This window comes from Variovorax sp. KBS0712, from assembly GCF_006323185.2.
GTDB lineage: Bacteria > Pseudomonadota > Gammaproteobacteria > Burkholderiales > Burkholderiaceae_C > Variovorax > Variovorax boronicumulans.
This window is the reverse complement of record NZ_VCCD02000001.1, coordinates 1,800,621-2,254,513: the sequence shown is the minus strand read 5'-3', so window position 1 is coordinate 2,254,513 and position 453,893 is coordinate 1,800,621. Positions and strand designations below refer to the sequence as shown.

At 67.9% G+C, this 453,893-nt stretch carries 405 protein-coding genes, 2 tRNA genes, 9 pseudogenes and 1 riboswitch (2 of these 417 cut by a window edge); of the genes and pseudogenes, 244 read left to right on the top strand and 172 right to left on the bottom strand.

Translation table 11 applies throughout. The annotated features are described in order from the left end of the window. Positions 1-1,279, bottom strand: the 5' portion of a protein-coding gene (locus tag FFI97_RS10350; RefSeq protein WP_139705229.1) for a glucan biosynthesis protein. The gene continues 320 nt to the left of window position 1, outside the view; only the first 1,279 of its 1,599 coding nucleotides appear in the window; its start codon is at positions 1,277-1,279; the stop codon falls past the left edge of the window. Positions 1,280-1,518: 239 nt separating this feature from the next. Between FFI97_RS10350 and FFI97_RS10345 the strand changes: the two genes are divergently transcribed. Further along, positions 1,519-2,271, top strand: coding sequence for an alpha/beta fold hydrolase (locus FFI97_RS10345; RefSeq protein WP_139705231.1), 753 nt, complete (start codon positions 1,519-1,521; stop codon positions 2,269-2,271). Here FFI97_RS10345 and FFI97_RS10340 read toward each other — a convergent pair. The 3 genes from FFI97_RS10340 to FFI97_RS10330 all read right to left on the bottom strand — a co-directional run bounded on the left by FFI97_RS10340 (position 2,264) and on the right by FFI97_RS10330 (position 7,165). Then, complete coding sequence (locus FFI97_RS10340) at positions 2,264-3,307, bottom strand: RNA methyltransferase (RefSeq protein ID WP_144004420.1); 1,044 nt, start codon at positions 3,305-3,307, stop codon at positions 2,264-2,266. The two genes, FFI97_RS10345 and FFI97_RS10340, sit on opposite strands and share 8 nt — an antisense overlap. Before the next feature lie 151 nt (positions 3,308-3,458). Continuing rightward, complete coding sequence (locus FFI97_RS10335) at positions 3,459-6,557, bottom strand: hypothetical protein (protein ID WP_139705235.1); 3,099 nt, start codon at positions 6,555-6,557, stop codon at positions 3,459-3,461. Positions 6,558-6,778: 221 nt separating this feature from the next. Next, positions 6,779-7,165: a DUF4259 domain-containing protein gene (locus tag FFI97_RS10330; protein WP_139705237.1), complete on the bottom strand. Its 387-nt coding sequence runs from the start codon at positions 7,163-7,165 to the stop codon at positions 6,779-6,781. A gap of 330 nt (positions 7,166-7,495) precedes the next feature. Here FFI97_RS10330 and FFI97_RS10325 point away from each other — a divergent pair, with 330 nt between their 5' ends. Beyond that, complete coding sequence (locus FFI97_RS10325) at positions 7,496-8,497, top strand: hypothetical protein (protein WP_139705239.1); 1,002 nt, start codon at positions 7,496-7,498, stop codon at positions 8,495-8,497. A 40-nt stretch (positions 8,498-8,537) separates the two neighbouring features. Beyond that, positions 8,538-9,338, top strand: coding sequence for a DUF1266 domain-containing protein (locus FFI97_RS10320; RefSeq protein WP_139705241.1), 801 nt, complete (start codon positions 8,538-8,540; stop codon positions 9,336-9,338). Between the two features lie 7 nt (positions 9,339-9,345). On the opposite strand, the gene FFI97_RS10315 is transcribed toward FFI97_RS10320, so the two are convergent. Both FFI97_RS10315 and FFI97_RS10310 read right to left on the bottom strand, forming a co-directional pair. Next, complete coding sequence (locus FFI97_RS10315) at positions 9,346-10,176, bottom strand: class I SAM-dependent methyltransferase (protein ID WP_185993592.1); 831 nt, start codon at positions 10,174-10,176, stop codon at positions 9,346-9,348. A 56-nt stretch (positions 10,177-10,232) separates the two neighbouring features. Continuing rightward, entirely contained in the window at positions 10,233-12,125 is a 1,893-nt protein-coding gene (locus tag FFI97_RS10310; RefSeq protein ID WP_139705243.1) for a sigma-54-dependent Fis family transcriptional regulator, read from the bottom strand. Between the two features lie 237 nt (positions 12,126-12,362). On the opposite strand from FFI97_RS10310, the gene adh reads away from it, so the two are divergent. After that, the gene (gene adh, locus FFI97_RS10305; RefSeq protein WP_139705245.1) at positions 12,363-13,883 is read left to right on the top strand and encodes an aldehyde dehydrogenase; all 1,521 of its coding nucleotides are present in this window, start codon (positions 12,363-12,365) and stop codon (positions 13,881-13,883) included. After that, entirely contained in the window at positions 13,883-14,260 is a 378-nt protein-coding gene (locus tag FFI97_RS10300) for a DUF779 domain-containing protein (protein ID WP_139705247.1), read from the top strand. The genes adh and FFI97_RS10300 overlap by 1 nt, the downstream gene beginning before the upstream one ends. Positions 14,261-14,275: 15 nt before the next feature. On the opposite strand, the gene FFI97_RS10295 is transcribed toward FFI97_RS10300, so the two are convergent. Beyond that, positions 14,276-15,193: a LysR family transcriptional regulator gene (locus FFI97_RS10295; protein WP_095947460.1), complete on the bottom strand. Its 918-nt coding sequence runs from the start codon at positions 15,191-15,193 to the stop codon at positions 14,276-14,278. A gap of 141 nt (positions 15,194-15,334) precedes the next feature. Between FFI97_RS10295 and FFI97_RS10290 the strand changes: the two genes are divergently transcribed. The 13 genes from FFI97_RS10290 to FFI97_RS10230 all read left to right on the top strand — a co-directional run bounded on the left by FFI97_RS10290 (position 15,335) and on the right by FFI97_RS10230 (position 30,798). After that, positions 15,335-15,751, top strand: coding sequence for a YjfI family protein (locus FFI97_RS10290; RefSeq protein ID WP_062476391.1), 417 nt, complete (start codon positions 15,335-15,337; stop codon positions 15,749-15,751). Positions 15,752-15,763: 12 nt separating this feature from the next. Next, positions 15,764-16,495, top strand: a complete 732-nt coding sequence (locus tag FFI97_RS10285) for a PspA/IM30 family protein (RefSeq protein ID WP_139705249.1) — start codon at positions 15,764-15,766, stop codon at positions 16,493-16,495. 2 nt (positions 16,496-16,497) lie between these two features. Next, entirely contained in the window at positions 16,498-16,857 is a 360-nt protein-coding gene (locus FFI97_RS10280; protein ID WP_062476395.1) for a hypothetical protein, read from the top strand. A gap of 42 nt (positions 16,858-16,899) precedes the next feature. Further along, complete coding sequence (locus FFI97_RS10275) at positions 16,900-17,544, top strand: OB-fold-containig protein (protein WP_095744901.1); 645 nt, start codon at positions 16,900-16,902, stop codon at positions 17,542-17,544. A 121-nt stretch (positions 17,545-17,665) separates the two neighbouring features. Then, a complete protein-coding gene (locus FFI97_RS10270) occupies positions 17,666-19,834 on the top strand; it encodes a hypothetical protein (protein WP_062476401.1) in 2,169 nt (722 codons plus the stop codon). A gap of 14 nt (positions 19,835-19,848) precedes the next feature. Beyond that, entirely contained in the window at positions 19,849-20,394 is a 546-nt protein-coding gene (locus FFI97_RS10265) for a zf-TFIIB domain-containing protein (protein WP_139705251.1), read from the top strand. Positions 20,395-20,406: 12 nt separating this feature from the next. Then, positions 20,407-25,674 (top strand): DNA repair ATPase, encoded by a 5,268-nt coding sequence (locus FFI97_RS10260; RefSeq protein WP_139705253.1) that lies wholly within the window; start codon positions 20,407-20,409, stop codon positions 25,672-25,674. Then, complete coding sequence (locus FFI97_RS10255; protein WP_139705254.1) at positions 25,674-26,372, top strand: phospholipase D-like domain-containing protein; 699 nt, start codon at positions 25,674-25,676, stop codon at positions 26,370-26,372. The genes FFI97_RS10260 and FFI97_RS10255 overlap by 1 nt, the downstream gene beginning before the upstream one ends. Beyond that, complete coding sequence (locus FFI97_RS10250; protein WP_139705256.1) at positions 26,372-27,145, top strand: hypothetical protein; 774 nt, start codon at positions 26,372-26,374, stop codon at positions 27,143-27,145. The genes FFI97_RS10255 and FFI97_RS10250 overlap by 1 nt, the downstream gene beginning before the upstream one ends. 110 nt (positions 27,146-27,255) lie before the next feature. Beyond that, on the top strand, positions 27,256-28,428 hold the full coding sequence (locus FFI97_RS10245) for a CaiB/BaiF CoA transferase family protein (RefSeq protein WP_139705258.1): 1,173 nt from the start codon (positions 27,256-27,258) through the stop codon (positions 28,426-28,428). After that, complete coding sequence (locus FFI97_RS10240; RefSeq protein WP_139705260.1) at positions 28,425-29,408, top strand: hydroxymethylglutaryl-CoA lyase; 984 nt, start codon at positions 28,425-28,427, stop codon at positions 29,406-29,408. The genes FFI97_RS10245 and FFI97_RS10240 overlap by 4 nt, the downstream gene beginning before the upstream one ends. Continuing rightward, positions 29,405-29,785 (top strand): VOC family protein, encoded by a 381-nt coding sequence (locus FFI97_RS10235; RefSeq protein WP_139705262.1) that lies wholly within the window; start codon positions 29,405-29,407, stop codon positions 29,783-29,785. Before FFI97_RS10240 ends, FFI97_RS10235 begins: the two co-directional genes overlap by 4 nt. Positions 29,786-29,832: 47 nt before the next feature. Further along, positions 29,833-30,798 (top strand): Bug family tripartite tricarboxylate transporter substrate binding protein, encoded by a 966-nt coding sequence (locus tag FFI97_RS10230; protein ID WP_139705264.1) that lies wholly within the window; start codon positions 29,833-29,835, stop codon positions 30,796-30,798. Between the two features lie 16 nt (positions 30,799-30,814). Here FFI97_RS10230 and FFI97_RS33595 read toward each other — a convergent pair whose 3' ends face one another. Beyond that, positions 30,815-30,961, bottom strand: coding sequence for a hypothetical protein (locus FFI97_RS33595; protein ID WP_167395007.1), 147 nt, complete (start codon positions 30,959-30,961; stop codon positions 30,815-30,817). A 204-nt stretch (positions 30,962-31,165) separates the two neighbouring features. Between FFI97_RS33595 and FFI97_RS10225 the strand changes: the two genes are divergently transcribed. Further along, complete coding sequence (locus tag FFI97_RS10225) at positions 31,166-31,627, top strand: GNAT family N-acetyltransferase (protein ID WP_185993591.1); 462 nt, start codon at positions 31,166-31,168, stop codon at positions 31,625-31,627. A gap of 138 nt (positions 31,628-31,765) precedes the next feature. On the opposite strand, the gene FFI97_RS10220 is transcribed toward FFI97_RS10225, so the two are convergent. Continuing rightward, the gene (locus FFI97_RS10220) at positions 31,766-32,332 is read right to left on the bottom strand and encodes a LuxR C-terminal-related transcriptional regulator (protein WP_062476432.1); all 567 of its coding nucleotides are present in this window, start codon (positions 32,330-32,332) and stop codon (positions 31,766-31,768) included. A 93-nt stretch (positions 32,333-32,425) separates the two neighbouring features. Between FFI97_RS10220 and FFI97_RS10215 the strand changes: the two genes are divergently transcribed. The 4 genes from FFI97_RS10215 (at position 32,426) to FFI97_RS10200 (ending at position 36,449) form a co-directional block, all read left to right on the top strand. Beyond that, positions 32,426-33,229 (top strand): CoA transferase subunit A, encoded by an 804-nt coding sequence (locus FFI97_RS10215; protein WP_062476435.1) that lies wholly within the window; start codon positions 32,426-32,428, stop codon positions 33,227-33,229. 1 nt (position 33,230) lies between these two features. Beyond that, entirely contained in the window at positions 33,231-33,869 is a 639-nt protein-coding gene (locus tag FFI97_RS10210) for a 3-oxoacid CoA-transferase subunit B (protein ID WP_056573812.1), read from the top strand. Between the two features lie 102 nt (positions 33,870-33,971). Then, positions 33,972-35,369, top strand: coding sequence for a CoA transferase (locus tag FFI97_RS10205; RefSeq protein ID WP_139705268.1), 1,398 nt, complete (start codon positions 33,972-33,974; stop codon positions 35,367-35,369). A 12-nt stretch (positions 35,370-35,381) separates the two neighbouring features. After that, positions 35,382-36,449: a DUF4241 domain-containing protein gene (locus FFI97_RS10200; protein WP_139705270.1), complete on the top strand. Its 1,068-nt coding sequence runs from the start codon at positions 35,382-35,384 to the stop codon at positions 36,447-36,449. 13 nt (positions 36,450-36,462) lie between these two features. Here the strand turns inward: FFI97_RS10200 and FFI97_RS10195 are convergent, their stop codons facing one another. Continuing rightward, on the bottom strand, positions 36,463-37,371 hold the full coding sequence (locus FFI97_RS10195; protein WP_139705285.1) for a LysR family transcriptional regulator: 909 nt from the start codon (positions 37,369-37,371) through the stop codon (positions 36,463-36,465). A gap of 152 nt (positions 37,372-37,523) precedes the next feature. On the opposite strand from FFI97_RS10195, the gene FFI97_RS10190 reads away from it, so the two are divergent. The 5 genes from FFI97_RS10190 to mmsB are packed head-to-tail and all read left to right on the top strand — an operon-like array spanning position 37,524 to position 42,676. After that, positions 37,524-39,047, top strand: a complete 1,524-nt coding sequence (locus tag FFI97_RS10190; RefSeq protein WP_095947476.1) for a CoA-acylating methylmalonate-semialdehyde dehydrogenase — start codon at positions 37,524-37,526, stop codon at positions 39,045-39,047. Continuing rightward, complete coding sequence (locus FFI97_RS10185) at positions 39,044-39,442, top strand: lysozyme inhibitor LprI family protein (protein ID WP_139705273.1); 399 nt, start codon at positions 39,044-39,046, stop codon at positions 39,440-39,442. The genes FFI97_RS10190 and FFI97_RS10185 overlap by 4 nt, the downstream gene beginning before the upstream one ends. Then, complete coding sequence (locus FFI97_RS10180; RefSeq protein WP_062476448.1) at positions 39,439-40,593, top strand: acyl-CoA dehydrogenase family protein; 1,155 nt, start codon at positions 39,439-39,441, stop codon at positions 40,591-40,593. Before FFI97_RS10185 ends, FFI97_RS10180 begins: the two co-directional genes overlap by 4 nt. Before the next feature lie 27 nt (positions 40,594-40,620). Continuing rightward, a complete protein-coding gene (locus FFI97_RS10175) occupies positions 40,621-41,739 on the top strand; it encodes an enoyl-CoA hydratase/isomerase family protein (RefSeq protein WP_139705275.1) in 1,119 nt (372 codons plus the stop codon). A 40-nt stretch (positions 41,740-41,779) separates the two neighbouring features. Then, positions 41,780-42,676, top strand: coding sequence for a 3-hydroxyisobutyrate dehydrogenase (mmsB, locus tag FFI97_RS10170; RefSeq protein ID WP_070059330.1), 897 nt, complete (start codon positions 41,780-41,782; stop codon positions 42,674-42,676). On the opposite strand, the gene FFI97_RS10165 is transcribed toward mmsB, so the two are convergent. Continuing rightward, positions 42,661-43,926: an MFS transporter gene (locus FFI97_RS10165; protein WP_144004419.1), complete on the bottom strand. Its 1,266-nt coding sequence runs from the start codon at positions 43,924-43,926 to the stop codon at positions 42,661-42,663. The genes mmsB and FFI97_RS10165 overlap by 16 nt on opposite strands. Positions 43,927-44,012: 86 nt before the next feature. After that, positions 44,013-44,939, bottom strand: coding sequence for a LysR family transcriptional regulator (locus tag FFI97_RS10160; protein ID WP_139706387.1), 927 nt, complete (start codon positions 44,937-44,939; stop codon positions 44,013-44,015). A 100-nt stretch (positions 44,940-45,039) separates the two neighbouring features. Between FFI97_RS10160 and metE the strand changes: the two genes are divergently transcribed. The 3 genes from metE to FFI97_RS10145 all read left to right on the top strand — a co-directional run bounded on the left by metE (position 45,040) and on the right by FFI97_RS10145 (position 48,810). Further along, positions 45,040-47,376 (top strand): 5-methyltetrahydropteroyltriglutamate--homocysteine S-methyltransferase, encoded by a 2,337-nt coding sequence (metE, locus tag FFI97_RS10155; RefSeq protein ID WP_139706385.1) that lies wholly within the window; start codon positions 45,040-45,042, stop codon positions 47,374-47,376. Between the two features lie 103 nt (positions 47,377-47,479). After that, positions 47,480-48,268, top strand: coding sequence for a hypothetical protein (locus tag FFI97_RS10150; RefSeq protein ID WP_260684952.1), 789 nt, complete (start codon positions 47,480-47,482; stop codon positions 48,266-48,268). Positions 48,269-48,465: 197 nt separating this feature from the next. Next, positions 48,466-48,810: a hypothetical protein gene (locus FFI97_RS10145; RefSeq protein ID WP_062481853.1), complete on the top strand. Its 345-nt coding sequence runs from the start codon at positions 48,466-48,468 to the stop codon at positions 48,808-48,810. Between the two features lie 92 nt (positions 48,811-48,902). On the opposite strand, the gene FFI97_RS10140 is transcribed toward FFI97_RS10145, so the two are convergent. After that, positions 48,903-49,487, bottom strand: coding sequence for a DNA-3-methyladenine glycosylase I (locus tag FFI97_RS10140; RefSeq protein ID WP_139706381.1), 585 nt, complete (start codon positions 49,485-49,487; stop codon positions 48,903-48,905). A gap of 48 nt (positions 49,488-49,535) precedes the next feature. On the opposite strand from FFI97_RS10140, the gene FFI97_RS10135 reads away from it, so the two are divergent. Then, positions 49,536-51,275, top strand: coding sequence for a dipeptidase (locus tag FFI97_RS10135; RefSeq protein ID WP_409574623.1), 1,740 nt, complete (start codon positions 49,536-49,538; stop codon positions 51,273-51,275). Between the two features lie 24 nt (positions 51,276-51,299). Here FFI97_RS10135 and FFI97_RS10130 read toward each other — a convergent pair whose 3' ends face one another. The 11 genes from FFI97_RS10130 to FFI97_RS10080 all read right to left on the bottom strand — a co-directional run bounded on the left by FFI97_RS10130 (position 51,300) and on the right by FFI97_RS10080 (position 62,545). Then, positions 51,300-52,376: a M48 family metalloprotease gene (locus FFI97_RS10130; protein WP_185993590.1), complete on the bottom strand. Its 1,077-nt coding sequence runs from the start codon at positions 52,374-52,376 to the stop codon at positions 51,300-51,302. Positions 52,377-52,557: 181 nt separating this feature from the next. After that, the gene (locus FFI97_RS10125) at positions 52,558-53,577 is read right to left on the bottom strand and encodes an AraC family transcriptional regulator (protein WP_139706378.1); all 1,020 of its coding nucleotides are present in this window, start codon (positions 53,575-53,577) and stop codon (positions 52,558-52,560) included. Between the two features lie 60 nt (positions 53,578-53,637). Further along, positions 53,638-54,825, bottom strand: a complete 1,188-nt coding sequence (locus FFI97_RS10120) for a serine hydrolase domain-containing protein (RefSeq protein ID WP_139706376.1) — start codon at positions 54,823-54,825, stop codon at positions 53,638-53,640. A gap of 188 nt (positions 54,826-55,013) precedes the next feature. Continuing rightward, entirely contained in the window at positions 55,014-55,334 is a 321-nt protein-coding gene (locus FFI97_RS10115; protein ID WP_062481866.1) for a chaperone modulator CbpM, read from the bottom strand. Positions 55,335-55,336: 2 nt separating this feature from the next. Beyond that, a complete protein-coding gene (locus tag FFI97_RS10110) occupies positions 55,337-56,299 on the bottom strand; it encodes a DnaJ C-terminal domain-containing protein (RefSeq protein ID WP_139706374.1) in 963 nt (320 codons plus the stop codon). A gap of 51 nt (positions 56,300-56,350) precedes the next feature. Then, entirely contained in the window at positions 56,351-57,004 is a 654-nt protein-coding gene (locus tag FFI97_RS10105; protein WP_144004418.1) for a histidine phosphatase family protein, read from the bottom strand. A gap of 3 nt (positions 57,005-57,007) precedes the next feature. Then, the gene (locus FFI97_RS10100) at positions 57,008-59,410 is read right to left on the bottom strand and encodes a penicillin acylase family protein (protein WP_139706372.1); all 2,403 of its coding nucleotides are present in this window, start codon (positions 59,408-59,410) and stop codon (positions 57,008-57,010) included. A 102-nt stretch (positions 59,411-59,512) separates the two neighbouring features. Continuing rightward, a complete protein-coding gene (locus tag FFI97_RS10095; protein WP_139706370.1) occupies positions 59,513-60,094 on the bottom strand; it encodes a glutathione S-transferase family protein in 582 nt (193 codons plus the stop codon). Between the two features lie 40 nt (positions 60,095-60,134). Beyond that, complete coding sequence (locus tag FFI97_RS10090; protein ID WP_139706368.1) at positions 60,135-60,731, bottom strand: CDP-alcohol phosphatidyltransferase family protein; 597 nt, start codon at positions 60,729-60,731, stop codon at positions 60,135-60,137. 130 nt (positions 60,732-60,861) lie between these two features. After that, a complete protein-coding gene (locus FFI97_RS10085; protein WP_139706389.1) occupies positions 60,862-61,608 on the bottom strand; it encodes a glutamine amidotransferase in 747 nt (248 codons plus the stop codon). A 34-nt stretch (positions 61,609-61,642) separates the two neighbouring features. After that, positions 61,643-62,545: a LysR family transcriptional regulator gene (locus FFI97_RS10080; protein ID WP_062475596.1), complete on the bottom strand. Its 903-nt coding sequence runs from the start codon at positions 62,543-62,545 to the stop codon at positions 61,643-61,645. A 144-nt stretch (positions 62,546-62,689) separates the two neighbouring features. Between FFI97_RS10080 and FFI97_RS10075 the strand changes: the two genes are divergently transcribed. From FFI97_RS10075 to FFI97_RS10060, 4 genes are all read left to right on the top strand, one after another. After that, positions 62,690-63,844 carry a CaiB/BaiF CoA transferase family protein gene (locus FFI97_RS10075; protein ID WP_139706365.1) on the top strand — a complete coding sequence of 385 codons (1,155 nt, stop codon included), beginning with the start codon at positions 62,690-62,692 and terminating at the stop codon, positions 63,842-63,844. A gap of 52 nt (positions 63,845-63,896) precedes the next feature. Further along, positions 63,897-64,865, top strand: a complete 969-nt coding sequence (locus FFI97_RS10070) for a Bug family tripartite tricarboxylate transporter substrate binding protein (RefSeq protein ID WP_139706364.1) — start codon at positions 63,897-63,899, stop codon at positions 64,863-64,865. 8 nt (positions 64,866-64,873) lie between these two features. Further along, positions 64,874-66,682 carry an acyclic terpene utilization AtuA family protein gene (locus FFI97_RS10065; RefSeq protein WP_144004417.1) on the top strand — a complete coding sequence of 603 codons (1,809 nt, stop codon included), beginning with the start codon at positions 64,874-64,876 and terminating at the stop codon, positions 66,680-66,682. Positions 66,683-66,880: 198 nt separating this feature from the next. After that, the gene (locus tag FFI97_RS10060; RefSeq protein ID WP_139706363.1) at positions 66,881-67,504 is read left to right on the top strand and encodes a hypothetical protein; all 624 of its coding nucleotides are present in this window, start codon (positions 66,881-66,883) and stop codon (positions 67,502-67,504) included. Between the two features lie 17 nt (positions 67,505-67,521). On the opposite strand, the gene FFI97_RS10055 is transcribed toward FFI97_RS10060, so the two are convergent. Continuing rightward, positions 67,522-68,067, bottom strand: a complete 546-nt coding sequence (locus FFI97_RS10055) for an SRPBCC family protein (protein ID WP_095744932.1) — start codon at positions 68,065-68,067, stop codon at positions 67,522-67,524. Positions 68,068-68,107: 40 nt separating this feature from the next. Next, complete coding sequence (locus FFI97_RS10050; RefSeq protein WP_139706362.1) at positions 68,108-68,458, bottom strand: ArsR/SmtB family transcription factor; 351 nt, start codon at positions 68,456-68,458, stop codon at positions 68,108-68,110. 175 nt (positions 68,459-68,633) lie between these two features. On the opposite strand from FFI97_RS10050, the gene bla reads away from it, so the two are divergent. The 5 genes and pseudogenes from bla (at position 68,634) to FFI97_RS10025 (ending at position 74,533) form a co-directional block, all read left to right on the top strand. After that, positions 68,634-69,521: a class A beta-lactamase gene (bla, locus tag FFI97_RS10045; RefSeq protein ID WP_139706361.1), complete on the top strand. Its 888-nt coding sequence runs from the start codon at positions 68,634-68,636 to the stop codon at positions 69,519-69,521. 49 nt (positions 69,522-69,570) lie between these two features. Further along, the gene (locus tag FFI97_RS10040; protein WP_144004416.1) at positions 69,571-70,566 is read left to right on the top strand and encodes a LysR family transcriptional regulator; all 996 of its coding nucleotides are present in this window, start codon (positions 69,571-69,573) and stop codon (positions 70,564-70,566) included. 141 nt (positions 70,567-70,707) lie between these two features. Next, positions 70,708-72,279 (top strand): AMP-binding protein, encoded by a 1,572-nt coding sequence (locus tag FFI97_RS10035; RefSeq protein WP_139706187.1) that lies wholly within the window; start codon positions 70,708-70,710, stop codon positions 72,277-72,279. 20 nt (positions 72,280-72,299) lie between these two features. Continuing rightward, positions 72,300-73,538, top strand: a complete 1,239-nt coding sequence (locus FFI97_RS10030) for an acyl-CoA dehydrogenase family protein (protein ID WP_139706195.1) — start codon at positions 72,300-72,302, stop codon at positions 73,536-73,538. Between the two features lie 34 nt (positions 73,539-73,572). After that, positions 73,573-74,533 (top strand): annotated as a pseudogene (locus FFI97_RS10025) (tripartite tricarboxylate transporter substrate binding protein). Positions 74,534-74,543: 10 nt separating this feature from the next. Here FFI97_RS10025 and trhA read toward each other — a convergent pair. Further along, entirely contained in the window at positions 74,544-75,167 is a 624-nt protein-coding gene (gene trhA, locus FFI97_RS10020) for a PAQR family membrane homeostasis protein TrhA (RefSeq protein WP_139706185.1), read from the bottom strand. Between the two features lie 197 nt (positions 75,168-75,364). Between trhA and FFI97_RS10015 the strand changes: the two genes are divergently transcribed. Then, positions 75,365-76,360, top strand: coding sequence for a sialic acid TRAP transporter substrate-binding protein SiaP (locus FFI97_RS10015; RefSeq protein ID WP_139706183.1), 996 nt, complete (start codon positions 75,365-75,367; stop codon positions 76,358-76,360). Here FFI97_RS10015 and FFI97_RS10010 read toward each other — a convergent pair. Then, a complete protein-coding gene (locus FFI97_RS10010; protein WP_139706181.1) occupies positions 76,357-77,376 on the bottom strand; it encodes an AraC family transcriptional regulator in 1,020 nt (339 codons plus the stop codon). The two genes, FFI97_RS10015 and FFI97_RS10010, sit on opposite strands and share 4 nt — an antisense overlap. A gap of 140 nt (positions 77,377-77,516) precedes the next feature. Here FFI97_RS10010 and FFI97_RS10005 point away from each other — a divergent pair, with 140 nt between their 5' ends. Continuing rightward, positions 77,517-78,308 carry a crotonase/enoyl-CoA hydratase family protein gene (locus FFI97_RS10005; RefSeq protein WP_255221122.1) on the top strand — a complete coding sequence of 264 codons (792 nt, stop codon included), beginning with the start codon at positions 77,517-77,519 and terminating at the stop codon, positions 78,306-78,308. Positions 78,309-78,317: 9 nt separating this feature from the next. On the opposite strand, the gene FFI97_RS10000 is transcribed toward FFI97_RS10005, so the two are convergent. From FFI97_RS10000 to FFI97_RS09990, 3 genes are all read right to left on the bottom strand, one after another. Beyond that, the gene (locus tag FFI97_RS10000) at positions 78,318-79,742 is read right to left on the bottom strand and encodes a GTPase/DUF3482 domain-containing protein (RefSeq protein ID WP_144004415.1); all 1,425 of its coding nucleotides are present in this window, start codon (positions 79,740-79,742) and stop codon (positions 78,318-78,320) included. Further along, a complete protein-coding gene (locus FFI97_RS09995) occupies positions 79,739-81,127 on the bottom strand; it encodes a DUF2868 domain-containing protein (protein ID WP_260684950.1) in 1,389 nt (462 codons plus the stop codon). Before FFI97_RS09995 ends, FFI97_RS10000 begins: the two co-directional genes overlap by 4 nt. 140 nt (positions 81,128-81,267) lie before the next feature. Continuing rightward, positions 81,268-81,567, bottom strand: a complete 300-nt coding sequence (locus FFI97_RS09990) for a hypothetical protein (protein ID WP_139706179.1) — start codon at positions 81,565-81,567, stop codon at positions 81,268-81,270. Here FFI97_RS09990 and tssE point away from each other — a divergent pair. Together tssE and tssF are read left to right on the top strand one after the other, a co-directional pair. Continuing rightward, positions 81,566-82,156: a type VI secretion system baseplate subunit TssE gene (tssE, locus tag FFI97_RS09985; RefSeq protein WP_082818151.1), complete on the top strand. Its 591-nt coding sequence runs from the start codon at positions 81,566-81,568 to the stop codon at positions 82,154-82,156. The two genes, FFI97_RS09990 and tssE, sit on opposite strands and share 2 nt — an antisense overlap. Positions 82,157-82,213: 57 nt before the next feature. Beyond that, positions 82,214-84,094, top strand: a complete 1,881-nt coding sequence (tssF, locus tag FFI97_RS09980; RefSeq protein ID WP_095744941.1) for a type VI secretion system baseplate subunit TssF — start codon at positions 82,214-82,216, stop codon at positions 84,092-84,094. On the opposite strand, the gene FFI97_RS09975 is transcribed toward tssF, so the two are convergent. After that, complete coding sequence (locus tag FFI97_RS09975) at positions 84,091-84,684, bottom strand: TetR/AcrR family transcriptional regulator (RefSeq protein ID WP_139706177.1); 594 nt, start codon at positions 84,682-84,684, stop codon at positions 84,091-84,093. The two genes, tssF and FFI97_RS09975, sit on opposite strands and share 4 nt — an antisense overlap. An 85-nt stretch (positions 84,685-84,769) precedes the next feature. Between FFI97_RS09975 and FFI97_RS09970 the strand changes: the two genes are divergently transcribed. Continuing rightward, positions 84,770-85,198, top strand: coding sequence for a VOC family protein (locus FFI97_RS09970; protein WP_139706175.1), 429 nt, complete (start codon positions 84,770-84,772; stop codon positions 85,196-85,198). A 7-nt stretch (positions 85,199-85,205) separates the two neighbouring features. On the opposite strand, the gene FFI97_RS09965 is transcribed toward FFI97_RS09970, so the two are convergent. Beyond that, a complete protein-coding gene (locus FFI97_RS09965; protein ID WP_172438282.1) occupies positions 85,206-87,062 on the bottom strand; it encodes an ABC transporter ATP-binding protein in 1,857 nt (618 codons plus the stop codon). Positions 87,063-87,156: 94 nt separating this feature from the next. Beyond that, positions 87,157-88,092: a LysR family transcriptional regulator gene (locus FFI97_RS09960; protein ID WP_139706173.1), complete on the bottom strand. Its 936-nt coding sequence runs from the start codon at positions 88,090-88,092 to the stop codon at positions 87,157-87,159. Between the two features lie 100 nt (positions 88,093-88,192). On the opposite strand from FFI97_RS09960, the gene FFI97_RS09955 reads away from it, so the two are divergent. Further along, the gene (locus FFI97_RS09955; RefSeq protein ID WP_139706171.1) at positions 88,193-89,017 is read left to right on the top strand and encodes a DODA-type extradiol aromatic ring-opening family dioxygenase; all 825 of its coding nucleotides are present in this window, start codon (positions 88,193-88,195) and stop codon (positions 89,015-89,017) included. A 29-nt stretch (positions 89,018-89,046) separates the two neighbouring features. Further along, positions 89,047-89,925: an alpha/beta fold hydrolase gene (locus tag FFI97_RS09950; RefSeq protein ID WP_139706169.1), complete on the top strand. Its 879-nt coding sequence runs from the start codon at positions 89,047-89,049 to the stop codon at positions 89,923-89,925. 16 nt (positions 89,926-89,941) lie between these two features. On the opposite strand, the gene FFI97_RS09945 is transcribed toward FFI97_RS09950, so the two are convergent. Both FFI97_RS09945 and FFI97_RS09940 read right to left on the bottom strand, forming a co-directional pair. Beyond that, a complete protein-coding gene (locus tag FFI97_RS09945; protein ID WP_139706167.1) occupies positions 89,942-90,946 on the bottom strand; it encodes a Bug family tripartite tricarboxylate transporter substrate binding protein in 1,005 nt (334 codons plus the stop codon). Beyond that, entirely contained in the window at positions 90,943-91,938 is a 996-nt protein-coding gene (locus FFI97_RS09940; RefSeq protein ID WP_139706165.1) for a Bug family tripartite tricarboxylate transporter substrate binding protein, read from the bottom strand. Before FFI97_RS09940 ends, FFI97_RS09945 begins: the two co-directional genes overlap by 4 nt. A 166-nt stretch (positions 91,939-92,104) precedes the next feature. On the opposite strand from FFI97_RS09940, the gene FFI97_RS09935 reads away from it, so the two are divergent. From FFI97_RS09935 to FFI97_RS09905, 7 genes are all read left to right on the top strand, one after another. Beyond that, on the top strand, positions 92,105-93,559 hold the full coding sequence (locus FFI97_RS09935) for an FAD-dependent oxidoreductase (RefSeq protein WP_139706163.1): 1,455 nt from the start codon (positions 92,105-92,107) through the stop codon (positions 93,557-93,559). Between the two features lie 90 nt (positions 93,560-93,649). Then, a complete protein-coding gene (locus FFI97_RS09930; RefSeq protein ID WP_139706161.1) occupies positions 93,650-94,492 on the top strand; it encodes an IclR family transcriptional regulator in 843 nt (280 codons plus the stop codon). A 53-nt stretch (positions 94,493-94,545) separates the two neighbouring features. Beyond that, entirely contained in the window at positions 94,546-95,841 is a 1,296-nt protein-coding gene (locus FFI97_RS09925; protein ID WP_139706159.1) for an aconitase X, read from the top strand. Next, positions 95,838-96,305: an aconitase X swivel domain-containing protein gene (locus tag FFI97_RS09920; RefSeq protein ID WP_139706157.1), complete on the top strand. Its 468-nt coding sequence runs from the start codon at positions 95,838-95,840 to the stop codon at positions 96,303-96,305. Before FFI97_RS09925 ends, FFI97_RS09920 begins: the two co-directional genes overlap by 4 nt. Further along, a complete protein-coding gene (locus FFI97_RS09915; RefSeq protein ID WP_139706155.1) occupies positions 96,302-98,002 on the top strand; it encodes a dihydroxy-acid dehydratase in 1,701 nt (566 codons plus the stop codon). Before FFI97_RS09920 ends, FFI97_RS09915 begins: the two co-directional genes overlap by 4 nt. Before the next feature lie 137 nt (positions 98,003-98,139). Next, positions 98,140-99,267 (top strand): porin, encoded by a 1,128-nt coding sequence (locus FFI97_RS09910; protein WP_139706153.1) that lies wholly within the window; start codon positions 98,140-98,142, stop codon positions 99,265-99,267. 14 nt (positions 99,268-99,281) lie between these two features. Next, on the top strand, positions 99,282-100,244 hold the full coding sequence (locus FFI97_RS09905) for a Bug family tripartite tricarboxylate transporter substrate binding protein (protein ID WP_139706152.1): 963 nt from the start codon (positions 99,282-99,284) through the stop codon (positions 100,242-100,244). On the opposite strand, the gene FFI97_RS09900 is transcribed toward FFI97_RS09905, so the two are convergent. Then, complete coding sequence (locus FFI97_RS09900) at positions 100,231-101,058, bottom strand: aldo/keto reductase (RefSeq protein ID WP_221937668.1); 828 nt, start codon at positions 101,056-101,058, stop codon at positions 100,231-100,233. The genes FFI97_RS09905 and FFI97_RS09900 overlap by 14 nt on opposite strands. Positions 101,059-101,228: 170 nt before the next feature. Then, complete coding sequence (locus FFI97_RS09895; RefSeq protein ID WP_139706150.1) at positions 101,229-102,356, bottom strand: ABC transporter substrate-binding protein; 1,128 nt, start codon at positions 102,354-102,356, stop codon at positions 101,229-101,231. A gap of 111 nt (positions 102,357-102,467) precedes the next feature. On the opposite strand from FFI97_RS09895, the gene imuA reads away from it, so the two are divergent. The 4 genes and pseudogenes from imuA (at position 102,468) to FFI97_RS09875 (ending at position 108,918) form a co-directional block, all read left to right on the top strand. After that, positions 102,468-103,265: a translesion DNA synthesis-associated protein ImuA gene (gene imuA, locus FFI97_RS09890; RefSeq protein WP_144004414.1), complete on the top strand. Its 798-nt coding sequence runs from the start codon at positions 102,468-102,470 to the stop codon at positions 103,263-103,265. Beyond that, positions 103,234-104,578, top strand: a pseudogene (locus FFI97_RS09885) (Y-family DNA polymerase). Before imuA ends, FFI97_RS09885 begins: the two are co-directional and overlap by 32 nt. After that, complete coding sequence (locus FFI97_RS09880; protein WP_139706813.1) at positions 104,571-107,921, top strand: error-prone DNA polymerase; 3,351 nt, start codon at positions 104,571-104,573, stop codon at positions 107,919-107,921. The pseudogene FFI97_RS09885 and the gene FFI97_RS09880 overlap by 8 nt, the downstream one beginning before the upstream one ends. A 70-nt stretch (positions 107,922-107,991) precedes the next feature. Continuing rightward, positions 107,992-108,918, top strand: a complete 927-nt coding sequence (locus tag FFI97_RS09875) for a hypothetical protein (protein WP_139706815.1) — start codon at positions 107,992-107,994, stop codon at positions 108,916-108,918. Between the two features lie 10 nt (positions 108,919-108,928). On the opposite strand, the gene FFI97_RS09870 is transcribed toward FFI97_RS09875, so the two are convergent. From FFI97_RS09870 to FFI97_RS09855, 4 genes are all read right to left on the bottom strand, one after another. Beyond that, on the bottom strand, positions 108,929-109,945 hold the full coding sequence (locus FFI97_RS09870; protein ID WP_139706817.1) for a phosphotransferase enzyme family protein: 1,017 nt from the start codon (positions 109,943-109,945) through the stop codon (positions 108,929-108,931). A 78-nt stretch (positions 109,946-110,023) separates the two neighbouring features. Then, entirely contained in the window at positions 110,024-110,617 is a 594-nt protein-coding gene (locus tag FFI97_RS09865; RefSeq protein WP_139706819.1) for a 2'-5' RNA ligase family protein, read from the bottom strand. A 32-nt stretch (positions 110,618-110,649) separates the two neighbouring features. Continuing rightward, positions 110,650-110,886: a hypothetical protein gene (locus FFI97_RS09860; protein ID WP_070059288.1), complete on the bottom strand. Its 237-nt coding sequence runs from the start codon at positions 110,884-110,886 to the stop codon at positions 110,650-110,652. Positions 110,887-110,964: 78 nt separating this feature from the next. After that, entirely contained in the window at positions 110,965-112,233 is a 1,269-nt protein-coding gene (locus tag FFI97_RS09855) for an SGNH/GDSL hydrolase family protein (protein WP_139706821.1), read from the bottom strand. Between the two features lie 110 nt (positions 112,234-112,343). Between FFI97_RS09855 and FFI97_RS09850 the strand changes: the two genes are divergently transcribed. Continuing rightward, positions 112,344-113,252 (top strand): LysR family transcriptional regulator, encoded by a 909-nt coding sequence (locus FFI97_RS09850; RefSeq protein WP_139706823.1) that lies wholly within the window; start codon positions 112,344-112,346, stop codon positions 113,250-113,252. Here FFI97_RS09850 and FFI97_RS09845 read toward each other — a convergent pair whose 3' ends face one another. After that, positions 113,253-114,167, bottom strand: coding sequence for a Ku protein (locus tag FFI97_RS09845; RefSeq protein ID WP_095947520.1), 915 nt, complete (start codon positions 114,165-114,167; stop codon positions 113,253-113,255). It abuts the gene before it with no gap. A gap of 33 nt (positions 114,168-114,200) precedes the next feature. Beyond that, complete coding sequence (gene ligD, locus FFI97_RS09840; RefSeq protein ID WP_144004413.1) at positions 114,201-116,735, bottom strand: DNA ligase D; 2,535 nt, start codon at positions 116,733-116,735, stop codon at positions 114,201-114,203. Between the two features lie 246 nt (positions 116,736-116,981). On the opposite strand from ligD, the gene FFI97_RS09835 reads away from it, so the two are divergent. The 7 genes from FFI97_RS09835 (at position 116,982) to FFI97_RS09805 (ending at position 121,416) form a co-directional block, all read left to right on the top strand. Next, positions 116,982-117,257 carry a hypothetical protein gene (locus tag FFI97_RS09835; protein ID WP_139701828.1) on the top strand — a complete coding sequence of 92 codons (276 nt, stop codon included), beginning with the start codon at positions 116,982-116,984 and terminating at the stop codon, positions 117,255-117,257. 7 nt (positions 117,258-117,264) lie between these two features. Then, entirely contained in the window at positions 117,265-118,440 is a 1,176-nt protein-coding gene (locus tag FFI97_RS09830) for a DUF3182 family protein (protein ID WP_139701827.1), read from the top strand. Then, positions 118,424-119,200 carry an alpha/beta hydrolase family protein gene (locus FFI97_RS09825; protein ID WP_139701826.1) on the top strand — a complete coding sequence of 259 codons (777 nt, stop codon included), beginning with the start codon at positions 118,424-118,426 and terminating at the stop codon, positions 119,198-119,200. The genes FFI97_RS09830 and FFI97_RS09825 overlap by 17 nt, the downstream gene beginning before the upstream one ends. Positions 119,201-119,312: 112 nt before the next feature. Then, positions 119,313-119,588 (top strand): DUF1488 domain-containing protein, encoded by a 276-nt coding sequence (locus tag FFI97_RS09820; protein WP_139701825.1) that lies wholly within the window; start codon positions 119,313-119,315, stop codon positions 119,586-119,588. A gap of 152 nt (positions 119,589-119,740) precedes the next feature. Further along, on the top strand, positions 119,741-119,965 hold the full coding sequence (locus FFI97_RS09815) for a hypothetical protein (RefSeq protein WP_062472399.1): 225 nt from the start codon (positions 119,741-119,743) through the stop codon (positions 119,963-119,965). Between the two features lie 46 nt (positions 119,966-120,011). Further along, a tRNA-Gly gene (locus FFI97_RS09810) sits at positions 120,012-120,085 on the top strand. Positions 120,086-120,258: 173 nt separating this feature from the next. Continuing rightward, positions 120,259-121,416: a tyrosine-type recombinase/integrase gene (locus FFI97_RS09805; RefSeq protein WP_139701824.1), complete on the top strand. Its 1,158-nt coding sequence runs from the start codon at positions 120,259-120,261 to the stop codon at positions 121,414-121,416. A gap of 12 nt (positions 121,417-121,428) precedes the next feature. Here FFI97_RS09805 and FFI97_RS33925 read toward each other — a convergent pair. The 5 genes and pseudogenes from FFI97_RS33925 to FFI97_RS33920 all read right to left on the bottom strand — a co-directional run. Then, positions 121,429-121,521 (bottom strand): annotated as a pseudogene (locus FFI97_RS33925) (integrase); the annotation flags it as partial. Between the two features lie 44 nt (positions 121,522-121,565). Next, positions 121,566-122,186, bottom strand: coding sequence for a hypothetical protein (locus FFI97_RS09795; protein ID WP_139701823.1), 621 nt, complete (start codon positions 122,184-122,186; stop codon positions 121,566-121,568). Between the two features lie 145 nt (positions 122,187-122,331). Continuing rightward, complete coding sequence (locus tag FFI97_RS09790; RefSeq protein WP_139701822.1) at positions 122,332-124,701, bottom strand: phosphoketolase; 2,370 nt, start codon at positions 124,699-124,701, stop codon at positions 122,332-122,334. Next, positions 124,698-125,795 (bottom strand): acetate/propionate family kinase, encoded by a 1,098-nt coding sequence (locus FFI97_RS09785; RefSeq protein WP_185993589.1) that lies wholly within the window; start codon positions 125,793-125,795, stop codon positions 124,698-124,700. Before FFI97_RS09785 ends, FFI97_RS09790 begins: the two co-directional genes overlap by 4 nt. Positions 125,796-126,009: 214 nt before the next feature. Continuing rightward, on the bottom strand, positions 126,010-126,144 hold the full coding sequence (locus FFI97_RS33920) for a hypothetical protein (RefSeq protein ID WP_260684949.1): 135 nt from the start codon (positions 126,142-126,144) through the stop codon (positions 126,010-126,012). On the opposite strand from FFI97_RS33920, the gene FFI97_RS09780 reads away from it, so the two are divergent. Beyond that, positions 126,136-126,375 carry a hypothetical protein gene (locus FFI97_RS09780; protein ID WP_139701836.1) on the top strand — a complete coding sequence of 80 codons (240 nt, stop codon included), beginning with the start codon at positions 126,136-126,138 and terminating at the stop codon, positions 126,373-126,375. The two genes, FFI97_RS33920 and FFI97_RS09780, sit on opposite strands and share 9 nt — an antisense overlap. A gap of 670 nt (positions 126,376-127,045) precedes the next feature. Here FFI97_RS09780 and FFI97_RS09775 read toward each other — a convergent pair. Next, complete coding sequence (locus tag FFI97_RS09775; protein ID WP_139701821.1) at positions 127,046-127,279, bottom strand: hypothetical protein; 234 nt, start codon at positions 127,277-127,279, stop codon at positions 127,046-127,048. A gap of 36 nt (positions 127,280-127,315) precedes the next feature. After that, positions 127,316-128,440 carry a sensor histidine kinase gene (locus FFI97_RS09770; protein WP_139701820.1) on the bottom strand — a complete coding sequence of 375 codons (1,125 nt, stop codon included), beginning with the start codon at positions 128,438-128,440 and terminating at the stop codon, positions 127,316-127,318. A gap of 796 nt (positions 128,441-129,236) precedes the next feature. Between FFI97_RS09770 and FFI97_RS09765 the strand changes: the two genes are divergently transcribed. Next, positions 129,237-130,652 (top strand): IS1182 family transposase, encoded by a 1,416-nt coding sequence (locus tag FFI97_RS09765; protein WP_139701439.1) that lies wholly within the window; start codon positions 129,237-129,239, stop codon positions 130,650-130,652. A gap of 607 nt (positions 130,653-131,259) precedes the next feature. On the opposite strand, the gene FFI97_RS09755 is transcribed toward FFI97_RS09765, so the two are convergent. Next, a complete protein-coding gene (locus FFI97_RS09755; RefSeq protein ID WP_139701819.1) occupies positions 131,260-132,159 on the bottom strand; it encodes a LysR family transcriptional regulator in 900 nt (299 codons plus the stop codon). Positions 132,160-132,258: 99 nt separating this feature from the next. Between FFI97_RS09755 and FFI97_RS09750 the strand changes: the two genes are divergently transcribed. From FFI97_RS09750 to FFI97_RS09740, 3 genes are all read left to right on the top strand, one after another. Further along, positions 132,259-132,588: a nuclear transport factor 2 family protein gene (locus FFI97_RS09750; protein ID WP_062472395.1), complete on the top strand. Its 330-nt coding sequence runs from the start codon at positions 132,259-132,261 to the stop codon at positions 132,586-132,588. Next, positions 132,585-133,367, top strand: a complete 783-nt coding sequence (locus tag FFI97_RS09745) for an SDR family oxidoreductase (RefSeq protein ID WP_139701818.1) — start codon at positions 132,585-132,587, stop codon at positions 133,365-133,367. The genes FFI97_RS09750 and FFI97_RS09745 overlap by 4 nt, the downstream gene beginning before the upstream one ends. 266 nt (positions 133,368-133,633) lie before the next feature. Beyond that, positions 133,634-134,413 (top strand): alpha/beta fold hydrolase, encoded by a 780-nt coding sequence (locus tag FFI97_RS09740; protein ID WP_139701817.1) that lies wholly within the window; start codon positions 133,634-133,636, stop codon positions 134,411-134,413. An 861-nt stretch (positions 134,414-135,274) separates the two neighbouring features. Here the strand turns inward: FFI97_RS09740 and FFI97_RS09725 are convergent. Continuing rightward, positions 135,275-135,763, bottom strand: coding sequence for a hemerythrin domain-containing protein (locus tag FFI97_RS09725; protein ID WP_139701815.1), 489 nt, complete (start codon positions 135,761-135,763; stop codon positions 135,275-135,277). Positions 135,764-135,996: 233 nt separating this feature from the next. On the opposite strand from FFI97_RS09725, the gene FFI97_RS09720 reads away from it, so the two are divergent. Further along, positions 135,997-136,215: a hypothetical protein gene (locus FFI97_RS09720; protein WP_139701814.1), complete on the top strand. Its 219-nt coding sequence runs from the start codon at positions 135,997-135,999 to the stop codon at positions 136,213-136,215. 142 nt (positions 136,216-136,357) lie between these two features. Here the strand turns inward: FFI97_RS09720 and FFI97_RS09715 are convergent, their stop codons facing one another. The 7 genes from FFI97_RS09715 to FFI97_RS09685 are packed head-to-tail and all read right to left on the bottom strand — an operon-like array spanning position 136,358 to position 141,632. Next, positions 136,358-136,795 (bottom strand): ester cyclase, encoded by a 438-nt coding sequence (locus tag FFI97_RS09715; protein ID WP_223301248.1) that lies wholly within the window; start codon positions 136,793-136,795, stop codon positions 136,358-136,360. Positions 136,796-136,836: 41 nt separating this feature from the next. Continuing rightward, positions 136,837-137,391, bottom strand: coding sequence for a VOC family protein (locus FFI97_RS09710; protein ID WP_062472379.1), 555 nt, complete (start codon positions 137,389-137,391; stop codon positions 136,837-136,839). A 23-nt stretch (positions 137,392-137,414) separates the two neighbouring features. After that, positions 137,415-138,182 carry an SDR family NAD(P)-dependent oxidoreductase gene (locus FFI97_RS09705; protein WP_139701813.1) on the bottom strand — a complete coding sequence of 256 codons (768 nt, stop codon included), beginning with the start codon at positions 138,180-138,182 and terminating at the stop codon, positions 137,415-137,417. After that, positions 138,175-139,146, bottom strand: a complete 972-nt coding sequence (locus FFI97_RS09700) for a Bug family tripartite tricarboxylate transporter substrate binding protein (protein WP_095744404.1) — start codon at positions 139,144-139,146, stop codon at positions 138,175-138,177. The genes FFI97_RS09705 and FFI97_RS09700 overlap by 8 nt, the downstream gene beginning before the upstream one ends. A 37-nt stretch (positions 139,147-139,183) precedes the next feature. Beyond that, positions 139,184-139,966: an SDR family NAD(P)-dependent oxidoreductase gene (locus tag FFI97_RS09695; RefSeq protein WP_070059277.1), complete on the bottom strand. Its 783-nt coding sequence runs from the start codon at positions 139,964-139,966 to the stop codon at positions 139,184-139,186. Next, positions 139,963-141,015 carry a substrate-binding domain-containing protein gene (locus FFI97_RS09690; protein ID WP_070059276.1) on the bottom strand — a complete coding sequence of 351 codons (1,053 nt, stop codon included), beginning with the start codon at positions 141,013-141,015 and terminating at the stop codon, positions 139,963-139,965. Before FFI97_RS09690 ends, FFI97_RS09695 begins: the two co-directional genes overlap by 4 nt. Beyond that, positions 141,012-141,632, bottom strand: coding sequence for a carboxymuconolactone decarboxylase family protein (locus FFI97_RS09685; RefSeq protein WP_062472365.1), 621 nt, complete (start codon positions 141,630-141,632; stop codon positions 141,012-141,014). The genes FFI97_RS09690 and FFI97_RS09685 overlap by 4 nt, the downstream gene beginning before the upstream one ends. A 791-nt stretch (positions 141,633-142,423) precedes the next feature. Between FFI97_RS09685 and FFI97_RS09680 the strand changes: the two genes are divergently transcribed. From FFI97_RS09680 to FFI97_RS09670, 3 genes are all read left to right on the top strand, one after another. Next, the gene (locus FFI97_RS09680) at positions 142,424-142,759 is read left to right on the top strand and encodes a hypothetical protein (RefSeq protein ID WP_095744406.1); all 336 of its coding nucleotides are present in this window, start codon (positions 142,424-142,426) and stop codon (positions 142,757-142,759) included. 50 nt (positions 142,760-142,809) lie between these two features. Further along, complete coding sequence (locus FFI97_RS09675) at positions 142,810-143,247, top strand: Hsp20/alpha crystallin family protein (RefSeq protein ID WP_062472360.1); 438 nt, start codon at positions 142,810-142,812, stop codon at positions 143,245-143,247. A 63-nt stretch (positions 143,248-143,310) separates the two neighbouring features. Beyond that, positions 143,311-143,673, top strand: coding sequence for an Hsp20/alpha crystallin family protein (locus FFI97_RS09670; protein WP_070059545.1), 363 nt, complete (start codon positions 143,311-143,313; stop codon positions 143,671-143,673). Positions 143,674-143,871: 198 nt separating this feature from the next. On the opposite strand, the pseudogene FFI97_RS33915 reads toward FFI97_RS09670, so the two are convergent. From FFI97_RS33915 to FFI97_RS09650, 5 genes and pseudogenes are all read right to left on the bottom strand, one after another. Then, a pseudogene (locus tag FFI97_RS33915) lies at positions 143,872-144,018 on the bottom strand (IS3 family transposase); the annotation flags it as partial. Positions 144,019-144,099: 81 nt separating this feature from the next. After that, the gene (locus FFI97_RS09665) at positions 144,100-144,372 is read right to left on the bottom strand and encodes a hypothetical protein (RefSeq protein WP_095744407.1); all 273 of its coding nucleotides are present in this window, start codon (positions 144,370-144,372) and stop codon (positions 144,100-144,102) included. A 10-nt stretch (positions 144,373-144,382) separates the two neighbouring features. Next, positions 144,383-144,691: a hypothetical protein gene (locus FFI97_RS09660; RefSeq protein ID WP_139701812.1), complete on the bottom strand. Its 309-nt coding sequence runs from the start codon at positions 144,689-144,691 to the stop codon at positions 144,383-144,385. Positions 144,692-144,918: 227 nt separating this feature from the next. Beyond that, positions 144,919-145,722, bottom strand: coding sequence for an alpha/beta fold hydrolase (locus FFI97_RS09655; protein ID WP_070059271.1), 804 nt, complete (start codon positions 145,720-145,722; stop codon positions 144,919-144,921). Positions 145,723-145,740: 18 nt separating this feature from the next. Next, on the bottom strand, positions 145,741-146,766 hold the full coding sequence (locus FFI97_RS09650; RefSeq protein WP_185993588.1) for a tripartite tricarboxylate transporter substrate binding protein: 1,026 nt from the start codon (positions 146,764-146,766) through the stop codon (positions 145,741-145,743). Between the two features lie 62 nt (positions 146,767-146,828). On the opposite strand from FFI97_RS09650, the gene FFI97_RS09645 reads away from it, so the two are divergent. Beyond that, positions 146,829-147,764 (top strand): LysR family transcriptional regulator, encoded by a 936-nt coding sequence (locus FFI97_RS09645; protein ID WP_139701810.1) that lies wholly within the window; start codon positions 146,829-146,831, stop codon positions 147,762-147,764. A 325-nt stretch (positions 147,765-148,089) separates the two neighbouring features. Here the strand turns inward: FFI97_RS09645 and FFI97_RS09640 are convergent, their stop codons facing one another. Beyond that, positions 148,090-148,983, bottom strand: coding sequence for a LysR family transcriptional regulator (locus tag FFI97_RS09640; protein WP_139701809.1), 894 nt, complete (start codon positions 148,981-148,983; stop codon positions 148,090-148,092). 409 nt (positions 148,984-149,392) lie between these two features. Here FFI97_RS09640 and FFI97_RS33590 point away from each other — a divergent pair, with 409 nt between their 5' ends. The 3 genes and pseudogenes from FFI97_RS33590 (at position 149,393) to FFI97_RS09625 (ending at position 152,853) form a co-directional block, all read left to right on the top strand. Beyond that, positions 149,393-151,282 carry a hypothetical protein gene (locus FFI97_RS33590; RefSeq protein WP_185993587.1) on the top strand — a complete coding sequence of 630 codons (1,890 nt, stop codon included), beginning with the start codon at positions 149,393-149,395 and terminating at the stop codon, positions 151,280-151,282. A 37-nt stretch (positions 151,283-151,319) separates the two neighbouring features. Further along, positions 151,320-151,856, top strand: a pseudogene (locus FFI97_RS34300) (ATP-binding protein); the annotation flags it as partial. Positions 151,857-152,214: 358 nt separating this feature from the next. Then, on the top strand, positions 152,215-152,853 hold the full coding sequence (locus tag FFI97_RS09625) for a LysE family translocator (protein ID WP_139701807.1): 639 nt from the start codon (positions 152,215-152,217) through the stop codon (positions 152,851-152,853). 253 nt (positions 152,854-153,106) lie between these two features. Here the strand turns inward: FFI97_RS09625 and FFI97_RS09620 are convergent, their stop codons facing one another. Together FFI97_RS09620 and FFI97_RS09615 are read right to left on the bottom strand one after the other, a co-directional pair. Further along, a complete protein-coding gene (locus FFI97_RS09620; RefSeq protein WP_082818216.1) occupies positions 153,107-153,487 on the bottom strand; it encodes a VOC family protein in 381 nt (126 codons plus the stop codon). Between the two features lie 50 nt (positions 153,488-153,537). After that, positions 153,538-153,948 (bottom strand): hypothetical protein, encoded by a 411-nt coding sequence (locus tag FFI97_RS09615; protein ID WP_139701806.1) that lies wholly within the window; start codon positions 153,946-153,948, stop codon positions 153,538-153,540. Positions 153,949-154,100: 152 nt separating this feature from the next. Between FFI97_RS09615 and FFI97_RS09610 the strand changes: the two genes are divergently transcribed. The 4 genes and pseudogenes from FFI97_RS09610 to FFI97_RS34295 all read left to right on the top strand — a co-directional run bounded on the left by FFI97_RS09610 (position 154,101) and on the right by FFI97_RS34295 (position 158,164). Further along, a complete protein-coding gene (locus tag FFI97_RS09610; RefSeq protein ID WP_139701439.1) occupies positions 154,101-155,516 on the top strand; it encodes an IS1182 family transposase in 1,416 nt (471 codons plus the stop codon). A 783-nt stretch (positions 155,517-156,299) separates the two neighbouring features. Then, entirely contained in the window at positions 156,300-156,653 is a 354-nt protein-coding gene (locus FFI97_RS09605; RefSeq protein WP_235926633.1) for a DUF4148 domain-containing protein, read from the top strand. Between the two features lie 83 nt (positions 156,654-156,736). Next, a pseudogene (locus FFI97_RS33905) lies at positions 156,737-157,363 on the top strand (MATE family efflux transporter); the annotation flags it as partial. Continuing rightward, complete coding sequence (locus FFI97_RS34295) at positions 157,337-158,164, top strand: MATE family efflux transporter (RefSeq protein WP_313906280.1); 828 nt, start codon at positions 157,337-157,339, stop codon at positions 158,162-158,164. The pseudogene FFI97_RS33905 and the gene FFI97_RS34295, both read left to right, overlap by 27 nt. 164 nt (positions 158,165-158,328) lie before the next feature. On the opposite strand, the gene FFI97_RS09590 is transcribed toward FFI97_RS34295, so the two are convergent. After that, the gene (locus FFI97_RS09590; RefSeq protein ID WP_139701803.1) at positions 158,329-159,792 is read right to left on the bottom strand and encodes an efflux transporter outer membrane subunit; all 1,464 of its coding nucleotides are present in this window, start codon (positions 159,790-159,792) and stop codon (positions 158,329-158,331) included. A 96-nt stretch (positions 159,793-159,888) separates the two neighbouring features. Between FFI97_RS09590 and FFI97_RS09585 the strand changes: the two genes are divergently transcribed. The 5 genes from FFI97_RS09585 to FFI97_RS09565 all read left to right on the top strand — a co-directional run bounded on the left by FFI97_RS09585 (position 159,889) and on the right by FFI97_RS09565 (position 166,601). Next, entirely contained in the window at positions 159,889-160,506 is a 618-nt protein-coding gene (locus tag FFI97_RS09585; protein ID WP_139701802.1) for a TetR/AcrR family transcriptional regulator, read from the top strand. Between the two features lie 84 nt (positions 160,507-160,590). Then, positions 160,591-161,706 (top strand): efflux RND transporter periplasmic adaptor subunit, encoded by a 1,116-nt coding sequence (locus tag FFI97_RS09580; protein ID WP_139701801.1) that lies wholly within the window; start codon positions 160,591-160,593, stop codon positions 161,704-161,706. Beyond that, on the top strand, positions 161,703-164,780 hold the full coding sequence (locus tag FFI97_RS09575) for an efflux RND transporter permease subunit (protein ID WP_139701800.1): 3,078 nt from the start codon (positions 161,703-161,705) through the stop codon (positions 164,778-164,780). Before FFI97_RS09580 ends, FFI97_RS09575 begins: the two co-directional genes overlap by 4 nt. A 40-nt stretch (positions 164,781-164,820) precedes the next feature. Continuing rightward, positions 164,821-165,627: an oxidoreductase gene (locus tag FFI97_RS09570; RefSeq protein ID WP_070059262.1), complete on the top strand. Its 807-nt coding sequence runs from the start codon at positions 164,821-164,823 to the stop codon at positions 165,625-165,627. A 59-nt stretch (positions 165,628-165,686) separates the two neighbouring features. Then, positions 165,687-166,601, top strand: a complete 915-nt coding sequence (locus FFI97_RS09565; protein WP_070059261.1) for a LysR family transcriptional regulator — start codon at positions 165,687-165,689, stop codon at positions 166,599-166,601. Between the two features lie 532 nt (positions 166,602-167,133). Here the strand turns inward: FFI97_RS09565 and FFI97_RS09560 are convergent. The 6 genes from FFI97_RS09560 to FFI97_RS09535 all read right to left on the bottom strand — a co-directional run bounded on the left by FFI97_RS09560 (position 167,134) and on the right by FFI97_RS09535 (position 172,948). Continuing rightward, positions 167,134-168,135 carry an NADP-dependent oxidoreductase gene (locus FFI97_RS09560; RefSeq protein ID WP_139701799.1) on the bottom strand — a complete coding sequence of 334 codons (1,002 nt, stop codon included), beginning with the start codon at positions 168,133-168,135 and terminating at the stop codon, positions 167,134-167,136. A gap of 108 nt (positions 168,136-168,243) precedes the next feature. Next, on the bottom strand, positions 168,244-169,074 hold the full coding sequence (locus tag FFI97_RS09555; protein ID WP_139701798.1) for an alpha/beta fold hydrolase: 831 nt from the start codon (positions 169,072-169,074) through the stop codon (positions 168,244-168,246). Between the two features lie 11 nt (positions 169,075-169,085). Continuing rightward, positions 169,086-170,072: an MDR family oxidoreductase gene (locus tag FFI97_RS09550; protein ID WP_139701797.1), complete on the bottom strand. Its 987-nt coding sequence runs from the start codon at positions 170,070-170,072 to the stop codon at positions 169,086-169,088. A gap of 34 nt (positions 170,073-170,106) precedes the next feature. Further along, positions 170,107-170,895, bottom strand: coding sequence for an SDR family NAD(P)-dependent oxidoreductase (locus FFI97_RS09545; protein WP_070059257.1), 789 nt, complete (start codon positions 170,893-170,895; stop codon positions 170,107-170,109). A gap of 60 nt (positions 170,896-170,955) precedes the next feature. Next, complete coding sequence (locus tag FFI97_RS09540; RefSeq protein ID WP_139701796.1) at positions 170,956-172,050, bottom strand: alkene reductase; 1,095 nt, start codon at positions 172,048-172,050, stop codon at positions 170,956-170,958. Between the two features lie 52 nt (positions 172,051-172,102). Further along, positions 172,103-172,948 carry an alpha/beta fold hydrolase gene (locus FFI97_RS09535; RefSeq protein WP_139701795.1) on the bottom strand — a complete coding sequence of 282 codons (846 nt, stop codon included), beginning with the start codon at positions 172,946-172,948 and terminating at the stop codon, positions 172,103-172,105. A 132-nt stretch (positions 172,949-173,080) separates the two neighbouring features. Between FFI97_RS09535 and FFI97_RS09530 the strand changes: the two genes are divergently transcribed. The 7 genes from FFI97_RS09530 to FFI97_RS09500 all read left to right on the top strand — a co-directional run bounded on the left by FFI97_RS09530 (position 173,081) and on the right by FFI97_RS09500 (position 180,900). Further along, the gene (locus FFI97_RS09530; protein ID WP_095747520.1) at positions 173,081-173,686 is read left to right on the top strand and encodes a TetR/AcrR family transcriptional regulator; all 606 of its coding nucleotides are present in this window, start codon (positions 173,081-173,083) and stop codon (positions 173,684-173,686) included. A gap of 146 nt (positions 173,687-173,832) precedes the next feature. Continuing rightward, the gene (locus FFI97_RS09525) at positions 173,833-174,852 is read left to right on the top strand and encodes an AraC family transcriptional regulator (RefSeq protein ID WP_139701794.1); all 1,020 of its coding nucleotides are present in this window, start codon (positions 173,833-173,835) and stop codon (positions 174,850-174,852) included. Between the two features lie 159 nt (positions 174,853-175,011). Further along, positions 175,012-176,406, top strand: a complete 1,395-nt coding sequence (locus FFI97_RS09520) for an MFS transporter (RefSeq protein WP_139701793.1) — start codon at positions 175,012-175,014, stop codon at positions 176,404-176,406. A gap of 13 nt (positions 176,407-176,419) precedes the next feature. Further along, positions 176,420-177,160: a nitroreductase gene (locus FFI97_RS09515; protein ID WP_139701792.1), complete on the top strand. Its 741-nt coding sequence runs from the start codon at positions 176,420-176,422 to the stop codon at positions 177,158-177,160. After that, positions 177,157-178,809 (top strand): AMP-binding protein, encoded by a 1,653-nt coding sequence (locus tag FFI97_RS09510; RefSeq protein WP_139701791.1) that lies wholly within the window; start codon positions 177,157-177,159, stop codon positions 178,807-178,809. The genes FFI97_RS09515 and FFI97_RS09510 overlap by 4 nt, the downstream gene beginning before the upstream one ends. Further along, positions 178,802-179,248, top strand: coding sequence for a MaoC family dehydratase (locus FFI97_RS09505; protein WP_139701790.1), 447 nt, complete (start codon positions 178,802-178,804; stop codon positions 179,246-179,248). The genes FFI97_RS09510 and FFI97_RS09505 overlap by 8 nt, the downstream gene beginning before the upstream one ends. A gap of 59 nt (positions 179,249-179,307) precedes the next feature. After that, positions 179,308-180,900, top strand: a complete 1,593-nt coding sequence (locus FFI97_RS09500; protein ID WP_139701789.1) for a tannase/feruloyl esterase family alpha/beta hydrolase — start codon at positions 179,308-179,310, stop codon at positions 180,898-180,900. A 491-nt stretch (positions 180,901-181,391) separates the two neighbouring features. Here the strand turns inward: FFI97_RS09500 and FFI97_RS09495 are convergent, their stop codons facing one another. Genes FFI97_RS09495 through FFI97_RS09465 form a run of 7 tightly spaced genes read right to left on the bottom strand, consistent with a single transcriptional unit; the run spans position 181,392 to position 189,102 of the window. Further along, positions 181,392-182,252: a fumarylacetoacetate hydrolase family protein gene (locus tag FFI97_RS09495; RefSeq protein ID WP_139701788.1), complete on the bottom strand. Its 861-nt coding sequence runs from the start codon at positions 182,250-182,252 to the stop codon at positions 181,392-181,394. Between the two features lie 21 nt (positions 182,253-182,273). Further along, positions 182,274-183,206 carry a VOC family protein gene (locus FFI97_RS09490; RefSeq protein ID WP_139701787.1) on the bottom strand — a complete coding sequence of 311 codons (933 nt, stop codon included), beginning with the start codon at positions 183,204-183,206 and terminating at the stop codon, positions 182,274-182,276. After that, complete coding sequence (locus tag FFI97_RS09485) at positions 183,203-184,195, bottom strand: alpha/beta hydrolase (protein ID WP_139701786.1); 993 nt, start codon at positions 184,193-184,195, stop codon at positions 183,203-183,205. The genes FFI97_RS09490 and FFI97_RS09485 overlap by 4 nt, the downstream gene beginning before the upstream one ends. Beyond that, positions 184,195-185,532: an amidohydrolase family protein gene (locus FFI97_RS09480; protein WP_139701785.1), complete on the bottom strand. Its 1,338-nt coding sequence runs from the start codon at positions 185,530-185,532 to the stop codon at positions 184,195-184,197. The genes FFI97_RS09485 and FFI97_RS09480 overlap by 1 nt, the downstream gene beginning before the upstream one ends. Next, entirely contained in the window at positions 185,529-187,040 is a 1,512-nt protein-coding gene (locus tag FFI97_RS09475) for an FAD-dependent monooxygenase (RefSeq protein ID WP_139701784.1), read from the bottom strand. The genes FFI97_RS09480 and FFI97_RS09475 overlap by 4 nt, the downstream gene beginning before the upstream one ends. Positions 187,041-187,053: 13 nt before the next feature. Continuing rightward, positions 187,054-188,028, bottom strand: a complete 975-nt coding sequence (locus tag FFI97_RS09470; protein WP_139701835.1) for a Bug family tripartite tricarboxylate transporter substrate binding protein — start codon at positions 188,026-188,028, stop codon at positions 187,054-187,056. Between the two features lie 30 nt (positions 188,029-188,058). After that, on the bottom strand, positions 188,059-189,102 hold the full coding sequence (locus FFI97_RS09465) for a porin (RefSeq protein ID WP_185993585.1): 1,044 nt from the start codon (positions 189,100-189,102) through the stop codon (positions 188,059-188,061). A 135-nt stretch (positions 189,103-189,237) separates the two neighbouring features. Here FFI97_RS09465 and FFI97_RS09460 point away from each other — a divergent pair, with 135 nt between their 5' ends. Together FFI97_RS09460 and FFI97_RS33775 are read left to right on the top strand one after the other, a co-directional pair. Then, positions 189,238-190,176, top strand: coding sequence for a LysR family transcriptional regulator (locus FFI97_RS09460; RefSeq protein WP_139701782.1), 939 nt, complete (start codon positions 189,238-189,240; stop codon positions 190,174-190,176). Continuing rightward, on the top strand, positions 190,166-190,363 hold the full coding sequence (locus FFI97_RS33775) for a hypothetical protein (protein WP_139701781.1): 198 nt from the start codon (positions 190,166-190,168) through the stop codon (positions 190,361-190,363). Before FFI97_RS09460 ends, FFI97_RS33775 begins: the two co-directional genes overlap by 11 nt. 185 nt (positions 190,364-190,548) lie before the next feature. Here FFI97_RS33775 and FFI97_RS09450 read toward each other — a convergent pair whose 3' ends face one another. Further along, positions 190,549-190,869, bottom strand: coding sequence for a 2Fe-2S iron-sulfur cluster-binding protein (locus tag FFI97_RS09450; protein WP_139701780.1), 321 nt, complete (start codon positions 190,867-190,869; stop codon positions 190,549-190,551). Positions 190,870-191,047: 178 nt separating this feature from the next. Between FFI97_RS09450 and FFI97_RS09445 the strand changes: the two genes are divergently transcribed. From FFI97_RS09445 to FFI97_RS09375, 15 genes are all read left to right on the top strand, one after another. Continuing rightward, positions 191,048-192,337: an aromatic ring-hydroxylating oxygenase subunit alpha gene (locus tag FFI97_RS09445; protein WP_139701779.1), complete on the top strand. Its 1,290-nt coding sequence runs from the start codon at positions 191,048-191,050 to the stop codon at positions 192,335-192,337. Positions 192,338-192,339: 2 nt separating this feature from the next. Then, on the top strand, positions 192,340-192,825 hold the full coding sequence (locus FFI97_RS09440) for an aromatic-ring-hydroxylating dioxygenase subunit beta (protein ID WP_139701834.1): 486 nt from the start codon (positions 192,340-192,342) through the stop codon (positions 192,823-192,825). Between the two features lie 49 nt (positions 192,826-192,874). Next, the gene (locus FFI97_RS09435; protein ID WP_185993584.1) at positions 192,875-193,714 is read left to right on the top strand and encodes an enoyl-CoA hydratase/isomerase family protein; all 840 of its coding nucleotides are present in this window, start codon (positions 192,875-192,877) and stop codon (positions 193,712-193,714) included. Beyond that, entirely contained in the window at positions 193,711-194,439 is a 729-nt protein-coding gene (locus FFI97_RS09430) for an SDR family oxidoreductase (RefSeq protein ID WP_139701778.1), read from the top strand. Before FFI97_RS09435 ends, FFI97_RS09430 begins: the two co-directional genes overlap by 4 nt. Then, complete coding sequence (locus FFI97_RS09425; RefSeq protein WP_139701777.1) at positions 194,436-195,347, top strand: alpha/beta hydrolase; 912 nt, start codon at positions 194,436-194,438, stop codon at positions 195,345-195,347. The genes FFI97_RS09430 and FFI97_RS09425 overlap by 4 nt, the downstream gene beginning before the upstream one ends. Positions 195,348-195,375: 28 nt before the next feature. Beyond that, a complete protein-coding gene (locus tag FFI97_RS09420; protein ID WP_139701776.1) occupies positions 195,376-196,851 on the top strand; it encodes a hydroxymethylglutaryl-CoA synthase family protein in 1,476 nt (491 codons plus the stop codon). A gap of 3 nt (positions 196,852-196,854) precedes the next feature. Further along, positions 196,855-198,057, top strand: coding sequence for an acetyl-CoA acetyltransferase (locus FFI97_RS09415; RefSeq protein WP_139701775.1), 1,203 nt, complete (start codon positions 196,855-196,857; stop codon positions 198,055-198,057). Positions 198,058-198,095: 38 nt separating this feature from the next. Beyond that, complete coding sequence (locus FFI97_RS09410; RefSeq protein WP_139701774.1) at positions 198,096-199,655, top strand: acyl-CoA synthetase; 1,560 nt, start codon at positions 198,096-198,098, stop codon at positions 199,653-199,655. 43 nt (positions 199,656-199,698) lie between these two features. Further along, the gene (locus FFI97_RS09405) at positions 199,699-200,508 is read left to right on the top strand and encodes an enoyl-CoA hydratase/isomerase family protein (protein WP_139701773.1); all 810 of its coding nucleotides are present in this window, start codon (positions 199,699-199,701) and stop codon (positions 200,506-200,508) included. Beyond that, positions 200,505-201,296, top strand: a complete 792-nt coding sequence (locus FFI97_RS09400; RefSeq protein WP_139701772.1) for an enoyl-CoA hydratase-related protein — start codon at positions 200,505-200,507, stop codon at positions 201,294-201,296. The genes FFI97_RS09405 and FFI97_RS09400 overlap by 4 nt, the downstream gene beginning before the upstream one ends. Positions 201,297-201,298: 2 nt before the next feature. Further along, positions 201,299-202,813, top strand: a complete 1,515-nt coding sequence (locus tag FFI97_RS09395; protein ID WP_139701832.1) for a 3-hydroxyacyl-CoA dehydrogenase — start codon at positions 201,299-201,301, stop codon at positions 202,811-202,813. A gap of 97 nt (positions 202,814-202,910) precedes the next feature. Further along, entirely contained in the window at positions 202,911-204,224 is a 1,314-nt protein-coding gene (locus FFI97_RS09390) for a phytoene desaturase family protein (protein WP_139701771.1), read from the top strand. Positions 204,225-204,235: 11 nt separating this feature from the next. Continuing rightward, positions 204,236-205,939 (top strand): acyl-CoA dehydrogenase family protein, encoded by a 1,704-nt coding sequence (locus FFI97_RS09385; RefSeq protein ID WP_139701770.1) that lies wholly within the window; start codon positions 204,236-204,238, stop codon positions 205,937-205,939. 11 nt (positions 205,940-205,950) lie between these two features. Beyond that, entirely contained in the window at positions 205,951-207,165 is a 1,215-nt protein-coding gene (locus FFI97_RS09380; RefSeq protein ID WP_139701769.1) for a CoA transferase, read from the top strand. A gap of 88 nt (positions 207,166-207,253) precedes the next feature. Then, positions 207,254-207,955, top strand: coding sequence for a nitroreductase (locus tag FFI97_RS09375; protein WP_139701768.1), 702 nt, complete (start codon positions 207,254-207,256; stop codon positions 207,953-207,955). Positions 207,956-207,964: 9 nt separating this feature from the next. On the opposite strand, the gene FFI97_RS09370 is transcribed toward FFI97_RS09375, so the two are convergent. Next, complete coding sequence (locus FFI97_RS09370) at positions 207,965-208,588, bottom strand: TetR/AcrR family transcriptional regulator (protein ID WP_139701767.1); 624 nt, start codon at positions 208,586-208,588, stop codon at positions 207,965-207,967. 168 nt (positions 208,589-208,756) lie between these two features. Here FFI97_RS09370 and FFI97_RS09365 point away from each other — a divergent pair, with 168 nt between their 5' ends. The 9 genes from FFI97_RS09365 (at position 208,757) to FFI97_RS09325 (ending at position 218,545) form a co-directional block, all read left to right on the top strand. Further along, complete coding sequence (locus FFI97_RS09365; RefSeq protein ID WP_139701766.1) at positions 208,757-210,037, top strand: NAD(P)/FAD-dependent oxidoreductase; 1,281 nt, start codon at positions 208,757-208,759, stop codon at positions 210,035-210,037. 68 nt (positions 210,038-210,105) lie between these two features. Further along, positions 210,106-210,858 carry an NAD(P)H-dependent oxidoreductase gene (locus FFI97_RS09360; protein WP_185993583.1) on the top strand — a complete coding sequence of 251 codons (753 nt, stop codon included), beginning with the start codon at positions 210,106-210,108 and terminating at the stop codon, positions 210,856-210,858. Then, positions 210,855-211,736: an acyl-CoA thioesterase gene (locus FFI97_RS09355; RefSeq protein ID WP_139701764.1), complete on the top strand. Its 882-nt coding sequence runs from the start codon at positions 210,855-210,857 to the stop codon at positions 211,734-211,736. Before FFI97_RS09360 ends, FFI97_RS09355 begins: the two co-directional genes overlap by 4 nt. Positions 211,737-211,944: 208 nt before the next feature. Continuing rightward, on the top strand, positions 211,945-212,775 hold the full coding sequence (locus FFI97_RS09350) for an ABC transporter ATP-binding protein (protein ID WP_139701763.1): 831 nt from the start codon (positions 211,945-211,947) through the stop codon (positions 212,773-212,775). Then, on the top strand, positions 212,772-213,563 hold the full coding sequence (locus FFI97_RS09345) for an ABC transporter ATP-binding protein (protein WP_139701762.1): 792 nt from the start codon (positions 212,772-212,774) through the stop codon (positions 213,561-213,563). The genes FFI97_RS09350 and FFI97_RS09345 overlap by 4 nt, the downstream gene beginning before the upstream one ends. After that, a complete protein-coding gene (locus tag FFI97_RS09340; protein WP_139701761.1) occupies positions 213,556-215,418 on the top strand; it encodes an AMP-dependent synthetase/ligase in 1,863 nt (620 codons plus the stop codon). Before FFI97_RS09345 ends, FFI97_RS09340 begins: the two co-directional genes overlap by 8 nt. Next, complete coding sequence (locus tag FFI97_RS09335) at positions 215,415-216,287, top strand: branched-chain amino acid ABC transporter permease (protein WP_139701760.1); 873 nt, start codon at positions 215,415-215,417, stop codon at positions 216,285-216,287. The genes FFI97_RS09340 and FFI97_RS09335 overlap by 4 nt, the downstream gene beginning before the upstream one ends. Beyond that, on the top strand, positions 216,287-217,333 hold the full coding sequence (locus tag FFI97_RS09330; RefSeq protein WP_139701759.1) for a branched-chain amino acid ABC transporter permease: 1,047 nt from the start codon (positions 216,287-216,289) through the stop codon (positions 217,331-217,333). The genes FFI97_RS09335 and FFI97_RS09330 overlap by 1 nt, the downstream gene beginning before the upstream one ends. Positions 217,334-217,384: 51 nt before the next feature. Next, positions 217,385-218,545 carry an ABC transporter substrate-binding protein gene (locus FFI97_RS09325; protein WP_139701758.1) on the top strand — a complete coding sequence of 387 codons (1,161 nt, stop codon included), beginning with the start codon at positions 217,385-217,387 and terminating at the stop codon, positions 218,543-218,545. A gap of 36 nt (positions 218,546-218,581) precedes the next feature. Here the strand turns inward: FFI97_RS09325 and FFI97_RS09320 are convergent, their stop codons facing one another. After that, positions 218,582-219,175: a TetR/AcrR family transcriptional regulator gene (locus tag FFI97_RS09320; protein ID WP_139701757.1), complete on the bottom strand. Its 594-nt coding sequence runs from the start codon at positions 219,173-219,175 to the stop codon at positions 218,582-218,584. Between the two features lie 141 nt (positions 219,176-219,316). Between FFI97_RS09320 and FFI97_RS09315 the strand changes: the two genes are divergently transcribed. From FFI97_RS09315 to FFI97_RS09215, 21 genes are all read left to right on the top strand, one after another. Then, a complete protein-coding gene (locus FFI97_RS09315; protein ID WP_139701756.1) occupies positions 219,317-220,480 on the top strand; it encodes an acyl-CoA dehydrogenase family protein in 1,164 nt (387 codons plus the stop codon). Between the two features lie 6 nt (positions 220,481-220,486). Further along, positions 220,487-221,161 (top strand): transglutaminase-like domain-containing protein, encoded by a 675-nt coding sequence (locus FFI97_RS09310; protein ID WP_139701755.1) that lies wholly within the window; start codon positions 220,487-220,489, stop codon positions 221,159-221,161. A 36-nt stretch (positions 221,162-221,197) separates the two neighbouring features. Next, positions 221,198-222,370, top strand: a complete 1,173-nt coding sequence (locus FFI97_RS09305) for a CaiB/BaiF CoA transferase family protein (protein WP_139701754.1) — start codon at positions 221,198-221,200, stop codon at positions 222,368-222,370. Then, positions 222,367-222,924: a DUF2889 domain-containing protein gene (locus FFI97_RS09300; RefSeq protein ID WP_139701753.1), complete on the top strand. Its 558-nt coding sequence runs from the start codon at positions 222,367-222,369 to the stop codon at positions 222,922-222,924. Before FFI97_RS09305 ends, FFI97_RS09300 begins: the two co-directional genes overlap by 4 nt. Beyond that, positions 222,921-223,736, top strand: a complete 816-nt coding sequence (locus FFI97_RS09295) for an enoyl-CoA hydratase-related protein (RefSeq protein ID WP_139701752.1) — start codon at positions 222,921-222,923, stop codon at positions 223,734-223,736. Before FFI97_RS09300 ends, FFI97_RS09295 begins: the two co-directional genes overlap by 4 nt. A 261-nt stretch (positions 223,737-223,997) precedes the next feature. After that, positions 223,998-224,873 carry a branched-chain amino acid ABC transporter permease gene (locus tag FFI97_RS09290; protein WP_139701751.1) on the top strand — a complete coding sequence of 292 codons (876 nt, stop codon included), beginning with the start codon at positions 223,998-224,000 and terminating at the stop codon, positions 224,871-224,873. A gap of 25 nt (positions 224,874-224,898) precedes the next feature. Then, positions 224,899-225,975: a branched-chain amino acid ABC transporter permease gene (locus FFI97_RS09285; protein WP_139701750.1), complete on the top strand. Its 1,077-nt coding sequence runs from the start codon at positions 224,899-224,901 to the stop codon at positions 225,973-225,975. Beyond that, positions 225,972-226,769 carry an ABC transporter ATP-binding protein gene (locus FFI97_RS09280; RefSeq protein WP_139701749.1) on the top strand — a complete coding sequence of 266 codons (798 nt, stop codon included), beginning with the start codon at positions 225,972-225,974 and terminating at the stop codon, positions 226,767-226,769. Before FFI97_RS09285 ends, FFI97_RS09280 begins: the two co-directional genes overlap by 4 nt. Further along, positions 226,766-227,539 carry an ABC transporter ATP-binding protein gene (locus FFI97_RS09275; protein WP_139701748.1) on the top strand — a complete coding sequence of 258 codons (774 nt, stop codon included), beginning with the start codon at positions 226,766-226,768 and terminating at the stop codon, positions 227,537-227,539. The genes FFI97_RS09280 and FFI97_RS09275 overlap by 4 nt, the downstream gene beginning before the upstream one ends. Before the next feature lie 14 nt (positions 227,540-227,553). Further along, entirely contained in the window at positions 227,554-229,410 is a 1,857-nt protein-coding gene (locus FFI97_RS09270) for an AMP-dependent synthetase/ligase (RefSeq protein ID WP_139701747.1), read from the top strand. A gap of 27 nt (positions 229,411-229,437) precedes the next feature. Next, positions 229,438-230,616, top strand: coding sequence for an ABC transporter substrate-binding protein (locus FFI97_RS09265; RefSeq protein WP_139701746.1), 1,179 nt, complete (start codon positions 229,438-229,440; stop codon positions 230,614-230,616). Positions 230,617-230,646: 30 nt separating this feature from the next. Then, a complete protein-coding gene (locus FFI97_RS09260; protein WP_139701745.1) occupies positions 230,647-231,825 on the top strand; it encodes an ABC transporter substrate-binding protein in 1,179 nt (392 codons plus the stop codon). Between the two features lie 10 nt (positions 231,826-231,835). Continuing rightward, entirely contained in the window at positions 231,836-233,020 is a 1,185-nt protein-coding gene (locus FFI97_RS09255) for a lipid-transfer protein (RefSeq protein ID WP_139701744.1), read from the top strand. 79 nt (positions 233,021-233,099) lie between these two features. After that, positions 233,100-235,901: a LuxR C-terminal-related transcriptional regulator gene (locus FFI97_RS09250; protein ID WP_139701743.1), complete on the top strand. Its 2,802-nt coding sequence runs from the start codon at positions 233,100-233,102 to the stop codon at positions 235,899-235,901. 140 nt (positions 235,902-236,041) lie between these two features. Continuing rightward, positions 236,042-237,601: a class I adenylate-forming enzyme family protein gene (locus tag FFI97_RS09245; RefSeq protein ID WP_139701742.1), complete on the top strand. Its 1,560-nt coding sequence runs from the start codon at positions 236,042-236,044 to the stop codon at positions 237,599-237,601. A gap of 14 nt (positions 237,602-237,615) precedes the next feature. Next, a complete protein-coding gene (locus FFI97_RS09240; RefSeq protein ID WP_139701741.1) occupies positions 237,616-238,749 on the top strand; it encodes an acyl-CoA dehydrogenase family protein in 1,134 nt (377 codons plus the stop codon). 62 nt (positions 238,750-238,811) lie between these two features. Next, entirely contained in the window at positions 238,812-239,606 is a 795-nt protein-coding gene (locus FFI97_RS09235; RefSeq protein WP_139701740.1) for an enoyl-CoA hydratase/isomerase family protein, read from the top strand. A gap of 51 nt (positions 239,607-239,657) precedes the next feature. Then, complete coding sequence (locus FFI97_RS09230) at positions 239,658-240,866, top strand: acetyl-CoA C-acetyltransferase (protein WP_139701739.1); 1,209 nt, start codon at positions 239,658-239,660, stop codon at positions 240,864-240,866. Between the two features lie 16 nt (positions 240,867-240,882). Beyond that, on the top strand, positions 240,883-243,009 hold the full coding sequence (locus FFI97_RS09225; protein ID WP_139701738.1) for a 3-hydroxyacyl-CoA dehydrogenase NAD-binding domain-containing protein: 2,127 nt from the start codon (positions 240,883-240,885) through the stop codon (positions 243,007-243,009). Between the two features lie 56 nt (positions 243,010-243,065). Further along, positions 243,066-244,121, top strand: a complete 1,056-nt coding sequence (locus FFI97_RS09220) for a hypothetical protein (RefSeq protein ID WP_139701737.1) — start codon at positions 243,066-243,068, stop codon at positions 244,119-244,121. Then, positions 244,087-245,520: a phosphotransferase family protein gene (locus FFI97_RS09215; RefSeq protein WP_221937667.1), complete on the top strand. Its 1,434-nt coding sequence runs from the start codon at positions 244,087-244,089 to the stop codon at positions 245,518-245,520. The genes FFI97_RS09220 and FFI97_RS09215 overlap by 35 nt, the downstream gene beginning before the upstream one ends. A 162-nt stretch (positions 245,521-245,682) precedes the next feature. Here FFI97_RS09215 and FFI97_RS09210 read toward each other — a convergent pair whose 3' ends face one another. The 4 genes from FFI97_RS09210 to FFI97_RS09195 all read right to left on the bottom strand — a co-directional run bounded on the left by FFI97_RS09210 (position 245,683) and on the right by FFI97_RS09195 (position 249,392). Further along, positions 245,683-246,891, bottom strand: coding sequence for a beta-propeller fold lactonase family protein (locus FFI97_RS09210; protein WP_185993582.1), 1,209 nt, complete (start codon positions 246,889-246,891; stop codon positions 245,683-245,685). A gap of 696 nt (positions 246,892-247,587) precedes the next feature. Beyond that, positions 247,588-248,250 (bottom strand): nuclear transport factor 2 family protein, encoded by a 663-nt coding sequence (locus FFI97_RS33585; protein WP_185993581.1) that lies wholly within the window; start codon positions 248,248-248,250, stop codon positions 247,588-247,590. Positions 248,251-248,311: 61 nt separating this feature from the next. Then, positions 248,312-248,896: a YSC84-related protein gene (locus FFI97_RS09200; protein ID WP_095744962.1), complete on the bottom strand. Its 585-nt coding sequence runs from the start codon at positions 248,894-248,896 to the stop codon at positions 248,312-248,314. Between the two features lie 70 nt (positions 248,897-248,966). Next, positions 248,967-249,392 carry a CBS domain-containing protein gene (locus FFI97_RS09195; protein WP_062480639.1) on the bottom strand — a complete coding sequence of 142 codons (426 nt, stop codon included), beginning with the start codon at positions 249,390-249,392 and terminating at the stop codon, positions 248,967-248,969. 709 nt (positions 249,393-250,101) lie between these two features. On the opposite strand from FFI97_RS09195, the gene FFI97_RS09190 reads away from it, so the two are divergent. From FFI97_RS09190 to FFI97_RS09180, 3 genes are read left to right on the top strand one after another with little or no spacing between them, the layout of a single operon-like run. Beyond that, positions 250,102-251,349: an HlyD family secretion protein gene (locus FFI97_RS09190; protein WP_260684947.1), complete on the top strand. Its 1,248-nt coding sequence runs from the start codon at positions 250,102-250,104 to the stop codon at positions 251,347-251,349. Between the two features lie 32 nt (positions 251,350-251,381). Next, positions 251,382-252,710 carry a hypothetical protein gene (locus tag FFI97_RS09185; RefSeq protein ID WP_139701830.1) on the top strand — a complete coding sequence of 443 codons (1,329 nt, stop codon included), beginning with the start codon at positions 251,382-251,384 and terminating at the stop codon, positions 252,708-252,710. Then, positions 252,698-256,108 (top strand): efflux transporter outer membrane subunit, encoded by a 3,411-nt coding sequence (locus FFI97_RS09180; RefSeq protein WP_139701734.1) that lies wholly within the window; start codon positions 252,698-252,700, stop codon positions 256,106-256,108. Before FFI97_RS09185 ends, FFI97_RS09180 begins: the two co-directional genes overlap by 13 nt. A gap of 56 nt (positions 256,109-256,164) precedes the next feature. On the opposite strand, the gene FFI97_RS09175 is transcribed toward FFI97_RS09180, so the two are convergent. From FFI97_RS09175 to FFI97_RS09165, 3 genes are all read right to left on the bottom strand, one after another. Continuing rightward, entirely contained in the window at positions 256,165-256,971 is an 807-nt protein-coding gene (locus FFI97_RS09175) for a transglutaminase-like domain-containing protein (protein ID WP_139701733.1), read from the bottom strand. 17 nt (positions 256,972-256,988) lie between these two features. Beyond that, positions 256,989-257,489, bottom strand: a complete 501-nt coding sequence (locus tag FFI97_RS09170) for an SRPBCC family protein (protein ID WP_139701732.1) — start codon at positions 257,487-257,489, stop codon at positions 256,989-256,991. A 68-nt stretch (positions 257,490-257,557) separates the two neighbouring features. Beyond that, positions 257,558-258,457 carry a LysR family transcriptional regulator gene (locus FFI97_RS09165; protein ID WP_139701731.1) on the bottom strand — a complete coding sequence of 300 codons (900 nt, stop codon included), beginning with the start codon at positions 258,455-258,457 and terminating at the stop codon, positions 257,558-257,560. 100 nt (positions 258,458-258,557) lie between these two features. Here FFI97_RS09165 and FFI97_RS09160 point away from each other — a divergent pair, with 100 nt between their 5' ends. Together FFI97_RS09160 and FFI97_RS09155 are read left to right on the top strand one after the other, a co-directional pair. Next, positions 258,558-259,529, top strand: a complete 972-nt coding sequence (locus tag FFI97_RS09160; RefSeq protein WP_139701730.1) for a Bug family tripartite tricarboxylate transporter substrate binding protein — start codon at positions 258,558-258,560, stop codon at positions 259,527-259,529. Between the two features lie 4 nt (positions 259,530-259,533). After that, entirely contained in the window at positions 259,534-260,763 is a 1,230-nt protein-coding gene (locus tag FFI97_RS09155; protein WP_139701729.1) for a CaiB/BaiF CoA transferase family protein, read from the top strand. Between the two features lie 207 nt (positions 260,764-260,970). Here the strand turns inward: FFI97_RS09155 and FFI97_RS09150 are convergent, their stop codons facing one another. The 4 genes from FFI97_RS09150 to FFI97_RS09135 are packed head-to-tail and all read right to left on the bottom strand — an operon-like array spanning position 260,971 to position 265,390. After that, on the bottom strand, positions 260,971-262,890 hold the full coding sequence (locus FFI97_RS09150; RefSeq protein WP_144004411.1) for a CHASE2 domain-containing protein: 1,920 nt from the start codon (positions 262,888-262,890) through the stop codon (positions 260,971-260,973). Next, a complete protein-coding gene (locus FFI97_RS09145) occupies positions 262,788-263,336 on the bottom strand; it encodes a CHASE2 domain-containing protein (protein ID WP_144004410.1) in 549 nt (182 codons plus the stop codon). The genes FFI97_RS09150 and FFI97_RS09145 overlap by 103 nt, the downstream gene beginning before the upstream one ends. Positions 263,337-263,351: 15 nt before the next feature. Continuing rightward, positions 263,352-264,644, bottom strand: coding sequence for a FecR domain-containing protein (locus tag FFI97_RS09140; RefSeq protein WP_139701727.1), 1,293 nt, complete (start codon positions 264,642-264,644; stop codon positions 263,352-263,354). After that, positions 264,644-265,390, bottom strand: a complete 747-nt coding sequence (locus tag FFI97_RS09135) for a response regulator transcription factor (protein ID WP_062474555.1) — start codon at positions 265,388-265,390, stop codon at positions 264,644-264,646. Before FFI97_RS09135 ends, FFI97_RS09140 begins: the two co-directional genes overlap by 1 nt. 262 nt (positions 265,391-265,652) lie before the next feature. Here FFI97_RS09135 and FFI97_RS34410 point away from each other — a divergent pair. The 4 genes and pseudogenes from FFI97_RS34410 to FFI97_RS09120 all read left to right on the top strand — a co-directional run. Further along, positions 265,653-265,820, top strand: a pseudogene (locus FFI97_RS34410) (ESPR domain-containing protein); the annotation flags it as partial. Between the two features lie 111 nt (positions 265,821-265,931). Beyond that, on the top strand, positions 265,932-276,110 hold the full coding sequence (locus FFI97_RS09130; RefSeq protein ID WP_260684946.1) for a hypothetical protein: 10,179 nt from the start codon (positions 265,932-265,934) through the stop codon (positions 276,108-276,110). Between the two features lie 26 nt (positions 276,111-276,136). Then, positions 276,137-276,997, top strand: coding sequence for an OmpA family protein (locus FFI97_RS09125; protein WP_139701725.1), 861 nt, complete (start codon positions 276,137-276,139; stop codon positions 276,995-276,997). Between the two features lie 2 nt (positions 276,998-276,999). Further along, complete coding sequence (locus FFI97_RS09120; protein ID WP_095744971.1) at positions 277,000-277,437, top strand: hypothetical protein; 438 nt, start codon at positions 277,000-277,002, stop codon at positions 277,435-277,437. A gap of 39 nt (positions 277,438-277,476) precedes the next feature. Here the strand turns inward: FFI97_RS09120 and FFI97_RS09115 are convergent, their stop codons facing one another. The 3 genes from FFI97_RS09115 to FFI97_RS09105 all read right to left on the bottom strand — a co-directional run bounded on the left by FFI97_RS09115 (position 277,477) and on the right by FFI97_RS09105 (position 280,064). Next, complete coding sequence (locus FFI97_RS09115; protein WP_235944108.1) at positions 277,477-278,271, bottom strand: winged helix-turn-helix domain-containing protein; 795 nt, start codon at positions 278,269-278,271, stop codon at positions 277,477-277,479. 3 nt (positions 278,272-278,274) lie between these two features. Next, a complete protein-coding gene (locus tag FFI97_RS09110) occupies positions 278,275-278,511 on the bottom strand; it encodes a hypothetical protein (protein WP_062474563.1) in 237 nt (78 codons plus the stop codon). Positions 278,512-279,242: 731 nt separating this feature from the next. After that, on the bottom strand, positions 279,243-280,064 hold the full coding sequence (locus FFI97_RS09105; RefSeq protein WP_139701724.1) for a ferritin-like domain-containing protein: 822 nt from the start codon (positions 280,062-280,064) through the stop codon (positions 279,243-279,245). A 261-nt stretch (positions 280,065-280,325) separates the two neighbouring features. Here FFI97_RS09105 and alaS point away from each other — a divergent pair, with 261 nt between their 5' ends. From alaS to FFI97_RS08995, 22 genes are all read left to right on the top strand, one after another. Continuing rightward, entirely contained in the window at positions 280,326-282,950 is a 2,625-nt protein-coding gene (gene alaS / locus FFI97_RS09100; RefSeq protein WP_139701723.1) for an alanine--tRNA ligase, read from the top strand. Positions 282,951-282,983: 33 nt separating this feature from the next. Next, positions 282,984-284,000, top strand: coding sequence for a 2-dehydropantoate 2-reductase (locus tag FFI97_RS09095; RefSeq protein ID WP_139701722.1), 1,017 nt, complete (start codon positions 282,984-282,986; stop codon positions 283,998-284,000). Between the two features lie 53 nt (positions 284,001-284,053). After that, on the top strand, positions 284,054-285,313 hold the full coding sequence (locus FFI97_RS09090; RefSeq protein ID WP_139701721.1) for a D-amino acid dehydrogenase: 1,260 nt from the start codon (positions 284,054-284,056) through the stop codon (positions 285,311-285,313). A 191-nt stretch (positions 285,314-285,504) separates the two neighbouring features. Next, a complete protein-coding gene (locus tag FFI97_RS09085) occupies positions 285,505-286,488 on the top strand; it encodes a Bug family tripartite tricarboxylate transporter substrate binding protein (RefSeq protein WP_139701720.1) in 984 nt (327 codons plus the stop codon). A gap of 20 nt (positions 286,489-286,508) precedes the next feature. Continuing rightward, entirely contained in the window at positions 286,509-287,324 is an 816-nt protein-coding gene (locus FFI97_RS09080; protein WP_139701719.1) for an SDR family oxidoreductase, read from the top strand. Positions 287,325-287,367: 43 nt separating this feature from the next. Continuing rightward, a complete protein-coding gene (locus FFI97_RS09075; RefSeq protein WP_062474577.1) occupies positions 287,368-287,904 on the top strand; it encodes a cupin domain-containing protein in 537 nt (178 codons plus the stop codon). A gap of 31 nt (positions 287,905-287,935) precedes the next feature. After that, positions 287,936-288,805: an alpha/beta fold hydrolase gene (locus tag FFI97_RS09070; protein WP_144004409.1), complete on the top strand. Its 870-nt coding sequence runs from the start codon at positions 287,936-287,938 to the stop codon at positions 288,803-288,805. A 36-nt stretch (positions 288,806-288,841) separates the two neighbouring features. Beyond that, the gene (locus FFI97_RS09065) at positions 288,842-289,675 is read left to right on the top strand and encodes an IclR family transcriptional regulator (RefSeq protein ID WP_070060330.1); all 834 of its coding nucleotides are present in this window, start codon (positions 288,842-288,844) and stop codon (positions 289,673-289,675) included. 20 nt (positions 289,676-289,695) lie between these two features. Continuing rightward, positions 289,696-290,532 (top strand): SDR family oxidoreductase, encoded by an 837-nt coding sequence (locus tag FFI97_RS09060; RefSeq protein WP_139701718.1) that lies wholly within the window; start codon positions 289,696-289,698, stop codon positions 290,530-290,532. Then, positions 290,525-292,222, top strand: a complete 1,698-nt coding sequence (locus FFI97_RS09055; RefSeq protein ID WP_139701717.1) for a thiamine pyrophosphate-binding protein — start codon at positions 290,525-290,527, stop codon at positions 292,220-292,222. The genes FFI97_RS09060 and FFI97_RS09055 overlap by 8 nt, the downstream gene beginning before the upstream one ends. A gap of 20 nt (positions 292,223-292,242) precedes the next feature. Then, complete coding sequence (locus FFI97_RS09050) at positions 292,243-293,043, top strand: aspartate dehydrogenase (RefSeq protein ID WP_139701716.1); 801 nt, start codon at positions 292,243-292,245, stop codon at positions 293,041-293,043. A gap of 8 nt (positions 293,044-293,051) precedes the next feature. After that, the gene (locus tag FFI97_RS09045; RefSeq protein WP_062474590.1) at positions 293,052-294,527 is read left to right on the top strand and encodes an aldehyde dehydrogenase; all 1,476 of its coding nucleotides are present in this window, start codon (positions 293,052-293,054) and stop codon (positions 294,525-294,527) included. Positions 294,528-294,540: 13 nt separating this feature from the next. Continuing rightward, positions 294,541-295,512: a VOC family protein gene (locus tag FFI97_RS09040; protein WP_139701715.1), complete on the top strand. Its 972-nt coding sequence runs from the start codon at positions 294,541-294,543 to the stop codon at positions 295,510-295,512. Positions 295,513-295,526: 14 nt separating this feature from the next. After that, positions 295,527-296,513 carry a Bug family tripartite tricarboxylate transporter substrate binding protein gene (locus tag FFI97_RS09035; RefSeq protein WP_139701714.1) on the top strand — a complete coding sequence of 329 codons (987 nt, stop codon included), beginning with the start codon at positions 295,527-295,529 and terminating at the stop codon, positions 296,511-296,513. Between the two features lie 32 nt (positions 296,514-296,545). Next, positions 296,546-297,715 carry an FAD-dependent monooxygenase gene (locus tag FFI97_RS09030; RefSeq protein WP_139701713.1) on the top strand — a complete coding sequence of 390 codons (1,170 nt, stop codon included), beginning with the start codon at positions 296,546-296,548 and terminating at the stop codon, positions 297,713-297,715. A gap of 30 nt (positions 297,716-297,745) precedes the next feature. After that, complete coding sequence (locus FFI97_RS09025; RefSeq protein ID WP_062474598.1) at positions 297,746-297,967, top strand: recombinase-like helix-turn-helix domain-containing protein; 222 nt, start codon at positions 297,746-297,748, stop codon at positions 297,965-297,967. 11 nt (positions 297,968-297,978) lie between these two features. Then, on the top strand, positions 297,979-299,022 hold the full coding sequence (locus FFI97_RS09020) for an aromatic ring-hydroxylating oxygenase subunit alpha (RefSeq protein ID WP_139701712.1): 1,044 nt from the start codon (positions 297,979-297,981) through the stop codon (positions 299,020-299,022). Positions 299,023-299,045: 23 nt separating this feature from the next. Then, positions 299,046-300,014, top strand: a complete 969-nt coding sequence (locus tag FFI97_RS09015; protein WP_139701711.1) for a PDR/VanB family oxidoreductase — start codon at positions 299,046-299,048, stop codon at positions 300,012-300,014. Between the two features lie 57 nt (positions 300,015-300,071). Then, positions 300,072-301,178, top strand: a complete 1,107-nt coding sequence (locus tag FFI97_RS09010) for a porin (RefSeq protein WP_139701710.1) — start codon at positions 300,072-300,074, stop codon at positions 301,176-301,178. 47 nt (positions 301,179-301,225) lie between these two features. After that, positions 301,226-302,542: an MFS transporter gene (locus FFI97_RS09005; protein ID WP_139701709.1), complete on the top strand. Its 1,317-nt coding sequence runs from the start codon at positions 301,226-301,228 to the stop codon at positions 302,540-302,542. Between the two features lie 656 nt (positions 302,543-303,198). Further along, positions 303,199-305,436, top strand: coding sequence for a M1 family metallopeptidase (locus FFI97_RS09000; RefSeq protein WP_139701708.1), 2,238 nt, complete (start codon positions 303,199-303,201; stop codon positions 305,434-305,436). A 78-nt stretch (positions 305,437-305,514) separates the two neighbouring features. Then, complete coding sequence (locus FFI97_RS08995) at positions 305,515-305,922, top strand: hypothetical protein (protein ID WP_062474612.1); 408 nt, start codon at positions 305,515-305,517, stop codon at positions 305,920-305,922. Positions 305,923-306,068: 146 nt separating this feature from the next. Here FFI97_RS08995 and FFI97_RS08990 read toward each other — a convergent pair whose 3' ends face one another. From FFI97_RS08990 to FFI97_RS08970, 5 genes are all read right to left on the bottom strand, one after another. Further along, entirely contained in the window at positions 306,069-306,803 is a 735-nt protein-coding gene (locus FFI97_RS08990) for a transporter substrate-binding domain-containing protein (RefSeq protein WP_139701707.1), read from the bottom strand. 71 nt (positions 306,804-306,874) lie between these two features. Further along, on the bottom strand, positions 306,875-307,702 hold the full coding sequence (locus FFI97_RS08985) for a substrate-binding domain-containing protein (protein ID WP_260684945.1): 828 nt from the start codon (positions 307,700-307,702) through the stop codon (positions 306,875-306,877). Positions 307,703-307,784: 82 nt separating this feature from the next. Further along, on the bottom strand, positions 307,785-307,988 hold the full coding sequence (locus tag FFI97_RS08980; protein ID WP_062474617.1) for a hypothetical protein: 204 nt from the start codon (positions 307,986-307,988) through the stop codon (positions 307,785-307,787). 45 nt (positions 307,989-308,033) lie between these two features. Next, entirely contained in the window at positions 308,034-308,930 is an 897-nt protein-coding gene (locus tag FFI97_RS08975; protein WP_095744991.1) for an SPFH domain-containing protein, read from the bottom strand. A 24-nt stretch (positions 308,931-308,954) separates the two neighbouring features. After that, positions 308,955-309,875, bottom strand: a complete 921-nt coding sequence (locus FFI97_RS08970) for a LysR family transcriptional regulator (protein WP_062474621.1) — start codon at positions 309,873-309,875, stop codon at positions 308,955-308,957. Positions 309,876-309,984: 109 nt separating this feature from the next. On the opposite strand from FFI97_RS08970, the gene FFI97_RS08965 reads away from it, so the two are divergent. Beyond that, a complete protein-coding gene (locus tag FFI97_RS08965) occupies positions 309,985-310,416 on the top strand; it encodes a VOC family protein (protein WP_062474623.1) in 432 nt (143 codons plus the stop codon). Between the two features lie 10 nt (positions 310,417-310,426). Beyond that, a complete protein-coding gene (locus tag FFI97_RS08960) occupies positions 310,427-311,341 on the top strand; it encodes an amino acid ABC transporter substrate-binding protein (protein WP_260684944.1) in 915 nt (304 codons plus the stop codon). Between the two features lie 29 nt (positions 311,342-311,370). Here the strand turns inward: FFI97_RS08960 and FFI97_RS08955 are convergent, their stop codons facing one another. The 3 genes from FFI97_RS08955 to FFI97_RS08945 form a co-directional block, all read right to left on the bottom strand. Further along, complete coding sequence (locus tag FFI97_RS08955; protein ID WP_139701705.1) at positions 311,371-312,141, bottom strand: TIGR04325 family methyltransferase; 771 nt, start codon at positions 312,139-312,141, stop codon at positions 311,371-311,373. A gap of 90 nt (positions 312,142-312,231) precedes the next feature. After that, positions 312,232-313,125, bottom strand: a complete 894-nt coding sequence (locus FFI97_RS08950; RefSeq protein ID WP_139701704.1) for a response regulator transcription factor — start codon at positions 313,123-313,125, stop codon at positions 312,232-312,234. Further along, positions 313,097-316,492, bottom strand: a complete 3,396-nt coding sequence (locus FFI97_RS08945; RefSeq protein WP_139701703.1) for an ATP-binding protein — start codon at positions 316,490-316,492, stop codon at positions 313,097-313,099. The genes FFI97_RS08950 and FFI97_RS08945 overlap by 29 nt, the downstream gene beginning before the upstream one ends. Before the next feature lie 244 nt (positions 316,493-316,736). On the opposite strand from FFI97_RS08945, the gene urtA reads away from it, so the two are divergent. The 8 genes from urtA (at position 316,737) to FFI97_RS08905 (ending at position 323,928) form a co-directional block, all read left to right on the top strand. Next, positions 316,737-318,005: an urea ABC transporter substrate-binding protein gene (urtA, locus tag FFI97_RS08940; protein ID WP_062478305.1), complete on the top strand. Its 1,269-nt coding sequence runs from the start codon at positions 316,737-316,739 to the stop codon at positions 318,003-318,005. Positions 318,006-318,130: 125 nt separating this feature from the next. Then, the gene (urtB, locus tag FFI97_RS08935) at positions 318,131-319,045 is read left to right on the top strand and encodes an urea ABC transporter permease subunit UrtB (protein ID WP_139701702.1); all 915 of its coding nucleotides are present in this window, start codon (positions 318,131-318,133) and stop codon (positions 319,043-319,045) included. Between the two features lie 28 nt (positions 319,046-319,073). Then, complete coding sequence (gene urtC, locus FFI97_RS08930; RefSeq protein WP_139701701.1) at positions 319,074-320,270, top strand: urea ABC transporter permease subunit UrtC; 1,197 nt, start codon at positions 319,074-319,076, stop codon at positions 320,268-320,270. Between the two features lie 21 nt (positions 320,271-320,291). Then, entirely contained in the window at positions 320,292-321,035 is a 744-nt protein-coding gene (gene urtD / locus FFI97_RS08925; RefSeq protein ID WP_062478314.1) for an urea ABC transporter ATP-binding protein UrtD, read from the top strand. A gap of 15 nt (positions 321,036-321,050) precedes the next feature. Beyond that, on the top strand, positions 321,051-321,740 hold the full coding sequence (gene urtE / locus FFI97_RS08920) for an urea ABC transporter ATP-binding subunit UrtE (RefSeq protein ID WP_062478384.1): 690 nt from the start codon (positions 321,051-321,053) through the stop codon (positions 321,738-321,740). A gap of 24 nt (positions 321,741-321,764) precedes the next feature. Then, positions 321,765-322,997 (top strand): formamidase, encoded by a 1,233-nt coding sequence (fmdA, locus tag FFI97_RS08915; protein WP_095947569.1) that lies wholly within the window; start codon positions 321,765-321,767, stop codon positions 322,995-322,997. 4 nt (positions 322,998-323,001) lie between these two features. Continuing rightward, on the top strand, positions 323,002-323,346 hold the full coding sequence (locus FFI97_RS08910) for a zinc ribbon domain-containing protein (protein ID WP_139701700.1): 345 nt from the start codon (positions 323,002-323,004) through the stop codon (positions 323,344-323,346). Between the two features lie 231 nt (positions 323,347-323,577). Beyond that, entirely contained in the window at positions 323,578-323,928 is a 351-nt protein-coding gene (locus FFI97_RS08905) for a hypothetical protein (RefSeq protein WP_056582144.1), read from the top strand. Positions 323,929-324,019: 91 nt separating this feature from the next. Here the strand turns inward: FFI97_RS08905 and FFI97_RS08900 are convergent, their stop codons facing one another. Together FFI97_RS08900 and FFI97_RS08895 are read right to left on the bottom strand one after the other, a co-directional pair. Beyond that, complete coding sequence (locus tag FFI97_RS08900) at positions 324,020-324,373, bottom strand: VOC family protein (RefSeq protein ID WP_070060357.1); 354 nt, start codon at positions 324,371-324,373, stop codon at positions 324,020-324,022. Continuing rightward, complete coding sequence (locus FFI97_RS08895; protein ID WP_139701699.1) at positions 324,370-324,678, bottom strand: hypothetical protein; 309 nt, start codon at positions 324,676-324,678, stop codon at positions 324,370-324,372. The genes FFI97_RS08900 and FFI97_RS08895 overlap by 4 nt, the downstream gene beginning before the upstream one ends. Before the next feature lie 134 nt (positions 324,679-324,812). On the opposite strand from FFI97_RS08895, the gene FFI97_RS08890 reads away from it, so the two are divergent. Continuing rightward, positions 324,813-325,742, top strand: coding sequence for a MurR/RpiR family transcriptional regulator (locus FFI97_RS08890; protein ID WP_223301301.1), 930 nt, complete (start codon positions 324,813-324,815; stop codon positions 325,740-325,742). On the opposite strand, the gene FFI97_RS08885 is transcribed toward FFI97_RS08890, so the two are convergent. Then, on the bottom strand, positions 325,679-326,545 hold the full coding sequence (locus tag FFI97_RS08885) for an HAD-IIA family hydrolase (protein ID WP_260684943.1): 867 nt from the start codon (positions 326,543-326,545) through the stop codon (positions 325,679-325,681). The two genes, FFI97_RS08890 and FFI97_RS08885, sit on opposite strands and share 64 nt — an antisense overlap. A gap of 188 nt (positions 326,546-326,733) precedes the next feature. On the opposite strand from FFI97_RS08885, the gene FFI97_RS08880 reads away from it, so the two are divergent. From FFI97_RS08880 to FFI97_RS08855, 6 genes are all read left to right on the top strand, one after another. After that, positions 326,734-327,669, top strand: a complete 936-nt coding sequence (locus FFI97_RS08880) for a phosphate/phosphite/phosphonate ABC transporter substrate-binding protein (RefSeq protein ID WP_139706721.1) — start codon at positions 326,734-326,736, stop codon at positions 327,667-327,669. A gap of 8 nt (positions 327,670-327,677) precedes the next feature. Next, positions 327,678-328,478: a phosphonate ABC transporter ATP-binding protein gene (phnC, locus tag FFI97_RS08875; RefSeq protein ID WP_139706723.1), complete on the top strand. Its 801-nt coding sequence runs from the start codon at positions 327,678-327,680 to the stop codon at positions 328,476-328,478. Beyond that, positions 328,475-329,473 carry a phosphonate ABC transporter, permease protein PhnE gene (gene phnE, locus FFI97_RS08870; protein WP_139706725.1) on the top strand — a complete coding sequence of 333 codons (999 nt, stop codon included), beginning with the start codon at positions 328,475-328,477 and terminating at the stop codon, positions 329,471-329,473. Before phnC ends, phnE begins: the two co-directional genes overlap by 4 nt. A 147-nt stretch (positions 329,474-329,620) precedes the next feature. After that, the gene (locus FFI97_RS08865; RefSeq protein WP_139706727.1) at positions 329,621-329,809 is read left to right on the top strand and encodes a hypothetical protein; all 189 of its coding nucleotides are present in this window, start codon (positions 329,621-329,623) and stop codon (positions 329,807-329,809) included. A 69-nt stretch (positions 329,810-329,878) separates the two neighbouring features. Continuing rightward, entirely contained in the window at positions 329,879-332,131 is a 2,253-nt protein-coding gene (locus FFI97_RS08860; protein WP_139706730.1) for a phosphocholine-specific phospholipase C, read from the top strand. Positions 332,132-332,136: 5 nt separating this feature from the next. After that, complete coding sequence (locus FFI97_RS08855) at positions 332,137-333,552, top strand: YadA family autotransporter adhesin (RefSeq protein ID WP_139706732.1); 1,416 nt, start codon at positions 332,137-332,139, stop codon at positions 333,550-333,552. 265 nt (positions 333,553-333,817) lie between these two features. Here the strand turns inward: FFI97_RS08855 and FFI97_RS33895 are convergent, their stop codons facing one another. The 8 genes and pseudogenes from FFI97_RS33895 to FFI97_RS08820 form a co-directional block, all read right to left on the bottom strand. Beyond that, positions 333,818-334,129 (bottom strand): fibronectin type III-like domain-contianing protein, encoded by a 312-nt coding sequence (locus FFI97_RS33895; protein WP_260685028.1) that lies wholly within the window; start codon positions 334,127-334,129, stop codon positions 333,818-333,820. A gap of 108 nt (positions 334,130-334,237) precedes the next feature. After that, positions 334,238-335,960: pseudogene (locus tag FFI97_RS08850) on the bottom strand (glycoside hydrolase family 3 N-terminal domain-containing protein); the annotation flags it as partial. Between the two features lie 235 nt (positions 335,961-336,195). Next, positions 336,196-337,434 carry a tricarballylate utilization 4Fe-4S protein TcuB gene (gene tcuB / locus FFI97_RS08845; RefSeq protein WP_139706734.1) on the bottom strand — a complete coding sequence of 413 codons (1,239 nt, stop codon included), beginning with the start codon at positions 337,432-337,434 and terminating at the stop codon, positions 336,196-336,198. Further along, positions 337,418-338,845, bottom strand: coding sequence for an FAD-dependent tricarballylate dehydrogenase TcuA (gene tcuA, locus FFI97_RS08840; RefSeq protein ID WP_139706736.1), 1,428 nt, complete (start codon positions 338,843-338,845; stop codon positions 337,418-337,420). Before tcuA ends, tcuB begins: the two co-directional genes overlap by 17 nt. Before the next feature lie 77 nt (positions 338,846-338,922). Then, on the bottom strand, positions 338,923-339,849 hold the full coding sequence (locus FFI97_RS08835) for a LysR substrate-binding domain-containing protein (RefSeq protein WP_139706738.1): 927 nt from the start codon (positions 339,847-339,849) through the stop codon (positions 338,923-338,925). Positions 339,850-339,856: 7 nt separating this feature from the next. Then, positions 339,857-340,735: a bile acid:sodium symporter family protein gene (locus tag FFI97_RS08830; protein WP_139706740.1), complete on the bottom strand. Its 879-nt coding sequence runs from the start codon at positions 340,733-340,735 to the stop codon at positions 339,857-339,859. Positions 340,736-341,101: 366 nt separating this feature from the next. Next, positions 341,102-341,869, bottom strand: a complete 768-nt coding sequence (locus FFI97_RS08825; protein ID WP_070060369.1) for a class II aldolase/adducin family protein — start codon at positions 341,867-341,869, stop codon at positions 341,102-341,104. A gap of 22 nt (positions 341,870-341,891) precedes the next feature. Next, on the bottom strand, positions 341,892-342,482 hold the full coding sequence (locus FFI97_RS08820; RefSeq protein ID WP_139706971.1) for an HD domain-containing protein: 591 nt from the start codon (positions 342,480-342,482) through the stop codon (positions 341,892-341,894). A gap of 121 nt (positions 342,483-342,603) precedes the next feature. Here FFI97_RS08820 and FFI97_RS08815 point away from each other — a divergent pair, with 121 nt between their 5' ends. Together FFI97_RS08815 and FFI97_RS08810 are read left to right on the top strand one after the other, a co-directional pair. Further along, positions 342,604-343,326 (top strand): Crp/Fnr family transcriptional regulator, encoded by a 723-nt coding sequence (locus tag FFI97_RS08815; protein WP_062478356.1) that lies wholly within the window; start codon positions 342,604-342,606, stop codon positions 343,324-343,326. Between the two features lie 102 nt (positions 343,327-343,428). Next, positions 343,429-344,121 (top strand): alpha/beta hydrolase, encoded by a 693-nt coding sequence (locus FFI97_RS08810; RefSeq protein ID WP_062478359.1) that lies wholly within the window; start codon positions 343,429-343,431, stop codon positions 344,119-344,121. 6 nt (positions 344,122-344,127) lie between these two features. Here FFI97_RS08810 and FFI97_RS08805 read toward each other — a convergent pair whose 3' ends face one another. Together FFI97_RS08805 and FFI97_RS08800 are read right to left on the bottom strand one after the other, a co-directional pair. Further along, positions 344,128-345,651 (bottom strand): MFS transporter, encoded by a 1,524-nt coding sequence (locus FFI97_RS08805; RefSeq protein ID WP_144004408.1) that lies wholly within the window; start codon positions 345,649-345,651, stop codon positions 344,128-344,130. Continuing rightward, positions 345,648-346,223, bottom strand: a complete 576-nt coding sequence (locus FFI97_RS08800; RefSeq protein ID WP_185993579.1) for a GNAT family N-acetyltransferase — start codon at positions 346,221-346,223, stop codon at positions 345,648-345,650. Before FFI97_RS08800 ends, FFI97_RS08805 begins: the two co-directional genes overlap by 4 nt. Before the next feature lie 75 nt (positions 346,224-346,298). Between FFI97_RS08800 and FFI97_RS08795 the strand changes: the two genes are divergently transcribed. Continuing rightward, a complete protein-coding gene (locus FFI97_RS08795) occupies positions 346,299-347,177 on the top strand; it encodes a LysR family transcriptional regulator (RefSeq protein WP_070060373.1) in 879 nt (292 codons plus the stop codon). 6 nt (positions 347,178-347,183) lie between these two features. Here the strand turns inward: FFI97_RS08795 and FFI97_RS08790 are convergent, their stop codons facing one another. Beyond that, entirely contained in the window at positions 347,184-348,353 is a 1,170-nt protein-coding gene (locus tag FFI97_RS08790; RefSeq protein WP_139705450.1) for an ABC transporter substrate-binding protein, read from the bottom strand. Positions 348,354-348,497: 144 nt separating this feature from the next. Here FFI97_RS08790 and FFI97_RS08785 point away from each other — a divergent pair, with 144 nt between their 5' ends. Next, complete coding sequence (locus FFI97_RS08785; RefSeq protein WP_139705453.1) at positions 348,498-349,001, top strand: energy transducer TonB; 504 nt, start codon at positions 348,498-348,500, stop codon at positions 348,999-349,001. A gap of 21 nt (positions 349,002-349,022) precedes the next feature. Here the strand turns inward: FFI97_RS08785 and trmB are convergent, their stop codons facing one another. The 4 genes from trmB to FFI97_RS08765 form a co-directional block, all read right to left on the bottom strand. Then, entirely contained in the window at positions 349,023-349,796 is a 774-nt protein-coding gene (gene trmB, locus FFI97_RS08780; RefSeq protein WP_062478378.1) for a tRNA (guanosine(46)-N7)-methyltransferase TrmB, read from the bottom strand. Next, entirely contained in the window at positions 349,793-350,698 is a 906-nt protein-coding gene (gene gluQRS, locus FFI97_RS08775) for a tRNA glutamyl-Q(34) synthetase GluQRS (protein WP_139705455.1), read from the bottom strand. Before gluQRS ends, trmB begins: the two co-directional genes overlap by 4 nt. A 15-nt stretch (positions 350,699-350,713) precedes the next feature. Further along, on the bottom strand, positions 350,714-351,796 hold the full coding sequence (locus FFI97_RS08770; RefSeq protein ID WP_139705457.1) for an NAD(P)/FAD-dependent oxidoreductase: 1,083 nt from the start codon (positions 351,794-351,796) through the stop codon (positions 350,714-350,716). Positions 351,797-351,926: 130 nt separating this feature from the next. Continuing rightward, complete coding sequence (locus tag FFI97_RS08765) at positions 351,927-352,880, bottom strand: LysR family transcriptional regulator (RefSeq protein ID WP_095947849.1); 954 nt, start codon at positions 352,878-352,880, stop codon at positions 351,927-351,929. A 163-nt stretch (positions 352,881-353,043) separates the two neighbouring features. On the opposite strand from FFI97_RS08765, the gene FFI97_RS08760 reads away from it, so the two are divergent. The 4 genes from FFI97_RS08760 (at position 353,044) to FFI97_RS08745 (ending at position 355,815) form a co-directional block, all read left to right on the top strand. Next, positions 353,044-353,745 (top strand): pirin family protein, encoded by a 702-nt coding sequence (locus tag FFI97_RS08760; protein ID WP_062481632.1) that lies wholly within the window; start codon positions 353,044-353,046, stop codon positions 353,743-353,745. A 56-nt stretch (positions 353,746-353,801) separates the two neighbouring features. Next, complete coding sequence (locus FFI97_RS08755; RefSeq protein WP_172438299.1) at positions 353,802-354,227, top strand: DoxX family protein; 426 nt, start codon at positions 353,802-353,804, stop codon at positions 354,225-354,227. Positions 354,228-354,304: 77 nt separating this feature from the next. Continuing rightward, a complete protein-coding gene (locus FFI97_RS08750) occupies positions 354,305-354,856 on the top strand; it encodes a flavodoxin family protein (protein WP_070060379.1) in 552 nt (183 codons plus the stop codon). A gap of 35 nt (positions 354,857-354,891) precedes the next feature. Next, a complete protein-coding gene (locus FFI97_RS08745; protein ID WP_139705459.1) occupies positions 354,892-355,815 on the top strand; it encodes a pirin family protein in 924 nt (307 codons plus the stop codon). A gap of 9 nt (positions 355,816-355,824) precedes the next feature. Here FFI97_RS08745 and FFI97_RS08740 read toward each other — a convergent pair whose 3' ends face one another. Continuing rightward, the gene (locus FFI97_RS08740; RefSeq protein ID WP_139705461.1) at positions 355,825-356,610 is read right to left on the bottom strand and encodes a sulfurtransferase; all 786 of its coding nucleotides are present in this window, start codon (positions 356,608-356,610) and stop codon (positions 355,825-355,827) included. Between the two features lie 61 nt (positions 356,611-356,671). On the opposite strand from FFI97_RS08740, the gene dnaE reads away from it, so the two are divergent. Beyond that, positions 356,672-360,190 carry a DNA polymerase III subunit alpha gene (dnaE, locus tag FFI97_RS08735; protein WP_139705463.1) on the top strand — a complete coding sequence of 1,173 codons (3,519 nt, stop codon included), beginning with the start codon at positions 356,672-356,674 and terminating at the stop codon, positions 360,188-360,190. Positions 360,191-360,293: 103 nt separating this feature from the next. Further along, positions 360,294-360,665: a YgiW/YdeI family stress tolerance OB fold protein gene (locus tag FFI97_RS08730; protein ID WP_139705465.1), complete on the top strand. Its 372-nt coding sequence runs from the start codon at positions 360,294-360,296 to the stop codon at positions 360,663-360,665. On the opposite strand, the gene FFI97_RS08725 is transcribed toward FFI97_RS08730, so the two are convergent. The 15 genes from FFI97_RS08725 to FFI97_RS08655 form a co-directional block, all read right to left on the bottom strand. Then, positions 360,649-365,868 carry an AAA domain-containing protein gene (locus FFI97_RS08725; protein WP_139705467.1) on the bottom strand — a complete coding sequence of 1,740 codons (5,220 nt, stop codon included), beginning with the start codon at positions 365,866-365,868 and terminating at the stop codon, positions 360,649-360,651. The two genes, FFI97_RS08730 and FFI97_RS08725, sit on opposite strands and share 17 nt — an antisense overlap. Continuing rightward, the gene (locus FFI97_RS08720) at positions 365,865-367,112 is read right to left on the bottom strand and encodes a M48 family metalloprotease (RefSeq protein ID WP_139705469.1); all 1,248 of its coding nucleotides are present in this window, start codon (positions 367,110-367,112) and stop codon (positions 365,865-365,867) included. Before FFI97_RS08720 ends, FFI97_RS08725 begins: the two co-directional genes overlap by 4 nt. A 92-nt stretch (positions 367,113-367,204) precedes the next feature. After that, positions 367,205-368,131 (bottom strand): cell envelope integrity protein TolA, encoded by a 927-nt coding sequence (gene tolA / locus FFI97_RS08715; RefSeq protein WP_139705471.1) that lies wholly within the window; start codon positions 368,129-368,131, stop codon positions 367,205-367,207. Between the two features lie 3 nt (positions 368,132-368,134). Continuing rightward, positions 368,135-368,572, bottom strand: a complete 438-nt coding sequence (locus tag FFI97_RS08710; RefSeq protein WP_070060386.1) for an ExbD/TolR family protein — start codon at positions 368,570-368,572, stop codon at positions 368,135-368,137. A gap of 34 nt (positions 368,573-368,606) precedes the next feature. After that, positions 368,607-369,329, bottom strand: coding sequence for a protein TolQ (gene tolQ, locus FFI97_RS08705; protein ID WP_070060387.1), 723 nt, complete (start codon positions 369,327-369,329; stop codon positions 368,607-368,609). Next, positions 369,326-369,784 (bottom strand): tol-pal system-associated acyl-CoA thioesterase, encoded by a 459-nt coding sequence (ybgC, locus tag FFI97_RS08700; protein WP_139705473.1) that lies wholly within the window; start codon positions 369,782-369,784, stop codon positions 369,326-369,328. Before ybgC ends, tolQ begins: the two co-directional genes overlap by 4 nt. After that, positions 369,781-370,968 (bottom strand): pyridoxal phosphate-dependent aminotransferase, encoded by a 1,188-nt coding sequence (locus FFI97_RS08695; RefSeq protein WP_139705475.1) that lies wholly within the window; start codon positions 370,966-370,968, stop codon positions 369,781-369,783. The genes ybgC and FFI97_RS08695 overlap by 4 nt, the downstream gene beginning before the upstream one ends. Beyond that, a complete protein-coding gene (gene nusB, locus FFI97_RS08690) occupies positions 370,965-371,495 on the bottom strand; it encodes a transcription antitermination factor NusB (protein ID WP_062481565.1) in 531 nt (176 codons plus the stop codon). Before nusB ends, FFI97_RS08695 begins: the two co-directional genes overlap by 4 nt. After that, positions 371,492-371,953 (bottom strand): 6,7-dimethyl-8-ribityllumazine synthase, encoded by a 462-nt coding sequence (ribH, locus tag FFI97_RS08685; protein WP_070060391.1) that lies wholly within the window; start codon positions 371,951-371,953, stop codon positions 371,492-371,494. The genes nusB and ribH overlap by 4 nt, the downstream gene beginning before the upstream one ends. Before the next feature lie 6 nt (positions 371,954-371,959). Continuing rightward, complete coding sequence (ribBA, locus tag FFI97_RS08680; RefSeq protein ID WP_139705478.1) at positions 371,960-373,114, bottom strand: bifunctional 3,4-dihydroxy-2-butanone-4-phosphate synthase/GTP cyclohydrolase II; 1,155 nt, start codon at positions 373,112-373,114, stop codon at positions 371,960-371,962. Beyond that, on the bottom strand, positions 373,111-373,782 hold the full coding sequence (locus tag FFI97_RS08675; protein ID WP_139705480.1) for a riboflavin synthase: 672 nt from the start codon (positions 373,780-373,782) through the stop codon (positions 373,111-373,113). Before FFI97_RS08675 ends, ribBA begins: the two co-directional genes overlap by 4 nt. 86 nt (positions 373,783-373,868) lie before the next feature. Further along, entirely contained in the window at positions 373,869-374,999 is a 1,131-nt protein-coding gene (gene ribD / locus FFI97_RS08670) for a bifunctional diaminohydroxyphosphoribosylaminopyrimidine deaminase/5-amino-6-(5-phosphoribosylamino)uracil reductase RibD (protein WP_139705482.1), read from the bottom strand. Between the two features lie 28 nt (positions 375,000-375,027). Further along, complete coding sequence (gene nrdR, locus FFI97_RS08665; RefSeq protein ID WP_007836918.1) at positions 375,028-375,471, bottom strand: transcriptional regulator NrdR; 444 nt, start codon at positions 375,469-375,471, stop codon at positions 375,028-375,030. Between the two features lie 33 nt (positions 375,472-375,504). Further along, complete coding sequence (gene glyA, locus FFI97_RS08660) at positions 375,505-376,749, bottom strand: serine hydroxymethyltransferase (RefSeq protein WP_139705484.1); 1,245 nt, start codon at positions 376,747-376,749, stop codon at positions 375,505-375,507. Positions 376,750-376,787: 38 nt separating this feature from the next. Continuing rightward, positions 376,788-376,914: riboswitch (ZMP/ZTP riboswitch) on the bottom strand. Between the two features lie 49 nt (positions 376,915-376,963). After that, positions 376,964-377,824 carry a lytic transglycosylase domain-containing protein gene (locus FFI97_RS08655; RefSeq protein WP_062481551.1) on the bottom strand — a complete coding sequence of 287 codons (861 nt, stop codon included), beginning with the start codon at positions 377,822-377,824 and terminating at the stop codon, positions 376,964-376,966. A gap of 711 nt (positions 377,825-378,535) precedes the next feature. Here FFI97_RS08655 and FFI97_RS08650 point away from each other — a divergent pair. The 3 genes and pseudogenes from FFI97_RS08650 to FFI97_RS08640 all read left to right on the top strand — a co-directional run bounded on the left by FFI97_RS08650 (position 378,536) and on the right by FFI97_RS08640 (position 385,389). Continuing rightward, positions 378,536-382,359, top strand: a pseudogene (locus FFI97_RS08650) (DUF748 domain-containing protein). A gap of 10 nt (positions 382,360-382,369) precedes the next feature. Then, on the top strand, positions 382,370-382,552 hold the full coding sequence (locus tag FFI97_RS08645; protein ID WP_139705488.1) for a hypothetical protein: 183 nt from the start codon (positions 382,370-382,372) through the stop codon (positions 382,550-382,552). Next, entirely contained in the window at positions 382,549-385,389 is a 2,841-nt protein-coding gene (locus FFI97_RS08640; RefSeq protein ID WP_144004407.1) for a DUF349 domain-containing protein, read from the top strand. The genes FFI97_RS08645 and FFI97_RS08640 overlap by 4 nt, the downstream gene beginning before the upstream one ends. Before the next feature lie 72 nt (positions 385,390-385,461). Here the strand turns inward: FFI97_RS08640 and FFI97_RS08635 are convergent, their stop codons facing one another. The 6 genes from FFI97_RS08635 to FFI97_RS08610 all read right to left on the bottom strand — a co-directional run bounded on the left by FFI97_RS08635 (position 385,462) and on the right by FFI97_RS08610 (position 389,420). After that, positions 385,462-385,755 (bottom strand): GYD domain-containing protein, encoded by a 294-nt coding sequence (locus FFI97_RS08635; protein ID WP_139705490.1) that lies wholly within the window; start codon positions 385,753-385,755, stop codon positions 385,462-385,464. Positions 385,756-385,986: 231 nt separating this feature from the next. After that, positions 385,987-386,778 carry a zinc-dependent peptidase gene (locus FFI97_RS08630; RefSeq protein WP_139705492.1) on the bottom strand — a complete coding sequence of 264 codons (792 nt, stop codon included), beginning with the start codon at positions 386,776-386,778 and terminating at the stop codon, positions 385,987-385,989. Between the two features lie 15 nt (positions 386,779-386,793). Continuing rightward, positions 386,794-387,570 (bottom strand): UDP-2,3-diacylglucosamine diphosphatase, encoded by a 777-nt coding sequence (locus tag FFI97_RS08625; RefSeq protein ID WP_095745034.1) that lies wholly within the window; start codon positions 387,568-387,570, stop codon positions 386,794-386,796. A gap of 25 nt (positions 387,571-387,595) precedes the next feature. Next, entirely contained in the window at positions 387,596-388,108 is a 513-nt protein-coding gene (locus FFI97_RS08620) for a peptidylprolyl isomerase (protein ID WP_070060416.1), read from the bottom strand. 27 nt (positions 388,109-388,135) lie between these two features. Then, entirely contained in the window at positions 388,136-388,732 is a 597-nt protein-coding gene (locus FFI97_RS08615) for a peptidylprolyl isomerase (RefSeq protein WP_139705494.1), read from the bottom strand. Positions 388,733-388,829: 97 nt separating this feature from the next. Beyond that, entirely contained in the window at positions 388,830-389,420 is a 591-nt protein-coding gene (locus FFI97_RS08610; protein WP_139705495.1) for a tetratricopeptide repeat protein, read from the bottom strand. 196 nt (positions 389,421-389,616) lie between these two features. Between FFI97_RS08610 and cysS the strand changes: the two genes are divergently transcribed. The 6 genes from cysS (at position 389,617) to FFI97_RS08575 (ending at position 395,241) form a co-directional block, all read left to right on the top strand. Beyond that, a complete protein-coding gene (gene cysS / locus FFI97_RS08605) occupies positions 389,617-390,993 on the top strand; it encodes a cysteine--tRNA ligase (RefSeq protein WP_139705497.1) in 1,377 nt (458 codons plus the stop codon). After that, the gene (locus FFI97_RS08600; protein WP_095947831.1) at positions 390,990-391,661 is read left to right on the top strand and encodes a DNA-3-methyladenine glycosylase family protein; all 672 of its coding nucleotides are present in this window, start codon (positions 390,990-390,992) and stop codon (positions 391,659-391,661) included. Before cysS ends, FFI97_RS08600 begins: the two co-directional genes overlap by 4 nt. 157 nt (positions 391,662-391,818) lie before the next feature. Further along, a complete protein-coding gene (locus FFI97_RS08590) occupies positions 391,819-392,799 on the top strand; it encodes an acetyl-CoA carboxylase carboxyltransferase subunit alpha (protein ID WP_056582036.1) in 981 nt (326 codons plus the stop codon). Positions 392,800-392,819: 20 nt separating this feature from the next. Further along, positions 392,820-393,797, top strand: a complete 978-nt coding sequence (tilS, locus tag FFI97_RS08585) for a tRNA lysidine(34) synthetase TilS (protein ID WP_139705499.1) — start codon at positions 392,820-392,822, stop codon at positions 393,795-393,797. 55 nt (positions 393,798-393,852) lie between these two features. Next, complete coding sequence (locus FFI97_RS08580; RefSeq protein WP_062480939.1) at positions 393,853-395,121, top strand: aspartate kinase; 1,269 nt, start codon at positions 393,853-393,855, stop codon at positions 395,119-395,121. A 27-nt stretch (positions 395,122-395,148) separates the two neighbouring features. Next, positions 395,149-395,241, top strand: a tRNA-Ser gene (locus FFI97_RS08575). Between the two features lie 119 nt (positions 395,242-395,360). On the opposite strand, the gene FFI97_RS08570 is transcribed toward FFI97_RS08575, so the two are convergent. From FFI97_RS08570 to FFI97_RS08550, 5 genes are all read right to left on the bottom strand, one after another. After that, the gene (locus FFI97_RS08570; protein ID WP_139705501.1) at positions 395,361-395,582 is read right to left on the bottom strand and encodes a hypothetical protein; all 222 of its coding nucleotides are present in this window, start codon (positions 395,580-395,582) and stop codon (positions 395,361-395,363) included. A 30-nt stretch (positions 395,583-395,612) separates the two neighbouring features. Beyond that, positions 395,613-395,888 carry a hypothetical protein gene (locus FFI97_RS08565; protein ID WP_139705503.1) on the bottom strand — a complete coding sequence of 92 codons (276 nt, stop codon included), beginning with the start codon at positions 395,886-395,888 and terminating at the stop codon, positions 395,613-395,615. A gap of 130 nt (positions 395,889-396,018) precedes the next feature. Further along, entirely contained in the window at positions 396,019-396,552 is a 534-nt protein-coding gene (locus FFI97_RS08560) for a nucleoside 2-deoxyribosyltransferase (RefSeq protein WP_062480933.1), read from the bottom strand. 59 nt (positions 396,553-396,611) lie between these two features. After that, positions 396,612-397,049 carry a hypothetical protein gene (locus tag FFI97_RS08555; RefSeq protein WP_139705505.1) on the bottom strand — a complete coding sequence of 146 codons (438 nt, stop codon included), beginning with the start codon at positions 397,047-397,049 and terminating at the stop codon, positions 396,612-396,614. Positions 397,050-397,187: 138 nt separating this feature from the next. Next, complete coding sequence (locus tag FFI97_RS08550) at positions 397,188-397,397, bottom strand: hypothetical protein (protein WP_139705507.1); 210 nt, start codon at positions 397,395-397,397, stop codon at positions 397,188-397,190. A gap of 185 nt (positions 397,398-397,582) precedes the next feature. Here FFI97_RS08550 and FFI97_RS08545 point away from each other — a divergent pair, with 185 nt between their 5' ends. Next, positions 397,583-398,311: a LuxR C-terminal-related transcriptional regulator gene (locus FFI97_RS08545; RefSeq protein ID WP_260684941.1), complete on the top strand. Its 729-nt coding sequence runs from the start codon at positions 397,583-397,585 to the stop codon at positions 398,309-398,311. 11 nt (positions 398,312-398,322) lie between these two features. Then, entirely contained in the window at positions 398,323-400,170 is a 1,848-nt protein-coding gene (locus FFI97_RS08540) for a 7TM diverse intracellular signaling domain-containing protein (protein ID WP_139705509.1), read from the top strand. A gap of 18 nt (positions 400,171-400,188) precedes the next feature. On the opposite strand, the gene FFI97_RS08535 is transcribed toward FFI97_RS08540, so the two are convergent. After that, positions 400,189-401,118, bottom strand: a complete 930-nt coding sequence (locus FFI97_RS08535; protein ID WP_139705511.1) for a LysR family transcriptional regulator — start codon at positions 401,116-401,118, stop codon at positions 400,189-400,191. Between the two features lie 104 nt (positions 401,119-401,222). On the opposite strand from FFI97_RS08535, the gene FFI97_RS08530 reads away from it, so the two are divergent. The 9 genes from FFI97_RS08530 (at position 401,223) to FFI97_RS08490 (ending at position 408,421) form a co-directional block, all read left to right on the top strand. Then, complete coding sequence (locus tag FFI97_RS08530) at positions 401,223-402,218, top strand: Bug family tripartite tricarboxylate transporter substrate binding protein (RefSeq protein WP_144004406.1); 996 nt, start codon at positions 401,223-401,225, stop codon at positions 402,216-402,218. Between the two features lie 61 nt (positions 402,219-402,279). Continuing rightward, positions 402,280-403,509 (top strand): helix-turn-helix domain-containing protein, encoded by a 1,230-nt coding sequence (locus FFI97_RS08525; protein ID WP_144004405.1) that lies wholly within the window; start codon positions 402,280-402,282, stop codon positions 403,507-403,509. A gap of 48 nt (positions 403,510-403,557) precedes the next feature. After that, positions 403,558-404,250, top strand: coding sequence for a glutamine cyclotransferase (locus tag FFI97_RS08520; RefSeq protein WP_070060429.1), 693 nt, complete (start codon positions 403,558-403,560; stop codon positions 404,248-404,250). 28 nt (positions 404,251-404,278) lie between these two features. After that, positions 404,279-405,037: a DUF899 domain-containing protein gene (locus tag FFI97_RS08515; protein ID WP_139705367.1), complete on the top strand. Its 759-nt coding sequence runs from the start codon at positions 404,279-404,281 to the stop codon at positions 405,035-405,037. Between the two features lie 35 nt (positions 405,038-405,072). After that, positions 405,073-405,642, top strand: a complete 570-nt coding sequence (locus tag FFI97_RS08510) for a hypothetical protein (protein WP_139705364.1) — start codon at positions 405,073-405,075, stop codon at positions 405,640-405,642. Positions 405,643-405,746: 104 nt separating this feature from the next. Then, complete coding sequence (locus FFI97_RS08505; RefSeq protein ID WP_139705362.1) at positions 405,747-406,817, top strand: putative FMN-dependent luciferase-like monooxygenase; 1,071 nt, start codon at positions 405,747-405,749, stop codon at positions 406,815-406,817. A gap of 12 nt (positions 406,818-406,829) precedes the next feature. Beyond that, positions 406,830-407,453 carry a CMD domain protein gene (locus FFI97_RS08500; protein ID WP_139705360.1) on the top strand — a complete coding sequence of 208 codons (624 nt, stop codon included), beginning with the start codon at positions 406,830-406,832 and terminating at the stop codon, positions 407,451-407,453. Positions 407,454-407,460: 7 nt separating this feature from the next. Further along, a complete protein-coding gene (locus FFI97_RS08495) occupies positions 407,461-408,072 on the top strand; it encodes an alkylhydroperoxidase domain protein (protein ID WP_409574622.1) in 612 nt (203 codons plus the stop codon). A gap of 94 nt (positions 408,073-408,166) precedes the next feature. Next, positions 408,167-408,421 carry a hypothetical protein gene (locus tag FFI97_RS08490; protein WP_139705358.1) on the top strand — a complete coding sequence of 85 codons (255 nt, stop codon included), beginning with the start codon at positions 408,167-408,169 and terminating at the stop codon, positions 408,419-408,421. A 91-nt stretch (positions 408,422-408,512) separates the two neighbouring features. On the opposite strand, the gene FFI97_RS08485 is transcribed toward FFI97_RS08490, so the two are convergent. The 3 genes from FFI97_RS08485 to FFI97_RS08475 form a co-directional block, all read right to left on the bottom strand. Further along, on the bottom strand, positions 408,513-409,217 hold the full coding sequence (locus tag FFI97_RS08485) for an AP2 domain-containing protein (protein ID WP_139705356.1): 705 nt from the start codon (positions 409,215-409,217) through the stop codon (positions 408,513-408,515). A gap of 71 nt (positions 409,218-409,288) precedes the next feature. After that, entirely contained in the window at positions 409,289-409,999 is a 711-nt protein-coding gene (locus FFI97_RS08480; protein ID WP_095745057.1) for a Crp/Fnr family transcriptional regulator, read from the bottom strand. A 158-nt stretch (positions 410,000-410,157) separates the two neighbouring features. Next, positions 410,158-410,808: a hypothetical protein gene (locus tag FFI97_RS08475; protein ID WP_260684940.1), complete on the bottom strand. Its 651-nt coding sequence runs from the start codon at positions 410,806-410,808 to the stop codon at positions 410,158-410,160. Between the two features lie 381 nt (positions 410,809-411,189). On the opposite strand from FFI97_RS08475, the gene FFI97_RS08470 reads away from it, so the two are divergent. After that, on the top strand, positions 411,190-412,215 hold the full coding sequence (locus tag FFI97_RS08470) for an AraC family transcriptional regulator (RefSeq protein WP_157755034.1): 1,026 nt from the start codon (positions 411,190-411,192) through the stop codon (positions 412,213-412,215). A 372-nt stretch (positions 412,216-412,587) separates the two neighbouring features. Next, a complete protein-coding gene (locus FFI97_RS08465) occupies positions 412,588-413,295 on the top strand; it encodes a winged-helix domain-containing protein (RefSeq protein WP_185993578.1) in 708 nt (235 codons plus the stop codon). A gap of 8 nt (positions 413,296-413,303) precedes the next feature. Here the strand turns inward: FFI97_RS08465 and FFI97_RS08460 are convergent, their stop codons facing one another. After that, positions 413,304-413,669, bottom strand: a complete 366-nt coding sequence (locus FFI97_RS08460; protein ID WP_139705347.1) for a c-type cytochrome — start codon at positions 413,667-413,669, stop codon at positions 413,304-413,306. A gap of 173 nt (positions 413,670-413,842) precedes the next feature. On the opposite strand from FFI97_RS08460, the gene FFI97_RS08455 reads away from it, so the two are divergent. Beyond that, entirely contained in the window at positions 413,843-414,523 is a 681-nt protein-coding gene (locus FFI97_RS08455; RefSeq protein WP_062481152.1) for a hypothetical protein, read from the top strand. Positions 414,524-414,539: 16 nt separating this feature from the next. Here FFI97_RS08455 and FFI97_RS08450 read toward each other — a convergent pair whose 3' ends face one another. Genes FFI97_RS08450 through FFI97_RS08435 form a run of 4 tightly spaced genes read right to left on the bottom strand, consistent with a single transcriptional unit; the run spans position 414,540 to position 418,001 of the window. After that, positions 414,540-415,346, bottom strand: coding sequence for a PPK2 family polyphosphate kinase (locus FFI97_RS08450; protein ID WP_139705345.1), 807 nt, complete (start codon positions 415,344-415,346; stop codon positions 414,540-414,542). Between the two features lie 48 nt (positions 415,347-415,394). Next, positions 415,395-415,862 (bottom strand): RNA-binding S4 domain-containing protein, encoded by a 468-nt coding sequence (locus tag FFI97_RS08445; protein WP_062481157.1) that lies wholly within the window; start codon positions 415,860-415,862, stop codon positions 415,395-415,397. A 19-nt stretch (positions 415,863-415,881) separates the two neighbouring features. Beyond that, positions 415,882-417,300 (bottom strand): sensor histidine kinase, encoded by a 1,419-nt coding sequence (locus FFI97_RS08440; protein ID WP_185993577.1) that lies wholly within the window; start codon positions 417,298-417,300, stop codon positions 415,882-415,884. A 20-nt stretch (positions 417,301-417,320) separates the two neighbouring features. Continuing rightward, on the bottom strand, positions 417,321-418,001 hold the full coding sequence (locus FFI97_RS08435; RefSeq protein WP_062481159.1) for a response regulator transcription factor: 681 nt from the start codon (positions 417,999-418,001) through the stop codon (positions 417,321-417,323). 132 nt (positions 418,002-418,133) lie between these two features. Between FFI97_RS08435 and FFI97_RS08430 the strand changes: the two genes are divergently transcribed. The 4 genes from FFI97_RS08430 (at position 418,134) to FFI97_RS08415 (ending at position 421,869) form a co-directional block, all read left to right on the top strand. After that, positions 418,134-419,093 (top strand): Bug family tripartite tricarboxylate transporter substrate binding protein, encoded by a 960-nt coding sequence (locus FFI97_RS08430; RefSeq protein WP_070060440.1) that lies wholly within the window; start codon positions 418,134-418,136, stop codon positions 419,091-419,093. Positions 419,094-419,237: 144 nt separating this feature from the next. Next, the gene (locus tag FFI97_RS08425) at positions 419,238-419,789 is read left to right on the top strand and encodes a tripartite tricarboxylate transporter TctB family protein (protein ID WP_139705342.1); all 552 of its coding nucleotides are present in this window, start codon (positions 419,238-419,240) and stop codon (positions 419,787-419,789) included. Between the two features lie 13 nt (positions 419,790-419,802). Then, positions 419,803-421,326 carry a tripartite tricarboxylate transporter permease gene (locus tag FFI97_RS08420; protein WP_139705339.1) on the top strand — a complete coding sequence of 508 codons (1,524 nt, stop codon included), beginning with the start codon at positions 419,803-419,805 and terminating at the stop codon, positions 421,324-421,326. A gap of 207 nt (positions 421,327-421,533) precedes the next feature. Further along, on the top strand, positions 421,534-421,869 hold the full coding sequence (locus tag FFI97_RS08415) for a DMT family transporter (protein ID WP_095745062.1): 336 nt from the start codon (positions 421,534-421,536) through the stop codon (positions 421,867-421,869). A gap of 30 nt (positions 421,870-421,899) precedes the next feature. Here FFI97_RS08415 and FFI97_RS08410 read toward each other — a convergent pair whose 3' ends face one another. The 4 genes from FFI97_RS08410 to FFI97_RS08395 are packed head-to-tail and all read right to left on the bottom strand — an operon-like array spanning position 421,900 to position 428,400. Beyond that, positions 421,900-425,010 (bottom strand): efflux RND transporter permease subunit, encoded by a 3,111-nt coding sequence (locus tag FFI97_RS08410; protein ID WP_139705336.1) that lies wholly within the window; start codon positions 425,008-425,010, stop codon positions 421,900-421,902. Between the two features lie 20 nt (positions 425,011-425,030). Next, positions 425,031-426,215, bottom strand: a complete 1,185-nt coding sequence (locus FFI97_RS08405) for an efflux RND transporter periplasmic adaptor subunit (protein WP_144004404.1) — start codon at positions 426,213-426,215, stop codon at positions 425,031-425,033. Then, positions 426,212-427,702, bottom strand: a complete 1,491-nt coding sequence (locus FFI97_RS08400) for an efflux transporter outer membrane subunit (RefSeq protein ID WP_144004403.1) — start codon at positions 427,700-427,702, stop codon at positions 426,212-426,214. Before FFI97_RS08400 ends, FFI97_RS08405 begins: the two co-directional genes overlap by 4 nt. Beyond that, positions 427,699-428,400: a TetR/AcrR family transcriptional regulator gene (locus tag FFI97_RS08395; protein ID WP_139703681.1), complete on the bottom strand. Its 702-nt coding sequence runs from the start codon at positions 428,398-428,400 to the stop codon at positions 427,699-427,701. Before FFI97_RS08395 ends, FFI97_RS08400 begins: the two co-directional genes overlap by 4 nt. 370 nt (positions 428,401-428,770) lie before the next feature. Between FFI97_RS08395 and FFI97_RS08385 the strand changes: the two genes are divergently transcribed. The 11 genes from FFI97_RS08385 (at position 428,771) to FFI97_RS08335 (ending at position 441,318) form a co-directional block, all read left to right on the top strand. Continuing rightward, on the top strand, positions 428,771-431,428 hold the full coding sequence (locus tag FFI97_RS08385; RefSeq protein ID WP_139703687.1) for an ATP-binding protein: 2,658 nt from the start codon (positions 428,771-428,773) through the stop codon (positions 431,426-431,428). An 80-nt stretch (positions 431,429-431,508) separates the two neighbouring features. Beyond that, a complete protein-coding gene (locus FFI97_RS08380) occupies positions 431,509-433,029 on the top strand; it encodes a sigma-54 interaction domain-containing protein (protein ID WP_139703688.1) in 1,521 nt (506 codons plus the stop codon). Further along, entirely contained in the window at positions 433,026-433,292 is a 267-nt protein-coding gene (locus FFI97_RS08375) for a hypothetical protein (protein WP_070060447.1), read from the top strand. The genes FFI97_RS08380 and FFI97_RS08375 overlap by 4 nt, the downstream gene beginning before the upstream one ends. 156 nt (positions 433,293-433,448) lie before the next feature. Beyond that, positions 433,449-434,636 (top strand): substrate-binding domain-containing protein, encoded by a 1,188-nt coding sequence (locus FFI97_RS08370; protein ID WP_139703690.1) that lies wholly within the window; start codon positions 433,449-433,451, stop codon positions 434,634-434,636. A gap of 176 nt (positions 434,637-434,812) precedes the next feature. Further along, positions 434,813-436,267 (top strand): PHB depolymerase family esterase, encoded by a 1,455-nt coding sequence (locus FFI97_RS08365; RefSeq protein WP_139703692.1) that lies wholly within the window; start codon positions 434,813-434,815, stop codon positions 436,265-436,267. Between the two features lie 48 nt (positions 436,268-436,315). Continuing rightward, positions 436,316-437,080 (top strand): ABC transporter ATP-binding protein, encoded by a 765-nt coding sequence (locus FFI97_RS08360; RefSeq protein WP_062475886.1) that lies wholly within the window; start codon positions 436,316-436,318, stop codon positions 437,078-437,080. After that, the gene (locus FFI97_RS08355) at positions 437,077-437,805 is read left to right on the top strand and encodes an ABC transporter ATP-binding protein (protein WP_095745068.1); all 729 of its coding nucleotides are present in this window, start codon (positions 437,077-437,079) and stop codon (positions 437,803-437,805) included. The genes FFI97_RS08360 and FFI97_RS08355 overlap by 4 nt, the downstream gene beginning before the upstream one ends. Further along, positions 437,802-438,782: a branched-chain amino acid ABC transporter permease gene (locus FFI97_RS08350; RefSeq protein WP_070060451.1), complete on the top strand. Its 981-nt coding sequence runs from the start codon at positions 437,802-437,804 to the stop codon at positions 438,780-438,782. Before FFI97_RS08355 ends, FFI97_RS08350 begins: the two co-directional genes overlap by 4 nt. Positions 438,783-438,795: 13 nt before the next feature. Next, the gene (locus FFI97_RS08345; protein WP_062475876.1) at positions 438,796-439,863 is read left to right on the top strand and encodes a branched-chain amino acid ABC transporter permease; all 1,068 of its coding nucleotides are present in this window, start codon (positions 438,796-438,798) and stop codon (positions 439,861-439,863) included. A 23-nt stretch (positions 439,864-439,886) separates the two neighbouring features. After that, positions 439,887-440,759, top strand: a complete 873-nt coding sequence (locus tag FFI97_RS08340; protein WP_139703787.1) for an alpha/beta fold hydrolase — start codon at positions 439,887-439,889, stop codon at positions 440,757-440,759. 52 nt (positions 440,760-440,811) lie between these two features. Next, positions 440,812-441,318 (top strand): DUF1993 family protein, encoded by a 507-nt coding sequence (locus FFI97_RS08335; protein WP_139703694.1) that lies wholly within the window; start codon positions 440,812-440,814, stop codon positions 441,316-441,318. Between the two features lie 6 nt (positions 441,319-441,324). Here FFI97_RS08335 and FFI97_RS08330 read toward each other — a convergent pair whose 3' ends face one another. Then, positions 441,325-442,176 carry a class I SAM-dependent methyltransferase gene (locus tag FFI97_RS08330; RefSeq protein WP_095947799.1) on the bottom strand — a complete coding sequence of 284 codons (852 nt, stop codon included), beginning with the start codon at positions 442,174-442,176 and terminating at the stop codon, positions 441,325-441,327. Beyond that, on the bottom strand, positions 442,173-443,213 hold the full coding sequence (hemH, locus tag FFI97_RS08325) for a ferrochelatase (RefSeq protein ID WP_139703697.1): 1,041 nt from the start codon (positions 443,211-443,213) through the stop codon (positions 442,173-442,175). Before hemH ends, FFI97_RS08330 begins: the two co-directional genes overlap by 4 nt. 15 nt (positions 443,214-443,228) lie before the next feature. Here hemH and FFI97_RS08320 point away from each other — a divergent pair, with 15 nt between their 5' ends. Further along, entirely contained in the window at positions 443,229-443,960 is a 732-nt protein-coding gene (locus tag FFI97_RS08320; RefSeq protein WP_139703699.1) for an HAD family hydrolase, read from the top strand. A 130-nt stretch (positions 443,961-444,090) separates the two neighbouring features. Here the strand turns inward: FFI97_RS08320 and FFI97_RS08310 are convergent, their stop codons facing one another. Then, positions 444,091-444,396, bottom strand: coding sequence for an NIPSNAP family protein (locus tag FFI97_RS08310; RefSeq protein WP_095947796.1), 306 nt, complete (start codon positions 444,394-444,396; stop codon positions 444,091-444,093). Between the two features lie 108 nt (positions 444,397-444,504). Between FFI97_RS08310 and FFI97_RS08305 the strand changes: the two genes are divergently transcribed. Then, positions 444,505-445,146 carry a LysE family translocator gene (locus FFI97_RS08305; RefSeq protein ID WP_062475861.1) on the top strand — a complete coding sequence of 214 codons (642 nt, stop codon included), beginning with the start codon at positions 444,505-444,507 and terminating at the stop codon, positions 445,144-445,146. A gap of 18 nt (positions 445,147-445,164) precedes the next feature. Here the strand turns inward: FFI97_RS08305 and FFI97_RS08300 are convergent, their stop codons facing one another. The 4 genes from FFI97_RS08300 to hpnC are packed head-to-tail and all read right to left on the bottom strand — an operon-like array spanning position 445,165 to position 448,457. Continuing rightward, positions 445,165-445,473: a hypothetical protein gene (locus FFI97_RS08300; protein ID WP_070060458.1), complete on the bottom strand. Its 309-nt coding sequence runs from the start codon at positions 445,471-445,473 to the stop codon at positions 445,165-445,167. Positions 445,474-445,475: 2 nt separating this feature from the next. After that, on the bottom strand, positions 445,476-446,741 hold the full coding sequence (hpnE, locus tag FFI97_RS08295) for a hydroxysqualene dehydroxylase HpnE (protein ID WP_070060459.1): 1,266 nt from the start codon (positions 446,739-446,741) through the stop codon (positions 445,476-445,478). Positions 446,742-446,760: 19 nt separating this feature from the next. Beyond that, complete coding sequence (gene hpnD / locus FFI97_RS08290; protein ID WP_139703701.1) at positions 446,761-447,600, bottom strand: presqualene diphosphate synthase HpnD; 840 nt, start codon at positions 447,598-447,600, stop codon at positions 446,761-446,763. After that, positions 447,597-448,457 carry a squalene synthase HpnC gene (hpnC, locus tag FFI97_RS08285; protein WP_409574621.1) on the bottom strand — a complete coding sequence of 287 codons (861 nt, stop codon included), beginning with the start codon at positions 448,455-448,457 and terminating at the stop codon, positions 447,597-447,599. The genes hpnD and hpnC overlap by 4 nt, the downstream gene beginning before the upstream one ends. Before the next feature lie 145 nt (positions 448,458-448,602). Between hpnC and FFI97_RS08280 the strand changes: the two genes are divergently transcribed. The 3 genes from FFI97_RS08280 to FFI97_RS08270 form a co-directional block, all read left to right on the top strand. After that, positions 448,603-450,525 carry a potassium transporter Kup gene (locus FFI97_RS08280; RefSeq protein ID WP_409574628.1) on the top strand — a complete coding sequence of 641 codons (1,923 nt, stop codon included), beginning with the start codon at positions 448,603-448,605 and terminating at the stop codon, positions 450,523-450,525. Between the two features lie 109 nt (positions 450,526-450,634). Further along, positions 450,635-451,837, top strand: a complete 1,203-nt coding sequence (locus tag FFI97_RS08275; protein ID WP_139703705.1) for an efflux RND transporter periplasmic adaptor subunit — start codon at positions 450,635-450,637, stop codon at positions 451,835-451,837. Further along, a protein-coding gene (locus tag FFI97_RS08270) for an efflux RND transporter permease subunit (protein ID WP_139703707.1) crosses the window boundary here: on the top strand, positions 451,834-453,893 show its 5' portion. 1,111 nt of this gene lie beyond the right edge of the window; the window shows 2,060 of its 3,171 coding nt (coding positions 1-2,060); its start codon is at positions 451,834-451,836; its stop codon lies off the right edge, out of view. Before FFI97_RS08275 ends, FFI97_RS08270 begins: the two co-directional genes overlap by 4 nt.

Here is a 453,893-nt window from a genome sequence, read left to right as displayed (position 1 = left end):
AGCGCGCGAGCGGTGACGGAAAGGGCTCCTGGTCGGTCCAGTGCAGCCGGTACTGCAGGCTGTAGCTCGCGCCGGCTTTTGCATCGGCCTTGGGCACCCAGAAGGCGACGGTGTTGTCGTGGATCTCGTCGTCCGTCGGGATCTCGATGAGCTGCACCGAGCCTTCGCCCCAGTCGCCCAGCGGTTCGATCCACAGGCTGGGGCGCTTCTCGTAGTTGACGCCGTCCTGGTAGTGGTCGAAGTTGCGGTCGCGCTGCAGCAGGCCGAAGCCGCGCGGCCGGGTGTCGGCGAAGGCGGAGGCGCGGGTCTGCGTGGGGTTGTTGAGCGGGCGCCAGATGCGCTCGCCCGCGCCGTTCCAGATCGCGAGGCCGTCGGAGTCGTGCACCTCGGGGCGCCAGTCGATGGCGGTGGGCTTGATGGTTTCCGAGTACCAGTACATCGACGTGAGCGGCACCAGGCCCAGGCGCGACACGTCGCGGCGCAGGAACACGCGCGCGTCGATGTCCATGATCACGGCCTTGCCGCGCTGCATGACGAACTTGAACACGCCGGTGACGCTCGGCCCCTCGAGCAGCGCGTAGACGGTCATCGAGGTGGTGTTGCCCGCAGCGGGTGTCTCGAAATAGAAGCGCGTGAAGTTCGGGAACTCCTCGGGCTTGTCGGGCACCGCGACGTCGAGCGCGATGCCGCGCGCCGACAGGCCGTATTGGTAGAGCTCGCCGATGGCGCGGAAGTACGAGGCGCCGAGAAAGGCGACCCAGTCGTTCTTCTGCCAATCGAGCTTGCCCTGGTCGCCCAGACGGCTTTCCTGCAGGCGAAAGCCCGCGAAGCCAGCGCCGTCGGGCAGGGCGCGCGCGGGGCTGTCGGCGGGCATCGAGAAGTACGTGGGGCTGTAGAGCACCTCGCGCGCAAAGCTGTCGCCGCCGGCGGTCTCCAGCACGTGCATGCGCACCGGCGTCTGGAAGAAGCGGCCGAGGTGAAAGAAGGTGACCGGAAAGGCGCCGGGCCCGTCGCGGAAGAGGGCGTTGGCGGGGTCGAAGCGGATCTTGCCGTGCGCGTCGTAGTCAATGCGCTCCAGCACCTGCGGCGCCAGCGGCGCGGCGGCGGTGTAGGGGCGGGCCGCGAGGCGCTTGGCCTGCGCGACGAGCGCATCGAAGGAAAAGGGCGCCGGCTGGCTCAGTTGCAGGCCGTTGGCGGCCAGCGCCTCTTCGGGCAGTCCCAGGGCGGCGAGTGCGGCGGCGGCACTGCCGGCGGCGAGGAAGGATCGGCGATCAAGCATGGGTTCTTGAGGGGCGGCGAAAGCCTTTGGAGGAGAAGGGAAAAGAGAAGCGTCGGGGAGACGGGGGAAAAACAACGCCAAGCATGCCCCGGACCACAGGGTACGGCGCGTCAGCCATTCCGCGCAAACGGGGCCGGACAAGGCCCCGCGCTGTCTTGCAGCAGCGGGTGCCGATCGGGCCCTTTTCGGGGCGTCGCCGGGTATTCTCGCGCCATCGAAAGTGCCAGGAGACAAAGGACATGTACACGGAACAAGGCGGCGAAGGCGCGGACCTGCTGGTGCTGCTGCATGGCATGGGCGCGACAGGCGCGGTGTGGGCGCCGCTGTGCGCGCAGGCCGGTGCGCGCTGGCGCGGTCGCTGGCTGGCGCTCGACCTGCCCGGGCACGGCGCATCGGACCGGCAGGCCTCCTACGCCATCGGCCAGCACGCCGCCACCGTGGCGCGTGCGGTGCTGCCGCATCTGCAGCCCGAAGGCCGCCTCGTGGTGCTCGGCCATTCACTGGGCGGCGTGATCGGCCTGGCGCTCGCGACGGGATGGTTCGGCGTCGTGCCGCAAGCGGTGTTCGCGGCGGGCATCAAGGTCGCATGGAGCGATGAAGAGGTCCGCCGCATGGAGACCCTGGCGATGCAGCCTGCCAAGCGTTTCGCGACAGAAGAAGAGGCACGGGACCGCTACCTGAAGGTCTCCGGCCTGGCCGCGATCGCCGACGCGACGGCGCCCGTCGTGGCGCGCGGCGTGACGCAAGAGGACGAGGGATGGCGCCTCGCCATGGACCCGCGCGCCAATGCCGTGGGCAAGCCGCCGCTGTCCGAACTGGTCGGCCTGGCGCGCTGCCCGGTTCATCTCGGCCAGGGCCGGCACGACGCGCTGGTGACGATGGAGCAGACCCGCTCCCTCGACCCCGACGCTCGCGACCTCGGCCCGCATGGCCACAACGTGATGGTCGAGGCACCCGGCGCGGTGTGGGACTGGATGGCCTCGCTCAGCTGAGCCGGTCGTCGGCGCGGCGGATCGGCACCGTCACCCGCACCTCGGCCGCGCGCGCCCGCAGCTGGCCGCAGCCGCCGTCGACGTCCTGGCCGGCCGAGTAGCGCAGCTTCGTGAGGATGCCGCGTTCGTGCAGCGTGCGGGCCATCTGCTCGCAGCGCTCGCGCGACGGGCGGCCGAAGTCCACGCCCTCCACCGTGTTGAACGGGATCATGTTCAGCACGCCGTACTTGCCCGACAGCAGCCGCACGATGCCTTCGACTTCCTCGGGGCCGTCGTTCACGCCTTCGAGCAGCGTCCACTGGTACTGGATGGGGTAGCCGGTGGCGCGGGCGTAGTGCTCGCCCGCGTCAATGAGGGCTTCGGGCGTCAGGTTCGGCGCGCGCGGCAGGAGCTTCTTGCGCAGCTCGGCATTGGTCGTGTGCAGCGAGAGCGCCAGCGCGGGCCGCACGCGCGCCTGCAGCAGCCGCTCGAACACGCGCGGATCGCCGACGGTGGAGAACACCAGGTTCTTGTGGCCGATGTTGCCCACGGTGCCGAGCAACTCGATCGCTTCGATCACGTTGTCCAGGTTGTGCGCCGGCTCGCCCATGCCCATGAACACCACCTTGCGCACCGGCCGGCGCAGGCGCGCGAGAGCGACCTGCGCAATGATTTCGGCGCTTTCGACCTGGCGCAGCAGGCCGTCACGGCCCGTCATGCAGAACTGGCACCCGACGGCGCAGCCGACCTGCGACGAGACGCACAGCCCATCGCGTGGCAGCAGCACGCTTTCGACCGTCTGGCCGTCGGCCAGCGCAACGAGCAGCCGCTCGGAGCCGTCCGCGCCGGGGTGAACCGCATGGATCCGCGCCAGGCCCGCCAGTTCGGCCTCGATGGCCGGCAGGGCCTCCATCAGCGACGACGGGAAGAAGGTGGCCGGCAGGCGCCTGCCGCTGTTGCGTGGCAGCGCGTGCGACCACAGCCGCAGGATGCGCTGCTCGTGGCTGGGGCCGGCCCCGGCCTCGCGGAGTCGTCGTTTCAGTTCGTGGATTCGCATGCGCGGCGTGGGGCAGAGGGGCTCGGGGAGCGCCGATTGTGCACGGCGGGCATGCGAAGGCGCGGCGCGGCGCGCCGGGACGGGCGCCGCGCCTGCGGTGCGCGAGAAAGCGTGCGAAGGGGTGGGCCGTTGCCGGCCCTCCTGCCTTCGGTCAGCCCAGCAGGCCGTGCAGGATGTTCGTCACGGGCGCCAGCGCGGAGCCCGTGCCGCTGTGGTCGAGCAGGCTGGTGATCGGGGCCACGACCTCGCAGACCAGCGGCGTGACCGCGTGCTCGACGGTGTTCACCACTTCCGCGACCACCGGGGCAACCGCCGAGCTGGCGCCGGCCAGGATGTCGGCTGCGGGCACCGCGGCGCCGGATGCGGCTTGCGTGGCCTCGGCCACGACCGGTGCCACGGCATCGCTTGCATGGCAGAGCACCGACGACACCGGCTCCAGGATGTCCGCGACGGGGGCCTTGCCTCCGAGCAGGCTGCCGAGCAGGCTGCCCACGAGGCCGTCTTCGCCGACGATGCCGCCGAGCAAGCCGCCTTCGCCGCCACCGAGGACGCCGCCCAGCAGGCCGTCGTCGCCCAGCACGCCACCGAGCAGACCGCCGTCACCACCGAGGACACCACCCAGGAGGCCGTCGTCACCGAGCACGCCACCGAGCAGACCACCGTCACCACCGAGGACACCACCCAGGAGGCCGTCGTCACCGAGCACGCCGCCGAGCAGACCGCCGTCGCCGCCGAGGACACCGCCCAGCAGGCCGTCGTCACCCAACACGCCGCCGAGCAGACCGCCGTCGCCGCCGAGGACACCGCCCAGCAAGCCGTCATCACCCAGCACGCCGCCAAGCAATCCGCCGTCGCCGCCGCCGAGCAGGCTGCCCAGAAGGCCTTCGTCACCCAGCAAGCCGCCGAGCAGGCCTCCCTCGCCGCCGAGGACGCCACCCAGCAGGCCTCCCTCGCCGCCGAGGACGCCACCCAGCAGGCCGTCGTCACCGAGCACGCCGCCGAGCAGGCCACCGTCGCCACCGAGGACGCCGCCCAGAAGGCCGTCGTCGCCGAGTAAGCCACCCAGCAGGCCGCCGTCACCGTCGAGCAGTCCGCCCAACAAGCCATCGTGACCCAGCACACCGCCGAGCAGGCCGCCGCCGTCGCCGCCAAGGACGCCATTCAACAGGCCGCCGACCGGGCCTTCGGCACCGAGGATGCCGTCGTCGGCCAGCACACCGCCCAGAAGGCCGTCGTCACCGAGGACGCCACCCAGGAGACCGTCATCGCCCAAGAGGCCGCTGAGCAAGCCGTCTTCGCCGCCGAGCAGGCCGGCCAGCGGGGTCGCGTTCAGCAGGGAGCCGACCGCGCCGTCGGGGCCGAGCAGGCTGTCCACGAGCCCGTCGCCACCGAGCAGTCCGCCGGTGAGGCCTTCGCTGCCGAGCAGGCCGGACAGGGCGCCGTCGCCGCCGAGCACGCCGCCCAGGATGCCTTCGTCACCGAGGAGGCCGTTGACCAGGCCTTCGTCGCCCAGCACGCCGCCAAGCAAGCCGCCCTCGCCGCCGAGGACGCCACCCAGCAGGCCGTCGTCGCCCAGCACGCCGCCGAGCAAGCCGCCTTCGCCACCGAGGACGCCGCCCAGCAAGCCGTCGTCGCCCAGCACGCCGCCGAGCAGGCCGCCATCGCCACCGAGCAAGCCGCCCAGCAGGCCGTTGTCACCCAGCACACCGCCAAGCAAGCCGCCTTCACCGCCGAGGACGCCACCCAGCAGGCCGTCATCGCCCAGCACACCACCGAGCAGGCCCCCGTCGCCACCGAGCAGACCGCCCAACAGGCCGTCGTCACCCAGCACACCGCCCAGCAGGCCGCCATCGCCACCGAGGACGCCGCCCAGTAAGCCGCCATCGCCCAGCACGCCACCGACCAGCCCGTCATCCCCCAGCAACTGCCCGATCAATCCGTCTTCGCCGAGCACGCTGCCCAGCAGGCTGCCGTCACCCAGCAGCCCCTCGAGCACCTGGCCGACGACGCCGTCCGTGCCGAGCAGGTCGTCCACGAGGCCGTCCAGGCCCAGCGGGGTGGTGATGCCGCCGAGCAGGCCTTCGCTGCCCAGCACGTTCTCCAGCGCATTGCCCAGCGCGTCGGTCAGGTAGTCGACCTGGCCGATCAGCGAGCCGACGAGGGCATCGGTCAGGCCTTCGCCGAGCAGGCCGTCGACCACGGGGGTCAGCACGCCGCCCACGTGAACGGCAATGTTTTCGACCGCGTTGTCCACCGGTTCGAACTCGTTGGGATCGTTGGCCTTGAACTCCTCGCCGGTGACCGGCGAGAGCAGGTCGTCGACCAGGTCGGTGAGGCCGTCGGCCACGGGCATCAGCGAGGCCAGCGTGCCCGACGAGCCGGAGGCGCTGCGCACGTTGGTCGCACCGCCGCCCAGGCCGAGCGCGTTGTCGAGGGCGCCCAGCAGGTGCCCGGCGAGGCCGTCGCCCGGATCGAGCAGGTGGTCTGCGTCGGCATCGGCATCCGCGTCCGAATCGGCGTCCGCATCAGCGTCGGCGTCTGCATCCGAATCCGCGTCGGCGTCCGAATCGGCATCGGCATCGGCGTCTGCATCCGAGTCGGAGTCGGCGTCTGCATCGGCATCCGAATCGGCATCCGCGTCGCTGTCGCCGATGCCCGAGACGAACAGCGGGAACCCGCCGCCGTCGCCGCCGCCACCGCCGCTCAGCGCGGCGCCCAGGCCGATGGCGCCCAGTGCGCCGAGTGCGAATTCACCCAGGCCGATGCCGCTGCCGGCCGCGGTCTTCTTGCTCACGGCGAGCGCCGCGGCTTCCGCGTCGCTGTCGGGCGAGGTGACATCGAGGTTGCCGGCGGCCACGTCGACGTTCACCTGTTCGAGGCCACTGGACAGCTTGGTCGAGGTGATGGTGGCGTCGGTGCCACCCGCGAACACGCCGGCCAGCGGCGCCTTGTTGGTGGCCGAGCCGGGGAAGAGCACGTTGGCCTGGCCGCCGTCGGGCACGATCACGCGGTCGCCGGCGATGAGGGTCTGGTTGCCGTCCACCGGCATGCGAAATCCGTCGCGCATGACCACCGTGCCGGGCGTGGCGTTGGACAGGGTGCCCAGGCTGTTCGGCCCGGCGGGCGCGGCCATGGGGGCGCTCGAGGCGACAGGGCCCAGGGGGGTGACGCTGGCCTGTGCAAGCACCACGGGGGCGCCGCTTTCGGCGGCGGCGGGGATCGAAGCGATCGGCGATACGGTGGTGGTCATGCGGCCTCCTCGTCAAATAAATGACTACAGAGGGCAACATGCGTGCCGCCTTTGACTTCAGCCGTCAGCAGCGGGCCGGAAACGCCGTATCTCTTTGATTCGAAACGATTTTTTGTGCTAATGGCCCTGTCAAGCCAATGGTGCAAAACGGGCAGCTGCCGTCACTCGTTACGTAACACGGCGCGCGCTTTGGCCGGAACGCCGGGCGCGTTCTGCGCGGTTCAGCCGCGCAGCCGGACCTGCAGGCTCTTCAGGTTGGCCAGCCACGCAAGGTAGTCCTCGTCGTCCTCGCCCAGCTCGGCCCAGGTGTCGTGCCCGTCCGCATCGGGGTCGTCGAGGATGGCCTGCAGCGCGTCGGCGGCGGCATGGCGCAAGTCGGCCGGCGGCGCGGCCTTGCCGGCGCACCAGTCGACGGCGTCCGGGTGTGCATCGGCGCTGCCATGGCCGGCGAGCAGCGCCAGCACTTCGGCCGCGGCGACGGTGCCTTCGGTCGACCCTGAATCCAGCGTCTCGCGGATGAAGGCGAGCGCGTCATCGGCTTCCTGCAGTTCAGCCAGCCAATCGAGTGCCTCGTCGTTGCCGAAGCCTGCTGTCGACCATGTACCCATTCGTTTGACTCCCGTGTGTGGCGTGTCGCGGTGCGGCCACGGTTTGAAGATGCGCTGATGCTAGCGGGGCGAATCTCGTGATCGCGCGGCCTCGCAGAATTCGTCAGAATGCCAGGCGACGCTTCCCAGTAGCATGGCCGCGCTCCTGACATGGGGGCGCGTGATCATCCAGTCCGTGAGCCGCCGGGGAACACTTCCCTTGGGCCGGCGTTGCGGCGGTGTCCTTCCAGGACACGCCGCGGTCACGGCCGATCTGCCGTGCATGGCCCACGGAAGCAGATGCCGGGCCGCTTACCCATTCACAACCACGGTTTCAGGGAGAGATTCAGCATGTCATTCGTTTTTTCGTCGTTCACCGATCACCTGGGCGCATTGCCGCCCGAACGCGCGCGCCACGGCGATGCCTTGCGTGCGCGCGTGCAGCAACAGGTGCAGGCACCGTTGCATGCCGACCTGTCGGCCTTTGCCTTCCTGCCCGACCAGGCGGACCACCCCGACCACGAAGATGCGCCACAGGTGTTCGCGCAGGCGGTCGAGCAGATGTACCTGCCCAGGCCGTGGCTGGGCGACGAGATTCCGCTCTTCTTCCTGGGCTACCACGCGATGAACCGGCTCAGCGGCAAGCGCACCTCGCAAGGGCTGCTGCTGACCGACCAGGCCGTGTACGTGCAGGACGACTTCACCGTGCTGTCGGCCGCACCGCCACCGGCGCAGGGCCATGCCTTGCCGGCGCGCGCGGACGATGCACCTTCGTTCGTCTCGACGCTGCTCGCGCGCTTCAAGGCGTGGAAAGACTGGTCCGGCGTGGCCGACGTGCCCGAGCCGGTGCTGCTGAAACGCTGCGGCGAACTGCTGGCGCCGACGGTCGCGGCGGTGCTCGCGTACCACGCGGAAAACGGCAGCCAGCGGCAGGCGCAGCAGCGCGTCTGGACGCTGGCCGAGCTGGTGGCCGACCACGGTGCAGTCGACACCTTGCTCGACCCCGCCAACCCGAAGCTCGCCAAGAAGCTGGGCAAGGTGACGGACAAGTTCCAGATTCCCGCGGGCGAGACGCTGCAGTTCGCGCTGGCCGACTTTCCGCTCTTCGGCGGCCCCTACGGCGTGGCGCTCACCGCGCAGGCGCTGTACGGCAAGGACCTGATGGAGTCGCCGCTGCGCATCGCGCTGGAGCGGGTGGAGGTGCGTGCGCTGCAGATCGGAGAGAAGGGCGACCAGCTGCTGACGGGCTCGACCCCGCCGATGGCGCTGCCCGCGCACATGAAGGAATCGCTGCGCGCACCTTTCCTTGCGTTCCTGCAGCAGGAGGTTGTGCGCCTGCAATCGAAGGCCTGATCCGCCCGCGCGCCATTCAACAAGATTCGGAGGAGTTTTCATGGGGTTCAAGGACACGCTCGCGCACGCGATGCTCGACAACGACAAGCTCAAGTTCGACGCCGCAGCGCCCGCGCTTTCCGCGCAGGAGCAATGGTTGGTCACGCTGAGCACGCCGCTGTCGGCCTTCAACGGCGACTGCGTGAACGCGGTGCTCACCGGCAAGGACAACGACACCCTGCGCGAAGGCATCGCGCAGGTGTGGAATGTGAGCGACCGCGCGAGCTTCGAGCAGACCGCGCGCTGGCTGACCGAGGAAGGGCAGCGCGCGAAGTACCTGCCGGCCTGGAAGGCCATCGGCGCGATCGATGCGGCGGTGCAGTCCACGCCCGGCGTGCTGCGCCTGGTCATGGACGCGTGGTTTCCCGCGTTCTTCCAGATCAAGGCGCGCGAGCACCTGGACATGCGGGCGCTGTCCGCGCAGACCGGGCACTCGAGCGCCGAGCTGAGCCAGCTGATGACGGGCAGCCAGAGCTGGGTCCAGGCCCTGCGCAAGCACTTCGGCGTGGCGCCGGATCAGCTGACGAGCCTGGTGGCCTGGGACGCGGTGCGCCTGGCCAACCTGTCGCGCTGGGCCGTGCAACTGGGCTTCATCGAACGCGCGGAGTTCGCGGACTTTGCGGGCGGCCTGGCATCGCAGGTGCGCGCGGCCTATGCCAATTGGTCGCAGGTGAGCGCCGCCTACATCGCGGCGGGCCTGATCTGGCAGTACTCCGATGCGCGCGAAGAGCACCTGCTGCGCACCAACCGCCTGCTGCTGAGCGACACGCGCAGCCCGTGGCGCAGCGTGCCTTTCGCCTGAAGAGGTCCTAGTCCTTCGCCCTCAGCGCGTACACCGCATAGATCGGCACGCCGAGAAAGAACAGCACCATCGGCGCGAACAGCGTGTAGGGCCAGCCGATGCCTTCCATCACGCGGTAGGTGCCGTCCAGGTGCAGGCGCGGATGGGGTTGCGTGAGGTCTTCGTACCGGCGCAGGCCCCACTGGAACTCCGCGCCGGTCGCGCGCACCGAAGGATGCTGGCGCGCGCGGCCCACGGCCAGCCAGCACATCGCATCGAAGGCCAGCACCGAGCCTTGGGGCGCGCGTTCGCCGAAGGTGGTGAACACGGCGCTCACCTGCTCGGGCGTGAGGTACATCAGCACGCCCTCGGTGAACAGGAAGACCGGCTGCGCCTGGCGCTTGCGCGGCAGGCCGAGCTGCTCCCACCAGCCGGGCGCGGTGAGGTCGAGTTCGCGCAGGTCGTGGCGCGGATGCGTTTCGGGCAGCAGCTCGCGGCGCAGGGCCAGCACCTCGGGCAGGTCGGCGTCGGTCATGCGCGACTTGCCGTCGTCCAGCCATTGGAAGTAGTGGCTCAGGCCGCAGCCCAGGTTCACGACGCGTGCGCCGGGGTGCAGCTTGAGGAAGTCCTGCGCCAGGCTGCGAAAGCGCCGCGTGCGCGCGAGGATGCCGTAGATGGTCGTGCGGTCGTCGGGCAGGGCATGGTCGTCGTCGCGGATCTGCTCGAGGATGCCGGCGGCGTAGGCGTCGCGCACGGCCATCTGCGGAAAGAGCGCATCGCCCGAAGCCCGCGCGGCCAGCGGAATCCGCAAGGTGGACGGCACGGCCGAGAGCTTGCGCGCGGGTTTGCCGGTGGTCATGAATGCGGGGGCAGGGCCATGCACAAAGTCTGGCCGGTCCCGCGCGTGCGGGCAAGTCAGTCTTTGGTGTTGCCCGCGGGCGGGCGCTGGCGTGCGAGGTGGCGGTACACGGTGCTGCGGTGAACGCCGAGCCGGCGGGCCGCGCGCGCCACGTCGTGGTCGCAGGCGCGCAGGGCTTCGTCGATCGCGTGGCGCGTGATGGTCTGCAGGGGCGCGTTGGGTTGCGACAGTGTGGCTTCGCTGAAGTCGGCAACGGGTGCGGCGTCTTGCAGGTGCGCGGGCAGCGCATCGGCTGTCACCGCATCGCCCGGGTCGGCCAGCGCCACGAGCGCACGCAGCACGCTGCGCAGCTCGCGCACGTTGCCGGGCCAGCGGTAGGCGGCCAGGCGTTCGAGCGCATCGTTCTCCAGGCACAGGTGCTTGGCGGCGCCGCCCGATTCGAGGAACAGCCGCGCGATCAGCGCGCGCCGGTCGGCACGCTCGTGCAGCGCGGGCAGGGCGACGGTGAAGCCGGCCACGCGGTACATCAGGTCGGCGCGAAAGCGCCCCGCCTCGACCAGCGCGGGCAGGCCGGCGTGCGTGGCGCAAATCAAATCGAAATCGACCGCCACGCCCTGGCCGCCGCCCAGCGGCGTGACCACGCGGCCTTCGAGCACGCGCAGCAGGCGCGTCTGCAGCGCGAGCGGGATCTCGGCGATCTCGTCGAGAAAGAGCACGCCCCCGTGCGCTTCGCGGATGCGCCCCGGCATGCCCTTGCGGCGCGCGCCGGTGAAGGCGCCTTCTTCATAACCGAACAACTCGGCCTCGATCAGCGTCTCGGGCAGCGAGGCGCAGTCGACCGCCACGAACGGGCCCGCGCTGCGGCGGCTGGCAGCGTGAAGGCGGCGCGAGAACACCTCCTTGCCGCTGCCGGTCTCGCCGTTCACGAGCACCGGCACGCCTTCGTTGAGCACGCGCACGGCGCGCGCCAGCAGCGGGCGCACGACGTCGTCGTTGTCGACGGGCGCGGCGTTCGCGGCCATCACCTGCCGCGCGCCGGTGCGGCCCGTGCCGCTGTTCGCCGTGCCCGTGCGCTCCATGACGGTCGCGATCTGCCGTCCGCCCGGCAGCGTGAGCAGGCTGCGCCGGTGCTCCATGCGCGGCCACTGCGCGCCCAGGAATTCTTCGGCGTCGAGGTCGAGCAGGCCCTCCCACGTGCGCCCGAACAGGTCGAGTGCCACGCGGTTGGCCGCCACGATGCGGCCGCCCTCGATCACCATCAGGCCTTCGCGCGCGGTGCCGATCAACGCCGGCCGCGCATGGAAGCGCAGCACGTGGCCCGAGGCCTCGGCCAGCAGCATGCGGTGCTCTACTTGTTGTGCCGCCATGCGCACCAGGCCCAGGGCGTGGTGGTTCACGCGCGCGGTCTCGCCCGAGATGTCGAGCGCGCCGGCCAGTTCGCCGCGCCCGTTGAAGATGGGCGCCGCCGCGCAGCCCAGCCGGCCGTTCTGTGCGAGGTAGTGCTCGCCGCCCAGCACCATCAGCGCCACACGCTCGGCCAGCGCCGTGCCGATGGCGTTGGTGCCGCGGTGGCTCTCCGACCATTCCACGCCGGGCTGCAGCGCCACGCGCTGGGCCTTGGGCAGGAAGTCGGGGCTGCCGATCTCCTCGAGGATCAGGCCGCTGGCGTCCGACAGCGCGACGATGCAACCGTTGCCCACCGCGTGCTCGGCGAGCCCGTCGAGCTCGGGCTGCGCGCAGCTGAGCAGGCGCATCGCCTGCTCGCGGCGCTCGTTCAGCAGCGACGGCGCCATCGGCGTGGGGTCGATGCAATGTGGGTCGACCGGCCGGCTGCGCTGCCACGAGCGCGAGATGTGCGGCGCGATCCACGGCGCCGGGTCGCGGCCCTGCGCGAAGAACAGCTCGCGGGCCTGCGCGACGCTGACCGAGGGGGCGGAAGCTTCACTCATCTTGCGGAACTCCGTGGGCGGGATTGCCGGCGATTCGCCTTGTGCGACATCGTAGTCGCCGCCGTCGCGCCCATCTGTCGCAGATTGCGAATGGAAACCCTCTGCGCGGGCCGCGCCCCTGTGGCGCGGGGCTTGGGGATTGTCCCGATCCGCGCGGGTATGCCGCTTGCGGTGCCTGTGCGGGCCGCCGCATGTCGCGGTGCCGCCTGTTCACACCTTACCCAACGGAGACAACCCATGGACATGCTCGAACCGGGCAAATTCGGTACCGCGGTGCCTTTCAAGAAGCGCTACGGCAACTACATCGGCGGCGAATGGGTCGCGCCGGTGGAGAACCAGTATTTCGGCAACATCACGCCCGTCACCGGCAAGGTCTTCTGCGAAGTGCCGCGCTCCAGCGCCGCCGACATCGAGCGCGCGCTCGACGCCGCCCACAAGGCCAAGGCCGCCTGGGGCCGCACCTCGACCACCGAGCGCGCCAATATCCTGAACCGCATCGCCGACCGCATGCAGGAAAACCTGGCCATGCTGGCCGCCGCCGAGACCTGGGACAACGGCAAGCCGATCCGCGAGACCATGGCCGCCGACCTGCCGCTGGCCATCGACCACTTCCGCTACTTCGCCTCGTGCGTGCGCTCGCAGGAAGGCGGCATCAGCGAGATCGACCACGAAACCTTCGCGTACCACTTTCACGAACCCATCGGCGTGGTCGGCCAGATCATTCCGTGGAACTTCCCGATCCTCATGGCTGTGTGGAAGCTCGCGCCCGCGCTGGCGGCCGGCAACTGCGTGGTACTGAAGCCGGCCGAGCAGACGCCGGTGTCGATCCTGGTGCTGATGGAGGTCATTGGCGACCTGCTGCCGCCGGGCGTGCTCAACGTGGTCAACGGCTTCGGCGTGGAAGCGGGCAAGCCGCTGGCGTCGAGCAACCGCATCGGCAAGATCGCCTTCACCGGCGAGACCACCACGGGCCGGCTGATCTCGCAGTACGCGAGCCAGAACCTCATTCCGGTCACGCTGGAGCTGGGCGGCAAGTCGCCCAACATCTTCTTTGCCGACGTGATGGAGCGCGACGACGCCTTCTTCGACAAGGCGCTCGAAGGCTTCACGATGTTCGCGCTGAACCAGGGCGAGGTCTGCACCTGCCCGAGCCGCGCGCTGATCCAGGAGTCGATCTACGACCGTTTCATGGAGCGCGCACTGAAGCGCGTGGCCGCCATCAAGCAAGGCAGCCCGCTCGACGCGGCCACCATGATCGGCGCGCAGGCCTCGAGCGAACAGCTGGAAAAGATCCTGTCGTACTTGGACATCGGCCGGCAGGAGGGCGCGCAGGTGCTCATCGGTGGCGAGCGCCAGCAACTCGAAGGCGACCTGGCCGACGGCTACTACGTCAAGCCGACCGTGTTCCGCGGCCACAACAAGATGCGCATCTTCCAGGAAGAAATCTTCGGCCCGGTCGTGTCGGTCACCACCTTCAAGGACGAGGAAGAGGCGCTGTCGATCGCCAACGACACGCTCTACGGTCTGGGCGCCGGCGTGTGGAGCCGCGACATGAACCGCGCCTTCCGCATGGGCCGCGGCATCCAGGCCGGCCGCGTGTGGACCAACTGCTACCACCAGTACCCGGCGCACGCGGCCTTCGGTGGCTACAAGCAGTCGGGCATCGGCCGCGAGAACCACAAGATGATGCTCGACCACTACCAGCAGACCAAGAACCTGCTCGTGAGCTACAGCGAGAACAAGCTGGGCTTCTTCTGATGACCGGCGAGGTCCTGCGCGTCACCGCGACCGACGCGGCGCTCGCGCTCATCGACGACCTCGCCGCCAAGCACGGCCCGCTGATGGTCCATCAGTCGGGCGGCTGCTGCGACGGCAGCGCGCCCATGTGCTACGCCCAGGGCGAGTTTATCGTGGGCGACTACGACCGGCTGCTGGGCCACATCGGCGGCATGCCGTTCTACATCAGCGGGCCGCAGTTCGAGTACTGGCAGCACACGCAGCTGATCATCGACGTGGTGCCGGGGCGCGGCGGCATGTTCTCGCTGGAAGGGCCGCTGGGGGTGCGCTTCCTGACGCGCTCGCGGCTGTTCACGGAGGCGGAGTGGGCGGTGCTCGAGGCGGAGGCGGCGGGGTAGGGGCCCGGCCGGTCGTCAGTTCGACGAAGCGAGCAGCTGCCGCACCAGCAACTGCGTCGCCGGCGTCAGCGCCGCGCCCGTCTTCGTCGCCATCAGCAGGCGACGTGTGGCCCACGCGTCTTTCAGGTGCACCACCTTCAGGTCGAGCGCGGCCACCTGCGCCTTGCAGGCGGCCAGCGGCACCACGCCGATGCCGAGGTTGGCCGCGATCATGTGGCACATCGCATCGAAGCTGCGCACCTGCACGCGCAGGCGCATCGGAATCCCGGCCTGCTCGGCGGCGCGCGAGGTCAGTTCGAGCAGCGAACTGCTGCGGTTCAACCCCACGAATTCGTGCGCCAGGCAGGTCTTGAAATCGACCTGCTTCGCGCGCAGTCGGGCTAGCGGATGTGGCCTGGCGCACAGCACCACGAGCTCGTCGGTCTGGAAGGGCGCGACGTCGAGGCCGTAGGCGGGTGTGTTCTCGGCGAACACGCCGACGTCGGCGAGGCCGTCGACCAGTGCGCGCACGATGTCGCCGCTCAGCTGTTCCTCGACCTCGACGCGGATATCGGGATGCTGTCCCAGGAAAGCCGCCAGCGTGGTCGGCAGGAACTCCGTCAGCGCCGACATGTTGGCCCACAGCCGCACATGGCCGCGCACGCCGCTGGCGTAGTCGCCCAGCTCGTTGCTGAACTGCTCGAAGCCCTGGAACAGGCGCATCGCATGCTGCATCGCCACATGCCCGGCGGGCGTGAGCGCGATGCCTTGAGCGCTGCGTTCGAGCAGCTTGGAGCCTGTGGCGGCCTCGAAGTCGGACAGGCGCCGGCTCGCCGCCGAGAGCGCGAGGTGACACGCTTCCGCGCCCTTGGTGATGCTGCCCGACTGCGCCACGGCGCAGAACAGGCGCAGCGTCACGAAATCGACACGCGCGGGGTTGATGGTGGGGGCCATCGGCGGATTCTAGAGAGCGCGCCAGTGCCGAAAGTCATGCGCATGGGCTAAAAGATTTTTTGACATGTTATGTCGCTGCACCTATAGTGAATCCATCGAAGCATCGCGCGCTTCCCACGGTAGACAACCCAAAGGAGAGGTATGCAATCACTGCTGGATCAACTCGAAGGCCTCGATGTGCTGGCCGGTGCCGCGATGGGCGGGCTGTCTGTTCAGCTGCAGCCGATTCCGGGCAGTACGCCGGTGGTGCAGGTGAGCATCGAAGGGCGCGATGAGCTGCCGATCTTCGTCACCAGCTCCGACATGCAGATCATCTGCATCTGCTACCTCTGGACCGAAGAAGACGTGAAGCCCGCGCGGCGCACCGAGCTGCTCGAATCGCTGCTCGACCTCAATCCGTCGGTCCCGCTGTCGTCCTTCGGGCGCGTGGGTGGCCGTTACGTGCTCACGGGGGCGCTCGGGCGCAACGCGAGCGTGGAAGACATCGCACGCGAAGTGGCCGTGCTCAGCGACAACGCGCTCGATGCGCTCGACGCCTTGTCCGAATTCCTGAATTAAGCGGAGATCATCATGACAGTCATCAAGAAGCTGGTCACCTTGCTGCGCGGCAGCGCCCGCGAAATCGGCGAGAGCGTGATCGACAGCAACGCCACGCGCATCTACGAGCAGGAAATCATCGACGCCAAGCACAGCATCGAGAAGGCCAAGGGCGACCTCACGGGCGTGATGGCCAAGGAGATGCAGTCGGCCCGCGAAATCGAACGCCTGAAGGGCGAGGTCGCGCGCTACGAAGGCCTGGCGCTCGAAGCGCTCAACAAGACCCAGGAAGGCCTGGCGCTCGACGTGGCAGCCAAGGTCGGCACGCTCGAGCAGGAGCTCGAGGAGCAGGCCAAGGCCCATGCTTCCTACGCGCTGCAGGTGTCCCGGCTCAAGGACCTGATCAAGTCGGCCGAGGCGCGCATCCGCGAGCACGAGCGCGAGATCGGCATCGCCAAGACCACCGAGAGCGTCTACCGCGCCACGCAGTCGATCTCCGAGAACATCGGCAGCGGCGGCTCGCGTTTGGCCAGTGCGCGCGAGTCGCTGGAACGCATCCGTTCGCGCCATGAGGATTTGTCCGATCGCATGGCGGCGGGCCAGCAGCTCGAGGACGAGTTCGGCCACAGCGCGCTCGAGAAGAAGCTGGCCGCGGCGGGCATCGGCAACGATGCCGACCGCACCGGCAAGGTGATGGAGCGCATCCGCGCCCGGCAGGCCAAGCCGGCCGAACCGCCCAAGCCGTCCGAACCGGCGTCGGAGTGACGATGGTGCGGGTCAAGCCGGTACGCTGGCAGGGCTCGGACGAGGCGATCCGCGCGGTCCAGGTGGCCTTCGACGTGGAAGAGGCCGTGCTCGAGGCCGTGCGCACCGCGGCGTTCGAGCAGCATGTGTCCACGCCCGACCAGATCCGGCAGGTGCTGGGCCTGGCGACCACCTCGAAGCCGAAGCGGCCGCGTCTCACGGTGTCGTTGAACACGGCCGACTACGAATTTCTGGCGGCGCGGTATGGTCTGTCACCTGACGACCGCCTGGCCATCAAGGAGAGGGCCACGCGCGAACTGATTGCCTTTGCAGGCAAGGCGAACAAGAAGAACACCGGCACGAAGAAGCCGGGCGGCAGGTAAGAAGAAAAGAGAACAACAACCAACCCGCACGCGGGAGGATCAATGGGCGATTTCATGGGAGCGGTGACGGGGTACCCCACCGCGATCTACACGGTGCTGCTCGGCGTCGTGGTGATCTATTGGGTGCTCGCGGTGGTCGGCATGGTCGACTTCGAGAGCAGCGGGATCGACGTCGACCTGCAGACGCATGCCGACGGCGACACCAGCGACATGGGCCAGATCGCGAGCTACGTGGTCGCCTTCGGCCTGAACGGCGTGCCGTTCTCGGTGGCCGTGAGCCTGCTGGTGCTCGTGGCCTGGACGCTCTCGTGCCTGGGCGGCGAGTGGCTGCTGCCGCTGGTGCCGACGATGGTGCTCAAGCTGGTGGCCGGCACGGTGCTGCTGGTGGCCAGCGCGGCCCTCGCCATCCCGGTGACGGCCGTGGCCATCCGCCCGCTCAAGGGCCTCTTCGTGAGCCACACGGCCGTGAGCAATGCGGCGCTCGTGGGCCAGGTCTGTCGCGTCGTCACCGGCGTGGTGAACGAGAAGGACGGCCGCGCCGAAGTGGCGCGCCGTGGCGCCAGCCTCAACATCCGCGTCTGGGCGCCCACGCCCAATGCCCTCAAGCGCGGCTCGCACGCGCTCATCCTCGAATACGACGAGGTGGCCGCGCGCTACCTCATCGCGGCGCACGAAGACATCGTCTGAGAAGGCGTGAACGAACCCGCCATGTCCGCTCATCGGCCACGACGGATTCATTCACACCTTCTGCCCGCGCGCATCCCTCACCCAAGTTCGTTCGCTCGCTCTTAAAGCATCTGGAGAAAAAATGGAGCCCATCATCTTCGCCGTGGTCATACTGGCCGTCGTCATCCTCGGCCTGTTCGCGATGTTCGCCAAGTTCTATCGCAAGATCGAACAGGGCCACGCCCTCATCGTGAACACGCTGCGCGCCGAGCCCGAGGTGACCTTCACCGGCCGCATGGTCTACCCGATCATCCACAAGGCCGAGCTGATGGACATCTCGGTCAAGACCATCGAGATCGACCGCTCGGGCAACGAAGGCCTGATCTGCCGCGACAACATCCGCGCGGACATCAAGGTGAAGTTCTTCGTGCGCGTCAACAAGACTGCCGACGACGTGCTGAAGGTGGCGCAGGGCATCGGCTGTGCGCGGGCCTCCAACCACGAGACGCTCGAAGAGCTGTTCTCCGCCAAGTTCTCCGAAGCGCTCAAGACGGTGGGCAAGTCGATGGACTTCGTCGACCTGTACCAGGCGCGCGACGGCTTCCGCGACGAGATCATCAGCCAGATCGGCAACGACCTTTCGGGCTACGTGCTCGAAGACGCCGCCATCGACTACCTCGAGCAGACCCCGCTGTCGGAGCTGGACGCCAACAACATCCTCGATGCGCAGGGCATCAAGAAGATCACCGAGCTGACGGCGGTCGAGCACGTGCGCACCAACGAACTGCGCCGCAACGAGGAAATGCAGATCAAGAAGAAGAACGTCGAAACGCAAGAAGCGCTGCTCGAGCTCGAGCGTCAGCAGGCCGACGCCACCGCGCGCCAGCAACGCGAAATTGCCAGCGTGCGCGCTCGCGAAGAAGCCGAAACCTCCAAGATCCAGTCCGAAGAGCGCACCAAGTCTGAAACCGCGCGCCTCATGGCCGAGCAGTCGGTCTCGGTGCAGCAGGAGAACGTGCAGCGCGAGAAGGAAGTGGCCGAAAACAACCGCAAGCGCGCGGTGGCCATCGAGGAAGAAAAGGTCACGCGTGCCCGCGACCTCGAAATTGTCGATCGCGAGAAGGAAGTGACCCTGCAGCGCATCGAGAAGGACAAGGCCGTCGAAGTGCAGAAGAAGGCCATTGCCGACGTGATCCGCGAGCGCATCGTGGTCGAGCGCACCGTGGCCGAACAGGAAGAAGCCATCAAGGAACTGCGCGTGGTGGCCGAGGCCGAGCGCACCAAGAAGTCGGTCGTGATCATGGCCGAGGGCCAGGCCGAAGAGAAGATGGTGCTCGACGTGAAGGCCGCCGAAACGCAAGAGAAGCGCGCCCGCCACAAGGCCGCCGAAGAACTCACGCTGGCCGATGCCAAGCTCAAGGTGGCCGAGCGCGACGCCGAATCGAAGAAGCGCGAAGCCGAAGGCGTGGAAGCCATTTCCGCCGCACCGGGCCTGGCCGCCGCCAAGGTCGAAATTGCCACGGCCCAGGCCAAGCTCGCAAGCTTCGAAGCCGAGGCTTCGGGCAAGGAAAAACTGGGCCTGGCCGACGTGCATGTGCGCCAGGCCGATGCCGACGCGATCCTCAAGGCAGGCCAGGCCGACGCGCAGGTCATCGAGGCCCGTTCGCAGGCCGAAGCGGCCGGCATGCGTGCCAAGTTCGAGGCCGAAGCCTCGGGCAAGGAAAAGCTCGGCCTCGCCGAAGTCAACGTGCGCACGGCCGACGCCGAAGCCACGCTCAAGTCGGGCCAGGCCGACGCGCAGGTGATCGAGGCGCGCTTCAACGCCGAGGCCAAGGGCCTGCACGAGAAGTTCGAGGCCATGAAGTCCATGAGCCCCGAAACCCGCGACCACGAAGAATTCCGCATGCGCCTGGAAAAGTCGCACATCGAGACCATGAAGGGCATCGACGCGCAGACCTCCATTGCCAAGGAACAGGCCGACGTGCTGGGCACCGCGCTCGCCAACGCCAAGATCGACATCGTGGGCGGCTCGGGCGACTACTTCGACAGCTTCGTGCGCTCGCTCTCCGTGGGCAAGGGCATCGACGGCGTCATCTCCAAGAGCCAGGCGGTGCAGGTCGCCTTCAAGGAACAGCTCTCGGGCGAGCGCGACGTGGTGAAGGACCTGCGCGACATCGTCGGCGCGCTGGGCAATTCGTCGGGCGAGATCCAGAACCTCAGCGTCGCCTCGCTGATGAGCAAGATCGCCAACGACGGCACCGAAAGCCAGAAGTCGGCGCTGCAGAACCTGATCTCCTCCTTCCGCAACTGAGCCGGGGGCGCGCGATGAACCCGAACCTGAAGTGCAGTTGCGCCGCCCATGCCGCGATGCAGCCCGTCGCGCTCGCTGAAGCCCTGCTCGGCGTGCAGTGCGGCGACTGCCACGGCATGGTGATGGACATGGACGACTGGCGTAGCTGGAAGGCCGCCGATCCGAAGCGCGTGCCGCACGAGGTCGACGACGAGGTGATCGAAGTGTTCGACGTCGCCGCCGTGCGCCACTGCCCCGAGTGCGAACGGCTGATGCAGCGCCTGCGCGTGAGCGCGGAGCCCGACTTCCGCATCGACCGCTGCGTGGCCTGCCAGAACCTCTGGTTCGACCAGGGTGAATGGCGCGCCCTCGTGAGCCGCGGCCTGGCCGGCCGGCTCGACGAGCTGCTGTCCGACGGCTGGCAGCGCCGGCTGCAGACCGAGGAGGTGCGCGAGGCGCGCCTGGCCGCGCTGCGCCGCCGCTACGGCGACGACTGCATCGACGAGCTGGACCGCATCCGCGCCTGGCTCGACACCCAGCCTCACCGCGACGAATTGCTCGCACTGCTGCGCGCGGACTGACCGCGCCGATCCATGCAACCCACCGACGACACCGCAGCGCCGCCCGGCGCCCAGGCCCCCATCGACCCCACCGAAGCGCTGGTCTCCGGCAGCGGCAGCTACGACTTGCTGAAGAAGCGGCTCGAAACCCAGGGCGAGGGCCTGCTGAAGAAGACGCAGGCGCTCAACGAGCAGCGGCTGGCCGAGTTCGGCCGCTCCGACCAGGCGCTGATTTTGCGCACCCGCGCACGCACCGAGAACAACGCCGTGGCGCGCGACATCGTGCGCATCGGCGACCTGCTGCTGTTCGGCTACAACGTCTTCATCGGCCTGCGCAAGGAAACGGCCGTGGGCGACGTGTTCGGCCTGTACCGGCTCGCATCGCCAGGCGAAGCCGCCACCGAGAACGACGAGCTGCAGCCTGTGCCGCTGGCCGGCACCTTCCTCGAAGACGCGCGCTTCGCCTCCGACTTCCGCGAGCTCTACGCCTACTACAAGCAGGCCACGCTGCTGCAGCTTCGCGTGACGCAGGACAAGCTGCTCGCCTCGTTCCAGATCGGCCAGCAGCTGCACGACGTGCGCGTGTTCCGCTGGGCCATCGAGCGCAACGGCAACATCAATTACATCGACAACCGCGGTGAGCGCGACATCGCCTTGCCCGCGAGCCACGATTTCGAATGGACCGTGGCCACGCGCGAAGACCACGTGGGCGGCAAGCATCCGCACGTGAACGTGCTCGACACCGTGTTCGTCGAGACGCTGGGCGGCGACCTCACGGTCAAGATCGAGAACAACACCGAGACCGGCCTGGGCATCTACAGCGAGCCGGTGGAGGACAAGAGCCAGTCGCTCACCGACGCCGAGATCGCGTGGGCCAAGCTCGGCATGCTGATCCTGCTGCGCGTGAAGCCTTACCGCGAGCAGGTCACGCGCTACCTGGTGTTCAACATCCGCACGCAGCAGGTCGAGCGCATCGACGCCATCGGCGGCTCCTGTGTGCAGCTGCCCGAAGACCACGGCATCATTTTTCCGGGCGGCTACTACCTGCAGTCGGGTGAGTACAAGCGTTTCGACCTGCCGGCCGAGGTGGTGGAAAACCTGCGCTTCAAGCGCATGCTGCGTTCGCCCAACGGCGAGGACGTGGCCTATGTGTTCTACGACCCGAAGCCCGGGCGCTATGCGCTGTTCAACTACAACCTGATCGACAAGAAGCTCGCCACGCCGATCATCGCCAACGGCTACGCGCGCTTTGCCGACGGCCGCATGCTGGTGTTCAACGGCGACGATGTCGAGCCCACGCGCGTGCACCCGATGCAGCTGTGGCAGACGCCCTTCGCCAGCGAAGAGCACGTGAGCGCGCAGCCGCCCGCCACCGGCTTCTTCGGCAAGATCGGCAATGCCGAGCTGGTGCGCGGCGTGAGCGATCTCATGGGCATTGCCCGCGCGGTGCGCGAGCAGGCGCCCACGCGCGCCGCCTACGAAGACCTGATCCGCCAGTGCACCCGCGTGAGCGACGCCTACTTCTGGCTCGACGCACCCGAGGCCACCGGCCTCATGGGCGAGCTGCGCAGCATCGCCGAGGTGGCGCGCAGCACGCTGGCCGAATTCGAAAAGGTCGACACCATCCGCCGCGAAACCGCGCGCGCGCTGGCCCGCGCGGAAGACGAGCAGCATGCGCTGCTGGTCGACATTGCCAGCACCCTCTGGCGTGCGCCCGACGATTTCGTGAAGGCGCTGGGCCGGCTGCGCGAGCGGCGCGGCGCGCTGCAGATGCTCAAGGAGCTGCGCTACGCCGACCTGCCGCGCATCGCCGCGATGGACGCCGCACTCGAGGTCGAGCAGCAGCGCATCGGCGAGCGCGCGATGCAGTTCCTGGCGGCCGACACGGCCTTCCACGGCCAGCGCCAGGCGCTGGACAAGCTCGCGCTCGAACTCCCCAACCTGGCCACCTCGCCCGCGCTCGGCCAGATGCTGGCCACGCTCGACGAGCAGGCGGCCGGCCTCGACCTGCTGACCGAGCAGCTGGGCAGCCTGCCGGGCGGCGACGCGGTCATTCGCACGTCGATCCTCGACCGCATCTCGCTGATCTACGCCGACATCAACCGCATGCGCGCCGACGCGCGCGCGCGGCGCAAGTCGCTGGGCGCGACCGAGGCGCGTGCCGAGTTCGGCGCGCAGTTCAAGCTCTTCAGCCAGGCGGTCGAGAACGCGCTGGAGTTCGCCGACACGCCCGAGAAGTGCGACGACGCGCTCACGCGCCTGCTGGCCCAGCTGGAAGAGATCGAAGGCCGCTTCGCCGAGCAGGAAGACTTCCTGGCCGACATCGCCGAGAAGCGCGAGACCGTGTACGAAGCGCTGTCCGCGCGCCGCCAGAGCCTGGTCGACGCGCGCCAGCGCCGTGCGCAGGGCGTGGTCGACGCGGCAGGGCGCATCCTCGACGGCATTCCGCGCCGCATCGCGCAGTTCGGCGACCTGACGCAGGTGCACAGCTACTTCGCGGCCGACCCGATGATCGGCAAGCTGCACACGCTGATCGCCGACCTGCGCACGCTGGGCGCCGCGGTGCCGGCCGACGAGCTCGACACGCGCCTGAAGACCGCGCGCGACCAGGCCCTGCGCTCCATCCGCGACAAGCGCGAGCTGGTGAGCGAGGGTGGCGACACGCTGCGTCTGGGCCGCCATGCCTTCACCGTGCACCGCCAGCCGGTCGACCTGACACTGGTTGCCCGCGACGAAGGCATGGCCTACCAGGTGACGGGCACCGACTACCAGAGCCCGGTCGATGAGCCCCGGCTGCTGCCGCTGCAGCGCTACTGGAACCAGTCGCTGGTGTCCGAGACGCCCGAGCTGTCGCGTGCCGAATACCTCGCCGGCCGCCTGCTGGAGGCGCTGCTCGACGGCAAGGCCGAGCGCACGTGGGCCGAGGTGCTCACGCTGCTGACCGAAGACCCGCTGCATCCGCAATTGCTCGACATGGTTCGCCGTTTCGCCGCGGCGCGCTACCAGGAGGGCTACCAGAAGGGCATCCATGACGACGACGCGATGCGCCTGCTGGGCGCGCTTGTCGGCATGCAGGACCAGGCGGGCCTGCTCGCCTGGGGCCCGACCGAACGCGCGCTGGCCTTGCTCTACTGGCAGCACGGCCACCTGATCGCGCACCGCGAATCGATGCTGCGCCGCGCGCGTGCCGCGATGCAGATGCTGGCGCTGTTCGGCCGGCGAGACGCGCTGGAGCAGCTCGAAGCCGACATCGCGCGCGCACTGAATCACTTCGCCCGCGACGTGGTGCCCGACCTGCTGCCGGTGGTCGACACCGCGAACGACGAAACACGCGACGCGCACGACGGCCGCGTGACCACCCTGTGCGACCAGGCCGCCGCGTACCTCGTGCGCGAGCTCGCCAGCCCGCATGGCGGCGAGACCTGGGCCGTGTCCGGCGCGGGCGAGGACCTCGCAGCGGCCTTGCTGCGCGAGCTGGAGCGTGGCGGCCGGCGCGATGCGTGGCAGCACGACCTCGATGCCGCACCGCCGGCCGAGCGCTGGCGCCTGGCGCGCGACTGGGTGCGCGCCTACGCAACGCACCAGGCGCCGCAATCGGTCGACTGGACCGACGACGCGGCCAGCGTGCTGGCCATGCCGCTGCAGCGCACCCGCGTCAACGCGGCGCTCGACCGCACCGTCGAAGGCCTGCGCGGCGAGCACCCGCGCGTCGCCGAAGGGCGCCTGACGCTGAACCTCAACGACTTCTGGCGCCGCTTCCTGTTCCACACGATGCACGCGGTGCCGGGCTACGAGGCGCTGCACAGCCTGCGCCACGAGCTGCTCGAACGCGAGAAGGCGCGGCTCAAGCTCAGCCAGTTCCAGGCCAAGCCGCTCTCGACCTTCGTGCGCAACCAGCTGATCGACGAGCTGTACCTGCCCATCATCGGCGACAACCTCGCCAAGCAGATCGGCTCGGCGGGCGAGGGCAGCCGCACCGACCGCATGGGTTTGCTGCTGCTGATCTCGCCGCCCGGCTACGGCAAGACGACGCTCATGGAGTACGTGGCCGACCGCCTCGGCCTGATCTTCGTGCGCATCAACTGCCCGGCGCTGGGCCATGGCGTCACGGCCATCGACCCGGTGAACGCGCCCAACAGCGCCGCGCGGCAGGAGCTGGAAAAGCTCAACCTGGGCCTGGCCATGGGCAGCAACGTGATGCTGTACCTGGACGACATCCAGCACACCAGCCCCGAGTTTCTGCAGAAGTTCATCGCGCTGGCCGACGGCACGCGCCGCATCGAGGGCGTGTGGAACGGCGAGCCGCGCAGCTACGACATGCGCGGCAAGCGCTTCGCGATCGTGATGGCGGGCAACCCGTATACCGAGTCGGGCGACGTGTTCAAGATCCCGGACATGCTGGCCAACCGCGCCGACATCTACAACCTGGGCGACGTGCTCTCGGGCCGCGAGGCGGCGTTCGCGCTCTCGTACATCGAGAACAGCCTGACCTCCAACCCCACGCTGATGCCGCTGGCCTCGCGTGACCCGAAGGACGTGCAGCTGCTGGTGAAGATGGCGCAGGGCCACGACGTGCCGAGCAGCGCGCTCTCGCACGCCTACAGCTCGGTGGAGCTGGAAGAGATCAAGGCGCTGCTGCAGCGCCTGTTCCGGGCGCGCGACCTGCTGCTGAAGGTCAACCTCGCGTACATCGAGTCGGCCGCGCAGCAGGAGACCTACCGTGTCGCGCCGCCGTTCAAGCTCCAGGGCAGCTACCGCAACATGACCAAGCTCGCGGGCAAGATCACGCCGCTGATGCGCGACGACGAGCTCGACGCACTGCTGCGCGACCACTACCGCGGCGAGGCCCAGACGCTGACCACCGGCGCGGAAGAAAACCTGCTGCGCCTCGCGCAACTGCTCGGCAGTCCGACGCCGGAGGAAAGCGCGCGCTGGACGGCCATCTGCGACGAGTTCGTGCGCCAGCGCAAGCTCGGCGGCGCCGATGTGGACGGCAGCCAGCGCATCGCGAGCAGCATGCTCGACGTGGCGCGCGCGGTCGATGCACTCAAGCCCGAGCCCAAGCCTGCCGCAGAGGGACCGAACGAGAGCCAGCGCCTGGCCGACGCCATGCTGCAGATCGCCGTGACCTACCGCGAGCTGATCCTGCCGCTGGTGACCGCCACCGAGCGCCGGCTCGAACTCGACCGTTCGATCAAGCAGGACATGGAGCGCCTCGCCGCCGAGGTGCAGGCCACGCGGGCCGCGCCCAGGCGCGTGCCGCCGCCGCCATCTCCGCCCAAAGTAGACAAGGATCAGTGATGTCCGCACTGCCCGAATTGCTGGCCCAACTCGACGCCACCCTGGCCGACACGCGCCTGAGCGACGACGAGCGCCGCGTGCTGGTCCATACCCTGCGCGAAGCCTCGCCGCCCGAAGACGGCCTGCGCCAACTGCGCAACCGCGCCTTCGACCTCGTGCGTTCGCGCACCGCCGACCCCGAGCAGCTGTCGCTGCTCAAGTGGCTCGAAGGCGTGGTGCGCGCGATCGACACGGGCCGTTCACCCGACAGCGTCACGGTGCGATCGCAGGCCTACTTCAGCCCCGGCACGGCCTGCCTGCAGGCGATCAACCAGCAGCTGAGAACGGCGAAGCGCGTGGTCGACCTGTGCGTGTTCACGCTGTCGGACGACCGCATCACCGCCGAGGTGCTGGCGGCGCACCGGCGTGGCGTGACGGTGCGCTTCATCACCGACAACGACAAGGAATACGACCGCGGCAGCGACGTCGGCCAGCTGCGCGCGGCCGGCATTCCGGTGGCGGTGGACCGCACCGAGGCCCACATGCACCACAAGTTCGCGATCTTCGACGGCGCGCGGCTGCTCAACGGCAGCTACAACTGGACCCGCAGCGCCTGCGAGTACAACGAGGAGAACCTGGTGCTGAGCAACGACCCGCCGCTGGTGCGCCGCTTCGCGGACGAATTCGACACCTTGTGGAAAGAACTGCAGGCCCCCTGATGCCAAGACGAATCGACTACGACTGGGAGCTGCCCGCCGCCATGCAGCAGCGGCTGGGCGGAAGCACCTACGGCGCGCAGCGCATCATCCACGAGCAGGAGCACCTGATGGTGATCCTGCACGAGCCGCCCTCGGGCACCGGCGCCGAGCGCAAGCCCATCGTGTTCCTGCGCAAGCCCGACGGCGCGTGGCTGCACAAGGGCAACAACCCCGGCGAGCGCGCGCTGGCCAAGCTGCTCGAAAGCTACCGCGCGGCGTTCAGCACCTTCGATATTCGCCACCAGGCCGCCGAGACCTCGGAAGACCTGTTCCAGATCCTCGGCCCGCTGATCCCGCTCACCCGCGCCGCGCGGAACATGCAGGACACCCTGCAGGCCGCGCGCGATGCGGTCAAGGGCGACCTGATGCTCATCGACCAGCGCGACCTCGCAGTGGAGATCGCACGCGGCTTCGAGCTGCTGCTGGCCGACACGCGCATGTCGCTCGACTACCGGCTTGCACGAGCGGCCGAGGCGCAGGCGCACTCGGCCCTCGAGATGAGCCGTGCGCAGCACAAGCTCAACACCATCGCCGCACTGACCTTTCCGCTCATGGCCATCGGCGCGGCCTTCGGCATGAACCTGCACAGCGGCGTGGAGAACCTGCCGTCGTGGGTGTACTGGCTCATCTTCGCGGCCGGCATCTGCCTGGGCGTGATGCTGCGCGGCTGGGTGAAGACGCCGGCCGAGCCGCCTGTGGTTGCCAGGCCAGCGTCCACGCTGAAGAAAAAGTAGGGCGCACCGCCGGGTCTTCGCGTTTCGCGAAGGCCTGCTGCCATCCGAGCAATTCCGTTCATCGCCATCTGTTCCTAGAGTCGGGGCAACCCACCTGGAGACAGAGAAAGATGAACGCACTCGAAGGCCTGAAGGTGCTGGAGCTCGGCCAGCTCATCGCCGGCCCGTTCGCCGGCAAGACGCTCGCCGAGTTCGGCGCCGACGTGATCAAGGTCGAGCCCGCCGGCGTCGGCGATCCGCTGCGCAAGTGGCGGCTGCTGCGCGATGGCACCTCGGTGTGGTGGGAGGTGCAGTCGCGCAACAAGCGCTCGGTGTGCCTCGATCTGCGCAGCGCCGAAGGGCAGGAGGCCGTGCGCGCCCTGGCGCTCGAGGCCGACGTGCTCATCGAGAACTTCAAGCCCGGCACGCTCGAAGGCTGGGGCCTGGGCTGGGAGCAGCTGCATGCCTTGAACCCGCGGCTCATCATGCTGCGCATCTCGGGCTACGGGCAGACCGGCCCCTACCGCGACAAGCCGGGCTTCGGCGTGCTCGGCGAATCGATGGGCGGGTTGCGTTACCTCAGCGGCGAGCCCGGCCGGGTGCCGGTGCGCGTGGGCGTCTCGCTCGGCGACACGCTGGCTGCGCTGCATGGCGTGATCGGCGTGCTCACGGCGCTGCACCATCGCACGGCCCACGGCGGCGAAGGGCAGTTCATCGACGTGGCGCTGTACGAGTCGGTCTTCAACGTGATGGAAAGCCTGCTGCCCGAGTACGACGCCTTCGATGCGGTGCGCGAGCGGGCTGGCAGCGCCTTGCCGGGCATCGCGCCGACCAACGCCTACCGCTGCAGCGACGGCCACTACGTGCTGGTGGCGGGCAACGGCGACAGCATCTTCCGCCGCCTGATGCGCGCCATCGACCGCGCGGACCTGGAGAACGACGCAGGGCTCGTGCACAACGACGGCCGCGTGCTGCGCGTGGAAGAGATCGACGCCGCCATTGAGGCGTGGACCCTGCAGCGCAGCCGCGACGAGGTGCTGGCCGTGCTCGACGCGGCAGGCGTACCGGTCGGGCGCATCTACACGGTGGCCGACATCGCCACCGATCCGCAGTACCTGGCGCGCGAGATGATCGTGCAAGCGCGCGGCTCGGACGGCGCGCTGCTCAAGGTGCCGGGCGTGGTGCCCAAGCTCAGCGCCACGCCGGGGCGCATCGCGCATGCGGCGCCGCGCCTGGGCGAGCACACGGCGGACCTGCGGGGCGCCGGCTGGCCGGTGCGTGGCGTGGAAAGCGAGGCCGTATGAAAACCGGCAACGGCACGCGACTGTTCATCAACGAGGTCGCCACGCGCGACGGCTTCCAGATGGAAAGCCGCTTCATTCCCACGGACGACAAGGTCGCGCTGATCGACCGGCTCGGCACGCTCGGCTACGCCAAGATCGAGGCCACTTCGTTCACCTCCGCCCAGGCCATTCCCGCGCTGCGCGACGGCGAAGCGGTGATGCAGCGCATCGCCCGTCGGCCCGGCGTGGTCTACACCGCGCTCGTGCCCAATGTGCGTGGTGCCGAGCGCGCGCTCGAAAGCCGCATCGGCGAGTTCAACATCGTCATGTCGGTCAGCGAGACGCACAACCTCAGCAACCTGCGGATGACGCGCGAGCAGTCGTTCGCGCAACTGGCCGACGTGATCGCGTTGGCGAAGCAGGCGAGGGTGCCGGTGAACGTGTCGCTCTCCTGCGTGTTCGGCTGCCCGATGGAAGGCGAGGTGCCGCTGGCAACGGTGCTCGGCTGGATCGACCGCTTCGCGGCGTTGGGCGTGCAGGGCCTCACGCTGTGCGACACCACGGGCATGGCCTATCCGACGCAGGTGCAAGCGGTGTGCGAGGCCGTGCGCGCGCGGCATCCGGCATTGGAATGGACGGCACATTTCCACAACACGCGCGGCATGGGCCTGGCGAACACCATCGCCGCGGTCGAGGCGGGCATCCGCCGGCTCGACATGTCGCTCGGCGGCATCGGCGGCTGCCCCTATGCGCCGGGCGCGACGGGCAATGTCGCGACCGAGGACGTGGTCCACATGCTGCAGTGCATGGGCTACGACACGGGCATGGACCTCGATGGGTTGATCGGTGCTGCGGCTGAACTCGAGTCGCTCGTGCAGCACGCGCTGCCCGGCCAGGTCTCGCGCGCCGGCCACCGGCTGACGCGGCATGCGCCGCCGGCCGATTTCAACGCCATCGTCGAACGCGCAAAGGCGCGCCCCATCAAGAAGGAGAACGCATGATCGACCACCTGGATCACCTGGTGCTCACGACCGCCAACGAAGAGGCCTGCGTGCGTTTCTACGTCGAGGTGCTGGGCATGACGCTGGAGGTCTTCGGCGCCGGCCGCAAGGCCTTCCGCTTCGGCAACCAGAAGATCAACCTGCACGTGAAGGGCCACGAGTTCGAGCCGAAGGCGGAGCTGCCCACGCCCGGTTCGCTCGACCTGTGCTTCATCGCCAGCGTGCCGCTCGAAGAGGTCGTTGCGCGGTTGCAGGCGCAGGGCGTGCCGATCCTCGAAGGGCCCGTGATGCGCACGGGCGCCACGTCGCGCATCCGCTCGGTCTACGTGCGCGACCCCGACCTGAATCTCATCGAGATATCGGAGCTGGCGCCCTGACGCGCGCAGCCTGAAGACATCCACAAGAAACCACCGGAGACAAACCCATGAAACCCGCTCACCGCCTGCTCGCGGTCGGCCTCGCGTTGGCCGCTGCCGCCTCGCACGCCGACACCTGGCCTTCCAAACCCCTGACCTTCGTGGTGCCGACGGCGCCCGCGGGCTCCACCGACATCATGGCGCGGCTGGTCGCCGACCCGCTGCAGCGTGCGCTGGGCCAGCCGGTCGTGGTCGACAACAAGCCGGGCGCCAGCGGCAACATCGGCACCGAGTTCGTGGCCCGCGCCGCGCCCGACGGCTACACGCTGCTGCTGCAGTACTCGGGCTACCACGTCGGCAACCCGTCGCTGTACCCGAACCTGCGCTGGAGCCCGACCAAAGACTTCGTGCCGGTGGCGATGGTGATGCGCGCGCCGCACGTGGTCGCGGTGAGCGGCAAGCTGCCCGTGACCTCGATGAAGGAGCTCATCGAGTACGGCAGGAAGAAGGAGGGCGGCCTGTTCTACGCCTCGTCGGGCAACGGCTCGATCCAGCACATCGCCGGCGAGCTGCTGTCGCGCCAGACCAAGCAACCGGCCACGCACGTGCCGTACAAGGGCTCGGGGCCGGCCATCAATGACCTGGTGGCGGGCAATGTCGACATCTTCATCACCACGCCGCCCTCGGTCATCGGCCACTTCGCGGGCGGGCGCATCAAGGCGCTGGCGTACACGGGCAGCAAGCGGCACGCGTCGATGCCGAACGTGCCGACCTCGGCCGAGGCCGGGTTGCCGGGCTACGAGGTCGAGTCGTGGTTCGCGGTGTTCGCGCCGGCGAAGACGCCGCCCGAGGTGGTGAACAAGCTCAGCGCCGAGATCAAGAAGATCGTCGAGAGCGAGGCCTTCCGCAAGAAGGTGGACGAGCAGGGCGCCTTCGCGACCTACATGGACCCGGCCACGCTGGGCAGGTTCGTCGACCAGGAACTCGCGGCCTGGTCGAAGGTGATCAAGGGCGCCGACATCAAGCCGGAGTGAACGCCCCCGGCCAGGCTCAGGGCTTGACGCCCAGCACCGACAGGATCACCGCCGCAAGGCCGAGCGCCACGGGCACCTGGTGCCCGGCCAGCGCGCGGGCCTGGGCCACGGACAGCCTGGTTTGCTGAAGGAGGTTCTTTTCCGAATGAAGGGGTGTGGACATGGTGTCTGCTCCTGTGTGGGGCGAACGGTGTGTTCGCATGGGTTCCACGATAGGCCTCTCGACCGGCGATGGCGCATGGCTTTTGTCGACACGGCGTTTCCGTTTTCGCAACGATCCGGGGCCTCTGGCAGGGAACTTCTGCCCAGAACTCAGAATGGAGTCATGCAACGGAAAGAACGAAACACACACGGAACGGGTTTGACGATGCGCAGGGCCACCCCGGCGGATGCGGTGCCCTGGCCGCTCCTCTTCGACGCGGACGGCCCGCGCCCTGAGATCGAAAAGTACCTGCTGCGCGGCGAGCAATGGCTGGCCGAACAGGCCGGCGAGGTCGTCGGCCAGATGGTGCTCATGGCCACGCGCGTCGACACCTGGGAGGTCATGAACATCGCCGTGGCCGAAGCCCACAAGGGCCAGGGCATCGGCACCGCGATGCTCAAGAAGGCGAAAGCGCTTGCCAGGCAGCGCGGCGCGCACCGGCTCGAAGTCGGCACGGGCAACAGCAGCCTGCGCGAGCTGGCCTTCTACCAACGCTTCGGCTTTCGGATCGTCGGCGTCGACGTCGACTACTTCGTGCGCCGCTGGGGCAGGGCGACGAAGCAGAACGGCATTCCGCTGCGAGACCTGGTCCGCATGGAGATGGTGCTATCGCGCGCCGCAGGCTGATCGGCCTGCACAACGACAGCGCCGAGCGGGCGCAGGACACTGGGTGCTTCCCGCAGCGAAATCAAGGAGGAGGCCGAAGGCCGGGGGACATTCGCGGAGGGAAGTACCCGGTGGCCTGTGCACGCGCCCTGAAAAGCATCACCCCGCGATGAGCTTCTGCACCAGCTCCGCAGTCGTCGCCGCCGCGTACTTGCGCATCAACCGCGCCCGATGCAATTCGACCGTGCGGTGGCTGATGCCCAGCGCCTTCCCGATCTCCTTCGAGGTCAGCCCGCGCATGACCTGCGCCGCCACCTCCCGCTCGCGCGGCGTGAGCTCGGCCTTCACCGCGCGGCGCGAGCCCAGGTCCTCGAAGGTCCAGATGCCGGCCTCGTGCGGCGCCGCGCGGTTCATCGCATGGCCGGTGACGTGGCACCAGAAGGTCTCGCCGGCCAGCGCGCCGTGCAGCCCGCCCAGGCGCTTCATCATGCGGTTGTCGGCATAGTGGCCGCTGGCGTTCAGAAAGGGTTCCATGCGCTTGCCGATGCGCTCGAACTCCGCCACGCTGGGGTACAGGATGCTGAACGAATGCCCGACCAATGCAGAGGGCTCCGCGCCGAAAATTTCGCACACGCGCTGGTTGCAGGCGACGATGGTGCGGTTGCTCGAGACCACCATGCCGACAGGTGCATGTTCAAAAGCCAGCCGGTAATCGATCTCGGGCATCGGGTGTCACCATTACGAAATACTACGTATACGAGTAGGTAGTATCGTTGAAGCCTTTCCCACCCACTCTCCACCACCCATCAAGGAGCCCGAGTGAACAAGATTTATCCCTCCGCAGACGCGGCACTCAAGGGGGTCGTGGCCGACGGGCAGACGCTCGCGGTCGGCGGCTTCGGCCTGTGCGGCATTCCCGAAGCGCTGATCGACGCGCTGAAGGATTCCGGCGTGCAGAACCTCACCGTCATCTCGAACAACGCGGGCGTCGACGGCTTCGGCCTCGGCAAGCTGCTCGAGACGCGCCAGATCAAGAAGATGATCGCGTCGTATGTGGGCGAGAACAAGGAGTTCGAGCGCCAGTACCTGGCCGGTGAACTCGCCCTCGAATTCACGCCCCAGGGCACGCTGGCCGAGAAGCTGCGCGCCGGCGGCGCGGGCATTCCGGCCTTCTTCACCAAGACCGGCGTGGGCACGCAAGTGGCCGAAGGCAAGGAACTGCGCGAGTTCGGCGGCGAGACCTACGTCATGGAGCACTCGCTGGTGCCCGACGTGGCGCTGGTCAAGGCCGACGTGGCCGACAAGGCCGGCAACCTGCGCTTCCGTCTCACGGCACGCAACTTCAACCCCGCCGCCGCCATGGCCGGCAAGGTCTGCATCGTCGAGGTCGAGAAGATCGTCGAAGTGGGCGAGCTGGCCCCCGACGACATCCACCTGCCGGGCATCTACGTGCACCGCCTGGTGCTCAACGCCACGCCCGAGAAGCGCATCGAGAAGCGCACCGTGAGCGCCTCGGTCGATGCCGCCGCCGCCAAGGTCGAGGCCCAGACCGCCATCGCCCAGGCCGCCGCCGCCGGCAGCGAATCGGCCGTGAAGGCCGTCAACAAGAAAGAAGGAGCCTGAGATGCCCTGGACCCAAGACCAGATGGCGGCCCGTGCCGCCCAAGAACTCGAAGACGGCTTCTACGTCAACCTCGGCATCGGCATTCCGACCCTGGTGGCCAACCACACCGGCACCAAGGAAGTCTGGCTGCAGAGCGAAAACGGCATGCTCGGCATCGGCCCGTTCCCCACCGAAGACAACGTCGACGCCGACCTCATCAACGCCGGCAAGCAGACCGTCACCACGCTGCCCGGCTCGGCCATCTTCGGCAGCCATGACAGCTTCGCGATGATCCGCGGCGGCAAGATCAACCTGTCGATCCTGGGCGCGATGCAAGTCAGCGCCAAGGGCGACCTCGCCAACTGGATGATCCCCGGCAAGATGGTCAAGGGCATGGGCGGCGCCATGGACCTCGTGGCCGGCGTGAAGCGCGTGATCGTGCTGATGGAGCACGTCGCTAAGAAGAAGGACGGCACCGAAGACCTGAAGATCCTCGAGCAGTGCTCGCTGCCGCTGACCGGCGTGGGCGTGGTCGACCGCATCATCACCGACCTGGCCGTGATGGACGTCGTGCCTGAGGGCCTCAAGGTGATCGAGCTGGCGCCGGGCGTGAGCTTCGACGCGCTGCAGGCCAAGACCGGCGCGAAGCTGATCCAGTAAGCCATCCGCACAAGGTCGCGAACGCAACGACAACAACAAGGGCAGGGCCGCGCAAGCGGACCCTGCCTTTTTCATTTCCTCTTTCCCCTGAAGGGTTGACGCATGGCAACGAGTGAAGAAGTCCTGGCCGGTCTCTGGCAACTGGCGGGGCTGCCCGCCGAGGCGCTGGCTTTCGCGCGGCTCACGGGTGCCGACCCGGTGCTGCCGTCGTCCTTCGCGGTCGGCCTCGCGGCGCAGGCCAGCATCGCGGCCGCCGCGCTCGCGGCCTGCGAGCTGGGACACCGGCGCGGCGTGGCGCGGCAAGAGGTCGCGGTCGACACGCTGCACGCCGCGCTCGACTGCACGGGCTGGTTCAGCCTCGACGGCCGCGTGCCCGAGCTGTGGGACACCTTCTCCGGCATGTACCGTTGTGCCGACGGCTGGGTGCGCATCCACGCCAACTTCAAGCACCACCGCGAAGGCGCGCTGCGCCTGATGAAGCTGGACCCGGCCAGCGCCACGCGCGCCGACGCCGAGGCCGCGATGGCCGGTTGGCGCGCGATCGATTTCGAATCGGCCGCCGCCGCGCAAGGCCTGGTGGCGACCGCGCTGCGTCGCTTCGACGAATGGGACGCCACGCCGCACGGGCAGGCGGTGGCGGCCCAGCCGCTCTTCACCATCGAGCGCATCGGCGACGCACCGCCGCTCGCGCTGCCGCCGCTGCAAGGCGACCAGCGACCGCTCGAAGGCCTGCGCGTGCTCGACCTCACACGCATCCTCGCGGGGCCGGTCGGCGGCCGGGCGCTGGCGGCCTATGGCGCCGACGTGATGCTGGTCAATTCGCCGAACCTGCCGAACATCGAATCCATCGCCGACACCAGCCGCGGCAAGCTCTCGACGCACATCGACCTGTGCACCGACGCAGGTCGCGCCGTGCTGCACGGCCTCGTCGCCGACGCGCATGTCTTCGTGCAGGGCTACCGCCCCGGCGGCATCGCGGCGCTGGGCTTCGGCCCCGAGGCGCTGGCGCGTGAGCGGCCGGGCATCGTCTGCGTCTCGCTCACGGCCTACGGCACGCAGGGGCCGTGGGCCGGTCGGCGCGGCTTCGATTCGCTGGTGCAGACCGCCATGGGCTTCAACCATGCCGAGGGCGAAGCGGCGGGCGATGGCAAGCCACGTCCGATGCCCATGCAGATCCTCGACGAAGCCAGCGGCTACCTGATCGCCCTCGGCGCCGCCGCGGCGCTGTGGCGGCAGCAGCAGGAGGGTGGCAGCTGGCATGTGCAGGTGTCGCTGGCGCAGACGGGGCAGTGGCTGCGCGGGCTGAGACGCGTGGACGGCGGGCTGTCGATCGCGCGGGCCGATGTCGCGCCGTACGTCGAGACCTCCGCCTCGGGCTTCGGCGAACTGGCGGCGGTGCGCCACAGCGCGCAGCTGTCACGCACGCCGGCCGCCTGGCCGCGGTCGTCGATGCCGCCGGGCAGCCATCCGCCCGTGTGGCCCGCCACTGCCGGGGGATGAGAAACTGGGCGCATGGCTTATCTCGACCTCGACAACCTCCAGAGCATTTTTCTTGACGACGAGGCGCTGCGCGTGCGGCATCTGCAGCGGCAGGCGTGCGGCGCCCTGAACATCACGAGCGGCCGCATCGTGGCCTGCGATCCACTGGTGCAGCCCGAGCGAGAGCCCTTCGTTCGCAGCGTGAGCGGGCGGGGCGCATTCCCCGTCGAGGTGCTGCAAGGCGGGGGCCGCCATGCGCTGGCCGTGCTGTGGCTGCGTGAGCAAGGCAGCCTGCAGGCGAACGATCTGCAATGGGAGGCGGCGCTGCTCGAAGGGCAATCGCAGGACGAGCTCGGCAGCGACGAGTTCTACGGCTACCCGGTCGATGCCGGCGTCGGTTGCTTCATGGACGCCGACGGCGCCAAGGCCATGGCCGAGCGCGAGGCGCGCGAGTCCGCCACCAACCCCGAGTACGTGAGCTACTACGACGATGTGCTCGGCGCCGACCTCGCTTCGGCCGACATCGCCGATCACTACCCGTTGGGCGCGGGCAGCGCGAACAACGTGGTGATCTTCAGTGCGGGCTGGGGCGACGGCAGCTACCCGAGCTTCTGGGCGCTCGATGCCGAAGGCGAACCCGTGGCGCTCGTGACCGACTTCATGGTCATGCAGGGCGGCGACGCGCGCGACGAGGACGACAAGCGCAGCGACGCCTACCTGGCCAGCCTCTCGCCAGAGAAACTGGCGGCGCTCGAGGCGCTGGGCGCGGCAGCGGTCGCAGGCGATGCGGCGGCGATCCAGCCCCTGCTCGACGGCGGGCTCGCGCAGCCCAACGAGATCATTCCCTCGCTCGGCGAGACCGCGATCATGAGCGCCATCCGCATGAACCAGCTGGACGCGCTGCGCGTGCTGCTGGCGGCGCTGCCAGGCCAACTGCCGATGCCGCCGCAGTTCTATCGCATGGATGAGGAAGAGAGCTACATCGACTACGCGCGCCGGCTCAAGAAGCCGCGCGTGGAAGGGCTGATCGAGCTGCTCGAAAAGGCGGCGGCACCGGCGCCGGCGGCCAAGCCTGGGTTCCTGAAGCGCCTGTTTTCCTGAGCGCGCGAACCGGTCACTTGGCGTTCGCCGCGCTGTCGGGCAACAGCACCTGCTGTTGCGCCGTGGCCGTCGCGCGCAGAAATTCCCACACGGTCTGCATGCGCGCCAGGTGCTTCGTTTCCGCCGGCATCGACATCCAGAAGGTCCGCGTGAAGTTCGCCGCGTCGGGCAGCACCGGCTTGAGCGCGCGGTCGTCCTGCGCGATGAACGCCGGCAGCACCGCAATCCCCGCACCCGCCGCCACCGCCCGGTGCTGCGCCAGCACGCTGGTGCTGCGCAGCGCAAAGCTGTCGGGGCGGTGCAGTTCGTCCAGGTACTGCAGCTCCTTGCTGAACAGCAGGTCGTCCACGTAGCTGATGAAGGTGTGGCCGCGCAGGTCTTCGCGGGTCTTGATGGGCTTGTGCGCGGCCAGGTACTGCTTGGAGGCGTAGAGGCGCAGCGTGTAGTCGGTGAGCTTGGTGACCACCACCGGCCCGCGCGCCGGCCGTTCGAGCGAGATCACGATGTCGGCCTCGCGCCGAGACAGGTGCACCAGCCGCGGCATCGCGAGAAGGTCGATGGTGAGCTTCGGGTGCTGCACCGCGAACAATGCCAACTGCGGCGCCAGCACCACGGTGCCGAAGCCCTCGGTGGCGCCGATACGCACCAGCCCCGACAAGCCTTCCTGCGACGCCGGCGCGGTGCTCTCCACGGCCTGGAAGGCGCTCTCCATCGCCTCGACCTGCGGCTGCAGCCGGCGACCCGCCTCGGTGAGCCGGTGGCCGCCGGCCTCGCGCGAAAAGAGGGGTGCGCCCACCTCTTTTTCGAGTGCCTGGATGCGCCGTGCGACGGTGGTGTGGTCGACCTCCAGCCGGCGCGCCGCGCTCATCAGCGTGCCCGAGCGGGCGAGTTCGAGAAAGTAGCGCAGGTTGTCCCAGTCCATGTGCGTGCGGCCTCGTGCGGGGTGGCGTGCGGTGCTTTGCATTTTTGCAAAGCGATGACGCATATTTGTCTATTGTCATGGCAAATCTGCAAAGCTAGGATGCAGGCTGCACCGGTTCGAACCGGTCCCGTATTCACAGGAGACAAACCCCCATGGACGCCACCACCACCCCCTCGACCCAGGTCGCCACCGTCAAGCTGCTCATCGGCGGCAAGTTCGTCGAATCGAAGACCACCGAATGGCGCGACGTCGTCAACCCGGCCACGCAGCAGGTGCTGGCCCGCGTGCCCTTCGCCACGCAAGCCGAACTCGACGCCGCCGTGGCCTCCGCCAAGGAAGCCTTCAAGACCTGGCGCAAGACGCCCCTGGGCGCGCGCGCCCGCATCTTCCTGAAGCTACAGCAGCTCATCCGCGAGAACATGGGCGAGCTGGCCGCGATCCTCACGGCCGAGCAGGGCAAGACGCTGCCGGACGCCGAGGGCGACGTGTTCCGCGGCCTCGAAGTGGTCGAGCACGCCTCGAACATCGGCAACCTGCAACTGGGCGAGCTGGCCAACAACGTGGCCAACGGCGTCGACACCTACACGCTGCTGCAGCCGCTGGGCGTGTGCGCCGGCATCACGCCGTTCAACTTCCCCGCGATGATCCCGCTGTGGATGTTCCCGATGGCCATCGTCACCGGCAACACCTTCGTGCTCAAGCCCTCCGAGCAGGACCCGATGGTCACGATGCGCCTGTGCGAACTGGCGCTCGAAGCCGGCGTGCCGCCCGGCGTGCTGAACGTGGTGCACGGCGGCGAAGCCGTCGTCAACGGCATCTGCGACCACAAGGACATCAAGGCGATCAGCTTCGTCGGCTCGACCAAGGTCGGCACGCACGTCTACAACCGCGCCACGCTGGCCGGCAAGCGCGCGCAATGCATGATGGGCGCGAAGAACCACGCCATCGTGATGCCCGACGCCAACAAGGAGCAGACGCTCAACGCACTGGCCGGTGCGAGCTTCGGTGCGGCGGGCCAGCGCTGCATGGCCGTGTCGGTCGCGGTGCTGGTGGGCGAGGCGCGCAACTGGGTGCCCGAACTCATCGAGAAGGCCAAGACGCTGAAGATCGGCGCGGGCACTGAAAAGGGCGTGGACGTGGGCCCGCTCGTTTCGTGCGCAGCGTACGACCGCGTGAACAGCCTGATCGAACGCGGCGAAGCCGACGGCGCCAAGCTCGTGCTCGACGGCCGCAAGCCCACCGTGCCCGGCTACGAGAAGGGCAACTTCGTCGGCCCGACGATCTTCACCGGCGTGAAGCCCGGCATGACGATCTACGAACAGGAAGTGTTCGGCCCCGTGCTGTGCATCGCCGACGCGGAGACCATCGACGAGGCCATCGACCTGATCAACAGCAACCCGAACGGCAACGGCACGGCGATCTTCACGCAGTCGGGCGCCGCGGCGCGTCGCTTCCAGGAAGACATCGACGTGGGCCAGGTCGGCATCAACGTGCCGATCCCGGTGCCGGTCCCGATGTTCTCGTTCACCGGTTCGCGCGCCTCCAAGCTCGGCGACCTGGGCCCGTACGGCAAGCAGGTCATCATGTTCTACACGCAGACCAAGACCGTGACGGCACGCTGGTTCGACGACAGCACCGTCTCGCACGGCGTCAACACCACGATCAGCCTCAAGTGAGGCAGGGGCTTCGCGTCGCAGCCTGGCCCGCCGCGGCGGCGCTTGCCCTGCTGGCCGGCGGGGCGCAGGCGGCCGGCTCCGACGAGCCGGTCGACTGCAACCCCAACGGCAACCAGCAGCAGATGAACGACTGCGCGCTGCGCGATTTCCGCGCGGCCGACGCCGAGCTCAACATCCGCTACGGCGAGGTGATGAAGACGCTCTCGCCTCAGATGCGCGTCGCGCTGCGCACCGAGCAGCGGACCTGGCTCAAGGGCCGCGACCCCGGGTGCAAGCGGGCCGCGAAGGCGAACGAAGGCGGCTCGATCTGGCCGCTGGTGTTCAACGCGTGCCTGGAAAAATCGACCCGCAAACGCACCGCCGAACTGGACCTCTGGAAGGGTCGTCAACCATGAATTTCGAACTGTCCGAAGAACAGAACGCCTTTGCACAGACCGCGCGCGATTTCGCGCAGGCCGAGTTCGCACCGCATGCCGCGCAGTGGGACGCCGAGGCGGTCTTTCCGCGCGAGGCCATCGCCAAGGCCGGCGAGCTGGGCTTTTGCGGCCTGTACGCGCCCGAGCGCATCGGCGGCCTGGGCCTGCCGCGGCTCGACTCGGCGCTGGTGTTCGAGGAAATGGCCGCGGTCGACCCGTCGACCACGGCCTTCATCACGATCCACAACATGGCGACGTGGATGCTCGGCACCTGGGCCACCGACGCCGTGGCGCAGCAGTGGGGCGAAGACCTCACGAGCGGGCGCAAGCTGGCGTCGTACTGCCTGACCGAGCCGGGCGCGGGCTCCGACGCGGGTTCGCTGAAGACGCGCGCCGAGCTGCAGGGCGCCGAATACGTCATCAACGGCGGCAAGGCCTTCATCTCCGGCGCCGGCTCGACCGACGTGCTGGTGCTCATGGCCCGCACGGGCGGCGCGGGTGCCAGCGGCATCTCGGCCTTCGCGGTGCCGGCCGATGCGCCCGGCGTGAGCTACGGCAAGAAGGAGCACAAGATGGGCTGGAACAGCCAGCCCACGCGCACCATCAACTTCGACAACGTGCGCGTGCCGGCGCAGAACCTGCTGGGCAAGGAAGGCGAGGGCTTTCGCATCGCCATGAAGGGCCTGGACGGCGGGCGCATCAACATCGCGACCTGCTCGGTGGGCGCGGCGCAGGGCGCGCTCGACGCGGCGCGCCGCTACCTGCACGAGCGCCAGCAGTTCGGCAAGCCGATCGCGAGCTTCCAGGCGCTGCAGTTCAAGCTGGCCGACATGGCGACCGAGCTGGTCGCCGCGCGGCAGATGGTGCGGCTGGCCGCCAGCAAGCTCGACGCGGGCCATGCGGACGCGAGCACCTATTGCGCCATGGCCAAGCGCTTCGCGACCGACGCGGGCTTCAATGTCTGCAACGACGCGCTGCAACTGCACGGCGGCTACGGCTACCTCAGCGAGTTCCCGCTCGAGCGCCTGGTGCGCGACACGCGCGTGCACCAGATCCTCGAAGGCACCAACGAAATCATGCGCGTCATCGTTGCGCGAAAATTGCTGGAAGGCGACAGCGACATCCGCTGACCCCGCCGCACCCAGGACCTGAAAACAATGACCGACAACGTAGTTCTCTTCAACGAAATCAAGACCGCCGGCGGCCAGCGTTTTGCCGTGGCCACGCTCAATGCGCCGGCCTCGCTCAACGCGCTGTCCGTGGACATGGTGCGCCTGCTCACGCCCAAGCTGCGCGAGTGGGCAGCCGACGCCGGCATCATCGGTGTGCTGCTCGACGCGGCGGGCGAGAAAGCCTTCTGCGCCGGCGGCGACCTGCGCCAGCTGTACCAGACGCTGCTCGACTGCGGCCCCGAACGCAACACCTACGCCGAAGACTTCTTCCGCGAGGAGTACGAGCTCGACCACCTGATCCACACCTTCCCCAAGCCCTTCCTGTGCTGGGGCCACGGCATCGTGATGGGTGGCGGCGTGGGCCTGCTGGCGGGCGCCTCGCACCGCGTGATGACGCTGCAAAGCCGCATCGCCATGCCCGAGATCAACATCGGCCTGTACCCCGACGTGGGCGGCAGCTGGTTCCTGCGCCGCACACCGGGCCGCACGGGCCTGTTCCTGGCGCTCACGGCCGCCAACATCAACGCGCACGACACCATCTTCTGCGGCCTGGCCGACGTGCTCGTGCCGCAGGAGCGCAAGGGCGCGGTGATCGAGGCCATCGCGTCCACGCAGTGGGCCGGCGGCGACGCCAAGGCCGACCGCGCCACGCTGTCGCGCATCCTCGCCAAGGCGGGCGAGGGCGCCGAAATGCCCGCCTCGAAGGTGCGCGAGCACTACGACACGATCAACGCGCTGATGTCCGGCGACGACCTGCTCGACATTGCCAGGCGTCTGCGCGACGTGCAAAGCGACGACGCCTGGCTGCAGACCGCTTCGAAGACCTTCACCAAGGGCGCGCCGAGCTCCATCGCGCTGAGCTTCGAGCTCTGGCAGCGCGTGCCGCGCATGTCGCTGGCCGAGGTGTTCCGTCTCGAGTACTGGGCCTCGCTGGGCTTCTGCGCGAACAAGGATTTCGCCGAAGGCATCCGCGCCGTGCTGGTCGACAAGGACCGCAACCCGCGCTGGAACCCCGCCACGCTCGAAGAGATCACGCCGGCCTTCGTCGACGACCACCTGCGTCCGCGCGGCGAGATGCCGGCGGAACTGGCCTCGCTGACCTGACCGGCCCCATTCCCTGCACAGAACAACGGAGACAAGACACATGAAGATCGCATTCATCGGCCTGGGCAACATGGGCGGCCCGATGGCCCTGAACCTGCACAAGGCAGGCCACACGCTCAGCGCCTTCGACCTCTCGGCCGAAGCCTGCAAGAAGTTCGCTGCCGAAGGCCTGCCGATCGCCAAGTCGGCCGCCGAGACCGTGGCCGGCGCCGAGGTGGTGATCAGCATGCTGCCCGCCAGTGCGCATGTCGAGGGCCTGTTCCTCGGCGGCGCCGGCAAGCCCGGCCTGCTCGACAGCATCCAGGCCGGCACGCTCGTGATCGACAGCAGCACCATCGCCGCCGCCACCTCGCGCAAGGTGGCCGAGGCCGCCGCCGCCAAGGGCGTCGCGATGATCGACGCGCCCGTGTCGGGTGGCACCGGCGGCGCCATTGCCGGCACGCTGACCTTCATGGTCGGCGGCGACACCAAAGACCTGGAGCGTGCGCGCCCGGTGCTCGAGAAGATGGGCGCCAACATCTTCCACGCCGGCGCGGCCGGTGCGGGCCAGACCGCCAAGATCTGCAACAACATGCTGCTCGGCATCTTGATGATCGGCACCTCGGAGGCGCTCGCGCTGGGCGTGGCCAACGGGCTCGACCCGAAGGTGCTGTCCGAAATCATGCGCCGCAGCTCGGGTGGCAACTGGGCGCTCGAGAAGTACAACCCCGTGCCCGGCGTGATGGAAGCCGCGCCGGCCTCGAAGAACTACGCCGGCGGCTTCGGCACCGACCTGATGCTCAAGGACCTGGGCCTGGCGCAGGAAAACGCCACCGCCGTGCGCGCGGCCACGCCGCTGGGCGGCCTGGCGCGCAGCCTGTACGCGGCGCACAGCCTTGCGGGCCACGGCGCGCTCGATTTCTCGAGCGTGCTGAAGCTGGTTCAGAAAGCCGGCTGAACGGCGCGCCGGCCGCGCCGCGCCATCGCGAGCAGCAGGCCGGCCGCCACGAGGTTGGCGCCGATCGCCACGAGGATCGGCAGCAGGTAGCTGCGCGTGAGGTCGAAGGCGAAGCCCGCGGCGCTCGGCCCGATCAGCGTGCCGATGGCCACGCTGGTGTACAGGATGCCGATGATCGCGCCGATGTGGCGCCCGCCGAACCAGTCCATCACCAGCGCGGGCAGCAGCGCCACGAAGCCGCCGTAGAACACGCCGTAGGCGAAGGCGAACAGGGCCAGCCCCCAGAACCCGCCCGACACGGCCCACACCACCAGCGACAACGCCATGCCCGCCGACATCAGCGGCAGCGCATGGTCGCGGCCCATGCGGTCGGCCAGCCCGCCCAGGAAGAAGCGGCCCGCCGTGCTGCCCACGCCGATCGCGCCGAGCAGCAGCACCGCCGACGATGCGGCCACGCCGTGGTCGAGCGCGTAAGGCACCAGGTGCACGAAGGGCACGAACAAGCCGAACGAGCTGATGAGGCAGGCCGCGTACAGCCCCGCGAAACGGCCTGAGCCCACGGCCTCGCGCACCGAGGCGCCGGGCGGCAGCGCGGTGGAAGCCTGCGCCTGCGGTGGATCGCCATCAGGTCCGAGGCCGTGTGCGCGCGGATCGTTCTCGACCAGGAGCGCCATGCCCACGCCCACCACGGCCGCGAGCACGCCGAGCGCCAGGTAGGCGTCGCGCCAGCCCAGCGTGTCGATGAACCACGAGGCCAGCGGCGGCATCGCCAGCGTGCCCACGCCGATGCCGCTCACGGCGAGCCCGGAGGCGAAGCCGCGCTGGCGCACGAACCAGCGCTGCACCGCGCCCAGCACCGGCACGTACGAAGCACCCACGCCAAGGCCGACACCGAGCCCGTAGGCCCAGAAGATCTGCGTCAGGCTGCGCGCCTGCCCCGCGAGCACCAGCCCGAGGCCGACCAGCACCATGCCCGCGACCGCCAGCCGCCGCGCGCCCCAGCGGTCGGCGAGCGGACCGCTGAACACGCCGAGCCCGAAGTACAGGAAGCCCGCGAGCGAGAACACCAGCGACACCTCGCCGCGCGAGGCGCCGAAGTCGCGCTGCAGCGCATCGAGGAACGCGCTGAAGGTGTAGGCGCAGCCGAAGCCCACGAACATGACGGCGAAGGCGCCGGCGACCACGAGCCAGCCGTGGAAGAAGCGGTGGCGTGGCGCGGCGGGGGAGTCGGGCGTGTTCGGCGATGTCATGGGGCGATCCGTGGTGGTGGTCGATCTTCAGGCCGTGCACCACCACGCACTGGCCGGATTCGGACGTGATCCTCCCGCCCTCGGGTTCACAGCAATTCGATCCCCGGCAGGCTCTTGAAGCAGCTCTCGCGCGTGACGCGCACGAAGTCGTCCAGCCAGGGCCGCGCCGACGTGGCCTGCGTGCAGGCCATGTACAGCCGCCCCGTCAGGCCCCGGGCGCCCACGCGGCGCGCCGTGACGTAGCCGCGGTCGAGGTAATTCTGCACCGCCCACAGCGGCAGCGTGGCCACGCCGCGTCCGCTGGCCACCAGCTGCAGCATCGCCACCGTGAGTTCGGTCGTGCGCCGGTGCGCGGGCTCGACGCCGGCGGGCGCCAGCACCTGGCGCACGATGTCGAGCATCTCGTCGGGCACGGGGTAGGTGATGAGCGTCTGGTCGGCGAAGTGCCGGGCCGTGAGATGCGCCTTGGCCGTCAGCGCATGGTCGTTGGCCAGCAGCGCCACGATCTCGAAGCGGAACAGCGCGTGGTAGTCGACCGTTTCATCGGGGTCCTGCTCGGAGACGATCGCCACCTCGGCGCGGTTCTGCATCACCAGCGCGATCGGGTCGGGGTGGAAGCCCGAGACGATGTCCAGCTCGATCTCGGGCCAGCGCTGGCGAAAGGCGTCCATCGCGGGCATCAGCCAGTCGAAGCAGGTGTGGCACTCGACCACGATGCGCAGCTGTCCGCTGCGCCCCAGCGCGAGCCGCGCCACGTCGCGCTCGGCCTCTTCGACGAGCGGCAGCGCGGTGTCGGCCAGCTGCAACAACCGTAGCCCCGTGGTGCTGAACTGCGGCGGCACCGACTTGCGCTCGAAGAGCTGGGCGCCGTAGCGCTCTTCGAGCAGCTTGATCTGGTGCGACAGCGCCGACTGCGTGAGGTTGAGCAGCTGCGCCGCGCGCACCAGGCTGCCGGTGTCGCGCAACGCGGCCAGCGTGCGCAGGTGGCGGATCTCGAGGATGGACTGCATCATGAAAATGATTCAAGCGAACGGGCAAAAGGTTTCGTTTGAATCATATGCGCCAAACGCCGAGGATCACCGGTTTCCAAGACCAGCGACCGGATTACCTGCAATGACCACCCGTACCCACATCCTCGGCTTTCCGCGCATGGGCGCCCACCGGGAACTCAAGTTCGCCCTCGAGAAGCACTGGCGCGGCGAAACCGGCCATGCCGCGCTCGAAGCCGTCGGCGAGGCGCTGCGCGCGCGCCACTGGCAGGCGCAGCGCGACGCGGGGCTCGACTTCGTGACCGTGGGCGACTTCGCCTTCTACGACCACGTGGCCAACCACATCCAGCTGCTGGGCTGCGAGCCGGCGCGCTTCGGTTTCAGCGGCGACGAGCCCGAGCTGTCGCGCTACTTCAAGATGGCGCGCGGCGTGGAAGACGAAGCGGGCCATGTGCACGACGACAGCTGCACCCACGGCGCCGAAGGCACCTTCGCGCTCGAGATGACCAAGTGGTTCGACACCAACTACCACTACCTCGTGCCCGAGTTCGATGCGGCCACGCAGTTCAGGCTCGCGTCCACGCGCCTGTTCGACGAGGTCGCGCAGGCGCAGCAGGCCGGCCACGTGGTCAAGGCCGTGCTGCTCGGGCCGCTGAGCTTCCTGTACCTGGGCAAGGAAAAGGCGGCTGGCTTCAACCGCTTCTCGCTGCTCGAATCGCTGCTGCCCGTGTACGAGCAGGTGCTCGGCCGGCTCAAGCAGCAGGGCGTGGAATGGGTGCAGATCGATGAGCCGATCCTCGGCCTCGACCTGCCCGAAGCCTGGCGCAACGCCTTCGAGCGCGTGTACTGGCAGATCGCGCGCAATGCGCCGAAGCTGCTGCTGGCGAGCTACTTCTCGCCGCTGTCCGAGAACCTGCGCCTGGCCTGCCAGCTGCCCGTGGCCGGCCTGCACGTCGATGCCGTGCGCGCGCCGCAAGAGCTGACCGGCGTGGCCGACTGGCTGCCGGCGCACAAGGTGCTGTCGGTCGGCGTGGTCGACGGCCGCAACATCTGGCGCACCGACGTCGATGTGGCGTTGGGCAAGCTCAGGCCCGTGGCCGAGAAGCACCAGGGCGAGCTGTGGATCGCGCCGTCGTGCTCGCTGCTGCATGTGCCGTTCAGCCTCGCGGCCGAGACGAAGTTCGACACCGAACTGAAATCGTGGCTCGCCTTCGCGATCGAGAAGCTCGATGAGCTGCGCGTGCTGCGTGCCGCCGTCGAGGGCAACGAAGCCTCCGTGGCCGCCGATCTCACGGCCGCCCGCGCCGCCGTGGCCGCGCGCCGCGCCAGCCCGCGCGTGCACCGCGCCGACGTGGCGCTGCGCCTGGCACGCAGCGTGGCCGGCGACGACCGCCGCGCGTCCGCTTTCCCGCAGCGCCAGCAGCTGCAGCGCACGCGCTTCGCGCTGCCCGCGCTGCCGACCACCACCATCGGCTCGTTCCCGCAGACCGCCGAGATCCGCGCAGCCCGCGCCGCCTTCAAGCGCGGCGAGCTCGATGCCCCTGGCTACCGAGAAAAGATGCGCGCCGAGATCGCACTGGCCGTGCGCAAGCAGGAAGAACTGGGCATCGACGTGCTGGTGCATGGCGAGGCCGAGCGCAACGACATGGTCGAGTACTTCGGCGAGCAGCTCGACGGTTTCGCCTTCACCGCCAACGGCTGGGTGCAGTCGTACGGCTCGCGCTGCGTGAAGCCGCCGGTGATCTTCGGCGACGTGGCGCGCCCGGCCGCGATGACGGTCGAGTGGACCGCCTATGCGCAGAGCCTTACCAAGTTGCCGATGAAGGGCATGCTGACCGGCCCCGTGACCATCCTGCAGTGGTCCTTCGTGCGCGACGACCAGCCGCGCGCCACGACCTGCGAGCAGATCGCGTGGGCGATCCGCGACGAGGTGAACGACCTCGAGGGCGCGGGCATCGGCATCATCCAGATCGACGAACCCGCCATCCGCGAAGGCCTGCCGCTGCGCCGCGCGGGCTGGCCGGCGTACCTGAAGGCGGCCACGCGCGCCTTCCGCATCAGCGCCTCGGGCGTGCGCGACCAGACGCAGATCCACACCCACATGTGCTATTCGGAGTTCAACGACATCCTGCCGGAGATCGCCGCGATGGACGCCGACGTGATCACCATCGAGACCAGCCGCTCGGACATGGAGCTGCTGCGCGGCTTCGGCGGGGAGGGCGGCTTTCGCTACCCGAACGAGATCGGCCCCGGCGTGTACGACATCCACTCGCCGCGCGTGCCCTCGGTCGACGAGATCGTGCGCCTCATGCGCAAGGCCGCGCAGGTGGTGCCGGGCGAGAACCTCTGGATCAACCCCGACTGCGGCCTCAAGACCCGCGGCTGGCCCGAGACCGAGGCGGCGCTGTCGAACATGGTGGCGGCCGCGAAGCTGCTGCGCGGGGAGCTGGCGCAGGCCTGATGAAGGGCGCGGGATCGCGGCGTGCCAATAATGCGGGATGTCCTTGCTGTCCCGCCTGTCGCCGTCCCGTTGCCTCTTGTTGCTGTCGTTGCTCCTTGCCCCCTTGACGGGGTGGACGCAGGACCGCGCGCAGGCCCTGCTCCAGTTCGAGGGCGTGCAGGCGCGCTACCAGAACGCCTACGGCCCCGGCGCCGTGTCGCGCGGTGCGCGCGAGCTGCTGGAACCGCCTGACCTCGCCATCGCCGACAAGGCGCTGCAGTCGCTCGACGTGGCGGCCGGCCGCGCCTTCGACGTGAACGCCTCGGTGGCCGCGATCCGTCAGGACGTGGCGGCGGCCGGGCAGGGCGCCGCCGCGCCGGGGGCCCCCGTGCTGGAGGCCGTGGCACGCCTGGCGAAGCTGCGCGCCGACTACGCCGCGATGGACGAGCCCGCCAAGGTGACCTTCTTCCACCAGCAGCACGCGCGGCCGGCCGATCCGGCGCGCGTCGAGCTGCTGTCGCGCATGACGGTGGCCGAGACGCGCGAGATCGATTTCTCGAGCCAGTTGCTCATGAGCGCGGTGGTCAAGCAGCTGGCGCGCGGGAATGCCGGGCAGTTCAGTTCGTTGCCCGACCGCACGCTCGACACCGCGCTCGACTCGCTCTGGTCGCGCGGCGTCACCTCGCCGCGACCGCGCAACCTGATGACCGTGGCGCGCGAGTTCGAAAAGCTGGTCACGCAGGCGCTGTTGCTGGCGCTGCCCGACGCCGACGTGGCCGCCTTGCTCGCCTGGCGCAACGAACCGCAGGCCGCCGCCGAGCGTGAGGCGCTGCTCGGCAGCTACCGCGCCGAGGTCAAGGGCAGCGGCGCGGTCGCCATCCGCACGCTGGTGCGCAGCTGGGGGCGTCCCTGAGACTTGACGAAAGCGCGCCAAAGTTTGCAAACTCGGGGGCATTTGTACGAAAAAGTTTCACGCGAACCCCGCATGTCGGAAAGTTCCCCGTGATTGTTTCAATTCCGTGAACACTGCGATTCAGATTGACTGGGGTTTACCCTAGGAATTTGGCGCACACTTCAGGGCATCCAAAGCCCGATCAAGAAGGAATTGAAATGAAGACCTCGAACATCCTCGCCGCCGCCGCTCTCTCCCTGCTCGCCGCCGCTGGCGCCGCCCACGCAGAGACCTACGAAGGCGTTCATGCCGTGACCTCCGGCTACAGCCGTGCCGACGTGGCACCGCAAGCCGTGGCCGCCGCCCGTGCCGGCAACGAATACAGCGACGCCGTGTCGGCCAGCGTGGCCCCCGTGCTGGCCTCGTCGGTGGACCGCGCCTCGGTCCGCGCCGAAGCCGTGGCAGCCGCCCACGCTCCCGGCCAGAACCTGCGCCGCGAATCCTTCGCCGGCAGCGTGATCCCCTCGCAGGCACGCAGCTTCACGCGCCAGGCTGGCCTGTGATCGACGGCGGCGCAAGCCGCCTCGGTTGAAAGAGACCACCACCCGAAAAGACCGGACCGTGCAACTGCACCGTCCGGTTTTTTCATGCCTGCTCAGGCGCGGCGGTGGTCGCGATGGCAATGGCAGTCGGGTGCGTGGTCGTCGACGATGCCCGTGGCCTGCATCCAGGCATAGACGATCACCGGGCCGACAAACTTGAAGCCGCGCTGCTTCAGCGCCTTGGACATCGCTTCGGACAGCGGCGTCTGCGTGGGCACGGTGCCCGAGGTGTTGACGACCGGCTGGCCGCCCGCCAGGCCCCAGACGAAATCAGAGAAATCTTCGCCCGCCGCCTGCATGGCCAGGTAGGCCTTGGCATTGCCGATGGCGGCCTCGATCTTGGCGCGCGAGCGCACGATGCCCGCGTTTTGCATCAAGCGCTCGACGTCGGCCGGCGTGAAGCGCGCCACCGTCTCGGGCACGAAACCCTCGAAGGCCGCGCGGAAGGCGTCGCGCTTGCGCAGGATGGTGAGCCACGACAGGCCGGCCTGGAAGCCGTCGAGCATCAGCTTTTCCCACAGCGCGCGGCTGTCGCGTTCGGGCACGCCCCATTCGGCGTCGTGGTAGCTGGCCAGCAGCGGATCGGTGCGGGCCCAGGCGCATCGCAGGGGCGAGGAAAGGCTGTCGTCGTGAGGCATGGCTCGGCTATCGTCGGGGAATGTTTTCGAAATGAGGGGGTGACCCTGATGCAGCAGTCTCGTTTTTCATTGTCGGCGCTTTCGCTGGCTCTCATGGCGCTCGCCGTCGTTGTCCCGGCCGGTGCCGAGACCCTCAAGAAGCCCGCGCTCGACCAGCTCGCCGCCGCCTGGAAGGGCGGCCGCACGGCGCCCGATTTCAAGGCTTTCCTGGCACAAGCGGCGCAGGCCCAGCCCGCGCTGCAGCCCAGCGTGGCGGTCTACACCGGCGGCAAGGCGCTGGCGGGCGACGACCTCGTCAACATCGCGCGCCTGCTCGGCCTGTACAACCGGCTGCAGAACCAGCAGGCCGTGATCGCCAGCATCGGCACCATGGTCGCCTTGCCCACCGTGCGCAACGTGCAGGTGCCGCCGCACGAGAGCCCGCCGATGGTCGCGTTCGGCCAGCTGGTCGAGAAGATGGCGAAAGATTTCGGGCTGGGCTACCGCAACGTCGACGGCCGTATCTTCGAAGTGAGCCTCAAGGGCCGCGGCAGCGAGGAGTTCGGCATCCTCACGCACGCTGACGTGGTGCCGGCCGTGCTGTCCGAATGGGTGCTCGAGGACGGCACGCGCCTGGACCCCTTCGCGATGACGCGCGTGGGCGACTTCCTCTACGGGCGCGGCACCATCGACGACAAGGGCTCCATCGCCGCCGTGCTCTACGCCATGAAGGCCGTGAAGGACAGCGGCCTGCCGGTGGAGCGCGGCGTGCGCCTGATGATCGAGACCACCGAGGAAACCGGCGGCGACGCGATGCAGTACTACCGCGACAAGACGCCGCTGCCGGCCTACAACATCGTGCTCGACAGCAAGTACCCCGCGGTCGTGGCCGAGAAGGGCTCGGGCGCGCTCAAGGTGTTCTTCCCCGCGGAAGCGGCCGACCCCGCCGCGACGGCCATCACCGCGATGAGCGGTGCGGCCTCGGCCAACGCCATTCCGCAGACCGCGACGGCCACGCTCAAGGGCGGCGACCTCGCGGCCGTGGCCGCGAAGCTCGAGGCCGCCAAGGCCGCCTTCGTGCGCAAGTACGAAGGCCAGGGCGGCAAGTTCGCCATCGACATCGTGCGCGGCGCCGAAGCCGTCGAGCTGAAGGTCACGGGCACCTCGGCCCACGGCTCGCGGCCCGAAGAGGGCGTGAACCCCGTGCCGCGCCTGGCGCTGTTCCTGAAGGAGTCCGGCGTGCCGCTGGCCGCGAACCCCTACCTGCGCGCCGTGCAGTACATCGACGCGCTCTACGGCACCGGCTACCTCGGCGAGAAGATGGGGCTGGGCTACCAGGACGACTTCATGGGCCCGCTCACGATGTCGCCCACGCTGGTGCGCATGGGCGCCGACGGCCGCCTCGAGGTGACGGCCAACGTGCGCATGCCGCGCGGCCGCACGCCGGACGAACTGAAGACGCAGGTGGCAGCCAAGGTCAACGGCTGGGCCACGGCCAGCCAGGTGAAGCTCGAGCTGGCCTACGACCAGGGCAACTGGATGGCGCGCGATCCGAAGGGCGCATGGCTCTCGACCCTGCTCAACATCTTCGGCGACACCACCGGCCTCGAAGCCAAGCCCGTGCCCACCGCCGGCAGCACCACGGCCAAGCTGATGCCCAATGCGATCAACTTCGGCCCCGCGATGCCCGGCAAGAAATACACGGCGCACAACGCGAAGGAATACAAGGAGGTGCCCGACCTCGACGCCGACATGCAGATGTTCACCGAGATGCTGGTGCGCATCGGCAACCTGCAGCAGATGCAGTAGCGGCCGGCGCTGGGGCGCGACGCGTCAGGATTTCGATTTCGCCAGGGGCACCAGGGGTGCCCCGTTCTTCGTCTTGGCCTGGATCTCGGCGATGGTGCGCCGCATCGCGACGAAGCGTTTGGCGGAGCTCGGCGGGGTGCTCATGAAGCCCTTCTTCTTCGCGCCTGCCGTGTGCACCCCGAGCTCGCGCCAGATCCGTTCGGCGCCGTCGATGTCGTAGCCCGCGGTGGCCACCATGTAGAGGCCGAGGTAGTCGGCCTCGGCGTCGAACTGCTGCGAGAAGGGCGACGACAGCGCCTCTTGCGCCAGCCCGGTGCCGCCCAGCGCGCCATCCACGATGCCGGCCGCGATGCCCACCGCGCGCGTCTTGCCGCCATGCGACAGCACGCCGTTGGCCAGCTCGTGCCCCAGCACGATCGCGAGGTCGCGGTTGTCGGGAAAGAAGCGCATCAGCGCCGAGTTGACGACGATCTCGTGCCCGTCGTTGTCCGCATGGACCTCGTTCTTCATGCGCGTGACGGCGGTGTAGTTGCACGCCGTGGTGTATGGCAGGCGCAGCGCCGTCGACTGGCCCTCGCGCTGCACCACGGCCTCCAGCCAGCCTTCGCGTTTGGTGGGCTTGGTGCGCGCGGCGTCGATCAGCACCGCATTGAGCCGATCGATCCCTTTCTCACCCGCGGGCAGCGGCTTGCCGCCGACGGAAAGCAGCACGTCCCCGGCGCGCAGGGGCGTGGCCGGCGCCTGCTTCCGGTCGAGCGTCCACAGCACGGTCAGCCGGTCGTCCAGGTGCAGGGTCTGCTTCGCCGCCGCGCGTTCTTCCTTCTCGAAGCTCCACAGGCTGGCGACGTGCGCGCCCAGGCTGGCCCGCACGTCGCCACCGCAGAACGGCGCGCTGTGCTCCAGGAGCGGGATCGCCACGTCGTCGAGCCGGCGCTGCAGCGTCATGCGGTGGTTCAGCGACAGCGAGTGCTGCAGGGCCTGCTCCTGCACGACGTCGGGGTCATCGCTGGCCGGCCGGATGGAGGCGGCGCAGGCCGTGAGGACAAAGGTGGCCGCGATCGACGCGCAGGCCGGGAAGAAGGACGGGCGAGGGTTGTTCATTCGCTCAAGAGGTGCTGGGCATCGGTCGCATCCAGGCGCGGACGCGATGCCGGATGCCATCGAGGGAAGGGGAGTTGCCCGGTGGCGATGGCGACCGGGCGTTCCAGGCAAGGCGAGGTGCCGCGCCCGCTTGGCATTGTGGGAGCGCGAGCGCGCTCCAAGCTGAAGATCAGATGAAGGATCAGCCTGACTTGCGCGCGCGCAGCGTGGCAGAAGGCAGCTCGCCGAAGCGCTGCTGGTAGGCCGCGGCGAACAGGCCGAAATTGGCGTAGCCCCATGCCTGCGCCACCGAGCGCACCGTCGCGCCGGCGTCGGCCATCAGCAGCTCGGCGCGCACGCCCTGCAGGCGCTGCTCGCGCAGCGCGCGCATCGGCGTGGCCTGGCGGTATTCGCGAAAGGCGCTGTTCAGCGTGCGCACGCTGACGCCCGCCACGCTCGCCAGTTCGCCGAGCGTGGGCGCGTGCTGTGCGTGCTCGCGGATGTGGCGCTCGGCCGCCAGCACATGCCGCGGCGCCATGCGGTGCTGCACCGCCTCGGCCGGGTGCTCCAGCTGCGCGCGCCACTGGGTCAGCACATGCACGCCGATCATCTCTTCGAGGTGCCGCCCCAGCGGGCCGCTGTCGACCGCCTCGGGCAGCTCGGTGACGCAGCGGCACGCATACGACAGGAGTGCGATCCAACTCGACTGGGCGCCGCCGAACTTGAACTTGCGCGTCCACAGCCGCTCGTCGGCGGGTGCGCCGAACCAGCGCGCGTGCAGCGCGGCCAGCGCGTCGTGCGAGAAGCTGAGGTTGACCTGCAGGTGGTTGGCATCGAAGTCCACCCAGTAGTGCGTGCGCGAGGTGTCGACCACGAAGGCGTCGCCCACGCCGGTGTCGGCATAGGCGTTGGCTTCGGACCAGTGGCGGCCCGCGCCGCGCACGGTCGTCAGCACCATGCCGACGCCGCTGTCGGGCGAGAAGTCCTTGATGTTCACCGGAATGCCGTAGTGGAACCGGCTCAGCGTGAAGTGCCCGATGCGCGTGGCGTCGAGCACCGAATCGGGCGTGCGCGCCCGCCCGATGGGCGTGACGCGGTAGGGCATGTAGATGCGGTCCGACCAGCGCCGGATGTCGTCCCAGTCGTGCGAGGCCACCAGGCGGTGGCGCTCGCTCGGCTGCCCGCGGGCGTCGGTGACCAGCACGTTGCGGATCGCATCCATCGCGCACCTCGGTTCAGAAGGAAGAAGGTGCGCGCCCCGGGGCGCGCACCGCTCAGCGGCTCAACGGTGATGGTAAACCGCGGTCTCGAAAGCCACGAAGCCCGGGTAGCTCGCGCAGTCCTGGAAGGGCAGGATCTGCGTCGCCCAGTAGCCGCCGATGCCGCTCTCGCGGTCGATCCAGAAGAAGCTGTTGGCCAGGCCCGCCCACATCAGCGAGTTCGCGGCGCGGCCCGTGGGCGCGCGCTCGCGGTTGGTCATGAAGGTATAGGCCCAGCCCTTGTCGGTGCCGGGCAGGAACTCGCCCGTGTTGCTCAGCGACGGCACCGACGTGCGCCAGCCGCCCACCGACAAGTCCATGGCGGCCAGGCCGTCCTGCGCCATGCGCTGCACCGTGTCGGCCTTCAGCACGCGCCCGTGCGGCCCGGCGCCGTCGTTCAGCACCATGCGGATGAACTTCATGTACTCGCCCACGGTGGCATACAGGCCGTGGCCGCCCATGTCCATCGGCGGCGGCTCGGGCAGCACCAGCTCGGGCAGCGGCGTGAGCCGGCCGTCGGCCGCGCGGTCGTGGATGGTCACGCGGCGCGCCTTCATCGACTCGGACATCCCGAAGCCGATGTCCTGCATGCCCAGCGGCTCGAAGACGCGCTCCTTCATCACCTCGCCCAGGCGCTTGCCGCGCTGCTGCTCGACGATGCGGCCCAGCCAGTCGATGTTGGCGCCGTAGGTCCAGGCCGCGCCCGGCTCGTGCAGCAGCACGGTGCGGATCGATTCGAAGCTGCCCGACACCACCGTGGGAATGTTCAGCGCGGCGCGGTACTTCAGGTCGTCTTCGCTGAAGAACTCGTAGCCCAGGCCCGAGGTGTGCAGCATCAGGTCGTTGACCGTGATGCGTCGGCGCGGCGCGCGCGTGCGCGGCCGGCCGTCGGCATCGAAGCCGTCGAGCACCTGCAGTTCGTCGATCTCGGGCACGTAGGCGCCGGCCGGGTCGGTGAGCGAAATCTTGCCTTCCTCGACCAGCTGCATCACGCAGGTGCCTGTGATCGCCTTGGTGGTCGAGAAGATGGCGAACACGCTGTCGGTGGCCATCGGCCGGTCGAGCCCGAGTTCGCGCGTGCCGGCGGCGCCTTCGTAGAAATTGCCCGTGCGGTCGGTCGCCATCGCGACGACGCCGGGGGCGCCGCCGTGGCGGTGAACGGTCTGGTGCAGCGTTGCGTCGAGCGCGGTCTTCAGCCTGTGCGAGGTCATGCCTTCTTGTCTCCTGTGTGAGGAGGCCGGGCGTGTGTGAAGGGTTGCCTGCGCGCCGGCCTGCCATGCGAAATTCCGCAGGCAGCGGCAATCTAGGGCCGAGGGCTCACCGATCCTGTTCGGAAGTGGCAGGCGGCTGTCCAGGTCTGGCAGTCATTGCGCGCGACCTGCGGCGCGCGCGGCGCCTTTCAGCCCACGCCGTGCGCCTGCAGCACCGCCTTCAGCCGCCGCACCTCGTGCTGCAGGTCGAGGATCAGCGCGGCGGCGTCCAGGTTCACGCCGAAGTCGCGTTCGAGCCGGCGCGCTTCGAGCGCGTGCTGCAGGTCGGTGCTGGAGAACTCCCAGCGCTCGGGCGGTGCGTCGGTCGTGGTGACCTGCACGATGCCCACTTCGACCAGCTGCACGACCCAGGCGGTGTCGGCGCCGCAGGCGTGCGCCAGTTCGTTCGCGGCCAGCGGGTGCGAGACGCCGATGGCCGTGGTGGTGGTCACGGAAGAAAAGTTCGCCATGCTCAGACTCCCAGGTGCTGGCGGGGGTTGAACGAGGAGGTCGCCTGCGCGAGTTGTGCGTAGGCGTTGCGTGCGGCCTCGCTGTCGGCGGGCGGCAGTGCGATCTCGAGCAGCAGGTACAGGTCGCCGGGCGTCTTGCCCGCGAAGCCGCGGCCCTTGAGCCGCAGTTTCATGCCGCCGCGCGCATTGGGCGGCACGGTGACCTCGACCACGCCGCCGGTGGGTGTGGGCACCTGCACCTGCCCGCCCAGCGCGGCTTCGGCCGGCGTGACGGGCAGCGTCATGTACAGGTCGCGCTCTTCCACGCGGTACAGCTTGTGCGGCGCGATGCGCACCTCGAGGTACAGGTCGCCGGCCGGCTCGCCGCCGTGGCCGGGCATGCCCTGGCCCGCGAGGCGGATGAACTGGCCGGGGTGCACGCCGGGCGGGATCTTCACGGCGAGCGTGCGGTTCTCCCATTGCGGGTGGCCCTGCGCGTCGAGTGTCTGGGCGCGCAACGTGAGCTCGCGCTCGGCGCCGTTCAGCGCGTCTTCGAGCGTGATTTCGATGGCCGCGTGGTGGTCTTCGCCGCGCGCGCGGTAGTTCTGGCGCGTGGCGCCGCGCCGCTCGGCGTCGCCGAACATCGACGAGAAGAACTCGCTGAAGTCGGCGTGGTCGGCCGGGCCCTGGCGCGGGCCGCGGTGAAACTCGTAGCCGGTGTCCCAGCCGGGCGGCGGCTCGAAGCTGCCGTCGGGCCGGCCGCCGCGCGCGACACGGTCGGCCAGCGCGTCGTAGGCGGCGCGCTTGTCCTTGTCGCCGAGCACGTCCTTGGCCTCGTTGATGTCGCGCATGCGCTGCTCGGCGTCGGGCTCCTTGCTGACGTCGGGGTGGTACTTGCGGGCGAGCTTGCGGTAGGCCTTGCGCACCTCGTCGTCGGACGCGGTGCGTTCGACGCCCAGTGCGCTGTAGTAGTCCTTGAATTCCATGGTGGGTGGTGATTCCTTTCAGGACGGCGTACAGATCAACCGGGAGCCAGGTCAGGCCAGGGCTGCTCCGCCGTCGGCTTGCCGCTGTTGCAGCGGCGTCACGGCCCATGTGGGGCCGGCACGTGTGAAGCGCAAGGGTTGCGCGTTGCCGAAGATGCTCGCATCGACCGCCACGCCCAGCAGCGCGGCCAGCGCGTAGAGCGTGCCGCCGTGCGCCACCACCAGCACCGGCGCGGGCTGCGCGGCGAGCGCGGCGGCCAGCGCCTGGCGCTTGCGGTCGACGAACTGCGCCAGCGTCTCGCCGCCCTCGGGCTCGCAGGCCCAATCGATGTTGGCCGACGAGGTGCCGATGAGCGCGCCGAAGTTGCGCTCGCGCAGGTTCTCGTGCGCGCTGGGCACGAGGCCCAGCGCGCGCGCCACGGTGTGGGCGGTGTCGAAGGCACGGCGCGCGTCGCTGCACACGATGGCGCCGATCGGCTCGCCGGCCAGCAGCTCGGCCGCCTGCACCGCCTGCTGCTCGCCGAGCGCGCTCAGGGGCTCGTCGGGCGCCTGGAAGACGCGCAGCGCGTTGCGCCCGGTCTGGCCGTGGCGCAGGAAGTAGAAGTGGTCGCAGGCCGGGGCGAGCGGCTGCTCGGCGGCCAGCCGGTTCAGCAGGTCGATGCCTGTAGCGGCGTGGGCGGGAAAAGGAACGGTGCTCGAGGACATGGTTCAGTACGCCAGCTGCAGCGGCTTGCCTTCGCGCTGCGCCTGCACGTCGGCCGGGTGGAAGGGCAGCGGATGCCACTGCTTGGCCGCGAACAGCGGCAATTGGTCGTAGGCGCGCGGCGAGGCCGGGTCGCTGCTCTGGCCGTAGGTGAGCAGGCCTTGCGCCACGGGGCCGCGCGCGTCGAAGGTCACGACCTGCATGTAGCTGCTGCCGTAGTTGATGGCGTAGCCCTTCGGGTCGATCAGCGGCTGGCCCTGCGATTCGAGCTTGTTGAGCACGCCTTCGAACTCGTCGCCGCCGGGCAGTGCGATCTTCTGGCCGCGCACGGTGCGCGATTGCGGCACGCCCAGCGCCACGTCGGGGGCGAAGCCGGCGGTGCGCACGATGCCGACCGCGTCGCCCAGCGCCTTGAACACCGCCTCGCGCGTGGCGGGCGTGGCCATGTCCAGGCCGGTGGGCGTGGTCACGGGCTGCGCCGGGTCGAAGGGCACGCGCCAGACCTTCGGTAGGTCCTTGGTCTTGCGCCAGAACTCGCGGAACAGCGCCGCGCCCTTCGACTCGGCGTTGCTGGTGCGGTCCCAGGCGGAGAGCACGCGGCAGCCCAGGGCCTGGTCGGCGCTCAGCGCGGCGCCGGTGGCGGTGGCGGTGCACGCGGCCTTCAGGTCGTCCATCACCAGCATGCCGGCGAGGTTCCTGTCGCGGAAGATCACGCTGCGCAGCTCGGCCGCGCCCATGCGGTTGCCGGGCAGGCCGTCGGTGCCGGCCAGGCGGCCTTCGATTTCCATGATGCCGCTGCGCGTGCGCAGCCGCTGCGGCACGCCGACGGGACCGACCAGCGGCGACACGCCGGCCATCGGCGGCACGCGCGGGTTGCTGAGCCAGAAGCTGTCGTTGCTGTTCTGCACCCAGTCGGGCGTGACGACGACGGGCATGCGGGCCGGCGCGATGATGCCCGGCGCGGCGGCGCTGGGGTCGCGGTGCCAGGCGCAGGCGCTGCGCGAGCCGTCCAGCACGGGCAGGCCGGCGGCGTTGAGCAGCGCGGCGGCGGCCGGCGAGGGCGCGCAGGCCTTGAGCATCTCGGCCGACACGTCGGGCACCACCGACAGGTCGGCGTACATCGCGTTGCCTTCGCGGTCGGCCGCCAGGGTGTTGATCCACGGGATGCCCTGGTTGCCCATGGCGGCGCGCAGCTCGGCGACGTTGCGGGCCCGGCCCATCTTCATCCAGCTTTCGGCCGAGCGCACGTTGAGCGTGTTGGCGTCGCGGATCGCATAGGCCTTCTGGGCGGTCCAGCCCAGGCCGGCGCGCGGCAGCGACACCACGGGGCCCCAGTCGGTCGCGTAGAAGGTGTGCTGCACGGGCGCGCCGCCCGCCGTGGCGGCAGCCGGCAGTGCGACGGTGCGCGCGACCATCTTCTTCGGCTGGCCGTCGACCCAGTACACGGTCGGGTCGTTGGGGTCGAGCTTGAGTTCGTACAGCGTGAAGCGCTTGCCGGTCGACACGGTGTGGGTCCAGGCCACGTCCTTGTTGAAGCCGATCGACACCACCGGGCTCAGGCCGCCGGTGGCGCCCATCACGTCGAGCTGGCCGGGAATGGTCAGGTGCATCTGCCAGAAGCGGTTGGTGCCGTTCCAGGGGAAGTGCGGGTTGCCCAGCAGCAGGCCCTTGCCGTCGGGCGTGGCGTTGCGCCCGAAGGCCCAGCCGTTGGAGCCCAGCTCGCCGCCTTCGGGGTTGGCGTTGAAGCTGTGGCGGCCGATCTCGGCCACCGCCTGCTCGAGCGCGACCGGCGCCGCGCCGGTCTTGGCGCCCGGTGCGGGCGGCACGGCGGCCAGCACGGCGCCGGCCAGTGCGCCCAGGCCGCCCTGGATCATCGATTGCTCGGTGGCGCGCGCCAGGTCGGCGGCCGTCATCGGGCGCACCCACGGCTTGCCGCGGCAGGCCTCGGGCAGGCCATTGGGGCCCGCGTCCTGCAGGTAGCGGTTGTAGCCCGCCACGTAGCCGCGCAGCGCGGCCTTCACCTCGTCGTTGGTGGTGGCCGCCGCGCGGGCCAGCGCCGCGTCGTCCATGTGGTAGCGCACGAACAGGTCGATCTGCGCGTTGGGCATGCGGCCCAGGCCGAAGTCGCCGGTGTTCTGCGCCCCGAGGAACTGCGCGCGGTCGCCGCGCAGCGTCAGCAGGTGCTCGGCGGTCTGGCAGACGTTGTCCTGCGCGTGCGCGTAGGCGGTGCCGTAGGCCAGGCCTTCGTAGTCGGGCGCCGTGATGTGCGCGATGCCGAAGGTGGTGCGCTCGATGCTCACGCTGCGGCTGCCGGGCGGCGGCGTGCTGGCACAGGCGCCGAGCAGGGCGACCAGGCCCAGGGAGAGGGCCGTCAACGAGAACCGGGAGCGCGAGGTGTTCGAAGTCATGGGGCGGGGCGTGGTGGGGAAAAGGGTCGAAAAAGAGGGACCGATTAGAGGATGAACCTCCGCCGCACACTGTCGCCAGCGCGGCACGCCTTGCCACTTACCTCACCCGAACTTCATGCCCCTGGGCCGCGCCTGCAGCCGGTGGATGTAGGCGTCGAGCTTCGGCCGGTTGGTGCGCCCGCCGAAGGCGCGGTGCCAGATGAGCATCGAGCCGATCATCACGTCGGCGGCCGTGAACTGGGCGCCGAACAGGTAGGGACCGTCGCCGAGCTCGCGTTCGACGGCGTCCTTCGCCTGCTCGAAATCGGTCCAGCCGCGTGCGCTGTTGTTGCTCTTGATCTTCAGCAGGCTGTCGCCCATCGAGGGCTCGAGCTGCGCGGTCGAATAGACCATGAGCGACAGGTAGCGCCCGCGCTCGGGCGTGCCCACGGCCGGCGCCAGGCGCTTGCCGGGGTACTTCTCGGCGATGTACATGCAGATGGCCGCGTTCTCGAAGATGCGCGTGCGGCCGTCGACCAGCGCGGGCAGCTTGCCGGCCGGGTTGATCTTCAGGAACTCGGGGCGCTTGTGGGCGCCCTCCCGGATGAGGGTGGGCACGATCTCGTAGTCGACCTCGGCTTCGTCGAGCATCCACTTGGCGACCTGCGCACGGCTGCGCGGGTCGAAATACAGCTTCATCGTCATGCGGGGTCTCCTTTGTCAGGTGGGTGAGATGGGCGGGTTGTCAGAACTTGGGAATGCGCAGGGTCTTGCTGATCATCAGCGTGCCCGAGAGCGCGAACAGCAGCACCAGCGGGTGCAGCTGCCAGGGGCCGAGCGTCCAGGCGCCGCCCCACACGTGGGCGCCGAGGGCGCCCTTCGAGGCCGCGTAGGCCAGCACGCCCACCAGCACCACGCTGGTCGGGATCGGCGTGCCTTCGAAGTACTTCACCTTGTCGGCGCCGGCCGAGAGCGCCTCGGCCGTCACGTTGTAGCGTGCGAGCCGGCTCACGCCGCAGCCGACGAAATAGATGAGCACGGCGCAGTCCCAGCCGCCGTCCAGGCCGGCGGCGAAGCCGAGCGCGGCGGGCAGCACGCCGAACGAGATCACGTCGGCCAGCGAGTCGAGTTCGCGCCCGAGCGCCGACTGGGTCTGGCGCCAGCGCGCGATGCGGCCGTCGAGCACGTCGAAGATGAAGGCCGCCGGGGCGAGCGCCGCGGCCCAGTAGAAGTGCGCGAGCGACTGGCTGCGCATGAAGGCCATCGCGAAGAACACCGCCCCGACGCCGCAGGCTGCGTTGCCGAGCGTGAACACATCGGCCAGGTGAAAGCCGCGGATCATCGAGAAGTGCTTGCGGGCCGGCGGGGGCGAGGGCGTGGTCTGAAGGCGGGGAAAGCTGCGAAAGGAACCGCACCTTAACCCAAGCGCGGCCCGCTTTTTGTAGTCGCGCGCCGACGCCCCGTCGGCGCGCTCAGACGGCTGGCTGCGCCCTGGCCTCGACGATCCGTGCGAAGCGCCCGAGCAGGCCCGCCGCCGCGTCGGTGGGGCGCACGCCTTCGCGCAGCGCCGTGGCGTCGAGCCCGTCCGCGGCGAGGTCGCGGGCCAGCAGCTCGATGTAGCCGCCCATGGTCCGGGCGTCGAACTCGGGATGGAACTGCAGGCCCCAGGCCTGCGCGCCTACGCGGAAGGCGTGCACGGGTTCGTGCGCGCTGTGGGCCAGCTTCACCGCGCCCTCGGGCAGGCGCAGCGCGCTCTGCCAGTGGATCGCCTGCGCCGGGAACTGCGCGGGCAGGTCGCCCAGCAGCGCGTCGCCGGCGGCGGCCGCGTCGAGCGTGACGGTGACCGTGCCGACCTCCGGGCCTTGCGGGTGGTGCCCGGCCTCGCCGCCGAGCGCGTGCGCCAGCAGCTGGTGGCCGTAGCAGATGCCGAGCACGGGCGTGTCGCGCGCGACCAGCTCGGCAAGCCAGGCGGCGGTGGTTTCGCTCCAGGGCTCGCGGTGCGACACCATCGCGTGCGAGCCGGTGACGACCACGCCCGCGACTTGGCCGGGCGCGGGCAGCGTGTCGCCGCGGCGCGGGTCGACCACCACGAGGGGCAGGGTCTGCGTGCCGAGGCCGTCGGCGATCCAGTGCTCGAAGTCGCCGCGGCCTTCGCGCAGCGCGTCATGGGTGTCACCGACCTTGACGATGACCAGGGGATACGGGGGCGTGCTGTGCATGGCGTCGATCATGCCGCAGCGCACCGTGCGCCGGTCAGCGCCGGGACGATTCCCGACGGTGCAGCAGGTCCATGAAGGCGCGGCCCACGGGCGAGGGCGAGCGCCCTGCGCGCGTGACCAGCCCGATGGGCCGTGACATCAGCGGGCGCTGCAGCGGCACGGTGGCCAGCTCGTCGTTCTGCGACAGCTGCAGCGCGAGCCGGGGCAGGGCGGTGAGCCCCAGCCCGGCCGCGACCAGCGCGCCCGCCACGGCCACGCTCGGGTATTCGAGCGCGGGCTGCACCTGCAGGCCACGCTGCAGGAAGGCGGCGTCGGTGATCGGGCGGATGCTGCTCTGGAAGCTGCTCGCAATGAAGGGCCGCGTCGCGAACACCGACCACGACACCGAGGCGCGCGCGGCCAGCGGGTCGTCGCGCCGGCACAGCAGCACGAAGGGGTCGTCGCGCAGGTGGCGGTACAGCAGGGGCTCGTGCGCGCCGGGGCGCACGCTGAGGCCGAAGTCGGCACGGCCTTCGTCCACCGCGGCGCGCACCGCCTCGGCCGGCCCTTCGATCAGCGAGAACTGCACCTGCGGATGCTGCTGGCGGAACTCGGCAATGGCGCCGGGCAGCAGCGCCACGCCGGTCGAGGGCAGCGCCGCAATGGTCAGGTGGCCGCTGCGGCCTTCGAGGAACTGCGACAGCTCGCTGAACGAGCTGTTGAAGTTCTCCAGGATGCGCAGCGCGATCGGCAGCAGCTCGCGCCCCGCCGGCGTGAGCTCCACGTGCCGCGTGTCGCGGTCGAACAGGCGCGCGCCCACCAGGTCTTCGACGATGCGCACCGTGCGGCTCAGCGCCGGCTGCGACACATGCAGCGCTTGCGCGGCGGCGCGGAAGTTGGTGGTCTTCGCGACTTCGACGAAGGCCTCGAGCTGCTGCAGCGTGATGTCGACTCGCACGGATGCGGCTCCCTCGGAGTGGCTGTGGATTGATCCATCCAAGTTATCACAGATATAGGAATATTGTTCTTCACAGATCAATGCGCGACGCCGAGACTGGCGCATTCGATACACGGAGACAAGGGGCCCACGCGCCCCCGTGACATGGACACCAAAATTCTGGAAGGCATCCGGGTGCTCGAGCTCGGACAGGTGCTGGCGGGGCCCTTCGCGGGCGCGATCCTGGCGGACCTCGGCGCCGACGTCGTGAAGCTCGAGCGCGTCGAGGGCGGCGACGACGCGCGCCACATGGGCCCGGCCTTTCGCCACGGCGACGCGCTCAACTTCCACGTCTTCAATCGCGGCAAGCGCTCGGTCGCCATCGACCTGAAGAGCGAAGAGGGCATGGCCGCCTTCGAGACCCTCGCGGCCGGCGCCGACATCCTCATCCACAACCTGCGACCGGGCGTCACGCAGTCGATGGGCATCGACGGCGCCTCGCTGTGCGCGCGCCACCCGCGGCTCATCTACTGCGAAATCTCGGCCTTCGGCCACACCGGCCCGCTGCGCATGCAGCCGGGCTACGAGCCGCTGATCCAGGCCTTCAGCGGGCTGTCGAGCATCAACGGCGGGCCCGACGATCCGCCGATGCGCACCGGCGCCTCGGTCTGCGACCAGGGCACCGGCATGTGGGCCGTGATCGGCGCGCTGGCGCTGCTGCAGCGGCGCCACCTCACGGGCCGGGGCGGCGTGGTGAGCACCTCGCTGCTGGAGACCGCGCTGGTCTGGACCGGCCAGAAGGCCGACGCCTATGTCAACGAAGGCCGGCTGCCCGATCGCCACCGCTCGGGCCACCCGGGCTTCGTGCCTTACGAGGCCTTCGACACCGCCGATGCGCCGCTTCTGATCTGCTGCGGCAACGACCGGCTCTTCGCCAAGTTCGCGCACGAACTCGGACGCGACGACTGGACCACCGACGCGCGCTTTGCCGGCAACCGCCAGCGGCTGCAGCACAAGGTGGCGCTGTTCGACGAGATCGGCCCGCTGCTGCGCGCGCGCACCCGCGCCGACTGGATGGCGCGCTTCACTGCCGCCGGCGTGCCCTGCGCGCCGGTGCACACCGTGCCCGAGGCCGTCGCACACCCGCAGGTCGAGGCGCTGGGCATGCTGCAAGCGGTGCCGGGCGAAGACTTCCGCCTCACGGCGCTGCCGATGTCCATCGACGGCGTGCGGCCCGCGCACCGCGCGGTCGCGCCCCGGCTGGGCGAGCACAACGCGGCGCTCGGCGCGCCGCCGGTGCCGCAGCGCGACAGCGCCTGAGCGAACGCACCCTTTCCCTTCTTAAAACTACATCCCACCGGAGACATCACCCATGCGCACTTCCATCTTCCGCCTCGGCGCGGTCCTGGCCTTCGCGGTCGCGGCGGCGGCACCTGCCCACGCGCAGGACTACCCCGCCAAGCCCCTCACCGTCGTCGTGCCCTTCGCGGCCGGCAGCGGCACCGACCAGCAGGCGCGCAGCATCGCGCAGGCGCTGACCACCGAGTACAAGGTGCCGGTGATCGTGGAGAACCGCGCGGGCGCCAGCGGCTTCCTGGCTGCGCAGTACGTCGCCAAGGCCGCGCCCGACGGCTACACGTTGCTGATGACCACCAACACCACGCACGCCGCCAACGAGCACCTGTACAAGAAGCTGCCCTACGACCCGGTGAAAGACTTCACGCCGGTCGGGCTGCTGTCCAAGGGCCACATGCTGCTGCTGGTGGGGGCCGATTCGCCGATCAAGTCGGTGGCCGATCTCGTGGCGGCGGCGAAGAAGTCGCCGGGCAAGCTCAACTTCGGCAGCGGCAGCTCGTCCAGCCGCGTGGCGAGCGAGTTGCTCAAGCAGATGGCCGGCATCGACATGGTGAACGTGCCCTACAAGAGCAACCCGATGGCCATCACCGACCTGCTGGGCGGGCAGGTCGACTTCATGTTCGCCGACGCGCCCACCGCGCTGCCGCACGTCAAGAGCGGCAAGCTGCGCGCGCTGGCCGTGAGCGGCGACAAGCGCCTGGCCGCCGTGCCCGCGCTGCCGACCGTGGCCGAGGCAGGCGTGAAGGGCTACGACATGTCGTACTGGACGGCGGTCTACCTGCCGCCGGGCGCGCCCGCGGCCGTCACGCGCAAGCTCAACGAGATGCTGGTGAAAGTGTCGGCCTCGCCGGCCATCGTCGCCTACCAGGCCATCTCCAGCGGCGAGGCCGCCACCGGCACGCCCGAGGCGCTCGCGAAGTTCCAGGCCGCCGAGTCGCAGAAGTGGGGCCGCGTGATCCGCGCCGCCGGCATCGAGCCCGAATGAGCCGCGCGATGAACACCCCGGGCACGCAGAAGAAGACCGTGCGCATCGGCGGCGCCTCGGGCTTCTGGGGCGACAGCAGCACCGGCGCGCCGCAGCTCGTGGCGCACGGCGGCATCGACTACCTCGTGTTCGACTACCTCGCCGAACTCACGATGTCGCTGCTGGCCGGCGCCAAGCTGAAGAACCCCGACGCCGGCTACGCCACCGACTTCGTCACCACCGCCATGGCCGCCGTGCTGCCCGACGTGATGCGCCAAGGCATCCGCGTGATCGCCAACGCCGGCGGCGTGAACCCGCGCGCCTGCGCTGCCGCGCTCACGCAACTGGCGGCCGGCATGGGGCTCGCGCCGCGCATCGCCGTGGTCACCGGCGACGACGCACTGCCGCATGCCGAAGCGCTGCGTGCGCAGGGCATCGGCCACATGAGCACGGGCGCACCGCTGCCCGAGCGCCTCGTGAGCGCCAACGCCTACCTGGGCGCCGTGCCGATCGCGCGGGCGCTCGATGCCGGCGCGCAGATCGTCATCACCGGCCGCTGCGTCGACAGCGCCGTCACGCTCGGCGCGCTGATGCACGAATTCGGCTGGGCCGACGACGACTGTGACCGCCTCGCGGGCGGCAGCCTGGCCGGCCACATCATCGAATGCGGCGCACAAGCCACCGGCGGCCTGCACACCGACTGGGAGCAGGTGCCCGACTGGGCCCACATCGGCTACCCGGTGGTCGAATGCGCGGCCGACGGCAGCTTCGTCGTCGGCAAGCCGCCCGGCACCGGCGGGCTGGTGAGCCGCGCCACCGTGGGCGAACAGCTGCTGTACGAGATCGGCGACCCCGCGGCCTACCTGCTGCCCGACGTGACCTGCGACTTTCGCACCGTGCAGATCGAGGCCGTGGGCGTGGAGCTGGTGCGCGTCTCGGGCGCGAAAGGACGTGCGCCCTCGGGCCGCTACAAGGTCACGGCCACCTACGCCGCGGGCTACCGCTGCAACGCCGAGCTGCTGATCGTCGGCTTCGACGCCGCCGCCAAGGCGCGGCGCAGCGGCGAGGCGATGCTGCGCCGCACGCGCGACCTGTTCGTGCAGCGCGGCTGGGCCGACTTCTCGGCCACCCACATCGACGTGCTGGGCGCCGAGCAGTGCTACGGCCCGCACGCCACCGCCCAGCCGCCGCGCCAGGCGGTGCTGCGCGTGGCCGTGACGCACGCGGACAAGGCGCCGCTCGAACTCTTCGCGCGCGAGATCTCGGCGGCCGGCACCTCGTGGGCGCCCGGCACCACGGGCCTGGGCGGCGGGCGGCCGTCGGTGGCGCTGTCGATCCGGCAGTTTCCGCTGCTCGTGGACAAGGCGCTGTTCACGCCCGTGGTCGAGATGGCGGGCGAGTCGTGGCCCGTGGCGGTGAGGGCGCAGGCGGCGGAGGTCGCCATGGCCGATGACGTGGCGCCGCAGGCAGACGCCGCCGACCCGGACACGGATGACGAATGGCTCGAGGTGCCGCTGATCCGCCTGGCCTATGGCCGCAGCGGCGACAAGGGCGACGTCTCGAACATCGGCATCCTCGCGCGCGAGCCGCGCTTCCTGCCCGTGCTGCGCGCGCAGCTCAGCGCGCAGGCCGTGCGCGCCTACATGGCGCACCTGGTCGAAGGCGAGGTGACGCGCTACGAGCTGCCCGGTATCGGCGCCTTCAACTTCGTCTGCGAAGCGGCGCTGGGCGGCGGCGGCATGGCGTCGCTGCGCACCGACCCGCTGGGCAAGAGCATGGCGCAGATCCTGTTGTCGATGCCGGTGCGCATCGCGGCCCGCCGGTTGCGCGCGGCCTGAGCCGACGCGTCGCCGGGCCCGCGTTTTCAGCGCGGGCCCACGCCATCGCGCATCGCTTTCGGATTCGTCCGATGGCCTGCCTCGGTGGTTTTTCCTAGAGTGCTTCGTTCCCTGAGCGCTGGCCGTTTTCCGGCCGGCCCGCTCTTCCTTCTCTTCGCCAGATGGCTGCCTTTTTTCTGAAGGCGCTCGAAGCACGCCATGTCCTTGTCCAGATTCCTTTCCTTCCATCCCCGCCTGCGCGCGGGCCGCTGGGTGCTTGCCGCCTCCACGCTGGTCGCGGGCTGTGGCCCCGTCGCGGTCACGTCGTACGTGCCGCTGCCGCCGATGCCGCCGCCTTCCGAACCGATGAACATGGCCGTACCCGTCGCGGTGTCGGCAACGAGCTCGCGCAAGGGGGCTGTGTACCGGCCCGCGCCCGCGGTGGTGCCCGAGCTGGCGCAGGTCGTGTTCTTCCGCCGCGCCACGGCCACGCCCAGCACGGGCGCGGCGCATGTGTATGTCGACGGCGAGTTCCATGCCGCGTTGATGCCCAACGGCTTCACGCGCCTGTGCGTGGCGCCGGGCGCGCACTCGCTGGAGGCCTACATCGACGACGCGCCGCTCTACGCGGGCAAGTCGCAACCGAAGACGCAGGCCGTGCTCGAAGGCGGGCAGACGGTGTTCGTGGCCGTGTCGGAAATGGGCGAGGGCGCGCCGGTGCCCCACGGCAGGGTCGCGGCCGAGCGCCTGCTCAAGAGCGCGCGCGAGCAGCGCCAGGTGATCAGCCGCGCGGTCCGCGTGCAGCCCTGCCGCGAGCCTTCGCAGCCCGCCCGCCGGGCCTGACACCCGCCCGACGACCTTCAGCGGATGTGCGTCGCGTAGGCCGCCTCGGCGGCCTCCAGCTGCGTCCAGAAGCCTTGCGGCGCGCGCCCGTGCAGCACCTCGTCAAGCACGCCCAGGTGCGCGTGCCAGCCGCTGGCCACGCTCAACGTTTCCTTGCGGTCGGGCAGGCGGCGGTGCGTGAGCACCAGGTGCGTCGCTTGCGCGCCCTGCGGCGACAGTTCGAAGCTGACCTCGGACGCGTCCTCGCGCTCGCTGCCCCAGCTGATGACCAGCAGGGTCGGCGGCTCGATGCGCAGCACGCGCGAGTGCTGCACGTGGGTCTCGCGGTAGGCCGCGAAGCGCTCGGGCGCGACCTCGCCCGACAGCTCGGTGTGCTGGAAGCGCAGCTCGAACACCGCGCCCGGCGCCTGCGCCATGGTGCCGCCGGCCAGCCAGCTGCGGCGCTTTTCCGGGTCGACGAGGTAGGTCCACACGCGGTCGATGGGGCCGGGCAGGGTGCGCTCGATGCGCAGGGTGCCGGGCTCGGTCTGCGTGCCCAGGCTGTGCTTCAGGGTCGTAGTCATGGGGCGGTGCTCCTTGGGTAGGTGAAGAGAGAGAAGGCGTTCACACGCGGCTGTCGCCGGCATCGCGCCGCAGCGCATCCGCCAGCGCGTCCAGGCGGTGGTTCCAGAAGACTTCGTACGCGCGCAGCCACGCATCGGCCGTGGCGAGCGCCGCCGGTTCCAGCCGGCACACGTGCGCGCGGCCCTGCACGGTGCGCGACACCAGCCCCGCGCGCTCCAGCGTCTTGACGTGCTTGGAGGCGCCCGCGAAGGACATGCGAAACGGCGCGCCCAGCTCGCCCACGCTGCACTCGCCCTGCGCGAGCAGCTGCAGCATGGTGCGCCGCGTGCTGTCGGCCAGGGCGTGGAACACGGCGTCGAGCCGTTCGTCTTCGATTTCAAGTTCAACCATGAAGTTGAATATAGATCGGTCGCGAAGAAAATTCAACCCGAAGGTTGAATGACGAAATGGCGTTACACCTGATACACCCGGGACGCCGTGCGCGCCCCGGGCGCTGGAAGCGCAGCGGCGGCGCTCCTACGATGCCTTTCATTCCATCCACTCGCGAAAAGAAAGACGCACGCACATGAACCCTCTGATCCAGCGCCGCACCCTGTTGCTCGCCGCCGCCGTGACCCCGCTTGCCGGCGCCTGCAGCGCATGGCAGAAGAAGGGCGCGCAGTCGGACGCCGAAACGCAGCTCGCCGAACTCGAGCGCGCCTGCGGCGGGCGCCTGGGCGTGTCGGGCTTCCACACCGGCAGCGGCGCGCGCCTGCAGCACCGTGCGCACGAGCGCTTTCCGCTGTGCAGCACCTTCAAGCTGGTGCTCGCCGCGGCCGTGCTCGAACGCAGCGCGACCGACGCCAGCCTGCTCGGGCGCCGCGTCAGCGTCGGCAAGGGCGACCTGGTGTCGCACTCGCCGGTCGCCGAGAAGCACCTCGCCACCGGCATGACCGTGAACGAGATGTGCGCCGCCACCATGCAGTACAGCGACAACGCCGCGGCCAACCTGCTGCTGAAGGTGCTGGGCGGTCCGGCCGCCGTCACCGCGTTCGCGCGGCGCATCGGCGACACGACCTTCCGCCTCGACCGCACCGAGCCCGAGCTGAACACCGCCATTCCCGGCGACCCGCGCGACACGACCAGCCCCGCGGCCATGGCCGACACGGTGCAGCGGCTGGCGCTGGGCGATGCGCTCGGCGCGCCGCAGCGCGAGCAGATGCGCGAATGGCTGCTCGGCAACACCACCAGCACCGAGCGCTTCCTGGCCGGCGTGCCCAAAGGCTGGCGTGTGGGCGACAAGACCGGCGCGGGCTCGTACGGCTCCACCAACGACGTCGGCGTGCTGTGGCCGCCGTCGGGCGCGCCGCTGGTGCTGTCGGTCTACCTGACCTTCCCCGACAAGGACGCCAAGGGTCGCAACGACGTGGTCGCCTCGGCCACGCGCATCGCGGTTAAGGCCCTGGCAGGCTGAGTCGGCGAGGGGGCCACAATGGGCGCCCCCATCTTTCCCCGGCCGCCCCATGGACCTGAGGTCTCTTCGCTATTTCATCGCGGTGCTCGAAGCCGGCAGCCTGTCGCGCGCGGCGGCGTCGCTGTACGTGGCGCAGCCCGCGCTGACCGCGCAGATCAAGAAGCTCGAGGCCGAACTCGGCACGCAGCTGTTCGACCGCTCGCACGTGGGCGTCACGCCCACGGCCGCGGGGCTGCAGCTGTACCAGGACGCGCGGCGCTTGCTGTCGGATGCCGCGGCCATGCGCGAACGGCTGCAGCGCGCGCCCGACGGGCCTGAGGGCTCGGTCACGGTGGCGGTGCCGTTCCTGCTGGCTTCGCTGCTGCTCGGGCCCGTGCTGGCGCGGCTGAAGCAGTCGCACCCGCGCATTCGCGTGTTCGTGATCGACGACCTGAGCCTGATGGTGCGCAAGGCCATGGTCGATCGCCGCGCCGACATCGGCCTGCTGGTCGACACCCCCAGCGTCGAGGGGCTGGACGTGCGTCCCTTCGTGCGCGAAGGGATGTTTCTCTGCGGCTTCGATGCGAAGGGCGAGGTGGCGGCACTGCTCGGAAAAAGTGCGAAGGGTGGGCGCGCGAAGAAGGGCGCACCGGTGCGTCCCACGGTGCCTTTCGCACGCGCCGCGAGCCTGCCGCTGGTGCTGCAGTCGCGCCGCTTCAGCATCCGCCAGCGCGTCGAGGCGGCGGCCGAGGCGGTGGGCGTGGAACTCAACGTGGTGCACGAGCACGACTCGGCGCGCGTGCTGCGCTCGCTGTACCTTGCGGGCGCGGGCTTCACGGTCACGCCCGCCTGCGCGCTCGCGGACGGGCCGGGCGACCAGCCGAACTGGTTGATCGCACGCATCGTCGAGCCCGAGCTGGCGCGCACCTACCACCTGGCCACGCCGGCCGGCAAGGCGCCCGATGCGGCCACGCAGGTCGTGAGACAGGCGCTGGCCGACGAGGCACGCTCGATGATCGCCTCGGGCCGCTGGGACGCGCAGTTCCTGGGCGACGGCAAGGCGTAGCCATCGCGGGCAGGAGGATCGCCCGCCGGGGCCATCATCTTTTGTGATGGCCGCGCATCAGCAATCGGTATTTGTTGTGCGGCGGCGTTGTTTGCGAAAGTTCTCCCCACGGTGCACAGGCACCGGCCTCAAGGAGACAACTTGCCCTCACTTTCGCCCGAGGTCGCCAACGTCGGCGAACTCGCATCCCGCGCCGCCCGCCTGCATGCGCGGCAGATCGCCGTGACCACGCCGCAGCGCGCCTGCACCTACGAACAGCTCGACCGGCGCGCCAACCGCTTGGCCAATGCCCTGCGCGGGCTCGGCCTGCAGCGCGGCGACCGCGTGGGCGTGTACCTGCCCAACTGCGTCGAGATCGTCGAGCTGGAGCTGGCCTGCTACAAGGCCGCGTTGGTGAAGGCGCCGATGAACGCGCGGCTCGCGCCGGTCGAGGTGGCCGAGGTCATCGAGAACAGCGACGCCGCGTTGATCGTCACCACCGCCGCACGCGCCGAGACCTTCCTGCCGCTCCTGAAAGGCGCGGCCCCGAAGCTGCTGCTGCTCGACGCGGCCGAAGGCACGCCCGCCTCCTACGAAGGCCAGCTGGCGCGCGCGAGCGACGCCTTCACCTGCGAGCGCGTGCGCGCCGACGAGTTGGCCGTGCTGCACTACACCTCGGGCTCCAGCGGCGTGCTCAAGGCCGCGATGCAGACCTTCGGCAACCGGCTGGCCCAGCTGCGCAAGTTCCTCTCGCGCAGCGAAGGCCTGCGCCCCGGCGACCTGCTGGGGCTGGTGGGGCCGATCACGCACGCCTCGGGCATGCAGATCGTGCCGGCGCTGTGCAGCGGCGCGACCATCCGTCTGTTCACGGGCTTCGAGCCCGCGCGCTTCCTGGACGACATGAAGAAGGAGCGCGTGACCCACACCTTCATGGTGCCCACCATGATCAACATGCTGCTGGCCGAGCTGCAGGGCCGCTACCGGCCGCTGCCCGACCTGCAGCGCTTGGGCTATGGCGCCGCGCCGATGGCGCCCGCGCGGATCATGCAGGCGATGGACGTGTTCGGCCCGGTGCTGTCGCAGGGCTACGGCGCGGGCGAGACCACCTCGGGCGTGTGCGGCCTCTCGGTGGAAGACCACCTGTTCGCGCGCGCCGCCATGCCCGAGCGGCTGGCCTCGTGCGGCCGGCCTTTCCTCGAATCGCTGGTGGAGATCGTCGACGACGAAGGCCAGCCGGTCGCGCCCGGCGAGGTGGGCGAGATCGTGGTGAGCGGCGAGGACATCTTCGCCGGCTACTGGCGCGCGCCCGAGCTCACGGCCGAGGTGCTCAAAGAGGGCCGCTACCACACGGGCGACCTCGCGCGCGCCGATGACGAGGGCTACATCTACATCGTCGATCGCAAGAAGGACATGGTCATCAGCGGCGGCTTCAACGTGTACCCCTCGGAGGTCGAGGCCGTGCTGTACCAGCACGCGGCGGTGGCCGAGGCCTGCGTGTTCAGCGTGCCCGACGACAAGTGGGGCGAGGCGGTGGCCGCGCACATCGTGCTGAAGCCGGGCGCCTCGCCCGACACGGCCGGGCTCGACGACTTCTGCGCCGCGCGGCTCGCGGGCTTCAAGCGGCCGCGCCGCATCGAGTTCGTCGAGTCGCTGCTGAAGAACGCCAACGGCAAGGTCGCGCGCAAGGCGATCCAGACGCCGTACTGGGCCGGCCACGCGCGGCGCGTCAATTGAACAAGAGCGAAGAGAACGACATGGACACCACGCTGACCCCTTCCGCCGGACCCACCGAGGCTTCGGCCATCCGCGCACCGCTGTTCGACGGCCCCTTCGAAGGCTCACCGCGCGCGGCCGAACTGATCGCCCGCATCGGCGACTTCCTGAACGGTGAACTGGCCGACCTGGTGCGCGAGAAGGGCATCGACCACGAGCACGGCCCCGACAAGGAGACGCTGCGCCACGTCTGGCGCCGCTCGCACGCGATGGGCTTCTACGGCATGACGCTGCCGCCGGCGATGGGCGGCCTGGGCCTGTCGCTGCTCGACCATGTGCTGGTGAAGGAATCGATCTACGCCAGCGGCTCGCCGCTCGCGCCGCATGTGTTCGGCGAACTCAGCGGGCCGCCGCGCGTCGGCGCATTGGCCAAGTTCGCGACGCCGGAACAGATGGCGAAGTTCATCCGTCCGGTGGCGCAAGCCGAGAAGGCGATCTGCTTCGCGCTCACCGAAGCCGAGGCCGGCTCCGATGCCGGCGCGGTGCAGACGCAGGCGCGGCGCGAGGGCGACGTGTATGTGCTGAACGGGCGCAAGCGCTTCATCTCGGGCTCGCCGTTTGCCGATCTCGCGGTGCTCATGGCGTCCACCTCGGACGATCCGGCGCGCCGCGAAGTGACGGCGTTCTTCGTCGACCTGACGCAGCCGGGCGTCGAGGTGCAGGCGGGCTACAAGACCATGGCGGGCCAGTCGACCACGGGCGACATCGTGCTCACCGATTGCCGTGTGCCGGCCGCGAACCTCATCGGCGAGCCCGGCAAGGGGCTGGCGCTGGCGCTGGGGCGCATCACGGTCAACCGGCTGCTGCACTGCCCGGGCATGGTGGGGCTGGCGACCGTGGCGCTGAAGGACGCACGCGACTACGCGCGCACGCGCCGCCAGTTCGGCCGCGCCATCGCGCAGTTCCAGGCGATCCAGCATTCGCTGGCCGACATGGCGACGCAGCTGTGCGCGGCGCGCGCGCTGATGCTGTCGACCGCGCGGCAGATCGACGCCGGTGGCGACCCGCGCGCCGAGGCCTCGATGGCCAAGCTGTTCTGCTCGGAGGCCGCGTTCCGCGTGGCCGACGCGGCGGTGCAGATCCACGGCGGCGAAGGCATCGTGCAGGGGCGGCGTGTGGAGTTTTTGTTCCGCATGCTGCGCATGTACCGCGTGCTCACGGGCACGAGCGAGATCCAGAAGAACATCATCGCGCGCGAGCTGATCGGCGATGCGGCCTGAGGCCGAAGCAGACAATCAGGAGACAAGACAAGCCATGACGCTCATCAATGCCAATCGCCGCGCGCTGTGCGGTGCGATCGCGGCCTCGGCGCTGCTGCCGGCCGTTGCTCGCGCAGCTGGCGCGAACGCCTCCGCCTGGCGGCCGACCCGCCCGGTCAAGTGGGTCGTGCCGTACCTGGCCGGCACCGGCCCGGACAACGCCGCGCGCATCCTCGCGGAAGCGCTCGGCCCCTTGCTGGGGCAGCCGGTCGTCATCGAGAACCGGGGCGGCGCGGCCGGCAACATCGGCGCGCGCCAGGTCGCGCGCGCCGCGCCCGACGGCTACACCTGGATCTACTCGAGCGCGCCCATGGCCGCTCAAGGACTTCCGCCACATCATGCGGCTGACCACCTCCGACGTGCTGCTGGTGGTGAATGCGGGCTCGGGCATCCAGACCCTGCAGGAGCTGGTGGCGCGTGCGCGCGCCAACCCCGGCAAGCTCGACTACGCCTCGGGCGGCGTCGGCACGCCCTCGCACCTGGGCGTGGAGCTGTTCCTGCAGGCGGCGGGCGTGCAGGCCACGCACGTGCCGTACAAGGGCGCGTCGGAAATCGTCAACGCGGTGCTGGGCAACCAGGTGAACTTCGGCATGCCGATCTTCTCGGTGGCGCTGCCGCACGTGCAGGGTGGCAAGCTGCGCGCCCTGGGCGTGGCCGGCGCCAAGCGCAACGCGGCCTTGCCGCAGGTGCCGACGCTGGCCGAGCTGGGGCTGCGCGGCGTCGAGCTCACGTCGTGGGGCGGTGTCTCGGTGCCGGCAGGCACGCCCGACGCGATCGCTGCGCGCATCTACGAGGTGTTCGGCCAGGCGCTGAAGCAGCCGTCGGTGATCGCCGCGCTGACGGAGCTGGGCAGCGAGGTGAGCCCGTCGACGACCGAGGCCTACGTGCAGGGCTTCGCGAGCGAGATGGAACTGACCGAGCGGATGATGAAGACCGCGAAGCTGCAGCCGTTGTAAGAGGCAGGCTTCAGAGCACGAACCACCCCACGGCCACGTAGTGGCTCGTGGTGCCGGCCAACACGAACAGGTGCCAGGCGCCGTGCGCGTGGCGCAACCCCCGCCGGTTGCGATAGAACACCGTGCCCACCGTGTAGAGCACGCCGCCCGCGACCAGCCAGGCCAGGCCCGTGGCGTGCAGCTTGGCCGCCAGCGGCGCGGCAGCCAGCACGCCGAGCCAGCCCATGCCGATGTACAGCGGCAGCGAAGGCTTCTTCGCCGTGCCGGTCTCGGCGGGTTTCAGTTCGCGCCAGATGCCGAAGCACGCCGCGCTCCAGATCACCGCGAGCAGCAGCCAGCCCCAGGGGCCTTGCAGCGTGACGAGCGCGAAGGGTGTGTAGGTGCCCGCGATGAGCAGGAAGATCGCGCAGTGGTCGGCGCGCTCCCACAGGCGCTTGCTGCGGCCGCGCGTGCTGTGAAAGAGCGTGGAGGCCGCGTACAGCGCCACGGCCGAGAGCGAGAACACCAGCCCGCCCGCGATGCGCGCCGGGTCGCCCGTGGGCAGCGTCTTGGCGAGCAGCAGCGCGGCCGCCGGCAGCGCGAGCAGCAGGCCGAACAGGTGGCTGTAGCCGTTGAGTCGTTCGCCGGGGTACATGAGGTGCGGTGAGGAAGTGGGCGCGTCGGGCGCACGCGGATGCTAGGGAAGGGCCATGACTGCCCCGTGACCGGGCAAACCCTGTCTGGATTCTGGTTGCAAATGTTTACATTCAGCGGCCGGGATGCGTTCCCGACACCCGCCGCGTGCTTTGGCGCACCCGCGCCGGCGGGCCTTCTCACCGTGAGGGACTGCCGATGAAAAAACGTTTGATGTCGTGGCGCCGGGCTGCTGTCCTGTGCGTCGCCATGGGGAGCGCCGCTGTCGCTTGTGCGCAGGTGCAGCAGTTCAAGTGGGGGCATATCTATGAGCCCGCGAGCATCTTTCACCAGCAGGCCGAACTGGCGGCGCGCAAGATCGCCGAGCAGTCCGAGGGCAAGATCAAGATCGAGGTGGTGCCCGCCTCGAAGCTGGGGCAGGAGCGCGACTACGCGCTGATGCTCGCCAACGATTCCATGCAGATCGCCTACGTCGGCCAGGCCACGCTGGCCGAGGGCTATCCGCCGCTGGGCCTGGGCAGCTACCCCTTCGCCTTCAAGGACCTGGACCACGTGCGCAAGTACCTCGCGAGCCCGCTGCTCGCGGACCTGATGAAGGGCTACAACGAACGCAGCGGCAACCGCATGGTCGCGTCGGTCTACTACGGCGCGCGGCAGGTGACCTCGGGCAAGCCGCTGCAGCGCCCCGAGGACTTCCGCGACCTGCGCCTGTACGTGCCCGACGCCGCGGCCTACCAGCTCTTCGCCACCGCGCTCGACGCCAAGCCCGTGTCGCTGCCGTTCAACAGCCTGTACGGCGCGCTCAAGAAGAACGAGGTCGAGGCGCAGGAGCATCCGCTGGGCACGGTGCGCGCCAAGCAGCTGTACGAGGTACAGAAGTACGTGCAGCTCACGGGCCACATCTACGACACGCTGGGCATCGTCATCGGCAAGGCCGCCTGGGCCCGCCTCACGCCGGCGCAGCAGGCGATGGTGGAGAAGACGCTGGCCGACACGGCGAAGTGGACCAACGTCGGCGTGATCGCCAGCGAGCTGGAAGACGAGCAGTTCCTGCGCGGCAAGGGCATGACGGTGCAGCCGGTCAACCGCCTGCCGCTGCTGGAGCGCGTGACGAAGCGCTCCTCGCCCGAGCAGATGGGCGCGCGGCCGGGCGATTTCGCCAAGTTGCAGGCGCTGGCAGGAGCGGCGAACTAACCGGCCCGCTGCCGGTAGCCGCGCGGCGTGCTGCCGGTCCACGTGCGAAAGGCGCGGTGGAAGGCCGGCGTGTTGTCGAAGCCGACCGAGGCGGCGATGCGGTCGATGGGTTCGCGCGTTTTCACCAGGCGCTGGATCGCGAGGTCGCGGCGCACCTCCTCCTTCAGTGCGCGAAAGCTGGTGCCCTCGGCCGCGAGCTGGCGCGACAGCGCACGCTCCGACATGTGCACCGCGCGCGCCGCCGCGCCCAGCGTGGCATCCGAGGCGAGGTGCGCGGCGACGAACTCACGCACCGTGGCGCTGGTGGTGTCGTGGTCGAAGGTGACGAAGATCCAGTCGTCGGGCGCGCGGCGCACGAAGTCGAGCAGCTCGGCGCGCGTGCGCTGGAAGGTCTGGCGCAGCACGGGTTCGGCAAAGCGCACAGACGAGGTGTCCTGCTCGAACTGCAGCGGGCCGGGGAACAGGTTGGCGTACTCGTCGAAGCGCGCCGGGCGCGGGAACGCAAAGCCGACGCCCAGCACCGGCAGCTGCCGGCCCATGAGCCACGAGGCCACGCCGTGGATCAGCTTGACCATCAGCGCATGGCCGAAGGGCGTGGTGGGCCACGCGGCGGCTTCGGGGTGCGGCGCGATGGCGATCGTGGCCACGCCGTGGGCGCGCGTCATGCGCAGGCGGTGGTCGTCCAGCAGCAGGTTCCAGAAGCGCGTGAAGCGGTACATGGCGACCATCAGCGAGGGCGCATCGAGCAGGCTGAGCCCGAGGTACTTGAGCGCACCCGCGCGGATCGGGCGCGACCACAGGCCCAGCATCTCGTCGCCCATGAAGAGCGACACGCACTCGTACATGCGAACGAACTGCTCGCGCGTGACGCGCGCGCCGTCCTGGCGCAGCAGCTGCGGCGAGAGGCCGGCCTGCGCGGCCAGCAGGTCGATGTCGCGCGGGCTCAACTGGCGGCGCGCGCCGCTCAGCAGGTGCTGCAGGAAGCTGACGGCGACGGTGGCGCGCTCTGGCGGCATGACGGGTTCAAATGACGGTTGGCGGAATCTGCAAATGAATGGGCGCGATCTGCAAGCAATGGCGCGGTGCCCAGGGCTATCGTAGCCCTGAAGCGCCCCATTCCGGTGGCGGAACCCGCAACAACCCAAGGAGCCCTGCCGTGATCGAACGGAACGTCACCCTGCACATGGACGAAGAGGTCGCCGTCGTGACCCTGAACCGTCCCGCCAAACGCAACGCCATCGACGAGGCCACGCTGGCCGCGCTGGACGCCGTGTTCAGTGCGCTGCCGCGCGAGGCCAAGGCCGTGGTGCTGACCGGCGCGGGGCCGCATTTCTGTGCCGGGCTCGACCTCAAGGAACACCACGACAAGGAACGCACGGCGGTCGACTTCATGCGCGTGTGCCAGCGCTGGCACAGCACCTTCGACAAGATCCAGTACGGCGGCATCCCGGTGGTCGCGGCGCTGCATGGCGCAGTGGTCGGCGGCGGGCTCGAACTGGCGGCGGCCACGCACGTGCGCGTGGCCGACCCGTCGACCTACTTCGCGCTGCCCGAGGGGCAGAAGGGCATCTTCACGGGCGGCGGCGCGACGGTGCGCGTGGCACGCATCATCACGCCGGGCCGCATGGTCGAGATGATGCTCACCGGCCGCGTGCTCGACGCCCGCGCCGGCAAGACGCTGGGCCTGGCGCACGAGATCGCCGCACCCGGCGAGAGCCTGCGTGCCGCGATGGTGCTGGCCAAGCGCGTGGCGAAGAACGCGGCGCTGTCGAACTACGCGATGGTCACGTCGATCAGCCGCATCGCCGACATGTCGGCCACCGACGGCATGTTCGCCGAGTCGCTGATGGCGGCGGTGGTGCAGACCGGCGGGGAAGTGCAGACGCGGCTGGGGGCGTTCGTCGACAAGTCGCTCGCCAAGGTCACGCCCGAACAGGTCGCGGGCTGAGGCCCGGCTTCAGGCCTCGAAGGCGCGCCGCAGTTCGCTCGACAGCGTGCCCGCCAGCGCCTCGCGCTGCGGCGCGGGGCGCCAGAAGCTGCGCGTGAGGGCGCCGGTCGATTCCCACTCGGGATGGCTGCGCGCCGGCTGCACGGCGCGCACGGCGCCGGCGGCGGCACGCATCAGCGTGTCGTCCTCGTCCGCCGACGGAGCCTCGGCCCGGATGCGTTCCACGGCCGCATGGCCGCGCCGCTCCAGTGCCTGCGCCAGCTGCAGCTGCCATGCCGCGAGCGTGAACAGCACGCTGTCTTCCACCGTGAGCTCGTGCATGTCGCGCAGCTTGTTGGCCAGCTTGCGGCCCAGCGGCCCCCAGCCCTGCGACACCGCGCCGCCGATGGCGCCGCCCAATGCCGCGCCCGCGCCCAGCGACAGGCCCGCCACCGCGAGGTCGGCCACCACGCCCACGGCGGCGCCGATGACGGCGCCCTTGCCCAGGCGCAGGCCCGCGTCCTTCATCGCCTCGGGGTTGAAGAAGTCGAGCGTCCAGCGGCCTTCGATGATCGGCAGCGGCGCTTCGTCGGCGTCGCCCTGGCGAAAGCCGTAGAGCGCGAGCAGGTCGTCGGTGCAGCGCTGGGCCTTGTCGAACACGTCCTTCTGCACGCCGGCGACCAGCGCCTGGCGGCGCGTTGGGTCGGCGAACTCGGCGGCGGGCACGGTGCGGCGGATGGACGCGGCGTCGACCAGCAGGTCCGCGATGCGCGTGCAGGCCGACTGGCGGCGCGCGTCGGCCTCGGCGTCGAGCGCGTCGACCACGCCGCGCAGCGCGTCGCGGCGGTCGCGCAGCAGGGTGGCCAGGTCGTTGTAGAGGTCGTGCTCGGCGCCCACGAACGGCGCCGCCGCATCGAAGCGCACCTGCACGTGCAGGCCGTAGGCCGAGAGCAGTTCTTTCCAGGCCGGCTCGCGGCTGGCGGCGTCGCGTACGAAGTTGAGCACCGGCAGCACCGGGCGCGCGCAGGAGTTCAGGAGCTCGATCTCGTCGCGGAACTTGGGCAGCACCGGCTCGCGCACGTCGATCACGAGAAAGGCGGCGTCGATGTCGAGCATCGCGCGCAGCACCTTGGCCTCCTGCTCGAACACGCCGTGCGCCTCGGGGCCCTGCAGAAAGCGGCGGATGCGCTCGGGCGGCGTGGCCTGCTGGGCGGCGTCGAGGCCGGCCAGGTGCTCGCGCAGCGCGACCGCATCTTCGAGGCCCGGCGTGTCGAGGAAGCGCACGGCGGGCTGGCCGTTCACCTCGAGATCGACCGACTCGACATGGCGCGTGGTGCCCGGGCGCTGCGACACCTCGCCGAAGTTCACGCGCCGCGTGAGCGTGCGCAGCAGCGAGGTCTTGCCCGCGTTGGTGTGGCCGACGACGGCAATGCGGATCGGAGTCGGGGTGGTCATGCGGTGGCGGTGCCTTCCGTGAAGACGGCATCGAGCCGGTCGCTCGCCACGACGTGGGCCAGCCCGGCGTCGCGCAGCCAGTCGCGCCAGCGCTGCGTGGCGGCGGCGTTGGGCGCGTCGGCCAGCCAGAGGCGGCATTCGCCGCAATGCGCCAGCACCTCGCGCAGGAAGCGCTCGGTGCCGCGGTCGGGGCTCGAGGCCGCATGGCAGACCAGCAGCACGGTGCGCGGGTGGAGCTGCGCAAGCTGGTCGAGCAGCGCGCGGCGCGCCGGGGCGCTGCCGTCGATGCGGACTGCCGATGCCGGCAGGCCGGCGGGCGGCCGGGGCAGGTCGGGCGGCAGCTCGAAGCCGACGACGAACAGGCCGTCGTGCTGCTCGGAGGCCGGCAGGCCCGTGGGCGCAGCGGGGTGCGCGCGGCCCGGGTCGGCGTCGACGATGGCGGGCGGCGCCAGCGCGGCGAAGCGGGCCAGCAGCTTGCGGTAGTAGGGCGCCTGCCAGTCGGGCTGCAGGGCGGGGCGGCGTTGGCGGCAGACCGCGGCGCTCAGCAGCACCAGCACCAGGCGCGGCAGCAGGCCGTACACCGCGATGCAGCCAGTGAGCCACAGCGCCCAGGTGCGCTGGGCCGCAGCGACGGGGGTGGCCGATTGCACGGTGGCCGCATCGGGCACGGGAAAGCCGAACTGCGCCGGCAGCCAGCCCAGCGCCTGCACCACGCGCACGAAGAAGGCGGGCTCGAGGATGGTGGTTTCCCAGCTCAGCGTGTAGCTGCGAAAGGCGAGGGCGAACAGCATCGCCGCCAGCACCACGGCGAACGACAGCGCCCAGATGCCGTGGCTCACGAGTCCGAAGGCCCAGGGCAGCAACCGCGCACGCGTGAGCAGCCCCGTGGCCGCGCGCACCAGTAGCGGCGCCTGCCCGCGCTGGCCGCCCGCCACGCGCGCCGTGAGCGACAGCCACAGCCAGCCCAGCGAAGCCGTGCCGAAGGTGCCCGACGGCAGCCACAGGCCGGCCAGCCACAGCGCCAGCGTGAGCGCATGCAGGCCCAACAAGCTGACGAGCGCGACGATCACGTTGATGTGGCGATCGTTGCCGCCGACCACCTGACCGGCGAGGCCCAGGCCCGCGATCACGACCAGCGCCACCAGCGCCAGCAGCACCCACGGCGCCCATTGCCGGCCGCGCGCGAGTTCGGCCTGCAGGCCCATGCGCTCGCCGAGCTGGCGGGCGCGTTCAACGATGCGGGTGGGGCCGTCGGCTGCGCGCGAGGCCGCGGTGCGAAGGGTCGACGCGTCGTCGAGCGGGCCGTTCTGTTCGGTCCATCGGACCGCCTCGGTGATCACCGCATCCGGAAAAGCAGGTGCGCGCAGCGCGGTGGTGGTGATCAACAGGGTCCCTTCTTCTTCGCCAATGACGCCCCGGCGCGGCAAAGCGGCGGCGGGGCGCGCAAATTATGCCCGGCGCATGCAGAAGGCCTGCCCAAGAGAAACGGGGCCGCGAACGGCCCCGTGGCGCTGCGCTTGCGGTTTCAGCGCAGGCCGAAGAACGACAGCACGGCGACGACGACCACGACCAGGCCGACGATGTAGATGATGGAATTCACGCGAAGGCTCCTTGTGGTTGGCGATGACCCAGCATCGGGCGCCGGCCGGCGCGCGGGTGTCGGCGGGGGGCGGTGCGTGCTGTAGGACTCGCGAAGCGCGGATGCGACGACAAATGCCCGGCGCGGGCGTCCGCATTCGAGCCAGGCCTGCTGTGTGACCATTGTTTGCAATGAGCGGCGGGCATCCACGCAAGACTCTGCCCCTTCCAGAAAAGGCCAGGTCATGCGGCTCACCGAGCAATCCCCGTTCACAGGTTCCCACCCCGCGCACCCCGGCGCCCGCGCGCCCCGCGGGCCCGATGCACCCGCCGTGCCGCGCGTCAACGCACAGCTGCTGCCCACGCTGTTCGACCGCTTGCGCGACGACGCGCCCAGCCGCACCACCGAGCTGCCGTCGGAGTACACGGCCACGCCGGCCCGGATGCGCGAGATCATCCAGCGCGACCTGGCCCTGCTGTTCAACACCACCAACGCCGAAGACCTGATCGACCGCACGCGCCATGCCGATGCGGCGTCTTCCACCGTGAACTACGGCGTGCCGCCGCTGGCCGGCAGCTACCTGTCGGAGCGCAAGTGGGCGGACATCGAACGCATCATCCGCCGCGCCATCCGCGACTACGAGCCACGGCTGATTCCCGACAGCGTGCAGGTGGTGCCGCTCATGAAGGAAGACGGCGCGGCCGAGGCTTACAACGTGCTGCTGTTCGAGATCCGCGCGCTCATCCACCTGAAGCCGTACCCGCTGGCCTTCACGGTGCAAAGCGCGGTCGATCTCGAGACCAACCGCATGCGCATCGTCGGCGCGGCGGACTGAAGCCTGTCTGTCTTTCATTTCTCCTTTACTTCAACCACGCCTGGAAGGCTCACCGTCATGGACCCGCAACTCCTCGAGTACTACAACCGGGAACTCGTCTACATGCGCGAGGCGGCGAGCGAGTTCGCCGCTTCGCACCCCAAGATCGCACGCCGCCTGGGCATGCACGGGATCGAGGTGGCCGACCCGTACGTGGAGCGGCTCATCGAGTCGTTCAGCTTCATGTCGGCGCGCATGCAGATCAAGCTCGACGCCGAATTTCCGCGCTTCACGCAGCGCCTGCTCGAGGTGCTGTACCCCAACTACCTGAGCCCCACGCCGTCGATGGCCGTGGCGCAACTGCATCCCAGCGTGAAGGAGGGCGACTTCACGCGCGGCTTCGTGGTGCCGCGCGGCACGGCCTTCCATGCGCGCGTGCCCGCGGGCGAGCAGACGCCGTGCGAGTTCCGCTCCAGCCAGGACGTGACGCTGTGGCCCTTCGAGATCGCCGAGGCGCGGCTCACCGGCGCGCCGCCCGACATCCCGGCGCTGGAGCGCTACGTGCCGCCGCACGTGCAGGTGACGGGCGCACTGCGCCTGCGGCTGCGCATCGTGGGCGAGATGGGCTTCTCGGCACTGTCGGGGCTCGACCGGTTGCCGATCTACCTGCGCGGCAACGAGCAGGTGGCGTCGCACCTGTTCGAGCTGCTGCACACCTCGGCGGTCGCGACCTTCGTCGGCGAGCCCGGCCAGCTGATGGACCGCCCGCACGTCGTGACCGAAGGCGCGCTGGTGCACGAAGGGCTGGGGCCGGGCGAAGGCCTGCTGCCGCTGGCGTGGAACACCTTCCACGGCCACAACCTGCTGCACGAATATTTCGCGTGCCCCGAGCGCTTCTACTTCTTCACGCTCACGCAGCTCGCGCCGGGGCTGGCGCGCATTCCGGGCAAGGAGGTCGAGATCGTCGTGCTGCTGAGCAAGCCGCCCGGCGCGCTGGGGGCGCTGGTCGATGCGGCGCAGTTCGCGCTGTTCAGCACGCCGGTGGTCAACCTGTTCGAGCGGCGCACCGACCGCATCGAACTCGACAGCGCGCAGACCGAGTTCCACCTCGTGCCCGACCGCTCGCGGCCGATGGACTTCGAGGTGTATTCGGTGCAGCGCATCGCCGGCCAGCAGGCGCGCACCACGGCCGAGATCGACTTCCGCCCGCTCTACCAGACGCTCAACGAAGACGAGGGCAACCACGGCCGCTACTTCTCGGTCCGGCGCGAGCCGCGGCTGGTGTCCGAAACGGCGCGCAAGTACGGCACGCGCACGCCGTACATCGGCACCGAAGTGTTCCTGTCGCTGGTCGACCAGCAGGAGGCGCCGTACCCCGAGAGCCTGCGCTACCTGTCGGTGAAGGCGATGCTCACCAACCGCGACCTGCCGTGCCTCGTGCCGCGCAACGGGCAGGCCGACCTCGCGGTGGCCGATTCGATCCCGGTGTCGGCCGTGGGCCTCATCCGTGCGCCGAGCACGCCGAAGTCGCCGTTCGCGCAGCGCGAGATCGCGTGGCGGCTGATCCGCCAGCTGGGCTTCAACCACCTGCCGCTGGCCGACATGCCGCACCGCGAAGGCGCGCAGGCGCTGCGCGACATGCTGCGGCTGTTCGTCACGGCCGACAACGACGTGCTGCGCCGGCAGATCGACTGCCTCGTCGGCTCGCGCATCGAGCCCGTGACTCGGCGCCTGCCGGGCGCGGGGCCGCTGATCTACGGGCGCGGCGTGCAGTGCACGCTGAGCGTCGATGAAGAAGGCTTCTCGGGCACGAGCCCGTACCTGCTGGGGCTGGTGCTGGAGCACTACCTCGCGCGGCACGTGAGCATCAACGTGTTCACGCAGACCACGCTCGAATCGATGCAGCGCGGCACCGTCGCCAAGTGGCCCGTGCGCATGGGCGGGCGCGGCGCGGTCTAGTTTCTCCTGGGCGGGAGCGCCTGCTCCAGCAGCCACAGCATGGCCGCCCGCACCTTGGCGGCATCGGCACCGGCATCGATCTCCAGCGCCGCGCGGTCGAAGGCGGCCGACAGCAGGCGGGCGAGGGCGTCGAGCGACACCTCGCCGCGGCCCATGCCGGCGCGCGCCAGCCCCTGGCGCAGCGAGTTCGCCGAGGTGGCGTCGTCCATCGACATCATTTCCGCCAGGCCGAGCACGGCCGGCCCGTCGATCAGCAGCAGCCGGGTGCGCCCCGGCACCGTCATCGCCTTCAGGTAGGCCTCGCTGCCCACGAGCAGGGCCTCGCGCGGGCCGAGCTCGTCGGGCGTGGCGGCGTCGATGTCGGCCGCGACCGCCTGCGCCTCCAGCAGCAACACCTGGCGGAACAGGTCGCGCTTGTCGTTGAAGTGGTGGTACAGCGCCCCGCGCGTGATGCCGGCGGCCATGGCGATCTCGGGCGTCGAGGTGTCGCCGTAGCCCTTGCTGACGAAGAGCGTGCGGGCCGCCTCGGTCAGGGCGAGGCGGGTGGTTTCGGTGCGTTCGCGGTTGGTGCGTGCCGGGGTTTTGGCCATGACCCTAATTTACATGCAGTCTGTTTGTGGATTAATATTTAACTTACATGCAGTTTGTACGTTTTATCCACGAAGGAGCCATCCCATGAAAGTGACGAGCTATTACCCGGTGATCATGACCAACGACGTGGCCGGCACCGCGGCCTTCTACCAGGCGCATTTCGGGTTTGTGTCGCTGTTCACGACCGACTGGTACGTGCACCTGCAGCTGGCGGACGATGCCTCGGTGAACCTCGCCGTGCTCGACGGCAGCCACACGACCATTCCCGCCGAAGCGCGCGGGCAGGTGGCGGGCGGGTTGCTGCTGAACTTCGAGGTGGAAGATCCCGACGCGGTGCACGAGCGCCTGAAGGCGGCCGGCCTGCCGATCCTGCTGTCGCTGCGCGACGAGGCTTTCGGCCAGCGCCACTTCATCACGCGCGACCCGAACGGCGTGCTGATCGACATCATCAAGCCGATCCCGCCGTCGGGAGAATTTGTCGCGCAGTACGAAGCCGGCGCGCTGCCGACCTGACGCCCGCTCAGGCGCGCAGGGCTTCGTCTTCTTCCAGCCCGTCGCCCAGGAAGCCGCCGCTCTGGTGCGCCCACAGCCGCGCATACAGGCCGCCCTGGGCCATCAGCGTGCGGTGGTCGCCTTCTTCGACGACCCGGCCTTCGTCGAGCACGATGAGCCGGTCCATCGCGGCGATGGTCGACAGCCGGTGCGCGATGGCGATCACGGTCTTGCCTTCCATCAGCGTGTACAGGCTCTGCTGGATCGCGGCTTCGACCTCGGAGTCGAGCGCGCTCGTGGCTTCGTCGAGCAGCAGGATCGGCGCGTCTTTCAGCATCACGCGCGCAATCGCCACGCGCTGGCGCTGGCCGCCCGAGAGCTTCACGCCGCGCTCGCCCACGTGCGCCTCGTAGCCGCGCCGTCCGCCCGCATCGCCCAGCGTCTGGATGAAGTCGTGCGCCTCGGCACGCCTGGCGGCCGCTTCGATCTGCGCCAGCGTGGCGTCGGGCCGGCCGTAGGCGATGTTGTCGGCCACCGATCGGTGCATCAGCGACGTGTCCTGCGTGACCATGCCGATGTGCATGCGCAGCGAATCCTGCGTGACCTTCGAGATGTCCTGCCCGTCGATGAGGATGCGCCCGCTCTCCAGGTCGTGGAAGCGCAGCAGCAGGTTCACCAGCGTCGACTTGCCGGCGCCCGAACGGCCGACCAGACCGATCTTCTCGCCGGGCTTGACCACGAGGTTCAGGTCGTCGATCACGCGGCGGCCTGCGTCGCCATAGCGGAAGCTCGCCTGCTCGAAGCGCACCTCGCCGTGCGGCACGTCGAGCACCGTGGCATGGGGCGCGTCGAGCACCGTGCGCGGGCGCGACAGCGTCTTCATGCCGTCCTGCACCGTGCCGATGTTCTCGAACAGGCTGGTCATCTCCCACATGATCCAGTGCGACATGCCCTGCAGCCGCAGCGCCATCGCCGTGGCGGCGGCCACCGCGCCCACGCCCACCGTGCCGTGCGACCACAGCCACAGCGCCATGCCGGCCATGCCGGCCGTCAGGCCCATGCTCAGCGTGTGGTTGACGATCTCGAAGGCGCTCACCAGCCGCATCTGGCCGTAGCCGGTCTTCATGAACTCGCGCATCGCGTCGCGCGCAAAGCCGGCTTCGCGCTGCGTGTGCGAGAACAGCTTGACGGTCGCGATGTTGGTGTAGGCGTCGGTCACGCGCCCGGTCATGAGCGCGCGCGCGTCGGCCTGCGCCTTGCCGACCTTGCCCAGGCGCGGCACGAAGTACACCAGCGAGGCGATGTACAGCGCCAGCCAGATGACGAAGGGCCACACCAGCTGCGCATCGAGCACGCCCACCAGGATGATCATGGTGGCCACGTACACGCCCATGGCCACCAGCACGTCGGCCAGCACGAACACGGTCTCGCGCACGGCCAGCGCGGTCTGCATCACCTTGGCCGTGATGCGGCCCGCGAACTCGTCCTGGTAGAAGGCCATGCTCTGGCCCAGCATCAGGCGGTGGAAGTTCCAGCGCAGGCGCATCGGCAGGTTCACCGCCAGCGTCTGGTGCTTCACGATGGTCTGCAGCGCCACCACGCCGATGCTGATCACCAGGAACGCGGCCAGCCACAGCAGCGTGTCGCCGCGCTCGGCCCACAGCTTGGACGGCACCTGGCCGCCGAGCCAGTCGACGATGCGTCCGAGGATCGCGAATAGCGCGGCCTCGAAGGTCGACATCACCGCCGTGAGCACCGCCATCGCGGCGATCTTGCCGCGCACGCCGTGCGTGCAGGCCCACAGGAAGGCAAAGAAGCCCTGGGGCGGCAGCGTCGGTTCGGCGGCGGGGTACGGGGGAAGGAGTTTTTCGAAAAAGCGGAACAAGGAATCGGTCTCCAGCAGAGCCTTCGAATGTAGCCCTGCATGCATGACCTTGCCCCGAAAAGGTGCGTTCGTGGCCGGTGCCTTCAGCAACCCTTCAGCTGCGGCGCACCTTGCTGTCGTCGGCGCGTGCGGCCTTTGTTTCCATGCCCCCCAGCCGCGCGCTCAGGAAGTCGATGAAAGTTCGCAGCTTGGGCGACATGTACTGCCGGCTCGTGTACACGGCGAACAGCGTGACCGGCGTGGCCTCGAACGCGGGCAGCAGCCGCACCAGCCGGCCCTGCGCCAGGTCGTCGTCGATGAGCCACACGGGCAGGTACGCAATGCCCATGTCGGCGCGCACCGCGTGCAGCGTGAGCGTGGTGTCGTCCGAGCGCATCGCGGGCGAGAGCCGCAGCGGGAACATGCGCCCGCCCGGCCCCTTGAGCGCGAGGTTGTCCAGGTTCACGTAGCTGGGCACGATCGCGCCCAGCTTCGCGAGGTCGGCCGGCACCGCGGGCATGGCGCCGTGGCGCTTCAGGTAGGCCGGTGTGCCTGCAAGATGAAAGGGCACGCGGCACAGCGGCCGCGCGATGAGCGCGGGCGAGGGCTCCTGTGTGGCGCGCAAGGCCAGGTCGTAGCCGTCGGCCGCGAGATCGACCTTGCGGTTTTCCAGGTGCATGTCGACCAGCACCTCGGGGTACGCCGCGCGGTAGTCCGCCAGCACGCGCGCAAAGCGCGGCGTGGCGCACCACACGGGCGCGCTCACCTTGAGCTGGCCGCGCGGCGCGTCGCTTGTCCGGCCGATGGCGGCTTCGGCCGCATCGAGCAGGTCGAGCGCGCGGCGGCTCTGCTCGTACCAGGCGGTGCCGGCCTCGGTCAGGCTCAGGTGGCGGCTCGAGCGGTGCAGCAGCCGCGCGCCCAGCGATTTCTCGAGCTGCGCCACGTGCTTGCTGGCCATCGGTGCCGACAGGCCCAGGCGCTCGGCCGCCGCCACGAAACTGCCGGCCTCGACGACCTCGCGGAACACGCGCAGGCTGGTCATGCGGTCCATCGATGATTTCCTGTGAAGAAAGGATTCGATGCATCGTAGCCTGTCGATTTCCTGAAAGGAAATGTCTACAGTCGATCCAACGCCTTCAAGGAGCATCGACTTGACCCACGACACCACGCTTTCCCGCCTGCCCACGTACTTCATCTCGCACGGCGGCGGCCCCTGGCCCTGGATGAAGAAGGAGATGGGCGCCACCTACGACCAGCTCGCAGCCTCGCTGGCCGACATGCCGCGCCAGATCGGCCGCACGCCGGCGGCCATCCTCATGGTCTCGGCGCACTGGGAGTCGCCCGTGTTCACGGTGCAGGGCAACCCGCGCCCGCCCATGATCTACGACTACGGCGGCTTTCCGGCCCACACCTACGAGGTGCGCTACGCCTCGCCCGGCTCGCCGGAACTCGCGCAGCGCGTGCAATCGCTGATCGCCGCCGCCGGCCTGCCGGTGCAGATCGACCCCGAGCGGGGCTACGACCACGGCATGTTCTCGCCGATGGCCGCGATGTACCCGAACGCCGAGGTGCCGGTGGTGCAGCTGTCGCTGCGGCGCGGGCTCGACCCGGCCGAGCACCTGGCATTGGGCCGCGCGATCGCGCCGCTGCGTGACGAGAACGTGCTCATCGTCGGCAGCGGCCTGAGCTATCACAACCTGCGCAACTTCGGCCCGCAGGCGCACGGCGTGTCGAAGGCCTTCGGCGACTGGCTCGACGAGACCTCTGTGCAGGCCACGCCGCAAGCGCGCGTGCAGCGCCTGCAGGACTGGGCCTCGGCCCCTTCGGCGCGCATGGCGCACCCGCGCGAGGAGCACCTGATTCCGCTGATGGTCGCGGTCGGCGCGGCCGAAGGCGATGTCGGCGAGCGCGTGTACCACGAGGACGCCTTCATGGGCGGGCTCGTGGTGTCCAGCTACCGCTTCGGCGCCGCCTGAGAGTGCAGGGCGCGCGGCAGAATGAAGCCATGCCCACGCCCGCTCTTCCCACCCCCGACGAATCCGCCGAAGCCCGGCGCCAGATCGCCCGCATCGAAGCCCTGTCCACCTCGCACGACCCGGTGCACGACGGCGTGCGCGTGCGCTGGCGCCGCTTCGGCACCGACACGACGAAGCCGCCCATCGTGCTGCTGCACGGCGGCCACGGCAGCTGGATGCACTGGCTGCGCAATGCCGAGGCGCTGTCGGCGCAGCGCACGCTGCTCCTGCCCGACATGCCCGGCTTTCACGATTCCGATGCGCTGCCGCGCGTGGCGCCCGGCGAAGACGCGCTGGTGCCGCTCCTGGCCGCGCTCGGCGGCACGCTCGATGCGCTCATCGGCGCCGGCACGCCCATCGACCTGGGCGGCTTCTCGTTCGGCGGGCTCACCGCCGCGCGCTTCGCGGTGCGGCGCGGCGCCATCCGCCGGCTGGCGCTGATGGGCAGCGGCGGCCACGGCACCTTGCGTCGCATGACGGTCGAGATGATCAACTGGCGCGCCGCCCCCGACCGCGAGACCGAGCGCGCCGCGCTCATGCACAACCTGGGCGCGCTGATGCTGCACGCGCCCGCCGCCATCGACCCGCTGGCCTTCGAGATCCACGACCTCTCGTGCCACGGCACGCGCTTTCGCAGCAAGGAGGTGTCGCTTTCGGGCGGGTTGCAGGCCGCGATCGACACGCTGGGCGTGCCGACGCTGCTGTTGTGGGGCGAGTTCGACGTCACCGCCGACTCGCGTCCGCTGGTGGCGCAACTGGCCAGCGAAGGCCCCGGCCGCGAAGGCGTGGTGATCGACGGCGCGGGGCACTGGGTGCAGTACGAACGCGCCGACGAGACCAATGCGCGGCTGCTGAAGTTCTTCGGCTGAACTTCGCCGCGACCGGTTACTGCTTCGTGAGGCCGAGCTTGCGGATGGTCTCGGCCCACTGGTCGTAGGTCGTGCGCGTCAGGTCGGCCAGTTGCTGCGGGGTCGACGATTCGGCTTCGTACGCACCCTGGCGGAAGAAGTCGCGCGTGGCCGGCATCGCCAGCACCTGCGCCAGCGCGGCATTGAGCTTGGCGACCACCGGCGCCGGCATGCGCGCCGGGCCGTAGAAGCCGAGCCAGCTCGCCATGTCGACGCCGCTCACGCCTTGCTCGCTCATCGTCGGCACGTCGGGCAGCATCGCGCTGCGCTTGGGCGCCGCCACCGCGAGCATGCGCACCTTGCCGGTGGCCGTGTTCTGGATCGCGTTGGGCGCCGCGTCGAAGTAGTACTGCACGCGGCCCGCGAGGAAATCCTTCGCCGCATCGGCGCCGCCCTTGTAGGGCACGTGGACCACGTCGAGCCCAGCCTGCCGCGCGAAGGCCTCGCCGTAGATGTGCGACGAGGTGCCGGTGCCGAACGAGGCGTAGCTCATCTTTCCCGGGTTGGCCTTGATGTACGCCACCAGCTCCTGCACGTTGCGCGCCGGCACGCTGGTGTGCACCGTCAGCACCAGCGGGCCGCGCGCGCCGAGCGAGATCGGCGTCAAGTCCTTGAACGGGTCGTAGCGCACCTGTGCCAGCGTCTGCGGGTTCTGTGCGACCACGGAAGAGGGTGCGTACATGAAGGTGTAGCCGTCGGGCGCCGCGCGGATCACTTCCTCGGTCGCGAGGATGAAGCTCGCGCCCGGCCGGTTCTCCACGATCACCGGCGTCTGCAGCACCTCGCCGAGCTTGTTGGCGACGAAGCGCGCCTGCGCGTCGGAGGCGCCGCCCGCCGCCAGGCCGAGCACGATGCGGATGGTGCGGCCCTTGACTGGAAAGTCCGTGGGTGAGGCGGCGAATGAAGACAGCGGCAAGGCGATCGCGCCCAGCGCAAGCCACGCGGCCGCGCTGCGTCGGGTGATGAAAGAAGAAGGGCTCATTGCTTGGCCAAGCCTACCTGCTGCACCATCGCGCCCCAGCGCTCGTAGGTCGAGCGCGTGATGCCAGCGAATTCTTCCGGCGTGGTCGCGCCGGCTTCGTAGCCGCCCGTGCGATAGAACTCGCGCACCTGCGGCATCGCGAGCACCTGCGTGAGCGCCGCGTTGAGCTTTGCGACCACCGGCGCCGGCATGCGCGCCGGCCCGTAGAAGCCGAGCCAGCTCGGCAGGTCCAGCCCGGCGTAGCCTTGTTCGGCGAAGGTGGGCACGTCGGGCAGCGCCGGAATGCGCGCATTCGCCGCGATGGCCAGCACCTTCACCTTGCCCGTGGCCGAGGTGATGATGGCCGAGGAGGCCGAGTCGAACATGTACTGCACACGCCCGCCGATCAGGTCCTTGGCCGCGTCCGAGCCGCCCTTGTAGGGGATGTGCACCGCATCGACGCCGGTCTTCTTCACGAAGGCCTCGCCGTAGATGTGCGACGAGGTGCCCGCGCCGAACGAGGCGTAGCTCACCTTGCCGGGGTTGGCCTTCACGTAGGCCACCAGCTCCTTCACGTTGTTGGCGGGCACGGTGGTGCTGACCGACAACACCAGCGGCCCGCGTCCGCCCATCGAGATGGCGGTGAAGTCCTTGAACGGGTCGTAGGGCACCTGCGCGAAGGTGTGCGGGTTCTGCGCCATCGTGGAAGAGGGCGCGTACAGCAGCGTGTAGCCGTCGGGCAGTGCGCGCGACACCTCGTTGGCCGCGAGCATCGTGCTCGCGCCGGGCCGGTTGTCCACGATCACGCTGGTGCCCAGCACCTCGCCGAGCTTCTGCGCCACGATGCGCGCCTGCGCGTCGGTGCCGCCGCCGGCGGTGAAGCCCACGACGATGCGGATCGGTTTGTTGCGAGCCGGAAAGTCCTGCGCGAACGCGAGCGGCGCCAGGCCCAGCAAAGCCGCGGCGCCGAGCGCCGTGCCGAACGCACGGCGGGTGCCGTTGAGTCTCTTCATCGATGTCTCCGTTGGAATGTTCTCCTGATATTGATTTAGAAAATCATAAAAATCCATATTGACTAGGGAATACCCCGAACAAACGCCTTTTATTGGCTTTTGTGTTTGACAAAATGAACATTGAAATCAAAATACGACGAAACAGCCCATCCAAGACACCCATCTCATGAAAACTGTCGTCCGCACCGACGAGCGCATCCTGTCCTCCGACATCTTCGACCGCGACAGCCGCGTCAAGCGCCCTGACCACGGCAGCTGGGCCGAGCCCGGCAAGAACATTCCGGTCTATCACCGCTGCGGCGTGCTGGTGGTCGGCGGCGGCCCGTCGGGCACCGCCGCAGCCGCTGCTGCCGCCCGTGCGGGCGCCGACGTGGCGCTGCTCGAGCGCTACAACCATCTGGGCGGCCTGTCGACCGGCGGCCTCGTGATCTGGATCGACCGCATGACCGACTGGGAAGGCAAGCTGGTGATCCGCGGCTTCGCCGAAGAACTGTTCGACCGCCTGCCCGCCGACGCCATCGCCGGCCCGCAACGCGCGGACTGGGGCTCGCAGGACGTGGCCAAGGCCGCACACTGGTCGCAGCGCACCGCCGCGTACCACGGCATCGTCACCTGGTCGCCCACCATCGACCCCGAGCGCCTGAAGCTGCTCTCGCAGGAGATCGTGCTGGAGCGCAAGGTCAAGCTCATCTACCACTCGTGGGCCGCCATCCCGATCGTGCAGGACGGCGCGGTCAAGGGCGTGGTCTTCGAGAGCAAGGAAGGCCGCATGGCCATCATGGCCGACGTGGTGGTCGACGCCACCGGCGACGGCGACCTGTTCGCCCGCGCCGGCGCCGCCTACGTGAACGACATCGAAGAAGCCGACGTGCACCACTGCATGAACACCTCGTGGCTCTTCGGCGGCGTGGACATGAACCGCTGGATCGACTTCAAGGCCGGCCAGCCCGAGGCCTTCGCCGGCTTCATGGCGCGCGGACGCGAGCAGCTCGGCCTCTTCGAGCGGCCCTTCGTCTCGTGGCGCAACGACGTGGCGCTCTTCATGGGGCCGCGCCAGTCGGGCTACTCGGCGCTCGACGTGGACGACCTCACGGCCGTCGAAGTGCGTTCGCACCGCGCCATGGCCGCGCACCTGGACTACTTCAAGGCGCACGCGCCCGGCTTCGAGGACGCCTACCTGATGCTGAGCGCGCCGCAGATCGGCGTGCGCCATGCTCGGCGCCTCACCGGCGTGGGCGCGGTGCTGCGCAGCCAGTGGCCCGACGGCGTGGCGCTGGCGGACGAGATCGGCGTGACGCCCGCGGTGTCGCCGAAATTCCCGAACATCTCCATCCCCTACGGCGCGCTGGTGCCGCAGCAGCTCGACGGCCTCGTGGCGTGCGGCCGCCATATCTCGTGCGACCGCAACTCGCACGGCTTCATGCGCGAGATTCCGCAGTGCTGGATCACCGGGCAGGCCGCGGGCGTGGCGGCGGCGCTGGCGTCGCAGGGTGGCATCGCGCCGCGCTTCGTCGATACCGGCGCGCTGCAGTCCGCGTTGCTGGCGCAGGGCGTGTACCTGCGCACCGGGGGCGAAGCCGGGCAGGGCGCGGCCTCCGTCGCGGCCGAAGCCAGCGCCTGACCCGGCTCCTTTTTTGCCATGAACCCGGCCGACCTCCTTTCGCGAGCCTCTACATTGCAGAGTCTTGCAAAGCGTTCAAAGGGTCCTTCCATGTCCACCGAAAAAAACGACAGCTCTCTTTCCGCGGCCGATGCCTCCGATGCGCGCGGCGAACGTTCCGACACCGTGAGCGCGCTGGAGCGCGGCATCTCGGTGCTGCGCTGCTTCAGCGAAGACCGTCCGGTGCTTGGCCATGCCGACGTCGCACGCATCACCGGCATTCCGCGTCCCACGGTCAACCGGCTGGTCGCGACGCTGCTCTCGCTGGGCATGCTCAAGCCCGCGCAGGCGCCCGACCGCTTCATGCTCGGGCCGGGCGTGGTGTCGCTCTCGCGCGTGTTCCTCGGCAGCCTCGATGTGCGCGCCGCCGCGCGGCCCAGCATGCAAGCGATGGCGGAGGAGGTGGGCGCTTCGGTCTACCTCGCGGTGCGCGACGGCATGGAGATGGTGCTGATCGAAGCCTGCCGCCCGCGCTCGTCGATGCTCTCGGCGCGGCTGGACGTGGGTTCGCGCGCGCCGCTGCCGAACTCGGCGCTCGGCCGCGCGTACCTCTCGGCGCTGCCCGATGCGCAGCGCAACCAGCTGGTCGATTCGATGCGCCTCCTGCGCGGCCCCGAGTGGGACGGCATCGCCGCGCCCATGACGCGCGCCATCGGCGAAGCCAAGCGGCTGGGCTACTGCCTCTCGCTCGGCGAATTCCACCGCGAGATCAACTCGGTGTCGGTGCCGCTCATCGGCCCCGACGGCGAGGTGATGGCGCTCAACGGCGGCGGCGCCGCCTTCGTGTTCACCGAAGACAGATTGCGCAACGAACTCGCACCGCGCCTGCACGACATCGCGCTCACCATTGCGCGCGACATCGGCGGCCACGTGCCTTCACCCTCGCCGGGTTAGCCGCCCGGCCGGGGACCCTTCCCCACGACGACAGAAGAACGGAGACACAGGTCATGCACCTGAGCGATGAAGAAAAAGCCATGTACGACGGCCGCGACGGACCGGCCGTGCAGAAGGCGATGGACCTGCTGATGCGCTACGGCGAAGCCCTCGGCGCCGAGCGACTGGTCGAGACGCGCAACGTCTGCGCCACCATCACCTCGACCACGCCTTTCCAGCGCGACTTCGCGCTCGTCAAGGGCGGCGGCATGGACGCGGTGTTCTCCGAATTCAGCCTCGACAGCCAGGAGACGGTCGAGATCCCGAAGTTCAAGGTCTTCACGAGCCACCTGCAATTGGGCTTCGACCCCGGCCAGCCCGAGCGCATGGACGTGAGCGAGGAGATCGTCCAGTTCTACAACAAGAGCGAGCGCCATGCGGCCGGCCTCGGCGCGCAGATCATGAACACCTGCACGCCCTACCAGGTCGGCAACATTCCGACGCGCGGCGAGCACTGCGCGTGGATGGAATCGTCGGCGGTGGTGTATTGCAATTCGGTGCTCGGTGCGCGCACCAACACCGAGGGCCGCGAGAGCACGGGTGCGGCGATGCTCACCGGGCGCATTCCGTACTGGGGCTACCACCTCGAAGAGAACCGCCGCGCGACCCATGTGATCGAGCTGGACATCGAGGTCGAGTCGGTGCAGGACTGGGGCCTGCTCGGCTACTACATCGGCGAGCATGTGCAGGAGCGCGTGCCGGTGGTGCACAGCCGGCGCGGCATCGGCCGCGTGCCGAACTTGCCGCGGCTCAAGCACTTCGGCGCGGCCGCCTCGTCCTCGGGCGGTGTGGAGATGTACCACATCGCCGGCGTCACGCCCGAGGCGCTGACGCTGGCGCAGGCGCTCGGCGGCAAGGCGCCCGTCGAGGTGCTGCGCTACGGCGAGGCCGAGCGCCGCGCCACCTACGAAAAGATCAACGTCACCGGCAAGGACAGCGAAGTCCAGTACGTGATGCTCGGCTGCCCGCACTACACCATCGAGCAGATCTGGGAGACCGCGCAGCTCATCGAAGGGCGCAAGGTGCACCCCGATTGCGAGCTGTGGATCTTCACGCCGCGCGCCATCAAGTCACTGGCCGACCGCAATGGCTACACGAAGATCATCGAAGACGCGGGCGGCATCCTCATGACCGACAGCTGCTCGGCCATGAGCCGCGCCGTGCCCAAGGGCACGAAGACCGTGGCGCTCGATTCCGCCAAGCAGGCGCACTACCTGCCCGCCATCCTCGGCGTGCAGGCGTGGTTCGGCAGCACGGCCGAATGCATCGATGCGGCCTGCACCGGCCGCTGGAACGGGGGCTACGCATGAACGCCGCCGTCATGACCGAAAAGAAGACCATCGTGATCCGCGGCCGGAAAGTGGTCGGCGGCGTGGCCGAAGGCGAGGCGCTGGTCACGCGCGACCGCATCTCCGGCTGGGGCGGCATCGACCCGCGCACCGGCACCGTCATCGAGACGCGGCACGAACTGCGCGGCCAGAGCTTCGCCGGCAAGGTGCTGGTGTTCCCGGGCGCCAAGGGCTCGTCGGGCTGGTCCGCGATGTTCCACATGACGCGGCTCATGAACTCCGCGCCCGCGGCGTTCCTGTTCAACGAGATGACGACCAAGATGGCGCTCGGCGCCGTGGTGACGCACTCGCCCTCGATGACCGACTTCGAGCGCGACCCGCTCGCATGCATCGAGACCGGCGACTGGGTGCGCGTGGACGCCGACCGCGGCGTGATCGAGATCACCAAGAAGAACAACGACAACAAAACCGGAGACCGTTCATGACCCGCCCCCTGCGCAGCAACTTCCCGCGCGGCTCCTACCTCTGGTCGGTGCGCAATGCGCACTGGCGCGCGCTCGGCATCCCCGAGGAGGATTGCGAGAAGCCCAAGATCGCCATCGTCAACAGCTCCTCGGAACTGGCCGCCTGCTTCAGCCACCTCGACAAGGTGGCGGCGGAAATCAAGACAGCGATCCGCGCGGCGGGCGGCGTGCCGTTCGAAATCCGCACCGCCGCGCCCAGCGACTTCATCACCGGCGCGGGCGCGCGCGGCGCCTACATGCTCGGCGCGCGCGACCTCGTGACCAACGACATCGAGGTCGCGGTCGAAGGCGCGCAGCTCGACGGCATGGTCTGCCTCACCTCGTGCGACAAGACCGTGCCGGGGCAGCTCATGGCGGCCGCGCGGCTCAACATCCCGACATTGCTCGTGCCCTGCGGCTACCAGCCCAGCGGCGAGTACCGCGGCAAGCACATGGACATCGAGGAGGTGTTCATCGGCGCGATGCACGCGGTCACCGGCCACCTGCCGGTGGAAGAACTCGTGGGCATGAGCCGCGAGGCGATCCGCGGGCCGGGCGTGTGCTCGGGCCTGGGCACGGCGAACTCGATGCACATCGTGTGCGAAGCGCTTGGCATGGCCTTGCCCGGCAGCGCGCCGGTCGCCGCGCTGAGCCCGAAGATGATGGACGACGTGCGCGCGGCCGGCACGCGCATCGTGCAGATGGTGCTGGACGACCTGAAGCCGCGCGACATCCTCTCGGCCGGCGCTTTCGCCAACGCGGTGCGTGCGGTGCTCTCCGTCGGCGGTTCGCTCAACACGGCCAAGCACCTGCAGGCGATATCGACCGAAGGCGAGTGCGGCGTCGACGTGTACGGCCTCTTCGAAAGCCTCGGCCCCACGACGCCGGTGCTGGCCGGTGTGCGGCCCATCGGCGAGCATTCCATCGAGGCCTTCGAGGCGGCGGGCGGCTGCCGCGCGCTGATGAAGCAGCTCGCGCCCTTGCTCGACACGGGCGCGCTCACGGTGACCGGCGGCACCGTCGCCGACAACCTGCGCCACGCCGAAGTGAGGGACGCCGAGGTGATCCGCCCCATCGACCGTCCGGTCGCGCCGCTGCCGGCCATCGTGCTCCTGCGCGGCAACCTCGCGCCCGAGTCGGGCCTCATCAAGACCGGCATCGCCGAGCGCAAGGTGCGGCGCTTCACCGGGCCGGCCGTGTGCTTCTGGACTTCGGACGCTGCCATCGCCGCGATCAAGAACCACGAGATCGTTCCCGGCCAGGTGGTCGTGATGCGCGGCGCCGGCGCGTGCGGTGGACCGGCCATGGGCGGCGGCGCATCGCGCGTGGTCTTCGCGGTCGACGGCGCGGGGCTCGGCGACCAGGTCGCGCTGCTGACCGACGGGCATCTCTCGGGCCTCGTCTGCAAGGGGCTCGTGGTGGCCGAGGTGTCGCCCGAAGCGGCACTGGGCGGTCCGCTCGGGCTGGTGCGTGACGGCGACGCGATCACCATCGACCTCGACGAACGTCGCCTCGACATCGCATTGACTGACGCCGAACTCGCCGCGCGCCGCGCCGACTGGCAGGCGCCGCCGCCGGCCTTCGACACCGGCTGGCTGCAGCAGTACCGGCGCAACGTGAGCCCGCTGTCCAAGGGGGCCGTGCTCGTGCGCACCGAGCGCCCGCGGCCCGCCAGCTAGACCTTTTTTCCCCGGCCTTCGCCAACCGGTGCGCACCCCCGTGCGCACCCGGTGGCGCAGCCCTGCGCGCCATTCCCAAGTGATTCCCGAGTGATTCCAGAGTTTTCAACCAAGAAAAGAGCAGGAGACAAGAAACCATGAAGAGACTTTTGATGTGGTCGGCCATTGGCCTGGCCAGCAGCGGTGCGGCGCACGCGCAATCCAGCGTCACCGTGTTCGGCGTGATGGACCTCGGCGTCCAGCACACGAAGGGCGAGGGCGGCGGCTCGATCAAGGCGCTGTCGAACGGCGGCCTGTCGACCAGCCGCATCGGCTTTCGCGGCACCGAAGACCTGGGCGGCGGCCTGCGTGCAGGCTTCTGGCTCGAAGGCAGCCTGAACCCCGACCTGGGCACCGGCCGGCCGAGCAACACCAACAACCAGACGAGCGGGGCGGGCCCGGCGGGGCCGATCACCTTCGACCGCATGTCCTTCGTGAGCCTGTCGCACGATTCGCTGGGCGAAGTGCGGCTGGGCCACGACTTCATCCCCACGCACTACAACAGCATCTACTTCGACCCCTTCAACGCCAACGGCGTGGCGCGCGCGGGCAACCTCACCTTCGCGGGCGCGGGCACCGGGCCGCTGCCCACGGCCATCACCGGCAGCAACACGGTGAGCTACTGGCTGCCGGCCAAGCTGGGCGGCTTCTACGGCATGGCGATGATCGGCACCGGCGAGAACAACTCCACCGCGCCGAACCGCGACGACGGCAACTTCGGCGGCGCGCGCTTCGGCTTCGCCTCGGGCGCTTTCGACATCGCCGCGGCCGTGACGCGCTCGCACTTCAACGCCACCTCCACCATCGGCAACTACACGCACGCCAACATCGGCGGTTCGTGGGACGCGGGCTTCGCGAAGTTCTTCGCGCTCTACAACAAGGTGACGGTGAAGCTCGCGGCCGGCACGGTGCGCAAGAACACCGTCGAGATCGGCGCGCACATCCCGGCCTTCGAGGTCGGGCGCATCCGCGTGAGCTACGCCTACCTGGACGACCGCAGCGACGAGAGCCTGCGCAACGCCAACGGCATGCCGCGCAACCGCGACGACGCGCGCCAGTTCGGCATCGGCTACGTGCACAACCTCTCCCGGCGCACCGCGCTGTACGGCACCTACGCGCGGCTGATGAACAGCGGGCAGGCGCGCTACGTGGTGAGCGGCGGCAGCGCGCCGGCGGGCGGGATGCGCTCGTCGGGCTGGGAGTTCGGCGTGCGGCACCTCTTCTGAACAAGGAGGCTTTCATGCGACGCAGAACCTTGACTCTCGCGGCCCTCGCCGCCACGGCACTGCCCGGCGCGGCGGCCTGGAGCGCCGACGCGTACCCGAACAAGCCGCTGAAGCTGATCGTCGGCTTTGCCGCGGGCGGCGGCGCCGATTCGCTCACGCGGATCATCGCGGAGGGGCTGTCGAAACAGCTCGGCCAGCAGGTGATCGTGGAGAACCGCCCCGGCGCCGACGGCGTGCTCGCGGCGCAGGCCACCTCGTCGGCCAGGCCCGACGGCTACACGCTGCTGATGGGCACCAACACCGCGATGGTCGCCGCGCCCACGCTGCGGCCGACCTCGCCCTACGACCCGTTCAAGGCCTTCACGCCGATCAGCTCGGCGGGGCAGTTCTCGATGTTCCTCGTGGTGCCGGCCAGCCTGCCGGTGAAGAGCGTGAACGAGCTGCTGGCGCTCGTGGCGTCGAAGCCCGGCGTGCTCAACTCGGCATCGAGCAACAGCGCCTCGGAGCTCGCAATGCTGCAGTTGCTGGGCGAGCGCAAGGTGGTCAACGCGCGCTACAAGGGCGACATGCAGGCCATGACCGACCTGCTGGGCGGGCAGATCCAGATGATGTTCACCACCGGCACGCTGGCGCCGGGCTTCGTGAAGGAGGGGCGCATCCGCGCGCTGGTCACGCTGCTGCCGCAGCGCAGCGGCTTGCTGCCCGATGTGCCGACGGGCGGCGAGCTGGGGCTGGGCAAGCTCACGATCACGCCCTGGGCCGGCTTCTTCGGGCCGCCGGGGTTGCCGAAGGAGATCACCGACAGGCTCTCGCAGGAGTTGCAGAACACGTTCAAGCGGCCTGACGTGCATGCGCAGCTGGTGCAGCAGGGCTTCGAGGGCTACGGCATGAGCCCCGCGAAGTTCGCCGAGTTCTTCCGCACGCAGTACGACGCCTTCGGCGCGACGGTGCGGGAGCACAACGTCAAGTTCGAATAGAAGAGGCCTCGCGGCGCCAGAAGGCGGCATCGGGGAAGGTGCCGGCGCCGGCCGCGGCGTTGTCCGTCATGTGCTCCGCGCGGCTCGTGCCCGGGATCGCGCAGGTCACGGCCGGATGGCTCAGCACGAACTTCAGCAGCACCTGCGCCCAGCTCGTGCAGCCGATGTCGCCGGCCCAGGCGGGCAGCGGCCTGTCGCGCAGGCGCCGGAGCAAGCCGCCGCCGCCGAAGGGCATGTTGACGATCACCGCCACGCCGCGCTCGGCCGCGAGCGGCAGCAGGCGCTGTTCGGCATCGCGCGCATCGAGCGAGTAGTTGATCTGCACAAAGTCGAGCGTCTCGGCGCGCAGCACAGCCTCGACCTCGTCGTAGGCCGAGGCGGTGTAGTGCGTGATGCCGATGTAGCGCACGCGGCCTTTCTCCTTCCAGCCGCGCAGCGTGGCGAGGTGGGTGCGCCAGTCGACGAGGTTGTGCACCTGCATCAGGTCGATCTGCTGCGTGCGAAGCCGCGCGAACGATTGCTCCATCTGCGCGATGCCGGCCTCGCGGCCCGAGGTCCAGACCTTGGCCGCGAGGAAAGGCCTGGCGCTCGGCTTGGCGGCGGCCAGCAGTTCGCCGGTGGTTTCCTCGGAGCGGCCGTACATCGGCGAGCTGTCGATCACCGTGCCGCCGGCCGCGAAGAGCGCGTCGAGCACGCCGGGCAGGCGCCTGTATTCGTCGGTGTCGGGGCGCTGGTCGAAGCCGATCCAGGTGCCGCAGCCGACGACCGGCAGGGCTTCCTTCGTGGAGGGAATGGGGCGGGTGGTCATCTGCATCGCGGGCCTGCGGGGTGGCTGCTGGGCGAAGGAGGGGAGCGCGGCACCTGCGCACAGGGCTGCGCCCAGTCGGAGCAACCGGGCGCGCGTGAGGGCGTAAGGGTGTGCGTTCGTGAGGGGCGTCGTCACGAACGAAATTCTGCGCCCGCGAGGCCGGCGGGCGGAAGGGCTCAGCGCAGGTAGCGCCCGTCGGCCTTGAGCATCGACAGCTCGGAGAAGGTCAGCCCGCGGTGCTCGCCGGGCCGGTACGACACGGCGATGCCGCCGAGGTCCAGCGTCTTGAACGACTCCAGGCCCTTCTGCAGCGACTCGGGCGTGGGGTTGGCGCCCGCGCGCTTCAGGCCTTCGACCATGACCTTGGCCGTGACATAGCCCTCCAGGCTCGCGTAGCTGAATTCGGTCATGCCGATCTTCTTCATCGCCGCCTGGTACTCGGCGATGACGGGCATCGCGCTGTTCCACGGGTAGGGAACGACCTGCGAGATGACCACGCCGGCCGCGTCCTTCTTGATGTCCTGGAAGAGCTTTTGCCCATTCAGGAAGGAGAACGAATAGAAGGCCGTCTCGCCGCCGGTCGCGCGGTAGGCCGCGATGAACTTCGCCGCCACGTCGTTGGTGGCCGACAGCACCACGGCCTTGGGCTTGAGCTTGGCCAGCTCGGCGGCGCGTTCGGCCGCGTCGGAACCGTCGTTCTTGATGGCCACGCTGCCGACCATCTTGTCGCCGCGCTCGGCAATGAACTTCTGCGTGCTCTCCATCGCCGAGCGCGCGCCGGGGTTGTCGTTGTGCGCGAAGGCGATGCGCGACAGGCCGATGGTGAACAGGTGGTTCACGATGCGGCTGTATTCCTCGTCGAAGCTGATGCGCACCGGAAAACCGAACTCGCTGAACTTCACCACCGGGCCCGCGCCCGTGTAGGGGCCGACGACGGGAATCTTCAGCTCGTTGGCCGCCTTCAGCGCGCCGACCGCCGACGAGGTGCCGATGGGCATCAGCACGCCCACGGCGCCGTCGCGTGCGAAGGTCTTGACGTTCTCTGCGCCCTTGGCGGGGTCGTAGGCGTCGTCGAGCTGGCGCAGCTCGACCGGGCGGCCGTTGACGCCGCCGCTCGCGTTCAGCGCGGTGAACATGGCACGGATGCCCACCAGCGGCTCGGTCGACAGCGACGCGAGCGGGCCGGTCTGCACGTAGGTCTGGCCGATCAGGAGCGGCTTGGCGGGCTGGGCCGAGGCGGGCACCCCTGCGAAGACGAGCGCGGCGAGGGCCAGAAACCGCAGGCGAATCATTTTGTGTCTCATGGTCACTAATTGTTAATAAACCGATCTTAAGGCGCGGGCCTTCGCAGGTAAATCGATCGCTGGTTGCGACCTGGGAAATACTGTATAAAAATACAGTTAACAACTGCAATCATGGGCCTCCCTTTCCTCGACTCCTTTTCCACCGCCGCGGGCCGCGGCGTCTGGCACGCCGACGAACTCGGCCTGGCCGACGCGCAGGTCGTGGCCACCGGGCATGCCGCGCTCGACGCCGAGCTGCCCGGCGGCGGCTGGCCCGTGGGCGCGATGACGGAGCTGCTGCAGGCCACGCCCGAGGCCCATGTCTGGCGCCTGCTGCTGCCCGCGTTGGCGCAGGCCGTGGAGGCGCGCGGCGGGCCGGTGGTGCTGGTCGGCGCGCCCTACGAACCCTGCGGCACCGCGCTGGCGGCACAGGGCTTGCCGGTGGAGGCGCTGATGTGCGTGCGCAGCGACGCCCCGGCCGCGCGGCTGTGGGCCTGCGAGCAGGCGCTGCGCTGCGCCGAGATCGCTGCCGTCGTCGCCTGGCTGCCGCAGGCCCGCGTGGGCGAGCTGCGGCGGCTGCAGCTGGCGGCCGCGCAGCACGAGGTGCTGCTGTTCGTGTGCCGGCCCGAGTCGGTGGCGCTGTCGGCTTCGCCCGCGCGCCTGCGCCTGCGTGCCGAGCGCTGCCCGGACGATCCGGCGCAGATCGCGCTGCACCTGCTCAAGCGCCGGGGCCCGCCGCTGGCCGTGCCGGTGCGGGTGCCGGCGCGCAATGCCCGCATGAGCGCGCTGCTGGCCGCCGCCCGCGTGCGGCGCCAGCTGCGCCTGCAGCCGCCCGTGGCACCGGCCGCTGCGCCGTCGGCCACGGTGGTGCGCATCGACGCATGGAAAGGAGGCCCGGATGCACTGGATCGCCTTGCAGTGGTCGTCTGAAACCGAGGACGCCGACGCCCCCGACATGCCCCCGCCCGAGGCCCTGGGCTGGTGGGCGCTGCAGTTCACGCCGCACGTCGCCTGGCAGGACGAGGCGCTGATGCTCGAGGTCTCGGCCTGCGAGCGCCTGTGGGGCGGTCGCGCGCCGCTGATGCGCCAGCTGCTGGCCCTCAACCCCGCACCCGACGCGCGCATGCGCGGCGCGCAGGGCGCCACCAGCCTGATCGCGCTGGCGCGGCTGCGCCTGTTCGCGCGCAACGAACACCGGCCCGCCGAGGTGCCGGCCGGCCTGCCGCTGGACACGCTGACGGCCGCGCAGGGCCACCTCGACCTGCTCGCGCGCCTGGGCTGCCGCACCTGGGGCGAGGTGGCGGCATTGCCGCGCGGCGGGCTGGCGCGGCGCTTCGGCGCCGGGCTGCGCGAGGCGCTCGACATCGCCTGGGGCCTGCGCCCCGAAACCCACGCCTGGCTCACGCTGCCCGACGTGTTCGAGCAGAAGCTCGAACTGCCCGCGCTGGCCGAGACCGGGCCCGAACTCATGTGGTCGGCCAACCGCCTGCTCTCGGCGCTGCAGATCTGGCTGCGCGCCCGCCAGCGCGGCGCGCGTGCGCTCGAGCTGCAATGGACGCTCGACCTGCGGCGCCTCAACGGCGTGACCCTGCCGCCGCACCAGCAGCTCACCGTGCGCACGGCCGAGCCCACGCAGGACATGGCGCACCTGCGCCGCCTGCTGTCCGAAAAAACTCGCGCTCACCACGCTGGCCGCGCCTGCGAGCTGGCTGAAGCTGCGCACGCTCGAAACCGATCCGCTGGCCGGTGCCAGCACCAGCTTTCTGCCGGAAGACAACCGCAAGGGCGACAAGCTGCACGAGATGGTCGAACGGCTCAGCGTGCGGCTCGGCGCCGACCAGGTGGTGGTGCCGCTCGCGCAGGCCGACCACCGGCCCGAGCGCCAGCAGCGGTGGCGGCCCGCGCTGCAAAAAGAGAAAACCCCGGCACCCGACAAGGCCCGCAAGGACGCCGCCTCGCAGCCCGATGCGATCTACCCGCCCTGGCTGCTGCCCGAGCCCTTGCGGCTCGAGATGGACGGCAAGCGCCCGTGCTACTGCGGGCCGCTGCGCAAGCTGGTCGGGCCGCAGCGCGTCGAGGCCGGCTGGTGGGGCGGCGAGGAAGACGGCGGCCAGCCCGCGATGCGCGACTACTACGTGGCCGAAAGCCCCGAGGCCGGCCTGGTGTGGATCTTTCGCGAGCGGCCCGCCACGCGGTTTTCGTCGGGCGAGGTGCGCTGGTATCTGCAAGGCTTCTATGCCTGACCTGAGCGGCAAGGAAGAGCGCAAGCGCCAGCCTGCCAAGGTGCATGTGCTGCCGCAGCGGCTGCGCCCGGCGCCGGGCCTGCCCGGCTATGCCGAGCTGCACTGCCTCACGAACTTCAGCTTCCAGCGCGGCGCGTCGACGCCCGAAGAGGTGGTCGAGCGCGCCTACCACCTCGGCTATGCGGCGCTGGCTATCACCGACGAATGCTCGGTGGCCGGCATCGTGCGCGCGCATGTCGCGTTGCGCGACCTGCCCGCCAAGCTGGACACCTACGAGCGCGAGCACCCGGACGAGCCGCCGATCCCGCGCCACCCCGAATTCCGCCTGCTGTTCGGCAGCGAGTTCCGCTTCGAGCGCTTCAAGCTCGTGGTGATCGCGAACGACACCGAGGGCTGGGGCAACCTCTGCGAGTTCATCACCGCCGCGCGCAACACCGAGCTGCCCAAGGGCGAGTACCGCGTCGATTGGGACACGAGCGACGTCGCCTCGCTGCAGCACTGCCAGGTCCTCTTCGTGCCGCACCGTCCGCCGGGAGGCATGCCGGAGGCGGCCACCGTGCAGGACGACCTGGCCGCCGCCAGGGCGCTGTACGGCGACAACCTCTGGCTGGCCGTGGAGCTGTTCAACGAACTCGACGACGACCTCTGGCTCGTCACGCTGATGCAGGCGGGCGAGCAGGCCGGCGTGCCGCTGGTCGCGGCCGGCGACGTGCACATGCACGCGCGCGGGCGCAAGCCGCTGCACGACGTGCTCACGGCGGTGCGCGAAGGCCGCACGGTGGCCGAGTGCGGCTTCGCGCTGCAGTCGAACGCCGAGCGGCACCTGCGCCAGCGGGTGCGACTGGCCGAGCTGTACCTGCCCGCGATGCTGGCGAACACGCTGGCGGTGGCGCAGCGGTGCCGCTTCGATCCCGAGGTGATCCGCGAGACCTACAAGTACCCGCTGGAGACCGTGGGCAGCAGCGAGACGGCGGCGCAGACGCTGGTGCGCAAGACATGGGAAGGGGCGCAAAGGCGCTACCCGAACGGGATTCCTGATGGCGTGCGAGCCCAGGTGCAGAAAGAGCTGGACCTGATCAGGGAACTTGAATACGAGATGTTCTTCCTCACCGTAGAGAACATCGTCCGCTTTGCGCGCTCACAGAAAATTCTTTGCCAGGGGCGTGGGTCATCGGCCAATTCCGTTGTCTGCTATTGCCTCGAAATCACCGCCATCGACCCCGAAAAAGGCCACCTGCTGTTCGAGCGCTTCCTGAGCCGCCATCGCAAGGAACCGCCCGACATCGACGTCGACTTCGAGCACCAGCGGCGCGAAGAAGTCATCCAGTACATCTACGAAAAGTACGGCCGCGAGCGCGCCGCCATCGCTGCCGTCGTCATCTGCTACCGCTCGCGCAGCGCCTTGCGCGACGTCGGCAAGGCCATCGGCATCGACGAGCGGCTGGTCGACGAGTTCGCCAAGGACCACTACTGGTTCGACGACACCGCACTCGGCGAGCAGCTCGACAAGGCCGCCGCGCGCGTCGGCGTAAAGGAAGACCGGCTCAAGCTGGTCCAGTGGATCGAGATGACGCAGCGGCTCAAGGGCTTTCCGCGCCACCTGAGCCAGCACGTCGGCGGCTTCGTGCTCACGCACACCAAGCTCACGCGGCTGGTGCCGATCGAGAAGGCGTCGATGAAAGACCGCTCCGTCATCCAGTGGGAAAAGGACGACCTCGAAGCCATGGGGATGCTCAAGGTCGACGTGCTCGCGCTCGGCATGCTGAGCGCCATCCGCCGCGGGCTCGACCACATGAACCGCTGGCGGGGCTCGATGGTGGAGATGCACCACGTCCCCCACGACGACCCGAAGGTGTTCGACATGATCTGCGACGCCGACACCATCGGCGTGTTCCAGATCGAGAGCCGGGCGCAGATGTCGATGCTGCCGCGCCTGAAGCCGCAGACGTATGAGGACCTGGTGATCGAGGTGGCGATCGTGCGGCCCGGGCCTATCCAGGGCGGCATGGTGCATCCGTACCTGAAGCAGCGCGAGCGGGTGCGCAAGGGCTTGCCGATCCTCTACGAAAAAGAGGAACTGAAGCCGGCGCTGGAACGCACGCTGGGCATTCCGATCTTCCAGGAGCAGGTGATGCAGATCGCCATGATCGCGGCGAAGTTCAGCGCAGACGAAGCCGATCAGTTGCGTCGTGCCATGGCCGCGTGGAAGCGCAAGGGCGGCCTCGACAAGTTTCACGCGAAGCTCGTGGATGGGATGGTGGACAACAAGTACCCGAAGGAGTTCGCCGAAGCCATCTTCAAGCAGATCCTCGGCTTCGGCGACTACGGCTTTCCCGAAAGCCACGCCGCGAGCTTCGCGCTGCTGGTCACCATCAGCAGCTGGCTCAAGAACTACGAACCCGCCTGCTTCCTCGCTGCACTGCTCGACTCGCAGCCGATGGGCTTCTACAGCCCCTCGCAGCTGGTGCAGGACGCGCGCCGCCATGGGGTCGAGGTGCGGCCGGTCGACGTCACGTGCAGCGAGATCGACACCACGCTCGAAGCCCGCGCGCCCGATGCACCGCGCATGCCCGCGGGTACCGACACGCGCTATGCCGACCGCCTCGGTAACGACAACCAGCCCGCGGTTCGGCTGGGCCTGAACCGGGTCCTGGGCCTCAGCGACGCCGGCGCCGAGCGCCTGCTGAAAGCCCGCGCACAAGCGCCTTTCATCAGCACCGAAGATTTGGCCCTGCGCGCCGAGCTCGAAGGCAAGGACATGGCCGCGCTCGCGGCGGCCGATGCGCTGATGTCGCTCTCGGGCCATCGGCGCCAGCAGGTGTGGGACGCCACGGCGCAGCACCGCTCGTCGGCCCTGCTCAAGGGCGTGCCGATCCACGAACAGGCGCTGCTGCTGCCCGCCGCGCCCGAGGGCGAAGAGATCGTCGGCGACTACGCGGCGCTGGGCCTCACGCTGCGCCGCCATCCGCTCGCGCTGCTGCGCCCGCGCCTGGCGCGCATGCGGCTCCTGAGCGCGGTGGAACTGCGCGCCGCGCGCAGCGGCCAGACCGTGCGCGCCTGCGGCATCGTCAAGGGCCGGCAGCGGCCCGGCACCGCCAACGGCACCATCTTCGTCACGCTGGAGGACGAGACCGGCAACGTCAACGTGATCGTGTGGAGCCACGTCATCGAGGCCTGGCGCGAGCCGCTGCTCAAGTCGCACTTGCTCGCGGTGCAGGGCACCTGGCAGCGCGACGATGACAGCGGCGGCAAGGTGCAGCACCTGATCGCCACCGGCTTCAAGGACCTCACGCCGCTGCTGGGCCGGCTGGCACAGAGCAACACCAGCCGCGACTTCCACTGAGGCATTGCGAATGCAACCGATCGTTCCATGCCTCGCGCCGCCCCTCACTTTTCGCTAACCTGTTCCTCCCATGTCCGCACTCGCCGCAACCGCCGGATTTGCCCTTGCCGATGAGGTCGTCGCCACGCCGATCGGCCCGCCGCCGCCCGCGCCCGATGTGCCCATGCCGCCACCGCCGCCGCCCGTGCTGCCGCCCGAAGGCGATCCGCCGCCGGTCATGCCCCCGGTGACGGACCCCGGTTTTCCGCCGCCGGTGAGCGACCCGCCGCCCCTGCAGACGGCCGTGCCCTTCGGCAAGCCGCACGCACGTCGCCTGCGCGAGATCTACCGCTCGGCCGGCTGGCCCTGCTGCGACACCATCGAGGTCGAACTGCTCGCGGGCGGTTTTCTCGAACGCGTGCGCAGCGCACTGGGCCACGAGACGCTGCGCGTGACCGACGCGGGCATTGCGCGCATCGCCACCACGCTCACGGTCAACCGCGCGGCGCTGTCGCCGCACGAGGCGCTGGTGGAGCGCGTGGCGCGCGAGATGACGCGCGGCGGCCGCATCGCCTGGCGCGGCCTGGGCCTGCGCGCCCGGCTGCCGCCGCTGGAGGAGGGCGGCAAGCCGCGCTGGTGCATGGCGCGGCCCGACGTGTTTTCGATCCGCAACACCAGCGTCGAGGCCTATGCGCATCCCATCGTGCACGAGGTGAAGGTCAGCCGCGCCGACCTGCTGGGCGACCTGCGCAAGCCCGACAAGCGCGCGGCTTATCTCGACCTGGGCGGCGAGTGCTGGTACGTGCTGGGCAACGACGCCAAGGGCCGCTGCATCGCGTCACCCGACGAGATCCCGGCCGAATGCGGCGTGATGGTGTTCGAGGGCGAACGCCTCGTGGTGGCGCGCGCCGCGGTGCACCGCGCCTTCGAGCGCATTCCTTTTTCGGTGTGGCTGGCGCTGGCCAAGGCGCAGCCCGTGGCGGGCTTCGAGGACGACGTGCAAGACCTGCTGATCTGAGCGGCGCCCTTCAGGTGATCGCGTCGTAGTCGCGGTGCGCGACGGCGACCACGTTGCCCGGCTCGAACTGGCTCGCCATCTGGCGCAGGCCTTCCTCGCGGTCTTCGCGGCTGGCCTGCGGGTCGAACATCTGGTCGCAGAACTCGAGCAGGTCGCGCACGATGCGTTCGTGGCGGTAGTAGGCGAGGGCGAGCGTGTCGACCGCCTCCTTCGTGCCGTAGCCCTGGAAGAACAGTGCCGCTTCGCGCGGCTGGTTCCACACGCCGCCGACCCCGCCGCCGATGAACATCAGGTCGCGCTCCTTCGGCGCGAGGATCAGCGTGTCCCAGTCGACGATGCACAGGCGGTCGTTGTCGCCCAGCAGCACGTTGCCCGCGTGCAGGTCGGCGTGGCACAGCACCTGCGGCAGCGACTTCTCGAGCAGGATCGAGGCGAGCTGTTCGCTGCGGTAGACGATCGAATCGATCTCTTCGTCGTGCGTGTCCCAGAAGGCGAGGAAGCGCTTGACCAGATCGTCGCCCGCCACGCCGTTGATGAAGCGGCGCTGGTAGCGGCGCACGCCTTCGCGCCAGTGGTGCGAATAGCTTTCGCGCGGCAGGCCTGCGCGCAGAGATTCGGGCAGCTCGGTGCGGTGGATGGCGTTCAGCGTGGTGCCGAGCAAGGTCCATTGCCGGTCGGTCGGTGCGCGCGTGAAGCCGTCGACGCCATCGAAGAAGGGGTAGAGCGCCCAGTCGAAGCCATGGTCCTGCACGCTGAGCCGCCGCGTGCGCGTGAGCAGCGGGGCCATCACGGCGTCGGTGTCATAGGTGTGATGCAGCACGGCCGGCACGTCGACCACGGCGGGTGTGAAACCGCCTCGGCGCAGCTTCAGGAAATAGGCGCGGCCGTCCGATGCTTCGATGCGGAATGCGGCCGAATCGACGTCGGCGCCCAGCGGGAGGAATTCGGTGCGGGTGGTTTGCAGGCCCCAGTGGCTGGCGAGGCAGGCGGCGATGGCATCGTTCGGCAGAGTGGGTGGTGTCAGCATGCGAGGTGGGCGGTGGCAGGTCGGCGGACGCTGAAAATTGTCTCACCCGATGAAGCCACGGAACCCACCCGGCGCCTGTCAGACGTAGGCGTTTTCTTTGGCCTCGTATGAAGCCAGCACTTCGTGCTTGAAGAAGGGCTTGGTGAACGAGCGGATCAGAAGAAATTTTGTCGCGCGCCAAACGATCGGCGGCATGCGCATTGGATAGGCGGCGCTCGCGGCTTCTCGGGCGATGGTGATGTGAGGCGTGAACCTGCGACGGTCTGTCGGGATGCCGAGCTGCCGCACCGCGTGGCCGATATGCTGTTGCAGGGCGCGCAGCCCTGCATGCTCGGCGGGTTGGGCCACCGCGATGCTGTCCCAGGTGCGTGAACTGTCCAGCACGAGTTCCATGGGGTGGACAGGAACCTGGGCGAGCGCTTCACGCAGGCGCTGTTCGACGGGACTTTTCTGATCGGCGAGGCAATGCAGCGTCAGATGCAGTCGGTCGTTGCGCGGAAAGTAGTGGCCTTCCGGCCAGAGCCAGCCCTTGCGATGCGCCTCGATCGCAGCCTGTACAGCGGCATCGGGGAACAGCGCAATCAGGAGGTGGGACTTTCTTGCGGGAGGCGCAGGTTCCCACTCGGGGGCGGGGTGGTCCGGGTAAGCCGAGTCACGGATGAAGTCGTCCATTGCTGCACTCCTAGGTGAAGCTGAAAGGCGGTTCAGGGCTCCGGCGGCCACCAGTGCGCGGCCGTCGTCCGGATGACGCGCGCCGCCTGAACGCGGATGTCATCCTGTTCGTTGCTGTCGTCGTGGCCGTGCTCCCGCGTCACGCGGAAGGGCCAGTTCGAAATCCGGCCTGTCTTGCCGGTGGTGCGCGAACGCGACTGCAACGGATGCTGTCGCGAGGAGAAAAAAAGCACCTGCGCGGAGGGCGCAGGCGGGTTGGCGGTGGTCATGGCGTCGCCTCGAATGTTGTTCTTGGAGACGAGCCATTCTAGAGAAAAGACTGTATTTATGTACAGTATATTTGCAGTCTATCGAAGATCGTTGCCGAGCAAGGCGTCGAGGTCGATGGCCGCCGCCATCGCCCGGTAGCCGGCGTCGCCGGGATGCAGGTGGTCGCCTGAATCCATGGCGGCTTTCAGCCGCGTCGGCCGCGCCGGGTCGCGCAGCAGCGCGTCGACATCGACCACCGCATCGAAGGCGCCGCTTTCGCGGACCCAGCGGTTGACGGCCTGGCGCACTTTGTCTTTCTCGGGCGAGTGATGGCCGGCCAGCGGCGTGCCTTCGAGCGCACGTTCATTCGGCGGAATCGTCGCGCCCACGATGCGCACGTTGTGGGCGTGGGCCATCTCGATCAGCTGGCGAAAGCCCTGGATCACGGCCTCGGCGCGCACCGCGGGTTCCTGCGGTGCAAAGGGGCCGCCGGGCCAGCCGATGTCGTTGGTGCCCAGCAGCACGACCATCGCGCGCACGCCGGGCTGCGCGAACACATCGCGGCCCGCGCGCTCGAGCGCCGCGCGGCCCATGCCGTCCTTCAGCAACCGGCCGCCCGAGATGCCGGCGTTGAGCACGCCCACGCCGCGCGGCGCGAGCCGTTCGGCCAGCGCGTCGGGCCAGCGCGTGTGGGCGCCGGGCGTGGAGCCGTTGCCGTCGGTGATCGAGTCGCCCAGCGCGACGACGGTGACGGGTGCTTGCGGCGTCTCGACGATCAGGCCGCTCACGTAGACGCGGGTGCTCCACGAGGTGGCGGCGGCCGGCAGTCGTGCGGCGGCGCTCAGGTCGCCGTCGGCGATGTACAGCGTCTGCCGCGCGTCGAAGTGAAAGCCCGCGGGCTGGCTGGGTTCCGGCAGGTAGAGCGACACGGCCACTTCGCTCAGCGCGGGCAGCGGCAGGTCGACCGGGTCGCTCACGAGGCGCGCACCGGGCGGCAGCGTCACGTCGCTGCGGCCGCCGAAGCGCAGCACGCGGTCGGTGCCTTCGACGACCGCCGAGCCGCTCGCATGGCGGGCCACGCGGGCGGCGCCGATGTGCAGCGGCGTGGTGCCGCCTTCGTTGCTGATCACCACGCGCAGCCGCGTGCCGCCGATGCTCAGGCGCGCCACCTGGCGCAGCGTCTGCCGCTCGAAGCGGGCGGGAATGCCCAGGGGCAGCACGAAGCTTGGGTCCCACAGCGGTTGGGTGGCGGCCATCCAGCTGGGGCTCCAGTGCGTGGGCGCGGCCATGGAAGCGGTGGCGGCGCCCGCGAGGGAAAGGGCGAGCGCGCCCTGGCGCAGGAGGGAGGTGAGTCGCGAAGCGGTCATATGAATGTCCTCAGGTGAAAGAAGTGTCGATGGGCGAACTTTCTTCCATTCGAATCGAGAGGGGTAGAAGGCAGAATGGCATGCATCGCATTCCTGAATCGAATGACCCCATGGACACCCTTCGCGCACTCTCCGCCTTCGTGCACAGCGTCGAGCTCGGCAGTCTCTCGGGCGCGGCCCGCGCGCTCGACACCACGCAGCCCACCGTGAGCAAGCTGGTCGCCGGGCTGGAGCGATCGCTGGGCGTGCGGCTGCTGCGGCGCGCGGCCACGGGCCTGAGCCTCACGGAGGAGGGCCAGCGCTTTCATGAACGCGCGCGCCGCATGCTCGAGGACTACGGCGACGCCGTGGCCGACGCGCGCGCCCAGGTGCAGCAGCCGCGCGGCCTGCTGCGCCTGAGTGCGCCGGTCACGCTGGGGCAGCGGCACCTCAACGCGATGGCGGTCGAATTCCTGCGGCTGTACCCCGACATCGAACTGGAGCTGGTGCTCGACGACCGCTTCGTCGATCCGCGCGAGGAGCGCATCGACGTCTCGCTGCGCGTCGGCGGCGCGCTGCCGCCCGACCTCGTCGCGCGCCACCTCGGCAGCTGGCCGCGCGTGCTCGTCGCTTCGCCGGACTACCTGGCCGCACGCGGCAAGCCGCGCACGCCGCAGGACCTGCTGGTGCACGACTACCTGCGCTACGCGGCGGGCGACGACGGCGTGCTGCTCACGGGCCCCGACGGCGCGGTGGCCGTGCCGCTGCGCAGCCGCTACCGCGTCAACAACGCCGTGGCGCTGCTCGACAGCGTGCTCGCGGGCGCGGGCGTGTCGCTGCAACCCACGTGGATGGTGGCGGACCTGCTCGCGCAAGGGAAATTGGTGCGCGTGCTCGCGCGGCACACGGGGCCGGCGCAGGAGCTGCACCTGCTGTACGCACCGCGCCGGCAGTTGCCGCTGCGGGTGCAGGTGCTGGTCGACTTCCTGGCACAGCGCGTGGCGGCGCTGCCAGGGGCTGCGAAAGCGCCGCGGCGTTAGTCAGGCCGCCTTGCGGGCCACGCTCTTCGCACGCTTGGCGGCTGCAGGCTTGTGCGCAGTCTTGCGTGCGGAAGCCGTCGACTTCGCCGCACGCTTCTTCGCCGCAGGCGGCGTGCGCTTGCCGCTGCGCAGGCTGCGCGCGAGCAGCTCGGTCAGGTCGATCACCTCGGCGCCGCCCTCAGGTGCTTCTTCTTCCGGCTGCACCACCGTCTCCGTGTCGCCCGCCTTGACCTTCTTCTCGACGATCTTCATCACGGCGTGCTTGAACTCGTCCTTGAATTCGTCAGGGTTCCACGGGCCCGACATGTCGCCGACCAGTTGCTCGGCCATCTTCATCTCGGCGGCCGAGAGCTTCGCGCCCTTGATGCCGGCGGCCGGCAGGTCGAGCCCGTCGGCGTCCTTGATCTCGTCACCCCAACGCAGCAGGTTGAGCACCAGCACCTTGCCGAAGGGAATCAGCAGTGCCAGGTGCTGTTTGGTCGCGATCACCACCTTGGCCAGGCCGACCTTGCCGGTCTTCACGAGCACCTCGCGCAGCAGCGCGTAGACCTTCTGGCCCTTGTTGATCGGCGCGAGGTAGTAGGGGCGCTCCAGGTACACGAAGGGAATTTCGCCGACGTCGAGAAAGCGCTGGATCTCGATGGTCTGCGTGGTGCGCGGGTAGACGGCCTCGATCTCCTTGGGCGAGATCACGACGTACTTGCCGTCTTCGTACTCGAAGCCCTTCACGATCTGCTCGCGCGCGATCTCCTTGCCCGTGCGCTTGTTGATGCGCTTGTAGCCCACGGGGTCCATGCTGCGCTTGTCGAGCCAGTCGAAGTCGATGCCCTGTTCGGTGCTGGCGGTGTGCAGGCCCACGGGGATGTGGACCAGCCCGAAGGTGATGGCGCCTTTCCAGAGGGTTCTCGTGGCCATGGTGTGCTTCCTTCCTTGTGCGTGGGTTCGTGGCTATCGCTTGAAGCCGAGCCGCTTCATCGCCTCGCCCAGCGGCTGGCGCGTGGTCCAGTAGTCGGCCCAGGGGTCTTCGGACTGGAACGACAGGTGTTCGCGCGCGGTGGCGATGGTCCAGTGCGCGCCACTTTTCAGGCTGCCGAGGTCGTCCCAACTCACCGGCATCGACACGCCCATGCCCGGCCGCGCGCGCGCCGAGTAGGCCGCCACCGTGGTCGCGCCCACGCCGTTGCGCAGGTAGTCGGCAAAGAGCTTGCCGACGCGGTTCGAGGGCCCGCTCTTGGCCACGAACTTCGAGGGAATCACCTGCGCCATGTGCTGCACGATGGCGCGCGAGAAGGCCTTCACGGTGTCGTTGTCGTAGTGCATGCGCAGCGGCACGACCACGTGCAGGCCCTTGCCGCCGCTGGTCTTGAGCCATGAGGCCAAGCCCAGTTCGGTGAGCAGCGTGCGCATCAGCAGCGCGCCTTCCTGCACATGCGCCCACGGCGTGCCTTCGCCCGGGTCGAGGTCGAAGATCATGCGGTTGGGTCGGTCGAAGTGCGTCGAGGTCGCGTTCGAGGTGTGGAACTCGATCACGTTGAACTGCGCCGCGTTCAGCAAGGCCTCGCGCGTGCCGACCTCGAGCATCGACGGGTGGCCGGGCCACAGGGCCGGGTCGAGCTGCTTCACGCCGGCGATGTGGACCTTCTCGGCATGCTTCTGGAAGAAGATCTCGCCGCCCACGCCCTGCGGCCCGCGCACCAGCGCGCAGGGGCGGCCCTTCAGGTGCGGCAGCATGTCGTCGGTCACCGATTCGTAGTAGCGCACGAGGTCGAGCTTGGTGCGGCCCGAGGCGGCATCGATCACGCGCTCGCCGTGGCTCACGGCGACGCCGCCGACGGTGGAGGCGGATTTCTTCGATGAGGTCTTCATGGCCTTCGTGCCCTTTGCACGTGAAGCGGGTGCGATGTCGCGGGGCTCTTCATGCACGATCTCCGACGCCGGCTTGTCGTCGCGCATCGCCACGAAGGAGGCGTGGCGGATCTGCCCGTCCGGCGTCCATGCGGCGAAGCGCACCTCGGCCACGAGCTTGGGCTTCACCCAGTGCCGCGTGCCGCCCGGCCGGCGGCGGCCGGGCTTGGCCTCGCCGCCGGTGAACGGCGCGTGGTCGGTGTCCAGCGCGGCGAGCTGGCGGCGGATGTCGCGCGCCTCGCGGTCGTTCCAACCGGTGCCGACGCCGCCGACCGACACCAGCTCGCCGTTCTTCGCGTGCACGCCCAGCATCAGGCTGCCGATGCGCGTCGGGCTGTCGGTGCGCAGCGTGTAGCCGCACACCACGAACTCCTGGCGCCGGATGCACTTGAGCTTGAGCCAGGTGTCGCTGCGGCGCGAGACATACGGCGCGTCGGCGCGCTTGGCGATCACGCCCTCGAGGTTCATGCGGCAGGCCGATTGCAGGATCGCGTCGACATCGGCCTCGAAGTCGCTGCTGAAGCGCAGGCGGCGCGTGGCGCGCGCGTCCATCAGCTGCCTGAGCAGGCGGCGGCGTTCGGCGAGCGGCGTGTGGCGCAGGTCGAAGCCCTCGAAGAAGGGCACGTCGAACAGGAACATCACGATGGGGTCGGCGCGTTCGCGGTCGAGTGCGTTCTGCAGCGCGTTGAAGTCGGGCGTGCCGTTCTTGTCGGGCACGACGATCTCGCCGTCGAGCCAGGCGTTGCCGAGGCCCAGGCGCTCCAGCTCGGCCACCAGCTTCGGCAGCTTCGCACTCCAGTCGTGGCCGCCGCGCGTGAGCAGGCGTGCCTTGCCGTTGCCGATGCGCGCCATGAGGCGGTAGCCGTCGAACTTGATCTCGAAGATCCAGTCGCCGGGAGCGCCTTCGGGCACGCCGGTGGCCAGCGTCGCGAGCTGCGGCGACAGTTTGGCGGGCAGGCGTGCCTTCACCGCGCCCGTTGCGGGCAATGCGGGCAAGGCTTGGGCCTTGGCCTTGGCGGTCTTGCGTGCCCCGGCCACGCTGTCGGGCAGCGCGGACACCACGTCGTACTCGGCATGCGAGCGCGCGAAGGCATCGCGCTTCTTGAACAGCAGCCAGGGCTCCTGCCGCTCGCCGCCCTTGGCGATCCTGACGAGTTCCCACAGCCCTTCGAGCTTCTGGCCGTGCAGCCGGAACGCGAGCTTGCCCGCGGCGAGGCCCTTGCGCGGATCGCCCACGGGCTCCCAGGTGCCGTGGTCCCACACGATGACGTCGCCCGCGCCGTAGTGGCCTTCGGGAATCGTGCCCTCGAAGCCGGCGTACGACAGCGGGTGGTCTTCCACATGCACGGCCATGCGCTTGTGCGCGGGGTCGAGGCTCGGCCCCTTGGGCACGGCCCACGACACCAGCACGCCGTCGAGTTCGAGCCGGAAGTCGTAGTGCAGCCGCCGCGCCGCGTGTTTCTGGATCACGAACGCGGGCGCGTGCGGCCGGGCCTTGCCGCCTTCGGCGGGTTCGTCGGTGACGGCGAAGTCGCGCTTCGCCTGGTAGGTTGCGAGGGGCGTGTCGGAACGGGCCATGGCCTCTGGTGTGCCCGCATTCGGGCCGCGCCGCATCGGCCAGGTGTCCGGTCTTCGTGTGGGCCAAGGCCGCACGCGTGGGCGAAGGCGGGGCGAGGCGCAGGCGGGTGCCAGACGGGTCCCACGCGCAGGCGCTGTGCCCTCCGACCGGCGCGCCGCGCGATCCGCAGAACATGGAGGCACTGCAGCCGCCAACCCGGAGGAGGCAGCCATGTGAGCCCGTGTGCATCGCACCAAGGAGACCCCATGACTTCGAAGCAGACCCCCGACCCGAAGCCGGCGAGCCCGGACAAGAACCCGCCGGAGAAGTTTCCGTTTCCCACGTCCGAGAACCACGGCAAGCCACCGGCCGAGGCCGCCAAGCCGACGGAGCAACCGTCCAGCGAAGAAGCGCTCGACAGCGGCGTGGAAGAGTCCTTTCCGGCGAGCGACCCGGTGTCGGTCACCGTCACGAAGGTCAAGCTGCCATCGGGCGACGCGGACAAGGACAAGAAGGACGAGGACAGGAAGGCCGACGCCTGAGGCCCCGATGGACCTGCGCCTGAACACCGTCATGGCCCCGGAACCCGCCACCGGCCCGGCCACGCGCCGCGTCGTCACCTGGGACGTGCGTCCGCAGGGCTACTGCAGCGAACACGAGCACGCCACGCGCGCCAACGTTGCGCAGCGCCTGGCGGCGCTCCAGGGCTGGGCATTCGCGGGCGCCTACGACGCCAGCCAACCGGGTCCGGACCCGCTCTACTTCGTGCCGAGCGACACGCTCACCGACCCGCACCAGGCGCGCGCCATGGGCATCGCCGGCGTGGACGATCTCTTCGGCGGCGTGGTGCCGCATGCCTTCGTCGCCACCAAGGCGATCAGCCATCCGCTCGTCGGCCCCGACGCCGTGCGGCCCCTGGGCTGGTCGGCGCGCATCGCGGTGGAGATCGCCGATGCCGCCTTGCCCGGCTTCACCTGCTTCAGCCTGGACGAGGCGCGCGTTGCGGGGAGGGCGCTGCTCGACATCGGCCGCGTGCGCCTGAAGCCCGTGACGGCCACCGGCGGGCGCGGGCAGCAGGTGGTCGACAGCATCGATGCGCTCGAGCGCTGTCTCGATGCGATGGACGACCGCGCGATCGCCACCGAAGGCCTCGTGCTCGAAACCAATCTGGAACAACCCCAGACCTACAGCGTCGGGCAGCTGATCGTGGCGCAGCGCATCGTCAGCTACTGCGGCGAGCAGCGCCTCACGCGCGACAACGCCGGGCAGGAGGTCTACGGCGGCTCCGACCTGCTGCTGGTGCGCGGCGACTTCGACGCTCTGCTGGCCCGCGTCGATCCGCCGCCGCCGCAGCGCCGCGCGATCGAGCAGGCCCGGCGCTACCACCGCGCGGTGATCGACTGCTACCCCGACTTCTTCGCCTCGCGCGTGAACTACGACGTGGCGCAAGGGCTCGACGGCCGGGGCGACTGGCGCTCGGGCGTGCTGGAGCAGTCGTGGCGCGTCGGCGGCGCCACCGGCGCGGAGATCGCGGCGCTCGAAGCCTTCCACCAGGACCCGGCGTGCCAGCGCGTGCACGCGTCCTGCTTCGAGGTGTACGGCGATGGCGCCCGCGTGCCCGCCGGCGCCATCGTGGCCTACCAGGGCAACGACCCCGAGACCGGGCCGCTGTGCAAATACACGGTGATCGAGACCACCGCCACCCCGCATGCCGACACGCCATAGTTCCATCGACATTCCCGTGGACGGCCATCACATCGAGGGCACGCTGTTCGCTGCGTCCAGCATGGTGCCGGGCGTGCTGCTGGTGCACGGCTGGGACGGCAGCCAGGAGCAGTACCTCAAGCGCGCGCAGGAGATCGCCGCGCTCGGCTGCGTCTGCCTGACCTTCGACCTGCGCGGCCATGCGCGCCATGAAGGGCTGCGCCAGCAGGTGACGCGCGAAGACAACCTGCGCGACGTGCTCGCTGCCTACGACGCGCTGGTGGGCCACCCGACCGTCGACCCCGCGGCCGTGGCCATCGTCGGCAGCAGCTACGGCGGCTACCTGGCCGCGCTCGTCAGTGCGATGCGGCCCGTGCGCTGGCTCGCATTGCGCGCGCCCGCGCTGTACCGCGACGGCGAGTGGGACACGCCCAAGGGTTTGCTGAGCCGCTCCGACCTCGTGGCCTACCGCCGCACGCTGGTCGGGCCCGAAGACAACCGCGCGCTCGCGGCCTGCGCGGCCTTCACCGGCGATGTGCTCATCGTCGAATCGGAAGACGACCAGACCGTGCCGCACCCCGTCATCGAGAACTACCTCGCCGCCTTCAAGCGCGTGCGCTCGGCGACCTACCGCACCTTGTCCGGCGCCGACCACGCGTTGTCGCGCCTGGAATCGCGCCAGGCCTATGGCGCGCTGCTCGTGTCGTGGATCACCGAGATGACGCTGGGCGCCAAGGCGACGTCGACGCTCACCAGGCCAGTGTCGAGCGGCTCGGCCTGAGGCACGCGCCGAGGCTGTAGGCCGCTTCCTTCCCGAACATGCGCGCCAGTCCATCACCACGCGTCGCGTCGCGCGCGCCGAATCCTGACCCCATGGTGACGGAGACAAAGAGATGGACTTCGAAGGCATCTACTGCGTCGATACGGCCACGGTACGGTTTGCCGTGTACCCCGACGGTCCCGACGGCGCGCGCGTGCTGGCGCAGATTTCGCAAGACGTGCTGCACGATGCGCTCGGCGCGAAGGAAATCGGCGAGCACACGCTGCATGCCTGCAAACGGCATTTCGACGTGATCTCGGCGGCGGCGGTGGCGCGCTTCCGGGCCGATCCGCACGGGCCCATCGTGCTGGCCTGCGGCGATTTCGCACGGATGCGTGCACCGCGCTGAGATGCGGGTGGCGAGGCGCTGTCGGGCGAAAGTTCTCGCACGGCGCTCGCACCGTGCGACCTGTCGATTTGGTTACAAAAGCGACCTATCTGGACCCGCATTTCGGGGGCGCAACGACCTAGACTGCGCCTCGTTTCCTCAGGAGCCTTCCCATGCCCATGGACTTTCTGGAGCGCATCGAAGACGCGTCGTTCCCGATGGCGGTCCGCGACGAAGCCGACATCCACTGCGCGACGATGCTGGTCGCCGCGCACCTCATCGAAGCCGTGCTGCCACCGGCCGCCAGCGGCACGGGTCCACGCGTCGCCGTCGTCCTGCTCATCACGCCGCAAGGGCGCGCGGCGTTGCGGCTGCGAAGGGATGCGCTGCAGACCTGAGCGTGCGCCGGGGGCGAGGGAACTGACGTTAGAATCCGCGCCTGCTGCGGGTGTAGTTCAATGGTAGAACGGCAGCTTCCCAAGCTTCATACGAGGGTTCGATTCCCTTCACCCGCTCCAGTTGACGTTCCGAGGCATTCCTAGAGGATCCAAGAATCTCTTGAAAATCAAGGGGTTACGGTTAAGAAGGGTTCGAGAGAAGCCTACGCGATCCAAGCGAAGCCAACGCCTCCACGGGGCACGGCACGGGGAACATCGGTATATTTGGCTCAGACCCAAAGCCTTGTTCCCCTATGCTCACAGAACTCGCCTGCAAAAACGCTTCGTGCCCCTCTGACAAGAAGCGCGCGCGCCTCAGTGATAGCGGCAATCTCTACCTGCAAGTCGCGTCCAACGAATCCAAGCGCTGGTTTTGGAAGTACACGGTTGGCGGCAAGGAGAAGCGGCTCGCGATTGGCAGCTACCCCGCGGTCAAGCTCAAAGATGCGCGAGCGGCTCGTGATGACGCGCGCAAAGTGCTGCAAACCGGTGCTGACCCCACCCAGCGCCGCCGCCTAGACAAGGCAAAGGTCCGCGCGACCGCAGTGACAACCTACGAGAAGGTCGCTCGTGAATTTCACGCGCTCAAGCAGCGGGAGTGGAGTGAGGCGCACAGCACCAAGTGGTTGCGCCTGCAAGAGAGCAATCTTTTTCCCTGGATTGGTGGATTGCCTCTGGGCGAGATCACCGCAAACGTCTTGTTAGAGCCGCTGCGCCGAGTCGAGGGGAAGGGGTTGAATGAGACGGCGGTTTCCCTGCGCCAGTACGCCGGGCAAGTCTTTCGGTATGGCATCGCGACGGGGCGCTGTGAAGATGATCCGGCCACCAAGCTGCGGGGAGCGTTGGGGGCGGTGATCGTAAAGAACATGGCTGCTGTGCTTGATCCCCAGAAGGCGGGGGACCTCATGCGCGCGATTGACGGCTATCGCGGACTGCCCGCAACAAGAGAAGCGCTGCTCTTGTCCGCTCTACTTTTTCAGCGGCCCGGCAACATCCGCGCGATGGAATGGAGTTGGGTCGACTTCAGTGGCAGTCAGGTCGTCATACCGGCAGCATCGATGAAAAGGACGAAGCAGGCAAAGCTCAATGGCGAGCCTCACCTCCAAGCCTGTTCTCTCTTGAGGGCTCGTGTTTGCGAAAAACACGGTGCCGATATCACGCAATGCTTCGCTTTTCCTCGTGAAGCTTGCCGAGAGGTTGAGGCTGTATCAGCGCTCCGCGAGCAGCGCCTGCTGAAAGACGCCTTCAGACTGGTTGCAGCCAGTCGGTGTGGTCCGCTGAACGTCTGCTGTGCGTCGCAATCGAGCCATCTGGCAGCGCATCGATCCGCCTCGCCACGGCAGCAAGGCGGACAGGTCTGCGCCGCTCAGCCGAGCGCTCGCTCAGATTTCCGTCTGCTCCGAGATCGCTAGGGCGTCACCCACCTAGATGCCGAGGTATCTGACGGTCGACTCGAGCTTCGAGTGGCCGAGCCGCAACTGCACCGCACGGAGGTTTCTCGTCCGCCGGTAGATCATCCGACGCCACGCTCGCGTGCTCCATCCGGCTGGTGGCGAGCTGCCTAAACGATCGCAGTGAAGGGAGACTCGGCCGAAATGAAGAGGGGCTCAGCCAAATTGAAGGGCTGCGCGGCGGCCAGTACCAGGACAAACTCCTTGTCTTTTGGGGCGCTCAACGACTTCCTTGCATCTTGATCTGCATCGGTATGGGCCTTCTTCCATCGGGCCGCCAAGCGAATCTCAGTATTGGAGAGACTTATCGCGCCGCGCGCGAGTTCTTTTTCCCGAGCATTGAAGCAAGCGAGAAAGCTAGAGGTGTCGGTGAAGCTGTTTTCTAGAGCCGCAAGGTAGATGGGCACCGAGACCATGAGATCTCGCACAGTCGCTGGCGCACCGGCCAATGTCGCTGAAAACAGCCTGCCCGCCGATGTGTAGTGATAGTTCATATCTGAAGTATCCCGACAGATCAACGGATAAATGTAGGTCAATCGCCTTATATCAATGGCGCCGTTCTGAGGCGCCTTTGGCAGTTGATCTCTGGCATTGACCTGTAAAACCTCCCTGATCTCGAGGCATTTTTCCCCGAGATTTCTGAGAAGAACCTGGGCAGTGAAGTCGGCGATGGAGCGAGTTGAAGTGGCTTCTGGGGCCTTTGCAGTTGCTCGCTGGTTAGGGGCGGCCACCGCTCTGCAGTGGAAACCGTCCTACGCGACAAGAAGGGTCGCGCCTCAGATCGTCTCAAGCGGTCGCCGGAGCAGCTGACGGCACAACAAGATGGCCCCAAAGGCTCTGAAATCGAACTTGAAGCGATCGGGCCCTTGCAACCTTCTAGACGCTCCATCGCCACCCCGAGATTTCAGGCATGTCCTCGCCCTTCGTGGTGATGTAAGCCCGATGTGCCAGCAACCGGTCGCGCAGATGCTGCTGCACATGGGCGGCGCTGTTGGTCATGCGTGGCACGCGGTCGATCGCTTCGGCGGCGAGGTGGAAGCGGTCGAGGTGGTTCAGCACCGTCATGTCGAAGGGGGTGGTGGTGGTGCCTTCTTCCTGGTAGCCGTGCACATGAAAGCCCCGATGGTTGGTGCGCTTGTACGTCAGTCGGTGGATCAACGCCGGATAGCCGTGGAACGCGAAGATCACCGGCTTGTCGACCGTGAAGATCGAATCGAACACCGCGTCCGCCAGGCCATGCGGATGCGCTGACGGCGATTCCAGCGCCATCAGGTCGACGACGTTCACGACCCGCACCTTGAGATCGGGCAGGTGTGTGCGCAACAGATCGACCGCTGCCATGGTTTCGAGCGTGGGCACGTCACCGGCGCAGGCCATCACCACATCGGGCGCGACACCGGCATCGTTGCTGGCCCAGTCCCAGATGCCCAGGCCGACACTGCAATGCCGCACGGCGGCCTCGATGTCGAGCCACTGCGGCGCAGGCGCCTTGCCGGCGACGATCACATTCACGTAGTCGCGGCTGCGCAGGCAATGGTCTACCACCGACAGCAGCGTGTTCGCGTCCGGCGGCAGATAGACCCGCACCACCTCGGCCTTCTTGTTGACCACATGGTCGATGAAGCCCGGGTCCTGGTGGCTGAAGCCGTTGTGGTCCTGCTGCCAGACATGGCTGGTCAAGAGGTAGTTGAGCGAGGCGATCGGGCGCCGCCAGCCGATCTTGCGCGTCACTTTCAACCATTTGGCGTGCTGGTTGAACATCGAATCGATGATGTGGATGAAGGCTTCGTAGCACGAGAAGAAGCCGTGGCGCCCGGTCAGCAAATAGCCCTCGAGCCAGCCCTGGCAGAGGTGTTCGCTGAGCACTTCCATCACGCGGCCGTCGGGGGCAACGTGGTCGTCGGTCGGCTCGACGCGTGCCGTCGAAGTTCGGTTGGTCACGTCGAAGAGCGCACCCAGACGGTTCGACACGGTCTCGTCCGGGCCCATCACACGGAAGTTCTGTTGTTCGTCGTTGAGCCACATCACGTCGCGCAAAAAGCCGCCGAGCACGCGTGTGGCTTCGCCTTGCGAGGCGCCGGGAGACTCAACTGCCACTGCATGGTCGCGGAAGTCCGGCAGCTTGAGATTGCGAAGCAACGCGCCACCGTTGGCGTGCGGATTGGCGCTCATGCGGCGCAGGCCCCGAGGCGCGATGGCCGCGATGTGGGCGTGGAGGGTGCCGCGGGCATCGAACAGCTCCTCGGGCCGGTAGCTGCGCATCCAGTCTTCGAGCAGGCCGATGTGCGCCGGATGCTGCGCAAAGCCGGTCAGCGGCACCTGGTGCGCGCGCTGCGTGCCTTCGATCGGCACACCGTCCACCACCTTGGGCCCGGTCCAGCCCTTGGGCGAACGCAACACGATCATCGGCCAGCGGTGCCGGCGGGTGAAACCGTCTGCGCGCGCTTCGGTCTGGATCGCGCGAATGACGTCGAGCACCGTGTCGAGCGCCATCGCCATGGTACGGTGCATCGTCTCGGGGTCGTCGCCGGAGACGAAATGCGGCTCGTGGCCGTAGCCGCGCATCAGCTGCGTCAGCTCTTCGTCGCCGATGCGCGCCAGCACCGTGGGGCCGGCGATTTTGAAGCCGTTGAGGTGCAGGATGGGTAGCACGGCGCCGTCGCGCGTGGGATTGAGAAACTTGTTGGAGTGCCAACTGGCCGCGAGCGCCCCGGTCTCGGCTTCGCCGTCGCCGATCACGCAGCACGCGATGAGCCCCGGGTTGTCGAACACGGCGCCGTAGGCGTGCAGCAGCGAGTAGCCCAGCTCGCCGCCTTCGTGGATCGAGCCCGGCGTTTCAGGCGCGACATGGCTTGGTATGCCACCGGGAAAAGAGAACTGGGTGAAGAGCCGCTGCATGCCGGCCGTGTTGAGGCCGACGTCTGGGTAGACCTCGCTGTAAGTGCCTTCGAGCCAGGTGTTGGCCACCACGCCGGGACCGCCGTGGCCGGGGCCGGCGATGAAGAGCGCATCGAGGTCGCGTGCGACGATCGCGCGGTTCATGTGGGCGTAGACGAAGTTCAGGCCCGGTGTCGTTCCCCAGTGGCCGAGCAGCCGCGGTTTGATGTGCGCAAGTTCCAGCTTCCGATGGAGCAGCGGGTTGTCCATCAGGTAGATCTGGCCGACCGACAGGTAGTTGGCGGCGCGCCACCAGGCATCGAGCAGGTTGAAGTCTTCGGGCGGGGCGCGTTCAAGTGGGCGGGTCATGGGGCGGCTCCGGTGGTTTGATAAAGGGAAAGAACTTGGCAGGCCTCGTCGGCGATCACCTGCTCTTCGTCGGTGTGCATGACGAACACGGCGACCTGACTAGCTGCGGGATCGGGCGCCACGCCGAGCCAGGCGAGGTGGTGACACACGGCGTCGCGCACAGCCGGCTGGTTCTCTCCGATGCCGGCGGTGAAAACGAGCGCGTCGAGCCCGCCGAGCGTGGTGGCGATGGCGGCCACTTCGCGCGCGATCCGCAGTGCATACAGCGCCAGCGCTTCGCGTGCCTCGGGCGCATCACTCGTGAGCAGTTTGCGCACATCGCCCGAAACGCCGGAGAGGCCGAGCAAGCCTGAGCGGTGATAGAGCATGTCTTCGACCGTGTCGATGGACTGACCCGGTTGCTTGAGCAGATAGAGCAGCGCGCCGGGGTCCAGCGCGCCGCTGCGCGTGGCCATCGGAATGCCGTCGAGCGTGGAGAAGCCCATGCTGGTCTCGCGGCTGGTGCCATGGAGCAAGCCGCACAGGCTGGCGCCACTGCCCAGGTGCGCGACCACCACGCGGCCCGCGGCAATCTCGGGGTGCTGCTGGCGCAGTTGCGACGCGATGAATTTGTACGACAGGCCATGAAAGCCGTAGCGCTTGATGCCTTGGTCGAACAGCACGCGTGGGAGCGCGTAGCGGCGCGATGCAGCGCTCTGGCTGCGGTGGAAGGCCGTGTCGAACGAGGCCGACTGCGGCAGCGCTGGTGCGGCGTGCTGCACCGCATGGATCAGTCGAAGGCTTTGCTGTTGGTGCAGCGGCGCGAGCGGTGCCAGTGCCTCGATGGCGATGAGCGTGTCTTCGGTAATCGCCACCGGGCCGCTGAACTCGTCCCCGCCGTGCACGACGCGGTGACCCGCCGCCACGAGCCGTGCGCCCGGCGCTGCGTCGTTCACCCAATCCAGGGCCTTCGCGATCACGCCGGACAAGGCATCGGGCGTTGCATCGACCGTGCGGCGGGCGAGGGCGCGCGTCGCGCCTGCGTCGATCACGAACAGCCCGAGCTTGATCGACGAAGAGCCGGGGTTGAAGGTGAGCATCACATCGCCTGTCATGCGACCATCATGCGCCGGTTACTCCGTCCAAGGTGTCATGAATGGTCTCGCTCGCGCAAGTGCCTGCGCGTCGAATACTTGGGCAGGCGGGCTGTGCGGCTTGCAAGGCCTCGCCAAGGATAGGTGTCCGAAGTCACGTTGGCCCCGCCATCAATGCGTGCTTCCAAGCTGTTGTGGTAGTTGCAAAGATGGCGCCTGGGCCGCCGCCGCAGGCTCACTTGCGTCGATGCTTTTTGACGGTGCGAATCTTGACCGGGCCGAAGCCGTTGTAGACCGCCTCGTTGGTTTCCAGCGAGGTTACGATCTTGCGCGTGCCGCGACTCGCGCGCGCAGTGCTGAAATGAACCAAGCCGATGTACTGCTTCAGATCGTAGCGATGGCCAAGTTGGGCGACGCTTTGCCACCCGAAGAGGCGATGTGCATGCTGGCATCGATGATCGACAAGTTGGACATGCACAGCGCCAGCTATGAAACAGACGTCGCGGCGCTGGTGAAGGTCGGCGCGACCATCTGGAATCTCTCCAGCGGGCCAGATGGGGCGCACGACCCGCATTGGGTGCCGCCGTTCGTGCGCCATTGAAAAAGCCCGCTTGAGGCGGGCTTTGATATTTGGTCGTGAACTCTTACGCGGTCCACGCTACGGCAAATGTTCGTTTGCGGAAGTCATTGTTGTTTTTCTCGTCGTAGTGACTTCGACGCGCTGGTATGAGATTCAGCTTGCCTGGCCAGGCAACGCTCAAGAATGCATGAGCGAGCTTGAATTGTAGCAGGCAGCCTCCTACGAAAGAGTCGGGGCGAGGATTCGTTTCGTCGGGTCGAGCTGAAGCTCGAGGGGGTCGCACGGCACGGAAATCTGTTGTCCGTCGAAGCGCACCCGAATGTGGGAGTAGGTCGCTCCTGTGATGGAGCCAAGCCGACCTTCGGAGGCGACTCGATCGCCTCGGTGAAACGTTCGACCGAACTGCGTCCTGATCTGCTGAAAACTCTTTGGGAGCTTCGTGCCGGGCATTCTTGGCTTCTTTCGCGGTCGCTGGGACATCCACAACGCGGGATGCGGGTCGATGGACTACCGGGCTGGAGAAGAAGTGGAGCGGGACACGTTCGGCGTGGTGGCGCGGATCGCTCCGTTGAGATGGGCGACCTTAAGCAGTTGTGCGAAAGCAGGAACGAAAGCTCGGACGAAGGCGGGCAGGTACGGCCTCGGGGGAAATTGAGCCGTCAGCGCAATGCATCCAAAACGAAGAGCAAGTTCATTTCCGCTGCGAGCGAGATTTTTCGTCAGCGATAACCAAGGCACCATCTCGTGTGATCGTGCGAACATGCACTGATTCGCGTACAAATGTCTTTGCTTTTCCCTGTAACTCCAGAGTCATCTCGATCAGGCCGTCGGCAGCTAGCCGCTTCGCAGCTGAAACATCCGCCGACAAAGTGAGCCAACGAGGTGGTGCCATGCGGCCGATCCGCATCAGCAATTGGATGTCCATGGTGAGTCCTTGGGATGGAGAAAGCCTAGGTGCTTGTCATTCGAGGACGTGCAATGGCAAGCGAATGGTGAAAACGCAACCTGTTCCAGGAACATCTCGAGCAGTCAACGTGCCGAGATCGGCCTCAACGCTTTGGCGTGCGATGGAAAGGCCCAGGCCGAGGCCGGATTTGTCATGACTGTGTTGATTGAAGGGCTCGAACATCCTGGAAGCGCTTCCGGGCGGCAGCCCTCCACAGTGGTCTTCGACATCAATCAAGACATGGTCGTCGAGCGCATGAGCTTTTAAGGCAACGATGGTGTGTGGGTGCGTGAATTTGAACGCGTTTTGCAAGAGATTCGCTAGGGCGGCAAGCAGCAACTCGCGATCGCCACGGATGGCCAGCAGAGGGTCGACAGAGGTCACCTCGAAGGGGCAGCGTGCGGCTCCGGCGACCAGCTGCGCGGCGGTTTCGGCATCCTTGATGAACGCGGCGACGGAAAACGTTTGGCGCTGTTCGGGCATGTTGACGCGCACCTCGGCGAGCGTCCGATCGATCAGGGTGACCATCGCCGAAAGGCTGCGCTTTAATACGCTTCCCGTGGCACCTCCCACTGTCATGTTGCCGAGTTCGAGGGCATGGATAGCAAGAGTCGCTGTGCCCAGACAGTTGCGCAACTCGTGAGCGAGGAAACCGACGCGCTCGGTAGAGTCAAGGCTCTGCTGGCGGGCGATCTGTGTATCGCGCTGGTAGCTGAACTCCGTGACGGCATCAGCAATGGCGTTGTCCAAGCATCGATTCAATGTGCGGAACTCCCCGACAGCAAAGGGGGCATCGCGCTCGAAGGCCATGTCCGTGATCGCTTGGCAAAGGTCGCCATAGTCGTGGACGACTTGATCTACCGTGTACCCCAGTTTGAGCAGTTCCTTGCCATGGGCCGTGGCGGCCACCCCCATCTCGGACAGTGCCTGGGAGTCACCGCCAGAGGGACCGGAGATCCTGATGCTTTCCGCCGGTCTGTCGTCTTCCTCCGCGGCAAACGTACGGATCAACTGATCGAGGAACAGCGGAATGCCGTTGGCCAACTGCTGCTCCGTTGCCGCACGCCGAGGCCTTCGAGCGACTTTTGATTTGCACCGTGAAATCAGCTCCTCGCGGTTGTTCGTTAAAAAGCTGCGCATGCTCAGACCTCGATGGCTTTCGCCCGGTTCATCATTGACGCCGTCGGCTTTTTACCGAAGCGCGTTGCTCCATCGTTGTCCAGGCGAGGCCTCCTGTCTGTGCGGTGGCGAACGTAGTTCTGGACTATCGTCACCAGCCCCAATGGGGTCGGCATCGCAGGACTTTTCGTGCGAACTTCTCAATCAAGCGCAGGAGTGTGGACTTGGCCGCCTGCCGTAGGAGCGCACGCCGTATCCGAAGTTAAGCGCGTGAGCGAACAGACGATGGGCGATCGAAGTTCGGCTGGCCAGAGGCGATACGCCGACGCTTGATGAGACGCTGCGAACAGACATCGACAACCACGCTGCAGAGCCCCCGGAGCGACCGATCGCATGCGCCTTGCTGCGTCGCTCTGATGAGATTGAAGTCATAACGCATGCGAGCACGAGTCGTCCAAGCCGCAGAGCATTTGGAACTTCCGTGTATTGACGCGCGTGCTCAGATCAGCCGACCGGGTCGGCGTCTCAGTCTTCCGCGGTCTCACGTGGCCCGGCGCACTCGTTCGGCGCGTAGCCCGTGAGTGCGCGCGCACCGGCTTCTGGGGTGTCGAGCCACAGGCTGGGGGTTCTCCCGCGGATTCAAATCTGACCCAGCGCCTGGCGGCGTAGTTGGGAAGACGGCTTCCCTACCCAGAACGGACATCGGGTGAACAGATGCCGAAGACCGTTGTCGGCCGATTGTGTTGAAAAACTCTCCCGAATCCCCGTAGCTGGCTTGCAGTTTGCATGCGCTTCGTGATCGATGGAGGTATGCATCATGATGGGTCAAGGCACCGCTCAAGATCAGTTGTTCTACGCATTCAACCTCGACGATCACGTCCCGCGTGATCACCTGCTTCGAGGCGTTGATCGCTTCCTCGATCTGAGCGAGCTACGCCAACATCTTGCGCCGTTCTACAGCCACACCGGCCGGCCATCGATTGATCCCGAACTCATGATCCGCATGCTGGTCATCGGCTACTGCCTGGGCATCCGATCCGAGCGCCGGTTGTGCGAGGAAGTCCATCTCCACTTGGCCTACCGATGGTTCTGTCGCCTGGGCCTGGAGGACAAGGTGCCCGACCATTCCACTTTCTCCAAGAACCGGCATGGCCGCTTCCGCCAGAGCAATGCATTTCGATTCGTCTTCGAGGCGGTGCTGCACCGCTGCATGACCGAAGGGCTGGTGCAAGGGGAGGGATTTGCCATCGATGCCAGCGTCATCAAGGCCGACGCTAACCGCGCGCGCAATGTTCCTGCCTCCGAGGTTGCGCAGTGGCGCCAAGGCACCCAGTGCAGCCGTGCGGTGCGCGAGTACCTCGAAGCGCTGGACGCCACTAATCCGGTTGCCGACGGTGCGCCCGAGGTGCCGCACGACACGCAGGCACCATCCAGGAACATCTCTCCGACCGACCCGGCTGCGCAATGGACCGCAGCACCGGGTGGTCCGGCCTTCTACGCGTACTCGACCAACTATCTGATCGATCTGTCGGCCGGCATCATCATGGACGTGGAGGCCACGCCTGCGCATCGCACACCGGAGGTCGACTCCACCCGAACCATGATCGATCGGGTCGAAGAGCGCTTCGACATCAAGCCGCGACGGCTTGTGGGTGATACGGCGTACGGCACTGCACCGCTGCTTGGTTGGATGGTTGAAGACAAGCAGATCGAACCTCATGTGCCCGTGTGGGACAAGACGGCCCGCAAGGACGGCAGCCTGTCGATCGGCGAGTTCGAGTGGGAACCAGAGCGCAATGAGTACGTATGCCCCGAAGGCCATGCGCTGCGTAATGAACGACGCCGATTCACGATCCCGCGCAGCCACGTCACGAAGGCCGACACGGTGATCTACCGAGCGAGTCAGTCAGACTGCGTCGGCTGTGCGATGAAAGATCGGTGCTGCCCGAACACGCCATTCCGCAAGATCGCGAGAAGCGTCCATGAAGGTGCACGCGAGACGGCACGATCCATTGCAAGGACACCGGAGTACAGCCAGTCACGCAGGGATCGCAAGAAAGTGGAGATGCTGTTCGCGCACCTCAAGCGCATCATGAAGCTGGATCGGCTCCGGCTTCGCGGGCTCAGTGGTGCGCAGGACGAGTTCCTGCTGGCGGCTACAGCCCAGAATCTGCGGCGGATGGCCAAGTGGTTGATGCCAATTGAAGGACATGCAGCCGTGAAAAGCGTGTGAGGTGAACGCAGCGGCGTGCTGCGCGCTCTCGCTTCGTTAACTCGATTGCGAATCCTGTGCGATCGCCAACGCAGGCAAGATTCGAGGCGAGTTTTTCAACACAATCGGCCAAGAGCAGATATTCAACCAGCAGGACTATGACTCAGAGCTTTACCTATAGCGAGTTCAAACTGGAAGTCGCCGATAAGTGGAAACAGTACCAATCGTCGCGCTCCCTGCTTTCGTCTATTTGCAGAAATATGTTCGTCGGGAACCGGCGCTAAGTCGTTGATTTAATGCGAAACCACATTTCCGAGTGAACAGTTTCGTCGCGAGTTTCTTCTCACGAAAGTGTTCGCCAAATGTCGCTCTCGCACATTGTGTTCACGAGATGTCGCAATGGGCCTGCCGTACTGCCTGCCGCGCCTAGGGAACGTCTGATCAAGTCCGCCGATGAACGATCGAAACGTTGATCACGCCTCGCAGCCGGAGATTGCCAAGCTGCTCACGAGCCATGCGGAGTTCCGGCTGCCCGGCTCCTATCCGCGGAAATATTGAAGTCACCATCGAGCGACGCCGGCAGGGCCTGCCCGGCCCCCGGTCCGATCGCCGGGAAGAGAAAGTCCGCTCAGGGGTCTTTCTCCAGCATGCAGTCGATGAAGGCGCGCAGTGCGGCAGGGAAGTGGCGCCGGCTGGGGTGGTACAGGAACAGGCCAGGCCTTGCAATCGACCAGTCGGCGAGAACCTCCACCAGCCGCTTCTGGGCGAGCAGTGCATCGACGCGTTCGCGATCGAAGGCATAGACGATCCCCAGCCCTTGGAGTGCCGCAGCGACGCCAGTGTCCGAGTGGTTGGTGACCAAGGGTCCTTCCACCGCCACTTCGATCCGCTTGCCCTTTTTTTCGAACTCCCAGCGGTAGGCACTCCCGTCGCCCTGCAGGCGCCAGTTGATGCAGGCGTGGCCGTGCAGGTCGGCGGGGGACCGCGGTTTGCCGCGACGCTCCAGATAGTCCGGGGATGCCACGGCCACCATCTTCACGTCCGGCGTCAAGCGCACTGCGATCATGTCCTTCTCCAGCTTGCCCCCGACGCGGATGCCCGCATCGAAGCGACCGGCGACGATGTCGCTCAGGCCGTTGTCGACCACGATGTCCAGTGTCACTTCCGGGTGCGTCCGGTGAAACCGGCCCAGCCGGGGGCCGATCACCTGCCAGGCGGCCATGCCGAGGGTGTTGATGCGCAGCGTGCCGCGCGTCTGACCCGCCATCGCGCTGGCTTCATTCACCGCATCGGCCATGTCCCGGAAGAGCGGCGCGATGCGCCCGTACAGCTGCGCCCCGGTAGCGGTGGGGGCCACGCTGCGGGTCGTGCGGTTCAGCAGCCGCGTACCCAGCCGGGTTTCCAGCTGTCGGATGGTCTGACTCAGCGCCGAAGCAGACAGCCCCAGATGCTCGGCGGCGCGGGCAAAGCTCGCGCGTTCCACCACGGCAGCAAAGGCCTTGAGCTCGGCAAACTCCGATCCGCGCATTCTGTATTTTCTTCTACATAGCTCGTGAAGATTCTAGGCGATTCACTTATTGATGATCGACGCGCATCCTGAGGTCTTCACATCCAAGGAGTCGTCACCATGAGTACCCTGATCCTTCCCGCTCCGATCGCCGCCTACTTCGCGGCCGATCGGCAGAACGCCGAGGCCCTGGCCCGCTGTTTCACGCCTCAAGCCATCGTGAAGGACGAGGGCCGCACCCACACCGGCCGCCGCGCCATCCAGGAATGGAAGAGCGCGACATCCACGCAGTACGCGTACACGGTCGAGCCATTTGCGCTGGACCACGCGGGGGAGTTCCAGGTCGTGCGGGCGCACGTGGCCGGCAATTTTCCCGGCAGTCCGGTCGATCTTCGATATCGCTTTCGCCTCGAACGCGGCCTGATTGCGTCGCTGGAGATCACGGCATGAGCTTCGATCTTCAACTCCAGGGCCAGCGCGCGCTGGTCACCGGCGGCACCAAAGGCGTTGGCGCCGCCGTCGTTCAAGGCCTGCGCGACGCCGGTGTGCAGGTGATGACCACGGCCCGCGCCGCGCCCGCGCGGCCCATCGGGGGCGTGGTCCATGTGACCGCCGATCTGGCGACGGCTGAAGGCGCCACCAAGGTGGCGCACTCGGTGCTCGGGCATTGGGGCGGCCTCGACATCCTGGTGCATGTGGTCGGCGGCTCCAGCGCACCGGGCGGCGGCTTCGCGGCCCTGGACGATGCCCAGTGGTTCGCCGAACTGAACCAGAACCTCATGCCGGCCGTGCGGCTCGATCGTGCGCTGCTGCCCGCCATGCTCGCGCAGGGCTCTGGCGTCATCGTCCACGTCAGCTCGATCCAGCGCCTGCTGCCACTGCCGGAATCGACGACCGCGTATGCGGCGGCCAAGGCGGCCTTGTCCACCTACAGCAAGGCGTTGTCGAAAGAGGTGACGCCCAAGGGCGTGCGCGTGCTGCGCGTGTCGCCCGGATGGATCGAGACCGAAGCGTCGGTGGCGCTGGCCGATCGCCTGGCCCACCAGGCCGGCACGGATTACGAGGGTGGCAAGCAGATCATCATGCAATCGCTCGGCGGCATTCCGCTGGGTCGACCGGCCAGGCCGCAGGAAGTTGCCGACTTGATCACGTTCCTTGTGTCACCCCGGGCGGGCTCGATCTCAGGGTCGGAACACCTGATCGATGGCGGGACCGTCCCGACGGTCTAGGCAAGGCCGCGGCCATCACCGGCACGGTACGAAAGCAGCTGGCTGCACACGCGTGCGATGGCGAGGGACTGCGTGCGTGGCAACGCTTCCCGCGCGCCATTCGGACCGGACATCTTTATTGCGCATCTGCAGAGTTTCACGAAACGCAGTTTTGAAGAACAGCAATTCTTGCGCGTAAAGCTTCAACTTTGGCGTGATATTCGCAATCCTGTTCAACACGTTCTTTCCTACCATTTCGCTTCTCCCATCCACTCACAGGACATCCCATGAACTCACTGATTCGCAAGCTTTTGATCGCAGCTGCGACAACCGCCAGCATCGTCGGTCCCGGTGGCGGCGCCCATGCCCAACAGGTGCAGGCGAAAAACGTCGTGCTGGTGCATGGCGCCTTTGCCGATGGTTCGGGCTGGCGCGGCGTCTATGACGAGCTCATCGGCCGAGGCTACCGGGTCACCATCGTTCAGAACCCGCTGACGTCTCTGGCCGACGACGTGGCGGCGACGCAGCGCGCGCTCGCGCGCCAGGACGGTCCTACTATCCTCGTGGGTCACTCGTGGGGGGGCACGGTCATCACCGAAGCGGGCATCCATCCGAAGGTGGTGGGTCTTGTCTATGTCTCCGCGCTGTCGCCCGACGCCGGCGAGACCACAAGCGAACAGTACGCGGGATTCACGGCCCCCGACTTCGTGATCGACACGCAGTCGGACGGATTCGGATTCGTCAATCGGGAGAAGTTCAAGATCGGCTTCGCCGGCGATGCCAGCGATGCGGACGCCGCGTTCCTGCGTGATTCGCAGGTGCCGATCAACATGTCGGTGTTTGCGACCAAGCTCAATCACGCCGCATGGCGGACCAAGCCAAGCTGGGCGGTGATCGCGACCGAGGACAGGGCCTTCGACGTCCGGATGTTGCACAAGATGGCCAAGCGCATCGGCGCCACGGTTCAGGAGGTCAAGGCAAGCCATGCGGTATTCATGACCCAGCCGAAGGCAGTCGCCGACGTGATCGATCGAGCTGCCAGGGAGGGAGGGCGCCGGGCCCAGTGATTCCCTTGAATGCGAGATGGCCGTTGCGCGCTCGCTTCGTCTAAAGCTTGGCCATCAGCTCTCGAAGCTTCACTTCGTCAGAAGCAATCGCAGCAAGTTCCAGCAGGGTGCGTCTTTGGCTGCCATCCAGCTTCCGCGGACGAAAGTCGATGACGCAGATTGACCCGAGTGCAAAGCCGTCGGTGTCATGGACCGGCGCCCCTGCATAGAAGCGAAAATGGGGGGTACTGGCGACCCCAAGGTTGCAGACTTGCACGGCTCGGCCGTTCACTATCTCGAAGGACGCTGCGGCGTCCCCCAACCGCACGCGGTTCAAGAAGTTTGTGACTGCGAGCCTGCCGGGCCACGTGCCACCGGATAACCAGCCACCCGCCGAATTTGCGAGGACGGTCCTCGAGCTCAGGGCCAACCAGCGTGGGTGGAAATTGGTGCCCGTACTCAGCCCCTGACCGCGGAATTGGCTCCGGCGTTCGGTCTCGCTGCCCCATTGGGCGCGCCCGGAGCATCAGTGCGGTGGACGATGGCGCATCCCATCCAGTTCTCTGGAGCTGGCCGGTTGAGCATCTTGAAGGGCCAGGGCTCGATCGATGGAGCGCCGCGAAAACACTTGCGATTGCCCGCAGTTCATGCAGCGATACATCTGAACCCGGGGTAACAGGCGAAGCCATGCCTGCCCCGGGACACTTTCCAGATGCTTGATGTTGCACGAGCATGCAAAGTACGGAAGCTTCATCGCGATACCGGGTGGGCGCAACATTCCTGTGGAATTGCGAAGTTGCGGCTTGGTGAGGGCCAGCATTGACGGCTGCGTCTTTGCGAAGGGGCGGCGGAACGCTTCCAGGAAGGGGGCCTAGGGGCAGTCTAGGCCGTGAGGGCCATGTCCGCCATCAATTCTTCTTTGCGAGTGGTGAGTTGCTCGCGCATGGCAACCAGGTCGAGTCCCCGCGCGGCACGCGCTTTGGGGAACATCTCGTTGCGCTCTTCCTTGACGTGGTGGTCGATGTACTCGCCCAGGACCTTCACCTTCGCATCGAACATCTCATCGACTTCGGTCGAATCCTGGATCTGCGCAATTAAGTCTTTGGCGCTCGCATGTTCAACCTCGGCTTCGTCGAGCAGTTCAGTTTCCTTGATGGCTTCGCGCACTGCTGGATAGAGGATCTCTTCTTCGAGTTGCGTGTGAACGGTCAACTCCATGCAGATCTGCAGTGCAAGATCTCGCTTCTTCTCCGAGGCGCTGGCAGCTTTTGAGCTGGCAAGCTCCTCGTAGGCGGCGAACATCTTCTTGACGTTCTTGTGATCGGTGTCGAGTAGCGAGCATGCATCGGGTTCATGGCGCTTGGCTGTCATCGGGGTCTCCTGGTCGGTGGGTCCCCAACATCTCAGGGGTGGGTGCTTGTGGGCGTAGGACGGCGTCGCTGCGGGAAGCCGTCAATGTGCTGAGGCTCTCCGGTGCGTGAACTGTGGGCTCAGCCCCAGGAGCGGGAGAAGTCCGTTCTGCTCATGGAAGAGAGAAGGGCCTTGCGGGGATTGAGGGAGGTCCTTTGACCTAAACTGAGCCGCTTCGAGAAAGGGAGCGCTTCATGCCGATGGATTTCCTCAAGAAGGTCGAACACGAAACGTTGCCGCTGACCGTGACCGACCCCATGGACATCCGCAACGTCGCGGTGCTGGTTGCCGCGGGGCTTGCCGAGGCGATCCTTCCAGAAGAGGCTGAAGCCCATGACCTGCCAGCGGTTGTTCTGCGAATCACGCCTCATGGCCGGGGCGAGCTTGAGCGGATGCGCGACAGGCCGCTGTGAGAGCCTGCGCAGCGCAGGAGAAACATCACTCGGTGTTGAGTGCAAGCCGCCAAGACGATAGCGCACAGCCAGTGAGCAGGAGGTTGGGTGGCTTCCCGCCTCCTCTCGACGCGCGCAGCCGAGGCGAAGCGCGAGAGGGGCGTCAGATCAACCCGAGCGCGCGCAGCTTCGCATCGGGTGCGGAGTAGGGCCGCTCGCACACGATCTTGTCGGAGCCTGGTGCGAACTCGAAGCTCGCCGCCAGGCGGATGCGAAATTTCCGGCCGGTGGCATCGAACACCTTGCCGTTGGCTTGCAGCGGCCCGAGGTGCGTTCCGCTGAGCCAGAACTCGACCAGTACCGTGTCCTGGTCGGCGGCGATGGCGATGATCTCGTTGGCCAGGTCGGGAAAGGGCGTGCGCGAGCTGCGGAAATAGCCGCGCACTTCTTCCTCGCCGTCGAACACCACGCCGCTGCCGTGCATCTCGTAGCGGGGATGCTCGAAGGTGTCGATCACCGCATCCCACTCCTGCGTGCACTCGAGCGCCATGTGATCGCGTACCGTCTTGATGCGTGCCGCTTGAAGGGTTGTGGTCTGCACGGAATCTCCTGCTGGTTGGTGAACGGGGTGGTCGGGAGCCGTCATGGCACCGGGGCGATGGCGTTCGCGCCCATGCGGCGGATCGGGTCCTTGCCGTCCCATCCTTCGGCCGCGTGCCGGATGTCGCGGAAGTACTCGCCCTTGCCGCCGGCCATCTCGGAGATTTCGAACATGCCGCTGGGCAGGTCGGGATGCACGAAGTAGGCGAAGCGCCCGCGCATGCCCATGCGGCCACTGTGGCCCTCGACGTAACCCGTCGAGCGCAGGTGTCGCACGGCGTCGTCGAAGCCATCGTCGCTCCAGTAGGCCAGGTGCTGGGCGCCCTCGCCGCCGCGGCGCAGCGAATCGAGGTAGAGCGAGGGGGCGTCGTCGCGCTGCTGGATCAGCTCGATCTGCAGGTTGCCGGAGTTGGCCAGCGCGATGGACAGCCGGGGCAGGCGCGACGGCTTGCCGTAGTAGTTGAACTCGGTCGTGCCGACCTCTTCCTTGTAGAACCATGGGCCCACGCCCAGCGTGCGCGACCAGTGGGCCATCGCCTTCTCGATGTCGTGAACGACATAGCCGACCTGGCGGGCGCCGCCGAACAGCATGCTCATTGAATGGACTCCTTGGGGCGTGGTCAGCGCATGTACGCGCCGCCGTTGACGTCGAGCGTTGCGCCGGTCACGAAGGACGACAGGTCGCTTGCCAGGTACAGGCACGCGCCCGCGATGTCTTCGGGCTGGCCGACACGGCTCAGTGGAAAGGTCTTGCCCAGCGCGTGCTTGTTGTCGTCGGAGTTCGCGCCGCGCGAGAAGTCCGTCATGATCAAGCCCGGCGTGATGGCGTTGGCGCGAATGCCTTGGGGGCCCAGTTCCTTGGCCATGGCGCGCATGAGGCCCAGCACGCCGGCCTTGGCGGCGCAGTAGTGGCTGCCGCCGAACACGCCACCGCCTTGCTGCGCGGACATCGACGAGATGCAGATGATCGAGCCGCTGCGTTGTTCGATCATGGTGGGGATCACGCACTGCGACATCTGGAGGGTGCCGCGAAGGGCAATGCCCACGACCTGCTCGAAGTCCTCGGCGCTCACGTCCAGCACACCGCGTTTTTGTGTGATGGCAGCGTTGTTCACCAGCACGTCGATGCGGCCCGCCCATTGCAGCACGCGCGCCACGGCCGCCTTGCAGGCGCCGGCATCGCGCACATCGCAGCCGATGCCGATGTGCTCGGCGCCGAGGGATTCGGCAGCGACCTGTGCCTGCCCTTCGTCGAGGTCGAGCAGCGCCACCCGGGCACCGTGGCGGGCGAACAGCCGTGCGGTCGCCAGGCCGATACCGCGCGCACGGGACGCACCGGTGATCAAGGCCACGCGGCCCTGCAGCAGGGGAAGGGCCGCGTCACTCATTGCTGATGTTCGCGGCCTTGGCGATCTGCCGCCAGCCCTCGATGTCTGCGGCGGTCATGGCGCGCAGTTCGTCGCCACCGACGAACGCGGCGGTGATGCCCAGGTCCAGAAGACGCGCCTTCACGTCCGGCATCTCGACGACCTGCTTCAGCGCGGCGGAGAGCTTGGCGACGATCGGCTTGGGGGTGCCCGCGGGTGCGTACAGCGCCCAGCGCAGCGCGCCCATGCGCTTGCCCGCGAAATCGATGCCTTCGTCGTCGTAGCTCGAGACGTCGGGCAGACTGGGCGAGCGCGAGGTGCAGGCGGTGATCGCCTTGACCTTGCCGGACTTGACCATCGGCGAGCCCGATGCCATGTCCACGTAGGCCAGCTTGACGTGGCCGCCCAGCATGTCGGTCTGGATCTGCACCACCGATTTGTAGGGGATGTGGCTCATCTGTGCCTGCGTGCGCAGATTGAAGAGCTCCCCGCAAAAGTGACCGGTCGAGGCGATGCCCCAGCTCGCGTATTGCACGCTGCCGGGCGACTTCCTGGCCAGCGCAATGAGCTCCTTGGCGTTGTTTGCCGGGAAGTCGTTGGTCGCGATAAGCAGGATAGAGGCGGTGCCGACCTGCCCGATGGGTGCGAAGTCCTTGACCGAGTCGTACGAGAGCTTGGGATTGCTCGCGGGCAGCAGCACGTGCGTGGTCGCGCCGCCCAGTCCGATCGTGTAGCCGTCGGCCGGCGCCTTGGCGACGAAGTCGGTGGCAATGGCACCGCTGGCGCCCGGCTTGTTGTCCATCACGAACACGCCCTTGACCAGGGGCGCCATCTTGTCGGCCAGGAGCCGGCCGAGCGCGTCGCCGCCACTGCCTGCGGCCGAGATCAGGACGAAGCGGATCGGCCGCGACGGATAGTCCGAGGGCGCCTGGGCATGGGCGGCGAATGCGAGGCCCGCGAGCGCGGCAATCCACAGTTTGCGCATGGTGTTGTCTCCTTGTCGTTGATGCTCGAATACCCGTCTACAGGGACAGTCCGCCGTCGACCACAAGCTCCAGGCCCGTCACGTAGCTCGATTCGTCGGAGGCGAGGAACAGCGCCGCGTTGGCCACGTCCCAGGCCGAGCCCTGGCGGCCCATGGGGCAGCGCGCGTTGCGTGCCTGTCGGCCGGCCTGCGCCTCTTGTTCGCTCTTGAAAAGGGCCGCGGCATGCGGCGTGTCGATCAGGCCCGGCACGATCACGTTGCAGCGCACCTGGTGCTGCGCGTACTGGCGCGCCACGACGCGCGTCATGTGGTTCAGTGCCGCCTTGGAGGTGCTGTACGACAGGAACTGCATCGGGCTCCACTTGCGGCTCGCGATGGAGGAGACGTTGATGATGGCGCCGCCGCCTTGTCGGATCATGTGAGGCACCACGGCGCGCGCCGTGAGCATGGGGCCCTTGAGGTTGATGGCGTGCACGCGGTCCCAGGACTCCTCCGTCACTTCGATCAGCTCGCCGAATTCCTCGATGCCGACGTTGTGGTGCAGCACGTCGATGCGGCCGAAGCGTGCCAGGCAGTGGTTCACCATCCGCTCGATCTGCTCGCTGCTGCGCACATCGGCCTCGAAGGCCTCGGCGATGCCGCCGATGTCATGAATGCGACGCACCGACGTCGCCGCAGCTTCGGGCGACCGGTCGACGCAGATCACCGTCGCGCCTTCGCGGGCGAAGGTGACGGCGCAGGCGGCGCCGTTGCTGATGTCGGTGCCGATGGAGCCGGCGCCGACCACGATGGCCACCTTGTCCTTGAGACGCTGCGTCATGAGGCCGCTCTCGTTTTCTTGCGGACGGCAGCGGGTGCCTTGGCGACCGGACCGCAGGATTCGCGCAGCACCATCTGGGTGGTGAGCAGGATGCGCTCCTGCTCAAGGGGGGCTGTGCTGTCCAGCCGCCGCAGCAGCAGCTCGGCCACGGCGGTGCCGACCGCTTCCAGGTCCCAGGTCAGCGAGGTGATGGCGGGACTGAAAAGCTGCGACAGGTCGGTGTCGCCGATGCTGACGACACTGACGTCATCGGGCGCCAAACGGCCCGAGTGACGCAGTGCCTGCAGCACGCCCGACAGGATGCGGGTGCCCAGGCACAGGAAGGCCGTGGGCGCCGTGGGGGAGCCCAGCAGCGAGAGGGCCTCGCTGAAGGCGAAGTCCATCGCCGACTTCTCGGCGCGGATCAGCTTGGGGTCGGGCTGCAGACCACGCTCCAGATAGGCGTCCCTGTAGCCCATGATGCGCTCGCGACCCGGACGCAACACGCTGCCGGGCGTCAGCAGTGCGATGCGCGTGTGACCGAGGTTCAGCAGGTAGCGCGTGGCCTGAAGCGCGCCGTGGTAGTGGTCAACGTGCACGCCCGCGTTGTTGCCCTGGAAGTCGCGATCGAGCGCGATCACCGGGCCGTGCGCCGCCAGCTGGTCGAGGTAGGCCGGGGTCTCGGCCTGGCAGGGACCGAGGATGAGCCCGTCCACGCGCCGGCGCCGGAACAGGTCGATCAGGGTTTTCTCGCGCTGGTCGTCGTTGTGGGTGCTGGCCACCAGCAGCGCATAGCCCGCCGCCAGCAGGCGCGATTCGACCGCCGTGATGATCCGCGCGTACAAGGGGTTGGCCAGATCCGACACCAGTAACCCGACCACGCCTGTCGAGCGGGTGCGCATGCTCTGCGCCACCGAATCCGGCGTGTAGCCGAGCTCGCGCGCCGCCTTGGTGACCGCTGCGATGGCCTGCTCGCTAACGCGCCCGCTGCGGTTCAGGGCCCGCGAGGCCGTTCCAATCGCAACGCCGGCGGCCTTGGCCACTTCGCGGATGGTGATCTTGGCCTTCATGCCGGCACTTTCGCCTGTGCAAGCGGGGCAGGGAAACGCTCGGCACCGGGCTCGAGCGGCACGGCCGCGCTGTTCAGGAACAGCGCGGCCATGTGATAGAAGCTCGACGCGAAGATCAGCTCGATCACCTGCTCCTGCGGCCAGCCCGCGCCAAGGGACTGCCAGGTCTGATCGGACACCGTGCAGTGGTGGTGCAGCTCATCCACCATGCGCACGATCAGGCGTTCCCTGTCGCTCCACAGGCCTGGCGACAGCGCATGCCAGTCGGCACTGCCGGTGAGTTCGCGCACCTGCGCGGCATCCAGGCCGCACCTGTCCGCGTAGATGCTGATGTGCATGCCCCATTCGTACTCGGACCGCGTGAGCGCGCCGGTGCGGATGATCGCGATCTCGCGGTCCCGTTCGGGCAGCGCGCACTGGAACAGCACCACATGCGCCATGGCCTGGAAGGCCGGGCCGAGCTTGCTGTGATTCGCGAGCGCCAGTCGAAGGTTCAGGGGTGACAGGCCCTTGAAGGCGGTGCTCTGCACGGCTGCTGCCACCTCGGGTTCGTAGGGGGGCGGCCGCAGTGGCAAGCGTGTGGAGGGTGCGAGAAAGGGCGATGCAGAACCGGTCATGACTGCAGTTTGCGGTGGGCGTGGAAACGTTTCTACAGTGATAACCCTGAATTCCCAAAACGAAAGAAATTACGAAGGAGAAAGAAGTGCCGAACGAATGAAAACGGTTCCACATCTTTCCACCACCTTAGGATCGACTTCAGCCGGATGGCCTTCGTCCCGGAAGCAGACGTGGTCCGGCGATGGGAATCCCTGCGACGCCGCGTGACGTCAAGGGCCGGCTCAAGCTGTTTGCAGATGGCCGTTGCGCGCTCGGCCAGCATCGGATGAGCTGCGCTGGACGCGACGCATGTCAGTCTCCGGCCAGCAACCGCTTTCGTTTTCCGGGTTGGGCCGAAGCTCTTGATGTCCGCACACCTGGCGCAGCCTGCTGCAGGCAGAGGGTGCCCGTCGAAAAACGGCTGACGCAGCGACCGCGGCCCCTGGAAAGTGCTTGACCCTCTCGCAACGGCACGGTCTAGGATGCCTTCAACTTGAGAGGGATGTTGCCCGAATACGCCCTGCAGAATCGACGCGCCCAGGCGCGTTAGCGCGTCGGTCCGGCCATTGCGCTGGCGTTCAAGAATCAGAAGTTGTCTGACATGCCTGCGTCGGCGCGGCGCGGTAGATTTTTGTCTCCGCGGCACCACCGCGGACTTGCTGTAAACCTCAGCCCGGTCGCGTGCGGCCGGGCTTTTTTTCGTGTCGGCCTGCGTCTCGCGCGGGTGTCGAAAACCGCCTCTTGAAAATCGATTCGGAGGCTCCTATGTTCGCTTGCGTCGGAAATTGGTCAACCGAAAAGGAGGTATTCAATGGCCATGAACTTGCTCAAGCAAATTGCCGGCTCTCGCTTGCCTGTCTCGTTCTATCGCACCGCGGACATCGATCAGGTGCGGGTGCTTCGGGCCGCCGGGCTCGTCGTTGCCCTGATCCCCGCGCCCTCGAACTCGCTCGCTCTGTCTGGCTCCCCTTCGGCCGCCCAGGTGCTGGCCATCACGCAGAAGGGGCGCGAGGAGTTGGCGAAATTCTCGTACCCGCAGTCGCGCACCGCGCGCTGGCGACAGCGACCCTCCCGGATCTTTGCACGGCACCGCGCGGACAGCGATGGCGCTGCGCGGCCAACGGGCACGCACGGCCTGCCCCAGTGAGGGGCGGCTCGATTCTGTTCAGGTTCAATTGATTTGACAGGAGATTTCCCATGTACCGATCTTTCTTCCCGCGCGACATGCTGGCCGAGATGGATCGCCTGCAACGGGACATGCAGCAGGCGTTCGATCTGTCACCCACCATTCGCGGTTACGGCAGCAACGGATTTCCCGCGTTGAACGTGGGCGCCACACCGCAGGCGCTGGAGATCTTCGCGTTCGCCCCCGGCGTCGACCCGGCCACGCTGGAGATCAACCTCGAGCGTGGTCTCATGACCATCGCGGGTGAGCGCAAGAGCCTGCTTCCCGATGCGCAGGCCAAGGCGGCCGTGCACATCAACGAGCGCTTCGAGGGGCCGTTTCGCCGCGTCCTCACTCTGCCGGACGATGCCGATCCAGAGGCCGTCGAGGCCCGGCTGCGCGACGGTGTACTGCGCATCACGGTCCGCCGCCGGGCCTCGGCACAGCCGCGGCGCATCGCTGTCCTGTGAAACAAGGAGGTGAACATCATGAGCAATGACGTACAGACCGCATCGCCCAGCGCGCCGGAACCCATGGATCGTGGGCAGGCGCCACGCTATCAGGGCGCGGCCCTCACACCGCCTGTCGACGTGGTGGAAGACGCAGGGGGCATCACGCTCTACGCCGATCTGCCCGGCGTGTCGCGCGACAAGCTGAATCTTCATGTCGAAGCGGAGACCTTGACCATCGAGGCGGAGTCGGGCCTGAGCGTGCCGGATGACCTGAAGACCAGCCACACCGAGGTCGGCCTGGGCCGGTTTCGCCGCGTCTTCACGCTCAGCAAGGAGCTGGACACCGAGAAGGTGTCCGCCGAGCTGGCGCAGGGCGTGTTGAAACTGCGTATCCCCAAGGCCGAGCATGCCAAGCCGCGGCGAATCAATGTCGAGGTCGGATGAGTCGTAAGGCGAGGGCGCCCGCGGGCGCCCTCAAGAGAGCGTCAACCCGCGTGGGCGGCAAATGTGCAGCGCTTGCGCTCGCCGGCCGCCCGCGAAGGAGCGTCAGTCCAGACGGACGCCGTTCAGCTCCATCGTGATTGCTGACCGCCCCCGACCCGACAGCGGGCATGGTGGCGCGAGCCTGCTCGCTGACCCGGTTACCTTTCTGGCCGTGCGCTTAGTCTTCAGTGAACTGAAGAAGCTCTCCATGGCCGAGCTGCCCCAGACCTCGCCCGCACGGCTCATGCTGCAGGAAATACTTGGTTCCTTGAGCAGCTCCTGGAAGTGCTCGCTGGTAACAGCGGACGGTCGGCGCCGACCGCCAATCAAAGGAATCCAGTTGTTCAATTAAGCAGCGCTGCGCGCCGGCCGTAGCTCACCCGCGCATCACCCCGGACTCGGCCGTGCATCGCCGGGCGCGGCAGCGCTCCGCGCGGACCCCGTGATCGCCCACACGTCGACCTTGGATTTTGCGAGGCGTCTCAGCCGGTCGCGGACTTCCTTGGTACGGCGGCCCTGGGTGCCGACGGCGAGCCGGGCCTTGAACTCGTCGTCGGCGAACAAGTCCGCGTGGCCGAAGATCTGGTCGCCGGCGCGGTCGACCTGGATCGCGATATTGAAGCCCCGGTAGGGGATGCGGCTGGACGTCTTCGAACGCATGGCGGCCTCCCTACATCAGGCGGGTGCGGATTGCGTGGGGCAGCTTCGCGCGCCACCGCGACGCGGCACCGCGCCACGGGCCCTGTGCGGCCACGGGGTAGTGGATGCGTTCGAGTTCGGCGCGGCCTTTTTCGGTGATGGCGAGCACCTGGGCGGCGTCGGGGCTGCCCGAGAGGGTGAGGGGATCCGACGGCGCGGGCGTCAGCGCGATCACGAGGCCGGCGGCCCGCAGCAGCTTGATCTGGTCGATCTCCGCCCGGGTCCGAAAGGTCGCCGGCAAGGGGGAGCCGGCAAGTTGTTTGAGCATGTCCATGGCCATGGCTTTGTCCTCCATTTCTCTACGACCAACTTGGAACGGGAGAAAAATAGGACGTCTCAGCAGCGTCTTCAAGGGGCGGTTGCGGAGCGCAAGGCAACAGAATGTATCGGAGCTTTCGAGCACAGGCGAGAGAAGAGCTCCGAGCTGCTCGCCAGCGTGGGCCGGGTCGTGAGCGCGCTTTTGCATGGAGGCAAGCTCCGAGATTCAGAAGTCGCTGCACAGCAGACCTAGGAGTCGGCGCGTCGTCTCAAGAAGTCGAACACCGTCTGATTGAACTCCAGCGGCTTCTCGAAGTACGCAGAATGCGCGGCCTCCTCGACGACAACGACCTCGCTTCCTGGCAGGCGCTGGCCGAGTTCGCGCATGACCGCCGGCGGAACAATCGGGTCTTCGGCGCCAACGAGAAACATCGTCGGGCAAGCCAGCTGGTCGATCTCAGCGACGGCAAGCAGGTTCTCGGGCTGGTTCAGACGCAGTACGGCCTCGCGCCAGGCTTCGGGCTCAATACTGTGAGCGCTCGGGTTGAAGTGGTTGATCTGCGCGTAAAGCGCTGCAAGCGCGGGCTGCGCCTTCAAGAACCAGGCGCCCAGCGAGCGCTGCTCGATGCTTACCGCGGAAACTGTCTTAAAGCGCCGCTCGATGCTGTCGACCAGCGTCGGGTGGTCGATGGCCAGCGACGTGTCGCAAGCGACGAACGCGGCGACGCGCTCGGGATGGCGCAGCGCGAGCCGCAGCCCGATCATCCCGCCAAGCGATTGGCCGACGACCGTCGCACGCTCGATGCCTTCGCGCGCCAGTACCGCCAAGGCATCGCCGACAAAGAGCTCCAGCGAGAACTCCTCCGGCGGCGCCACCGAACGACCGAAGCAGCGGATGTCCATCGTGAGACAGGTGTACTGCGGCGTGAAGGCCGGCAATTGCTGCCACCAGGTGGCGGCGTTCGATCCGGCTCCGTGCAGGAACAGGATCGCCGGGCCGGCGCCGTGGCGCTCGTAGTAGATGTCGCGTTTGTTCGATGTGACAAAAGGCATGAGGGATGGGCTTGGGTTTCAGTTGGCCTTGAGTTGCAGGCTGCGTGTGAGTGCACCCCAGCGCTCGGTATCGCTCTTGACGACGCGCGTGAACTCGTCGGGCGTCATCGTCATCGGCGTGATGCCTTCGGCGTCGAGCTTCTTTTGCAGCTCCGGCCTCGTCATCGCTTCGCGCACTGCTTCGTTGACCTTGCGCACGACTTCGGGCCGCGTCTTCCTCGGTGCCGACAGGCCCACCCAGGAGATCACCGTCAGCTGCTTGTAGCCCAGCTCCTCGAAAGTCGGAACCTGAGGGAGCTCGGGGCTGCGCTTCGGGCTGGACACCGCCAGCACCTTGAGCTTGCCGCTCTGGATGTACTGCATCGACCCGCTCGGCGGAATCACGGTGACAGCGACCTGGCCTCCCAGCACATCCATCAGCGCCGGCGCGCCGCCCTTGTAGGGGATGTGCACGAACGAGGTTTGTGTCGCCTTCTGCAGCAGTTCCATCAACAGATGGCCGGTGCTGCCGGCGCCCGAGCTCGCGTAGTTGATCGCGCCCGGCTCGCGTCTGGCGCGGGCGATCAGATCGGCGAAGGACTCGATGCCGGACTGGCTGTTGACCACCAGCCATTGCGCGCCGCCGCCGATCATTGCGACGTGGGTGAAGTCATTGACGATGTTGAAGGGCACGTTGTCGTACATGCCTTGGGCGATCGTGTTCACCATGCCCGTCATCGTGAGCGTGTAGCCGTCGGGTGGGGCCGCGGCGCCCGCCTGGGCGCCGATGATGTTGCCGGCACCAGGCTTGTTGTCGATCACCACCGGTTGTTTGAGCAACGACGCCAACTCCTGCGCAAGCGGTCGCATGGTGCGGTCGTAGGCGCCGCCGGGCGGGGTCGGCACGATCACTCGGATCGGCTTGGATGGCCAGACCTCGTCCTGCGCATGGGCCGAAAAGGCGCCGAGCAGGCAACAGACAACCGCGAGCAGTGGCCATTTTTTTTTCACGTTTTGTCTCCTGTCGCGTGGCTTGCTGCCCGCCGTTTGTGGAGTTGCCATCATTTCTGAGCAAGCCATCGGCGACAAATTAAAAATGACGCTCTTCCATTAGACTTTCCGATATCTTGAGCCATGACGCGTCCGTCCTCTTCAACCGCCTGCTCGCGCGCGGCAAGTTTCGGCATGTGCAGATCCTCTTGAAGGTGGCAGAGCTGGGCAGCCTCCAGCGGGCGGCGGACTCGATCGGCATGACGCAGTCGTCGGTGACCCAGGGCCTCGCGTACCTGGAACGGCTGCTGGAAGTTCAGCTCTTCGAGCGGCATGCGCGCGGCGCGCGGCCCACGCAGGCGTGCGAAGACCTCTTGCCCGTTGCGCGTCGCATGCTGATCGGGGTCGCCGACGGCGCCGAGGTCGTCACCGCGCGACGGCAACGCATCGGCGGCGCCATCCGCCTCGTCGCCTCGGTCGGCGCGATGAACGGGCTCCTGCTCGACGTGCTGCCTCGCTTCGCGCAACGGCATCCGGATGTCACCGTTCACCTCTCGGAAGCCGAAGGGGACGATCAACTGCTGGCCATCGCACGTGGCGAGGCAGATCTCGTGGCATGCCGACGGCCTCCCGTGATCCCGGAAGGCTGGCAGTTCATGCCGGTGCGCGAAGATCGTTTCGCGGTCTTGGCGCGCGCAGACCATCCGCTGGCGCGCAAGCGTTCCCTGGGCTGGCCGCAACTCGCCGACGAGACCTGGCTACTCGCCCCCACGGGTTCGGCCGCCCGTGAGCGATTCGACGAATTGACCGCGAATCTGCCTCACCCGATCCGCACCTATCCGGTCGTCACTCGTTCAACGGCCATGTTGTGGTGGCTCTCGCAGCAAGAAAACCTACTGTCGTTCCTGCCGCTTAACTTCGTGCGGCCTCTCCTCGATGCCGGTTTGCTGCGCGAGTTGAAGCTACGGCCGCTTTACATGCTCGAGCCACTCGGCTTGATGTTCCCGATCGCAGGACCGTTCGGGGCGTGGCGGCAACTGGTCGACTTTATGAACCCTGAAGTACCGCATTGACAGAGTTTGCGGTGGGCTCGCGGCGCTGCTGTTGATCTGCACCATGGCGCGTGGGGCCGGCCTCGGGTGCCTTGCAGGCAGCGTCCCCTCAGTGCGCGATATCGTGACGTCCTTGGTGTAGCCCGGCAATGAACAGAGGGGATTTGCTTGCAAGCCATGCTGCCTTCGACTGAACCCATGAGTAACTGCTCCGTCTCGCGTCGCTGCCGCGCGCCCCGATGTCCAAGGTTGGCGGCCGTGTCGATCGCGGAAGGGATGATGCCTTCGAGAAGGCCCGGGGGAGCATCAGCACCTTCGACGTTTGCGCCACCCACAACGACGCCGTTCACCCGCTGAGCATCCGCGTCGCGCCCTTGACCAGGGCGTTGTGCAACTCCTGCGTCACGCGCGACGCAGTCAGTACCACCAGCGGCACCATGATCCGCTCCCGCAGCGGCCTGGGCTGTACGCCCGCGTAGCGATGCAACGCAAAGGGCGCAGGCAGGCAGGTGCAGCCACGGCCGGCGCCGATCTGGGCGAAGACATGCAACGGATCGGGTGCTGGCGCCTCGGCCTTCGGCCGAAAGCCATGCGCCGTGTACTCGCGCGTGAACTCGTCGTACATGCGTGTGTTGACGCTGCGACTGAAGCGGAAGAATGGCGGCAGGGACTGCAGGTCCCGCACTGCAATGCGCCGCTGGCGCGCGAGATCCGACGTCGCAGGAACGAAGGCCATGAGGGGGACCTCATCGACCAGGTTGCCACGCAGGCGGTACATCGAAGCCGGCCAGAGCACGATGGCGGCATCCAGCTCGTTGCGCCGCAGGGCCGAGGCTGCGGCAATCGTCGTTGTCGTTTGTACGTCGATCCCGCTCGCATGCCCCGATTCCACCAAGCTCCGTTCCATTGCGGACAGTCGGTTCAAGTGAACCCAGTTCAGAACGCCCAGGCGAAGACGCGGCAGCTTGTTCGCGGACTGGGCCACATGCTCGAGCGTCGCGTCGAAACTGTGCATCAGCTCCGCGAAGCTGCGCATGGCCAGCTCTCCGGCGCTGGTCAGCCGCACGCCGTGCGTATTGCGCTCGAGCAGTTGCAGGCCCAGTTCAGCCTCCAGCTCTGCGATCTGCCGCGACAGGGGCGGCTGCGTGATGGCCAGCCGCTCCGCGGCGCGCCTGAAGTTGCGCTCCTCGGCAACGGCGAGGAAGTAGCGGATTTGGCGGACGGTGACTGGTCTGGTCATCCAAAAAAGGTATCACAAAAAACGCAATTCCCAGTGCGGCCAGCGCTGCCTACAGTCGCGGCCGCAACAAACCGTTGCTGGCCGCGTCGCCCGGGAATGGGCGCCGGCATTGCCTTTTTTGCACCTGACGATGACAACCAAGAAAAGCCCTCTTCCTTCGATATCCGCCTCCCTCTCTTCCCTGGCTCCTTCCCGTGGTCGCCGGAATTTCCTCGGTCGCGCATCCACGGCCGCGCTGTGGCTCGGTGCTCCTTCGCTGCTTGTCGCTTGCGGCGGAGGGGGCGGGGGAGGGGGAGGGGGAGGGGGCAGCGGCCCGCTCGCGGTAGGCGGTGGAGAAGGCCCTCGGACGGACGGGGGGCTCGCGCCCGCAAGCCGCTTTGCCAGCATCCGGGCCGTGGAAGCTGCATGCTTGGATCTCGAATCGCGCAAGCTCGAGTCGATCGCCTACCTGACCGAGTTGACGGGGATCATGGCGAAAGACCCGAACTATGTGGAGACAGGCTTTGACGAACGCTCACTGACGGCCTGGGGCACTTTCGCCGATGGCCGCGTGCACATGGTGTCGCACAACTTCAAGCCCACCGGAACTTCGACGCTGACCGCCGCCATCGCTGATACGGGCCAAGCACAAAAGGCGGCGGGGCTGGCTGCCGCCAAGCCGCCGGAACTGCCTAGCGAGCGCAAGGCACGTCTGATGCATTCCTTCTTCACGCCTTTCGACGGCCAGGCAGCTATCGCGGAAATGTCCGGCTGGCTCAGCGCGCATGACTACGCGCTGCAACCAGGCGTCGAGGGTGACGCGCACATTACGACCCTGCGCCAAATCAAAGGGGACGGCTTCTTCTACATCAACACTCATGGCGGCGTGAAGCACACGCGCCATCAGGATACGGGCTCACCGCAGATGTACTCCATCCAGTCGTCCACGCTGATCGACCCCACCCTGGAGGCACAACCCGATTTCCAGGCCGATCTCGCCGCCTTCCGGCTGACCTACTTCACGGCCTACAACGGCCTCGCCACCGTGGACAGCAAGGGCGAGGAGATCATGCTCAAGGACACGCGCTACGGCATCACCGCTGCCTTCGTCGACACCTATTGGGAGTTCGCGCAGGACAGCGTCGTCGTCATCAACGCCTGCAACAGCGCCAACAGCGCCGACAACGACCGGGTGATCGACTTTCTCGTCGCCTGCCACCGTAAGAACGCGGGCCTCTACCTGGGCTGGACGGAGATCTGCTCGCCGCCGGCCGCCTTTGACATACCGAAGTACTGTGTTGACCGGATGCTGGGCGCCAACCTCTTCAAGCCGCACACGCCGAAGCAACGCGCCTTCACGGGCGAAGAAGTGATCGCCCATATGCAGCGCAAGAATCTCAACCACGACACCGGCAACGGCACCAAGACCGGCGCCTACTTCATCGCCAAGCCCAATCCGCGCAGCGCGGTGAGTCACATCCTCTCGCCGTCGATTCACCATGTCGAGGTCGATGAACTGAACGACCAGCTCAACCTCATCGGCGCTTTCGGTCGCAGGCAGGGCAAGGTCTTCGTCGACGGATCGGAGCGCCAGGTGGTGCGCTGGGAGCATGAGCTCGTCGTCTGCGACCTGCCGCGCGTGGGCGCGGGCTCGCGCGGACCGGTGTGGGTGGAGCTGGGTGCGGATCGCAGCAACCGGCGCACCGTCAGCCAGTGGAACATCCGCATCGACACGCACTGGTTCAAGCAAAACTACCCGGGCCTCGCCGTCGACGGGCCGATACGCACGCGCTGGCGAGCCGACGTAGGGCCGGTGCGCGACACCTGTGGCGAGGATGTGAAGCGGCCCGTGCGCTATGCGATCGGCACCTATGACTCCACCATGGAGCTGGCGGCAGGCGGCGCCTTCCACGTGCCGCCGGACTGCACGATCACCTGGAGCGGACAAGCCAGCTTCGCCTCGCAGGTGAAGCTGATGCGAGAGCCCAGCGCCGGCGACCGTGTGATCTTCACCTACCTGCGGATCGACCCCGAATCGAAGCTTGGCGCCATGGGCCTGGCGATGGGCGCGAGCACCGGGCCGTTCGTGGAGCACGGTTGCCGCTCCACCGATACCTTCGCTTCGGCGCTGGGCCTCTTGGATGGTCCGCAGGATTTCGAGGTCACGGGCGCAGCCGCGACGATCCCTCTGCCCGCCAAGAACATTGTGCTCGGCAACGATCTTTCCATCCTCGGCGACGGCCACCTGGACGACAGCCTGCGGCTGCAATGGAGCACCGCGCCGATCGAGTCGCCGCCTGCGGATGCCGAACTGATCTGAGTCTCAGCGACACCCAAACGCTACCAATCCGCATTTCGAAGTGAGCGACACAGGCATAGGAATTGACCTGAGCCAGCAGGTCGATATTTTCGGGCAATTCCAACAGGTCCAGGCTGCCAGCGGCAGTGCAGGCTTGGGATTGTTCATCGCTCAGCGCATTGTCTCGGCCATGGGCGGATCTCTGAACGTCGCAAGCGTCATCGGGCAAGGCACTACGTTTTCTTTCACGCTTTTCATGCCGATCGTCAATGCTTCCGATTCAGCCTGGTCCGCCGCTACACCGCAGGAGGTAGAAGCTGGCGTGACCTTACCGAGGCATCTCTTACCTCGGAATGCCATGCTGGACAACCAAGCCTTGGAAGAGCTCGCCAGCTTGGCGCTTGATGGTCGGCTCACCGATGTTGAGTGCTGGATCGAACGCCACTCCGATGAAGTCGAAAATGCTCCGTTCGTTGCTCTGTTGAGTGACCTGTTAGAGCGGCTCGACTTCCCCGGGATACATGCGCTGTGCGTTGCACAGCAAGAATATTCGAGCCCCCTGCGCGACATACGCGACCAGGGTCCGCGTCAGTGATTCGGATGCAGACAGCGAGGCTAGCCCAAAACCTTCGACGGGGAATATCTGGTGGAAACGCTTGATGGTTTTCGGGTTTATTAGCAAGAGCGAGGCACCAAGACCGCCGTTCGAAACTTCACATCGCTGCGCGATGCTGCACAGGCATTTTTCCGCTGACGCCGGATGACCGCTTTCGCGAGCCTCGAACTTCTGCAAAGGGCCCATAGCCGACCTTGCCAGGGCTCCGAAGCTGACCTTGCAACTCGCGCCTGCAAGACGCGACGCAAGGCATCCTTAATGCACGCATCCTGCAGGATGGCTTCTTGCAAATAGTGGTGGTGCAGCGATACTTGCCACCTTGATATTTGGAGTTCATATGCTTCCCGACACGCCTTTGCTCCTGGCTTTTGTTGGTGCCAGCCTGGTGTTGGCTATCACCCCCGGACCCGCCGTCGTCTACATCGTGGCCCGTACTTTGGCGCAGGGTCGCGCATGCGGTCTTTCATCCGTACTGGGCGTCGCGCTTGGCAATCTCTCCAATGCGTTGGGAGCTGCGCTCGGGCTGGCCGCCTTGTTCGCCGTGTCATCGGCTGCTTTCTCCGCGGTGAAATGGGCCGGCGCAGCCTACCTCGTGTATCTCGGTATCCGAATGTGGAAGACGGCGCCGCCAGTCGCCGACGCAACGCCGCAGGCGCTGGCGCAGCCCTTGCGACGCGTCTTTCGAGATGGCTTCATGGTCGCGCTGCTGAATCCAAAGACCACCTTGTTCTTCGCCGCCTTCCTGCCGCAGTTCATGGACGCTCACGGCAACCCGCTGATGCAGACCGTTGCGCTCGGTGGTGTTTTCGTTGGTATCGCTTGCTGCACCGACGTCATCTACGTGCTAACGGCAAGTCTCGTCGCACCGCGCCTGAGACGAGCTGCTTGGGGCGGCCGCTGGGGTAACCGGCTCGCGGGAACATCATTTATCGGGTTGGGCGTGCTCACGGCCATGGGCACGCGCCCAACACGCTGACGCGCGCTCATCCGCGCCGAACGGCGGCTTATGGCCGACTGTAGCCGGTCGCGCCGCCGTCGTGAACGGGCCCGGAGCGGCCAAATCGCTGAGCGATTTCAAGGTCGTACAGCGGTCGCTCAACGTTTGAGCTAACCGGACCGTTGCGGCGTGTGGCTAAAGGCCCAGAATGAAATGGCGGGACTTTGGCCGCACGCCGCAATGGGTCCGGTTGAGCGAATGGTTAGGCCGCAACCACGCAGTTTCAGTACGGCTAGACCTCATTGCTTACTTCGATCAGGTTCTCGTCGGGATCATAGAAGTAGACGGAAACCAATGCGCGTTGCGCGCCAGTAGCTAGGACTGGCCCTTGCACGACCGGAACGCCTTCGTTTTGTAGGTGCACAAGTACCTGTTCTATAGGTGTTACGGTCAAGAAGCATAGATCCGCAGAACCTGGAGTAGCGTGCTTCACATTCGGATCGACAACAGTCCCCAACTCGTGCAGGTTGATCTTTTGTTGTCCAAAGTGCACTGAGAATCGCCCGGCCTTGAACTCTCTGGCTTCAAAGCCTAGGACACGCTGATAGAAGTCAAGTGTCCTTGGGATGCTTGCGACCGTTAATACCAAATGATCTAGCGCTTCAATCTTCATGGGGGGGGCGGGCTTTCGGGTGACGAGCCACAGGTAGTCGGTTTTGCGGCCTAACGCAAAGGTGAGCGGATGCCGTAGGCGGTCCGCTCGACTGAATGGTTAGGTTGAGCGCCAATAAGAAGAAGCGTACCTAATTTTCGTTCGAGGAAACGAACTATGGAGTTACGCATATGGTTGAAGAAGTCCGTCGTGGATGAGAAAACTATCAAAATTCCGAAGACTCCCACCATGACACGCACCGGTTGTCGATCGGATCGACTACGAAATAGCGACGCTAGAAAGCTTGGCAGATATACCAAGATGGCGGCAACGGTAGCGACTTGAACGGCAAACACGACATTGGCCAACAGGCTCAGGTTGAATTCCAAGTCCTCATGTACGCGATCCGCAAGACAGGTCATCAGATAAACAACGCTGAAGATACCTTCGGCCAATTTCAAGTTGCGGTATGAGTCTTTCATGCGGATTTCTTCTCTGATAAGACTACTTCTGGGGCGGGTCCTGCTGCTATCGCCAATGACTGGTCTTGGCCGATTGTGTTGAAAAACTCTCCCGAATCCCCGTAGCTGGCTTGCAGTTTGCATGCGCTTCGTGATCGATGGAGGTATGCATCATGATGGGTCAAGGCACCGCTCAAGATCAGTTGTTCTACGCATTCAACCTCGACGATCACGTCCCGCGTGATCACCTGCTTCGAGGCGTTGATCGCTTCCTCGATCTGAGCGAGCTACGCCAACATCTTGCGCCGTTCTACAGCCACACCGGCCGGCCATCGATTGATCCCGAACTCATGATCCGCATGCTGGTCATCGGCTACTGCCTGGGCATCCGATCCGAGCGCCGGTTGTGCGAGGAAGTCCATCTCCACTTGGCCTACCGATGGTTCTGTCGCCTGGGCCTGGAGGACAAGGTGCCCGACCATTCCACTTTCTCCAAGAACCGGCATGGCCGCTTCCGCCAGAGCAATGCATTTCGATTCGTCTTCGAGGCGGTGCTGCACCGCTGCATGACCGAAGGGCTGGTGCAAGGGGAGGGATTTGCCATCGATGCCAGCGTCATCAAGGCCGACGCTAACCGCGCGCGCAATGTTCCTGCCTCCGAGGTTGCGCAGTGGCGCCAAGGCACCCAGTGCAGCCGTGCGGTGCGCGAGTACCTCGAAGCGCTGGACGCCACTAATCCGGTTGCCGACGGTGCGCCCGAGGTGCCGCACGACACGCAGGCACCATCCAGGAACATCTCTCCGACCGACCCGGCTGCGCAATGGACCGCAGCACCGGGTGGTCCGGCCTTCTACGCGTACTCGACCAACTATCTGATCGATCTGTCGGCCGGCATCATCATGGACGTGGAGGCCACGCCTGCGCATCGCACACCGGAGGTCGACTCCACCCGAACCATGATCGATCGGGTCGAAGAGCGCTTCGACATCAAGCCGCGACGGCTTGTGGGTGATACGGCGTACGGCACTGCACCGCTGCTTGGTTGGATGGTTGAAGACAAGCAGATCGAACCTCATGTGCCCGTGTGGGACAAGACGGCCCGCAAGGACGGCAGCCTGTCGATCGGCGAGTTCGAGTGGGAACCAGAGCGCAATGAGTACGTATGCCCCGAAGGCCATGCGCTGCGTAATGAACGACGCCGATTCACGATCCCGCGCAGCCACGTCACGAAGGCCGACACGGTGATCTACCGAGCGAGTCAGTCAGACTGCGTCGGCTGTGCGATGAAAGATCGGTGCTGCCCGAACACGCCATTCCGCAAGATCGCGAGAAGCGTCCATGAAGGTGCACGCGAGACGGCACGATCCATTGCAAGGACACCGGAGTACAGCCAGTCACGCAGGGATCGCAAGAAAGTGGAGATGCTGTTCGCGCACCTCAAGCGCATCATGAAGCTGGATCGGCTCCGGCTTCGCGGGCTCAGTGGTGCGCAGGACGAGTTCCTGCTGGCGGCTACAGCCCAGAATCTGCGGCGGATGGCCAAGTGGTTGATGCCAATTGAAGGACATGCAGCCGTGAAAAGCGTGTGAGGTGAACGCAGCGGCGTGCTGCGCGCTCTCGCTTCGTTAACTCGATTGCGAATCCTGTGCGATCGCCAACGCAGGCAAGATTCGAGGCGAGTTTTTCAACACAATCGGCCGATAGTAGCCATTCGCGCGAGGCCGAGGGATGTCGGGTGTCGCTGCGTACCTGCCACTCGCAGGGACGAGCTGCCGGCCTGGGTGCAGCATGTTCCTACCGTTTGCGGTGCGTTCTCAGCCGCCGATAAGGGAGCATTGACGTGCCTTTGGTTATCGTCGGTTAGGTCTGCGGCGTTCGGCTTCGGGCTCCGGTGCTGGCAGTCCACTGCTCGAGAGAGTCAATGTGCGAATGAGCACTAGCATGGCGACGCGGCGTTGATATCTACGAGCAGATGGGTGCACCCGGGCGAATTGAAGATCTCGTTACAGCAGACAAACGTAAGAGGTTTGATCGCGATGTGACGTGTGAACTAGTTTTCCGATCCGCGCCTGATGTGTGCATGCCGATTTTAAGAGCGCAGGTCTTTCCGATTCCTTTCTGGCGATCAATCTCAGGACGAACGACTGGAACGCGCGCTCCAGACGTTCGGGCGCGCGACTTGATTCTCAAAGCCCGCCGGGACGGGCATGCTGGAAGGCCCGTTGCTGCGATGCAGAAGGTTTCGGCTACGGAAACGTGGCGTGTCTTGATCGCATGACTGCCGAGGTCGAATTTGGCGCAAGACTTGATCTGCAGGTTCTCGAGACGAGACCCGCAAGCGTTTTGCTCCAACCTTTTTCTTTGGAACCTCCATGAATCTCACGACAGCCATGAAGATCGTATCGGCCCCTGTTCTGACCCTCCTGGTCGCGGCCGGCGCCCACGCAGAGGCGTACGACGGTGTGCACAAGGCCTTCTCCAGCAAGACGCGCGATGAGGTGAATGCCGAGGCCGTGCGCACCGCCAAAGCGCCCGACCAGAACGTGGTTCGCGGTTCTCGCGGTCCCGAGACCATGGCTGTTTCGACGGCGCGTTCTCTCGTTGAAGCCGAGGCCGTTCACTACAACCTGCGGCCCGACCAGAATGTCGGCTCCGGCTCTCGTGTGAACAGCAAAGTTATTTCGACGATGCCGCACCCGGCCGATCTGCGCGCCAAGGCCAATTGAGCAACGACTGCTTCACGCTCCGCGTGCGGTAAGAAAAAAACGGTTGGCAGGAGAGCCCGGAGTTGCGGGTGCCCATCACGCACATGCCAGCCAAGGGTGGACACCTGATGACAACTTCCCTCACTGCTGACGCCGCCAGAGCCTTGGAGCCAGCCCCTTTGCCCGCCAAGGTCAACTCGGGCGTCGCCAACCCCTTGCTGCACGCGCCGCTGCTGCCGCTGTTGATTCGCCTCGCGGTGCCCACGGTCGCCGTGATGCTCATGCAGACGGTGCTGAGCGTGGCAGAAACCTACTTCGTGAGCGGGCTGGGTGTCGACGCTATCGCAGCGGCCTCGTTAGTCGTGCCCGTCATGTTGCTTATGACCATGGTCTCCAACGGCGGTGTCGGAGGCGGGGTTTCTTCGGCGGTCGCGCGGGCGCTCGGCGGCGGGCGGCAAGACGAAGCCGAAAGTCTCGTGTAGCACAGCGTCGTGATCGCGATCATCGCAGGCGGACTGTTCGCGTTGGCTGTGATCGCCGCGGGTCCGATGCTCTACCGTGAACTGGGTGGAACAGGCGCGTCCTTGCAGCAGGCGATTCGATACTCGGACATTCTCTTTGGCGGCGCGGTGCTGTTCTGGATTCCGACGTTGCTGCAGTCAGCCTTGCGAGGTGCGGGCAACGTCAGAACTCCAGCACTGATCATGCTCGGCGGCGTTGGCGCCGGGCTCATTATTTCTCCCGTCCTGATCCTGGGTTGGCTGGGGTTTCCGCGGATGGGCGTCGCCGGTGCGGGCGTGGCGCAGGTGCTGTGCAGTGCAGGCTCGCTCGTGGCGATCGTTGCCTCCATGCGATCCGCGGGCTCGAGGCTTCGACTTCGTCGGCACCCGCTACGGCGTGATCACTTCGGTGCCATCCTTGGCGTTGGCTTGCTGTCGACCCTCAACGCGGCGATGACGACGCTTTCAATTGCCGCGATCACAGCGGCTGCAGGCGCCTTCAACGTGTCGACGATCGCGGGCTACGGTATCGCGTCTCGACTGGAAATGTTGCTGGTTCCCGTGATGTTCGGCTTCGGCACCGCCGCCGTCGCCGTGGTTGGAACCTGCATTGGCGCCGGCGATGTGGTGCGTGCGCGGCGCGCTGCGCTGGTGAACGCATTGTTCGTTGCTGGGTTGCTCGAAGTGCTGGGCCTCGGCGTGGCATTCTTTCCTGGACTGTGGATGTCTCACTTCGCGAGCGACCCCGACGTATTGGCCGTCGGGGGGCAGTACCTGAGGGTGATGGGCCCGGTGTTCGGCTTCATTGCCGTCGCGTTGTCACTGTATTTCGCGGGGCAGGGCGCGCGGCGCGTCGGCTGGCCGCTCGCGGCCGGTGTCTTGCGCTTCGTGTGCGCGCTGTCCGCAGCGGCGCTGGTGTTCGCGGGGAGGCTCAGCCTCGAGTCTGCCTTCCTGCTGGTGGCTGGGGGCGCCATCGTCGGCGCCGCAGTGACGGTGTGGGGCTTCGCCCGGGGAGATTGGGGAAGACGCTAGAGTCACACGCTTCGTGCTGCGGCACAGGAGGTTTGTAGCTGTACATCTGTGCGATGTCGCTGCGTCTCTCTGTCCTTCGGCGTGGAGGTCGGAAGAACCGGTGTTTTCGAGCGCAACGGGTGAGTCGGTCGGATCGCCCGGGTTGCCGGGACGTATTCAGTGTCTCAATGCGGACGGATTGCCACCGCTTCGAGGGGTTCAGCCTGCCAGCCGCCACCCAGCGCCTTGAACGCACTGACCGCCGCGCGCGCCGACTCCGTTTGCGCCTGCGCTCTTGCATCGGCCACGCGCAGCAGGCTCTCGTCCGCTTGCAGCACTTCGATCAGGCTGATGACGCCTCGCTGATAGGCCGCGAACGATGCCCCTCGCGCGCGACCGAGCGATGCCTCGCCCTGCGCGAGCAAGGCGGCTTGTTCTTCACGCTTGACCAGGGCGGAGAAGGCGTTCTCCACGTCTTCGGTCGCACGCAGTGCAGCGAGCCGGTAGGCTGCGAGCAACTCCGCGTCCTGCCCCTTGGCGAGTGCAATCTGCGCGTCGATGCGCCCGAAGTCGAACAGCCGCCAGCGCAGGCCGAGCAGGGCCGCAGCCTGGCTGGCGCCGCCGGTGAACAGATTGCCGCTGGCCACGGACGTGGCGCTGCCGATCGTTCCCCCCAGTGAGAGTTTCGGGTAGTACTCGGCCATGGCCACGCCAATGCGCGCGTTCGATGCCGCAAGGCGCCGCTCGGCAGCGATCAGGTCGGGCCGCCGCCGCAGCAAATCGCCGGGTGATCCGGTGGCGCCGATGCGCGGTGCGACAGGAATGACACCCCCCGCCGCCAATTCGGAGCGGTGCGCGCCCGGCGTCGCGCCCAGCATCACGTCGAGCGCGTTCATGGCCGCGGCCTCGCCCGCCTCCAACACTGGCACAGATGCACGGACCTGCGCCAGGGCACCTTCGGCTTGCCTCAGTTGGAGTTCGGCGGCCAGCCCCTTGCCGTAGAGGAGGTTGATCTTCGACAGCAGGTCCTGCTGCGTGGCGACTTGCCGCCGTGCCACGTCGAGGCGGGCCTGTAGACCGCGCAGCGTGATGTAGATGTCTGCGGTCTGCGCGGCCACGGCCAGGCGCGTGGCGGTCGCGCCGGCCTCCGATGCCTGGTAGTCGGCCAGCGCTGCCTCGCGTCCCCGGCGCAGGCCGCCGAAGATGTCCAGCTCCCAGCTTGCGCCGAGACTCGCTTCGTAGGCGTTGCCGTAGCGATCGAACCCTGGCTGCGAGTTCAGGACCTGGCCCAGTGGCGTCTCCACCGACTGGTAGGCCCTGGCGGCTTGTCCGCCGAGATTGCCCGAGGGCAGCAGCGCCGCATTCGCCGCACCGAGCCCGGCCCGGGCCTGCGTCACGCGGGCGGATGCCTGCGCAAGGTCAAGATTCTGTTTCAGCGCGAGTTCGACATAGCGGGCCAGTCGTGCATCTCCGAAGCCGGTCCACCACGCCACCAGCTCGGCGGTGGCGGTGGCGGATCGCTGGTCGAGGGCTGTCGCGCCGATGAATCGGTCCGGCAGGCTCGGGGCAGGTCGGACATAGTCAGGCCCGACAGCGCAGCCTGCGAGGAGGCTGAACAGCAGGGGCAGGGCAAGAGTACGTTGGGACATGGGTTGCTCCGGGACGGCGGACAGGAAAAAGTGTGTGACTATAATTCAATATGGTCACTTGTTGTCGTTTGTTTGTCCGGGCGGTAAGCTCTGGTCATGAGCAATGCAACTTCTTCTCCGCCTGTAGCGCGGGGGCCGGCCGATCACGACGTGCGCGCGCAGATCGTCGTCGCGGCCACCGAGCACTTCAGCCAGTACGGGTACGAGAAGACCACGGTTTCCGACCTCGCCAAGGCCATCGGCTTCTCCAAGGCGTACATCTACAAGTTCTTCGAGTCCAAGCAGGCGATTGGCGAAATGATCTGCGCGAACTGCCTGCGCGAGATCCAGGAGGGCATCCGCGTGGCGGTCGACGGGGTCGAAAGCCCGCCCGAGAAGCTGCGCCGTATGTTCAAGGCCATTGTCGATTCGGGCCTGCGCCTGTTCTTCCAGGACCGCAAGCTCTACGAGATCGCCATCTCGGCGGCCAGCGAGCGCTGGCCGTCGGCCATTGCCCATGAAGAGTGCATCCGGCAGATGCTCATCGAGCTGCTGAAGCAGGGCCGCGAGTCGGGCGACTTCGAGCGCAAGACGCCGATCGACGAGGCGGCGGCGGCCATTTATCTGGTCATGCACCCCTATATCAACCCCGTGATCCTGCAGCTCAGCGCTCATTACACGGACCAGGCGCCGGCCCAGCTGTCGGGTCTGGTGCTGCGCAGTCTGTCTCCTTGAAGATATAAATCGACTGTGACCATTGACTAAAATGGTCACTATTATCAGAATCGGGGCCCTGATCGATTCGTCTATGGGCCCCTCATGCACTCGCGCCGCTTCCTTACATCTGCACTTGTCTGCGCCTTGCCGTTCGCGCTGGCCGCCTGCGACGACAAGGCGCCACCCGATCCGCGCACCCAGGCGCCGCTGGTGCGCGCAGCCACCGTCCAGACGGCCGCGTCGGCATCGCGCTCGTTCACCGGCACCGTGGCCGCGCGGGTTCAAAGCGACCTGGGTTTCCGCGTCTCCGGAAAGGTGCTGGAGCGCTTCGTGGACGCGGGCCAGACGGTCAAGCGCGGGCAGTTGCTCATGCGCATCGACCCGGTCGACCTGAGGTTGGCGGCGCGTGCCCAGCAGGAGGCTGTCAGCGCTGCACGGGCGCGTGCAAAGCAGGCGAGCGACGAAGAAGCGCGTTACCGCGATCTGCGCGGCACCGGCGCCATTTCCGCCTCGGCGTACGACCAGGTCAAGGCGGCGGCGGATGCGGCCCAGGCCCAGCTCGGTGCGGCCGAAGCGCAGGCCGAGGTTGCGCGCAATTCCAGTCGTTATTCGGAACTCGTTGCCGACGCGGACGGCACGGTGCTCGAGACGCTGGCCGAGCCTGGCCAGGTCGTCAACGCCGGGCAGCCGGTGGTCCGCTTGGCGCAGGCCGGGCGCAGGGAGGCCGTGGTCCAGTTGCCGGAAACGCTACGTCCGGTCATCGGCTCCGTCGGCCAGGCCACGCTGTTCGGCAGGGAAGGTGTTGCGGTGGCCGTCAAGCTCAGGCAACTCTCCGATGCAGCCGACAAGCTCACGCGCACCTTCGAGGCGCGCTATGTGCTTGATGGCGAGATGGTCAACGCGCCACTCGGGGCCACGGTGACGGTTCACGTCGGGGATGGCAAGGTCGTCGCGAAGAACGGTGTGCAGGTGCCCATCGGCGCCCTGTTCGACGCCGGCAAGGCGCCGGGGGTCTGGGTCATCACCGGTGATCCGGCGAAGGTGCACTGGCAGCCGGTGACGGTGGAGTCGCTGGAAGACGACCGCGCCCAGATCACGGGCGAGCTCAAGCAGGGCGATCGCGTGATCGCACTCGGCGCGCACCTGCTGCGCGAGGGTGAAGAGGTGCGCGTTGCCGGCGCGGCCGCGGCGCCTGCGGGTGGCGGAGCCCGTCCATGAGCGAAGGCCGTTTCAATCTGTCGGCGCTCGCAGTCCGTGAGCGCGCTATCACCCTGTTCCTGATCCTGCTGATCTCGCTGGCCGGCCTCGTCGCTTTCTTCAAGCTGGGGCGCGCGGAAGACCCGGCCTTCACGATCAAGGTGATGACCATCATCACGGCCTGGCCCGGCGCCACGGCGCAGGAAATGCAGGACCAGGTCGCCGAGAAGGTCGAGAAACGCCTGCAGGAACTGCGCTACTACGATCGCGCCGAAACCTACACGCGGCCCGGTCTCGCGTTCACCACGCTGACCTTGCAGGACAGCACGCCACCCTCCAAGGTGCAAGAAGAGTTCTATCAGGCACGAAAGAAGGTCGGCGACGAAGCGGGCAATCTTCCGGCGGGCGTGATTGGCCCGATGATCAACGACGAGTACGCCGACGTCACCTTCGCCCTCTTCGCACTCAAGGCCAAGGGAGAGCCGCAGCGCGTGCTGGTGCGCGATGCGGAAACGCTGCGCCAGCGGCTGCTGCACGTGCCGGGCGTGAAGAAGGTGAACATCGCCGGCGAGCAGCCCGAACGGATCTACGTCGAGTTCGCGCACGACCGGCTGGCCACACTGGGCATCGGCCCGCAGGATGTGTTCGCCGCGCTCAATGCCCAGAATGCGCTGAGCCCGGCCGGGTCGGTAGAAACCAAAGGTCCGCAGGTCTTCATTCGCCTGGACGGTGCCTTCGACACCTTGCAGAAGATCCGGGACACGCCGGTGGTCGCGCAAGGGCGCACCCTGAAGCTGTCGGACGTCGCCACGGTCAAGCGCGGCTATGAAGACCCAAGCACCTTCATGATCCGCAGCGGCGGCGAACCGGCCCTGCTGATCGGCGTCGTGATGAAAGAGGGTTGGAACGGGCTCGACCTGGGCAAGTCGCTGGACGCGGAAGCCCGCGCCATCAATGCCGAACTGCCGTTGGGCCTGAGCCTGTCGAAGGTCACGGACCAGTCGGTCAACATCGCCGCATCGGTCGACGAATTCATGATGAAGTTCTTCGCGGCCTTGCTGGTCGTGATGCTGGTGAGCTTCCTGAGCATGGGCTGGCGCGCGGGCCTGGTTGTCGCTGCAGCCGTGCCGCTCACGCTGGCCGTGGTCTTCGTGGTAATGGCCGCCACCGGCAAGAACTTCGACCGTATCACGCTCGGTTCGCTGATCCTGGCGTTGGGCCTGCTGGTGGACGACGCCATCATCGCCATCGAGATGATGGTGGTGAAGATCGAAGAAGGCTACAGCCACATCGCTGCATCGGCCTATGCGTGGAGCCACACGGCGGCGCCGATGCTCTCGGGCACGCTGGTCACCGCCGTCGGCTTCATGCCCAACGGCTTTGCGCCGTCGACAGCGGGCGAGTACACGAGCAACATGTTCTGGATCGTCGGCATCGCGCTGATCGCCTCCTGGGTCGTCGCGGTGGTGTTCACCCCGTACCTGGGCGTGAAGCTGCTGCCGAACTTCAAGAAAATCGAAGGCGGCCACGCCGCGATCTACGACACGCCGCGCTACAACCGCCTGCGTCGCGTGCTCGAGCGCGTGATCGCACGCAAGTGGCTGGTCGCAGGCGCCGTTATCGCGCTGTTCGTGCTGTCCATCCTCGGCATGGGTGTCGTGAAGAAGCAGTTCTTCCCGATCTCTGACCGTCCCGAGGTCCTGGTCGAGGTGCAGATGCCCTATGGCACGGCCATCACGCAGACCAGCGACGCGACGGCGAAAGTCGAGGCCTGGCTGTCTAAGCAAGCCGAGGCACAGATTGTCACCTCCTATATCGGCCAGGGCGCACCGCGCTTCTTCTTCGCCATGGGCCCGGAACTCCCGGACCCGTCCTTCGCCAAGATCGTCATCCGCACAGCCAGCCAGGAAGAGCGTGACGCCCTGAAGCTGCGGCTGCGCGAGGCCATCGCGCAGGGCTTGGCGCCCGAGGCGCGGCTGCGGGTGACCCAACTGGTGTTCGGCCCGTACTCGCCGTTCCCGGTGGCCTACCGTGTCACGGGGCCGGATGCAAACGAATTGCGGAAGATCGCGGCCGACGTGCGTCAGGTCATGGATGCGAGCCCGATGATGCGCACCGTCAGCACCGACTGGGGCACCCGCACGCCCGCGCTGCACTTCACCTTGAATCAGGACCGTCTGCAGGCCGTGGGCCTAAGCTCCAATGCCGTGGCGCAACAACTGCAGTTCCTCTTGAGCGGCGTGCCAGTGACGACCGTGCGCGAAGACATCCGCACCGTGCAGGTCGTCGCCCGTTCGGCGGGCGACACGCGTCTCGACCCGGCCCGCATCGCGGACTTCACGCTCGCCGGTGCCGGCGGTCAACGCATTCCGCTGTCGCAGGTCGGCCAGGTCGAGATGCGCATGGAAGAGCCGGTCATGCGGCGACGCGACCGCATGCCCACCATCACGGTGCAGGGCGACATCGCCGACGGAACGCAGCCGCCGGACGTGTCGAACGCGATCACCAAGCAGCTGCAGCCGATCATCGACAAGCTGCCCGCGGGCTACCGCGTCGTCCAGGCCGGCTCCATCGAGGAATCGGAGAAGGCGACCGCGGCGATGTTGCCGCTGTTCCCGATCATGCTGGCGGTCACGCTTCTGATCATCATTCTCCAGGTGCGCTCGATGTCGGCGATGGTCATGGTGTTCCTTACCAGCCCGTTGGGACTGATCGGTGTGGTGCCAACTCTGCTCATCTTCCAGCAGGCATTTGGCATCAATGCGCTGGTTGGGCTCATCGCGCTGTCGGGGATTCTGATGCGCAACACGCTGATTCTGCTGGGGCAGATCCACCACAACGAGCAGGAGGGGCTGGACCCTTTCCACGCGGTGGTCGAGGCTACGGTGCAGCGAGCGCGGCCCGTGATCCTGACGGCGTTGGCGGCGATCCTCGCGTTCATTCCGCTGACGCATTCGGTGTTCTGGGGCGCATTGGCGTACACGCTGATCGGCGGCACTTTCGCGGGGACGATCCTGACGCTGGTGTTCCTGCCGGCGATGTATTCGATCTGGTTCAGGATCAAACCAGGCAACGCGACCCAGCCCGCGCACTGATGCGCTTCATCATCATTCATCAAGATCGAAGGAACCAGTCATGTCGAGTTCATCAGTCGTCGTAGTGACTGGCGCGTCCTCGGGCATCGGACGTGCCGCCGCGGAAATGTTCGTGGCGCGAGGCTGCCGGGTTTTCGGCACCGTTCGCGAGTTGCGCAAGGCACCCGCGCTGCCTGGTGTGGAGTTCATCGAAATGGACGTCCGCGACGAAGGCTCTGTCCAGAGGGGCATCGAATCCGTCATCGACCGGGCCATGCGCATCGACGTGCTGGTCAACAACGCGGGAATGATGATGATCGGCGCGGTCGAGGAAACCGCGACAGCCGAGGCTGCAGTGCTGTTCGATACCAACGTTTTCGGCATGCTCCGCACGACGCGTGCGGTGCTCCCGTACATGCGTGAAAAACGCCGCGGGCGAATCGTCAACGTGAGTTCCGTGCTCGGTGTGCTTCCGGCTCCGTACATGGGACTCTATGCGGCCACCAAGCACGCAGTGGAAGGGCTGTCGGAGTCGCTGGACCATGAAGTGCGCCAGTTCGGCATTCGTGCCACGCTGGTGCAGCCGGCCTTCACCCGGACCAACCTTGATGCCAATGCGCCTCGTGTCAAGGCGCGGATCGCGGGCTATGACCGCGAACGCGAACTGGTGACGCTCTCCGTGGCCGAGAGCGTGAGCAGTGCGCCCGAGCCGCACGGCGTGGCGAGCACCATCGTCGAGGCGGCGCTGGGCCCGTGGCGAATGCGTTGCACGCCGCCGGGGGAGGCGTCTCTGTTGACGAAATTGCGCCGCTTCATGCCGGCGGGACCGGTGGATGCGAGCCTGAGGAAAAAACTCGGGCTCGTTTGAGCACCTGTCCGAGATGCTTGTACCGAGCGTCGGCCTGACCAACAAGAAGGAGAACATTTGTGGACAGCCTGGATCTCCTGCGCACATTCAGCGAGGTCGCCACTTCGGGGAGCTTCTCCCGCACGGCCAAGCATCTTTCGCTGTCCAAGGGCACCGTCAGCAAATACATCGCGGCACTCGAGAGCCGGTTCGGTGTCAGATTGCTGAACCGGACCAGCCATGCCGTCAGCCTGACGGACGCTGGCGCCTTGCTGCTCGAAAGAAGCAGGCCCATGCTCGAACTGGCCGACGTCACGCAAGCCGAGCTCCAGGACCGCGCGCGGATCCCCAGCGGGCGCGTGCGCATCTCGGCGCCTTACGGCATGGAACTGACCGAATTGCCGGCATTGATCAACGCCTTTCTTGGCCACTATCCGGAGGTCAGCATCAGTCTCGTGCTCACAAACCGCATGGTCGATCTTGCGGAGGAAGGCGTCGACATCGCGCTTCGCTTCGGCGCGTCAGCCAATGAGAACCTGATCGTTCGAAAACTGGTATCGATGGAGCTCACTGTCTGCGCGGCTCCCGTTTACTGGCGTAAGCATGGTGTGCCAGCTCATCCGGGCGAACTTGCGCATCACATCGCGCTGTTCAGCAGCCATCTGAATCCGCTGCCCAAGTGGCGCTTCGAAGTCGACGGTCAGCCACTCGAGGTCCCGGTCCGTGGACCGTTGGATGCGACGGAAGCCAGCCCGCTCATCCAGGCGGCGCTGCTTGGCGCAGGCGTTGTCTACTTGCCCTCGGTGATGCTCGCGCCTTACGTCGAGAGCGGGCGACTAGTGCCTGTGCTGTCGGAGTTCGTTCGCAGCGACATGTGGCTGTCCGCTGTGTACCTGGAGCGCCGGCACAGCACGGCGGTGCATCGGGCACTGCTGGATTTTCTCGTGAGCCGGTTGAAGCCTACAGGTTCGCGGATGAGGATCGACGCGCAGTGAGCTGGCAACGTGCGAAGGATGCGCGCCTCCCTGCGGGTTGTCACTGAAGCGAGCAGGATCGCGCAACCAGCTTGCTGCGGCGTGACCAGGCGCCCTGATGTCGTCCGCTGGGACGGCCACGTCGTAGTCGAAGTCCTTCGGGATCTCGAAGGTTTCGAACTCCGCGTTTCTGCGGGAGGCCTTTGATGTGGATTCCCACGCTCATTGGCCCCACTTTTCCATCGAACGCTGACCCGCTTCTGCGCACCGATGCGCAGAACCACAGGCGTGCGCGTTGGAATACAGGCGGTTCAAGCGTCAGCGAAAATGTGGGTCCACGCGTCGATGGCCGCACCGATGCCGCTAGATGCGCCGGTCACCAGTGCGCGCTTGCCGATGCGGGCGGTTGTGTATGAACTCAAGGTCGATCTCCTGGTCATGCAGAGCGGGTACAGAACGCCAAGGCCACCGGAGGCTTGCGCGTCGGCCGTGCGATGGCCTGAGTCGGCGGGGCAAGGGCCTGATCAAAGACGCTAGCGCAGGCAGGCGGCAGCTACACCACTTGCACCACGACCTTGCCCTTGGCGCGCCCACTGTCGACGTAGGCCAACGCTTTGTGGGTGTCCTGAAATGGGAACACTTTGTCGACGATCAGGCGGATGGCGCCTGACTCGATGAGGGCGGTGATCTCTCGCAACTGCGCCCCATCGGCCCGCATGAAGACGAAGGTGTAGTGGCCCCCGTTCTTCTTTGCCTTGTTCCTGATGCCGAAACTCAACAGGCGCAGCACTTGCCTGAGCGGCCAGGCCAGTCCTCGCGCGATGGCGAACGCCGGGGTGGGCGGCCCCGAGATGGAGATGAGATGCCCGCCCGGCTTGAGAACCTGGAGGGATTTGTTCAGCTCGCCGTTGCCGAGGCTGTTCAACACCACGTCGTAGTCGCGGAGCACCGTGGCGAAATCCTGCTGCTTGTAATCGATGACGACGTCCGCGCCCAAGGCCTTCACCCAGGCGACGTTGGCCGTGCTGGTGGTCGTGGCCACGAATGCCCCGAGATGCTTGGCAAGCTGGATGGCGATGGTGCCGACGCCGCCGGAGCCGGCATGGATCAGGACCTTCTGCCCCTTTTTCAGCTTGGCGGTTTCGACCAGCACCTGCCAGGCGGTCAGGGCCACCAGAGGAACGGATGCGGCCTCGACCATGCTGAGATTCTTGGGCTTCAGCGCCAGCGACGATTCCTTGACGGCGATGAACTCGGCGAAGGTGCCGATGCGATCGTCGTCGGGGCGCGCATAGACCTCGTCGCCCGGTTTGAAGCTGCGAACGCGAGCGCCGACCCGCTCAACCGTACCGGCCAGGTCGTTGCCCAGGATCAGGGGGAAGTGGTAGGGAAGAATCAATTTGAATTCGCCGCTCTTGATCTTCGAGTCCAGGGCATTGATGCTCGCCGCGTGGATCTGGATTAGGACGTCATCGTCCCGCACCTCGGGCTCGGGCGTTTCGCCGATGCGGCCAACTTCATTCTTTCCGTAACGATCGATGATGAACGCTTTCATGGGCGACTTTTTTCCAGAGTGTTTGATTGAATGCGCTTCGGGCAGCCCCGCCCCACAGGGGGCGGTCGGGAAAGTCGGCCTGAAGCCGGTTGCAAAAGATGCCGTCGTTCAGTCATTGAGAAAGGCCAGCGCCTTGGGCACGAATTCGCCGTGGTACTGGAAAATCCCGCCATGCCCAGCGTCTTTGTAGATGACCAGTTGTGAGCCTGGGATGCGACGCGCCATGTCGTGACTGTTCACGGTGGGAACCATGATGTCGTTGTCGCCATTGGCGATCAACACAGGGATGCGGATGCCGCCCAGATCCTGGGGCGCCTGCTGGCCCCAGGCCTTGATGGCCTTCAGCTGTCGCAGGAAGGCAGGGGGCATCGGTTCCTTGTCCCGATCCGCCTTGCGCTCCTTCAGTCGCTCCAGGAAGGCTTTCGCGGCTTGACGACCGTTGGCCGTGGAGGTGAAGAACAGAAAGGTCTTCGGATCCCGCAGCGTCAGCAGGCCTTTGACTATCAGCGGCCAGGAGACCGCTCCGACCCGTTCGATGCCTGTGCCGCCTGCCGGCCCTGTGCCGGTCAGGATGAGTCGGCGCACCAGGCCGGGGGCTTTCAGCACGATGTCCTGCGCCACGAATCCTCCGAGGGAGAAGCCAAGCAGATCAATCTTCTCGAAGCCCAGTGCGTGGACCAGCGCGATCGCATCCCGCGCCATCGCATCGATGGTCACAGGCGCTGTTCCGCCTGAAGCGCCGATCCCTCGGTAGTCGATGGCGATGATGCGATGCCTGCGGGCAAGTCCATCGACGATCCGCGGGTCGAAATTGTCGAGGACCGCGCCCCAGTGGTTGAGCAGGACCAGAGGCACGCCATCGCGCGGCCCCAGGTCGCGGTACGCGAATGCAGTCCCGTCGACATCGATCGAGAGGTTGGGAGCGTCGATGAAGGGCATGCGCGATCCGGTCAGGCGTTCACATCCACGATGGTGCGCCCCTGGACCTTCCCTGCGAGTACCTGGCTGGCAACGTCAGGAACCTCTGCCAATCCGATCACCTTGGTGGTCCGTGCCAGCTTGTCCAGGTCCAGGTCGCTGGCCAGACGCGACCACGCCTGCAGCCGCGCAGGCTGCGGCGCATTGACCGAGTCGATACCGGCGAGGGTGACGTTGCGCAGGATGAAGGGCAGGACGGATGCCGGCAGGTCCGCGCCCTGTGCGAGCCCGAAGGTCGCGACCACGCCGCGATACCGGGTCTGCGCCAGGACGTTTGCCAAGGTATGGCTGCCGACCGAATCGATGGCCCCGGCCCATCGCTCCTTGGCGATCGGTGCGCCCGCTTCGGACAGGGTGTGACGGTCGATGATGTCCGCCGCGCCCAGCGCACGCAGGTAATCGGATTCCTCGAGACGCCCGGTCGACGCGATCACGCGATAGCCCAGGCTCGACAGCAGCGCGATCGCCACGGAGCCGGCGCCGCCATTGGCGCCCGTCACCAGGATGTCGCCGTGCTCGGGCGTCAGGCCACCATGCTCGAGCGCGAGCACCGACAGCATGGCGGTGTACCCGGCGGTGCCGACGGCCATGGCATCCCGGGTCGAAAACACCTCGGGAACCTTGACCAGCCAATCACCGCTCACCCGCGCCTTTCGCGCAAAGCCGCCGTGGTGCGTCTGGCTCAGTCCCCAGCCGTTGGCCAGCACACGGTCGCCGGCTGCGATGCCGGGATAAGTCGACGACTCGACGACACCGGCAAAGTCGATGCCCGGAATCAGCGGAAACTGGCGAATGACCGGTGACCGGCCACTGAGCGCCATCGCGTCCTTGTAGTTCACCGTCGAGTACTCGACCGCGACGGTGACGTCGCCCGGCATCAGGTCCTCTTCCTTGAAGTCGACCAGGCTGCTTGAAATGGTGTCGCCGGTCTTGCTGGCGAGCAGTGCCTTGAATGTCATGTGCTGTTCCTTCCGTTCTGGCGTTCTTGCCGTTTCAGGCGGCGGTTCGATAGCGCTCCGCCACGTGCGCCTGCCGAATGTCCGCGACCAGGGCCTGACGTGCCGTGTTCAGCACCTCCCAGCGCGCGGCATCGTGCAACGGCGGGATGGTCACGAGTTCACGGCGGTCGAATCCGGTCAGCGCGGCATCCACCAGCTCTTCTACTCCCATCAGGTCGGGCATCGCACGGGTATCGATGCCCGCGCGCTCCCAGATCTCGGTGCGGGTGCCGGCCGGCAACACCGCCTGCACGTAGACGCCCTTGGGCGCGAGCTCCAGGCTCAACCCCTGGGACAGGAACAGCACGAAGGCCTTGGTCGCGCCGTAGACCGACATGCCGAACTCGGGCGCCAGGCCGACCACCGAGCCGATGTTGACGATCGCGCCTTTGCCGGCCTGCACCAGGCGCGGGGCGATGGCGCTCGCCAGCCTCACGAGTGCGGTGGTGTTGAGGCTGACCAAGCGGGCGACATCGTCTGTCGACTGGTCGATGAACGGGCCGGACAGTGCGGCCCCGGCGTTGTTGATCAGGGTCTCGATCCTGGCGTCCTCGCGCAGTCGCGTCTCGACGGCGGCCAGGTCGCCGGGTTGGGTCAGATCGGCCGCAAGGATATCGACGGCAGCGCCGGTTTCCTCACGCAGGCGCGCCGCGAGCGTTTCCAGCCGCGCCTTGTCGCGCGCCACCAGCACGAGGTCGTGGCCGCGGCGTGCGAAGCGGTCGGCATAGATGGCGCCAATGCCGGTCGAGGCGCCCGTGATGAGAACAGTGGAATGAGAGGTCATGTGTTTTGCTCGTGATCGAAAGGGTGAGTCCATGCCGCGATATGCAGCGTGGAAAAACGACTACCGGACGCTGGAATCAGCGAGGGTCGGATAGTCGATGTAGCCTTTGGCGCCACCGCCATACAGCGTGGTGGGGTCCAGCGCGGCGAGGGGTGCGCCGATCTCCAGCCTTTCGACCAGATCGGGGTTGCTGATGAAGGGGCGGCCGAAGACGAACAGGTCGGCCTTGTCCTCGATCAGGCGGGCGTTGGCCAGTTCGAGGTCATACCCGTTGTTGGCCAGGTAGGTGTTCTTGAAGCGAGTGCGCAAGGCGTCGAAATCGAACGGTGCGGCATCGCGCGGACCCCCGGTGGCGCCTTCGACCACATGCAGGTAGACGATGCCCATCGCATTGAGTTGCTCGGCGATGTAGTCGTACTGCGACTGCGGATCGCTGGACGAAATGGCGCCGGCCGACGACACCGGCGAGAGGCGCACACCGGTGCGCTCGGCACCGATTTCCTTCGCCACGGCGGCCGTGACTTCGAGCAACAGGCGCGCGCGGTTCTCGATGGAGCCGCCGTACGCGTCCGTCCGGGTGTTGGCACCGTCCTTGATGAACTGCTCCAGCAGGTAGCCGTTGGCACCGTGGACCTCGACGCCGTCGAAGCCCGCAGTGATCGCATGGGCCGCAGCCTGGCGGAAATCCTCGACGATGCCTGGAATCTCATCCAGGGTCAGGGCACGTGGCTCAGAGACGTCATGAAAACCGTTGTTGACGAAGGTCTTGGTCGCGGCGCGGATGGGGGAGGGGGCCACCGGCGCGGTGCCACCAGGGCGCAGGTCGACGTGGGAGATACGGCCCACGTGCCACAACTGCACGAAGATCCGCCCGCCCTTGGCGTGAACGGCGTCGGTCACCTTGCGCCAGCCGTCGATCTGCTGCGGCGTGTATAGGCCCGGGGTGTCCTGGTAGCCCTGGGCATCGGCCGAGATCTGGGTGGCCTCGGTGATGATCAGGCCCGCCGAGGCGCGCTGACCGTAGTAGGTGGCGGCGTACTCGCTGGGCACCAGACCCGCGCCTGCCCGATTGCGCGTCAGCGGCGCCATCACGATGCGGTTGGACAGTTGGAGTGAGCCAAGTGTGTAGGGCTCGAAGAGCGTCTTGTCAGTCATGCTTGTTTGCTGTGTCGTCGTTGATCGGGCGGGGACGGGATGCGCTACGGCATCACTCCTCGAGGAACTGGATCGCGTGTTGCAGGAAGCGCTCGGGATACTGGAACTGCGCGCCGTGTCCGGCGTCGGGATAGATCAACAGCTGCGCGTTGGGAATGTTCTGCGACAGATGCCAGGAGTTGATCGTGGGAATCATGATGTCGTCGACGCCGTTGAGCACCAGGGTCGGCTGCGTGACGGCGTTCAGGAAGGCATAGGGGTTCGCACCCGGCAGCGGCTGCAGGTAGGCGGCGTGCGCCTCGGCTTGGGCTTGAGCGACGGCCATCGAGCTGGGCGGGTCCTGGTCGGCGCGCTGGTGGCGGCGCTCCCAGAAGGCCAGACCCGCCTGCTTGGCAGCTTCCGAGCGGCCGAAGAACAGGTAGAGAAAGTCATCCGCGGTCGGCACGGGGTTCGGCGCGACCTCCAGCACCCTGGGCTCCATCTTCGGATCGCCGCCGCGCAGTCCGGTGCCGAGCAGGACGAGCTTTCGAACCAGTTGCGGGTGACGCAGCACGACCTCCTGCACCTGGAAGCCCCCGATCGAGAAACCAAGCAGATCGACCTGGGACAGACCCAGCGCCCGGATCACCAGGGCGATGTCGTCCGCCATGTCTTCGATCCGGTTGCGGGGCGTGCCGGTCGAGGAGGCAATGCCGCGACCGTTGTAAAGGATGACCTCGCGGCCTGCGGCTAGACCATCGGTCAACAGGGGATCCCAGTGGTCCAGGCCGCCGCGGAAATGCTGGACGAAGAACAGAGGGGGCTGTCCGCTGGAGGTGTTGCCCCAGCGGCGATGGGCGAATTTGTCGCCATCCACTTCGACGAAGCGGGTGGGTGCGGTCAGGTGGGTATCGCTCATTTTCGGAAGCCTTCCAAGGTAAGTTGGGTTAATGATGTCAATCATCATCTTTGATGTCAAGGACTTTGATGATGATCGACATCAATGTATATTCATGGCTTCACCGATGGCACATCTAGAGAGGTCCTGGACATGAAGGTCACCAAGGCGCAGGCACAGGCGAACCGGGCGCACATCGTCGAGACGGCCTCCACGCTGTTTCGCGAGCGTGGTTACGACGGGGTGGGGATTGCGGACTTGATGGCGTTCGCAGGCTTTACCCACGGCGGGTTCTATAAGCACTTCGAATCCAAGGCCGACCTGATGGCGCAAGCCGCGACCTGCGGTTTTGCGCAGACGGCCGCCAAGGCCGAAGGCGTCGATGCGATGGCATTTGTCCATCACTATCTGTCCCGTGAACACCGAGATGCACCGGGTGACGGTTGCACGATGGCCGCCCTGTGCGCAGATGCTGCGCGCCAACCGGAGTCGATCAAGACGGCGTTTGCGACCGGCATTGAAAACCTGCTGGTGACCCTGGGAAACCAGTTCGACGCGCCAGAGGAGGACGATCAGGGCGGCGACGCACGCGCCAGGCGGATCGACCTCATTGCGCAGGCAGTCGGTGCCATCGTGCTGTCGCGGGCGTGTCCTGACGACTCGCCACTGGCCGATGAAATTCTGGATGTCTGCCGCAGCGCCGTCCTGTCGAGGCTTTCCTCTATGACGCCTGGCGCTTCCGGTTCCCAGAGCACCTAGCCGCACAACTTCCGCGATAGCCCACGACAGAGGTCGGCGGCATCTCATTGCTGCAGACGCTGCGGGTCCCCTGAGGCCGCATCCTGCACAGCGCGAAACGCGCTTATAAAGAGCTCGCCCCACCACTGATTCTTGAGCGAGTGCGTATGAACTCTGCAGGCTTGAAGGGAACCGTGTCCATTGAACTGGTGCACGAGGCGATCCACGCCGCGGCGCTGAGAAACATGGACATCAGCAGCGTCCTCGAAAGCGCCAAGATCGACCGCGAGCTGTTGAACGCGGCGCGCGCGCGCATCTCGGCGGCGGCGTACTCGCAGATGTGGGTGGCGCTGGCCGACCTGATGGACGACGAGTTCTTCGGCCTGGACAGCCACGGGCTTCGCCGCGGCAGCTATGCGCTCATGACGCGCGCCGCCGTCAACGCCGACAACCTCGCGCACGCATTGCGCCGCATTCTGAGGTTCCTCCACGCCACGCTGGACGACTTCCGCGGCGAGCTGGTCTGCGATGGCGACGAGGCGCGCATCGTCCTGCATGACGGCGGCGTGCTGCGCCGGCTGTTCGGCTACGGCACCTGGTTCATCCTCGTTCATGGCCTGGTGTGCTGGCTCGTGCACCGGCGCATTCCCCTGCGCGAGATGCAGTTCCGGTGCCCGCCGCCCGGCGACGACAGCCACTACCGCACGCGCTTCTGCGAGAACGTGAAGTTCAACGGCGAGACCACGCACATCAGCTTCGCCAGCGATCTGCTGGACCTGAAGATCGCGGAGTCGCCCGCCACGGTCAACAACTTCCTGAGGGAAGCGCCGGCCAACCTGCTGGTCAAGTACCGCAACGATGCAAGCACCAGCGCCCAGGTGCGCAACAGGTTGCGCAGCCAGATGCCCGAGGCGTGGCCCGAACTCGAAAAGCTCGCACAGGAACTCTGCGTTTCCGGCACCACGCTGCAACGCCGCTTGCAGCAGGAGGGCGTGAGCTACCAGCGCGTGAAGGACGACCTGCGGCGGGACATCGCCATCGACCTCTTGTCGAGCGCGTCGCTGACGGTGGCCGAAGTCGCTGCCCGCACTGGCTTCCAGGAAACCAGCGCCTTCCATCGCGCCTTCAAGAAATGGACAGGCGTCAGCCCGGGCGCCTATCGCTCGTCCGCGCCCGCGCCGGAATAGGCCGAAGCGCCGGCGCTCGCCGACGCTGGCGGGTGATGCCGGCATGTCCGAACGCCCCATCCAGATCGAGACGCGCGGGCATGGAAGCGTGCCGCCTGCAGAACTAACCTCCCGTCGACATCGCATCTCGCGACAGATCAAACGACAGGAGACGAAAACATGCAGCAGGCCGGCAAGCAGGTCGATATTCACGCGTTGGCGGGGCACTCCCGGTTCAACGGCTTTCACGGGCTCGTGCTCTGGTGGTGCGTGTTGATCCTGGTCATCGACGGCTATGACCTGGCGGTCGTGGGTGCCGCGCTGCCATCGATCATGAAAGACATGGGCGTCGACGCCACGAGCGCCGGCGTCATGGCCGGGTCGGCGTTGTTCGGAACCATGCTGGGCGCGATCTTCCTGGGCACCTTGGCAGACCGCATCGGCCGCCCTCGCATGATCGCGGTGTGCGTGGCGCTCTTCAGTGTCTTCACGGCGCTGACCGGGCTGGCCACCGAACCCATCGGCTTCAGCGTCGCCCGCTTCATCGCGGGCCTCGGCATCGGCGGGGTGTTGCCCATCGTGACCGCGCAGATGGGCGAGTTCGCACCGGCGAAGCTGCGTACGCGCCTGGTGACGATGGTTTTCGCGGGCTACTCCGTGGGCGGCATTCTGGTCGCGCTCACCGCCAAGCAGCTCATCGAGAGCCATGGATGGCAATGGGTGTTCTATGTGGCCGGCCTGCCCGTGCTGCTGATTCCACTCATTCTGAAAACGATGCCCGAATCGCTGTCGTTTCTCCTCAAGAAGGGTGACCAGCGGCAGCTCGGCGAGATCGCGGCCAAGCTCGCGCCGGAGCAGCCGAACGCAGCCGGCACCGTGTATGTCGGCGCGTCCACCGACCGCCTGCACGACGCGCCGGTGCGCACCCTGTTCGACGCCGGACGCGCGTTCAGCACCGTGATGATCTGGGTGGCCTTCATGACGGGGCTGTTCATGGTCTACGCGCTGAACTCCTGGCTGACCAAGCTCATGGCCATGGCGGGATACAGCCTGGGCTCGGCCCTGAACTTCGTGATCGTCTTCAACGTCGGTGCGATCGTGGGCGCAATCGGCGGCGGCCTGCTGAGCGACAAGTTCAACATCAAGCATGTGCTGGTGGCGTTCTACGTGGTCGGAGCTGCGTCGCTGGCCGCGCTCGCGTACACGAAATCGACCGAGCTGCTGTTCGTCGCCGTGTTCGTGGTGGGCGCGTCCACGCTCGGAACGCAACTGCTGGCCTATGCCTACGCCGGCGATTTCTATCCACCGGCCGTGCGTTCGACGGGTGTCGGCTTTGCCTCGGGTGTCGGCCGCATCGGCGCCATTGCCGCGCCGATCCTGATCGGCTGGCTCGTGTCGCTGAGCCTGCCCATCGAGCAGAACTTCATGGCGATCGCCCTGGCCGGCGTCATCGGCGCGGCAGCGGTGTCGTTCGTGAACCAGTCGCGCGCCGCGTCGACCCAGGCCAAGGCCGCGCGCGCGGCCACCGGCGAAGTGGGCCGTGTGGACGGGGCGATTCGCCCGGCTTCGAAATAGCAAGGAAACCTCAATGAACCGAATGATGGCGCCACCGCTGGAGGCACACGCGCTGCAAGGAGCGGTCGACTGGGCCATTGCCACCCGGCGCAGCGTCAGGGCGTTCTTGCCCCGGCCGGTGCCCCGGGAAGAGGTCGAGGCGATCCTCTCGACGGCGCGCTACAGCGCCTCCGGCATGAACATGCAGCCCTGGCATGTGCATGTGCTGACGGGGCCTGCCAAGGCCCGTCTGTCGGCGGCGATTGCCGTGCTCGACGACGATCCCGGCCGGTCGGGCGAGCTGCTCGAGCCCTACGACTACTACCCGCGCGAATGGTGTTCTCCCTACCTGGAGCGGCGCCGCAAGGTCGGCTGGGACCTCTACGGATTGCTCGGCATCGCCAAGGGCGACAAGCAGCGCATGCACCTGCAGCACGGTCGCAACTACCGCTTCTTCGATGCGCCCGTGGGCCTGTTCTTCACGGTGGACCGTGAACTCCAGGAAGGCAGCCTGCTGGACTACGGCATGTTCCTGCAGAGCGTGATGGTGGCCGCACGCGGCCGCAACCTTCACACCTGCCCACAGGCCGCGTTCCTGAAATTCCATCGCCAGATCGCGGACCTGCTGGACATTCCCGCCGGCCAGATGCTGGTCTGCGGCATGAGCCTGGGCTACGCCGACACCTCGTCGGTCGAGAACTCGCTCGTCACCGAGCGCGAGCCAGTCTCCGCGTTTACGACCTTCCACGACACCTCCAAGGAGACCACCGCATGAGCGCGCCATCCTATGCACAGGGCCTCGAACGGTGCGCGGCAAATCATGTGCCGCTCACGCCGCTGGGCTTTCTCGACCGCGCGGCGCTCGCGCATCCGAACCGCGTGGCGGTGGTGCACGGCGAGCTGACGCGAACCTGGGCGCAGACGCGCGAGCGCTGCCATCGCCTGGCGTCCGCGCTGGCGATGCGAGGCATCGAACCGGGCGACACCGTCTCGGTGCTCGCGCCCAACACGCCGGCCATGCTGGAGGCCCACTTCGGCATTCCGCTGGCTGGCGCGGTGCTCAACGCAATCAACCATCGCCTGGATGCCGAAGGCATCGCGTTCATCCTGCGCCACGGCGAGTGCAAATTGCTGATGGTCGATCGCGAGTTCGCCGCCACGGTGGCCGCAGCGCTGAAGCTGCTCGACCGTGCGCCTGCGGTCATCGACATCAACGACCACCTCGCACCACCCGGCGAACCCATCGGCGGGACCGACTACGAATCGCTGCTGGCGAACGGAGACCCGGACTTTGCCGGCCGGTGGCCCAGCGACGAGTGGCAACCCCTCGCCCTGAACTACACCTCCGGCACGACCGGAGACCCCAAGGGCGTGGTCGCCAGCCATCGCGGCACCTACCTGATGAGCCTGCTGCAGATCACGAACTGGGCGATGCCACGGGCGCCGAAGTACCTGTGGACCTTGCCCATGTTCCACGCGAACGGATGGTGCTTCACCTGGGCCGTGACTGCGGCGGCGGGCACCCATGTCTGCCTGCGCCGGGTGTCTGCCGACGCCGTGCTGGAGGCCATCGAGCGCCATCGGATCGATCACCTCTGCGCAGCGCCGGTCGTGATGGCGATGCTCGCGGACGCGGCGAAAGACACCCGGCTGCCGCGCCCCGTGCGCGTGCTCACGGCCGGCTCGCCACCGCCGCTCGCCGTGCTGAATGCGGTGCTGGCGATGGGCTTCGACGTGGAGCACGTCTTCGGCATCACGGAGGTTTCGGGCACGCCGGTGAGTTGCGTGTGGCAGGACGGCTGGGACGATCTGGCGCCCGTCGAGCAGGGTGCGCTGCGCGTGCGCCAGGGCGTGCGCGCCGCCATGTTCGAAGGCCTCATGGTCGGCGACGCCGACACCCTCGAGCCCGTCGTGCCCGACGGCAAGTCGGCTGGGGAACTCATGTTGCGCGGCAACACCGTGATGATGGGCTACTTCAAGAACGAGGCGGCAACGCGCAAGGCGCTCGCCGATGGCTGGTTCCGCACCGGCGACGTCGCGGTCCTGCATGCCAACGGGTATGCGCAGATCACCGATCGGTCGAAGGACGTGATCATCTCGGGCGGCGAGAACATCTCGTCGGTCGAAATCGAAGACGTCATCCATGGACACCCGGCGGTGCTGCATGCCGCCGTGGTGGCGCAGCCCGACCCCAAGTGGGGCGAGGTGCCGTGCGTGTTCATCGAGCTGAAGGCCGGTGTCGCCGCGCCCAGCGAGCAGGAGATCATTGCGTTCTGCCGCGAGCGGCTGGCGCACTTCAAGTGTCCGCGCCGCGTGATCTTCATCCCCTTGCCGAAGACGGCCACGGGAAAGATCCAGAAGTTCCGCTTGCGCCAGCAGGCCGGAAGCCAGGACGCCATCACCCGGCTCGCGAGCCATGGTTGAGTGCGAAGCGGCCGCGGCCCTGGGGCCTGTCGGGCCCGGCTATCGCTTCTCGCGACCCCACACCTTCGACGAAGCGCAAGTGCGTGCCTTCGCGCTGGCCGCGGGAGACGAGAACCCGCTGCACCACGATGCCGCGTTTGCACAGGGCACGCGCTTCGGCGGCTTGATCGCCAGTGCGACCCACACCACCTCGCTGCTGATGGGGCTGACCGCCAGTCACTTCGCTACGAGGGGGAAGGTGCTGGGCATGAACTTCTCGGTCGACCTGCTGCGTCCCGTACGGGCGAGCGAGACGGTACTCATCGAGTGGCGCGTGACGTCGATGGCCGCGCATTCGAAGGGCGGCTGCGTTCTCGAATTGCAAGGTGCGATCAAGAGCGCAGACGACAGGACCAGCGTGCTCGCGCAGGGCACGGTGCTTTTCACGCCCGCCGCATGAGTGCTTTCCGCGCCAGCGTGCGCGTTCACGGGGGCATTGCCCCAACAAGGAGACAAAAGATGAAGATGGCCCCTCTCACATGCCGACGCGACACCCACCGGCGCATCACCTCGTGGTCCGTGGTGGCTGCTGCGGCGCTGCTTGCTTCCTGCGGCGGCAGCGGCAGCGGTGGTGGCAACTCGCCACCCGCGCTGTTCCCGTCCGCTGCCGGAAGCGCGCAGGCCGCGTGCAACAGCTTCCTGAGCCGGGCCTTCGAAGGCGCCACGATCACGCAGGCGACGCTGACGCCCCAGACAGACACCACGCCGGAGACCTGCACCGTGCGCGGCGAGATGCCGCCGGAACTCGCCTTCGAAGTCAAGCTGCCCAGCAGCTGGAACCAGCGTGTCCTGTTCATCGGCGGCGGCGGCTTCGACGGCGCCATCTACCCCAGCGCCTACAGTCCTGGCGTCGCGGAAAGCGGCTACGCGACCATCGCGACGAACCATGGACACGATGCGGCCAAGCATCCCAATGGCTCCTTCGCTATGGACCCCCAGTTGCTTCAGGACTACGCAGACGGTGCCGTGCCCAAGGTGCTTGCATCGGCGAAGGCCGTGCTCCGCTCGCGCTATGGCGAATCGGTCGGCCGCTCGAAGTTTGTCTACGAGGGCTGTTCGGGCGGTGGGCGTCAGGCGTTGATCCAGGCGCAACGGCATCCCGATCTGTTCGACGGCGTGATTGCGCGCGCCCCGGCCAATGCCTACACGGGCCAGTTCCTCTGGTATCAAAAAATACTCAAGCAGCTGGCCCAGCCCGAGGCGGGCCTGAGCATCCCGAAGGTCAAGACCCTCGCGAACTTCATGCGGTCCCAATGCGATGCACTCGACGGCCTGAAGGACGGCATCATCAGCCACCCCGAGGCCTGCAAGCCCGATCTGGCCAAGCTCCGATGCACGGGCGCCGACGCAGACTCTTGCCTGACCGATGCGCAGCTGGCGTCCGCCAAGGTCCTGTACGAGCCCACCGATGTGGCGGGTGGTCGCTACACATGGCCGGCCTTTCCCTATGTCGGCGGCGAGACCGCCGACGACGCATCGTGGCAGGCCATCGGAGGCACCACGTTTCAGATTCTCGGCGGCGACTACATGAAGTACTTCGTGGCGCAAGACTCGTCCGCAGACCCGCTGAACGTCGACCCGCTGCAGTACACGAACCGACTCGACCACCTCGCCCGATTGATCGATGCAGTCAACCCCGACCTGAGCGGGTTCCGGGCCCGCAACGGCAAGATGCTGCTCATGCACGGCACCACCGACTGGCTGATCACGCAGAACAACACCACGGACTACTACCGCAAGGTCGTCGCCGCAGCGGGCGGGCAGGCCGCGGCCGACCGGTTCGTCGAGTACTACGTGCTGGCAGGCAACGACCACTGCGCCGCCACGCCGGCAGGCGGCAAGGGCCCGGACAGCGTCGACCTCATCACCCCGATGTTCGACTGGATCGAAACCGGCACCCATCCCAGCGCCCGCGAGATCGTGGCCACGCGCAGCGTCGAGCCGGGCAAGGGCATGCAGCGGCCGATGTGCAGGCACCCGCAGTTTCCAAAGTACAACGGCACCGGCGATCCCGACGCGGCGTCCAGCTTCACCTGCACGTCACCTAGCTAGGCGTCGTGGCGCGGTGTACGCAGCAGTGTTGGCACAGGCTGGTCTGTGAAGGCATTCGCGAAGAGAACGCGCGTCGCCCGTTCTGGGTGGCGCGGGAAGGATTCGACACGCGCTGATGCATTCAATGGATACGGTGTCCTCCTGCTGGTTTCTCGCACCCTCTGGCCGCCGAAGCGCGCAACTTCGGCGGGCGCCGAAGGCATGCGTCGGCGTACTGACCTTACCTACGAAGCCCGATCTGGACTGAGCCCCGCAGCGATTCACACTGCCTTGGTTGTCGGGTATTGGCCTCGTTGCAGACATCGATTGTTCCGATCCCGACTAGGGCAATCGCTGCATAGCCGCCCTTGGGGTATACCCCCTTCAAATGGGTTGCCGACGTTCGAGAGGCTCGGCTTGAGAGGAGCTGTCCGTCAAGAACGAGCCGCTCCCCATTTGCGCGCGGCACGCCTGCCATTGTTCCCGCGGCTGCGGAGCAGGGCGATCAGGCCTCAGGCCCACACTTCGTCGATCACGGGGTTTTGCAGAATGCCTATGCCTTCGATCTCCACTTCGCAGACGTCGCCCGGCTTGAGCCAGATCTGCGGCGTGCGCGCCAAGCCCACCCCCGAGGGCGTACCGGTGATGATCATGTCGCCCGGCTGCAATTCCATGCCTTCCGAGCACGCGGCAACGAGGGTCGCTACGTCGAAGATCATGTCGCGCGTGTTGGCGCTTTGCAGCACTTCGCCGTTCAGTCGGCAGGTCAGCTGCAGGCCGGTGGCGCCTGCCGGCAGTTCGTCCGCTGTGACGAATTCGGGGCCGAAGCCGCCGCTGCGATCGAAGTTCTTTCCCCACAGCCATTGGCCGGAGCGGAACTGGTAGTCGCGGATGGAACCCTCGTTGAAAATGGCGTAACCGGCCACGTGCGCCAGCGCATCCTCCTTGGCGATGTAGCGGCCTGCCTTACCGATGATGGCCACGAGTTCCGCCTCATAGTCGAACTGCGTGGAGACCCGCGGGCGCACCAGGGGCTCGCCGTGTGCGACCCATGAAGAGGGAAAGCGCTGGAACAGGACCGGGTGCTTGGGCGGCTCGAAGTTGCTTTCCGAGGCGTGATCGACGTAGTTCAGGCCGATGGCGAAGGCCTTGGAGGGGTTCTGAAGCGGCGGCAGCAGTTTCAGCTCGGCGAACGCCAGGTGCTGCGTCGCGCGGGCGGCGGCATCCTTCACTGCGCTCAGTCCGTCGGGGTGCTTGAGCAGCGCGTCCAGCGTCGACGGCAATCCGACTTCGGTGAGGTTGACGACCTGCGAACCGGTTCGCAGCCCCAAGGCGGGCAGGCCGTTGCTGGCGATAAAGGCGATGAGTCTCATGGTGTGGCTTTCAAGGCCGGCTTATGCCGGCTGCTCCAGGTTGGTGATGAAATCGGGGGGCAGCGAAGGCCCCCACACATACAGCGAGTCTTCTGGCGGATGGTCTGCCGCGGGCCACTCGCTGTCGGCCGGCACGTAGTCGATGTCGTGCGAATACTCGGCATAGCTGCCCCACGGATCGCGCACGTAGTAGAAGTAGTTCGACCCGAGCACGTGCCGCCCCACGCCCCAGCCTCGCCCATGGCCGGCATTGCGCATCTGCTCGGAGCCGCGCCCGACCTCGTCGATGCTGCCCACGTCCCAGCTCGAATGGTGCAGGCCGGCCGCGTGCGACTTTGCGAAGGCCACCAGATGGTGATCGGAGCCATGGGCTCCATGCAGGAAGGCGATCAAGTCGCCGGAATGATCGGACAACCGCAGGCCCAGGATTTCCTGCGAGAAGCGGATCATTCGCGGCACGTCGGGCGTGAAGAAAAGTACGTGCGACAGGTAACGGGGGCGAACCTGCAGCGCGCGGCTGCGCGCTGGCGCGGCGCCATGGCCCGGTGCGACGGGCGGTGTCACGACCGGGCGGGACTTGTGCGAGGGCGACACCTTCGACGCTGCCACGAGCTGCAGGTGTGTGCCGTCCGGGTTGCGCAGCCAGACGCCCTCGGCATCGCCCAGCGGGTGCGGCTGTGCCTCGAGGCCAGCCGTGACAATGCGTTCCCGCAAGGCATCCAGCTGATGCGCATGCACGCCATAGCGCACGTACTCGAGCTGCTTCGTCCGGCCTGATGCATGGACCCAGGCCCAGCAATGCGGATGACCGAAGGTGTGCAGCGCCAGGCGGTTGCCCTCGCGGCGCACGTCCAGGCCGAAGGCGCGGTAGAACTGCTCGGCCTCATGCAGGTCGGGCACGCTGAAAACGAAGCGGTCGACCGAATGGACCGACGCATGGGGGGATTGATTCATACCTCAGCCTCCTTTGTGTCGTCGGGGCAGGCACGCAGGGTCGCTGCGAAGCAACTGCAGATTTCGTCATTGGCGCGCCGTGCAGCCTCCGAGACCTCGAAGAACCCGAAGAAGGGATGGAACATGTCTTCGTAGCGCAGCACCTGCGTGGCAATGCCAGCCGCCTGCAGCCGCGCCGCATAGGCCAGCCCCTCGTTGTACAGGGGGTCGCACCCTGCCACGGCAATGACCGTGGCGGGCAAGTCGCCCAAGTCTGCGCAGTGCAGGGGAGACGGAGGAAAGTCCGTCGCTCGGTCCGCTGCCGTGCCCAGGTAGAGCCGCGCCACCTCCCGCAGGTCGTGCGGCGTGAGCATTGGATACGCACACCCATCGTTTCTCTCGAGCCTGACCGTGTCGCGTGCGAAATCAACACCGGGCACGATGAGCAGCTGACCCGCGAGCGCAAAGCCGCGGTCGCGAACCTGGATGGCCGACGAGGCAGCGAGATTGCCGCCCGCGCTTTCCCCGGCCACGGCCACGTACGCGGGATCGCCACCGAGGGCCACGGCGTTGGCCAGCGCCCACAACGTGGCAGCCAGCGCGTCGTCGTGCGCGGCGGGAAAGGGATGCTCCGGCGCGAGTCGATAGTCCACGGACACCACCACCGCCTCGATGTCGCGACACAGCTTGCGCGCGATGTCGTCCATCAGCTCGACGCTTCCGAGCACGAAGCCGCCGCCGTGGAAGAAGACGACGGTCGGCAGCGACGGCCTGTGCGAATGCGGGCGGTACACGCGCACCGGAACGCGCACGTCTGCGTGCGCGGCAACGGTGTCCTCCGCAGACTGCACATCCGGCAATCCGGAGCGCTCGCGCGCGGCAAGGACCGCGGCGCGCATGCGACCGCGCGCCTCGTCCGGCGTGCCGCTGAACGGTGGGGGCGCACAGCGTGCCCGCAGGGCAGCAACCACCGCGGCGAGTTGGGGATCAAGCTGCGGCACGGCCGGCATCACATCTCCCCCAGCACGTGTCGTTGTGAGTCGAAGGCGCGGGCGCGCAGCGCGTCGACATCGATGTGCAGCATGCGGCCATTGCGCTTCACCGCGCGTCCGGCGACGTAGACGGAGTCGACATTGCCTGGGTGCGCGGCCAGCACGATGGCCCCGACGGCGTCGGACACGGGGGTGAGGTTCAGGTCGTCCTGCCGCACCAGAATGAGGTCGGCCTGCTTGCCCGGCGTCAGCGATCCCGTCTTGTGCGCCAGCCCCGTGGCCTTTGCACCGGCGATCGTGCCGAACTCGAGCACGTCACGCAAAGTGATGGTCGGTGGTGCGTTCGCGGCCTTCGAATGGCCGCCACCCATCCAGGAGCGGTAGTGCGCAAAGGCATGGCGCATCTGCGTGAACATGTCGCCGGCGCATTTCGTTTCGGTATCGCCGCTCAGGCTGGGACGGATCCCGGCGGCTAGCAACCGGTCGAATGGGATATCGCCGATTCCCTGCGCGTTCAGTTCGCAGTGCACGCCCAACGAGGCCGTCACGCCCGCGTCGGCCATCATGGCCAGTTCGTCGTCCCCGCAGAAGCAGCAATGAACGAAGGTAAGGTCGTCGCCCAGCACGCCGGCCTGGTGCATCTGGGCGATCGCGCGCACCGGTGCATTGCGCGCATACGCGCCCATGTGGATGGTGGAGCGAATGTCTAGTTCGCGCGCCAGGCGCAGGTCCTGCAGCCAGACCTCGCGGCGTGCCATTTCCGGGCCGCGCCCGGCCATCGCCAGCGTCAGCAACTGGTCGTCCGAAGAGAAGTACTGGCTGCGCAGCCTGCGGATGTCCTGCGGATGACCGCGTTCGCTGTCGAACATCCAGGAATGCCCCTCGACCAGCGGCCAGCCATGGGCGAAGACCCCCCGGATGCCGGCGTCGCGCAGGGCTAGGATGGCGGCGTCCGCATGCTCCGGTGTGTTCTGGACATGCGACCAGTCCAGCATCGTGGTCGTCCCGCTGTCCAGGGCCGACACCGCGCCCAGCAGGGTGCCGGCATAGACGTCCTCGGTGCGGAAAGCAGCCCCCTTGGCGCCGAGCATTTCCACGAAGTAGATCTGAGGATCGATGTCCGCATAGCGATGCCGCACGCAGGTTTGCCAGGTGTGCCGATGGGTGTCGACGAAGCCCGGCATGACGATCATGCGTTGCGCGTCGATGCGCTCGGCCGCTTCGGTCTCGATGTGGGGGGCGACCGCGACGATGCGCTCGCCTTCGATCAGGACGTCGCCGCGGCGCAGGTCGCCGATGGTGGGGTCCATGCTCAGGACCCAGCCACCGGCCAGGAGGGTGCGGTGGGTGTTCACGGCTTGCTCCGCGTGAGCCAGCGGCCCAGTTGCGCCTCGACCTCACCGGCCCGTGCCAAGGCGCTGCTGGCCCAGGCGACGTAGCCGTCCGGGCGCACCAGGATGCCCGTCACGCCGTCCATCTCTGCCGGTACACGGCCGACGCGGGCGCTGACGACGTTCAAGGGCAGGCCAGCGCACTGCAGCGCTTCGAACTGGCGGCTCTGGCCTTCCAGATCGAGCAGCAGGAACTTGCGATCGCGCAGGAGCTCGGCCGGCCGAAGCGACCGGCCATCGAGCGTGAGGAGGTCGAAGTCGGGTAGGCGGCAACCGGTCAGCGCGTGGTTGCCTGCTTCGTGCGGATACGGCGCTTCCAGCCCGCACAACTCCAGCACCAGTTTGCGCTGCACGTCCGGCAGCGGAATGATCTGCTCGGCCATGCGCCGCTTGAGTGTGAGGCCGCTTTCGTCGAAGTTGAACTGCAGCACACACTGCGCCTTGACGCTCTCCAGCAGGGCGCGCATGACAGGCAGGCGCTCCGCGTCGTAGCTGTCCAGTGTCGACTCATCGGCATGGCCGTTGACCACGTTGGCCAGCTTCCACCCCAGGTTGAAGGCATCCTGCAGGCAGAAGTTCATGCCGACGCCGCTGGCTGGATAGTGGATGCGGGCCGACTCGCCCACCAAGAACACGCGACCCTTTCGCAGCGACGGCACCGAACGCATCTGGTCGTCGAAGCGCGATGCCCAGCGGTGGCTGGTGATGCCGTAGTCGGTGCCGTGCACGTCCGCGATGCATTTCAGCGCTTCTTCCAGGGTGACGGGTTCATCCTTCGGTGTCATGCGTCGGTCGCGATGGACGATGTTGAAACGGGTGATGCCTTCACCGAAGGCGTAACCGCGCACCCAGCCCATCTCGTTGTCGACGTTGATGCGTCCTCCGGGCCAGGGCGCATCCAGGTGCGCATCGATGACGATGCCGCGGAAGGTGCCGGAATGGCCATCGAACGGGATGCCGGCACCGGAGCGCACCGTGCTGCGGCCGCCGTCCGCGCCGACGAGGTAGCGCGCGCGCAGCGTCGCTGGCGCCCCCTGGGCATCGGTGACCGACACGGTCACGCCGCTGCCATCCTGCTCGAAGGACTGCAGTTCCGTGCCGCGGCGAATTTGCGCGCCGCTCTCGGTCGCCCATTGCCAGAGGATTTCTTCGGTGAAGTTCTGTGGCAATCCCAGCGTGAAGCCGAATCGGCTTTCCAGGTACTGCCAGCGAATCGGATGAAAGCCGGCCCATATGTGCGAAGGCCGAAACGGGTACGGCACGATCTCGCGCGTGCGCTCGATGAACCGATCCGCAATGCCACGCGCATCGAACAACTCGAGCACGCGCGGCAGGATGGTCCCCGCCCGCGACTGCACGCCCTCGGTCCTGCGTTCGAGCACCAGCGTCTTAGCGCCCGCACCCGCCAGTTCGGCGGCGAGCGTCAAGCCCGAAGGGCCACCCCCTACCACGATGACATCCCATGACTGCATGTTTGTTTGCTCCCTATTCAGGCTGGATGCCCGCTGCCTTGATGGCCGCTTCGACCATCGGGCGATCATTCGAAATCAGGCGCGCCAGGTCTTGCGGCGAGCCGCCCATGACGCGCCACTGTTCTTCCTCGATCTTCTTGCGCACCTCCGGCAGCTGAAGCGCCTGGGCGAAGGCGGCGTTGAGCTTGCGCACGATCGGCTCCGGCGTGTTCGCCGGTGCGACGAAGCCCATCCAGTTGCCGAACGGGCGGAACGACGGGAACACTTCCGTCATCGTCGGAACGCCCGGCTGCGATGCTAGGCGCTTGTCCGACATGAAGGCCAGCACCCGCACCTGTCCCGCTTTCCATTGCCCCAGCACCGACCCGACGCTAAGCACCGTCACGTCCACGCGACCGCTGAGCAGTTCAGGGATGATGGGCGCGGCGCCCTGGTAGGGCACGTGGAGCATGTCCACGCCCGCCACCGCCTTGAACTGCTCCATCAGCAGGTGGTTGAAGGAGCCGATGCCGACGCTCGCATAGGGCTGCCCCGGCTGCTTCTTCAGCTGCTCTACGAGTGCGCGCAGGTCGGTCGCGGGCAGCCGCGAGCTGACGATCAGGCCCACCGGGATGTCAGCGACGGCAATGACCGGCGTGAAGCTGCGCACCGGGTCGTAGGGCAGGTCCTTGCGCTGCAGGCTGTTCAGGAGCAGGGCCGAGGTCGTCGTCAGTGCCAGCGTGTAGCCGTCCGGCTTGGCCCGGGCCACCTGGGTGGTGCCGAGGATGCCGTTGGCGCCGGCCTTGTTCTCGAAGACGATCGGTTGGCCGAGGATGCGCGAGGCGCGTTCCGACACCAGGCGTCCCACCACTTCCAGCGAAGAGCCTGCAGGATAGGGAAACACGACATGGATGGGCTTGTTGGGATACGCCGTCTCTTGCGCGAAGGCTGGCGTGAGCGCCAGCAGTGCGGTGGCTGTGGCGCAGAAGGTCAGGAAGGTTCGTCTCATTGGGATGTCCTTTTTTCTTGAAGGGCCGCGTCAGAAGCTGTGGCGAACGCCGAGTTGCGTGCCCATGACGTCTTCGCCCTTGGCGAGAACGGGCAGCGCTGGATTCAGTGTTTCGGAGAAGCCCGCGCCATTGTTCAGGCGTGCGATGCCGGCAAAGACGGCCGTGCGCCGAGATAGGAAGTGCATGTACTGGAGGGCGACTCTGGAGGCCTTGCTTGCCCCTTGCCGCTCGACCAGGTAGCTCGCGCGGATTTCACCGGCGCCGAGCGGCCAGTTTGTGCCGACCAATGCCGAGGAACGTCGGGGTTGGCCCGGATCGTTGCGCTGGATGTAGAAACCGGTCAGGCGTGGACCGCCGAACTTGTAGTCGCCGCCCACCATGAATTCCTTGCGATCGCCTGTGGGCACCGCGTTCTTCTGGATGGTGTAGGCCGCGTGCAGGTCGAAATTCGTGTCGTTGTAAGAAACGCCCAGGCCGGTGTATTGCGCACCCCTGATGCCTTCGCTGGCACTGGCAAGCGCACGCACTTGAAAGCCGCCCATGCGCGGGCTGAGGTACTTGACCGAATTGTTGATGCGCGGCGTGAAGAGGGTCATCGGCCAGGCTGCGCCGATGCCGGTGAAGTAGAAGGGATCGAGCGGCCCGGTGAGGTCGTCCATGGGGATGTAGTTGCGACCCAGCCGCAATTCGCCATAGGGCGTCACCAGCCCAACCATGGCCTCGCGGCCGAAGTAGATTCCGCCGAAACCCACAGTGCCGGTGTCTGCGTTGAAGCCATGATCGAGCTTGAACTTCGCGCCCCAGCCGCCACCCAGGTCCTCGACGCCTTCGAAGATCAGGCGCGACGAGTCGCTGGACAGCGCCGTCAGCGTGCGGGAGCTGCCGTTGGGCGAGGAGATGCGCAGGTGGTCGACGGACATTTCCACCTTTCCGGACAGGGTGATGGAACTCTGGGCGCCCGCGCTCGTGGCAGCCCATGCCGCGCACGCGGCCACCAGATGGATGTGCCTGGCAGGCGAACGGCGCAAGCCGGATCTTGGCGCAGCTGCATGCCGCGCGAGCGATGAGGTCATTCTTGTTTGTCTCCGGGTGAGTGAGGTGACGGACCGAGGCGTCCCTCGATGGGCTCGATTGTTCGCAGCCCACATCCATGCGACAAATGAATTGTTTAAAGTATTGTCATTTGCCGCGCAAATGGAAGAACCGACATGCGATTCGACAAACTCGACCTGAATCTCCTCGTCGTGCTCGACGCACTCCTGACCACCCGCAGCGTGACGCGCGCCTCGGAGCGCGTCTTCCTCAGCCAGCCTGCGACCAGCTTGTCTTTGCGGCGCCTGCGCGAGTACTTCAAGGACGAGTTGCTGCAGCCGATCGGCAAGTCATTCGTCCTCACGCCGCTGGCTGCCGAACTGGTCAAACCGGTCCACGACGTGCTCCTGCGTGTGCAGGCCATCGCCCGGGCGCAGCCGACGTTCGACCCGACCACCTCGCAGCGGCGCTTCGTCATCGATTCCTCGGACTACGTCATCTCGGTGTTGCTGTCGGAGGTGGTCAGGCGTGCGGCCAGCGCAGCGCCTCGGATGGAGTTCGACCTGCGCGCCAGAAGCCCGCAGTCTCGCGACCTGTTGCAGGCCGGAGAGATCGAGCTGCTCATCACGCCGCAGTTCGCCATCGTGCCCGGGCATCCTTCCGAGTTGTTGTTCGAGGACACGTTTTCATGTCTCGTGAGTCCCGAGCATTTCGGCATGACGAAGAAGCTCACGGCGGAGCAGTATTTCGAGGCCTCGCACATCGGTGTCGAGTGGGGCGGTGGTCGGCGCCTGACCTATGACCAGCAGTTGATCGCCGTGGGCAAGCGCGCCCGCAGGCAGGACGTCATCGCGCCCAGCTTCACCCTGGTGCCGCCGCTGTTGGTCGGAACGCCGCGCATCGCCACGCTGCCGACACGGCTGGCGCAGCAGATCGCCGAGCGCTTTCCGCTGCGCGTCGTCGCGTGCCCGGTGGAGATCCCTGCGTTTGCCGAGCACATGCAATGGCACAAGTATCAGGAGCGAGATCCTGCGATCGCCTGGCTCCGCGGGTTGCTTCTGGAAGTTGCGCAGGGTTTGCCGTCGAACCGGGCAACAACGAAGCGTGGCAGCTAGTGCTCGCGTCATCGAATTCAAAGCCGGCATCGGCATTTTCGAGGTCGAAGTCGGAAAATGCTGCGTCGCCGCCGTTCGGGTATGGCCGCTTCAGACGGCGGATTCAACCGGCCGTTGTGCCGTGGCGCTCGAACGTTGCGATCATGTCCAGATCGATCCTATCTCCCACTTCGAAGCAGGCTTCTGATATGTGAAGTCGAAGTGGGTGAAGCGCGGCGCTGGATCGAAGGCTGTCATAGTCGAGGCGATGTCAGCCGGCTTGTCGAGAATGCAGGCGTTGTCTTGGGCGTCGATTCGCGACTTCTGGTGTGTCGGGGCGCAGTCGACCAAGCCGCGGGATTGAGCATTTCACATCGATAGCACCGCGCCAGCTCAGACCTGCACTTCCGGCAAGTGAACAACGATGCCGTCCAGCGCGACCTGCATCTTGATCTGGCAGCACAGCCGGCTGCTTTCGCGCGGCTCGGGCACGCCCTCGAGCATGAAGGTCTCCGTCTCCGAGAGCGTGGGCAGTTTGTCGGCCCAGCGCGCATCGACGTATGCGTGGCACGTGGCGCAACTGCAAGACCCACCGCAGTCGCCCAGGATACCTGGCACCCCATTGTCCAGGGCAATCTGCATCAGCGTGCGTTCGGGAGGGGCGGGCACAAGGTGCGTGGTGCCATCGTGCTCGATGAATGTCACTTGGAGCATGGTTTTCTTTACATCTCATAGCGGTTGATCGGGGCCCGCAAGGGCTGGTCCTGTGACGGCCAATTTGCTCGCTTTGTGTTGTTGACATAGACCGTCCAGTCGGACTATTATCGATCCAACAACAGCGCATCGCAATGCTTTTGCGCCTTGCAGAAACACTCTTCGTGAAGGTGACAACATGAGTACCTGTGCCCCGGTGATTCCCATCGCCCGCGCCAATCCCGAGCCCCGTGCGTGGGGCGATCTGGTCCGAGAGAACGAGGTGCACGGCTCGCTCTACACCGACCCGGCGATCTTCGAAGAAGAGCTGCGCAAGATCTGGTTTCGCACCTGGGTCTACGTCGGCCATGAGAGCGAAGTGCCGCAGCCCAACGACTACGTGATGAAGTCGATCGGGCCCGAGCCGATCCTCATGACGCGTGACCGCGAAGGCCGGATCCATCTTCTGCACAACCGCTGTCCGCACCGCGGCAACCGGGTGTGCATGACCGAGAAGGGGTCAGCGCGTTCGTTCACATGCCCGTACCACGGCTGGACGTTCACCAACGATGGCGCGCTGCGCGGCTATCCGTTTCCCTCGGGCTACGAGGGCGTTGATCGCTCGGAGCTCGGGCTCGGCAAGGTGGCGCGTGTCGCTTCCTACAAGGGCTTCGTCTTCGGCTCGATGGCGGAAGAGGGGCCTTCGTTGGAGGAGCACCTCGGTGCGGCCATGGCGGCCATCGACGCGCTGTGCCTGACCTCGCCCGAGGGCGAGGTGGAAGTCACGGCCGGCTTCCTGAAACACAAGGTCAAGTCGAACTGGAAATTTCTGGTCGAGAACGAGACCGACGGCTATCACCCGTCGTTCGTGCACGCCTCGATTTTCGAAGTCGCGAAGAGCGGCATCGGCGCGCTCTACAGCAGCGACTCGACGGCGGTGTCGCGCTACTTCGGTCGGGGGCATTCCGAGAACGACCTGCGGCCCGAGTTCCGCAAGCGCGATGTGCCGATGAGCTGGTTCAACACCACAGCCGAGCGCCTGCCCGAGTACACGCAGCGCATGGAAGCCGCCTACGGCGTGGAGCAGGCCCGCAAGATCATGATCGACGGCACGCCGCACATCATGATTTACCCGAATCTCTTCATTGCGGAGATTCAGATCTTCGTGATCCAGCCGCTGGCGTTCAACGAGTCGGTGCAGCACGTCACGGCGCTGCAGTTCAAGGGCGCGCCCGACTTGAATCGTCGCCTGCGTCAGCAGACGATGGGCTCGGTCGGCCCGGCCGGCTTCCTGTTGGCGGACGACGCCGAGATGTATGAGCGGACCCAGCTCGGGGTTCAGGCGAAGCGCCCCGAATGGTTGTATCTGGGCCGTGGCAAGCACCGCGAGCGCACGGACGAAAACGGCTACCTGATCGGCGACGCCACGGACGAGACGCCCACGCGCGGCATCTGGCGGCACTACCGCTCGCTCATGGAGGCGGCGTGAACATGAATGTCGAAGACCTGCTGCTTCACCACGAGGTGTCGCAGTTCATCTACCGCGAAGCGCGCCACCAGGACAACCACGAGTACGACGCCTGGGAGGCCTTATGGACCGACGACGGCGTCTACTGGATTCCCGCCAACGGTGAGGCCGGCGACCCGGAGCAGGAGATGTCCATCATCTACGACAACCGCTCGCGCATCGCGCTGCGGGTGCGCCAGTTCCACACAGGCAAGCGCTACAGCCAGTCGCCGCGCTCGCCGCTACGCCGTGTGATCTCCAACGTAGAGATTCTCGAAAACGACGGAACCGATCTGGTGGTCACCGCCAACGCGATCGTGTTCGAAGCGCATGCGCGCGGCGACACGATCTGGGGTTCGCGCAACGAATACAGGCTGCGTCGCGAAGACGGCGTGTTGCGCATGGCCGGTAAGAAGGTGGTGCTGACCAACAACGAGCGGGCCCTCTATTCGATGGCCTTCCTGATCTAGACCCTGAACCCGAGCCCGCACACCTCACGCGCGAGGCAGGAGAGAAAAAATGACTGGAGACAAGCAAAGCGACAGCACCTCGATCGAGGTGCTGGTTGCCGAAGGACAGGTACGCCTGGAGTTGTATGCCGACGGCGTGGCTCACGTCCGCCTGAACCGGCCCGAGGCCTCCAACGGCCTCAACATGGAGCTGCTCAAGGCGTTGCACGAGGTGCTGATGCAGGTGCACGGCGACGGCCGCGTGCGCGCCGTACTGCTCACGGGCGAAGGCATGAACTTCTGCGCCGGTGGTGATGTCCACACCTTCCTGTCGAAGGGCGAGGCGCTGCCCGACTACATCCGCATGGCAACCTCCTACCTGCAGTTGGTGGTGTCGCTGCTCATGCGCCTCAACGCGCCCGTCGTCTGTGCGGTGCAGGGCTTTGCGGCCGGCGGTGGTGGCATGGGACTGGTGTGCTCGTCCGACGTGGTCGTGGCGGGCGAATCGAGCCGCTTCCTGGCCGGTGCGACGCGCGTGGCGATGGTGCCCGACGCCGGCGTCTCGGTGACGCTCACGCAGCTGGTGGGCTTTCGCAAGGCCATGGACATCCTGCTGTTCAACCCGGTGATCGATGCCGCCGAAGCGTTGCGCATGGGGCTGATCTCGCGCGTGGTGCCCGATGCGGCGCTGGCCCACGAAGCACTGTCGTTGGCGCGCCAGTTGGCGGCCGGTGCGCCCGCCGCGCTCGCGGCCACCAAGCGGCTGCTGTGGAACGGAATCGGCCTCGGCGCCGAGGCTGCCATGCCCGAAGAGAACCGCACCCAAGCCCAACTGGCCGGCATGAAGGATGCGTTGGAGGGCCTGGCGGCGGTGATCGAAAAGCGCGCGCCGCGCTTCACCGGGCAATGAGCGCCATGCGCAGCGTGTTCCTCACCGGTGGTGCCAAGGGCATCGGCGCCGCCATCGCACGTCGGCTGGCGGCCGATGGTGCGCGCGTGACGATCGCCGACCTCGACATCGCGAGCGCGCAAGCGCTGGCCGCGGAGATCGGCGCCACCGCGGTGGAGCTCGACGTGGCCGACCTCGAACGCGCGCAGCGCACGGTGTTGGAAACCGGGCCGCACGAGATCCTGGTGAACAACGCCGGCATCGACCAGCACGCCTATTTCACGCAGACCCAGATCGCCGACTGGCGCCGGCTGCTGGCGGTCAATCTCGAGTCGGTGTTCGCCACCACGCACGCGGCCTTGCCCGCGATGCAGGTGGCGGGCTTCGGCCGCATCATCAACATCGCCTCCGAGGCCGGGCGCATGGGCTCGCGCGGTGCTGCCGTGTATGCCGCGGCCAAAGGCGGCGTGATCGCCTTCACGCGCTCCATCGCACGCGAGAACGGCCGCAAGGGCATCACGGCCAACGTGATCGCGCCGGGGCCGATCGACACGCCGCTGCTGCGCGAAGCCGTGGCCGCCGGTGGCGACAAGCTGCTGGACGCCATGAAGGGCGCCACGCTGGCAGGTCGCTTGGGCACGCCCGAAGAGGTGGCCGCGGCGGTCGCCTTCCTGGCCTCCGACGCTGCGGCGTTCATCACCGGTGAGACGCTAGGGGTTTCGGGCGGCATGGGGTGCGGCCAATGAGCGCGCGCGAAACCACCGCTTCCGACGAGCAGCTCGGCGGCGTCGTCGCGCGCGTGCTGTCGGTCTACCGAAGCTGGGGGCGCAACACTACCGTGGCGCAGATGCGCGCCGATTGGGACGCACTCTTCGGTGGCCAGCCAGTGGAGGCCGCGGTGCAGCCTGTGAGCATCGGCGGCCTGAACGCCGAGTGGATCGCCGCAGCAGAGGCGAATTCACAGAACGTGGCGCTCTACTTTCACGGCGGCGGCTTCCAGGTCGGGTCAGTGCATTCGCACCGCGAGTTGATGGTAGGAATTTCCGAAGCCACGGGCTGCCGCGTGCTGGGCTTGGACTACCGGCTCGCGCCCGAGCACCGCCATCCGGCGGCGCTCGACGACGCCTGCGCCGCCTACGACTGGCTGATCGCACGGGGCACGCAGCCCGCCGACATCGTGTTCGCAGGCGACTCTGCGGGCGGAAGTCTTGTGCTGGCCGCCTTGATCAAGTTACGCGACGCGGGCCGTGCACTGCCCGCGGGCGCGGTGCTGATGTCCGCCTGGACCGACATGACGGCCTCGGGAGAGAGCTATGTCTCGCGTGCGCAGAGCGACCCGATCCACCAGCGTCCGATGATCCTCGCCATGGCGCGAAACGCCCTCGGCGCCGAGGGCGATCCCCGGCATCCGTGGGTGTCGCCGCTGTTCGCCGAACTGCACGGGCTGCCGCCGCTGCTGATCCAGGTCGGCGACCGCGAGACGGTGCTCAGCGACTCGGTCGACTTCGCCGCGAAGGCGAAGGCGGCCGGCGTCGACGTGCGTCTGGAGGTGTGGGACCGAATGATCCACGTCTTCCAGCAATTCCCTGACGACCTGCCCGAGGCGCGCGAAGCCCGGCGCGCCATTGGTGCCTTCGTTCGAAGCCTTTTTTAACCCCTTCCTTCACGAGAAAGTCCTGACCATGTTCGGAATCGTCGGATACGGCGGCTATGTGCCCCGCCTGCGGCTTATCCGCCGCGCGGCGGCCGAGGCCAACGCCTGGTACGCCCCTCAGTTCGTCAACGCTGCCAAGGGCACTCGCGCCTTTGCTAACTGGGACGAAGACAGCATCACGATGGCGGTGGCCGCAGCGCGCGACTGCCTCGGCGCGGCGGATGATCGCTCGCGCATCGCCAGCGTGCTGCTGGCATCGGGCACGCTGCCCTTTGCCGAACGGCTGAATGCCGGTGTGGTGTGCGAGGCACTCACGCTGCGCGACGACGTGCAGGCGGCTGATGTCACCGGCTCGCAGCGCGCCGGCTTGTCGGCGCTCGCGCAGGCCGTGGCGCAGGTGCGCAGCGGCGGCGGCGATGTACTGGTGCTGGCATCCGACAACCGCAAGACACGTGCGGCCAGTTCGCAGGAACTTGACTTCGGCGACGGCGCTGCCGCGCTTCAGGTCGGCCGCAACAAGGTGCTGGCCGAGTACCTGGGCGCCGGCACGGTCACGGTCGATTTCGTCGACCACTTCCGCGCCGCGGGAGAAGACATCGACTACGCCTGGGAAGAGCGGTGGGTGCGCGACGAGGGCATCACCAAACTCGTGCCGCGGGCCGTGAAGGCCGCGCTGGCCGAGGCGAAGGTCGAAGCTTCGCAGATCGACCACTTCATCTTCCCGACCACCTTCCAGAAGATGGACCAACAACTGGCCAAGGGCTGTGGCGTGCGCGCCGAGTCGGTGGTCGATTCGCTGGCCTCGCGCGTGGGCGACACCGGCCTGCCGCACGGCATGCTGCTGCTGGCCCACGTGCTCGAGCGCGCCGTGCCCGGCCAGCACATTCTGCTGGCCCAGTTCGGCAGCGGGGCACAGGCGATGGTGTTCCGTGTCACCGACGAGGTCCGCAACTTCCGCCCGGCCAAGGGCGTGAGCGAATGGATCCGCCGCGGCGTCGAAGAAACGGCGTACACGCGCTTCCTGTCCTTCAAGGACCAGCTGGACCTGGAGCGCGGCATGCGCGGCGAACAAGACCGCAAGACCGCACTGTCCACTGCCTACCGCCATCGCAGCGCGATCCTGGGCCTGGTCGCCGGACGCTGCGAGGTGACCGGCAGCGTGCACTTCCCGCCGTCGCGCATCTCGTACGACCAGGGCAAGCCGCTGCAGGACACGCAGAAGCCCTACAAGCTGGCCGAGCGCCGCGGTTCCGTGCTGAGCTGGTCAGCCGAGTTCCTGTCGTTCCACCGCTCACCGCCGCACCGCTACGGGCAGGTCGACTTCGAAGGCGGTGGCCGCGTGCTGATGGAATTCACCGACACCGGCGACGGCGAAATCGACGCCGGCAGCACGGTCGAGATGACATTCCGGATCAAGGACATCGACGACCGCCGCGGCTACACCCGCTATTTCTGGAAAGCCACCCCGGTGCGCACCGCCGCAACGGAAAAAGGATCGGAGTAAATCATGGCCGCAGGTATAAAGGACCAAGTCGCCATCCTCGGGATGGGTTGCAGCAAGTTCGGCGAGCGCTGGGACGCGAGCCCCGAGGACCTCATGGTCGAGGCCTACAACGAGGCCATGGCCGACGCCGGCATCGCGCCCGAGCAGCTCGATGCTGCATGGTTCTCGACCCACATGGACGACGTCGGCACTGGCCGTGGCGGCACACCGATGGGCATTGCACTGCGCCTGCCCAACATCGGCGTGACGCGCGTGGAGAACTTCTGCGCCGGCGGCTCCGAGGCCATCCGCGCCGCGGTGTACGCGGTGGCCGCCGGCGCGTGCGACATCGCAATCGCGCTGGGCGTGGAAAAGCTCAAGGACACCGGCTACGGCGGCCTGCCGGTGGCCACGGTCGGCACCTACATTCCGCAGTGGTATCCCAATGCGGTGGCGCCGGCCAACTTCGCGCAGCTGGCTTCGGCCTACCGCAGCAAGCATGGTGTCGATGCGACGCTGCTCAAGCGGGCGATTGCGCATGTCTCGGTCAAGAGCCATGCCAACGGCGCGAAGAACCCGAAGGCACACTTCCAGAAGGCCGTGAGCGAAGAGACGGTGCTGAAGGCGCCGATCATCGCCGAGCCGCTGGGCCTGTTCGACTGCGCGGGCGTGTCCGACGGCGCGGCCGCCGTGATCGTCACGCGGCCCGACATTGCACGCAGCCTGGGCAAGCGCGACCTCGTGACCTTCAAGGCGCTGCAGATCGTGACCTCCAACGGCTGGGAGCTGCAATCCAACGAATGGGACGGCAGCTACGTGCACACAGCGCGCATCGCGGCGAAGCGCGCCTATGCCGAGGCCGGCATCACCCGGCCGCGCGAACAGATCAGCATGACCGAGGTGCACGACTGCTTCTCGATCACCGAGCTGGTGACGATGGAGGACCTGGGCCTGTCCGATGTGGGCGGTGGTGTGAAGGACGTGCTCGACGGCATGTTCGATGCCGACGGAAAGATCCCGTGCCAGATCGATGGCGGCCTCAAGTGCTTCGGCCACCCGATCGGCGCCAGCGGCATCCGCATGCTCTACGAGATGTACCTGCAGCTGCAGGGCAGGGCGGGCCCGCGCCAGCTGAGCAATCCCTCGGTGGGCCTCACGCACAACCTCGGTGGCCAGCCTTCGCAGAACGTCTGTTCGGTTTCCATCGTCGGCCTCGAAGGCGCCTGAGCGCCCGCCGTTCGCCCCACCTCGTCCACGTGCAGATCATGACCGTCAGCATCACCCAATCGATCCACCGCGCTTTGCAGCAGAACCCGCAGCGCATCGCAACGATCGCCTACGGGCGTCGCCAGACCTACGCAGAGTTTGTCGGCCGCGTTCAGCATCTGGCCGGCGGCCTGCGCAGCCTTGGCGTCAAGAAGGGCGACCGGGTCGGCATCCTGTCGCTCAATTCGGACCGCTACCTTGAAGTCTTCATGGCGGTGTTCTGGCTTGGCGCGGCAATCAATCCGGCCAACACGCGCTGGAGTGCTAAGGAGCTCGCCTTCTCGTTCAACGATTGCGAGACCACGCAGCTCTTCGTGGACGACGCCCATCTGCCGCTGATGGACGAGGTGCGGGCTGAATCGCGCACGCTGCGCGAGATCATCTATCTCGGCAATGAGGCGTGTCCCGCGGGCATGGTCGATTACGAGCAGTTGATCGCGCATTCCGACCCCGTGAACGACGTGGGCGCAGGCGGCTCCGACCTGGCAGCGGTGTTCTATACCGGCGGCACCACGGGTTTTCCCAAGGGTGTGATGGCCTCTCATGACAGCCTGATGGGTGCGGCTCTGAACCGGCTGGCCATGGGCTATTCCGTGGGCCCGGTGTACCTGCACGCCGCGCCCGTCTTTCACCTCGCGGGTGCCATGGGCGTCTGGTGGCAGTTCATTGCCGGCGGTACGCACGTCCTGCTGCCGACCTTCAACGCGCTGCAGTTCATGGAGACGGTCCAGAACGAGAGGGTGACCGACACGCTGCTCGTGCCGACCATGATCCAGATGGTGCTGGACCACCCCGAGTTCAGCAAGTTCGAACTGAGCAGCCTGAAGTTCATGGTGTACGGCGCATCGCCCATCGCCGAAACGCTGCTCGACCGCCTGACCGTCGCCTTCCCGCAACTGGCACTGATGCAGGGCTACGGCATGACCGAGCTCTCGGGTTGCGTGAGCTACCTGCCGCCGTACTACCACACGGCAGACGGGCGTGCGCTGGGCAAGCTGCGTTCGGCCGGGCGTGCGGCGGCGTTGGCCGAGATCAAGATCGTCGACGCCGATGGCAAGGAATTGCCACGCGGCACGGTGGGCGAGATCGCCGCACGCGGCATGTCCGCCATGACGGGCTACTGGAATCGCCCGGAAGACGACGCCAGCACCCTGCGCGACGGCTGGGTGCACTCCGGGGATGGCGCCTACATGGACGACGAAGGCTTCATCTTCATCGTGGACCGCATGAAGGACATGGTGGTCAGCGGCGGCGAGAACGTCTACTCGGCCGAGGTCGAGAACGCCGTCCTCAAGCACCCGGCCATTGCGGCGTGCGCCGTGATCGGCGTCCCGAGCGAGAAGTGGGGCGAGAGCGTGCATGCGGTGGTGGTGCTCAAGCCGGGCCAGAGCGTGTCGGAAGCGGAGTTGATCGCTCATTGCAAGACGCTCATCGCGGGCTACAAGTGCCCGCGTAGCGTCGAGGTGCGCACCGAGCTTCCGCTGTCCGGCGCAGGAAAGATCCAGAAGAACAAGTTGCGCGAGTCGCACTGGGCCGGCCGCGGCCGCCAGGTCGCCTGAGCAGGCGCACCGACCCCTTCCTTTAAATGAAACGCCAAGGCATATGACTGTCCCTGCGAATCCGAACCCGGTGGTGTTGCTGGACCGGCCGGCCCCCCACGTGGCGCGCCTCCTGATCAACCGCCCCGACAAGCGCAATGCGATCGACCACGATGTGCGGCAAGCGCTCACCGCCGCGATCGCCGGCATCTGTGACGACGCCAGCGTGCGCGCGCTGGTGTTCGGTGGAACGGCGGGCGTGTTCTCGGCCGGTGGCGATGTGCCGAGCATGCTGGGCCTGGACGAGGCCGGCGCGCGAGCACGCATGCGGCACGTCGCGGTGCTGTGCCGCATGGTCGCGGCCTTGCGCATTCCGGTGGTCAGTGCCGTCGAAGGCATCGGCGCCGGCGCGGCTGTCGGCCTCGCGCTGCTCGGCGATCACATCGTCGTGGGGGCGGGCACCCGCATCCTGTTTCCCTTCCTCCAGCTCGGGCTGGTGCCGGACTGGGGGCAGATGCTCACGCTGCCGCGCCGTGTCGGCGTGCGCGAGGCCCGACGCATCCTTACGGCGGGCGTGCCTGTGCGCGGCGAGGAAGCGCAGCGCATCGGTCTGGCCGACGTGCTGGTGGCCGACGACCAGGTGATGGCCTGCGCCATCGAGAAGGCGAGCGAACTCGCGCGGCTCCCGATGGGGGCTTTTGCGCGGATGAAAGACCGGCTCACGCGAGTCTCTTCCTCGCTCGACTTCGAGCTGCAGCGCGAGGAGGACGACCAGGCGGTGAGCCTGACCAGCGAGGAATTTCGCGAGGGCTACGACGCCTTCAAGAACAAGCGGCCCGCTGATTTCATCGCGATGCCGGGAGTGAAGGCATGACGGGCGCCGCCATCGGGCCGACACCGGAGGGCGTGCGGGTCGAGCGCGATGGCGCCGTCGGCATCGTCGTTCTGAACCGGCCGGAGAAGCGCAATGCTCTCGACATTGCCATGCGCCGCGCGATTGCCGAGGCGGTCATGGCGTTGGACCACGACGACGCGATTCGCGCCATCGTCATCACCGGCGGCACCGTGTTCGCGGCCGGCGCCGACCTGAACCTGCTGGTCGACAAGGGGGCGCAGCAGGTGGCCGGCATTGACCTGGGCCAGTACTGGGCGCCTGTGGCGCAATGCAGCAAGCCAACCATTGCAGCGGTCGCCGGTTTCGCACTTGGTGCGGGCTGCGAGTTGGCCATGATGTGCGACTTCATCGTGGCAGACCCGACCGCGCGCTTCGGCCAGCCGGAGCTGGCGGTGGGCATCATGCCCGGCGCCGGTGGCACCCAGCGCCTGCTGCGTGCAGTGGGCCGGCCGGTGGCTGCGATGCTCTTGCTGACCGGTGAGCAACTGACGGCCGATCGCGCCTTCCAGCTCGGCCTGGTGGCTGAACTGGTGGAGGAGGGCCAGGCAATGGAGCGCGCAACCGCGTTGGCCCGCAAGGCCGCGCGCATGCCGCCCAAGGCGGTCGCCGCTACGCGCCGCATGCTGCGCCAGGGCCCTGACCTGCCGCTCGACGCGGCCCTCGCGCTGGAGAACCGCGAGTTCCTGCTGCTCTTCGACACCCCTGACAAGACCGAGGGCATGCGTGCCTTCCTCGACAAGCGACGCCCGGAATTCACCGGCAGATGACCATGACAGACAAACTCAAGATCGCCGTCATCGGCGCCGGGACCATGGGTCGCGGCATTGTTCAGCTCTTCGCCCAGGCAGGGCACCGGGTGCATTGCTTCGACAGCTTCGAAGGCGCCGCAGGCAAGGCGGTGGAATTTGTCGTCGGCATGATCGGTCGCGGTGTCGAGAAGGGCCGCATCGGTGCCGATGAATTCGAGCGTATCCGCGGTCAGATCCATGCCGCTGCGACGATGCAGGATCTGGCGGATTGCGACGTCCTGATCGAAGCCATCGTAGAAGACCTGGATACCAAGCGCGCGCTGTTCCGCAGCCTCGAGGCTGTCGTGTCGCCGCAGGCGATCCTCGCGAGCAACACCTCGTCGCTCGTCGTGGCCGAGATCGCAGCCGCCTGCGCGCATCCGCAGCGGGTGGCGGGACTGCATTTTTTCAATCCGGTGCCGCTCATGAAGGTGGCCGAGGTGATTGCCGCGGTGCGTACCGCGCCGGCGGTGGTGACCACCTTGCGCGACCTGGTCGCGGGAGCGGGCCATCGCGCGGTGGTTGCAGCGGACCAACCGGGGTTCCTTGTGAACCATGCGGGTCGCGGTCTGTACACAGAGGGGCTTCGCCTGCTCGAGGAGCAGTCGGCCAGCGTGGACCAGATCGACCTTGTGCTGCGCGAGGCGGCTGGCTTTCGCATGGGGCCTTTCGAGCTGCTCGACCTCACGGGGCTGGACGTGTCGAGCAAGGTGATGAGTTCGATCTACGAGCAGTTCCAGCAGGAGCCGCGCTTTCGTCCTTCGTCGCTGGTGCCGCCGCGGGTGGCGGCCGGGTTGTTCGGTCGCAAGACAGGGCAGGGCTGGTATGCCTACGAGGGCGATGCGCGACAGGTCCCGCCGACGCCTCTAGTGCCGGCGCTGCCGGCCGGCCTTGAGGTCTGGGTGGCGCCGAAGGCCACGGAGAGCGACGCATTGAAGGCGCTGGTGGAGGCCGCCGGCGCGCGATGGGTGGAGCGCCCGACGCCCGAGGCACTTCTGATCGTCCAGCCCTGGGGCGGCGACGCCACCGGCGAGGCGGTGGCGCTCGGGCTCGATGCTGCGCGTTGCGTCGCGATCGATCCGCTGCCTGGCCTGGGGCGCCATCGTACCCTCATGCTCACGGCGGCCACCGCGCCGGCCATGCGCGACGCCGCGCATGCGCTGTGCGCACACGACGGGGTGGGCGTCACGGTGATCAACGACAGCCCCGGCTTCATCGTGCAGCGCGTGCTGGCGACCGTCGTCAACATCGCGGCACAGATCGCACAGCGCGGCATCGCATCGGTGGACGACATCGAAGACGCGGTGAAGCTGGGCCTCGGTTATCCGCAAGGCCCGCTGTCCTGGGGAGATCGCATCGGCGGTGCGCAGGTGCTCGCGATCCTGCGACGCATGCAGGCGGTGACGGGCGATCCGCGCTACCGACCCAGTCCCTGGCTCGAACGGCGCGTGGCGCTGGGCCTATCCCTGTGCACGGCCGAGGCCGCACGCCGATGACCGCTGTGCCGAAGGTCGGCACCGCTTACCCGCGCGCATCGCGCCGCGCCGCCCCCATGCCTTACCCAACGAATCCATCCACAGGAGAAAAATCATCATGAGCGAGACCGTGATTCACCCCATCAGCTACGACGCCGTCGTGATCGGCGCCGGTGCCGGAGGCCTCAGCGTGGCCGCGCGCCTCGTGGCCGCTGGCAAGAAAGTGCTGGTGGCCGAGAGCCTGAGCCGCGTGGGCGGCCGCGCCTCGAGCGAGCAGATCGACGGCTTCACCGTCAACATCGGCGCCATCGCGATCGAGAAGGGGTCCACCTTCGAAGAGACCTTCGCCTTGCTCGACGTCGAGCTCGACCTGCGCGAGCCCAACCCCGCGACCGTCTTCCTGATCGATGGCAAGATCATCAACGTCGCCAAGGGCGGCTGGGGCATGCTGCTGGGCGGTTTCACCAAGCAGGCGGCGAAGATCGGCGCCAAGTTCGCGGATGCGCGCGGCGGCGACCTGCCCGAGGCCAAGCTCACCACCAAGGAGTGGTTGTCGCAGTACACCAAGAACGAGACGGTGCATGCGATCTTCCGGAACCTGTGCGCGGCCATCTTCGCGGCCAACTCGGACGAGTTGCCCGCGCGGGCCTTCCTGACCTACTTCGCGGTCAAGGGTGCGTTCAAGCGCTTCGGCTTCTGCCCGCGCGGCACGGTCGGGCTGTGGAACGACCTGACCGATGCGATCCGTCGCCGTGGCGGCCAGGTCTGGCTCGACGCGCCGGTGGCGGCACTGAACATCGAGAACGGCCGAGCGACGGGCGTCAACCTGGTCAAGGACGGCGTGACGCTGCGCGTCAATGCGCGCACGGTGATCAGTAACATCGGGCCGCATGCCACGGCGCTGCTGCCGGGCGCAGAAGCCTTCGGCGGTGAGTACATCGCGTTGGCGACCACCGGGCCGAAGCCGGCCGCCAACATCGTCATCAACTTCGCGACGCGCGAGCGCCTCTACGATGCGCCGGGCCTGGTCACCTTCGGGCGCACGCGCCGCCTGTGCAACATCGGTGAGCTGACCGCTACCTGCCCCGAGCTGGCGCCCGCAGGCTGGCACCAGTACGTGGCCTATGCCGTGCCGCACCCCGCGCTGGGCGACTTCGACAACGACGCCGAGGTTGAGGCCTCGCTGCAGGACCTGCGCGATCTTTTCCCGGGCTTCGCGAACGCGAAGATGCTGTCGGTGCGCGTCATGCGCGACGGCTGGCCGGCGCAGCGTTCCTGCGGTGGCTACGACCTGCCGCAGACCACGCCGCTGCCGAACTTCTGGCATGTGGGCGATGCGGTCAAGCCCTACGGCGACGGCGGCACGCAGGCCTGCGCGGACACAGGCCGTTCCGTGGCCAAGCTGGCGCTTGATGCGCTGGCCGCGGCGTGAGGCGGCTCGCCATGGCCGCGAACCAAGACACCCAGGCCTGCGCGTCGCTGCTGGCGCGCTTGCGCCCGCTCTTCGAGCAGGCCACGCAGGCGCTGGCGCAATCCTGCGCCGAAGACGGCGTCTTCAGTGCGCGTCGCTTCGATGCGCAGCAGGTCGCCAGCTACGAGCTGGCCTGGGCCAGTGCTGACTTGCTCGCGGCAGAAACGGCCATCCAGGGCGTCGGCAGCGGTGCGAATGCGCTTGAAACCGGCCTGGCGCTGGTCTTCGGCGTAGATGCCATCAGCTCGGTGCTGGCGCGCACGGAAATGCTCTTTCTCGAGCTCGGCCTGGACATCGCGCCGGTCCAGGCCTTTGCATCGAATGCCGCGTGGGCGGCCTTGCGCCGTTCGGCCGGCAGTGCGGCCGCGCTGCAGGCGACGGGCCGGGCGTTGGCCGATGCCGACGGCGAGGTCGGCGGCGTGGTGCTCGACGAGGCACATGCGATGGCGCAGGATGCCTTCCGCCGCTTTGCCGCCGATGTGGTGGCGCCGCAGGCGGAAGCACTGCACCGCCACGACCTCACCGTGCCCGAGAGCCTGCTGCAGCCGCTGCGGGAGATGGGTGTGTTTGGCCTGTCGGTGCCCGAGCGCTTCGGCGGCCACGCGCCGAACGACCGCGACGACACACTGCTGATGGTGCTGGTCACCGAGGCCCTGTCCGAAGCGTCGCTGGCGGGCGCCGGCAGCCTGATCACGCGACCCGAGATCCTGAGCCGTGCGTTGATGGCTGGCGGCACCGAAGAACAGAAATCCCATTGGCTGCCGCGCATCGCGGCAGGTGATCCGCTGTGCGCGATTGCGATCACCGAGCCGGACTACGGTTCGGACGTCGCCAGCCTGATGCTGCGCGGTACGCGTGTCGAAGGCGGGTGGCGCCTGGACGGTGCCAAGACCTGGTGCACCTTCGCCGGCAAGGCAGGGCTGCTGATGGTGGTGGTGCGCACCGACCCCGATCGCTCGGCCGGCCATCGCGGACTGAGCCTGATGCTGGTGGAAAAGCCGTCGGACGACGGCCATGCATTCGCCTATCGCCAGAGTGAAGCGCAAGGTGGCGGGGGCCTGACCGGCAAGGCCATCGCGACCATCGGCTATCGCGGGATGCATTCGTTCGAGCTGTCGTTCGACAACCTGTTCGTGCCCGACAGCCATGTGATCGGCGGCGCGGCGGGTCTGGGCAAGGGTTTCTATTTCACGATGGCCGGCATGATGGGCGGGCGCATGCAGACCGCAGGGCGGGCTTCGGGCGTCATGCGCGCTGCCATCCGTGCCGCCTTGCGCTACACCGAGGATCGCAAGGTCTTCGGCGCGCCGTTGCTCGACTGTCCGCTGACGCTCGCCAAGCTGGCGCGCATGGGTGCGCGCTACGCCGCGTGCCAGCGGTTGGCCTACGCAGTCGCGCGAACGCTCGACGAAGGCGGCGGCCGCATGGAGGCCAGCCTGGTCAAGCTGCTGGCTTGTCGCTCGGCCGAATGGGTGACCCGCGAGGCACTGCAATTGCATGGCGGCAATGGCTATGCGGAAGAGAGCCCCGTGAGCCGCTACTTCGTCGACGCGCGCGTGCTGTCGATCTTCGAGGGCGCTGAGGAGACGTTGGCGCTCAAGGTCATTGCGCGCAGCCTGCTTGAGCAGGCGCTGGCCGACGCCACACCCGCCCGGGCGGTTGCCTCCACGCATTGAGGAGCTGCGCGATGGACAACGCCAACCTGCTGGAGGGCATGCGCGTGATCGAGGCCGCCGCCTTCGTGGCGGCGCCGCTCGGCGGCATGACGCTGGCCCAGATGGGCGCGGAGGTGATCCGCATCGATGCGCTGGGTGGTGGCTTGGACTACCGGCGCTGGCCGGTCACCCAGGACGGCACCAGCTTGTTCTGGGCCGGGCTCAACAAGGGCAAGAAATCCGTCACCCTCGACCTCGGCTCGCCCGAGGGCCGGGAGTTCGCGATGGCACTCATCGCTGCACCCGGCGAGGATGCGGGCATGCTGCTCACCAACTTCCCGCCGCGCGGCTGGCTGGACCACGAGAGCCTTCGCGAGCGGCGCAGCGACCTGATCCAACTGACGGTGCAGGGCGACCGTCATGGTGGTTCAGCCGTGGACTACACGATCAACCCCCGCATGGGCCTGCCGTATCTCACTGGCAGCGGCGGGGCCGAAACGGCCGTCAACCATGTGCTGCCGGCCTGGGACCTCGTCACCGGCCAGATGGCTGCGGCAGGGTTGCTGGCGGCGGAGCGGCATCGGCGGCGCAGGGGCGTGGGCCAACATGTGAAGTTAGCGCTCGAAGACGTGGCGCTCGCTGCCGTGGGCAGCCTGGGTTTTCTGGCGGAGGCGCAACTGGGGCAGGAACGAGGTCGCCACGGCAACCATCTGTTTGGTGCGTTCGGCCACGACTTCCCAACCTCGGACGGCGTGCGTGTGATGGTGGTCGGCCTCACAGGAAAGCAATGGCGTTCGCTCTGCGATGCGCTGGCGATGGGGGACGAGATCGCCGCGATCGCGCAGCGCACCGGGCTCGATCTTGCGCGCGAGGGCAACCGTTTTCACGCGCGCGAAGAGATTGCGGCCGTGGTCGCACGCTGGATGGGCGCCAGGCCGTTCGCGGACGTGGCCGCACAGCTCGATCGCCACGGCGTCTGCTGGGGCAAGTATCAAACCGTGACCCAGCTCGTGAGCGGAGACGAATCCTGTTCTTTGGCCAACCCGATGTTCGGCGAGATCGCGCAGCACGGCGTGGGTTCCCTGATCGCGCCGGGGCTGCCGATCGATTTCTCTGCCGTGCCTCGGCGTGCAGTGCAGCCGGCGCCGCGGCTGGGAGCGGACACGGAGCAGGTGCTGTGCTCGGTGCTTGGCGTGGACAGCGCTGAGTTCGGTCGACTGCATGACAGAGGCGTGGTCGGCGGGTGATTTTCGACGTCCTCGCATGTGTGCCCCAACCCAATGAAGAACATCATGGAAAAGAAGTTTGCACTGCGTGTGCACGAGAGGTTCGCGCATGGCTGAAGCCTCGCTTGCATTCGACACGCTGCGTTCGCTGTTGAGCGAACGCTACAGCTGCCGCGCGTTCCTGCCGGTGCCACTCGCACGCGGGCAGATCGAGCGCGTGCTCGATGCGGCCCAGCGCACCGCCTCCTGGTGCAACGCGCAGCCCTGGCAGGTCTACATCGCCAGCGGCCCGCGCTTGGAGCGGCTGCGCACGGCGCTGCTGGCCGCCGCGTCCGACGCACCTGCGCCCGACCTGTCGTGGCCGCGTGCGTACAACGGCATCTACCGCGAGCGTCGGCGCGAGTGCGCCATGGGTCTTTATGCGGCGGTCGGCATCGCAGAGGGCGACCGCGCGGCATCGGCGCGGCAGGCGAACGAGAACTTCCGGTTGTTCGGGGCGCCGCACCTGGTCATCGTGACGGCAGACGAGGCACTTGGCACTTATGGTGCCATTGACTGCGGCGCGTACGTCGCCAACTTTCTGACAGCCGCGCAAGCGCTGGGCATCGCGGCGATTCCGCAGGCGGCGGTGGCTGCACATCCCGCCGTGCTTCGTGCGCACCTCGCTATTCCGCAAGAGCGCCGCATCGTGTGCGGCATTTCATTCGGAATGGCCGACGCATCGCATCCGGCGAACGGCTTTCGCACCGCGCGCGCGCCGGTCAGCGACTGCGTGGTGTGGGTCGGCGAGGGTGACGAGGAGGGCAGTTGATCCCGCAGCTCAGCGCTTGGGCGGGGCAGGCGGCACGAAGCGCTGCCCTTTGAACCCGTACACGAACAACTGCGATATGCGCGCGGCCAGTTCGCTCGGCGGTATCGCGCCGCTCTTCTCGTACCAGGTGAAGGTCCAGATGATCATGCCGAACAGCAGCATCGCGTAGGGGCCGCGTGGCGAGCGCGCGGGCATCAGCTCGGGGTTGATCTCGTGCAACACGCTCACGAGCAGGTCCACGATACGGTTCTCGAGCTTGCGCACTTCACGCCGTTGCGCGTCGGGCAGGAACTTGATGTCGTTCATCAGCACCAGGTGTTCGTTGCGCGAGTTGGCCCCCCGCGCAACGAAGGTCTCGACATACCGGTTGAAGCGCTCTTCGGCCGGTAGCGCCTGGGTCACAACGGTCTCGAGCTCGTCCAGTTGCGCCGTGATGTGCACGCGCACGATCTCGAAGAGCAGGTCTTCCTTGCGAGCGAAGTAGTGGTAGAGGTGCGACTTCGAGGCGCCGCAGGCTTGCGCGACCTCGATCATGGTGGATCCCTCGAAACCTTTGCGGGCGAACAGCGCCGCGGCCTGGTCCAGGATCGACTGTCGTTTGTCGTCGTAGTCGTCTGCGCGTACCCGTGTCATGGCTTGGTCCTGTGATGTGTGGATGCAGTGGCAGCGCTGGCCGCGAGCCCTCCGAGGAGACGCGGGCGCAGCTTGTCAATATTCCGCTGAGGTTCTATTATTAGACCGACGAGACGGTCTATATGCGATTTGTTTGGATGTAGATGGTCGAAATTCTTTGGGGACAGCATGCGTGAAAACGAAATTCTTCTGATCGTGGGTGCCGGTCATGCCGGTGCCGAGTTGGCGGTGGCTGCGCGGCAGCAAGGCTGGCTCGGTCGTATCGATTTGATCGGCGACGAGGCCATGCTGCCGTACCAGCGACCCCCGCTGTCCAAAGCATACCTGCATGGTGCCGCGAGCTTTGAGTCGCTTGCACTGCGGCCTGCGTCGGCCTATGAGGCGGCCAGGGTTCAAGTGCATTCGGACGCGCAGCTCGTCCAGATCGACCGGGCGGGTCATCGTGTCCATCTCCAGGACGGCCGGGTCATGCCCTACACGAAGCTGGCGTTGTGCATGGGCGGGCGCCCGCGCACGCTCGTGTTGCCTGGGCTGGACGCAGGTGCGAAGCCGCGCAACCTGCACTACCTTCGAACGCTCACGGATGCCGATGCGATTCGCGCCGGGCTGAAAGAAGGCGCACGCCTGGTCGTCTTGGGCGGTGGCTATGTCGGACTCGAGCTGGCGGCGTCGGCGCGAAAGTTCGGCGCCGAGGTGACGGTGATCGAGGCACTGCCGCGTGTGCTTGCACGGGTGACCGGTGCGCAGGTGGCGGCCTTCTACGAAGCCGTGCATCGCGAGGCGGGCGTGCAGCTGCGCACCGGGCTGTCCGTCGAACGCGCAGAACTGGCGGACGATGGCGCAATCACCGCGCTGGTGTGTGCTTCGGGCGAACGCATTGCCGCCGACATCGTGGTCGCCGGCATTGGCATGCTCCCCAACGTGGAACTGGCGCAGGCGGCTGGACTCGCCATCGACGGCGGGATCGTGGTCGACGCGTTCTCGCAAACCTCCGACCCCGACATTTTTGCGGCGGGCGATTGCACCGCGCATCACAGTGCGCTCTACAACCGGCACATTCGCCTCGAGTCCGTACCGAACGCATTGGAGCAGGCCAGGGCCGCCGCCTCGGCGTTGTGCGGCAAGCCCAAGCCCAACCACGCGGTGCCGTGGTTCTGGTCGGATCAGTACGACCTCAAGTTGCAGATGGTCGGCTTGTCGCAGGGCCACGACGCCTGTGTGCTGCGAGGCGATCCCGCATCGCGGCGCTTCATCGCCTTCTACCTCAAGGAGGGGGTCGTGATCGCGGCCGATGCGGTGAACCGGCCAGCCGATTTCATGCTCGCGAAGCGGCTGGTCGCCGCGGGTGTGAGGGTGGATGGCCCCGCGCTGGGCGACGAATCCGTGTCCCTCAAAGATCGTCTGCCGGCTTCGCCAGCAGCGCCTGCGACTGTCGCGCAGCTGGGATAAGCCGCGGCGGCCCCTGTTGAGACCACTTTCCACTGACTCACTGCAACAACGAAATCACGAGGATGCCTATGAACATACTGATCGTCTACGCCCACCCGGAACCGAAGTCCTTCAACCGCGGCCTGCTGAACCGCTCGATACAGGTTCTGCAGGAGGAGGGACACCAGGTCGTGGTGTCCGACCTCTATGCCATGGGCTTCAATCCGGTCGCCAGTGCCGAGGACTTCCGCGAGCGGCGCTTCCCCGATGCGCTGCAGTACGACCGTGAGCAGAAGCATGCCCACGAACACCAGGCCTTCGCGCCGGACATCCAGGCGGAGATCGACAAGCTGCTCGCGTGCGACATGCTGATCCTGCAGTTCCCGCTGTGGTGGTTCTCGGTGCCGGCCATCATGAAGGGCTGGTTCGACCGCGTGTTCGTCAATGGCGTGGTGTACGGCAAGGGCCGGCGCTTCGACGCCGGCGGCATGAAGGGGCGGCGCGCGCTCGTGTGCACCAGCACCGCGTGCCTGCCCGGCATGGTCGAGCCCGACGGCCTGCTGGCCCATCTGGACGTGAATCTGTGGCACCTGCTCCATGGCACGCTGGCCTACGCGGGCTTCGAGGTACTGGCGCCGCATGCCTCGTGGTCCATCCACTACACCACACCCGAGACGCGCGCCGGCTACATCGATGCGTTCTCCCTGCGACTGCGTGGCATCGGCCAGGAAGCGCCAATGCCGTTGCACCGGCTCGATGAATTCGGTGCGGACTGGCGTCTAAAGCCGGGCATCGCACCGCGCACGAACGGCCATCGCCGGCCGGAGCTGACCGCGGAATGAACGACGCGGCTGTGGACAGCGCCCTCACGCTGGCGCAGCGAATGGCGTTGGACCGGATTGCGCCGCAGACCTGGCGCAGCCGCTACAGCGACTCGAACCAGAACGGTCGCTCCTATGGAGGTCAGTTGTTGGGGCAGGCGTTCCATGCGGCGTTGCTCGATGCGCCGCCGGAGCGAGAGCCCACGGCGATGCAATTCCTGTTTCTGCAGGGCGCGATGCCGGACCAACCGGTCGACTACACGGTGTCGGAGCTGCAGAACGGCAAGCGTTTTCACTCGGTCGGCGTGCGCGGGGCGCAGGGTGAGCGCACGGTGCTCCAGGCCCAGGTGAGTTGCGCGTTGCCTCTTGATGGGCCGACGCACGCGCGGCCAAGCCTGGCGCCCGCCGACGAAGCGCCCGAGCGCCTGTCTCGCCTGGCGCAAGTGTCGCCGACGCTGCGCGACCAGTTGGCGCTGATGGGCGGGTATGGCCGCGATGTCAACGACTGCATCGAGTTCCGCATTCCGGACGCAGAACGCCAACTGGACGGGGCCACGGCAGACCATCGATTCCGTTACTGGATGCGGGTGCCGCACAGCCTGCCCGATGCGCCGCGGGTGCAGGCCGCGTGCTTTGCCTATCTGTCCGATTGGTGGCTCAACTTCTGCAGCATGGCGCCGCATCTGAAGCGGGCGGGTGAGCGGCCGATCTACATCACCAGCCTCAACCATGGCGTGTGGCTGCACCGGGTGCCGCGCTGCGATGGCTGGCTGCACGTGGCGTCCGAGAGCCTGCATGCGGCACATGGGCGTGGACTCTCCATTGCCCATTACCACGACCTCGAGGGGCGTCATGTGGCAACGGCCACTCAGGACTGCCTGCTGGCCTACGCGGACTGATTGAGCGGCACGCAGGCATGTGCGGGAGACCGTGCAGGGCGCCAGATATTCCGATTCGCGAGAACACGGTCCCTTCGAGGGTAATCCCCAGCGTCGGGGCTCTTGAAGGCTCTCATAATTCGCGCATTATCAGACCGACGAGACGGTCTATAAAAGAGCATATTCCTTTTCACAAGGCCGGCGGTGCCGGCCTCAAATTTCTCGATGTATGGTCATCACTCAACCTTCAGGCGACCCCCCGAAGCCCGCGCTTGCCATCCACAACATCCAGGTGGTCTACGGCGGAGCCATCGAAGCCGTGCGTGACGTGTCGCTGGAAGTCCGGCCAGGTCAGATCGTGGCCTTGCTGGGCTCCAACGGCGCGGGCAAGTCCACGGTCCTCAAGGCCGTGTCGGGCGTGCTGGATGCCGAAGACGGCGAGATCGAGAAGGGCTCGATCCTGCTGAACGGCCAGGCCATCGAAAAGGCGCTGGCGCCCGCCATCGTGCGCCAGGGCATGGTGCAAGTGCCCGAAGGGCGCCGCTTGTTCGCCACGCTGACGGTGGAAGAGAACTTGATCGCAGGAGCGCATCTGCAGTCTGCAGCCAGCCTCGCGCGTGGGCGTGAGGAAGTGTTTGCGCTGTTCCCGCGGCTGGCCGATATGCGTGGCACTGTCGCGGGCTACCTCTCCGGTGGTGAGCAGCAGATGGTGGCCATCGGGCGTGCGCTCATGAGCCGGCCGCGCGTGCTGGCGCTCGACGAGCCTTCGCTAGGCCTGGCGCCGCTGATCGTCAGAGAGATCTTTCAGAGTATCCAGAAGCTGCGTGACACCACCGGCCTGACGATCCTGCTGGTCGAGCAGAACGCCAACCGGGCCTTGGCCATTGCCGACTACGCCTACATCATGGAGAACGGTCGCGTCGTGCTGGACGGCACCAGCGAGCAACTGCGCCGTAACGCCGACGTGCGCGAGTTCTACCTTGGCCTGAGCTCGCAGCCCGGGCGCACCAGCATGAAAGACGTCAAGCACTACAAGCGCCGCAAGAGGTGGCTGTCATGAGCACGCTCGCGCAAACCCCGGTCCTGGAGGCGATCGGCATCTCCAAGCGTTTCGGCGGCGTCAAGGCCGTGAATGGAGTCAGCCTGAAGGTGATGCCGGGCGAGATCGTGAGCCTGATCGGCCCCAATGGCGCCGGCAAGACCACCACATTCAACCTCGTCAGCGGCGTGTTGCCGCCCAGCGAGGGGCAGATCCTGTTCAAGGGCCAGGACACGGCGAGGCTCAAGTCTTCCGAGTTTGCCCGCCTGGGCATCGGCCGCACCTTTCAGAACCTGGCGCTCTTCCGTCAAGGCAGCGTGATCGAGAACCTGCTGGTCGGGCGCCACATCCACTTCAACTATTCCGTGTTGGAGTCACTCGCGTTCTGGGGCCGCCCCCGGCGCGAGGAGATCGCCGCGCGCGAAAAGGTCGAACAGATCATCGAGTTCCTGGAGATCGAAGAGTTGCGCGACAAGCCGGTGAGCCAGTTGGCCTATGGCCAGCAAAAACGTGTCGAGCTGGGCCGGGCGCTGGCCTGCGAGCCCAGCCTGTTGCTGCTCGACGAAATCGTGGCGGGCATGAACCGTGAAGAGAAAGAGGACATCGCCCGCTTCACCCTGGACATCCGCGACGAATTCGGCGTCGCGGTGCTGATGATCGAACATGACATGCAAGTGGTGATGGACCTTTCGGACCGTGTGTACGTACTGGATTTCGGTTGCCTGATCGCGCAGGGAACGCCGGCCGACGTGGCAGCGAACCCGGCCGTGCTGGCGGCCTACCTCGGAGAGGAGGGCAGCCATGTTTGAGCACGAGCAATTGATTCGCGGTGAAGGCACGCTGCCGGCTTTGCTGCGCGCGCATGCCCTGGAGTGCGGCGCGCAGGTGGCGCTGCGCGAGAAGGTCAACGGCATCTGGCGCACGCGCACCTGGGCCGACTACTATCGCGACGCGCGCCGCACGGCACTGGGCCTGATGAAGCTCGGCCTGCGGCGCGGCGACCGCATCATCATCGCGGCCGAAGGGCTCCCAGAGTGGTTCTATGCCGACCTCGGTGCCCAGATGATCGGTGTGCAGGTGGTGGGCATCTATCCCACCAACCCCTGGGCCGAGGTGCTGTACATCGCAGGCCACTGCCAGGCGAAGGTGGCGATCACCGGCGACCAGGAGCAGACCGACAAGGTGCTCGACGCGATGGCCAGCGAAGCCGGCTTGCCGCATCTGCAGCATCTCTTTTGCGTCGACATGAAAGGACTGCGTCGCTACGAGCCGGGCCGGCCGCACAGCTTCGCGCATCTGCTGGCGCTGGGCGACCAGCTCGCGGCCGAGGACGCCACGGCGGAAAAGCGGCTGGACGCCAGCATCGAGAGCCTGGTGCCGGATGACGTCAACATCCTGGTCTACACCTCCGGGACCACCGGGCCGCCGAAGGGCGCGATGCTCACGCACCGCAACTTCATCTATGGCACCTACGCTTACCGCGCGGCGCGGCAGATGCACGACCAGCCGTTCGAATCGGTGTGCTACCTGCCTTTGTGCCACGTTGCGGAGCGTGCCTACTCCACGGTGCAGCACCTGATCTCGGGCGGTTGCGTGAACTTTGCCGAGTCCGTCGACACGGTGGCCACCAACATCCGCGAGATCGCTCCAACCTTCTTTCTCGGCGTGCCGCGCATCTGGGAGAAGTTGCAGCAGGGCTTCGAGTTCAAGATGAAGGACAGCACCCGTCTGTCCCGCTGGGTCTACCGCGTCGGCATGAAGCGAGGGCGGGTGCTGTCCGATCGTCGTGCGGCCAAGGGCCGGCTCACGGCGCTGGGTGATCGGCTGGAATTCGGCTTCTGGTACGCCGCGCTGTTTCGCAATATGCAGCGCCACATGGGATTGAACCGCACCCACACCCGCATGTGCGGCGGCGCGTCGGTGTCGCCCGAGACCCTGCGCTTCTTCGACATCATCGGCGTGCCGGTGGGGCAGGGCTACGGACTCACAGAGTCGTGCGGACTGGGGTTCGTGCAAGTGCCGGGACGCCCTTTCCTGAATGCCAGTTGCGGACCCGCGATGCCAGGAACTGAATGGAAGCTTGGCGCGGACGGTGAAGTCTTCCTGCGCTCGCCCGGTGTCTTCAAGGGCTACCTGTTCGACGACAAGGGAACGAGCGAGATCCTGCAGGCCGACGGCTGGCTCGCCTCCGGCGACATCGTGGAACTGCGCGGCGAGGATGAGGTCGCGGTGGTGGACCGCAAGAAGGCCATCATCATCACCAGCGGCGGCAAGAACATCGCGCCCTCGGAGATCGAGAACGCGTTGAAGGATAGCCCGTACATCCGCGAGGCCATCGTGGTGGGGGAGGGCCGCAAGTTCCTGGGCGGCCTGATCCAGATCGACTTCGACAGCGTGGGCCGATGGGCCGCCGAGCGCGACCTGCAATACACCACGTTCAAGTCGGTGACGCTCCTGCCCGATGTCGTGGCGCTCATCCAGAGCGTGGTCGACGAGGTGAACTCGCGTTTTGCACGAGTGGAAAACATCCGCAGGTTCGTGCTCCTCGAAAAAGAGCTGGACCACGACGACGGCGAAGTCACCGCCACACAGAAGGTCCGCCGCGGCCTCATCAACAAGAAGTTCGCGCGCGAGCTCGAACAGATCTACGGGCAAGCGTCATGAGCTATTTCATCGAACTGGTCGTTTCGGGCCTGGCAATCGGTGCCATCTACGGACTGGTCGCGATGGGCTTCGCGGTGATCTACAAGGCCACCGGCATCGTCAACTTCGCACAGGGCGAGATGGGCATGCTCACCGCCTACACGTCCTGGTCGATCGCCGTCACCCTGGGCACCGGCGCCGTGCTGACGGTGCTCGTGGCGGTGGTGGTGGGCGCGCTCCTGGGCCTGATCTGCGAGCGGCTCATCATGCGACCCATGCTCGGCGAATCGGTGCTGTCCGTCGTGCTGGTGACAGTGGGCCTGTCCGTGATGCTGCGTTCCCTGGTGACCCTGATCTGGGGCGCCTCGCCGCAGAAGTTTGCGGTGGCGGGCGCGGACACCATCGTGCACGTGGGTGGGATCGGCATGCGTGTGAGCCAGATCGCCGTGATCGCCGTGCTGCTGCTGGCGCTGGCGGGCTTCTGGTTTTTCCTGAGCCGCAGCCGATTCGGTGTGGCCATGCGCGCGGTGGCGGCCGATGAGAAAACGGCGCGTCTGATGGGCGTGTCCACGGCGCGCGTGCAGGCGGTGGCCTGGGCGGCAGCGTCCGGCCTCGCCGGTCTCGCGGGCGCTTTCTTCGCGGTCATCTATGGCCTGGCGCCCACCATCTTCGAACTCGGCCTGAAAGCCTTTCCTGCCACGGTGCTGGGTGGCTTCGACGCAATCCTGGGCTCAGGGGTCAGCGGCCTGGTGATCGGCGTGCTGGAGAACCTCGTGGGCGGCTACCTGCCGAGCACGCTCAAGGAGATCGCCGGCTTCGTCCTGATTCTGGTGGTCCTGATGGTGCGGCCCTTCGGTCTGTTCGGTGAAAAAAGAATTGAGAGGGTCTGATGCGCAGCGGCTTCTTCAAACAAAAGTACAGCGATCTGGTGGTCCTGACGGATTCGCCCGCGGTGAAAGCCTGGGTGGCGGTCTTGTTGGTCGCACTGATCGGGGCGCCGTTCGTCATGAGCAACTACGTGTTGTCGCACATGACGGTGATCCTGTTCACGATCGTGGGCGCACTGGGCCTGATGGTGCTCACCGGGTTCACCGGGCTGATCTCGCTGGGCCACGTCGGCTTTCTCATGCTGGGCGGCTACGCCTATGCGATCGGTGTCACGCGACTGGGCCTGCCGCCCGAGCTTGCGCTCGCGATGTCGGCCGTCGTGCCGGCAGCCTTTGGGTTGATCGTGGGCATTCCTTCGCTGCGATTGCATGGGCTCTATCTTGCAATCACAACCTTGGCGTTTGCGCACATCGTGAGCGCCGGCATCCTCGCGGGCGGCAAGTTCACCGGGGCGGGCAGTGGGATCGCCGTCGAGCGCCCGGTCATGCTCGGAATGGACCTGTCCAGCGACAGGGCCTTCTACTGGTTCTGCGTGGCGATGTGCGTGCTGGCGGTGATTGTGGTGTTGAACCTACGGCGCTCCTATGTCGGCCGGGCGCTGGTGGCGATCCGCGACAACGACATCGCGGCGCGCACCATGGGCATCAGCCTGGTGCGCTACAAGCTGCTGGCATTTCTCGTGAGCGCGGCGCTCACCGGTGTGGCCGGAGCGCTGATGGGCATGTACATGAGCATCGTCTCGGTGGAGGGCTATCCCTTCCTGCTGAGCATCGAAGCGCTGGCGGTGATCATCGTCGGCGGCATCGGCTCCGTGCTCGGTGCCGTGCTTGGCGCCGTGTTCATCGTCAGCATGCCCGAGGTGTTCTCGGCGCTGATGGCCGGCCTCGGCGGTCGCCTGGCCGAGCTGATGACGACCAGTGCGCATGAGGTCAAGACCATTCTCTATGGCCTGGCCATCGTCGCCTTCCTGCGCTTTGATCCGCGTGGCCTGCGCGGCATGTGGCACGACCTGCGCCATGCTTGGGTGTTCTGGCCGCTTCGCTACTGAATTTCGCGAGTTTTCCCAACGGCTGATTGCCACAACTATCAGGAGACATTCATGAAGCACAAACTCTTGCGGCTTGCCGCCGCCAGCCTGTTGGCCGCCGGCGTCGCTGCGCCTGCATCGGCGCAGCAGCAGGGCGTGACAGATAGCGAGATCGTCATTGGCGACATCCTGCCACTGACCGGTCCGCCCGCCATGTTGGGTGTGGCGCACAACCTGGGCGTGAAGGTCGCGGTCGCCGAGGCCAATGCCAATGGAGGCATCAGTGGTCGAAAGCTGCGCCTGGTTTCCGAGGACGACGGCTATGTGCCTTCGCGCACGATCCAGGGTGTTCGAAAGCTCCTGAACAGCGACAAGGTTTTCGCGTTCACCTCGATCTCGGGCACGGCCCAGGCCCAGGCCGCGATGTCGCTCTTCAAGCAGGCCGGGGTTCCCGCCATGGCGCCCATCACGACCTACGAAGGGCTGTACAAGCCGACCATCAAGAACGTGTTCGCCGTGGGCTACGACATGCGCGAAGCGGTCTACGGCCTGGTGGCCCAGATGGCGGAGCGCTACCCCGGGAAGAAATGGGCGTTGATCTCGCAGGACGACGATTACGGCGAGAACGTGCGGGACGGGTTCGAGCGAGCGGCCAAGGAAAAGAAGCTGGAGCTGGTCTCCAGCCAGATCTTCAAGAAGGGCCAGTCGGACTTTTCGTCGGAAATCCTCAAGGTCAAGCAGGCCGGCGCCGAAGCGCTGATGGCAGGCGGCGTGCTTGGCGAGAACGTCACCATGGTCAAGGAGCTCGAGCGCATCGGGCACAAGATCCCGGTCGGCGTGACCTACGTTTCGCGCGTGCCCGCCAGCGCCAAGATGATGGGTTCGGCCGGTGAAAACGTGTACACGGTGGACTACGTCTACCTGGAGAGCGCTCCGGAGGCGAAGGGCTTCATGGAGAAGCTGGACAGACATCTTTCCGCGGAGGAGCGCACGCGCGTGAACCGCTACTCGTTCACCGGCTATGCTGCGGCGCGCGCGCTGTTCACGGCGATGGAGCGATGCGGCAAGGGGCTGACCTGGGACTGCACCAACGCTGAACTGGCCAAGGTCAGCAAGCTGGAAACGGGTGCCATGACACCGATCAGCTTCTCGGCGACGAACCATCTGGCGGCGCCCAAGCTGTTTCTGCTCAAGGCCGATCCGGTCACCTCGACCTACAAACTGGTGCCGTGAGAACGCAGGAGGGGCGCAGGGGGCGCCCCTCTCATCTCAACCCTTCTCTGCCAGGAAGCCGTTGAGAAATAGGCGCGCCATTCGGTCGCACAGTTCCTGGGGCTTCACCGGGCCTGTGGACGAATACCAGAAGTCGGTCCAGTTGAGCATGCCCACCAGCATCATGGTGTAGGGCTTGTACAGGTTGTCGGCCAGATGGGGGTTCAGCTCCCGCAACAGGCCCGCGATGAGTTCGGCCAGCTGGCGCTGCAGTGCAATGAGCGGCGCCTGCTTGGCCTTAGGAAGAAACTTCACATCGCTCATCGCGACCATGTGACGGCGGCGCGACTGGACCGACTTCTGCATGTAGGCCTGGACCAGCCGTTGCATGCGCTCGCCCGGCTTTCCCTTGCCGGCCAGCGCTTCCTCCAGGGCCGCGATCAGCCGCTCCAGATGTTCTTGCAGCATCGCAAACAGGAGATCGTCCTTCCCCGGGAAATAGTGATAGAGCATCGACTTGGTCGCCCCGCACGCCTTGGCCACATCCTGCATCTTGGCCGCGGGGTAGCCCTCCTTGGCAAAAAGGGCGGCAGCGCAATCCATGATGGACTGGCTCTTGGATTCATAGTCGTCTGAACGTACGCGGGGCATGCGGTCCTCCTTGGGGCGGGAAGTGTAGCAAGCGATGCTTGCACAGAGCCACTTGCGTCAATAAAATAAACCGACGCGCCGGTCTATTAAATGATTCGGCACGCACGTTCTTCGAACTGAATCCATCACGCATCCACCCTTATGACCGAATTCGAATTTCTGGAACCCGACCTCCTCGACGAAGACCTGCGCATGGTGCGCGAGCAGGTGCGCCGCTTTGTCCGCGAGCGCATCGTTCCATGTGCCGATGCCTGGGAAGTCTCGGGTGAGATCCCGCGCGAGCTGTTCCGCGATCTTGGCCAGCTTGGGTTCCTCGGGATGCGCCACCCGGTCGAATACGGCGGTGGCGGCATGGGCCCGTTGGCTTCCGTCGTCCTCGGGGAAGAGCTGGCGCGCTCCGGCTACGGCGGCGTGGCGTCGGCCCTCACGGTACACAGCGACATGTCCATCGGCCACATCGCGCACCGCGGCACGCATGAGCAGAAACTGAAGTACCTGCCCGCGGCCTGCGCCGGAGAAAAGGTGGGCGCCGTGTGCGTCACGGAGCCGAACGCGGGCTCGGATGTCGCCGGCCTCAAGACGCGCGCGCAGCGAACGCCCGATGGCGGCTGGGTGGTCAACGGTTCCAAGACCTTCATCACCAACGGCGTGTACGGCGACATCTTCATCGTGGCGGCCCGCACCGATCCTGATGCGAAGGGCAGTCGCGGCATCTCGCTGTTCATCGTCGAGAAGGGGAACCCTGGCCTGAAAGTCGCGCGCCAGTTCGACAAGCATGGCTGGCGCTCGTCCGACACCGCCGAACTGTTCTTCGACGACATGAAGTTGGCGCCCGATGCGCTGCTGGGCGAGGAGGGCAAGGGCTTCTACTACATCATGAGCACGTTCCAGAACGAACGGCTGGTGGTGGGCGCGCTGGTCTCGGGAACCTGCGCCCGCGCCATCGAACTGACGGTGGACTACGTGCGCCAGCGCCAAGCGTTCGGCAAGACGCTGTGGGACCAGCAGGTGGTGCGCAACAAGCTTTCCTGGGTCGCGTCCAAGGCGGCGGCCGCGCGTGCGCTCACCTACCAGTGCGCCCAGATGATCGCCGAGGGCAAGGACACCGTGCGCGAGGTGTCGATGCTCAAGGCCTTCGCGGCCGAGACTCTGCAGGAAGTGGTCCACACCTGTCTGCAGTTGCACGGCGGCACCGGCTTCATCATCGGCACGCCGGTGGAGCGCATGGCGCGCGATGCCCGCATCCTGACCATCGGCGGCGGTGCCACCGAGGTGATGCTCGAAGAAGTCGCCAAGCGCATGTGAGCGGCGATGAACGGGACGGAATTCACCCCCTACGGATGGCCCGAACCGGGCGACCGCTACCTGGCGGCAACGGAGTTTCTGGACTTCGGCGCTCCTTCGGTCGCCCAGTTCGTGGCCGATGCAGTCCGGGACGCGACGACGCCGACACAGAAGGCCGTTCGGCTATTTGGCGCGGTGCGCGACCAGGTCCGCTATGACGCGGGCAATGTGCGGTTGACGCAGGCGTGTTTTAAGGCAAGCACTGTGGTGGTGGACGGCGAGGCCTTCTGCATCCCGAAGGCGGCGCTGCTGGTGGCCGCGGCGCGCTGCGCCGGCATCCCGGCCGCGATCGGCTTGTCGGATGTGGTCAATCATTTCAGCACGCCGAAGATGCAACAGGCCATGGGCGGGCGTGATGTGTTCATGCACCACGGCTGGGCCGCGCTTTACCTGGAAGGGCGCTGGGTGAAGGCCGTGCCCGCGTTCAACAAGGAACTGTGCGCGCTGATGGGCGTCCCGCCAACCGAGTTCGACGGCACGCAAGACGCGGTGCTCCAGCAGTTCAAGGCCGACGGATCGGTGCACATGGAATACCTGCGCGATCACGGCATCTGGTCGGACGTGCCCTTTCAACGCATCGAGGCCGACTGGACCGGCTACTACCCGCCGACGCTGTGGCGCGACAGCCGCGCTGACGCATGAATTTTTCTGCTCTCCCTTCTTTTCGAAAGCTGCGTCATGTCCGGGCCTCTCTCCCACATCACTGTCATTGAACTGGCCGGCATCGGCCCGGGGCCGTTCGCCTGCATGATGCTGGCCGATCTGGGCGCCACGGTCGTTCGGGTCGATCGCCTGCCCGGACCTCCTTCCAGGGGAGGCCTTGAAGACCTGATGCGCAACGACAGCATCGTCGACCGCGGCCGACGCTCGGTGTCGGTGAACATGAAGGACCCGCGCGGCGTCGAGGCGGTGCTCCGGTTGATGGAGCATGCCGACATCCTGGTGGAAGGGTTTCGCCCCGGCGTGGCGGAAAAGCTGGGCCTGAGCCCGTCGGTGTGCCATGCGCGCAATCCGCGACTGATCTACGGCCGCATGACCGGTTGGGGCCAGACCGGGCCGCTGGCGCAGGCGGCCGGCCACGACATCAACTACATCTCCCTGTCGGGCGCGCTCCACGCCATGGGCGAGGCCGATCGCCCCCCCGTGCCGCCGCTGAACCTGGTGGGCGACTACGGCGGCGGCGGCATGCTGCTGGTCGTGGGTGTGCTGGCCGCGCTGGCCGAGGCCCAGCACTCGGGCAAGGGGCAGGTGGTCGACGCGGCCATGACCGACGGCGCGGCGCTGCTGATGGCTGCGCAGTACGGGCTCATGGCCAAAGGCTTCTGGCAAGACCGGCGGGAAAGCAACTTCCTGGACGGTGCGGCGCATTTCTACGGCACCTATGAATGCGCGGACGGCCGCTACGTGTCGATCGGCGCCATCGAGCCGCAGTTCTACAGCCAACTGCTGACGCTGTGCGGCATCGACGATCCGCAGTTCCGACAGCAATGGGCGCAGGGGGAATGGCCCGCGCTGCGCCGCAAGCTCGATGCCGTGATGCGCCAGCGCACGCGTGACGAATGGTGCGCGCTGCTGGAAGGCACCGATGCGTGTTTTGCGCCGGTGTTGTCGATGGCCGAGGCGCCCTTGCACCCGCACAACCGGGCACGTGGAACCTTCGTCGCCCCGCAGGGCGTCAGTCAGCCCGCGCCGGCGCCGCGATTCGATCGGACGCCTTCAGGGCTTCCACAGCCCGCACCCACGGTGGGGGCGCACACCGGGGAACTGCTTGCCCACGCAGGCTTTGCGCTCGAGGACATCCGCGCGCTGCACGAGGCCGGCGTCATTCATCTGGCCGGAGCTGTCGCATGAGCCTTGCACCACCGCCCTGCGCACGAACGCCGTTGCATTCCCGTCGTATCCATTGCGATGGTTTCCGGCGCGAAGATGGCCTCCTCGAACTGGAGGCCACGCTGATCGATACCAAGCCCATGCCGCTGCAGCTGGTGAGCCGGGTGGTCCCGGCCGAGGAGCCCATTCACCAGATGCGGGTGCGCCTGGTGCTCAACGCGCAGCGCGAGATCGTGGATGCGGCCGCATTCAGCGAGCACACCCCCTATTCCACGTGCTCGGGCGTGGAAACCGGCTATCGCCAGCTGATCGGCCAGCGCATCGAGCCGGGCTTCACCCAGCAGGTGAAGCGCCTGTTCCGCGGCATCGCGGGCTGCACCCACATCACGGAACTCCTGCCCTTGATGGCGAGCACCGCCTTCCAGCTGTTCTGGGCCGATGGCAGCTTTGCCGAGCAAGACGCGCGCGCCAGCGAGCAACGCCAAACGCCGCTGGGCGGTTGCCATGCCCTCCGGCTGGACGGCGAAGTCGTCCGGACCTATTTCCCCCAATTCCATAGGAAACCTTCGCCATGAATGACGCTGTGCTTTTCGATGTTCAGGACGGCGTCGCCACAATGACCCTGAATGAAGGCGCGCGGCTCAACCCGTTGACGCAGCCGCTGCTCCAAGGTCTGCTCGGCGGACTGCACCGCGTACGCGAAGACCCGAACATTCGCGCCTTGCTGCTGACCGCCAACGGCCGCGGTTTCTGCGTCGGGGCGGACCTGCAGGAATTCGGGCGCCGCGCCGCCGATCCGGCCAGCGGCACCTTGAGTGACTACGTCGGCCAACTGCTGCGTGAGCAGGCCAGCCCGATCATGCTGGAGATGCGCACACTGCCGGTGCCCGTCGTCTGCGCGATCAACGGAGTGGCCGCCGGCGGCGGTGTGGGATTGGCCTTGTCCGGCGACATGGTGCTCGCCGCGCGCTCCGCCTATTTCTACCTGCCGTTCATGCCTTCGCTCGGGCTGGTGCCGGACATGGGCTCCAGCTGGCTGGTGCCGCACTCCGTCAGCCCGGCACGTGCGCTGGGCCTGGCACTGACCGGCGAGAAGCTTGATGCGCAACGGGCTGCGGAGTGGGGATTGATCTGGGCGTGTACGGATGACGAGATCCTGCAAGAGGCGGCCCGGGCATTGGCGCTGCGCCTGGCGCGTCTGCCATCGCATGCGATCTTGGAGGCACGCGCACTCGCGTCGGCCGCCGGCCGCAACAGCCTGGAGCAGCAGCTGATCCTCGAATGCGAGCGCCAGCAGGCGCTGATCGATGGCGACTCTTTTGCGGAAGGCGTGCGCGCGTTCGCCGAGCGGCGTCCGCCTGTCTTTGCCGGGCGACGAAATGCGTAGAAGCCGCGAGGCGGCATGAGGCGTTCATGCGCCCGGAACGGACCCCGAAGCCCGGTGCAGTCGCACCGGGCTTTTTCACTGCGGGCCCACATGCGGGAAAGCCCGCAGCGCGATGCCACGGGGATCGTCGGATACGACGATACCTCGCGCGAGGCCTCTCCTTAATGTCCATGGTGCGCCTGAACGAAGGGCGCGGCATTCGAACAACAGGCCCCGCACGCTCCCCTGGAGCTGACGACGGGGCCCCGATGGAGACACAGCTTGCTGGTATTGCAGATCATCGTCGCGGGCATTGCGCAGGGCTGTGTCTACGGCCTCATTGCTCTAGGCTTCGTGCTCATCTACAAGGCGACCGAGACCGTCAACTTTGCCCAGGGCGACCTGATGATGCTCGGGGCCTTCGCCGGCCTGGCCGGCATGAGCGTGCTGGGCTGGCCCTTTTGGCTGGCTGCGCTCGCGGCCGTCGCAGTGATGGCGCTGGCCGGCATGCTGATCGAGCGCGCGGTGATCCGCCCCGTGCTCGGCCAGCCGCAGTTCTCCATCGTGATGCTCACCTTCGGCCTGGGCTACATCGCCCGCGGCGGCGTCACCATGGTGCCGGGCATCGGCACCGACACGCATGCGCTGGCCGTGCCCTACAAGGGCAGCACGCTCGACCTGGGGGCTGTGGTGGTCGGCGGCGAGCAGATGGTGATCATCGGTGCCACCGCCGCGCTGTGCGGCGGCCTCTGGCTGCTGTTCCGCTACACGCGCGTCGGCATCGCAATGCAGGCCTCGTCGCAGAACCAGCTGGCGGCCTACTACATGGGCATTCCGGTGCAGCGCCTCAACGGCCTGGTGTGGGCGCTGGCCGCGGCCGCCGCCACGGTGGCCGGACTGCTGCTGGCACCGATCACCTTCGTGCACGCCAACATGGGCTTCATCGGGCTCAAGGCCTTTCCGGCGGCCATCGTCGGCGGCTTCGGCAGCCTGCCGGGCGCCATCGTGGGCGGTTTGATCATCGGCGTGGTGGAGTCGCTCTCGGGCTTTTTCTTGCCCGAGGGCTTCAAGGACGTGATGCCCTACGTCGTGGTGCTGCTGATGCTGGCGATCAAGCCGACCGGGCTGTTCGGCGATCGCGCGCGCAAGAAGGTCTAGGACCGCAAGAAAACCAAGGCCACCCATGCGCTTCGTATTCAAGACCCGTTACGACCAGGACATCGCGCTCGCCCGCCACGGCGGCGACCGCTTCTGGTACTCACTGCTCGTGCTGGCGCTCGTCGCCGCACCCTGGCTATTGCCGGAGTACTGGCTGGCGCAGCTCAGCTTCGTGTTCATCTATGCCATCGTCGCCGTCGGCCTGATGCTCTTGGCCGGCTTCACAGGGCAGTTCTCGATCGGCCATGCCGCATTCATGGGCATCGGCGCCTACGCTGAGGCTTATCTGGCGGCGCGGGGCTGGCCGCTGGCGGCGAGCCTGGCCTGCGCGATGGCGCTGGCCGCGGCGGCCGGCGTGGTGGTCGGCTTGCCGGCGCTGCGCGTCAAAGGCATGTACCTGGCCATCGCGACCCTGTCCTTCGGTTTCATCGTCGAGGAAGCGCTGGCGCGCTGGGAGAGCGTGACTGGCGGGAACGCGGGCAAGTCGGTGCCGGCGCCGCAGGTGTTTGGCTATGCACTCGACAGCACCGAGAGCTTCTACTTCCTGTGCCTGGTGTGCGTGGTCGGTAGCACGCTGGTGGTGCTCAACCTCTTGCGCGCGCCGACCGGACGGGCCTTCGTGGCGATCCGCGACTCGGAAGTGTCCGCGCAGAGCATGGGCATCCAGCTGGCGCGCTACAAATCGCTCTCCTTTGCGATCTCGGCCGCGCTCGCCGGCCTGGGCGGTGCGCTCTACGGCCACAAGATGCAGTTCATCTCGCCCGAGCAGTTCAGTCTGGTGCAGTCGATCGACCTGGTGCTGATGGTGGTTATCGGCGGGCTGGGGTCGATTCACGGCGCCTTCTTCGGCGCGATCTTCCTGATCGGCATGCCGCAGCTGATCTCGCTGGGCAAGGATTACCTGCCGGCGGCGATCGGGCAGGCCACCGGCCTGCAGAGCGTGGTCTACGGCGCAGTGCTGATCGCCTTCGTGATGCTCGAGCCGATGGGCCTGTACGGGCGATGGCTCAAGGTGAGGACCTGGTTGGAGCTGTACCCCTTCTATCGGCGCGGCATGTTCAAGCGGCAGAAGTCCTTCCAGAAATCGGAGCGGTTGAAATGAGCGCCCCCTTGCTTTCGGTGCGCGATCTCAGCGTGCGTTTCGGCGGTGTGCTGGCGGTCAACAAGGTCAGCTTCGACGTCCATGCGGGCGAGGTTTTCACGCTCATCGGACCCAACGGTGCGGGCAAGACCACGGTGTTCAACCTGATCAGCCGCATCTACACCCCGACCGGCGGCACGCTCAGCTTCGACGGCCAGCGGCTCGACGCGGTGCCGCCGCACGGTGTGGCCGCGCTCGGCATTGCGCGCACCTTCCAGAACATCGAGCTCTTCGAGCATGCGACGGTGCTGCAGAACCTGCTGATCGGGCGCCACATCCGTCGCAGCACCGGCGTGTGGGCCGAGATGCTGTTCACGCCCGCGGTGCGCGAGGCCGAGCGCCGCACGCGCCGCAAGGTCGAGGAGGTGATCGACCTGCTCGAGCTGCAGCACTACCGCGATGCGCTGGTGGCGGGCCTGCCGTACGGCGTGCGCAAGGTCGTGGAGTTGGCGCGCGCGCTGTGCACAGAACCCAAGCTGCTGTTGCTGGACGAGCCCTCGTCCGGCCTGAACGTGGAGGAAACGGGCGACATGGCATTCTGGATCGAGGACATCCGGCGCGACCTCGGCGTGACCATCCTGATGGTGGAGCACGACATGGGGCTGGTGTCGAAGGTGTCGGACCGCGTGCTGGCGATGAACCAGGGGGCTGTGCTCGCCGTCGGTACGCCGTCCGAGGTGCAGGCGGACCCCGGCGTTGTCGAGGCCTATCTCGGGACTGTTGACGATGTGAGCAGCTTGCGGAGGAAGGCATGAGCGACGTCATCCTCCAACTGCTCAACGTCGAGAGCGCCTACGGCCCCATCAAGGCCATCCGAGGCGTGAGCCTCAAGGTGCGTGCCGGGGAGATCGCCACCGTGCTGGGCTCCAACGGCGCCGGAAAGACGACGATCCTCAAGACCATCTCGGGGATCATCGATCCGCGCAAGGGCAGCATCGAGTTCAAGGGCGGGAACATCACGGCGAAAGACCCCGCTCACATCGTGCAGCAAGGCCTGAGCCACGTGCCAGAGGGCCGCGAAGTCTTTCCGTTGCTGTCGGTGAAGGACAACCTGCTGATGGGCGCCTACACCCGCCGCGACCGTGACGGCGTGGCGCGCGACATCGAGACCGTGTTCGGCTACTTCCCGATCCTGAAGGAGCGGGCTGCGCAAGATGCCGGCCTGTTGTCGGGCGGCCAGCAGCAGATGCTCGCGATCTCGCGCGCCATCATGGCCGGCCCCGAGATGATCCTGCTCGACGAGCCCAGCCTGGGCCTCAGCCCCAAGCTCACCAAGGAAATCTTCGAGATCGTGGTGCGCATCAACCGCGAGCGCGGCACCACCATCCTGCTGGTCGAGCAGAACGCCAACATGGCCCTCAACGCTTCGGACTACGGCTACGTGCTGGAGAACGGCCGCATCGTCATGGAAGACACCTGTGATCGCCTGCGCGAGAAGGACGACATCAAGGAGTTCTACCTGGGCATGAAGGAAGAGGGCGCACGCGGCGAGCGCCGCTGGAAAAAGAAGAAGACATGGCGATGAAAAAACCGATGCACATGCCCAGACTCTGGAACCTCGATCACCTGGCGCCGCACCACGACATCGTGACGCCGGGCGACACCGTGCCGCGCATGTTCTGGAACGCGGTCGCCGCGCGCGGCGACGCCGTGATGATGCGCCAGAAGGCCTTCGGACTGTGGCAGGCCTGGAGCGCGCGCGATGTCGGCGTGATCGTGCGCGAGCTTGCCATGGGCCTCGCGGCCGCCGGCCTGCAGCCGGGTGACTGCGCGTCGATTCTGTCGAACACGCGCGTCGAATGGGTCTGGTTCGACATGGCGGTGCTGAGCGCTGCGGGCATTTCGAACGGCATCTATCCGACCGACTCGGCGGGCCAGGTGCAGTTCCTCTGCGAGGACTCGGACACCGTGGTGCTGGTGGTGGAGGACGAGGAACAGCTCGACAAGGCGCTGGAAGCGCGCGCGCGTTTGCCGCGCCTGCGCAAGATCGTGCTGATCGACCCGGCCGGCCTGTCCCGGTACAGCGACCCGATGGTGACGACCCTCGAGGCGCTGCGCCGCGAAGGCGCCGCCTACGACCAGGCCCATCCCGGCGAGTTCGATCGCCTGCGCGAGCTGCGCGGCCCTGACGAACTGGCCATCCTCATCTACACCTCGGGCACCACCGGAAAGCCCAAGGGCGCGATGCATTCGCACCGGGGCCTGCTGGTCGTGGTGCAGGGGCTGAACGTCTTCCTGCCGCAGGACGAGCGCGACGAGCGCATGTGCTTCCTGCCGCTGTGCCACGTGGCCGAGCGCGTGGTGGGCCTGTACGCCTCGATCTACACCGGCACGCGGATGAACTTCGTCGAGAACCCCGACACCGTGCCGGAGAACGTGCGCGAGATCGCGCCCACGGTCTTCGGCGGGGTTCCGCGGCTGTGGGAGAAGTTCTATTCGGCCGTGACCATCGCCGTGAAGGAAGCCGGCCCGCTGCAGCAGGCGCTGTATGCCTGGGCGTTGTCGGTGGGGCACGCAGTCGCTGAGCGCGTGCTCGCCGGTCAGCCGGTGGGCGGCTGGCTCAAGCTCAAATACCACCTGGCCGGCTTGGCCGCGCTGAACAACGTGCGGCGCTTCATCGGCATCCAGCGCTGCCGCTTCCTGGTCACCGGCGCGGCGCCGATCTCGCCCGACCTGATCCGCTGGTACTTGGCACTGGGCCTGCCGATGCTCGAGGCCTGGGGGCAGACCGAGTCCGGCGGCATCTCGACTTCGATGCCGCCGGGACGGATCCGCCTGGGCACCATCGGCACCGCCAGCGCCTACAACGAGGTGTGCCTCGACCCGGCCACGGGCGAGCTGCTGGTGCGCGGGCCCAACGTCTTCATGGGTTATCTCAACCAGCCCGAGAAGACCGCCGAGACCATCGATGCCGAAGGCTGGCTGCACACCGGCGATGTGGGCGCGGCCGACAGCGACGGCTTCTTCCGCATCACCGACCGCATGAAGGACATCATCATCACGGCCGGCGGCAAGAACATCACGCCCAGCGAATGGGAGAACGAGCTCAAGTTCTCGCCCTACGTGACCGATGCGGTGGTGATCGGCGACCGCCGCGCCTACCTCAGCGCGATCGTGATGATCGAGTTGGAGAACGTTGAGAAGTTTGCGCAGGACCACGACGTGCCTTTCTCCAACTACGCGAGCCTGGCGCGCGCGCCCGAGATCCTGGCCCTCATCCAGGCGGAGATCGAGACGGTCAACAAGAAGTTCGCGCGCGTGGAGCAGATCAAAAGGTTCTTCCTGCTCGAGACCCAGCTGAGCGCCGAGGACGAGGAGCTCACGCCGACGATGAAGCTCAAGCGCAGCTTCGTGCAGAAGAAGTACGCCGAGCAGATCGAAGCGATGTACCGCTGACTACAACCCCCGAAGGAGACAAGCACCATGAAGAAGATCATCCGCCACGCGCGCTGCCTGCTGGCCGTGTCCGCCGTCGCTTTCGCCGCAGCCGCGGCCGCCCAGACCCAGGGCGTGAGCAAGGACGAGATCGTGCTCGGCACGCTGCAGGATCTGTCAGGACCGCTCGCCGGTTATGGCAAGGACTTGCGCAACGGCATGCTGCAGCGCGTCGCCGAGGCCAATGACAAGGGCGGCGTGCACGGCCGCAAGATCAGGCTGCTGGTCGAAGACAGCGGCTACGACCCCAAGAAAGCCGTGCTCGCGGCGCAGAAGCTGGTCAACCAGGAAAAGATCTTCGTGATGGCCGGCTCGCTGGGCACCGGCGTGAACAACGCCGCGCTGCCGGTGCAGAACGCCAAGAACGTGATGAACTTCTTCCCGGCGGCGCTGTCGCGCGACATGTACGAGCCCATCAGCAAGCTCAAGTTCGCCTTCCTGTCTTCGTACTACGACCAGATCGCGCCGGCGTCGGCACGCCTGTTCAAGGAGAAGAAGGCGCAGAAGCCCTGCATCATTTACCAGGACGACGAGTACGGCTTGGAGATCCTGCGCGGCGCCGAGGCGGGGCTCAAGACGGTCAATGCGGCGCTGGTCGAGAAGACCAGCTTCAAGCGGGGCGCCACCGATTTCTCTTCGCAGGTGGCGCGCCTGAAAGCCGCGGGATGCGACTTCGTGGTCACCGGCACGCTCATCCGTGAGACCGTGGGCACGATCAACGAGGCGCGCAAGCTCGACTTCAACCCGACCTTCCTGGGCGCCTTCGGCACCTACACCGATCTGATCCACAAGCTGGGCGGCAAGGCGATGGACGGCTTCTACTCGACGATGACGGTGCAGCACCCTTACGAGGACACGGCGCCCGAGGCGCTCAAGCCCTGGATGGCCAGCTATCGCACCCGCTTCAACGAAGCGCCCTCAGCCTACTCGATCTACGGCTACGTGATCCTGGACCGGCTGGTGCGGGTGATGGACAAGGCCGGTCCCCAGCTCGACCTCGACACGCTGGTCAAGAGCCTCGAGTCGTTCAAGATGCCGGCCGACATGTTCGGCATGCCCGAGATGAGCTTCGGGCCGGACCAGCACCTGGGCTCCAACAAGGCGCGCCTGTCGCAGATCCAGGACGGCCGCTGGAACGTCGTGCTCGACTACGACCAGGCGAAGTGATCTCTCTCACCTGACGAACTGGAGCATTCCATGCATATCGACCGGATCGCGCGCTTCGGCGCCGCGGCTGTGCTGGGTCTTGCGGGCGCCGCTGCGTCGGCCCAGACCCAGGGCATCGGCAAGGACGAGATCGCCCTGGGCAGCGTTCTGGACCTTTCGGGCCCGGTCGCGGGCTACGGCAAGGACGTGCGCAACGGCCTGCTCATGGGCGTGGCCGAGTTCAACGCGCAGGGCGGGGCGCACGGGCGCAAGCTGCGCCTGCTGGTCGAGGACAACGGCTACGACCCCAAGCGCACCGTGCTCGCGGCCCAGAAGCTGGTGAACCAGGACAAGGTGTTTGCGCTCGTCGGCACCTTCGGCACGCCGCACGCGCTGGCGGCGATGCAGGTGCAGGCGCCCAAGGGCGTCTTCAGCCTGTTCCCGATGGCGCTGTCGCGTGACATGTACGAGCCGCTGAGCAAGCTCAAGTACGCGATGCTGCCGTCGTCGGTGGACCAGATCCGCGGCGTGGTGCCGGGGATCTATCAGCGCAGCAAGGCGCGCAAGGCCTGCACCCTGTACCAGGACGACGACTACGGGCGCGAGGTGGTGCAGGGCGCCGAGGCCGGCTTGCAGTCGATCGGTGCGGTGCTCGCCGAGCGCACCAGCTACAAGCGCGGCGCCACCGACTTCTCGTCGCAGGTCGCGCGGCTGAAGTCGGCCGACTGCGACTTCGTGGTGCTCGGCACCGTGATCCGCGAGACGGTGGGTGCGATCGCCGAGGCGCGCAAGCTGCAGTACGCGCCGACCTTCGTGGCAGCCTCGACCGCCTACTCGGACCTGATCCCGAAACTGGGCGGCAAGGACATGGACGGCCTCTACGCGGTGACCACCGCGCAGCAGCCCTACCTCGACGATGCATCACCGGCCATCGCCGCCTGGGCGGCACGCTACCAGGCGCAGTTCAAGGAAGCGCCGACGGTCTTCTCGGTCTATGGCTTCACGATGATCGAACTGCTGGCCAAGGGCCTGCGCAAGGCCGGCGGCGATCTCGACGCCGAGCGTTTCGGCAAGGCGATGGACAGCATCGGCGATGTGCCGGGCGACATGTTCGGCAATCCGCCCATGCATTTCTCGCCGACGCGGCACCTGGGCTCGGACCGGTCGCGTCTTTCACAACTGCAGGGCGGCCGCTGGAAGGTCGTGCTGGACTACGACCAGATGCAATGAAGGGATGCCGATGAACCGCAAGGTGATTGTTGCCGGCGTGGGCATGCTGCCCTTCGCCAAGCCCGGGGCCAGCGAGAGCTACCCGATGCTCGGCGCGCGCGCCGCCAAGGCTGCGCTGGACGATGCGCGGGTCGACTACCAGTCGGTGAACCAAGTCTACGCCGGCTACGTCTACGGCGACTCCTGCAGCGGGCAGGCGGCGGTCTACCACGTCGGGCTCACCAGCGTGCCGGTGATCAACGTCAACAACAACTGCGCCACCGGCTCCACCGCGCTCTTCCTGGCGCGCCAGACGGTGGCCAGCGGCGCGGCCGAGTGCGTGCTGGCCCTGGGGTTCGAGCAGATGGCGCGCGGCGCGCTGGGCGTGCATTTCCAGGACCGTCCCGACCCCTCGCAACGCCTGCTCGACACCATGCAGCAGATTCAGGGAACGGACGTCGGAGCGCCCATTGCGGCGCAGCTATTCGGGGGCGCAGGGCGCATGCACATGCAGCTCTACGGCACGCGCGCCGACACCTTCGCCCGCATCGCGGTCAAGGCGCGGCGCCATGCGCAGAACAACCCCAACGCGATCTTCCGCCAGCCCCTGACACTCGATGAAGTGCTGGCCTCGCCGGCCGTGTTCGACCCGTTGACCCGGTTGCAGTGCTGTCCGCCGACCTGCGGCGGTGCCGCCGCCGTGCTGTGCTCCGAAGACTTTGCACGTCGCCATGGCCTGGACGCCCGCGTCCGGATCGCGGCACAGGCCATGAGCACCGACGGCAACAGCAGCTTCGACGAGAAGGACATGCGCAAGCTGGTCGGCTACGATATGACGCGCCGGGCGGCACAGCAGGTGTACGAGGCAGTCGGCATCGGCCCCGAGGACGTCCCGGTGGCCGAGCTGCACGACTGCTTCACCACTAACGAGCTGCTGAGCTACGAGGCGCTTGGCTTCGCGCCCGAGGGCGGCGCTGAGCGTTTCGTGCTCGACGGCGACAACACCTACGGTGGTCGCGTCGTGACCAATCCTTCGGGCGGGCTGCTGTCCAACGGGCACCCGCTGGGTGCGACCGGGCTGGCCCAATGTGCCGAGCTGGTGTGGCAGCTTCGCGGGCAGGCTGGTGCCCGGCAGGTCGAGGGCGCGCGTGTCGCTCTGCAGCACAATCTGGGGCTCGGCGGCGCCTGCGTGGTGACGCTCTACCAACGGGACTGAGGCCGTGCACGGCGATGGAACCCTGGCCCCGGTCCGTCGCCGCGGCGGCGCGGACGTGACGAATCTCGAGGAGCCTGCCATGCCGACCGGCACACCCGGTCACACAGACGATCCCACCCGCCAGAGTGCCACGCTTCCGGTTGCCGTGCCGCAGCCCGCGCCGCGGGCGTTCCCGCTGGCCGGCAAGCTTCGCCCACCGCTTGCCACTGCGTTCGAGCTGCAGCGCACCGAGATCTGCGAGCGCATATTCAATGCCGGGGCTGCGCGGCTGGTGTTGTTGCGCGCGCCTGCGGGCTTCGGCAAGACCACGGTGATGCTGCAAGTGCGTCGGCGCTTCGAGGAAACCGGACTGCAGCAGGCCTGGCTCACGCTCGATCGCGCCGACAACGATGTCGGGCGCTTCCTGGCGGCGTTGACGGCTTCGCTGGAGCCGCTGATTCCTGCGCTGCGCAAGCTGCAGCCGCTCGAAGGGCAGGGGCCGGACGAACTTGCTTTCGCCTTGATCGACACAGTGGCGGCGCATCCGGCACCGCTGGCGCTGTTCCTTGACGACTTCGAGGTGCTGCAGAGCCCTGTCGTGCTCGGCCTGGTCCAGGAGTTGATTGATCAGCTGCCGCGCGGCGCGCAGCTGATCATCGGCTCGCGCGGGGTGCCCGAGCTGGGGCTGGGCCGGCTTCGCGCACGGGGTCGGCTGCTCGAAGTCGAGCCGACACAACTGCGCTTTTCCGAGGCCGAGGTCGATGGGTTCCTGCGCCAGCAGCGCGGCCTCACCTTGCAGCCGGAGGACATCCGTCGCCTGCACCGCAGCACCGAGGGCTGGGCTGCGGCGCTGTGGCTGGCGTCCGTGACGCTGGAGCATCGCGACGAGCCCGGCCGTTTCATCGCCGGCTTCTCGGGGTCGAATGCGGCGGTGGTCGACTACTTGGTGGAAGACGTGCTCTCGCGGCAGTCCGACGATGTGCGCGGCTTCCTGCTGCGCACCAGCATCCTGGCACAGCTCAACCCGTCGTTGTGCGATGCCGTGTGCCAGCGTGACGACAGTGCGGCCATGCTGCGCGCACTCGAGCAGGCCCACCTGTTCCTCATCCCGCTGCAAGCCGACCACAGCGAGTACCGCTACCACGGCATGTTCGCGGAATTCCTGCGGGCCCAGCTGGCCCGACAGCACGCGCAGGAGATTCCGGCGCTGCACAGTGCCGCCGCGCAATGGTTCCTGGGTGTCGGGCGCCCCGTGCCGGCGATCGAGCATGCGCTCGCGGCCGGGGACCTGGCGCTTGCATTTCCAATGCTCGAGGCCGAGGCCCAGTCGCTGCTCGACCAGGGGCGTGTCAGGCTGCTGTCGCGCTGGCTCGATCCGCTGCTTGAAGCCGGGCAGCTGGCCGACCGTCCGATGCTCCAGGTGCTGCACGCCTGGGCTGTCTGCTTGGCGCGCGGACCGCGGGCCGCGGCCCCGTTGCTCGAGCGGCTGGAGCAGCGCACCGACGACGATGTCGAGGTGCGCGCCCACCGGCTCGCGATGAAACCCTTGCTGATGGTGCTGACCGACCGCATCGACGAGGCAATGCCGCTGACCACCGAACTGCTGGTGGCGCTGCCCGTCGAGGCCACCTTCGCGCGCGGCTTCCTGGAAGTTGTGCTGGCCAACCTGGCCATGATCGCCGGGCGTTACCACGAGGCCCTTCGCCTGGTCGATGCGGCGCGCAGTCGCCAGCCCGAGCACAGCAGCAGTTTTAACTTCGCCCTGTCCGAGGCGGCAGAAGGGGCGGTCGACCTGACGCAGGGCCGTCTGCGCAAGGCCATCGCACGCCTGCGGCTGGCGGTGAGCGCGGGCACGGTCGACCCTTCGCGCGCCACCAACGGCAACGCCATGGCCGGCGTGCTGCTGGCCGAGGCCTTGTACGAAGCCGACCAGTGCGAGCAAGCCGAGCGCCTGCTGGCGGTCTACATCCCGCTGATCTGCCGAGTAGGCATTCCGGATCAGCTGATCTGCGCGCACGTGATCATGGCCCGCATCGCGCTCGACCAGGGCGATGCCGACCGCGCGCAGCAGTTGCTCACCGAACTCGAGCACATCGGACACCGCGACGGGCTGTCGCGCGTGGTGGCGAGCGCGCGGCTCGAACGCGTGCGCATGGCCGTGGTGGAAGGCCGGCTAGCGCGTGCCAGGGCCGAGCTCGATCGCTGCAACGACAAGCTGCTGTGGGCGCGTGTCTCGCGCCTCTCGTTGCGTGCCAACGTGGTCGAGACCTACGACGTGGCGCAGGCGCGCTGGTCGATCGCCAGCGGCCACGCTGCAGAGATGGTTGCTCCGCTGCGTCAGGAACTCGACGCCGCCGAACGCGCTCAGCGCGAGCGCCGGGCGCTCACATTGCGGCTCCTGCTGGCCCAGGCCCTCTACCGGGACGAGCAGCGCAACAAGGCGATGCGCGTGCTGGCCAAGGCCGTTCGTCTCGCGGCCGCCGAAGGGTACGTGCGCGCCTTCCTTGACGAAGGCCCGCTGGTGCTGACGATGCTGCGCGACCTGCGCACCGTGCCCAACGCGCTGCTGGACGAGGATGCTGCTGCTTCCGACGATGCCCCGTTGGCTTTCATCGACCGGATGCTGCGCGAGCCTGCCACTGCTATCGCGGGCAGCGAAGCGATCGCGGCCGAAGCGGGCCAGCGCATGGGCGCATCGGCGCCCAGCGAGCTACTTACCCGCAAGGAGATTCAGGTCATGCGGCTGGCGGCCGAGGGCCTGTCGAACGACCAGATCGCGGAGCGTCTCTTCGTCGCCGAGACCACGGTGCGTACGCACCTGCGCAACATCAACGTCAAGCTCGATGCGCGCAACCGGATGGAGGCGATCGCGTTCGCGCGGCGCGCCGGACTCATCGCCTGAGCGTCCCGGCTTTGCGTGGGGAAAAGTGCCGGCGCAATCTCGTCGGATGCGACGATATCGAGGCGCCATGCCGATTGCACACTCGGCGCCGTGTCGCGAGGACCTCTGCGGCGCGACCCCACAAGAATCCGGAGACTTCCATGCCCCTCACCCTGGCGTTACACAAGGCACGCCGTGAAAATCCCGACCGGCTGGCCGCCATCTGCGGCGACCGGCGCACCACCTACGCGGAGCTGCATGCGCAGGTCGCGCAACTGGCGGGCGGCCTGCACGCCGCGGGCGTGCGCCGCGGCGACCGCGTGCTCGTGCTGGCGCCCAACTCCGACCGCTTTCTGGCCGTGGTCTACGCCACATGGTGGCTCGGCGCCGTGCTGACGCCGCTCAATTGCCGCTGGAGCGTGGACGAACTTGCCTTTGCGTTGGCCGACAGCGGTGCCAGCGTGCTGCTGCTGGACGACGTCTTCGTGCCGCTGTTGCAGGCCCTGCGCCAGAAGTCGCAGTCGATGCCAACCGTCGTCGTCATCGGCGAGTCTGGCAAGGTGCCCGAAGGCGCGTGGCGCTACGAGGAACTGCTCGGGCATGGCGCTCCCCTGGACGACGCCTACGTCGGGGGCGATGCGCCGGCGGTGCTGCTCTACACCGGCGGCACCACGGGTCGCTCGAAAGGCGTGCTGCTGTCGCACGGTGGACTCCTGGGCAACACACTCGCGTCCATCGCCATCGGCGAGCGAGCGCCCGGGGCGATCTGCCTGCACGCGCTGCCGATGTTCCACGTCGGCGGCCTGGCCGTCGTGCTGCAGGCCATGGTGGGCCAGTGCACGCAGCTGATGCTGCCGGTCTTCGACCCGGCCGTATTCCTGGCGCTGATCGCGCGCGAACGCGTGACCGAGGCGGCGCTGGTGCCCACCATGATCAAGCGTGTGGTGGACCACCCTGACATTCGCAGCCGCGACCTGTCGAGCCTGAAGCGCCTGTACTACGGCGCTTCGCCGATCGACGGCACGCTGCTGGAGCAGACCATCGCATGCCTGCCCGATGTCGGGCTCACCCAGTTCTATGGCATGACCGAGACCGCGGGCATCGCGGTGGCGTTGCCGGCCTGGTGCCACAGCGCCGAGAGCCGTGCGCGAGGCCGCCACCTGGCCGCGGGCCTGCCGACGCCCTGCATGGAAGTGCGGGTCGTGGACCCGGAGGGAAATGATCTGCCCGCCGATGCAGTGGGGGAGGTCTGGCTGCGCGGCCCGGGCATCATGCTGGGCTATTGGAACCTGCCCGAGCAGACCGCGCAGGTGCTGCACCAAGGCTGGATGCGCACCGGCGACGGCGGCCGGCTCGACCCAGAGGGCCTGCTGCACATCGTCGACCGGCTGAAGGACATGATCGTCAGCGGCGGGGAGAACGTCTACTCGACCGAAGTCGAGAACGCGATCCTCGCGCTGCCCGGCGTGGCCCAGTGCGCGGTGCTCGGCGTGCCCGATGCCGACTGGGGCGAGCGCGTACACGCGGTGCTGGTGCTGCAGCCCGGCGCGCAGATCGATGAGACCCGCGTCATCGCGCACTGCAAGGAGCGGATCGCCGGCTACAAGTGCCCGCGCGGCGTCGAATTTCGCAGCGAGTTGCCGGTGTCCGGCGCCGGCAAGCTGCTCAAGCACCAGCTGCGCGAAGCGTACTGGCAAGGCCGCGAGCGCCGCGTCGCCTGAAGGAACACCACCCCATGAACCGAAACCTCTTCCGTCCCGAGCACGAACTCTTCCGCGACAGCGTGCGTCGCTTCCTGCAGCAGCATGTCGGTCCGAAGCTCGAGGGCTGGGCCGAGCGCGGCTGCTTTGACCGCGCGGTGTTCAGCATCGCCGGCGAACTCGGCCTGCTGTGCCCGACCGTGCCCGAGGCCTATGGCGGCCCCGGCGCCGACTTGCTGTATTCGGCCGTGGTGCTGGAGGAAGCGGCGCCGTACAGCAACTTCGGGTTGTCGCTGACGATGCACTCCGAGATCGTCACCAACTACTTCCTGCACTTCGCCAGCGAGACGCTGAAGGCGAAGTGGCTGCCGCGCATGGTCAGCGGCGAAGCCGTTGCGGCGCTCGCGATGACTGAGCCCGACGGCGGCTCCGACGTGAAGGCGGTGCGTGCCACCGCGCTGCGCGAAGGGGACCACTACCGGCTCAATGGCGCCAAGACCTTCATCTCGAATGCCACCACCTGCGACCTCGTGGTGGTGGTTGCCAAGACCGACCCGGCGGCCGGAGCGAAGGGAGTCAGCCTGCTGGTGGTCGACACCACGCTGCCGGGTGTGAAGAAGGGCTCGCCGCTCAAAAAGATAGGCCTCAAGGCGCAGGACACCGGCGAGCTGTTCTTCGAAGACGTCATGGTGCCCGTTGACCACCTGTTGGGCGAGGAGGGGCGCGGCTTTGCGTACCTGATGCAGGAATTGCCTTGGGAGCGGCTGCAGATCGCGGTGTCGGCCATCGCCGCCGCGGAAGATGCCTACCGCATGACGGTCGAGTACGTGCGTGGGCGCCGCGCCTTCGGGCAGGCCGTTGCGGATTTCCAGAACACGCGCTTCGTGCTGGCCGAGCTGAAGACCGAGATCCGCATCGGCCGGACCTTTGTCGACCGCTGCCTGCAGCAGCTGCTGCAGCGCGAGCTCGACGCCGAGGCCGCCTCGATGGCCAAGTACTGGTGCAGCGACCTGCAGTGCAAGGTGGTCGATGCCTGCGTCCAGCTGCATGGCGGCTACGGCTTCATGGCCGAAGTGCCGATCGCTCGGGCGTACGTCGACGCGCGCGCCCAGCGGATCTACGGCGGCACCAACGAGATCATGAAGGAGCTCATCTCGCGCAACCTCTGAGCGGGCCGAATTCGTCGGATGCGACGATACCGGGCGGGTTCGCTGCGGCGACAGTTCCAGGCATGGGACATCAACCGCACAACGGCATCGCAGTGGCCGGCATCACACTGCAACTCCAGGACGCGGTCGCTACGATCGCGATCGACCTTCCCCAACCCAAGAACAGCTTTCGCGTCGAGAACGTGCAAGCGCTCGGCGCCCAGCTGGACGCAGCGCTCGAAGGCGGCGCGCGCTGCGTCGTGCTGCGCGGCGCTGGTGCGGTGTTTTCGGCGGGCTGGGACATTGGCTCCATCGACCCCGCTGCCGACGACCCGATGGCCATGATCGGCCAGGTGGTCGGCCCGCTGTGCCAGCGGCTGCGGGCCTTGCCGGTGCCGACCATCGCGGCTGTAGCGGGGCCGGCGCTGGGCTTCGGCTTCGGGCTGGCGCTGTGCTGCGACATGGTCCTGGCCGAAGAAGACGCGCTCTTCGGCAGCCCGTTTCGGCACATCGGCATGGTGCCCGACACCGGCGCCCACAACATCCTGCTGAGCCGCACGGGCTTTGCACTGGCCTCCGAGCTGATCTACACCGGCCGCCTCGTGAACGGCACCGAGGCCGCCGCGCTGCGCCTGGTCAACCGCGCGGTGCCCACGGGGGCCGTGGCGGACGAGGCGCAGAAGCTGGCGCAGAACATCGCGAGCGGGCCGACCGCGGCCTTCCGCCTGTCGAAAGAGGTGCTGCTGGAAGGCGGCGACTTCGATTCGATGCTCGCGCACGAGGCACGCCAGCTGCAGAAAGTCTTCGCCACCGACGACCTGAAGGAAGGCATTGCGGCCTTCCAGCAGCGCCGCCGCCCCGCTTTCACAGGCCGCTGATCTGCGCGCCGAGGCCCCCATAACCAAAGACAAGAACCCCAAGGACGACAGATGACAGAAGCCTACATTCTCGACGCCGTGCGCACGCCGCGCGGCCGCGGGCGCGCCAGCGGCGCGCTGAACGAAGTCGCACCGGCGCGCCTCGCCGCCCAGGTGCTCCAGCAGATCCGCGACCGCAACCGGCTGGACACGGCGCTGGTCAACGACGTGATCCTCGGCTGCGCCGAGCCGGCGCTGGAGCAGGCGTCGAACATCGGCAAGGCCGCGGTGTTCGCGGCCGGCTACGACCATGCGGTGCCCGGCGTGCAGCTCAACCGCTTCTGCGGCTCGGGGCTGGAGGCCTGCAACTTCGCCTCGGCGCTGGTCAAGTCGGGCCAGGCCGAACTGGTCATCGGCGGGGGCGTGGAGAGCATGTCGCGCGTGCCCATGTTCGTCGGCGGCGGGCCCTGGATCACCGACCCGCAGATCACCATTCCGAACCGCATCGTGCCGCAGGGCGTGTCGGCCGACCTGATCGCCTCGCTTTACGGCTTCAGCCGCCAGGACGTCGACAGCTACGCGGTGGAAAGCCAGCGCCGCGCAGCCGCCGCCTGGGCCGAGGGCCGCTTCGCGAAATCGGTGGTGCCCGTGCGCGACATGAACGGCGTGGAGATCCTGGCGCAGGACGAGCACGTCCGCGCCGACACCACGATGGACACGCTGGCCAAGCTCGAGGCTTCCTTTTCCGTGCAAGGCGAGAAGATGGGCTTCGACGCGATGGCGCTTCAGCGCTACCCGGAGCTCGGTGCGATCACGCATGTGCACCACGCCGGCAATTCGTCGGGCATCGTCGACGGCGCTTCGGCGGTGCTCATCGGCTCGCGCGAGATGGCCGATCGGCTCGGGCTGAAGCCGCGCGCGCGCGTGGTGTCCTTCGGCACCATCGGCAGCGAGCCGACCATCATGCTGACCGGCCCCGCGCCGGCCGCCGAAGCAGCGCTCAAGCGGGCCCGCATGAGCGCCGGAGACATCGATCTGTTCGAGTGCAACGAGGCCTTCGCCGCGGTGGTGCTGCGCTTCATGCAGGCGCTGCGCGTTCCGCACGACAAGGTCAACGTCAACGGCGGCGCCATTGCGATGGGCCATCCGCTGGGGGCGACCGGCGGCATGCTGCTGGGCACGCTGCTTGACGAACTCGAACGCCGCGACTTGTCGACCGGCCTGGTCACGCTGTGCGTGGGCGGCGGCATGGGTTCGGTGATGGTGATTGAACGCGTCTGACGCAGGAGCAAGAAAAATGATCGACTACACGCTCGATGCCGACGGCATCGCCACCCTGACCTGGAACGTGGCCGACCGGCCGATGAACGTGCTGAACCTGACGTCCATCGCCGCCTTCGACGCCGCGGTCCAGCGCGCCATCGGCGACAGCGCCGTGAAGGGCGTCATCGTCACCTCGTCGCGGCCCGAATTCGTGGCTGGCGGCGACCTCGACCTGATCCGCCGCATTCGCACGGCCGAGGAATCGATGGCCAGCTCCGGCCCCTTCAGCCGCACGCTGCGCACGCTCGAGACCTCGGGCAAGCCATTTGTCGCCGCGATCAACGGCACGGCGCTGGGCGGCGGACTGGAGATCTGCCTGGCCTGCCATCGTCGGATCGTTGCGGACGACGCGAAGATCCAGCTCGGCGTGCCCGAAGTCTCACTGGGCCTGCTGCCCGCCGCTGGCGGCACGCAGCGCCTGCCGCGCATGATCGGCATCAAGGCCGCGTTGCCCTACCTGCTCGAAGGCCGCAAGGTCGCACCGGCGCAGGCACTCGAAGCCGGCATCGTCGACGAAGTGATGCCTGCCGATCAGCTGCTGGCGCGTGCCAAGGCCTGGCTGTTGGCCGAAGGCCCGCAAGCCACCGTCAAGCCCTGGGATGCCAAGGGCTTCAAGTTCCCGGGCGGTACACCGCAGACGCCGGGTCCGACGCAGCTTTACTTTGGCATTGCCGGCAACCTGCTGGGCAAGACGCAGGGCCTGTACCCCGCACCCGAGGCCATCCTGGCGTGCGTGTACGACGGCTGCCAGGTCGGCATCGACGCCGGTCTGAAGATTGAGCAGCGGCAGTTCGCGCACCTGGCGACCTCGTCGGCGACCAAGAACATGATCCGCACGCTCTTCTATTCGATGGGCGAGGCCAACCGGCTTGCGCACCGGCCCAAGAACGTGCCCAAGCGCGACTACGGGCGCATCGGTGTGCTGGGCGCCGGCATGATGGGCGCGGGCCTGGCGCACGTGAGCGCACTGGCCGGCCTGCAAGTGGTGCTGCTGGACACCAGTCTCGAAGCGGCCGAGAAGGGCAAGGCCTACGGCGCGAAGATCCTTGACGCCCAGGTCGCCAAGGGCCGCATGGCCGCCGACAAGCGCGACCGCACGCTCGCGCTGATCGAACCGACCGCCGACTATGCGGCACTGGCGGACTGCCAGATCGTGATCGAGGCGGTGTTCGAAGATCGCGCCGTCAAGGCCGAGGCCACCCGTCGGGCCGAGGCCGCGATGGCGCCCGACGCGATCTTCGCGTCGAACACCTCGACGCTGCCGATCACCGGGCTGGCCGAGGTGTCGTCACGGCCTGCGCAATTTGTCGGCCTGCATTTCTTCTCGCCGGTCGAGAAGATGCCGCTGGTCGAGGTGATCCGCGGCAAAGTGACCGCCGAGGCCACCATTGCCCAGGCACTCGACTTCGTGAAGCGCATCCGCAAGACGCCGATCGTGGTCAACGACTGCCCGGCGTTCTATGCCAACCGCGCATTCGGCATGTTCCCCTACGAGGCCATGACGATGCTGGCCGAAGGCGTGAACCCGAACCTGATCGAAAACGCCGGCCGCATGGCGGGCATGCCGATGCCGCCGCTGGCGCTCATCGACGAGTTCTCGGCCGAGCTGCTCTACAAGGCACTCAAGCAGAGCCGCCTGGACCAGGGCACCGCCTACCGCGAGCAGCCGCAAGACGCTGTGCTCGTGACCATGGTGGAGAAGCTCGGGCGACTCGGCCGCAAGGTGGGCAAGGGCTTTTACGACCATCCGGCCGACGGAAAGAAGACCCTGTGGCTGGGTCTGGCGGAGCTTTATCCGCTCGCCGCCGAACAGCCGGACGTGGAGCAGGTGCGCCGGCGCCTGATGCATGCACAGTCGCTTGAGGCGGCGCGCTGCCTGGCGGAGGGCGTGGTCAGCGCGCGCGATGCCGATGTCGGTTCGTTGCTGGGCTGGGGATTTCCGGCGGCCCTGGGCGGCGCGGTCAGCCACATCGATACCGTGGGTGCGGCGCGCTTTGTTGAGGAGTGCGACCACCTGGCGCGTCATCACGGTGAACGCTTCGAGGTGCCATCGGCACTGCGCGAGTTGGCGGCTGCGGGTGGCCGCTATCTGGAGGCTTGAAGTGGCCGCGCTTCTTCATGGCGTGAGCTTCATCGCGCTGGCCGGCAAGGGCTGACATGGACTACTCCGGCCGATACCGCCCGGTTCGCCCGTTGCGACCGGAGGACGACTTCAACCATCCAGTCGAAGCGCATCCCTTCTTCAACGAGAGCCGCTACGTCCATCTGATCGATGGACGTCAGCGCATCGGCGGCTGGTTCCGGATCGGACAGCGCGCGAACCAGGGTTTGTCCGAGATGACCGTGTGCCTGTACCTGCCGGACGGACGCGTGGGCTTCATGTTCGCGAAGCCCGGGACGGTCAGCCAGGACGGCGTCGAAGCCGCCGGGCTGCGCTTCGACTTCGATCAGCCTATGCAGCATTCGCGCTTGCACTACGCTGGGCCAGTCCACGTGATGGCGGATGGTGCGGCGATGGAGAACCCGCGAGCCGCCTTCACACCGCGATCACAGGTAGATGCCGAGATCGCGTTGGTCTTCGAAGCCGTGGCACCCGCTCACGGCGGCGAATTGCTGGGCGACGAGGGCGAGCCCTTCGACGAAGGGGAGGGGCGCTACTTTGCACGGGCGCACTACGACCAGTCAGTGAGAGGGCAGGGCACGCTGCGCGTCGGAGAGACCTCCTGGGAGATTGCAGGCCATGGCCTGCGCGATCATTCCTGGGGTCCACGGCTGTGGCAAGCGATTCCGTGGTATCGCTGGTTTCCCTGCACGTTCGACGATGGCTTGGCGATGTGCGTGATCGTGGTTCAGAAGGGCGATGGCGAACTGCTGGAAACGGGCTATGTGCACGACGGCAGCGGCCGCCTGCGCCATGTGCACAGCGTCCGGCTGCAGACGCGCTATGACGCGCGAAGCTATCCCACGGGGTTCTCGCTGAGCTTCGAGAACGAAGTGGGCCAGCAGTACGACATCGAGGGTGAAGTGCTCGCCAGCGTGCCGTGCCGTCATTGGCGTAAGCTGCCCAACGGGCGTACTGACAAGGCGCGCATCATGGAGTGCATGACACGCTATCGTTTGGGCGAGCGTGTCGGCTTCGGCATGGCGGAGTATCTCGACCATCAGGATTCCGCTGACGGTGACGCGTTCGAAGGCATCCGTGCAGGCCGCTGACGCAGATCGGTTGTTGATGGCGCTGCGTCGCCACCGCCCCGACGTGTCGGCCATTGCGGCGCTGAGAGCGGTTTCCGGCGGTGCGAGCCAGGAGATCTGGTCTTTCGATGCCTTGTCGCCGAGTGGCGCACAGGGCTTGATCTTGCGGCGCACCCGCCAATGGAGCGAAAACGGCCAGCAAGGTAGCGCAGGCATGGCCGCCGAGGCCGCGTTGTTGCGATCTGCCCTGGAGGCCGGTGTGGCAGTGCCCGAGGTGATCGGCGAGCTGTTGCCATCCGATGGGCTGGGCGATGGCTACCTGATGCGACGGGTGGAGGGCGAGTCGTCGGCTCGCGCCATTCTTCGCGATCCGGAGCTTGCGCAGGCACGGCGCACCCTGGCCGCCGAGTGCGGCGCACTGATGGCTCGCATCCATGCGATGCCGCAGGCGAAGTTACCTGCTCTTCGCTGCGGCGGTGCCGCGCATGAGCGTCGACATTGGGAAGCGGCACACCGCGCTAACGGTACGCCGCGGCCGGTGTTCGAGCTGGCGCTTCGCTGGCTCGCGGAACATGAGCCCGCGTACAGCGATCCAGCGGTGCTCGTTCACGGAGATTTCCGCAACGGCAACCTCATCGTAGGCGCGGAGGGCGTGCGAGCGGTGCTTGACTGGGAGCTCGCGCACCTCGGCGACCCTATGGAAGATTTGGGGTGGTTTTGTGTCAATTCCTGGCGCTTCGGCAACGTGGAGCTGGAGGCCGGAGGCTTGGGCACACGGGCGCAGCTTTTCGCAGGGTACGAGGCCGAATCGGGCCGACGCGTGGATGCGGCGCGCGTTCACTATTGGCAGGTTCTGGGCACCTTGAAGTGGGGCATCACCTGTGACGCGATGGGGCTGGCCTGGCGCAATGGGAGCGACCTTAGGATCGAGCGGCTCGCCATCGCGCGGCGTGCCTCGGAAGTCGAGGTCGATCTGCTGGTTGCGATGGGCGAGATTCGGTCGACGCTCTTGTGGGAGCGAGCAGACGATGAAATTGGCGTCTTCGAACGGGACGACCCAGAGCCGTTGCCAGCCTCCGCCGACGAGCTCACCATCGCCATTGCTGAGTTGCCACTTGCCTCCACCGCAACCGACGAAGGCAGAACGAATCGCGACGCTCGTATCGGCATCAGCCTGCAGTCCACGCTGGCACGCGAGCGTGAGATGGGCGCACGCCTGGCGAGCGAAGAGGCCGATCGAATCTGTCGAATGCTCGGCGTGCAAGCTGATCTGGAGCGGCTTCGCGCCGCGCTTTGCACGGCCATCCGAAACCGAAGTTCGGCCTGCGATGCTGCAGCGTTGAACGCCCATTTTTGGACTACCGCCCTGGGTCAACTGGCTATCGATCAGCCGCGCTATCGGTGGCGCCACATAAATTGAGGTCTGAATGCGACCAATCTTGAGCACTGTCCGAATGCTCTGGAAGTCGCGCGCGAAGATGAATGAGCATCAGCGAATTGGCTCATTGCGGCGCGCTCGAAGCAGCCTGGGCCAAACTGCTCCTCTCGGGCGGCCCATGTAGACCGATTCAATGACACTTCTTCACCTCGACAAGAAAATCTTGTTCGGCGAACGTCCTGCCATGACTGTCAGTGCCGCTTGTGGATTCAGCACGCCCGACACCACATCGATGAAGTAGACCGACACGTTGTTGTCAGTGTTGTCCGCCACATACGCGAACTTCCCGTTCGGTTCTATAGCAATCGAGGCGGGACGATTTCCTGTGGGAATGGTTGGCGTCACTGCGGGTGCCAGCGCGCCGGTCAAGGCGTCCAGGGTATAGGCCGACACGTCATGGCTGTCCAGGTTCGCTACGTAGGCAAAGCGTCCCTTCGGGTCCACGGTGATGCTGAATGGAGCGCGACCTGTCGCAGGCGGTGTTGTTGCGAGCGGCGCCAGTGCGCCCGACACGGGATCGATGGAGTAAGCCAAGATGTTCCAGTCGCCCTGATTCAACACGTAGGCGAAGCGGCCGGAGGGATCCACAGCAATATCGCGGGCTCCGGCCCCGGCCGCCACGGTGGGGATCGCCATGGGACTCAGCGCACCGGACGTGGCATCGATGTTGAATGCCGACACGGTGGCGTCGCTGATGTTCGCCACATAGGCGAAGCGGCCCGTGGGGTCGATGGCAATACCGTAAGGCGCTCTGCCGGTCGCCACGGACGGCACCGCCATCGCGCTCAGCGCACCCGTCTCGGGGTCGATGTTGAAAGCCCGTACGCTGTTGCCCACCAAATTCACGAAGTAGGCGAAGCGACCAGTGGGATCCACCGCCATCCCCGCTGAGATTCCCCCCGCCGCCACAGTTGGGGCGGCGATGGGGTGCAGGTCGCCCGTCGTGCGATCGATCGCGTACGCCGACACGCCGTTGCCCAAAGCGCTCGACACGTAGACGAATCGGCCCGAGGGCTCGATGGTCAACGCGTACGGACTTGGCACCGACAGCGTTGCTGCCGGGCGCAGGGTGCCGGTCGTCGCATCGACGGCGTAGGCCGACACGCTGTCGCTGTTGCCGTTCGACACGTAGGCAAAGCGTGAAGGAGGCTCGGCGCAGACGACCTGGATGTCGCTCACCGTGGCCGCCGCGATCGTTCCGCTGCCGTTGCTTACGGTACACACGCGCGTCAGGATCTTCGACTGGGATTTGATCGACACAGCGTAGCTCGCACCATCGGCAAGCGGGGTCACAAAACTGAAGTGGCCATCGGTGGCGATGGGCAGGTTGTCACCTGCGTTGTTCTGCAGCACAAGCCCCGCGCCGAGCAGCCCCGTGACCTTGCCGCCGATCGCATAGGTCGGTGCGGGGGGAGTTGAGGCTGGAGGCGCTGGGGCAGGAGAGGGCGCGGGGGCGGAGGGCGGCACCGAGATCAGGGAGATCGGGAAAAAGCCGCCACCTCCACCCCCGCCGCACCCTGAAACGACTAGCGCCACCAGCGCGCCTGCGACGCGGAGAAGAATTTCGCTTGAGTGGAGCCGAGGCTCCGATCCGTGCCATCTCATGTTCTCGCAAGGCCCTGCCATTTGTTACGGCCGGCGATGTTAGTGAGCAACAGCGCAAACGGCCATACCCGAGAACTGGTAGACGTACCCTCACAGGTTGCCCCTCAGGTCGGGGACGGCGGCGCCACGCCAAGGCGATCGGCGGCAGCCTGAAGCGCTAGCTGCCGACGAGGTGTTGCAGTACTTGCGCGTCGAGATACCTCTTAACCTCGCGTCAGAAGTTCGAGCCTCTGACGAGAAGGCAGGCGCTGGTAGCGGATTTCCAGGTCACCGCGCCTGTGGCCGATTCATCGGGCCCGAAAGTCAAGAGGCGACTGCCTCGAATGTAGGCATTCCAGCGACGACCCGCATGAGTGTTGGCGCCGCCGAAGTTGTCCATGAGTTATCCACAAAGATTTCCACTGACTCATGGAACAACTTCCGGTCTGGTTGCCGGGAAGCCTTTCAGGTCGACGATCCGAGTTGTTCAGGTCTTCCTCGGATCGCAGGGGCAATCATTCTGGTGATGTCGGGGCGCAGTTTCCCGCTGCTTGATTCTTCGCCCCATAGGGCGGTAGCTCGGAGCCGGGCAGCCGGCTGCGCGGAGGCTGCAGCCCGTCCACGCGGGGGAACCCGCATGACAAGCGCGAAGCGCTCAGCGGCGTGGAAACCACCCACGGCCAGGCGGTCCTTCGAGAGAACTCTCCATAGACACGGGATCCAGCCGAACACCTTCGCGCTGTCCCCCTCGAGCCGCACCAGATAGACATTGGTGAAGTCGATCACCTTCTGCGCGCCGTCGACCTTGTAGATCGCTCTCCACGCCACGCGGGCGAGCCCGTGCAAATCGTCGATGGCCGAGATGTCCAGGTTGCGCACGGTCATCCGCTGCACGCCGGTGTCGCGGTAATGCTTGAACCCCTTCGCGGACACGCGCCTGAGTTCTTCATCGTTCTTGCCCGTGAAGACGCCGACGGGCGAGGCGGCAATGAAGCACGCGGCGTACAGCGCCGCCACGGCTTCGAGGTCGACTTCGCCGGTCAGCCCTGCGTTGAATTCCCGCTCATAGCGGTCGAACAACGCGCGCGTCGCGGATTGGATCGGGTGGGCTTCGGCTCCGTTGAGCATGATGGCGGGCGCTCCTTGTCGATGGCGTTTCCGACCGGATGCCCGTCATGTCATGCCCGTATCAAGGTCGAATTTCGGTGACCTTCGCACCCTGCACCGACGCACCCGCCTCCAGGCCCACATTGGTCATCACGAAAGCGACCACGGGTTGCCGGAAGGTGCTGCTGTCGACGACGCCGTTGGCACCGTAGCGTGCCAGCGCCACCGTCGCGTCGACGCCCACCGTCCAGCCCCGGCTCTGGCGGAACTTGTCCAGCGCCTCCCTGGAGGTGAACACGTAGAACACGGCCTTCGACTGCGCACCGGCCTGGAAGCCGATGGAGCCGGCGGTCGTGCTGTAGTAGCTCTGCGTGCGGCCGCCGCTGCGCAGGGCACCGCGGCCATAGTCGGCGCCGATGCCGAAGCTTCCGCCCACCACGGAGGGGAAGACCAGCACGCCCTGCGCGCCAGCGACGAGCGCGCGCGAACCGGCGACGGTGTCATAGAGCCGGGCCAGCGATGCGTCGACCTGGGCGTCGATGGCCGATGCCGACGAGGCCGGGATGTCGTTCGCTGCGCCGCTGGGGCGGGTGACCGTGCAACCGGTCACGGCGAGGCTCGCCGCGATGGCGGCGGCTGCAAGCAGGTGGAAAGGTGCGACGTGCATGGCAAGTCCTCCAGGAAGAAAGGGAAGGGACAGTGAATCGGGGTGAAGGACCTCGCCTGGTCAGACCTTCTCAGGCCTCGACGGGTTGCGAGATGCCACACAGCGCCTCGGCGGCCGGCTTGACCTTGGGCTCCTTCACCGCGACATCGGCCAGCGCCAGGATGCCCACCAGCCGCTTGTCGCGGTTGACGATGGGCAGGCGCCGGATCTGGTGCTCGGCCATGAGCTGCGCCGCATGATCGACGGCGTCGTCCTCGTAGGCCCAGCGGATGCCGTCCGACATGACGTCGCGCACCTTGGCGTTGCCGTCGTGTCCTTCGGCGATGCCGCGCACGGCAATGTCGCGGTCCGAGATCGCGCCGATCATGCGGTCGTTCTCGCCCACCGGCATCATCCCGAAGTCGCCGTCGCGCATGCGCCTGGCGGCCTCCGCGAGGGTGGCGTCGGGACTGATGACCTCGACATCGCGGGTCATCACAGCGTTGACTTTTCGCATCTGGAATCCTTTGAAGAAAAAGTAAGTTGGGCGGCCGTGGTTCATGGCAGAAAAAGGGGTGCGCACGGCGCTGAGCCGGCGCAGCTACAGGTCTAGTCTTCTGCGCGGCCCAAGGTGTAGGACAACCGCCGAAAAGCCGGTGGTGCAAAGGAAGAACGCGCGCATGCCGCAGCCCCATGTCGCGAAGGGCATGGGGCTCGCCGGGGTTGATGACCGTCGCTGATGCGTGCCCGCCACATCGCCCCCGCGGCGGCTGTGACCAATCGCGGCAATATCGTTACGGCCTGTTGAACGCGACGCCGAAGCCGCGTTCTCGATGCCGCGCGCGCGGCGGGCCGCTTCATCGGACCTTGCCCCGTGCGATGCCCGTGGGCCTTCGAGACAAACGCGATCACGCGCTGTTCCGCGCGTGCCGACACGCCCAGCCCGTGTCAACCCCCACCGCCGCAACACCTATGTAGGACTTCGCCCGGTTCGCGGCCGAAAAGTAGATGTGAAGTTCGCACATCTTGTTTCTCCCGGAAGCAGGACGGGCCGCGCTTTGGGCGTACCTTTATTGCACCGCAGCACGAAAAATCGAAGGCGCGGACTGAGGGGGCGGGAGGTTGATTCGAGTCTCTTTCTTCACCAGACGGCATGCCGTTCGCCGGCATGCCGTCGATGTTTCCAAGAGGTGGTTATGCGAGTGTCCAGACCCATTCCTTTTCCGTTGGAACCGGGCCGACCGCGCGCCCCGGGTGCCGGAAGTGCCCGGCGCCAGCGGGGCGCCTTCGTTCCCAAGCTGGCGGCCTATGCGCTGCTGGCCTTCGTGCTGTGGCTGATGGTCGCCACGCTGGTCGAGCCGCTCCTGTCCTCGCAGGCCACGCGCGCCGTGCTGCAGGCGCCGGTCGGCATCGTCACCTCGCCGATTAACGGCGTGGTGACGCAGATGGCGGTGCGCACGCGCGATGCGGTGGCGCCCGGCACGCTGGTGGCCACGGTGCGCAACCCGACCGTCAGCCAGGAGATCCTCACCACGCTGACCACGCAGCGCCTGGCCCTGCAGAGCCAGCTGTCGCAGCTGGGCAACCAGTACAAGTCCGACAGCCAGGAGATGCGCTCCATCGGCCAGCAGGCGCAGGTGACCCGTCAGGCCTCGCTGGCGCAGACCTGGGACGCGTGGGAGATCGCGCAGCGCCAGCGCGACGTGGCGCACAGCGTGGTGGCCGAGCAGGAGAACAAGGTGCGCACCAACGAGGCGCTGCTGAAAGAAGGCGCCATCAGCGAACAGGTGATGAACGCGTCCGAGGCCCAGCTGAGCACCGCGCGTGCCAATGCAGCGGTGGCCGAGCAGGCCTTCGCGGGACAGGCGCAGACGGTGGCGAGCGCGGGGCAGGGCGCCTTCGTGGGCACCAGCGGCAACAGCCTGTTCCAGACGCTCGCGAGCCGGCGTGAAGCGCTGCGCAACAGCAGCGACCGCGCGCGCCAGGACGGCACCGCGATCGTCAAGCAGCTCACGCAGATCACGCAGCTCGAGGACGAAGAGCGCCGCCGCGTCGACAAGCTCGCCGCCTACGAGGTCAAGGCGAGCCAGCCCGGCATGGTGCACACGGTGCTGGCGCCCGAGGGCGCGTATGTCACGGCGGGCTCCTCGCTGGTGCGCGTGACCGACTGCAGCCGGATCGGCGTCGTCGCCGTGTTTCCCGCGCGGCTGGCCAAGCGCCTGAGCGTCGGCTCCAAGCTCGACGTGAAGGTGGCGCAGAACGTCGACGTGCAGGCGCGCGTCGAGCAGCTGCTGCCCGTGGCCTCGGATGCGCTGCAGAGCACGTACAGCGTGCCCTTCCCCTTTGCCGAGCAGGGCTCGATCTATGCGGTGGCGCGCATCGAGGCGCCCGAGCCACCGCCCTCGGAAGACGGCAGCCGCCAGACCCTGTGCGTGCCGGGCAAGGTGGTCTCGGCCAGCCTCGCCAAGGCGTGAGAAAGCATGTCGCGCAGCCCGCCGAGAACGCCATGCCGATCCCTTTCTCTTTCCGTGCCGTGGCACGGTGCGCCGCCGCATCGATGGCGCTTGCCGGCATCACTGCTGCTGCCGCGCCTCCCTCTTCACCCGGTGCCACGCAGAAGGCCCTTGCGCGCGAGAGCTGCGACGGCCTGCGCCGCGCCGTCGCGCACGACCAGGGCGGCGCGACGTCGGGGCCGCTGTTCCTGACCAGCTACCGCCCGGCGAATGCGCAGGGCGAGCCGCCGTTCGAGCCCGCGCTGGCGGGCGCCGGCTTCACCTACGACAACGCGCTGGCCGGCATCGCGCTGCTGGCGTGCGGCGAGCGCGCCGCCGCGCGGCGCATCGGCGACGCCGTGGTGCGGGCCGTGGCGCACGACCAGACCATGCCCGACGGGCGCGTGCGCAACGCCTACCGCGCCGGCCCGGTCACCGAGGAAAAGCCCGCGCTGCCCGGCCGCTGGGACGCGGGGCGCAAGCAGTGGATCGCCGACGCCTACCAGGTCAGCACCGCCACCGGCAACGTGGCCTGGGCCGCGCTGTTGCTGCTGAACCTGCACCAGGCCGAACCGACGCCCGCCTACCTGGCGACCGCGCGCCGGCTGCTGGCCTGGACCGAGCAGAACACGCGCGCCCGGAACGGCCCCGACGGCTACAACGGCGGGCGCCACGGCTGGGATAACGCGCAGCGCGCGCAGACCTGGAAGTCGACCGAGCACAACCTGGACATCGCCATGGCGGCGGCGTGGGCTGCACGGGCGGTGCGCGCCGACGGCCAGCCGGACGGACCCGAGCCACGCCAGGCGCGCACCGCGCTCGATTTCGTGGGCCGCATGTGGAACCCGTCGGAGCAGCGCTTTCACATCGGCACCAAGGAGGATGGCGCCACGATCTCCACCGAAGGCTCCGGCCTCGATGCGCAGCTGTGGCCTTTGCTCGCGGCGCCCGAGGGCTCCTGCGCCTGGGTGCGCAGCCTCGACTGGGTCGAGAAGCACCACCGCGTCGGCGCGGGCTACGGTTTCTCGCGCGAGCCCGACGGCATCTGGACCGAAGGCAGCGCGCAGGCCGCCGCCACGCTGGTGGCCCGCAAGGGCGCGGCGCCCGAGGCGCTGTGGCAGCTGCTCGCCTCGCAGCGCGCCGGCAACGGCCTGTACTACGCCACGCCGAGCGCGCGCATCGCCACCGGCCTGGCCATCGGCCCCGATTCGACCGGTGCCGATTTCTTCTACTACCGCTGGCCGCACCTGGGCGCGACCGCCTGGATCGCCCTGGCCGCCACGGGTTTCAACCCCTTCACCGGCAAGACCGCCGCATCGGAAGTCCCCTCATGTCCAGCCTGATCGCCACACCGGAATTCCAGCTCAACGCCCTGGTCGGGGGGCTCGCCTTGCTCCTCATGACCTGGGCCAGGGTCGAGCGCATCACCCACCGCGTGCTGTTCGGCGCGCTCACCGCGTTGCTGCTGCTGCGCTACGCCGTCTGGCGCATCGTCGCCACCATGCCGCCCTCCGACCTGGGCTTCGAGACCCTGTTCGCCTGGGTGTTCCTGGGCTTCGAGCTCACGGCCATCGTCTACACGCTGATGTCGATCCACATGCTCATGCGGCGCCGCGACAACCGCGCGCAGGCCGACCGGGGCGAGGCCGCATTGCGCGAACGCCATGCGCGTGGCGAGGAGGTGCCGGCCGTCGATGTCTTCATCTGCACCTACAACGAAGAGCTGGCGGTGCTCGAGAAGACCATCATCGCCGCGCAGGCCATCGACTACCCGCGGCTGAACGTCTGGGTGCTCGACGACACCCGGCGCGACTGGCTGCGCGAGTACTGCGAGCGCCGCGGCGTGCACTACGCGCGGCGGCCCGACAACCGCCACGCCAAGGCCGGCAACCTCAACAACGGCCTGCGCCTGTCCGCGGGCGTGACCGACGCGCCGTTCATCCTCGTGCTCGACGCCGACTTCGCGCCGCAGCGCCAGATCGTCTACCGCATGCTCGGCCTGTTCGAGGACCGCCGCGTGGGGCTGGTGCAGACGCCGCAGTTCTATTACAACGCCGACCCCATCCAGCACAACCTGCGCGCCACCGACAGCTGGGTCGACGAGCAGCGCGTGTTCTTCGACGTGCTGCAGCCCGCCAAGGACGCGGTCGATTCGGCGTTCTGCGTGGGCACCTCGTTCATCGTGCGGCGCGACGCGATCACCGAGGCCGGCGGGTTCCCGGTCGGCAGCGTGTGCGAAGACATCCACACCACCTACCTGCTGCTGCGCCACGGCCGCATCACGCGCTGGCTGGGCGAGCGGCTGTCCAACGGGCTGTCGGCCGAGAGCATCATCGACTACATCAACCAGCGCAGCCGCTGGTGCCTGGGCACCGTGCAGCTCGCGCTGCTGCCCGACGGGCCCCTGCGCGGCCCGGGCTACAGCCTGTCGGCGCGGATGCACTTCCTGCACGGGCTGCTGCACTGGCTGGGCAAGCCCTTCATGGTGCTGGTGCTGCTGGCGCCGGCGCTGTACTGGTATGCCGGCGTCTCGGCCTTCCATGCCACGCCGCAGGCCTTCGCGGCCTACGGCCTGCCGTCGCTCGTGATGTTCTGGGCCTACAGCTACTGGGTCAGCCAGCGGCGCTGCCTGCCCGTGTTCAGCGAGGTGAGCCAGCTGGTGGCGGCGATGGCCGTGAGCGGCACGCTGGCGCGCGCGATGCTGAAGCCCTTCGGCCATCCGTTCAAGGTGACGGCCAAGGGGCTGGACCGCTCGCGCACCGTGGTGCACTGGAAGCTGGTGGCCGTCTTCGGCGGCCTGCTGGTGGCGCTGCAGGGCGCGGCCGCGATGGCGGCCCTGGGCGGCGAGGCGCTCACGCCGGGCGACCAGCTCAACCTCGTGTGGACCGGCATCGCGCTGGTGCTGTGCCTGAGTGCGCTCATGGCCTGCGTCGACCTGCCGCGCCCGCAGCAGGAAGAGCGCTTTCCCTGGCGTGCGCGGGCACGGGTGCGCACGGCGGCGGGCGAGGGCGAGTCGCGCTTCGTCAACATCGCGGCCGACGGCGCGCTGCTCGAAGGCCGGGGGCCGCTGAAGCGCCTGCGGGTCGGGCAGCTGCTGGAGGTGCATGTCGAGCCTGTCGGCTGGCTGCCGGCCCACCTCGCCGCGCGCGGCAGGGCGGGCGCCGAGCTGAAGTTCGCCGCCACCGAGGCGCAGCGCGAAGACCTGGTGCGCCATGTCTTCAACGTGCCGCCGAGCCACGTGGCCGTGCAGGTGCGGCCCTGGCAGGCGGCGTCGGCGCTGTTCGCGAGCGCGGGCATGCGCGCGCCGGGCGCGGGCTTCGCGCGGCTGTCGCTGCGCCTGCTCTTCGCGGTGCTGGCCGTGTGCATCGTGCTGGTGACGACCGGGTGCAACCTCACGCCGCCGCTCAAGAACCCCGACCTGACGGTGCCTTCGCAATGGCCTGCGGGCACGACGGCGCCGGGCACGCAGCCCGTGGACTGGCGCAGCTTCGTGCAGGACGAGGAGCTGCGCGGCCTGATCGCCACCGCGCTCGAGCAGAACCGCGACCTGCGCGCCTATGCCGCGAAGGCCCGCGAGGCGCGCGCGAACTATGCGGGCAACCGCGCTTCGCTGTTCCCGGCGCTGGGCCTGTCGGCGCATGCCCAGCGCGCGCAGACCACGCCGCAGGGCTCGCTCAGCCCGGTCGGCAACCTGCCGTCGGACGGGCGCGTGTCCAACAGCTTCGACGTGCAGGCGGGCGTGATGTCGTACGAGCTCGATTTCTTCGGCCGGCAGCAGAGCACCGCGCAACAAAGCGGCGCGCTCGCCGAGGCCGGCGACAAGGACCACGCGGCCGCGCGCATGAACCTGGTGGGCGAGGTGTCGAACGCCTACCTCACGCTGCGCGCCGACCGCGCCCTGCTCGCGCTGGCCGAGTCCAACGAGGCCGCGCTGAACGCCAATGCCGACACGATCGGTCGCGCCCGCGCCGTGGGCGGTGCCGCGCAACTCGACGTGTACCGGGTGCAGTCGCTGCGGCAGACCGCGCGCGTGCGGCAGGAGGAATACCGCATGCGTGTCGCGCAGGACCTGCAGTGGCTCAACGTGCTGGTGGGGCGCCCCGTGCCGCCCGAGACGGGCAGCGCGCGGCCCTGGCCCGAGCGCTCCACGGCGCAGGTCGCGGCCGGGTTGCCTTCGAGCCTGCTGCAGCGCCGGCCCGACCTGCTCGCGGCCTATGCGCGCGTCGAGGCCGCCAACGCCGGCGTGGGCGCGGCCAAGGCCGCGATGCTGCCGACCATTTCGCTCACGGCGCTGGCCGGCGGTGTCAGCAAGGAGCTGTCGACCTTGCTCAACAGCGGCAACAGCAGCTGGGCCGGCGTGCTGGGCGTGTCGCTGCCGATCTTCGACTGGGGCCGCCGGTCGGCCAACGTGAGCGCCAGCGAAGAGCGGCTGGCCGCCGCGATGGCCGGCTACGAATCGGCGGCGCAGGTCGCCTTTCGCGAGGTGGCCCACGCGCTGATCGCCAGCGACCATCTGCAGCCGCAGCTGGAGGCGCAACAGGCGCGCGTGCAGGTGCTCGAGAAAGTGGCCGGCATCTCGCGCACGCGTTTTCGCAGTGGCATGGAAGACTACTTCTCGAGCCAGGACGCGCAGCGCGAGCTCTACACCGGGCAGCAGCAGCTGATCGAACTGCAGCTCAAGGCGGCGGTGAACACCGTGAACCTGTACAAGGCCCTGGGCGGGGGCTGGGGCAGCGCGTAGCGCGGGGCGTTGGCGGAGGGCCGACCCGGCCGCGTGCGTGCGACCGGCGATTCAGTTCACTGAACCTCGTCGCACCACACCCTGAACCCATCCAGTTCGTTGGGCCCGAAGGTGTTGGACAGCGCGACGTCGCTGGCGTCGCGCCCTTGCGCGATCAGCACGCGTCCGATGCGGGGCACGTTGTTGCGTGCGTCGAAGGTGTACCAGCGGTCGCCCAGGAAGGCCTCGAACCAGCCCGCGAAATCCATCGTGCCGTGCGGCGGCGGCGTGCCGACATCGCCGAGGTAGCCGCTGCAATAGCGCGCCGGAATGTTCAGGCAGCGGCACAGCGTGATGGCCAGGTGCGCGTAGTCGCGGCACACGCCTTGCCCTTCCTTGAAGGCTTCGAACGCCGAGCGGGTGCGCCGCGCATGCTCGTAGCCGAACTCGATGTGCTGGTGCACGAAGTCGCACACCGCCTGCACGCGGCCCCAGCCGGTCGGGCCGTTGCCGAAGCGCTGCCAGGCGAAGTCGGACAGCAGGTCGGTTTCGCAGTACCGGCTGCCCAGCAGGTAGAGCAGGGTGGACTCGGGCAGGTACTCCACCGGCACCTGCGGCGCCGAGGGCACGACGATGTCGGGTGCGCCGCTGTCGTGGACCACGGTGTCGGTGCTCAGCACGAAGCGGCCCGCGGGGGCGACCAGGCGTGTACACCAGTTCCCGAACAGGTCACGGTACGCGGTGGTGGGAACGGCCGGTTTCGTGAGCAGGTGGTCCGGGCGCAGGAGGTCCGAGGCGCGCGAGTAGTGAATGCTGAGGGCCAGGATCATCGGCGTCGGCCGGGGAAACTGGTAGGCGATCTCGAAACCGAGCTGGATGTTCATCGTCCCATGATGCGCCTTCATTCGCGGGCGCGCGGGAATTCGCGGTGCGATGCCAGCGCGCGGCGGCTTTCAGGGGGAGTCGCCGGACCCCGACGTGGCGTGGCGTGGCGCTGCTCGGCATAGGCCTTCAGCGACCGCATGGTCCGGGGCAGTCCCTGTCGGACCTGCTTGGCGACGCCCGGCCCGAACAGGAAGGCCAGGGCGCCGGTGAACCACACGCGGTGCACCACGTCCGAGCCGCTGTCCGTTGCAGACACCGTGTGCTTGAAGTGCATGCGGAACAGGGGGATGTAGCCCTGCGCGGTGAACGACTGGCCCTCGGTGCGCTCCGTGACCACCATCGGGACGCCCATGCCTTTTTGCGGAACGATCCGGCCCTTGGTGCCCACGGCGAAGGGCCCGTCGAGCCGGGCTTGCTTGGTGTCCGGGTCCCACAGGTGCCATCGGTCGACCTCGCTCCAGATGCGGTCGATGACCCGGGGCGGGACGGCGATGTGGATGCGTTCTTCGATGTGCATGGGAGGAGGGGTTGAAGGGAGCGTGGAGCCTAACGCACGCGGCGCGTCATGCCTTGCGGCTCCAGTCGTCAGCGCTCCTTGCGCAGGATGGCTTCCAGCGCCTCCATGGCTTGCGATGCCGAGGGACTCAGGTAGCCGCCGGCGCGCCGCACGATGCCCACGCGGCGGGTCGATCGCCATCCGCCGACGGGGCTGACCGGCACGAACTGCGCCGCGACCGGCGGCTCTTTCAGCACCGAACGCGGCACCGGCATCAAGGCGCCCAGCGAGCGCACCAACGCCAGCTCGCGCTGGGACGAACGCGAGGTGCCCACCGGCTCGGGCGGGTCGAGCCGGTGCGCGCGGAAGTTCGCTTCGAACTCGGTGTGCGTCGACGTGCCGGGCGCCATGACGATCCACCGCGCCTGCGCGAGTTGGTCCCAGCCTACCTCGCGCCGGGTGCGTGCCAGCGGATGGCCGATCGGCGCCATGGGCAGCAGGGGGTCGTCCCGCAGGCCTTCCCATGCCAGCGCGGCCGCCGGTTTCTTGTGCAGGCCGGTCAGGGCGAACTCCAGCTCGCCCATGGCGACGGCCCGCGTGAGCGAGTCGGAGTTGCCACCCGACAGGTCCACGCGGATCCCGCGCTCGATGAGCGCAGCCACCACCGGCAGCACCCAGCGGTCGGGAATGCCGTCGCCGACACCGCAGCGCAGCACGCCGGCGCGCGCCTGCCGCAGGTCGCGCAGTTCCGCATGCAGGTCGGCGGCGTCCAGGTCGATGCGCTGCGCCCGCTTCAGGAAGGCCTGGCCCAGCTCGGTGGGGCGCATGCCCCGGGCCAGCCGTTCGAACAGCTTGACCTTGGTGGCGCGCTCGAGCCGCGTCACGGCCTTGCTCAGGGTGCCCGGTGACATGCCGAGGCAGGCCGAGGCATGGCTCAGGCCGCCTTCGCGCGCGATCACCACGGCCAGATGGAGGTCGTTCAAGTTCATGGTTTTCCAAAATGGAAAAGGTCGCCACGGAATGTAGGTTGCTGCGCGCCGGGCGGCAACCTATCGTTCAGCCCGGACACCACCAGGAGACACACCCATCATGCTTCGCAGTTCTTTCTTCCTGGGCGCCCTGTGCGCCTTGTGGGCCCTGGGGACTGGCTCGGCCTGCGCGCAGGCGGCCTATCCTTCGCGCCCCATCACGCTGGTGGTTCCGTTCGCCGCGGGCAGCGGCACCGACATCGGCGCGCGTGTGCTGGCCAAGGACCTGACGGACATCCTGAAGACGCCCGTCATCGTCGACAACAAGCAAGGCGCGAACGGCGCGCTGGGAACGGCGGCGGCCGCGCGCGCGAAGCCCGACGGGTACACATTGCTGATCGGCTCGGCCACGACCAACGCCGTCAATTTCTCGTTCTTCCCGGCCAGGCTCGGCTATGAACCCGGGTCGTTCGAGATGGTGGCGGGCCTGGGCACCAGCCCGATCTCGCTGTACGTCGCGGCCAACGCCAAGTGGCGCAACCTGGTCGACCTGATGGCCTACGGCAAGGCCCATCCGAGCGAGCTCAGGTGCGGCAGCGGCAACGCAGTGACGCAGGTGGCCTGCGAGATCTTTCGCAAGTCGGCGGGCATCGACGCCGTCACGGTTCCCTACAAGTCGAACCCGCAATCGCTGGCGGACCTGGCCGGCGGGCACATCGACTTCGCGTTTTCCGACGCGTCGGTGGCCAAGGTCTTCATCGACGGGAACAAGCTGAAGCCGCTGGCCGTGGCCGCCGCGCGGCGCTATCCGGCCACGCCGGACGTCGGCACGTTCCGCGAACAAGGCATTGCCGATTTCGAGATCACCGGATGGACCGCCGTGTTCGTGCCCGCGGGCACGCCCGCGCCCATCGTCGAGACGCTGCATGCGGCCATCCGCAAATCGTCGGCATCGCCGGAGTCGGTGCAACTGCGCGCCAGCAGCGGAACGCAGCCGCTGGCGTTCAATCTCGAAGAGGGCCGCCGCTTCGCCAGGGAAGAGATCGCCCGCTGGGCGCGTTATGTGAAGAACAGTGGCGTCAAGCCGGAGTGAAGCGATGACATCGACCTCCACACCCCTGGCCGGCTTGCGCATCATCGACTGGACCCACGTGCTGGCCGGCCCCTTCGCCGGCTACCAGCTCGGCCTGCTCGGCGCCGAGGTGATCCGCATCGAGCGCGCCGATGGCGACGACATGATTCGCGCCAAGGGCCTCGATGCCGAACTGACCACGCTCGGACTGGGCGAGACCTTCGTGACACAGGGCGCGGGCAAGCGCTCGCTGGCCATCGATGCGCGCGACCCGCGGGCCAAAGAGGCGCTGAGCGAACTGATCGGCAGCGCGGACGTGCTGCTGGAGAACTTCCGCCCCGGCAAGCTGGCGGCGCTCGGCTTCGATCCGCAGCAACTGATCGCGCGCCATCCGCAGCTGGTCGTCTGCTCGATCACCGGCTTCGGCCCCGCATCGGACCGACGCGCCTACGACCACGTCATCCAGGCCGCGAGCGGGCTGATGGCGGCCAACGCCGACCGCGACGGCAAGCCGCAGCGGGTGGGTTTTCCTCTCGTCGACTACGCCGTGGGCCAGCAGGCCGCGCTGGCGGTGATGAGCGCGCTCTACCGGCGCGACCGGCCGAACGGCGAGGCACGCACGCGCGGCGAATGGCTTCAGGTGTCGATGATGGGCGCGGCGCTCACGCTGATGGCGCCCACCTACGCCGGGCCGCTGGTCAGCGGCATGGAGATGCCGCGCAGCGCATCGACCGCGTTTTCCGGCAGCCCGCTGTCGGGCACCTTCGAGGTGGCCGACGGCCAGTTGGCCATCGTCTGCAATGCGGCCGACCAGGCGAAGGGGCTGCTGAACGCGCTGCGCGAAACCGGCACGGACGCCTCGCTGCTCTCGTCACTGAACGAGGCCGCCGAGCAGCGTGATGTGCCGCGCGCGCAGGCGCTGCTGGGCCAGGCGCTGGGTGGAAGGAGCACGGCCGAATGGGATGCGCTGCTGACCCGCCACGGCGTGCCCGCCACGCCGGTGATGCGCCCCGCGCAGGCGGCGGCACAAGTGGCGCGCGACTGGCCGCACGTGGAACTGCCGTTGCCGAACGGCGCGCGGCGGGTGCCGGTGCCAGGCATCGGCTTCACGTCCAGCGAGCCGCTGACACCTTCGCTGCGCGCGCCGGTGCGTCGCGGCGCGGACACCCGCCGCCTCCTGGCCGAAGCCGGGCTGGAGGCGCCGACCATCGCGGCCATGCTCGCCGACGGCACGGCGAGCGAGCCCTCGGACTGAGCGCCGCGGTGGTCCCGCTGGTGCTGCGGCGCGTGCCGATTCGCCGCCGAAAGTGTGGCGAAAACGCCGAGAAAAATATTTCTCCAGGTTTTTCAGCGTCGCTGCCTGTTTCGCAGGCACCGTGTTGCAGGCCCCGCCAGGCAAGGGTTTTGCGCGCTGCGCACACGGTTTTCCACAACATTGTCCCCATCGGGATTGGAAAACCCGTCACTTCGATGTGCTAGGGCGCGAACCGGGCAGGGGCAGCCGCAGCCAGACGGTGGTGCCGGCACCGGGCGCGCTGTCCGCGCCCAGGGTGCCATTGTGTTTCTGGACCACCGCGCGCACGACGGAAAAGCCCAGGCCCATGCGCCGCGTGCCCGTGCCCTTGGTCTCGCCGGGGGCGGCTTCCGGCGCGGTGGGCGCGCGCCGTCCGCGCGGTGCGTGGAGCAGGGCGTCGAGCTGTCCGGGCGTCATGCCCGAGCCCTGGTCGCTGACGGAGATCCGGACGCTGGCCGCGTCCGCGCCGTCGGCGCCGGGTTCGATGGCCATGCCCAATTCCACGCGGCGGCCGGACGGGCTGTGGCGGATGGCGTTGTTCAGCAGGTTGACGATGGCGCGGGTCAGCAAGGCCCCGTCGGCGCGAAGGATCGTGTCGCCGGCGTCGTCGTCGATGCGGGCTTCGACGCGCACGCCATGAGCCTGCGCGTAGTGCCACACCTGGTCTCTGGCATCGAGCAGCACGGCGCCGACGTGCGTGTCCGCAAAGCGGTAGTCGTCCGATTCGGCGAGCGCGAAATCCATGAAGCCCTCGGCCATCGCGAGGGTGCGCTCGGCTTCGCGGCCGATGGCCGAACGCATGTCGGCATCGGCCGTGGGATGCATCGACAGGATGCTGAGGATCGTGACCTGCGGGCTGCGCAGGTCGTGCGACAGGAACTGGCGCCACTCGTCGCGCTGGCGCTGCGCTTCGCGCTCGGCCGTGAGCTCGGGCAGCATCACGACCCAGCCCCGGTCTTCGGGCGCGTCCCCGCTGAAGGCCGCGGCCTCCAGGCGGAACACGCGCGCGTCGGGGGTCGCGTATTCGCCGTGCAGCCGGTCGGTCCAGTGGGCGGCGTCCGTGCGGGCCGGCGCGCCGCTGGCGGGCGGCACGGCCAGCGGCGCGATCAGCTCGGGCAGGCGCACGCCGCGCAGCGCGGGCGGGGCCTGGCCATCGTCGTCGTGCGATGGCATGGCACCGGCGCCCAGCAGCCGGAAGGCCGCGGCGTTGCCCGACCCGATGCGCCCCTCTTCGTCGCAGATCAGCATGGCCACGGGCATCGCCTGCATGGCCTTGTCCATGAGCTGCTGCATGCGCCGCAGGCGTGCAATGGCGCGGTCGAGCGCCTGCTTGGGATGCTCCGCCGGGTCGGCGGGCGCCGGCGAGCGGGCCGGCATGACTTCGAAGGTGCCGCCGGGGAGGGCGTCGAGCACCTGTGCGCGCTTGCGCAGGTAGACGAACTGCGATTCGAGACGGCGCCAACTCCACAGCAGGTAGAGGATGGCCAGGCCGAGCATCGGCGCGACAGGCGGCAGCCAGTGGTGCCACACCAGCATGGCGATGCCGCTGATCAGCAGGCACGCGCTCGCGAGGCCGGCGGCGATCGGCAGCGCGTGCCGGCCCCGCCGGACCAGCAGCCACAGCGCGAGCCACAGCGGCACCACGGTCCAGGCGGCGTGCCACAGCGGCGGCGACACGCTCACGTTGCGCCCGTGCATCAGGTTGTCGATGGCATTGGCATGCACCTCCACGCCGGGCAGCACGCCGCGGATGCCGGCGTTGGGCGTGAGCGTCTGGTCGCCGAGGCCGGGCGCGGTGGCGCCCACGAGCAGCAGCTTGTCGCGCAGCAGCTCGGGGGGCACTTCGCCGCGCAGCACGCTCACGTAGGGCACGGTGCGGTAGCTGCCGCGCGGGCCGGCGAACAGCAGGCGCAGCGGGCTCTGGCGCAACCAGTCGACCGGCGTCGCCTCGGGGTCGACCACGGCCGGCGGGACGCGCCGCGCCATCAGCGCGCCCACGTAGGGCTGCAGCTGGTTCGGATAGCCCTCGAGCAGGTACAGCGTGCGCGCCACGCCGTCGGCGTCTGGCGCGAGGCCGGCATGCCCCACGCCGCGGGCCTGGGCGGCAAAGTCCGGCAGCGGTGGCAGGAAGCCCGGCCATTCGTGGCTCGTGAAGGCCAGGGGCTCGCGTGCAGCAGCGGCAGGTACACGGGCAGCAGGCCCATGGCCTGCGCCAGGTGCGCGTCTTCGCGCGGGTCGGCGCTCGGCTCGGTCAGGAAGAGGTCGAGCAGCACCGCGCGCGGCACCGCGGGCGCGAGCCGTTCGAGCAGGCGCGCGTGGGTCGCGCGGCTCCAGGGCCAGCGACCGAGCTCGCGCAGGCTGTGCTCGTCGATGGCGATGATCAGGATGTCGGCCGACGCCCGGTGCGAGGCCAGGATCAGCAGGCGGTCGTGGATGTACGCATCCATCTGCAGCAGGCCCGGGCGGTGCGCCAGGCCGAGCATGGCCAGCGGCAGCAGCAGCGCCATCAGCAGGCGTTCGACGACGAGGCGCATGCGCGTGGCCCCGCTTCAGCGCACCGGGATGTCGAAGCTTCCGCCGAAACCGGTCGCTGCGGACGCAGCACCGTCGGGGGTGGCCTGGCGCGCGCGCCAGTGGTAGCGCCCGCCGAGCGCGAAGGGGCCGACCGTCATGCCGGTGGCATAGACCGCGGGCTCGTTCACCAGCAACACGGCGAAGTCGGGGCTGCGCGAGAGTTCGAAGGTGTAGCGCTGGCCCGCGATGCCCGGCCAGCGGACCTCCACGCGCCCGTCAGGCAGTGCGGTCGACGTGCTCTGGCCGCCCGCGCCGCCTTCGACCGTGGGCAGGTAGACCGTGCCGTCGCCCGGCAGCCCTTCGAGCCGGGCGGCATCGAAGGCCGTGAGGCGCAACTGGTAGAGGCCCGATGGCAGTTCCGCCGGCACCGTGAAGGAAGGTCCCGGGCCGCGTTGTTCGTACACCGGCAGCAGGAAGCGCTCGTCGCGCGCCAATTGCAGGCGGTAGGTTTGCGCGCCCGCAACGGGCGTGAAGCGGAACGTGCGGTCGTTGCGCGCCGTCGTCTCGGGCACCAGCTGGGGCGCCGGCAGCAGGCCCTGTGCTTGCGACGGGCCGCTCTCCAGCAGCACCGCGCCGCGGCCTTCGCGCAGCACGAGCGGCGGTTCGGCCTGCGCGGTGCGCTGCACCACCACTTCGCCCGAAATCACTTCGCCGGTCAGCACGCCGTCTTCGTCGCGCACGCGGAAGTGGGTGCCGCGCACGCCCAGGCCCATCGACCGCGCGCGGATCTCGAACTGCTGGTTCGGCTGCTGCTTGTGCACCTGCGATTCGACGCGGCCCTCGATCAGCCGCAGCCGCACCGTGTTGGCGTCGATGGCCAGCACCTCGAGCGCGCTGCGCGAGGGCAGCACGACGCGGCTGCCGCCCGCCACCCCGAGGGTCACGAAGGCATCGGTGCCGGTGATGAGCGTGTCGCCGGCCTGGATCGGCAGGCCGGGCGTGAGGACCTGTTCAGGCACACCCGCACGCTTGCGCGAGGCCCGACCCTCGACCGCGGTGACCACCGCCGCGCCCTCGGGCACGAGCCGGCCGTCGGCAAAGTACAGCACCGTGCCCGGTTGCAGCAGGCGGGGCTCGCCCACCTGGTTGCGCTGCTGCACTTCGGGCCAGCGCAGCGGCGTGTCCAGCTGCTGGCCCGAGATGCCCCACAAGGTTTCGCCGGGCTTCACCACGTGCGGCGACTGCGCGCCCGCCGCCGTGGCGACGAGCAGCGCGGCGCAGGCCAGGAGGCGGTGCGGGCGGAACGGGGTTGGGTGCGTCGTCGCCATCAGGAATCCGCCTGCGGTGCGTGTTGCGTGGCCTCGAGCCGGTAGCCGCGGCCATACACCGTGCGCAGGCTCAGTCCGCTTTCGGCTTCGAGGCCGAGCTTGCTGCGCAGCCGGTAGATGTGGCTGTCCAGCGTGCGCGAAGGCAGTTCTTCGTTGCTGTAGCCGGCGCTTTCGAGCAGATGCGCGCGCGACACCGTGTCGCCCATGTGCTGGAACAGCGTCAGCGCGAGCTTGAATTCGCGGTCGGTGAGGGCATGCCGCTGCGGCGCGGCGTCGTCGCCCGGGGCCGGGTGGATCAGCACGCTTTGCGACACCCGCTCGAACTCCCAGCGGCCGAAGCGCTCGCCGTCGGACGGCGCGAGCGGCACGCGCCGGGCCATCAGGCGCTGCACGCGGGCGCGCAGTTCGAGCGGTCGGAAGGGTTTGACGATGTAGTCGTCGGCGCCGAGGTTCAGCGCCTGCACCACGTCGTGCTCGGAAGCGCGTGAACTCAGCATGAGCACCGGCACCTTGTCGGTCTGCCACTTGCGCAGCCACTGCAGCAATTCGACGCCGGCGAGGCCGGGCACGTTCCAGTCGAGCACCAGCAGATCGAAGCTTTCGCGCCGCAGTGCCTGTTGCAAGGTCGACCCGTTCGAAAACGTGATGCAGGTCACATTCGTCTCGCCAATTGTTAACAGCTGCTCGAGTGTCCGCACGAGATGCGAGAGCTGGTTCGGGTCGTCTTCAAGGATGGCGATGCGCATGGACTCCAGGGGTGGCGGCGGCAATTTTGACAGTGAATCCACACCCGAAATCTGACGAATTCCGTAGCGTGAACGTTAGCAACATTGTTGGCGATGGTTATGAAGTAGTAAAGAAATTCACAAATGCAGACTAAAGCTGGCTGCAAATCTGACCAAACCTCACGCCGGCCCTTCGACCCTCGAAGGCCCTCGACATCATCCGCCCCCTGTAGCGCCACCCGGCGCTCCGATCACTCCACATCTCCGGTCATCTCCGCTCGCCATGTCGCGATCCTGCGGAGTAAGGCCGGCTTGCATCCGAGGAACAGGGGAAATGAACAAGTCTTATCGATCCATCTGGAATGAGGCGCTGGGCGCTTGGGTTGCCGCGTCGGAAATTGCTTCGGCTCGAGGCAAGAGCTCCCGCAGCAAGAAGGTGCTCGCTGCTGTCTCGTTGGTCCTGGCCGGCATGTCGGGGGGCGCTCTGGCGGAGTTTTCGCAGGGACTCGAGGGACAGTTCTGCAGCCGCCCTGTCCGGGGCTCCGGCACATGGACCTGCAATGTGCCCAACGCTACCGGCGGCTTTGCCACGGTGAGCGGTGTTCCCGACCTGGGGCCCAACCCCGATTTCACCGCCCTGACGGCTTGGGTGTCCGCCAACCTGGGTGCGAACGCCATTGCTCTCGGCTCGCAGGGGACGAAGGCCAGCGGCGCCAATGCCATTGCCATCGGTACCGACGCCGTTGCGACGGGCGACGGATCGACCGCGATCGGCTATGGCAGCAGCGCCAAGTATGCGAATGACGTTGCGGTCGGTCGCGCCAATGTGGCGGTCGGAAATTCCATGAATACCGTCAGGCCGGCCGTTGCGATGGGTTTCAACAACAAGGCGCTCCAGACAGACGCCGTGGCGCTCGGCTCGGGGAACAACGCCTGGGGAGAGAGCGGTGTGGCGGTCGGCCACAGCAACGCGGCAGGCAACGCCGGCTCGGCCTTCGGGTATGGGAATGAAGCGACAGGTGACTTGACGCTTGCCATGGGCGTGTTTTCCCGCGCGACGAACCTTTATTCCATGGCGGCCGGGGCGCAAAGCGTTGCGGAAGGCGTCTACGCGACCGCACTCGGCGGCGCCAACGTGGCTCGCGGCGACAACGCGACCGCGGTAGGTACAGGCAATGCCGCCGACGGCGAGTCAAGCACCGCCGTGGGCAAATGGAACACTGCCAATTCAAGCAGCGTGGACTCCACCGCCATCGGCTCCGGCAACACGCTGGGCTTGTGGAACGGCGGCGGCACGCTGCCCGAAGGCGGTGAACGCTCCACTGCCGTCGGCTATGGAAACACCGTGAAGGCCAATGAGGCCGTCGCCCTCGGCGCGAACAACACCATCGACCAAGGCGCGGACCGGGCGGCGGTACTGGGGTCGAGCGCAACGGCCAAGGTGGCCGACGGCGTGGCACTGGGCTCGAGCGCGGTGGCCGACATCAAGTCCTTCACCGACGATGCGACCCGCGCGGGTTACGTGCCCGCTGGCGCAACTGCGGCTCAGAAGACGGCCATCAATGCGACCAACAGCACGTTGGCGGCGGTGAGCGTGGGCGATGCCGCCAACGGCAAGTACCGCCAGATCACCGGTGTGGCAGCCGGCACCGAGAACGGCGATGCGGTGAACGTGGCGCAGTTGAAGGCAGCACAGGCAGCCGCGACCACGCATTACTACAGCGTGAACGACAACGGCGTTGCGGGCGGCAACTACGACAACAAGGGCGCCACGGGCCTCAACGCCATCGCCTCGGGCGTCGATGCCAAGGCCGGCGGGGACCATGCGACCGCCATGGGCCACGGCGCGACGGCCGGCGGCCACTATGCGATTGCGCAGGGCTACCAGGCCAACGCGGCCGGCGCGAACGGCGTGGCGATCGGAACCCAGGCCTCTGCCGCCAAGGGCGGCACGGTGGCAATCGGCGCAAGCGCAGGCAAGGATTCGACCGTGCTGACGGGGACCTTCATCGGCTCCGGTGCCGGCAACAAGAGCGCTGGCGCGGACATCACCGCCATCGGCAACAACGCAGGGCAGGCGGCGTCGGGCAACAGCAACACCTTCATCGGGGCAACGGCCGGCAGCTCGTCGGAGGGCGACCTGAACAGCTTCATCGGCGCGGGGGCGGGCATCTTCTCCAAGGGCACCGCCAACTCGGCCTTCGGCAACCTGGCGGGCGCAAACACCGAGGGCGACAGCAATGCCGCATGGGGCTTCGCCGCGGGCGCGTTCGTGAAGGGCGACGGCAACATCGGCATGGGCACTTCGGCGGGCGCCAGCGTCGTGGGTTCGGGCAATGCCGCGATCGGGCAGGGGGCGGGGCTTGGCACCCAGGGTGATGCGAATCTCGCCATCGGTGCGGGGGCAGGCTCGATCGCCAAGGGCAATGGCAACGTGGCGCTGGGCCAGAACGCCGGTCTTGCCGCCGACGGCAACGAGAACATCGCGCTCGGCCAGACGGCAGGGGCCCTGGTGAGCGGCAACCGCAACCTGGCGATCGGCTCGGCCGCGGGCCTTGCCGGCGATGTGGCCTCCGGGAACATCACGCCGACGACGGCGAGCGACACGATCGCCCTGGGCACCCAGTCATTTGCCAATGCCGAGCGCGCCATCGCGATCGGCACCGGCGCCCAGGCGCTGGGCACGCAGTCGATCAGCATCGGCACGGGCAACGTCGTCAACGGCAACAACAGCGGCGCCATCGGCGACCCGACCGTGATCGACGGCACCAACAGCTACAGCGTGGGCAACAACAACACGCTGGGCGCTGCGGCGAACAACACCTTCGTGCTGGGCAACAACGTCAAGGTCAACGTGGCCAATGCCACGGCACTGGGCGATTCGACCAGCGTGACGGTGGCCGACGGCGTGGCGCTGGGCAGCAAGTCGGTGGCGAGCACGGACAAGGGCGTGGCGGGCTTCGACCCGGCCACGGGCCTGGCCTCGACGGACACTTCGGCCACGTGGAAGAGCACGCTGGGTGCGGTGAGCGTGGGCGGCAACGGGCAGACGCGGCAGATCACGAACGTGGCGGCGGGCACGCAAGCCACCGATGCGGTGAACGTCGCGCAGCTCAAGGCGGGCCAGACGCACTACTACAGCGTGAACGACAACGGCGTGCAGGGCGGCAACTACGCCAACGACGGCGCCACCGGCATCAACGCACTGGCGGCGGGCGTGGGCGCGCAGGCCAACGGCGAGCGCAGCGTGTCCATTGGCTACCAGGCCGGCGTGGGCGCCAGCGCCGGCTTGGCCGGCCAGAACAACGTGGGCATCGGCACCGAAGCGGGTGGCGGTGTCGTGGGTTCCAGCAACACCGCCGTGGGTTCCGCTGCGGGCAAGGACGTGGCCGGCAGCTCGAATGCGGCGTTCGGCATTGCGGCGGGCCAGGGCGTCCAGGGCGACTACAACCTGGCGATGGGTGTCTACAGCGGCATCGGGACCAAGGGCACCTACAACACCGCGATCGGCGGCAGTGCGGGCCAGGCCGTGAACGGCAACGACAACATCGCCATGGGCGACCTGTCGGGCTCCTCCGTCGTCGGCGACACGAACGTCGGCATCGGCGCGGCGGCGGGCGCCGGCACCAAGGGCAACAGCAACGTTGCCATCGGCACCCTGGCGGGCGTGGTCGATCCCGCGACGTTGAGTGGCATCACCGCCGACAACACGGTGAGCATCGGCAACAGCGCCGTGGCCAGCAAGAACGACGGTGTTGCCATCGGCCGCCAGGCGCAGGCCAGTGCGGCCAACGGTGTCGCGCTCGGCGCGGATTCGAAGGCCACGCAGGACGCGGCGGCGCTGGCGCTCAAGAACGCCTACGTGCCGGCAGGTGCGACGGCCGTGGCTGGCGCCGTGCCGGTGGGCGAGGTGTCGGTGGGCAGCGCAGGCAAGGAGCGACGCGTCACCAATGTGGCGGCCGGTTCGGACAACACCGATGCGGTGAACGTGAGCCAGCTCAAGGCGGCGCAGACGCATTACTACAGCGTGAACGACAACGGCACGCAGGGCGGCAACTACGACAACAAGGGCGCGACCGGCATCAATGCGATCGCGGCAGGCGTGGATGCCGTGGCCGCGGGCGTGGGCACCGTGGCGGTCGGCAACTTGGCCGGCTCGGGCAGCACGGCGGCTGGCAATTCGCACAACACCTTCGTCGGGTACGGCGCGGGCCGGCAGGTTGCGGGAGCGGACAACACGGCCGTCGGCAACAGCGCCGGAGTGTCGGTGACGGGCGGGAACAACACTGCGCTCGGGTTGAGCGCGGGCGCCCGCGTCACCGGTGACTCCAACATCGGCATCGGCGTGAACGGCGGGGCGGTCACGACCGGTTTCTCCAACGTGGGCATCGGAAGTTCCGCGGGGCAGGGCACCAACGGCGCCTTCAACGTGGCGCTGGGCGGTCTTTCCGGCGGCGGGGTGCAGGGCAGCGCCAACGTCGCGATCGGGTTGAACGCGGGCGAGAACATCAGCGCCAGCAACACCGTTGCCATCGGCAACCGTGCAAAGGCCACGGGCGACAGCGGCGTCAGCATCGGCACCGATGCCAGCGCCACCTACGCGAACGCGGTGGCACTCGGTGCCAACAGCACCACGGCCACGGACCTGGCGACCTTGAACGCGAACGCGGCCTACGTGCCGCCGGGCGCAACCTCGGTCGCCGGAGCGGTGCCGGTGGGCGAAGTGTCGGTAGGCGGCGTGGGTGCCGAGCGGCGCATCACCAACGTGGCGGCCGGCGCGGTCGATACGGATGCGGTGAACGTGAGCCAGCTCAAGGCCGTCGATGCGACCGCCAATGCGGGATGGAATGTGGCTGCCAACGGTGAAGCCACGGGCGGCAATGTCGCACCGGGCGCCAAGGTCGACTTCAGCAACTCGGACAGCAACATCGCGATCACGCGCATCGGTACGGATCTCGACTTCAAGCTCGCTGACGATGTGAAGGTCAACAACAGCGTGACGGTGGGCCAGAGCGTGCTCAACACGACGGGCCTGACGGTGAACGACGGCGCGACGACCACAGCCGTTGCGGCCAGCGGCGTGACCAGTGGCTCGGTCAACCTGAGCGGCGTGACGAACGACATTCAGGGTCTGAGCAACAAGACGCTGACCGACCCGAGCTTTGCGACCGTGGGCCGTGGGGCCACGGAAGAACAGCTCAAGATCGTCAATGACACGGCCAGCGCAGGCTGGAACGTGGCGGCGAACGGCGAAGCCACGGGAGGCAACGTCGCACCGGGCGGCAAGGTCGACTTCAGCAATTCGGACAGCAACGTCACGATCACGCGAAGCGGTACGAACCTCGACTTCAAACTGGCTGACGACGTCAAGGTCAACAACAGCGTCACGGTGGGCCAGAGCGTGCTCAACACCACGGGCCTGACGGTGAACGACGGCGCGGGCAACGTCACGACGACGTCGGCGACGGGCACTACCGTGACCAACGGCACGACCACGACGGCGATGGCTGCCGGCGGCGTGACCAGCGGGACGGTCAGCCTGAGTGGCGTGACGAACGACATCCAGGGCTTGAGCAACAAGACGTTGACCGACCCGAGCTTCGCGACGGTGGGCCGCGCAGCGACTGAAGAGCAGCTCAAGATCGTCAACGACACGGCCAGCGCAGGCTGGAACGTGGCAGCGAACGGTGAGGCCACGGGTGGCAATGTGACGCCTGGCGGCAAGGTCGACTTCAGCAATTCCGACAGCAACGTCACGATCACCCGCAGCGGTACGAACCTCGACTTCAAGCTGGCGGATGACGTGAAGGTCAACAACAGCGTGACCGTGGGCCAGAGCGTGCTGAACACCACCGGTCTGACGGTCAACAACGGAACGACCACAACCGCAGTCGCGGCAGGCGGCGTGACCAGTGGCTCGGTCAACCTGAGCGGCGTGACGAACGACATCCAGGGCCTGAGCAACAAGACGCTGACCGACCCGAGCTTTGCGACCGTGGGCCGTGGGGCCACGGAAGAACAGCTCAAGATCGTCAATGACACGGCCAGCGCAGGCTGGAACGTGGCGGCGAACGGCGAAGCCACGGGAGGCAACGTCGCGCCGGGCGGCAAGGTCGACTTCAGCAATTCGGACAGCAACGTCACGATCACGCGAAGCGGTACGAACCTCGACTTCAAGCTGGCTGACGACGTCAAGGTCAACAACAGCGTCACGGTGGGCCAGAGCGTGCTGAACACGACGGGCCTGACCGTGAACGACGGCGCGGGCAACGTCACGACGACGTCGGCGACGGGCACCACCGTGACCAACGGCACGACCACCACGACGATGGCTGCTGGCGGTGTGACCAGTGGAACGGTCAGCCTGAGCGGCGTGACCAACGACATCCAAGGGCTGAGCAACAAGACGCTGACCGATCCGAGCTTTGCGACGGTGGGCCGTGCGGCCACTGAAGAGCAGCTCAAGATCGTCAACGACACGGCCAGCGCAGGCTGGAACGTGGCGGCCAACGGCGAGGCCACGGGTGGCAATGTGACGCCTGGCGGCAAGGTCGACTTCAGCAACTCCGACAGCAACATCGCGATCACGCGCACCGGCACGAATCTCGACTTCAAGTTGGCGGATGACGTCAAGGTCAACAACAGCGTGACGGTGGGCCAGAGCGTGCTCAACACCACGGGCCTGACGGTCAACAACGGCACGACCACCACCGCGGTCGCGGCCGGCGGTGTGACGAGCGGCAGCGTGAACCTCAGCGGTGTCACCAACGACATTCAGGGTCTCAGCAACACGACGTTGACCGACCCGAGCTTTGCAACCGTGGGGCGTGCGGCCACTGAAGAGCAACTGAAGAAGGTCAACGACACCGCCAGCGCAGGCTGGAATGTCGCGGCCAACGGCGAAGCCACGGGCAGCAATGTCGCGCCGGGCGGAAAGGTCGACTTCAGCAATTCGGACAGCAACATCGCCATCACGCGAAGCGGTACGAACCTGGACTTCAAGCTGGCGGATGACGTCAAGGTCAACAACAGCGTGACGGTCGGCCAGAGCGTGCTCAACACCACCGGCCTGACGGTCAACAACGGCACCACGACCACTGCGGTGGCAGCAGGCGGCGTGACCAGCGGCAGCGTGAACCTCAGCGGTGTCACCAACGACATCAAGGGGCTCAGCAACACGACGCTGACCGATCCGAGCTTCGCGACGGCGGGACGTGCAGCGACCGAAGAGCAACTGAAGAAGGTCAACGACACCGCCAGCGCAGGCTGGAGTGTCGCGGCCAACGGCGAAGCCACGGGCGGCAACGTCGCGCCTGGCGGCAAGGTCGACTTCAGCAATTCGGACAGCAACATCGCGATCACCCGCAGCGGCACGAACCTCGACTTCAAGCTGGCTGACGATGTGAAGGTCAACAACAGCGTGACGGTGGGACAGAGCGTGCTCAACACCACGGGTCTGACGGTCAACAACGGCACGACGACCACGGCCGTTGCGGCCGGCGGCGTGACCAGCGGCACGGTCAACCTGAGCGGCGTCAGCAATGACATCCAAGGCCTGAGCAACAAGACGCTGACTGATCCGAGCTTCGCGACCGTGGGCCGTGGGGCCACGGAAGAGCAGCTCAAGATCGTCAATGACACCGCCAGCGCAGGCTGGAACGTGGCAGCGAACGGCGAAGCCGCCGGCAGCAACGTAGCACCGGGCGCCAAGGTCGACTTCAGCAACTCGGACAGCAACATCGCCATCACCCGCAGCGGCACGAATCTCGACTTCAAGCTGGCCAACGACGTGAAGGTCAACAACAGCGTGACGGTCGGCCAGAGCGTGCTGAACACCACGGGCCTGACCGTGAACGACGGCACGACCACCACGGCCGTCGCGGCGGGCGGCGTTACCAGCGGCACCGTCAAGCTCAGCGGCGTCAGCAACGACATCCAGGGCCTAAGCAACAAGACGCTGACCGACCCGAGCTTCGCGACGGTGGGCCGCGCTGCGACGGAAGAGCAACTGAAGCAGGTCAACGACACCGCCAGCGCAGGCTGGAATGTCGCGGCCAACGGCGAAGCCACGGGCGGCAATGTCGCGCCAGGCGGCAAGGTCGACTTCAGCAACTCCGACAGCAACATCGCCATCACCCGCACCGGCAGCAACCTGGACTTCAAGCTGGCCGACGACGTGAAGGTCAACAACAGCGTGACCGTGGGCCAGAGCGTGCTCAACACGACGGGCCTAACGGTGAACGACGGCGCAGGCAACGTCACGAAGACGACGGCGGCGGGCACCACGGTGACCAACGGCACGACCACCACCGCAGTCGCAGCCGGCGGCGTCACCAGCGGCACCGTCAAGCTCAGCGGCGTCAGCAACGACATCCAGGGCCTGAGCAACAAGACGCTGACCGACCCGAGCTTTGCGACCGTGGGCCGCGCGGCCACCGAAGAGCAGCTCAAGCTGGTCGATGCCACGGCCAGCAAGGGCTGGAACCTGAGCGCGAACGGCGAGGCGACGCCGCAGAACATCGCACCCGGCGGCACGGCCAATTTCGCCAATGGCGACAACATGGTCGTCACCCGCAACGGCAACACGCTGACCGTGGCCACGGCCAAGGACGTGAAGTTCGACAGCGTGACCACCGGCGACACGGTGATGAACAACGCCGGCGTGACCGTCGGCCCGAACGTCACGCTCGGTGCCACCGGCCTGACCATCGTCGGCGGTCCGAGCGTGACCACGGCGGGCGTCGACGCGGGCGGCAAGGTGATCACCAACGTGGCGCCGGGCGTGGCCGGCACCGACGCGGTGAACGTCAGCCAGCTCAAGGACACGGTCGCCGAGAGCAAGACCAAGTACTACAGCGTGAACTCGACCGGCGGCGGCAACGAGAACAACGACGGGGCCACGGGCGCCGACGCGATCGCCGCGGGCAAGGACGCGCAGGCGACGGCTGTCAACGCCCTGGCCATGGGCACGGCGGCGCAGGCCGCGGGCATCAGCGCCACGTCGATCGGCAATGCCGCCTGGGCGATGGGCGACCGCAGCACGGCGGTGGGCTACTTCTCGACTGCCGACGGCATCGACAGCGCCGCCTTCGGCGCCTGGGCACGGGCCGGCGGCAATGGCAGCGTGGCCGCGGGCATGGCATCGAACGCCTCGGGCGTGGCGAGCGTCGCGATGGGCGCGCTGAGCGCCGCGGCCGGCGACGTCAGCGTGGCCGTGGGCGCAGGCAGCACGGCGACCGTGGCCGGTGGCGCGGCCCTGGGCGCAGGCTCGGTGGCCGACCGCGCGGCCGGCGTGAAGGGCTATGTGCCGCCGGAGGCAACCGCCGCGCAGGCGGACGCCATCGCCGCCACCACCAGCACCACGGGTGCGGTGGGCGTGGGCGACGCCGCCCACGGCGTGTTCCGCCAGATCACCGGCGTGGCCGCCGGCAGTGCGCCGAGCGACGCCGTGAACGTGGCGCAGCTGCAGGCGGTGGCCAGCCAGGCCGCGGCGGCGGGCAGCAAGTGGATCACCGGGTCGCCGACGACCTACGTGGCGCCCACGTCCACGGGCACCGACAGCACGGCGGTGGGCTCGGGCGCGGCCGTCAAGGCCGACCAGGGCGTGGCCATCGGCACCGGTGCCGTGGTCACCACGAAGAACAGCGTCGCGCTGGGCAACGACGCCACCACGGCGGAGGCCAAGCCCACCAAGGAGGTCACGCTTCAGGGCACGACCTACCAGTTCGCAGGCACCAAGCCGGTGGGCGTGGTCAGCGTCGGTTCGAAGGATGCCGAGCGCCAGCTCACCAACGTCGCGGCCGGCGAGATCAGCGCCACCAGCACCGACGCGGTGAACGGCAGCCAGCTGTACGCGACGAACCAGGCGATCAACAACATGACCACCGGTGGTGGTGGCATCAAGTACTTCCACGCCAACTCGAAGGCGGCCGACTCGAACGCCGCCGGCGCCGAGAGCGTGGCCATCGGGCCGAACGCGGTCGCGCTGGGCAACAACGCCATCGCCACCGGCAACAACGCGCAGGCCAAGGCGGCCGGCAGCATCGCGCTGGGTGCCAACAGCACGGCCAGCACGGCCAACAGCGTGGCGCTGGGCGACGGCGCGGTGGCCAACCGTGCGGGCATGAACGGGCAGCGCGAGATGTTCTCGAACACCGTGGTGCAGTCGGCGCAGGGCGCGGTGTCGGTCGGTGCGGCCGGCAACGAACGCCAGATCACCAACGTGGCCGGCGGCACGCAGGCCACCGACGCGGTGAACGTGCGCCAGTTGCAGGCCGTGCAGCAAAGCGCGGTGCGCTACGACACGAACGTGGACGGCAGCGTCAACTACAACAGCGTGACCATGGGCAACGGGGCCTCCACTGGCCCCGTCACGGTGCAGAACGTGGCGCCGGGCGTGGCGCCCACCGACGCGGTCAACGTGCAGCAGCTGAACCAGGCCGGCGCCGCCGGCATGGCCTACACCGACGCGCGCACCAACGCGCTGGGCAACGAGCTGCGCAACACCGCCAAGAACGCGTATGCCGGCGTGGCCGCCGCCATGGCCGTGCAGATGCCGGGCACCTCGGTGCCGGGCAAGACGGTGATGCGCGTGGGCTACGGCACGTTCAAGGGCGAGAGCGCGGTGGGCATCAGCTTCCGCCGCACGGCCGAGAACAACGGCTGGAGCGTGACCGGCGGCGTGGGCATGAGCCGCGCCGGGGCCGCGGCCACGGTCGGTGCCGAGTGGGTCTTCAATTGAAGCGGGAGAGAAAAAGAATGAAGCAGATGAACCGAACCCTGTCCGCCGTCGCACTGGCGGCCTTGCTCGCGGCCCTGCAGGGCTGCGCCTCGCCCGGCGCCGCCATCGACAAGGACGCGCAGGCGCGCGCAGCGGCCGAGAAGCCCGCAGCGCCCAGGCCCGAGGAGTTTCCGGCGCTGGACAGCGCCAAGTGGAAGCAGGGCGCCTTCCCGGGCACCGAGAAGTTCCAGCGCGTGCGCCCCGGCATGGGCAAGGACCAGCTGCGCGAGCTGCTGGGCTGGCCGCACTTCAGCGAAGGCCTGTGGGGCGTGCGCGAGTGGAACTACATCTTCCACTTCTACACGGGCAAGGGCAGCGAGCACGTCACCTGCCAGTACATGGTGCGTTTCAACGGCAGCGAACTGATGACCGGCGGCTGGTGGAAGAACCCCGACTGCGCCTTGCTCGCGCAGCCGCCGGCGGCCACGCCGATCCCGGCCAGCACCAAGCTGGCGCCGCCGCAGAAGGTCACGCTCAATGCCGACGGCCTGTTCCGCTTCGACGGCGCCTCGCTCACCGACCTGCAGCCCGCGGGCCGCGCGCGGCTGGAGCACCTGGCGGTCGAGCTGCGCAACAACTTCCGCTCGCTGCACTACATCGTGGTGACCGGCCACACCGACCGGCTGGGCGGAGACGCCTACAACGAGGCGCTGTCGCTGGAGCGCGCCAACACCGTGCGCGACCTGCTGGTGCAGCAGGGGCTGGACCGCAAGCTGATCCGCACCGCGGGCATGGGCAAGCGCCAGCCGGTGGTGTCCGACTGCGAAGGCAGCCGCAGCACGCCGGCGCTGCTGCAGTGCCTGCAGCCCAACCGGCGCGTCGAGCTCGACATCGCAGGGGAGCAGTGACGATGAACGCGCCTGCTCCCTCGGGGTACCGGATCGCGCTGGTCGATTCCGACGCCTTGCAGCGCGCCTGTACCGGCAACTCGCTGACGGCGCTGGGGGCCGACTTCATTCCCTTCGTGCGCATCGCCGACCTGATCCAGGCGCTGGAGGTGGGCCAGCGCTTCGATGGGGTCATCGTGGGGCTGCACGCCGACGCGCAGAAGACGGTGGCGCGCGTGCCCGCCATGCACCAGGCGGCCGACTGGATGCTGCCGCTGCTGTACCTCACGCACCGCTCGGAGCTGGAGAGCGTGGAGTCGGTGCCCGTCGCGGTGCGCGCGCAGCGTTCCTTCGAGCTGCTGCTGACGCCCGTGTCGAACGAAGACCTGGGCGCCTGGCTGGCGTCGCTGGACGGCCGGCTGAAGCCGGCGCGTCTGATTCGCGTGGGGGCGGACGCCTGACGCGCGCCCGGGGCCCGGCCCGATGCAGGGCCGGGCCTGTCAGCAATTCACGGCAAGGGCGGCATGGCGTGGCCGGCCTCTTCGCGTGAACTCCCTCTCCTTGACGGGTTCGCGCCCAGGCAACACCGACACCAGCCGGTAGCCCTGCTTGTAGACCGCGCGCAGCTCGTAGCCGTTCGCGGCGCACAGGTCCAGGCGCTTGCGGATGTTGGCCGCGCACACGTCCAGCACGCGCGTGCCTTCGTAGGGCGTGGTCTTGTCCCAGATCGACTGCCACAGCCACTCGCGCGTGATCACCTGCCCGGCGTTGCGGAACAGCGTGACGGCAAAGGCGTACTGGCGCGGCTGCAGGCGGATGCGCCGCTCGTGCAGCAGCACCGTGTGGGCCATGTCGAGAAAACGGTAGGGGCCCCAGCTCGCCGCGCCGAGGCTGGCGGTCTGCGCGGCCTGCCGGGCGCGCAGCAGCAGGGTGCGCATGCGCCAGGCCAGTTCGTTGATGGCGTCGTCGATGCCGGCGCCGTGCAGCTCGATGAAGTCGTCCCAGCCCGGCGCGTCGCGCCAGGGCATGAGCTGCTCCCAGCGCCTGTCGCGCACGATGAGCAGCGTCGGAATGTTCAATGCCCTGCAGGCGGCGAAGAGGCTGCGCGAAGCCAGCTCGTTCTCGACCACCAGGAGCAGCAGGTCGATCGGCTGGCCGCTGTCCAGCAACGCAAAGAAGTCGCCCGCACTCGAGAACCGCAGGGTGTCGTAGCCCAGGCGGGGCAGGCTGTGCAGCAGCTGGGGGCCGGTGGTGCCTTGCGGGTCGAGCAGGGCCACGCGCGTGGTCACCGGCATGGCTCAGGACGCCTTCTTGCCGTCCCGGACCGCCAGCACCACGATGCCCACGGCGCACGCCGCGAACAGGAGGCCCGTCGGCACGGCGCCCAGGGTGCCCATCAGCCAGCCGTACAGGTCGGTCAGCATGGCGATGAGCCGGTTGCCGCGGGTCTGGCGGCTCAGGTCGTTGGCGATGAATGCGTTGAACGACAGCACTGAGAAAACCAGCGCCACAAAGCCAGCCACGATCCACTTCACGATGTTTTGCTCCCTTGGTCCCCGGTGCGGCGCAGGCTGGCCGCCCGGGGCGTTCAATGCTAGCGGGGGCTTCGGGGTGGGAGTCTGATGAATTCTTTCAGCGCCGTTCGGAGCGGCGGCGGACCGGTCTCGGAGGGGAAAACGGGCGGGAAAAATATTTTTCCGGGTTTTTTACCTTCGCTGCCTCTTTCGCAGGCACCGCGTTGCAGGCCCCGCCAGGCAAGGGTTTCACGCGCTGCACACACGGTTTTCCACAACATTGTCCCCACCGGATTGGGAAAACCCGTCATGGCGATGTGGTAGGGCGAGCGGTGGCCCGGCGGCGGGCAAAAAAATACCCGCCGGAGCGGGTATCTCGAGGGGCCCCCGAAGGGGCGCGCTCTAAGGCAAACAGAGAGCTCTTCTTTTGCGGCCCTGTTGCGTGACAGCAAGTGCATCCTCGGCGAGGACGCGCGCCCAGCATGTCAGCTGAAAAATGTCGTAACCGTAGGACAAGTTAAAAAGTGTGAAGAATTTGGCACTTTTTCGAGCTTCCGGGGATACCCGCGGTTCGCACGATCGTGCAGAACTGTCGGTGTTGTCCGACAAGCCGGGGGCGGCCCGGGCCCTAAATTTTGCGGACTCGCTTCAAGTGCGGGTTCTCTGTGCGTGACAGCAATCCAGAGATTCAGCCCAGCATCGTGCTGGGTTTTTTTTGCGCGTTTCCTGGCGTTTTCTGGGGTTTTGGCTCGTCAGCGCAGGAAGACATGCTCCATGAACTGCCGGATCGGGTACTGGATCACCGTCTGCACCCGGGCCGGCAGCTCCAGCGGGCGCATCAGCATCTTCAACGTGGCGGCGGGACTCAGGTGGGTGCGGATGGTGCGGTTCATGTGCGCGCTCAGTTGCTGCACGTAGGCCGCGTCGCCGGCGCGGTGCGGGGCGCGGGCCTGCAGCACGTGGCGGACGGCGCAGTCGGCGTCCTCGCTTTTCAGCTCCAGCGTGCGCCGGCCGATGGTGCCCATCACGCGGAAACGGTTCAGCCGCTCCTGCGCGCGGTAGCGGCGAAAGAACCGGTAGAAGTGCTTGTAGTGGTTGATCTCGTCGGTCGCGATGCGGGTGGCGAGGTCGCGCAACACCGGCTCGGTGGTGCTGCGGGCCATGGCCCGGTAGTAGGTGGCGGTGCCGGTCTCGACCACGCAGCGGGCGGTCATTTCCAGGGCGCGGGTCGGGGCCAGCAGCTCGACCTTGCAGTAGGTGGCGTACTCGTCGAGGAAGCCGCGGTAGGCGGTCTCCCAGGGAAATTCGGGCCAGACGTGGTCCACGTAGGCGCGCAGGGCCCGGCCGTGCTGCAGCTCTTCCTGCTCCCAGTGGTTCGACAGCCACTCGGTGACCTCGTCGTCGCCCCGGAAGAAATCGACCAGGTTCTGCGTGTACAGGTCGGAGCCGCTCTCGATGAAGGAGGCCGACGCCACCAGGTAGAAGAGGTTTTCGTCCGTGCGCACCTGCTCGCGTGCGATGCGGGAGAAATCGAGGTCTTCGATCTTCCAGTGTTCCGACGCCTGACCCGCCATGCGTGCTCCTTGATTCATGTTGCCGATGAAAACAGGGAAGAAACAGGCTGCAGCCGGGGAGGGCGCGCACCGCTTCAGCCGTCCATATTAGCCCCGGCTCCCGGATCGCGCGTGCGCAAGGCCCGCGGCGGGCCCGGGCACCATGCGCAAACCTATAATCGATTGTTCAAGCAAATCAAGCAGTTAGGCCGGTTCAACGCAGTGGTTTCGACGCAGGGTCGCCATCGCCAGGCCGCCCCCGACAGCAGACGAAATCCAAAGATGAGCCAGCCCACATTCACGGTCGCGGACATCCGCAAGACCTTTCTCGATTTCTTCGCCTCCAAGGGCCACACGGTGGTGCCTTCGAGCTCGCTGGTGCCGGGCAACGACCCGACGCTCATGTTCACGAACTCGGGCATGGTCCAGTTCAAGGACGTGTTCCTCGGCGAAGACAAGCGCCCCTACGTGCGCGCCGCCTCGGTGCAGGCCTGCCTGCGTGCCGGTGGCAAGCACAACGACCTCGAGAACGTGGGCTACACCGCGCGCCACCACACCTTCTTCGAGATGCTGGGCAACTGGAGCTTCGGCGACTACTTCAAGCGCGACTCGCTGAAGTGGGCCTTCGAGCTGCTGACCCAGGTCTACAAGCTGCCGGCCGAAAAGCTCTGGGCCACCGTCTACATCGAGGACGACGAGGCCTACGACATCTGGACCAAGGAAATCGGCCTGCCGCCCGAGCGCGTCGTGCGCATCGGCGACAACAAGGGCGGACGCTACATGTCCGACAACTTCTGGATGATGGCCGACACAGGCCCGTGCGGCCCGTGCTCCGAGATCTTCTACGACCACGGCCCCGAGATCCCCGGCGGCCCGCCCGGCTCGCCCGATGAAGACGGCGACCGCTACATCGAGATCTGGAACAACGTGTTCATGCAGTTCGACATGCAGCCCGACGGCTCGGTCAAGAAGCTGCCCGCGCCCTGCGTCGACACCGGCATGGGCCTGGAGCGCCTGGCGGCGATCCTGCAGCACGTGCACAGCAACTACGAAATCGACATCTTCGACGCGCTCATCAAGGCCGCCGGCCGCGAGACCGGCACGCAGGACCTGTCGAACAACTCGCTGCGCGTGATCGCCGACCACATCCGCGCCACCTCCTTCCTGGTGGCCGACGGCGTCATTCCCTCGAACGAAGGCCGCGGCTACGTGCAGCGGCGCATCGTGCGCCGCGCCATCCGCCACGGCTACAAGCTGGGCCAGAAGAAGCCCTTCTTCCACAAGCTGGTGCCCGACCTCGTGAAGCTCATGGGCGACGCGTACCCCAAGCTGGTGGCCGACGAGAAACGCATCATCGACACGCTGAAGGCCGAAGAAGAACGCTTCTTCGAAACGCTGGCCAACGGCATGGAAATCCTCGACGCGGCGTTGGCCGGCGATGCCAAGGTGCTGCCGGGCGACGTCGCCTTCAAGCTGCACGACACCTACGGCTTCCCGCTCGACCTGTCGGCCGACGTGTGCCGCGAGCGCGGCCTGAGCGTCGACGAAGCGGGCTTTCACGCCGCCATGGAAAAGCAGAAGGCCGCGGGCCGTGCCGCCGGCAAGTTCAAGATGGACCGCAACGTCGAGTACGCCGGCGCGGGCAACACCTTCACCGGCTACGACCACCTCGAAGAAAACGCCAAGGTCGTCGCGCTGTACCTCGACGGCGTGGCCGTCGACGCGCTGAAGGAAGGCCAGAGCGGCATCGTGGTGCTCGACACCACGCCGTTCTATTCGGAGAGCGGCGGCCAGGTCGGCGACCAGGGCGTGCTCGTGGCCGAAGGCGTGCAGTTCGGCGTCGACGACACGCAGAAGATCAAGGCCGACGTGTTCGGCCACCACGGCACGCAGACCCAAGGCACGCTGAAGGTCGGCGACACGGTCAAGGCCGCGGTCGACACCGCGCGCCGCGCCGCCACCATGCGCAACCACTCGGTCACCCACCTGATGCACAAGGCCCTGCGCGAAGTGCTGGGCGACCACGTGCAGCAGAAGGGCTCGCTGGTCGACGCCGACAAGACGCGCTTCGACTTCGCGCACAACGCACCCGTCACGCGCGAGCAGATCCTCGAGATCGAAAAGCGCGTCAACGCCGAGATCCTGGACAACGCGCCCACGCAAGCCTGCGTGATGGACCTCGAATCGGCCCAGAAGACCGGCGCCATGATGTTGTTCGGCGAGAAGTACGGCGAGACCGTGCGCGTGCTCGACATCGGCACCAGCCGCGAACTGTGCGGCGGCACCCACGTGGGCCGCACGGGCGACATCGGCCTGTTCAAGATCGTCAGCGAAGGCGGCGTGGCCGCCGGCGTGCGCCGCATCGAAGCCGTCACGGGCGCCAACGCGCTGTCGTACCTGCAGGACCTCGAGTCGACCGTGCACAGCGTGGCCGCCACGCTCAAGTCGCCGGCCGCCGAGCTGCAGGGCCGCCTCTCGCAGGTGCTCGAGCAGGTCAAGACGCTCGAACGCGAAGTGGGCGCGCTCAAGGGCAAGCTCGCATCGTCCAAGGGTGACGAGCTCATCGCGCAGGCGGTGGACGTCAACGGCATCAAGGTGCTCGCGGCCAAGCTCGACGGCGCCGACGCCAAGACGCTGCGCGACACCATGGACAAGCTCAAGGACAAGCTGAAGACCGCCGCCATCGTGCTGGCTGCCGTCGACGGCGACAAGGTGCAGATCGCCGCTGGCGTCACGGCCGACAGCATCGCCAAGGTCAAGGCCGGCGAGCTGGTCAACTTCGTGGCCCAGCAGGTCGGTGGCAAGGGCGGCGGCAAGCCCGACATGGCCATGGCCGGCGGCACCGACGCCGCGGGCCTGCCGGCCGCGCTGCAATCGGTGCAGGCCTGGGTCGCCCAACGGACCTGAGGTCCTTCCCGCTCACTTCCCACACAGCACTTCATGTCCGACGCGATCCCCGGTGAAGTGCTCGTGATGGGGGCGGGCACCATCGGCTGTTTCATCGGCGGCAGCCTGGCGGCGGCGGGCGTGCCCGTCACCTTCGTCGGCCGTCCGCGCGTGCTCGACAAGCTCGCGCGCCACGGCCTCACGCTCACCGACCTCGACGGCGCCCGGCACAAGCTGGCGGCGCCCACGCTGCGCCTCTGCGAGCAGATCCCGGTGGGCGCGCGGCCCGCGCTGGTGCTGCTGTGCGTGAAGAGCGGCGCCACGGCCGAGGCGGCGCGCGAACTGGCCTTTGCCTTGCCGGCCGGCACCACGGTGGTGTCGCTGCAGAACGGCATCTCGAACTGCGCCGCCGCGGGGCAGGCCGGCCCGTCGCTGAACATCCGCGCCGGCATGGTGCCGTACAACGTGGCGGAGATCGACGACGGCGCCTTCCATCGCGGCACCCCCGGTCGGCTGGCCGCGGAAGACGACCCCGCGCTGCGCGACTGGCTGCCCATGTTCGAGCGCGCCGGCGTGCCGCTCGACCTGCATGCCGACCTGCTGCCGGTGCAGTGGGGCAAGCTGCTGCTCAACCTCAACAACCCGGTCAATGCGCTGTCGGGCCTGCCGCTGCGCGACGAGCTCATGCAGCGGGGCTACCGCCGCTGCTTCGCGGCGCTCATCGATGAAACGCTGGGCGTGCTGCGCACGGGCGGCATCGTGCCCGCGCAGGTGGCGGCCGTGCCGGCGCGGCGCTTGCCGGGCCTGCTGCGGTTGCCCGACTGGCTGTTTCGCATCGTCGCGGCGCGCATGCTGCGCATCGACGCCAAGGCGCGCTCCAGCATGGCCGACGACCTCGCGTTGGGCCGTCGCACCGAGATCGACGCACTGAGTGGCGAGGTGGTGCGGCTCGCGCAGGAGCACGGCCTGAGCGCGCCGCGCAACGCGCGCATGGTCGCGCTGCTCGAGGCCTGGCCGCAAAACCAGAAGCGCTGGACGGCACGCCAATTGCAGGACGCACTGGGCCTCTAGTCGCCGACCCTGTACCCTCGGCCCATGGCGGCTTTCAAGAGGGAGGGGTTGTCATGCAGGTCCTGATTCTCGGCAGCGGTGTCATCGGCACCTCGGTGGCGTACTACCTGGCGCGCGCCGGGCATGCGGTGACGGTGCTGGAGCGCCAGCCGGCGCCCGCGCTCGAAACCAGCTTCGGCAATGCGGGCGAAGTGTCGCCCGGCTACTCGGCGCCCTGGGCCGGGCCCGGCGTGCCGGTCAAGGCGATCAAGTGGATGCTCATGCAGCACAGCCCGCTGGTCATCAAGCCGATGCTCGATCCGGCGATGTGGCGCTGGGGTCTGTCGATGTTGCGCAACTGCACGCAGGCGCGCTACGAACTCAACAAGGGCCGCATGGTGCGGCTGGCCGAATACAGCCGCGACTGCCTGAAGGCGCTGCGCGCCGACACCGGCATCCGCTACGACGAGCGCATGCAGGGCACGCTGCAGCTCTTTCGCACGCAGGCACAACTCGACGGCACCGCGAAGGACGTCGAGGTGCTGAAGGCGTCGGGCGTGCCCTACCAGGTGCTCGACCGCGACGGCTGCGTGCTGCATGAGCCCGCACTCGGCGCCGTGAAGGACAAGTTCGTCGGCGGCCTGCGCCTGCCGGGCGACGAGACCGGCGACTGCTTCAAGTTCACGCAGGCGCTGGCCAAGCTGGCTGAGGCCGAGGGCGTGCAGTTCAGATTCGGGGTGAACATCCAGGCCCTCGAACACGAAGCGGGGAAGGGCGTGACCGGCGTGCGCACCGACCAGGGCCATTTCACCGCCGACCGCTACGTGGTCGCGCTCGGCAGCTACTCGCCCGCGCTGGTGCGCCCGCTCGGCATCGACCTGCCGGTGTACCCGGTCAAGGGCTTCTCGATCACGGTGCCCATCACCGACGCGCGCGGCGCGCCCGAATCCACCGTGATGGACGAGACCTTCAAGGTCGCCGTCACGCGCCTGGGCGATCGCATCCGCGTGGGCGGCACGGCGCAGCTCTCGGGCTTCGACCTGGCGCTCGATGCGCGACGGCGAGACACGCTTGAGCACGTCGTGACCGACCTGTTCCCGCGCGGCGGCCCGGTGCGCGACGCGTCCTTCTGGACCGGCCTGCGCCCCATGACGCCCGACGGCACGCCGGTGATCGGTGCCACCCGCGTGCCCAACCTGCTGCTGAGCACCGGCCACGGCACGCTCGGCTGGACCATGGCGGCCGGCACCGGCCGCGTGATGGCCGACCTGGTCGCGGGCAGGGCGCCCGAGATCGACATGGAAGGCCTGACCGTCGCGCGCTACGGCGGGTAGCCCAACCCCGCTCCCACCCTCGAAGGGCGGCCCGAAACGGCCGCCCTTTTTCGTGGGCCGCGCAGCCTGGCTTCACCTCAACTAGGGTTTTTACCTAGTCATGAAGTTGTCTTCGTCGGTATTCTTGCGGTGTTCCATTAATAAATCGTTGTTTCTCTAATGAAACAAACCACCGATTCCACGGACCCCCGATGACACACACTCGCCGCCTCGCCATCGCCGCTGCCGTCTCCCTGGCCGCCGCTTGCGCTTCCGGATTCGCCTGGGCAGACACCTACCCCAGCAAGCCGATCACGCTGGTCGTTGCCTATCCGGCGGGTGGCGACACCGACGCCCTGGCGCGCCTGTACGCCGAAAAGCTCTCGGCCCGCGTCGGCCAGCCCGTGGTGGTCGACAACCGGCCCGGTGCCAGCGGCATCATCGGCAGCGCCTTCGTGTCGAAGGCCGCGCCCGACGGCTACACGCTGCTGCTTGCGCCCAGCACCTTCTCGATCGCGCAGCTGGTGCTCAAGACCGGCAGCACCTCGGGCTACGACGTGCTCAACGGCTTCACGCCGATCGTGCAGACCGGCAACCTGCCGCTCTTCCTCGTGGCCAGCGGCGCCAAGGGCTACACCGGCCTGAAGGACGCGGTGGCCGCGGCCAAGGGCGGCAAGTCGTTGAGCTACGCCAGCCCGGGCAGCGGCTCGCCGATGCACATCCTGGGCGAGATGTTCGCCCGCGCCTCGGGCACCAGCCTGGCGCACGTGCCCTACAAGGGCGTGGCGCCCGCCGTCAACGACGTGCTCGGCGGCCACGTGCCGGTGACCTTCATCACGCTGGGCCCGGTGGCGCCCTACATGCCCAACGGCAAGATGGTCCCGCTGGCCGTGGCCTCGCGCGAGCGCTCGCCGCTTGCGCCCAAGGTGCCGACCTTCGCCGAGCTGGGCTACAAGGACGTCGAGCTCACCGCCTGGAACGGCCTGTGGGGCCCGCGCAACCTGCCGCCCGAAATCGTGAAGACGCTCAACGGCCACTTCAACGAGATCCTGAAGATGCCCGAGATCGTCGCGCGCATGGCCGTGCTGGGCACCACGCCCGTGGGCGGCGACGCCGACGTGCTGGCCAAGACCAACGCCGCCGACTTCGCGCGCTTCGGCAAGGTCATCAAGGAACTCGGCATCCAGGCCGACTGAACCTCACGGAGACGCCCGCCATGACCGACCTCAAAGCCATCGCCGATCCCTCCAGCCTGCAGGCCCTGCTGGCCGAGATGCCCGCCAACCTGCTGGCCGGCCGCCGCGTGCTCGTGACCGGCGGTGCGCGCGGCCTGGGCCTGGCGTTCGCGCAGTGCGTGGCCGCGGCGGGCGCGAGCGTGGTGCTGGCCGACATCCTCGGCGAGCTGGCCGAGACCGAAGCCAAGGCACTGCGCGAGGCCGGCCGCACGGCGCACGCGCTGGCGATCGACCTGTCGGACCCGGCCTCCATCGAGGCGGGCGCCGCCGAGGCGGTGCGCCTGCTCGGCGGGCTCGACGGCCTCGTCAACAACGCCGCCATCACCAACTCGGGCGGGCGCGATGCGCACCAGCTCGAGATCGACATGTGGGACCGCGTGATGAACGTCAACGTGCGCGGCAGCTGGCTCATGGGCCGCGCCTGCCGCCCTGCGCTGGCGGCCAGCGGCCGTGGCGCCATCGTCAACCTCGCGTCGGACACGGCGCTGTGGGGCGCGCCCAACCTGCTGGCCTATGCCTCGAGCAAGGGCGCCGTCATTTCCATGACGCGCTCGCTGGCGCGCGAATGGGGCGGCGACAACATCACGGTGAACGCCGTGGCGCCCGGCCTCACGCTGGTCGAGGCCACCGAGTACGTGCCGATGGCGCGCCACCAGAAGTACCTCGAAGGCCGTGCCATCCCGCGCGAGCAGCAGGCGGCCGACGTCTGCGGCGCGACCGTGTTCCTGCTGTCCGGCCTGGCGCGCTTCGTCACCGGCCAGCTGCTCGCCGTCAACGGCGGCTTCGCGATGCACTGAACCCGTCACCACCGACCGAATTTCCCGACCAAGGAGTACACCCATGAGCGATTTGTCCGAACAGCAGAAGATCAACAACACCCTGGCGCAGCCCGAGGGCAGCAGCCTGGCCGAGTGGATGAACACCCGCATCGCCCGCTACGAAACCCGCAAGTACGACTGGGACGCGCTGAAGTTCCAGGCCGACTTCGACCCCAAGTTCCGCCGCGCGCAGATGCGCTACGTGGGCACCGGCGGCACCGGTGTCGCGGCCGACACCAACACCGTGCCCTCGGAGCACTTCACCTTCTCGACCATGGTGATCCCGGCCGGCCACGAAGGCCCGCCGCACATCCACACCGACGTGGAAGAGGTGTTCTTCCTGATCCGCGGCAAGCTCAAGGTCGTCATCGAGAAGGACGGCGAGCGCTTCGAAACCATCATGACCGACCGCGACCTGATCTCGGTGCCGCCCGGCGTGTACCGCGAAGAGATCAACATCGGCGACGAAGACGCGCTGATGTGCGTGATGCTCGGCGCCAAGAAGCCGGTCACGCCCACGTACCCCGCCGACCACCCGCTGGCCAAGATCAAGCGCTGAGCGAGCGAGCAAGCAAGCGAGCGAACAGGCCATGAGCACCGTCGACATCTCCGCGCATACCCTGCCGGCTTCCGAGCTGGCGCGGCTCGACGCGCGCTTTCCGGCCCGCGACGTCGCGGTGGGCGGCGGCGCGGTGGTGTCGGTGCGCGAATGCGGGCAGGGCCCCGTGATCGTGTGCCTGCACGGCATCGGCTCGGGCGCGGCCTCGTGGCTCGACACCGCGGCGCTGCTGGCGCCGCAGGCCTGCCTCATCGCCTGGGATGCACCGGGCTACGGCCGCTCGACGCCGCTGGCCTCGGCCGCGCCGACCGCCGCCGACTACGCCGCACGCCTTGAAGAAATGCTCGACGCGCTGTCGATCCGCTCCTGCGTGCTCGTCGGCCATTCGCTGGGCGCCATCGTCGCCGCGTCAGCTGCGCGCAGCGGTTCGAGCGCCAGTGCCCGCGTCCGCCGCCTCGTGCTCGTGAGCCCTGCCATCGGCTACGGCGCTGCCGCGCGCATCGACGCCCGCGCCAAGGTGCGCGCCGAACGCCTGGCCACGCTCGACGACCTCGGCATTGCCGGCATGGCCGCCAAGCGTGCGGGCCGGCTCGTGTCCGACGGCGCCAGCGAACACGCCCGCCAGTGGGTGCGCTGGAACATGGCGCGGCTGAACGACCACGGCTACCGCCAGGCCGTCGAGCTGCTGTGTAACGCCGACCTGCTGGCCGACCTGCCGCCGCCGATGCCCGTGCGCGTGGCCTGCGGCGCGCTCGACGTCGTCACGCCGCCCACCGCCTGCGAAGAAGTCGCGCGCCGCTGCGGCGTGCCCCTCGAATTGGTGGACGATGCGGGTCACGCCGGCTATGTGGAACAACCGCAGGCCGTCGCCGCCTTGCTGCGCGAATCGCTCGCCGGCTGACCCGACACGAACAAGACAACCGAGAGGAATTCCAAGATGGCCACCGACAACGAAGTGATGGAAGAGGGCGCGGACCGCTACAACGTGCCCGCGCTGGAGCGCGGCCTGCGCGTGCTGTGCGAGTTCAGCCGCGAGAGCCGCACGCTGTCCGCGCCCGAGCTGGCGCGCCGCTTCGACCTGCCGCGCTCGACCGTCTTCCGCCTGCTCACCACGCTGGAGAACATGGGTTTTCTCGAGCGCGCCGAGGGCGGACGCGACTACCGCCTGGGCCTGGCCGTGCTGCGCCTGGGCTTCGAATACCTGGCCTCGCTGGAACTCACGCAGCTGGGCACGCCGCTGCTCAACCGCCTGTGCGACGAGTTGCGCACGCCCTGCAACCTGGTGGTGCGCGACGGCCGTTCGATCGTCTACGTCGCCAAGGTGGCACCGGCCACGCCGTTCGCCAGCTCGGTCACGGTGGGCACGCGCCTGCCGGCCCACGCCACGGTGCTGGGCCGCATCCTGCTCGAAGACCTCACGCTGCCGCAGCTGCGCGCGCTGTACCCCGAAGACAAGCTCGAGACCTTCTCGCCGAGCACGCCCAAGACCGTGAACGAACTCTTCGACATGGTGCAGGCCGACCGCCAGCGCGGCTACGTGCTGGGCGAGGGCTTCTTCGAATCGAACATCTCGACCATCGCCGCGCCGGTGCGCGACCACAGCGGCCACATCGTGGCGGCGCTGGGCGCCACCATCACCTCGGGCCACATCGACGAGAACCGCATGGACGAGATGGTGCAGCGCGTGCGCGGCACCGCCGACGAGATCTCGGGCCTGCTCAATTACTCGCCCGCGCGCACCAGCAAGGTGGTGCCGCTGCGCAGCGCCTGACGACTGATTTCCGTTTGACCATGACGACCTCCGCCCCTTCCTCCTTCTTCGCCGCCGACGCACTGGCCGGCCGCGTGGCCGTGGTCACGGGCGGGTCGTCGGGCATCGGCCTGGCCACCGTCGAGCTGCTGCTCGGCTGCGGCGCCGCCGTGGCGCTGTGCGGGCGCAACGCCGAACGGCTCGATGCCGCCGTGGCCGGCCTGCGCGCGCAGTACCCCGACGCCAAGCTGTTCGCGCAGACCTGCGACGTGCTCGACGCCGCCTCGGTGCGCGCCTTCGCCGCCGCCAGCGAGGCCGCGCTCGGCCCGGCCTCGATGCTGGTCAACAACGCAGGGCAGGGGCGTGTCTCCACCTTCGCCGACACCGACGACGCGGCCTGGATGCAAGAGCTTCACCTGAAGTTCTTCTCGGTCATCCACCCGACGCGCGCCTTCCTGCCGCAGCTCACGGCGCAGCGCGCGGTGCTCGGCGATGCCGCCATCGTCTGCGCCAACTCGCTGCTGGCCCGCCAGCCCGAGCCGCACATGGTCGCCACCTCGGCCGCGCGCGCGGGCCTGTTGAACCTCGTGCGCTCCATGGCCACCGAGTTCGCGCCGCAGGGCGTGCGCGTCAACGGCATCCTGATCGGCCTGGTCGAGTCGGGCCAGTGGCGCCGCCGCTTCGAGGCGCGCGAAGACAAGTCGCAGGACTGGGCCGCCTGGAGCCGCCAGCTCGCCACCACCAAACACATCCCGCTGGGTCGCCTGGGGCTTCCGACCGAAGCCGCGCGCGCGATCCTTTTCCTTGCTTCACCGCTCGCGTCGTACACGACCGGCAGCCACATCGACATCTCCGGAGGCCATTCCCGCCATGCATAACCCCAACAACACCGTCACGGTCGGCGCCGTCGTCGCCGCGTTCCTCGAGCAGTGCGGCGTCAAGGCAGCCTTCGGCGTGATCTCGATCCACAACATGCCGATCCTCGATGCCTTCGCGCAGCGCGGCACGGTGCGCTTCATCTCGGCGCGCGGCGAGGCCGGCGCGGGCAACATGGCCGACGCCTATGCGCGCTCCACCGCCAGCCTGGGCGTGTGCATCACCAGCACCGGCCCGGCCGCGGGCAACATCGCCGGCAGCATGGTCGAGGCACTGACGGCCGGCGCGCCGCTCTTGCACATCACGGGCCAGATCGAGACGCCGTACCTGGACAAGGGCATGTCGTACATCCACGAAGCGCCCGACCAGCTCACCATGCTCAAGGCCGTGTCGAAGGCCGCGCTGCGTGTGCGCAGCGTCGAGACGGTGCTGGGCACGCTCAAGCGCGCGGTGCAGCTCGCCATGACGGCGCCGACCGGCCCGGTGAGCGTGGAGATTCCGATCGACATCCAGTCGGCGCTCACGACCATGCCGGCCGACCTGTCGCCGCTGCCCATCGAGCGCCCCGTGCCTTCGGCCGCCGGCCTCGATGCATTGGCCGCGCGCCTGGTCGCCGCCAAGCGTCCGCTGCTGTGGGTCGGTGGCGGTGCCCGCCATGCGCGCAGTGCGATCCAGCGTCTGCAGAAGCTGGGCTTCGGCGTGGTCACGACCACGCAGGGCCGCGGCACGGTGCCCGAGGACGACGCCGGCTCGCTCGGCGCCTACAACATCCAGAAGCCGGTCGAGGCCTTCTACCAGACCTGCGACGCGATGCTCGTGGTCGGTTCGCGCCTGCGCGGCAACGAGACGCTCAAGTACGAACTGAAGCTGCCGCGCCCGCTGTACCGCATCGACGCCGATGCCGCCGCCGAAGGCCGCTGCTACGCATCCGAAGCCTTTGTCTGCGGTGATTCCTCGCTGGCCCTCGACGGCCTGGCCGACCGCCTCGAAGCCGCGAAGTACCAGGCCGACCCGCAGCTGCTGGTCGACCTGCGCGCCGCGCACGACCAGGCCGTGGCCACGCTGCGCGACGGCCTCGGCCCGTACGCCGAGCTCGTGCGCCAGCTGCAGTCGGTGGCCGGCCGCAAGTTCAACTGGGTGCGCGACGTCACGGTGTCCAACAGCACCTGGGGCAACCGCGAGCTGCGCGTGTTCGAACCCAGCGCCGGCGTGCACGCCACGGGCGGCGGCATCGGCCAGGGCATGCCCATGGCCATCGGCGCGGCCATCGGCGCGGCGGTGACGGGCTCGGGCCGCAAGACCTTCTGCCTGGCCGGCGACGGCGGCTTCATCCTGAACCTGGGCGAGCTGGCCTGCATGGTGCAGGAGAAGGCGCCCATGGTCATCGTGCTCATGAACGACAAGAGCTACGGCGTGATCAAGAACATCCAGGACGCGCAGTACGGCGGCCGCCAGTGCTACGCCGAGCTGCACACGCCCGACTACGACCTGCTGTGCAAGTCGATCGCGCTGCCGCACGCCCGCGTGAAAGACCTGGCCGACCTGCCGGCGCAGCTCGACCAGGCGCTCGCCGCCAACGGCCCGTTCCTGCTGGAGATCGACATGCTGTCGATCGGCGGTTTCAAGACCAGCTTCGCCGGCCCGCCGACCAACACGGTCACGCAGATTCCCGCGCTCGGCGCGGCCAAGTGAGCGAACGCGGAGTCCCACGCATGACCACTGCCATCACGCGCATCGCCCTCGTCGGCTGCGGAGCCATCGGCACCTCGGTGCTCGAACTGCTGCGCGGCGATCCCGCCCTGAAGGTGGTGGCCATCGTCGTGCCGGCCGAAGGCATTGCCGCCGCGCAGAAGGTCGCCCCCGACGCGCAGGTGGGCAGCGCCGTGCCCGCCGACGGCATCGACCTCGTGGTCGAGACCGCCGGCCATGCCGCCATCGAGGAGCACGTGCTGCCCGCGCTGGCACGCGGCACGCCTTGCGTGGTGGCGTCGGTGGGCGCGCTGTCGGCCACGGGCTTCGCCGAGAAGCTCGAAGCCGCCGCCGTTGCCGGCCGCACGCAGGTGCAGCTGATTCCCGGCGCCATCGGCGGCATCGACGCGCTGGCCGCGGCCCGCATCGGCGGCCTGGACAGCGTGCGCTACACCGGCCGCAAGCCGCCGCAGGCCTGGAAGGGCACGCCGGCCGAGCAGGGCCGCAACCTGGACACGCTGGCCCACGAAACCGTGATCTTCGAAGGCAGCGCGCGCGAAGCGGCCTTGCTCTATCCGAAGAACGCCAACGTGGCGGCCACCGTCTCGCTCGCGGGCCTGGGCCTGGACCAGACGCTGGTGCGCCTCATTGCCGACCCGGCCACCACCGAGAACGTGCACACCGTCGAAGCCGAAGGCGCCTTCGGCAGCTTCGCGCTGACCATGCGCAACAAGCCGCTCGCGGCCAACCCCAAGACCTCGGCCCTGACCGTGTACAGCGCCGTGCGCGCGCTGCGCAACCGCGTCGCGCCTCTTGCCATCTGAGCCACCCCATGATCTCCACCGAACTCCTTCCGATCTGCATCGCCGGCGAATGGCGCCTGGGCGGCGGCGACGTCTACGAAAGCCTGTACCCGGCCACCGGCGAGCCCATCGCGCGCCTGAAGGCCGCGAGCCTGGCCGACGTCGAAGAAGCCATCACGCGCGCCGACCACGCCTTTCGCACCAGCGGCTGGGCCCAGCGCCTGCCGCACGAGCGCGCCGCCGTGTTGCACCGCGTGGCGCAGCTGATCCGCGAAGAGGGCGAGTCGCTGGCGCAGAAGCAGCGCCTGGACAACGGCAAGCCGATCAGCGAAACGCGCAACCTCGTGGCCAGCGCCGCGGGCACCTTCCAGTTCTTCGCCGCCGCGCTCGAGACGCTCGAAGAAACCATCACCCCCTCGCGCGGCGCCTTCGTCACGATGAGCGTGCACGAGCCCATGGGCGTGGTCGCGGCCATCACGCCGTGGAACTCGCCCATCGCGAGCGAAGCCCAGAAGCTGGCGCCCGCGCTGGCGGCCGGCAACGCGGTGGTCGTGAAGCCCGCGGAAGTCACGCCGCTCATGGCGCTGGAACTGGCGCGCATCTGCGAGCTGGCCGGCGTGCCCAAGGGCATCGTGAGCGTGCTGCCGGGCAAGGGCTCGGTGATTGGTGACGCCATCACCAAGCATCCGCTGGTCAAGCGCGTGTCGTTCACCGGCGGCACCACCACCGGCAAGCACATCGCCCACATTGCGGCCGACAAGATGATGCCGGTGTCGCTCGAACTCGGCGGCAAGTCGCCCACCATGGTGCTCGACGACGCCGACCTCGACCATGCGGTGAACGGCGTGCTGTACGGCATCTTCAGTTCGTCGGGCGAGTCGTGCATCGCGGGCTCGCGCCTGTTCGTGGCGCGCGGCATCTACGACGAGTTCCTGACGCGGCTGGCCGAAGGCGCCAATGCGCTGCGCGTGGGCGACCCGGCCTCGGAGCGCACGCAGATGGGGCCGCTCATCACGGCCAAGCACCGCGAGGGCATCGAGCGCTACGTGGACCTGGGCGTGTCCGAGGGCGGGCGCATCCGCACGGGCGGCGTGCGTCCGCACGGCGCCGACTACGACAAGGGCTACTTCTACCAGCCGACGATCCTCGAAGGCCTGACCAACAACGCCCGCATCAGCCAGGAAGAAATCTTCGGCCCGGTGCTGGTCGCGATGCCTTTCGACAACGAGGAAGAACTGATCGCGCAGGCCAACGACAGCGTCTACGCATTGGCCGCGGGCGTGTGGAGCCGCGACTTCAAGCGCGCCTGGAAGCTGGGCCGCGCGGTGCAGGCCGGCACGGTCTGGGTCAACACCTACAAGCAGTTCTCGGTCTCGACGCCGTTCGGCGGCTGGCGCGACAGCGGCCTGGGCCGCGAGAAGGGCCGCGAAGGCATCTTCCAGTACATGGAACAGAAGAGCATGTACTGGGGCACCAACGAACAACCGCTCCCGTGGGCGAACTGAACAGGAGCACACGATGAGCGTACTTGGCATCGACCAGATCACCTACGGCGCGGACGACCTGCCCGCCTGCCGCCAGTTCTTCCAGGACTGGGGCCTCGCACTCACATCCGAAGCCGCCGACGAACTCGTCTTCGAGTGCCTCAACGGCTGCAAGGTGGTCGTTGCGGCGTGGGACAAGCCCGGCCTGCCGCCCGCAATGGAAGAGGGCCCGACGCTGCGCGAAGTGGTGTGGGGCGTGGAAAGCGAAGCCGACCTGGACCGCTACGCCGCCGCCATCGCGCAAGACCCGGCCTTCGTCGACACCACGGTCGACGGCGCGCGCCGCATCGGCTGCACCGACCCCAACGGCCTGGCGGTGCGCCTGCAGGTCAGCCGCAAGCGCGCGGTCGAGGTCGACTGCGGCGCCATGAACACCTGGAACGCCAAGCCGCGCGTGAACCAGCCCGCACCGATCTACGAACGCGCCACGCCGATCGAGGTGGGCCACGTCGTGTTCTTCGTGAGCGACGTGAAGGGCACGAGCGCGTTCTATGCGCAGCGCTTTGGCTTCGTGTCGTCCGACGGCTATCCGAACCGCGGCGCCTTCATGCGCTGCGCGCCCGAGGGCGGCCACCACGACCTGTTCCTGCTGCAGATCCCGTCGGGCAAGCGCGGGCTCAACCACGTGGCCTTCACCGTGCGCGACATCCACGAGGTGTTCGGCGGCGGCCTGCATTTCTCGCGCTGCGGCTGGGACACCCAGTTGGGCCCGGGCCGCCACCCGGTGTCGTCGGCGTACTTCTGGTACTTCAAGAACCCGGCCGGCGGCCTCATCGAGTACTACGCCGACGAAGACCAGCTCACCGCCGACTGGCAGCCGCGCGAATTCGAACCCGGCCCGACCGTGTTCGCCGAATGGGCGGTCGATGGCGGCCTCGATGGCCACACCCGTCGACAGAAGAACGCTGAAGGCCCGAAAGGTGCTTTCCTGACCGAGAAGAAATGAATCCGGTGACCCTCATGCAACGACGTTTTTCTTTCTCCCTGCTGGCCGCCGCGGCGCTGGCCATCGCCTTGCCCGCGCACGCGCAGAGCGACGCGCACAAGCAGCTGTCGAGCGACCGCTTCACCATCGTCTCGCCGTTCCCGCCCGGCGGCCCGGTCGACACGCTGGCCCGCATCCTGTCCGACGGCCTGGCCAAGCGCTACGGCCAGGCGGCCGTGGTCGAGAACATGGTGGGCGCGGCGGGCAACATCGGCATCGACAAGGTCAAGCGCGCCAAGGGCGATGGCCACACGCTGCTCGTGGTGCCGGCCGGCAACCTCACGATCAACCCGACGCTGATGCCGAACTTTCCGTTCAACATCGAGAAGGACTTCGTGCCCGTCACCATGCTCGCCAAGGCGCCCAACGTGCTGGTGGCGTCGCCGGCCTCGGGCATCAAGAGCGCGAAGGAACTGGTGGCGATGGCCAAGGCCAAGCCCAACACGCTGTCGTATGCCTCGCCCGGCGTGGGCAGCGGCCTGCACCTGGCGGGCGAGCTGTTCAAGCAGCAGGCCGGCATCGACCTGCTGCACGTGCCCTACAAGGGCACGGCGCCCGCGCTCAACGACGTGCTCGGCGGCTCGGTGCCGCTGATGTTCAGCAACCTGCCCGCGACCATGCCCTTCATCAAGAACGGCAAGCTCATTGCGCTGGGCGTGACCGAAGCCAAGCGCAGCGCCGCCGCACCCGACATCCCCACGCTGGCGGAGCAGGGCATCCAGGGCGTGGCCGTGACCTCGTGGTACGGCCTCTTGGCCCCCAAGGGCACGCCGCCCGCCGTGGTCGAGCAGCTGGCGAAAGACGCGGCCGAGATGCTGGCCCAGCCCGACGTGCGCGAACGCCTGAAGGCACAAGGCATGACCGACGCGGCCATGAAGCCCGCCGAGTTTGCTGCCCACATCCGCGATGAGACGGCCGTCTGGGCCCGGATCATCAAGGCCCGCAACATCGTGGCCGAGTGAGCCACCCCCAAGAACAAAGAGAGACAGAGACCATGCAGACAAGCGAATCCACCATCGGCATCGTCGGTGCCGGCATCGGCGGCCTGGTCGCGGCCATCGCACTGCGCCGCGCGGGGCACGACGTGGTCGTGTTCGAGCAGGCGAAACAGTTCGCCCGCGTCGGCGCCGACATCAACCTCACGCCGAACGCCGTGCGCGCACTCGACGGCCTGGGCGTGGGCGACGCCGCCCGCGTGACGGCGGCACGCCCGTCGCACCGCATCAGCCGCACCTACGACAGCGGCGAAGAAACCTCGCGCCTCGAAATGGCGGACTCGGCCGAACAGCGCTACGGCGCGCCGCAGCTCACCATCCACCGCGCCGACCTGCTGGCCGCGCTGGCCGACATGTTCCCCGCCGAGCGCGTGGCGCTGGGCAAGCGCGCCGAGACCATCGCGGCCGACGAGAAGGGCGTGACCCTGTCGTTCAGCGACGGCACCAGCGCCCGCGTGGGCGTGCTGATCGGTGCCGACGGCATCCACTCGGGCGTGCGCACCGCGATGTTCGGCGCCGAGAGCCCGCGTTTCACGGGCATCGTCGCCTACCGCGCCGTGGTGCCCGCCGAGCGCGTGGCCGGCGTGCCCAACCTGGGCGCCTTCACCAAGTGGTGGGGCCCGAACCCGCAGAGCCAGATCGTCACCTTCCCGCTGAACCGCGGCAAGGACATCTTCATCTTCGCCACCACGCCGCAGGACACCTGGCACCTCGAGTCGTGGACCGCGCCGGGCAGCGTCGACGAGCTGCGCGAGCAGTACGTGGCCTACCACCCCGAGGCGCGCGCGTTGCTCGACGCCTGCGACACGGTGCTGAAGACCGCGCTGTACGAGCGCGACCCCATGCCCGCCTGGGCGCAGGGCCGCATGGCGCTGCTGGGCGATGCCGCGCACCCGATGCTGCCCTTCATGGCGCAGGGCGCCGGCATGGCGATCGAAGACGCCGTGGTGCTGTCGCGCCACCTCGACGGCGTGGCCATGGCCGGTATTCCCGCCGCGCTGCAGGCCTACCAGACGGCACGGATCGAACGCGCCAGCCAGGTGCAGCTCGGCTCGCGCGGCAACAACTGGCTGCGCGAAGGCGGCAACGCCGACTGGGTGTACGCCTACGACGCCTGGGCCGTGCCGCTGGGCGTGCCGGCGCAAGGCGCTGCTGCCGCTGCCGTCTGAAATTTTTCCCCTCGCTTACGGAGGCTCACGATGCAACAAGACCGCTTTCTCCAACCGCACCAGGCGCGCCAGCGCCCCGCGACCACCTACGAAGACCTGCTGGGCGACGTGATCGAACGCGCCTATGCCGACGGCATCCACGACCTGCCGGGCCTGGTGCAACGCCTGAACGACAGCGGCCTGGCCACGCCGGGCGGCCTCGCATGGACCGAGGCGCTGTACCGCAAGGAAATGGCCACGCTGGCCGCCTGAGGAGAACCACCATGACCATCGCCATCCATCCCGTTCCCGCCGATCCGGTCGACCACCTGCTCGAGATCGGCCTGAAGGACCTCTGGTACCCGATCTGCCCCTCGCACTTCATCAAGGAGAACCCGATCTCCCTGCGCCGCCTCGGCCGCAAGATTGCGCTGTGGCGCGACGGCGAAGGCGTGCTGCACGCGCTGGAAGACCGCTGCCCGCATCGCGGCGCACCGCTGTCGCAGGGCGTGGTGCTGGGCGACCGGCTCTCGTGCCCGTACCACGGCGTCGAAGTGCGCCATGACGGCGTGGTCACGCGCGTGCCCGGCAGCCCCGGCTGCAAGCTCGAAGGCTCGCGCGCCACGCGCCACTTCCACGTGCAGGAGCGCGCGGGCGCCGTGTTTCTCTACAACTCGAAGGAGCCGGTCGACGTGCCGCCGCCGCTGGTGCTGCCCGAGCAGCTGACCGACGAAGCCGAGTACTCGAACTTCCTGTGCTACACGGAGTGGAAGGGCGACTACCGCTACGTGCTGGACAACGTGATGGACCCGATGCACGGCACGTACCTGCACAAGCAGTCGCACTCGATGGCCGAGGGCGATTCGAGCGCCAAGTTCGGCGTGCGCCCGACCGACATCGGTTTCGTGTTCGAGAAGGAAGGCCAGCGCAACGTCAACTTCGACTGGACCGAGTGGGCCGACACCGGCATCCACTGGATGCGCCTGGAGATTCCGTACCCGAAGACCGGCGGCCCCGGCGGCAACTTCATCATCATCGGTGCCTTCTCGCCGATGGCCAACGGCATGACCGCCACCTTCTTCTGGCGCGCGCGCAAGCTGGCGCCGGGCTGGGAGCGCGACACCTGGCGCTTCCTCTACAAGAACCGCCTCGAGGCGCGCCACTGGCACGTGCTGGAACAGGACCGCGTGATGCTCGAAGAGATGGAAGCCGACGCCAACCAGCACGAGAACCTGTACCAGCACGACCTGGGCATCGTCCGCCTGCGTCGCCACATGCGCAACCTCGCGCAGGCGCAGCTGGCGCAAGCCGAGGCCGCCACGGCCTGAACTGCAAGCAAGCGAGCATCGCCATGTCTTCTCCCACGCTGAACGCCCTCGTGCACACCATGCGCTACGAGGCCGACGGCATCGTCAGCGTCGAGTTCCGGCCGGCCACGCCGGCGGTGGACTTTCCCGCCTTCGAGGCCGGCTCCCACATCGACCTGCACCTGCCCAACGGGCTGGTGCGCAGCTACTCGCTGTGCAACCCCTCGAGCGACCGCCAGCGCTACGTGGTGGGCGTGCTCAACGACCGCAAGAGCCGCGGCGGCTCGCGCTACGTGCACCAGCAGTTGCGCGTGGGCATGACGCTGCCCATCTCGGCGCCGCGTAACAACTTCAAGCTGGAAGAGGGCGCCGAGCGCTCGGTGCTCGTGGCCGGCGGCATCGGCGTGACGCCCATCTGGTGCATGCTGCAGCGGCTCATCGCCATCGGCAAGCCGGTCGAAATCGTCTACTGCGCGCGCACCCGCAAGGAAGCCGCCTTCTGCGACGCCATCGAAGCGCTGGCCACCGAGAAGTCGGTGCAGCTCACCTGGCACTTCGACGACGAGAAGGGCGCACCGCCCGACCTCGCATCGATGCTGGCCGGCAAGGGCGCCACCAGCCACTACTACTGCTGCGGCCCCACGCCGATGCTCGACGCCTTCGAAAAGAGCTGCGAGCAACTGGGTTATGCCAACGCCCACATCGAACGCTTCGCCGCCGTGCATGTGGAGGCGCCCAGCGCCACGCAGACCTGCGTGGTGCAGTGCGCAAAGAGCGGCAAGAGTGTCGAAGTGCCTCCGGGCAAGTCGATTCTCGACAGCCTGATCGACGCTGGCCTCAACCCCGACCACAGCTGCAAGGAAGGCGTCTGCGGCGCCTGCGAAACGGCGGTGCTCGAGGGCGAAGTCGATCACCACGACGGCATCCTCACCAAGATCGAACGTGCGTCCAACAAGACCATGATGATCTGCGTCTCTCGCTGCAAGGGCGAGCGGCTGGTGCTGGATATCTGAGCAACAAGGCCACAACCTAAAAGACGGCCGAGAGAAGAAAACCAACCGAGACATTCAATGAAAAAGTACTTGATCGCGATGGCTGCGGCCACCGCGGCTGGCGGAGCGCTGGCCCAATCTTCCGTGACGCTGTTCGGTGTCGTCGACGCCTCCGTGGTCTACACGCGCGGCAGCGGCAACGGATCGGCCCACAAGACGCAGCTGGGCAACAGCGGCAACATGTTCAGCCGCCTCGGTTTTCGCGGCACGGAAGACCTCGGCGGCGGCTACTCGGCCAACTTCTGGCTCGAGATGGGCCTGCAGAACGACAGCGGCACGGGCTTTCCGTCGAACTCCAACAACCAGGCCAGCGGCAACGGCACGCCTGGCGTGCTGAGCTTCAACCGCCGTTCGACCGTGAGCCTGGCCGGCCCCTTCGGCGAAGTGCGCCTGGGCCGCGACTACGTGCCCGCCTTCTGGAACACCGCGATCTTCGACCCCTTCGGCACCGGCGGCGGCATCGGCGCCAACCAGATCTACTTCTCGGGCCTGGGCGGCCTGGTGGCACCCACCGGCACGCGCGCCTCGAACAGCATCGGCTACTTCCTGCCCGCCAACCTGGGCGGCTTCTACGGCCAGGTGATGTACGCGATGGGCGAGAACGACTCGAACTCGGTGCTGCCCGGCACCCAGGTGTCGAACAAGCGCGACGGCCAGCACACGGGCGCGCGCTTCGGCTACCAGAGCGGCGGTCTCAACGTGGCCATTGCCACCGGCCGCACGCGCTACGCCGCCGGCGACCTGCGCGTGACCAACCTGGGCGCGTCCTACACCTTCGATGCGGCGCTCATGAACCTCAAGCTCACGAGCGAGCTGTACAAGGAATCGAAGGGCAGCACCGATGCCAAGGGCGTGCTGGTCGGCTTCCAGCTGCCCATCGGGCCGGGCGAGATCAAGGCCTCGTACGCGCGCTACAGGCTGGAGCCCGCCAACGCGGTGCGCGAGCCCACGTCGTCGAAGCTGGCCATCGGCTACGTGCACAACCTGTCCAAGCGCACGGCGGTGTACGGCACCATCGCGCGCATCAGCAACAAGAACGGTGCGACGCAGGCCCTGGCCGGCGCCATCACCATGCCCAACCGCGCCTCCAGCGGCGTCGAGTTCGGCATGCGGCACATGTTCTAGGCGCGGCAAGACAGCGCGCACCATCCACGCAAGAGAGAGCCCCGGTCATGCAGAGCAAGAACTTCCGTTGGTACGGCGTGATCACGCTGTTCGTGATCGTGGCGATCTCTTATGTGGACCGCATCAACATCGCGGTGCTGATCACCGATGCGGCCTTCCTGAAGCATGTGGGCATTGACGCCTCCGACCGCGTGAGCCAGGGCCTGCTGGCCACGGCCTTCATGCTGGGCTACGGCATTTCTGCCTTCGTGCTCACGCCGTTCTGCTCGGCGCTCTTCGGCGTGCGGCGCAGCCTGATCTACGGCCTCATCCTGTGGGGCGTGGTGACCTGGGCCTCGCCCATGTTCAACAGCTACGGCTTGCTGCTGGCCTCGCGCGTGCTGCTGGGCGTGTCGGAGGGGCCGCTGTTCTCGCTGGCTTCGTCGTACATCAAGGCGCACTTCCAGAGCCACGAGAACGGCAAGCCCAATGCGCTGGTGAACATGGGCACGGGCCTGGGCCTGGCGGTGGGCTACCCGCTGGTGGGCTACCTGCTCACGCAGTTCGAGTGGGACAGCTCGTTCCACGTGCTGGGCGTGCTCAACATCGTGCTGGGCATTCCGCTGGTGCTGGCCTTCGTGCGCATGCCCGCGGGGCACGGCGACGGCATCAAGCCTTCGTCGCTGGGCGATGCGATGTCGCGCGTGGCGGGCATCGTGAAAGGCGCGCTGCACACGCGGCACCTGTTCCTCATCACGCTGCTGACCTCGGCGGCGCTGGCCTATCTCTGGGGCAGCAGCAACTGGCTGCCGACCTACCTGCGCGAGGCGCGCGGCTTCTCGCTGCGCGAGATGGGCTGGATCGCGTCGCTGCCGCAGTACGCGACGGTGCTCGCGGTGTTCACGGGCGGCGTGCTCATCGACAAGCTCGGGCGCGACCGCGTGCCCTTCATCTTCATGGGCGCGAGCGCGGGCGTGGCACTGTCGGTGCTGCTGGCCATCAATGCGCGCGACCCGTACATGGCCGCGACCTGCCTCGTGGCGGCCAACTTCTTCTGGGGCCTGCAGAGCCCCGCCATTCCGAGCACCGTGCAGCACTGCTCGCGGCCCGAGCACACGGCCAGCGCCTTCGGCGTGACCAACGGCGTGGGCAGCCTCGTGGCGGGCTTCATGCCGGCGCTGATGGGCGGCGTGATCACCGCGGTGTCGCATGGCTCGGGCACAGCGAACACGGCGGTGACCGCGGCCTCGTCGGCGGCGGGTTTCTTCGCGGGCTTTGCACTGCTCATCGGCACGCAGGTCGTCGTGTTCGCATGCGGCTTTCTGCTGTGGTGGCGCGAGCGCGCGCAACGCACTGCTGCAGTCTCTGGTTCACAGCTTTCGTAGCCTTCGCCGTGGCTTGAACCTTCGTACTGTGGCCGCTTCGTCACAGTGAAGGCCCCGTGTTTTTGTCATCTGCGTGAGCAGGTGTTTCGGTCGCAGAACCATCTTCGTAGTGCATGGCATGCGTTGCATGTCATGACGCCATTCGGCCTATCGCGCGCGAACAATTGGAGAGAGAAAAGTTCCGCGGATCGTTGAGCTCATTGCATCGATCAGCTACAACTGCGTGCACTTCAACGGACGAGGGAATGCGCGTGAAATCAACCACAAGAGCCGCAGCCAGTCTTGCCGTCGCCATCGCTTTCGCCATGGCCTCGGCCGTTCACCTGACGGGTGAACGCATCGCGTCGATGCACGGGCACTGAGCCCGGCCCGCGACACCCCACCGCGTTCACACGCTCCCCCCAACACCCCGCGTCTTGACGGGAATGGCGCCGCTCGCCCCGCGCATTCTGGGACCACCGCAGCACATGCGGTGCGGTCCGGCCTGAGCCTGCGTTCCTGACGAACGGTTTGTTCGCCGGGAGGGCGCTGTGCTGCCCGCATTTCCTGTCGATCTGTCGTTCCACTCATCCCGCGCGCGTCACGCGCATCACCGGCTATCCGCCGGTGCCTGCGGTGCGGCGCATGTTCCTTACCAAGAGTACCCAGAGGCGATCATGAAATCACTGAATACACCTGTCGTTCATTGCCTGGCCCTCACGGCCGTGACCCTTGCCGCGCTGACGGCCTGCGGCGGCGGCGGAGACAGCGGCGGTGGCGCATCGTTCGGCGGCTCCGGCCTGAACGCGCCGTCGCTGGCCAACGCGCCCGTGGCCGACAGCGGCGACACCACCAAGAAGACCCCCGACGACGGCGTGCCCGCCGCACCCGAATCGGCGGTGGCCGCGGTCGATCGTTCGGCCCGGCCGATGGAACTGCCCGACACGGTCTGGCCCGTGAACTACAAGCTGTGGTTCCGCCCCGATGCGGCGCTCAAGACTTTCGTGGGCCGCGCCGACGTGGAGATCGACGTGCTCAAGCCGGTCGACGCCATCGTCGTCGCCGCGCACGACCTCAACTTTGCGCGCGGGCGCACGACGCTGCGCAAGGTGTCCAAGCCGGGCGAGGCGATCCCGCTGATTCCCACGCCGCAGACGCGCGGCGACTTCGTGCAGCTGCGCCTGAACGACGGCCAGATCGCCAAGGGCAAGTACCTGCTGCACATGGAGTGGGACGGCAAGATCCAGTTCTCCGACGCCGAGTACTGCACGCCGGAAGTGATGGCGAAGAACCCGCTGTGCTCGGCCGCGTCGGGCATCTTCAAGGTGGGCCTTTCCACGCCCGAGGGCGTGAGCAGCGACGCCATCGTGACGCAGGGCGAAACCAACTTCGCGCGCCAGTGGTTCCCGGGCTGGGACGAGCCGGCCTTCCGCCACACCTTCGAGATCTCGGCCGAGGTGCCGGGCGACTGGAAGACCGTGTCCAACGGCGCGCAGACCGAGGCCGTGAAACTGCCCGACGGTTACCAGCGCGTGGCCTTCGAGAAGACGCCTTCGATGCCGATGTACCTGGCCTTCTTCGGCGGCGGCAAGTTCGACATCCTGGCCGACACCTTCAAGAACCCGCTCGATGGCAGCGACATGGCGCTGCGCTGGTTCACGCCGCCGGGCCGCTCCGACTGGGCCAAGTTCGCGATGGAGTGGACCAAGGTGTCGATGGACTACTACTACAAGTACACCGGCATCTCGTTGCCCTTCAAGAAGTTCGACACCGTGGCCGCCAACGACAGCTACGACAACAAGCCCAACACCGGCTTCGGCGGCATGGAGAACTGGGGTGCGATCTTCGAGTTTGCCGATGCGGTGCTCACCAAGCCCGGCGACAAGCCCACGCTGTACTCGGTGACCGTGGTCACGCACGAGGTGGCCCACCAGTGGTTCGGCGACCTCGTCACGCTCGACTGGTGGGACAACGTGTGGCTCAACGAATCGTTCGCGCGCTGGTTCGAACGGCGCACCACGATCAAGTTCCACCCGGAGTACTACAGCTTCTCCGACTACGTGCTGGATAAGCACAACGTGATCGTGGCCGACCTGAAGCCCTCGGCCGTGCCGGTGCAGCGCAACCTGAACGACGCGGGCTCCTTCGGCTTCATCAGCCCGGCGATCTTTGTCTACAACAAGGGCAGCCACGTGCTGGAGATGGTGCAGAACTACATCGGCGAAGAGGCGATGCAGAAGGGCCTGCAGATCTACCTGAAGGACTACGCGTTCGGCAACGTCACGCCCACGCGGCTCTGGACCTCGCTGGAGAAGGCCGCCGGCGGCAAGAAGGTGAGCGAGATCGGCGACAGCTTCATCCGCCAGACCGGCATTCCGCTGCTCACGGTCGATGCGCAGTGCGCCGGCGACCGCACCTACGTCAACATCACGCAGGAGTCGTTCCCCAACCAGAACCAGTTCCCGGCCTCGACGTGGACCATTCCCGTCACGTTGGCGTACGGCGACGCGATGGAAAAGCGCGAGACCTTCGTGATGTCGAACAACGCCACGCAGGTCGAGCTGCCGGGCTGCACCGCGGTGCTCGCCGGGCCGACGGGGCAGGACTACTACGTGAGCAACTACAGCGCGCAGTCCTGGAGCAACCTGCTGGCCAAGGTGCAGAACTTCGCGGGCAACAAGCCGCTGCTGCTGAACATCGAGCGCGATGCCTTCCGCCTGCTGGGCGTGGGGCGCATCACGCAGGCGCAGTACGACCAGATCAAGGGCGTGCTCAACCTGCCGGCGCCGCTGCTCGCCAAGACGCAGCTGAGCCAGCAGAAGATGGCGGCGGTGGACGCGGGCGGCAAGGAAGAGTACCCGCACGCGCTGCGCTTCCAGGGCAAGCTGCCGCTGCGCGAGAACCAGAAGCGTTGAGTCGGGCTGAGTTGACTCTTCTTTCGTGAACCCCGCATGTGCCGTCGGACGGCGCATGCGTCACTTCATTCGAATCCCATGAAAACTCTTCTGAATTCTTTGCTGGCAGTGGCCTGCGTGTCACTGCTCTCGGCCTGCGGCGCACGCGGCGGGCCCGAGACCGAGCTGGTCGGCGTCTACGCCGTCGAACGTAACGGCGTGCTCAAGGAGGTCGTCAAGATCGAGCGCGACGGCGACCGCTACATCATGCGCGACAAGGTGCGCACGCCCGAATGGAGCGAGCCCAAGATGCAGATGCAGCCGGTGACGCGCGAGCGCTGGAGCCGCATCACCACCGACACGGAGAACACGTCCTTCGTCGGCATCTCGAGCGACCAGCTCGGCATCTTCAAGGTGCCGCCCGGTTGGCAGAAGAACGGCTTCAAAACCCAGACGGGCTACTTCCTGTTCTATTCGCAGGGACCGGTGGAAGCGCACAAGCTTTGAGAGGCCGGCACCACGACAGCGCCCATCGTGCGCAGGACACTGGGTGCTTCCCGCAGCGAAATCAAGGAGGAGGCCGAAGGCCGGGGGACATTCGCGGAGGGAAGTACCCGGTGGCCTGTGCACGCGCCCTGAACAAGAGCGCCTAGTTACGGCGCAACGATCGCGCCTTCGATGCGATGGCGCTTCAACGCATCGGCCACGAAGCCCGAAGCCTTCATCTCTTCGACGAAGGCCGCAAGCAGCGCCTGCGCCTCGGCCCCCCGACTGGCCGGCGTCCCCATCGCCTGCTGGATCACCATGAAGCGCCCCGGCAGCACGCGCACCCCAGGCACACGGGCCGCTTCGCCTTCGAGCAGCTGGCGAATGCCCGCCGCCACCTCGACCTGGCCCGCACGCAATGCAGCGAGCGCAGGCCCCGCGCCCTGCAGGCGCACGATCTCGGCCGCCTTGATCTCGCGCGTGAGGAACAGGTCATAGGCACTGCCAGAGCCGACCGAGATGCGGTGGCCTGCAGCATCGACCTGCGCGTTGTCGGTCAGCGCAGAGGATTCGGGCACGAGGTAGCTGCCCTCGATCAGCACATAAGGCGCCGTGAAGCGCAGCCCTTCGCTGCGCGCCGGATCGACCGCGAAGAAACCGATGTCGGCCTTCTCGTTCTTCACCGCGTCCACCGAGGCCGCGGCCTTCTCGAACACCACCAGCTCGATGCCCACGCCAAGGCGCCGCGCGAACTCGCGGGCCAGGTCGATCGACACGCCGATCGGTTCGCCCGTGGTGGCGTCCTTGTTGGCCAGGATTGGATTGCCGAGGTTGATCGAGGCGCGCAGCGTGCCGCTGGGCGCGAAGGCGGTCACGAGGGCGGAAGAGGGCGATGTGGTCATGGCGTCCGTTCGTCGGGAAGGCGGAAGGAGGGGATGAAGGCCGCCAGTTTACGGGCCGTGAGGCCGCTGCTTCAGCGCGCGGAGAGCGGCTCCAGCCCCGTCTTCGCGATCGTCGGCGCCGCGGCCGGTGCGTTGAGGTAGCGGATCAGCTGGCGTGCCGCCTCGGGCTGCTTCGAGGCCGTGGCCACGCCGGCCGAGAACACCGTCACGCGCTGCACTTCGGCGGGCAGCGGGCCGATGTAGTCGATGCCCTCGATGGGCAGCAGCTCGCTCACCTGCTGCAGGCCGAGGGCCGCGTCGCCGCGCGCCACCACCGTGCCCACGCGCTCGCTCAGGATGCGCTTGCTCTTGGGCTTGACCTGGTCTTCGATGCCCAGCGTCTTGAGCAGCTCGGTCTCGTAGTAGGTGCCGCTCGCGCTCGCCGAGTAGGCGATCGACGGCGCCGCGAGCAGCGTGCGCTTGAGCGCGTCGACCGTGCCGATGTCCGGCTTGGGCGCGCCCTTGCGCACCGCGAAACCGATCGACGAACGCACCAGGTCGACCTGGCTGCCCGCCACCACCTTGCCCTGCGCCACCAGCGCATCGAGCGCGGGGCGCGCCAGGATCACCACGTCGGCGGGCTCGTTGCGGCCGAGGCGGCTGGGAATCGAATCGCTGGCATTGCCCATCGACGCACCGTAGGCCGTCTTCACGCTGCGGCCGGTGCTGCGCTCGAAGCCGGGGCGCAGCTCGTTGTAGGCGGCGGTGAAGCCGCCGGAGGTCATGACGTGGATGTCGCTCGTGGCGGCGGGTGGGGTGCCACCACCGAGGTTGGTGCAACCGGCGAGCGCGAAGGAGGCGGCCAGCGCCAGGGCGGCGCGGCGGGTCAGGGCGGAACGGGGGAAGGCGAAGGCTGTCACGGCGTGTGTCTCCTGAAGATCGTGCCGTGCCATCGTAGGGGCCGAGGCTGTCAATCGGCCTTCAGGAAATTCGGGGTTACTACTAGCGCGAGGGCTTGGGCGGGTCCGCGTCCTTGGCGGGCGCAGCCGCCGCCGGCAGGCGCCCCCGTTTCGCCAGCCCTTCGCGCAGCAGGAACTCGACCTGCGCGTTCGCGCTGCGCAGCTCCTGGGCCGCCAGCCGCTCGATCTCGGCCCACAGGGCCGGATCGATGCGCAGCGGGTAGGACTTCTTACCGGGACTGGCCATCAGGGAACAACGACGTGGCGGCGGTGAACAGGTGCCGTGGATGCATCAGGTGTAGAGCGTGCCCGTGTTGACCACGGGCTGGGTTTCGCGGTCCGAGCACAGTACCACCAGCAGGTTCGACACCATCGAGGCCTTGCGCTCGTCGTCGAGCACGACGAGGTTGCGCTCCGACAGCCCCTTGAGGGCGGCCTCGACCATGCCGACTGCACCCGCCACGATCTGGTGCCGCGCGCTCACGATGGCCACCGCCTGCTGGCGCCGCAGCATCACCTGGGCGATCTCGGGCGCGTAGGCCAGGTGCGTGAGCTTGGCGTCGAGCACCTCGACGCCAGCGCTGGCAAAGCGCTGGTTCAGCTCGGCCTTGAGGGCGTCGGCCACCACGTCCAGGCCGGCGCGCAGCGTGACCTCGTCGCTTTGCAGGTCGTCGCCGCTGTCATAGGCGTAGAGCGTGGCCAGGTGGCGGATGGCGGCTTCGGACTGGATGGCGACGAACTTGTTGTAGTCGTCGATCTCGAACACGGCCTGCGCCGTGTCGTGCACGCGCCAGACCACGGCCGCGCCGATCTCCACCGGGTTGCCGCGCTTGTCGTTGACCTTCAGCGGTGGCGTGTTCAGGTTGCGCGCGCGCAGCGAGATCTTCTGGCCGGCCTGGAACGGGTTGGTCCAGCGCAAGCCCTCGCTGCGGTCGGTGCCCTGGTACTTGCCGAAGAGCGTGAGGATGATGCCCTCGTTGGGCTTGAGCATGTACAGCCCCGGCAGCAGCGAGACGCCGACGACGATCAGCAAGATGCTCAGGGGCAGCGGCATCATCCGCCGCACGAGAACCCAGGCGCCGACCGCAAGGATCAGCAGCGCCACAGCAACGATGCCGTATCCGTTGACGGACCGGTACGGCCGCTCCCTGCGGACCGGGCGAGGGATGGACGGGGTCTGCTCGTGCATGAAGGCCTCCTGTTGAAAGTGATATCACTCTAATATCTTTTTGGAGGTCGTCAAGGCTTTCTTTCGCCCCGCCTTCGCGGGTTCGGCCGCGTCCCGCAGACACTGCGCAAATTGCGCGACGAGGGGCGGGCTGGCGCGTGGCTTGCGCTGCAGGAGGCCGATCTCGCGATGGAACGTGGCCTCGCCGAGGGACAGCATGCGCACGCCCGGCGGCAGCGGCAAGTGGGCCTCGACCCACGGCACGAGCGCAACGCCCAGGCCCTTGGAGGCCAGGTGGATGAGCCCGGAGATTTCGTCGACCTCGATGGCGTCGTTGACCACGAGGCCTTCGCGCTGGAGGAATCGTTCGACCATGCGCCCGCCGAACGATGCGCGGTCGTAGCGCAGGAACGGCTGTTCCTGCAGCAGCGTGCGCCAGTTCCTGCCCGGCACGCTCGCGGGGGCAATGAGCACATAGGGCTCGCGCACCAGGGTCTGCCAGGTCAGCTCGGGAAGAATGCCGAAAGGCGGCCGGATGATCACGGCCGCATCGATGCTGCCGGCGTCCAGGTCGTCCATCAGCCGCATCGACACGCCGGGCGAGATGTGCACGCGCAGCAGGGGGAAGCCGGCGCGCAATTTTTCGAGCGCCCGCGCCACCAGTGTCGGCTGCGCGGACGCAATGGCGCCGATGCGCAGCAGCCCGGCATTCGCAGCGTCGTCGGGCAGCTCGCCGAGCTTGGCGTAGAGGCCGCAGATTTCTTCCGCCCGTCCCAGCGTGGTCTCGCCCGCCGCATTCAAGGTGGCAGAGCGGCCTGTGCGGTCGAAAAGCGGGAACCCCAGGGATTCCTCGAGCCGCTTGATCTGGCTGCTGACGGCCGATTGCGTGAGGCCGATGCGCTCTCCCGCCGCGGCGAATGTGCCGTGGCGACACACGGCGATGAAGGTTCGAAGCTCGGTGATCATTCGGGATTCATCGAAATGGGTGGTGCTCAGCGATGAAATATATCGTTTTCGGTTATGTGGCCCGCTGCTTAGAGTTTGCTCACCCTGAACTCCTTGATCGATGAACCCCATGAGCACCCCCACTGCACGCATCCCGTTCCACCTGGCCTTTCCCGTGCGCGACATCGCCGAGGCGCGCGCCTTCTACGGCGAGTTGCTCGAATGTCCCGAAGGCCGCAGTTCGACCGAGTGGGTCGACTTCAACTTCCACGGCCACCAGATCGTGGCGCACCTGGCGCCCGACGAATGCGGCCACAAGACGCACAGCGCCGTGGACGGCCATGACGTGCCTGTGCGTCACTTCGGCGCCGTGCTGCCGATGGACCTGTGGCAGGCAATGGCCGACAAGCTCATCGCACGCCAGACGAAATTCGTGATCGAGCCCTACATCCGGTTCAAGGGCGAGCCCGGCGAACAGGCGACGATGTTCTTTCTCGACCCGTCGGGCAACGCCATCGAGCTGAAGTCCTTTGCGGACCTGGATTCGCTGTTCGCCGTCTGAAAGCGCCGACGTGAAAACAACCCACTGCCTTCTGGCGGCCGCAACGGCCGCGGCGCTCCTGCTGTGTGCCGGGCGTGCATCCGCCCAAACCGACGTGCTGAAGAAGATCAGGGAGTCCGGCGCCATCACCATGGGCGTGCGCGACGCCTCGGGCGCCATGTCCTTCACGCTGGGGCCCGGCAGCTACACGGGCTTTCACGTCGAGGTCTGCGAACGTGTCATTGCCGACATCGGGAAGGCGTTGCAGATCGGCAAGATCCACGTGAAGTACCAGCTCGTCACGCCGCAGAACCGCATGCCCCTCGTGCAGAACGGAACGGTCGACATCGAGTGCGGTACCACGACCAACAATGCGGCGCGCCAGAAGGACGTCGCGTTCGCCCCGACGCTCTATGTCGAGGGGGTTCGCATCGCGGTCAAGGCGACATCCGGCGTTGCTTCGGCGGCCCAGCTCGCCGGCAAGGCGGTGGCCGTCACGACGGGGAGCACCTCCGTCCAGCTGCTGAGAAAACTCAAGCGCGACAACGCCCCGGAGATTGCGGAGGTGTACGCCAAGGACAACAGCGAAGGGTTCCTGCTGCTCGAATCGGGCCGCGCAGAGGGCTTCGTCGCCGACGGGCAGATCCTTGCCACCTTGATTTCCAGGAGCAAGGAGCCCGCGCAGTACAGGCTGCTCGACCAGGTGCTCAGCGTCGAGCCGATCGCGATCATGATTCCCAAGGGCGATGCCGCGTTCAAGAAGCTGGTCGATCAAAGCGTCCTGGCGTTGGCAAGGAGCGGGGAGGCCGCGCGAATCTACGACAAGTGGTTCATGCAACCCATTGCGCCGCACGGCGCGAAGGTGGGGCTGCCGGCCAGCGCCCTGACCAGGGCCGCCTGGGCCAACCCCAGCGACAAGCCGATGGAAGACTACGAGGTGCGATAGGGCGGCACCCGCAAGGCGACGAGGTCGAATCAGACGATCAGGTCGAAGCAGCAGCCCGCGTAGTACGGCTTGTCGCCGCCATCGACAAAGGGCACCTCGATCGGCTTGCCCTCGTTGCGCCACACGTCGCGCTTGCGGTAGCCGGAGCGTGCCAGGTCGGCCAGCAGTTCGTCGTGGTGCTGGATGCGATAGGCGCACACGGCCACGCCGATGCTGTTGAGCGTGTAGATCGTGCGCTCGGGGTGCACGGCCGTGGTGTTCATGACGATGCGCCGGGGCTTCACGGCGAGCGCGGAAAGAATCGCGTCCATGCGCATCGGCAGGTACTGCAGGCTGCCCGACACGTACAGCACGTCGCAGCCGCTCGCGTCGCGGTAGTCGGTGGTGAAGCCGAGCTGCGCGGTCGCCTCGCGCTTGATGGCCATCGCGCGGCCGCTCTCGACCACGCCGGGCACGTCGCACACGGTCCAGCGCAGGGTGTCGGGGTAGCTCAGCACGCGCCGGAAGGCGTAGTACTTGATGCCGACGTGCCCGCCCAGGTCGAACACGCGCGTCAGGCCCGCATCGATGGAACGGCCCAGCCAGAAGAGGCCGGGGTAGTCGTAGAAATAGATCTGCGGGCTGTAGAGCTCGCCCGCGTCGGCATTGGCGTAGCCGACCGCCTTGCTGGGCGGCGCGCCGGCCTCGGCCGCCTCGAAGCTCTCGAACGACCCCATGAAGAGGTTCTCGTCCGTGTTGTTCAGGAACTTGCGCCGGTAGGCGCTTTCGCGGGGCGGGAAGGTCAGCAGGCTTGAAAGCATGTCTCTCTCCTGTGGCTGTCCCATTCTGAGCGCAACCGGCGCCTTTGGGGCGATAGCCCAGCGCCGCGGGGGCGGTTACCCCGTGGGGGTTTACATGCCGCTCGCCAGTGCCGCAGCCGCCGCGCGGGTCTCCACCCCCAGCTTCTCGAAGATGTGCTCCAGGTGCTTGTTCACCGTGCGCGGGCTGGTGCCCAGGATCTCGCCGATGTCGCGGTTGGTCTTGCCCTTGGCGAGCCAGGACAGCACCTCGGTCTCGCGCGGCGTGAGGGCCGCGTCGGCCAGGCGCGCGGCCGGGCCTTCGCGCTGGATGGCGAACAGCAGCATGGTCTCGCCGAGCGCCGCCGCGCCCAGGTTGCGCACCGACAGGCGCATGGCCGTGGCGGTGCCGATGGCAATCGACGCACCCGGCGCCAGCGCGGGCTCTACCGAGGCGGGCAGGCGCCCCGGCGCCACCGGGTCTTCGAGCGCATGCAACCACAGCGCGGCCTGCGGCGAGCGCCAGGCGATGCGCCCGCGCGTGTCGACGAACACCACGCCCATGCCCGCCACGTCGACCGCGTCGCGCGCCATGCGCGTGATGCGGGCGTTGCGTGTGTGGGTGTGCAGGCGCGCCAGCACCTCCTGCGCGCGGATCGGCTTCACCACGTAGTCGACGCCGCCGCACTCGAAGCCCTCGACCACGTGCGCGGTTTCCGACAGGCCCGTCATGAACAGCACCGGAATGTGCGCCAGCGCCGCGTTGGCCTTGATGCGCCGGCAGGTCTCGAAGCCCGAGAGGCCAGGCATGAGGCCGTCGAGCAGGATCGCGTCGGGCACCACCAGCTCGAGCCGCTGCAGCGCGGCCTCGCCGTCGGCCGCCACCAGCACGGTGTAGCCGCTGGCCTCGAGCGTGTCGCACAGCATGCCCAGGCTGCTGGGGGCGTCGTCCACCACCAGCACGACGGGGCGTTCGGATTCATGACCGGGCGAGGGGAGTGTCTGCATCTTCTGCCAGTGCGTTGCGGAGGTTGTCGAGTTCGAAGCGCGCGACCATGCCGCGCAGCCAGGTGCAGGTGGCGGTCGCCGCGGGCGAGGTCGCGGCCAGCCGGTCGAGCGCGGTGTGCAGGCCGCGCACATGGCCCATCTGCACCAGGCGCATCAGGTCGGCACGGTCGTCTTCGCCGAGCGCGAGCAGGGGCGGGCGCACCGGCATCGCGTCGGGGTCGGCGGGCGGCGGCATGGCGTCGCCGGTCGCCAGCCATTCGAGGCCCAGGTGCCGCTCCAGCGTGGCGATGAGTTCCGACTCGATCACCGGCTTGCCCACGAAGGCCTGGCAGCCCGCGGCGCGCAGCCGGTCGGCCTGGTTCTCGAACATGTTGGCCGAGACGATGATGATCGGCAGCTCGGCGAAGCCCGAGGCCCGCACCGAGCGCGCGGTCTGCCAGCCGTCCATGTCGTCCATCGTCAGGTCCAGCAGGATGGCCGAGGGCAGCTCTTCGCGCAGGCTGTCCAGGCACTCGGTGCCGCTGGCCGCCTCGCGCACCGTGAAGCCCAGCGGCGCGAGCATGCCGGCGAGCATCTGGCGCTGCACCGGCTGGTCGTCCACCACCAGCAGCGTGCGGCGCTCGCCCAGGTAGCCCGACACCGGCTCGCGTGAGCCCGCCTGCGGGCCGGGGTCAGCCACTTCACGCAGGTACACGCGCACGCTGAAGGTGCTGCCCGCCGACGAGGTCGACGCCAGCTTCAACTCGCCGCCCATCAGCGAAGTGAGCAGCCCGGTGATCGTCAGGCCCAGCCCCGTGCCCGGCTCGCCGCGCCGGCGGCCCGCGGCGCCGCGCTCGAAGGGCAGAAAGATGCGCTGGCGGTCTTGCGGCGCCACGCCGATGCCGGTGTCGACCACGTCGAAGCGCAGCACCTCTCGCCGCGCGTCCACATGCAGCGTGACGGTGCCGTTGTCGGTGAAGCGCACGGCGTTGGTCAGCAGGTTGATGAGAATCTGGCGCAGCCACTTCACGTCGGCATGCACCCACGGCGGCAGCCGGCCCGCATGCGTGTAGACGAACGCCAGGCCCTTGGCCTCGGCCTGCGGCCGCACCATCTGCACCACCTGGTCGAGAAAGGCCGGCAGCGCGAGCGGCGATGGCTCCAGCTGCAACCGCCCGGCCTCGATGCGCGCCAGGTCGAGCAGCCCGTCGATGAGGCCCAGCATGTGCTCGCCGCTGCGGTGGATGGTCTGCACCGCTTCGCGCGGTGGCAGGGCCGCGTCGCCGCCCTTGAGCAGGATCTGCGAGTACCCCAGGATGCTGTTGAGCGGCGTGCGCAGCTCGTGCGTCATGCCGGCCACGTAGCGGGTCTTGGCCTGGTTGGCGGCCTCGGCGGCTTCCTTGGCGGTCTGCAGCGCGGCGTCGGTGCGGCGGTGGGCTTCGATCTCGAGCGCGAGCAGGTTGTTGTGGCGGTTCGATTCCTCCTGCGCCATCTGCCGGCTCTCGCTGCCCAGCACCACCCACCACGCGGCCACGGCGGCCACCACCGAGAGCAGCGCGAACACTTTCAGGAAGGCTGTCGCCATCGCTGAATCGATGGTGCCCGCGATGGCCTCCTGCGCGTAGACCACGCCCACCACCGTGGCCAAGAGCGCGATGAGCGAGGTGGCGACCAGCAGGTAGTGCGCGACGCGGAAGTTCAGTCGCGCCGACAGCGCCGGTGGCAGCAGCGCCTGCAGCCAGCCGCTCATCTGCTCGGCGGCGCGCGAGTCGGTCTTGCAGCGGTCGTGGCAGCGCGATTCGAGCGTGCAGCACAGCGAGCAGATCGGCGCGCTGTAGGCCGGGCAGTGCGCCATGTCTTCCGACTCGAAGCTGTTGTCGCACACCGAGCATTTCACGCTCTGGCCCGGCGTCCAGCGGTCGATGTCGGTGCGCGCCAGGTAGTAGCGACCGCGCGTCTGCCACGCCAGCAGCGGCGACACGGCCATGGCCGTGGCCAGCGCGATGAAGGGCGAGAAGGCCCGCGCCCACTGGCCGAGCGCGCCGGAGTAGGCCAGCATCGCCAGCGCCGCCGCCACCAGCATCGCGACCAGGCCCACGGGGTTGATGTCGTACAGGTGCGCGCGCTTGAACTCGATGGTCTTCGGGCTCCAGCCCAGCGGCTTGTTGATGACCAGGTCGGCCACCAGCGCGCCGACCCAGGCGATGGCGATGTTGCTGTAGAAGCCCAGCACGTGTTCCAGCGCGGCGAACACGCCCAGCGCCATCAGCAAGATTGCGATGGCCACGTTGAACACCAGCCACACCACGCGCCCCGGGTGGCTGTGCGTGAGGCGCGCGAAGAAGTTCGACCACGCGAGCGAGCCTGCGTAGGCGTTGGTCAGGTTGATCTTCATCTGCGAGACCACCACGAACAGCACCGTGATGCCTAGCACCCACGCCGGGTCGCGCAGCACGTACGAAAAGCCCGTGAGGTACATCTGCGTGGGCTCGATCGCGTGGTTGGCCGGTATCTCGTGCTGCAGCGCCAGGAAGGCCAGGAACGCGCCGCCCATCATCTTCAGCATGCCCGGCACGATCCAGCCCGGCCCGGCGACCAGCACCGCGGTCCACCAGCGTCCTCGGTTCGCGGCGGTCTTCTCGGGCAAAAAGCGCAGGTAGTCGACCTGCTCGCCGATCTGCACCACGAGCGAGAAGGCCACCGTGGCCGCCGCGCCGAACATCAGCGGATCGAAGCTGCTGCTGTCCGAGGTGCGGCCCACGAGGCCGGTGAAGTCGGCGTACAGCTCGGGCTTCTTCACCATCACCGCGATGAAGGGGCAGACGAACAGCACGATCCAGATCGGCTGCGTCCACAGCTGCAGCCCCGAGATGAGCGTGATGCCGCGCGCCACCAGCGGAATGATCACGATCGACGACACCAGGTACAGCAGCCACAGCGGCCAATCGAGGTACATCTGCAGCGCCAGCGCGAGGATGGCCGCCTCGAGCGCGAAGAAGATGAAGGTGAAGCTCGCGTAGATCAGCGAGGTGAGGGTGGAGCCCAGGTAGCCGAAGCCGGCGCCGCGCGTGAGCAGGTCCATGTCCACGCCGTGGCGCGCGGCGTAGTACGAAATGGGCAAGCCCGTGAGGAAGGTGATGAGCCCCACCACCAGGATCGCCCACAGCGCGTTCGAGAAACCGTAGCTCAGCGCGATCGCGCCGCCGATGGCCTCCAGCGCCAGGAACGAGGTGGCGCCGAAGGCCGCGTTGGCCACGCGGAACTCCGACCACTTGCGAAAGCTGCGCGGCGTGTAGCGCAGCGCGTAGTCCTCCAGCGTTTCGTTCGCGACCCAGGCGTTGTAGTCGCGGCGGATGCGAAAGATCTTCTGTCCGGAGACGGATGTCATGGCGGGTTCTCGCGGCGGCGGCAACGGTGGCATGCGGCAGGTACAGCAAGAAGCGCTCCCTGCTGTCGCGTGCCTTGTCTGCTCGCGAGTCTGCGGCCCGGGCAGGGGCCTATCGCTACGTTGAATGACGTATTCGCGCAGAGGCAAGTGATTTCTAAAGTACCAGCCATGGTGCTCGCAGCACCGTCCGATGCACTGCGATGGTGCGCGGCTCACTCTTCTTTCAACCTGCCTGGAGTTCCTGATGTCGCGTGATTCCGATCCTTCTTCCCTCGATGCCATGGCACTGCGCCGCCGCCGCCTGCTGCAGGGCGCCGCCGCGCTGCCCGTGATGGGCCTGAGCGGCCTGAGCTTCGGCCAGGGTCAGTTCCCCACGGCCAAGGTCAACACCACCAAGCTCGCGGTGACCGACACCGAAGTCACGGTGGGCCAGCTGCATTCGTCCACCGGCACCATGGCCATTTCGGAGACCGGCTCCATCCAGGCCGAGCAGCTCGCCATCGACCAGATCAACGCGATGGGCGGCATCCTGGGTCGCAAGATCAAGGTCATCAAGGAAGACGGCGCCTCCGACTGGCCCACCTTCGCCGAGAAGTCGAAGAAGCTGCTGGTCAACGACAAGGTCGCGGCCGTGTTTGGCTGCTGGACCAGCGCCTCGCGCAAGGCCGTGCTGCCGGTGTTCGAAAAAGAGAACGGCCTGTTGTACTACCCGACCTTCTACGAAGGCCTGGAGCAGAGCAAGAACGTGATCTACACGGGGCAGGAAGCCACGCAGCAGATCATCTGGGGGCTGGACTGGGGCGCGAAGGAGAAGAAGGCCAAGACCTTCTTCCTCGTCGGCTCCGACTACATCTGGCCGCGCACTTCGATGAAGATCGCGCGCAAGCACATCGAGAACTTCCAGAAGGGTTCGGTCAAGGGCGAGGAGTACTACCCGCTGGGCCACACCAACTTCAACTCGCTGATCAACAAGATCAAGGTCGCCAAGCCCGACTGCATCTTCGCGGCCGTGGTGGGCGGCTCGAACGTGGCCTTCTACAAGCAGCTCAAGGCCGCGGGCATCACCGGCGACAAGCAGTTCCTGCTGACGCTGGCCGTGACCGAGGACGAGATGACCGGCGTGGGCGGCGAGAACTTCGCGGGCTTCTACTCGTCGATGAAGTACTTCCAGACGCTGGACAACGAGAACAACAAGAAGTTCGTGGCCGCCTTCAAGGCCAAGTACGGCAAGGACGCGGTGATCGGCGACGTGACGCAGGCGGGCTACCTCGGCCCGTGGCTGTGGAAGGCGGCCGTGGAGAAGGCGGGCAGCTTCGACATCGACAAGGTGGTGGCGGCATCGCCGGGCATCGAGCTGAAGACGGCGCCGGAGGGCTACGTGAAGCTGGATGCGAACCACCACTTGTGGAGCAAGGCGCGCATCGGGCAGGGGCAGCTGGATGGCAGCTTCAAGGTCGTTGCGGAATCGGGCGAGCTCATCAAGCCCGATCCGTTCCCCAAGGGGTATCAGTAACTCCCCCGAAGCGGCTCACTTCGTGTAGCCGCCTCCCCCCTCAAGGGGGCGACACCTGCGGCCCGGCAAAGCCGGTTCCGCGGTGTCTCACGACTTGTTCCCTGACCCTTACCGGATATTGCGCAATGAGCCTCTCGGACATGATGAACATCGGCCTGATGCAAGGCTTCGCGGGGCTGAGCCTCTTCGCGGTGCTGCTGCTCATGGGCCTCGGGCTCGCGATCATCTTCGGGCAGATGGGCGTGATCAACATGGCGCATGGCGAGTTCATGACCATCGGCGCCTACTCGATCTTCCTGGCCGCGCAGGTGACCGAGCGCATGGCGCCCTCGCTCATGCCGTACTACTTTCCGATCGCGATCGGGCTGGCCTTCGTGTTCGCCTTCATCGCGGGCTGGCTCGTGGAGTGGGCGCTGATCCGCCACCTGTACAAGCGACCGCTCGACACGCTGCTCGCCACCTGGGGCGTCAGCCTGGGCCTGCAGCAGATCTTTCGCACCTTCATCGGCCCGAAGGAAGTGAGCCCCACGCTGCCCGAATGGCTCATGGGCTCGTGGACGCCGCATGAAGGCCTGGACATTCCGATCAACGGCCTGTTCGTGCTGGCGCTCACCGCGCTGGTCACGGGCGGCGTGCTCATCGCCTTGCACAAGAGCCGCTGGGGCCTGCGGGTGCGCGCCACCGTGGCCAACCGCACCATGGCCAACGCCACCGGCATCGACACGAAGAAGACCGACCGCCTCACCTTCGCCATCGGCTGCGGCATTGCCGGCGTGGCGGGCGCGGCCTTCACCACCATCGGCTCGACCGGGCCGACCTCGGGATCGCTGTACATCGTCGATGCCTTCCTGGTCGTCACCTTCGGCGGCGCGGCCAGCCTGCTGGGCACCGTGGTCTCGGCCTTCGGCATTGCGCAGACCCAGTCGATCTCGGAGTTCTTCATGACCGGCTCGATGGCCAAGGTGCTGACGCTGTCGCTGATCGTGCTCATCCTGATGATGCGCCCCCAAGGCTTGTTCGCAGTCAAGGTGCGTCGCTGAACCCGATTCCTTCCCGGAGAACCTCCCGATGAATTTCCTCAAGGCCTCGATCCGGCGCTACCAGCTCGGCAGCCTCCTGCTGCTGGTGCTGCTGCTCGCGGTGGTGCTGCCGCTGTCGCTCGACATCTTCCGCCTCAACCTCGTGGGCAAGTACCTCAGCTACGCCTTCGTGGCCGTGGGCCTCGTCATGGTGTGGGGCTACGGCGGCGTGCTGAGCCTGGGGCAGGGCGTGTTCTTCGGCATCGGCGGCTATGCGATGGCGATGTTCCTCAAGCTCGAAGCTTCCGACCCGATCACGACCAAGATCCAGTCGACGCCCGGCATCCCGGACTTCATGGACTGGAACCAGATCACCGAGCTGCCCGCGCTGTGGCTGCCGTTCAAGAGCCTGCCGCTGAGTCTGGCGCTGGTGGTGCTGGCGCCGATGGCGCTGGCCTGGCTCATCAGCTTCGCGATGTTCAAGCGCCGCGTGGGCGGCGTGTACTTCGCGATCATCACGCAGGCGGTGGCGCTGATCTGTACCGTGCTCATCATCGGCCAGCAGGGCTACACGGGCGGCGTGAACGGCATGACCGACCTGAAGACGCTGCTGGGCTGGGACACGCGCACCGACAGCGCCAAGTACATCCTCTACTACGTCTGCGTGGGCCTGCTGGTCTTGAGCATCCTGCTGTGCCGCTGGGTGCAGACCAGCAAGCTCGGCACGCTGCTGCTGGCCATGCGCGACAAGGAAGACCGCGTGCGCTTCTCGGGCTACGACGTGTCGAACTTCAAGGTCTTCACCTTCTGCCTGGCGGCCGGGCTTTCGGGCATCGGCGGCGCGATGTTCGCGCTGCAGGTGGGCTTCATGTCGCCGAGCTTCGTGGGCATCGTGCCCTCGATCGAAATGGTGATCTTCTGCGCCGTCGGCGGCCGCATGAGCCTGGTGGGCGCGGTGTACGGCGCGCTGCTGGTGAATGCGGGCAAGACGCTGTTCTCCGAGAGCTTTCCCGACCTGTGGCTCTTCTTGATGGCCGCGCTCTTCATCGGCGTGACCATGGCCTTCCCGATGGGCCTGGCGGGGCTGTGGGAAGACACGATCAAGCCGTGGTGGGCCTCGCGCCGCCAGGCCCTGCGCGACGCCGCGACGAAGCCGCCGCCCGCCGCCGTGTCGGCCCCTTCACCCGTCGCCGCGCCGCAGGCCGAGCCCGTGCTGCCCGAAGGCATCGGCCGCCAGCGCGCCTGACCGACACCGGAGCCCCTCCTCATGAGCAACACCGACTTCGCACTCGCCGTGGAAGACCTCAGCGTCTCCTTCGACGGCTTCAAGGCCATCGACGACCTGACGCTGTACATCGACAAGAACGAGCTGCGCGTGATCATCGGCCCCAACGGCGCTGGCAAGACCACGCTGCTCGACCTGATCTGCGGCAAGACGCGCGCCAGCGCCGGCAGCATCAAGTTCAAGAACACCGAACTCACGAAGATGGCCGAGCACAAGCGCGTGCGGCTGGGCATCGGGCGCAAGTTCCAGACGCCGTCGATCTACGAGAACCTGAGCGTGTTCCAGAACCTGGAGGTGTCGTTTCCGAAGGGCCGCTCGGTGTTCGGCGCGCTGGCCTTTCAGTGCGACGACGAGGTCAAGGGCAAGGTGCAGGCCATCGCCACGGAGATCGGCCTGGCCGACAAGCTTGGCACCGAAGCCGGCCTCCTGAGCCACGGCCAGAAGCAGTGGCTGGAGATCGGCATGCTGCTGATGCAGGAACCCGAACTGCTGATGCTCGACGAACCCATTGCCGGCATGAGCGCACGCGAACGCGAGCTCACGGCCGACCTGCTCCAGCGCATCTGCCGCAACCGCGCCGTGATCGTCATCGAGCACGACATGGCCTTCGTCAAGCAGATCGCGCACAAGGTCACCGTGATGCACCAGGGAAAGATCCTGGCCGAAGGGCCGATGGAGAAGGTGCAGGCCGACCCGAAAGTCATCGACGTCTATCTGGGGCACTGAACCATGAGCACCATCATGCTGAAGGTCGACGACCTGCACACCGCCTACGGCCAGAGCGAGGCGCTGCACGGCATCTCGTTCGTGGGCCATGCCAACGAAACCATCGCCATCATGGGCCGCAACGGCATGGGCAAGACCACGCTGTTCAAGAGCCTGATGGGCGTGCTGCCGATCAAGAGCGGGCGCATCGAAGTGGCGGGGCAGGACGTGTCGCGTGACGAGAGCTTTCGCCGCGTGGCCAAGGGCATCGCCTACGTGCCGCAGGGCCGCATGATCTTCCCGACGCTGACGGTGGAAGAGAACATCCAGACCGGCCTGGAGAACTCGAAGACCCGCCGCATCCCCGAGGAGATCTATGCGCTGTTCCCCGTGCTGTGGGACATGAAAAGCCGCAAGGGCGGCAACCTCTCCGGCGGCCAGCAGCAGCAGCTTGCCATTGCGCGCGCCCTCGTCACCGACCCCAAGGTGCTGCTGCTCGACGAGCCCACCGAAGGCATCCAGCCTTCGATCATCAAGGACATCGCCAAGGCGCTCAACGAGATCCGCAAGCTGCGCGGCATCACCATCGTCGTGTCCGAGCAGGTGCTGAGTTTCGCGATGGACGTGGCCGACCGGCTGTTCGTCATCGAAGGCGGTCGGCTCGTGCACGAGACCGCGCGCGACAAGACCGATGTGGAACACATCAAAGCCTATCTCTCTGTCTAACCACAACCCCAGGAGCCACTGCACATGACGGACACGCTGATCAAGGTCGACCTGACCAAGCCGCCCACGGAGAACGAAAACATCCACAACCGCTGGCACCCGGACATTCCGATGGCCTGCTGGGTCAACCCGGGCGACGACTTCATCCTCGAGACCTTCGACTGGACCGGCGGCTTCATCAAGAACAACGACAGCGCCGATGACGTGCGCGACATCGACCTGAGCACGGTGCACTACCTCTCGGGCCCGGTGGGCGTGAAGGGCGCCGAGCCCGGCGACCTGCTGGTGGTCGACCTGCTGGACATCGGCGCCAAGCAGGACAGCCTGTGGGGCTTCAACGGCTTCTTCTCGAAGAAGAACGGCGGTGGCTTCCTCACCGATCACTTTCCCGAAGCGCAGAAATCGATCTGGGACTTCAAGGGCATGTTCACGAGCTCGCGTCACATTCCGGGCGTGAACTTCGCGGGGCTGATCCATCCGGGCCTGATCGGCTGCCTGCCCGACAAGCCGATGCTCGACATGTGGAACGAGCGCGAGAAGGCACTCATCGCCACCGACCCGGACCGCGTGCCGGGCCTTGCGAATCCGCCTTTCGCTGGCACCGCGCACATGGGGAAGATGACCGGCGAGGCTCGCGCCAAGGCCGCAGCGGAAGGCGCGCGCACCGTGCCGCCGCGCGAGCATGGCGGCAACTGCGACATCAAGGATCTGTCGCGCGGCTCGAAGGTGTTCTTCCCCGTGTACGTCGACGGTGCGGGCCTGAGCGTGGGCGACCTGCACTTCAGCCAGGGCGACGGCGAGATCACCTTCTGCGGCGCCATCGAGATGGCCGGCTGGGTGCACATGAAGGTCACGCTCATCAAGGGCGGCATGGCCAAGTACGGCATCAAGAACCCGATCTTCAAGCCCAGCCCCATCACGCCGCAGTACAACGACTACCTGATCTTCGAAGGCATCTCGGTCGACGAGAGCGGCAAGCAGCACTACCTCGACGTGAACGTGGCCTACCGCCAGGCGTGCCTGAACGCCATCGAGTACCTGAAGAAGTTCGGCTACTCGGGCGCGCAGGCCTATTCGATCCTGGGCACGGCACCTGTGCAGGGCCACATCAGCGGCGTGGTCGACGTGCCCAACTCGTGCGCCACGCTGTGGCTGCCCACGGGCATCTTCGACTTCGACATCAACCCGAACGCGTCGGGGCCGGTGAAGTTCATCGACGGCAGCATCGACATGCCGCTGTCGCACGACCTGCGCTGAAGCCATGCCGACCTACGACTACGCCTGCGGGCAGTGCGGCGGCTTCGAATCGCTGCGGCCTTCGGGCCAGCGCGACGAGCCCGCCGCCTGCCCCGATTGCGGCACGGCTTCGCCGCGCGTGTTCACCGCCGCGCCGCGCCTGGCGCTGATGGCCGCCGACACGCGCCATGCGATGGCCACCAACGAACGCGCGCGCCACGAGCCCGCGAGCTCGCGCGACTATGCGCGGCTGCGGCATCCCTCGGGCTGCGGTTGCTGCTCGGGATCGTCGCGGCGCAGTGCCACGCAGACCGCGCCGAACGGGGCGAAATCGGCCCCGTCGCGGCGGCCCTGGATGATCTCGCACTGAGGGTTCGGCGTGCATTCCTTGCATGCGCTAGGCGCATGCAAGGAATGCCGGAAGCGAGAACTTTCTCGTGCGTTCCCTCTGGAGGAAAGGGTTCCGGCCGCCGCATCGCATGCGCGAGCGGCGCGCGATTGTTTCAATCCCGTGAACGCCGCGATTCCTTTTGCTGACGTTTTTTGGGGCGCTTCAGGTTCAAACTTCATCCCATCGACACACCACCTGAAGGAGATTGAAATGAATGCCTCGAAGACCCTCGCCGCCGTTGCGCTCTCGCTCCTGGCTGTTGCCGGTGCCCACGCCGAAACCTATGACGGCGTGCACACCGTGAACTCGACCCTCTCGCGTTCGGAAGTCGCGTCGCAAGCCGTGGCCGCCGCCCGTGCCGGCAACGAGTACAGCGACGGCGCCACCGCCGGCGCACAGACCTTCACCTCGACCGCCGACCGCTCGACGATCCGCGCTGAAGCCGTCGCCAAGGCCCACGACCCGCTCGCCAGCCTCGATCGCCGCGCGTTCTACCGCGACGAAGTGCCGGCTGCGTACAAGAAGCCCAGCGTGTCGTTCACGCGCCAGGCTGGCCTGTAAGCCAGGTCGCTGCGGCAAGCCGGTGCCTGCATCGGCTGCTTGAAGAACGAACGGGCCCTTGGGGCCCGTTTTTTCGTTGGGACGTCGCGCGTCAGGCGGCGTGCGCAAGGACGTTGACGAGCTTCCCGAACGGATCGCGGACATAGAAACGGCGCACACCCCAGGGTTCGTCGACCGGGCCGTATTCGATGGCAAAGCCGGCAGCCCGCATGCGCGCAAGCGCCGTGTCGACATCGTCGACTTCGATGGAAAGGTCGGGCACCGGCGTGCCCGAGCCGCCTTCAGACGCAAAGCTGACCTGCACGCTCATCTCGGCCTGCGAACCGTAGGTGCGTATCCATCCGTGGTCCATCAGCAGATCGAGGCCGAGCACGTCGGCGTAGAAGACCTGTGCGCGTGCCACATCCTGCGTCGCGAAGTTGGCGACCAGTCGTTTGACTTTCATTGTTTGGAACTCTCTTCGAGGGCTTCGGGTGCGATGCGGAAGGCCTTGGGCTTGCCGCCGGATTCGGCATGGAGCAGGTCACCTTCGATGCGGATGCGGGTCCACGTGTCGATGATGCCGTCGGCGCCGATCAGCTCGATGCTGTCGCCAGAAAGCACCCGGTAGCGAAACGACGGCGCGCACTGCGGGCCATCGTGCGTGCCCAGCACCGCGCGAAGGAATCCGTTCGATGCGAACCAGTAGATTTCGACCTGGGTGTCGGAGATGAGTTGCAGCCGGCGGTCGATGGGGAGGGCGGTGGTCATGAGAGATGAGGGGGCGGGGGGCACCACAAGGCAGCCAATTCCGAATGAGGAGCGGCCGAATATAGAAGACCCCGCATGAGCCTGGCCAGCCGCGTGCGTGAAACCGCCATCGAGGGCGGGTAAGCTCGCGGCCCATGAAGCGCAACAGCACTCCCCGCACGTCCAAGTCCACCGGCGGCAAGGCTGCCGCGGCGCCCGCCGCCGAGGCATCCGACGTTCCGGTGTCGGCCGTGCTGGCGCGCATCGAAACCCTGTGGTCCTCGCTGGGCCCCGTGGGCCAGCGCATCGCCGACTTCATCGTGAAGAACCCGCGCGAGGTGGTCCACATGTCGGTCAGCGAGGTGGCCGAGCGCACCGGTTCGAGCGAAGGCAGCATCGTCGGCCTGTGCAAGAACCTCGGCGCCACGGGCTTCCAGCAGATCAAGATCGCGTTGGCGCAGGAGATCGTGCGGCCGGTGCAGTTCATCCACGAAGACCTCGACCCGCAGGACAAGGCCGACGCGGTGATCCGCAAGATCTTCCAGAGCAACGTGCAGACGCTGCACGACACGCAGTCGATGCTCGACGCCAAGGCGATGGAGCGCGCGGTGCAGCTGTTTCGCAAGGCCGAGCGCATCGAGATCTACGGCATCGGCAGCTCGGCCACCATCGCCGAGGACGCGCACTACCGCATGCTGCGCATCGGCCTCAATGCCAAGGTGGTGGTCGATTCGCACGTGCAGGCCATCAGCGCCTCGCTCACGAATGCGAAGACGGCGGTGCTGACGATTTCGCATTCGGGCAGCACGCACGAGACGGTGACGGCCACGCGCCTCGCGAAGGAAGCCGGCGCCGCCACGGTGTGCATCACCAACTTCGGCAAGTCGCCGATCCAGGCCTTTGCCGACGTGCTGCTGTTCACCATGGCGCGCGAAACCAACTTCCGCACCGAGGCGATGACGAGCCGGCTCGCGCAGCTGGCGATCATCGACGTGCTGATCGCCTGCCTGGCGCTGTCGGACTACGACACCTCGGTGCGCACGCTGCGCCAGACCTTCGACGTGCTCTCGCTCAAGCGGTACTGAGGCGCGGGTTCCATCGCCGGCGCTGCGAGCAGTCCGGCCACCGTGGGCGCCACCGCCCCCGGTGACTCACCCACCAGCACGCAGGCCAGGCCGAGCCGCGCGGCGCCTTCGCCGTCGGTCAGCGGGTTGTCGCCGACCACCACCGTGCGCTCGGCGTGCGCGCCGAGGCGGCGCAGGCCTTCCTCGAACAGCAGCGGCGCGGGCTTGCCGACCACGCACCACGGCTGCACGCCGCTGGCCGCGACCACGGCCGCGAGCAGCGCGCCGGTCTCGGGCACCACGCGGCCGTGCGGGCCCGGGTGCGTGGCGTCGGCATTGGTCACCATCAGCTTCGCGCCGCGGCGCAGTGCGTTCGCGATGACCGACAGGCGCGCGTGGCTGAAGTGCATGTCGAGCGCGAGCAGCACGACGTCGGCCTCGGCCTCCGCGGACACCAGCCGGCAGCCCTGCGCGCGCGCGTAGCGCTGCAGGGCAGGGCTGGCGGCCAGCAGCACGCGCGCCTGCGGATGCTGCTGCACCAGCTGGCGCACCGCGAGTTCGCCGGCCAGCACGATGCGCTCGGGCGGCACGCGCAGGCCCAGCTTGCGCAGCCGCACCGACAGGCCCTGCGCCGTGTGCGTGGAGTTGTTGGACACGATGGCGTAGCGGTCGTGAAAGTGCGCCAGCAAGCGGGCCGCGCCGTCGATGGCCTCCTGCTGGCGCACCAGCGTGCCGTCGAGGTCAACCAGCAGGTGGCGGGCCTGCGCCAGCGCCTGGATGCCGCTGCCGTTCATGGTCCCTGTTGTCGTGTGATGCGTGCTCATGGATCTCCGGGAGTGGGGCCGTCTTGAGGGGCTCGGCCGTGGCGGCGGATTTTATTGAATATTGCTCAGTGATATTTGAATTTTGAAATGAGCTTATTTCATTTCCCTGTCATCTGCGGCTCCTAAAGTTCTCTTCATCGGGGCGTTGCAACCGCACGCCCACCGCTTTCCAAACGAAGGAACCGACCATGAAAAAGCTCCTGGCCCTTACGGCCGCCGCCCTCTCGCTGACTGCCGCGCTGCCGCTGGCGGCGCAGGCCCAATCGGTGGCCGACGGCTCGCGTGAGCGGCCGCTGCGCGTGCTGCTGATCCCGGCCGACGGCGGCACCGAGTCGGGCACCAAGGCCGACTACGCGCCGGTGTTCAACGCCATCACGCGCAGCACCGGCCTGAACTTCGACCTCAAGGTCGGCCAGTCGTACGGCGCGGTGGTCGAGGGCATGTGCAACCAGCTCGCCGACATCGCCTTCTTCGGCCCCGTGTCGTACGTGCAGGCGAACAAGCGCGGCTGCGCACAGTTGTTGGCCGTGGGCGTGGAGAAGGGCGCCTCGGTGTACTACGCGGGCATGTTCGCCAAGGCCAACGCGCCCATCGCCTCGGTCAAGGACCTCAAGGGCAAGCGCGTGGCCTTCGGCGACGTCAACTCGGCCTCGAGCTTCACCTTCCAGGTCGCGATGCTGCTCGATGCCGGCATGGACCCGGCCAGGGACCTCGGCGCCATCCGCATGACTGGCAGTCACGCCAGCAGCCTGGCCGCGCTGGTGCAGGACCAGGTCGACGTGGCCTCGCTCTCGTTCGACTCCTACGAGAAGGCGGTGAAGCAGGGCGTGGTCGACCCGAAGACGGTGAAGGTGGTGGCGCGCAGCATGGCCATTCCGTACCCGCCGCTGGCGCTCAATTCGAAGCTGCCCGAGCCGCTGAAGGCGAAGCTGAAAGACGCCTTCCAGACCGTGAACAAGGCCCCCGGCGTCACGCCCGACATGATCCGCGGCTACGGCGGCGGCAAGATCGACGGCTACGACACCAAGTTCTCCGAAGCCGAGTTCAACGTCGCCGCCGAAAAGCTCGGCCTGCTGACCGACGAGCTCAAGGGCCGCATCCTCGCCAAGTCCGCCGAGCGTTGAGCGTCGCCATGCTGAATTTCGAATCGGTCGCCATGCACTACGCCGACGGCACGCGCGCGCTCGACGGCGTGTCGCTGCAGGTGCCGGCGGGGCAGTTCTGCGTGGTGCTGGGCGCCTCGGGCGCGGGCAAGTCGACGCTGCTGCGCATGGCCAACGGGCTGGTCAAACCCACGCAGGGCGCGGTGCAGGTCGAGGGCGTGCAGATCGCCGCCCACTCGCTGGCCCGCATCCGCCCGCGCATCGGCATGATCCACCAGCAGTTCAACCTGGTGCTGCGTTCCACGGTGGCCGACAACGTACTGGCCGGTGCGCTGCCCGCGGTGCCGACGTGGCGCGCGCTGCTCGGCCTGTTCACCGATGCGCAGCGTGCCAAGGCCTGCGCGCTGATCGAATCGGTCGGGCTGCAGGAGCAGCATTTGCTGCGCCGCGTGAGCGAGCTCTCGGGCGGGCAGCAGCAGCGCGTGGGCATCGCGCGCGCCTTCATGCTCGAGCCGCCGCTGGTGCTGGCCGACGAGCCCGTGGCCAGCCTCGACCCGCAGACCAGCCACGACGTGCTGTCGCTGCTGCGCACGCAGGCGCGCGAGCGTGGCACCACCGTGCTGTGCAGCCTGCACCAGATCGAGCTGGCCTGCGAGTTCGCCGATCGCATCGTGGCGCTGCGCCACGGCGCGGTGGTGTTCGACGGCGCGCCCGCGGCCTTCGACCCGAAGGTGTTCGACGCGGTCTACGGACGCACGCCGGCGCCCGCGCGGCCCGCGCCCGAAGCGCCGCTGCCGCTGCATGCCGGCGCGCTGGAGCTGGTGCCATGAGCCGCCCCGCATCCGCCTGGGACCTGCCGCGCCCCTTCGGCGCCCGCAGCCTCGCCGTGCTGTTGCTCGTGGTGGTGGTCGGCTTCTTCGCCGGCCAGCGCGTGGAGATGGGCCGCATGCTGTCGCTCACGGGCGAGGGCGTGCTCGCGGCCGTCGGCCTGCGCGAGCAGTCGCAGGTGCTGTCGGGCCTGGGCACCATCGCCAGGTCGCTCTTTCCGCCGCAGGTGTCGGAGCGCACCGAGGTGTCGCGCATCGAGGGCTTCGACCGCGAACGGCTGCCGTGGTTTTCGCATGTCGAGATGGAGGAATCGCGCCAGCCCAAGCTCAACCCGCAGACGTTGCAGATGGAAGAGGTGGTCGACCGGCGCGAGGTGCTGGTCGAGCCCTTCGGCTACCTCTGGCACGTGGCGGTGAAGATGCTGGAGACCTTCGAGATCGCCATCTGGGCGACGCTGCTGGCCATCGTGCTGAGCGCGCCGCTGGCCTGGTGCAGCGCGAAGAACTACACGCCGAACCGCGCTGTCTACACGCTGGCGCGCGGCGTGGTCGGCATGTTCCGCGCGGTGCCCGAGCTGGTGAGTGCGCTGTTCCTGGTGCTGGCCTACGGCTTCGGTCCCATCGCCGGCGTGCTCGCGCTCGCACTGCATTCGGCGGGCTTCCTCGGCAAGTTCTACGCCGAAGACATCGAGACCGCCGACGACAAGCCGCAGGAGGCGCTGCGTGCCATCGGCGCCAGCAAGCTCAAGGTGATGCGCTTCGCGGTGCTGCCGCAGGTGATGCCGCAGTTCATCGCCTACACGCTGTACATCCTCGACCGCAACGTGCGCATGGCCACCGTGGTCGGGCTGGTGGGCGCGGGCGGCATCGGCCAGGAGCTGAAGGGTCGCTACGACATGTACAACTACGCGCACGTCGGAACGATCCTGATCGCGATCTTCCTCACGGTGCTCGTGCTCGACAGGGTCGCAGCCCGGCTGCGCAGCCGCTATGCCTGAGCGCTGACACCCACCCCTGCGCCCACTTCGGGCACCCGAGTTCTCCCCGTTTCTTCCCGTTCCGGTGCAAGCCCTTTGAGGCCTGTACGGCCCGGCTTCGCCTTGCTTTTCTTCCCACGCCCCTTCGATCCAGAAAAGGACACCTTCATGACCTCACGTTCTTCCCGGTATGGCCTCGCTGCGGCGGGCTTTCTCCTGTGCCTGAGCCTTGTCGCATGCGGCGGCGGAGGGGGCGGTGGCGGCGGCCTGCCGGTGCTGCCGCCCACCGGCCCCACGCCCCCGACCACCACGCCGGAGCAGCCCGGCCCGACGCCGGCGCTGAAGTGCGCGCCCTGAGCTGTGCGCCGCCTTCATCCACACGCCTTCCATTTCTTCTCTTTTTGTCCTCGCGTTGAAAGACACCCCATGAACCCCTCCAACCGTCGCGATTTCTTCCGCAAGTCGGCCGGCGCCGTCGGCGCGGCCTCGGCCCTCACCCTGCTGCCGCCCACGATCCGCAAGGCGCTCGCCGTCGAGGCTGCCGTCGACACCGGCACCATCAAGGACATCAAGCACGTCGTGATCCTGATGCAGGAGAACCGCAGCTTCGACCACTACTTCGGCACGCTGCGCGGCGTGCGCGGTTTCGGCGACCGCTTTCCGATTCCGCTGGCCAACGGCAAGTCGGTGTACTTCCAGTCGAACCCCGCCGGCGGCGCGGAGATTCCGCCGTTTCGCCGCGATTCGACGATTGCCAATGCGCTGATCGGCTCGGGCACGCCGCACAACTTTCCCGACCAGCAAGCCGCATGGAACCAGGGAAAGATGGACCGCTGGATCCAGTTCAAGAACCAGGCCACGATGGGCTACTACCTGCGCGAGGACATCCCGTTCCAGTTCGCGCTGGCCGATGCCTTCACGGTGTGCGACGGCTACCACTGCTCCATCCTCACCGGCACCGACCCGAACCGCATCGTGTTCTGGTCGGGCTCCAACTTCAACCCGGAGTTGCGCAAGAAGGGCATCAACAGCACCGACACCGACTCCGAACCTGTGAACTCGCGCTGCTGGCCCAAGCCGTCCAACTGGGTGGCGAACCGCCCGCAGGAGGCCGACGGCTCCGGCCAGAAAGACCCGATCACGGGCGACTACAACTACAAGTACGTCAACAACGCCTTCAAGTGGGACACGCTGCCCGACGTGCTGCAGAAGAAGGGCGTCAGCTGGCACATCTACCAGAACATGAACAACAACTGGACGGGCGCCATGCACGGCTGCCTGGCCTTCGAGAGCTTTCGCACCGCGCAGCCGGGCTCGCCGATCTATGAGCACGGCCTCACGGGCGGCCCCGAAGCGGCCGACGGCGCCACCAACTTCCTGGCCCAGCTCAAGCAGGACGTGATGACGGGCAAATTGCCGGACGTCTCGTGGGTGCTGCCCACGCAGGCGCTGGCCGAGCACCCCGGCAGCAGCGAAGGCACGGCCGGCGCCGCCGACTTCATCGCCGACGTGCTGGACGCGCTCACGTCCAACCCGGCCGTGTGGAGCAAGACCGCGCTGTTCGTGACCTTCGACGAGAACGACGGCTTCTTCGACCACCTGGCCATGCCGGCCGTGCCCTCGTACGACGCCAACGGCACGCTCATGGGCAAGTCGACCGTGCCGCTGGAGGGCGAGTACTTCGACGCCTCGGTGGGCAGCTACCTGGCCGCGGCCGACAACACGACCACCGGCAAGATCCGCCCCTGGGGCCTGAGCTCGCGCGTGCCGATGTACGTGGTGTCGCCGTGGAGCAAGGGCGGCTGGGTGAACTCGCAGGTGTTCGACCACACCTCGGTGGGGCGCTTCCTGGAGAAGCGCTTCGACATCACGGTGGATGCGATCAGCCCGTGGCACCGCGCCGTGTGCGGCGACCTCACGACCTGCTTCGACTTCGTGAGCCCGAACGATCCCGTCGTTCCCAAGCTGCCCGACACGAGCAACTTCCCCGCGATCAATGCGGCGCAGCGGCTGCTGCCCACGGCCCCCGTGAGAAACGCCCCCGCCACGCCGCAGCCGCTGTACCAGGAGACCGGCACGCGCTTCTCGCGTGCATTGCCCTACGAGCTGCACACCAGCGCACGCGTCGAGTCGCGCGGCCTGGTGCAGCTGGTGTTCGCGAACTCCGGCACGCAGGGCGCCGTGTTCCATGTGTATGACAAGCTGCACCTGGACCGCATCCCGCGCCGCTACACGGTCGAAGCCGGCAAGCAGCTCGCCGACTACTGGAACACCGGTGCCAGCGACAGCGGCAAGTACGACCTGTGGGTGTACAGCACCAACGGCTACGTGCGCAGCTTCCAGGGCGACGCACTGGCCTTCGACACCGCCGGCTTCAAGCCCGAGGTGCAGGTCTGCTACGAGCCGGTCGACGGGCAGGTCTACCTGAAGGTGCACAACACAGGCAAGGCGGCCGGCAAGGTCACGGTGACGGCCAACGCGTACCGCAACGACGGCCCCTGGACGCTCGAGGTCGCGCCGGGCGCCACCGGCATGCTGCACTGGAGCCTGGACAAGAGCGGCTACTGGTACGACTTCACCGTCAGCGCCGGGCACACCGAGCGCCGCTTCGCGGGCCGCGTCGAGACCGGCAAGCCCGGCGTGAGCGATCCGGCCATGGCCCTGCACCTGAAGGCCTGAGCGTCATGAAGCGCAAGACCAACAGCACGCACACCCTGCTCGGGCTGGCCGTGGCCCTCGGCTCGGCGGCCGGCATGGGCATCGCCTCGGCCCAGCCGATCACCTGGGACCCGGCCAAGGGCAACCTGGGCATCGGCGACAAGGCCGGCACCACCGGCGTCACGGGCAGCAACGACCTGGCCTTCGGCAAGGGCGCGGGCAACAACGTCAGCACCAACTGGAACCTGGCCATCGGCGAGGGCGCCGGCACCGGCGTGTCGGGCAAGAACGCCAACCAGGCCATCGGCTACTACGCGGGCACCAACGTGGTCGGCGGCTGGAACCAGTCGATGGGCCGCAGCGCGGGCCAGAACGTGACCGGCGACTACAACAACGCCGTCGGCTTCTGGGCCGGCACCGACGTGAAGGGCAACGGCAACGAGGCCTACGGCAGCAACGCCGGGCGCAACGTGACCGGCAACGCCAACCAGGCCTACGGCGGCGACGCGGGTCGCAACGTGACCGGCAGCAACAACCTGGCCACGGGGCAGGGCGCGGGCAGCGGCGTCACCGGCTCGGGCAACCAGGCCTCGGGCCAGATGGCCGGCGCGCAGGTGGCGGGCAGCAACAACGTGGCCATGGGCCAGGCCGCGGGCGGCGGCGTGCAGGGCAACCAGAACCTGGCCCTGGGCGCGGCGGCAGGCCAGGGCGTGGTCGGCAGCCACAACATCGCGCAGGGCAGCGGCGCGGGCCAGAACGTCATGGGCAGCGGCAACATCGCCATCGGCGCCGACGCCGGCGTGTACGTGAACGCGAACCAGGCGATCTCGCTGGGCAGCGCCGCGCGCGCGAGCGCCGACAATGCCATTGCCCTCGGCAGCAACGCATCGGCCTCGCACGCCAACAGCGTGGCGCTCGGCGCGGGCAGCACGACCACGCGCGGCGCGCAGTCGAACTACGTGGCCGTGGGCATGAGCGGGCTGCAGTCGTCGACCGGCGAAGTGGCGCTCGGCAACCGCCAGCTCACCGGCGTGGCGCCCGGCAGCGCGCCCGACGACGCGACCAACGTGGGCCAGGTGCAGGGCATGGTGCAGCAGGGCGTGAGCGCGGCCAACGCGTACACCGACACCGTCGCCGCGCAGGGCCTGCCGCTGGGCAAGGCCTACACCGACTTCACGGCTGCGCGACTGCAAAGCCAGATGGACGAGAACGCGCGGCGTGCCTATGCCGGTATTGCAGGCGTTGCCGCCATGGAGGCTGCGCCTGTCGTGCCGGGGAAGATCAGCTACGCCGTGGGGCTGGGCAACTTCCGCAGTGAAAGCGCGATGGGGGGATCGATCCGCCGGACCTCGCAGGATGGGCGCTACAGCGTGACGCTGGGGGTGGGTGCGAGCAGTTCGGGCGTGGTGAGCCGGGTGGCGTTCACCGGGGTGTTCGACTGATCTTGTTCAGGGCGACGATCCCGCCGACGGGGTACCTTGCTCCGCGAATGTCCTCCGGCCTGCGGCCTCCCCCTTGATTTCGCTGCGCAAGGCACCCCATCGACGTGATCGTCCTCAGTGCAGTCGTTGATCGGCCAGCACACCACCGCCGCTTCCCGTGCACAGGACACTGGGTGCTTCCCGCAGCGAAATCAAGGAGGAGCCGAAGGCGGGGGACATTCGCGGAGGGAAGTACCCGGTGGCCTGTGCACGCGCCCTGAAGAATTCACTCCCGCGTGAGAACGAAGCGCTTCTGAATCCCGCCAGCCGCAGAAGGCGCAACCCACAAGTCGAACTCACCCGGTTCAACAACAGGCTTCATGTCCCGCCCCAGAAACTGCAGATCGTCATTGACGACAGCGAACTCGACCACCTCCGAAGCCCCCGGCGCAATCCGCACCTTGCGGAAGTTCTTTAGCTCGCGCACCGGCCGCGTCACGCTCGCGGCGCGCTGCGCCAGGTACAGCTGCACCACTTCTTCCGCCTCGCGCGTCCCCGTGTTCGTGACGGTGGCGCGCACACGCAGCGTCTGGCCCATGGCGAGGCGGTCCGTGCTCAGCTCGACCTGGTCGTAGCGCACCGGCGCATAGCCGATGCCGAAACCGAAGGGGTACAGCGCCTCGTTCGTGGCGTCCAGGTAGCGGGTCTTGAAGGCCGTGCCCGGCGCGCTTTCGGGCGAGGGGCGGCCGGTGCGCTTGTGGGCGTAGTAGTAGGGCACCTGGCCAGCAGTCTGTGGAAAGCTCACGGGCAGGCGGCCCGAGGGGTTGGCGTCGCCGAACACCACGTCGGCGATCGCGTGGCCGGTCTGCACGCCGAGAAACCACGTCACGAGGATCGCGCGCGCATCGCGCACGGCCCCCTGGAGCGCCATCGCGCGGCCGTTGCTCAGCAGAACGACCACCGGTTTGCCCGTGGCGGCCACGGCTTCGGCCAGGTCCTGCTGGGCTTGCGGCAGGCCGATGTCGCTGCGCGAGCGCGACTCGCCCGACATCTTCTGGCTCGCCGATGGCCAGCACCACCACGTCGGCGTCGCGCGCGGCGGCCACGGCGGCCTCGATGCCGCCGGGCAGCGGCGACTCGACGTTCGCGCCGCGCGTGACGGTCAATCGCGAGGTCTCGGTGCCCAGCGCAGCACGCAGGCCTTCGTCGATGCCCACGGGCGCGGACTGGCCCGGGAACAGGCTCCAGGAGCCCATCAGGTCCTTCGTGCCCTCGGCGAAGGGGCCGATCAGCGCGATCTTCTGCGGGCCGGTTTTCGCGAGCGGCAGCAGCTGGCCCTCGTTCTTCAGCATCACGATGGAGCGGCGCGCGCTCTCGCGGGCCAGCGCGATGAACTCGGGGTTCTCCACGCGTTGCGCGGCCGGCGGGCCGTCGAGGCCGCGCATCGGGTCGTCGAAGAGGCCGAGCTTGAGCTTGACCCGCAGCACGCGCCGCACGGCCTCGTCGAGCCGCGCCATCGGCACCTCGCCCGAGGCCACGAGGTCGGGCAGGTGGCGGATGTACAGGCCGCTTTGCATGCTCACGTCGGTGCCGGCCATGAAGGCCAGCTTGGCGGCCTCGCGGCCGTTGGCGGCATGGCCGTGCTCGATGAGCTCTTCGTCGGCCGTGTAGTCGGACACCACGAAGCCCTTGAACTTCCATTCGTCGCGCAGCACGCCGGTGAGCAGCGCGGGGTTGGCGGTCGAGGGCACGCCGCCGATCTCGTTGAAGGCGCTCATGACCGACAGCGCGCCCGCATCGAGCGCCGCGCGAAACGGCGGCAGGTAGACCTCGCGCAGCGTGCGCTCGGAGATTTCGCTCGTGTTGTAGTCGAGCCCGCCTTCGGCCGCGCCGTAGGCCGCGAAGTGCTTGGGCGTGGCCAGCATCGAGTCGGCGTTCGCGAGGTTGCTGCCCTGGAAGCCGCGCACACGCGCCGCCGCGAACTGGCGCGCCAGGTACGGGTCTTCGCCCACGCCTTCGAGGCCGCGGCCCCAGCGCGCGTCGCGCGCGATGTCGACCATGGGGGCGAAGGTCCAGCGGAAGCCGTCGGCAGTGGCCTCGACCGCCGCCGCGCGCGCGGTGCGCTCGGCCAGCGCGGGCTCCCAGCTCGAGGCTTCGGCCAGCGGCATCGGGAAGATGGTGCGAAAGCCGTGGATCACATCGGCGCCGAAGATCAGCGGAATGCCCAGCCGCGACTCCCTCACCGCCACCTGCTGCAGCCGCCGCTTGCCTTCGAGGCCGGCGTTGTTGAACAGGCCCGTGAGGCGCCCGTTGCGCACGTCCTCGGTCTCTTGCTGCCCGTTGCGCCAGCCGGCCTGCGGGTTGTTCGGGATGTTGATGTCGGCCGGGCCGTAGAGGCTGAGCTGGCCGGCCTTTTCCTGCAGCGTCATGCGCGCGATCAGCGATTCGATGCGGGCTTCGGTCGCATCGGAGGGCTTCAGGTCTTTGGGAATGGACGCCGCGGCAGCGGGGAGGGAGAGGGCGGACAGGACGAGGGCGAGAACGGCGGCTTTTCGAACATGCATGGCCGCCTATTCTGCAGACAACGCCCGCCGCCCCCGGCCAGCGGGTTTCCGCCCTGGGCGTAGGGCCTTGTCCGACCCTGGCCCCTTCAGGCCCTGCCGGTCAGTCCGCACCCAGCCGCAGCCGGCTGGGCAGTCGCTTCTCGATCGCGAACTTCAGCAGCGCCGCGCAGCGAAAGATGCCGTGTGCGAACTTGCCGTAGGGCAGCGTGAGAAAGAGCGCCATCACCACGCCCAGGTGCACCGCCAGCAGCAGCGCCATGAAGCGCGTGTCGCGCCACGCGAGCAGGGCCAGGCCCGTGAGGCTCGTGAGCAACAGCAGCGCGATGAAGCCGCGGTCCATCGGCCGCTGCGCCACGTCGCCGTGCGCGGCATGGCGCCGCAGGTTCAGCCACAGCAGGCCGACGGGGCCGATCACGAGGCCGATGCCGCCCGTGGTGCCCAGCAGCACGGGCGCACTCGTGAGCGCATAGGGCGCGTGCAGGTCGAACAGGTAGTGGTAGAGCGTTGCCACGCAGGTGGAGGCGAAGCACAGCATGAAGCCGTAGAAGGTGAAGTGATGGAAGCGCCGGCGCCAGAGCGTGAAGCGGTCGTCGGCGTTGTTGCAGCCTTCGCCATGGCCGCCATCGAGGTAGGTCAGGCGCAGCGCGTCGTGCGCGGCTTCGGCGCTCGCTGCGCGGCGCACACCCGGCAGGTCGGGGGCGTTGCCCGGGTCGTTCGCGGGCGAGACCTCGCGCCAGAAGCGGCGCGTGCCCATGGCCAGCGCGAACATCACGAACAGGAACACCGCGCCGAACACCAGTGCGAGGAAGTTGTGCGGAAAGATCGCGTAGAAGTTGCCCGCGAGCGGTTCGTGCAGGAGCGAACCCGACATCGCCACGGCCAACACGAGGAACATCGCCAATCCACCCGCCAGTGCCAATGCGACGGTGAGCCCGGCCCGCTTGTAGAGCGCGCCCATCGCGGGCGGCCAGGCGTAGTCGTGGTAGGTCTGCAGGCGCACCTGCGCCATCGCCTGCGGCACGTTCACGGCGAATTCGTGCGGCGGTGCGTACTGGCAGGCATGCAGGCAGGCGCCGCAGTTGTGGCACAGGTTGGCGAGGTAGTGCGTGTCGGCCTTGCCGAACTCGAGCCGGCGCGTCATGGCGGGGAACACGGCGCAGAAGCCCTCGCAGTAGCGGCAGGCGTTGCAGATCTGCAGGATGCGCGCGACTTCGCCTTCGGAGGCGGTCAACGGCAGGGCGGGCTGGATCGGGATGACGCGCTGCGATGGCGACGGGGTGCTGCCGATGCCATCGGCGTCCGCACGGGCGCGTGCGACGAGGTCAGTGAGCTGCTGCAAGGGCGGTCTCCGGGGATTTCTTTGAAACGTTCTTGGCGGCCTTCGCGGCCTGCGTCCCGGCGATGCGCCCGAAGGCCGTGCCGATGCTCATGCCCACGCCGGCCGTGTAGCCCTGGCCCAGCACGTTGCCCGCCATCATTTCGCCGGCCACGAAGAGGTTGGGGCTCGGCCGGCCGCCGAAGCGCACGGCGGCGGTCTCATCCACCTTCAGGCCCATGTAGGTGAAGGTGATGCCGGGGCGCAGCGGGTACGCATGGAAGGGCGTGGTGTCGATCGGGCGCGCCCAGTGCGTCTTGGCGGGCGCGAGGCCTTCGGTGTGGCAATCGTCCAGCGCCGTGTGGTCGAAGCGGCCGACGCGGCAGGCGGCGTTGTAGTCCTGCACGGTGCGCACGAAGGTGGCTTCGTCCAGACCGATCTTCTGCGCCAGTTCGCCGAGCGTGCCGGCCTGCGTGCCGGGGAACACGGGCGGCATGAAGCGCCCGATCGCCTGCTGGTCGATGACCGACCAGGCGATCTGCCCCGGCTGCTGCGCCACGAGCCGGCCCCAGATCGCATAGCGCTTGGGCCAGAAGTCTTCGCCCTCGTCGTAGAAGCGCCGCGCCTCGCGGTTGACCACCACGCCGAGCGACACGCAATCGATGCGCGTGCAGATGCCGCCGTCGTAGAGCGGTGCGCGCGCATCGATGGCCACCATGTGGCCCTGCGACGGATCGCCGATGGGGTCGGCACCCGCGTCGATCATGTGCCTGAGCAGCACGCCCTGGTTGAAGCGCGTGCCGCGGATGAGGAAGTTGTCGGCCGGCCATTCGCCGCGTTCGTTGCGGCCCCAGGCTTCGCGCAGCCATTCGCGGTTCGACTCGAAGCCGCCGGCCGCGAGCACGCAGCTCTTCGCCGCGATGCGTTCGCCGGCCTCGGTGCGCACGGCCACGAAGCGGTCGCCGTCGCGTTCGACCGAGGCCACGGGCGTGTCGTAGCGGATCTGCACGCCGAGCCGTTCGGCACTGCGGAAATACGCGTTCACCAGCGCCTTGCCGCCGCCCATGAAGAAGGCGTTGGTGCGCGCCACGTGCAGCGCACCCGACAGCGGCGGCTGGAAATGCACGCCGTGGCTGCGCATCCAGTCGCGGCAGTTCGACGAGGCGCGGATCACGAGGCGGGCGAGGTGCTCGTCGGTGAGGCCGCCGGTCACCTTCAGCAGGTCTTGCCAGTACTCCTCTTCAGGGTAGGCCTCGACCAGCACGTCCTGCGGTGCGTCGTGCATGCAGCGCAGGTTGCGGGTGTGCTGCGAATTGCCGCCGCGCCATTCTTTGGGCGAGGCTTCCAGCAGCAGCACCGAAGCGCCGGCCTCGCGCGCCATCAGCGCGGCGCACAGCGCGGCATTGCCGCCACCGACAACCAGTACGTCTATCACTCGTGGGTCTCCTTGGAATCCAGGAGACTTTAGGCAGCACGGCCTTCACGCGAAAGGCCGAAAGAGGCAACAGGTGTTCAGCTTTCGAGAAGACTTGCGCCGGCCCAGCGGCCTTCGCTGACCAGCGTGCGCGCCGTTTCGGCCACCACCACACGCGCGGCCAGCGCGGCGGGCGAGAGCTCGTCGTCCGACAGGCTCACGAGCAGGTTGCGGCGCCCCACGTGCGCGTCCGAAATCTGCGTGAGCTCGAGGTCATCGCGGTCGTGCCGCGCCGTGGCGGCGCCGGGCTGGATGGTGGCGCCGTGGCCGGCACGCACCGCGTCCATCAGCAGCGCCAGGCCGTCGACCTCGGCCACGATGCGCGGCGCCACGCGCGCCCGCGCAAAGGCTGCCATCAACGTGGCGCGCAGGCCGTGGCTGCCGCTGGGCAGGATCAGCGGCACCTCGGCCAGCTGCGACAGGCGCACCTTCTTGCCCGTGGGGCGCGGCGTGAGTCCGGGCGACGCGATCACGAAGAGCTTTTCGGCCAGCAGCGGCGACACGCTCCAGCGCCGCGGCGTGTCGGTCTGGAACAGCACGGCCAGGTCGAGCTGGCGCGCGTGCAGCATGGTCGTGAGGTGGCCCGACAGCGCCTCGACCATGTGCAGCCGCACCTCGGGGTAGCGCGCCTGCATGGCCTGCATGAGCGGCACGCCCAGCACGGTGGCGGTGGTGGGCGCCAGGCCCACGCTCACATGGCCCGACAGCCGCGCCTGCTGCGCCGCGCGCACGGCGTCATCGGCGTGGCGCAAGGTGAGCTGCGCCTGGTGCAGGAAGGCCAGGCCCGCGTCGGTGGGCATGACGCCCGTCGAATGGCGGCGCAGCAGCCGGGTCGAGAGTTCGCTTTCGAGCCGGCTGATCTGCTGGCTCAGCGCCGAGGTGACCACCCCCAGCTCCACCGCCGCACGGCCCATGCTGCGCAGTTCGCAGACCTTGACGAAGTAGCGCAGTTGTCTCAGTTCCATCCGCGCATCATGGCGCAGGCACGGCGGCGGGCTGGCCGCGCCGCAGCAACAGCCATCCGAACAGTGGGGCGGTGATGTACATCACCACCGAGTAGATGGCGGCCGGCAGTGCGAGCGGAAAGCTCCCCAGCACGCTCACCGCGATGAAGATGGCCAGCGTGGAGTTGTGGATGCCGATCTCGTAGCTGATGGCGGTGGCCAGCGGCTTGTCCAGGCCGGCGGCGCGGCTCAGGTAGTAGCCGGCCAGCAGGCTCACGAGGTTGAACAGCAGCACCGGCACGCCGATCTCGGCGAAGGTGGTGGTGATGTTCTTCCACTCGTTGGCGATGGCGAGCACCGTGACCACCGCGAGCACCACGGCGCTGAAGATCTTGGTCGGCTTTTCCATGCGCGCCGCGAAGCCGGGCTTTCGCGACGCCACGACCATGCCGATGGCCACCGGCACCAGCACGATGGCGATCACCTCGACCAGCTTGCGCGTCTGCAGCGGCACCACCTGGCCGCCTTGCGCGAAATGGCCGATGGCCCAGTTGGCGATGAGCGGCAGCGTGACGATCGACAGCAGCGTGTTCACGGCCGTGAGCGAGATGTTCATCGCCACGTTGCCGCCGAACAGGTGCGAGAACAGGTTGGCCGAGATGCCGCCCGGCGAGGCCGCCAGCAGCATGAGCCCGATGGCGAACACCGGCGACAGGCCGAAGCCCACGATGATCGCGTAGCAGGCCAGCGGCAGGCCGATGACCTGCAGCACGAGCGCGATGGTCACGGCCTTCGGGTGCTTGAACAGGCGCCGGAAATCCTCGAGCGAGAGCGACAGCCCCAGCCCGAACATCACGAGCGCGAGCGCGCCGAACAGGAACCGGGTCACGATGAGCGTGGTGTCCATGCGGTGGTGTCTCCTCTTGGGTTCTTCTGCTTAAAAAATGGCTGCCGGCACCCGTCGCGCGGGCGCTGGCAGCCGTACAAAACCGGGATCGACGCGTCTCAGAACGTGTTCACGGCCTTTTCATGGTGCCCGCAAGGCAGCAAAGCGTCGCAATCTAGGCGCGCGCCGCAGTCCAGGCTGATGCCTGGACAAGGTGCGCAACGACGAGTGCGGCGCTTTGCTGCCTTGCCCGAAGGGTTGCCCCGCAAAGCTGGCATCTGCGGCGTTGCAAATGCTCGCCGGGCCACCAGCCCGGCTGCGCTTTGCGCCTTGCACCTGCCAGCTTTGCGGGGCAACGGGCACCATGAAAAGGCCGTGAACACGTTCTCATTGTTTGTAGCTGTCGTCGATGCGGTCGAGTTTGCGGATCAGCGAAGGCCAGACGAACATGCCGCCCAGGCCGCCGCTTTGCACCTTCATGGCCTGGCCCACGCCGTCGATGATCCTCGGGTCCACGTGCGTGAGTTCACCGCCGCCGGCCTGCGCGGCGATCTGGATCTGGCAGGTGTTCTCGAAGGTGTACATCGAAAGGAAGGCGTCGGCAATGGTCTTGCCGCAGGTCAGCAGGCCGTGGTTGCGCAGCATGAGGAAGTTGGCGTGGCCCATGTCGGCCTGCAGGCGCGGCTTCTCGTCGTCGCGGAAGGCCACGCCTTCGTAGTCGTGGTAGGCCAGCGAGGCCAGCACGAAGGTCGACTGCTGGCTGATGGGCAGCACGCCGTTCTTCTGCGCGCTCACGGCGATGCCGGCGCGGGTGTGGGTGTGCAGCACGCACTGGATGTCTTCGCGCGCGGCATGCACGGCGCTGTGGATCACGAAGCCGGCCGGGTTCACGGGGTAGGGCGAGTCGATGATCTTGTTGCACTGCTGGTCGACCTTGACCAGGCTCGAGGCCGTGATCTCGTCGAACATCAGGCCGTAGGGGTTGATCAGGAAGTGGTGCTCGGGGCCGGGCACGCGCGCGCTGATGTGCGTGAAGACGAGGTCGCTCCAGCCGTACAGCGCCACCAGGCGGTAGCAGGCGGCGAGGTCGACGCGCAGCTGCCATTCTTCGGCGGAGACGAGCTTCTGGATTTCGGAGGCGGAGGTGGCGTTCATGGGGGGGTGTCCTTTGTCTTGATCAAGCGGTGGTCGGCTCTTGCAGCACCGTCTTGTAGACGCTCTGCTTGGGCTGCGCCATCAGGCGGCGCAGCATGGGCTCGAACTCGCTGATGGGCAGGGTCTCGGCCTTCGGGTCGAAGGCCGGGTTGTCGTAGAGCGCGCAGAACTCGGCCGTGCGCTCGTAGTGCGGGTGGTCCTTGAAGCTGTCGCGCATGTCGCGGTCCAGCCCGATGTGGTGGAAGAAGTAGTGGCCCTGGAAGATGCCGTGGTTCTGCACCATCCAGTGGTTGGCCTCGCTCACGAAGGGCTTGAGGATGGCGGCGGCGATGTCGGGGTGGTTGAAGCTGCCCAGCGTGTCGCCGATGTCGTGCAGCAGCGCGCACACCACGTACTCCTCGTCGCGGCCGTCGCGCAGCGCGCGCGTCGCGGTCTGCAGCGAGTGCGTGTAGCGGTCGACCGGAAAGCCGCCGTAGTCGCCTTCGAGGATCTGCAGGTGCTTGATCACGCGCGCGGGCAGGCCGCCCGCGAACTGCATGAACTCGCCGCCGATCAGTTGCCAGTCTTCGCGCGTGCTGTCCTGCATGCGCTTGAAACTTGCCCGTGCGTTCATCGTGTGGGGTCTCCGTTCTTGGGGATGGCGGCCACTGTAGACCTGCGCTTGACCTTCAACTGTCAAGAATTTGACAATGCGAGGTTCTGGTAAACCCGCCTCCGGGCGCCTTTCTCTTCTCATGGCCACCTCGACCAAGCCGCGCCTGTCGGCCGCGCACCGCGCCGCGCTCGACGGCAACCCCTGGTTCACCAGCATGCCGCGCGCGCAGCGCGACGCGCTGCTGGGCGCGGCCGAGCTGCTGCATGTGCGGCGCGGCACCATGGTGTTCCGCCAGGGCGACCCGATCCATGCGGCGGGCGGCGGCTTCTACGGGCTGGTGGCGGGCACGATCAAGATCTCATCGCTGCGCCAGGACGGGCGCGAGGCCATCCTGGCGGTGCTGGAGCCGGGCAACTGGTTCGGCGAGATCACGCTCATCGACGGCTCGCCGCGCACGCACGACGCCACCGCGCTCGAAGCGCTCGACCTGCTGGTGGTGCCGCCCGAGGCCTTCGTGCGGCAGATGCGCGACGTGGTGTTTTCCAACGCCATCGCCGCCATGCTGGCCGCGCGCGTGCGCATGCTCTACGGCCTGGCCGAAGACGCGACCTTGCGCAGCCTGCGCGCGCGCGTGGCGCACCGGCTGCTGGTGCTGGCGCGCGGCGACGCCACGCAGTCGGTGCACCTGCGGCACGAACTCATGCTGTCGCAGGAGGCGCTGGCCATGATGCTCGGCGTGACGCGCCAGACGCTGTCCAAGGAGCTCAATGCGCTGGCCACCGAGGGCGTGGTGTCGCTGGGCTACGGGCGCATCGAACTGCTGTCGCTCGAGGCACTGCAGGGGCTGGTGCGCACGGGCTGAGGGTCTTGTCACAGCGCGGGCAGGGCGCAGGCGTATAAGACCTTCCCGGCCCGTCATTCCGGCGGCCCGGTGTCTTATTTCTTCACTGGAAGGTGGCGAATCATGAGCAACAACAAACCGACGGTCGTCCTGGTCCATGGTTTCTGGGGTGGTGCGGCGCACTGGCACAACGTCATCGTGGAGCTGCTGCGCAAGGGCCACACGGCCATCCGCGCGGTCGAGCTGCCGCTGACCTCGCTGGCCGACGACGCCGAACGCACGCGCAAGATGGTGGCGCAGGTGCAGGGGCCGGTGCTGCTGGTCGGCCACTCGTACGGCGGCGCGGTGATCACGCAGGCCGGCGACCTGCCCAACGTGGTGGGGCTGGTCTACATCGCGGCCTTCGCACCCGACGCGGGCGAAAGCCCCGGCGGCATCACGCAGGAGCATCCGCCCGTGGCCGTGCCCAACCTGGCACCCGACAGCGACGGCTACCTGTGGGTGATACCCGAGAAATACCACGAGAGCTTCTGCCAGGACCTGAGCGCCGAAGAAGGCCTGGTGATGGGCCTCACGCAGAAGGCGCCGCTGGCCAGCACCTTCGGCGACACCATCACGGCGCCGGCCTGGAAGAAGAAGCCGTCGTGGTACCAGATCTCGAGCGAGGACCGCATGATCTCGCCCGTGAACCAGGAGCGCATGTCGGCGCGGCTGGGCGCGAAGAAGGTCATCACGCTGGCGGCCAGCCACGCCTCGCTGGCCTCGCAGCCGCAGGCCGTGGCGGCGCTCATCGACGAAGCCGCGAGCGCTGCCTGAGGCCGGCTACGCGCAGCGCTCGGTGCGCTGCGCAGCCGTCGGGCGGGCCCGCCAGCCGAGGAACGCCACGGCGCAGGCCGCCGCGATCACGATCGCCACGGCCACGCCCATCACCGAGAAGAAGGCCTGGTCGAAGGCCGTGTGCGCGAGCGCCACGAGCTGCGAGGCGATGGGCGCGGGCAGCGTTTCGGCGGCCAGCAGTGCGGCGTCGATGCTGTCGCCGGCCGAGGCCGGCACGGCCAGGCCGTCGGGAATCACCAGCGCGGCGGTGTAGCTCGCCGAGAGCACGCTGCCCAGCAGCGCGATGCCCAGCACGCCGCCGAGTTCGTACGACACCTCCTCGATCGACGCCGCCATGCCGGCGTGTTCGACGGGCGCGTTGTTCATGACCGCGTTGGACGCCGCCGTGATGGTCGCGCCCACGCCCAGCCCCAGCACCACCAGGATGGCCGGCTTGAGCAGGCCCCCGGCATCGACCGCCAGTGCCAGCGCGCACAGCGCGAGCGCCGTGGTGACGAGGCCGCCCAGGATGACGGGGCGCGAGCCGATGCGCGCCAGCAGCAGGCCCGCGAGCGGCCCCGCCACGAACGCGGCCAGCGGCAGCGGCAGCAGGGTGAGGCCGGCTTGCAGCGGCGTGAGGCCGACCACGAGCTGCAGCCGCTGGCTGAACACCAGCTCGACACCGATCAGCGCCACCGAGGCCACGATGGCCGCGATCACGCCGCCCGAGAAGTAGGCGTTGCGGAACAGGCGGAAGTCGATCAGCGGCGCGCTGCTGCGCCGCTGGCGCCGCACGAACAGGGCCATGGCCACCACGGCGAGTGCGCCGGTGATGGCGGCTGTCGTGACCGAGGGTGCGAACTTGGTGAGTTCCTTGATGGTCAGCACCAGGAAGACCAGCCCCGCCAGCACCTGCACCGAGCCGATGAAGTCCCACGGGCGCGTGCCGGTGTTCTTCTGCGTCGGCAGCAGCCACAGGGCCAGCACCAGCGCGAGCACCACCACGGGCACGTTGATGAGAAACACCGAACCCCACCAGAAGTATTCGAGCAGCACGCCGCCCACGACCGGCCCGAGCGCCGCGCCGCCCGAGGCCACCGAGGCCCACACGCCGATGGCCACGGCGCGCTCGCGCTCGTCGGTGAACACCAGCCGCAGGATCGCCAGCGTGGCCGGCATCATCATCGACGCGCCCACGCCCAAGAGGGCCCGCGCGGCAATGAGGACGGCCGGGTTCGGCGCGTAGGCCGCGCACAGCGAGGCCACGCCGAACACGGCCAGGCCCGCGACGAACATGCGCCGGTAGCCCACGCGGTCGCCCAGCGCGCCCATGCCCAGCAGAAAGCCGGAGACGACCACGGTGTAGGCGTTGAGGATCCAGAGCTTCTCGGTGGCCGACGCGGCCAGGTCGTGCGTGAGCGTGGGCAGCGCCGTGTAGAGCACGGTCATGTCGACCACGATCAGCAGCAGCGCCATCGAGACGATGCCGAGCGTGATCCATTTCTTGGCGGTGGGGTTCAAGCCGTTCATGGCGTGGCCCTCCGGTCGTGCGACTGGGCGGTGGCGCCGTCCAGTTCCTTGAGCATCGTCACCGAGACCGTCTCGCAGCCGCGTGCGTGGAAGAAGTCGTGCGCGCGGGTATTGCCGATGCCGCTTTCGAGAAAGAGGCGCTGGATGCCGTGGCGCTGCAGCTCGACGCAGACCCAGTCGAAGAGTTGGCCGCCCAGGCCCATGCCCTGGAAGCGCGCGTCGACGACGAGGTCGTCGAGCGTCGCGAAGCTGCGCGCGGCGCGGCGGGTGTCGTCGATGGACACCAGCGCGAAGCCGGCCAGTGCGCCATCGGTTCGCGCGACGGCCACGCGGGCGTGGGTGGTGGCCGGGTCCAGCGCGAGGGTCTCGCGCACTTGCGCCATGAAGACGGCGGGCAGGTCGGCGCGCCATTCGCCGAGGGCCACGGCGCGCTGCTCCTGCAACTCGGAGTGCGAGATGTAGGAAGGGGAAAGTTGCTGCAGGAACAGGGCGGTCAACGCCTGCGCCTGGGAAGGATCGCTGCACCAGCTCAGTTCGAACGCCGGTGTCGTCTTGTTGTTTGCATTCGTCATGGCGCCATGTTGCGCCATTAAAATGAATGAATAAAGATGAAATCCATCTGATAAATAGATGAGTGGGTGGCCGAAATGGAATGGACCGTCGACCAATTGCGCCAGTTCGTGACGACCGCCGAGTGCGGCTCGTTCTCGGCCGCGGCGCGCCACCTGGGCAAGGCCCAGTCGGCCGTGAGCACCGCCATCGGGCTGCTCGAGGTCGACCTCGGCGTGGCCCTGTTCGACCGCTCGCGGCGCAACGCGCAGCTGTCCGACGCGGGCCGGGTGCTGCTGCTCGAAGCGCGCGAACTGCTGCGACAGGCCGAGCAGCTCGACCAGCGCGCCCGCTCGCTGCACGAAGGCGACGAAGCGGCCCTGTCGCTGGCGCTGGACGAAGCTCTGCCGTACACCGCCATCGGCACGCTGATGCGCGAGCTGTCGGTGAAGTTTCCGAGCCTCGAGCTCACGCTGCTCAACGGCACCGCGACCGAGGTGGCCGACTACGTCGAGCAGGAGCGCGCCAGCGTGGCCTTCCACTTCGACCGCGGCCCGGTGCGCGCGAGCTTCGACCAGCGCCACATCGGCAGCGTGCGCCAGGGCGTGTTCGTGGCCAGCGACCACCCGCTGGCCGACGGCCGCACGGTGCGGCGCCAGGACCTGGCGCGGCAACGCCAGCTGCTGATGCACGCGGACGACGTGCACGAGGTGGCCTACAGCCCGCGCGTGTGGCGCTCCGACAGCTTCTACAGCACGGCCGAGATGGTGGCCGACAACCTGGGCTGGGCCGTGCTGCCCATCAACATCGCGCGCTACGAGGGCTTCAGCAAGGCGCTGAAGGAAGTGCCGTGCCCGTCGCTGGCCTTGCCTCGGCTGTCGGTGCGCATGCTGTGGCTGCAGGGGCGCCCGCTCGGCGCGACGGCGCTGTATGTGCAGCAGCGCTTCACCGAGCTGCTGCGCGACAGCGCCGTGTGAGGCGCGTCAGCGGAGCACGCGACCGTCGGCCGAGATGCTGATGAGATCGATGCTGCGCACGTTGTCGCGCAGGCCGGGGCGCAGGTTGATGCGGAAGCCGCCGACGTCGTAGTCGGTCATCGCCGTCATCGTGCGCAGCAGGGTGGCGGTGTTGAAGCCGCGGCCCGCGCGGCGCACCGCCTCGCCCGCGGCCTTGGCGGCGATGAAGCCTTCGAGCCCTTCGTACGACGCGGTCTGGTCGGAGTTGTCGACCGCCGCGAGGTACTCCTTGACGATCGGAATGGCCGAGGGCCGCGGCGAGGGCACGACCTGCGAGATCACGATGCCGCCGATGTCCTTGCCCAGCTCGGCATAGAGCGGGTCGATGCCGACGATCGAGAAGGCCATGAAGTTGCCCGTGTAGCCGCTCTTGCGCAGCTTGCGGATGGCACTGGCCGTGGTGCCCGAGAGCGACACCAGCACGATGGCCTGGGGCGTCTGCTGCTGCACGGTCTTCAGCGCGGCGTCGAGCTTGTCGGCGCCGGCGGGCACCAGCGCGCTGGCGACCAGCGGCGGCAGCTTCAGTTCGGTGGCGGCCTGCTGCACGGCGGCCAGGCCGGCGCGGCCCATGGCGTCGTCGTCGCCCACCAGCGCGATGCGCTGTTGCCCCACGGTGGCGCACTGGCGCACGATCTTGAGGGCCTCGTCGATCATGCCGGGGCGCACATGGAACACGTTCGGATGCTCGGGGCCGCGCAGCGTGTCGGAGGCGGCGAAGGGCGCAAACAGCAGGCTGCCCTGCTGCGTGGCGACCTTGGCGCCGGCCTCGCTGCTGGCGGTGCCGACAAAGCCGAACAGCATGTCGGCCTTGTTCGCGCCCAGCAGCGTGCGGGCGTTGGTGGTGGCGCGCGCGGCGTCGTAGCCGTCGTCCAGTTGCAGCAGCTTCAGCTGCAGGCCGGTGGCGGCGTTGCGCGTGTTGAAGTCGCTCACGGCGAGCCGGCTGCCGGCCGCGAAGGCGTTGCCGATCTCGTTGGCGCTGCCGGTGAGCGGCACCGACTGGCCGAGCAGGACGACGCGGGCCCCGGCGGCGGACGGGCGTGGCGTCTGTGCCAGCAAGGGACGGGTGATGCCGAGGCCGCTTCCCAGAAGCAGCGTTGCGGAGGCTTTTCCCAGCCATGTCCTGCGAGACGCGTTCATTGGCTACCTTTTGCTAACAATAGTAAAAAAGTGTAGCAATTTCGAGGCCAGGGCGGAAGGCGCGGGTGCTCCAGAATTGCCCTGATGAAAACAACTGTGTCCTGGGTTCTGGGAGGGATGTGCGCGGCGCTCGCCGGTTGCGTCGTGCCGCCCCCATCGAAGGTGGTGGAAAAGGCGCTGCCCGCGCCGGAGGTCTTCGTGCCCGTGGCGGCGCCGCAGCCGCCGCAACCGATGATCGAGCCGCCACCCCTGCCGCCGCCATCGACGATCGAGCCGCCACCGCTGCCACTGGCGGGGCCGCCGATGGCATTGCCGCCGGGGCCGACCCTCATGGCGGCGCCGCGCGCCGATCCGCGCGTTGCGGCGGACGCTGTCGTGACGGAGCCGGTGATCCGCCTGCGCCGCTATCCCAGCTATCCGTCCGCGTTGCTGGAAGAGGGCATCGAGGGCCTGGTGGTCACGGCCTTCTTCGTCGGCGTGGACGGCAAGCCCGAAGACATCCGCGTCGAACGCTCGCCGCACCCGCTGCTGTCTCAGGCGGCGACCGATTCGCTCAAGGGATGGCGCTTCGACCCGGCGCGCACCGCGGACGGGCGTGCGGTGCGCGCCCGCATGCGGCTGCCGTTCCGCTTCAAGCTCGTCGAGTGAGCGGGGGAAGGTGACGCGCGGTCAGGCGCGTTTTTCGAACACCAGGTCCCACACGCCGTGACCCAGCTTGAGGCCACGGTTCTCGAACTTGGTGAGCGGGCGGTACGCCGGCTTGGGCGCGTAGCCGGTGTCCGGCGCGGTGTTGCGCAGCAGCGGTTCGGCGCCCAGCACTTCGAGCATCTGCTCGGCGTAGGGCTGCCAGTCGGTGGCGCAGTGGATGTAGCCGCCGGGGCGCAGGTGCTGCGCCAGCTTGGTCACGAACTCGGGCTGGATCAGGCGGCGCTTGTTGTGGCGCTTCTTGTGCCACGGATCGGGAAAGAACACATGCACGCCGGCCAGCGTGCCGGGCTGCAGCATGTGGTCGATCACGTCGACCGCGTCGTGCGCGCAGATGCGGATGTTCGAGATCGACTGCTCGCCGATGCGCTTGAGCAGCGCGCCCACGCCGGGCTCGTGCACTTCGCAGCACAGGAAGTTGGTCTCGGGCAGCACCGTGGCGATGTGGGCCGTGGCCTCGCCCATGCCGAAGCCGATCTCCAGCACCGTCGGGCCCACGCGGCCGCCGAAGGCCGCCGTGAGGTCGAGCCGCTCGGGCGTGTAGGGCACGAGGAACAGCGGGCCCAGCTCGGCGAAGGCGCGGGCCTGGCCGTCGGTGGTGCGGCCGGCGCGCTTCACGAAGCTCTTGAGGCGGCGGTGCAGCGGGTGCGGCTTGCCGTCGGTGGCGTCGTCTTCGGGGGATGCGGGCAGGTCGTCGCCGGGCGGGAGGTCGTTGGACACGGTGTCGGGAATGTTCATGAGGGCCGCGAATTGTAGAGATCGCGCCATTCGGGCACCCAGCCGGCCAAGGCGGCGGTGCAGTGGCCGGCGGCCGTGGGGCGCAGGCCGAGCGCGCGCGCGGCGGCATCGAGCGCGGCCAGCGCGGCCTGCGGCGTGGCGGTGTCGATGGCCGTGGCGCCGTTCTGCTTGGAGAGCTTGTCGCCGTCGGCGCCGCGCACCAGCGGCGTGTGCAGGTAGCTCGGCGTGGGCAGGCCGAGCGCCTGCTGCAGCAGGATCTGGCGCGCCGTGTTGTCGGCCAGGTCCTCGCCGCGCACCACGTCGGTCACGCCCTGTTCGGCGTCGTCGACCACCACGGCCAGCTGGTAGGCCCAGGGGCCGTCGGCGCGGCGCAGCACGAAGTCGCCGACCTCGCGCTGCACGTCCTGCCGCTGCGGGCCGAGGCGGCGGTCATGCCAGTGCAGGTCGCCGGCCGGCATGCGGTGCGCGGCAAAGCGCCAGGCGCGCGCGGGCTTGCCGTGCAGGCCGTCGCGGCAGGTGCCGGGGTAGACGCGCTCGCCGTGGCGTTCGTGCGCATGGCCGAGCCGGGCCAGGGCCAGGTCGATGTCCTTGCGCGAGCAGCCGCAGGGGTAGGCGAGGTCGTGCGCCTGCAGCGCGGCCAGCGCCGCCTCGTAGTGCGCGGTGCGCTGCGTCTGCCACTCGGGCGGTTCGTCGGGGAGCAGGGCGCAGTCGGCGAGCTGGCGCAGGATGTGCTCGCCCATGCCGGGCAGGCAGCGCTCGGTGTCGGCGTCCTCGACGCGGACCAGCCAGCACGCCTGGTCGCCGCGTGCGCGCACGTCGAGCCAGCTCGCGAGCGCGGCCACCAGCGAGCCGGCGTGCAGCGGGCCGGTGGGCGAGGGGGCGAAGCGGCCGGTGGCCCGCATCCTTTCTTGGAGGACTTAGAGAGCGGCCAGGGCCAGCGAGAGGCCCGAAACGAAACCGTCTTCCACGCGGTGGCCGATGCACCAGTCACCGGCGATGCCGATGCGGGCCTTGGCGTCCCACAGGTGGGTCTGGCCCACGGGCACCTGCGTCTGCGCCTCGGGCCAGCAGCGCGCCTTGGCATGGCTGGGCGTGGCGTGGATGCCGGTGATCTCCGAGAAGGCGCGCAGCAGCTTGGCCTCGATGCGCGCGGGCGTGTCGCGCAGGTGTTCTTCCGACCATGTGGCGCTGGCCTGCAGGGTCCAGCGCTCGACGCGCTCGCGGCCGGGCTTGGACGATTCGCGCGCCAGCCATGCCACGCGGTGGTGGGTGCTGCGCGCCACGTTCCACTGCGGGCCGAGGTGCGACATGTTGGCCTGGTTGGCCTGGGGGAAGGCGATCATCAGCGTCCAGCAGGGCGCGATGCGCACGGGTTCGATCTTGCGGCTCAGCGTGGCCGAGCGGTCGCCGCCGGCCAGCAGTTCGCGGGTGCGTGCGGGCGGCACGGCCAGCAGCACGGCGTCGAAGCCGGAGTACACGTGCTGGGAATCGTCGGCGCCGGCGGTGCGCAGCTGCCAGCGGGTGGCGTCGAGCGCGTCGGGCTCGATGCGGGTGACTTGCGTGCCGGTGACGAGGTGTTCGCCCAGCGGCGCGGCCCAGTGGGCCACGAGCGCGTCCATGCCGGGCTGGGCGACCCAGTGCGGCTCCAGCGAAGGCAGCGCCGCTTCGGCCACGCGGCCGTGGGCGTCGAGCACGCGCACGAGATTGGCACTCCAGGGGCGGCACAGCGCGGGCGTGGTGGCCAGCACCTGGGCAAAGCGCGGATCGCGCACGGTGAAGTACTGGGCGCCGCTGTCGAAGCGGCCGAAGGCGGTGTCGATGCTCGCCATCCGCCCGCCCGGCGTGGCCTCGCGTTCGAACACCGTGACACGGTGCCCGGCCTGCATCAGCGTGCGGGCACAGGCCACGCCGGCAATGCCGGCGCCGATCACGGCGAAGTGGCGGGCGGCGGCGGGAGTTCGGTGGCGGTCGGCGGTGGCGCGGGCTTTGGCTTTGGGCATGGCGGACTCTTTTCTTTTGACAGGGTGATGACTGAGGAGGCCGTGCACACTCTACCTCGGTCTGCGCGCGTCCCCGGGCTGGGGGCGACCCTTATGCAGCCGCGTATTGCAGCCGCGCACCGCGTGGCCTTCAGCGGCCGCGGTGCCGTTCGAGCAGCGCCTTGCGCGTGCCCTCGTGCTCGAACTGCGCGAGCCACCATTCGAGCGCGCGCCCCGGCTTGCCCGCGCTGCGCACGCGCCACGCGCAGTGCATGGTGCCCAGCGGCGGCTGGCGTTCGGTCTGCAGTTCGACAAGGTGGCCGGCCTCGATGTAGGGCCGCGCCATCGGCTCGGGCAAGAAGCCGCCGCCCAGGCCGTGCAGTTGCGCGGCGATCTTGGCCTGCATGCTGGGCACGGTGAGCACGTCCTGCCCGCCGACGAGGTTCACGGTCATGCTCGGCCCGCTGCGCACCGAGTCGGCCGCGGCCACCGCGCGGTGCTGGCGCAGCACCGCGTCGCTCAGCGGCTGCGGCAGGCGCGCGAGCGGATGGTGCGGCGCCACCGCGAACACGAAGCGCAGTTCGCCGATCGGCCGGCTGCGGATGCCGGTGGCGGTGAAGGCCAGGCTCGCGGCATCGAGCACCGCGCCGATCGCCAGGTCGGCCTCGCCGCTGGTCAGCGCCTCGATGGTGCCCAGCAGGGTTTCGTCACGCAGCTTCAAGCGCGTGGGCGGCTCAAGCGCGAAGAAGGCGGTGCACAGGTCGAGCAGCGGGTCGCGTGCGATCACGCTGTCGACCGCGATGGTCAGCATCGGCTCCCAGCCGGTGGCCACGCGCTTCACTCGGTTGGCCACGGCGTCGATCTCGCCGAGCAGGCGCGCGGCCTCGCGCAGCAGTTCGGCGCCGGCCTCGGTGATGCGGGCCTGGCGCGCGCTGCGGTCGAACAGCAGCACGTCCAGGGCGTCCTCGATCTGGCGCACGCGGTAGCTCAGCGCGCTGGGCACCAGGCCGAGCGCGCGCGCGGCGGCGGCGAAGCTGCCGGTGGTGGCCACCGTCTGCAGCATGGCCAGCGCGTCGGGGGTGAGGACGTCTCGGGCGCTCGTCATGGGGCGGGCTCCATCATTCAAATAATTTGAATGATGCCATCAAAACCGGGCGTCTTTCAGAGGGGGATGGAGGTCCAGAATTCTTCTCATCCGCTGCGCATCCGGCGCGGCCCACGACGAAAGCCCCGGCGCCCGAACCGGGTGGGGCAGCAAGGAGTTCGATATGTTGCAAGTGCGTAAATCCCAGGAACGCGGTTATGCCGACCATGGCTGGCTGCGCTCGTTCCACAGCTTTTCCTTCGCGGGGTACTACGATCCGGCCTACATGGGCTTCGGCAACCTGCGGGTGATCAACGAAGACCGCGTGGCGGCGGGCGCCGGCTTCGGCACCCACGGCCACCGGGACATGGAGATCATCAGCTACGTGCTCTCGGGCGAACTCGCGCACAAGGACAGCATGGGCAACATCGAATCCATTCCGCCGGGTGACGTGCAGCGCATGAGCGCCGGCCGTGGCGTGATGCACAGCGAGTTCAACCACAAGGCCGACGAGACCACGCACTTCCTGCAGATCTGGATCGAGCCCAAGGAACGCGGCATCACCCCCGGCTACGAGCAGAAGCAGTTCAGCGACGCCGAGAAGCGCGGCACCCTGCGCCTGGTGGCCTCGCCCGACGGCCGCGACGGCTCGGTGACGGTGAACGCCGACGCACGCCTGTTCGCCGGCCTGTTCGACGGCGACGAGACTGCTAGCCTGGCGCTCGACCCGCAACGCAAGAGCTACGTGCACCTGGTGCGCGGCGAGCTCGAAGTCAACGGCCAGAAGCTCGTGGGCGGCGACGCCGCGATGCTCGAAGGCGAATCGCAACTCACGCTCGGCGCCGGCAAGGATGCCGAAGTGCTGGTGTTCGACCTGACGGCCTGAGACGGCGTCCTTTTCTTTGTTCCTTTCGCTTCAACAACCAACGAGGAGTTTTCACCATGGCCATTACCACCACAACCACCGCCCCCAACGCTGCCCAGGACACCCTGGCACTCATCGGCCGCGTGCTGCTTGCAGCGCTGTTCGTGCCCGCCGGCTTCGGCAAGCTCATGGGCTTCGCCGGCACCGTGGGGTACATCTCCTCGGTGGGCGCACCGCTGCCGCAGGTGGCGGCGGTCATCGCGATCGTCGTGGAGCTGGGGCTCGGCTTGCTGCTGCTGGTCGGCTTCAAGACGCGCGTGTCGGCCATCGTGCTGGCGATCTTCACCGTGGCCGCGGCCGTGATGTTCCACAACTACTGGGGCATGCCTGCCGACAAGGCCTTCGTGAACCAGCTGATGTTCTTCAAGAACATCGCGATCGCCGGTGGCCTTCTGGCTTTCGCGGCCTTCGGCGCCGGCCGTTTCAGCATCGATAAAAAGTAAGCTCGCTCCACCCAGGCCGCGCACACCTCGTGGGCGCGGCCTGCCGACTTCATCGCTTCTTTGAGGAAATCCGTTTCATGGCAAACATCGTCGTTGTCTTCCATTCCGGCTACGGCCACACCCAGCGCGTGGCCCAGGCCGTGGCCGACGGGGCGGGCGCGCAGCTGCTCGCCATCGACGCCGACGGCAACCTGCCGGCCGGTGGCTGGGAGACGCTGGCCGCGGCCGACGCGATCATCTTCGGCTCGCCGACCTACATGGGCGGCGTGAGCTGGCAGTTCAAGAAATTCGCCGACGCGTCGTCCAAGGTCTGGTACACGCAAGGCTGGAAAGACAAGCTCTTCGCCGGCTTCACCAACAGCGCCACGATGAACGGCGACAAGGTCACGACCATGACCTACCTGTGGACGCTGGCGATGCAGCACAGCGGCATCTGGGTCAGCATGGGCATCCTGCCGACCAACAACAAGGCGGCCACGCGCGACGCGATGAACTACGTCGGCGGCTACGGCGGCCTGCTCACGCAGTCGCCCTCGGACGCGAGCCCGGCCGAGATGCCCAAGGGCGACCTGGAAACCGCGCGTGCCTTCGGCGAGCGCGTGGGCGCGGTGGCAAGATCACGCGCATAACGCCCCCAAAGAACTTCGCCCACAAGGACCCCACGATGACCGACACCATCCCTGAAATCCAATTGCTGCGGCCCCACGACAAGGACCTGGGCGGTGGCTTCAACGTGCGGCGCGTGCTGCCGGCGGCGCAGCGCCGCTCGGTCGGACCCTTCGTGTTCTTCGACCACTTCGGCCCGGCCACCGAGCAGCCCGGCAACGCGCACGACGTGCGCCCGCACCCGCACATCGGCCTGTCGACGGTCACCTACCTGTTCGAGGGCGCGATGATGCACCGCGACAGCCTCGGCAGCGTGCAGGAGATCCAGCCCGGCGCCATCAACTGGATGACCGCGGGGCGCGGCATCGTGCACTCCGAGCGCAAGCCCGAGCGCCTCTTGGCCGACACTTTCGTGAACCACGGCCTGCAGCTGTGGGCCGCGTTGCCGCAGGCCCATGAAGAGGTCGAACCCAGCTTCGAGCACACGCCGGCCGACGCCATTCCCGAGCTGACGGTGCAGGGCGTGCCGGTGCGCGTGCTGGTGGGCGAGGCCTTCGGCGTGCGCTCGCCGGTGAAGACGCTGGCGCAGACGGTCTACCTGGACATCGCGCTGCCGGCCGGCGGCCGTTTCGAGCTGCCCGCGCTGGCGCCCGAACTCGCGGTCTACATGGTCGACGGCGATGCGCTGGTGAACGGCGAGCCGGCGCCCGCCCACACGATGGCGGTGCTGCCCGACGGGCAGGGCGCGGTGTTCACTGCCGACGCCGCCGTGCGCCTGATGGTCATCGGCGGCGAGCCGCTGGACGGCCCGCGCTACATCACCTGGAATTTCGTCTCGAGCCGGCGTGAGCGCATCCTCGAAGCCGGCGCCGACTGGGCCGCGCAGCGCATGGGCCACGTGCCCGGCGAGACCGAGTTCATTCCGCTGCCGGGCAAGCCCTTCGGCGTGCGCGAGCCCGACACGGGCACCACGCCGGTCTGAGTCTTCCGTTTATTGCTTGATGCCGATGTCCGGGTCTTCCGAGGCCCGGGCGCTGGCATCGGAGGCGCGCGCGCTGAGGTCGGGCGCCAGGGCCCGGCGGCCGTCGAACACGAAGCAATCGCCGTGGTAGTGCGCGCCGCCGACGTCCTCGAAGTACTTGAGGATGCCGCCTTCGAGCTGCAGCACGTGCTCCACGCCTTCCTCGCGCATGAGGATGGCCGCCTTCTCGCAGCGGATGCCGCCGGTGCAGAAGCTCACCACCGTCTTGCCCTCGAAGTCGGCGCGGTGCGCCTTCAGGGCGGGCGGGAACTCGGTGAACTTGGTGATGCGCCAGTCGATCGCGCCGTCGAAGGTGCCTTCGTCGACCTCGAAGTCGTTGCGCGTGTCCAGCATCACGATCTTGCGGCCCTCGTCGTCGTGGCCCTGGTCGAGCCAGCGTTTGAGCGTGGGCGCGTCCACGCCGGGCGCGCGGCCGGCGGCGGGCTGGATGGCCGGGTGGTCCATGCGGATGATCTCGCGCTTGAGCTTCACCAGCATGCGCCGGAAAGGCTGCGTGGCCGACCAGCTTTCCTTGGTTTCGAGGTCGGCAAAGCGCGCATCGGCGCGCAGGTCGGCCAGGAAGGCGTGGATGGCCTGCGCCGTCCCCGCCAGAAACAGGTTGATACCTTCGGGCGCCAGCAGGATCGTGCCCATCAGGCCCAGGGCCTGCGCGCGCTCGCGCAGGGTCTCACGCAGCACGGGGCTGTCGTTGATGCCCACGAACTTGTAGGCGGCGATATTCAAAATCTCTTGCACGGGGCGGGATTGTAGGGATCACCGCACCACATCGTGGGGTGGCGCTTCCTACAATCGACGGATGTTTGTTCACCTGCGTCTGCACACCGAGTTTTCCGTCGTCGATGGCACGAATCGAATCGACGAAGTCATCAAGGCCGCCGCTGCCGACAAGCAGCCTGCGCTGGCCATCACCGACCTGAACAACCTGTTCGGGACGGTCAAGTTCTACAAGCAGGGCCGGGGCAAGGGCGTCAAGCCCGTCATCGGCGCTGAAATCTTCATCGACGGGCTGGGCAAGGAGCCCGGCGCGCTGACCCGCCTCATTCTGCTGGTGCAGAACATGGAGGGCTACCTCAACCTGTCGGAGCTGCTCGCCCGCGCCTGGACGCAGAACGTGGGCCGCGGCCAGTCGCAGGCGGCCTGCAAGCTCGAATGGCTGCAGGAGCTGCAGGGCGGCCTGATCGCGCTGTCGGGCGCGCAGGCCGGGCCGCTGGGCCAGCCGCTGCTGCAAGGCCAGGAAGAGCGCGCCGCCGAACTGGCGCTGCAACTGGCGGGCATGTTCCCGCACCGTTTCTACATCGAGCTGCAGCGCGCCGGCCGCCCCGAAGACGAGCCGCACGTGATCGCGGCCGTGAAGCTCGCGGCCCGCCTGAAGCTGCCGGTGGTCGCCACGCACCCGGTGCAGTTCGCCGAGCGCCAGGACTACGAGGCGCACGAGGCGCGCGTGTGCATTTCCGAAGGCGAAATCCTCGGCAACCCGCGCCGCGTGCGCAAGTTCACCGAAGAGCAGTACTTCAAGTCGAGCGCCGAGATGCAGGCGCTGTTTGCCGACGTGCCCAGCGCGCTGGCCAACACGGTCGAAATCGCCAAGCGCTGCAACCTCACGCTGGTGCTCGGCAAGCCGCAGCTGCCCGACTTTCCCACGCCCTTCATCAGCGAAGGCGTGCGCATGCCGATCGGCGAGTTCTTCCGTCAGGAGTCGTTCGACGGGCTGGAGGTGCGACTGAAGCACCTGTACCCCGACGAAGCCAAGCGCGAGGCCGAACGGCCGCGCTACGTGGAGCGCCTGGAGTTCGAGATCAACACGATCCTGAACATGGGCTTCCCCGGCTACTTCCTGATCGTGGGCGACTTCATCAAGTGGGCCAAGGAAAACGGCTGCCCCGTGGGCCCGGGCCGGGGCTCGGGTGCGGGTTCTCTCGTGGCCTACGCGCTGAAGATCACCGACCTCGACCCGCTCGAATACAAGCTGCTGTTCGAACGTTTCCTGAACCCCGAACGCGTCTCGATGCCCGACTTCGACATCGACTTCTGCCAGGGCAACCGGGACCGCGTGATCGACTACGTGAAGGACAAGTACGGCCGCAACGCCGTGAGCCAGATCGCCACCTTCGGCACCATGGCCGCGCGCGCGGCCATCCGCGACGTGGGCCGCGTGCTCGACATGAGCTACATGTTCTGCGACGGCATCAGCAAGCTGATCCCGAACAAGCCGGGCATGTCGGTCACGCTGCAGTACCCGCCCGAAAAGAAGATCGAAGGCGACAAGAACAACTACGCCATCGAGATGGAGCCGCAGCTGGCGGAGCGCATCGAGAAGGAAGAAGAAGTCCGCATGCTGGTCGAGCTCGCGCAGAAGCTCGAAGGCATGACCCGCAACATCGGCATGCACGCCGGCGGCGTGCTCATCGCGCCGGGCAAGCTCACCGACTTCTGCCCGCTGTACCAGCAGCCCGGCAGCGAATCGGCCGTGAGCCAGTACGACAAGGACGACGTCGAAGCCATCGGCCTCGTGAAGTTCGACTTCTTGGGCCTGGCCACGCTCACGATCCTGGAGATCGCGCGCGAGTTCATCATGAAGCGCCACAAGGGTCAGGAGAACTTCGCGTTCGAGAACATCCCGCTGAACGACGGGCCGACCTACCGCCTGTTCTCCGACGGCAAGACCGAGGCCGTGTTCCAGTTCGAATCCCGCGGCATGCAGGGCATGCTGAAGGACGCTCGGCCCACGCGCCTGGAAGACCTGATCGCGCTGAACGCGCTGTACCGTCCGGGCCCGATGGACCTGATTCCCAGCTTCGTGGCGCGCAAGCACGGCCGCGAAGACGTGGAGTACCCGCACCCGGCCGTGGCCGAGGTGCTCTCCGAGACCTACGGGATCATGGTCTACCAGGAGCAGGTGATGCAGACCGCGCAGATCCTGGGCGGTTACTCGCTCGGCGGCGCCGACTTGCTGCGTCGCGCGATGGGCAAGAAGAAGCTCGAGGAAATGGCCGAACACCGCGAGAAGTTCCGCGCGGGCGCGCTGTCCACGCACGGCATCGTGCAGGACAAGGCCGACGAAATCTTCGACTTGATGGAGAAGTTCGCGGGCTACGGCTTCAACAAGTCGCACGCCGCCGCCTACTCGCTGCTGGCGTACCACACGGGCTGGCTCAAGGTCCACTACACGGCCGAGTTCTTCTGCGCCAACATGACCGTGGAAATGGACGACACGGACAAGCTCAAGCTGCTGTTCGAAGACGCCCAGAAGAATTTCAACATCACCTTCGAGCCGCCGGACGTGAACCGCGGCAACTACCGCTTCGAGCCCGTCACCAACCGGATCATCCGCTACGGCCTGGGCGCCGTGAAGGGCACGGGCCAGCTCGCGGTCGAGGCCGTGGTGCGGGCGCGCGAAGAGGGCGGGCCATTCAAGAGCCTGTACGACTTCTGCGTGCGCATCGACCGCCAGCGCATCAACAAGCGCACGGTCGAGGCGCTCATCAAGGCCGGCGCGTTCGACGCCATCCAGCAGAACCGCGCCTCGCTCATCGCCTCGGTCGACCGCGCCTTCGAGTTCGCCATTGCCACGGCGGCCAATGCCTCGCAGGCCGACATCTTCGGCGACTGCGAGCACGGCTCGGCCACGCAGGAACCCGACCTGGTCGATGCCACGCCCTGGGGCGTGAAGGAGCGCCTGACCTTCGAGAAGACGGCCGTCGGCTTCTACCTGTCGGGCCACCTGTTCGACGAGGTCTCGCACGAGGTGCGGCGCTTTTGCAAGCGCGAGATCGGCGACCTGCTCGACAGCCGCGACCCGCAGGTCATCGCCGGCATCGTGAGCGACTTCCGCGTCATCAACGGCCAGCGCGGCCGGCTGGCGATCTTCAAGCTGGACGACAAGTCGGAGTCCATCGACGCCACGGCCGACGAGGCGCTCATCAACGCCAACCGCAACACGCTGAAGGACGACGAGCTCGTCATCGTGAGCGGCAAGCTGCAGCCCGCACGCGGCGGCTTCGAAGCGCGCTTCCAGGTGCAGCAGGTGTGGGACCTGGCCTCGGCGCGCTGCCGCTTCGGCAAGTTCCTGCGTGTGGCGGTCAACGGCAAGGTGCCGGAGATCGCGCGCCTCTTGAAAGACTTTCCGGCGCGCACCGAGCAGACCGAGGTCGGCGACCTGGTGCACGGCCTGCCCGTGCGTCTGTCGATGGCGCGGGGCGGGGCGCAGGTCGAGTTGCAATTGGGCGAGCGCGCCAAGTTCTTCCCGACCGATGCGGCGCTCGCGAGCTGGACCGCGCAGGCCGAAGCGGGCAAGGCGCAGGTCATCTACGATTGATCGGGCCCCGCGGTCCCGCTGCCCCGGGGAACCTCGGGGCCCGCGCGCGGTCCATCAGTCTGTTGCAACCTGGCCTTGGGCCACTCACAGGAGGAATGACCGCATGCATTTCAAGAAGATCATCAAGACCACCGCATTGACGTTCGGCGTGGCGCTGCCCATGGCCGCGGCCTGGGCCCAGTACGCCGGCCCGAGCTCGGTGCCGAACCTGACGGTCAAGCAGCTGATCGAGACCGGCCAGGACGACCAGCACGCCACGGTGCGCGGCTTCATCGTCTCGCACGACGGCGGCGAGCACTACACCTTCGCCGACGACACGGGGCGCCTGAAGGTCGAGATCGACGCCAAGTACTTCCCGCCGGGCGTGAAGATCGACGACAAGGTGCGCGTCGAGCTCAGCGGCGAGTTCGACAAGGACCGGCTCACCGGCAAGACCGAACTCGACGTGAAGCGCGTCATCACCGTCCTGCGCTGACCCCCGCCTTTTTCCCGAGCGCCTGTTCGACCTGGTCGAGCACGGCCTCGGGGGCGTGCAGCCAGTCCTTGGCCAGCACCTGCATCACCTGCCAGCCGAACGCGTCGAGGATGCGCGGACGCGAGACGTAGCGTTCCAGCACGTTGTGGCGCGTGCCGTCCTGCGCCGCGCCATCCACGAGGAGGCCCAGCGCATAGTGGCCCTGGCCCGATGCGCGCACCGCGAGGTCGCAGCGAAAACGCGACTGCCCCACCTGTTCGTCCACCGCATGGCCGCGTGCGCGCAGCGCCTGCGCGATCTGCGCCGTGACCTCGTCCGTGCGCGCCTGCCGCACCACGTGGCCACGCGCCAGCGGGTTCATGCCTTCGAGCACGCGCCGCGCCGTGTCCTCGTCGCCGCGTGACAGGCACTCGGCATAGCGCAGGAAGTTCTTCAGCGCCGCCGCGCCTTCGTTGTGGTCGTCGGTGATCGCCTCGTGGCGGATGGTCGAGACCACTGCCATGTGGTGCTTGGCACGGCTGAAGATCACGTTCAGCCGCTTCTCGCCGCCGCGCTGGTTGATGGGACCGAAGTTCATCAGCATGCGGCCCTCGGGGTTGGGGCCGTAGCAGATGCTCAGGATGATGATGTCGCGCTCGTCGCCCTGCACGTTCTCCAGGTTCTTGATGAAGAGGCCGCAGAACTGGTCGTCTTCCTCGCGCACGTACTCGGCCTCCAGCCGCGCCGCAAAGTCGGCATCGACCGCGCCGAGCGCGTTCAGCTCTTCCTCGATCTCGCCTTGTTGCGCTTCCGAGAATGCCACGATGCCCAGGCTGCGCCCGGTCTCGCGCCGCAGCAGCTCGCGCACCAGCTGCGCGATGTGGCGCGCCTCGCCGTCGTTGATGCGGTTCTCGTACACCGCATCGGCCACGCGGTGGAAGCTGATGGCGCGCGAGAGCAGGGCGTCGACCTGCGCCTTCACGGACTCGTCGGTCGGGCTGCGCGACTGCACCACGATCTCGCCGCGCTCGGGCGCGGGCAGGCTGCGGTCGGGAATGGTGTACAGGTTGCCCGCGTAGAAGGCCGCGTTCGAAAAGCCGATGAGCGATTCGTAGCGGCTGCGGTAGTGCCAGGCCAGCAGCGTGGCCGGCAGGTTGCGCGCGCCCTGGTTCAGCAGGCTGTCGGAGTCGAGCACGACGGCGATGCGTTCGCCTTCCTCGCCGCTTTCTGCATCGTCGCCTGCCACCGACACGGTGTCTTCCTCGGCGTCGCGGCCCGACGAGAAGAAGCTGGTCGGCGGCAGCTGCATCTCGTCGCCCACCACGATGATCTGCGGCGCGCGGTACAGCGCGGGCACAGCTTCTTCGACCGGGATCTGGCTGGCCTCGTCGAAGATCACCACGTCGAACAGGTCGGCCGCGAGCGGCAGCGTGTCGGACACCGACAGCGGGCTCATGAGCCAGATGGGCTTCATGTCGCGCACCACGCGGCCGGTGTCGCCGCTGGCGAGTTCGCGGATCGCCTTGTAGCGCATGGTCTTGCCGAACTCGTGCTCGAGCTCGCGGCGGCCCGCGTTGTAGCTCTTCTTGAAGACCTTGCCGTCGGCGTCGAGCTGGCTCGCGGGCAGGGCGCTCTTCTGCACATGGTCGCGGAAGCGCTGGCGCACCGCGGCGGCGAGCGTGCGTGCGTTGCGTTCGAGCAGCTTGCGTTCGCCTTCGCCCAGGCGCTGTGCGTGGCGCGCGAGCGTGGCGCCGTCGAAGCGCGGCAGCCAGCGCTCGGTGCGGTAGACACGCTCCAGCCCTTCGCGCGCGACGGCGTACTCGATCGCCTCGGGCGGCAGCGGCAGGGTGCGCAGCGCGGCGGCCACGGCCGGGTCGGCGTCGGCCAGTTCCTGCAGCGGCTGGAGCACCGACGGCAGCGCGTCGGCCTGGTCGCGCAGCGTGCGGGCCAGCGCGTCGAGCGCGTCCAGCGGTTGCGCGCCGGCGTCGTGCAGCAGGTCGTGCCAGAGGGCGTCGAGCGTGTCGACGCGCGGTGCGGCGGCGACGAGCTGTTCGACGCTGCGGCGGGCCGCGTCGGTGCGCAGGTGGACTTGGAACGCCGCGCGCAGGCCGGCGCCGCCGTCGATGCCGCGCATCGCCTGCAGCTGCTGCGCGAAGGCGTCGGCGTCGGTGCAGCCGTAGTCGGCCTCGATGCGTGCCGCCTGCTGGTCGAGCGCGGTGCGCGCGGCCTGTTCGGCGCGCAGGTCTTCGAGGAGCTGGCTGAACTGCGGGCGCACGGCATGCGCGGCGAAGTCGTAGCGGCGCTTGAGTTCGCCCGACAGGCGCCACCACGAGGGCTGCAGCCAGCGCAACAGCGAACCTTGTTGCGCGCGGGCCTGGGCAAGCGCGGCTTCGGTGTCGCCGGGCGAGAGCTTGTCGCGCCAGTGGGCGGTGCGCTGCAGCTGCGCGTCGAGCGCTTGCTGCAACGTGCGCTTGTCGTTCAGGGCGATGCCGAGCGCAAGGCTGCTCGGGTGCGCCGCGTCGAGCAGCGCCAGCTGGCCGCGCGCGGCCAGCGAGGCGACGCTGCGCGCATCGGCCACCACGGCCAGCGCATCGCGCCACAGCACGCCGGCCTCGGCCAGCGGCGGCCAGGCGTCGACCAGCGCATCGCGGCAGGGGGCGCTCAGGTCGATGGCGCGTTCGCTGCGTTCGACCAGCCGCGCCAGCGGTTTCTCCTGCGCGAGCAGCGAGGGCGCGAGCTGCGCGAACACATGCTGCGCGAAGCTGGGCGCGCCCAGGCTCTCGGTCACGGCCAGGTGCAGGCGCGACACCAGCTCCGCATGCCGGCGCCAGGCTGCGAAGGCCGGCAATGCTTCGGCCTGCACCGGCGTGAGCGACGGGTCGCTGGCCTTGAGCGTCACCAGCCGCGACAGCAGCTCGCGCAGCGTCACGGCGATGTGTTCGGGCACGTCGTGCATGGCGGCGTCGAAGCGTTCGAGCGCGCGCAGGTCGAGGTCCATGGCGTCGAGCACCTGCGTGCGCTCGGTGCTTTCCTGCGCCAGCGTGCCGGGCGCCTCGAGCCACAGCTCGTAGGTCTTGCGCAGGTTCTGCACGAAGGCCTTCTTGTCGCCCTGCGAGTCGTGGATCATGCAGCACAGCTCGTCCAGTCCCTGCTGGCGCAGGCGGTGGAACACGACGTCGATGGCGGCGCGCTTCTCGCAGACGAACAGCACGCGCTGGCCGCGGCCCACGTAGTCGGCGATCAGGTTGGTGATGGTCTGCGACTTTCCCGTGCCCGGCGGGCCCTGGATGATGTAGCTCGTGCCGGTGCGCGCGAGCGCCACCGCGGCGGTCTGCGTGGCGTCGGCCTGCACCACGGGCCACTGGTCGGCCAGCGGCAGGGCGGGCGGCGTCTCGCCGTCGACGCGGCGCGGCTGCAGCGAGAACACGCGGTCGAAGGCCTCGCTCGCCAGGTCGGATTCGGCCAGCCCCGAGTAGTCGCGCACCAGCGACATCTTGCGGTGGTTGAAGTTGCCCAGCGTCACGGCCGTGAGGTCGATGTCCCACTGGTAGGGGTTGCCGCTGCTCTCGCGCAGCGCGAAGGTCTTGCGCTCGGTGTCGTCGACCGCCGTGGCCGCCATCTGCGGCGCGCGCGGCTGCGGCGCGCCACCGATGGCCTCGCGCACCGGCAGCGGCACGGGGCGCACGCGCGCATGGAACAGCTGCAGCCCGCGCGGGCGGAAGTCGTCCTGCGCGTAGCTGAAGTCTTGCGCGGCCACCGGCACCGCCGAGGGCGAGCGCACGCGGGTGCGGCGCTTGAACTGTTCGAGCCGCTGGCGTGCGCGCTGGTGCATCACGGCGATCTCGGGCTGCTTCACCAGCCGCAGCTGCACGCCGGGCTCGCTCTGCGCGATCTGCGCCGACAACTGGGCGTGGAACTGTTCGAGCGAGGTCTCGCGCAGGTCCACCGTCTCGGGCAGCGCGATGCCGTAGAGCTGACGCAGGTGATGCCGCAGCGTGGGGTTCACCTGCGCCTCGCTGGCCGAGGCTTCGAGCAGGTACTGGTCGCGCACGCCTTTCTTGCGCGTGAGCTCCACCGGCAGCATCAGCAGCGGCGAGGCGATGCGCTCGGCGCGTTCGGCCTCGCCCTCCTTGAGGTTGTGCCAGCGCAGGAAGGCGATCACCAGCGACAGCTGCGAGAAGCCGTACTCGGCCCGGTCGCGCCGCGCCTCCTGCAGGATGCGGTCGAGCGCGCCGGGCAGGTAGGGCTGGTCTTCGAAGCGCAGCCAGCGCGCGAGCGGCACGGGGTCGCAGCTCGCGATGTCGGCGGCAAAGCGGCCGTCCCACACGCACAGCTGGTCGGTGCGGATGCTGTTGAGGTCGACCACCAGCGGCACGCTGGCGACGGTGAGGTTCACATGCGCCTGCGTCGGCTTGAAGTACAGCAGGCGGTTGCGCCGCGACAGGTCGAACAGCCGGTCGCGCAGGTGCAGCTGGATCGCCTGGCGGCGCTGGCCCGCGCCGTCTCTTGCGGGTGCGATGCGGTCCAGGCCGAGGTCGACGGGCTGGTCTCGGTAGGTCTCGAGGCGGCGGATGACCGAGGGCAGGTCGCGCGCGCGCTCGTGGCGGTCGAGCGCGGTCATCTCGAAGATCACGGCGGCCACCACCGGGTGCAGCCGGCGGTTCAGCTCGAACAGGTTGCCGCGGTGCGTGGCAAAGCGGGTCAGGTCGTCGCCGTCGGTGAAGTCGAGCCCGCACGACAGGCTGGCCAGCACCTGGCCCAGGCACAGGATGTCGCCGAGCGCGTCGTGGTGGCCCAGGCGCAGCTCCCACGCGGCGTAGCCGGGCAGGTAGACGGGGCGCGTGGGCACGGTGTCGGGGCCGGCATCGGGCATCACCGCGAGGTTCTCGAGCGCGACGCCGGCGTCGGCATCGACGGTCAGGCGCGTTTCGCCGACCACGCGCAGCACGGAGGCGGCGGGTTGTTCGAGCGGCGCGATGGCCTCGGGGTGGCGGCGCGGCGCGGTGCCTTCGGGCTGGGCCAGTGCCAGCGCGGGTTCGGCGGGCGCGTCGGTCACGCGGTAGGCGAAGGCGTTGCCGAGCGCGGCAACGTTGCCGAGTTCGTGCAGGGCCGAGACCTCGCGCAGCAGCGGCAGCACGAGCTTGAGCACATCGTCGGTCTGCAGACCGCCGTGGGCCTCGGCGGTGGCGAGCAGTTGCAGGAGCGGGGCGGGAGCGAGAGTCATGCGGCGGCGGCCTGCGAAGAAGACGACGGGGTGGTGGCGGCCTTGTCGAGCAAGGCGGCGGCATCGCGCTTGACGCGGGTGAAGTTGCGCTTGGAAAGACCCAGGTCTTTCAGCACGCGCTGTTCGAAGGGCGTGTCGCAGCCGAGCGCATCGGCCAGGCCCAGCGCGGCGGCGAGGGTGACGTCGTCCACCTCGGGATCGGCGGCGACGAAGTCGACCAGCACGCTGGCCAGGTAGTCGTGCAAGCCGGCGGGCGCGGGCTCGGGCAGCGGCATCGCCGACGTGGGCGGCGTGAAGTCGGGGAAGAAGCGGCGCGCATGCGCGAGCAGCGAGTCCGACTGCAGCACGGGCCGCTGCAGCAGCTGCGCCAGGGTGCCGCGCGTGAGCGCGCTCACGCGTTGTTGGCCGAGCATGTCGAGCGTGGACAGGTCGAGCGGACCTTCGAGCGCGGCGGCCAGCCATTCGTCGGCGTCGTGCTCGCGGCCGGCCCACAGGCGCAGCGCGCGGGCGCGCACGAACACTTCGGGGTGGCTCACGCCGCGCGTCTGCAATGCCTTGTTGCCGGGGTCTGCGCAGATTTCCTCGGCCTGCGCCAGGTAGCTCGCCACGTTGACCTGCGTGAGGCCGGTCTCGATCTTGATGAGCGCGCTCACGGCGGGCTCGAGCGCGCCGCAGGCCACGCAGCCGCCGCGGTCGGCAAAGGCCTCGGTGTACAGCGCATGGCGCCGCGCGGCCTGCAGGTGGCTCGCGTCGGCGCGCGGGTCGGACGCTGTGGCGTGCAGCAGGCGGTCGACGACGTGGTGCTTGCCGCCGTCGCGCTCCCACAGCAGGTAGTGCGCCAGCTCGTGGCCGAGCACGGCCTGGCGCTCGGGCGGCTGCAGTTTTTCGAGCAGCGGGCCCGAGAGCACGATGTGCGCCTCGCCCGGCACGACGTAGATCGCGGCGTTCATGGCCGCGCCGTCGCCGGACGGCGCCTGGTAGAGCGTGATGCGCGCCGTGACGCCCAGCCGCTGCGCGGCCAGGGTGGCGTCGGCATGCAGGTCGGGGTGCGCGTCGGCGTCGAGGCGGTAGGCGCTGCGCAGCAATTCGGCACGCATGGCGGCCGTGTGTTCTTCGCGCGCTTCGGCCGAAGCGGCCCAGCGCCAGGCCTCGGGTTCGTTCGCCTGGAGGTGGGCGGCCAGTGCCTGCTGGTAGGGCAGCGGCGTGAGGTCTTGGAGGCGAACGGCAGGGAAAGAGTCGACCATGTCAGGAGCGCCAGCAACAATGAGTTGCCGACGATCCTAAACGAGCGGGTGGTGTCGCTTGCAATCACCCACGATGTAGGTGATTGCGAGTGTCAGCGCTTGGGCTTGAGCGTGACGATCAGCGAAGGGAAGATGCGCCCGTCCGTGTCGCGCGGCAGCTTGTCGGTCTTGCGCAGGCCGCGTTCGGCCGCTTCGTCCCAGGCGGGCAGGCCGCTGGACTTGGCGAGCTTGACGCCGACGATGGTGCCGTCGGGTGCCAGCCGCACTTCGAACTCGGCCTCGGGGTTGCCGTTCACGCTGTCGGCATCGGGGAAGGTGATGTTCGGGCGCACGGCGGCAGCGATGCGGCCGGCGTAGCCGCTGGACGGACCGGACGAACGCTGGGCGTTGCCCTTGGCATCGTCGCTGCCGCTGGCGCCTGCCAGGCCCTGCATGCGCTTGAGCGTCGCAGCGCGGTCGGCGGCGGCCTGCTTGGCAGCCGCCTCCGCCTTCTTCGCTTCGGCCTGCTTGGCCTCGGTTTCCTGCTGCTTCTTCTGCTCGGCCAGCTTCTTCTGCTGCTCTTTCTTGCGCTCGGCTTCTTCCTCGGCGCGCTCCTTGGCCTCGAGCTCCTTCTTCTTTTGCTGCTGCACGCGCTGCTGCTCGAGCTCGCGCTCCTTCTGCGCCTTCTGTTCCTTGAGCTTCTTCTCGCGCTCCAGCGCGATGTCGGGCGCAGGGGCGGGCGCCGGCTCGGGCGGCTTGACGGCTGGGGGAGGCGGCGGGGGCGGTGCGGGCGCAGGCGGCGGCGGTGCGGGCACGGGGGCCGGCGGCTCCGGCACCGACAGGCGCGGGGCGGCCTGCATCACCGTGGTGGACCACAGCTCGGCATCGACCGCGCCGTCGTCGGCTTCGCTGCGCCAGCGCACGCCCCAGGTGAGGGCGGCGATCAGCAGCGCATGGGCAATGAGGGCGAGCGCAACCGCGCGGGGCGTGCCGCGCTGCGGCGGCGGCGCGAACTCGGGGCGATCCAGGGCGAGCGACATGCCTTATTTGCCGCCCGTGGTCGTGACCGACAACCCCACGCGCTCGATGCCGCTGCGCTTGAGCTGGTTCATCGCCTTCACGACGGTTTCGTACTTCACCGACTTGTCGGCGCTGATGACCACGGGGCGCTGGGCGTCGCCGCCTTGCGCAGCCTTTGCCGCCGAGCCGATCTGCGTCATGGGAATCGACGCGCCGCCGGTGCCGGTGGACGGGTCTTTCTTGATCTGCACTTCGTCGTCGCTCTTGATGACGATCTCGATGGGCTTGTCGGGTTGCTTGTTGGCCCGGTCGACCGTCGGCAGGTTGATCACGCTCGGCGTGATGAGCGGGGCCGTGACCATGAAGATGATCAGCAGCACCAGCATCACGTCGATGAACGGGACCATGTTGATCTCGTTGATCGTGCGGCGGCCGCGGCCCCGGGATGAAACGGCGGGCATGTCGTCGCGTCCTTTGTCTTGTGCGCGCCGCTCTTCAGCGGTTCGCGGCGGTGACCGAGGCGGCGGGCGTCACGGCGCCGGGGTTGGCCGAGAGGTTGCGCTGCAGGATGTTGGAGAACTCTTCGATGTAGGTCTCCAGGGCGATGGCGATTTTGTCGATCTCGCGCGCGAAGCGGTTGTAGCCGACCACCGCAGGAATGGCGGCGAACAGGCCGATGGCCGTGGCCACCAGCGCTTCGGCAATGCCGGGCGCCACGGTGGCCAGCGTCACCTGCGTGAGGGCGGCCAGGCCGGTGAAGGCATGCATGATCCCCCAGACCGTGCCGAAGAGGCCCACGTACGGCGACACCGAACCGACGGTGGCCAGGAACGACAGGTTCTGCTCGGCCGCATCCAGCTCGCGCTGGAAGCTCGCGCGCATGGCGCGGCGGGCGCCGTCGAGCAGCGTGGCCGCGTCGGTCACGTGGCGTTCGCGCAGTTTCTGGTACTCGCGCATGCCGGAGGCGAAGATGCGCTCCATGGGGCCGGCGAACTTGGCGTTCTGCGCCGCCGAGGCGAACAGCTCGTTCAGGCTGGTGCCCGACCAGAACTCGCGCTCGAAGTCGTCGTTGAGCACGCGGATGCGCTTGAGGGCGAAGTACTTGCGGATGATGGCGGCCCAGCTGGCGACCGACACGATCACCAGCAGCAGCACGACCAGTTGCACCACGAAGCTGGCGTGGAGCAGGAGATTGATGATGGAGAGATCTTGGTTCATGGCTTGAAAGGTTGAGTCATGGAGCCGCTGGAGTGCTCGAGGGTTCCCGAAACTTGGGCCGGAATGCGCGCAGGGCGCAAGGTGGCGGCGTCCACCCAGCCGATGCGGATCGTGCCTTCGCACAGCAAGACCGGTGCCGCGGCCCCGGTGCGTTCTTGCTCTGTTTTTGATAGCACGCGCTGAGCGATTATCAACGACGCCGTGCCCAGTTGCCGCAGCTCGGCTGTAACCAGCAGTTCGTCGTCCAGCCGCGAGGGCCGATGGTATTTGAGCTGCGTTTCGCTCACCACGAACTGGCCGCCGGTGGCTTCCTTGAGCTTGCGCTGCTCGACGCCCAGCGAGCGCAGCCACTCGGTGCGACCGCGCTCCATGAACTTCAGGTAGTTGGCGTAGAACACGATGCCGCCGGCATCGGTGTCTTCCCAGTAGACGCGAATCGGAAACTCGAAACTCATGAGGCGATCATGGCCCGCAGGCGCTCGACCGATTCCTGCAGGTGCGCCATCGAACTGGCGGTGGAGAAGCGCACGAACTTCGCGGTCTCGGCCGTGCCGAAGTCGCGGCCCGGCGTCACGGCGAGGTGGGCGCGCTTCATGGTCTCGAAGGCGAAGTCCCAGCTGCCCGAGATGCCGAGCTTGTCGGCCACGCTGGTGCAGTCGGCCCAGGCGTAGAAGGCGCCGTCGGGGACCACGGGCACGTTCAGGCCCAGGGCGTTCAGTTGCGGAATGAACCAGTCGCGGCGGGCCTTGAACTCGGCGCGGCGGCGTTCGTACTCGGCGATGCTCTCGGCCTCGAAGCAGGCCAGCGCGGCGTACTGCGATACGGTGCTCGCGCAGATGAAGAGGTTCTGCGCCAGGCGCTCGACCACCGGCACCAGCACTTCGGGCACCACCAGCCAGCCGAGGCGCCAGCCCGTCATGTTGAAGTACTTGCTGAAGCTGTTGATGCTGATGACGTTGTCGTCGATGGCCAGCGCCGTCTGCCCGAAGGCATCGTCGTACGACAGGCCCAGGTAGATCTCGTCGATCAGCGTGATGCCGCCACGCTGCGACACCACCTCGTGGATGCGGCGCAGCTCGTCGGGCGCGATCGAGGTGCCGGTCGGGTTCGAGGGCGAGGCCAGCAGCACGCCGCGTGTCTTGTCGGTCCAGGCGGCCTCGACCTTGGCGGCGGTGAGCTGGAAGCGCTCTTCGGCCGTGGTCGGCACCAGCACGGCCTTGCCGTCCGCAGCGCTCACGAAGTGGCGGTTGCAGGGGTAGCTCGGGTCGGGCATCAGGATCTCGTCGCCCGATTCGATGAGCGCGAGGCAGGCCAGCTGCAATGCGGCCGAGGCGCCGGCCGTGACGACGACGCGGCGCGCCGGCACGTCGACGTTGAAGCGCTGCTTGTACCAACCGCTGATGCGTTCGCGCAGGTGATCGAGGCCGGTGGCCTGCGTGTACTGCGTGGCGCCGGCGCGCACGGCGCGGGCGGCGGCTTCCTGCACCAGGGGCGGGGCGGTGAAGTCGGGCTCGCCGATGTTCAGGAAGATCATCGGACGGTCGGTGTGGGCCACTTCGCGGGCCAGCACCCCAGCGGCTTTCGCGACCTCCATCACATAGAACGGTTCGATGCGCTGCGCGCGCGTCGAGATCCTCATGGGCGCGCCTTGCCGGTGGCCCGGTCGGCTTCCACTTCAAGCGGGCGCAGCTGCGGTGCCAGGCCGTTGAGCACGGCGTTCACGTACTTGTGGCCGTCGGTGCCGCCGAATTCCTTGGCAAGCTCGATGCACTCGTTGAGCACCACGCGCCACGGCACGTCGGGGCAGTTCTGGAACTCGTACACGCCGATCCACATCACGGCGTGCTCGATGGGCGAGATTTCGGCGAACTTGCGGTCCAGCAGCGGCAGGATCAGCGCGTCGAGCTGCTCGGCGCCGTTGATCGAGCCGTGCAGCAGCGCGTCGTAGTGCGCCGCGTCGGCCTTGTGGAAGCCCGCGAGGTCGCGCGTGAAGTGGTCGATGTCGGTCGGGTCGTTGCGGCCTACCAGGTGCTGGTAGAGCGCCTGCAGCGCGAACTCGCGCGCGCGGCTGCGGTTCGATTTGGCCGCGGCCTTGCGTGCGCCCGTGCTGGTGAGGCCGGTGCGCGACTGGCGGGGCTTGGCGGACTTGGAGGTGTCTTCGGTCATGAAAGGGTGGCCAGCAGTTGTGCCATCTCGACCGCCACCTGGGCTGCGTCGCGGCCCTTGTCGGTCTGGCGGGCGACGGCCTGTTCGAGGTTTTCGGTCGTGAGGATCGCGTTGGCGATGGGCAGGCGGTAGTCGAGCGCGACGCGGCTCACGCTCGCGCCCGATTCGTTGGCCACCAGTTCGAAGTGGTAGGTCTCGCCGCGGATGATGCAGCCCAGCGCCACGAGCGCGTGGTAGCCGCCGCGCTCGGCGAGCGCCTGCAGCGCCACGGGCACTTCGAGCGCGCCGGGCACCTGCACATGATGGATGTCGGAGGCAGCCACGCCGAGCGCCTCGAGCTCCGACAGGCAGGCCGTGGCCAGTGCGTCGGTGATGTCGGCGTTGAAGCGCGCCTGCACGATGCCGATGCGCAGGCCTTTGCCGTTGAGGGTGATCTCGCCCTTGTTGGAACCTTGCATGGTCGTTCAGTCTTTCGTGAGGTAACCGGCGATTTCGAGGCCGAAGCCGGCGGCCATGCTCGGCATGCGACGCGGCGCGCCGAGCAGGTTCATCTTGTGCACGCCGCATTCGCGCAGGATCTGCGCGCCGATGCCGTAGTTGCGCAGGTCCATGCGGCCGCGCTCGGGGGCTTGCGCGGGGCGCGCGGTGCCGTCGAACTGCGCGAGCAGCTCGGCCGCGGTTTCGCCGCAGTTCAGCAGCACGGCCACGCCCTTGCCTTCGTTCGCGATGTGCGAGAGGCTGGCGTCCAGGCTCCAGGAGTGCATCGGGCGGTTGACCTCGAGCGCGTCGAGCACCGACAGCGGTTCGTGCACGCGCACCGACACCGTCTCTTCGGGCGCCCACTGGCCGCGCACCAGTGCCAGGTGCACGCCGCGGCTGGGCTTGTCGACGAAGGCATGGGCGGTGAAGGTGCCCCAGTTGGTCTGGATTTCGCGGCAGCCGACTTTTTCGACCAGCGATTCGACGCGGCTGCGGTGCTCGATGAGCGCGGCAATCGTGCCGATCTTGAGGCCGTGCTCGGCCGCGAAGATCTGCAGGTCGGGCAGGCGAGCCATCGTGCCGTCTTCGTTCATCACCTCGCAGATCACCGAGGCGGGCGAGCAGCCGGCCATGGCGGCCAGGTCGCAGCCGGCTTCGGTGTGGCCGGCGCGCATGAGCACGCCGCCGTCCACCGCCTGCAGCGGGAAGATGTGGCCGGGCTGCACCAGGTCGGCGGCCACGGCGTTGCGCGCCACGGCGGCCTGTACGGTGCGGGCGCGGTCGGCGGCCGAGATGCCGGTGGTCACGCCTTCGGCCGCCTCGATGGAGACGGTGAAGGCGGTCGAATGCTTGGCGCCGTTGCGCTGGACCATCGGCGGCAGCTGCAGCCGCTCGCACATCTCGCGCGAGAGCGTGAGGCAGATCAGGCCGCGCGCGTGACGGGCCATGAAGTTGATGGATTCGGCGGTGATGTGGTCGGCGGCGATGACGATGTCGCCTTCGTTCTCGCGGTCTTCCTCGTCCACGAGGATGACCATGCGGCCGGCGGCCAGCTCGGCCACGATGTCTTCGACCGGGGAGATCGGTGCGGGTGCACGGTCGGCGCGCGGGGCGCCGATCGGCGTGACGGAGGCGTTCATTTCGAAGTGTCCTTGGGAGACGTGGAAGACGTCAGAGAGGGGGTGAGCATGCCGGCCTGAAGCATGCGCTCCACGTAGCGCGCCACGGTGTCGATTTCGAGGTTGACCTTCGAGCCGGCCTTCAGGCCGCCGAGGGAGGTGTTTTCCACGGTGTGCGGGATCAGGTTGATGCTGACCTCGGCGCCGCCTTCGATGTCGCTCACGCTGTTGACCGTGAGGCTCACGCCGTTGATGGTGATCGAGCCCTTGTAGGCCAGGAAGCGCGCCAGCGCGGGCGGTGCGACCACGCGCAGCTCCCAGCTTTCGCCGACCGGCGCGAAGAAGCTCACGTGGCCGATGCCGTCCACGTGGCCCGAGACGATGTGGCCGCCGAGGCGGTCGCTCGCGCGCAGGGCCTTCTCGAGGTTGATGCGGCTGCCTGCGTCGGTCAGGCCGGCCGTCTTGTCGAGGGACTCCGCGGAAATGTCGATGGTGAATTGCCCGCGTTCAGGTGCGAGCGTGGTGACCGTCATGCAGGCGCCGTTGAGCGCGATGCTGTCGCCGAGCCCGACGTCGTCGAGGTAGCCGTCGGGCACCTCGATGCTGAGTCGCTTGCCGTAGGAGGAGGAGGTGCCGAGGTCGTGGATGGCGGCGATGCGCCCCACGCCGGTGATGATTCCGGTGAACATTTCCACATTTTCGCAGACATCGAGGGGTCTTCGGCCCGAAGGGCCGGTTTGCGGCTGCGAATGTGCTGCGCCGCGTGGGCGGCGGCTCAGAAGCGGTCGCGGCCGGCGACGCGCGCGACGATGCGCAAGTCGGGCCCCAGCATGTCCACCGACTTGAATTCGAGCGGCAATGCGCCCGCCAGCGAGGTGAGCGGGCCCTCGGCGTGCAGATGGCTGGCGATGTCGAGCCCGCTGCCGATCAGCTTGGGTGCCAGGTACACCAGCAGCTCGTCCACGCAGCCTTCGCGCAGCAGCGAGCCGTTGAGCTTGTGGCCCGATTCGACGTGCAGCTCGTTGACGCCGCGCGCCGCGAGGTCCTGGAGCATCGCGGGCAGGTCGACCTTGCCGTGCAGGTTGGGCAGGCAGGTGATGGTGGCGCCGCGGGCTTCGAGCGCGGCCGCCTTTTCTTCGTTGTGCCGGCTGGCGGCGTAGATCCAGACGGCGCGGCCAGCTATGAAAATGTGAGCGTCGGGCGAGGTCTGGAGGTGGCTGTCGACCACCACGAGGTGGGGCTGGCGCGGTGTGTCGACCAGGCGCACGTCCAGGCGCGGGTTGTCTTCGAGCAGCGTGCCGACGCCGGTCAGCACGGCACCGGTGCGGGCCCGCCAGGCGTGGCCGTCGGCGCGCGCGGCCTCGCCGGTGATCCACTGGCTCACGCCGTTGTGCAGGCCGGTGCGGCCGTCGATCGAGGCGGCGATCTTCATTCGAACCCAAGGCTGCTTGCGGACCATGCGGCTGAAGAAGCCAATGTTGAGTTCGCGGGATTCGTCGGCGCCCGGGCCGACTTCGACCTCGACGCCCGCCGCACGCAGTCGGGCAAAGCCCTGTCCCGCCACGAGCGGGTTCGGGTCGGCGAGCGAGGCCACGACGCGGCGCACGCCGGCGGCGATGAGGGCGTCGCAGCAGGGGCCGGTGCGGCCGTGGTGCGAGCAGGGTTCGAGCGTGACGTAGGCGGTGGCGCCCGCAGTCGAATGGCCTTGGGCCTGCGCGTCGCGCAGCGCCATCACCTCGGCATGCGGTCCGCCGGTCTGCTGCGTGTGGCCCTGGCCGATCACGCGGCCGTCGGCGTCGCACAGCACGCAGCCGACGCGCGGGTTCGGGTCGGTCAGGCGGATCGCGGAAGCGGCCAGCCGCAGGGCTGTGGCGATGTGGGAGGCGTCGTGTGGGGAAGAGGACATGCCGGGTTCGTTCACGCCTTCTCGGAGGTCAGATGTCGCGCAGCAGCTGTCGGAACTCGTCCACGTCCTCGAAGCTGCGGTACACCGAGGCAAAGCGCACGTAGGCGACCTTGTCGAGTTTCTTGAGTTCGCGCATCACGAGTTCGCCGACCTTCGTCGAATCGATTTCGCGCAGGCCGCTGGCCAGGAGCTTCTGTTCGATGCGCAGCAAGGCGTTGTCGATCTGCTCGATGCTCACGGGGCGCTTGCGCAGCGCCAGCATCATCGAGGCGCGCACCTTGGTCGAGTCGAAGTCGGCGCGGCTGCCGTCCTTCTTGACCACGACGGGGAAATTGACGTCGGGGCGCTCATACGTGGTGAAGCGCTTGTCGCAGGCGCTGCACTGGCGGCGCCTGCGGACGAAGTCGGCGTCTTCCGAAACGCGGGTCTCGACGACCTGCGTTTCGAGATGACCGCAAAAAGGGCATTTCATGCGGCCAGTGCTTCTCTTCTTCTATTTACGAAATCAACGGTAGACAGGGAAGCGGCTCGTCAAGGCGTGGACCTTGGCGCGCACCGCGTCGATGTTCGCCGCGTCGCGCGGGTTCTCGAGCACGTCGGCCACCAGGTTCGCCGTGATGCGGGCCTCTTCGTCCTTGAAGCCGCGCGTGGTCATGGCGGGGGTGCCGATGCGCACGCCGCTGGTGACCATCGGCTTTTCCGGGTCGTTGGGGATCGCGTTCTTGTTGATCGTCATGTGGGCGGCGCCCAGCACGGCTTCGGCTTCCTTGCCGGTGATGCCCTTCGAACGCAGGTCGACCAGCATCACGTGGCTTTCGGTGCGTCCGCTCACGATGCGCAGGCCGCGCGCGGTGAGGGTGTCGGCCACGATCTGGGCGTTCTTGACCACCTGCTGCTGGTAGGCCTTGAACTCGGGCGTCAGGGCTTCCTTGAACGCGACGGCCTTGGCGGCGATCACGTGCATCAGCGGGCCGCCTTGCAGGCCGGGGAAGATGGCGCTGTTGATCGCCTTCTCGTGCTGCGACTTCATCAGGATGATGCCGCCGCGCGGGCCGCGCAGGCTCTTGTGCGTGGTCGAGGTGACGATGTCGGCGTGCGGCACCGGGTTGGGGTACACGCCCGCGGCCACGAGGCCGGCGTAATGGGCGATGTCGACCATGAAGATCGCGCCGACGTCCTTGGCGACCTTGGCGAAACGCTCGAAGTCGATGTGCAGCGAGTAGGCCGAGGCGCCCGCGATGATCAGCTTGGGCATGTGCTCATGCGCCTTGCGTTCCATTGCGTCGTAGTCGATGGCTTCGTTGGCGTCCAGGCCGTAGCTCACGACGTTGAACCACTTGCCGCTCATGTTCAGCGGCATGCCGTGGGTCAGGTGACCGCCTTCGGCCAGGCTCATGCCCATGATGGTGTCGCCGGGCTTCAGGAAGGCGAGCATCACGGCTTCGTTGGCCGAGGCGCCGCAGTGCGGCTGCACGTTGGCGGCGTCGGCGCCGAAAATCTGCTTGACGCGGTCGATGGCCAGTTGCTCGGCCACGTCGACATGCTCGCAGCCGCCGTAATAGCGCTTGCCCGGGTAGCCTTCGGCGTATTTATTAGTGAGCTGCGAGCCCTGGGCGGCCATGACGGCCGGCGAGGCGTAGTTCTCGCTGGCGATCAGCTCGATGTGATGTTCCTGGCGCGCGTTTTCGGCTTGAATGGCGGCCCAGATTTCGGGATCGGTCTGTTCGACCAGGATATTGCGTTGGTACATGGCAGTCCTTTGAAGACGAGGTCCTTGTTCAACCAAACAAGGGCTGCCCAGGCGAACGGCTGAACGCCTGTTGTGGTCAGGCGGCACGCTTCCCAGTGGTATTCCACGTCAGCGCGTGGCACCTTTTTCAGGGTGCTGCGCCTATCGCCAGTCGCGTACAGGCCGAGTGTAGCGCAGGCCCGCACGCATCCGGGCCGGGAGGGCCGGCAAGGCCTCAGGAAACTGCGGAGAGCAGGGCGACCTTGGCCGGCTCGCTGCCGGTGGCGGGCTCTTCACCCGCGGGCTTGGCCGGTGCCACGACCGGAATCGGCTGTGCGCGCGCCGTGGTCGGCGGCGGCACGACCATCGTCGACGGCGCACGGCCGGCGGCAACCTGGCGCAGGCGCTCGTGCTCGGCCAGCACCTTGGCAGCATAGCCGCCGTCGTCGTCGAGGTTGGCGGCGCCCACGTAGTAGCGCAGGCCGCCTTCGAGCGAGCCGGCGCGGGCGATGCATTCCTGCAGCACCTTCACGCCGACGCGCATGTTGGTCACGGGGTCGAAGGCGGTGAGCGTGCCGCCCGCGCTTTCGTACTTGTCGCCGTGCACGCGGGTCATGACCTGCATCAGGCCCTGGGCGCCGACGTGGCTTTGCGCGAACGGATTGAAGCTGGACTCGATGGCCATGATGGCCAGGATCAGCGTCGGGTCGAGCTTGGTGCGCTTGCCGATCTGGTAGGCCTCGGAGACCAGCACGCTCAGCGGTTCGGCCGCGACGCGGTACTTCTTGCTGAGCCAGTAGGCCACCGCCGCCTGCTGCTTGGGCAGCTCGTCAGGGCTTGCGGCCGTGGTGCGCTCGATGGCGGTCGGCTCCAGGTCCGTGGGTTCGGGCGCGGGCTTGCGCGACTGCAGCCAGCCCATCAGTTGTTCCTCGCCGGTCTTGCGCAGGTCGGGACGCGCCACGAGGGCGAGGGCCGCGAACACGATGGCCAGGCCGACCAGCGCAAACCCGTTGTGGGTGATTTCAAAAAAGCCGTCTGCCACATCGGACACGAAGGTCCGTAGCCCGCGGGCTGTGGCATCAAACGCCTTGCTCATCGCTTTTTTCCTTTCTGTGCGGCACCTGGCATGCAGCGCCTGAAAGGGCGGTGGATGAAGGCAGCGGCGCTTGGATTGGTATGTACGAATCAGGCTCCGCGCATGGAGGGGGTGGGGTAGGGAGCGCGGCGGCCTGATCACGCCGGTGGAATTCGGCAGCGGATTCAGGGAGGCCCTGCTGCGTCCGGCAGCAAGGGCAGGCGGGATTCTATCGTGGCTAAATACACGGTCAAGCATAAGGATTTGGTTTCATATGTTAATAAGTGCTTGAGGAATCCCCCCGTCCGAGGGGCTGCCAAGGGGAGCGGGCCTACGGGAAATCCCTTGGAAAAAGGGATTTGCAAAGGAAGGGTGAGACGCCTAATCTGGACGGGCCTGAGGTTTCAGGCGTTTTTCCGAAGTCAGGCAGTCCGAGGTGCAAGTCAAGGACTCGAACGATGGAGGACTCCACGGCGGCAATCTCTTGCTGCCAGCACGGCGGGAACCATTACTTCCGGTCGCGCGAATCGATGGCATGGGTTTTGAGCCCGCCATCAAGCCCGGTGACAAGACACTTCGTCGACTCACCGGGCTTTCTTGTTTGTGGCGCTCACACTTTTGGCCTATCGATCCTGTCGAGGGGCGCGCGGGCATCGCAATGCCTCGCCAAAAGGGAACGCATTCACGTTTCCGCAGACTTTGTTGGCATCTGTTTGCGGCACACTTCTGCGGATGGATGCTGCTTCGATCAAACAGAACAAATGGGTGCGGCGTGGGGTTGTCGCGTTGCTGGTGTTGTTGGCCCTGTGGGTCATCGCGTGGCTGGCGGTGCCGCCGATCGCCAAGAGCCAACTCCAGAAGATCGCGAGCGAGAAACTGGGCCGGCAGGTCACCGTCGGCAAGATCGACTTCAAGCCTTGGACGCTCGAGCTCGCACTGAATGACCTGCGCATCGCCACCGCCGACGGCAAGCAGCCGCAGGTGGCCATCAAGCGCATCTATGCCGACGCCGAGCTGCAATCGCTGTTCCGCCTGGCGCCCGTGATCGACGCGGTGACGGTCGAGGCGCCCGCGGTGCTGCTCACGCACCTGGCCGACGGCAAGTACGACATCGACGACATCCTGGCCAAGCTGGCCTCGGGCCCGCCGCCCGATCCGAAGGCCGAGCCCGCGCGCTTCGCGATCTACAACATCTCGATCAAGGACGGCGCGGTCGATTTCGACGACCAGACTGTGAAGCGCCGGCACGAGCTGCGTGGCTTCATGCTGAATGTGCCGTTCCTGAGCAACCTCGCCTCCAAGCGCGAGATCAAGACCGAGCCCAAGCTGGCCTTTGCGCTCAACGGCAGCCAGTTCGACTCGGCCGCCTTCACGACCCCGTTCGCGCAAAGCCGCAAGACCGACGCCCACGTGCAGTTCAAGGGGCTCGACCTCGTGCCCTACCTGGGCTACATCCCCGGCGGCCTGCCGGTGAAGCTGCAGGCCGGCAGCCTGGATGCCGACCTGAAGATCGATTTCCAGCAGACCAACACCATCGGCCTGAAGATCACCGGCACGGTCGAGGCCCACGGCGCCAAGCTGGGCGACGCCCGCGGGCGCGACCTGCTGGGCTTCGACTCGCTCAAGCTGGCGCTGGCCGACGTGCGACCGCTGGAGTCGGTGTTCCACCTGAGCGAGGTCGCGCTGGCCAAGCCGCAGCTGGTGGTGGCGCGCGACGCCGCCGGCCAGCTCAACCTGATGGCCACCGACCCGGCGACCGGCGCGGCCGAAAAGGCGGCGCCGCTGCCCGCGCCCGCCGCCAGCGCCCCGGGCGGCAATCCGGCCGCCGAGAAGCCCAAGCTCAAGGTGCAGGTCGACAAGATCGCGCTCGACGGCGGCCGTGTCGGCTGGCGCGACGAAACCGTCAAGCCCGCTGCAGCCATCGACCTCACCGACCTTGGCATCAACCTCACGGCCGTCACCTGGCCCATGGAAAAGCCCGCGCAGTTCGACGGCAGCACCACCGTCGCGGGCGCCACGCTGAAGTTCAAGGGCAACGCCACCGACAAGGTCGCCGACGTGCAGACCGAGGTCGAGGCGCTGCCGCTGTCGCTGGCCGCGCCGTACCTGGCGCAGAGCCTGGAGCCCACGCTCGACGGCAAGCTCAGCGGCCAGATCGACGTGTCCTGGGCCCAGCCCGACCTGAAGTTCAAGGCGCGCCGCCTGGCTGCCGACGGCCTGGCGCTGACCCAGGCCAAGACCGCGCTGGCCAGCGTCGGCCGCTTCGAGCTGGTCGATGCCGAGGTCGACATGACCAGGCACACCTTGAACATCGCGTCGTTCACCGCGACCAACCCCAAGGTGAGCGTCGAGCGCGACAACGAGAAGCGCTGGATGTTCGAGCGCTGGCTCAAGACCCCGGCCGGCGGCGCCAAGGTGGCGGCGCCCAAGCCGGCCGACGCCGGCGCGGCGCGCCCCAACAGCGCCAACACCAAGCCCTGGGCGCTGACGCTGGGCACGCTGGCGGTCGACAACGGCAGCCTGTCCTATGCGGACAAGGCCGGCTCGGCGCCGGTGGCGATCGAGGTCACGGCCTTCAAGCTGCTGGCCCAGAAGATCGCACCCGACACCAACACCGTCTCGCCGCTGCAGGTATCGGGCCGCATCGGCGCGGGCCGCCGCGCGGACCCGGGACGCTTCGACTACAAGGGCAACATCGTGCTCAAGCCGCTGGCGGCCGAGGGGCGGCTCGAGGTGGCGTCATTCCCGGCGCATGCCTTCAAGGCCTATTACGCCGACGCGCTCAATGTGGACATCCGCCGCGCCTTCGCGAACTACCGCGGCACGGTGCGCTATGCGAGCGCGCCGGCCGGCATGAGCCTGAAGCTGGCCGGCGACACCGCGCTGGACGACTTCCGCGCCAACAGCGTCTCGCTGACCCAGTCGCCGGGCTTCGACCGCAACAACAGCCAGTTGCTGAGCTGGAAGACCCTGAGCCTGCGCGGCCTGCAGGTCAGCCTCGCACCCAACGCGGCCCCGACGGTGGACGTGCGCGAAACCACGCTGACCGACTTCTTCGCCCGCGTGATCGTCGACCCCACCGGCCGCCTGAACCTGTTGAGCCTGACCAAGAAGGGCGAGGAGGCCTCGAAGGCCGCCGCGGCCGCCGCCACCGAAGCCAGCACCAAAAAGGGCCCGGGCGGCACGACCACCACGACCCGCGCGCCGGTCGCCTCGGCGCCGCAGCGGGCTTCGGGCGGTGCGCCAGTGTCGGCCGAAGCCATGGTCGGCGGCGCGCCCGAGCCTGCGCCGGCTGCGTCCGCACCCGTCGTGGCTGCCGCGCCGGCGGCCGACAGCGGCCCGGCACCGGTCATCAACTTCGGTCCAATGAGCCTGGTCAACGGCAAGATCGACTTCACCGACCTGTTCGTCAAGCCCAACTACTCGGCCGACCTGAGCGAACTGACCGGCAAGCTCAGTTCCTTCTCGTCGAACCCGCCGAACGGGCAGGGCGGCCGACCGGCGCTGGCCGACCTCGAGCTGCGCGGCAAGGCGCAGCAGACCGCGGCGCTGGAAATCACCGGCAAGCTCAATCCGCTGGCCAAGCCGCTCGAACTCGACATCACGGCCAAGATGCGCGACCTCGACCTGGCGCCGCTGTCGCCGTACTCGGTGCGCTACGCGGGCCACGGCATCGAGCGCGGCAAGATGAGCATGGACGTCAACTACAAGATCGCGCCCGACGGCCAGCTCACCGCCACCAACAAGCTGGTGCTCAACCAGCTGAAGTTCGGCGACGAGGTGGCCGGCGCGCCCAACAGCCTGCCCGTGCGCCTGGCCGTGACCCTGCTGGCCGATCGCAACGGCGTGATCGATGTCGACCTGCCGCTGCGCGGCTCGCTCAACGATCCGCAGTTCAGCATCGGCCCGCTGATCTTCAAGGCGGTGGTCAACCTGATCGTCAAGGCCGTGACCGCGCCGTTCAGCCTGCTGACCGGCGGCCTGGGCGGTGGCGGCAGCGGCGACTCGAGCGCCATCACCTTCGAGCCCGGCAGTTCCACGCTGAGCAGCGGCGCCAAGGAGAGCCTGGACAAGGTCGTGAAGGCCCTGACCGAGCGGCCGACGCTGCAGATGACGGTGGTGGGTACCTCCAGCCTCGAGAAGGAGCGCGCGACGCCTACCAGCGCCAGCGCCTGCGCCAGCTGACCCAGGCCGAGAAGCGCCGCGTCGCGGTGCGCGGCGGCCAGACCGGCACCGAGGTGGCGCCGGTGACCGATGCCGAATACCCGGAGCTGCTCACGGCCGTCTACAAGCGCTCCGACATCACCAAGCCGCGCAACATGGTCGGCCTGGCCAAGGACCTGCCGGTGAAGGAAATGGAAAACCTGCTGCTGGCCAGCGTGCCGGTCGACGAGGAATCGATGCGCCAGCTCGCCGTCGAGCGCGGCGCCGTGGTGCGCGACTACCTGCTGGCGCAGAAGCTGCCGAGCGAACGGCTGTTCCTGGGGGCCGTGCGCACCACGGCCAGCGGCAACGACTGGAAGCCCGGCGCCGAGCTGAGCCTGACCATGAAATAGCCGGCGGGGCTTGGCTTTTCGCCTCGCCTTGCCATATATCCTGCGGGCCCTTTTCAGCCCGCTGAACGGTGCGCGCCGCAGTTCCGACACGGAATTCGGCGGGCTGTTCGCCAACTGGGTGAAAATGTCGATGTGCGCCGGCCTTTGCCGGCGCCTTCGCTTTCTCTACCAAGACAACGATTTCGCGCAGTGACCTCTACTTCTTCCAAGCCACACGACCTCCAGGCCCTCGACACGCTCACCGGCGGCGCCTTCACCGCGCCGACCTCGGGCGAGCGCGCCGCGCGCATCCGCGACTGGCTCGCGGGCAACCCTTCGTCCGAGCAGATGCAAGAGGTCTTCAAGGAGTTGAGCGGCCGCGACAAGGGCGCCGCGCGCCTGCTGCGCGAAAAGCTCGACGAAATCAAACGCGCCAAGGGCCAGGAAGCCATCGCCGCCGAATGGGCGCAGAAGGCCGAAACGCTGCTGGCGCAGTCCAAGCTCAACATCGCCGACGCACTGGCTTGGCAGCGTGACGCCGCCAAGGCCGGCGCGCCGTTGTCGCGCGAACCGCTGGCCGGGCTGAAGGCCCAGCTGGCCGAGCGCGTCAAGGGCATCGAAGACCTGCAGCACCGTGCGCAGGTCCACCGCGAAGCCGCCGTCCTGCTGGCGCAGCGCTTCGAAGTGCTGTCCACCAAGGGCTGGAAGGACGCCCAGGCCGCCGAGGAATCGCTGCGCGCCGACGTGACCCACTGGCAGCAGCAGGCCGCCGACATCGTGGCCGATGCCAACTGGAACAGCCTCGACGCCAAGTTCGCCCCCCAGCTCGAAGCTTCCAAGTCGCAGCTGCTCGTGGTGTCCGATTCGTTCCACGGCGCGCTGGCGCAGGCCGTGGCCGCAGCCGCCGATGCCGCCGCGCCTTTGCCCCCGGTGCCCGTCTGGGCCGACGAACTGCGCGCCGCACGCGGCGAGGTGGTGGCGCCCAAGCCCGCCGCGCCCGCCCGTCCCGCCGCACCCAAGGTCGACCCAGCCGTGCGCGCTGCGGCACAAGATGCCGTGCAGGCCGCCCTCGCCAAGCTCGAACAGGAAACCGCCGAAGGCCACGGCAAGGCCAGTGCCGGCGCCGCCGCTGCGCTGCGCGCCGTGCTCAAGGAACACGGCAAGCTGGTCGACGCGCCGCTCGAAGCCCGCGTGCATGCTGCACTGGTCGCCGCCGGCGAACTCGAAGGCTGGCAGCGCTGGAGCGCCGACAAGGTCCGCGAAGACCTCGTCGCCAAGGCCGAAGGCCTGCTCAAGCGCCCCGAAGGCCAGGCCCTTGGTGGCCGCAAGATGCAGGAAACCCTGCGCGCCCTGCGCGACCAGTGGAAGCAGGCCGACCAGGGCGGCGTGCCGAACCACGCGCTGTGGAAGCGTTTCGACGAAGCCTGCAACGAAGCTCACAAGGTCGTCGAGGCCTGGCTCGAGAAGGTGCGTGCCGATGCCGCCGAACACCGCGCCCTGCGCGTCGCGCTGATCGAAGAGGTCAAGGCCTGGGCCGCCGCGCATGCCGGCGCCACCGACCTGAAGGCGCACAACCGCGCGCTGCACCAGTTCGCCGACCGCTGGCGCGATGCCGGCCACGTGGGCGAGAAGGTGTTTGCCGAGCTGCAGCCGCTGTGGAACGAAGCCTTCGGTGCTGCCCGTGCCCCGTTCGAAACCGCGCAGAAGGCCAGCGTCGAACGTCGCCAGGCCATGATCGCCGAAGCCACCGAGCTGGGCGCCCAGCCGATGCTGCGCATCGACGCCGTGAAGGCGCTGCAACAGCGCTGGCAGCACGAGGCACAGAGCGTGCCGCTCGACCGCCGCCACGAACAGAAACTGTGGGACGCGTTCCGCGCACCCATCGACGAAGCCTTCAACCGCAAGACGGTCGAGCGCGAAAAGGCATCGGCCGCCATGAGCGAGCACGACCGCCATGTGCTCGACGCGTCCAAGGCGCTCGACGCGGCCAATGCCGGCGGCGACGCACAGAAGATCCGCGCCGCCATCGCCGGCCTCGAAGCCGCGCTGCGCGGTGAAGTGCCTGCACCGGCACCCGCCACCACGAGCGACGGCCCTTCGGTCGGCGCGACCGGTGTCGAAGCCCCCGGCCAGGCCGCGGCCGAGTTCGGCGAAAGCGCCGAGCAGACGCCGGGTTCGAGCGATGCCGAAGCCACGCCGTCCGCACCCGCGGCAGCAGTGGCCGACGCGCCCGACCTGGTCGCTCCCGCAGACGGCGCCGATGCTTCGGCCCGCAGCGATAGCGCCGCGCACGAAGCAGGTGAAGCCGCAAGCGTCGCGCCGGCCGCGCCGCCGAAGCCCGCACCCAAGCCCGTGGTCGCCATGCGTGGCGACGACCGGCCCAGCAGCAAGAAGGCCGAAGCCGCACCGGCCGCTCGCGGCACGGGCCGCTTCGGTGATCGCCGCGACGGCGGTCGCCCTGGCGCCGGCGGCCCCGGCCGTCCGAACGACCGCGGCGGCCCGCGTCCCGATGCCCGCGGTGGCGATCGCGGCGCGCCGGGCGGTGGCCGTTTCGGCGACCGTCCGCCGCGCGAAGACCGCGGTCCTCGCCTGGGCGATGCCGCCTTCCGCGCGCAACGCGAAGCGCTCGAGCGTGCCGACATGGCGCTGCGCAAGCTGGCCGCGCAGGCCCATGGCGAAGCGCTCACGCAGGTGCTCGGCGCCTGGGAGCAGCGCGATGCCGCCCGCCTGCCGAGCGTGCAGGAACTCGGCCGTGCCGTGACGCCTGCCGTGCGCACCCAATGGTCGCAGGCCGTGGGCGCCGCACCGACGGCCGCCGCGAGCGATGCCGCCGAAGCGCTGCTGCGCCTGGAGATGGCCGCCGAAGTGCCGACGCCCGCCGAGCAACTCGATGCACGCCGCGCGCTGCAGCTCAAGCTGCTGACGAAGCGTGGCGATCCGACGCCGGCCCAGACCTGGGGTCAGGATGCCGGCAAGGTGCTCGCCGCTGCGCACGACGCCGCCACCGCGCGCCGTCTGCAGAACGCGCTGAAGGCCTTGCTGCGCAAGTAAGGCGCCCGCGCGCGTTCATGAGAAGGAGCCCGCCGCGTGCGGGCTTTTTCATGTGTGTCGACCCGTCCCGGCTCAAGGCAATTTGGCCAGGATCTTGTCCATTTCTCCGGCGGTATAGGCGCGCAGGGAGCGCGTGCGCACATTGCCCTGCATGGCGATGGCCAGACTGAACGCACAGAGCGCCTGCTCGTCCTCGGACTCCAGCACGCAGACCACATCGCAGTCGCCCATGGTCCAGAAGATCTCGCGCATGTTGACGCCGAGCTTCTGGGCGGTTTCCTTGGCGGCGGCAGCGCGTTTGGTGGTTTCCTTGACGCTCTGGATGCCCTGGTCCGTGAAGCTCAGCATGCCGATATAGGTCACCATTTTCTGCTCCTGTGTTGTTATCCGCGGGGGCGAATCACATGAAGCAACGCCGCCCCCGATGGCGACGCTCCAGGTCATCGGGCGCGCAGCGACGCTGTGGAGGGCGATGGCCGCAGCGATGCTACGCCGGGGGCCTGCAAAGGCAAGGCGCTCCCGATCGGCGCCTACTCAGGACGAGGTATGCGGACCGCGATCGCGCGCGCAAGCAAGGAAACCAGATGCGAGGGGCGGTCAGACCTGCGCAGGCCGAAAGAACGCATCGAAGAGAACCAGCACTCCCGGGAAGTCCCGCGCGAAGTTCGGGCGGTTCACGAAGTAGGCCTCGCAGGCCACCGCGAAGAACTCGCTGATCGAGGTGGCGCCGTAGTCGTCGAGCCAGGGCGGCTCGGCGCCGAAGCGCTCGGCGAGGATGGTCTTTTCGCGGAAGTCGTCGTAGGCCGGCTGCAGCACCGCCATCCAGGCCGCGCGGGCCTCGCGCGCACTGCGCCGGCCCATGAAGTCGGCCGGCAGCGGCGGGCAGCCGTCGGCGATGCCGTTGCGCATGTCGATCTTGTGGGCGAACTCGTGGATCACGACGTTGTAGCCGCCTTCGCTGGTCACGCTGCTCGCGAGCACGTCCTGCCAGCTGAGCATGACGGGGCCCTGGTCCATCGCCTCGCCTGCGACGACCTCTTCGTACTCGTGCACGACCAGCGCCTCATCGACGATCTTGCGCTGCGCCACCACCTCGGACGGATGCACCACGATGCCGACGAAATCGTCGTACCAGTCGAGCCCGTCCTTCAGGTGCAGCGCCGGCAGCACGGCCTGCGCCGCGATGGCCAGCGCCACCTCGTCGGTGATGACGAAGCCCTGCGTGCCATGGAATTCCTTGTCCCGCAGGAACTCGGCCGCCAGCGTGCGCAGCCGCTGTTGTTCCGCAGGCGGCAGTTCGCCCAGGAAGGCGTAGCGCGCGAGCGTGGCGCGCCAGGCGGCATCGGGAATCGGGGGCAGGGTGCGCAGCCGGCGCAGCCACTTGAACATCGGCGGGCGGTGCGGCTAGCGCAGGTCGACGCGCTGCGCGCCGGCGGCCGACAGGCACAGCAGTTGCGCACGTGGCGGATGGGCGGCGGCATCCCAGTCGCTTAGCACGATGCGACGCAGGCCGTGGCCCAGGTCGTGGACGGCGGGGCGGTGGGTGTGGCCGTGGATCAGCGCGCTGGCGCCCGCGTGCTGCAGCCATTGGCGGGCCGCGTCGGCGTCCACGTCAGCCCAGAGGGTCGAGGGATCGCGCTTGCGGTCTTCGCTCTGTGCGCGGATGGCGCGGGCAAGCGCGCGGCGCTCTTCCAGCGGGCGCGCGAGGAACGCGGCCTGCCATTCGGGCGTGCGCACCTGGGCGCGAAACTGGAGGTAGTCGGTGTCTTCGAGGCAGAGGGCGTCGCCGTGGCTCAGCAGCCAGCGTTCACCGTGCAGCACCAGCACGGTGGGGTCGTCGAGCAACGTGAGACCGCATTGCGCGGCAAAGGCCTTGCCGACGAGGAAGTCGCGGTTGCCGTGCATGAAGAACACCGGCAGGCGCTGCGCGGTGCGTTGCAGCAGCTCGACGCACTGGGCCTCGAAACCGGGCTGGGCGGCGGCATCGTCGCCCACCCACACCTCGAACAGGTCGCCGAGGATGACCAGCGCATCGGCCGGCGTGGTCTGCAGATAGCCCTGCCAAGCCTCGAAGGTGGCCAGCTCGCTGGCCTGCAGGTGCAGGTCGGAAATCAGGTCGACGGTGCGCCACGCGGGCGGCGCCACCAGCTCGGAGAAAGCCGGGTTCGCCACCGGGGTCATGCCGCTGCGCCGTGCCTGAAGTGCATCACTCGACAGTAACGACTGCCTTTTCGATCACGACGTCCTCGAGCGGCACGTCGTCATGGAAGCCCTTGCGGCCCGTCTTCACGGCCTTGATCTTGTCGACGACATCGGTGCCGCCCGTGACCTTGCCGAACACCGCATAGCCCCAGCCTTGGGCCGAGGGGGCGGTGTGGTTCAGGAAGCCGTTGTCGGCCACGTTGATGAAGAACTGGGCGGTGGCCGAGTGCGGTGCGCTCGTGCGGGCCATGGCCACGGTGTAGTTGGCGTTCTTGAGGCCGTTGTTGGCTTCGTTCTCGATCTCGGCGCCGGTGGGCTTTTGCTTCATGCCGGGCTCGAAACCGCCGCCTTGCACCATGAAGCCGGGGATCACGCGGTGGAACACCGTGTTGTCGTAGTGGCCCTTCTTCACGTACTCGATGAAGTTGGCGGTCGACTTCGGTGCCTTCACGCCGTCGAGTTCGAGCGTGATGACGCCGTAGTTCTTGATGTGCAGTTCGACTTGGGGGTTGCTCATGAGTTAGCTCCTTCTTCGGAAACGGGATTACTTCGCCAGCGTGGCGGACTTGATGGTGAGGGTTTCGACGGGCACGTTCTGCATGCCGCCCTGGTTGCCGGTCTGCACGGCACGGATCTTGTCGACCACGTCGGTGCCGGCGACGACCTTGCCGAACACGGTGTAGCCGTAGCCGTCGGGGTTGGGCGCGTTGAGCGAATCGTTGTTCTTCACGTTGATGAAGAACTGCGAGGTGGCCGAATTGGGGTTGCCGGTGCGGGCCATCGCGATCGTGTACTTGTCGTTCTTCAGGCCGTTGTTGGCCTCGAGCGGGATCGGCGGGCGCGTGGGCTTTTGCTGCAGGTCGGCGGTGAAGCCGCCGCCCTGGATCATGAAACCGTCGATGACGCGGTGGAACACCGTGCCGTCGTAGTGCTTGTCCTTGACGTACTGCAGGAAGTTTTCGACCGTCTTGGGGGCCTTGGCCGCATCGAGCTCGACCACGATGTCGCCCGCCGAGGTGGCGAGCTTGACGCGCGGCGCGGCCTGCTGGGCGTGCGCGCCGGCGGCGGCGCCGAGGGCCAGGGCCGCGGCCAGTGCGAGGGCGCCGCGGCGGCTGAAACGGGAAAGTGCAGAGGTCGTCAAATGAGGCTCCGTGTGCGGGTGGAGGGGAGGGCGGTGGGCCTGCGATGGCGCAGGTTGAGAGGCAACTGTGTGCGCACCGCCGGATTGCAAGAGGCTGTTACTTGGTCGTGCGGCCCACGGGCTTGCGCACTTCGGGCGGCGCGGCCGGCAGCACGGCCGCATCGGCCGCGGCCTTGGGCGTGAAGATCTGGCGGATCAGCGCGAGCTTGGGCGCGACGCTCGCATTGGTGGTCGCGAACTGCTGGGCGCGCTGGTATTCCTGGGCCGCCAGGCGCGCGTACACGTCGCCGAGGTTTTCGTGCGCGGTGGCGTAGTTGGGGCTGAGCTTGAGCGCGGTTTCGAGCGCGGCGCGGGCCTGGTCGAACTTGCTTTGCGACGCGTACAGGGCCGCGAGGTTGTTGTAGGGCTCGGGCAATTCCGGGAAGTCCTGCGTGAGCTGCGTGAACGCGGTGATCGCGTCGGCGGTCTTGTTCTGCTCGGTGAGGATCACGCCGCGCAGGAAGCGCATCTGCGGGTCGCGCGGCTTGCCGGCGATGTAGGTGTCGGCCTTGGCCAGCGCCTCGGCGGACTTGCCCTGGCGCAGCAGGAGGTTGACGTCGTCGTAGTCGTTGGCGTGCGCGGCGAAGCCCCACAGACCGAAGAGCAGTGCAAGGGCGATGGGGAGTCTGGAGAACGCGGCGTGCTTCATGAAGCCTCGGCAGGATTGGGGGAGAGCGGGGGCCTGGAGAACACCCGGATGCTGCGTGGCGGCAGCCGTTTATACTGCGTCGCATTGTAGCCGAGGGGCCACGTCGAACCCCTCGTAGCCACGCCCCCCGTCACCCCTGAAATACACCGTTGCTCGCCCGTACCGCACGTGCGCGAATCAACGCTTTCCGAGTCTCATGAGTCTGCGCATCTACAACACGCTGTCGCGTGAATTGGAGGATTTCTCCCCCCTGCAACCTGGACAGGTTCGCATGTACGTGTGCGGCATGACCGTCTATGACCTGTGCCACATCGGCCACGCCCGCATGATGATGGCGTTCGACGTGGTGCAGCGCTGGCTGCGCGCCAGCGGCTATGCCGTGACCTACGTGCGCAACATCACCGACATCGACGACAAGATCATCGCCCGCGCGGTCCAGCGCGGCATCACCATCCGCGCGCTGACCGACGAGGTGATCGCGGCCATGCACGAGGACATCGGTGCGCTGCGCATCGAACCGCCCACCATCGAGCCGCGTGCCACCGAATACGTGCCGCAGATGCTCGGCATCATCGAGACGCTGGAACGCAAGGGCCTGGCCTACCGTTCGGACAACGGCGACGTGAACTACGCGGTGCGCAAGTTCCCCGGCTACGGCAAGCTCTCGGGCAAGTCGCTCGACGAACTGCATGCGGGCGAACGCGTCGCGGTGCTCGACGGCAAGCAGGACCCGCTCGACTTCGTGCTCTGGAAATCTGCCAAGCCGACCGAGCCCGACGACGCCAAGTGGGACAGCCCCTTCGGCACCGGCCGTCCGGGCTGGCACATCGAGTGCTCGGCCATGAGCTGCGCCACGCTCGGAGAGACCTTCGACATCCACGGCGGCGGTGCCGACCTGCAGTTCCCGCATCACGAGAACGAAATTGCGCAGAGCGAGGGCGCCAACGGCAAGCCGCTGTCGCGCTTCTGGGTGCACAACGGCTTCGTGCGCGTGGACAACGAGAAGATGTCCAAGAGCCTGGGCAACTTCTTCACCATCCGTGAAGTGCTGCAGAAGTACGACGCCGAGAGCCTGCGTTTCTTCCTCGTGCGCACGCATTACCGCAGCGCGCTGAACTACAGCGACGCGCACCTCGACGACGCGCGCAATTCGCTCAAGCGCCTGTACACCGCGCTCGACCTGGTCGCACCCGCGACCGTGGCCATCGACTGGACGCAGCCCCACGCGACGCGTTTCAAGGCGGCGATGGACGAAGACTTCGGCACGCCCGAAGCCATCGCCGTGCTGTTCGAATTGGCCGGCGAAGTCAATCGCACGAAGTCCGCAGACACCGCGGGCCTGCTCAAGGCGCTGGCCGGCACGCTCGGGTTGCTGCAAGGCGATCCGAAGGCGTTCCTGCAGGCGGGCACCACGCTCGACGAAGCCACCATCCAGGCGAAGATCGATGCACGCGCGGCGGCCAAGGCGGCGAAGAATTTCGCCGAAGCTGATCGCATTCGCCAGGAACTCCTCGAGCAGGGCATCGTGCTCAAGGATTCGCCCACGGGAACGACCTGGGCGGCTGCACAGTGAACGGAACGACGAACCCCGTACCCGCCACCCAGCAGACCAGCGTGCGCATCTACACGCCGGACTATTGGGAGGAAGCCTGCAAGCACCTGGCCAAGAAAGACCGCGTGATGAAGCGGCTCATTCCGAAGTTCGGCGAGGCCTGCCTCGAATCGCGCGGCGACGCCTTCACCACGCTGGCGCGCAGCATCGTGGGCCAGCAGATCTCGGTGAAGGCCGCCCAGTCGACCTGGGACAAGTTCGCGGCGCTGCCGCGCAAGCTGACGCCGGCCAACGTGCTCAAGCTCAAGGTCGACGACATGCGCGGCGCCGGGCTGTCGGCGCGCAAGATCGAATATCTGGTCGACCTGGCCCTGAATTTCGATTCGGGCACCGTGCACGTCGACCGCTGGAAAGACATGTCGGACGAGCTCATCATCGAGGAGCTCGTGGCCATCCGCGGCATCAGCCGCTGGACTGCCGAGATGTTCCTCATCTTCCACCTGATGCGCCCGAACGTGCTGCCGGTCGACGACCAGGGCCTGCTCAACGGCATCAGCGTGAACTATTTTTCGGGCGACCCGGTCAGCCGCAGCGATGCCCGCGATGTCGCCGTGGCCTGGGCGCCGTATTGCAGCGTGGCGACTTGGTATATTTGGCGATCGCTGGACCCCGTGCCGGTCGTTTACTAAGGATCACCCCCAGGCTTCGCGCACTTCGTGTCGCTTCGCCAACCCCCTTCGAGGGGGCAACACCGCAGGCCCGGCAAAGCCGGTTCCTCGGTGTTTCTGGAATAAATGCAAAAGAGCCGGATGGCCGGTCAATTGATGAAATAAACAGGAGAAGACGTTGGCGAAACGAACCTTCCTCGACTTCGAGCAGCCCATTGCTGAACTCGAAACAAAGATCGAAGAACTGCGTTATGTACAGACCGAATCGGCGGTCGACATCTCGGAAGAAATCGATCAGCTCGGCAAGAAAAGCCAGCAACTCACCAAAGACATCTACAGCGACCTGACGCCCTGGCAGATCACCAAGATCGCACGGCATCCGGAGCGCCCGTACACGCTCGACTACGTCAACGAAATCTTCACGGACTTCGTCGAGCTGCATGGCGACCGCCATTTCTCGGACGACCTGTCGATCGTCGGTGGCCTGGCGCGCTTCAACGGCGTGCCCTGCATGGTGCTCGGTCACCAGAAGGGCCGCGACACGAAGGAGCGCACCGCGCGCAACTTCGGCATGAGCAAGCCCGAGGGCTATCGCAAGGCGCTGCGTCTCATGAAGACGGCCGAGAAATTCAAGCTGCCGGTGTTCACCTTCGTCGATACGCCCGGCGCCTACCCCGGCATCGACGCCGAAGAGCGCGGCCAGTCGGAAGCCATCGGCCGCAATATCTTCGAGATGGCGCAGCTCGAGGTACCCATCATCGTCACCATCATCGGTGAAGGCGGTTCGGGCGGCGCGCTGGCCATTTCGGTCGGCGACCAGCTCGTGATGCTGCAGTACTCGATCTACTCGGTGATCAGCCCCGAAGGCTGCGCGTCCATTCTCTGGAAGACCAGCGACAAGGCGCAGGAAGCCGCAGATGCCCTGGGCATCACGGCGCATCGCCTGAAGGCACTGGGCCTGGTCGACAAGATCGTCAACGAACCCGTCGGCGGGGCGCACCGCGACCATCGCCAGATGGCCGCGTTCCTCAAGCGCGCCCTCAACGACGCCTTCCGCCAGGTCAGCGACCTGAAGACGAAGGAACTGCTGGACCGCCGCTACGAGCGCCTGCAGAGCTACGGCCGGTTCAACGACACCAAGGCCGACAACAGCCGCTGAGCGGCTTTCCCTTTTCCATCATGAGCGAAGCCTTCGAACGCGCCATGGCCGCGTTCGAACCGGCGAGCCTGCCGCTGGCCGTCGGCTTCAGCGGCGGTGCGGATTCGACTGCCTTGCTTGCGGCCTGCGCGGCGCGATGGCCGGGGCAGGTGATCGCCTTTCATGTGCATCACGGCCTGCAGGCGGCGGCCGACGACTTCGAGCGGCAGTGCGCGCAGGTCTGCGAGCGGCTCGGTGTGCCGTTGGTGACGCACCGGGTCGATGCGCGGCATGCGTTGGGCGACAGCCCCGAGGATGCCGCCCGGCGCGCACGTTATGACGCGTATGCGGCCATGGCGCGTGCCGACGGGGCGCGGCCCGCGGTGTCGTCCATCGCACTGGGGCACCATGCCGATGACCAGGTCGAGACGCTGCTGCTGGCGCTGTCGCGCGGCGCCGGCCTGCCGGGCCTGGCCGCGATGCCCACGCACGCCGTGCGCGACGGATTGAACATCCATCGACCGTTGCTCGCGGTGCCGGTGGCCGACATCCGCAGCTGGCTGGCGCAGCAGCAGTTGCCGTGGATCGAAGATCCGAGCAACGCCGACGCGCGCTACACGCGCAACCGCATCCGCGCCGTGCTGCTGCCGGCGCTGGCGGACACCTTCCCGCAGTTTCGTGCGACCTTCGCCCGCAGCATCGGCCACGCGGCGCAGGCCCAGCAGCTGCTGGGCGAACTGGCGGCACAGGACCTGGCTGTGGTCGGTGAACCGCCGCAGATCCGGCTGCTTCAGGCGCTGTCCCGGGCTCGGCAGGCCAACGTGCTGCGCCACTGGCTGATGCAGTCGCACGGCTGCGCTCCGAGCGCGGCGCAGCTCGAGCAGCTGCTGGACCAGGTCCGCGCCTGCACCACGCGCGGCCACCGCATCCACCTCAAGGTGGGCGCGGGCTTCGCCGAGCGCAGGGGAGAGCGGCTGCATTGGTACAATGCCCCGCCCTCGCTGAAGACTTCGCTCTGACGGCTTGCAGGGCGCCGCTTTCCAGGCGGCCCTTTATCTTTCTCTGATTTCATCCATGGCATTGATCGTTCACAAATACGGCGGCACGTCGATGGGCTCGACCGAGCGCATCCGCAATGTCGCCAAGCGCGTCGCCAAATGGGCGCGTGCGGGTCACCAGATGATCGTGGTGCCCAGCGCCATGAGCGGCGAAACCAACCGCCTGCTCGGTCTTGCCAAGGAGCTCTCCCCGGGCAAACCCGGCGTGGCCTATCACCGCGAACTCGACATGCTCGCCTCGACCGGCGAACAGGCGTCGTCGGCACTGCTGGCCATGGCGCTGCAGGCCGAGGGCGTGGAGTCGGTGAGCTACGCGGGCTGGCAGGTGTCGGTGCGCACCGACAACTCCTACACCAAGGCCCGCATCGAGAGCATCGACGACGCCAAGGTGCGCGCCGACCTCGCAGCCGGTCGCGTGGTGGTCATCACCGGCTTCCAGGGCGTGGACGACGAGGGCAACATCACCACGCTGGGCCGTGGCGGCAGCGACACCTCGGCGGTGGCCATCGCGGCGGCCATGAAGGCCAGCGAGTGCCTGATCTACACCGACGTCGACGGCGTCTACACCACCGACCCGCGCGTCGAGCCCGACGCGCGCCGTCTGACCACCGTGAGCTTCGAAGAGATGCTCGAGATGGCCAGCCTGGGCTCCAAGGTGCTGCAAATCCGCTCGGTGGAATTCGCCGGCAAGTACAAGGTGCCGCTGCGTGTGCTCTCGAGCTTCACCGCATGGGACATCGACATCAATGAAGAGGCCAAGTCCGGCACGCTGATCACTTTCGAGGAAGACGAAAACATGGAACAAGCCGTCGTATCCGGCATCGCATTCAATCGCGACGAAGCCAAGATCTCGGTGCTCGGCGTGCCCGACAAGCCGGGCATCGCGTATCACATCCTCGGTGCCGTGGCAGACGCCAACATCGAAGTCGACGTGATCATCCAGAACCTCAGCAAGGACGGCAAGACCGACTTCAGCTTCACCGTGCATCGCAACGAGTTCGCGCGCACGGTCGAGCTGCTGGAGTCGAAGGTGATGCCTTCGCTGGGCGCCACCGAAATCGTGGGCGACACCAAGATCTGCAAGGTCAGCATCGTGGGCATCGGCATGCGCAGCCACGTGGGTGTGGCGAGCAAGATGTTCCGTGTGTTGAGCGAAGAGGGCATCAACATCCAGATGATCTCGACCAGCGAAATCAAGACCTCGGTCGTGATCGACGAAAAATATATGGAATTGGCGGTGCGCGCACTGCATAAAGCGTTCGATCTGGACCAACCGAGCGCTTAAGTAATGGCATAATTGCGGTTGCTTTCAGGAACTGTGACCGAGTGGCCGAAGGTGCTCCCCTGCTAAGGGAGTATGGGGTGTAGAGCCTCATCGAGGGTTCGAATCCCTCCGGTTCCGCCAGGATTGGCTTCCTGATCACTTTGCAGTGATCAAACAGCCCAAAAGAGCCCCGCCAGTCGGGGCTTTTTTGCGTCTGCTCGCAATGCGTGGCTGCCCGCCGAAAAGGCGAGGCGATGTCTTCAGGACGGCTGCGGTCCGAGCACGGGCAGCGTCGCGATCAGCGCTGTGCCCACATGCAGTTCGCAAGGATCGCAAGGCACCGCAATCTGCCGGCCGTCGAAGCGCACCCGCACATGCGGATAGGTCGCTCCGGTGATGGTGCCGAGCCGGCCTTCGCAGACGACGCGATCGCCGCGACGGAACGACCGGCCGAACCGGAGCTTGATTTTTTCAAAACTCATTTCAGTGTCTCCTGGGTGTGCATCCGATGCTCAGCGCACCGGGTCGGGTTCGAGCGGTGGCCGCACGAGGGTCGCGGCCGTGTCCTGCAGGATCAGCGCGTGATCCGGGTCGTGGCTGAGGTAGGGGCTGGTCAGCAGCTGGCCGATCAGCCGGTCGAAGTGGAACCGGACCTTGGCCGGCTCGGGATGCGCGGCGTACAGCGCGCGCAGCATCGAGACGACGGCGCTGGTCTGCGTGGTCAGGACCTCCATGGAACCCAGGCGGCCCGCCGCTTCGAAAACTGCTTGTTGATCTGAGGGGGGCATCCGGGCCTCCTTTTTGGGGCGTTGGCATGTCCAACGCAAAAAGAGGCTGAAAGGCTTACTTCGAGAGGATCGCTCCCCAGAATTGGTGATGTCCCGCCTTCGATTCGTGACTTATTTCACGAATTTCGACTCACTGGCGCTGGGCGGGCGCAGACCCCAGCACCTCGGCCAGCACCCGCAAGGCGTCGGTCGCCAGGTCCGAAAAGCGCACCGAGCAGGCCAGCATGAGGTTCAGCGGCAGCCCGAAATCTTCGATCAGCGTGCCCTCGGGGTCGCGCAAGCTGCCGTCCGGGTCGCGGCCGACGACGCCTGCCGTGGCGGCGCGCTGCGCATAGGTGCCCGGCGGAACGCCGTAGGCGGCCACCGGAAGGCCCAGGGCAATGGCCACGCCGACCTCGAACACCGTGCCCGAGTCGGGCTCCAGCCCGCGAAACGGCGCGAGGTTGGCAATGACGCCGTCCGCCGACCGCAGCAGCTTCATGTTTTCTTCGTAGATCCGGCGCGCGGGGTCGGGGCCGGCCGCCTTGCCGTCGAACGGCGGCACGGCCGTCATGCCGAGCGCGTCGCAGGCCAGGGCCAGCGCGGCAAAGTACTGCGCGGCGTCGGGCCGGAACACGTCGGGGCCGGCGAGGTAGACCCGTGGACGCGTGGAAGAGGAGGGCATCTGTCGAGTATGCGACCGCCCCCGGCCAGCGCCAACGGGAAGGGCTGCGGCCCGGTTGGTTACTTCTTCATCGCCTTGACTTCGGCCATGCCCTTGCTTTCGTCTGCCTTGGCCTGCTTCACGCAGGTCGACTTGGCTTCGCCCTTCTGGTCGTCGCATCTTTCCTTGGCGACGCTGTAGGCCACTTCTACCTTGGCTTCGGCCACCTTGCGTGCGTTGCCGTCGCTGGGCTTCATCTTCTGGTCGAGCTCGGCCTTGGCGATCTTTTCCTTGCCCTTGGCTTCCTCGACGCAGACGTCCTTGGCGTTGTCCTTCATGGCATCGCAAGCGGCGCGGTCGGTCTTGTAGTCGGCCGAGATCTTGTCGCGGGCCGCCTTGTATTCGGCGACCGCCGGATCGACAGTGGCCGCGGGCGGCGGGTTCACTTGCGCTTGCGCCGACACGGCCGTGAGACAAGACACGGCAACGGCGCACATCCACATGAGCTTTCTTTGCATGGTCATCTCCTTGAAGGCGCCGGCGGTTGCCTCATTGCGACAAGCGCAAGAGAACCGGCGCCCGAAAACCATCCTAGGAAGCGACGGCGCGAGAGCGGTAGGACGCCTCGCGAAGCCGCCGTCAGCGCATGCTGACGCTCAGTGGCCTTCTGTTGTAGTGCCGTGCGCGCGCATCTCGCTGCGCAGGGCGCGCTGTCCCGAGGCCAAGGCGAGCTCGTAGCTCTCGACCGGGTCGAAGGCGCAGCGAAGGACGGTGGGATGCGCACCGTCGGTGTCGGTTTCAAGCAGCCGCCAGACAAAGGATCCGGGAGCCGGCTCGTCGATGATGAGTTCGATCGGATGTGTCATGGCCCCACCATCTCCGCTCGCGTGGTGCCTGTCTGTAGGCGAAGGCCGACCGATGCCGCGCCGTGCCACCAGAACCCCCAGATCTGGTGATGGCCGCCGCGCCGCCGCGAGGGGACACTGCAGCCTCGCGCGCGAAGCCTGGGTGATGATTCGGGCATGCTTCCCACCTTGTCCGAACCGTCCTGATGTCCGCTTTCTCTCCCCAGCCCGAAGGTCCGGCGATGACGCCGCCGCCCAGCCCCGACCTGCCGGCGCCCGTGCTCATCGTCGAGGACGACGCGCTGATGCAGCGGCGCATCGTTGGCATCCTGAACCAGCTGGGCTACGGCAACGACGTGCTGGTGCTTGCGGCCACGCTGGCCGATGCGCGCATCGAACTCGCGCGCCAGTCGTTCGCGCTGGCGCTGGTCGATCTGGGCCTGCCCGACGGCAACGGCGTGGAGCTGATCGCGCAGATGAGCGCGCCGACCGGTGCGGCAATGAACGCCGACGACGGCCCCGGCATCCTCGTGATCTCCGCCTGGAGCACCGACGACCTGATCCTCAACGCGCTGCGCGCCGGCGCCACCGGCTACGTGCTCAAGGAGCGCGACGACCTGGAGCTGCTGCTGTCGATCCGCAGCGTGCTGCGCGGCGGGGCGCCGATCGATCCGTTCATTGCACGCCGCATCCTTGACCTGACGCAGGCGCCGCCGGCCACGCCGGGGCGCGTCGGCGAAGATGTGCTGACCGCGCGCGAACTGCAGATCCTCCAGCTGGTTGCCGAAGGCCTGACCAACCGCGAGATAGCCGAGCAGATTTTCCTGTCGCGGCACACCGTCGAATGCCACATCAAGAACATCTACCGCAAGCTCACCGTTTCCTCGCGCACGCGCGCCGTTTTCGCAGCGCGTTCGCGTGGCTTGCTGGCCTGAGCCTGTGGTGGTTGTTCGCGCACACGGCATGGGCTGCCGAAGGGTGCGCGCCGCACATCGACAGCGTGCGGGCCGTGCGCGCCACCGCCGGCGCGGGGCCTGAAGCACCGCCGCCCATCGACGGCTGGCAGCCGGTGACGCTGCCCGACCACTGGGCCGAACGCTGGCCCGGCTTCGAAGGCATCGTGTGGTACCGCATCGACTGGCAGCGCCCCTGCGCCGGTCGCGACGACGCGCCGCAGTTGGGCGTGGCCTTCGACTACCTGAGCATGGCCGGCGCGATCTCGCTGAACGACAACCTGCTCTGGCGCGACGCCAGCCTGGTCGAGCCACTGAGTCGCAGCTGGAACACGCCGCGCGTCTTCTTCCTGCCGGCTGCCGCGTTGAACCCCGGCACCAACACGCTGTGGGTGCAGGTGGTGGGCGGCAGCATGTACGGCTCGGGGCTGGGCCGCGTGGTGCTCGGCCCGGCGGACGCGGCGGTGGCGTACCACGACGAACGCCGCCTGTTCGCGCGCGTGCTGCCCGCGGTCAACCTCGTCATCTCGATCACGCTGGGCTGCTTCTTCCTCGTGCTGTGGCTCATGCGCCGGCAGGAGGTCGCCTACGGCTGGTACGCGCTCAGCGCCATCGCCTGGCTGGTGTTCGCGAGCAACACCGTGGTCAGCACCTTGCCGTGGCCGTTCGCCTCCACCGACGCCTGGTCGCGCTGGATCACGGCCTGGATGGTCCTGTACGTGAGCTGCTTCTGCATGTTCATGTGGCACTTCGGCGGCCAGCGCTTTCCGCGCCTGAGCCGCGCACTGTGGGCCGTGGCTGCGCTGGCCGTGGCGGCGATCGCACTGCTGCCGCAGCCTGCGCTGTCGGTCGCGACGCTGGCGGTGTTCATCGTGTACTCGCTGCTCTTCATGGCCGTGTGCGTGCAGTTCATCCTGCGCGCGCTCGACACGAAGAAAACCGAGCACCTGCTGCTGGCCCTGTGCGCCTTCGGCTTCCTGGTGGCCGCGGTGCACGACGCGTTGATGATCCTGCGCGTCATCGACGACCGCTTCGGCTACACCGTGGTTACGGCGCCGCTGATCATGATCGGCATGTCGCTGATCCTGGCGGGCGGCTTCACGCGCAGCCTGCGCCGTGTCGAGAGCTTCAACGACGAGCTGGCGCGCGAAGTGCGCGGGGCACGCACCGAGCTGGCCGACACGCTCAGCCGCGAACACCGGCTCGAACTCGACAACGTGCGGCTGAACGAGCGCCTGAGCGTGGCGCACGACCTGCACGACGGCCTGGGCAGTTCGCTGGTGCGCTCGATCGCGCTGGTGGAACAGTCGGGCGAGGCGCTGCAGCGGCCTCAGTACCTGTCGATGTTCAAGTCGTTACGCGACGACCTGCGCCAGATCATCGACACGCACAGCGGCGGCGCGGCCCCGGTGGCCGCCACGCCCACGCAATGGCTGGCGCCCATGCGCCACCGCTTCGGCCGCCTGTTCGAGGAGATGGGCGTGCGCAGCCACTGGCAGACGCCCGCGGCCTGGCCCTGCGCGCTGTCCGCGCGCCAGGTGCTGGGCCTCACGCGCCTGCTCGAGGAGGCGCTGGCCAACGTGGTGAAGCACAGCCGCGCGCGGACCCTGCGCGTGCAGCTGCTGGCCGACGGCGAAGCGGGCGTGCTGCTGAGCGTCGAGGACGACGGCGTAGGCTTCGACGCGGTGACGGTCGCCTCATCGATCGGCGGACTGGGCCTGCGCAGCATGCAGGCGCGCATGACGCGCATCGGCGGCACGCTGCAGATCGATGCGGACGATGGGGGCACGCGGCTGGAGGCTAGGGTGCAGGCGCCCGCGATGGGCGCTGGCAGCAGCTGAGTCCCGCTGAGCGCGTGATCAGCGCGCCTTGCGGAACGCGCGCACCTCGGGCGCCGGGTGGTCTTCGATGTGCTGCAGCAGGAAATCGAGAAACTCCTGCGCCGACGGCGAGAGCCCGCGGTCCTTGTTGAGCCACACCTGGAACTTGCGGCTGAGTACCGGCGTGACGAGCGGGCGGAATTCGAGTTGCTGGCGCTGCAGCAGCACGCCCGCGTACGGCAAGCAGGTGGTCACGCCCAGGCCGTGCTCGACCATGCTCAGGGCCGTCGTCAGGAAGGCGACTTCATGCGTCGGGCTGAACTCCAGCCGACCCGGCGACGCATACAGCTCGGCGCTGAGCAGCTGCGTGTATTCGCCCTGCAGCGAGATCACGGGGTAGCGGACCAGGTCGCTCCAGGCGACCCGCTGTTTCCTGGTGAGCGGATGCCCCGGGGGCAGCACCGCCAGAAAGGGCAGGGTGAAGAGCGTGCGCGCCACCACGTTGGCGGGCGCGTCGCGCTCGGGGCCGATGGCCAGGTCCACGTCGCCGTTGATGAGCCGGCCCAGCACGCTTTCGACCATCGAGTCCTGCAGGCGCACGCGGATGCCGGGGTACTTCCGGGCGAAGGCGGCCATGATTTCCGGCATGACGGTGCACGCCATCACCTGCGGCACCGCGATGCGCACGGTGCCGGTGCGCAGCTCGCGCAGGTCGGACACCGCATCGAGCGCCATGCCCAGGTCTTGCAGGATGCGTTCGGCCATCGGCAGGAAGACCTCGCCCGCGCTGGACAGCTGCAGCTTGCGCGTCGTGCGGTGAAGCATTTGCACGCCCAGGTTCGATTCCAGGTCCTTGATGAGGCCGCTCAGCGCCGACTGCGTGATGTGCAGCCGCAGGGCGGCCTCGGTCACGCTGCCGGCGCGGGCCACCGCGATGAAGGCGCGCAATTGGCGCAACGTGACATTCATCGGTTTTTCCGATAAGTGGGAAAGAAATATCTGATTGAACCATGAATGAAGCTCGCATCCAATCGCAGCGCCATCACAACAACCACTGCCAGGAGACATCGTTCATGCCCGTTTCTCATCGCCTTGCGCGCCGCGGTTTTCTTTCGCTCGCGGCCGCCGCGCTTGCTTTCGCGGGGGCTCCCGCGCAAGCGCAGGCGCAGGCCTTTCCGTCCAAGCCGATCAAGTGGATCGTCGGCTACCCCGCCGGGGGCGGCAGCGACTTCCTGGCCCGCACCATCGGCGCGCAGATGTCGGTCCAGGCCGGCCAGCCGGTGATCGTCGACAACCGGGCAGGTGCCGGCGCCATCATCGGCGCCGAGGTCACGGCCCGGTCGCCGGGCGATGGCTACACCGTGTTCACGGCCGACAACGGTGTGCTCGTGTACAACCCCGCGCTCTACAAGAAGCTGCCCTACGCCGTCGACCGCGACTTCGCGATGCTCGGCCTGATGGCCCGCACGCCGCTCGTGCTGGTGGCGGCGCCCTCGACGAACCTCAAGACCATCGGCGCCCTGATGGAGCAGCTCAAGAGCAAGCCGGGCACGCTGTCGTACGCCTCGCCGGGCAACGGCAGCCCGCACCACCTGGCAATGGAGCTGTTCCTGAGCCGCAGCGGCCTGTCGACCATGCATGTGCCGTACCGCGGCGCCGCGCCCGCGCTGCAGGACGTGATGGGCGGGCAGGTGCCGTTGATGGTGGTGGACACCTCGTCGGGGCTCAGCGCCATCCAGTCGGGCAAGGTCGTTCCGCTGATGGCGTTCAGCGCCAAGCGCCTGCCGATCCTGCCCGCCGTGCCCACGGTGGGCGAGCAGGGCTTCAAGGATTCGGAAGCCTACGCATGGCAAGGGCTGGTGGTGCCCGCCAGCACGCCCGTCGCCATCCAGGAGCGCCTTTCCAAGGAGATGCAGGCGGCGGTGGGCAACGAGGGCGTGCGCAAGAAGCTGCAGGAAGGCGGCTGGGAGCCCGTGCCGAGCGACAGTGTGCTGATGAAGACCTACGCCTTCGCCGAGACCAAGAAGTGGCACGTGCTGATCCGTGAGCGCGGCATCTCGCTGGACTGACGACGCCGCCTCGTGAGGGGGCGGGCGGTGGCGCGCCGGCGGTGTTGTAGCCTGTCGCCCCATGGATTCCCTCATCGCCGCCTCCGCGCGCGCGCTCGCTGCCGGCGACGCGCTGGGTGCCCTCAAGCGCGTGGCCCTGCGCGACGACCCGCCAGCGCTCGCGCTGCGCGGCATCGCCATGGCCCAGCTCGGCGAGCACCCGCGTGCACGCGAGCTGCTGCGGCGTGCCGCAAGCGGCTTCGGGGCGCACGAAGAACTGGCGCGTGCCCGCTGCGTCGTCGCCGAAGCCGAGGTGGCACTGGCGATGCGCGACCTGGGCGGCTCGCCGCGCGCGCTGGCCGCGGCGGCCACCACGCTCGAGGCGCGCGACGACCTGGTCAATGCGCTGCAGGCGCGGCTCATCGCGGCGCGCCGGCTGCTGCTGCTCGGCCGGCTCGACGAGGCCGCCGCCGCGCTGTCGCTGCTCGACGGGCACAGCCTGCCGCCGTTGCTGTCGGCGGTGGCCGAGCTGGCGTCGGCCGAGTTGGCCTTGCGTTCGCTGCGCACCGGCACGGCACGGGCAGCGCTCACCCGCGCGCATGACGCGGCCTGGCGTGCGCGCGTGCCGGCGCTACTGGCCGAGGTGGCGGAGGCGCGCGCCGCGCTCGAACGTCCCGCCGCACGACGCATCGCCGCCGGCGGTGAACAGGCCTTGCGCCTCGACGAGGTCGAGGCGCTGCTCGCGTCCGATGCGCTGGTCGTCGATGCCTGCCGCCGCGGTGTCGGAGGTGGCGACACCTGGCGTTCGCTCGCACGCCGGCCGGTGCTGTTCTCGCTGGCGCGCGCGCTGGCCGCGGCCTGGCCCGGCGATGTCGACCGCGACACGCTGATCGCCGACGCCTTCCGCACCCGCGACCCCGACGAAACGCACCGCGCGCGGCTGCGCGTCGAGATTGGCCGGCTGCGCGCGCTCGTCAAGCCGATGGCGCGCATCGAGGCCACGCCGCAGGGCTTCATCCTCCAACCTCTGGGTGCGCGTCCGGTCGTGGTGCTGGCACCGCCCATCGACGGCGAGCAGGCCTCGCTGGTGGCGCTGGTGGCGCTGCTGTCCGACGGCGCGGCCTGGTCGACCTCGGCGCTTGCGCTGGCGCTGGGCGCAAGCCAGCGCACCGTGCAGCGCGCGTTGGCCGAACTCGAGGCCGAACGGCGCGTGCGTGCCATCGGGCAGGCCAGGGCGCGCCGCTGGCTGGCCCCGCCGCTGGCCGGATTCACGACGATCTTGTTACTCCCCGCTGCGCTGCCGATTGAATAGAGTCGGGCTCATGCGCTACCCCCTGTGGCGCACCTACAGGAGCCCACCATGAGCAGTAGCAGTCAGAGCAAGAAGGCAGGCAAGGACCGGTTCGAAGGCGCGGTGCAGGCCGCGCAGATCGTGCGCGAATACGGCCCGTTCGAAGGCGTGGAGCGCATCCACGGCGTGACGCACGACGGCCACCAGGTGTGGGCCGCCACCGGCGGGCAACTGGTCGCCTTCGACCCCGCGAGCGGCGAAGCCACGCGCCGCATCGACGTCGCCTGCGACGCCGGCACCGCCTTCGACGGCACCTGCTTCTATCAGATCGTCGAGGCGCGCATCGACAAGATCGACGCCGCCACCGGCAAGGTGCTGGCCTCGATTCCCGCGCCCGGCAACGGCTCCGACTCGGGCCTCACCTGGGCCGAAGGCAGCCTCTGGGTGGGCGAGTACCGCGACCGCAAGATCCACCAGATCGACCCGGCAACCGGTGCGATCCGCCGCACCATCGAATCGAACCGCTTCGTCACCGGCGTGACCTGGGTCGACGGCGAACTCTGGCACGGCACCTGGGAAGGCGACCAGAGCGACATCCGCCGCATCGACCCCGCCAGCGGCGACGTGATCGCGCGGCTGGAAATGCCCAGCGGCGTCGGCGTGAGCGGCCTGGAGTCCGACGGCGCGGGGCTCTTCTACGCCGGAGACGGCCGGGCCAGCAAGGTCCGCGCGGTGCGGCGCCCGAAGACGGCCACGGCCTGAACGACACACAAGCCAAGGAGCACACACCATGAACACCTCAGTGAATCACCCCGTCGTGACCCCCGAGCGCTGGATCGACGCGCGCAAGTCGTTGCTGGCGCGCGAGAAGGAGCTGACCCAGCTGCGCGACCGCATCGCCGAAGAGCGCCGCGCGCTGCCGTGGACCCGCGTCGAGAAGGCCTACGTCTTCGACACCCCTCAGGGCCGTCGCCCGCTCGCCGACCTGTTCGAAGGCCGCCGCCAGCTGCTGGTGCAGCACTTCATGTTCGGCCCCGACTGGGAGCAGGGCTGCCAGAGCTGCTCGTTCATGGCCGACCATTCCGACGGCATGCGCGTGCACCTCGCGCACCGCGACGTCACGCTGGTGGCCGTCTCGCGCGCGCCGCTGGCCCGCATCGAAGCCTTCCGCCGTCGCATGGGCTGGCAGTTCGCCTGGGTCTCGTCGCACGACAACGACTTCAACCACGACTTCGGCGTGAGCTTCACGCCCGACGAAATGGCCAGCGGCGCGGTCGCCTACAACTACGTGAAGCAGCCGTTCCCGAGCGAGGAGGCGCCCGGCGTCAGCGTGTTCTTCAAGGACGACGCCGGCGACGTGTTCCACACCTACTCGACCTACGGTCGCGGCGTGGAAGTGATGATGGGCACCTACAACATGCTCGACCTCGTGCCCAAGGGCCGCGACGAGCACAACCCGTCTTACGCGATGGACTGGATCCGTCACCACGACCGCTACGAGCCCGCGCCCGTTGCGGCGGCGGGTGGTTGCTGCCACGCGCAGTCGTAAAGAAGCGCGACCTGGCGTGCCGATCGGTCCGCACCATGGCAAGCCTCTGGCCCTGGCTGGCGGTGGCGGGAATGGGCGTCCTGCACGGCCTGAACCCCACCACCGGCTGGATGTTCGCCGCCGCCTGGGGCCTGCGTTCGCAAGACCGGGCGCAGGCGCTGCGGGCGCTGTGGCCGATCGGTGTCGGGCACGTCGCCTCGGTGGCGCTCGTGGTCATTGCGGTGGCCTTCGGCCTGTCGATGGACCGGGGCCTGCTGCAGTGGCTGGCTGGCGGGTTGTTCGCGGCGGTCGCGCTCGTTCACCTGTCGGGCCGTCTTCCCGCCATGGCGCGTGCGCCGGCGGGGCATGCGGGACTGGCGCTGTGGTCTTTCATGATGTCCACCGCGCACGGTGCCGGCCTGATGCTGGTGCCGGCACTGATCCCGCTGTGCATGGGCGATGCAGCGAAGGGCGCGATGAGTGGCTCGCTCGTGCCGGCGCTCGCGGCCGTCGCGCTCCACACGGCGGCGATGCTGGCCACCACCGGGCTGATGGCCGTCGGCGTCGGGGCGGGCGTGGGCTGGCTGCGGCGCTTCACACGGCGATCACCTGCGATGCCGCGCTGAACGCCCGATGCGCGCAAAGCGCATAAGCAAACGCGAAAACCGGCGTTCCATTCGAGCGGCCTGCGGCGCAACACTCGAAGGCTCTCGACCCCACAGGCCTTCGGATGCCCGGTACCTTCACTTCCCCGCGCAAGCGGCTCGGCTTCTTCAGCCGGCTGCTCGACGATGTTCCCGCCGCCGAGCGCTACCGCCTCGTCACGGCGCAGATCGCCCATGCCGAGGCTTTCGGCTTCGATTCCGCCTGGGTGGCACAGCACCATTTCCATGAGCACGAGGGCGGCCTGCCGTCGCCCTTCGTCTTCCTCGCCCACGTCGCCTCGCGCACACGGCGCATCCGCCTGGGCACGGGCATCGTCACGCTGCCGCTGGAGAACGCGGTGCGCACGGCCGAAGACGCGATCGTGCTGGACCTGCTCTCGGGAGGCCGGCTCGAAGTGGGCGTCGGCACGGGCGGCACGCCGGCGTCCTTCGCGGCCTTCGGGCTGGACAGCGACGACCGCGCGGCGCTGTTCGAGCGGCAGCTCGCCACGGTGCGCGACGCCTGGGCCGGCCGGCCGCTGTCCGGCGGCGACACGCTGTACCCGACGGGTGCGCAACTGCTCGGCCGGCTCTGGCAGGCCACCTTCTCGGTGAGCGGCGGCACGCGCGCGGGCACGGCCGGCGACGGCCTGATGCTTTCGCGCACGCAGCCACGCACTGCGCAGGCGCCCGACGCGTCGCTGGCCGACCTGCAGGACCCGATCATCGACGCCTACCTGGCCGCGCTGCCGCCGGGGCGCACGCCGCGCATCGTGGGTTCGCGCAGCGTGTTCGTGGCGGACACCCGCAAGGAGGCGCTGCGCCTGGCCGAGACCGGGCTGCGCCGCGCGGTGGTGCAAGCCGCCGCCACCGGGCAGATCGGCTTGGCCGACCGTGTCCGCGCCGATGCGCCGCTCGACCAGCTGATCGCCGCGTACGACGTGCATGTCGGCGCGCCCGACGACGTGATCGCCTCGCTGCGCGCCGACCGCACGCTCGCGCGCGTGACCGACCTCGTGTGCCAGGTGCATTCGGTCGATCCGCCGCATGCGGCCATCCTGCGTTCCATCGAACTGACCGCCACGGTCGTCGCACCCGCCCTGGGCTGGGCGCGCGACACGGGTGTGCCGGACCTTCAATCGCTTGCGCTTCTCTAGGCTGTTGTTTCCATGAATGCCGTTGTTTCTTCTTTTCCCGATCCTCAGACCCTCGACGTGATCGACCAGCTGGTGGGTATCGCGCCCGGCAGCGCGCTCGACCGGCTGCGTGCGCAGCGCGAGCAGGCGCGCACGCAGGCGCAGCAGAGCTACCTGGCGCTGTTCGCGCCGGCCGAGCCCGTGGCCGGCCACTTCGAGATCGCAGACCGTTTCGCCGTCGCGGCCTTCGTCGCCGGATTGCACGGGCAACCCGAGGTGGCGCGCTTCTATGCCGAGGCCTTGGCGGGGCAGGGCGTGGCAAAGGCCATCGAGGCCGAGGTCGCACGCGGTGCCGCGCAAGGGCCGTATGGCCGCTATCCGGAAGGTCCGCTGAGCGTGGAAGACGAAGCCGGCCCGGTCTACGCCGTCGATGCGGCACAGCGCGCGGTGCTCGGCGAACGGCTGTCGGCCGGCCTCGCGCATGCGCACCTGCTGGTCTTCCACCCGCGCGACGCCAGCCCGGCCGCGCTGCAGGCGCTGCTCGACGCGGGATGGCGCACCACGGAGATCGTCACCTTGTCGCAGCTGGTGGCGTTCCTCGCGTTCCAGATCCGCGTCGTCATCGGCCTGCGCGCGCTGGCCACCCCTTCTGCATGAGCGCCCCATGAGCACCGAATCGACCCTGACCCATCCCCACAACACGCATCCGCGCAGCTTCACGCAGGCGCAGCTCGAATGGCTGCCCTGGCTCGAACCGCTGCCGGAAGACGAACTGACCGAGCGCCACTACGCGGGCCTCGTCGACGCGTCGCGCGCCAAGTCGCCGTACTTCCGTCTGCTGGCACGCGACCCCGACATCCTGGGCGCGCGCACCCGCACCGACAAGGACATCTTCTACAACCCCGACGCCGGCCTGCCACGCGCCGAGCGCGAGCTCTCGGCCGCCGCGGCCTCGCGCTTCAACGGCTGCATCTACTGCGCCTCGGTGCATGCGCGCTTCGCCTCGCATTTCTCGCAGCGCACGGACGACGTGCAGCGCCTGCTCGACGAGGGAGTGCAGGCCGATCTGGGCGCGCGCTGGAATGCGATCGTGCAGGCGTCAGTCGCGCTGTCGGCCGCGCCATCGACCTTCGGGACCGCACACGTCGACGCCTTGCGCGCGCAGGGGCTGGACGACCTGGCGATTGCCGACGTCGTGCATGGGGCGGCCTTCTTCAACTGGGCCAACCGCCTGATGCTCTCGCTGGGCGAACCGCAGGCGCCTGCTGCCACGTAGGCCTGCGCGGCCGCGCGCAGATTTGTTGCGGCGGCAAGTGAGCGGGATCACAGTCGGGCGCGCGGCGTGCCCGTGGGTCGGCACGATGACCCGCATGCACACCGACGCTCCTGGGTACGCAACGACACGCCACGGCCGCGCGCCCGGCCCGGCATTCGGCAATCCTTTCGTCCGCTGCCGATGCGGACTGGCCGGGCTGGAGCGCATCCACCGGCGGTCGTGGATGAAGTTCCTGCCCGGCCTGCGCTTCTATCGCTGCAGCAGTTGCGGCAAGCCGCAACTGGCGCCGAAGCGCGCGGTGCGCGACGCGGTCATTGCGCACAGGAGCGAGCAACAGAACCAGCGTTAGCTGGTGTGGTGTCCCGCAAATAACTGGGCATGAAATCGCGCTTTTCACGCCAGGGCGGCGTTGCAAATCCTCGCCAGGACGCTGCCGGCGCTCAGGCGTCGTCGTCCGACGTCTTCGCCTGCAACTGCTGCTGGCGTTCGGCGATGGCCATATCGCGCGCCACCTCGTAGCCGAGCGTGCGCACCGAGAACGAGCGGCTCACGCTGCCCTTGCCCGTCGTGTAGGTGATCGCCACCCAGTACCCGGGATGACCCGCGCGCGGCGTCTTGAACTGCACGCCGCTGACGCCGCTCGTGTTGTTGCGTCGCACGATCTCCGACTTCGAGCGCTTGGGCGGCAGTGCCGCTTCGTCGTCGGGCGGCGGGCGTTGGCGGATGGCTTCTTCGGCGGGGTGCAGCCGCGCGAGGCCGACCATGCGGCCGAGCTGGCGTTGGCGCTCGCCGATGGCATGCGCGCGGGCCGCAGGGCCCCAGTCGGCGAGGTCGAATTCGGCGCGCAGGATTTCCTCATTCCCGAGGTAGGTCTTGGCCAGCCAGGCGACCGGCTTGCCTTGCGCGGACAAGCGGCTGAAGACGCCGGGCTCGCCCGTCTTGTTGTTGCTGCGCAGGGTCTGCGCGCGGTCCTTGCGCGCGACCGGCGGATGCTCCTTCACGATGGTGTCGCGCCAGGCCTGGGCGCGTCGCAGCGCCTGCTGGGGGCCGCCGTAGCTGGCGTGGCCGAAGAGGCGCGCGTAGCGCACGCCGTTTCGCACGAGCGACACCTCGAAGCCCCAGGGGCGGGGCGAAATGCCATACATGCGACGGGGTTCGGAATTCCTTTGGGCATCGTCGGTGCTGTCCTTGTGTCAGGGCCGGTGAAGGCGGCGCGTCATGGCGCTTCGGGGCTGTCGCCGTTCCAGGCACAGAGCTCGTCCGAGAGCTCGTGGGCGTCCGGCGGCAGGCTGCCGAAATCGGTCGAGGCGAAGGTCGGCGGCACGTGCACGCCCTGGTCGTCGCGGCGCACCAGCCCGCGGCTTTCCATGTCGCGCATGGTCTTGTTGACGACTTCGCGCGAGAGCCCCGAGTACGACGCGATCACCGCCTGGGTGATGCGCTTGTCGTAGCCGCCCGTGGCGGCCGGCGCCAGCTGCGTCAGCTCGTGCAGCACGCGGCTCACGAGGCTTTCGGACGACAGCGACGAGATGCGGCGCAGCTGCCCGCGCACCATGGCGACGCGCTTCATCGCGATCTCCAGCAGGCCCATGGTCACCTCGGGGTACAGCGCGCACAGCCGGCGCACCGCGGCCACCGGCAGGTGGTAGACCGACGAGGGCAGGGCGGCCACCAGCGTCGAGGTGGCCTGGTAGCTGTTCTCGCCCAGCGAGGGGCCGAGGAAGAAATCGCCCCGGCGGATGAAGTCGGTCGTCACGTCCCGGTCGACCGCGCGCAGCAGGCCCGTGGCCACGCAGTAGATGCGGTCGGTGTGCGTGTCCGCCTGCAGCACGATCTCGTTGCGCCGGTAGGAATGCAGCGCGCTGCTGCGAATCAAGGCGGCGCGCTCGTCGGGCGGCACGCTGGCGATCAGGGGATGGAGATACATGGCCAAGGGGGTTGCGAGACCATCGGCGGTTCGTTCTCATGGGCGAATCCACGGGCGGCGGTCAAGGAACAGGACGGTGCGGCGCCCCCGGGGCGACTCGCCATCGGGCGCCCCTTCGCCGGGCCGGGCTGCGATGGGCTGAAGACGGCAAGGCCATCTCAGCCGGGCTGGAGCTGCGCGAACAGCGTGTCGATCCGGGCCCGTTCCTCGGCGCCTCGCAGACAGCGCTCGCGCAGCCACAGGGCATCTCCCTGCCGTGCGATGCGCAGGTCGTACACGTGCTCGATGTCGTCCACCACGACGTCGCCCGCGGGCCGCGCCCTGGCCGTGGGCGCGGGATGCGGTTGTGCGGCCCACAGCGCCAGTTCGATCTCGGCCGGGCTCATCGGCCCGCTGTCGCGCAGGGCGATCCAGTCGGCATGCAGCAGCGGCTGCGCGGCGATGCCCTTCACGAGGATCGGCTCGCGCCCGAGCGCGGCCAGCAGGTCGTCCAGCCGCGCGTGGCGGGTTCGCAGCAGAAAGCAGTCGTCGCGCAGGCAGCTCAGGTCGGTGTCGCCCGACGGCGGGAAGGCCGCGAAGAGCCGGCGCCGGATCTCGCGGCTCACGCCTGTTGCTACCTCCGGGCCGTCGGAGTCGGCAAGCTGCGCGAGGTTGGCGATGAAGACCAGCGCACACACCCGGTCCGCCGGTGGGGGAGACGAAGGCCGCACCACTTCGGCATCGCGGCGCAGCGCTGGCAGGCAGGACGCCAGCGCTGCGCGCCATCGCGTGCCGAAAGGTTCGAGTTCCGTGAAAAACAAGGCAGCCATTTCATCCCCAGTAGAGAGAGTTCCGGTTGACGTTCGATCCGAAGGAATGCTACGAATCGCGCCCTCTTTTGACATTCGCTTTCGCGGCGCGGATGTGTCGCGAGTCACATCCGGATGCAATTGCCCGCCGCGAGCGCCGGCCGAAGGGCGAAGCGGGCCCGGACCGGCCCGCCGACCGGCGATCGGCAAGGCCTGGAACCGGCTTGCGCCGGTGGGCGCTGTGCGTCATCCCCCCGAACACCCGGGCTGTTATCTCTGTTATCGTTTGTAAAAATTATCCGAGGTCCACGCGGACCTGTCAGGAAAAAATCGGGAGTTCCCGTTCGTGACCCGTGGCTTCTGGCGTGGCGCCGGCTGCATGGAGGAAGAGGGGCGTGCCGCATGTCCGACACCGACAGTCGCATCCAGCGCTTTCACACCGGCATGGTGTCGCGCAAAGACGGGTTCGCCTTCTGGGCCGACGAGATCGGCCCGCACGTGGGGCGGCTGGACAGCCCCGAGCGCAGCCACTTCCAGCAGGAACTCACCATCGTCGATACGGCCGGGATGGCCTTCATGCGGGTGCACGGCAGCGGCGCGACCATCGAGCGCACGGGCCCGAGCCAGCTCATGGGCGCCGAGGTCTATCCCTATCACCTGCTGATCAAGCTCGACGGCGGCCTGGCCATCAGCGAGCAGCGCCAGCGCATCGAACTGGCTGCGGGCGACATGGTCCTGATCGACTCCTGGCAGCCGCTGCGCCTGCGCTCGACGGAGGCCACCAACTCATGGACGCTGGGCCTGTCGGAAGCGGTGGTGAACCGCTGGCTGCCGCATGCGGACCAGTCCACCGACCTGCGGCTGGCCGGCGCCAAGGGCTGGGCCGGGATGCTGTCGGGCTACCTGCGGGCGCTGGACGTGGAGCACCTGTGCAGCATCCAGAGTCCCGCGCAGCGCCAGCTGCTCGGTGAGCACCTGATGTCGATGCTGTCGTTCTCGCTGGAGCAGAACGGGCTGAGGGCGCAGCCGGGTGCGCTGGGCGAGCGCGTGTCGCCGCGCGACGGCGACCTGCACGCCCGCATGCGGGCCTGGATTCGCGAGCACCACGCCGACACCGAGATCGACGCGCAGAAGCTGGCCGCCAGCTTCAACGTGTCGGTGCGCTACGTGCACAAGGTGTTCGCCAAGGCCGGCCGCGGCATGACCTTTCTCGAAACCCTGCAGAACGACCGGCTCGAGGCCGCGGCCCGCATGCTGCGCAGCCCCGAGGGCGCGCGCAGGTTCGTCGCCCAGGTCGCCTACGACTGCGGCTTTGCGGACCCGGCCTATTTCGGCCTCGTCTTCCGCAAGAAGTACGGCTGCACGCCGCGCACCTTTGCCCTGCAGCAGGGGCAGGCCGCGGCAGACGGCACGTTGCTCGTCAGCTGACCGGCGCGCCGCCGGCCCGGCCGCCCTGGCCGGTGGATGGGGGCATGGCGTGGCCGCTGTGCCCGATCCTCATATTTCTGTTCACTTCATTCATACCTGTGAAATTTATTTGGGAATAGATTCACTTCCCAAGGAATTGCGCCGGCCGTAAATGCATTCGTAAAAAAATGCGTCTGCCTTCAACAATTCAGAGCAATTTATTTCTGAAGGGTTGAATGATGAAAGTCGATTTCCCCGCCAACGGGGCAAAAATAGAAGTTTGTGACGCCACGGTGTGCAAGGTAATTTTCAATGTTTGAGCAAAACTCCCCGCACATTGCAGTGTTGGACCCCTCTCCCCGAACGCGGTGGCACGCCAGTCGTGCCGTCAAGATGCTGGGTTATACGCCCGTCGCATTTGCGCATGTAGACGAATTGATTTCGCAGGTGGCGCCCGGCGGCAATTTCGAGGCGCTGCTGCTTTCAATTCCGTCGGCGCCCGACGACGTGCAAAAACTCGTGGGCCAGGTGCGTGAAACGCTGCGCTACCACACGCCATTGATCATGAGCGCGCGCAAACGGCAGATCCGCGGGTTGTCGCTGTTGCATGCCGGCCCCGACGACGCCGTGCTGCCGGAGCCGTCGACCTTCGAGGAGATGTACTTCATGCTCGAATTCTTCCTGCGCCAGCGCAACCGGCCGGTGGTGCCGCGCAGCCTCGACTGGCAGGAATTCAGCCTGCTGTCGCCGTTCGACATGGTCGACGTGGCCGGCACCGAGATTCGTCTGACGCCGATCGAATTCGACCTCGCGGCCGAATTCTTCCGCCACATGAACCGGCCGCTGGACCGGGAGCACCTGGAAATGATCGGCTGGCAAAGCGGCGTGGCCGCGGGCTCGCGCACGCTGGACGCCAACGTGTCGAAGCTGCGCCGCAAGCTCGGGTTGTATGTCGACCAGCCGCACGGCCTGTCGCTGCACGCGGTGTGGGGCATGGGCTATCAATTGAGCCAGCTGGGCAAGCGCGAGGCGCCCGGCACCTGGACGTTCCCGGCGGATTTCCGGGTGGCGTCGGCCGCGCCGTCGCAGCTGTCGACCTGAGCAGCGATTCAGCGCGCGGGTGGCTGCTGCTGTTGCGGCTGCGCCAGCACCCAGCGCGCGAGCACCTGCGCGTCGGCCTCCGACACCAGCGACTGGCGCGGCATGATCACCCGGCCCCAGGTGCCGACACTGCCGTTGCGGATCTTCTCGGCCAGCCGTGCCGGCGCGGCGGCGTCGCCGCGATAGCGCTCGGCGATCTGCGCGAAGCCCGGCCCGACCTGCTTGTGCACCAGGCCATGGCAGGCCATGCAGGCGTTCTTGCGGGCCAGGTCGACAGCGGAAAGTTGCGGCTGCTGGGCTGCGGCACCGAAGGATGCGGCGGCGAGTGCGATCGAGAGAAAGTGGGGAGCGGAAAGCCGGGGAATACAGGGCATGGAGGGGAAACCGGGGAGGGTTGAAAACTGTACCTTGCCCTGTCGCAGACCCCGGATCGCCGCCCGAATGCCCCGTCTGGAGGCCGTCTCTCATTCGCGACAAGTCGATTCAAGAGTAACTATATGTATGGTTAAATCCCTCGCAACTACCGCGAAGAGGACGAGGGATTCCCATGAAGCTGCCGCTCAGCATTGCATTGGCCACCGTGGTTCTGGCCGGATGCGCCAGCGCACCGCCGCCCGGGCCCGGCCAGGGCACCGGCATGTCGTACGTGCCGATGGTGGCCATGGAAGGCGTGGACAAGGTGCGCTACGACAGCGACGTGGCCGACTGCCGCACCGCCGCCACCCGCATCACCGCGCGCAGCGAATCGGGTGACGCCATGTGGGCCGCGCTCGGCCTGGGCCTGATCACGGTGCACGGCCAGGGCATCGTCGCCGCGGCCTCGTACACCGGCATCAGTGCCGCCGTCATCGACTGGAACACCCGCCCCAGCAGCGCGCTGATCGCCGAGCACCAGCAGATCGCCATCGTCCATTGCATGGCCAAGCGCGGCTACCGCAACCTCGACCCGAACGTGCAGGACACGTTCTACGGCAACACCTTCAACCCCGTGCTCGCCCTCAAGCCGCGCCGTACGGGCATCGACACCTACAACGTCGAGCGCCTGGCCAAGGCCGGCCGCTGCAACGTGCAGCCGCGCGCCGAGCTGACGGCCAAGGGCCCGGGCTACGAGAGCTACAGCGTGCCGTGCACCACCGGCGTGGCCTGGGCCGTGCGCTGCGAGTTCGGCAACTGCCGCGTGCTGGCGCAGACGCCGATGCGCCCCACGGCGCCCGTGCGCCGCTCCTGAGCCGGACCTTCCCGGCTCACTTCACGACCATGCCCTTGAGCGCCGGGTCGGGCGGCGGGGGCTTGAGCTTCATGTCGCGCAGCGTCTTCACGAGCAGCTGCGCGATCATCATGTTGCGGTGCCGCTTGCTGTTGGCCGGGATCACGTGCCAGGGCGCATGGTCGCTCGAGGTGGCGGCCAGCGCGTTCTGATAGGCCTTCTGGTAGTCGACCCACTTGGTGCGCACCTCGAGGTCGCCCATGCTGAATTTCCATTGCTTGCCGGGCGTGTCGATGCGGGCCTGCAGCCGTTCGCGCTGCTCGTCCTTGTCGATGTGCAGCATGCACTTGACGACGACCGTGCCGGTCTCGGTGAGCAGCCGCTCGAAGTCGTTGATCTGCGCGTAGCGGCGGCGGGCTTCGTCGGCGTCGATCCAGCCTTCGACCACGGGCACCAGCACGTCCTCGTAGTGGCTGCGGTTCCACACCATGATCTCGCCGGTGCGCGGCACGGCGGCGTGGCAGCGCCAGAGGTAGTCGTGCGCGCGTTCGTCCTCGCTCGGCGCCTTGAAGGCCGTCACCCGCACGCCCAGCGGCGAGGTGCGCGAGAACACCCAGCGCACCGTGCCGTCCTTGCCGCTGGTGTCCATGCCCTGCAGCACCAGCAGCACCTTGCGCCGGCCTTCGGCGTGCAGCACGTCCTGCAGTTCGTCGAGCTCGACGGCCAGGGTGTCGAGCTCGGCGCGCTGGGCCGACTCGTCATCCGTGAGAAAGGGCGAGTCGTCAGGGTCGATGCGCGAGAGCTTGAACTTGCTGCCGACGCGGTACTTCTTGAACTTGGACATCTGCGGGCGCTCCGTCAAAAAAGAAACGAAGCCCGCAGGGTACGCGAATCAGCGCTGCGGGCGCCCGCGTGGCGGCGGGTGGTCGTCGTCGCCGTTGCTTTCGTCGATCGACGCGCTCCAGCGGTTGTCCCACTCGGCCTGGTGGCGCACGCCGTCGATCTCGCGCCGGTCGCGCTTGGTCGGGCGGCCCTGCTCGATGGCCAGGGCCGGCTCGCTGCCCATGCGGCGCTGCTCGCGGAAGGCGGCCTGCGCCGCCAGGCTCTCGGGCGTTTCCTCGTACAGCTGCTGGGCCACGGGCGCCGGGCCGCGCTGGCCGCTGAGGCCGCGCACGGTCACGGTCCGCGTGAGCGGGCCCAGGCGCATGGCGACGGTGTCGCCGGCCTTGACCTCGCGCGAGGCCTTGGCGACCTCGCCGTTCACCTGGATGCGGTTCTTGCCGATTTCGTCCGCGGCCAGCGAGCGGGTCTTGAAGAAGCGGGCGGCCCAGAGCCACTTGTCGATGCGCAGACGGTCCATGAAGGTCGGAAAAGAAAGGTCAGCCATTGTGGCGCGACAGCGGCAGCCGCACCACGGCGTCGAGCCCGGTCACGCGGTCGGTGCCGCCGGGGCTGGGTACCGTGCGGTTGTCGAGGCTGATGCGTCCACCCAGGGCCAGAACGATCTCGCGGCAGATCGCCAGGCCCAGGCCCGAGCCGCTCGCGGTGTTGCCCGCCGAGAACGGCGCGAACAGGCGCTGGCGCAGCTCGGCGGAAATGCCCGGGCCGTCGTCGCGCACGGTGAGCACGGCCTCGTCGCCCTCGGCGTGCACGCGCACCGAGAGCGGCGCGCCCGCGGGGCTGTGCTTGATGGCGTTGTGCAGCAGGTTGCGCGTGAGCTCCTGCAGCATCCACTGGTGCGCGCGCACGGTCACGGCGTCGTCGGCGGCCAGCTCGAAATCGAGCGCCTTGTCGGCCACCAGCGGCGACAGGTCGAGTGCGATGTGGCGCACTACGTCGCCCAGGTCGAGCAGCGCCGACTCGGGCTGCTGGCGCAGCTGCTCCACCTTCGCCAGCGACAGCATCTGGTTGGCCAGCGTGGTGGCGCGCTCGACGGTCTGGCTGATCTCGACCAGCGCCTGCTCGGGCGCCACGTCGCCGCGGCGCGCCGACTGCACCTGCGCCTTCAGCACGGCCAGCGGCGTGCGCAACTGGTGGGCGCTGTCGCGCACGAAGCGCTTCTGGTGGTCGAGCAGGCGCTGCAGCCGGCCCATGACTTCGGTGGTGGCGTCGATGAGCGGGCGCAGCTCGGCCGGGGCACCGGGCGCGTCGATGGGCGAGAGGTCGTCTTCGGGGCGCCGCTCGATGGCTTCGCCGAGCTCGCGCACCGGCCGCGTGGCGCGCTGCACTACGACCACGGTGACCAGCGCGATCACGCCCATCAGCAGCAGCTGGCGCCAGAGCATGTCGAGCAGCAGCTTGCGCACCAGCGTCTCGCGCAGCTCAAGCGTCTCGGCCACCTGCACCACGGCCATGCCACGGCCGCGCGCGCTGGCCACCGGCTGCAGCATCACGGCGACGCGCACCGGCTGGCCGCGAAACTCGGCGTCGTAGAAATCGACCAGCGCCGCATACGCCCCGCGGTCGGGGATGCGCCCGCGCCAGAAGGGCAGCTCGGCGAAGCCCGAGACCATCTCGCCGTCGAGCGCCGACACCCGATAGAACAGCCGGCTGCGGTTGTCGGCCTCGAAGGCCTCGAGCGCGGAGTAGGGCACGATCGCGCGCAGCCGCGCCATGTCGTCGTAGCCTTCCACGTCGAGCTGCTCGCCGATGGTCTTGGCCGAGGCCAGCAGCGTGCGGTCGTAGGCGGTGGTGGCGGCCGCCAGGCTCTGGCGGTACAGGCTCACGCTGTTGATCACGACGAACACCGCCACCGGCACCAGGATGCCCAGCAGGAGCCGCGCGCGCAGGGACGACATCGTGCGCCGCAGGGCCGCCCTCAAGTCTCGGCCCGCAGGAGATAGCCCAGGCCGCGCATCGTCATCAGCACCGTGCCGGTGCCCACCAGCTTCTTGCGCAGGCGGTACACGACCACCTCGATGGCCTCGTACTGCACCTCGGATTCGCCCGGGAACACCAGCTCGAACAGGCGCTCCTTGGTGACCGCGTGGCCGGGTTTCATCATCAGCGCCTTGAGCAGCGCGAGCTCGCGCGGCGTGAGCTCGAGCAGCTCCGAGCGGTGGTAGACAGCGCCGTTGTCGGGCTCGAAGCGCAGGCTGCCGACCTCCAGCGGGTTCAGCGTGGGGTCGGGCCCCGCGCTCAGGCTGCGCCGGCGCAGCGCGCGGATGCGGGCCTCGAGCTCGTCCAGGTCGAAGGGCTTGGGCAGGTAGTCGTCCGCGCCGGCGTTCAGGCCCATGATGCGGTCGCCCACCGTGCCGCGCGCGGTCAGCAGCAGCACCGGCGTGCGCAGGCCCTCGGCGCGCGCCTGGGCCAGCACCTGCAGGCCGTCGACGTGCGGCAGGCTCAGGTCGAGCGCGACCACGTCGGGCTCGACGGCGCGCCACTGCGCGATCGCCTGCGCGCCGTCGCCGCAGATGCGCACGTCGATGCGGCGCCGCCCGAGGGTGCGCTGCAGGGTGATTTGCATCGAGGGGTCGTCTTCGACGAGCAGCAGCTTCATACGGGCAGGGGTCGGTACTTCGGTGTTTTCCCCAGTCTGGTGGACAGCCAACTGACAGCGGGGCGGCGCATGATAGCGGCTCAGGTCCAAGTCAGGTTCCATCCGTTCCCAAGTTCTCAGGAGACACCAACGATGCGTCGCGATACCTTTTTGAAGTCCCTGGCCGCACTGGCCGCTGCCGGCGCCTTGCCGCTGTCGGCGCGCGCTGCCGCCAACGTCAAGATGATGATCCCGGCCAACCCGGGTGGCGGCTGGGACACCACCGGCCGCGCGCTGGGCAAGGCCCTGACCGACGCCAAGGTGGCCGACACCGTTGCCTACGACAACAAGGGCGGTGCCGCCGGTGCGCTGGGCCTGGCCCAGTTCGTCAACGGCTCCAAGGGCGACGCCAACGCGCTGATGGTCATGGGCTCGGTCATGCTGGGCGGCATCATCACCGGCAAGCCGCCGGTCAACCTGTCGCAGGCCACGCCCATCGCGCGCCTGACCACCGAATACAACGTGTTCGTGCTGCCGTCGAACTCGCCCTTCAAGACCATGAAGGACGTGGTCGAGCAGCTCAAGAAAGACCCGGGCAGCGTCAAGTGGGGCGGCGGTTCGCGCGGCTCCACCGAGCACATCGCCGCGGCCATGATCGCGCAGAAGGTCGGCGCCGATCCGTCGAAGATCAACTACGTGGCCTTCCGCGGAGGCGGTGAAGCCACCGCCGCCATCCTGGGCGGCAACGTCACCATCGGCGGCAGCGGCTACAGCGAGTTCGCCGAGTACATCGCCGCCGGCAAGATGAAACCCATTGCTGTCACCTCCGCCCAGCGCCTGCCGGGCATCAACGTGCCGACCCTGAAGGAACAGGGCATTGACGTCGAGATCGGCAACTGGCGCGGCGTGTACGGCGCGCCCGGTATCTCGGCCGAGCAGCGCAAGGCGCTGACCGACATGGTGCTGGCCGCGCTCAAGAGCCCGTCGTGGGCCGAGTCGCTCAAGAAGAACGACTGGACGCCGGCCGTGCTGTCGGGTGACGCCTTCGCCAAGTTCGTCGACGACGACTTCGCCAGCCTGCGCGCGATCATGGCCAAGTCCGGCATGGTCTGAATCTGGCTCGCCCCCAGGCTGCGCGCACTTCGTGTCGCTGCGCCAACCCCCTTCCGGGGGCAACACCTGCGGCCTGGCAGAGCCAGTTCCGCGGTGTTTCTGGAAGGAGGCAATTCTTTTTCCCCACGACTGCGGGAGCAAAAAATGACAACTCCAGAATCCTCGGTCTCACATTCCGCTGAGGCCACCTCCGGCGCGGCCCGCTGGCCGCAATACGTCGTCGGTCTCGGCGTGCTGCTGACCGGCGCCGCGCTGGCCTTCGGCGCCATCGGCATTTCTTCCGAAGCCGGCTACGGCGGCGTCGGCCCCAACTTCCTGCCCTGGATGGTCTCGGTCGTCCTGATGGTCTGCGGCGCGTGGATCACCTGGGAAGCGTTCAGCGGGGGCTTTCGCGAGCTCGACGCGCCCTCCGGCGCCGACACCGCCTACTGGCCCGGCTTCATCTGGGTGGCGGCGGGCCTGCTGCTCAATGCGGCGCTCATCACCAGCATCGGCTTCATCCTGAGCTGCGCGCTGTGCTACCTGCTGGCCGTGCAGGGCCTGCGCCGCGCCGCCGGGCAGGCCAAGGTCAACGCACCGGCCACCTGGGTCACCGACTTGGTGACCGGCCTGGCGATCTCGGCCCCGGTCTTCTGGATGTTCACCAAGTTCCTGGCCATCAGCCTGCCGGGTCTCACCAGCACCGGCTGGATCTGAGCGGAGCCACGCCATGGATATCTTCAACGCACTGATGACCGGCTTCGCGGCCGCGATCACCCCCATCAACCTGCTGTGGTGCCTCATCGGCTGTGCCCTGGGCACGGCCGTGGGCGTGCTGCCCGGCATCGGCCCCGCCGTGGCGGTGGCCATGCTGCTGCCGATCACCGGCAAGGTCGACATCACGGCCTCGATGATCTTCTTCTCGGGCATCTACTACGGCGCCATGTACGGCGGCTCGACCACCTCGATCCTGCTGAACACGCCCGGCGAAACCGCCAGCATGGTCACGGCCATGGAAGGCAACAAGATGGCCAAGAGCGGCCGCGCGGGCGCCGCGCTCGCCACCGCGGCCATCGGCTCCTTCGTGGCCGGCACCATCGCCACCGTGGTCGTCACGTTGTTCGCGCCCTTCGTGGCCGACTACGCCGTGCGCCTGGCGGCCCCCGAGTACTTCCTCTTGATGCTGCTGGCCTTCACCACGGTGAGCGCGGTGCTGGGCAAGAGCACGCTGCGCGGCATGACGGCGCTGTTCGTCGGCCTGGCCATCGGCTGCGTGGGCCTGGACCAGATCACCGGCCAGGGCCGCTACACCGGCAACATGCCCGAGCTGCTCGACGGCATCGAGATCGTGCTGGTGGCGGTGGGCCTGTTTGCGGTGGCCGAGGTGCTGTACGCCGTGCTGTACGAAGGCCGCGTGGTCGAGGGCCAGAACAAGCTGACCCGCGTGCACATGACCTCGCGCGACTGGAAGCGCTCGATCCCGGCCTGGCTGCGCGGCGCGGCCATCGGCACGCCCTTCGGCTGCATTCCGGCCGGCGGCACCGAGATCCCGACCTTCCTGAGCTACGCCACCGAGAAGAAGCTCGCGAAAGACCCGCAGAACAAGGCCGAGTTCGGCACCACCGGCGCCATCGAAGGCGTGGCCGGCCCCGAGGCCGCCAACAACGCCACCGTGACCGCCGCGCTGATCCCGCTGCTCACGCTGGGCATTCCCACCTCGAACACCACGGCCATCATGCTGGGCGCGTTCCAGAACTACGGCATCCAGCCGGGCCCGCAGCTGTTCACCACCTCGGCCGCGCTGGTCTGGGCGCTGATCGCCTCGCTGTACATCGGCAACCTGATGCTGCTGGTGCTCAACCTGCCGATGGTCGGCCTGTGGGTCAAGCTGCTCAAGATCCCGAAGCCGCAGCTGTACGCCGGCATCCTGATCTTCGCGACCGTGGGTGCCTACGGCATGCGCCAGAACATCTTCGACCTGTTCCTGCTGTTCGGCATCGGCCTCTTGGGCGTGGTGATGCGGCGCTTCGACTTCCCGACCGCCCCCGTGGTGGTCGGCATGATCCTCGGCCCGCTTGCCGAAGCCAACCTGCGCAACGCGATTGCCATGGGGCAGGGCAGCCCGATCGTGTTCTTCCAGCGCCCCGAGTCGATCGTGGTGATCATCGCCATCGTCGCCGTGCTGGTGCTGCCGCGACTGGCCAAGCGCATGAGCGAACGCAAGCTGAAACGATTGGCGCAGCTGGACGCCTGACGCGACCGGCTTTCTTTTTCGGTTCACATGCCGCGGGCGATTGGCGCCCGCGGCATTTTTTTGAATGCGCCTGCGGCGCCAAGGGGCTTGACTGCGCAGTCATCACCGCGTCGCCGCATGTCCCCAGAATGGCGGCTTCGTTCGGGGTACCGCTTGCATCGCCCGCATTCCATGCCCGGTACGGCAGGGGTGTGACGAGGTATTCCCATGAAGAGTCCACAGACTCTGGCCTGGCTGCTGCTTGCGGCCAGCGTGGCGGCGGAAGTCGCCGGCACCATCGCCCTTCGCCATGCCGAAGGTTTCACCCGCCTGTTGCCATCGCTGCTCACCGCCGCCTGCTATGCCGGCGCGATCTGGCTCATGTCGCTCGCGGTGCGCGAACTGGATGTGGGGCTGGGCTACGCGGTCTGGGCCGGTGCCGGCACCGCGCTGATCGCGGTCGCCGGCATGGTCTGGTTCGGTGAAGCGGTCACGCTGACGCGCGTGGTCGGCCTGCTGGCCATCGTGGCAGGCGTGGTGGTGCTGAACATCGAGGCGCGGTAGCGGGGCCACCGCTGCCCGCGCCCAGAGGTCTCAGCGCTGCGGCGCCTCGACCAGGTCGTCGTCGATGTGCGGATCGGCCGGCTGCCCGCGCACTTTGCGCACGGTGCGGCGGATCCAGTGCTCGATGTCGTCCACGTAGGTGAACACGGCCGGCACCACCAGCAAACTCAGCACCGTGGAGGTGATCAGCCCGCCGATCACCGCCATCGCCATCGGCGAGCGGAAGCTCGAATCGGCGGCGCCGAAGCCCACGGCAATGGGCAGCATGCCGGCGCCCATGGCGAGCGTGGTCATGATGATGGGCCGTGCGCGCTTGTGGCAGGCGTCGCGCAGCGCGTCCCAGCGGCTCATGCCGTGGTCGCGGCGCGCCACGATGGCGTACTCCACCAGAAGAATCGAGTTCTTCGTGGCGATGCCCATCAGCATGATCAGGCCGATCAGCGAGGGCATCGACAGCGCCTTCTGCCCGATCAGGAGGCCCACGAAGGCGCCGCCCAGCGCGAGCGGCAGCGCGCACAGGATGGTCACCGGGTGCAGGAAGTCCTTGAACAGCAGCACCAGCACGATGTAGATGCACAGCACGCCCGTGAGCATCGCCAGGCCGAAGCTGGCGAACAGCTCGGTCATCACTTCGGCGTCACCCACCTCGGCGATGCGCACGCCGGGCGGCAGCTTCTGGATCGAGGGCAGGGCCTCGACGGCGGTCTTGGCGTCGCCCAGGCCCACGCCCGACAGCTCGATCTCGAAGTTGACGTTGCGCGAACGGTCGTAGCGGTCGATGACCGCCGGGCCGCCTTCCATCGTGAGCGAGGCCACCTGGCTCAGCATGACGGGCCCGCGCGCGCCCGGCACCGACAGGCGCCCGATGAGGTCGAGGTCCTGCCGTGCCGAGTCTTCGAGCTTCACCACGATCGGCACCTGCCGCTGCGCGAGGTTGAGCTTGGCCAGCGCCTGGTCGTAGTCGCCCAGCGTGGCCACGCGCAAGGTCTCGGCGATGGCCGAGCTGGTCACGCCCAGGTCGGCGGCGCGCGCGAAGTCGGGGCGCACGGCGATCTCGGGACGGATCAGGCTCGCGGTCGAGGTGATGTTGCCCAGGCCGGGAATGGTGCGCAGATCTTTCTCGACCGCACCCGCGGCGGCCGACAGCGCCACCGGGTCTTCGCCCGTGAGCACCAGGATGTACTTCTCGCCCGAGCCGCCCAGGCCCACGGTGCTGCGCACGCCGGGCAGGGTCTCGAGCGCGGTGCGGATCTCTTTCTCGATCACCTGCTTGCGCGGCCGGTCGCCGCGCGGGTCGAGCTGGATCGTCAGCGTGGCCTTGCGCGTCTCGGGCGTGCCGAAGTTCGCGAACGGGTCGCCGCCCGCGCTGCCGCCCGCCACCGTGGTGTAGACGCTCTTCACGTGGTTGATCTTCATCACGCGGCGGCGCGTTTCCTCGGCCGCGGCCGTGGTCTGCGCCAGCGTGGAGCCCGGCGGCAGCGACAGGTAGACCTGCGTCTGCGAGTTGTCGTCGGCCGGGATGAAGCCGGTCTTGAGCAGCGGGATCATTGCCAGCGAGCCGAAGAAGAAGAGGGTGGCCATCACCATCGTCTTGAAACGGTTGTGCGTGCTCCACGTCACGGCGCGCATGTACCAGCGCAGCCAACCCGGCTCCTTCTCGGCACCGACGATCGGCTTGAGGATGTAGGCCGCCATCATCGGCGTGAGCACCCGCGCCACCACCAGCGAGGCGAACACCGCGAGCGAGGCGGTCCAGCCGAACTGCTTGAAGAACTTGCCGGCCACGCCGCTCATGAAGGCCGTGGGCAGGAACACCGCGATCAGCGTGAAGGTGGTGGCGATCACGGCCAGGCCGATTTCGTCGGCCGCTTCCATGGCCGCCTGGTAGGGCGACTTGCCCATGCGCAGGTGGCGCACGATGTTCTCGACCTCCACGATGGCGTCGTCGACCAATATGCCGACCACCAGCGAGAGCGCGAGCAGCGAGATCACGTTGACCGAGAAGCCCAGCAGGTACATGCCGACGAAGGCCGGAATCACCGACATCGGCAGCGCCACGGCCGAGACGAAGGTGGCGCGCCAGTCGCGCAAGAAGAGCCACACCACGATCACCGCGAGGATGGCGCCCTCGTACAGCAGGTGCAGCGAGCCGTCGTACTCTTCTTCCACCGGGTCGACGAAGTTGAAGGCCTCGGTCAGCTCGATGTCGGGGCGCTGCACGCGCAGGTCGGCCAGCGCCTTCTGAATGGCGCGGCCCACTTCGACCTCGCTGGCGCCGCGGCTGCGGGCCACCTCGAAGCCCACCACCGGCTTGCCGTTGAGCAGCGCGGCGGCGCGCGGCTCGGCGATGGTGTCGCTGATGCGCGCCACCTGGTCCAGGCGGATGCGGCGGCCGTCGCTCAGTGCGATCTGCATGTCGGCGAGCTGGTCGGCCGACTGCACGGTGGCCATGGTGCGCACCGGCTGTTCGCTGCCGCCCAGGTCGATGCGCCCGCCCGCGCTTTCGGTCTGCACCTGACGCAGCTGGCGCGAGATGTCGGCCGCCGAGGCGCCCAGCGCCTGCAGCTTGGCCGGGTCGAGGTCGATGTGCACCTGGCGCGTGACGCCGCCCACGCGGTTCACGGCGCCCACGCCGGGCAGCGCGAGCAGCTTCTTGGTGATGTCGTTGTCGACGAACCAGCTCAGCGCCTCGTTGTCCATGCGCGACGAGGCGATGGTGAAGGCCAGCACCGGCTGGGCCGCGAAGTCGAGCTTGGTGACGACCGGGTCGCGCACGTCGGCGGGCAGGTCGGCGCGCACCTTCTGCACGGCCGAGCGCACGTCGTCCACGGCCTCCTGCACGGGCTTCTCGAGGCGGAACTCGACGATCAGCGTGGCGGCCCCGTCCTGCACCTTGGTCGTGATGTGCTTCAGGCCCTGGATGGTGGCGATGGAGTTCTCGAGCTTGCGCGCGACGTCGGTCTCCAGCTGCGAGGGCGCGGCGCCCGGCAGCGAGGCCGAGACGGTGACGGTCGGCAGGTCGATGTCCGGGAAGTTCTGCACCTTCATGGCGTTGAACGACAGCAGCCCCCCGAAGGTGAGCAGCACGAACAGCATCACCGCCGGAATGGGGTTGCGTATGGACCAGGCGGAAACGTTCATGGCGTGTTCCTTGTGTTGGCTTACTTGGGCGAAGGCGCGGAGGCCCCCGCCTTCGCCGGGGTGGCGGCCGCGGCGGCCGCGGGCGTGGCGTCCACCACGCGCACCAGGTCGCCATCGTTGAGGAAGCCCGCACCCTGCACCACGATCTGCACGCCGTCGGGCAGGGCGTTGGTGATCTCCACGCGGTCCTTCAGGCGGCGGCCGGTCTGCACCTTCAGCTGCGCCACGCGGCCGTCGGGCAGCAGCGTGAAGACGTTGTTGAAGCCGTCGCGCGGCACGATCGCGCTTTGCGGCACGGTCGGCGCGGAACTGCGGCCGAGTTCGAAGTCGCCGCGCGCGAACATGCCGGCCTTCACGCCGGTGTTCTGCTGCACGTTGGGCAGGTCGACGTAGACCAGCGCCGCGCGCGTCTGCGGGTCGACCGTGGGCGCGATGCTGCGCACCGTGCCCTTCACCTGTGCGCCGCTGGCGCTGACCACGAAGGCCGGCGTGCCCACGGCGACGCGGCCCAGCTCGGCCGAGGTGACTTCGGCGCGCCATTCGAGCCGGCCCTGGCGGATCAGCCGGAACAGCTCGGTGCCGGCGCCCACCACGCTGCCCACCGTGGCGGTGCGCGCGGAGATCACGCCGTCGTCGGGTGCCAGCACCTGCGTGTTGCGCCCGCGCACCTGCTGCGCGGCCAGCACGGCCTCGGCCGCCTCGGCGCGCGCCTTGGCGGTCTGCTCGGTGGTCTGGTACTGGTTGATCTGCTGCTGGCTCAGCGCGCCCGTGGCCTGCAGCGTGCGGGCGCGCGCGGCGTTGCCGGCGGCGTCGGCGGCCGAGGCGCGGGCCTCGGCCAGCGAGGCGCGCGCCTGCGCGATGTCGGCCTGTACCGTCTCGGGCGAGAACACCGCGAGCACCTGGCCCTTCTTCACGGTGTCGCCCACGTTGACACGCACCTCGGCCAGCTTCAGGCCGTTCGATTCGGAGCCGATCACGGCCTCCTGCCAGGCCGCCACGTTGCCGTTGGCGGCCAGCGTGACCGTCAGCTCGGTGGCCTCGGGCTTGGCGACCGAGACGGTCAGCGCGGGGCGCTGGGCGGGGCCTTTCGCGGCGGGTGCCGCCTTGTCGTCGGCCGGCTTGCGGGTGAGCCACAGGCCTGCGCCAACGACGACGATCAGCGCCAGCAGCGCGAGGACAAGGGTGGAACGCTTCATTGTTTTCATGGCGACGTCGCGACCTTGGCGGCCGGGGTGGTGGTCATTGGGGACGATGCTTCGGCGGGGCGGCTCCAGCCGCCGCCCATCGAGCGGTACAGCGAAACCCAGGCTTCGGTGCTCTCGCGCTGCAGCGAGACGCGCGCGGTCTGCGCGGCGAACAGCGTGCGCCGCGAATCCTCGAGCTCGAACAGGCTGGCCAGGCCGCTGCTGTAGCGGGCCTGGGTGGCGTCGAACGAGGCCTGGTAGTTCTTCACCGCGCTGTCGGCGTCGGTGCTGCGCGCGGTGGTGGCGTCGAGGTTCACCAGCGCTTCCTCGACCTCGCGCACCGCCTGGCGCACGTTGGCGCGGTAGAGCGACACGGCCTCGGTGTAGCGCGCCTTGGCAGCCTCGGAGTTGGCTGCGCGCGCGCCGCCGTCGAGCAGCGGCACGGTGAGCGACAGCGGGCCGACCGTCCAGGTGTCGAGCGATTCGCGAAAGCCGCTGGTGCGGATCTGCATGCGGCCGATCGAACCCGAGAGCGTGAGCTTGGGGTAGCGCTCGGCCTCGGCCGAGCCCACCTCGGCGCTGGCCGCGGCCACGCCGAGTTCGGCCGCGTACACGTCGGGCCGCTGCGAGAGCGCCTGCGCCGGTACGCTGGCGATGGCGCCGACCACCGGCAGCGCGCGCTGCGTGGGCGAGGCCGCGAGCTTCTGCGCCAGCGTGGGCTCGTCGAGCCCGCTGAGCGCCACCAGCGCCTTGCGCTGCACCGCGCACAGGGCGCGCTGTTGCGTGAGGCGGCCGGAGGCGTCGGAGGCGCTGGCACGCGCCAGCGCGGCATCGGCCGGCGCGGTGAAGCCGGCGCGCGCCGACAGGTCGGTGAGCCGCGCCGTTTCGCCGCGCGACTTGGCGTCCGATTCGGACACGTTCAGCTGCTGCTGGCAGGCGCGCTCGGCGAAATAGGCGTTGGCCGTTTCGGCCGCCACGGCGACGCGGGCGTCGTGCCACTTGGCGGTGGCGCTGTCCAGCTTCTGTTGGGCCGCGTCGCGGTCGGCGCGCAGGCGGCCGAACAGGTCGATCTCCCACTTCGACTGCAGGCCGGCCTGCAGCGTGGTGACGGGCGCGGTGGAGGCGCTGCTGCTGCTCGAAGAGCCGCCCGCGCCGAACGACGAGCCCGAGACGCCCCGGCTGGCCGACGCCGTGCCGTCCAGGCTGGGCAGCAGCGCCGCGCCGGCCTGCACGCGCGTGGAACGCGCCTCGGCCACGCGCGCCGCGGCGCTCGCGAGGGTGGGGCTGGCGGTTTCGGCGGCGGCGATCAGCTCGACCAGCAGCGGGTCGTCCAGCTGGCGCCACCACTCGGCCAGCGCGGCCAGCGAGCCGCCGTGGGGCAGGGGCGCATGCCACTGCGCGGGGAAGGGCGCCTGCACCGAGGCGGGCGGGCGCGTCAGGCCGCAGCCGGCAAGGCCGAGGCCCAGCGGCAGGCTCAGAACAAGGGCAATCCGTCGGAGTCGTCTCATGGCTTCTTTCTCTGCTCGGCGGCCACCTGGCGGCGGCGTGCGGTTTCGGCCTGGACCAGCGCCATCGCGTAGCCCGTGAGCCGGTCGGCCCAGGTGTCGATGGCGCGCGGCGTGCGCAGCAGCGACGGGCGCAGGGCCTCGATGAAATCCTGGCTCACGTACAGCTGCATCGACAGCCCGGTGATCGCGAAGGTCAGGCGGTGGATGTCGTCGTCGGCGCGCTCCACCTGCAGGTGGCGGCACAGCAGCTCGACGATGGCGCGGTGCGGGCCCTTGATGTCGCGCTCCAGTTCCTTGGCCCACTGGCTGGTGGGCTCCAGCATCTCGCGCATGTGCAGCTGGATGCACTGGCGCACGATCTCGCCCTGCTTGAGCGGATCGATCATGGCCGCCATGCAGATGCGCAGCGTGGCTTCGAGCGACTGGCCTGGCACGTTGCAGGCGGCCACCAGGTCGTTCGAATCGCTGCCCATCGGCTCGTTGAAGGTGGCGGAGTACAGCCCCTCCTTGTCGCCGAAGTAGTAGCTGATGGCCGAGACGTTCACGCCGGCCTCGCGCGCGATCTCGCGGATCGAGGTCTTGGCGAAACCGTTCTGGGCGAACAGCCGCAGCGCGGTGTGCAGCAGGCGGTGGCGCGCCTCGGCGCCGTCGCTGCGGGGGGCGCGGCGGGGCGAGGGCACGGGCGTTGGCATTGGCATTGGCATTGGCGTTGGCGTTGGCGTTGGCGTTGGCGTTGGCGTTGGCGTTGGCGTTGGGGTGAGAGGGTCCCTAGCGTTCATCGGCGCGATTAAAGCATGATTGAAATCAAACGATTGATTTACTTAAGGCTTGCTGAAGGCTTTTGGTCGAAACATCCTGCGCGCCCCGAAACTCAAGCAAATGACGTGCTTGAAAGCTGCGATGAATGCGACGGGCGAGAGTTCGAGGCTCAGGTAGGCGTATCAAAGAGGCCGGTCGGCCATTTCGTCTGCTTTATCACCTGCCGATCAATTTTGATGGTCGTGAGAAAACGTGACGTTTGGAACTACAGTCTGCGTACACCTGACTAATTGATGGAGGCGAGCTGGAATGGATCGATACGAACAAACCGATTTGTGGAGAACAACTCTGGCAGAGCAAGGCACCTCCGACCTAGAGGAGAGAAGCAGGGAGCGCTTGCGAAATGCGTTCAGAGGATTTCGGAATAGAGCAGCGATCCTGGGAGGAGAAATCGCGCTCGATCTGCCGGAGTTCACCGTCCATGACTTGACTCATCTTGACGCTCTCTGGGAGCTTGCGGACTTGATTGCAGGCCAAGAGTACGCCATCACACCTGCTGAAGCGTTCGTTCTCGGGGGGGCGTTCTTAACTCATGATCTGGGCAACGGATTGGCCGCCTACCCTGATGGGATAGCTGCTTTGCGTAGTTCGCCGCTTTGGGCGGACACGATCGCGGCCGGGTTGCGAAAGAAAACTGGCCGGAGCCCCAAAGATTGCGAGATCGAAAGCGCCCCTCAAGATATTCAGACTGAGGCAATGCGGCAAGTTCTGCGGGAGTTGCACGCCAAGCAGGCTGCCCGTCTAGCGTTAGTTTCTTGGCGCGACCGTGGCGAAAATTCGACGGAATATCATTTGATCGAGGATCCAGAGCTTAGGCGAACTTACGGAACAATTATCGGGAAAATTGCGCATAGCCATTGGTGGTCAGTGGATCAATTGCGCGAAAAAATGCCTGACATAATTGGAGCGCCGGGAGGGTTTAATAAGGCGTGGACGGTTGATCCCATTAAAATAGCTTGCTTGCTGCGAGTGGCTGATGCAAGTCATATTGATGATCGTCGAGCACCTGGATTTCTAGCGGCTGTTCGTAAACCTAGCGGGGTCAGTGCAAATCATTGGAATTTCCAAGAGAAGCTCAATCAGCCGCGATTAATTTCTGATCGTCTGGCTTACTCTTCAAAGGAGAGTTTTTCGATCGATGAAGTGGGCGCTTGGTGGACTTGCTTTGATGCGCTTCAAATGATTGATGCCGAACTGCGCCGCGCAGATGCGTTACTTTCAGACATGCATCGACCAAGATTTTCTGCTCGCGGCGTGGTGAATAGCGATGATCCTGCGCGTTTGGCGATGCAAATAGCGACTGATGGTTGGGTGCCCATTGATGCCAAAATAAAGGTTGGAAATGTAGCGCAACTTGTTTCCAATCTTGGTGGTGAAAAGCTCTATGGTCGTAATCACCTTGCTCCTTTGAGAGAGTTAATTCAGAACGGAAGTGATGCTGTTCGCGCACGTCGTTTGCTTGAAGGGCGAGAGGAAAATTGGGGAGAGATAGTTGTACGCGTCGGGGAAGATGAGATAGGGAAATGGATTGAAGTTGAAGACTCGGGCGTCGGCATGTCTAAGGCGGTGCTTGTCGGCCCATTTCTCGATTTTGGCAACTCTTTATGGGGCACCGCGCTCATGCACAAAGAGCTCCCTGGTTTGGAGGCCAAGGGATTCTCTTCTACTGGCCAGTTTGGTATCGGATTTTTTTCGATCTTCATGTGGGGGGATAAAGTACAGGTTGCCAGTCGCCGGGCTGAGGCCGCCCGTAGCGACACATTGGTGCTTGAATTTCGCGACGGATTGAATTCGAGACCAGTGCTGCGCAACGCATCAGCGAGTGAGACCTTGATGGATGGTGGGACCAAGGTTCGGGTCTGGTTTCGTCAACCATCTATTTACAAGGAGATTCTTGCAGAGCCATACGAGGAGCGCGTCTGGACGCTTGAGTCCCGATGCGCATGGTTGTGTCCTGCATTGGATGTGAATTTATTTGTATGCGCACCTACAAGAAAACTCGTTGTTGGCGCCTCCGACTGGATAAATTTGCCGGGAGAAAAATTACTTAGTCGAGTGAATGGGGAGAGATCCTTGGAGAAAAAAGAAGGGGAGCAGGAAATTTTTAATTCCGCGTCAGACGCCCTTCGAAAAATTGAAGGGGAAGGGGGCGAGATTTTAGGGAGGTGTTCTATTTCGGCTGCCCCGTCAGATCGATTTGATTTGCGGAGATCTGTTGAGGGAATTGTTGTTGTAGGGGGGGTTCGAGCAACAGGTCTTACAGGTATAGCGGGCATCATGATTGGCTCGCCTCATACTGCGGCTCGTAATGTTGCAATTCCTCATGCCGAAGGTGAGATGCTCGTCCGTTGGACACTGGAGCAAGCATCATTGGCATTGAAGAGTTCGATTAAAAAAGAATTGCAAATTGAGTTTGCGAGTCGAATTTTGGCAATCGGCGGAAATCCCGGAGATCTTTCTGTTGCGGAATGTTTTTCGGGTTTTGTGAATGCAAATGATATAAGAGATTTATATTCTCAATCCGATGAGGTGATTTTGGTTCAGGATGCGTCACTTAGTTTGGCAAGGGCTCATATTGACGATTTGTTGCTTGAAAATAATGTAATTTCTGTTGGAGTGGGTTATCCGCATACGTTGCAGCTTTCATATGAGGCGAGGGTCAATTGGCCAGAATTTAATGAGAGCGATAGAGTTAATGCTTTGAGCCTTGGCTCGCAACGATCGATGAAGGGGTTTGTTATTGCGGTTTTGGCGGCGGCATGGGGGTTTTCTGCGGAGGAGGTGATTGATGCATCATTGATTTCTTCGGACACCTCAAGGATTAGTCGATTTGTTTGGAGTGCGGCGGGTAAGCGGTATAAGAAGAGCGTGTCCGTGATAAGAAGGCCGAAAGGTGCTGAAGCTTGAGGGGGCGGAATGTGTGAATTAATTGGAGTGATTAAATTGGAGCGAGCAGTTGTGGTGGAATTTGCACTCCTTGTATTACGATGAGTGCATCATTCTTGTTCCCTCTCGACGCCGAAGGCATCCTCGCGCTTGCCGCGCGCTCGATGTTTCATCTGTTTTCGAGCATCAGCCAGGGCATGTTCCTGGTCGACCGCAGCGGGCGCATCGTCTGGGTGAACGAGGGCTACCGGCGCTTCCTGCCGGCGCTGGGCTTTTCGTCCATCGACGAGTTCATGGGCCACATGGTCGAGGACGTGATCCCCAACACCATGATGCGCCGCGTGCTCGAAACCGGCGAGCCGATCCTCATCGACCTGCTGACCAACAAGGCCGGCACCTTCGTCGTGAGCCGCATCCCGTTGCGCGAGGAGCGCGAAGACGGGGAGGGCCTGGGCAAGGTCATCGGCGCCATCGGCATCGTGCTGTTCGACCAGCCCGAGACCACGCTGCAGCCGCTCATCAGCAAGTTCGCGCTGCTGCAGCGGGACCTCGACGACGCACGCCGCGAGCTGGCCAGCCAGCGCAACAACCCGCTGTACCAGCACGCGCCCGACGGCCAGCGCCGCTCCAAGTACACCTTCGCGAGCTTCATCGGCAGCAGCCCGGCGGCCGTGGAGGTGAAGCGCCACGCGCGCCGCGCCGCGCAGTCCACCAGCCCGGTGCTGCTGCTGGGCGAGACCGGCACCGGCAAGGAGCTGCTGGCGCATGCGATCCATGCGTCGTCCACGCGCGCCAAGGGGCAGTTCGTCAGCGTCAACATCGCGGCCGTGCCCGACACGCTGCTCGAGGCCGAGTTCTTCGGCTTCGCCCCCGGCGCCTTCACCGGCGCCGACAAGCGCGGGCGCGAAGGCAAGTTCAAGCTGGCCGACGGCGGCAGCCTGTTCCTCGACGAAATCGGCGACATGCCGCTGGGCCTGCAGGCCAAGCTGCTGCGTGCGCTGCAAGAGGGCGAGATCGAACCGCTGGGCTCCAACAAGCTGATTCCCTTCGACGCCCGCGTGATCGCCGCCACCTCGCGCGACCTGCCCGAGCTGGTGCGCCGCGGCCTGTTCCGCGAAGACCTGTATTACCGCCTCAACGTGCTGCCGCTGCGCGTGCCGCCGCTGCGCGAGCGGCGCAGCGACATCCCGGCGCTGGTCGAGGCGCTGGGCGAAGACATGGCGCTGCGCAGCGGCGAGGCCCCGCCCGAGCTCACGCCCGACGCGCTCGCGCTGCTGGCTGGCCAGCACTGGCGCGGCAACATCCGCGAGCTGCGCAACGTGCTGGAGCAGGTGACGATGCGCAGCGACTCGCAGCGCATCGACGCGGCGCAGCTCGAACGCATCCTGCGCGAGGCCGGGCTGGAGCAGATCGAGGCGCCCGACACCTCGCACAGCCTGCGCGACGTCAACCAGGAGGCCGCGTTGCTGCGCCCGCTGTCGCAGCAGGTGGCCGAGCTGGAACGCAAGGCGATCGCCGCCGCGCTCGAAAGCACCGGCGGCAACAAGCTCGCGACCTCGCGGCTGCTGGGCATCTCGCGCGCCACGCTGTACGAGCGCATGACGGGGATGGGCCTCTCATGAGCGTCAAGGCGCTGCGCTCCACCTTCGGCCCGAACTGCCATTGGTGCGGGCTGCCGATGGACTTCGACGAACCGCACGGACGGCCCGAGTCGGCCACCATCGAGCATCTGCTCGACGCCACGCTGGGCGGCGTGCGCCAGCAGAAGCACCGGCGCCTGGCGCACGCGGTGTGCAACCACACGCGCAACGAGCTGCGGATGCGGGCCGAGCGCGAGTTCGAAAGCTGGCTCGCGGCACGCCGCGACTCTGCTGGGAAACCCTGACTGATCAGTAGACAGTTGTCTGAAATAAAGACAACTCGAATGCACTGAAATCAGGCGAAACCGGTTGCGCCCGAATGAGGAAGCCTTTGTTATCAATGGCTTAGGCGGGTGGCACGAACTGTGCAATATTCAGTCACCTTTATCAGGAGACAAGACATGCACCGTCGCCACCTCATCGCCCTGGCCGCCCTGGGCGCCACCGTTGCCACCATGCCCGCCTGGGCCCAATCGAACGAGATCCGCATCGCCCACGTCTACAGCAAGACCGGCGCGCTGGAGGCCTACGGCAAGCAGACGCAGACCGGCCTGATGATGGGCCTGAACTACGCCACCGGCGGCACGATGATGGTCAACGGCAAGAAGCTCGTGGTCATCGAGAAGGACGACCAGGGCAAGCCCGACCTGGGCAAGTCGCTGCTGGCCGCCGCGTACTCCGACGACAAGGCCGCGCTCGCCGTCGGCCCGACCGCTTCGGGCGTGGCGCTGGCCATGCTGCCGGTGGCCGAGGAGTACAAGAAGATCCTGATCGTCGAGCCCGCCGTGGCCGACTCGATCACCGGCGACAAGTGGAACAAGTACATCTTCCGCACCGGCCGCAACTCGAGCCAGGACGCCATCTCCAACGCCGTGGCCATCGACAAGGCCGGCGTCACCGTCGCCACACTGGCGCAGGACAACGCCTTCGGCCGCGACGGTGTGAAGGCCTTCGGCGCCGCGCTGAAGAAAGCCAAGCTCGCGCACGAGGAATACCTGCCGCCCGCCACCACCGACTTCACCGCCGGTGCGCAGCGCCTGATCGACAAGCTCAAGGACCAGCCGGGCCGCAAGATCATCTGGATCGTCTGGGCCGGCGCGGGCAACCCGTTCAAGATCGTCGACCTCGACCTGAAGCGCTACGGCATCGAGATCGCCACCGGCGGCAACATCCTGCCGGCCATGGCGGCCTACAAGTCGCTGCCGGGCATGGAAGGCGCGGCCTACTACTACTTCGGCATCCCGAAGAACCCGGTGAACGAGGCGATGGTCGCGGCCCACTACAAGGAATTCAAGACGCCGCCGGACTTCTTCACGGCCGGCGGCTTCTCGGCCGCGATGGCGGTGGTGACGGCGCTGAAGAAGACCAACGGCGACACCAACACCAACAAGCTCATCAGCACCATGGAAGGCATGAGCTTCGACACGCCCAAGGGCAAGATGACCTTCCGCAAGGAAGACCACCAGGCGATGCAGTCGATGTACCACTTCAAGATCAAGGCCGACCCCGCGTTCGCATGGGGCGTGCCCGAGCTGGTGCACGAGATCAAGCCCGAAGAGATGGACATCCCGATCAAAAACAAGCGCTGAACACGGCGCTGATCGCCCCCTGAACCCGCGGCGCGCATGCAGGCGCCGCCCCCTTTTCGCCCCGGATGGCCGCCGGGCGAAGCGCCAGCCTGCGTCCGCGCCAGCTGTCGTGTGCCACGGTCAATTCGTCAGTCTGCAAGCAAGCGTTCGATCAAACACAACAGAAGGAGACAGCGATGCCAGCGATGCGATGGAACAACTGGAAGGGGTTTGCCGCAGCAGCGGTGATCACGGCGGCGGCGCAGGCCGCCACGGCGGCCGTGCCGCTGCCGGCACTGGGCGCCAACCCGGCGGAGGTGAGCGTGTCCGGCTTGTCGGCCGGCGGCTTCATGGCGGTGCAATTGCACGTGGCCTACTCGGCCACCTTCAAGCGCGGCGCGGGCGTGGTCGCCGGCGGTCCGTACTATTGCGCCGAAGGCTCGGTGGTCAATGCCACCGGGCGCTGCATGACGCACAGCACCAGCATCCCGGTCTCCACGCTCGTGAGCACCACCAACAGCTGGGCCGCCAGCGGTGCGATCGACCCGGTGTCGAACCTCGGCAACTCCAAGGTCTACCTGTTCTCGGGCACGTCCGACAACACCGTCAAGCAGCCGGTGATGGACGACCTGAAGACCTACTACCAGAGCTTCGTTCCGGCCGCCAACACGGTCTACAAGAACAACCTCGGTGCCGGTCACGCGATGGTCACCGACGACTACGGCGGCGCCTGCAGCACCACGGCCGCGCCGTACATCAACAACTGCGGTTTCGACCTCGCGGGCGAGATCCTCACGCAGCTGTACGGTCCGCTGAACCCGCGCAACAACGGCGCGCTGGGCGGCACGTTCACCGAGTTCAACCAGTCGGAGTTCGTCTCCGGCCACGGCGTGGCCGCCACCGGCTGGCTCTACGTGCCGCAGGCCTGCACCACCACCTCGTGCCGCGTGCACCTGGTGCTGCACGGCTGCAAGCAGAACTACACCGACGTGAGCGACCAGTACGTCAAGAAGACCGGCTACAACCGCTGGGCCGACACCAACAACATCATCCTGATCTACCCGCAGACCAGCACCGCGGCCACCAACAGCTGCTGGGACTGGTGGGGCTACGACAGCGCCAACTACGCCAAGAAGTCGGGTCCGCAGATGGCCGCCATGAAGGCCATGATCGACCGCGTCACCGGTTCGGCCGGCGGCGGCGGGCTGCCGGCGCCCACCGGCGTGGGCACCTCGGGCGCCACCAGCAGCAGCATGGTCATCGGCTGGGCCGGCGTCTCGGGCGCCAGCGGCTACAACGTGTACCGCGGCGGCAGCAAGGTCAACGCCTCGCCGGTGGCCGGCACCAGCTACACCGACACCGGCCTGGCCGCGTCGACCAGCTACAGCTGGACCGTGGCCGCGCTGAACGCGAGCAACGTCGAAGGCGCGATGTCGGCGGCCGCCACGGGCGCGACCACGGCGGGCCCGGGCGGCGGGGGCACGTGCTACACCGCGAGCAACTACACGCACACCATGGCCGGACGCGCCTATGCGCTGTGGGGCCTGACCTATGCCAACGGCTCGGGCCAGTCGATGGGCCTGTGGAACATCTACGCCATGACCACGCTGAAGCAGACGGGCACCAACTACTACGTGATCGGCACCTGTTGAGGCCGTTCACCCTGCACTGATTTTTCGATTCGCAAGGACCTTTCCACAATGCTTGAGACCCGGGATCTGACCATCCGCTTCGGAGGGCACGTGGCCGTCAACAGCGTGAGCTGCGCATTCGCGCCAGGCACGCTGACGGCCATCGTCGGCCCCAACGGCGCGGGCAAGACCACTTACTTCAACCTGATCTCCGGGCAGCTCAAGGCCACGGCCGGCACGGTGTCGCTCGACGGGCAACCGTTGTCGCACCTGTCGCCGTCGGCGCGCACACACGCCGGGCTGGGGCGCGCGTTCCAGCTCACCAACCTGTTCCCGAACCTCACGGTGTTGGAGAACGTGCGGCTCGCGGTGCAGGCCACGCGCGCCGGCGCCCACCGCCACGGGCTCAACCTGTGGAGCATCTGGAGCGACCACAAGGCACTGACCGAGCGCGCCGAGCAGATCCTGGCCGACGTCGCTCTGGAGCCGCGCGCCCACGCCACCGTGGCCAGCCTGCCGCACGGCGACCAGCGCAAGCTCGAGGTGGCGCTGCTGATGGCGCTCGAACCCAAGGTCTTCATGTTCGACGAGCCCACGGCCGGCATGCACGCGGCCGAGGCGCCCGTCATCCTCGACCTCATCCGCAAGCTCAAGCAGGACAAGACCAAGACCATCCTGCTGGTCGAACACAAGATGGACGTGGTGCGCGAACTCGCGGACCGCATCATCGTGCTGCACAACGGCACGCTCGTGGCCGACGGCGAACCGGCCGAGGTGATCGCCTCGCCGGTGGTGCAGGAGGCCTACCTGGGCATCGCGAAGGAGGCCGCATGAGCACCGAAAATTTGCTGACTCTGGAAGGCGTGCAGACGCACATCGGGGCGTACCACATCCTGCACGGCGTCGACCTGGCCGTGCCCAAGGGCCAGCTCACCATGCTGCTGGGCCGCAACGGCGCGGGCAAGACCACCACGCTGCGCACCATCATGGGCCTGTGGCATGCGTCGCAGGGCAGGGTGCAGTTCGCCGGCAAGGACATCACGGCCCTGCACACGCCGCAGATCGCCGAGCTCGGTGTGGCCTACGTGCCCGAGAACATGGGCATCTTCTCCGACCTCACGGTGAAGGAGAACATGGTGCTGGCCGCGCGCGGCGCCAAGAACGCCGACGCCATCGACGACACGCGCCTGAAGTGGATCTTCAAGCTCTTTCCCGCGGTCGAGAAGTTCTGGAACCACCCGGCCGGCAAGCTGTCGGGCGGACAGAAGCAGATGCTGGCCGTGTCGCGCGCCATCGTCGAGCCGCGCCAGCTGCTCATCATCGACGAGCCCAGCAAGGGCCTGGCGCCCGTGATGATCAACAACATGATCGAGGCCTTCGGCGAGCTCAAGGCGAGCGGCGTGACGATTCTCCTGGTCGAACAGAACATCCACTTCGCCCAGCGCCTGGGCGACACCGTCGCGGTGATGGACAACGGCCGCGTGGTGCACAGCGGCTCGATGGCCGCGTTCTCCGCCGATGCGCAACTGCAGCAATCGCTGCTCGGACTCGCCCTATGAAACTCGACTTCGACTGGAAGCCTCTGCTTCTTGCCCCCATCCTCGCGCTCGTCGCGCTGCCGCTCACGGGCTCGGTCTCGACCTGGCTCACGCTCACGGTGGCCGGGCTGGCGATGGGCATGATCATCTTCATCATCGCCTCGGGCCTCACGCTGGTGTTCGGCCTCATGGACGTGCTGAACTTCGGCCACGGCGTGTTCATTGCGCTGGGCGCCTTCGTGGCCAGCAGCGTGCTCGGCCTCATGGGCGACTGGACCGGCTCGGGCGAGCTGTGGCGCAACCTCGTGGCGGTGTTCCCGGCCATGCTGGCCGCGATGGCGGTGGCCGGCGCCATCGGCCTGGCCTTCGAGCGCTTCATCGTGCGGCCGGTGTACGGCCAGCACCTGAAGCAGATCCTCATCACGATGGGCGGCATGATCATCGGCGAAGAGCTCATCAAGGTGATCTGGGGCCCGGCGCAGATTCCGCTGCCGCTGCCCGAGGCGCTGCGCGGCTCGCTGCTGGTGGGTGACGCGGCCATCAGCAAGTACCGCCTGCTCGCGGTGGCCGTGGGCGTGGTGGTGTTCGGCGTGCTGGCCTGGACGCTGGGCCGCACCAAGATCGGCCTCTTGATCCGCGCCGGTGTGCAGGACCGCGAGATGGTCGAGTCGCTGGGCTACCGCATCGGGCGCCTGTTCGTCGGCGTGTTCGTGGTGGGCAGCGCGCTGGCCGGCCTGGGCGGCGTGATGTGGGGCCTGTTCCAGCAGAACCTGGTGCCGCAGATGGGCGCGCAGGTCAACGTGCTGATCTTCATCGTGATCATCATCGGCGGGCTGGGCTCGACCGGCGGGGCGCTGCTCGGCGCGCTGCTGGTGGGGCTCATGACCAACTACATCGGCTTCCTGCTGCCCACGCTCACGCAGTTCGCGAGCATCTTCCTCATGGTGGCCGTGCTGCTGTGGCGCCCGCAGGGCGTGTACCCCGTGGCGAACCGTTGAGGAGAAAGCCGTCATGTTCCTGAAACGACTTCTTTCCAACGACATGCCGCGCAGCCGCCTGCTGGCGCTGCTGCTGCTGGCCCTGTTCCTGGCGCTGGCCTTTGCGCCGTTCCTGTTCCCGGGCGTCAAGGCGCTCAGCGTCGCAGCCAAGATCCTGGTGTTCGTGGTGCTGGTCGCGAGCTTCGACCTGCTCTTGGGCTACACCGGCATCGTGAGCTTCGCGCACACGATGTTCTTCGGCATCGGCGCCTACGGCATCGCCATCTCGGCCTCGCGGCTCGGGCCCAACTGGGGCGCGGTGCTGGTGGGGCTGGGCGCGTCGCTCGCGATCTCGCTGGTGCTTTCGCTGGCCATCGGGTTGTTCTCGCTGCGGGTGCGCGCGATCTTCTTCGCGATGATCACGCTAGCCGTGGCCTCGGCGTTCCAGACGCTGGCCTCGCAGCTGTCGGACTTCACCGGCGGCGAAGACGGTCTGACCTTCAAGCTGCCCGAGCTGATCTCGCCGAGCTTCGAGTTCGCCGAAGAGCCGTTCCTCGGCGTCTCGCTCGACGGGCGCCTGCTGTGCTACTACCTGCTGTTCGTGGCGGCGGTGGTGCTGGTGCTGGCGATGCTGCGCATCGTGAACTCGCCCTTCGGCCGCGTGCTGCAGGCCATCCGCGAGAACGAGTTCCGCGCCGAGGCGATCGGCTACCGCGTGGTGGTGTACCGCACCACGGCCGCCGTGCTGTCGGCGCTGTTCGCCACGCTGGCCGGCGCGATGCTGGCCATCTGGCTGCGCTACAACGGACCCGACACCTCGCTGAGCTTCGAGATCATGATCGACGTGCTGCTCATCGTGGTGATCGGCGGCATGGGCACGATCTACGGCGCGGCCATCGGCGCGGTGCTGTTCGTGGTGGCGCAGAGCTACCTGCAGGACCTGCTGCGCCTGGGCAACGAGGCCGCCAGCGGCCTGCCGTGGCTCGCGGCGCTGCTGTCGCCCGACCGTTGGCTGCTGTGGCTGGGCGTGCTGTTCGTGCTGTCGGTGTATTACTTCCCCACGGGCATCGTCGGCAAGCTGAGGGCGAGGGCGGCGAAATGAGCGACGGCAAGAACAACAGCACCATGACGCCGTCATCGCACTACGCGCAACTCGCAGGCCGCGAAATCCACTGGCTTGATTGGGGCCCCGCCAACGCCCCCGTCGTCATCGCCTGGCACGGCCTGGCGCGCACCAGCCGCGACATGGACGAACTGGCGCAGCACTTCGCGGCGCGGGGCTTCCGCGTGATCTGTCCCGACACCCTCGGGCGCGGCCTGAGCCAGTGGAGCCCGGCACCCGACGACGAATACACGCTCGCGTTCTATGCGCGGCTGGCCAACGCGCTGTGCGACGAACTGCGACTGGGCCGCGTGCACTGGGTGGGCACTTCGATGGGCGGCGCGATCGGCACGGTCTGCGCGTCGGGCCTGTTCGAGCCGCGCATGAAGGCGCGCATCGCCAGCCTCACGCTCAACGACAACGCGCCACAGCTCGCGCAGGCCGCCATCGAGCGCATCCGCGCCTACGCCGGCGATCCGCCGGCCTTCGACACCGTGGCCGAACTCGAGGCTTTTTTCCGCACGGTCTACAAGCCCTACGGCTGGCTCAGCGACGCGCAGTGGCGCCGGCTGACCGAAAGCTCCACGCGCCGCCTGGCCGACGGCCGCGTCACGCCGCATTACGACCCGGCGATGGTCAAGCAGTTCAGCGCACACGACAACGACTACCTGATCTGGCCGCACTACGACGTGATCGAAGCGCCGGTGCTGTGCCTGCGCGGCGCCGAGTCCGATCTGGTGCTGCCCGAGGTGATCGACGAGATGCACCGGCGCGGGCCGGGCGCGGCCGGGCGCCTGCAGGTGATCGAGGTACCGGGCTGCGGCCATGCGCCCGCGCTCAACGTGCCGGAACAACTGGACCCGATCGAGGGGTTTATCCGCGCGGCCGGTCTTTGAGGGCGCGGCGCGCTCACAATCGCGCCGACTTCAACTCCAAGATCACCTCGCCATGGCCCTCTCGATGTACGACCTGTCCGTGCCGGTTTTCACCCGCGGACTCGGGCAACTCACCCACCTGCTCGACAAGAGCCTCGCGCACGCCAAGGCCCAGGGCATCGACCCGGCGACGCTGGTCGACGCGCGCCTCGCGCCCGACATGCTCACGCTGGCCGGCCAGATCCAGCGCGCGAGCGACGCTTCCAAGCTGGGCACGGCGCGCATCGCGGGCATCACGGCCCCGAGCTTTCCCGACGAGGAAAAGACCTGGGACGACCTGCTGGCGCGCATCGTGAAGACGCAGGAGTTCCTGGCCGGCGTGGACCGCGCGCTCATCGACGGCCACGAAGAACGCCCCGTGACCATCAAGGCGCGCGAAGGCGAGGCGCACTTCACCGCGCAGCGCTACCTGCTGCAATTCGCGCTGCCGAACTTCTTCTTCCACGTGACCACCGCCTACGACGTGCTGCGCCACAAGGGCGTGCCCATCGGCAAGCTGGACTACCTCGGCCGCTTCTGAGTTCGCTCAGGCGCGGCGCGCCGCCAGCGCGTACATCAGCGGAATGCGCGGCATGCCTTCGGGCGGGGCCATGCGGCGTCCACCGAGTTCGCGCATGCCCTCGAAGGGCTTCCAGCCGTTGGTGTACGGGTACTCCTCGAAGCGCTCGATGGCCAGTCCCGCCTGTGCGAGCGCGGTCGTCACCTGGCCCACGCCCCAGGTGAACTCGAAGCTCGGGTGCGGGTTGCGAAAGCCCTGCACGCCGGGCATCGGCCGGTCGTCGGCCACGAGGCCGTCGCCCGATTCGGCCACGTAGTCGCCCACGCCTTCCTCGGGCACGGGCGCGTCGTTGAAGTAGTCGTAGTGGAACTTCCACTGCGGGTCGAACACCAGCGCGAACGGGTGGAACTCGACGATCACGAAGCGACCGCCGGGCTTGAGCAGCTGCGCCACGCCGCGCGCCCACGCGCCGAGGTCGGACAGCCAGCACAGCGTGCCGTACGAACAAAACACGAGGTCGTGGCGCTCGCCGCGCGCGGCGGCAGTCTCGAAGTAGTCGTAGACGTCCGCACGTTCGAAGTGCGCCGCAACGCCCGATTCGGCCGAGAGCCGGGTGGCGAAGTCGATGGCCTCGTCGGAAATGTCGACGCCGGTCACGCGTGCGCCGCGGCGCGCGATGCTCAGGCTGTCCTGTCCCGCGTTGCACTGCAGGTGCAGCACCGACAGGCCGTTCACGTCGCCGAGCAGGGCGCTTTCCTCGGGGAACAGCGTGGAGCCGCCCGCGCGGAAGAAGGCGGCCTGGTCGCCCTTGTGGCTGTTGTGCGCGACCGTGGCGGCGTTCCACGACTGGCGGTTGGCTTCGTGCAGGTCTTTCTTCATGGTGTCGTCGTGTCTTGTCGGGTGGGCCAGCCCGCCAGGTGGCGTTCGGCGATGCCCGTGAGCGCGGTGATCCACGCCGGGCTGTCGTTGAGGCAGGGGATGTAGCCGAAGCGTTCACCGCCCGCGTGCAGGAAGGCTTCGCGGCCTTCCATGGCGATTTCTTCGAGCGTCTCGAGGCAGTCGGCCGGAAAGCCCGGGCACACCACGTCGACGTGCTTCACGCCGCTGGCGCCGAGTTCGCGCAGGGTGGGCTCGGTGTAGGGCTCCAGCCACTTGGCGCGGCCGAAGCGCGACTGGAAGGTCGTGCGGTACTGCGTGGACGCCAGGCCCAGCCGTGCCGCGAGCAGGCGCGCGGTCTCGAGGCACTGCGCCTCGTAGGGGTCGCCCAGCGCGATGTTGCGCGCGGGAATGCCGTGGAAGCTCATCACCAGCAGCTCGCCGCGGCCTTCGGTCTTCCAGTGCTTCTCGATGCCCTGGGCCAGTGCCTCGATGTAGGCCGGGTCGTCGTGGTACTGGTTGACGAAGCGGAACTCGGGCACGTGGCGCTGGCGGCGGCTCCAGGCGTTCACGGCGTCGATCACGCTGGCCGTGGTGGTGGCCGAGTACTGCGGGTAGGCCTGCAGCACCAGCACGCGCGTGGCGCCCTCGGCCTGCAGTGCATCGAGCCGCGAGGCGATCGACGGGTTGGCGTAGCGCATTGCGTCGCGCACCGTCACGCGGTGGCCGCGTTCGCCGAGCCAGCCGGCCAGCAACGAGGCCTGCTTCTGCGTCCAGACCTTGAGCGGCGAGCCCTCGGGCAGCCAGATGCTCGCGTACTTGGCGGCCGACTTCGCAGGCCGCGTGCGCAGGATGATGCCGTGCAGGATCAGCGCCCACAGCGCCCTGGGAATCTCGACCACGCGCGGGTCGCCCAGAAAGTCGGCGAGGTAGGGGCGCACCGCGGCGGCGGTGGGGGCATCGGGCGAACCCAGGTTGCACCAGAGCACGGCGGTGCGGTCGTTCTTGCTGTTCTGACTGTCTTGGGGGGCGAGAGGCATGCGATATTCTCGGGCATGACTTCCGCTTCCCCGGCGCCCGGCGGCGCCACGCCGCTCGACATCTCGCGCATCTCGGCGATCACGCTCGACCTCGACGACACCCTGTGGCCGATCTGGCCGACCATCGAGCGGGCCGAGCGCGTGCTGCACGAATGGCTGCTGCGCGAGGCACCCAAGACGGCCTCGCTGCTGCTCACGCCGGGCGTGCTGCGCGAGCTGCGCGAAGCCACCGCCAAGGAGCGCTCCGACCTCGCGCACGACCTGAGCGCGCTGCGCCGCGAGTCGATCCGCACGGCGCTCGTGCGCGCGGGCGAAGACCCGGCGCTGGCCGACCCGGCCTTCGACGCCTTTTTCGAAGAGCGCCAGCGCGTCACGCTGTACGACGACGCCCTGCCGGCACTCAAGTGGCTCAGCGAGCGCTACCCGCTGGTGGCGGTGTCGAACGGCAACGCCGACCTCCACAAGACCGGCGTCGGCCGGTGGTTCCGCACCGCCTTCAATGCGCGCACCTTCGGCAGCGGCAAGCCGCATGCGCCGATCTTCCGCGCTGCGGCGGCCTCGGTCGGCCTGCTGCCGAAAGACGTGCTGCACGTGGGCGACGACGCCGCGCTCGACGTGGTGGGCGCGCTCAACGCCGGCATGCAGGCCGCCTGGCTGGTGCGCGACGAGCGGCCGTGGGAGCACGGCGCGCGTCCGCAGCTGATCGTGCCCAACCTGCACGCGCTGTGCATCGCGCTGGGCGCCTGACGCTCGCCAGCACCAAGAACGTCACCGCGGTCGATACCAGAAACACCGAGGAACCGGCTTTGCCGGGCCTCTGGTGTTGCCCCCTGCAAGGGGGGTGGCGTAGCGACACGAAGTGCGCGAAGACTGGGGGTTAGCCAAATACTGGTCGGAAGAAGCTGCGTTCGTAGCTGACGATGCAGCGCGTTTCCTCCGCGTAGCGGAAGGCGGCCTGGCAGTCGGCGTCCTGCATTGAATCGGCCCGGTAGGTTTCGTACGCGGCCAGGCTCGGGAAGCTGAACATCGCCAGTGCCACGTTGTTCGCGCCTTCGGACGGCAGGAAGTAGCCGTGGTGCTGGCCGCCGAACTTCTCGACCAGCGGAATCCAGAGCTTGCCGTAGTGCTCGAATTCCTTGAGCTTGAAGGGATCGACGATGTAGCGCAGGTAGCAGGTGATCATGGGTGAGGAATGTCAGGGGACTATCGGCGCGGCCCGAGCGGCGCGCGGCTGCCCGGACTATAGTTTTGCGGCTGCCTCCTTTCATTGCTTTCGCGCGAATTTCCTTCCATGCATCTTTCCACCTGGCTCCTCTTTTGCGGCGTGACCCTGGTCGTCGCCTTCACGCCCGGCCCGGCCGTGCTGCTCGCGGTCTCCAACGCCATCTCCGTCGGCCCGCGCCGCGCGATGATCAGTTCGCTGGGCAACGCCTGCGGGCTCTTCCTGGTCTCGGCCGCCGCGATGGGCGGGCTGGGCGTGGTGCTCAACACCTCGGCCACGGCCTTCATGGTGCTGAAGGTGGCGGGCGCGGGCTACCTCGTGTACCTGGGCATCCGGCAGTGGCGCAGCCGCACGAGCGTGTTCGCCGAGCTGCAGCCGTCGGCCGCGCCGGCGCCTTCGCGTTCCGCGCGCCGGCTGTTCGGGCATGGCGTGACGGTGGCGCTGACCAACCCCAAGGGCATCCTGTTCTTCTCAGCGCTGTTCCCGCAGTTCCTCACGCACGACGCGCCGATCCTCACGCAGTTCGCCGTGCTCACCACGACCTTCGCGGCGGGCTCGGTGCTGGCGCATGGCTCGTACGTGCTGCTGGCGCGCCTGCTGAAGAAGCAGTTCGCGAACCCGAAGCGCGCGCAGCTGTTCAACCGCGTATCGGGCGGCGCCTTCGTGCTGCTGGGGTTGAGCCTGCTGCGCCTGCGCAACAAGACGGCCTGAGAAGGCCGCCGACTTTCTTCAGTCGAGCCCGAAGCGCTCGCGCAGCGCCGCGCAGAAGTCGGCGGTGCCGCTGAGCGAGAGCGTGAGGGTGTCCAGGCGCGGGTTGTCTTCCCGCGTGCGCTGCACGTCGCAGTCCCACACGGCACCGTCGTCGAGCGCGCCGCGCGCACCGGGGAAGGTGGCCTCGGCCCAGGCCAGCACCAGATCGATCTCGGCTTCCACCTCGGGCGTGCGCTCGGGTGGGGTCGAGGCCATGGCGTCGAAGGTGCCGTGGTCTTCGGTGTCTTCGCTGTAGTCGAAATCGAGGTAACGCAGGGTCGTGGTCATGGTCACGGCGTGGCAAGTGCGCGCGCGACGGCCAGTCCGTTGAGGACGGCACCTTCGAGCGTGGCGGGATAAGGGCCTTCGGTGTAGTCGCCGCAGGCCTGCAGCCCCGGCGCGATGGCGGCCGGCGGGCGCGCCAGGCCGGGCGTGCAGGCGAAGGTGGCGCGTTTTTCGACCACGGTCTGGATCGGCGTGAGGCCGGGCTGCCCGAGCTGCGCGCCGGCTTGCGCGAGCACCTGTTTCTCGAGCGTCTCGCGCGGCGTCTCGTTGGCGCTCACGACGAAGGCGAGCACGCCTTCTGGTCCACCGAGCCGGCCGCGGTCGAACACGAACTGGGCCGGCGCGCTGCCCGGCTGGCTGCGCAGCGCGAGCATCGGCTCGGCCAGCGGCGCGGCGCCGCGCACGTAGACCGTGGCAATCGCCTCGAAGCGCAGCGATTCCGTGACGTTGCACCAGCGCGAAGCGGCCGGCAGGCCGGTGGCACGCACGAGGCGCGCGGCGTCCCAGGGGGCGCAGGCCAGCACGGCCTGGTCGAAGAGCTCGTCATCGACGCGCCACCGGTCGCCCTCGGGCGCGATGGCGCGCACGCGGTGGCCGATGTGCGCGGTGGCGCCGTGCCGGGCGAGCCAGGCCAGCGCGGCATCGGGCAGCAGGGCACCGAGGTCCACGCGCGGCAGCAGCAGGTCGGCACCGCCGCGCCCGCTGAACAGCGCGTCGTGCAGCACGCGCAGGAACACCTGGCCGCTCGATTGCGGCACGGGCGTGTTGAGCGCCGAGACGCACAGCGGCTCGATGAGTTCGTGCATCACGCGCGGTGTGAGGCCGGCGCAGAGCGTGGCGACGCTGGTGCCGGGTGCGCAGCGAAAGCCCGCGAGGCGCCAGCGCACGGCGGTGGCTAGCAGCGCGGCCTTGTCGCGCCAGGTCCAGCCGCGCGCGGTGAAGATGCCGATGAGCAGGTCGAGCGGCGGCGGCCGGCCCGCGGGCAGCTGCAGCCCGCCGCCGTCGGCAAAGCGCAGCGACAGCGGCAGGCGCTGCAGGGCGGTGTCGACGTCGACCCCCACGTCGCGCATGAGCGCCAGCGTGGCGGTGTAGGCGCCGATCAGGATGTGCTGGCCGTTGTCGAGCGCCATGCCGTGCATGTGATCGACCCGCCGCGCCCGCCCGCCGGCCATCGGCGCGGCTTCGAACAGGGTGACGGCGTGCCCGAGGCGCGTGGCCTCGACGGCGCAGGCCAGGCCGGCCCAGCCGGCGCCGATGACGGCGAGCCTCATGGGCACGAAGGGTGGGGCGTCATATCCGGCCCAGCGCCTGGACCTTCCAGGCCAGCCAGAACTTGCGCACCGGCGTCAGGCTGATGCGCTGGTTGAGCACCTGGAAGTCGTCGCGCTCGATCTCGCGCAGCAGCGTGCGGTAGATGCTGGCCATCATCAGGCCGGGCTTCTGCGTGCGGCGGTCGGCCAGCGGCAGCAGGGCCAGCGCTTCGTCGTAGGCGGCGTGGGCGCGCTGGGCCTGGAACTTCATGAGCGCGACAAAACGGTCGGAGTGCACGCGGTTGAGAATTTCGTGCGCCTTCACGTCGAACTGCTGCAGCTCGTTGACCGGCAGGTAGATGCGACCGCGCAGCGCGTCTTCGCCGACGTCGCGCAGGATGTTGGTCAGCTGCAGCGCCAGGCCGAGCTTGTGGGCGTAGGCGGTGGTCTGCGGATCGGTCTGGCCGAAGATGCGCGCGGCCACCTCGCCGACCACGCCGGCCACGAGGTGGCAGTAGCGCGCGAGGCCGGGGAAGTCGAGGTAGCGGGTCTGGTCCAGGTCCATCTGGCAGCCGTCGATCACTTCGTTGAGCTGGCGCGCCTCGATGCCGTAGGTGGAGGCATGCGGCATGAGCGCCTGCATGACCGGGTGGCGCGGCGTGCCGGCGAAGGCCTGGGCGACCTCGGTGCGCCACCAGGCGAGCTTGGTGGCGGCCACGCCGGGGTCGGAGACCTCGTCGACCACGTCGTCGACCTCGCGGCAGAAGGCATAAAAAGCCGTGATCGCGGCGCGCCGCGGCTTGGGCAGGAACAGGAAGGCGTAATAGAAACTGCTGCCCGAAGCGGCGGCCTTGTCTTGCACGTATTGCTCGGGATTCATCGGGGAGGCGCTGCTTTCATGGGCCGTGATTGTCTCCGCATCCGCCATGCCTTCCAGAGCAGCACGGGCGCGTCGGCCTTGCCGACGGTGGGGCGCTGCGTGAAGGTGTCGAAGCCCAGGTCCTCGATCTTGTCCAGGATGCGCAGGCCGCCCTGCACGACCAGGCGCAGCTCCCAGCCCACGCGGCCCGGCAGGCGGTGCACGAGCGGGGCGCCCTCGGTCATGAGCTCGCGCGCCCAGAAGGCCACCACCGCTATCAGATTGATAGCTTCCTGCGGCGGCGGCGCAGAAGACAGGGGCGCGAAGACCTTGAAATGCTCCGAGGTGAGGCCGCGCCGCGCGCAGTCGGTGCGCGGAAAGTAGAAGCGCCCGCGCGGCAGGTCGACGCTTGGGTCCTGCCAGAAGTTGATGAGCTGCAGCGCGCTGCAGATGGCGTCGCTCTGGGCCAGCGCCTGCGCATCGGTCACGCCGTACAGGTGCAGCAGCAGCCGGCCGACCGGGTTGGCGGAGCGGCGGCAGTAGTCGAGCAGCTCGGCGCGGTCGGCGTAGGTGCCGCGGTCGCGGGTCTTCTCGATGTCCTGCATGAAGGCGCTGAGCAGGTCGGCGAGCAGGTCTTCGGGCAAGCGGTACTGGGCGATGGCCCAGGCCAGCGGGCCGAACACGTGGGGCCAGCGCGAGTCGGGCAGCGCGTCGCCGCGCGCGGCGGCGGCCAATTCCTCGCGGTAGGCGCGCAGCTCGGCCAGGCGCGCCTCGGGCGAGGCGTCGCCCTCGTCGGCGATGTCGTCGGCCGTGCGCGCGAAGTGGTAGATCGCGGCGATGGGCGGGCGCAGGTGCGGCGGGCACAGCCAGGAGGCCACGGGGAAGTTTTCGTAATGGGCCGGCGCGGCGGCATGACGAGGATTGGCAGGAGGAGTGGCGGACACGCCACGATTGTCGGCGACGTCATGTCCGGGCACTATGCTGGCGGCGTCGCCACTTTCCATCTCTCTTTCGCCCATGACGATGAAAGCAACTGCCGCGGCTTCCGGGACTTCGCTTCCCGCTTCGGGCGACACCGCACATCCGGCCGGGCCGGGACTGATGATCGCGGCGCTGGGCGTCGTCTTCGGCGACATCGGCACCTCGCCGCTGTACGCCTTCAAGGAGACGATGAACCCCGAGCACGGCGTGCCGTTCTCGCCCGACGCGGTGCTGGGCCTGCTCTCGCTGATCTTCTGGGGCCTGATGTTCGTGGTGACGCTCAAGTACGTGGTGTTCGTGCTGCGCGCCGACCACGACGGCGAGGGCGGCATCCTGGCGCTGCAGGCGCTGGCGCGCAACGCCGTTTCCGGCCCGAAGACCCGGCCCTGGGTGTGGCGCGGGATCGGGATCCTGGGCCTGGTGGGCGCGGCCATGTTCTACGGCGACAGCCTGATCACGCCGGCGATCTCGGTGCTGTCGGCGGTCGAGGGCCTGGAGGTGCAGGCGCCCGTGCTGCAGCGCGCGGTGATCCCGATCACGCTGGCGATCCTCGTCGGGCTGTTCATGGTGCAGAAGAAGGGCACCGGCGTGGTCGGCAAGATCTTCGGGCCGGTGATGCTGCTGTGGTTCCTGGTGCTGGGCGTGGCGGGGCTGTGGCAGGTGCTGCAGCAGCCGCAGGTGCTGGCGGCGCTCGACCCGCGCCGGGCGGTGGGCTTCCTGGTGGTGCACCGGGCGCAGTCGCTGGCCGTGCTGGGCGCGGTGTTCCTGGCGTTCACGGGTGGCGAGGCGCTGTATGCCGACATGGGGCACTTCGGCGCCAGGCCGATCCGTCTCGCGTGGCTCTTCATCGCGCTGCCGGGGCTGGTGCTCAACTACTTCGGACAGGGCGCGCTGGTGCTGGCGAACCCGGCGGCCATCGACAACCCGTTCTTCCGGCTCTTTCCCTCGTGGGGCGTGCTGCCGATGGTGGTGCTGGCCGCCATGGCCACGGTGATCGCGTCGCAGGCGGTGATCTCGGGCGCCTTCTCGCTCACCGCGCAGGCGATGCGCATGGGCTACCTGCCGCGCATGCGCGTGGTGCAGACCTCGGGCACGGCCATCGGGCAGATCTACGTGCCCGCCGTCAACTGGTTGCTGATGGTCGGCGTGCTGCTGCTGGTGCTGGGCTTCCGCAGTTCGGGCGCGCTGTCGGCGGCGTATGGCATTGCGGTGTCGATCACGATGGTGACGACCACATTGCTGGCCGGCATCGTGGCCTGGGGCCTGTGGCGCTGGAACAAGGTGGCGGTGGCGGTCGGCGTGGCGGCCTTCGCGGCGGTCGACCTGACCTTCGTGGTGTCCAACAGCCTGAAGGTGGCCGAGGGCGGCTGGCTCACGCTGGCGGTGGCGGCCGGGGTGATGGTGCTGTTCACCACCTGGGCCAAGGGCCGGCGCCTGGGCCTGGAAGCGGCGGCGGCCGACAGCCTGCCGCTGCGCCCCTTCGTCGAGTCGCTGGCGCTGAACATGCCGCACCGGGTGAGCGGCACGGCCGTGTTTCTGAACCCCGACGCCACGGCGGTGCCGCATGCGCTGCTGCACAACCTCAAGCACAACCAGGTGCTGCACGAGCAGGTGATCGTGCTGCGCGTGCTCTCATGCGACACGCCGCGCGTGGACGCGCGCCTGCGCATCGAGGCCGAGCAGCTGATGGACGGCATCTGGGTGGTCACGGCGCGCCACGGCTTCATGGAGCGGCCCGACGTGCCCGAGTTCATCCGCATCCTGGCCTACCAGAAGACCCTGGCCATCGACTCGATGAAGACCTCGTACTTCGTCTCCCGCGCCTCGGTGGGCGAGGAGAACCTGCCGGGCATGAACCCGGTGCGACGGGTGCTGTTCGGCTGGCTGCAGCGCAACGCGGGCCGGGCATCCGATTACTTCGAGCTTCCCGACAACCGGCTGGTGGAAATGGGGCAGAGAACTTAGCGTGAGCATGGTCAACTGACCGGCGGGTCATTGACACTGTTTAACGTTTACCCTAGATTACTAACCGGTGGGTCATTAATGACCCGGTTCCTCTCTTCTTGGGTGTCTCATGACCGCCTCCGCCGCCTCACTCCGTGCCCGCAGCGCCGCCTGGCTGCTGCTTCCCGCCATCTTTCTGGCCGGCTGTTCGCCGAAACCGCCCGCCCAGGAGCCCGTGAGGGCGGTCAAGTTCGTGACCGTCGGCACCAGCGACTACGACGCCCAGCCCGAGTTCTCGGCCGAGGTGCGGGCCCGGGTCGAATCGCGCCTGGGCTTCCGGGTGGCGGGCAAGATCATCCGCCGCCAGGCCGAGCTCGGCCAGCACGTGCAGGCCGGCCAGGTGCTGGCGCAGCTCGATCCGCAGGACTACCGCCTGGCCGCCGAGGCCGCCCGTGCCCAGCAGGCCGCCGCGCTGACCAACCGCGACCTCGCGGCCGCCGACCTGAAGCGCTACACCGAACTGCGATCGCAGAACTTCATCAGCGGCGCCGAACTGGAACGCCGCGAAACCACCTGGAAGGCCGCCCAGGCCCAGCTCGAACAGGCGCAGGCGCAACTGGCCTCGCAAGGCAACCAGGCCAGCTACACGACGCTGGTGGCCGACGTGGCAGGCATCATCACGGCCATCGAGGCCGAGCCGGGCCAGGTGGTGCAGGCCGGCACGCCGGTCGTGCGCATCGCCCAGGACGGCGCGCGCGACGTGGTGTTCGCGGTGCCTGAAGACCGCGCCGCGCTGATCAAGCCCGGCTCGCCGGTCGCGGTGCGCGGCTGGTCCGGCGGCGAGGTGCTGCAGGGCCAGGTGCGCGAGGTGGCGGCCAGCGCCGACGCGGTCACGCGTACGTATTCGGTCAAGGTGTCGATCGACGCCGCGACCTCGCCGGCGCTCGGCGCCACGGTCTACGCCAGGCCGCAGGCCCTGGCCCGCACCGACGTCGCGGTGATCAAGCTGCCGACCAGCGCACTGCGCCAGGAAGGCAAGGGCTCGGCGGTCTGGGTGCTCGACAAGGACAGCATGACCGTGCGCTCGCAGCCGGTGCAGGTGGTCACGGCCGACGGCAATGAGGCGGTGATCGGCTCGGGCCTGTCGACCGGGATGATGGTCGTGGCCGCGGGCGTGCACGTGCTGTCGCCGGGGCAGAAGGTCACCATCTACCAGTCGAAGGAGGCCATGGCGGCCGCGGCCAATGGCCAGCAGCAGGCGCAGGCGAAGCAGCAGGCCGTCGAGGCCGTGGCCGCGACGAAGAAGGAGATCGCAACGGGTGCCGCCAAATGACGGAAGGCCCAGCGACCCCTGCGACAACCCCGCCGTCCGAGTACAAGTCGCCCGGCTTCAATCTTTCCAAATGGGCGCTGGACCACGCGCCCCTCACGCGCTACCTGATGGTGGTGCTGATGGTGCTGGGCGCCTTCGCGTACTTCCAGCTTGGCCAGGACGAAGACCCGCCGTTCACCTTCCGTGCCATGGTGGTGCGCACCTACTGGCCCGGCGCCACCGCGCAGCAGGTGGCCGAGCAGGTCACCGACAAGCTGGAGCGCACGCTGCAGGAAGCGCCGTACGCCGACAAGATCCGCAGCTATTCGAAGCCGGGCGAGTCGCAGATCATTTTCCAGATCAAGGATTCGTCGAAGGCCGCCGAGGTGGCCAACGTCTGGTACACGGTGCGCAAGAAGATCGGCGACATGCGCGGCACCTTGCCCGCGGGCGTGCAGGGGCCGTTCTTCAATGACGACTTCGGCGACGTCTACGGCGTGATCTACGCGCTGGAAAGCGAGGGCTTCAGCTACGCCGAGCTCAAGACGCTGGCCGACGACGTGCGCCAGCAGTTGTTGCGTGTGAAGGACGTGGCCAAGGTCGACCAGTTCGGCGTGCAGGACGAAAAGGTCTTCATCGAGATCTCGCAGAAGCGCCTCGCCCAGCTGGGGCTCGACTTCAACGCCGTGCTGGCCCAGCTCGGCTCGCAGAACGCGGTGGAAAGCGCCGGCACGATCCAGTCGCCGCTGGACGTGGTGCAGGTGCGCGTGGGTGGCCAGTTCACCAGCGTCGAGCAGCTGCGCGAGATGCCGATCCGCGGCAGCTCGGGCAACCAGATCAAGCTCGGCGACATCGCCGAGATCCGCCGCGGGTACGTCGATCCGCCGGCCGTGAAGGTGCACCACCAGGGCAAGGAAGTGATCGCGCTCGGTGTGTCGATGGCCAAGGGCGGCGACATCATCGCGCTGGGCAAGGCGCTCAAGGCCACCACCGCCACCATCGACCAGCGCCTGCCGGCCGGCGTGAAGCTGGCGCAGGTGCAGGACCAGCCGGTGTCGGTGGCCAGCTCGGTCAACGAATTCGTCGGCGTGCTCATCGAGGCCGTGGCCATCGTGCTGGCCGTGAGCATCATCGCGCTGGGCCTGCACAAGGGCGGGCGCTTCGGCTGGTACATCGACATGCGCCCGGGGCTGGTGGTGGCGATCACCATTCCGCTGGTGCTGGCCGTGACCTTCCTGGCCATGAACTACTTCGGCATCGGGCTGCACAAGATATCGCTGGGGTCGCTGATCATCGCGCTGGGCCTCCTGGTGGACGACGCGATCATTGCCGTGGAGATGATGGTGCGGAAGATGGAAGAGGGCTACGACAAGGTCCGCGCCGCCACCTTCGCCTACGACGTGACGGCCAAGCCGATGCTCACGGGCACGCTCATCACGGCGGCGGGCTTCCTGCCGATCGGCATCGCCAAGTCGGTGACGGGCGAATACACCTTCGCGATCTTCGCGGTGACGGTGATCGCGCTGGTGCTGTCGTGGATCGTGTCGGTGTATTTCGTGCCGTACCTGGGCACGCTGCTGCTCAAGGTGAAGCCGCACGACCCCGATGCGCCGCCGCACGAGCTGTTCGACACGCCGTTCTACAACAGCTTCCGCCGCGCGGTGAACTGGTGTGTGCAGCACCGCTGGCTGACCATCGGCGCCACCGTGCTGATCTTTGCGCTGGGCATCGTCGGCATGGGCAAGGTGCAGCAGCAGTTCTTCCCCGATTCGAGCCGGCCCGAGATCATGGTGGACATCTGGTTCCCCGAAGGCACCTCGTTCGCCGCCAACGAAGAGGTGGCCAAGCGCGTCGAGCAGCGCGTGATGAAGGAAGAGGGCGTGAAGACCGTCAGCACCTGGATCGGCTCCGGCGTGCCGCGCTTCTACCTGCCGCTGGACCAGGTGTTTCCGCAGACCAACGTGTCGCAGCTCATCGTTCTGGCACAGGACCTGAAGGTGCGCGAGCGACTGCGCCTGCGCCTGCCTGCGCTGCTGGCCGAGGAGTTCCCCGAGGTGCGCGGCCGCGTCAAGCTGCT

Coding starts and splice junctions, on each gene's coding strand:
- FFI97_RS09115 (WP_235944108.1), bottom strand. CDS start 278,271: ATGCCGGTGACCACGCGCGTGGCCCTGCTCGACCCGCAAGGCACCACC.
- FFI97_RS10220 (WP_062476432.1), bottom strand. CDS start 32,332: ATGCCCGAGATCGATTACCGGCTGGCTTTTGAACATGCACCTGTCGGC.
- FFI97_RS10175 (WP_139705275.1), top strand. CDS start 40,621: ATGACCGACAACGTAGTTCTCTTCAACGAAATCAAGACCGCCGGCGGC.
- FFI97_RS09140 (WP_139701727.1), bottom strand. CDS start 264,644: ATGGCGACGACGCACCCAACCCCGTTCCGCCCGCACCGCCTCCTGGCC.
- FFI97_RS09930 (WP_139706161.1), top strand. CDS start 93,650: ATGTCCACCGAAAAAAACGACAGCTCTCTTTCCGCGGCCGATGCCTCC.
- FFI97_RS33595 (WP_167395007.1), bottom strand. CDS start 30,961: ATGTCCACACCCCTTCATTCGGAAAAGAACCTCCTTCAGCAAACCAGG.
- FFI97_RS08880 (WP_139706721.1), top strand. CDS start 326,734: ATGAAAAAGCTCCTGGCCCTTACGGCCGCCGCCCTCTCGCTGACTGCC.
- FFI97_RS08730 (WP_139705465.1), top strand. CDS start 360,294: ATGCATTTCAAGAAGATCATCAAGACCACCGCATTGACGTTCGGCGTG.
- ribH (WP_070060391.1), bottom strand. CDS start 371,953: ATGCAAGGTTCCAACAAGGGCGAGATCACCCTCAACGGCAAAGGCCTG.
- FFI97_RS10180 (WP_062476448.1), top strand. CDS start 39,439: ATGAATTTCGAACTGTCCGAAGAACAGAACGCCTTTGCACAGACCGCG.
- FFI97_RS09605 (WP_235926633.1), top strand. CDS start 156,300: ATGAATCTCACGACAGCCATGAAGATCGTATCGGCCCCTGTTCTGACC.
- FFI97_RS09055 (WP_139701717.1), top strand. CDS start 290,525: ATGCATAACCCCAACAACACCGTCACGGTCGGCGCCGTCGTCGCCGCG.
- FFI97_RS09825 (WP_139701826.1), top strand. CDS start 118,424: ATGCCGACACGCCATAGTTCCATCGACATTCCCGTGGACGGCCATCAC.
- FFI97_RS09335 (WP_139701760.1), top strand. CDS start 215,415: ATGAGCTATTTCATCGAACTGGTCGTTTCGGGCCTGGCAATCGGTGCC.
- urtE (WP_062478384.1), top strand. CDS start 321,051: ATGCTGAAGGTCGACGACCTGCACACCGCCTACGGCCAGAGCGAGGCG.
- FFI97_RS10295 (WP_095947460.1), bottom strand. CDS start 15,193: ATGGCCCCCACCATCAACCCCGCGCGTGTCGATTTCGTGACGCTGCGC.
- FFI97_RS09550 (WP_139701797.1), bottom strand. CDS start 170,072: ATGACATTCAAGGCACTGCTCGCCAGCAAGACCGGCGACACCATTTCA.
- FFI97_RS08655 (WP_062481551.1), bottom strand. CDS start 377,824: ATGAGCAAGGCGTTTGATGCCACAGCCCGCGGGCTACGGACCTTCGTG.
- FFI97_RS09720 (WP_139701814.1), top strand. CDS start 135,997: ATGCCGATGGATTTCCTCAAGAAGGTCGAACACGAAACGTTGCCGCTG.
- FFI97_RS09315 (WP_139701756.1), top strand. CDS start 219,317: ATGACCGAATTCGAATTTCTGGAACCCGACCTCCTCGACGAAGACCTG.
- FFI97_RS10210 (WP_056573812.1), top strand. CDS start 33,231: ATGCCCTGGACCCAAGACCAGATGGCGGCCCGTGCCGCCCAAGAACTC.
- FFI97_RS09375 (WP_139701768.1), top strand. CDS start 207,254: ATGGCTGAAGCCTCGCTTGCATTCGACACGCTGCGTTCGCTGTTGAGC.
- FFI97_RS08430 (WP_070060440.1), top strand. CDS start 418,134: ATGCGTCGCGATACCTTTTTGAAGTCCCTGGCCGCACTGGCCGCTGCC.
- FFI97_RS10000 (WP_144004415.1), bottom strand. CDS start 79,742: ATGACCACCCCGACTCCGATCCGCATTGCCGTCGTCGGCCACACCAAC.
- FFI97_RS09135 (WP_062474555.1), bottom strand. CDS start 265,390: ATGCGCATCGCCATCCTTGAAGACGACCCGAACCAGCTCTCGCATCTC.
- FFI97_RS09250 (WP_139701743.1), top strand. CDS start 233,100: ATGCCGACCGGCACACCCGGTCACACAGACGATCCCACCCGCCAGAGT.
- FFI97_RS10090 (WP_139706368.1), bottom strand. CDS start 60,731: ATGATCCGCGGCTTTCACCTGGCCGATGTGTTCACGCTCGGCAACGCA.
- FFI97_RS08910 (WP_139701700.1), top strand. CDS start 323,002: ATGCCGACCTACGACTACGCCTGCGGGCAGTGCGGCGGCTTCGAATCG.
- dnaE (WP_139705463.1), top strand. CDS start 356,672: ATGTTTGTTCACCTGCGTCTGCACACCGAGTTTTCCGTCGTCGATGGC.
- FFI97_RS10050 (WP_139706362.1), bottom strand. CDS start 68,458: ATGGTTGAACTTGAAATCGAAGACGAACGGCTCGACGCCGTGTTCCAC.
- FFI97_RS08570 (WP_139705501.1), bottom strand. CDS start 395,582: ATGAGTTTTGAAAAAATCAAGCTCCGGTTCGGCCGGTCGTTCCGTCGC.
- FFI97_RS09085 (WP_139701720.1), top strand. CDS start 285,505: ATGACACACACTCGCCGCCTCGCCATCGCCGCTGCCGTCTCCCTGGCC.
- FFI97_RS09175 (WP_139701733.1), bottom strand. CDS start 256,971: ATGAACATCCAGCTCGGTTTCGAGATCGCCTACCAGTTTCCCCGGCCG.
- FFI97_RS09770 (WP_139701820.1), bottom strand. CDS start 128,440: ATGCGCAGCTTTTTAACGAACAACCGCGAGGAGCTGATTTCACGGTGC.
- FFI97_RS09105 (WP_139701724.1), bottom strand. CDS start 280,064: ATGGCGGGTCAGGCGTCGGAACACTGGAAGATCGAAGACCTCGATTTC.
- FFI97_RS08580 (WP_062480939.1), top strand. CDS start 393,853: ATGGCATTGATCGTTCACAAATACGGCGGCACGTCGATGGGCTCGACC.
- FFI97_RS08365 (WP_139703692.1), top strand. CDS start 434,813: ATGCCAGCGATGCGATGGAACAACTGGAAGGGGTTTGCCGCAGCAGCG.
- FFI97_RS09120 (WP_095744971.1), top strand. CDS start 277,000: ATGAACGCGCCTGCTCCCTCGGGGTACCGGATCGCGCTGGTCGATTCC.
- FFI97_RS09145 (WP_144004410.1), bottom strand. CDS start 263,336: ATGCGCCTCGTCGTCGAACGCCTGCTGATGGCGCTGCTGCTGCCGCTG.
- FFI97_RS08790 (WP_139705450.1), bottom strand. CDS start 348,353: ATGAACGCGTCTCGCAGGACATGGCTGGGAAAAGCCTCCGCAACGCTG.
- FFI97_RS09775 (WP_139701821.1), bottom strand. CDS start 127,279: ATGGACATCCAATTGCTGATGCGGATCGGCCGCATGGCACCACCTCGT.
- FFI97_RS09075 (WP_062474577.1), top strand. CDS start 287,368: ATGAGCGATTTGTCCGAACAGCAGAAGATCAACAACACCCTGGCGCAG.
- FFI97_RS09395 (WP_139701832.1), top strand. CDS start 201,299: ATGACAGACAAACTCAAGATCGCCGTCATCGGCGCCGGGACCATGGGT.
- FFI97_RS08490 (WP_139705358.1), top strand. CDS start 408,167: ATGCACACCGACGCTCCTGGGTACGCAACGACACGCCACGGCCGCGCG.
- tilS (WP_139705499.1), top strand. CDS start 392,820: ATGAGCGAAGCCTTCGAACGCGCCATGGCCGCGTTCGAACCGGCGAGC.
- FFI97_RS09245 (WP_139701742.1), top strand. CDS start 236,042: ATGCCCCTCACCCTGGCGTTACACAAGGCACGCCGTGAAAATCCCGAC.
- nusB (WP_062481565.1), bottom strand. CDS start 371,495: ATGACCGAAGACACCTCCAAGTCCGCCAAGCCCCGCCAGTCGCGCACC.
- FFI97_RS10345 (WP_139705231.1), top strand. CDS start 1,519: ATGTACACGGAACAAGGCGGCGAAGGCGCGGACCTGCTGGTGCTGCTG.
- FFI97_RS09265 (WP_139701746.1), top strand. CDS start 229,438: ATGAAGAAGATCATCCGCCACGCGCGCTGCCTGCTGGCCGTGTCCGCC.
- FFI97_RS08815 (WP_062478356.1), top strand. CDS start 342,604: ATGGCCACCTCGACCAAGCCGCGCCTGTCGGCCGCGCACCGCGCCGCG.
- FFI97_RS10065 (WP_144004417.1), top strand. CDS start 64,874: ATGAACACCCCGGGCACGCAGAAGAAGACCGTGCGCATCGGCGGCGCC.
- FFI97_RS10280 (WP_062476395.1), top strand. CDS start 16,498: ATGGTGCGGGTCAAGCCGGTACGCTGGCAGGGCTCGGACGAGGCGATC.
- FFI97_RS10040 (WP_144004416.1), top strand. CDS start 69,571: ATGGACCTGAGGTCTCTTCGCTATTTCATCGCGGTGCTCGAAGCCGGC.
- FFI97_RS08480 (WP_095745057.1), bottom strand. CDS start 409,999: ATGTATCTCCATCCCCTGATCGCCAGCGTGCCGCCCGACGAGCGCGCC.
- FFI97_RS08975 (WP_095744991.1), bottom strand. CDS start 308,930: ATGCACGAGCAGACCCCGTCCATCCCTCGCCCGGTCCGCAGGGAGCGG.
- FFI97_RS09095 (WP_139701722.1), top strand. CDS start 282,984: ATGTCCGACGCGATCCCCGGTGAAGTGCTCGTGATGGGGGCGGGCACC.
- FFI97_RS09875 (WP_139706815.1), top strand. CDS start 107,992: ATGTCCGCACTCGCCGCAACCGCCGGATTTGCCCTTGCCGATGAGGTC.
- FFI97_RS09820 (WP_139701825.1), top strand. CDS start 119,313: ATGGACTTCGAAGGCATCTACTGCGTCGATACGGCCACGGTACGGTTT.
- FFI97_RS09845 (WP_095947520.1), bottom strand. CDS start 114,167: ATGGCCACGAGAACCCTCTGGAAAGGCGCCATCACCTTCGGGCTGGTC.
- FFI97_RS08905 (WP_056582144.1), top strand. CDS start 323,578: ATGAATGCCTCGAAGACCCTCGCCGCCGTTGCGCTCTCGCTCCTGGCT.
- FFI97_RS08385 (WP_139703687.1), top strand. CDS start 428,771: ATGGATCGATACGAACAAACCGATTTGTGGAGAACAACTCTGGCAGAG.
- FFI97_RS09815 (WP_062472399.1), top strand. CDS start 119,741: ATGCCCATGGACTTTCTGGAGCGCATCGAAGACGCGTCGTTCCCGATG.
- FFI97_RS09765 (WP_139701439.1), top strand. CDS start 129,237: ATGATGGGTCAAGGCACCGCTCAAGATCAGTTGTTCTACGCATTCAAC.
- FFI97_RS09745 (WP_139701818.1), top strand. CDS start 132,585: ATGAGCTTCGATCTTCAACTCCAGGGCCAGCGCGCGCTGGTCACCGGC.
- FFI97_RS08530 (WP_144004406.1), top strand. CDS start 401,223: ATGCCCGTTTCTCATCGCCTTGCGCGCCGCGGTTTTCTTTCGCTCGCG.
- FFI97_RS09270 (WP_139701747.1), top strand. CDS start 227,554: ATGCCCAGACTCTGGAACCTCGATCACCTGGCGCCGCACCACGACATC.
- FFI97_RS08630 (WP_139705492.1), bottom strand. CDS start 386,778: ATGTTCAAGTGGCTGCGCCGGCTGCGCACCCTGCCCCCGATTCCCGAT.
- FFI97_RS09525 (WP_139701794.1), top strand. CDS start 173,833: ATGAACTCTGCAGGCTTGAAGGGAACCGTGTCCATTGAACTGGTGCAC.
- FFI97_RS10250 (WP_139705256.1), top strand. CDS start 26,372: ATGCCAAGACGAATCGACTACGACTGGGAGCTGCCCGCCGCCATGCAG.
- FFI97_RS10245 (WP_139705258.1), top strand. CDS start 27,256: ATGAACGCACTCGAAGGCCTGAAGGTGCTGGAGCTCGGCCAGCTCATC.
- FFI97_RS09440 (WP_139701834.1), top strand. CDS start 192,340: ATGAATGTCGAAGACCTGCTGCTTCACCACGAGGTGTCGCAGTTCATC.
- FFI97_RS09520 (WP_139701793.1), top strand. CDS start 175,012: ATGCAGCAGGCCGGCAAGCAGGTCGATATTCACGCGTTGGCGGGGCAC.
- FFI97_RS09065 (WP_070060330.1), top strand. CDS start 288,842: ATGGCCACCGACAACGAAGTGATGGAAGAGGGCGCGGACCGCTACAAC.
- FFI97_RS09685 (WP_062472365.1), bottom strand. CDS start 141,632: ATGACCGGTTCTGCATCGCCCTTTCTCGCACCCTCCACACGCTTGCCA.
- FFI97_RS08505 (WP_139705362.1), top strand. CDS start 405,747: ATGCCCGGTACCTTCACTTCCCCGCGCAAGCGGCTCGGCTTCTTCAGC.
- FFI97_RS09950 (WP_139706169.1), top strand. CDS start 89,047: ATGCCCACGCCCGCTCTTCCCACCCCCGACGAATCCGCCGAAGCCCGG.
- gluQRS (WP_139705455.1), bottom strand. CDS start 350,698: ATGCGGGCCACCGGCCGCTTCGCCCCCTCGCCCACCGGCCCGCTGCAC.
- FFI97_RS08435 (WP_062481159.1), bottom strand. CDS start 418,001: ATGAAGCTGCTGCTCGTCGAAGACGACCCCTCGATGCAAATCACCCTG.
- FFI97_RS10330 (WP_139705237.1), bottom strand. CDS start 7,165: ATGGGTACATGGTCGACAGCAGGCTTCGGCAACGACGAGGCACTCGAT.
- FFI97_RS08950 (WP_139701704.1), bottom strand. CDS start 313,125: ATGCAGACACTCCCCTCGCCCGGTCATGAATCCGAACGCCCCGTCGTG.
- FFI97_RS08475 (WP_260684940.1), bottom strand. CDS start 410,808: ATGGCTGCCTTGTTTTTCACGGAACTCGAACCTTTCGGCACGCGATGG.
- FFI97_RS08310 (WP_095947796.1), bottom strand. CDS start 444,396: ATGATCACCTGCTACCTGCGCTACATCGTCGATCCCTTCAAGCTCAAG.
- FFI97_RS08550 (WP_139705507.1), bottom strand. CDS start 397,397: ATGACACATCCGATCGAACTCATCATCGACGAGCCGGCTCCCGGATCC.
- FFI97_RS08380 (WP_139703688.1), top strand. CDS start 431,509: ATGAGTGCATCATTCTTGTTCCCTCTCGACGCCGAAGGCATCCTCGCG.
- FFI97_RS09460 (WP_139701782.1), top strand. CDS start 189,238: ATGCGATTCGACAAACTCGACCTGAATCTCCTCGTCGTGCTCGACGCA.
- FFI97_RS10340 (WP_144004420.1), bottom strand. CDS start 3,307: ATGCGAATCCACGAACTGAAACGACGACTCCGCGAGGCCGGGGCCGGC.
- FFI97_RS10310 (WP_139705243.1), bottom strand. CDS start 12,125: ATGAGTGAAGCTTCCGCCCCCTCGGTCAGCGTCGCGCAGGCCCGCGAG.
- urtD (WP_062478314.1), top strand. CDS start 320,292: ATGAGCAACACCGACTTCGCACTCGCCGTGGAAGACCTCAGCGTCTCC.
- FFI97_RS08625 (WP_095745034.1), bottom strand. CDS start 387,570: ATGACCCCGGTGGCGAACCCGGCTTTCTCCGAGCTGGTGGCGCCGCCC.
- FFI97_RS09430 (WP_139701778.1), top strand. CDS start 193,711: ATGAGCGCCATGCGCAGCGTGTTCCTCACCGGTGGTGCCAAGGGCATC.
- FFI97_RS08995 (WP_062474612.1), top strand. CDS start 305,515: ATGAAAACTCTTCTGAATTCTTTGCTGGCAGTGGCCTGCGTGTCACTG.
- FFI97_RS08765 (WP_095947849.1), bottom strand. CDS start 352,880: ATGACGAGCGCCCGAGACGTCCTCACCCCCGACGCGCTGGCCATGCTG.
- FFI97_RS08855 (WP_139706732.1), top strand. CDS start 332,137: ATGAAGCGCAAGACCAACAGCACGCACACCCTGCTCGGGCTGGCCGTG.
- FFI97_RS09725 (WP_139701815.1), bottom strand. CDS start 135,763: ATGACAGCCAAGCGCCATGAACCCGATGCATGCTCGCTACTCGACACC.
- FFI97_RS10285 (WP_139705249.1), top strand. CDS start 15,764: ATGACAGTCATCAAGAAGCTGGTCACCTTGCTGCGCGGCAGCGCCCGC.
- FFI97_RS08795 (WP_070060373.1), top strand. CDS start 346,299: ATGGAATGGACCGTCGACCAATTGCGCCAGTTCGTGACGACCGCCGAG.
- cysS (WP_139705497.1), top strand. CDS start 389,617: ATGAGTCTGCGCATCTACAACACGCTGTCGCGTGAATTGGAGGATTTC.
- FFI97_RS09045 (WP_062474590.1), top strand. CDS start 293,052: ATGATCTCCACCGAACTCCTTCCGATCTGCATCGCCGGCGAATGGCGC.
- FFI97_RS09170 (WP_139701732.1), bottom strand. CDS start 257,489: ATGCACATCGAAGAACGCATCCACATCGCCGTCCCGCCCCGGGTCATC.
- glyA (WP_139705484.1), bottom strand. CDS start 376,749: ATGTACCAACGCAATATCCTGGTCGAACAGACCGATCCCGAAATCTGG.
- FFI97_RS10095 (WP_139706370.1), bottom strand. CDS start 60,094: ATGACGATGAAGCTGTATTTCGACCCGCGCAGCCGTGCGCAGGTCGCC.
- FFI97_RS08675 (WP_139705480.1), bottom strand. CDS start 373,782: ATGTTCACCGGAATCATCACCGGCGTGGGGCGCATCGCCGCCATCCAC.
- FFI97_RS09445 (WP_139701779.1), top strand. CDS start 191,048: ATGAGTACCTGTGCCCCGGTGATTCCCATCGCCCGCGCCAATCCCGAG.
- FFI97_RS09340 (WP_139701761.1), top strand. CDS start 213,556: ATGTTTGAGCACGAGCAATTGATTCGCGGTGAAGGCACGCTGCCGGCT.
- FFI97_RS08890 (WP_223301301.1), top strand. CDS start 324,813: ATGAAGCGCAACAGCACTCCCCGCACGTCCAAGTCCACCGGCGGCAAG.
- FFI97_RS09385 (WP_139701770.1), top strand. CDS start 204,236: ATGGCCGCGAACCAAGACACCCAGGCCTGCGCGTCGCTGCTGGCGCGC.
- FFI97_RS10235 (WP_139705262.1), top strand. CDS start 29,405: ATGATCGACCACCTGGATCACCTGGTGCTCACGACCGCCAACGAAGAG.
- FFI97_RS08485 (WP_139705356.1), bottom strand. CDS start 409,217: ATGTATGGCATTTCGCCCCGCCCCTGGGGCTTCGAGGTGTCGCTCGTG.
- ribD (WP_139705482.1), bottom strand. CDS start 374,999: ATGTCCTCTTCCCCACACGACGCCTCCCACATCGCCACAGCCCTGCGG.
- FFI97_RS10165 (WP_144004419.1), bottom strand. CDS start 43,926: ATGACATCGCCGAACACGCCCGACTCCCCCGCCGCGCCACGCCACCGC.
- FFI97_RS10120 (WP_139706376.1), bottom strand. CDS start 54,825: ATGACCTCGCACAGGCTGAAGACCGCGCTCGACGCAACGCTGCACCAG.
- FFI97_RS10320 (WP_139705241.1), top strand. CDS start 8,538: ATGGGGTTCAAGGACACGCTCGCGCACGCGATGCTCGACAACGACAAG.
- FFI97_RS08440 (WP_185993577.1), bottom strand. CDS start 417,300: ATGTCGTCCCTGCGCGCGCGGCTCCTGCTGGGCATCCTGGTGCCGGTG.
- FFI97_RS09530 (WP_095747520.1), top strand. CDS start 173,081: ATGAAGGTCACCAAGGCGCAGGCACAGGCGAACCGGGCGCACATCGTC.
- FFI97_RS08445 (WP_062481157.1), bottom strand. CDS start 415,862: ATGGACCGTCTGCGCATCGACAAGTGGCTCTGGGCCGCCCGCTTCTTC.
- FFI97_RS08455 (WP_062481152.1), top strand. CDS start 413,843: ATGAAGCTGCCGCTCAGCATTGCATTGGCCACCGTGGTTCTGGCCGGA.
- FFI97_RS10130 (WP_185993590.1), bottom strand. CDS start 52,376: ATGAACAACCCTCGCCCGTCCTTCTTCCCGGCCTGCGCGTCGATCGCG.
- FFI97_RS09025 (WP_062474598.1), top strand. CDS start 297,746: ATGCAACAAGACCGCTTTCTCCAACCGCACCAGGCGCGCCAGCGCCCC.
- FFI97_RS09310 (WP_139701755.1), top strand. CDS start 220,487: ATGAACGGGACGGAATTCACCCCCTACGGATGGCCCGAACCGGGCGAC.
- ligD (WP_144004413.1), bottom strand. CDS start 116,735: ATGGCCCGTTCCGACACGCCCCTCGCAACCTACCAGGCGAAGCGCGAC.
- FFI97_RS09515 (WP_139701792.1), top strand. CDS start 176,420: ATGAACCGAATGATGGCGCCACCGCTGGAGGCACACGCGCTGCAAGGA.
- FFI97_RS09255 (WP_139701744.1), top strand. CDS start 231,836: ATGAACCGCAAGGTGATTGTTGCCGGCGTGGGCATGCTGCCCTTCGCC.
- FFI97_RS08330 (WP_095947799.1), bottom strand. CDS start 442,176: ATGAAGAAAGACCTGCACGAAGCCAACCGCCAGTCGTGGAACGCCGCC.
- FFI97_RS09300 (WP_139701753.1), top strand. CDS start 222,367: ATGAGCCTTGCACCACCGCCCTGCGCACGAACGCCGTTGCATTCCCGT.
- FFI97_RS09320 (WP_139701757.1), bottom strand. CDS start 219,175: ATGCCCCGCGTACGTTCAGACGACTATGAATCCAAGAGCCAGTCCATC.
- FFI97_RS09740 (WP_139701817.1), top strand. CDS start 133,634: ATGAACTCACTGATTCGCAAGCTTTTGATCGCAGCTGCGACAACCGCC.
- adh (WP_139705245.1), top strand. CDS start 12,363: ATGGACATGCTCGAACCGGGCAAATTCGGTACCGCGGTGCCTTTCAAG.
- FFI97_RS08405 (WP_144004404.1), bottom strand. CDS start 426,215: ATGAAAACAATGAAGCGTTCCACCCTTGTCCTCGCGCTGCTGGCGCTG.
- FFI97_RS09710 (WP_062472379.1), bottom strand. CDS start 137,391: ATGAGCATGCTGTTCGGCGGCGCCCGCCAGGTCGGCTATGTCGTTCAC.
- FFI97_RS09155 (WP_139701729.1), top strand. CDS start 259,534: ATGACATCGACCTCCACACCCCTGGCCGGCTTGCGCATCATCGACTGG.
- FFI97_RS10225 (WP_185993591.1), top strand. CDS start 31,166: ATGCGCAGGGCCACCCCGGCGGATGCGGTGCCCTGGCCGCTCCTCTTC.
- FFI97_RS09035 (WP_139701714.1), top strand. CDS start 295,527: ATGCAACGACGTTTTTCTTTCTCCCTGCTGGCCGCCGCGGCGCTGGCC.
- FFI97_RS08545 (WP_260684941.1), top strand. CDS start 397,583: ATGTCCGCTTTCTCTCCCCAGCCCGAAGGTCCGGCGATGACGCCGCCG.
- hpnE (WP_070060459.1), bottom strand. CDS start 446,741: ATGAGGCTCGCCGTCATCGGCGCCGGCTGGGCCGGCCTGGCCTGCGCC.
- urtA (WP_062478305.1), top strand. CDS start 316,737: ATGTCGCGTGATTCCGATCCTTCTTCCCTCGATGCCATGGCACTGCGC.
- FFI97_RS09465 (WP_185993585.1), bottom strand. CDS start 189,102: ATGACCTCATCGCTCGCGCGGCATGCAGCTGCGCCAAGATCCGGCTTG.
- FFI97_RS10110 (WP_139706374.1), bottom strand. CDS start 56,299: ATGGAATTCAAGGACTACTACAGCGCACTGGGCGTCGAACGCACCGCG.
- FFI97_RS09225 (WP_139701738.1), top strand. CDS start 240,883: ATGATCGACTACACGCTCGATGCCGACGGCATCGCCACCCTGACCTGG.
- ribBA (WP_139705478.1), bottom strand. CDS start 373,114: ATGAACGCCTCCGTCACGCCGATCGGCGCCCCGCGCGCCGACCGTGCA.
- FFI97_RS10145 (WP_062481853.1), top strand. CDS start 48,466: ATGAAGACCTCGAACATCCTCGCCGCCGCCGCTCTCTCCCTGCTCGCC.
- FFI97_RS09870 (WP_139706817.1), bottom strand. CDS start 109,945: ATGCTGACACCACCCACTCTGCCGAACGATGCCATCGCCGCCTGCCTC.
- FFI97_RS09590 (WP_139701803.1), bottom strand. CDS start 159,792: ATGTCCCAACGTACTCTTGCCCTGCCCCTGCTGTTCAGCCTCCTCGCA.
- FFI97_RS08275 (WP_139703705.1), top strand. CDS start 450,635: ATGACCGCCTCCGCCGCCTCACTCCGTGCCCGCAGCGCCGCCTGGCTG.
- FFI97_RS08350 (WP_070060451.1), top strand. CDS start 437,802: ATGAAACTCGACTTCGACTGGAAGCCTCTGCTTCTTGCCCCCATCCTC.
- FFI97_RS10030 (WP_139706195.1), top strand. CDS start 72,300: ATGGACACCACGCTGACCCCTTCCGCCGGACCCACCGAGGCTTCGGCC.
- FFI97_RS08900 (WP_070060357.1), bottom strand. CDS start 324,373: ATGAAAGTCAAACGACTGGTCGCCAACTTCGCGACGCAGGATGTGGCA.
- alaS (WP_139701723.1), top strand. CDS start 280,326: ATGAGCCAGCCCACATTCACGGTCGCGGACATCCGCAAGACCTTTCTC.
- FFI97_RS09835 (WP_139701828.1), top strand. CDS start 116,982: ATGACTTCGAAGCAGACCCCCGACCCGAAGCCGGCGAGCCCGGACAAG.
- ybgC (WP_139705473.1), bottom strand. CDS start 369,784: ATGAGTTTCGAGTTTCCGATTCGCGTCTACTGGGAAGACACCGATGCC.
- FFI97_RS33585 (WP_185993581.1), bottom strand. CDS start 248,250: ATGCTCAACGGAGCCGAAGCCCACCCGATCCAATCCGCGACGCGCGCG.
- FFI97_RS09925 (WP_139706159.1), top strand. CDS start 94,546: ATGCACCTGAGCGATGAAGAAAAAGCCATGTACGACGGCCGCGACGGA.
- FFI97_RS09850 (WP_139706823.1), top strand. CDS start 112,344: ATGGACACCCTTCGCGCACTCTCCGCCTTCGTGCACAGCGTCGAGCTC.
- FFI97_RS09945 (WP_139706167.1), bottom strand. CDS start 90,946: ATGAGCCCTTCTTCTTTCATCACCCGACGCAGCGCGGCCGCGTGGCTT.
- FFI97_RS09475 (WP_139701784.1), bottom strand. CDS start 187,040: ATGCAGTCATGGGATGTCATCGTGGTAGGGGGTGGCCCTTCGGGCTTG.
- FFI97_RS09975 (WP_139706177.1), bottom strand. CDS start 84,684: ATGGCCAAAACCCCGGCACGCACCAACCGCGAACGCACCGAAACCACC.
- FFI97_RS09500 (WP_139701789.1), top strand. CDS start 179,308: ATGAAGATGGCCCCTCTCACATGCCGACGCGACACCCACCGGCGCATC.
- FFI97_RS09540 (WP_139701796.1), bottom strand. CDS start 172,050: ATGACTGACAAGACGCTCTTCGAGCCCTACACACTTGGCTCACTCCAA.
- FFI97_RS09505 (WP_139701790.1), top strand. CDS start 178,802: ATGGTTGAGTGCGAAGCGGCCGCGGCCCTGGGGCCTGTCGGGCCCGGC.
- FFI97_RS08710 (WP_070060386.1), bottom strand. CDS start 368,572: ATGCCCGCCGTTTCATCCCGGGGCCGCGGCCGCCGCACGATCAACGAG.
- FFI97_RS08355 (WP_095745068.1), top strand. CDS start 437,077: ATGAGCACCGAAAATTTGCTGACTCTGGAAGGCGTGCAGACGCACATC.
- FFI97_RS08745 (WP_139705459.1), top strand. CDS start 354,892: ATGACCGACACCATCCCTGAAATCCAATTGCTGCGGCCCCACGACAAG.
- FFI97_RS09005 (WP_139701709.1), top strand. CDS start 301,226: ATGCAGAGCAAGAACTTCCGTTGGTACGGCGTGATCACGCTGTTCGTG.
- tolA (WP_139705471.1), bottom strand. CDS start 368,131: ATGTCGCTCGCCCTGGATCGCCCCGAGTTCGCGCCGCCGCCGCAGCGC.
- FFI97_RS09705 (WP_139701813.1), bottom strand. CDS start 138,182: ATGAGTGACGCGGCCCTTCCCCTGCTGCAGGGCCGCGTGGCCTTGATC.
- FFI97_RS10060 (WP_139706363.1), top strand. CDS start 66,881: ATGTCCTTGTCCAGATTCCTTTCCTTCCATCCCCGCCTGCGCGCGGGC.
- FFI97_RS09490 (WP_139701787.1), bottom strand. CDS start 183,206: ATGAATCAATCCCCCCATGCGTCGGTCCATTCGGTCGACCGCTTCGTT.
- FFI97_RS09560 (WP_139701799.1), bottom strand. CDS start 168,135: ATGAAAGCGTTCATCATCGATCGTTACGGAAAGAATGAAGTTGGCCGC.
- FFI97_RS09660 (WP_139701812.1), bottom strand. CDS start 144,691: ATGGCCATGGACATGCTCAAACAACTTGCCGGCTCCCCCTTGCCGGCG.
- FFI97_RS09180 (WP_139701734.1), top strand. CDS start 252,698: ATGTCCAGCCTGATCGCCACACCGGAATTCCAGCTCAACGCCCTGGTC.
- FFI97_RS10010 (WP_139706181.1), bottom strand. CDS start 77,376: ATGCCGCCAGAGCGCGCCACCGTCGCCGTCAGCTTCCTGCAGCACCTG.
- FFI97_RS10115 (WP_062481866.1), bottom strand. CDS start 55,334: ATGGCGAACTTTTCTTCCGTGACCACCACCACGGCCATCGGCGTCTCG.
- FFI97_RS08495 (WP_409574622.1), top strand. CDS start 407,461: ATGAGCACCGAATCGACCCTGACCCATCCCCACAACACGCATCCGCGC.
- FFI97_RS09040 (WP_139701715.1), top strand. CDS start 294,541: ATGAGCGTACTTGGCATCGACCAGATCACCTACGGCGCGGACGACCTG.
- FFI97_RS08965 (WP_062474623.1), top strand. CDS start 309,985: ATGAGCACCCCCACTGCACGCATCCCGTTCCACCTGGCCTTTCCCGTG.
- FFI97_RS08620 (WP_070060416.1), bottom strand. CDS start 388,108: ATGAGCAACCCCCAAGTCGAACTGCACATCAAGAACTACGGCGTCATC.
- FFI97_RS08410 (WP_139705336.1), bottom strand. CDS start 425,010: ATGAACGTTTCCGCCTGGTCCATACGCAACCCCATTCCGGCGGTGATG.
- FFI97_RS09495 (WP_139701788.1), bottom strand. CDS start 182,252: ATGAGACTCATCGCCTTTATCGCCAGCAACGGCCTGCCCGCCTTGGGG.
- FFI97_RS10325 (WP_139705239.1), top strand. CDS start 7,496: ATGTCATTCGTTTTTTCGTCGTTCACCGATCACCTGGGCGCATTGCCG.
- FFI97_RS10195 (WP_139705285.1), bottom strand. CDS start 37,371: ATGGACTGGGACAACCTGCGCTACTTTCTCGAACTCGCCCGCTCGGGC.
- hemH (WP_139703697.1), bottom strand. CDS start 443,213: ATGCCTCTCGCCCCCCAAGACAGTCAGAACAGCAAGAACGACCGCACC.
- FFI97_RS09370 (WP_139701767.1), bottom strand. CDS start 208,588: ATGACACGGGTACGCGCAGACGACTACGACGACAAACGACAGTCGATC.
- FFI97_RS09220 (WP_139701737.1), top strand. CDS start 243,066: ATGGACTACTCCGGCCGATACCGCCCGGTTCGCCCGTTGCGACCGGAG.
- FFI97_RS09325 (WP_139701758.1), top strand. CDS start 217,385: ATGAAGCACAAACTCTTGCGGCTTGCCGCCGCCAGCCTGTTGGCCGCC.
- bla (WP_139706361.1), top strand. CDS start 68,634: ATGAACCCTCTGATCCAGCGCCGCACCCTGTTGCTCGCCGCCGCCGTG.
- FFI97_RS10100 (WP_139706372.1), bottom strand. CDS start 59,410: ATGACTTCGAACACCTCGCGCTCCCGGTTCTCGTTGACGGCCCTCTCC.
- FFI97_RS09625 (WP_139701807.1), top strand. CDS start 152,215: ATGCTTCCCGACACGCCTTTGCTCCTGGCTTTTGTTGGTGCCAGCCTG.
- FFI97_RS09545 (WP_070059257.1), bottom strand. CDS start 170,895: ATGACCTCTCATTCCACTGTTCTCATCACGGGCGCCTCGACCGGCATT.
- FFI97_RS08725 (WP_139705467.1), bottom strand. CDS start 365,868: ATGACTCTCGCTCCCGCCCCGCTCCTGCAACTGCTCGCCACCGCCGAG.
- FFI97_RS09295 (WP_139701752.1), top strand. CDS start 222,921: ATGAATGACGCTGTGCTTTTCGATGTTCAGGACGGCGTCGCCACAATG.
- imuA (WP_144004414.1), top strand. CDS start 102,468: ATGGGCCTCCCTTTCCTCGACTCCTTTTCCACCGCCGCGGGCCGCGGC.
- FFI97_RS08360 (WP_062475886.1), top strand. CDS start 436,316: ATGCTTGAGACCCGGGATCTGACCATCCGCTTCGGAGGGCACGTGGCC.
- FFI97_RS33895 (WP_260685028.1), bottom strand. CDS start 334,129: ATGGGCCAGACGCTGCGTGTGCGCGCCACCGTCACGAACACGGGGACG.
- FFI97_RS09365 (WP_139701766.1), top strand. CDS start 208,757: ATGCGTGAAAACGAAATTCTTCTGATCGTGGGTGCCGGTCATGCCGGT.
- FFI97_RS09670 (WP_070059545.1), top strand. CDS start 143,311: ATGGATCGTGGGCAGGCGCCACGCTATCAGGGCGCGGCCCTCACACCG.
- FFI97_RS10240 (WP_139705260.1), top strand. CDS start 28,425: ATGAAAACCGGCAACGGCACGCGACTGTTCATCAACGAGGTCGCCACG.
- FFI97_RS08720 (WP_139705469.1), bottom strand. CDS start 367,112: ATGGTCGACTCTTTCCCTGCCGTTCGCCTCCAAGACCTCACGCCGCTG.
- trmB (WP_062478378.1), bottom strand. CDS start 349,796: ATGAACATTCCCGACACCGTGTCCAACGACCTCCCGCCCGGCGACGAC.
- FFI97_RS09865 (WP_139706819.1), bottom strand. CDS start 110,617: ATGGACGACTTCATCCGTGACTCGGCTTACCCGGACCACCCCGCCCCC.
- tolQ (WP_070060387.1), bottom strand. CDS start 369,329: ATGAACCAAGATCTCTCCATCATCAATCTCCTGCTCCACGCCAGCTTC.
- FFI97_RS09330 (WP_139701759.1), top strand. CDS start 216,287: ATGCGCAGCGGCTTCTTCAAACAAAAGTACAGCGATCTGGTGGTCCTG.
- FFI97_RS10315 (WP_185993592.1), bottom strand. CDS start 10,176: ATGACCACCGGCAAACCCGCGCGCAAGCTCTCGGCCGTGCCGTCCACC.
- FFI97_RS09580 (WP_139701801.1), top strand. CDS start 160,591: ATGCACTCGCGCCGCTTCCTTACATCTGCACTTGTCTGCGCCTTGCCG.
- FFI97_RS09410 (WP_139701774.1), top strand. CDS start 198,096: ATGACCGTCAGCATCACCCAATCGATCCACCGCGCTTTGCAGCAGAAC.
- FFI97_RS09750 (WP_062472395.1), top strand. CDS start 132,259: ATGAGTACCCTGATCCTTCCCGCTCCGATCGCCGCCTACTTCGCGGCC.
- FFI97_RS09070 (WP_144004409.1), top strand. CDS start 287,936: ATGAGCACCGTCGACATCTCCGCGCATACCCTGCCGGCTTCCGAGCTG.
- FFI97_RS09910 (WP_139706153.1), top strand. CDS start 98,140: ATGAAGAGACTTTTGATGTGGTCGGCCATTGGCCTGGCCAGCAGCGGT.
- FFI97_RS09345 (WP_139701762.1), top strand. CDS start 212,772: ATGAGCACGCTCGCGCAAACCCCGGTCCTGGAGGCGATCGGCATCTCC.
- FFI97_RS08835 (WP_139706738.1), bottom strand. CDS start 339,849: ATGGAACTGAGACAACTGCGCTACTTCGTCAAGGTCTGCGAACTGCGC.
- metE (WP_139706385.1), top strand. CDS start 45,040: ATGACCACCCGTACCCACATCCTCGGCTTTCCGCGCATGGGCGCCCAC.
- FFI97_RS09350 (WP_139701763.1), top strand. CDS start 211,945: ATGGTCATCACTCAACCTTCAGGCGACCCCCCGAAGCCCGCGCTTGCC.
- FFI97_RS10190 (WP_095947476.1), top strand. CDS start 37,524: ATGGACGCCACCACCACCCCCTCGACCCAGGTCGCCACCGTCAAGCTG.
- FFI97_RS08415 (WP_095745062.1), top strand. CDS start 421,534: ATGAAGAGTCCACAGACTCTGGCCTGGCTGCTGCTTGCGGCCAGCGTG.
- FFI97_RS08750 (WP_070060379.1), top strand. CDS start 354,305: ATGGCAAACATCGTCGTTGTCTTCCATTCCGGCTACGGCCACACCCAG.
- tssE (WP_082818151.1), top strand. CDS start 81,566: ATGCGGCTCACCGAGCAATCCCCGTTCACAGGTTCCCACCCCGCGCAC.
- FFI97_RS09260 (WP_139701745.1), top strand. CDS start 230,647: ATGCATATCGACCGGATCGCGCGCTTCGGCGCCGCGGCTGTGCTGGGT.
- FFI97_RS09405 (WP_139701773.1), top strand. CDS start 199,699: ATGACTGTCCCTGCGAATCCGAACCCGGTGGTGTTGCTGGACCGGCCG.
- FFI97_RS08400 (WP_144004403.1), bottom strand. CDS start 427,702: ATGAGACGACTCCGACGGATTGCCCTTGTTCTGAGCCTGCCGCTGGGC.
- FFI97_RS08865 (WP_139706727.1), top strand. CDS start 329,621: ATGACCTCACGTTCTTCCCGGTATGGCCTCGCTGCGGCGGGCTTTCTC.
- phnE (WP_139706725.1), top strand. CDS start 328,475: ATGAGCCGCCCCGCATCCGCCTGGGACCTGCCGCGCCCCTTCGGCGCC.
- FFI97_RS08770 (WP_139705457.1), bottom strand. CDS start 351,796: ATGCCCAAAGCCAAAGCCCGCGCCACCGCCGACCGCCACCGAACTCCC.
- FFI97_RS08375 (WP_070060447.1), top strand. CDS start 433,026: ATGAGCGTCAAGGCGCTGCGCTCCACCTTCGGCCCGAACTGCCATTGG.
- FFI97_RS09790 (WP_139701822.1), bottom strand. CDS start 124,701: ATGACCCGCCCACTTGAACGCGCCCCGCCCGAAGACTTCAACCTGCTC.
- FFI97_RS08340 (WP_139703787.1), top strand. CDS start 439,887: ATGACGCCGTCATCGCACTACGCGCAACTCGCAGGCCGCGAAATCCAC.
- FFI97_RS08535 (WP_139705511.1), bottom strand. CDS start 401,118: ATGAATGTCACGTTGCGCCAATTGCGCGCCTTCATCGCGGTGGCCCGC.
- FFI97_RS09195 (WP_062480639.1), bottom strand. CDS start 249,392: ATGCGAAAAGTCAACGCTGTGATGACCCGCGATGTCGAGGTCATCAGT.
- FFI97_RS09080 (WP_139701719.1), top strand. CDS start 286,509: ATGACCGACCTCAAAGCCATCGCCGATCCCTCCAGCCTGCAGGCCCTG.
- FFI97_RS09610 (WP_139701439.1), top strand. CDS start 154,101: ATGATGGGTCAAGGCACCGCTCAAGATCAGTTGTTCTACGCATTCAAC.
- FFI97_RS09420 (WP_139701776.1), top strand. CDS start 195,376: ATGTTCGGAATCGTCGGATACGGCGGCTATGTGCCCCGCCTGCGGCTT.
- FFI97_RS08830 (WP_139706740.1), bottom strand. CDS start 340,735: ATGGACACCACGCTCATCGTGACCCGGTTCCTGTTCGGCGCGCTCGCG.
- FFI97_RS09880 (WP_139706813.1), top strand. CDS start 104,571: ATGCCTGACCTGAGCGGCAAGGAAGAGCGCAAGCGCCAGCCTGCCAAG.
- FFI97_RS08565 (WP_139705503.1), bottom strand. CDS start 395,888: ATGCCCCCCTCAGATCAACAAGCAGTTTTCGAAGCGGCGGGCCGCCTG.
- FFI97_RS09380 (WP_139701769.1), top strand. CDS start 205,951: ATGGACAACGCCAACCTGCTGGAGGGCATGCGCGTGATCGAGGCCGCC.
- FFI97_RS09015 (WP_139701711.1), top strand. CDS start 299,046: ATGTCTTCTCCCACGCTGAACGCCCTCGTGCACACCATGCGCTACGAG.
- FFI97_RS09680 (WP_095744406.1), top strand. CDS start 142,424: ATGGCCATGAACTTGCTCAAGCAAATTGCCGGCTCTCGCTTGCCTGTC.
- FFI97_RS08555 (WP_139705505.1), bottom strand. CDS start 397,049: ATGCAAAGAAAGCTCATGTGGATGTGCGCCGTTGCCGTGTCTTGTCTC.
- FFI97_RS09360 (WP_185993583.1), top strand. CDS start 210,106: ATGAACATACTGATCGTCTACGCCCACCCGGAACCGAAGTCCTTCAAC.
- FFI97_RS10135 (WP_409574623.1), top strand. CDS start 49,536: ATGCAGCAGTCTCGTTTTTCATTGTCGGCGCTTTCGCTGGCTCTCATG.
- FFI97_RS09390 (WP_139701771.1), top strand. CDS start 202,911: ATGAGCGAGACCGTGATTCACCCCATCAGCTACGACGCCGTCGTGATC.
- FFI97_RS10270 (WP_062476401.1), top strand. CDS start 17,666: ATGGAGCCCATCATCTTCGCCGTGGTCATACTGGCCGTCGTCATCCTC.
- FFI97_RS08970 (WP_062474621.1), bottom strand. CDS start 309,875: ATGATCACCGAGCTTCGAACCTTCATCGCCGTGTGTCGCCACGGCACA.
- FFI97_RS08335 (WP_139703694.1), top strand. CDS start 440,812: ATGGCCCTCTCGATGTACGACCTGTCCGTGCCGGTTTTCACCCGCGGA.
- FFI97_RS09650 (WP_185993588.1), bottom strand. CDS start 146,766: ATGATGGCAACTCCACAAACGGCGGGCAGCAAGCCACGCGACAGGAGA.
- FFI97_RS10160 (WP_139706387.1), bottom strand. CDS start 44,939: ATGATGCAGTCCATCCTCGAGATCCGCCACCTGCGCACGCTGGCCGCG.
- FFI97_RS08805 (WP_144004408.1), bottom strand. CDS start 345,651: ATGAACGGCTTGAACCCCACCGCCAAGAAATGGATCACGCTCGGCATC.
- FFI97_RS09010 (WP_139701710.1), top strand. CDS start 300,072: ATGAAAAAGTACTTGATCGCGATGGCTGCGGCCACCGCGGCTGGCGGA.
- FFI97_RS10300 (WP_139705247.1), top strand. CDS start 13,883: ATGACCGGCGAGGTCCTGCGCGTCACCGCGACCGACGCGGCGCTCGCG.
- FFI97_RS08320 (WP_139703699.1), top strand. CDS start 443,229: ATGACTTCCGCTTCCCCGGCGCCCGGCGGCGCCACGCCGCTCGACATC.
- FFI97_RS08895 (WP_139701699.1), bottom strand. CDS start 324,678: ATGACCACCGCCCTCCCCATCGACCGCCGGCTGCAACTCATCTCCGAC.
- FFI97_RS09940 (WP_139706165.1), bottom strand. CDS start 91,938: ATGAAGAGACTCAACGGCACCCGCCGTGCGTTCGGCACGGCGCTCGGC.
- FFI97_RS09970 (WP_139706175.1), top strand. CDS start 84,770: ATGAAAGTGACGAGCTATTACCCGGTGATCATGACCAACGACGTGGCC.
- FFI97_RS09900 (WP_221937668.1), bottom strand. CDS start 101,058: ATGCAGATGACCACCCGCCCCATTCCCTCCACGAAGGAAGCCCTGCCG.
- FFI97_RS09655 (WP_070059271.1), bottom strand. CDS start 145,722: ATGCCTTTTGTCACATCGAACAAACGCGACATCTACTACGAGCGCCAC.
- FFI97_RS08420 (WP_139705339.1), top strand. CDS start 419,803: ATGGATATCTTCAACGCACTGATGACCGGCTTCGCGGCCGCGATCACC.
- FFI97_RS10275 (WP_095744901.1), top strand. CDS start 16,900: ATGGGCGATTTCATGGGAGCGGTGACGGGGTACCCCACCGCGATCTAC.
- FFI97_RS09060 (WP_139701718.1), top strand. CDS start 289,696: ATGACGACCTCCGCCCCTTCCTCCTTCTTCGCCGCCGACGCACTGGCC.
- FFI97_RS09855 (WP_139706821.1), bottom strand. CDS start 112,233: ATGACCGCTTCGCGACTCACCTCCCTCCTGCGCCAGGGCGCGCTCGCC.
- FFI97_RS09000 (WP_139701708.1), top strand. CDS start 303,199: ATGAAATCACTGAATACACCTGTCGTTCATTGCCTGGCCCTCACGGCC.
- urtB (WP_139701702.1), top strand. CDS start 318,131: ATGAGCCTCTCGGACATGATGAACATCGGCCTGATGCAAGGCTTCGCG.
- FFI97_RS09305 (WP_139701754.1), top strand. CDS start 221,198: ATGTCCGGGCCTCTCTCCCACATCACTGTCATTGAACTGGCCGGCATC.
- FFI97_RS09585 (WP_139701802.1), top strand. CDS start 159,889: ATGAGCAATGCAACTTCTTCTCCGCCTGTAGCGCGGGGGCCGGCCGAT.
- FFI97_RS09805 (WP_139701824.1), top strand. CDS start 120,259: ATGCTCACAGAACTCGCCTGCAAAAACGCTTCGTGCCCCTCTGACAAG.
- FFI97_RS10015 (WP_139706183.1), top strand. CDS start 75,365: ATGAAAAAACGTTTGATGTCGTGGCGCCGGGCTGCTGTCCTGTGCGTC.
- FFI97_RS08515 (WP_139705367.1), top strand. CDS start 404,279: ATGAACACCTCAGTGAATCACCCCGTCGTGACCCCCGAGCGCTGGATC.
- FFI97_RS09690 (WP_070059276.1), bottom strand. CDS start 141,015: ATGAAGGCCAAGATCACCATCCGCGAAGTGGCCAAGGCCGCCGGCGTT.
- FFI97_RS10075 (WP_139706365.1), top strand. CDS start 62,690: ATGGACACCAAAATTCTGGAAGGCATCCGGGTGCTCGAGCTCGGACAG.
- phnC (WP_139706723.1), top strand. CDS start 327,678: ATGCTGAATTTCGAATCGGTCGCCATGCACTACGCCGACGGCACGCGC.
- FFI97_RS10265 (WP_139705251.1), top strand. CDS start 19,849: ATGAACCCGAACCTGAAGTGCAGTTGCGCCGCCCATGCCGCGATGCAG.
- FFI97_RS09450 (WP_139701780.1), bottom strand. CDS start 190,869: ATGCTCCAAGTGACATTCATCGAGCACGATGGCACCACGCACCTTGTG.
- FFI97_RS08370 (WP_139703690.1), top strand. CDS start 433,449: ATGCACCGTCGCCACCTCATCGCCCTGGCCGCCCTGGGCGCCACCGTT.
- FFI97_RS08425 (WP_139705342.1), top strand. CDS start 419,238: ATGACAACTCCAGAATCCTCGGTCTCACATTCCGCTGAGGCCACCTCC.
- FFI97_RS09830 (WP_139701827.1), top strand. CDS start 117,265: ATGGACCTGCGCCTGAACACCGTCATGGCCCCGGAACCCGCCACCGGC.
- FFI97_RS09700 (WP_095744404.1), bottom strand. CDS start 139,146: ATGCGCAAACTGTGGATTGCCGCGCTCGCGGGCCTCGCATTCGCCGCC.
- FFI97_RS09620 (WP_082818216.1), bottom strand. CDS start 153,487: ATGAAGATTGAAGCGCTAGATCATTTGGTATTAACGGTCGCAAGCATC.
- FFI97_RS09235 (WP_139701740.1), top strand. CDS start 238,812: ATGGGACATCAACCGCACAACGGCATCGCAGTGGCCGGCATCACACTG.
- FFI97_RS09090 (WP_139701721.1), top strand. CDS start 284,054: ATGCAGGTCCTGATTCTCGGCAGCGGTGTCATCGGCACCTCGGTGGCG.
- FFI97_RS08800 (WP_185993579.1), bottom strand. CDS start 346,223: ATGACGAATGCAAACAACAAGACGACACCGGCGTTCGAACTGAGCTGG.
- FFI97_RS10260 (WP_139705253.1), top strand. CDS start 20,407: ATGCAACCCACCGACGACACCGCAGCGCCGCCCGGCGCCCAGGCCCCC.
- FFI97_RS09165 (WP_139701731.1), bottom strand. CDS start 258,457: ATGAACTTGAACGACCTCCATCTGGCCGTGGTGATCGCGCGCGAAGGC.
- FFI97_RS09425 (WP_139701777.1), top strand. CDS start 194,436: ATGAGCGCGCGCGAAACCACCGCTTCCGACGAGCAGCTCGGCGGCGTC.
- FFI97_RS08465 (WP_185993578.1), top strand. CDS start 412,588: ATGCTGGGTTATACGCCCGTCGCATTTGCGCATGTAGACGAATTGATT.
- FFI97_RS09860 (WP_070059288.1), bottom strand. CDS start 110,886: ATGACCACCGCCAACCCGCCTGCGCCCTCCGCGCAGGTGCTTTTTTTC.
- FFI97_RS10105 (WP_144004418.1), bottom strand. CDS start 57,004: ATGTCCTCGAGCACCGTTCCTTTTCCCGCCCACGCCGCTACAGGCATC.
- FFI97_RS08305 (WP_062475861.1), top strand. CDS start 444,505: ATGCATCTTTCCACCTGGCTCCTCTTTTGCGGCGTGACCCTGGTCGTC.
- FFI97_RS09200 (WP_095744962.1), bottom strand. CDS start 248,896: ATGCACGTCGCACCTTTCCACCTGCTTGCAGCCGCCGCCATCGCGGCG.
- FFI97_RS10230 (WP_139705264.1), top strand. CDS start 29,833: ATGAAACCCGCTCACCGCCTGCTCGCGGTCGGCCTCGCGTTGGCCGCT.
- FFI97_RS09050 (WP_139701716.1), top strand. CDS start 292,243: ATGACCACTGCCATCACGCGCATCGCCCTCGTCGGCTGCGGAGCCATC.
- FFI97_RS09230 (WP_139701739.1), top strand. CDS start 239,658: ATGACAGAAGCCTACATTCTCGACGCCGTGCGCACGCCGCGCGGCCGC.
- FFI97_RS10335 (WP_139705235.1), bottom strand. CDS start 6,557: ATGACCACCACCGTATCGCCGATCGCTTCGATCCCCGCCGCCGCCGAA.
- FFI97_RS10085 (WP_139706389.1), bottom strand. CDS start 61,608: ATGCACAGCACGCCCCCGTATCCCCTGGTCATCGTCAAGGTCGGTGAC.
- FFI97_RS09665 (WP_095744407.1), bottom strand. CDS start 144,372: ATGCGTTCGAAGACGTCCAGCCGCATCCCCTACCGGGGCTTCAATATC.
- FFI97_RS10200 (WP_139705270.1), top strand. CDS start 35,382: ATGGCTTATCTCGACCTCGACAACCTCCAGAGCATTTTTCTTGACGAC.
- FFI97_RS09240 (WP_139701741.1), top strand. CDS start 237,616: ATGAACCGAAACCTCTTCCGTCCCGAGCACGAACTCTTCCGCGACAGC.
- FFI97_RS08560 (WP_062480933.1), bottom strand. CDS start 396,552: ATGCCCTCCTCTTCCACGCGTCCACGGGTCTACCTCGCCGGCCCCGAC.
- FFI97_RS08520 (WP_070060429.1), top strand. CDS start 403,558: ATGAGCAGTAGCAGTCAGAGCAAGAAGGCAGGCAAGGACCGGTTCGAA.
- FFI97_RS09640 (WP_139701809.1), bottom strand. CDS start 148,983: ATGACCAGACCAGTCACCGTCCGCCAAATCCGCTACTTCCTCGCCGTT.
- hpnD (WP_139703701.1), bottom strand. CDS start 447,600: ATGAATCCCGAGCAATACGTGCAAGACAAGGCCGCCGCTTCGGGCAGC.
- FFI97_RS09435 (WP_185993584.1), top strand. CDS start 192,875: ATGACTGGAGACAAGCAAAGCGACAGCACCTCGATCGAGGTGCTGGTT.
- FFI97_RS08525 (WP_144004405.1), top strand. CDS start 402,280: ATGGATTCCCTCATCGCCGCCTCCGCGCGCGCGCTCGCTGCCGGCGAC.
- FFI97_RS08825 (WP_070060369.1), bottom strand. CDS start 341,869: ATGAACGCCACCTCCGCCTCCGAAATCCAGAAGCTCGTCTCCGCCGAA.
- FFI97_RS10255 (WP_139705254.1), top strand. CDS start 25,674: ATGTCCGCACTGCCCGAATTGCTGGCCCAACTCGACGCCACCCTGGCC.
- FFI97_RS08460 (WP_139705347.1), bottom strand. CDS start 413,669: ATGCCCTGTATTCCCCGGCTTTCCGCTCCCCACTTTCTCTCGATCGCA.
- FFI97_RS09615 (WP_139701806.1), bottom strand. CDS start 153,948: ATGAAAGACTCATACCGCAACTTGAAATTGGCCGAAGGTATCTTCAGC.
- FFI97_RS09285 (WP_139701750.1), top strand. CDS start 224,899: ATGCGCTTCGTATTCAAGACCCGTTACGACCAGGACATCGCGCTCGCC.
- FFI97_RS09415 (WP_139701775.1), top strand. CDS start 196,855: ATGGCCGCAGGTATAAAGGACCAAGTCGCCATCCTCGGGATGGGTTGC.
- FFI97_RS09695 (WP_070059277.1), bottom strand. CDS start 139,966: ATGACGCAGCGTCTCAAGGACAAGGTGGCCATCGTGGTCGGCGCCGGC.
- FFI97_RS10140 (WP_139706381.1), bottom strand. CDS start 49,487: ATGCCTCACGACGACAGCCTTTCCTCGCCCCTGCGATGCGCCTGGGCC.
- FFI97_RS08395 (WP_139703681.1), bottom strand. CDS start 428,400: ATGCCAATGCCAACGCCCGTGCCCTCGCCCCGCCGCGCCCCCCGCAGC.
- FFI97_RS08885 (WP_260684943.1), bottom strand. CDS start 326,545: ATGAGCACGCATCACACGACAACAGGGACCATGAACGGCAGCGGCATC.
- FFI97_RS08980 (WP_062474617.1), bottom strand. CDS start 307,988: ATGGCCAGTCCCGGTAAGAAGTCCTACCCGCTGCGCATCGATCCGGCC.
- FFI97_RS09570 (WP_070059262.1), top strand. CDS start 164,821: ATGTCGAGTTCATCAGTCGTCGTAGTGACTGGCGCGTCCTCGGGCATC.
- FFI97_RS09935 (WP_139706163.1), top strand. CDS start 92,105: ATGAAAACTGTCGTCCGCACCGACGAGCGCATCCTGTCCTCCGACATC.
- FFI97_RS09400 (WP_139701772.1), top strand. CDS start 200,505: ATGACGGGCGCCGCCATCGGGCCGACACCGGAGGGCGTGCGGGTCGAG.
- FFI97_RS08345 (WP_062475876.1), top strand. CDS start 438,796: ATGTTCCTGAAACGACTTCTTTCCAACGACATGCCGCGCAGCCGCCTG.
- FFI97_RS08820 (WP_139706971.1), bottom strand. CDS start 342,482: ATGAACGCACGGGCAAGTTTCAAGCGCATGCAGGACAGCACGCGCGAA.
- trhA (WP_139706185.1), bottom strand. CDS start 75,167: ATGTACCCCGGCGAACGACTCAACGGCTACAGCCACCTGTTCGGCCTG.
- FFI97_RS09020 (WP_139701712.1), top strand. CDS start 297,979: ATGACCATCGCCATCCATCCCGTTCCCGCCGATCCGGTCGACCACCTG.
- FFI97_RS08450 (WP_139705345.1), bottom strand. CDS start 415,346: ATGTCCAAGTTCAAGAAGTACCGCGTCGGCAGCAAGTTCAAGCTCTCG.
- FFI97_RS08810 (WP_062478359.1), top strand. CDS start 343,429: ATGAGCAACAACAAACCGACGGTCGTCCTGGTCCATGGTTTCTGGGGT.
- FFI97_RS34295 (WP_313906280.1), top strand. CDS start 157,337: ATGCTCGGCGGCGTTGGCGCCGGGCTCATTATTTCTCCCGTCCTGATC.
- FFI97_RS09905 (WP_139706152.1), top strand. CDS start 99,282: ATGCGACGCAGAACCTTGACTCTCGCGGCCCTCGCCGCCACGGCACTG.
- FFI97_RS09125 (WP_139701725.1), top strand. CDS start 276,137: ATGAACCGAACCCTGTCCGCCGTCGCACTGGCGGCCTTGCTCGCGGCC.
- FFI97_RS09920 (WP_139706157.1), top strand. CDS start 95,838: ATGAACGCCGCCGTCATGACCGAAAAGAAGACCATCGTGATCCGCGGC.
- urtC (WP_139701701.1), top strand. CDS start 319,074: ATGAATTTCCTCAAGGCCTCGATCCGGCGCTACCAGCTCGGCAGCCTC.
- FFI97_RS10205 (WP_139705268.1), top strand. CDS start 33,972: ATGGCAACGAGTGAAGAAGTCCTGGCCGGTCTCTGGCAACTGGCGGGG.
- FFI97_RS08635 (WP_139705490.1), bottom strand. CDS start 385,755: ATGGTGACCTATATCGGCATGCTGAGCTTCACGGACCAGGGCATCCAG.
- FFI97_RS10125 (WP_139706378.1), bottom strand. CDS start 53,577: ATGGATGCGATCCGCAACGTGCTGGTCACCGACGCCCGCGGGCAGCCG.
- FFI97_RS10070 (WP_139706364.1), top strand. CDS start 63,897: ATGCGCACTTCCATCTTCCGCCTCGGCGCGGTCCTGGCCTTCGCGGTC.
- FFI97_RS08990 (WP_139701707.1), bottom strand. CDS start 306,803: ATGACCACATCGCCCTCTTCCGCCCTCGTGACCGCCTTCGCGCCCAGC.
- FFI97_RS09470 (WP_139701835.1), bottom strand. CDS start 188,028: ATGAGACGAACCTTCCTGACCTTCTGCGCCACAGCCACCGCACTGCTG.
- FFI97_RS08500 (WP_139705360.1), top strand. CDS start 406,830: ATGAATGCCGTTGTTTCTTCTTTTCCCGATCCTCAGACCCTCGACGTG.
- tssF (WP_095744941.1), top strand. CDS start 82,214: ATGGACCCGCAACTCCTCGAGTACTACAACCGGGAACTCGTCTACATG.
- FFI97_RS08695 (WP_139705475.1), bottom strand. CDS start 370,968: ATGAGGATCTCGACGCGCGCGCAGCGCATCGAACCGTTCTATGTGATG.
- FFI97_RS09675 (WP_062472360.1), top strand. CDS start 142,810: ATGTACCGATCTTTCTTCCCGCGCGACATGCTGGCCGAGATGGATCGC.
- FFI97_RS09185 (WP_139701830.1), top strand. CDS start 251,382: ATGCCGATCCCTTTCTCTTTCCGTGCCGTGGCACGGTGCGCCGCCGCA.
- FFI97_RS09275 (WP_139701748.1), top strand. CDS start 226,766: ATGAGCGACGTCATCCTCCAACTGCTCAACGTCGAGAGCGCCTACGGC.
- FFI97_RS08610 (WP_139705495.1), bottom strand. CDS start 389,420: ATGAAGCACGCCGCGTTCTCCAGACTCCCCATCGCCCTTGCACTGCTC.
- FFI97_RS09485 (WP_139701786.1), bottom strand. CDS start 184,195: ATGCCGGCCGTGCCGCAGCTTGATCCCCAACTCGCCGCGGTGGTTGCT.
- FFI97_RS09915 (WP_139706155.1), top strand. CDS start 96,302: ATGACCCGCCCCCTGCGCAGCAACTTCCCGCGCGGCTCCTACCTCTGG.
- mmsB (WP_070059330.1), top strand. CDS start 41,780: ATGAAGATCGCATTCATCGGCCTGGGCAACATGGGCGGCCCGATGGCC.
- nrdR (WP_007836918.1), bottom strand. CDS start 375,471: ATGAAATGCCCTTTTTGCGGTCATCTCGAAACGCAGGTCGTCGAGACC.
- FFI97_RS08860 (WP_139706730.1), top strand. CDS start 329,879: ATGAACCCCTCCAACCGTCGCGATTTCTTCCGCAAGTCGGCCGGCGCC.
- FFI97_RS09960 (WP_139706173.1), bottom strand. CDS start 88,092: ATGGACCGCATGACCAGCCTGCGCGTGTTCCGCGAGGTCGTCGAGGCC.
- FFI97_RS09280 (WP_139701749.1), top strand. CDS start 225,972: ATGAGCGCCCCCTTGCTTTCGGTGCGCGATCTCAGCGTGCGTTTCGGC.
- FFI97_RS09990 (WP_139706179.1), bottom strand. CDS start 81,567: ATGACCTGGCCTTTTCTGGAAGGGGCAGAGTCTTGCGTGGATGCCCGC.
- FFI97_RS09780 (WP_139701836.1), top strand. CDS start 126,136: ATGAACCAAGCCGATGTACTGCTTCAGATCGTAGCGATGGCCAAGTTG.
- FFI97_RS09785 (WP_185993589.1), bottom strand. CDS start 125,795: ATGACAGGCGATGTGATGCTCACCTTCAACCCCGGCTCTTCGTCGATC.
- FFI97_RS09030 (WP_139701713.1), top strand. CDS start 296,546: ATGCAGACAAGCGAATCCACCATCGGCATCGTCGGTGCCGGCATCGGC.
- FFI97_RS09555 (WP_139701798.1), bottom strand. CDS start 169,074: ATGCCCTTCATCGACGCTCCCAACCTCTCGATCGATGTCGACGGGACT.
- FFI97_RS09160 (WP_139701730.1), top strand. CDS start 258,558: ATGCTTCGCAGTTCTTTCTTCCTGGGCGCCCTGTGCGCCTTGTGGGCC.
- FFI97_RS09535 (WP_139701795.1), bottom strand. CDS start 172,948: ATGAGCGATACCCACCTGACCGCACCCACCCGCTTCGTCGAAGTGGAT.
- FFI97_RS08955 (WP_139701705.1), bottom strand. CDS start 312,141: ATGCTTTCAAGCCTGCTGACCTTCCCGCCCCGCGAAAGCGCCTACCGG.
- FFI97_RS08470 (WP_157755034.1), top strand. CDS start 411,190: ATGTCCGACACCGACAGTCGCATCCAGCGCTTTCACACCGGCATGGTG.
- fmdA (WP_095947569.1), top strand. CDS start 321,765: ATGACGGACACGCTGATCAAGGTCGACCTGACCAAGCCGCCCACGGAG.
- FFI97_RS09575 (WP_139701800.1), top strand. CDS start 161,703: ATGAGCGAAGGCCGTTTCAATCTGTCGGCGCTCGCAGTCCGTGAGCGC.
- FFI97_RS08300 (WP_070060458.1), bottom strand. CDS start 445,473: ATGACCACGACCCTGCGTTACCTCGATTTCGACTACAGCGAAGACACC.
- FFI97_RS08760 (WP_062481632.1), top strand. CDS start 353,044: ATGTTGCAAGTGCGTAAATCCCAGGAACGCGGTTATGCCGACCATGGC.
- FFI97_RS08510 (WP_139705364.1), top strand. CDS start 405,073: ATGGCAAGCCTCTGGCCCTGGCTGGCGGTGGCGGGAATGGGCGTCCTG.
- FFI97_RS08280 (WP_409574628.1), top strand. CDS start 448,603: ATGAAAGCAACTGCCGCGGCTTCCGGGACTTCGCTTCCCGCTTCGGGC.
- FFI97_RS08945 (WP_139701703.1), bottom strand. CDS start 316,492: ATGACATCCGTCTCCGGACAGAAGATCTTTCGCATCCGCCGCGACTAC.
- FFI97_RS09895 (WP_139706150.1), bottom strand. CDS start 102,356: ATGAGACACAAAATGATTCGCCTGCGGTTTCTGGCCCTCGCCGCGCTC.
- FFI97_RS09355 (WP_139701764.1), top strand. CDS start 210,855: ATGAACGACGCGGCTGTGGACAGCGCCCTCACGCTGGCGCAGCGAATG.
- FFI97_RS10290 (WP_062476391.1), top strand. CDS start 15,335: ATGCAATCACTGCTGGATCAACTCGAAGGCCTCGATGTGCTGGCCGGT.
- FFI97_RS09755 (WP_139701819.1), bottom strand. CDS start 132,159: ATGCGCGGATCGGAGTTTGCCGAGCTCAAGGCCTTTGCTGCCGTGGTG.
- FFI97_RS09510 (WP_139701791.1), top strand. CDS start 177,157: ATGAGCGCGCCATCCTATGCACAGGGCCTCGAACGGTGCGCGGCAAAT.
- FFI97_RS08755 (WP_172438299.1), top strand. CDS start 353,802: ATGGCCATTACCACCACAACCACCGCCCCCAACGCTGCCCAGGACACC.
- FFI97_RS10055 (WP_095744932.1), bottom strand. CDS start 68,067: ATGACTACGACCCTGAAGCACAGCCTGGGCACGCAGACCGAGCCCGGC.